Below are 453498 nucleotides of genomic sequence, written 5' to 3' on the forward strand. Positions count from 1 at the left end.
GTGCAGTTCCTCGCGCACGCCCCCGAGTTGCTGCACGGCGGAGGTGCGCAGGAACAGGCCCTGCTGGCAGATGTAATGGTTTACCAGCGCCTCTTCCACGGTCGGGCCGGTTTTCGTGCAACCCAGCGGCCGGGCTTCGGCGAGGGTCGGACCAGTCAATTCGCCGGCGGAGAAGATCAAGCGCGCGGGATCCGCCACCCCGATGGTCGCCAGGGCACCGGGCAGCAGGCAGTCGTCGCTGTTGATCCAGTTGAACCAATCGCCGTCACACCGGGCCAGGCCCTTGTTGATGGCGTGGGACTGGCCGCGATCGCGTTCGCTTTCCCAATGATTCAGCCAAGGGGCGTACCGGGCGATGATCTCGCGGCTGCCATCGGTGCTGCCGCCGTCGACGACGAGATACTGCAGGTTGGGGTAATTCTGCAGGAGAATGGAGCGGATGGTTTCCTCGAGGTAGTCCCCCTGCTGGTAGGAGGGGGTGACGATGCTGATGCGCGGCCAGTAGGTGCGGCCCGCATAGGAGGCAGGCGGTGTTTCCTCAGTCCATGGCCAACCGATGCGGCCCGGGGGTGGCAGGGGCAGTTGGTTGAGCAGGCTCATGCGCAGGCGCGGCGGTGAAAGTCGGCCAACTGGCGACCTACGGCGGCGGGATTGTGGCGGGCGATCACACTCTGGCGTCCGTTGGTGGCGCGCTGTTCGCGGCGCGCTGCGTCCGAGAGCAGGCGTTCGAGGGCGGCGGCGAGGTGCTCGGGAGAAGGCGAACCCTCTCCGTAGTCCTCCCGGGCGGTGGGCACGGCTTCGAGCAGGCCGCCGACTGGCGTCGCCACCACGGGCACGCCCGTCGCCTGGGCTTCGATCGCGGTGAGGCCGAAGGCCTCGGCACGGGACGGGGCGACGAACAAGTCCATCGCTGCGTAGGCGGCGACCTTGGCCTCTTCGGTCTCGAGGTAGCCAAGGTGGCGCCAGGGCAGGTTGACGAGAGCGCGCAGGTCTGTGGCCGGGTCGCGGCCGAAGCTCAGGAGTGTGATCTTGCCCCGTAGGTCCGCAGGCAGCAACGCCAGCGCCGCGACGAGGTCGGCAAACCCCTTGCGTCGGTTATTGAGGTTCTCGCAAGCGAAGCCGACAACCAGCTGGTTCGCGGCAAGGTCCAGGGCTGCTTTGGCGGCCGCCTTCGGGCGTGGGGCGTAGAGCGTTGTGTCCAGAGGATACAAGATGGTTTCGATAGGCGTGCCGGCGGGAAAGAAGCCGCTGGCCGCGGCCTCGGTCGCATTCCAAGCGCTGTTGGCGATCACGCACAGACGGTGATCTTGCAAGGCGCGCTGCTTGATGGTCCGCACCTCTGCCTCAAGTACGGCAAGCGCCGGGTTCGCAGCCGCGTCGAGGGCGTAGTGGAACCCGCCGAGGTAGGGCTGCTGGTCGTGCAGGGTCAGGACAACCGGTTGCGTGCAGGTACCTAGGAATCGTGGCCAATCGAGGATGCCAGCGACCCAGTGCAGGTTGATGACCGCCGCCGATTGGACCCAAGGATGATCCTCTGGGCGGTAATCACTGTGAGGCAGTGTGAAGAGTTCATAGGCCGCGGCATCCGCCGGGCCGGCTAGCGCGACGAGGCGGCGGTGCAGGCGCTGCTCGGGCGTGTGCGCCAGGCCTAGGCGCTGGGCCAGGCGAAAGGGCAGGGGGTGCTTCTGCCAGGTGATACTGTCGGCCTCGGACCCGAGACCGGCGGGTGGCTTGAGGACGAGCAAACGCGAGTCCACGCCCTGAGCGCGCAGGGCCCGATGGTAACGCAGCAGACCCAGGCCAGCGCCGCCGGCCAAGCTCGTGGCGATGTGGACCACGATCATGTGGCGGGTGCGGGCGGCTTGACTGCCTCGAGGTAGAGGCTGTCGGGCTTGCGGGGAGAACCTGCCTCGACGTCAAGCCAGAGGCCATCCGTCGCCCAGTCCGGTTGCCGGCTCGTGCCCGCGGTCGTAACTTCGCAGCCGGTGAAGCCGGTGCTGTTCAGAAGCGTGGCAAGGGAAACCCGGTCGTACATCCAGAGGTGGGCCTCACCGAGGCGGCGGTAGCGCAGCCAGTCCCACTCGGTTTCGCTTACCCCGGCCAGCTGGCGGAGCCGGCGGGCCAGGCGTTCCCGGACGCCCGGTCGGGGCGCCGGCCCGCGTGGCGCCGCCACCTGGCGAGCGCCGGCTTGCGCACGCTGGAATTCATCGCCGATCCGCCGCGCGGCGAAAGAGTCGGGCGCGGCCTCCTGTAGCCAGCGCAGCATCTCACCTCCGGAGCGGGTGCGCACGAGCTGATCGATCATCTCCACCACCGTCCACTCATGGTCGGCGAGGGTGCGGGCTTCGGACCTGGTGGCGGCGAGTTCGAGTTTCTCGAGGTAGAGTCGCGCCTTTTGCTCGAGGTCGGGTACCACGACGCGGAGGAGTCCGCCGGGTTGGAGGACGCGGTGGCATTCTTGGAGGAGCCGCCGGGCCCCATCTCGGTCAAGGTGCTCAAGAACGTGGGAATGGTAGACCAGCGCGAAGCTGCCCGCGGCAAAGGGCAGCGGTTCACGCAGGTCATGGGCCTGGACTAGGCCGGGCACGCTGACGAAATCCACGTTGGTCCAGCCGGGTAGGGCGCGATGACCGCAGCCAATGTTGAGTTTATTCATCGGGGCGATGGGAGAGAGGGACACGGAGGATCCGAGCGATGCGCCGGGGCAGGTTGCGGAGGGCGAGAACGGGGATTTGCACCGCCGGGCTCCGAGCCAGACGGTCGAGCCGGTGGGCGACGTCGCCACGGGTCAGGCGGAAGACCCGGCGCTGGATGCGCTCCGGCAAATCCGGGTCCACCCGCGGGCTCCAGGCGGGTGGCGGCTCGGTCCATGGCGCGGTGCTGGTAGGGGCGAAGAAGTACTGCACGCCGGGCACCGTATGGGTGGCTTGGGCGGTAAAGCCGATGTTCTCGACTAGGGAGGCGGCGGGAATGAGGGCCTGGCCACCTGCCTGCCACAATGTGTATACCCATTGATAGTCCCAAGTGTTGATTGCGCCGGCGCGCGTCGCTTGGAATTTCTCAAGCCAGTGCTCGCGCCGTTGTGCGGTGGTCAGGTGCGCGGTAACCAGGCGACGGAATTCCACGTCGGTGGCGGTCAGGTCGACCCGGTAGTGTTGCCAGCGGTCCCGCCAGGTCCCCCAGCCCCAGATGAAAGGCATGGGCGCCAGGGCGGCGGGCTCACCGCGGCTGTTCTCCATGCCCATGCCGGCCACGTGCCAGATGCGGGTGTCGCCAGCGAAGCGGCCGAGGGCCCAGGCCATGTAAGGGAAGAAGCCAGGCAGCGGCAGGCAGTCATCTTCGAGCACGATCCCATGCGGCTCACGATCGAAGAACCAGTCGAGAGCACCGGCCACCGCCGCCCGGCAACCGAGGTTCTCAGTCCGGAAAAGCCGGTGCACGACCAGCTCACCCGTGGTGGCGGGAATCAAAGCGCGGGCCGCCGCGCACTGAGCCGCGTCCCCGGGCACGGCGGGCCGGGGGCCGTCGGCGGCGACATAAAGTTGGCGCACCCCTGCGGCAAGGATGCCCTCGAGCACCCGCTGGGTTTCCGCGGGCCGGTTGAAGATCAGGAAGAGGACGGGGGGCATGCGAAGCTCAGGTCGCTTGGGTGGCCACGGTGGTCATGCCGGCCATGAATTTGGTCTCGATGGGGATCGAGCCGTCGACGGACCAGCGGTCGGGGGCCAGGACCTGTCGGCCGGGGTGCGCGTTAAGCCAGGCGCCCCACCAGGAGAAGCTGCTGTTGGCGATGATCTGGTGGTGGCAGGCGGAAAGAAGAGCCAGGTCGGTCAGCATGGCGTAGGGCTGGCCGCGGTTGTCCACCAGCAGGGGATCGAGGGCGGCAAAATGCTCGCTGCACCATTCGGGGTCATCGGAAAAAATCGCGAAGCGCGCGCCCGGCACCCGCTCCCGCATCAACCGGATGGCGCGGGTGTAGTAGTCCTGGCCGCACACGTTGAAGACGGGATGGACGAGGAAGTCCGTGCGTCGCACGTGCAGCCCGACCACGGCCGGCTGGTCTAGGATGTAGCGCAACTGGGGAAGGCTGGCCCGGTCCAGCCAGCGCGCCGGTCCGAACCACTCGCGCAGGCTCGCGGCCAGCGGCCGGAAGTAACGCTCGTCCTGGAAAAAGCCGTCGAGCCACACGTCCCCTGGCAGCGCCAGAACCGCCGGGTCGAAGGCCGGGGAGGATTCGCGGAAGGTTCGCCGGTGCAGGATCGCGCCCGTGGTCCGGCCTGCCACCCGCTGCCACAGGAGGTTGCCCGCGACGGACGCGAGGTGGCGCGGGAAGTCCAGCTGCAGGACTGGCAGGCGGGTGAAGACCAAATCGCTGGTCACCTCCGGCAGGTCGCAGGGATCGACCACGACCGAAGTGCGGTGCCGGTCGGCCAAGGCCAGGGCGGTGGCCACCTGGAAGAGGTGGTTGCCAAGGCGGCCCTTTAACCGGACGCGGATCATGCGGGCTGATTGCGGATGTAGATGTCGGCAAAGAGGTAGGTTTCCTCGCTGAACTGATTGATCAGCGTGGTGATTTCCGCGTGGTTGAGCCAGCGCTGGCGCGCGAAGCGCATGCTCTCGCCCCACGAGAGGTTGAAACTCACGGGTCCGAGCCGGGCCAGGTGGTCGAGGCACTGGAGGGTGGTGGTGCTGACCTCCGGCGCCCACTCGATGGCGACAAGGTTGACTGGCTGGCTGAGGCCGAGGAGGACCTCGTGCTCATAGCCCTCCACGTCGATCTTGATGAAATGAGGCCGGCCGTGGGCGGCGATCAACGCGTCGAGGGTCGTCAGCTCAACCGTCAGGCGCTGGTCCCAGCGGATGCCGGCGAAGCGGCCGGAGCGCGTCGTGGCGGCGATAAACTCGGGGGAGAGGCTCGAGAGCACGGAGAGGTCGGAGACCTGCATCTCCGCCGTGCCCGGCTGCCGGCCGATAGCCGAGGGAACGAGGTGCACGAGCGGATCCGAATCGAAGCGGGTCCGCAGGACCTGCTGGCAGGCTGGCTGGGGCTCCGCGGCCACGACGCGGCAGCCGAGCCGGCGGAAAGAGGCCAGGCGATTGCCGACGTTGGCGCCAATGTCGAAGCACAGGCTGCCGGCGGGCAGGAAGGTGCGGTAGAACTCATCGCTGAGCGCCTCCTGCGCATCGGGTGACTGCGACGCCACGGGCGGCGCAGGGCGCAGTGCCCGCAGCAGCACGGGGGGCAGCAGGTCGCGGAGGACGGACTTGGCGGTCGATCGCAGAGACATGGGCGTCGGGAGGTTCAGGCAGCCGGCTTGGTGAAGTGGAAGCATCCGCAGGCGAAGTGCTGCCCCTGCAACCGGGCGGGGTCGGCGTGGCGGATGATGCCCCCGCGGTGCTCGTCCGGGATCAGGGAGAATTCCTCCAGGCGCAACCCGCGGAAAAGGGCCATGGCCGCGGCGTAGGAATAAATACGGTGGGCGTTGAACTCGATGTTGGCCTGCTCCGCCATCGGGGTCACGAACAGCAGATGCCCGCCCGGGGCCAGGACGCGTGCGAGCTCGGCGGCGGCGCGGACGTCACCTTCGGGATCGATTGGGTCGCCGTAACGCCCGAGGCCAACGTGCTCGACGACATGCATGCAGGACAGCGATGGGATCGAGCCATCGGCGAAGGGCAGGGCACAGAGATCCACCCGATGCACCGTCAGCCCGTCCAGCGTCACTTGCGGCGGCTGGTACTCATAGTACTCCGTGGGCCAGAAGGCGGAGATGCATCCGGCGAAGGCAAAGATCGACGAGATGTCCACATGGCGCACCGGATTGATGCCGCGCAGTACCCGGCAAGCCCAGGCTGGGTGGTAGAAGTAATGCGGCTCGAACGGAATCTGGGCGTTGGCGTCGTTCAGGCACGGGAAGTCATGCCCGCGCGCGAAACGCCGCGACCCGCCGGTGGCCATGAAGGCATCCCGCTGCCGGCCGAGCGCGCGCAACTGCCGGCGCTCGGTCCGATGACCGGTGACTGTGGCGCGTAACTTGCGCAGCAGTCCGCGAGGAGCGAGGTAGCGCAGCGTCGCGAGCATGGGGATGTTGGTCAAACCGTCGGACCGAGGGACCAGTCACCCTCGGCGAGCACGAGTCCATGGACGCCTGGGGTGGAGCCGTCCAGGGCATAAAACGACGCATCCACCACCTGGACCTCGAGTGCGTTGTCTGCCTGGTCCACGAGCGCGCCATGCGCGACCAGGAATGCCGAGACGTAATAGCGCCCGCCCGGCAGCGGGAGCTTCGGCAGGCAGAAGCGAAAGACCCCCTCCGCCGGCAGGTCGTGGAACACCTGCTGGTTCAGCTGACTGAAATGGTTGAGCACACGAATTCCGGTTGCGGTGTAGAAGGTCACCGAGGGGATCAGCGGCCCGACAAAGCCGGGTTTGCAACTGAACTCGATCTGCAGGCAGAGGGGGCGGCCGTTGTCCACGGTGGCGGAAGGCTGGCCCTGCTCGTTCTGAATTTCCACGGCGCGGATGGCCACCGCCGCCCGGTCCGCCGGTCGCGGGTTTATCCAGCGGCCACTAGAAGAGCCCTTGTGCTGGAGGTAACGCGTGACGACCTCCTGGGTGGGTCCATCGAGAGCCAGGGTGCCGTGATCAAGCAGCAGGGCGCGGCCGCACAGGTTCAGAACAGCTGACATGTTGTGGCTGACAAAAAGCACCGTGCGACCACTGCCGTTGGCGATCGACTGCATCTTGCCGAGACACTTATTCTGGAACTGTTGGTCTCCCACCGCCAGCACCTCATCGACGATCAAAATCTCGGGATCGAGATGGGCGGCCACGGCAAAGGCCAGCCGGACGTACATGCCGCTGCTGTAGCGTTTCACGGGTGTATCGAGGAACTTTTCGATCTCGGCGAAGGCTACGATCTCGTCGAATTTCTGCCTCACCTCCTGGCGGCGCATCCCCAGGATGGCGCCGTTGAGAAAGATATTTTCCCGGCCAGTAAGGTCTGGATGGAAGCCTGTGCCGACTTCCAGCAGCGAAGCCACGCGCCCGCGCAGTCGGATTTGCCCCGTGCTGGGCTCGGTAATCCGGGAGAGTACCTTAAGCAGGGTGGACTTGCCCGCGCCATTACCGCCGATTACGCCCACCACTTCGCCGGGTTGGATCGAGAAATTTATATCCTGCAGAGCCCAAAATTCCTCCGTTTCAAAGCCAGTGCCCCAGCGAAACTTCCGCCACAGGCGACGGGCCGTATGGTGCAGGGTGTCCCGGAGGCTGTCGTGTCGGGATTCATGGGCGATGACGTAGCGCTTGCCCAGACCGGAAACGGCGATGACGGGTGTGCTCATGGCTCAGATGACGTCAGCGAATTCGCGTTCGGTGCGCCGGAAGTACCACACGCCGGTGACCAGGAGCAGGAGTCCGATGCAAACTGACACGCCCAGTCCCGGCAGATAGATTGCCGTGCGACCGCCGAGCAGGCACCAGCGGAAGCCGTCGACCACGCCGGAGATCGGGTTCAGCGCAAGCAGGTCGCGCCAGTTGGGTACGGAGTCGCTCAGGTAACCGATCGGCGTGGCAAACATGCCAATTTGCACGAGAAAGGGAGTGATGAATCGGAAATCGCGGAACTTGACCGTGAGTGCCGTGATCCAGAGGCCGGCCCCTACGGCGATGATCAGCGTGAGGATAATAAATAGCGGCAGCACCAGCAACTGCCACCCTGGGTAGAGGCCGAAGAAACAAAGCAGCGGGATCGTAAGCCCGAGCATAATGCTGAAATCGGCCAGGGCCACGGCCAGCGCCGAAAGCGGTACGAGGAGGCGCGGAAAATAGACCTTGCTGATCAGGTGGCTGTTGCCAACCAGGCTGTTGCCGGCCCCGGTAAAAGCGGTGCTGAAAAGCTGCCACGAGAGATTGCCTGTGAGGACCAGTGCAAAGTAGGGCAAGCCCGCGTCGGGCATTTTGGCCAGCTTACTGAAGATGAAGGTGAGCAGCGCCGTCTGTGTGACCGGCTGGATCACCGCCCAGGCAATGCCAAGTACTGCCTGCTTGTAACGGACCTTGAGATCGCGCCATGCCAGGAAGCCCAGAAGTTCGCGGAAGCGCCACAGGTCCTGCCAATAGGTGCGGCTGGTGCGGCCGGCTTCAAGCAGGAGGACGGGTATTTCGGCGGAAGCCATGTTCAGGCCAGGGCCGCGGCGAGGCGGCGGGTGAAGGCGGGGAAAGCAAAGGTGTCGGCGTGGCGGCGCACAACCTCCGAATCGCGGTGATGGCGGACGAGTTCGTCCACGGCGGTGGCCAGTTCCGGGATGTTGCCGTAGGTGACGAGCACACCGGTGTCGGGGGTGATCACCTCGGGCGCGCCCCCGGCGCGGGCGCCGATGCAGGGTTTGCCGTAGACCATGGCTTCAAGGTAGACGAGGCCGAAGCCTTCCTTCCGGCTGGGCAGCGCGAATAAGTCACAGGCGGCGTACTCGGCCCGCAGGGCCTCGTCGCTGATCGGGCCGAGAAAGTCCACGGAGCCGGCGACGCCGAGCTCGGCGGCGAGGGCTTGCAGCCGCGGCAGGTCGTCGCCCTTGCCGACGATGCGCAGGCGGGCGGCGGGGTACTCGCGACGGATGGCCGGCATGGCCTCGATCAGAGTGTCGAATCCCTTGTAGGTGTCGGACGAGCTGAGGCGACCCACCGTCAGGATCCGGGGGATCGCAAAGGGCGCGTTTGAGAGCTGGTCATTGAGCTCGGGCGCGAAATGAGGATCGAGCGTGTTGGGCACCACCACCAGCCGGTCGGGGCGCAGCGCCGGGCAGAAGCGCAGCATTTGGCGGCGGGTGTATTCGCTGACGCACAGGATGCCGTCCGCGCCGAGCAGGGCGCGTCGTTCCAGCCAGGTGTAGGGACGCCAGACCTCGATGCCGTGGGCCACGAGATGATATTTCAAGGCCGGACGCAGCCGCTGCGCGAGCCAGACGATGGGCAGTTGGTGCAGGTGGGCGCACACGACCACGTCGGCGCGCCGGGCCAGGCGCAGGGTGTGGCGGACAAAGGCGAGTTTCTGCCGGTTGCAGCCGAGATGCTCGCCCAGGCGATCGGTGCAGTAACGCATCAGGCGCGGGTCGGTTTCCGGCCGGTCGTTCAGGACCAGGGAATCGACGCGGCCCGCCGGGCCGGCGATCTCGCACAGGGCCTTAAGGTACAACCGCATGATGCGCGCGATCCCGCCTTCGTGCAGGAAAAGTTCCGGGGAAAGCAGCAGGGTGTTCACGAGGCAGCGCTCCGGTTGGCGAAGGCGATGAGCATGGCGAGGGTCCAAACCCGGGACCAAGCGCGGGTGTCCTGGCCGGTAATGTAGTTTCGCCAGATGGCCTGCGCCTCGGTGGCTTCCAGCCACGGGCAGGCGGCGAGGGAGCCCGGTGAGAACGTGTGGTCGAGGAAGGGCTTGAGCTCGGCGCGCATCCAATGGGCGAAGGGCAGGGTGAATCCCTGCTTGGGGCGGTTGCGGATGGCGGCGGGTACGAGGTCGGCGGTCGCGTCGGCCAGGGCGCGCTTGGCCCGGCGCGGGTCGTATTTGAACCAGGCGGGCTGCGGCCAGAGCCAGTCGACCAGGGCGCGGTCCACGAAGGGCACGCGCAGTTCCAGCGAGTGCGCCATGCTGAAGACGTCGCTGTCGCGCAGGAGCGTGTCGGCCATGTAGGTGCGCAGCTCCCACGCGCTGATGATCTGGAAGGGGTCCGCGCCGATGAGCTCGAAGGCGAAATCCTCGAGCATGGGGTGGTTGGGCCCGAGCCGGGTCGCGAGCCGCCGGGCCTCGGGGGTGAGCAGGGACAACCGTTGCGTCTCCGGGAGCACGCGGCGCTGGAGTGAGGCGAGTTCGTGGAGGTCGCGGGCGTGCGCGAGAAAATCGGCCAGTTTCCGGGCGCGGGTGCCGGGCAGGGCGCGCAGCCGCTCGACCAGCGTGACGCGCAGGCGGCGGGGCAGGCGGCGCCACAGGGGGAGCAGCGCCTGCAGGCGGGGCAGGTCGCGAAAGGACGGATAACCGCCAAAGAGTTCATCGCCGCCGAGGCCGGAGAGGGCGACCGTCACGCCGCCGGCGCGGGCCAGACGGCTGGCGTACCAGGTATTGATCCCATCGCCCGTGGGCTGGTCGAAGGTGGCCAGGATGCGGGGTAGGTCCGCGGCGATGCGGGCGCCGGTGAGGAGATCCTCGTGATGCTCGGTGCCGAAGGTCTGCGCGGCCAGGCGGGCGCCGGCCTGTTCGGAATAGCCGCTTTCCCCGAAGATCAGGGAGAATGTCTTCAGCCGGGGGCCGCCTTGGCGGGTCATCAGGCCGACGACGGCGGTGGAATCCATGCCGCCGGAGAGGAAGGCGCCGACGGGGACATCAGCCACGCGATGCGCGCGGATCGTGTCCTCAAGCTGGTGGCGCAGGCCGTGGATGAAATCCTGATAGTTGCCCGCCACGCGGGCAGGTTGGACCGGGGCGGGCAGATGCCACCAAGCGCGGGTGAGCACCGTGCCGGCGGCATCGACGACGATACTGTGGCCCGGGGGCAGGTTGGCGATGCCGCGGTAGATGGTGCGGGGGGCCGGCACACTGAACCAGGCAAGGTATTCGCCGACCGCGGCGGGGTCGATTTCGCGGGCGATCTGACCGCCGGCGAGCAAGGCGTTGAGCTCCGAGGCAAACACCAACCCGGTGTCGCGCAGGCGGGCATAATACAGCGGCTTGATCCCGAGGGGGTCGCGGGCGGCGAACAGCGTGTGCTCGCGGGTGTCCCAGACCGCGAAGGCGAACATCCCGCGCAAGCGGGGCAGGCAGTCGGCGCCGTACCGCGCATACGCCGCGAGAAGGACCTCCGTGTCGCAGTGGGTGCGGAAGGTCCAACCCTCCGCTTCCAGCCCGGTGCGCAGTTCGCGGTGGTTGTAGATCGCCCCGTTGAAAACGATCGTGAACCGCCCGTCGGGCGTGGTCGTGGGCTGGCGCCCGTTAGCCGGGTCGAAGATCGCCAGGCGGCACATGCCGAGAGTGACGTCCCCGTCGGACATGAGACCCTGGTCATCCGGGCCCCGCTGGACCATCCGTTGCACCATGCGACTTACGCTGTCCGCACGTTCCGCCGGGTTAATTCTCGAAGACAGGATTCCGGCTATGCCGCACATGGTGGGGATGGGTTGGGACGGCTTCGCCCCGTCACTTCCCCTTGCAGGGAAGAGACCCTAGATTGTTGCGGGTGCGGTGGGCCCAAGCGGCGGCCATTGCTGGCCACAAAAAGCCAACAGGACGGCCCGCCGGGTAGCAATGCCGATTTAGCGCAAAGCCTTAGAAACAAATGGCTTTGCTTATCTCAGTGGCTTTCTCGGGACTGCTCAGCAGCGCCACCAGATGCAGGCCGAAATCAACGGCCGTACCGGCCCCGCGGGAAGTCGTGATTCGACCATCGGTGACGACCTTTTCGTGGGCCAGGATGGCCGGCAACTCGCCGGCGACGGAAAAGTGCGCGGTGTATCGGCGGCCCGTGAGCAAACCCGCATCGTGGAGCACGGCGGGGGCGGCGCAGATGGCGGCAAGCCAGCGGCCGGCGCCATGGTAGCGGAGGACAAGTTCGCGGAGGCGCGGATCGGCGCGGAGGTGTTTCACACCAGCACCGCCGGGCAGGAAGAGCAGGTCGAAATCGCGGCCCAGCACCGTGGCGAGTGTGGTGTCGGCCTGGACGGTGAGCCCGCTGCGGCCCGTGACGGCCAGAGTGTCGCCCAAGGCGGCGGTGGTGACGGCGATGCCGGCCCGGCGCAGGAGATCAACAGGGGCGAAGGCCTCGATTTCCTCAAAACCTTCGGCCAGGGGGACGAGCACGGATGGCATGGTGGGGAGAAGTATCGGGGATCAAGTAACAAGTATCAAGCGGCGGAATCCAGGCAGGGCGGTCATCTCCTCCTTGATAGTTGTCCCTTGTTCCTTGTTACTTCCCGCCATGGCTTCCATGTCGGGCAAGCGTCTCGTGATTTTTGGGTGCGGCTATGTCGGCTCGGCGCTGGCCCGGGCGGCAGTAGCGGCGGGCGCGACCGTCGAGGCGCTCACGCGCAATCCGGAGAAGGCGGCGGCGCTGCGCGCGGCGGGTCTGGCCAAGGTCGTGGAAGCGGACCTGGCGGCGCCTGGTTGGCACCCGCAGATTGAGGGCGGGGCCGACTGGGTGGTGAACACGGTGAGCTCCGGCGGGCCGGACCAGTATTGGCAATCCTATGTGGTCGGCATGCAGTCGATCCTCAGCTGGGCCGGGCGGGCCGGACAGCAACCGGTGGGCACCCTGGTTTACACCAGCAGCACGTCGGTCTATCCGCAGGGCGAGGGCGCGGTGGTCGACGAAACCCAGTGGGCGCACGGGGCCACGCCAAATGGGCGGACCATCAGTGAATCCGAGGTGCTGCTGAAAAACGCGCCGGAGACGGCGGTGCGGCGCCGGTATATCCTGCGCCTGGCCGGCATCTATGGCCCCGGCCGGCATCACCTGTTGGATCAGTTGCGGGCCGGGGCGACGACGCTCACTGGCACGGGCGGGCACCACCTGAATCTGATCCACCGGGACGACATCGTGGCCGCGATCCTGGCCTGCCTGCACGCCCCCGCGACGGTGGGCAGCGAGATTTTCAACGTGGCCGACCTGGCCCCGTCCCGCCGCGAGGAGGTTGTGGCCTGGCTGTGCGCGCAACTGGGCCGGCCGGAACCGGTGTTCGACGGAACCACCACCGCCCGTCGCGGGGGCGCACCAATGCCGGACCGGATTATTTCCAGTGCCAAGATCCAGCAAGAACTGGGCTGGCGTCCGCAGTTTCCGGACTACCGGGCCGGATTCAGAGTCTTGCTGGATGCCGCGGGTCGCCCGTAAGCGGACGCACGCGATACGAGCCACAGGCACTGGTTTCAGCCCGCGGACGACCGACTTCCCTGGATCGGGCTTCCCCGGCAAGTGCCTGGGATCCTGTGGCGATGGCCCAAAGGGAGGGGCGAATTCACGATACTTTGGTCGTGATTCGGGACAGATTAAGTCCAAGGGTGGAGCAAACCTCAACCCCCACACCCCCATGGCCGGCGTAGGCACCTTGCTCAAACAGGCGAAGAAAATGCAGCAGCGCATCGAGGAGATGCAGCAATCCCTCGCCGCGCGCGAACTCGACATCTCGAGCGGGGGTGGCGCCGTGCAGATCAAGATCAACGGCGCCGGCAAGTTCCTCGCCGTGCGGCTTGATCCCGAATTTCTCAAGGAGGACCCGAAGCTGATCGAAGAGACCCTGCTCAACGCGGTCGGTGAAGCGGCGGCGAAGGCGAAGGACCTCAACGACTCCGAGATGCAGCGCATCTCCGCCGGCTTCCAGATGCCGGGGATGTTTTGATGGAATTAAGAAGGAAGAATTAGGAATTAAGCATAGCCGTGGGTGGGAATTGATGGCTGTTTTCTGTTTTCTTAATTCATCCTTCATAATTCTTACTTTCCATGACTCCCGCGCTTGAACAGTTGCAGAAGCAGTTGAAGCAGTTGCCCGGCATCGGCTACCGCTCGGCGGAGCGCATTGCCCTGCATCTGCTGGTGGAGAAGCCGGCGCGTCTGCCCGAGCTGGTGGCGGCCCTGGAGGCGGCGGCGCGCACGGTCCGTCGCTGCGCCCGCTGCGGGAATCTGGCCGAGGAAGCGCAATGTCCGATCTGCGCGGATGAGCGCCGGCGCACGGGTCAGGTCTGCGTGGTGGAGAATGTGCAGGATCTGGCGGCGATCGAGCGGTCGGGCGCGCACCGGGGGAGCTACCATGTGCTCCATGGCAAACTCTCGCCCATCCGGGGCATCGCGCCCGAGGATCTCAATCTGGCCGCGCTTTTTGACCGCATCGCTTCGGGCGAGGCGACGGAACTGATTCTTGCGCTGTCCAATGATGTCGAGGGCGAGGCCACCTGCCATTATCTCACGGAGCGACTGCCGGCCAGCGGGGTGACGGTGACCCGCATCGGCTTCGGCCTCCCGAGCGGCGGCGGGGTGCTTTACGCGGATGCGGTCACGCTGAAGAGCGCGCTGGAGGGCCGGCGGAGTTACAGCTGAGAAATTTCGCGAGACGCGGCCACCGGAAGCGTTTTCGGGATTCGTATCCCGAGCCAACCCGCAGGGGGACTAGGTTCCACCGGTGGGCCACTTACTGGAACATTCATGACTTGCAGCGCGGCGGTAGGGTGGCTTTAGTCCGGTCGTTCTTCGCGGGCGTAGTATATCGGTATTATGCGTGCTTCCCAAGCATGAGAGGAGGGTTCGATTCCCTCCGCCCGCACCAGCCTTCGCCAAGCCTACGGCTGGCCGGCCAGCCAATTCGTTCGAATTTTCCTCCAACCCCATTCCCCATGAAATCCAAGAAATTCCTGCTCCCGCTCATCATCGCTTCCTGTTTCGCCGCCGGCGTGCTCTTTGCCGAGGAGGCCAAGAAAGAGGCCGCCGAGTCCAAGCCCGCCACGTGCTGCGCCAAAGCCGAAGGCAAGGGTGAGAAATGTGGCCACGGCTGCTGCGCGGAGGCCGCGAAGGCCGAGAAGAACTGCGAAAAGTGCAACGGCAGCGGCAAGATCGAGAAGAAGCCGGAAGAGAAGAAGTAATGTTTTTGCAGAGCGGGATCGCCGAATCCCGCCTCGAACGCCTTATCGTTGACGCAACAAGGCGGGGTTCGGAGACCCCGCCCTACAGTCCAGGCCAAGCCGCGCTCCAATTTGGGCGCGGCTTTTTTATGGGTGGGCAAGCGGTGCCGGACTCCGCTGCAGGAGCGAGTCACCCGAACCCGCGGCGTGGTCGCCGTGGCTCCAGATAAAGCCGTCCGCTGTCGCGGACGTCAGGGCCGGTCCACCGTGGCGCGGCCGGACTGCAGGGTGCGCCAGCGGGCGGTGACCCGCGCGGCGATGTCGTCCGGGGCGAGGCCGTAGTTGGCGCGGAGGATTTCCACGCTGCTGCCATGCTCCACGAAACTGTCGGGCCAGCCGATGCGTTCGACCGGTGTGGCGCAATGCGCCTCCTGCAGGGCCTCGAGGACCGCGCTGCCGAAGCCGCCGGCGAGAACATTGTCCTCCATCGTCACCAGCAGCGGGACGACCGCGGCCTGGCTGAGCAGCAGGTGGCGGTCGAGGGGCTTGACGAAGCGGGCGTTGACTACGCCGACGGAGAGGTGTTCCTCGCGCTCCAAGCGCTGGGCGAGCTTGAGGGCGTCGGGCACCATGGAGCCCAGGGCCCAGATGATGATATTGGTGCCGACCTTGATCACCTCGGCCTGGCCGACAGGGATCAGCGCGGGCTCGGCCTTCACGGGGGCGCCGGTGCCGGCGCCGCGCGGGTAGCGGATGAAGCCGGGGCCGGGCAGGTGGAGGCTGGTGTGGAGCATGTCCACGAGTTCGTCCTCATCCTTGGGCTGCATGATCGTGGCGCGGGGCACGCAGCGGAGGTAGCTGAGATCGAAGAGGCCGTGGTGGGTCGGGCCGTCGTTGGGGGAGAGGCCGGCGCGGTCCATGCAGAACGTCACGGGCAGGTTCTGCAGGCATACGTCGTGGATGACCTGATCGTAGGCGCGCTGGAGGAAGGTGGAATAGATCGCGCAAACGGGGCGGAAGCCCTTGGTGGCGAGACCGGCGGCGAAGAGGACGGCGTGTTCCTCGGCGATGCCGACATCGAAGAACTGGGCCGGTTGCTCACGGGCGAGTTGGGAGAGACCGGTGCCGCTGGGCATGGCGCCGGTGATGCCGAGCACCTGCGGGTTGGCGCGGGCGAAGCGGGCGAGGGCGGCGCCGAAGACATCCTGGTAGTTGGGCGGGGTGCCGGGGATCGGCTTGGCGTTCTCGCCGGTGTCGGGATCGAAGGGGCTGGCGCCGTGGAATTTTTCCGGGTGGGCGACGGCGGCCTCGAGGCCCTTGCCCTTCTTGGTGAGCACGTGGATGAGCACGGGCACATCGCAGTGCTTGGCGAACTCGAGGTTCTTGATGAGCGCGTCGATGTCGTGGCCGTCGACGGGGCCGAGGTAGCGCAGGCCGAATTTCTCGAAGAGAGAGGATTCGACGAAGAAGTCCTTGGTCTCGCGCTTCCACTTGTTGTAGACGCGATTCATCTCCACGCCGGCGGGGAAGCTCTTGAAGAACGCCTCCACGTCGTGGTGCATGCGGTTGTAGGTCGGGTTGGTGCTCAGCCGGTTGAGGTAGCTGGCGATGGCGCCGACGTTCTTGGCGATGGACCACTCGTTGTCGTTGAGGATGACGATGAGGCGCTTGGTGGAGCTGACGACGTTGTTGAGCGCCTCGAGCGTGACGCCGCAGGTGAAGGCGGCGTCGCCGCAGACGGCGACGACGTGTTCCGGGGAATTGCGCAGGTCGCGGGCGGTGGCCATGCCGAGGGCCGCGGAGAGGGCGGTGCCGGCGTGGCCGGCGCCGAAGGCATCGTGCACGCTCTCGCTGCGGTACAGGAAGCCGGAGGCGCCGCCGGTCTTGCGGAGCTTGGCGAAGAAGTCGCCGCCGCGGCCGGTGAGGAGCTTGTGCACGTAACCCTGGTGGGCGACGTCGAACACGAACTGGTCGTCCGGTGAGTTGAACACCCGGTGGAGCGCGACGGTGAGCTCGACCACGCCGAGGTTGGGGCCGATGTGGCCGCCGTTGCGGGAGGTGACCTCGATCAGCTTGTCGCGGATGTCCTGGGCAAGCCGGGGCAGCTGCTCGGGCGGGAGGGCCTTGACGTCGGCGGGGCCGGCGATGCGGGCAAGGAGGGTGTCGGACGGGGGAATGGTCATCGGGCGTGGATTAAGCCGGCGGTCACTCCGCGCGGGTGGATTCGAACGGCTCGAAGGCGGCGCTGCCATCCTTGGCCTTCTTCAGTTTCTCGATCTTGAGCTCGGCGTCCTTGAGTCGGCTTTCGCAAACCTTGAGCAGCTTGCTGCCCTCCTCATATTTGGCCAGGAGCTCGGCCAGCGGCACCTCGCCCGATTCCATCGAGTCAACGATGGTCTCGAGCTTGGCCAGGGCGGCCTCGAAACTGAGTTTGGCGGTCTTGTCTGAATCCACGGGGTCACTGTGTGTCGGGGGACGGGCATTTCAATCAAACTTTGGCTGAAGGGGAACCCCAATGGCGGCAACGGGTTAGGTGGTGGGCGGGCGGTTGCGGATCCGTGCAGCCTGGGCTCGAGGGCGTGCCAACGGGACGGAATTAGATTTGGCGTGCAGGGGAAAACCTGTGCTTTTCACGTCATGCATTGGCTGTCTCTGACGGTGATCGGACTCTTGCTGGCCCGCCTTCTCGCCCAACTCGGGCTGGAGGCCCTCAACCGCGCCGAGGTGCGCCGACGCGCCGGGGCGCTGCCGCCGGCGCTGACCGGGGTGATGGATGCGGCCACCTTTGCCAAGGCCGGGGACTACACGCTGGCGAAGAGCCGGTTTGCCTCGGGCGAGATGATCTTTGAGGCCGCGGTGCTGGCTGCGGTGGTGTTCAGTGGGTTGTTGCCGTGGTTGTGGGCCCGCGTGGACGGACTCGCGCCGGGAGCGGCCTGGAGTGGCGCGCTCTTTCTGGTGGTCACGATGATCCTGCTCGGCCTGCCGAGCCTGCCGCTGGCGTGGTGGGCGCAGTTCCGGCTGGAGGCGCGTTTCGGCTTCAACCAAAGCACGCTCGGGTTGTGGGTGAGCGATCAGGTCAAGTCCACGGTGCTGGGTCTACTCATCGGTTTTCCCCTGGCCTGGGCGCTGCTCGCGCTGGTCGGCCGCGCGGGACCGCTGTGGTGGGTGTGGGGCTTCGGGCTGCTCTTCGGTTTCCAGCTCCTCATGCTCGTGCTTTATCCGAAGCTCATTCTCCCGCTCTTCAACAAGCTCACGCCGCTGCCCGAGGGGGACGCCCGCACGCGTTTGCTGGCGCTATCAGACCGCACGGGGTTCAAGGCGCAGACCATCGAGGTGATGGACGGCTCGAAACGCTCGGCGCACTCCAATGCCTTCTTCACCGGGTTCGGGCGTTTCCGGCGGATCGTGTTGTTTGATACGCTCATGACGCAGCTCACCCAGGAGGAACTGGAGGCAGTGCTGGCGCACGAGATCGGGCACTACCGGCGCGGGCATATTCCGCAGCGGCTGGTCACGCTGGGACTGCTGCAGCTGGGCGGTTTCGCGGTGATCGCGTGGCTTGCCCAGGCGCCGTGGTTCAATCCGGCCTTCGGCCTGCCGGCCGGGGCGACGGCGGCGACCTTCCTCCTGTTCGGCCTGCTGGGAGGATTGATTACATTCTGGTTTTCGCCGCTCGGCAACCGCGTATCGCAGAAGCATGAGTACGAGGCCGACGCCTTCGCGCGCGACGCGATGGGCGGGGCGGCGCCGTTGTCCGGGGCCTTGCGCAAGCTCTCGCAGAAGAACCTCTCCAACCTCACCCCGCATCCGCTGTACAGCGCGGTGTATTACTCACACCCGACCCTGGTGGAGCGGGAGCGGGCGTTGCAGGGCTAGACGATCCCTGGTGGCGGGGACGCTAGGGCATCCCGGATGGTGGTCAGCAGCGCCGTGGCAGTGTACGGCTTGCACAGGAAGAACTGGATCTGGTCTTGGGCGGCCTTGATCTGGTTGTTGTTGTCGTTCAGGCCGCTGGCAGCCACGAGGCGCACGCCGGGGTTGATCCGGCGCAGAGCGCCGATCAGGGCGTGACCGTCCATCACGGGCATCATCATGTCGGTGAGGACCAGCGCAATCTGGTGCCGGTGCTGGTGGTACAGGGCGAAGGCCTCGGCCCCGTCGGCGGCGACGAGCACCTGGTAGCCGGACGATTCGAGGGTGCCCTGGGTCACCGTGCGGATCATGTCCTCGTCATCGACGACCAAAATGAGTTCACCCTGGCCGCGGGCGGGCGCGGCGATGGTTTCCGCCGCGGGCGCCTCGGTGGCGTCGTGGGCGGCAGGCAGGTAGACCTTGAAGACGCTACCCTTGCCGGGCTCGGTGTAGACATTGATGGTGCCACCGTGGCTGCGGGTGATCCCGATGACGGTGGACAGGCCCAGACCCGTGCCCTTGCCCGGGGCCTTGGTGGTGAAGAAGGGTTCGAAGATCTTGTCGACGATGTCCTGGGGTATGCCAGTGCCGGTGTCGGCGACCTCGAGCAAAACATGGGGACCGGGGGTGATCTCGCGGTTTAGGAGGCTGAAGTGCGTGTCCAGCCGGACATTGCGGGCGGTAACCGTGAGCTGGCCACCCGCCGGCAGGGCATCGCGCGCATTGACGCAGAGATTGAGCAGCACCTGGCCGAGCTGCGTGGGGTCCGCCGTGACCAGCCAGAGGTCCTTGGGGACATCAAAGCGGAGGGTGATGTTCTTGGGGAAGGTGCTCCGGATCATCGTTTCGACCTCGCGGGCGACATAGCCGAGGTGCACCGAGACCTTCGCGCCATCAATGCCGCGGGCAAAAGAGAGCACCTGTTTGACGAGGTTGGCTGCGCGAGCGGCACTTTGCTCGATGACGGAGATGATACTGCGGTCATCGGCATTGCGGGCGGTCTGGTTGAGCATGCCGACGCCCATGACGATCGGGGCGAGCAGGTTGTTCAGGTCATGGGAGATGCCACCGGCGAGCGTGCCGATGCTCTCAAGGCGCTGGGCGCGCAGGAATTTCGCCTCCATCAAGGTGCGTTCCGTGATGTCGGTGCCGATGGTCAGAATCGAGCGGGGCCGGCCCTGCTCATCGCTCAGGAGTGTCCAGCGGCAGTCGACCGTGAGCGCGTCACCCAGCCGGTTGGAATGCTGGAGGCGGCCGACCCAGGCGCCCTGCTCGAAGACCGTACGCCCGGCCTCCGCGAAGGCCGGGCGGTCCAGGCGGAGCAGTTCGTCAACCCGGCGCCCCACGGCCTCGGTGGAACTCCAGCCATACAGGCGCTCGGCGCCCCGGCTCCAGAACAGCACGTGTTGGTCCAGGCTGCAGACCATGATGGCATCGCGGGACTCGTCGATGAGGGCAGCCTGTTCCTGCAGTTTCTTTTCCGCGGCCCGGCGCTCCGAAATATCGCTCATGCTGCCGATGATCCGCAGGATCCGGCCCTGTCCATCCCGCACGGCGACGGCCCGGTGCAACACATAGACCAGGGTGCCGTCGCGCCGGCGCAGATGATGCTCCCCCGACCAAGTGCCAGTTTGCCGGCAACGGTCGAGCCCGTCGCGAATCGATTCCTGCTCGGGCGGCAGGGCCAGGGCCTGCAGTGCGTCCAGCCCGGTCCGCAGTTCGGCGGGCGAGTAACCGAAGTGCGTCGACAGACCCTCGTTCCACCAGAGTTCGCCGCTGGTGAGGTCCCAGTCCCAGATGGCCTCGTTGGTGACGCTGGCGAACTGGCGGAAACGCGCCTCGCTGGCACGGGCGTCCGTGAGGGCCCGGTTCAATTGATCCAGCCCGAGGGAGAAGGCGAGGGCGAGGCCCGCGGCGATCACGAGGCACGCCGCGGTCATCGCGAAAAGGATCCGGCGGATGCGCTGGGCGGGGATGTCAAACTCGGCGGTTTCGATGGAGGCGGCCACGCTCCAGCCGGCGACCGGCACGGGGGCAAACGCCGCGAGCTTGGTTGCGCCCGTGCTCGATTCGTAGGCCTCGATCCCCGTCTCGCCACGGAGCATGCGCTCCGCGAGCCGGGTAGCGCCGGGCAAGGTGCGGAGGTTGAGGCGGAGGATGCGCGCCGCGTCGGGATGCGCGAGGAGCACGCCTTCTCGGTCGATGGCAAAAGGATAACCCGACTCGCCCAGCTTCTGGCTGCTGATCATCGCCGCCAGGGGTTTGATCTCAATCGACAGGCCGACGAAGCCCGCAAACGCCCCGCGGTCATCCAGCACGGGAACCGCGACCACGATAATGGGGACGTTGTCCACCTTGGAGATGATCGGGTTGCTGATGACCGGTTGCAGCGTGTCGCGGACCGCGGTGAAATAGCGCCGGTCCCGCACGTGGAGGCCGGCATAGGGATCGTCGTCACGCGCACGCAGCCCCCCGGCGAAGAGAAAGCCGTCGGGGCCGCCCAGAAAAAGCCCCTGATATTGGGTGGCAGACAACCCCTGCAACAGGGCGCTGAGCTGCCGCTTGACGGCGGCCAGGCCCGCCGCATCGAGCGTGCCGGCCCGGTGCTGCTGGATGCCGTCAGCCAACGACTCGACCCGGGCCAGGCTGCGCACGGTGTCCAAATGCCGTTGCATCTCGGCCTCGGTGAAGGTGGCCAGGTAGCGGGCGACCTGGGTCAGGCGCTCATGCCCGGCGGCCGTGAGCGTGGATTTCACCCTTACCGGCAGGATGAAGGACGCCACGATGAGGGGCACCGTGCCCAGCAGGAGCATGCCGGCCAGCAATTGCAGACGCTGGCGATGTTCCGGGGCGCGGACAAAGCGGGCCCAATTGGCCAACCAACCGATGTGTGTGGCGGGCGACGGCGGCGAAGAGCCTGTGGTTTCGCGGGATGGCATCAGGCGGCTGGACATCGCGCTGGCTTACAGTCTGACCGTGGCCCCCAGTTGGACGAACGCGCGGCGGAATTCGCGCTCGGCGAATGCCGGCAGCCTGTTCCATGCCCGTTGGCGCAGCACATCGATCGACACCTGAACCCGGGGGGAGAGCACGCGCGTTACCCCGGCGCCGAGAAACCATTCCCAGTCGTCGCGGGCCGACGGGAAATAGTCGCAGGCATGGACCTTGGCATTGAGGCGCACGTTCCAGCCCGCGCGGGGGACCCAGCCGGCGGCGGCCTCAAGCGAGGAATCGTAATAGGCCGCCTTGCCGGTGCTGGAGAGCCAGCTGAAGCGCGTGGCCTTGCCGGTGAAGGTCCACGCGGGATGCGGCTTGGCCGTCAGGCTGCCCTCGAACCAGAGCGAAGTCCGGTCGCGGCCGCGCAGCGCCGCGGAATCAACCGTACCGGTGAAGTGACGGAAGTCGGGACCGGCGGTCAGGCTGACCGCGGTGTTGCCTGGCAGCTTGCCTTCCCAGCCGAGGGCAAGGCGGGCATAGCGGTTGCTGTAGTCGTAGGGTGCGCCGGGCAACGGGATGGCGTCCTGCGTCTGTTGACCACCCCGCAGCCCGACGAGCCAGAGGGAGCGCGCCCGGGGTTTCCAGCCCAGATCCAGACCCGCCTGGGTGTCGGTACGGTCGGCGAAGGCAACGTGGCCCGCCAAGGCCCGAGTGCGGTAGTCGCAAGCGAGGAGGGAACCGCTGGAGCGTATCACGCGGCTATCCGATTCGGATTGGGCCGAGAAACGCACGCGGTGCTGCCACTGTTCGCGCCGCTCGCGCCAGAGGGTCACGGCGTTGGCGTTGATGGTGGAAAGCGAAGGCAGGGTGTCGTTCGTCCCATCTACGAAGAGGGAGGAGGCATCGAGCGAGAGTTTCCAGGCGCCGGGGGTGAATTGGCCGGCGAGACCCAAGCGATGGGTCGAGTAATTTTCCTGCGTCCAGCGGTCGAGGCGTACCCATTCCCCTTGGTAGCCGAGTTTCAGCGGGGTCGCCCCCGGCTCGCGGCCGGTCAGCAGGACATTGAAACCGGCGCCCAAGGCACTAACAAGGGTGCCTTCGTCCCCCCAGATGGCCCGGGATGCGCCGCCTGAACCGGCCGGGTTGCTATCGTAGCCGAGGCGGGCGTGGACGCCCAGGTCGGTGACCTGTGCGATAGGGAGGACAGACGCCGGGGCGGCGAGGGGCAGCAGGAGGATCCAGGCGAGGGCTTTCATGCGAGAACAGGCTGAGGTCTGTTGGCCGCGGAACGGGGACGGGTGGACGGGGGCGCCGGAGGAGGCGCGAAGGAATCCGTCGCCACCGCCGGAGCGCGCCCGCCATCGACCAGTCGGCGGAGGTTGGTGACGATCTCGTTCACGGAAAGGGCCTGGGCGTTGAGTTCCTCGGCGGCTGCGGCGCTTTCCTCGGCGCTGGCGGCGTTGGACTGCACGACACGGTCCATCTCGCTGACGGCGGCGTTGATCTGACCCACGCCCTGGTTCTGCTCGCGGCTGGCGGCAGCGACCTCGTGGATGAGGGCGTCAACCTCGCGGACCTGGCTGACGATCACCGAGAGTCGGGCGTTCACCTGGTCGCTGATGGCGACACCCTGGGTGGTCTTGCTGATGGCGGCCTCGATCTTGGCCGAGGTTTCTCGGGATGCGCTGGCGGCGCGCTGGGCGAGGGCGCGGACCTCCTCGGCGACGACGGCAAAACCGGCGCCGGCCTCCCCGGCGCGGGCGGCTTCGACGGCAGCGTTAAGCGCAAGAATGTTGGTCTGGAAGGCGATCTCGTCAATGGTCTTGATGATCTTGGCGATGTCGTCGCTGGAGCCCTTGATGTCGGCCATGGCCCGGCCCATCAGCTGCATGTCGGCGGCGCCCGCATCGGCGGCTTCGCGCGCGGTCCGCGCCAGGCTCGTGGCCTTGGTGGCGTTGTCGGAATTGCGCCGGGTCATCGAGGACATCTCCACCAGTGAGGCGCTGGTCTCCTCCAGTGAGGCGGCCTGCACGCCGGAACCGGAGGCGAGGGACTGGCTGGACGTGGAGACCTGGCCGGCGGCGGCGGTGATCTGGTCGGAGCCTGCGCTGAGGTCCGTGATGACGGCCCGAATCGACCGGCCGGTGGTCTCGGAGATCCAGATGGAGACGGCGACCGTCACGACCAGGATGGCGGCAAAGAGGCCGATGGTCAGCAGGAGGTAGTCGCGGCTGCGGCGCGTGACCTCGGCATTGAGCAGGGCGAGTTCGGCCTCGACGTTGTCGATGTATACGCCGGTCCCGATGATGAAATCGGTGCCCGGGATGAGGGTGGAGTAGGCCAGCTTGGGTTGGATGCCATGGCCTTCCTTCTCAAAAAAGTAGCGGGTGAAACCGCCGCCCTTGCGTCCCTGGTTGATCAGTTCCTCAACGAAGCGGGTGCCCTTGGAGTCCTGAATCGCCAGGAAGTTCTTGCCGTTGCCGGCCTTGTTGACCGGCACGTTGATGCGGGTGCCGCTGAAGTCATAGACGAAGAAGTAACCCGAGCGGTCGGCGAAGAAGCGAATGGGGTCGGTTTCCGCGATGATGGCCGCGATCTGTTCCTCGCGGGTGGGCAAGGTCCTGATCTGGCTCGCCAGGGTGGCGGCCTCGATCTCGACGGCGACCTGCAGGAGGTTGGCGTGCCCCGCCATGGTCTGCTTCGCAAAGCTCGGCTCAATCACCTTGGTGCTGACCTGGCGGTTGGTATAGAGGTTAGATACCTGCAGCACGATGAGGCCGAGGAGGCACAGCAGCGGGAGCAGCAGCAGCTTGAGGCGCAGGCTGGTGGTCCGGGCGGGCGAGCGTGCGGCGCGGCTCATGTTGCGCCTTGGCCAGAAAAGGGCGCGCCCCTATGGGCTACGCGGATAGAGTGGCGGCGTGGAGCGTGCATGAGCGAAGGATGTATTTCGGACAGTTTTAAATCTTTCCTGATCAAAGAACGACCTCTCACTGGTCACGGTTGGTCATCCCTTGTCCAAATGCTGCGCATCCTTTGTTCTCGGGGCTCGGAAGGGTGATTCAGGGGTCCGCGTTCCCGGGAACGGGATGGCCAAAACCCGGGACTGGTGTCTCATTCGGGCATGACTCACGCCCTGTATCTGGCCAGCCCCGGCGGCTCCACAGTGGGAATCCGGGTGCGTCGTGCGCTCGCTTGGGCGCTTGCGTTCGGCGCTGGGCTGCTGGCCCAGGCGCTGACCATTGCGACGTACAATGTGGAAAACTACACGATCGCCAACCGGATGGTGGACGGCGTCTACCGGCAGGCCTATCCCAAGCCAGAACGGGAGCGGGCGGCACTCGCTCGGGTCATCGGCGCCATCGCGCCCGACGTGCTGGCGGTCCAGGAGATGGGGCCGCAGCCGTTTTTGGATGAGTTCCAGCGGGAGCTGAAAGCGGCCGGGCAGGAGTACCCGTATGCGGTGTTGCTGGAGGCGACGGACAAGGACCGGCACGTTGCGGTGCTGGCCAAGGTGCCCTTCAAGGAGGTGCGGCGGCACGCCGAGCTGCCGTACACCTATTTCGGGCAGACGGAGCGCGTGCGGCGCGGAGTCCTGGAGGTGGTGTTCGCCACGGACCAGGGCGACGTCTCCCTCTTCGTGCTGCACCTGAAGAGCAAATACACGGAGCGGAAGGACGATCCCGAGTCCGCGCTGCAGCGGGCACTGGAGGCCGAGACGGTGCGCGACCTGGTGCTCACGCGGTTTCCGGATCCGGCGGGGGCGAAATTCATCGTGTGCGGCGACTGGAACGACACGCGGGGCACGCGCCCGGTGCGGGCCTTGCAGAAGCGCGGCGACACCGTGATCGGCACGCTGGTGCCGGCTGCGGACTCGCGCGGGGAGGCCTGGACCCATTATTTCCGCCGGGAGGATATCTACAGCCGGATCGACTACCTGATGGTCTCGCCGGGCCTGAAACCGTTTGTGCCGGACCCCGGGGCCACGATCTACGACGGCGAGCCAGCCGCCGAGGCCAGTGACCACCGGCCCGTCTGGGTGAAACTCAACCTGGCACCGGCGCAATAGCGGATAGCCGGCGCGCTCCGGTTCGCCGCCCTAGAGGCCTGATTTTTTCCGGGCCCGGTACAGGAGCAGGCCCACGGTCACACCGACGGCCGCGGCCCCGGTCACGCCGAAAAAAACGGGCACGAGTTTGAAGCCGACGGCTGCCCCGCAGAGACCGCCGAGCACCAAGCCGGGCAGGACAATCCGCAGGGCGGCGCGCTTGGAAAGCGTGGACATCAGAAAGGATGATCGTCGCGCCGGCTGGTAGGCCCGGGCGACGACCGGTTGGTCAGCGACCGATCAGGATCACCGCGTAGACTTCACCCTTGTTCCCGGTGGAGGGGCCGCCGAGCACGGCCGGGACCCCGGGTCGCAGCACCAGACCGGTGTTCATCAGGGTGCGTCCGCCGGCGGTCCAGCGGACCTTCAGGTGGACGGACTTGCCGTCGCTGCGCTCGGTGGTGACCTCGAGTTCATGACCGTCACCGAGCGCCAGGCTGCCGGTGGCAGGCACGTCGACACTCGCGTTATCCGCGCCGACATACTGATAGCTCTCGAAGCGCAGGATGCGGCGGAGGGTCGGCTCGTAGGGGGCGAGGCGCCGGTCGGTCTGTCCGGCCGCATTGGAGGCGGTGAGGAGGATGCCCTGCAGGGAGGTGCCTTCAGCGCGGGCAGAGAGGCTGATCGCGCCGAGCACGGCGAGGACAAAGATAAGGCGAAGGATGGTCTTCATGAGGGGGCTCCTGATTCAGAGATTAACCACGAAACACACTAAGTACACGAAAAGAGTTTTTAGCCCTGGGAAGGGCGCGACCTGGCGCGAAGAAATCCCGGGCATGGCTGGGCTTGATTGCATGGTTGGTCGCATCAATCGCGGTTGATTTGGCTGCCCAGCTTTTCGGCGAGGAGGCGGCGCGCGTGAAAGAGGCGGGACATGACGGTGCCGGTGGGGATGCCGGTCGCCGCGGCGATTTCCTCGTAGGAGAGTCCCTCCATCTCGCGGAGGGCGAGGATGGCGCGGTGCTTGGGCGGGAGCGCGGCCATCGCGGCGCGCACGCGGCTGACGGTGTCCTGACCTTCGGCGAGGTCGCGGGCGGTGGTCTCGGTGGCGGGTTCGGCGACCTGCACGTCCTCGTCGTTGCCGGTGTTGAACGGCAGGAAGCGATCGAACCAGCGGCGGCGTTTGCGGAGATGGTCGATGGCGCGGCGGGTGACGATGGGGTGCAGCCAGCTGGTGAAGCGGGAATCGCCCCGGAAGGAGGGCAGCTGTTTCCAGACGGTGAGCCAGACCTCCTGTGCGATGTCGCGGGCATCGGCCTCGTGGTGCACGATGGCGTAGGCGAGCCGGAACGTGCGGGCGTGGTGCGTGCGCATGATGACCCCGAACGCGGCCTGGTCGCCCGCCTGCGCGCGGCGTAGGAGGTCGGGATCGAGGTCGGGTTCTGGAATGTTGTCAGACACGCTATTTAACCACGGAGGCACAGAGACACGGAGAATACTGTTAAGTTTAGGGATGAATTCACTTTGTGTCTTCGTGTCTTTGTTGTGAGCACGATTAGAGGAGTTCGACTTGCGCGTCGAGAGGGAGGTCGAGGTGGAGCTGGCTGGAATTGAGGGCCAGCGGCCACCAGGCGCGCGAACAGAAGCGGTAGGCCGCGCCGAGGGCGACGTGGGGGGCGGCGTTTTCGTCGAGGAGGGTGTGATGGAAGCAGGGTGGCGAGGATGGCCAGGTGGGGCGGATGCCAGGGGACGGATCCTGCAACGCTGGAATCAGGGCGACTTCCCCGATCCGGGCGGCGCCGGGATCGGTGGCCAGGAGGCGATGGAGCAAATCCTCACCGGATCTGGCGCAGGCCCGGATGACGCGGCCGCCCTGGAATTCCAACTCGATGCCGTCGATCACCTCGCCCCCGTGCGCGACGGGGCGGGCGACCCGCAGCTTACCGGTGGCGGAATTCTGGTGCGGAGCCGTGAAGACCTCCTCGGTAGGGAGGTTGGCGACGAACCGCAGTCCGCCCGGGGTGGCGAGCTGCGCGGTGCACCAGCGGTGTGGGCGGGGGAGGGCGAGGGTGAGATCGATGCCGGGGCCGGTGTAGCGAATGCGACGGTGGTGGGCAGAGTTCAGGGTGTCGCGGTGGTGGGCGAGCGCGGCGAGGTGGGTGGACCAGTGCTCGAGTGGCGATGCGCGGCCTCCGGGTGCGTCCTCAACCTGTCCGGAGGGCAGGTTCCACCTTTCGATCCGCAAGGCCGAAAAGACCGTTTCCCACAAGCCGGACACCTCCACGCCGGCCGCGGCAGCCCAGTCGGTGGTGGGGGCGGGGACAAGGGTCCACTGGGTGGCGCCGCGCACGAGACGCTGGATAAGCGGACCGAGGTGGCGCCACTTGACGGTGTCGAAACGTTGCAGGCGGTCGGCGGGAACACCGGCGAAGAGACCGGGCGCGGTGCCGGTCAGAAACAGGAAAGCGCTGCCGCGGCCGAGGTGTTGCTCGAGTCGGCGGACATGAGCACGGACCAGCGCCTCGTAGCCGGATAAGTCATCGGCCTCGATCAAGACCCGGAGCCGGGTCGGATTGGCGGGGAGGATTTCGGTGCCGGGGTCCGGTCGATCCGGATTGAGACGGGCCACCGCGGCGCGCAGGACGTGGCCGAGGGCGGCGGTCTCGGGGTGGACGCCCTGCAGCTCGTACGGATCCGTGATCAGCAGCGGCTGACCGGGCTGGAGATTCAGGCCGACACGGACGATGACCTCAGCGAGGGAATCCAGCCGCGGGTCAAGTGGATCGGCCATGGAATTCGGTATCACCCGGCGGAGAGGGCGAAGACCTGGACCAGCGGGAGTTCGTCTCCCGTCTCGGTGTTGCGATTCCCGCCGATCACGTAGATGCGGTTGTTGCACACCGTCGCGGTGGTGTGGCGGGCGCCAGTGAAGCCGGGGTGAAGCAGCGCGGACTCGCGGGTGCGGAGATTGTAGGCGAGGACCGAGTCCAGGTCGTGAAAGTCGCCAAACAGGAACAGGTGTTCGCCGAGGAAGACGGTGGAGTGGGCGCTGATTGAGCGATCCAACGGGGGCAGGGTTTTCCAAGTGCGCTCCGGGGGCACAAACATCAGGACTTCCGGCTGGCCCTGCGGGGACCGGTAGCCGCCGGGCACGAGGATCAAGTCACCGACCACGACCGCCATCGATTCGCGGGGCAGGGGCATGGGCACGCCTTGGCTCCAGCGGGACGTGGCGAAGTCGAAGACGTCCACCTCGCCGGTCTGGGCGCGGGTGTTGCCCTTTTTCTTGGACCCGCCGATGAGGTAGGCTTGGCCACCGTGGACGCCGGCGGCCATTGAACTGCGGGGACGCGACATGGCCGGGCCCTGGGTGATGGCGCCGGTGGCGGGATCGTATATCTCCACGGCCCGCTCGTAGGGATCGCCCGGCAGGCCGTAGCCTTGGCCGCCGAAAAGGTAGATCTTGCCGGCATGGGTGAGGGCGTTGTGGTAACGCCGCGGCACAAACTTTCCCGGCAGGCGCTCCACTTGGTTGGTCCGGGTGTCGATGCGCTCGGCGTGGGTGATCGCGCCGCCGGCCGAGCCGCCGAAGACATAAATGAAGTCGCCCAGGGCGACGCAGGCGGCGCCCTGCCGGGCATCGATCAGCTGAAGTTCACCCACCTTCACGAGCGTTGGAGGGGTGGGCGAGGTGGCCCAGGCCGCGGCCGAGGCGAGGAGACCGGCCAGGCCGATCAGGTGGCGGCACCGGCGGAGGGTGGCGTTCATGCCGGCAGGCTAGGCAGAAGAGGCGTTCAGCCGAGCTTGAAATGGGTGCGGATCGTTGCCGCTGCCGTGGCCGGATCCAAGACCCCGGTGTCGAGCGTCAGATCGGTCCGGGGGATGGTGGGGGTGGCGAAGGTCCCGCGGTCGCGGAGTTCGCGATACAAGATCAAGTCGGTCAGTTTGCGGAATCCCTGGCGCTGCGGGGTGTCCAGTCGCATCTCGAGGATCGCTTCATCGAGCGTGAGCGCGACAGAGTGCAGGGTGGTGTCGGGCAGATCAGTGAACAGCCAGTCGATGAAGCCCTGAGGAACCGTATTCTCGGGATTGAAAGTGAAAATGAGCCGGCGGGCCGGCTCGCGGGCGGCCGCGGTGAAATACGCCCGCCAGGCTGCGTCGCGCTCCGCGATGAACCCGGAGGTGCCGAAGGCGTGGCGTTGGAGCACCGCGTCGACGACGAGGTGGTTGTGGTAGAGCTCGAAGCCGGTGAGCGTGGCGAGTTCGCGGCCCACGGTGTATTTACCGGTGGCGGGCGCGCCGTAAAGGAAGACCAGGATCACGGGGCCAAGCCAAAAGGAAATCACGGAACCGCGGAAGGGCGAAAACGCGGAGGCGCGGCGGGTGGGGGTAAATATGGGGTGCCGCAGGGCACAGGTATTTTCGGCGGCCTATTGACTCTATAGGGCCCATAAAAAACGCCGCCCGTTGCGGGGCGGCGTTCGAAGTGGGGGACGGTCGGCTTACTTGCCGAGGCTGGCGCGGAGGTCGGCCAGCTGGCCGGCGCTGCCGAGCAGCTTGTTGCGGCTGGCGATGAACTTCGCGTATTCGGCGATGAAGATCTTGCCCGGGGGACGGAAGTCGAACTCGGAAGGCTTGTCGCGGAAGAACTCGCGGTGCACGCGGGTCCAGACAAGGCGGCCGTCGGTGTCGATGTTGATCTTGGTGACGCCGAGCTTGGCGGCGGGGAGGTACTCGTTGACGTCGACGCCCATGGAGCCGGCGATCGTGCCGCCGGCGGCGTTGATGCGGGCGACCTCGTCCTGCGGAACGGAGGACGAGCCGTGCATGACCAGCGGGTAGCCGGGCATGAGGTGCTTGATCTTCTCGAGCACGTCGAAGTGGAGGGACTGCTTGCCCTTGAACTTGAAGGCGCCGTGGGAGGTGCCGATGGCGCAAGCGAGGGAGTCGCAACCGGTGCGCTTGACGAATTCCTGGGCCTCGGCCGGGTTGGTGAGGGTGGCGTGGCCGTCCTCGACCTTGATGTCCTCCTCGACGCCGCCGAGCATGCCGAGTTCGGCCTCGACGGAGATGCCCTTGGCGTGGGCGCGGTCGACGACGCGCTTGGAGATCTCGACGTTCTTGTCGAACGGATCGTGGGAGGCGTCGATCATCACGGAGCTGAAGAAGCCGGAATCGATGCACTCGTAGCAGGTCTGCTCGTCACCGTGGTCGAGGTGGACCGCGAAGATGGCCTCCGGGAAGATGTCGCCAGCGGAGCGGATGATGGCCTCGAGCATGCGCTTGTCGGTGTAGGCGCGCGCACCCTTGGAAATCTGGATGATGAACGGCGCCTGGGACTCGATGGCGCCGCGGAACAGGCCCATGGCCTGCTCGGCGTTGTTGATATTGTACGCACCGACGGCATATTTGCCGTAAGCGTGTTTGAAGAGTTGGGCGGTCGTGACGATCATGGCGTAAAAAGTAGACGTCGGACGGTCAGATGCCACAAGCCAATTCCCCGGCCTATTCGTGTCAAAAATGGTGCACGGGTTGTCCTGGCCCCGAGGGGTAGGGCTAATGGTGGGCGGGGCGGGGATAAGACGCGGGCGGGGTCGGACGGTCTAATGTAGGGCGGGGTTCGGCGACCCCGCCCTACAATTTCAGCCTCAGCGCGGCGGGAATTGTGCCTCTCACCGCCCGGAGGGCACCCGGTTCGAGGCATCCCTCCGGGATTCGCCGCTGCGCGGCTCACCTTATTTCCTCCTCACCGAGGAGGAAATTCGAAGTCGGCCTTGTCCTGTTTCTGGGACAGGACGAGGTAGGCGCTGAACTTGTTGCCGCGCTTGGAGACGAAGCCCTCGATCAGGTCGCTGCGACCGTCGGTGAGGAGCTTCTGCACTTGTTCGGCCGGCAGTTCGACCTCGCAGAGCTTCTTGGAGAGCTTGAAAACCTGGCGGTTGTCCTGGTCCGGCTTGCGGACGTAGAAGGAGTCGCCGAGTTCGACCAGCTGGCCGCCGGGGTGGGTCTTGCTCTCGCCGATGACCGTGGCCTTGGCCAGGTCGGCCTTGGCCTTCGCCTTGCGGACGATCGGGTTGCCGTCCTTGTCGAGCTTCGCGGCGCGGGGCGGGAATTCCCAGGAGAACTTGCCACCCTCCTTTTTGAGAAACGCGCTGAAGGGCCGGCCCTTCTTGGAGATGAAATTCTCGATCAGGTCCGTCTTGCCCTCACCGACGAGCTTGATGACCTGCTCGGCCAAAATGGGCTTCTGGCACATGATGCGGCCGATCCGGAAGGTCTGTTCCCAGGTGCCGTCGGTCTTCTTCTCGCGGAGGATGTAGCTGCTGCCGCTCTCGCAGAGTTCGGCGCCGGTCTTGGCGTCGGTCCACAGCGGGGTGAGCGTAGCGATGTCGACCTTGTCGCCGAAATCGAACTCGGTCTTCCACTTCTTGGTGGTGACGTCCTGCTTGGTGGCCTTGTCCTTCTTGGTCTCCTCGACGACGGCCAGCTTGAGCACGGCGGAGAAGCGGTTGCGGGTCTTGTTGGAAATGAAGCCGTCGAGCGGGCCGACCGTGCGGGTCTCGACCAGCTGCTTGACCTCGGGTTCCTCCATGCGGCGGCCGCCGACGATCTTGTAGACCATGAGCTCGCCGTCCTGCGACTTGTAGCCGCGGAGGGTTTCCTTCATTGGCTTGTTGTCCGTGGGGGAGATGATGTCGGTGGTGCGGGCGACGGAGTCGTCCTCCTCGAAGCCCTTCACGCGCTCGACGATGCCCTTCGTCTCCTTGACGATCTCGGCCATGAACGTCTCGCGGGAATACTTGCCGTGCTCCATCTCGCGCAGGTGGTACTCCCACTCGCCGGTCATGGTCGGGCTGGTGAGGTTGTCGACCTTGACGGCGGAAAGGAACTGGAAGAGCTGCTCGGCCTTGGTCGTGGGGATGAGCTCGCGTTGGGCGCGGTCGATGTACTTCTGGTTGATCAGGCCCTCGATGGTGTCAGCGCGCGTGGCGGGCGTGCCCAAGCCGCGTTCCTTCATGGCCTCGGCCATGGCCTCGTCGTCCACGAGCTTGCCGGCGCCTTCCATGGCGGAAAGGAGGGTGGATTCCGAGTAGCGCGGCGGCGGCTTGGTGGTCTCGGTGTGCAGCGTGGCGGCGAGGGTCGCGGCCTTCGCCTTGTCCTCGGCGGAGAGGGCGGGCAGGGCCTTGGAATCGGGGGAGTCGTCGTCGACGGCATTCTTGCCGTACACGGCGAGCCAGCCGGGGGCGGTGAGCACCTTGCCCTCGGTCTTGAACGCGTGACCGGCAACCGTGCTGGTGCGCGTGGTGATGTCGAACTCGGCGACCGGGTGGAAGGTGGCGACGAAGCGTCGCGCAATCATGTCGAACAGCTTCGCCTCGGCCTCGTCGAGATTCTTGGCCTCGTGCTGGGTCGGGATGATGGCGAAGTGGTCCGAGACCTGGGCGTTGTTGAAGATGCGCTTGTTGGGCTGCACCCAACCGGACTCGAGCACGCGGGCGGCGTGGACCTTGAGCTCGCCGTGCAGGTTGGCCAGAGTCTGGCGGACGAGCGGGATGTAATCCTCCGGCAGCGCGCGCGAGTCGGTGCGGGGGTAGGTGATCATCTTGTGGCGCTCGTAGAGTGCCTGGGCGATCTGGAGCGTGCGCTTGGCCGGGAAACCGAAGCGGCTGTTGGCCTCGCGCTGGAGCGTGGTCAGGTCGTAGAGGCGGGGCGGGGCGGAGGTGCTGCCCTTCTTCTCCTCGGTGACGCTCGCGACCGGCTGGCCCGTGCAAACGGCCAGGATCGCCTCGGCCTTGGCCTGCTGCCAGATGCGGTCGATGCGGTCATGCTCGTCGTCGGACTTCCGGAAATCCGGGCGCTGGTACACGCCCTCATACTCGCCCTTGGCGATGCCAAAACGGGCCGTGATGCGCCAGAAGCCGCGGGGGATGAAGTTCCGGATCTCCAACTCGCGGTTGTAGACGATGGCGAGGGTGGGGGTCTGCACGCGGCCGACGGAGGCGACGTTGCCGGCGCGGGAGCCGAACATGCGCTTGGTCAGGGCGCGGGTGCCGTTGATGCCGATCAGCCAGTCGCTCTCGCTGCGGCAGCGGGCGGCGTCGGCCAGGCCCTGCATCTGCTCGGCGGAACGCAGGCTCTTGAAGGCCTCGTTGATGCCCTCATTGGTCATCGACGACATCCACAGCCGTTGGAACGGCTTTTTGCACTTCGTGAGCTGGTAGATATAAGTGAAGATCAGCTCGCCCTCGCGCCCGGCGTCGCAGGCGTTGATGACGGAGGTGACATCCTTGCGGGCCAGCAGCTTCTTGAGCTGGGCGAAGCGCTCCTTGCCCTCGGGCAGGGGCTGGAGTTCGAACTCGTCGGGGATGATCGGGAGTGTCTCGAGGCGCCAGAAGCCGTATTTCTTCTTGTCGATGTCCTCCGGCATCTGGAGCCCCACCAGATGGCCGACCGCCGACGAGATCACATACTCGTCACTCTCGTAATGGTCGCCTTTCTTGGGGATTTTGCCGAGCGCGCGCGCCAGATCGGCGGCGACGGAGGGCTTCTCGGCAATGATGAGACACTTCATGAGGGGGACGAGCCGTTAGCCGCCGTGCCGGGAATTTCAAGCTATACTTTTTTTCGCAGACGGAGCGGGGTCGGATTTTCCGGCGCCTGGATGCAGGTGATTTCGGCGCTGGTCCGGCCACCGCGGCGAGGCCGCCGCGGTCCCATTTTGGCGGGGAACCTGGAGCGCGGGAGATCGTTCCTCGCAACAAAAAGGCGCACCGGGAGAGGTGCGCCGGAGGCGGGAAGGAGAGATCCAGCCCTGCCGTATTACTTCACGCCGAGGTCGGCAAGGACGGCGTCGAGTGCCTTCAGCAGGTCGGCCATGGTGGCGTCGGTTTCGTCACCCATGTTGGAGATGCGGAAGGTCTGACCCTTCAGTTTGCCGTAGCCGCCGTCGATCACGAAGCCGTGTTTGGACTTCAGCGCCTTGTTGAGGGCGGCGAGGTCAACGTTGAGCGTGTTCGCGAAGCAGTTGAGGGAGACGGAGCCGTGGCCCTCCTTCGGGAAGAGCTTGAAGCCCTTGGCGAGCGCCCAGGTGCGGACCGTCTGGTTGAGACGGGCGTGGCGGGCATAGCGGGCCTCGAGGCCCTCGGCTGCGATGTCCTCGAGCTTGGACTTCAGGGCATAGATCAGCGGGATGACCGGCGTGCTCGGGGTCATGCCTGCCTCGTGGTTCTTCTGGAACTCGAGCAGGTCGAAGTAGTAGCCGCGGGTCTTGCAGAGGGCGGCCCGCTCGAGGGCGCGCTTCGAGGGCGAGAGCAGGGACAGGCCGGGGGGCAGGGCGAGGGCCTTCTGCGAGCCGGTGATGATGACATCGATGCCGAGCTCGTCCTTCTTGATCGGCACGGCGCTGAAGGAGCTGACGGTGTCCACGATGCTAATGACGCCCGGGAACTCGCGCAGCACGGCGGCGAGGGCGGGGAGGTCGCTCATGCAACCGCAGGAGGTCTCGTTGTGGATGATGGTGACGACATCGTATTCGCCCGTGGAGAGAGCCTTGCGCAGGGCTTCCGGATCAACGGGCTGGCCCCAGTCGGACTTGAGGGCGCCGGCGGCGAGGCCGCAGCGTTGGGCGACATCGAGCCACTTGTCGGAGAAGGCGCCGTTCATGCAGCACAGGACCTTCTTCTGGGTGAGGTTGCGGATGGAGCCCTCCATCACGCCCCAGGCGCTACTGGTGGACAGGTAGACCGGGTCCGCGGTGTAGAGCAGGCCTTGGAGGCCCGGCTGGATGGATTGGTAGAGCGCGACAAAGTCGGTGCTGCGATGGCCGATCATGGGTTGCGCCATCGCGCGCAGCGTTTTCTCGGAGACGGCGATCGGGCCGGGGATGAAGAGTTTGTAGCTCATGGGATTGGGTGAAGCCGGTGTTGCATGTAACAAGACCAGCAGCTAGCACTGACTCACTACCGCCCCTTCCCAAGCGTCAAAGCCAATTTTGCTCATGCCCAACCGCTGGTTCCGTCATAAGGCCGATGAATTCGAACAATTCGCCATAGACGTGATCATGGGCCGGCGGGAGGACATGCCGGCGGTGCTGTTCGGGGCCTTCCTGCAGGTGTGCTCGTACCTGTTCAGCGGGATTGTGCAGTTGCGGCTGTGGCTGTACCGGAACCGCATCTTTCGCGACCAGCCGCTGGGCTGCCTGGTGGTCGTGGTCGGCAACCTGACGGTGGGCGGCACAGGCAAGACGCCCGTGGTGGAGAAGTTCGCCCGGGCGCTGCGCGACCGTGGCCGCAAGGTCGCCATTCTCAGCCGCGGTTACAAGAGCAAGGCCCCGCCTTTGTGGAAAAAATGGTGGTTCTGGCTGAATCACACGGCCGACGCCCCGCCCCGTGTGGTGAGCGACGGCCGCACGGTCCTGCTCGACTCCGAGGTGGCGGGCGACGAGCCCTACATGCTGGCGCGGAACCTGCCGGGCGTGGTGGTGCTGGTGGACAAGGACCGCGTGAAGGCGGGGGCCTACGCGATCAAGGAATTTGGCTGCGACACCCTGGTGCTCGACGACGGCTTCCAGTACCTCCCGCTCAAGGGCCGGCTCAACCTGCTGCTGGTCGACAAGACCAACCCCTTCGGCAATGGCTTCCTGCTGCCGCGCGGCATCCTGCGCGAGCCGATCAAGCACCTGAAGCGCGCCTCGTATGTGTTCCTGACGAAGTCCAAGGGTGAGCGCGACGAGGAGCTGGAGGCGATGATCCGCCGGTTTAACCCCGAGGCCGAGATCATCGAGTGCGCGCACAAGCCGCAGTACCTCCAGCGTATCGGCAGCGACGAACGCATCCCGCTCGCCTCACTGGCCGGCAAGCACATCGGCGCCTTCAGCGGCATCGCCGCGCCGGAGAGTTTCGAGGCCTTCCTGCGCGAGACGGGGGCCAAGCTGGATTACACCCGGCGGTTTCTCGACCACCACCGGTTCTCGGACGAGGAGCTGGAGACGGTCTTCGAGGAGGCCCTCGCCGCCCGGGTGGAGATGCTGATCACGACCGAGAAGGACGCGGTGCGGCTCGACGCCACGCAGAAGATCCCGCTGCCCTGTTACTACCTCAGGCTGGAGATCGATATCCTGCGCGGCGCTGCCGACTTCGACGAGGCCGTCGGCAAGATCTGTTTCCCGCTGGGGCAGCCGGTGGCGGGTTAAGCAGGCTTTGCATGGCGGGGTCCGGCCGCTTTGGGATTGAATGCCGGCAGGACGGCAGGGAATGTCGGGGCATGAGTGATTCCCGTTACAACCAACTCGCGGAGGTGCTGACCGGTTTCTCCTGCGACCTGAAGAAAGGCGAGCGGGTGCTGATCGACGCCTTTGACGTCCCCGAGGGCTTTGTCATCGCCCTGGTCCGCGCCACCCGCGCCCTCGGCGCGATCCCCTACGTGAACCTGCAGAATGCCCGCATCACCCGCGAGCTGCTGCAGGGCGCCAGCACCGACCAATACCGGCTGACGGCCGACATCGAATTGGCGCGCATGCAGAAGATGGACGCCTACATCGCCGCCCGCGGCTCGCATAACATCTTCGAGACCTCCGACGTGCCGGCGGCGCGGGTGCAGCTCGTGGCCAAGCTCATGAAACCGGTGCTCGATTACCGGGTGAACAAGACCAAATGGGTCGTGCTCCGCTGGCCCTCGAGCGCCATGGCGCAGCAGGCCGGCATGAGCACCGAGGCCTTCGAGGACTTCTATTTCAAGGTCTGCACCTTCGACTACCGCCGCTACGGCCCAGGCATGGCCGCGCTCGAGGACCTGATGAACCGAACCGACCGCGTGCACCTCAAGGGGCCCGGTACGGATCTGAAGTTCTCGATCAAGGGCATCGGCGCCGAGGCCTGCGGCGGCCTGCGCAACATTCCGGATGGCGAGGTGTTCTCCTGCCCGGTCAAGGACAGCGTCGAGGGCGTGATCCAATATAACGCCCCGACCGTCTACCTCGGCACGGCCTTCGACAACATCCGGCTCGTCTTCAAGCAGGGCAAAATCGTGGAGGCCACGGCCAACAATACAAAACGGCTCAACGAGATCCTCGATACGGACGCGGGGGCGCGCTACATCGGCGAGTTCGCGATCGGCTTCAACCCGCACATCACCGAACCGATGCGCGACATCCTGTTCGACGAGAAGATCGCCGGCTCCTTCCACTTCACGCCCGGCAAGGCCTACGAGCGCGCCGGCAACGGCAACGAGTCGGTCGTCCACTGGGACATGGTCAACATCCAGCGCCCGGAATACGGCGGCGGCGAAATCTGGTTCGACGGCAAACTTATCCGCAAGGACGGCCTGTTTGTCCTGCCGGCCCTTAAAAAGCTTAACCCCGACCAGTTGCTGAAGAAGGGGTAAACCACTCATCCGCCACCATCCGGCGCTCAGGCCTAGCTGACCCAATCCGTGGGGCCTGAGTGCAGATTGGTGTGTAATCATGCCGATGGACTCCCTTAGTTTCGCCCAGTCTCTACCGAAGACCGAGACGCACCTCCACCTGGAGGGGGCGCTGCCGCTGGAGCTGCTGCGCCGCGTGCGGCCGGAGTTTGCGCAGCCGCCGATTTCGTGGGCTCATAATTTCAAGTTCCGCGACTTCGCCCATTTCGACCGCGAGCTGCTGGACATGGCGTTTTCCTGGTTCACGTCGCCCGCCCGTTATCATGAGGCGGCGCAGGTGATCTTCGCGCGGCTCGCCGCGGCGAACGTGAAATACGTCGAGACGAGTTTCGCCTCGGGGGCGCTGGAGTTTCTCGGGCTCAACGGTCGTGAGGTGCTGGCGGCGATCCGCACGGCGGTGCCGGCCGGCCTGGAGGTGCGGGTGTTTCTCGGGATTCATCACAATGGGGCGGGGCCGCGGATGATGCCCATCCTCGAGGAAGCGCTGACCTGGCCGGACCTGGCCGGGGTAGACCTGCACGGATTTGAAGATGCGCCGGTGGAGCCCTGGACGGCGCCTTATTGGGCGGCGGCCCGGGCCGCGGGCAAATACACCAAGGCGCATGCGGGCGAGTTCATGGGGGCCGATTTTGTGCGGAAGATCCTGGATGAGTTGCAGCCTCATCGCATCGAGCACGGTACCCGGGCTATCGAGAGCCCGGCGGTGGTGCAGGAACTGATCCGGCGCGGGATCGCCTTGGATATGTGCCCGATCAGCAACCACAAGCTGATGCCCGGCATCAGCCTGGTGAACCATCCCATCCGGCGGCTGTTCGACGCGGGGGTGAAGGTGACGATCAGCACCGACGACCCCATCACTTTCGGCAACCGGATCAATGACGAGTACGTCGTCCTGGCCGATCGCAGCGGGTTCACCCGCCGGGAACTCGTGCAGATCGCCCGGAATGGATTTGAAGTCGCGTTGATGCCGGCGGAGCAGAAGCAACCGTGGCTTGACCAGCTGGATGGGATAGCGGACGCGTTGGGTCAGTGAACGGAGACCCCGCCCACATCAAGACCGACCCAGAAGCCACGGCACGACCGGGCTGTCCGCGGAGGGCAGAATGATCTGCAGTCCAGCGGTCAGCCCCGAGGGCAAGGCCACGGGGAGCGAGAGCACGGGCAGTCCCGCGAGGCTGGCGGGGGAACAGAGCGTGAGGATGTTGCGCCTCAGTTCCAAGGTGGCCTCGGCCTTGGTCGGCGCGGCGCAGGAGACGCTTGGCAGCACGAGATAATCGTAGGTGCGGAAGAAATCACGGAGGACGGAGATGATCTCGCGCCGGCGTTCGTGGGCGCGGGCGATGTCCGCCGCCGGGAAACTCCCCGCATCGGTGAAGCGCCGCCAGATGATCGGGTCGTAACGCTCGCGGTGGGGGACCAGCCAGTCGCGATGCACGGTGTGGGCCTCGCTCATGCCGATGGTGATGTAGGCCTCGACGGCGTGATGCCACGACAGGACCAACGAGGCTTCCGCCACCGGATCAGCCCGGGCGGTGAGACTCGCGGCCGCGTAGTCGCAGGCCGTGGCGACGGTGGGGTCCATGCCGGGCAGCAGCTTGCGGGCGTTGAGGTAGCATCCGCGGGGTTCGGACGCCAAGGGCCGGCCCGTACCCGGCACCAAGGCCCGCCATGCCGTCAGCATGTCCGGGGCGTTGGCCGTGAACCAACCCGCCGTATCCATGGTCGGGGCGAGCGGAAAGGCATCGCGAATAAAAGCATCCCCGGGACTCAGCCGGAAGCCATGCAGCCCGCACCAGGCCGCGGGTACGCGGACGGAGCCGCCGGTGTCGGTGCCGATGGAAAGTGGCGCGACCCCCGCGGCCACCAGCGCCGCGGAGCCGCTGCTGGAGCCGCCGGACAAACATTGGGGATGGAAGGGATGCGGGCAGTCGCCGTAGTGTGGATTTTCACCCGTGAGGCCGGAGGCGAATTCCACGAGGTGGGACTTGCCCGCGCAACCCGCGCCCAGTTCGCCGAGTCGCTGGGCGAGTTGGCAGTCGTGTGAGGGCAGGGGGCGAAGCTGGTCCAGGAAAGTCGAACCGGCGCGGGTCGGCACGCCCGTCAGGTCGAAGAGGTCCTTGAGGAAGTAGGGCATGCCGGCGAGGGGACGGTCAGCGGCCGGGGCTACCGTGGCCAATTGCTCAACCAGTTCCCCCTCCGGTCGCAGCCACGCCACCGCCGCGCGGCGCAATGGGTCCGGCAGCGCGGCCACGCGGGCCTGCAACTCGCGGGCGGCCCCGACGGCGCCGAGGGCCTGCCAGCCGGCGAATGGCAAAGCGGCTGGCGTTTTGGGCGCGATTGTGTCCATTCGGGTGGACTACATGGAGCCTGCCGCGGCCATCGTCAAATTTACCTCGCTGAAAAAGCGCTACGGCAGCGGCCCGCTCGTGCTGGACGGCGTGGACCTGACCGTGGCCGCCGGGGATTTTGTCAGCCTGATCGGGCCCAGCGGCTGCGGCAAATCCACCGTGCTCAAGCTGGTGTCGGGCCTGAATCCGGCGAGCGAAGGCGGGTTGGAGGTGCTGGGTACCAAGCCGCGGCTGGCCCGTGACCGCCAGGCCTTTATCTTTCAGGACGCCACGCTGCTGCCCTGGCTGACCGCCCAGGGCAACGCCGAGCTGCCCTTACGGTTGCGCGGGGTGTCATCGGCGGACCGCCGCACCAAAGCCGCCGCGATGCTCGCGCGGGTGGGACTCGAACCCAACGCCGGATACTACCCGCGTCAGCTTTCCGGCGGCATGAAGATGCGCGTTTCCATCGCCCGGGCGCTCACACTCTCGCCTGAACTGCTTTTGCTGGATGAACCGTTCGGCGCCCTCGACGAGATGACGCGCAACCGGCTCAACGAGCAGTTGCTCGCCTTGCGGGAGCAGGCGCGCTTCACGGCGATGTTCGTGACTCATTCCGTGAGCGAGGCGGTTTTCCTCTCGAATCGCATCATTGTGATGGCGGCGAACCCCGGGCGGCTGCACGCGGAGGTGAAGGTTGATTTTGCGTATCCGCGCCGACCTGAAATGCGGGAGCGGCCGGAATTCCAAGCCAAGGTGAACGAGGTGTCACGCTTGCTACACGAGGTGGAGGACCCACTCGGATGAAAAAGCTGCCGCCGCTCCTGCTTTGGCTCCTGCCCGTCGTCAGCGGCGCGACCTTCGTCGCGCTCTGGTATGCGGTGCGGCATTTCAGCGGCCTGCAGAGCTGGATCCTGCCGACGCCGGGCGAGATTCTCGCGGCGGCGTGGCACGAGCGGACGAGACTCTGGCAGGCGGCGGGCAGCACGGCGGTCGGCGCGCTCGCGGGGTTCCTGCTGGCGGGATTGTCGAGTTTCGCGCTGGCGTTGTTCCTGGGGGTGTCGCGATCTCTGCGGGCCAGCCTTTATCCCTGGCTGCTGATGTTGCAGATGACGCCGGTGATCGTGCTGACCCCGATCATCGTGCTGTGGGCCGGCCCGGGGCTGCCGGGGATCATCACCATCACGTGGCTCATCAGCTTTTTTCCGGTGGTGGCGAACACGACGCAGGGGCTGATTTCAGCCGATCAGAACCACGTGGCGCTCTTCCGCATGGCCAACGCTTCCCGCTGGCAGGAACTGCTCTTCCTGCGTCTGCCCGGGGCGATGCCTTACTACCTGACCGGCCTGCGCATCGCGGCCACGCTGGCGCCCATCGGGGCGATCTTTGGCGAATACATGGTCGGCAATTCCTCCGGTGGGGCGGGGGGGCTCGGGTTTCTCGTGTATAGTTACGGTGCCCAGATCAAGATACCGGCCTTGTTCGCCACGGCGTTGACGAGCTGTGCGCTCGGGTTCGTGTTCGTGGCCGCCATCTCGCTGTTGAACTGGACGATGCTGCACAAATGGCATGACTCCTTCGACCGCGACGACCACTGAGATCGGAATCAAACCACCAAGGCACGAAGGTGCAGAGTCGGGGAATTTTATTTTGTGTCTTGGGGTCTCTGTGGTTCTGTCCTGTTCCGCTATGCCACGCTTCATTCCCCTCTCGGTATCCCTGTTGGCCGTTCTCACGCTGACCGGCTGCGGCCAGAAGGCGGCGGAACCGGCGGCTACGACCGGGCCGGTCAAAATCAAATTTCAGACCGACTGGTTCCCGCAGCCGGAGCACGGCGGTTATTACCAAGCGCTGGCCAAGGGCTATTATGCCGCCGAGGGGCTGGACGTGGAAATTCTGCCGGGCGGCCCCAATGCCCAGGTGAAGGAGCAGGTGGCCATGGGGAAGGCGCAACTCGGCATGACCAACGGCGACGACGTCATCGTGGCCGCGGCCCGCGGCCTCCCGATCAAGATCGTGGCCGCCGAGATGCAGCGCGACCCCCAAGGTATCCTCTTTCACGAGGAAAACCCGCTGCGCAGCCTGCAGGATCTGCAGGGCCGCACGCTGATGGCGGGTTCTGTTTCGACTTGGCTGGAAGTGGTGCGCAAGAAACTCGGGGTGCAATTCAACCAGATGCCGCTGGTGGGCGACCTGGCCCGGTTCATGAACGACAAGACGCTGCTCCGGCAGTGTTTCGTGACCAATGAGCCTTTCTTCGCCCGGCAGCGCGGCGCGAATGTTGGCGCCCTGCTCATCGCTAGCGACACCTACGAGCCCTACCGGGTGATGTTCGCCAGCAACGATTACCTCGCGAAGCATCCCGAGGTCGTGGCCAAGTTCGTGCGCGCGAGCATCCGGGGCTGGGTGGACTACCTGACCGGCGACCCCGCACCCGCCAACGCGCTGATCGCCGCGAAGAACGACATCATGTCGCCCGAGTTCATGGCCTACAGCATCAAGGCCATGAATGACTACAAGCTGGTGGCCGGGGATCCCGCGAAGGGCGAATACGCCGGCCAGATCACCACCGTCCGGCTGCAGAAGCAGATCGCCCTGCTGCAAGAGGTTGGCGTGCTGGACAAGCCCGTGAAGCCCGAGGACGTGGCCGCTATGGAGTTCGTGCCCAAGCAGTGACAAGCTCTGGCGTCCGGCGAGCCGCGGGATTTCCGCAGTTCGTTGCTGACAGCTGAAGACCGAACGCCGAAAGCTTTTCCCATGAGCATCGAAGCCAAACTCACCGCCCTCGGCCTGACCCTGCCCAATCCGCCGGCCGTCGCCGGCAGCTATGTACCCTACGTGCGCACCGGCAACCTGCTGTACCTCGCCGGCACCATCAGCGCCTTGAACGGCCAGATGACGCACACCGGCCAGGTAGGGGCGGAACAGACGGTGCAAACCGCCTACGAATCGGCGAAAATCTGCGCGCTCAACACCCTGGCCAACATCAAGGCCGCCACCGGCAGCCTCGACAGCGTGAAACAGTTCGTGCTCGTGACTGGTTTTGTGAACGCCGTGAGCGGGTTCACCGACAGCCCTGCCGTAATCAACGGGGCCTCGGAACTTTTCGGCCAGCTGTACGGTGACGCCGGCAAGCACGCCCGCGCCGCCGTCGCCGCCGCCGGCCTCCCCAAGGGCTCGACGGTGGAGATCCAGGTGATTGTGGAACTGAAGTAAGGCGCGCGGGGCGCGCCTTATGGGTTGAGCGTTATCAGTTGTAGGAGCGGGCATTCGATTTGTGCCCGGTAGCGCCGCCGTGGGCCTCATAAAATAGCGCGCTGCCTAGGGGAATCCCTTAGATTTTCGGGAGGATTTCCCGGGAATTCGGGCGGATGAAAGCAAAATATCCCGGAGACGCGTTTCGCGAGAAGTTTACCATTGCTAGTCGATTGCGTTACACTGTCATGCAGCTCGCTCGCAAGGGCTTGCTCCACGCACCACTTGCATCGTCATTATGGATTATTTTTCCGAGATCCAGAAACAGCGTCGCGCCACGGCCGAGGCCGCCTTGGTCATCGCCACTGAATTGGAAGCCGGGCGCGCCGTCTCGCCGTTTCAGGAAAAGCTGACGCAGCTATCAGGGAATCCCGTGATCCCGGTTCGTGCCGCGGTCATCTCGCCGCAGCCAGAGGTGCTGCAGGCGCTGCTCTCCGAAATCATCGGTCACGACTACAACGTGTGCAAGGTGGTCGTGCCCTCCCGTCTGGGTTTCAGCGAGGTGCTCCTGCAGGAACGTGGCTTCCTCCTCGATACCGGCGCCGGGGCCCGCGAGTTCGACGATGCCGGCAGCTTCCTCACCGCCTTGCAGCAGACGCACGCGCTGCAGCAAACCGAGGGAGACTTGCTCGAACCGTTACGCTTGAAGCTGAAGGGGCCGACTCACTCCAGCGGCCTGTGTCTGCTCGTGCCTCATAGCCTGGAGGCGATGCAGCGCAAACCCGCGCTGCTCTCGACCCTGGCCGACCAGGCTGACTGGGTCTTCCTCGCCGGCAGCGCCGAGGCCACCTTCACCCCCGAGGAACGCACCACCGTGCAGGTCGTATTGGACAACGTTACTGGTCTGCAGAATGTCCTCCAGCCGGCCGCCGCCGATGCCCCCGCGCCGGCCGAGCGCGTGCCCGAGGAATGGTGGAAGCATTGGAAGGTCGGCCTCTCCCTCGGCCTCGTTCGCCTCGGCACGGAACTCCTGCGCAAGCGTCTCGCCCTGCTGACCGCCCCCGACAGCGAACTCCGGCTCTACCTGGTGGAGTCCCGCCTCCTGCGCCAGATGGACATGACGCTGGCCCTCATGCAGGAGGAGACCCAGCAGGAGCAGCGCAAGCTGGGCAACCGGCTCACCCTTGCCCGCGAGGGCCTGACGGATCGCGACGGCCAACCCGAGATGCGCAAGACCGCCGAGGGCATCCGGCAGAAGTTCGCCGACGAACTCGACAGTCTCGTCAAGGCAGGCGAGCGCGAGGCCAAGGCCTCGCTCCAGGCGGACGGCGACGCCAACCGCCAGCTGCGCGAGGCGTCGGCGACGCTGTCCGTCGATGACATCGAGCAGACGGAGGGCGACACCGCGATCAAGCTCACCTTGTCGATACCCGCCGCCGCTCGCCTCACGCAGGCCGTGCTCGGCCTTGCGCGCCATCGCCTCTCCACCGACCTGCGCCAGCTCACCGAGGGGCTGGAATGCTCCGTCCGGGACGCCAAGCGCGCCATCGAGGCGGCCACCGGGGCGCGCCCGTCCATTTCCGTCGAGCTGCCGGACGAGGCCGGCATGTGGGACACCATCTCCAGTCTAGCTCGGCCCGAGATCCGCTATCGCGGCGAGATGCCCCGCGCCACTCTCGGCGCGCGCTTCAATGCCGCCCGCCAGGTTATCATGGGTGTCATGATCCTCGGCACCATCCTCGGCGGCGCCACCGTGCTCACCGGCGATACCAGCGGCGGGCAGGGGATCCGCACCACCCTCGCCGCGCTGATGATCCCGTTGCTTGTCGTGGGCTTTCTCTGGACCTACGTCAGCTTCCGCAAAAAAGAGACGCAGACCCTGGAAAAGGAACTGGAAAAGCTCCAGGACGGCGTGTTGGCCGAACTGCGCCGCGTGTTGCAAGACCTGCACCGCGAGCAGATGACCCTCTTGGGCAGCTCGGTGCAGAAGCTCCAGCGTTCGGTGCAGCAGCAGATGGACGGCACCTTTGAAAAACTCGACAAGCAGCGCCAGCGGGACGCGGACGAAACGCGCCGCCGCCAGACGGAGCAGCAGCGTTCCATCGACCAGCGCATCGCCCGCATGAAGCAGTTCGGCGGACAACTGGCCACTTTGCAGTCCAACCTCAAGGAAGCCGAACGCATCCGGGCCAAATGGCTCGCGGCGTGGATCGAGCGCTTCAACCAAGGAAAAGTCTAACCCCCCACGCCCATGCCCGTCGATCCTGTCGCCCAGGCCCAGGCCGCTGCCGCGGCCGCCGAAGCCGCCAAGCTCCGCGCCGAAACCGCCGCCGATCAGGCGGAGAACTCTGCCCAGCAGGCCGCCACTTCCGCCAACCAGGCGGATTTCCAATCTGACCAGGCCACCGCCGCCGCCACCGAGGCCCAGCAGCAAGCGACCGCCGCCACCTCCGAGGCCGCGCGGGCGCTGGCGGAGGCGCAAGCAGCCCATGACGCCAATGTACGCGCCGTGCAGGACGCGCAGGAGGCGGCCGATGCGTCAGCTTCCGCTGGGACGAGTGCGACCACCGCCTCCGACGCAGCCCATCGCGCCATTACGGAGGCGCAGGAAGCCGCGGCTGCGAGCGCACGCATCCTCGCGGAGGCGCAGGCCGCGCACGATGCCGCGGTCCGGGCCCAGAATGAAGCGAGCGAGGCTGAACAGGCCAGCGCCCGCGCCCAGGGTGAGGCCGGTGAGGCGGCCCAAGCTTCCGCTCGCGCCCAGCAGGAGGCGGCGGAGGCCACCCAGTCTTCGGCCCGGGCCCGCAGTGAAGCCGCCGAAGCCGAGCAGGCCAGCACCCGCGCCAAGGCCGAGGCCGACGAGGCCGGCCGGGAGAATCTCCGGGCGAAGTCCGAGGCGGACGAAGCCACCAAGGAAAGCGACCGCGCCAAAGCAGAGGCCGATGACGCCAACAGAGAGAGCGCCCGCGCCAAGAGCGAGGCTGACGAGGCCACGAAGGAAAGTGACCGGGCCCGGCTCGAGGCCGACGAAGCCGCGAAGGAGCGACTCCGCGCCAAGACCGAGGCCGACGAGGCTGACCGCGAGAACGCCCGGGCGAAGGCGGAAGCCGACGAAGCTGACCGCGAGAACGCCCGTGCGAAAGCGGAAGCAGATGAAGCCGACCGCGAGAGCAAACGGGCCAAGACGGAGGCGGACGAGGCCGACACCGAGAGCAAGCGCGCCAAGAAAGAAGCCGACGAAGCCGACGCGGAGAGCCGCCGGGCGAAGAAAGAGGCGGATGACGCTGATGCCGAGAGCCGGCGGGCTCAGCAGGAGGCTAACGAGGCCGAGCGCGCCAGCAATCTCGCGCAGCGTGAGGCCCAGGAGGCCGACGCCGCCAGCACCCGGGCCCAGGCGGAGGCCAATCAGGCCGGGCAAGCCAGCCAGCGCGCCCAGCAGGAAGCGAGCGAGGCCGAGCAGGCCAGCAACATCGCCCAGCGCGAAGCCGGCGAAGCCACCACCTACTCCGACACCGCCCGCAACGAGGCGCAGCAGGCAGCCGAGGCCAGCACCCGGGCATCGACGGCGGAATCCACCGCTCAGACGGCCATGTCCGCCGCCGTCAGCGCCAAGGCCACCGCCGCTAGCATGGCCACGGAGGCCACCACCGAGCGGAACCGCGCCAAGGAGGCTGCCGATGATGCCGTGGTCTATGCCCAAAACACGGCCAAGCAGACGCAGCAGATCATATCCGACCTGATGGAGGAGCTGAAGACCGTGTTAGGTAATGCCAAGACGTTAGAGAAGGAAATCGCCACCCTGAAGGAGACGGTGGTGAAGCACGAGGCGGCGGCCGCAACGGCCAAGCAAAACACGCTGACTCATCAAAAGGACGCAGCCACCGCCTTGCAGAACACGCAGACCTCCGAGAAGGACGCCGCCACCGCCTTGCAGCATACGCAGACCTCCGAGAAGGACGCAGAGCGCGGCATGAACATGACGGTTGATCACGAGCAGGCGGCCATCAGGTCGATGGTGAACGCGGAGAAATATGAGCAGAATGCGCAGTCCGCCGCGCATCACGCCGGCCAGCATGAACAGGCCGCCGCCACCTCGGCCCAGAACGCCGCCGCCTCGGCCTCCGCTGCGGCCTCGTCCGCCTCCAGCGCCGGTGGGTTCCCCTTTTGTTGGGTCGCGCGCGAAGTATACGGGGCGGGCAACCCCGACTGGCTACGTTTCCGTCACTGGATGCTGCACCGCGCCCCGCATTGGTTCTTCCTCCTCTATGTCCGGCACGGTGCCGCCGCTGCCCTATGGTTGGCGGACAAACCCCGCGTCAAGAGCCTCCTTCGCCGCTGGATGGATGCCCGCATCCGCGGCCTACGCGCCCCATTTTGATTCCGCCTTCAGTTTCGCATGACACCAATTGAAGCAGCCCGCCTGCTTGACCTTTCCGCCGAAGCCACCTCCGACCAGACCGAGGCGCGGTTCCTCGAGTTGCGCCGCAAACTTGAGGACAAGATTGCCAAGGCCCCCACGCCCGGCCTGCAGGCCAAGTACCGCGAGTCGCTAGCTGACATTACGACGGCCTTTGAGACCCTGACGCTCGCGGCCGATTCTTCGACGCTGCCGGTGTTGCAGAGGGAGCAGAAGAGGATCGAGGGCAGAGGGCAGACGGCAGAGGGCGGAAGGACGAATCCTGACCCTTCAAGTCTCCCGCCGGCGAAGCAGCCAAAGTCTGGCGGCAAGGAGTTCGTCATTGTCGCCCTCATCGCCGTTGTCGTGCTGGCTGCCGGCGGGTGGTGGGTGATGAAGACCCGCGCTGAGAACAAGGAGAAGGCCCGGATCGCCGCCGAGGAAAAGATGGTTACAGAGAAGGCCGCGGTGGCCGCCGCCCAGCGGGCCGAGTCTGAGCGTGCCCACGACGAGGCGGCAAGGCTCCATGCCGAAGAGGAAAAGGCGCGGGCCATTGTTGCGGCTAAGGCCGAACAGGCCCGGCTCGATCAGCTTGGGCTGAAGCTCCGCACCCGGCTTTCCGAGCTGAACATCGCCCTCGACGCCGCGCTCAGGACTGAGGCGCTGGCCGAGCGCGAACTGAGCGACCTCAAGGCCGACGAGCGCGCGGTGCAACGCGAGGCGAGGGGAGGCGTGACTCCCGACCTGCGTGCGGCACAAGCGCTGGTACAGGCCCACGATCGCTACGTTACGTGGCTCCGCGAACACCTCGCCGCCAACCCCGCCCGGGTGGCGCGGGCCCGCCTCGAGGAGTTGGTTGCGGCCAAGGCCTGGGAGGAAGGTGCGGCTCAGATCGAAGCTTATTCCCAGGCGGTCGCGGCCCTGCAGGGGAGCATCCCGGCCAAGCGGACGGAACTGCTCACTCTCACCGGCTTGCTTCAGGTTACGGCTGAGCCGACCGAGGTGGATTTTACCCTGAAAGATGTCTACGGCCGCACGCGGACCGGCCGCACCCCCGAGGTGTTCGACGACGTGCCCATCGGCGCCGCCACCGTCACGTTCCAACGCGAAGGTTGGCCAGCCCAGTCACGTCCGACGATCGTCCGGCGTGACGGTACCGCCACGGTCACGGGCGACCTGATCGGTGGCGGGCTAGCCCTCGCCAGCAGGCCTTTCGCGGTCGATTACGTGGTGGAGGGGCAGGGGCGCACTGAACGCGGCCTCACGCCGGCTACATTGGCGGATCTGCCGGTGGGTGGCTATCGCATCACCTACGCCCGTACCGGCTGGCCAAGCGAAATGGTCACCGCCGAGGTCACCCGCGGTGGATTGACGACCTGCGAGGCCACCTTTGCCGCTCCGGGCAGCCTCAAGGTTGAATCCAAACCCGCCGGAGCCTCCGTGTCCTTCGACGGCAAAGTTGTGGGCACGACCCCACTCGTGTTGGGCGATCTGCCAGCCGGTCCGGTCAAGGTCGAACTCGCGTTGGCTGACTACCGTCCCGCCACGCTGCAGGGCTCCATCGAGTTCGGGCGGGAAACGACCCTCTCCACCCCGCTGCGATCGGCGACGCTGACCCCTGAGGAGGCGTTCGACGCGCTCTCCCGGACTGCGCACGGTACCTGGGTACTCCACGGCAAGAACGGCCTGGGTGGCAGCGCCACCTTTTACATGCGCTTTGTGGCAGGCAGCAAAACCCTTAGTTTTGAGATGACCGGTTTCGGCGGCAGCGTGCGGAACATGACGATGGTGGATTATGATGCGGAGAACCGGATCGTCATGGTTTCGTTTGGCGGCCTCGATGCGCTGAATGGCAAGAGTGGTATCAGGATCGACGGTGACACGCTGCTCTGGGGTAAAGACAAGCTCAGAAACCCGATGGTCTTTCGCCGTCAATAAGCTGATCCCATGACGCCTGCCGAAGCCTCCAGACTTCTCGACCTTCCCGCCAACGCCACGCCTGACCAGGTGGAGTCGCGTTTCCTCGATCTGCGCCACAAGCTCGAGGACAAGATTGCCAAGGCCCCGACGCCCGGACTGCAGGCCAAGTACCGCGAGTCGCTGGCCGACATCACCGTTGCATTCGAAACATTCACGCTGGCTGCAGATTCATCGGCACTGCCTGTGCTCAAGCGTGAAGCCGGAGGGGGAAGACCGGATTCTGGAGTCGCGGCGACGCCGTCGCCCGGGCAAGCACCCGACGACTCACACCTTGCACCTGCGCTCGTGCGCAAGTCTGGCGGCAAGGAATTTGCCGTGGTCGCCCTCATCGCCGTCGCCGTGCTTGGTGCGGGCGGCTGGTGGGTGATGAAGACCAAGGCGGAGAACGCGGAGAAGGCGCGCGTAGCGGCCGAAGCCAAGGCTGAGGCTGAGCGCGTAGTGGCCGAGGCCAAGGTCGAGGCCGAGCGCAAGGCCGCCGAGGAGAAACGCCTGGCGGAAGAGAAGCGCTTGGCTGAGGAGGCGGAAAAGCTCCGTCTCGCCGCGGCGGAGAAGGCCGAGCGCGAGCGACTGGACCGACATTTTACGTCGCTGCGCAGCCGGATGGCCGAGCTGAACGTCGCCTACGAGGCACAGATGCGCCTGGAGACCGTCGCCGAGCGGGATCTTGCTGAGTTAAAGTCGCAGGAACGTGATCTCGCCCGGGATCAGAAGGACGGGGCGAGCCCGGATCGGCGCCGGCTCGCGGCCCAAGTGCGGGCGCAGAGCCACTTGGTGGACTGGATGCGGGCCAGTCTTCCCGCTCATTCAGCCCGCATCGCGAAGGCGAAGGCGGAGGAATTGGTCTCCGCCCGGGCGGCTGACGATGCGACGGCGGCCGTTGACGCCTACATCGCCGCCTTGGACCAGCTGAAGTCCGATATTGCAGCCGCGCGCAGCGATCTCGCCGTCACCGGCGACCTTGCCCTCAGTTCCAATCTCGAGGGGACCACCTGGCAGCTCACCGACGCCTTCGGGGTCGAGCGCTCAGGTGCGACGCCCGCCACCGTGGAAGAGGTGGCATTAGGCAAGGCCACCTTGGTTTTTCGCCGGGCCGGCTGGGCCGACCTGCGCATGGCGATTGACCATCGCCGGGGCACCGACGGTGTCTTCGCAGCCAGATTCCCGGTGGGGTCACTCGCCATTACCAGCACTCCCACCGGTGTGTTGGTGCGCCACGGGGAGCGGGTGCTCGGCGAGACGCCCCTGCAACTGGCCCCCATGCCGCCCGGCGAGATTGAGGTTCGTCTCGCCCATCAGGGGTACAAGAGCCAGAAGCTCTCCGGCCGCATCGAGGATGGCCGAACACTGACCCTCGACGCACAACTGCTCGCCGGCCAGTCCTTCGACGCCGAGCTGATCTATGAGCGCGGTCTGGAGGATCTACCGCTTATCAGCAGCCCCAAGGCGCGCGCGATGGGCGCCGCCACCTACCTGGGCGCGGCCAAGGATATTCCCGGCGTGCCTCACGCTTTCCTGGCCCGATACTTTGACCTCTACTTGGAGGCCGTCCGGCAAATCCGCGATCCCTTGGAAAAAGTGACCACGGTTCTCTACCTGTTGGACAACCTCGCGCAGGTCGACTTCGAGCGCAGCCGGACTCTGGCCCGGGAGGCGCTGGCGGCCGTGCCCCTCGTCACCGAGGTGTCCCAGCGGCATACGGTCGTGCATTCCCTCGAGCACCTCGTGATCTACCCGGAGGAGTTCGCCGCCGCGATTGCCCAGTGCGAACACTGGTTCACCACCGATGAAGATTGGATCTACAGCGCAACGGTGGCCCAGCTGCAGAAGGAGGCCGGCCTCGATTCCGCGGCCCAGCGCACCGCCGCCCGCGCGATGGGTACCGGGGCGGCGGCGGAGTACCGGAACCAGACAGTGCAGGAGTACCTGGCCAAGGGTGCCATGGCCCGGCAGCTCGTGCCGGTCCGCGTCGCCCTGGTGCGGGGCGATCTACCCTCGGCGCAGGCGGCGCTGGCCCGGGCCGGACAGGCGCTCGACTTCGGCCAGCTGTTCGGGTTAGCCAGCGGCTTCATGAGATTGGGGGATTTCGACACACCGCGGCGCTTGGCGCGCATGGCTGAAGGGCAGTACGTCTCCCCGGCCCAGACCCTCCACACGATCGCGATGATGGCTTTCTTTCAGGGCAACACCTCCTTGGCGGAACAATGGGCCGCAAGCATCGCGGACACACCGGAGGCGCCGCAGCGCAGTCAGCTTTATCGGCTGTTTGCCGATCAATACCTGACCAAGGGCAAGAAAGCGGAGGCGGCCGCAGCCATGCGCAAGGTCACCGTTTTCTCCGACGGGGAGTCCGCAACCGACCGCCTCGAGGCGGTCACCGTCCTGGCGCTACTGGGCGAGACGGTACGCGCCCGCCAGTTGCTGGCGGCGCAGCCGGTCGCCTTCACCGAGGCGGGGGTTCACCGGCTCGGTGCGGCCGCCGTCAGCTTTGCCGCGCTCGGCGACATCGCCTCGCTGCAGCGTGCCCTCGAGGTCCTCCGGATCCACGCCACGAGTTCGCTCGACTGGACCTATGGCAACCTAGTCAAGACGCTCACCACGGCCGGCAAATTGGCCGAGGCTGAGAGCTATTTCCGACTGATTCGTGACACCGCAAGCCACGGGTATTTGCGCGGCCCCCTCCTGGCGGCGGACGCACCCGACGACAACACCCTGGGGGCAAAGATCGATGCACTGCGGCCCGGCGGAGACCGGCTGGCCTTGTCCGGCGTCGCCCTGGGCCGCGAGTTAGAACGCCTGAAGGCTGCCCGCTTCTCCTCCTCGCCATGACCACCGCCGAAGCCATCATCCTACTCGACCTGCCAGCGAACGCACCCTCCGAACAAATCGAGGCGCGGTTTCAGGAGCTGAGGCGCAAACTCGAGGACAAAATCGCCAAGGCCCCGACACCCGGTCTGCAGGCCAAATACCGGGAGTCGCTGGCGGAGATCACAACTGCCTTCGAGACTCTGACCCTGGCGGCGGACAGCTCGTCCCTGCCGGTGCTGCAGAGGGAACAGCAGAGGACCGAAGGCAGAGGGCAGACGACAGAGGGCGGACGGACGAATCCTGACCCTTCAAGTCTCCCGCCGTCGAAGAAGCTAAAGTCCGGCGGCAAGGAATTTGTCGTCGTAGCCGTTATCGCGCTCGTCTTGCTCGGCGCCGGCGGCTGGTGGGTGATGAAGACGCGCGCCGAGAACGAGGAAAAAGCCCGTATCGCCGCCGAGGCCAAGGCCGAGGCGGAACGCCAGGCCGCCGTCGCGAAAGTCGAGGCGGAGCGCCGGGCCGCCGAGGAAAAGCGCTTGGCGGAAGAAAAGCGACTGGCTGAGGAGGTGGAGAAGGCGCGACTGGCCGCCGCGGAGAAGGCGGAGCGAGAGCGGTTGGAGCGGTTATTCACCCGCCTGCGCGGTCGATTTGCTGAACTTAACGTAGCCTACGACGCCCAAGTGCGACTCGAGCAGATCGCCGAGCGCAACCTCGTCGAGGCCAAGGCGCAGGTGCGCGAGCTGGCCCGTGGACCGCAGGGGCAGACGTCGCCGGAACTGCGCCTGGCCGCCGCGCAGGCATCCGCTCAGGAGCGTTATGTGGTCTGGCTGCGCGACGTTCTGCCGACGCACCCCGCGCGCGTCGCCCGGGCCCGGGCCGAGGAGTTGTTGTCAGCCCGCGCCGGGGACGAGGCGGCGGCCGCGGTCGATGATTTTGCCGCTGCGCTGGCGCAATTGCAGACAGATATCGCGGCGGCCCGGGATCGTACGGTCATTACCGGCTCGGTGACGCTTGGTGCCAATCAGAACGGTGTGCAATGGCGGCTGGTCGACGCCTTCGGCCTGGAGCGGCGGGGAACGACTCCCGCGACCGTTACAGACGTGGCGATGGGGGAGGGGGAGGTAACCTTTGAACTGGCACCCTATCCGCCGGTGGTGAAGAAGGTCGCAGTCACGAAGACAGTCGCGGAGGTGAGCGCCGATTTCGTGCCCGCCCGGGTCACCCTCCGCGCTACGCCGGCACATGCCCGCATACTCTGGGACGGCAAGAGTCACGACAACGGTTCGATTTTGTCCCTGACGCCCGCCCGCCATGTTATACGCATCGAGGCCGAGGGTTTCGCCCCGCGCGAGATTTTGGTGGTGCCCAACGCAGGAACTGAATCCGCACAGGAGGTCAGCCTCGATCAATCCGCCCAGGCATACGCGCTGGAGGAAATCCGGGTGCTGGCGCGGAGCAGCAAGCGTCAGAACTCCACCGTGTGGGTGGGATACGCGGTCGAGGCATTTCTGGCGGCGGGGGATGTTCTCGGCGCGCTGGCCTTCGCCGAGGAGCATGGTGCCTATAACGTGTTCCTTGCCCAACCCTACGGATATGAGACGGGCATCCCGTATTCGGTAAACGCGAGCGAGAGTGTGGGCGCGGCCTTGATGATGATCATGGGTAAGGATCCCTTTGGGGCCGACTCGCAACTCGGTAACACACAGCAGGGCGGCATCTACCAGCCCTCCCATTTTTCAAGCTACTGGGAAACCAGCAAGGCGCTCTGCGCGCTGGGCCGGGCCGATCTCGTGCCGCAGTGGATCGAGCTGGCGAGCTCCCGCGGGGTGACGGGTGGGGAGCAGGGGGCCAAGTACCCCAACCTGGTTGCCTCGCTTCGCTGGACCGAGCTAGCCGTGGCCGCGGCCCGACAGGGCCGAATGGAGCTTGTCCGCGCGGCCTTCACGAAGGTCCTGGAACTGACTCGGTACGACTCGTATGATTTTGAGCAGTTTCGGGTAAGTGCGCGGGACCTCTGGCAAGCAGCGCGCGACCGGGCAGATACCGCGATGCTGGAAATGTTGGTCGACCTCGCCCTCGCTGCGGCCAAGGTGGAATATAATGACCCGCGCTACAACCGGAGTGACCGAGTTCTGGTGGACGGCGTGCATTTCTTTGAATGGGCGGAGGTGCTGATCGCTTCGGGGTGGGAGGCACGCCTGCAGCCCTACATGGAGTACATCCTGGCAAACAACGGTACGGTGGAAGAGCCGTTGGTTCCAGCCAGACCGGTGCCTTTTCGCGGGGCGGCGAACATTGCCCAATTGCAGCCATGGCTCGCGGCTGTCGCCGCCAAACCGTCAGATATTGGCGGAGCCTTTATGCAGACCTGTGCACGGATCCGGGCTCGCCGAGCTCTCGCCAAGGGCCAACCCGAGCTGATCCGCAAGCATGTTGCCTATACCGACAACCGCTACAAACAGCTCGATCTCGCTCGCGACTATGCGCGTCTGGGTGACTGGAAAACCGCCGACGCGATGATCCCCGAATTGCACCCTACTGCTGACGTGCAGGCCATGTATCGACGGGACTTTGCTCCGCTGGTCGGTCGGGCGGTGGCCGAGCAGTTGGAGCCGGCCCAGGGCTTGCAACGCTTGCGCGAGATTGGCGTACCCGAGTTCCGCCTGCAGGCGGTGTCAGCCTTTGTCATCCGCCTCAGGGAGACCAAGGATTTCACTCCGGAGCAGCGTGACCTGCTCCGCCGCATCCCCCTGATCTAGCTTCACGGACCGGTACTCAATCACGTTCCAGTCACTTTACCCTGCCAATGTCCCCCACCGAAGCCGCCAAGCTCCTTGACCTCCCGGAACACGCCACGCCCGACCAATTGGAGGCGCGGTTCCAGGAGCTGCGGACCAAGCTCGAGGAAAAGATCGGTAAGGCTCCGACCCCCGGCCTGAAGGCCAAGTACCGGGAATCGCTCGACGAAATCACACTCGCTTTCGAGACGCTCACACTGGCGGCGGATAGTTCATCGCTGCCGGTGTTGCAGAGGGAGCAGCAGAGGACTGAGGGCAGAGGACAGACGACGGAGGGTATACGGACGCATCCTGATCCGGCAGGTCTCCCGTCGCCGAAGAAGCCGAAGTCCGGCGGCAAGGAATTTGCCCTGGTGGCCGTCATCGCCGTCGCGGTCCTTGGCGCCGGTGGGTGGTTCGTGCTCAAGATCCGAGCCGAGAACGCGGAGAAGGCGCGCCAGGTTGCCGCAGCCCAGGCGGAGGCGGAGCGAAAGGCGGTCATCGAGCGAGCGGAGGCAGAACGGAAGGCAGAGGCTGAGCACCTCGCCACCGCGGCCCGGCAGCAGGCCGAGGAAGCGGAGAAGACCCGGCTCGCCGCCGCCGCCAAGGCCGAGCAGGAGCGCGTGGACCGGCTCGCCGCCCAGCTGCGCAGCCAGCTGGCCGAGGCCAAAGTCGCGTGGGAGATTGCCGAGCGCGAGGAGCGCAATGCCGAGCGTCGGCTCAGTGAATTAAAATCCGAGCTGCGCGGGCTGCGGGACGCCAGCCCGGGCCAACTGGCCGAGGCGCAGGCCCTCGTGCTGGCCCAGCAGGATTTTTATGACTGGCTGAGCAACACGCTGGCCCGGCACCCGGTGAGGTTTGCGCGCAGCAAGGTGGAGGAGCTGGTTTCAGCCCGGCAGTATGACGAGGCATTGCCCCTCGTGGCCGAGATCATGGAGGCCATGCCCCTGCTTGATGCCGAAATCAGGCAGCAACGGGTGGCCCTTTTGTCCACCAGCGGCAGCGTCGAGGTGCGGAGCATCCCCAGTGGCCTGGCCTGGTCCCTGGAGGATGCCTTCGGCCGCCGCCGGAGCGGCCTCACGCCCAGCGAGGTGCCGGAGGCGGCCATCGGCCAAGCCAAGCTCACGGTCAGCCGCCCCGGCTGGCCGGACTGGACCCAAGCGGTCCACGTGCGTCGCGGCCGGTTGGTGACGGAGGCCACCTTCCGCGCGGGCACCCTCAAACTGGTCGCCAACGTACCCGGGGCGCAGGTCGAGGTGCAGGGACGCAGTTTGGGCAACACCCCGCTCGAGGTGGCGGAGCTGCCGGTCGGTCCCACCGAGTTCACCGTGTCGGCGCCGAAATATACCGCGCAGGTGGTGAAAGGTGAGATCACGGAGAACCAGGTACTGGAGCTCAGCGTCAAGCTGGAGCCGGAGATCCTGACCGCCGAGCAACTGGTGGCCGCCTTCTGGGACAAGGCCGAGGGGACCTGGTTGCCCATTGATGCACCCGCGAAGGGGCGGTTCGCGGCGCTCTACCAAGCTCCGATCGTATTTCAAAAGGCGAACTACGGGCTGACGGTATTCGGCCAGCCGTGTGTCGTGGATACCGTGGATCCCACCCTGTTGGCCCTGCGACTGCGCTCCCAAGCCGCCTTGGGTGTCGCCTTGGTGGAACGGAACGGAAAGCTGGTCCGGGAATTGGCCTATGCGCGATACAACGTGCAGCTCCAAAACGACCGGCTGACCCTGACCTTTGAGGGCGGGCAGCCGATCAACTACCTGCGCAAATAATGATCCCGCTCCCACGGCGTATTTTCCGGCTGAGCCTGGCCCTGGCCGCGGCGGCGTGGACGGCCGGCTGGGCCGCACCCGCTGAGGCGCTGAGCCCGTGGACCGACTGGTTTGTTCTCCGGGAAAACATCCTGGCCCGCGTGCAAATTGCTGAGCGCATGGGCAGCGTCATCGGCTCACGCTGGGAATTCCGGATCGATCCCAAGCGAATCGAGCAGGTGCCGGACCTCGCCGGGATGGCCATCTATCTCACTTACCGTCAGGCGATCGCCCCGGAGGGCGTGAAGGGATTCGGCACGCTCCACGACGACAACACGGCCCGCCGGGTCTTTTTTCCCGCCGGCCAGCACGCCACGAGCATACACCGGGAAAAGGAACTGCTCTGGTTTCCGCAGGATAGCACCGATGTGCACCAAACCATTTCCTGGAAACCGGGTGACATCCTCCCAACGGTGGAGACCCCGTCCAACGGTCGCAAAGGACTCAGCTGGGGGCCGGTCATCGCTGGCCTCGAGGTTAACTCTGAGCGTATGCTGCGTTTTTCCCAAGAACGGGTTCGACGGGATGCCTATATTCCCGCAACCCCATGAGCCTCTAATCAACGATGACCCCCGCCGACGCCACCAAGATTCTTGACCTGCCTGACAACGCCACGCCCGACCAGTTGGAGGCGCGGTTTCACGAGCTGCGGACGAAGCTGGAGGACAAGATCGCCAAGGCCCCCACACCGGGCTTGAAGGCCAAGTACCGGGAGTCGCTCGACGAGATCACGACGGCCTTCGAGACGCTCGCGCTCGCCGCGGACAGTTCGTCGCTGCCGGTGTTGCAGAAGCAAGGCACGAAGAGCGAAGGACCCAACGCGGGACGCGTGCCGGGGGCGGCCCGTGAGTCTGATTCAGAACACCGGGCACAGGATTCAGGTCTTCCGCCCAAGAAAGCAAAGTCCGGCGGGAAGGAATTCATCATTGTCGCCCTCATCGCGATCGCCGTGCTCGGCGCCGGCGGCTGGTGGGTCATGAAGACCAAGGCGGAGAATGAGGAGAAGGCGCGCATCGCGGCGGAGGCCAAGGCCACGGCGGAGCGGCAGGCGGCGGAGGCCAAGGCTGAGGCTGAGCGCAAGGCCGAGGAGGCACGCCTCGCCGCGGAGGCGAAAAAGCAGGCCGAGGAGGCGGAGAAGGCCCGCCTCGCCGCCGCGGCCAAGGCCGAACAGGAGAAGAAGGACCGTGACCTCGCGCTGTTGCGCAGCCGGCTCGCGCAGCTGAACGTGCAGGCGGAATCCCTTTTCGTGGAGGAACCGACCAAGGCCGCCCGACGGCTGAGTGAACTCAAATCCGACGAACGTTCCCTGGCCCGCGAGCAGGGGGGCGGCGCGCTGGCTCGGTTGCGGGCCCAGCTCGATGCCCAGGAGGGATATGTCGACGAATTAGATAGCATGTTGACGCGCCATCCCGCGAAGAGCACGCAGGCCCGCGCCAGCGAATTGGTTTCCGCCAAGGAGCTTGAACCCGCCACCGAGGCAGTCGGGCAACTTGCGGAGCAACTCGACAAGCTTGAGGTCCTTATGGCCGAATCCCGTTCGCGGGTTGATAAAGCCATCTACGGAACATTACAGATAGAGAATTCTTATCCCGACGTGCAGTGGGTCTTCACCGATGCCTTCGGGGAGAAACGCAGTGGCAACGCCTCCACCACGCTCCCGACCGCGGGCATCGGTAACGGCCGGATCGAGTTCAAGCGCCCCGGCTGGCCACAGGTGCCGCAGGGCGTGCTGATCCGACGTGGGGCGATCAGCACCGTGAAGGCTGATTTCCCGCCCGCCCACCTTTCCCTAACGACCACGCCGGCCGGGGCGGCGTTCACCCTTTCCGATGGGCAGCAGGGCAAAACACCCGCGGAGATTGACGTGGTTCCGGGGCGGTTGAAGGTGTCGATCATGGCCTATGGCTATGCCGAGCAAGTCCAGGACATCGAGCTGTCGTATGGCGAGGCCCGCGCTATCACGCTCGAGCTCCAGGAAGAGCCGCTCTGGCTTCAAGAGGAAGTTCTGCAGCTGACCAACGCGTACACCAGCTGGGTTGCGAGCGGCTATGGTTATACCAGCCAGGTCTACGACCTGCCAGGCAACGGGAAGGAATTGAGTGTGGTTGTTTCCTCCGCGCTGCCAATGCAACTCTCGCTCGGAACCTATCCGGCCCCGGGGGCCAGTTTGTTGCAGCCCCGTGGCCAACCCCTCTCGCTCGCTTTCGGCCACTGGTCCAACAACGCGTGGGGGCCGTACTCCGCCGAGCAGGTTGCAACGATGGGCATGGCCCCCGTGCCACAGGGTCTGCGGCCCAGTTGTGGCGGCCTGGTCTGCATCATGGGCATGTACAACCTCGGCAAAGGCCGCTGGGAACTGCCGCCGGCCGCTTACGCCACTTCTAATCCCGCCCTGCTAGCCGCCGCCCAGCAGTGGGTGAACTCCGTACGCATCACGCCCACCGGTCAGCTCCCAGGTATCAACCTGTACCGCGTCGCCTTTCTGGTGAAATTCCGCGCACCCTGAGCTCCTCTACCGCATGACGCCGCATGACGCCACCAAGCTCCTCGACCTGCCTGCGGACGCCACGCCCGAGCAGGCGGAGGCGCGTTTCCATGAGCTCCGCGCCAAGTTGGAGGACAAGATTGCGAAGGCCCCCACACCCGGCCTCAAGGCCAAGTATCGTGAGACGCTCGACGAGGTCACGCGGGGCTTTGAAACCCTGACGCTCGCCGCGGACGGCTCGGCGCTGCCGGTTGTGCGGCGTGAGCCGCAGACGTCTCACGGCAGAGGGCCGCAGGCGGAGGACGGAGGGCAGAAATCGGACTCTTCAGGTTTCAGGTCTCAGGTTTCAGATCTTCCGGCGAAGTCCAAGGCTGCGTCGAAGGAATTTATCCTCGTCGCGGTCACCGCTGTCGCCGTGCTCGCGGTCGGGGGCTGGTGGGTGATCAAGACCAAGGCGGCCAATGACGAGAAGGCCCGGATCGCCGCCGAATCCCAGGCCGAGGCAGCTAGGCAGGCTGGAGTGGCGAAAGCCGAGGCGGCGCGTCTTGCGGAAGAGTCGCGACTCGCCGCCGAGAGCAAGCGCCGGGCCGAGGAGGAGGAGAAGGCCCGGCTCGCCGCCGTGGCTCAGGCGGAGCAGGTGCGTCGGGAAAAATTACTCGTGACCCTCCGCACGCAGCTGGCGGAGGCCCGGGTGGTCTGGAGCAATTTGGAAACCGAGGCCCGAAATGCCGAGCGGGTGGCCGCGGAATCACGGTCAGATATCCGCAGCCTGCGTGACAGCGCGCCCGGTACCCGAATGGAGATGGAAACCCGCCTCGCCGTCCAAACATCCTACTCCGAATGGCTCGCCGACCATCTTTCCCGACATCCTGTCCGCACACTTCGCGCCCGCGCCGAGGAGTTGGTCTCAGCCAAGTCGGTCGATGACGCGGCTCCGCTCGTCACCGAGTTACTCGACCTCCTGCGGCTCCTGCCGGACGAGGTTGAGCGCGAACGTACCCAGCGTCTCTCCATCACGGGCGCCCTGAATCTCGCGTCCGAGCCCGCCGGCCTGCGTTGGATGGTGAGAGATGCCTTCGGCCGGGAACAGGTCGGGACCACGCCCGCGGCACTACCTGCCGTGGGCCTGGGCCTGGCGGAGGTCGTGATCCAGCGGTCAGGCTGGCCTGACTTCCGGCAGCAGGTGCCGATCACCCGCGCAGGCTCCGCGGAGGTCCGCGCCGTGTTCCCCGCCGTCCCGCTGGAGATTGCCAGCGTTCCGACCGGCGCCAGCGTGCGCCGCGGGCCCGAAGTGCTGGGCCGGACGCCGCTTACCCTCGAGTTGCCGCCGGGAAATTACAGCTTTGAGCTGCTGGCTGACGGGTATCACCCCCAAGTGGCCACCGTGACGCTCCAACCCGGCCGGAACTCCCGGGAACAAGTAACGCTGGCCCCGCTGCCCACCGCCGAGGAACTGGCGGCGGCAGCTTTCTGGCCCTCGCTCACACCGCATGAGTGGTACGGCAAGTTCAGCATTGCTGATCCCATGGGCATCCAGTTCGTCAACCGCGAGACCCTCAATGTTAACATGTATTCCGCCATCGGGTCCGGAGTGGCCGTCTTTCCGGCCGAGATTACGCTGATCGACGCCCCGGGCCGCTTGATCCGGGCCCGCTTTCTCCGACGCATCATCGGTGGCTGGAAAATCGGCGACGAATTTGAACTCCGTCTGATGGGCGATCGCGCGTTGGAATTCACGCTCCTGAAGAACAAGAAAAAGGTGCAGCTTGCACCGCGCTTCTAGGCCTTGCCCCCATGACCACCGCCGACGCCGCCAAGATCCTCGAGCTACCCACTGAAGCTTCGCCCGAACAGGCGGAGGCCCGGTTTCATGAACTCCGGACGAAGCTGGAGGACCGGATCGCCAAGGCGCCCACGCCTGGGCTGAAGGCCAAATATCGCGAAGCGCTTGAAGAGATCACGCTGGCTTACGAGACCCTGACGCTGGCGGCGGATTCCTCCGCCCTGCCAGTGTTGCGCCGGCAAAGCGCCAAGAACGAAGCGCCCGGGGCTAACGCCACGGCGTCCCCGCCGCACGATCCGGTTTCAGGTCTCCCGCCGAAAAAGGCGAAGTCCGGCGGCAAGGAATTCATAGTTGTCGCGATCATCGCCGTCGCCGTCCTTGCACTCGGCGGCTGGTGGGTGATCAAAACCAAGGGCGAGCGCGCTGAGAAAGCGCGGATTGCCGCCGAGGCGCAGGCCGAGGCGGAGCGGCAGGCGATCGCGGCGAAGGCCGAGCGAGAACGCCAGGCCGAGGAGGCGCGGCTCGCCGCCGAGGCACAGAAGCGGGCCGAAGCCGAGGAGAAGGCGCGCATCGCGGCAGCCGCGCAAGCGGAGCAGGAGCGCAAGGAAAAGCTGATGGTCACGCTGCGGACGCAACTCGCCGAGGCGCGGGTGACCTGGAGTGGATTCGAAGCCGAGTCCCGTCTGGCCGAACGGAAGGCCGGCGAGGCCCGCGACGACCTGCGGGCCCTAGGCCAGGCGGAACCGGGGCGGCAGGCGGAGATGGACGCCCGGGCGAGCGCCGCGACCGCCTATGCGGAATGGACGGCGGAGCAGGTGACCCGGCATCCGCTCCGGTTTGCGCTGGTGCGGCTCGATTCCTTGCTGGCCGGCCGTGATCCCGACTTGGCGTCGGTGGAGGCCGAGCAGTTGCAAGCGGCCCTGGAGCAGCTGGCGCAGGCCCAGATTGCAGCACGCCGTGACTTGTTGAGCGTCACCGGCACGCTGCGATTGACCAGCGAGCCGGGTTCGTTCCAGTGGGAAATCCGTGACGCGTTCGGCCGAACGCATCGCGGGCAGACGCCCGGCACGGCGGAGGACGTCGCCGTGGGACCGGCTCTCCTGCGCTTCACCCACGTCGGATGGCCGACGATTGAGCGGACCACAATTGTTCGCCGGGGCCAGACCGAGGATTTTGCCTTAAGCCTGCCCGTGGGTCGGATGGCTCTAACCACGACGCCGGCGAACATCGCCTGGAGCTTGCGCGATGCGCTGGGGCGCGAATTCTCCGGGACGACTCCGGCCCGCGTGGATGAGGTCTCGGTCGGTCGCGCGATCCTGCGTTTGGCCCGCGGCGACTGGCCGCCGCTTGAGCGGGAGGTGGTCATCACGGCAAACGAGGAGCAGTCCCTCGCTGTGCCGCTGCCCACGGGCCAGCTCACGGTCACGAGCGAGCCGGCTGGCGCCGAGGTCCGGGTGGGGGAGACCATCCTGGGGAAGACGCCACTGTTGCTGCGCGACGCACCGGCTGGGCCGGTGACTCTTGGTTTGTATATGGCCGACTACCAACCGGGGGCAGTGAGCGGAGAAATTCCTGCGGCAGGGGAGACGTCCCTGCGTGGCACGCTGGCCGCCTCCCTCGTCGAGGCGAATTATCCTCTGGTCTATGTCGTTCGACAGAAACGCGTGCTCGGCATGGCCGTGAAAGTGAAGATATTGGTGAATGAGCAGGAGCTGTTCTCCCTAGGCAACGGCGACTATCAGATGATCAAGCTCCGGCCGGGTAATTATCGCTTCACGGTGGATCCGTGGGCGTGGGGCCAGAAGAGCGTGCACGTGGACCTTCGCCTGGAGCCTAGGCAGTCGTACTACATTCTAGCCGGGCCAGTGGCCTCGGCGATGAGTTCGTCGGCGTTGATCGAGGCAGTATCCGAGTCGGAAGGACAGGCAGCGCTCAGCGGGCTGGATGGCAATCCCCAGCCGCAATTGCTGGATATCCGCCCGAATTGAGTGATCTCGCGGGCGGGGTCGCCCGTGCTTCAGCTCAGCACCGGTCTTACGCTCGGACGGGCACCTTCTGCAGGAGGGCGTACATCGCGGTGAGGTCGGCCTCGGCCTGCTTGGAGAATTCGCGTGCGACCGACTCGCCGGTGCGGCCGTCGGCGGCGGTGACACTGACACGGCCGGTGCCGTCGTAGCCCATCTCGATGCTGACGGGATGGCCTGACTCAGGGCGGCGGATCGGCCCGAAGGTGAACTGGCCGAGGGTCTCGGGCGGCGTGAATGGGTCCTTTCGTTGCAGCAGTTCGATGGAGAGGGAGGTCTGGCCGGCCTTCTGCGTGTAGAAGGTCTGCTTGGCCGTCGTGGGCACGGGCACGTTCTTCTCGATCATGGCGTGAAAGACGGGCTTCCGCTCCTTTGGGTCGAAGACGCGCAGGCCGAGCTCGTTGCTGGTGACCTGCTGCTTGAGCGGCGGGGCGGCGGTTTTCTTGGCGCCGTAGAACTGCTCAGCGAGGAGGGCTGCACCGTACGCAATGGACGCATGCGGCTGCTCGCGGCGGATGCGGGCGGGCTGGAGGGCGCTCATCTCGCGGACCTTGCGTTCGACGCAGGGCACGAGGCTGGAGCCGCCGGTGAGGATCAATTCGTCGATGTTGTCCCAAGCCAGACTCTGGCTCTTAAGGGCGCGCTCGCAGACCTCCTGGCAGGCCTCGAGCCAAGGCTCGGCGGCGGCCTCGAACTGGGCGCGGTTGAAGGTCACGCGGAGGGACTTGCCGCCGAGGATCACGGGCTTGCTGATGACGTTGGCGCCGGGGGCGGAGAGGGCGATCTTGGACTGGGTGGCGAAGTGCCGCAGGCGTTGCGCGCCCTCGGGATCGTTGCGCGGGTCGGTGCCGTACTGTCCGCGGAACTGATCAGCCACGATGCCCATGATAAGCTCGTCGAAGTTCTTGCCGCCGATGTTGTCGGCGCCCTCGGTGGCAATGGCGTAGAGGCCCTCGGGCGTCGCGCTGAGGATGGTGGCGTCGAGCGTGCCGCCGCCGATGTCGAAGACGAAGATCAGGCGCTCGCCGCCCTTGGTGTTGAGGCCGAAGAAAGTGGCGGCGGCGAGGGGCTCCTCCACGAGGCCGAGAACGGGGATGTCAGCCAGGCGGCCGGCGTTGACCGTGGCCTGGCGCTGGGCGTCGTTAAAATTGGCGGGCACCGTGATGACGGCGCCGGTGATCGGCTCGCTAAGCGCGGCCTCGGCGTCTTCCTTCAGCTTGCGAAGGACCAGGGCGGAAATCGCCTCGGGCGTGTAGGCCTGACCGAGATGGTCGGTGAGCGCGACCTTGCCAGGCTGGCCCATGCTGAGCTTGGCGAAGCGAGAGACGGCCAGGGCGGGTTCCTCCTGGAGCAGTTCCTCTGCGAGGTCGCCGACAATGGCGCCGCGGTCACCGATATGAACGACGGAGGGGGTCTGAAAACGCTGCGGATCGCGCTTGGAGGGGATGAGGGTCGGCGTGCCAGAGGAATTGACGTAGCTGATCAGGGAAAACGTGGTGCCGAGGTCGATGCCGACGATCATGGTGCTAGGGTCGCGGCACCCCGGGAGGGGGCAAGGCGGAAGTTGGGGGAGAGGGGAGGATTGGAGGGTGTGAAGAGCTGAAGGGGTGAGGATGAATAATCCTCAAACCCTCATACCCTCAAACCGTCACCTCCTTGCCGTACGCCCCTCAGAGCCGCTTGATCATGATCTTCGAATTCCGGCCGCTCTCGTCGTAGGTTTTCACGCGGGAGGGCGGGAGGACATCCTTGTCGGCGTCGTCGAAGCCGCACACGGACGTGAAAAAGCTGTAGGCCTGGGTGGAGAGGGCGAGCACAGCCTTGGCTCCACGCTCGGCGGCCTTGAGGCAGGCGAATTCCACCATCTTCAAGCCGATGCCACGGTTGTGGTAGAACGGCATCACGTAGAGGGCGCCGATCTCGGCCAAGTCGGGTTTGTCAGGATAGAGGCGCAGCGAGATGCAAGCGGTGAGGTTCTCGTCGATCTCGAACACGTAGTAGCTGTCGATGTTCTTCTCGATGGCCTGCTGGCTGCGGGCGACGAGCTCCTCGCGCTTCATGCCGGAGCGGGTGAGGTTGTAGATGGCGCGCACGTCGCGCTTCGTGGCCTTGCGGATCTGCTGGTATTCGTTGCCGTAGATCAGTGTGCCAACGCCCTCGTTGGAGAACACCTCGGCGAGCAGGCCGTCGAGCTCGCGGCCGTCGAGCAAGTGGATGCGGGGCGTGCCGGTGTCGATGGCCTTGACGGCGTGGGCCGCCTTGCTCCGCATGGGTTCGTTGATGGACTCGGGCTTCGAGGCGAGGACCTTGCGGAGGGTGTCGACCGAGATGTCGTGTTGCAGCTTCCCGTTGATCTCCAGGCCCAGGCAGGGGGAGAAATAGACGATCTTGGTGGCCTGCAGGGCCTCGGCGATCTCGGCCGCGAGGAGGTCGGAGTTCACGCGGAGGGGCTTGCCGTCGCGGTCGAAGCCGATCGGGTTCACCACCGGCACGACGCCGGCGGTGATGAGCTGCTTGATGAAGTCGCGGTCGACCCGGTCGACGCGGCCGGTGAACTGGTGGTCCACGCCGCGCAGGATGCCAAGGGGCATGGCGCGGATGGCATTGGTGAGCGCGGCCTTGAGCCCGTTGACCGTGAGACCCTCGATCACGAGGTGGGTGACGCGGGAGGAGGCGCGAATGGCAAGGTCGAGCGTGGCGGCGTCGGCCACGCCGGTGCCGTCGGCATCGGTGATCGCGATATGGCGTACCTTGGCGAGCTCCGTGATCTGCTGGCCGATGCCGTGGACGATCACGACCTTGATGCCGAGCGAGTGGAGCACGGCGACATCGGTGATCAAGTTGTCGAAGTTGTCGTCGGCAACGATGCTGCCGTCGAGGGCGATGACGAAGATCTGCCCCTGGAAACGGGGCACGTACTTCAGGATGCCGCGCAGGTCGGTCGGTTTGATGTCGGAGCCGGTGCTCATCGGTGGTGCGTGTTAATCGGGGATCTTGCCCGGTACGTCAAGCCGCGCAGTGCCCGGCGTTGCGCGCCGGCAAGTGACAAGGGCCAAGGATCACGAAACAAGAGCGGCAATTTCACGAGCGCCCTCCGGCGCTCACTTCACCGTGAAGCTCCAGGTCGAACACGGCCCGTTGGCGACGATGCGGACGGTGTAGCGGCCGGGCGGAAGGGATTCGGTGGAGAAGGTCGCCGCGTAGTCGGAATCCTGCCAGCGGTTCATCAGGTCCTTGCCGGGCAGGGCTTCGAGCGCCGGCACGAGGACCAGGTCCTGGCCGCGGTGGAAGAGGGCGAGGGTGCCGATCTGCATCTTGGAAGTGCCGAGGGTCGTGGTGAAATAGAGCGTGTAGTCCCAACCCCGGTTCACGGCGGCGGGGGCGGTGACGCGGTCGATGGAGGCGGGGAGTTTGGGCTTTTCCGCAAAATTGGGATCCAGATCGAGGCCGAGGCCCACCGCACCGCGGGTGATGGCCGCGGGGGTGTCGGTGGGGGCGGGCTTTTCGATCGGCCGGCGGTCATGGACGGGCAGCTTGGACCAACCGGCGGCGAGCAGACGGGCGGTCGTGGCGCGATCCTGGGCGTCCTGATAGGGGCGGTAGGCCTGTCCGGGCTTGCGGAAGTAGAAGTTCACCGCCGTGTAGCCCACGGCGAACACCACGATGGCCAGGACGATCCACTTCATCGGCCAGGGTTTGGGGGCGGGTTTGCCGGGGGCAGCGGTCATTTTCGGCTTTTATCGCGGGGTGGGTGCCGGGAGCGCAAATACAATTGCGCCGCCCCGGCCGGGGTGTTCTCGTGCCGGCTTCATGAAGTATTGGTCGCAGACATATATCCCCACGCTCAAGGAAAGCCCCGCCGATGCGGAGATTGCATCGCACAAACTCCTGCTCCGCGCCGGCCTCGTCCGGAAGCTCGGCGGCGGGCTTTACACCTTCATGCCGGCCGGCCTGCGGGTCATGCAGAAGATCAGCCAGCTGTGCCGCGAGGAAATGGACCGCGAGGGCGCGATCGAACTCGCCATGCCCTTCATTCACCCGGTGGACAACTGGGTCGACGGCCCGCGCTGGAGCGCCGCCCGCGAGATCATGTACCGCGTGGACCACGCCGGCGCCGGCAAGGGCCGCAGCAAGGAGCCGGAATTTGTCCTCGGGCCGACCCACGAGGAGGTCATCACCCCGCTGGTGAAGTCCGAAATCACGAGCTACCGCGACCTGCCCAAGAATTTCTACCAGATCGGCACGAAGTTCCGGAACGAGATCCGCCCGCGCTACGGCCTCATGCGCGCCCGCGAGTTCGTGATGAAGGACGCCTACAGCTTCGATGCGACCGACGAGGCCGCGAGCGCGAGCTACCACAAGATGAAGCGCGCCTACCTGGCGTTCTTCACCCGCTGCGGGCTCAAGACCATCGCCGTCGAGGCCGACACCGGCGTGATGGGCGGCAGCTTCTCGCACGAGTTCATGGTCCCGGCCCCGGTCGGCGACGATGACATCGTGTATTGCGACGAGAGCGGCTACAGCGCCAACCGCGAAAAGGCCACCAGTGGCCTCGTGCCGGCGGACCTCGCTGATGCCGCCCCGGTGGGCGCGACCGAGGAATTCGCCACCCCGGGAATTGTCACCATCGCCGCCCTCGCGGCGGCGGGCGTTCCGGCTGACCAGCAGTTCAAGACCCTCGTCTACATGGGCGACGGCAAACCTTTCCTTGTTATCCTGCGCGGCTGCGATGACCTGGAGGAGGCGAAGCTCGGCGCCCTCGGGTTCCAGCTGTGGCGTCCGGCCACGCCCGAAGAAATCGAGCCCGTCATGGGTGCGAAGCCCGGCAGTCTCGGCGCCGTCAAGGGCACGATCAAGAATCCCGAGGCCCTTGCCGGCATCTTCGCTGACCAGGCCATCCGCCTCATCGGCAACGGCACGACCGGCGCCAACAAGGACGGTTTCCACCTGCGGCACGTCAATGTCACCCGTGATCTCGCGATCACGAAGTTCGGTGATTTTCGCACGGTGCGCGCCGGCGAGCCCGACCCCAAGTCCGGCCAGCCGCTCAAGATCGCCCGCGCCATCGAGGTCGGCCACATCTTCAAGCTCGGCACGAAATACTCCGAGAAGTTCGGCGCGGTTTACACCGACGACCAGAAGCAGAGCCACCCGATGGTGATGGGCTGCTACGGCATTGGCATCAGTCGCACGCTGCAGGCTGTGATCGAACAGAGCAACGATGCCGACGGCATCGTCTGGCCCTGGCAGGTCGCGCCCTGGCAGGTGTTGGTGGTCAACCTCGATCCCCAGGACGCCGCCGCGAGCGACCTCTGCAAGAAGCTGGCGCTGGCCGCCGAGGCCGCCGGAGCCGACGTCCTCGTCGACGACCGGGCCGAGCGTCCGGGCGTGAAATTCAAGGACGCCGATCTGATCGGCCTGCCGCTGCGCCTGACCGTCGGCGGCAAGGGGCTCAAGGAAGGCATCTTCGAAATGAAGTGGCGCACCAGCAAGGACGTGCGCAAGATCCCGATTGCCGATGCGGAAACCACGATCGCCCAGGCGGTCCGGGAAGCTGCCAGCAAAGCATGATCGTAGCCGAGTCCACGCCCCGTCAGAAACAATCGCCGCAAACGGCGGCCCAGACGCAACCCGCGGAAGCCTGGCGGGTCGTGGTGCTCAATGATCCGGTGAACCGCATGTCCTACGTGGTGATGGTGCTGCGGCGCGTGTTCGGTTTCGACGAACCCCGGGCCCGCCAGCACATGCTCCAGGTGCACGAGCAGGGCCGCTCCATCGTCTGGACCGGCACCCGGGAGCAGGCCGAGGCGCACCTTTTCAGCCTGCACCAGTGGCACCTGACGGCGATCATCCAGGCCGATGAAACAAGTTGAGATCAGGCTGAACATCAGCGCGGTCGCGCCGCTGCTGGACATCATCAAGCTGGCCGCCGACGACCTGCGCACGACCTTGGCCATCCCGACTGCCCTGCCGGAGCCCGACGCCGAGTTCAACGACACCTGGACGCAGGACCTGATGGCGGCGCAGAACAGCGACGTGCGGGAACTGCTCGGCCTGTTCGACTCAGACTTTTTCAGCGACGGGGCCATCGCCATCGACTCGAACAACTGCGATTCGCTGCTGCGCGGCTGCTCCGCCCTCCGGCTCCGCATCCTCGCCCGTTGGCTGGCGGAAGTTTCCCCCGAGGTCCTGGAGGATGAGGACGCGCCCGTTGCGCTGATCCCCTTGGAGAAGCGGTTGCCCTTTGCTGCTTACACCTTCCTCGACCAGATCCAGAAGATCATTCTGGAGCACCTGGACCCACTGGGCCTGGAGGGGGAGGGAACCGCCGAGAACGGAGAGCAGAAGGCGGAGGACTGACGGTGTGAGGAGGATATGTTGTGGGTTGATGGTTGTTGGGGCCAGCGACGATCCTGCCGTCCCCGGAAAGCATTCCCGTCCTTGACGGCGGGGGGGAGGTGCCTAGGGTCTGCGCCGACACCCTGCAGTGTTCGAGGTGCCTTAATATACGCTCTTTGCCTTTGTAATCATTTGGGAGCTGCCAACAGCCGTGTGGATGCCAGGCCGTAAACCGGAAGGCTGAAGTGCGGCGGGCGGCGCCCACCTTTAACTTAAAAAGGACATGAGCCCAAAGGCGCACGGCACAGGCGGGGTGTCACTCTTTACCAAACCTACCCATCATGGAACGTCTTCCCTACTACCAGCTGCTGCACATCCTCTCCCTGATCGTCCTCACGGCGCACACCTTCATGGCGTTCGCCAACCCGGCGCCGGAGAACCGCAAGCGCACCATGATGATCACCGGCATCGCCTCGCTGCTGATGTTCATCAGCGGTTTCGGCATGCTGACCATTAACAAGATCCCCTTCGCGAGCACGCCGTGGATCTGGGTCAAGGTCGCGTGCTGGCTCGGCGTCACCGCCATGGCCGGCTTCGCCTACCGCAAGGCGCACCTGCGGGGCGTGCTCAGCCTGGTCACCCTGGTGTTGATCGCGCTGGCCATCACGATGGTGTATTTCCGGCCCTTCGCCGGCTGATTTCGGGTGATGTCCGACCCGCTGTGCGGCCTGTGGATTGACGACGACGGCCGCGCCTGGGTGTGCACGGCGTCGCCTGACGGGAGCCGGCACGAGCGGACGGAGCCTTTCCGGCCCTTTGCGTGGGTCTCCGCGGCCACGCCGGCCGAGGGGATCACGGTGGAGGCCTTGGCGGGCGAGGGCCAGTTCCGGCACCTGATCTATGCCGACAGCCTGGAACGCTTTGAGGCGTACCTGAAGGCCGCCCCCGACGGTACGCAGCGCGATGTGCTGAAACCTTACGAGAGTCAGTGGCTCCTCCAGCAGCGGGGCCGGCTCTACGCGGACCTGCCGTTTGCGCAGCTGCGACGCTGCCAGCTGGACATCGAGACCGGGGCGGCGGAGGCGGGCTCGTTCAGCGACGCACGCAACGCCGGGGACCGGGTGCTCGCGATCGGGTTGTTGTGTGGCGGGCGCCGCGAGTTGCTTACGCTGGGTGAGGAGACCGACGCCGGGGAGAAGGCTCTCCTGCTGGCGTTCAACGCGATGCTGCGGGAGATGGATCCGGACGTGATCGAGGGTCACAACATCTTCAAATTTGACCTCGATTACCTGCGCCAGCGGGCCAAGCGCCACAAGGTGCCCTGCGCCTGGGGCCGGTTTGGGCAGAACGCCACCTTCCGCAACAGCCGCCTGAAGGTGGCCGAGCGGTGGATTGATTTTCCACGGTGCGACCTGCCGGGGCGCACGGTCATTGATACGTATCTACTCGTGCAGCTGCACGACATCACGGCCCGCGAGATGACCGCCTACGGGTTGAAGGACGCGGCGGTGTATTTCGGAGTGACCCCGGAGTCGGGCGAAGGGCGCACCTACATCGACGGCGCGCAGATCCAGCACGCCTTCCGCGAGCGGCGGGAGCAGTTCCTCGCGTACCTGGCGGACGACCTGCGGGAGACCAAGGGCGTGGCCGAGGTGCTGCTGCCGACCTACTACGAGCAGGCGCGGGTGTTTCCGATCCTGCTGCAGGAAGCGGCGCTGCGCGGTACGGCCGGCAAGGTGGATCTGCTCTTTCTCGAGGAGTATTACCACGCCCGGGCGGCGTGTCCGGCCCCGCTCGGGGAGATCGCAACCTTCGAGGGTGGCTTCACCCGCAGTTTCCAGGAAGGGGTGTTCACCCACGTGCTGCACTTCGACGTGGCCTCGCTGTATCCGAGCCTGCTCCTGGCCATCGGCCGTAATCCCGCCGGGGACAGTCTCGGGGTGTTCATCCCGATGCTGCGCCGGCTGCGCGACTATCGCCTGAAGTACAAGCAGCTCGCCAAGACGGCCCCGGAGGCGGCCGAACGTGACGAGGCCCAGGCCCGGCAGACGGCGTTTAAGATCCTGATCAATTCCTTCTATGGCTACCTGGGATTCTCCGCGGCGCGCTTCGGGGATGGCGCCCTGGCGGCGGAGGTGACACGGCGCGGCCGGGAACTGCTGCACGCCCTGATGGCGGAATTCCAGCGCCTGGGCTGCACGATTCTCGAGGCGGATACCGACGGCATCTACCTGGCCTCGACGGAGTATCACGCCCAGCCCGAAGTCCTGCTGGCCCGGGTGGCCACGATCATGCCGCCGGGCATCGAGCTCGAGTATGACGGCCGGTACGACGCGATGTTTTGCTACAAGGCGAAGAACTACGCGCTGGCGGCGGGCGGCGAGATCACCCTGCGCGGCTCGGCGTTGCGATCCCGGGGCATCGAACCCTTCCTGAAACGGCTGGGTGACCGCCTGATCGCCCACGTGCTGGGCGTGGCGGCCGAGTCGCCGGCGGGGGAAGTGGAGCGCCTGCGTCGAAGCATCGCCGAGGGGGCGCACCCGGTGGCCGACCTGGCGAAAGCGGAGACCCTGGGTCAGAATCCCGCGGCCTACGAACAGTTCATCGCCGGTGGCGGCAAGCCCCGGCGGGCCGCGGCCGAGGTGGCCCTGCAGATGAATCCGCGTCCGCGCATGGGCGAACGGGTCAGTTACTACATCGGGGCCAAGGCCAAGGGGCAGACCGCCGACTGGCAGAGGGCCCGTCCGGTGGCGGCGTATGACGCGGCGACGGCGCCCTACGACCCTGTTTACTATCTGGAAAAAATCGACGACTGGCTGGAACGTTATGGACGTTTCTGCGGGATTAAGGCACACACCGATCAGCAGGAAATGAATCTCTGACGATGCGTACCCGGATCTGTCTCTACATATTGTTGCTCACCCCTTTACTCGTCTACTGGCAGACGGTTTTCCACGACTATGGGATGCGCTCGGATTACAGCCACCTGCGGGCTGCCACGGCGGAGCCCGGGCGTCTGGTCAAGTTCTACGCCAGTGAGGGGCGGCCCCTGTATGGCGCGATGCTGGAGACCTCGTATGCCGTCACCAGTGAGGTGTCTCGGCTCAAGTGGCTGCGGTTGTGCAGCCTGCTGCTGCTGACCCTCCTGGGCTTGGTGTTGTGGCGCCAGCTTTACCAATCGGGCTGGAACGAGGTGCAGTCCGCCGGCATCGGGCTGGGGGTACTCCTGTTACCTTCGGCGCAGGTGTTGGCCAGCTGGGCCTCGGGTTGGGCGCAGGCGCTGACGCTGTTGTTGGCCATGGCGGGATTTTCGGCGGTGGAGACGGAAATCGAGCGCGGCGGGCTCAAGCGGTTCGTGGCGCTGGCGGGTGGCGCGATGATCTATGCCGCCGCCAGCCTGATCGCCCCGGCGAACGTCCTTTTTGCCCTGGTGCCGCTGGCCGGCGTGCTCGTGGTGCGCACGGGGCGCGAAATGATGACCGACCGGTCCTGGGTCCTGCTGCACCTCGGGGTCTTGGTGGCTGGTCTGCTGGGCGGATGGATCTTTAGCCAGGGCCTGCTCTCCAGTGGTGATTTCCTGGAAGCCGGACGGTTGCTGCGGCTGGAAACCAATCCCTTCACGAAGCTCGGCTGGTTCCTGGCCAACCCGCTGCCCAATGCGCTGGCGCTGTTCGCCCTCAACGACGATTTCCATGCCCGGGCCATCATCTACTGGGGTTCGGTGGCGCTGGTGCTGGCCATCTTGTACTTCGCCTACCGCAAGGTCACGGCGAAGGGTGATGAAGGCGTGAAGCGCCGCTGGCGTTACTGTCTGATCGCCCTGCCGCTCCTGGTCATTGGCATCACGGTGGTGGCCGCCGACCGGGCCAGCACCTACCGCGTGCTTTTTGCGGTCTGCGGGCTGGTGTTGGTCCTGGTGGCTTTTGCTTTCCGCATCCTGGTGCTCGGGGAAAAGCCGCGGCCCTGGCTGCATTATCCGTTGCTGGCTCTGATTTGGGGCGCCCTCGCTTACGCCGCGCACTTCAATTCCTTCCGCCTGCTGGCCGAGCCCCAAGGTCGCGAATGGGACATCGTGCGCAACGAAGTGCTGCGGGCCAATTTCAACCAGAAGCTCCGGGTGCACCTGATTACCCCGGGGGTGGAGGACCGCTCCACCAAGCGCATCTACGGTGACGAATTCGGCTCCCTGTCCAGTTCCGACCCGCAGGTGGCGACGGAGATGTTCAAGGCGGCGGTGCGCGAGCGCTTTGGCAGCCGCCCACCTCGGGAAAGCACCTATCCGATCACCGCCGGCCCGACCGCCCCCGCGAGTGGCGAAAGCGACCTGGTGATCGACCTGCGCCGGCTCAAGAGCTACCGGGAGTAGGGCAAGAATAGGAGGTGAGGGTGTAAGCTGAGGATTTCAAATCCTCGCACCCTCACACCCGCCAACCCTCGGCTTTTCAGGCCCCACTCAAATCCGTCTTGTTGAGCGGCCAGACGCGAATCCGTTTGCCGGTGGCGGCAAAGAGGGCGTTGGCGACGGCGGGCATCACCACCGGGTAGGGCGGCTCGCCGAGGCCGGTGGGGGGATTCGCGCTTTGGATGAAATGGACCCCGACCTTCGGCGCCGCGTTGATGCGCAGCAGGGGGAAATCGTGGAAGTTGCTCTGCACGGCGCGACCTTCGTCGAAGGTCATCTCCTGCAGCCAGAACGCACCAAGGCCGTCCATGACGGAGCCCTCGACCTGGTTTTCCGCGCCGCTGAGGTTGATGATCGGGCCGACGTCGCTGGCGCAGGTGACCTCCTTGACCGTGAGCGTGCCCTCGGGCGTGACCGCGACGTGAGCCACCATCGCGACATAGCCGGAGTGACTGAAGTGGAACGCGACCCCGCGGCCCTCGCCCTTGGGCAGGGGCGTACCCCAGCCGGATTTCTCCGCGGCGAGACGGATGACACCCTTCATGCGGCCCGTGTTGTACGGCGCGCCGCGCTGGCCCTCACTGGGCGGGACGACCCGGTCCTCGCCGAGCAGATCGAGACGGAACTGGACCGGATCGCGTCCCGCCGCGTGGGAGAGTTCGTCGATGAAACCCTGGATCGCAAAGCAGAAGCCGTTGCTGCGGGGGGCGCGCATCGGTCCCGTGGGGATCATGGTGAGCATGATCGTCTGCTCGAGGCGGTAGTTCGGGACAAAGCGCGCGGGCAGTTCGTCGAAGCCGAGGTCGGCGCCGGAGGCGGTCCGCTCGGTGTTTTTGAAACCAAAGGTCACGAAATGATTGTGCCAGGCGACGAGCTTGCCCGAGGCATCCACGGCGCCCTTGAAGAAATGCCAGCCGCCGGGGCGGTGGTAACAGTCCTGGCGCATATCATCCTCGCGGGTCCAGGTGAGCTTAACCGGGGCGCCGTTGGTGCGCAGCGCGATGGCCGCGACCTCGGCCATGTAGTCGTTGGCCAGCCGGCGGCCGAAGCCGCCGCCGCCACGTACGAAGTTGAGTTTCAGTTTCTCCTTCGGGATCTTGACGGTGTTGGCCACGAGTTCCTGGCCGCCACCGGGGGTCTGGGAGGTGGTCCAAAACTCGATGCCGTCGTCCTTGGCCCAGGCGGTGCAGCCCTGCGGCTCAAGCGTGGCGTGGTTCAGGAAGGGGTAGTAGTACGCGCCCGCGGCTTGGTAAGGGGCGGCGGCGATCGTGGCGGCGGCATCGCCGTCGTTGCGCACGGGCTTGCCCTCGGTTGCGCCGAACTCGGCCGCTTTCGCTGCATAGGCTTCGCTGCCATGGCCGACGCCGGCGCTTTCGTCCCACTCGACATTGAGCAGCTTCTTGGCCGAAAACGCGGCCCAGGTGGAGGTGGCAATGATGGCCACGCCGGGCTTCAGGCCATTGATGTTGTCGGTGCCCTCGAGGACAAAGCAGTCGAGGACGCCCGGCAGCTTCTTGATGCGCTCGGTGTTGGCGCTGATGACCTTGCCGCCGTAGACCGGGCACTTCTCGTAGGCCGCGTACACCATGCCGGGGAGTTGCTGGTCGATGCCGAAGAGGGGCTTGCCGGTGACGATGGCGGGATTGTCCACGCCACCGACGCGGGAACCCATGATGCGGAACTCGCCCTCTTTCTTGAGGCGGACGGTCTTCTCATCAGGAATGGGCAGGGTGGCGGCCTTGGTGGCGAGCTCGCCGTAGGTGGCGCTACGGCCGGAGGCGGAGTGGATGACCCGGCCCTTCTCGGTCGTGAGCTGGTCGGCCGGCACGCCCCAGGTCTGGGCCGCGGCCTCGATGAGCATCACGCGGGCGGTGGCTCCGGCCACGCGCAGGCGCTGGTAGTTGTCGGGCGTGGAGCGACTGCCGCCCGCAAACTGGGCGCCGACGTCGCCGCGCAGCCCGGCCTGCTCGACCACGATGGTGTTGAAGTCCACGTCGAGCTCATCCGCCACGATCATGGGCAGGTGGGTCTTCACGCCCTGGCCGGTCTCGGGATTCTTCGCCAGGATGGTGATGATGTTTTCCGGCGTGATCCGGATAAAGGGATTGGGCGTGAACTGCGTGGCGGTGCCGTCGAGCATGTTCGTGGCCTGGGCCAGGACGGTGCCCGGCAGCACGAAGCCGATGGCGAAGCCGCCGCCGGCGAGGGCGGTGACGCGAAGGAAGTCCCGGCGGCCATAGACCGCCACACCTGGATTGGTTTGCGGCTTCATGATTGAGCTCCCTTGGCCGCCATGAGGGCGGCATCCTTGATGGCAGCGCGAATGCGGACGTACGTGCCGCAGCGGCAGAGATTGCCCGCCATCGCGGCGTCAATGTCGGCGTCGGTGGGCGAGGGCGTTTGCTTGAGGAGGGCGGCGGCGCTCATGATCTGGCCGGACTGGCAGTAGCCGCACTGGGGGACGTCGTGGTCGCACCAAGCTTTTTGCAACGGGTGGGCGCCGGCGGGGTCGAGGCCCTCGATGGTGGTGATGGGCGTGTTGCCGATGGCGGAGACGGGCAGCTGGCAGGAGCGGACCGGTACGCCGTTGAGGTGAACGGTGCACGCGCCGCACAGGCCCATGCCGCAGCCGTACTTGGTCCCGAGGAGGTTGAGGCTGTCACGCAGTGCCCAAAGCAACGGCGTATCCGCCGCAACCGTGATGGTGTGGGCCTGCCCGTTTACTTTCAGAGTGTAGGTGGGCATGGGGGGAAAAGCTGAGTTCACGGTGCCCAGACAGGTAGCGGCGTCAAATGCGCAGATGTTCCGGCGCTCCAGGCCAACGGATATCGAACGCCCGGAAGGTTCGTCCCCACGCAGGACGGTGTGCCTGTTTCGAGAGGAAGGAGAGGGGAAGCGTACTCCACAGATCGGGCCGCCACTCGTAGCGCAGCGGCTGGCTGTGAAAAATATTCATTGGCCTGACGGACGGGCTTCGCGCCGTACCACTCGCCAACCCGCCCGTCTCCGGGGGCAAGGCTCCTGGAACTCCGGCCAATCCACCGCCAACCCATCACCCGGTTATTTTCGGGCGATCCGCTGCTCCACCCAGTCGATCGTGGCATTGTCGTCACCGAGGTTGCGCCAGACCAGGGAGAGGAACTCGGCCGGATGGATGTCGTGGGTGCGGAAGAAGGCGCGGTCGCCCCCGCAAGAGTACATCAGGTTTGAGGGCAGTTCGCCGCGGAGCTTGGCCTTGGTCTTGGGGATGAGGCGGGGCAGCCACTCAATGCCGCGGACGGCGGCGGATTTGGCCGGTAGGGCGCCAGCGTCGACGATAGTGGTCGAAGGCTTGGCGCCTTGGACGCTCAAAAAGTAGTCACGGCGGACGAGTTCGATGGCGAGGGCGCGGTCATAGCCAGGCTCACCATAACCGTGGTGGTCCTCGGCGTAGTCGAAGAGGTTCTGGACGGTGATCCCGTTGGCCGCGAGGAAGGCGCGTTCCGCGGCATTGAAATACTTCGTCTGGTCCGTGACCCCGGAGCCGTAGAGTTGCACGGCCTGATCGTAGAGTGCGCGGAATTTGTCGGCAAAGTCGTAGTGTTTCATGAGGAGATAGAGGAGAAGGACCTAGTAACAGGTATCAAGTAACAAGAGGAGAAAAGGCGAAAAGCCAAACGGCTAGACGGTGAGGGCGAGGAGGCCACGCTTTGAAACTTATTCCCTCACCCGGCCTATCCTTGCATGCCGCAGACACGGGCGACCATTTGAGGTTTGGCCTTTTTCCTTTCCCCGGCGTAAGTGGGATCTCGGCCGATGTCATTTTCCTTTCATGCCAAACCCTACCGCCTGCCCCTGAAGGCGCCCCTGCGGACCGCCCATGGGTTGTGGCAGGAGCGCGAGGGGCTTCTGGTGCGGCTCGAGGCGGCGGACGGACGGGTGGGATTCGGGGAGATTGCCCCGATTCCGTGGTTCGGGACTGAGACGCTGCCCGAGGCTCTAGAAATCTGCGGGAAGCTCGGGGACAAAGTGCCTGCCGACGTGCTGGCGGTGGTGCCGGAGCGGATGGGCTGCGTGCGGTTCGCTTTGGCGGAGGCCCTACGACAAAGCTCAGGGCAGGCGTTGGAAGAAGGGAGGCGCGTCCCGCTCACGGCCTTGCTGCCGGCCGGTCGGGGGGCAACTGAAGTATTGCTGGCGCGGCTCGAAGCCGGGTGGCTGTCCTTCAAGTGGAAGGTCGGAGTGGGGGACATCGACGAGGAACTCGGTCTGCTCGATGAGCTCATCGAGCGGCTGCCGGCCTACACGAAGCTGCGGCTTGATGCCAACGGGGCGTGGACCCGGCGGCAGGCGGCGCGCTGGCTGGAGCGCTGTGCGGAACGGCCCGTGGAATTTGTGGAGCAGCCTGTCGCGCCCGCGGATGAGGACAGCCTGATGGGGCTGGCGCAGGATTTTCCCGTTACCCTTGCCTTGGATGAATCCGTGGTGCGGCTGGCGCAGGCGAGGGTCTGGCAGGCTCGGGGTTGGCCGGGCGTGTTTGTCATCAAGCCGGCTTTGGCCGGACCGTTGGATGACACGATTTCCTGGGCGATCGAAACCAAGGCCGACGTCGTGTGGTCAAGCGCCATCGAGACTGCGCTGGGACGGGCGGCGATCCTGCGGGGAATTTTCGGCGCCGATCCGGCAGTCCTGCAGCGTTCCCCCGGGTTTGGTGTCGGGGAGCTTTTCGGCGACAGGCGCTGGGATGGCCCGTTCACCGGCCCGTTGCTGGATGGCGAGTGGATGACCGGGGTGAATCCGGCGGAGATGTGGGGGAACCTGCCATGACCCGCGCTGAATTGGCCCGGTTGCTGGGTGGCGTCGCCGCGCCGGGCGGGCAACGCCGGGTGATTGCGGAAGCGGATCCGCGCACATTCATGGCCGCCTTTGCGTCGGCCGTGCACGGAAACGGGGAAGTCTTTCTGGGCAACCCCGACTGGGGTGCCGTTGAACTGCGCCAGTTCGATGAGCTCTTGCGGCAGAAACCTGAGACCGGAACAGAGCCGACCGAGCCCACGTCCGCGGATGGCGGGCTTGCCGCGCCGAAGCCCCACCGGGGCGAAGGCGGGTGGCTGATGATACCGACCGGTGGTACCAGCGGGCAGGTGCGGTTTGCCCGGCACGATGCCGCGTCGATCAGCGCGGCAGTCCGGGGATTCATGGCCCATTTTGAATTGTCGCAGGTCAATGCGGTCGGGGTGCTGCCACTGTACCATGTGAGCGGCCTGATGGCTTGGATGCGCTGCGCGCTGACCGGCGGGCAGTACCTGCCGCTGGATTGGAAGGCGCTGCAGGCTGGTCTTTGGACCGCGTTGCCCCACCAGACCGAAGGCTGGACGATCTCGCTCGTGCCGACCCAGCTCGAGCGGTTGCTGCGGCAGGCGGGGGCGGTCGACTGGCTGCGGCAGTTTCGGATCATTTTTCTAGGTGGCGCCCCGGCGTGGCCGACTCTCCTCGACCAAGCGGCCTCGCTCCGGCTTCCGCTCTCACCGGGGTATGGCATGACGGAAACCGCCGCGATGATCGCGGCGTTGCGGCCGGCAGAATTCCTGGCCGGCACGCGGAGCAACGGCTCGCTGCTGCCGCATGCGCGCCTTGCTTTCGACGCAGAGGGCACGATTGCCATCGGCGGGGAGTCGGTATTTCGCGGCTACTGGCCCGCATGGCGGGAACCGGGTGATTTTGTCACGCAGGACGCCGGCTCGATGGACGGGCAGGGCCATCTGCACGTGAGCGGGCGGCGCGACGCCGTCATCATCACCGGCGGCGAGAAGGTGAACCCAGCCGAGGTGGAGGCGGTCCTGCGGGACACCGGGGCTTTTGCCGATGTCGTGGTGTTTGGGGTGCCCGACGCGGAATGGGGTGAAAGCGTCGTGGCGGCCTACCCGGGGCCGGCCATCGACGTGGCGCGGGTGGAGCGGGCGCTGGCCGGGCTGCTTTCGCCGGCGAAGCGGCCCAAGCGTTTCGTCGCCCTGGCCGACTGGCCGGTCAACGCGCAAGGGAAGCTTAATCGGGGTGAAGTGGCGAGGAGGGCGGGAATGCAGAAACCCGAGGCCTGAGGGTAAAAGCCAGGGAGGATGGAGCAGATGACTCAGCCTCAAAAATTCAGGTTTCAGGTTTCAAGTTTCGGGTTTCGGCCTTATGGGTGTCGGACTGATGACCAAGACCGACATTGCTGCCGTCCTGACCGAGATCGGCGTCCTGATGGAACTGAAGGGGGAAAACCCGTTCAAGATCCGCGCCTACCAGTCGGGTTCGCGCCTGCTCGAGGCGATGAGCGAGGGTGAGCTCGCCCAGCGGGTGGAGGCGGGCACGCTGGAAGAGGTCAAGGGGATCGGCGAGGCGCTGGCCCAAAAGATTTCCGAACTGCACCGCACGGGCCGGCTGGAGTTTCATGAAAAGCTGAAGGCTTCACTGCCCCCGGGCCTGCTGGAGATCATGGCGATTCCTGGGGTCGGACCGAAGAAGGTGAAGGCCCTTTACGACAAACTCGGCATCGACTCGATTGCGGCGCTGCAGGCGGCGTGCGTGGCCGGCAAGGTGGCGACGCTTGAGGGCTTCGGCGAAAAGACGCAGGAGAAGATCCTGCAAGGCATCGCCAACCGGGAAGCCTATGGCCGCCGGCATCTGTGGATTGAGGCCCAGGAGGCGGGCGCGCCGATCCTGGCGGGGTTGCGCGCCCTGCCGCAGGTCCAGCAGGTGGAGTCCTGTGGCAGCTTGCGCCGGCGGATGGAGACGGTGGGGGACCTGGATTTTTTGGTGGCGACGACTGAGCCGGGACCGGTGGTGGCTTGGTTTGTGGGCCAGGCCGAGGTGAAGGAGATCACGGCGCAGGGCGATCTGAAGGCCAGCGTGCGGCTGAAATCAGGCCTGCAGGCCGATCTGCGGCTGGTGCCGCCGGAACAGTTCGTCTTCACCTTGCATCACCTGACCGGTTCCAAGGACCACAATGTATTGATGCGCCAGCGCGCCCTGGAGCGCGGGCTGAGCCTGTCCGAGTGGGGGCTTTTCCCGGCCGAGGAAAAACACGGGGCCACGGTCGAGGCGCGGAAGGAGGGCGCAGCCGGGCCCAAGAGCCTGCCGGCGAAAACGGAGGCGGACCTCTTCGCTGCCCTCGGGCTGGCCTTCATCCCGCCTGAACTGCGCGAGGGGCTGGGGGAGATCGAGGCGGCGGAGCAGGGCGGCTTGCCGGAACTCGTCACCGTGGCCGACATCCGCGGTGTATTCCACAACCACACCACGGCAAGCGACGGCCACAACACCCTCGAGGAGATGACCGCCGCGGCTGAGGCGCTGGGTCTCGAGTATCTTGGCATCGCGGATCATTCGAAATCGAGTTTTCAGGCCCGCGGGCTCGACGAGGCGAGGCTGCTTGAGCAGGTCGCGGCGATCCGAAAGTTGAACGAGTCCAAGCAATTCAAAACCTGGGTGTTCGCCGGCACAGAGTGCGACATCCTGCCGGACGGACGCCTGGATTTTTCCCCGGAAGTGCTGGCGCAGCTCGACTACGTGGTGGTGTCGGTGCACTCATCGTTCAAGCAGGAGCGCGACGTCATGACGGCGCGCATCATCAAGGCGCTCGAATCGCCACACGTGACGATGCTGGGGCACCTGACCGGCCGGCTGTTGCTGGAACGTGAGCCGTATGCTGTGGACATCGACCGGGTGATCGACGCGGCCATCGCGAACGGCGTGGCGATTGAGCTTAACGCCTCGCCCATGCGGCTTGACCTGGACTGGCGGCATTGGCGCAAGGCCGCGGCGAAGGGACTGCTCACCTCGATCAACCCGGATGCCCACCGCACGGCCCAGCTGGAATATTTCCGGGTGGGAGTGGGTACGGCGCGGAAGGGATGGCTGACGAAGAAAAGTGTCCTGACCACGAAGCCACTCGAGGAAATGAAGGCGTGGCTGGCGGCGCGCCGGTAGGGGACCGGCAGCATGCCTGCCTCCAGGCACCACCCTAGACCCGAGCGGCGGGCAGGAAGAGAAACGAGGTCAAGGTGGCGATCGACCGAAGGTAGTTGCGGTCTGCGTCCGACCATTGGCGGATCCCGCGACGATTCTCGCAGCAGATGATCCCAAACGGGACCGCATCCTCGTGCATGATGAAATCCAGCAGGGAGACGATGCCGTTTGGCTTGAAATAGCTCTCCAAGAATTCCCGGGTCGCGAGGTGGTCGGCTACGTCCGGGGCGCACACATAGTTTTCCTCCACGATCGCCCGGAAATAGCGCGGGCAATCCTGCTGACGCAGCACCTGGTGGCGGGAAAATTTCTCCGTCAGGGCATCGTAACCGCACTGACACTCGACCTTCTGCAAGTTGGCGTCGAAGGTCCACACACTGGTCTGATCGACATCAAGATCGCCGGACGTATCCAGGCACAGCGCCTGGAAGTAGTCCTGCGTCGATACCTGACGAACCTTGGCCAGCAAGGCACGCGTCCGCTCCATCTGCTTTTTGGCAGCCATTTATCCTACATCGGAGTCCGACCCGGAATCTTTAGCCCGTATCCCGGGGTAGCGGTTCCGGCGGCAAAGCGAGGAACCACCTCCGGATACGCGATCACCCCCGGGAAAGTGAGCACGTCCGGCCGCGAGGTCGGGTCGCTTATTTCAGGGGCAGGCGGCTGGCGGTCGCGTTGCCAGTCTGATCGTAGAGCGTCACCTCGAGCGAGGTGGCATTGGCGGTCGCCGTCGCCGGGAATTCAACCCGGAAGGATTCCTCGCGGCTGTCGAGCAGGCCATCAAGCGGGTGCAGCACGATGGCGCGCTCACCGTTGTTCAGCACAAATTCGGCGCCCTCGAGCAGGGCCAGGGCGTCGCGGCCGGAGACGGTCACCTGCAGTGCGGCGCCGTTGCGCTCGACCTGCGTGCCGGTGATCACCGGCGGGGTCCGGTCGATGAGGAGGTTGTCGGTTTCGAATTCGTAGCTCAGGCGCTGCGCTGCGGGCCGCGGGGCTTGTTCGGCGACCGTCAGGCGGGTGAGGTAGAGTCCCTCGGGCAGGGCCCCGGTCTCAAATTGCAGGAAGGTGTTCTCGGTCTGCACGGCGAGGTCGGTCCAGTCGCCGGGGCCGTCGGGCCGGATGGAGAAGGTGTAGGCGAGGGTGTCGCCGTCCGGGTCGGTCACGTTCCAGTAGATCAGTTGCACACCGGTCTGCGGGATCACCTGGCTGTTGAGGAAGCTCCCGCGGCGCGGGCCGGGGGCATCGTCCTTCCCGTCCCTTTGATTCGGGAAAAGCAGCTGCGCCAGGGTGGACACGACGTTCACGGGCGGCTCGGCAGCGGGCACAATCGCCTGGTTGGGCGGGAAGACCCGAAAGTCGGTGAGAGAAGGGCGCCGGTTCTGCGGGCGGTGATATTGCACGGCCTTGTCGATCTGGAAGTCGGCGGGCAGGTTCCCCGGCAGGGTCAGCCGGTAGCGGACGTAGCGACCACGGAGGCCCTCGGCGGTGAAGCCCTCGTCGCGGCGGGATAAGGTTGTCCAGGGCGACCAGCCCTCCAACTCGTCGTTGCCGTAGTTGGTGCTGATCTCGAGCTTGATGGCTTCCGGAGCCACGCCGCGCAGGCGCGGGAAGCGGACGGCGCCGAGGTCACCGGGTTGGCCGAGATCGAGGCGCTTGGTCTCGAGGCTGCGGTCCGATGTGCCGTTGAAAGCCAGAAGGGCCAGGCCGGGGGCGTTGTTGCGCAGGAGCAGGAAACGGCCGTCGCCGAGGGGCGCCAGATCGTTCAACTGGGCGGAGGAACTGCCGGCGAACGTGAGGGAACGGCGGGCCGCGGGGTCGTAGCCGAAGGCATCGCCTTGCTCGCCCGCGATGAGCAGGAGGCGGTCACCCTGCCGGGCGAGGCGGTAGAAGGAAATGGCGGCCTTGCCCATGATGGTCTCGGGAAATCCGTTGGCGGGGAAGCGCACCACCGTGCTGCGGCCGGCAAACGCGGGCTTGGGGTCGCGGTCGGGGCGGAGTTCATCCTTGGACTCGGGCGGCTTGGCGGCGAGGCGCAGCGCATCCCCGGGGGTGAACACCAGGGCGGCGTGGAAGCTGCCGTCGTCGCCGGGCAGGAGGTCCACGACCTCGGCATCGCGATTTTCCTGCAGGAACAGCGGCGCCCCGCCGGTGGCGGGGAAGCGGTAGATATTTCCCTTGGGGGAGGAACCGGCGACGATGGCGCCATCGCTCAGACGGGCGAGGCGGCGCACGTTGCGGTCGCGGATTTCACCGAAGACGGTGACGCCGCGGTCGGCGAGCAGGGCGTCGTTCTCGATCTTGCCCTCGAGCAGGCCGGCGGCGGCGAGCTTGGCGAGGTCGATCTTGTAGATCTTGCCAGGATTGCCAGTGGCGGCCAGCACGCTGCCATCGGGCAGGGCGAGGAGGTCAAACACCGAGTCGGCGGGGAGGGGGACGCGGGCGATGGCCTTGCCCTCCTTTACGAGGTAAAGGGCCGCGACCGGGGAGGTGCCGACCAGCAGGACCTCGTCCGGCAGGACGAGGAGCGAGATTGCGTGGGTTTCCTCCACGTCGGCCACCTCACGGACCGTGTAGGTGTCATCCTTGGGATTAAAGGTGATTTCCTGGACCTTGCCCTCGGGGCTCGTGCCGACCACGAAACGGTTGGGGCCGGCCGGCTTGAGGTTCCAGAGGATGTCGCCGATCTTGGGACCGGTGAGATCGGTGAAGACCGGGCCGGACAACAGGCGGCCGTCGGAGCGGGCGGCCAGGCCGCGGAGATGGCGGCTCGCGACGTCGCGGCCGAAATCAAGGTCCTGTTCTTTGGTGAGGGGGTCGGCCGGGAGCGTCACGCCCAGCAGCGCGAAAAGGGCCAAAGCGGGGGCGGTGGGGGAGCGAAAGGGGAATTTCATTCAGGGTCTGACTGACGGGGCGTACTTGGCGTCCGGACGGGAGATCAATCCGTGACGTTGAGCGGTTTGCGAAGCAGAATATTGAACAGGGTGCCGGGCAGGATGTGTTGCTCCCACAGAGGGGCGAGGGCCTCGCGGCGCTGAAAGCGGGCCTCGTCGGCGCCGCGGGCGATGCGCTCGAGTGAACCGGGCATGTCGGGCGTGGTGCCGCGCTGGTCGGTGAGGAGGCGGGTTTTCTCCACCACGGCGATGTAGAGACCGTCGGATTGGCGGAACTCGCGCAGGGCGGAGATGTATTCCTCGAAGCCGCGGAGTTGGGCCACCGCCACGGTGCGGGAACGGCCGGTGAGTTCGTCCATGACGGGACCGGTGGTGACCAGGATTTCAAGATCCTTGCCGGCCCAGGCCCGCGGGATGTCCAGGGTCAGGTTCTCCATCACAGGCGGGCGCTGGAAGCCGCGCCAGCCGAGGCCGAGATCCACGCGCTCGCCCGGGGCGGCGTTGGTGCGGGAGACCTGAAGTTGCTCGACGATGCCCTGCGGCGTGTCGGGTGTGTCCTCGACGGCAAAACGGATCCGATCCGGGAAGATGCGCTCGTAGGGATTGAAGAGCCAGAGCGAGAGATTGCCGACGAGATCGGTGAGGCCCTGGTTGAATCCCTGCGGCCCGGGGTAGATCTGGCTCAGTTCGACGGGGGCGGAGCCGGGGAACTCGACCGTGGTGGTGACACGGAAACCGCGGGTGAAGCCGGATTCGTTCGAGCCGTTCACGGCTTGGGCGAGGCCGGTGGCCGCGATCATGGGGAGCACCTGCTCGTGGCGGACGGCGCGGAAGTTGAGCGTTTTGCGGTTTTGCCGGGTGGGGAAGCTGATCTCGACCGGCACCATGGCTGGCTCGCGGCCGATTTCGCCGTAGATGCCGGACAGGCGGTCCTGGCTGAAGGCGCCGATGATCGCGCCGGTGTTGGAGACCTTGATGGAATTGAACTGGCTGGGGAGGATCGTGACGACCTCGGCGGAGGCCATGGGCAGTTCGGTGGCGCCGAGCGACATCATGGGGTGACCGAAGGCGAGGACGTGGTTGCCGTCGACGTGCGACACGGTGCCGGTGCCGGCGATGGTGATGTCACCGACGGCCAGGGCCACGGCGACGACGCCGCCGGGTTGGAGGGTCGGGGAGGATTTGCGATTTGAAATATCAGACTTCAGGTCGCCCGACTCTAGGCTGCCGCCGAGGGCATTGAAGGAGAGGCCGAGGGCCTCGAACTGGGGCGTGAGCAGTCCGGCGACGAGCGGGGAGAGTCCGCCGGCGCTGAAGGCGGGAGTCAGGGGCTTGATGTCGCCCTCGAGGGAGGAGCGGGATTGGCTGGCGCCTTTGACGGGAATTGGGGCTGGCCCGAGCAAGTCGCGGCTGGCGGGCAGGGCGGTGACTTCCAGCATGTCCTTGATCGGGGTGAAACCCGCGTGGCGCACAGTCTCGAAACGCTGGATCTGGTAGGCGAGGACCCCGGCCAGTTTGCCGTCGATGTAGAGCGGGCTGCCGCTCATGCCGGCCACGGCGCCCATGGACTGGACGCGAGGGTCAGTGAGCTCGCACAGGATCATGCTTTTGCCCGGGCCGAGGGCGTTGCGGAGGATGCCGGTCACCTGCACGCTGAAGGCCTCGGGCTGGCTGCCCTTGAAGACAGTCCAGACCTCGCCTTTCATGCCGGGCTGAAGGTCATCGAGGTCGATCAACGGCGCGCCTTGGGGCTGGGCCCATCCCAGGCAGGTCGCGAGGAGCGCCAGGGCCAATTCCGCCAGTCGGGTGCGCAGGCGGGTGGGTGGCAGCGTGGAAGGCATAAGGTTAAGGACTACGGCGCGGGCGCGCTTTTCCTTAGAGCGACTTAATGGCGGATGTGATGACTTCGCAAGCGCGGTCAATGGCCGGGCCCTCGTGGGCGGTGCTCAGGAACCAGGCCTCATAGGCGCTGGGCGGCAGATAAACGCCACCGTCAAGACAGGCGCGGAAGAACCGGCCGAAGAGCTTGGCATCGGAGGTAAGGGCGCTGTCCATGTCGCGGACCGGCGTCGGCGTGAAGAAGAGACTGAGCATCGAACCAACCTGCGGGGCCTGCATGGGTAAACCCTTGGCCTGGGCGGCCGCGAGGGCGGCGGCGCAGATCTGCCGGCCCAGGGCATCGAGGCGCGGGTAGGGTTTGACCTCGTCGAGGAGGCGCAACTGGGCGATGCCGGCTGCCATGGCGAGGGGGTTGCCGCTGAGGGTGCCGGCCTGGTACACGGGCCCGAGGGGCGCGAGGTAGTCCATGATCTCGGCGCGACCGCCGAAGGCACCGACGGGCAGGCCGCCGCCGATGATCTTTCCGAGACAGGTCAGATCGGGGATGATCTGCTCGCGCTCCTGCACGCCGCCGCGGGCGATGCGGAAGCCGGTCATGACCTCGTCGAAGATGAGCACGGTGCCGTGGGCGGCGGTGACCTGGCGGACATGCTTCAGGTAACCGGGCAGGGCCGGGATGAAGCCGGTGTTGCCGATGTAAGGTTCGAGGATGACGGCAGCGATCTGGCCGGGGTTGGCGGCGAAGGCGGCGGTGAGAGCCGCGGGGTCGTTGAAGGGCACCACGATGGTCTCACGGGCGAACGAGGCGGGGATGCCCGCACTGTCGGGGTGACCGTGCGTGAGCGCGCCGGAGCCGGCTTTAATCAGGAGCGAGTCACTGTGGCCGTGATAGCAGCCGGCAAATTTGATGATCTTGTCGCGCTTGGTGAAGCCGCGGGCGAGACGGATGGCCGACATCGTGGCTTCAGTCCCGCTGCTGCACATGCGCACCTTCTGGATGGAGGGGAAGAACGAGACGATGAGTTCCGCCATCTCGACCTCGTAGGGGTTGGGCGTGCCGAACGACGTGCCCTTGTCCAAGGCGGCGGCAATGGCCGCCTTGATGCGCGGGTGATTGTGGCCGTGGATGGCCGGACCCCAGGTGCAGACGAAGTCGATCAGTTCGCGCCCGTCGGCCGTGGTGAGCGTGGCGCCTTGGGCGGATTTCGTGAAGAACGGCGTGCCGCCGACCGAGCGGAAGGCGCGGACGGGGGAATTGACGCCGCCGGGGATGAGTTGGAGGGCGCGGGCGAAGAGTTGGTCAGAGGAGGGAGACATGGGGCTTATAGGGCGTATAGGGCCTATGGGAAAACGGCAGCGAGAGTGGGACGTGTGGGTCGGAGTTCAGCTCACGTATTTCTGGACGATCGGGATGCGGCGGCCGACGCCGAAGGCGAGGGGGGTGATTTTCAGGCCGGGGGCGGCCTGCTTTCGTTTGTATTCGTTGAGGTCCACCTTGCGGACGACGTCGTTGACCACGGCTTCGGCGAAGCCTTGCGAGATTAGGTCAGCGCGAGACAGGCCTTCCTCAACGTAGCCCTTGAGCAGGGCGTCGAGTTGGTCGTACGGCGGGAGGCTGTCCTGATCCGTCTGGTTGGGCCGCAGTTCGGCGCTCGGCGGCTTGTCGATGGAATTGACCGGGATGATCTCACGGTGGCGGTTGATCCAGCGGGAAAGGGCATAGACCTGGGTCTTGAACACGTCGCTGATGACGGCCAGGCCGCCGCACATGTCGCCGTAAAGTGTGCAATAGCCCACGGCCAGCTCGCTCTTATTACCCGTGGTGAGGAGCAGGGCCCCGAACTTGTTCGAAATCGCCATGAGCAGGAGGCCGCGGGCGCGGGCCTGGATGTTTTCCTCGGCGATGTCGCGGGGCCGTCCGGCGAAGAGCGGGGCGAGGGTGTGCTCGGCGGAGGCCACGACGTCGGCGATGGAAAGCGTGTGGTACCGGATGCCGAGATTCTTCGCGATGAGCGTCGCGTCGTCGCGCGAGTGCTGGCTCGAGATAACCGAGGGCAGACTGACGCCGATCACGTTCTGCGGACCGAGCGCCTCGGCGGCGATTACGGCGGTGAGGGCGGAGTCGATGCCGCCGGAGAGGCCGAGCAAGGCCTGCTTAAAACCGGTCTTGTTCGCATAGTCGCGCACGCCGAGGACGAGGCCGTCGTAGATGTCGGCCAGGTCTTCCTGATCGAAGGTGGGGTGAAGCCCGTCGGCGGACGGGGCCACCAGATCCACGACCCGCTGTTCGACGCAGAAGGCGGCGAGGCCGGCCACCACCCGGCCGGTGGCGTCGGCCACGAGGCTGCGGCCGTCAAAGAGGAGTTCGTCGTTGCCACCGATGGCGTTGACGTAGGCCACCGGACAGCCGAGCTGGCGGGCGGTGTCGGCGACCAGGGTGTGGCGCACGCCGCCCTTGCCGTGGTTCCAGGGACTGGCGGACAGGTTGACCATCAGGTCGCAGCGACCGGCGAGCTGGGCGACGGGCAGGGCCCCCGCGTAGAGCCGGCGGGTGGAAATCATGGCGTGGGTCCAGATATCCTCGCAGATGGTGATGCCGATGCGCTGGCCGCCGAATTCCACCACGGTCGGAGCGGCGGCCGGCTCGAAGTAGCGGTCCTCGTCGAAGACGTCGTACGTGGGCAGCAGGCACTTGCGGGCCGTGGCGACGATGCGGCCCTCGTGACAGAAGGCGGCGGAATTGAAATACGGCCGGCCCTGCCCGGTGGTGTTGGTCTCGGCGAAGCCGATCACGGCGGGTACCCGGCCGATGGAGCGGGCGAGTTCGCGGGTGGCCTGCTCGACGTCGGGGACGAAGCGTTTCTTAAAGAGCAGATCCCGGGGTGGGTAGCCACAGACCACGAGTTCCGGGAACACAACCAGCTCGGCCCCCTCGGCGACCAGTTTTTGGTAGGCGGAAGCGATGAGGCGGCTATTGCCGGCGAGGTCGCCGACGATGGTGTTGATCTGGGCCAGGCCGATACGCATGGGAAAATTGGGTTAGACAACTTGCCGCCAAGGAGGCCGACTGCAACCCCATAGACCAGCACAGGAACATTCCTATTTCTCCGGCCGGAGCCTGTTTACAGGCGATCCAGTGCTGGTTTAGCTAGGATGCGTCCGGCCGCCGGTACACTGGCTCCTGCCCTTCAGACCATGCCCTCCACCAATCCTCCGATCATTCTGGCCTCGGCCTCGCCGCGGCGGCGCGAATTGCTGGCCTCGCTGGGCGTGGATTTCACCGTCATCCCGGCCGAGGTGACCGAGCATGAGGCACCCGATGCCGATCCCCGCGAGATGGTGCGCCACAATGCCGCCCTCAAGGCCGACTGGGTCTCCGCCCGCCATCCGGCGGCGACGGTGATCGGCGCGGATACGACCGTTTTTGTCGGCCGGACGGTCCTGAACAAGCCCCGCGACGGTACCGAGGCCCGGGCCATGCTGCGGATGCTGAGCGGCACCGTGCACACTGTGTTCACCGGCCTGGCCATCCGCCGGGCAGTTGATGGGCTCAAACTGGACCAAGGCGTGGCGAGCGAAGTGACCTTCAAGACGCTGGACGAGGCGACCATCGAGTTGTACCTGAGCCGGGTCCATACCCTCGACAAGGCCGGCGGCTACGCCATCCAGGAGGAGGCCGACCTCATTGTCGCCGGATTTACGGGATCATTGACCAATATTGTGGGTCTGCCCGTGGACGAAATGAAACAACTTTTGACTCAGGCTGGTCCGGGGCGTTGACTCTCAAAAACGTGAGCACCTCCCGCTTTGCCGCCGCCGGCCACCGTCCGCTGGCCCCCGAAACCGAATCCTACGGTCGCTCGATCCTCATCGGCGTCGTAGGGACGGTGCTGTTCCATGTGCTGCTGATCGTGCTCTCGCCCCGGTTCGCCCTGGATGACTTTTCCGGCGTCCACACCGGCATCGAGGTGGGCAGCGCCCCCCGCGGGCAGACCTTCGATTTCGAACTGGCCCAGCCGGAGGTCACCGAGGTGCAACAGCGCAAGCCATTCAACTTCGTCGAGACCAACTCCGCGGCCCCTGAAAACCTGCCGGACGAGACCGAGAATTTCAGCAACCGCAACCAGCAGGCGGCGCAGGAAGTGGCCGCCTTGGAGCTCGATCCCCAGAAGCGGCCCAGCACGAAGGGCGAGGACAAGTTCAAGGACACCACCGCGATTGTATCCGGCGACATGGCCCCGCCGCAACTCGCTCCGCCGCCCACGCCGGAGGAGGCGACCGAGGACCAACAGCAGCGCACCGAGCAGCTGGCGCGGATGGAGCAGGTGCCGCTGGCCGGCTTTGACAAGACCGAAGGCACGGACGCGGACGGCATCGCCACGAACGTCGCCGACAGCAAGAAGGCCTCCACCCACGCCGCCGAGGCGGTGGACGGATCCAAGGATTCCACCGCGGCCCAGGGCGGGTTGGTGGCCGTCACGGCACAGAACGCGAAGACCCAGCCCAAGGAGCGCAAGCGCCTGGCCTCAGCCTCGCTCAACCGGCAGTCGCCGCTGGCGAACCGGGTGACCGGCGTGTCCAACATGGGCGTTACGGCCTCCGACGCTTTCCAAAGCGAGTACGGGGAATACCTCAACGAGCTGATCGAGATCGTGCAGATCCAGTGGTACCGCATCCTCGCGGAGAGCCGCGTGTCCCCGCCGCGGGGCTCGCATGTGGCGATCACCTTCACGATCAACTCGAAGGGCGAGACCGACATCGTGAAGGTGGAGGACGAAGGCTCGGGCCGCCAAGGGGTGTTCTCCTGCCAGAACGCGATCCAGGCCCGGCAACCCTACCGGAAGTGGTCGGATGAGATGATTGCGCTCCTGGGTGAACAGCAGAGCCTCACGTTCCGCTTCTACCACCAGTGACGTCGATTCCCTTCCCCGAAGATTTCTGGGCGACGTTGCCGCTGGGCGGTAATGTGCGCCTGTTGGTGCGGGATGCGAACGGCCTCGCCGCCTTCGACAAATCCGCGGGGGTGCTCTCGCACCCGAATGATTCGCAGGACGAGGCCCGTTCGCTGCTAACCTGCCGCTACGACAAGGAAGCCCAGCGCTTTACCTGGCGCAACCCGGAGGGTGCCGAACGCCACCTCTGGCTGCTGAACCGACTCGATTCCGCCACCTCGGGCGTGATCCTGACCGCGGCCAGCGAAAAACTCGCGCTCGTGATCCGGGAGCACTTCGCCCAGAAGCAGGTGCGGAAGGTCTACAATGCGCTCGTCTTCGGGCACGCGCACACGAAGACGGAGGTCTGGCGTGATTTCCTCGCCGTAACCAAGAAAGGCGGCCGGGTTCGCACGGCCACGATCGGCAACATCCCCTCCGAGACCCATTTCCAGTCGATCAAGCACACGCAGCGGAATTTCTCCACGTCGCTCATCCGGCTCGAGCCCCGCACCGGCCGCAGCCACCAGCTGCGCGTGCAATGCGCCAAGCGCCACCTGCCGATCATCGGCGACCAGACCTATGGGGATTTCGGCCTCAACCGGGAGTTCGCCAAGGCGAACAAGACCAAGCGTCTGTTCCTGCATTCGCTCGAGACCGCGTTCACGTACGAGTTCGGCGGGAAGAAATTCGCCTTCAAGGCGAACGCGCCGCTGCCCGAGGAATTTCTGGCCGGGTATTGACCGGCATCGAAGTAAGGCTGCTGGCCGGCCTTACAGCAAATCCATCTGCGCGTCGTCCGTCGGGGTGACCGTGATCTTCTTCTTGGGCTTGGCCAGCGGGACGGCGGGGAGGGTGACGGTGACATCGTCCGACTCCAGTTGGGCGAGGATCGTCTTGGCCCGGTCAATGACGGCGAGCGGCAGGCCGGCGAGGCGGGCAACCTGGATACCATAGCTACGGTCGGCGGCGCCGGGGACAACCCGGCGCACGAAGACAATGTCATCATTCCATTCCTTCACGGCGACCGACCAGTTTTTCAGGCGCGGCAGGTGCTTCTCGAGCTGGGTGAGTTCCTGGTAGTGCGTCGCGAACAGCGTGCGAGGACCGCGGTCGGCGTCGCGGTGCAGGTGCTCGACCACCGCCCAGGCGATGCTCAGGCCGTCGTAGGTCGAGGTGCCGCGGCCGATCTCATCGAGGATGATGAGGGAGCGATCGGTCGTGTTATTGAGGATGTTGGCGGTTTCGTTCATCTCGACCATGAAGGTCGAGTTGCCGCGGGCGAGGTCATCGCTCGCGCCGACGCGGGAGAAGATGCGGTCGACCAAGCCGACGCGGCAGGCCTTGGCTGGCACCCAGCAGCCTACCTGGGCCATGAGGGTGATGAGCGCGACCTGCCGGATGTAGGTGGACTTGCCCGCCATGTTGGGGCCGGTGAGGAGTTGGATCTGCGACTCGGTGGACGCGAGCCCGGTGTCGTTGGGCACGAAGGTGTGGCTGCCGGCGAGACCAAGGCGCTCGGTCTTCATCATCTGCTCGACGACGGGGTGACGGCCGTCGGTGATCGTGAGGGTGTCGCCTTCATCAAGCGTCGGGCGGCAATAATCCCACTCGCGGGCCAACACGGCCCAGCCGGCGAGCACATCGAGCTCAGCCAGGGCGTCGGCCGTAGTCGACAGGGCTACGGACTCGTCCAGGACGGCCGCAACCAGGGCGGTGAAAAGCTCCAGCTCGCGGGCGAGGGACTTTTCCTCGGCGGAGAAGATTTCCTTTTCCTTGAGCTTCAGCTCCTCGGTGACGAAACGCTCGCCGCTGGCGGTGGTTTGCTTGCGCACGTAGTCGGCCGGCACGCTGGCGAGGTTGGCTTTGGTGATCTCGATATAATAACCGAAAACTGAAGTGTACCGAACCTTGAGGCTGCGGATGCCGGAGCGCTCCTGCTCCTTGCGCTCGAGCTCGGCGAGCCAGGACTTGTTGTCCGTGGTCAGGCCGCGCAGGCGGTCGAGTTCGGCATCATAGCCGGGACGGATGTAGTTTCCCTCCTGGAGGTCGTTGGGCAGGTTGTCGTCCAGGCCGCGGCCGAGCAGGTCGCGCAGGGCCGGCAGATCAGTCAGGCGCGAGCGGATATACGAAACAGCCCCGCCGTGATGGCCGACAAGGTGCGCGTCGAGCAAGTCGAGCGCAGCGGCGATCGGCGGGATCTGGGCGAGGGTGTCGCGAACGCCGCCCAGTTCGCGGGGGTTGCGCAGGCGGTTCTGGAGGCGGCTCAGGATACGCGGGATGTCGCGAACCTTGCCGAGCAGTTCCCGGACCTGGGCGAGGTCGCCGGGTTGGGCCACAAATTCGCCGACGGCGGTCTGGCGCCGCTGGATTTCCAGCAGGTCGAGCGCGGGGGCGGCGAGCCAGCGCTCCAGCAGCCGGGAACCGGCGGCAGTCGTGGTGCGGTCAATCGCCCCGAGGAGTGAGGCCTCGCGGGTGCCGCGGGTGGAGGCGAAGATCTCGAGGTTGCGCAGCGTGGCCGGGTCGAGGAGGAGCGTGCGCGTGCTGCGGTATTCCTGGAGGGAGCGCAGGTTCTCGGGCTTGGCGCAGAGGTTTTCGGTGGCGTAGTGGACCGCCGCCCCGGCCGCGCCCAAGGCCGGGTGGGTGTGGGCCAGTCCAAAGCCTTGCAGATTCAGGACACCCAAAGCCGCCATGACGGTGCGGGCGCCGTCAGCGACCTCGAAATGATAGCCAGGCAGAACGGAACACAGGCGCCCCTCGCAAAAATGATGGAGGGCATGCACGGCATGCTGCTCGTGCGGGGCAGCCTGCCATTTCTCCAGCTGGCCCTCGATTAGGACGAGTTCAGCGGGATCCAGGGCGGTAAGGACGGGCAGGAGGTTCTCGGGACGCGGATCCGTGGCGAGACGGAATTCCCCGGTGGAGAGATCCAGCCAGGCCGCATGCAGGCCGGCGGCGTCGAGCGTGAGGGCGCAGAGGTAGTGGTTTTTCGCGGCATCGAGCTGGCTGGCGGCGAGGGTGGTCCCGGGCGAGAGGATGCGGGTGACCTGACGCCGCACGAGTTTGCCGGCCTTGGCGGGCTCCGCCTGGTCGCAGAGGGCGACCTTCTTGCCGGCGGCGAGGAGCTTGCCCACGTAGTTCTCGGCGGCGTGGTGCGGGATGCCGCACATGGGGGTGTCCTGCCGGCGGGTCAGGGTGATGCCGAGCAGGCGCGACCCGATCTCGGCATCCTCGAAGAACATCTCGTAGAAATCCCCGAGGCGGAAGAGCAGCAGCGTGTTCGCCGGGAGGCCGCGTTTGACCTCGAAATACTGCTGCATCATCGGGGTGAGCTTCTCGGCGGCGGACATAATTTATCGCCACAGGGTCACAGAGGGCACGGAGGTTTGGGAAGCCAAAAGGTGCGGGCGTGGACGGTGTTCCGGCCATATTTGATTTGTCTCGGGCATTTTCTCCGTGTCTCCGTGTCTGGGTGGTTCCATTGCATCACATCGACCTGGGCGGGGCGGGGAAGCCGCCGATGCTGGTGTTGCACGGCCTGCTCGGCTCGTCCCGCAACTGGCTGAGCACGGGGCGGGATCTGGCGAAGCACTACCACGTCTTTGCCCTGGATGCGCGCAACCACGGGAAGTCGCCGCATGTCCCGGAGATGGACTATGACGTGATGGTGGCGGATATCATCGCCTGGATGGACGGCCAAGGCCTGGCCCGGGCGGCGATTTGCGGGCACAGCATGGGGGGCAAGACGGCCATGCTCCTGGCCTGCCGGCACCCGGAGCGGGTGGAGCGCCTGGTCGTGGTGGACATCGCCCCCAAGGACTACTTCTGGGTGGCGCACCGCGGGGAGTTTCTGGCCATGACCGAGCTGGATCTCGGGAGCCTGACCTCACGCAGCGAGGCGGAGCTGCGGTTCGAGGCGCGGGTCACGAACCTGGGCATGCGCAAATTTCTTTCCACCAACCTCACCCAGGATGACGCCGGGACCTGGCGCTGGCTGATCAATCTGCCGGCGTTGACCGCGGCGCTGCCCGTGATGGAGAAAAACTGCCTGACGGCGGCGGACCGCTACGCCGGACCGACGCTATTCGTCCTGGGCGGGAGGTCACGTTATGCCGAGCCGGGCGACCATGCGATCATCCGGCACCATTTCCCGGCGGCGCAGATCGAGGTGATCGCGGACTCCGGCCACAACCCGCACATGGATGCGCGTGAGGAGTTCGTACGGTTGGTGAGCGGGACAATCTAAACGCCGCGGAATACGCGGAGCTTGCATCCCTCAGGTCTCGCTTACGAGCGGCACGTGGTTGCGCATGACCTCGGCGCGGCTGCGCTCGGCGAAGGGCAGCCATTTCCGCCCCACCCAGCGCCGGTACATGATGATGCCGCGCAGCCATTCGTCGCAGGTCATGGCGATCCAGATGCCTACCAAGCCCCAGCCGAGATGCACACCGAGGAGCCAGGAATTGGGCACCCACAGGAGCCACATGCAGACTGCGCCGATCTGGACGGGGAAGCGGGCGTCACCGGTGGCGCGGAGCGAGTTGATCACGACGATGTTGAAGACCCGCCCGATCTCGAGGATGAAGGCGATGCGCAGCAGGAGAGCTCCGCCGGCGATGACCTCCGGGTCGTGGGTGAACAGCCCGATGAGGTGCGGAGCGATGAGGGCGATGATCACCATGCCCCCCGCGGTGAGCATGAGGCAGAGTTTCAGGCTGCTCAGCAATTGCCGGTAGGCGCCTTCGAAATCACCCGCCCCAATCAGCCGGCCGACAACAATCTCGGTGCCCAAGCCGAGGGAAAGGCTGAAGAGGATCACGAGCGCTTGCACGGTCTGCGCATAAGCCATGATGGACAGGCTCGTCGCGCCCATGGTCCCGATGAAGCTCGTGATCAAGAGGAAGGCCAGCCAGTAGGACATGTGCTCGCCCGCCGCCGGTAGCCCGATGTGCAGGATGCGCTTGATGCGGTCCACGGAGAGATCAAAGGGTGTGCGCCAGTGCAGCCGGATGCCCAGGCGGCGATAGAGCAGAATCAGCAGCGCGGTGGTGGCGAGGAGACGGCTGACCACGCTCGCACACGCCACGCCCTCGACGCCCAGCTTCGGCAGGCCGAACCAGCCGAAGAGGACGAGCGACACGCCCACCACGTTGATGATGTTCTGGCCCACCGTGACAAACATCACGTCCCGGGTGTTGCCATGGGCCCGCAGGATGGAGCCGACCGCGGTGTTGATGGCTTCTAGGAAGAGGGTGCCACCCATCAGGGCCATGAAGGGCACCGCGTAGACCATCAGGCTGTCGGGCAACTGCATGAGCCGCAGCAGGGTCTCGTTGAAAAAGAGCATGAGGGCACTCGCGATGAGGCCCATCCAGAGGTTCACGCCGAGGGCGGTGGAGCAGATGCTTTCCGCCCCCTTGCGGTCCCCGGCCCCGAGGTGGTGGGTGATGACCACGCTGGTGCCGATGCCGATGAAATTGAAGCAGATCAGCGCCAGCATGATCAGGCGGTGCGAGACGCCCAGCGCCGCCACGGCCCCGTCGGAGACGTGCGCCACCATGAAGGTGTCCACCGTGCCGATCAGGATGCGCAGACTCTGCTCGACGAAGATCGGCCAGGCGATCGCCAGCAGGGTGGGTGGCTTGGTGGTGGTGGGCTTGCTCATCTGGCGTCGGAGCACTCACAGCCAACGGGCCGGGGAGTAAAGCTGAATTACCGGCGCTAGGGCTGCGGCTCCACCGGGCAGGCCGTCTTACCCTCGCCTGCGGGGGGAGGGGCCGGTCGGAGACCGGCCCTACTTGGCCCGGGCCCAGATGCGCAGCGAAGACAGAAGGAAATTCTCCAGGGCGGCCGACTCGTTGAGATTGAGACGGAGCAGGCCGCTGTCGTGCTCGAGCTGCCCAATGGCCGCGACGAGAATACGGCGGGCGGACTCGTCGCCCTCCAGCAGGCGCTGCTGGGCGTGATTCCGAGTGGCATGCTCGATCTCGGCGAAAAGCTTGCTCCGAATGCCGTTGGCAATGCCGGTCTCGATGGCGGCCTGCTCGTCGTCGTCGAGCTCGTCGGGCAGCTTGGCCTTCTGCTGCTTCCAAATCTGATCGGTGGCGGCGGACAGCACGGCATTGAACCGGGTGATCAGGCCGTAGACCGCCAGAACCTGGTCGGCGACCATCCTCTTGTCGGTCTGCCCGGCGGCGAGCTGGCCCAGCCAGGTGGCGTAGTCGGCCAGGGTGCTTTTCCAGAGTTCGCGGATGGATTCCTCGGCATCAGCCAAGGCCTCATGGCCGGCGTCGGTAAAGCGGAAGTGCAGGCAGCGACTGCGGATCGTTGGCAGAAGCGAGTAGGGGCGGGTGGTCAGCAACAGGATGGTCGTGCTGGCCGTGGGCTCCTCGAGGGTCTTGAGGAAGATGTTGGCGGCGGACAGGTTCATCCGGTCCGCCTCATAGATCACGAGCACCTTGCGCCGGGAGATCTGCGGGGAGATCTGGATGCGTCCAATCGACTCGCGGGTGACCTCGGCGCCGATCTGGCGGGATTTGCCGGCGGGGCGCAGGGCGAGGAAGTCGGGGTGCTGTTTCGGGCTGAAATACTGGGTCCCGTCCCGGGGGTCGTTGAGCAGCCGGTCGGCGATCGCATGGGCGACGGTCGCGAGGGTACTGAGGTTCTCCCCATGCAGCAGCAGGCTGTGGGCGAGGCGCTGGCGCTGGATGGCCCGTTCGATGACGGCGACCGTGGGCGTCCCGAGGAGGGCAGGGGGCCAGGGCAGCGATTCGGCGGAGGGGGGCATCAGGAAAAACCGGAAGGGGCGTTAACCCAGACGCTTTTGGACGATGGCCCACACCTGACGGTCGATTTCGTCGGGCGTCTGGGTGCCGTCGAGGACGACGACGCGATCCGGCCACTGCTGGGCCAGGAGCAGGTAGCCTTCACGGACCTTCTTGTAGAACGTGATGTTCTCCCGCTCCATGCGATCGGGCAGGTCGGAGGCGCGCTGGCGCACCCGCTGCAGGCTGACCTCGGTGGGGACGTCGATGACGATAGTCAGGTCAGGCATGACCGGGCCCACGGCGAAGCGGTTGATCTCGCTCACCGGACCGGCGGCCAGGTTGCGGGCGATCCCCTGGTAGACGGTGGAGGAATCGAGGAAGCGGTCGCTCAGCACGACGGCGCCGCGGGTGAGAGCGGGGACGATGACCTCGCGGACCACCTGGGCCCGGGCGGCGGTGAAAAGGAGTAGCTCGGTCTCGGGGCACATCTCGTCGCCCTTGGAATTATGGACGATGATATTGCGGATCTGCTCGCCGATCTCGGTGCCACCGGGTTCGCGGGTGGCGACGACCTCGCGACCGGCCTGCTGCAGGTGGGCGGCGAGGCGGGCAATCTGGGTCGATTTGCCGCTGCCCTCGGAGCCCTCGAAGGAGATGAGCTTGCCGGCCGGTTGCTTGGATTTGGAAGGCATGGGGGAGAGACGGATAGGCAACCTCGCCGGGTGATTTCGCGCAACCAGATTTAACCGGCGCGGTCTTCCGAATTGACGTTGATTGCGCCCCGCAAACACGCCAACACTGCCCCACCATGCTGAGCCTGCTTCCGGACTCTCCCCTTTTTGCCACCGTCAACATCGTCCAGGTGTTCATGCAGTGTGACCTGGTCGGCCAGGTGATCACGACCCTGCTGATGATCTCCAGCATCTTCGCCTGGTCGGTGATGCTCGGCAAACGCAACGAACTGAAGCAGCTTCGCCGCCTCAACCACGCCTTCGACCAGCGCCTGCGCGAGGAGCGCAAGCTGCTCGATCTGCCCGAATCCTTCCGGAACAAGCGCTCCATCCCGTACGCCGACCTGCTGGCGGAGGCGATCGAGTCCTACTGGCGCGCCGCCGCCATCGGCAAGGAGAAGGGCGACGACAGCCTGCACGCCCGTCTCGAGCACGCCGAAAACGCCATCCAGCGCGCGCTGGCCCGCCAGGCCCTGCGTTACGAGGAGAGCATGGTCTGGCTCGCCACCATGGTTACCGTCGCGCCCTTCATGGGCCTGCTCGGTACCGTCTGGGGCGTGATGGAGGCCTTCAGCGCCGTCTCGGTGATGCAGACCGCCAGCATCCAGACCCTCGCGCCCGGTGTTTCCGCCGCGCTCCTCACCACCATCGCCGGCCTGGTCGTCGCGATCCCGTCGGTCATCGGCTACAACGTGCTCTTCAACACCACGAAGACGATGATGACGGAGATCGAGAACTACGCCAGCAGCCTGGCCGACCGCATCGAGCTGGAGATGCAGAAATAACCCGGCCATGGCCCGCACCTTCAAACGCCAGCGGCAGACGCATCCGATCTCGGAGCTCAACGTCACGAACCTGATCGACGTGGCGTTCACGCTGCTGATCATCTTCATGATCGCGACCCCGCTGATCCAGCAGGAGCAGACGATCCCGGTCAACCTGCCGGGCGAGTCGAAGCGCGAGCAGCAAAAGCCGCCGTCGGACACCACCTTCGTCGCCATCTCCATCGACCGCTCGGGTAACTATTATTACGGCAGCGAGCGCATGTCCCTGCCCGAGATTTCCCGCCAACTCATGGCGGAGGCGGCCAAGTCCAAGCAGCCGGTGATCCGCATCCGCGCCGACCTCACGCTCCAGTGGCAGCAGGTCGTCCGCGTCATGGACGAGGTCAAGCGGCACAACCTCACCAAAATCACGTTCGACACCGAGGCCAACTGAGCCCGATGCGCGCGAATTCCCCCAGTTCGCTCCTGCTGTCCTTCACGCTGCACGCGCTGTTCGTGGCGGCGATCCTCGGGACGACCTACGTCTTCACCCAGCGGCTCAAGGAACAGCCGGTGATCTTCGAGCTAGTGGCGGGGGATGCCACCGCGCCCGACGAACTGGTGGCGCCTGCGCTCGGCAACACCACCAAGAAGATCACGCTGGAGGTACCCAAGGTCGAGTTGGTGCCCACCATGCCCGATCCGGAGCCCGAGCCGGTGGTGCAAACCAAACCGGAGCCCGCCGAGGTGACCCCGCCGCCCCCGGAAAAAGTGAAACCGAAGGCCCCGGACAAGCCCAAGCCGGATACCTCGCTGACCAAGGAAGTGAAAAAGGCGCAGAAGCTCTCCTATCAGGACTACCTCAAGAAACATCCCACGCCCAAGCAGTCGGCTCCCGCCAAGACGACCCTCCGGTCAGCCAAGGTCCCGAAGGTGGATGCGACCGGGATCGCCGCCGGCGTGAAAGGCGGCTCTACGGCCAACACGAGGGGCGGGGGCGGGGGCAAGGCCATGACCCGCGAGCAGCAAAACCAGATGGATACCTACATTTCCCTCCTGATTCAGGAACTGAAGAAGGCACACGAGCCGCCGCCGGGGGTTAGCGACCGGCTGGAGACCAAGGTGACCTTCGACATTACGGCCAGCGGCGCCATCCTGAATCCCCGGATTACGAAATCCTCGGGGGACAAGGCTTTCGACCAGTCCGTGCTGGAAGCTTTCCTTCGCATGCGCTCAATTGGCCCGACCCCGAACCGCCGGCCGGACAGCTGGACGGTGACCTTCAAGATGCGCGATGAGGCCTGATTTGGCACCGGTGCATCTCGTTGCGAAAAATTCCTTGCGTTTGATCCGCAAAAACCCCTTTTAGGCCCTTCGCACGGGCTCTTAGCTCAGTTGGTAGAGCGCCTCAATGGCATTGAGGAGGTCAGCGGTTCGAACCCGCTAGGGTCCACCACTTTAAGAAAGCCACCCTCCGGGGTGGCTTTCTTGTTTTCAATCCGGGCGTTGCGGCAGCAGCGGGGGCAGGGGATCGGCCTCAAGCGGCGTCACCGGGGTCGCCCGTCGCGCCACCTCCGCCCAATAGGCATCTTCCTGCTCACGCCGCAGCAAATTGCGGTATTCCGTCCCCGCCGCCATGAAGATGAACACGAACAGCACCCCGGCGAGCGGGCTGTCGTAGACGAATACGGCCACTCCCGCGAAGACCAGGGCCAAGACCCGGCCCACCTGGACTGCCCACCAACTGGCTCGCATGTAGGGCAGGCGCATGGCGAGGAGCGCCCGGAAGATGCGTCCACCGTCCATGGGGAAAACCGGCAGCAGGTTGAAGGTGCCCATCACCAGGTTGCCCCACCACAGTTGGACGAGCATGTCCGTGGCGGAGAATTCCATGACCGGAACCTGGCCGAGTAGGGGTTGCCAAACCAAGGGTAACAGCAGCAGGACGAGGGCAAAATTAACTGCCGGACCGGCGACGGTGATCAGCAGTTCGGCCGCCGGCCGGCGCGGGATCTGTTCCATCTCCGCCATGCCTCCGATCGGCAGCAGCAGGATGCGCGGCACGCGCACGCCGTAGCGCCGCGCCGTCAGCGAGTGCCCCAGTTCGTGCAGCACGACGCACCCGAAAAAGAGCACGATCAAGGCGACACTCCACAGCATGCCGATCAGGCCGCCATACTGCCAGCCCTGCCAGCCGTAGTAGGCCAGCAACAGTCCAAAACTCGCATGAACCGCGAGTTGGATGCCGAAGACGCGAAACAAGTTAATTGACCAGCCTAGCATGGGCGGTAAGTAGAACCGTCTTTCCCGTAAGCGCACATACTATTCACGACCACTGATGCCCGAAGCCGTTCCAGTCCCCCGCATCCTCGTCATCGATGACGACAACGAGGTGCGCTACTCGTTGAATCGCGTGCTTTCCTCGCAACACTATGAAGTGGAGGAGGCCCCGAGTGGTGAGGCGGGGGTCGCGGCGGTGAAAAAGCAGGCGCCCGACGTGGTGCTGCTCGACAACCGCATGACCGGCATGTCCGGCCTGGAGACCCTGCAGCATATCCGCGCCGCCAATCCGAAGCAGCTCATCATCTTTATGACAGCCTTCGGCACGGCGCAGACCGCGATCGAGGCCATGAAGTTCGGCGCCTTCGATTACGTGGTGAAGCCCTTCGATCCGCCCAAGCTGCTGGCCCTGGTCGAGAGCGCCCTGCGCACCCAGGCCGACAGCAAGTCCGCCGCCGGCTACAAGCCCGTCATCAACACCGACGAGCACAAGGAGGGCATCGTCGGCGCCTCGGGCGCCATGCAGCAGGTCTTCAAGATCATCGGCCAGTTCGCCGCCAGCGACGCCTCGGTGATGATCACCGGCGAGAGCGGCACCGGCAAGGAACTGGTCGCTCGCAGCCTCCACCGCCACAGCCACCGCGCCGGCAAGCCCTACGTGGCGGTCAACTGCGCGGCCATCCCCGAGAACCTGATCGAGAGCGAACTCTTCGGCCACGAGCGCGGCTCGTTCACCGGCGCCACCGCCCAGCGCCTCGGCAAGTTCGAGCAGTGCGACGGCGGCACCATCTTCCTCGACGAAATCGGCGACATGACGCCGACCACGCAGACCAAGATCCTGCGCGTCCTGCAGGAGGGTGACATCCAGCGCGTCGGCGGCGTGGACACCATCAAGGTGAACGTCCGCGTGGTCGCCGCCACCAACAAGGACCTCGAGGCCCTCGTCCGCGAAAAGAAGTTCCGCGAGGATCTCTATTACCGGCTGAACGTCGTGCGCGTGAAATTGCCCCCGCTGCGCGAGCGCACGGAGGACGTGCCCCAGATCGTGGATTTCTTTGTGCAGAACCTGGCCAAGGCGAAAAAGGTCAAGGCTCGCAAGGTCGCCCCCGAGGCACTCGCCCTGCTCAACGCCTATCCCTGGCCCGGCAACGTCCGCGAACTTGAGAATGTCGTCTACCGCAGCGCCGTCGCCGCGACCGGCGACACCATCCTGCCGAAGGACCTGCCCGACGAGGTGCGTGAGCCGAATGCCAGCACGCCCGTCATCGGTGAATCCCTCACGCCCCTCTACGACCGGTTGGCCAAGGCGCTGCGCGCCCAGCATCCGGGCGAAGAATTGGCCACGCTGGTCGAGGCCATGGAATCACGCCTGCCCGAGGGCGCGGCCGCCAAGGCCGCCCCGAAAAAGCGGGCCAAGAAAACCGAGTAAGTCGGCCAGGTGGAACCCGACCTCCGGGCGGGTTGGTATGCGGGAACTCACTTCCACGCCAACGGTGGACGCAGGCTGCTTTACCGGTCCCCGTAACCCTTCGGCTTGGCCTGGTGCCAGCGCCACGCGGTCTCGACAATCGGCTGGATGGTCTGAAAGCGCGGCGTCCAGCCCAACTCGGTCCGAGCCTTCGTGGCATCGGCATACAGGGCGGGCGGATCACCGGCGCGGCGCGGGGCAAATTTGGCGGGGACCTTGAGGCCGGACACCTTCTCGACGGCCTGGATGACCTCCAGCACGGAGGTCGGCGTGCCCGTGCCCAGATTGTAGAAGTGCTGAGCCCCGGCGGTCTCGAGCAGCGGGAAGGCGGCGATATGGGCGCGGCTCAGGTCATCCACGTGGACATAATCGCGCAGGCAGGTGCCGTCCGGGGTGGGGTAGTCGTTGCCGAAGATCTGGAGCTCCGGCCGTAGCCCCTGCGCGGCGCCGATTGCCAACGGGATCAGATGGGACTCCGGGGTGTGGTCCTCGCCGATGGACCCGTCCTCGGCGGCGCCAGCCGCGTTGAAGTAGCGGAAGGCCGCGAAGCTCAGCCCAGTGGCGGGGGCGAGGGATTTCAGCATGTTCTCCACGTCCAGCTTGGTCTGGCCGTAGGGATTGATCGGGCGCTGCAGCAACGCCTCGGTGATCGGCATCCGGTCGGGAATGCCGTAGGTGGCGCAGGTCGAGGAAAACACGAATTTGCGCACGCCATGCCGGAGCATGCTATCCAGTAGGTTGAGCGTGGCCGCCACGTTGTTGTGGTAATACTTGAGAGGGTCCGTCACCGACTCACCGACGTACGCAAAGGCGGCAAAATGCATGACAACGTCAGGCCGCTCGGCGGCCAGCACGCGGTCGATCGCGGCCTTGTCGCCGAGGTTCACCTCATGGAAGCGGATGGCCGGGGCGACGGCGGCGCGGTGGCCGTAGACGAGGTTGTCGAGCACCACGGGCTCGTGGCCCGCAGCCAGGAGCTGTTTCACGCAGTGACTGCCGATATAACCTGCTCCGCCAGCGACGAGGACTTTCATGGAGGGAGAGAGTTATTGATTTTAACTTTCCAAAGGCTAGGCAATTCTGTTTTGACCGTTCCCACCGCGCCATGAAGCAAACCCGCATCGTCATCACCGGCCTCGGCCTCACCGCCCCGAACGGCAACAATCTGGCTGAGTTTCGGCACAATCTGCTGAACGGCGTATCGGGCATCACCACTACCGAGGTGCGGTACATGGGCAAGTGGCCGGCGGGCCTTTGCAAGTTCGACCCGTACAAGCACCAGAAAAAGAAGGATGTCCGTATCGGCACCCGGGCCGGCAGCATCAGCATCTATTGCGCCCGCGAGGCCATCGCGGACTCCGGCATCGCCCTCGACACCCGCGACAAGAGCATGGTCGGCGTTTACCTCGGCATCACGGAGCACGGCAACGTCGAGACCGAGAACGAGGTCTACAACATCTCCCAGTTCAACTACGACACGAAGTTCTGGACGCATCACCACAACCCCCGGACCGTGGCCAACAGCCCGGCGGGCGAGGTGTCCCTGAACCTCGGCACCACCGGCCCGGCCTACACGATCGGCGCGGCCTGCGCCGCCGGCAACATGGGCCTGATCCACGCCGCGCAGATGCTGCGCCTCGGGGAAGTCGACCTCGCCATCGCGGGCGGCGTCAGCGAAAGCCCGCAGACCTTCGGCATTTTTGCCGGTTTCAAGAGCCAGAACGCCCTCGCCAGCCACGCCGATCCCACGAAGGCCAGCCGCCCGTTCGACAAGGCGCGCAACGGCATCGTCATCTCCGAGGGCGGCTGCATCTACACCCTCGAGCGGCTCGAGGACGCCCTGGCCCGCGGCGCGAAGATCTACGGCGAGATCGCGGGCTACTGCGTGAATTCCGACGCCACCGACTACGTGCTGCCCAATCCCGAGCGCCAGGCCCAGTGCGTGGAGAAGGCCCTGCTCAACGCCCGGATGACCGTCGACGACATCGACATCGTCAACACCCACGCGACCTCGACCCCGCAGGGTGACATCCAGGAATGCCACGCCATCGCCGCCGCTTTCAGCAAACGCAAGGAACCTGCAGCCATCAACAACACCAAGAGTTTCATCGGTCACTGCATGGGAGCCGCCGGCGCCCTGGAACTGGCGGGCAACCTGCCGAGCTTTGACGACCTGGTCGTGCATCCCACGATCAATGTGGATGAGCTTGATCCCCAATGTGATATACCTGGCCTCGTGATCAACCAACCCCGGTCCGTCAAACGCGTTGACGCCATCCTGAATAATTCATTTGGCATGTTGGGAATTAACTCCACTTTGATCATCAAGCGTTTCCGCTCCTGACCCCCACCCAAGCACCATGACGAAAGACGAATGCCGCAAGCTGGTTATCGACATCATTTCCGACATCGCTCCTGACGAGGACGTCACGGCTGTGAAGCCCGATGTGCGTCTGCGTGACCAGCTGCAGCTCGATTCGATGGACTTTCTCGATATCGTCATGGAATTGCGCAAGCGCCATGGCATCGAGGTCCCCGAGGCCGACTACATGCAGCTCGCCTCGCTCGACAGCTGCGCCGAGTACCTGACCCCGAAGTTCCAGGCCAAGGCCTGAGGATTCGGTTTTTGCCTTTGTCCGGCGGGGTCATCGCACCCCGCCTTTTTCATGGACATTGGGCTGGCGGAGTGAGGAAACCCCGCCCAAGAACTGCCGCGCCGCATGAAAGACTCCCATTACGATGCCGTCATCATCGGCGCCGGTATGTCCGGACTCGCCGCGGGCATCCGCCTGGCGCACTTCGGCAAGAAGGTCTGCATCTTCGAGCGCCACAACGCGCCCGGCGGCCTTAACGGCTTCTACAGCATCGCGGGGCGCAAGTATGATGTCGGCCTGCACGCGCTGACCAACTACGTGCCTCCGGGCGTGAAGGGCACGCCCTTGGGCAAGCTGCTGCGCCAGCTGCGCATCGACCGCGAGGAGTTCGCCCTGTCCCCGCAGAAGCGCTCGCGGGTCGCCTTCCGCGACTGCGACCTGAAATTCACCAATGACTTCGCCGTACTCGACGCCGAGGTGGTGGCCAAGTTCCCCGGCCAGGCCGACGGCTGGCGCTCCCTCGTGCAGCTCGTGCGCACCTACGACGATGTGGCCCTCGACGCCCAGCCGGTGTCGGCCCGTGCCGTCGTGGCCCGCCACCTGACCGATCCGCTGCTGACCGACCTGATTTTCTGCCCGGTGATGTACTACGGCAGCGCCCAGGAGCGCGACATGGAGTTCGGCCAGTTCGTGATCATGTTCAAGGCGCTCTTTCTCGAGGGTTTCGCCCGCCCGCTCGACGGCGTGCGGGTGATCCTGCGGGTGCTGTTGGACAAATACCGCCAGGCCGGCGGCGAGCGCCGGATGAAGTGCGGCGTGACGCGGATCATCGAGCGCGAGGGCAGGGCGGCCGCGATCGTCCTCGATGACGGTTCCGAGATTACGGCCGACCACGTGATCTCCTCCATGGGTTACCCCGAGACCATGCAGGCCTGCGAGCCGGCCCATCCGGTCGAGGCGGCCGGCAACACCGGGGCCCTCTCGTTCGTAGAGACGATCGCTATTTTCAAGCAGGCCCCGGCCGCGTGGGGCTGGGGCGACGACACGATCGTCTTCTTCAACGACTCCGACCGCTTCGACTACGCCGCGGCCACCGACTTGGTCGATCCGCGCAGCGGGGTCATTTGTTTTCCCAATAACTTCGACTACGCGGACGGCCAATTGCCGGAAGGGATCTTCCGCGTCACCTGCCTGGCCAACTACGCCCAGTGGGCCGCCCTGGCTGAACCCGACTACCGGGCGGCCAAGGCGCACTGGCTCGAGGGTATGCAACACAGCGCCCGCCGCTTCCTGCCGCCCGTCGCCGATGCCGTGCTCGCGGAGAATCTCGTCACGACCGACATGTTCACGCCGCGCACGGTGCGGAAGTACACCGGCCACCTCAACGGCGCCATCTACGGAGCGCCGCGCAAGGTGAAGGACGGCCGGACACACCTGAGCAACCTCTACCTCTGCGGCACGGATCAGGGATTCCTCGGCATCATCGGGGCGATGCTCAGCGGCATCTCGATGGCGAATTATCACATCTTGCAAAAGGGCTGAGGCTGGGGATCACTTGGGGACCCCTATGAAAACCCCTCGTTGGATCGTTCTCCTTGCTTCGCTTGTGACTCTGGCCGCCGCGGCCGGTGCCAGCGAAGCCTACAAGCAACACCTCGGGCTCCAGCTCTGGAGCCTGCGCGACCAGATGAAGGCCGATATCCCCGCCGCCCTCGACTGGGTGAAGGCGCAGGGCCTCACCGAGGTCGAGACCGCCGGCCTCGGCAGCTACACCGCCGAGCAGTTCCTCCAGCTGCTCAACGACCGCGGTCTCAAGGCCGTTTCGGCCCACATCGGCTATGATGACCTGAACAAGGACCTGGCTGGCGCCATCAATACGGCCAAGATCCTCGGCGCCAAATACGTCATGACCGCCTGGATCCCGCACGGGAAGGAGGGCCTGACCGCCGAGCTCACGCACCAGGCCATCGCCAATTTCAACAAATGGGGCGCGGCCTTCCGTGCCGAGGGTATCACCTACGGCTACCACCCGCACGGCTACGAGTTCGTCCCCTTCTCCAGCGAGGGCGGCAAGACGGCCTTCGACCTCATGGTCGAAAAGACCAATCCCGACCACGTCAGCTTCGAGATGGACGTCTTCTGGGTCTTCCACGCCGGGGTCGATCCCGCCGCCCTGCTCAAGAAGCACCCGACCCGTTGGACGCTTCTCCATGTGAAGGATATCCGCAAGGGCGCCGTGACCGGCCTGTCCACCGGCGGGGCCCCGCCGATTGACAATGTCGCCGTCGGCACCGGCCAGATCGACTGGCCCGCCGTCCTCGGCGCCGCCCAGGACATCGGCGTAAAGCACTACCTGATCGAGGACGAGACTCCCACGCCGCTCGTTTGTATCCCGGACAGCCTTAAGTACCTGCGCGCCCTCAAACTCTGAGTTGCGCTTTGGCCGGGGGCTCATTCACATGTGTCCCCTTCATGGCTTACGACTGGCTAAAAGACATCGATGACCACTACGACGTGGTGGTCATCGGCAGCGGACTCGGCGGGCTGACCGCCGCCAATGTGCTCGCGAAATGCGGGCACAAGGTGCTGCTGCTGGAGCACCATTACCAGCTCGGCGGCCTCGCCACCTGGTTCACTCGGAAGGGCGGGCACATCTTCGACATCTCCCTGCACGGCTTCCCGATCGGCATGATCAAGTCCGTGCGCAAGTACTGGAGTCAGGACATCGCCGACTCGATCGTACAACTCAAGGGCGTGCGGTTCATCAACCCGCAGTTCTCGATCGACACGACCTTCGACCGCGACGACTTCACCCGGCAGCTGGTCGAGACCTTCAAGGTGCCGGCCGAGACGGTCGAGCGCTTCTTCACCGACCTGCGGGCGATGAACTTCTACGACAACAACCCCGAGACCACGGGGCAGATGTTCGAGCGCTACTTCCCGGGTCGGGACGACGTGAAGCGCCTGCTGATGGAGCCCATCGCCTATGCCAACGGGTCCACGATGGACGACCCGGCGATCACGTTCGGCATCGTGTTCTCCAACTTCATGAGCAAGGGCGTCTACACGTTCCAGGGCGGCACCGACGTCCTCGTGAAGAAGATGGCCGCCCAGATGAAGCAGAACGGCGTCGAGCTCCGCAAACACGTGCTGGTTGAGAAGATCCTCACCGAGGAACGCGACGGCCGGAAGGTCGTCACCGGCGTAGTCGCCAATGGCCGCACCATCCGCTGCGACGCCGTGCTTTCCAATTCCAACATCAAGAACACGGTCCTGCGTCTCGGCGGCGAGGAAAACTTCACGCCCGACTTCATCGCCCAGACCAAGGCCGTTCGCGTGAACAGCAGCTCCTGCCAGGTGTACCTCGGCATCAAGAAGGGCGAGACGCTGCCGCACATCGGCGACTTGGTCTTCACCTCCGACGAGCCGAAGTTCTCGAGTGAGAAGCTGGTGGCCCTCGACACGACGAGCCGCACCTTCTCGATGTATTACCCGGACACCCGGCCCGGCAGCGACCGCTACACGGTGGTCGTGTCCATCAACGCCCGCTACGAAGACTGGAAGGCGCTCAGCGACGAGCAGTACGCGATCGAGAAGCAGCGCCTGATCGACGAGTCCATCGCCTCGCTGGAGCGATTCATCCCCGATGTGCGCGGCAAGATCGACTGGATGGAAGCCGCCACGCCGCGCACGATCGAGTATTACACCAAGCACTGGAACGGCACGTCGTTCGGCACCAAGTTCGAGGGCCTGAAGATCTCGATGGACCTGCCCAACCAGCTCCCCGGGCTCTACCACGCTGGCTCCGTCGGCATCATCATGTCGGGCTGGCTTGGCACCATCAATTATGGCGTGATTGTCGCCAACCAGGTCGACAAGTTCGTCACGGCCCGCAAGCGTGGCGCCGTTCCCGCCACCTCCTGATCCTCCTTTTCCCGTGACCGAAGTCGAAAAACTCATCCCGCACCGTCCGCCCTTCCTGTTTGTGGACGAGATCGTCTCCCACGAGGGTGAGACCCTCGTCGCCCGCCGCACCTGGCGCGCCGAGGAGGACTTCTACAAGGGCCATTATCCCAACGCCCCGATCACGCCGGGCGTGCTCTTGAGCGAAGCCGTCTTCCAGACCGGCGCCTGCCTGATGGCAAAACTCATGGCGGGTGCGGCCGGGCAGGGCGGGGGAGTGCCGCTCCTCAGCAAGGTTTCCGACATCCGCTTCCGCCTGCCCGTGTACCCGGGCGACACCGTCATCATCGAGGTGAAGCGCAAGGAGACGATCGGCGAGTTTCACTTCCTCACCGGCCTGATGAAGAACCCCGAGGGCAAGAAGATCATGAACGTCGAGTTCGCGGTCGCCTGGAAGAAACCCGAGGGTCAGGTCACCACGGCATGAGCGATTTCCTGAATCTTTCCGGCAAGACCTTCCTCGTCCAGGGCGTGGCGAACAAGAAGAGCGTGGCCTGGTTCATCGCCCAAGCGCTGGAGGAGCAGGGCGCCCGCGTGGTTTACGCCGTCCGCTCCGAGGCCCGGAAGAAGTCCCTCGAGACGCAGCTCGCCGGCCGGCCGGTGTTCATTTGTGACTCCGAGCAGGAGGGCGCCTGCGCCCAGCTGGCCGCGGAAGTCGCGGGTGCCGGCTTTGCCCCGCTGCACGGCTTGGTGCACTCGATCGCCTTCGCCAACTACAGCGAGGGCTTCAAGACCTTCGCCGAGACCAAGCGGAAGGATTTCCTGCAGGCTACGGCCATCTCGGCTTTCTCCCTCGTGGAGCTCGCCGAGGCCTTCAAGCCTCACCTGGCCAAAGGAGCCTCCGTGGTGACCATCGGCATCTCGTCGCTGCTGGTGACGCCCGACAACTACGGCTACATGGGCCCGATCAAGGCCGCCTTGGAATCGTGTTCGCGCTTCCTCGCGAAGTCCTTCGGCGCCTCCGGCACCGAGGTCCGCTTCAACGTGGTCGGGGCGGGCCCGCTGAAGACGAGCGCCTCCGCCGGCATTCCGGGCTATCTGGAGAGCTATCTGTTTGCCGAAAAACTCACGTTCCGGAAACGCGCCCTTGAGACCCGCGAAGTGGCCAACGTCGCGGTCTTCCTCCTCAGCGAGCGCAGCAGCGGCTTGAACGGCACCACACTCGTCGTGGACGCCGGGCTCGGGAGCAACTACTTCGACAAGGAAGTCATCCGGCTGGCCATGCGGCCGGAAGCCAAATGAAGTTTTCTCACGCCTGCATTGAATCCCTCGCCGTGGCCCTGCCGGACGAGGCCTGGACCTCGGCCGCCATCGAGGAACGGCTGAAGCCGCTCTACGACCGCCTGAAGCTGCCGGCCGGGCGCCTGGAGCTCATGACCGGCATCAAGGAACGCCGCATGTGGCCGGCCGGCACGCGGCCCTCCGACGCCAGCGCCGCCGCCGGGAAGAACGTGCTCAAGCAATCTCGTTTCCAGCCGGAGCAAATGGAGGTACTGATCCACTCGGCTGTGTGCCGCGACATGTTGGAGCCGGCGACCGCGTCGTTCGCGCACCACAAGATCGGGCTGGGAGACCGCTGCCAGGTCTTTGATCTTTCGAACGCTTGCCTCGGGTTCCTGAACGGCCTCGTGACGCTCGCGGCGATGGTTGATTCCGGCCAGATCAAGTGCGGCATGGTGGTCTCGGGGGAAAACGGTCGTCCGCTGGTGGACCGCACGATCAAGCACCTCCTCGAAACGCCGATGGACCGGAACGCCATCAAGCCCTTCTTCGCCAACCTCACCATCGGCTCGGCCGCCGTGGCGGCCATCGTGTGCCATGAGGACCTGCTCCCGGCCGGTGCGCCGAAACACCGCCTGCTGGCGGGCAGCGTGATCGCCGCGACCAAGCACAGCGAGCTGTGCCAGGGCGACAGCGAGGGGGACACTCTCGTGATGGAAACCGATTCCGAGCAGCTGCTGCTGGCGGGCGTGGAGGTGGCACAGCGCACCTGGCAGGCCTTTGCGCAGGAGACTGGCTGGAATCCGTCGACGCCCGACCGGATCATCACGCACCAGGTCGGCACCATGCACCGCCGGAAACTCTACGAGACCGTCGGCCTCGACCTGGTGAAGGATTTCTCGAGTTTCGAAACCCTCGGCAACACCGGCTCCGCCGCCTTGCCGTCAACCCTGGCCTTGGCCGTGGAGCAGGGCGCCCTGCGGTCCGGCCAGAAAGCCGCGCTGCTGGGCATCGGCAGCGGGTTGAACAGCCTCATGCTGGCCGTCGAATGGTAACCGGCGCACAGATTCCTGCCTGGCTCAAGGAGCTGTATCCGTTCGAACCGAAGCGGTTTGATACCGGTTTTGGCCAACTGAGCTATCTGGACGAAGGGCAGGGCGACGAGGCCGTCCTGATGGTCCACGGCAATCCGACCTGGTCATTTTTCTACCGCAATGTGGTGCTGAGTCTGCGCGGCCGTATCCGCTGCATCGTGCCGGATCATCTTGGTTGCGGGTTGTCCGACAAGCCGCAGGATTACGACTACACACTACCTAACCATGTCGCCAATCTCGGCCGGTTGATCGACTCGCTGAACCTGCGGAAGGTTCACCTGATCGTCCACGACTGGGGCGGGCCGATCGGCTTGGGTACGATGCTCCCGCGTTCGGAGAAACTGGGAAAGGTGGTCATCCTGAACACGGCGGCTTTTGCCGACACCGTTGTCCCGGCCCGGATCCGGTTCTGCCGGATACCGCTGATCGGGGAGCTCGCCGTGCGTGGTTTCAACGGGTTTGCCTGGCCGGCCACCTGGATGGCCGTGACCAAGCCGCTGCCGGCGGCCGTGAAGGCGGGATTCCTGTTTCCCTACGACAATTGGGCCAACCGGATCGCCACGCACCGGTTTGTCCGCGACATCCCACAGGGGATCGGCGCCCCCAACGACATCGCCTTGTCGAAGATCGAGGCCGCGCTGCCGGTGCTCGCCGAAAAATCCGTCCGCATCATTTGGGGTGGGCAGGATTTCTGTTTCAACCGCCACTATTTCGACCGCTGGCAGGCAACGCTGCCCAACGCCAAAGCCGACTATCTCACTGAAGCAGGGCACTATCTGATGGAAGATGCCCGCGACAACGTCATCCCGCAGATCGAGCGCCACATCCTAAGCTAAAGGGCTGTATTTCAGGATAATGTATTATAGACATAATCTATATTGTGCACGTATTGACCCATTCTGAGGGATCAGGTGCCGAACCCACGGTTAGCTGGACTCTGCCTTACTTAGCCGGGCCCCAACGCGTGGTCAGCGGATAATAGATGAACAGCGGACGTCCCACGACGTCCTTTTCCGGGACGTAACCCCAGTAACGACTATCTTTGCTGCGGGGTGAATTGTCACCCAAGGCGAAATAGAAATTCTCCGGCACGGTCAGAACGCCCTGTTTCGGTGATCCATCCGTACCAGGCGCGGCGCTGGCCCCTTCCAAGGCTCCCAGCGACCACTGGGCACCGCCGGCGTTGGTGTAACCGGGATATTTGTCCTCGCGGCGGGCATTCTTGCCAAAAGCCACCGAACCCTCGATCGGCTGGCCGTTGCGGTAAAGCACCGGCGGGCGGATCTCCAGGGTGTCACCCGGGACGCCCACAAGCCGCTTCACGTAATACTGGCTGATCTGCCGGCCCGAGGCGTCCTGCATCTCAACGCTGTTGATGTGGTCGGTCTTGAATACGAAGCCTGAGCCCACCTTCGGCTCCACGAAATTGTAGCTGACGCGCTCCACGAACAGCAGATCGCCGGTGAGAATGTCGAAAGACAGGATATCCTCGCCTTTCTTGACCTGCTTGCCGGTCGGCACCCAGAACACGCGGGCTTCCACGCGCTGGCCGCCGCTGTTGACCACCATCATCGAGGATTCGAGTGCCGCGGTGCCGTTGGCGGCCTGGGCGGCGCGATAAAGCCCGCTGGGACGGCCGCCGAAGAGTTTCTTCTCCACCACGACATCGTAACCGAATTCGGACTGGGCCCAGTCGGCTGGCACGGTGAGCTTCACCGGTTGGCCCGAAACCATTACTGTGTATTCCCGCATCTGCGTCGGGAAAACAAACATGCTCCGGCCGGGTTTCTCGGTATACGCCGGTGATCCGTTGCGGAAAATGGGCACCAGCACCTCGCCATCAGCCGGCGCCTTGAGCGTGTAGTTGACCGCCCCCAGGCCCACCAGTCGCGCCGCCTTGCGCAGCATCCCCGGTTCCTCGCCTTGCTCGAAGATCTCCGAGGTCATCCCGTAGTAGCTCGGCCACATCGAATTCGTCGGGATCTTGAACGGCTGCACGAAATACGCCCGCAGGCCCAAAATCACGATCGCCGCGACGAGGAAAAACTCGACGTTCTCCACCATCGAGCCGGTCGGATAAACGCGACCGCCACAGGCGCGCATCGTGCCTTCCAGCTTCGCGATCGCGGGTTTGAGGTCCTTGGCGCCCGCCTTCTGCTTCACCAGCGCCTTCACGGCCGCCGCGTCGGCAAGAAGCCCCTGCCCCTGCCCTGCCGGCAGCTCGTCGCGCCGGTAATCGTGGATCCGCTGGGCCATCTCCAGCCATTGGGCGGCGCTGCGGCGGAGCTTGCTGTCCTCGGAGCGCAGGAAATCGAACACGGGGAGTCGGGGGTTAGCTGTTGGTCTTGAGGACCTGGATGAAGGCGTCAGGAGGAATCGAAACCTTGCCGATCAGTTTCATCTTCTTTTTGCCCTCCTTCTGCTTGTCGAGCAACTTCCGTTTGCGGGAGATATCGCCGCCATAGCACTTCGAGGTAACGTCCTTGCGCATCTCGCGCACGTTGTCGCGGGCGATGATCTTGCCGCCGATGGCGGCCTGCACGGCGATCTTGAACATCTGCGGCGGGATAATGTCGGCCAGCTTCTCGCACAGCGCCCGGCCCTGGCCCTCGGCCTTGCTCCGGTGCACGATGCTCGCGAAGGCGTCCACCGGGTCCTGGTTGACCAGGATGTCCATGCGCACGAGGTCCGAGACGCGGTATTCACCGAGTTCGTAATCCATCGAGCCATACCCCCGGGTGATGCTCTTCAGCCGGTCGTTGAAATCGACGAGGATCTCGTTGAGCGGGAGCGTGCAGCTCAGCATGACGCGGGCGCCGTCCAGGGTCGTCGTCTGGTCGCAGCTGCCGCGCTTCTCCATGATCAGGCCCATGATGTCGCCCAGGAACTCGTTGGGCAGATGGATGGACGCGTTGATGGTCGGCTCGCTGATGTCAAAAATGGAGCCCGGGTCCGGCAGGTTGATCGGGTTGTCGACCTCGATCACGTCCCCGCTGTGCTTCTTCACCTTGTAGACCACGCTCGGGTACGTGGAGATGATCTCGACGTCGTATTCGCGGCGGATGCGTTCCTGGACGACCTCCATGTGGAGGAGACCGAGGAAACCGCAGCGGAAGCCGAAGCCCAGCGCAATTGAGCTCTCGGAGGAATAGATCAGCGCCGAGTCGTTCAGGCGCAGCTTGCCGAGCGCCACCTTGAGCTTCTCGTAATCATCCGACTCCAGCGGATAGAGGCCGCAATAGACCATCGGGCGCACTTCCTTGTAGCCGGGCAGCATGTCAGTCGCCGCCTTGTTGGCGTGCGTGACCGTGTCGCCGATCTTGATCTCGTCCGTGCTCTTGATGTTGCTGACGATGTAACCGACGTCGCCGGGGCCCAGGTGGCCGATCTTCTCCATGCCGGGCCGGAAGACGCCGACCTCTTTGACCTCGGCCTTCTGGCCGGTGCTCATCAGCATCATCATTTCGCCGGCCTTCAAGGTGCCGGAGAAAACGCGGATGTAAGAGATGACGCCGCGGTAGGAATCGTACTTCGAGTCGAACACGAGCGCCCGGAGCGTCGCGTAATCGGTCCAGCGCGGCGGCGGGATGCGCTCCACCACGGCTTCGAGGATGTCCTGGATGCCGATGCCCGACTTGCCGCTGGCGAGGATCGCCTCCTCGGCCGGGATCGTGAGGATGTCCTCCAGCTGCTTCATGCACAGCTCGAGGTTCGCGCTGGGCAGGTCGATCTTGTTGATGACCGGGATGATTTTCAGGCCCTGGGCGTAGGCCAGGTGCGCGTTGGCTACGGTCTGCGCCTCGACGCCCTGTGCCGCGTCGATCAGGAGCAAGGCGCCCTCGACGGCCGCCAGCGAGCGCGACACCTCGTAGGCGAAGTCCACGTGGCCGGGCGTGTCGGTCAGGTGCAGCTTGTAGATCTTACCATCCTTGGCCGGGTAGTTCATCACTACCGGATGCATCTTGATCGTGATGCCGCGCTCCTTCTCGAGATCCATCGAGTCAAGGTGCTGGTCGGTCATCACCCGCTTGGTAATCGTGCTGGTGTACTCCAGCAACCGGTCGGACAGGGTCGTCTTGCCGTGGTCGACGTGGGCAATGATGCAGAAATTACGGGTAAGGGGCGCGGATGACATGCTTCAGGTGGCGGGTAGGTCCGCGAACTCCGCGAATGATTTGACGATCCAAGATTTGTCGGTGCGCTTCGCCAGGCCGGCCAGGACGGCGCCCGGGCCGCACTCCCAGAACTCGGTGGCGCCGGCCGCGACCGCGCTGCGCATGCAGTCTTCCCACAGCACGGAGGACACGACCTGCTTCACGAGCGCCTCGCGGATCTGCGCGGGTTCGCTCACGGCCAGGCCGGTGGTGTTGGTGAAAACGGTGAACTGCGGGGCCAGGAAGGTCACGCCCTGCAGGTAGCGGGCAAACTCCTCGCGGGCCGGCTCCATCAGTCGGCTGTGGTAGGCGCCGGCGACGTTGAGCGAGATGACGCGCTTCAGGCCCTTGTCCTTGGCCGCAGCGACCAGCGCCTCGACCTTGGCCTTCTCGCCGGAAACGATGATCTGGCCCGGGGCGTTGAAGTTCGCCGCCTGGATGTCGAACTCCGCGCACAGTTCCTGAATGCGGGCCCGCTCCTCGCCAATGATGGCGGCCATGCCGCCGGTGGACTTCTCACAGGCCACCTGCATCAGGCGGCCGCGCTCCGCGACCACCTTCAAACCCGTCGAAAAATCAAAGACCCCGGCCGCCGTCAGCGCCGTGACCTCGCCCAGGCTCAGGCCGCAGGCCATGCTCACCGCCGGTACGACACCCTTCTCCTTGAGCGCGGCCAACATGGCCAGGCCGTGCACGTAAAGCGCTGGCTGGCAGACCTTCGTCTGGGTCAGCTCGGCATCCGGGCCTTCAAAGCAGATCTTGGTCAGGCTCCAGCCCAGGACGCGGTCGGCCTCGTCGTAAAGCGCCCGCGCCGCGGCGGAGCCTTCGTAAAGCGACTTGCCCATCCCAACTTTTTGGGCGCCTTGACCTGCGAAAAGGAGTGCCAGTGACATAGATGAAAGGGTCGGTTAAACCGGCCCCGCTGGCAAAATCCAAGTACTAAAATTTGTTCAGCTGCGGGAAGTATTTCTTGTCGTCCGCCAGAGGGGGCGGCGGGGCCTTCCGGTCGGCCGGCGCGGCGGTCGGAACCGGTTGAAGCAAAGGGGCCGGGGCCGGGTTGGTGACCAGGTCCTGCAGCCCGACCGCAGGCCCAACCGGGGCGGTGAGCAGGGGTAAAGACCCCGCGGTGGGCCCCACGGGCGAGGCCGAGTCGGCCAGATAGGGATTGGGAGCGGCCGCCGGGCCGTTGGCGCGGCCGAGATCCGGCATCATCACCGCCCCCCTGACGCCGATCGGCGCCCCGGCGACAGCTGAGGGCGCCGGCAGGTTCGTGCCGGTGGCCTTACGGCTCATTTCGCCCAAGAGCTGATCCTTGACCGGCGAGGCGGCCATCCAGTCCTGCAGAAAGGGCGCAAAGGCATCGGGCCGGGGGGCGCGCTGCGCCTTGGTTTCGGCCGACTTCGCGTCGTCGGTCTTCTTCTGCTTGTCGTAAAGCTTCAGGAGGTAGGCCGGATCGGCGGGATCAATCTTCTCCTCACCGTCGCCCGGCTCCGTCTCCTTGATCTCCTCCCCGGGTAAAAGCGGCTTTTTGCCCTGATCGGCTTCGAGTTTCTGCACGCCATCGACCAGCCAGTTCTTCTGCGCGTTTTTCCGCTGCTCCTTCTCGCGCTCGAGCTTTTGCGGGGTGGGCCGGGTATAAGTCGGGACGGTTGTCGAGGGTGGCGCCTCCATCGTCGGCACGCCGGACTTGAGGCCGTCCTTGACGGACGGGGTTCCGGTGGTGCCGCGGCCCGGCTGCAGGTCGCGCAATTCCTTCTTCGCTCCGGAGAGCGGCGCGTCGGCCTCCGCCGCGACCGCGTGGGCGGCAGTCAGCAGCGCCAGCAGGGCAGCGACGGAGACGGCAGACTTCATCAGGTTTTGAAGAAGATGCCCTTGAGGTTCATCTCGAGGGCCGCCGGGTTCGGCGAGAAACGCAGGCCGTCGGCCTTGCTGATCTTGCCCTCCTTGATGAGGCGGTAGAGGTCCTTGTTGAAGGACTTCGAGCCCGAGTCGCTGCTGGATTCCAGCAGCTGCTGGATCTTGTCGTTGTGGCCGTCGAGGATGAGGTTTCGCACCGTGGCGTCCGCGATCAGGATCTCGTGGGCGGCGAAGCGGCCGCCACCCTCGATGGCTGGAATGAGCTTCTGGCAGATGAAGCCGCGCAGCGAGCCGGCGATCTGGCGGCGGGCCTGCGCGATCTGCTCGGGCGGGAAGAATTCAAAGAGTCGTGTGAGCGACTGCGCGACCGTGGCCGCGTGCATGGTCGAGAAGACCAAGTGACCCGTCTCGGCGGCCGAGATGGCCGTCTCGAAGGTCTCCTTGTCGCGCATTTCACCGATCAGGATGATGTCGGGATTCTGGCGCAGCACCGACTTGATCGCCAGTTCGAAGCTCGGCACGTCGAGGCCGATCTCGCGCTGCTGGAAGAGGGATTTCTCGTCGCTGAAGGTGTACTCGATCGGATCCTCGATGCTCACAATATGCTTGTCCATGTTGTGGTTGATCCAGTTCAGCATGGCGGCCATCGTGGAGCTCTTACCCGAGCCGGTGGCGCCGCAGACCAGCAGGATGCCGTCCTTGGCCTGGGCCATCTTGATCAGGGTCTCGGACTCGATCTTGAGTTCCTCAAAGGTCGGCGGACGGCTCTTGATATGACGGAAAACGATGCTCACGAGCCCGCGCTGGTGGAAGGCGTTCACGCGGAAGCGCCCGATATCGTCGGCCGCGTAGGCAAAGTCGACCTGGCCGTCATCTTCCCACTTCTGCCGGAAGACCCGGGGCACCTTCTCGTCCACGAAGGCCTGGGCGTGCTCGCAGCTGATCGGGTCCATCTCGACCGAGCGCAACCGGCCGCCCATGCGCAGGTAGCCCGGTTTCTCGGACTTGATGACGATGTCGCTGGCCCCGCTTTCGACGGCGAGTTTCAGCAGATCGTTAACAATTTCAGTGTGAAGTGTCGTGCTCATGGAATTTTATGCGTGAACCGCCCTTGAAGCTGTGCTTTGCCTACAGGCGATCCTTGCCTCGTTCAAGGTAACTTTCCCATGAATCGCACCCGCACCTTCACCGGTTCCTACACCGCCATTGTCACGCCCTTCCAGGGCGGCGCCGTCGCCTACGATGAGCTGAAGAAACTCGTGAATTTCCAGATCAAGGGCGGCATCAGCGGCCTGGTGCCCGTCGGCACCACCGGCGAGTCCCCGACCGTTTCGCACGAGGAACACCTGGATATCATCCGCTGCACGATCGAGACGGCCCGCGGGCGCGTCCCGGTTATCGCCGGCACGGGCTCCAACTCGACCCGCGAGGCGATCGACATGACCAAGGCGGCCGACGCGGCCGGGGCCGACGGCATGCTGCTCGTGGCCCCCTACTACAACCGGCCGACCCAGGAAGGTCTCTTCGCCCACTTTGCCGCCATCGCCGAGGTCACGGACAAGCCCATCATCCTCTACTCCATCCCGGGCCGCTGCGGCGTGGAGATCGGCCTCAAGGTGATCGAGCGCCTGCGCGCCAAGTACCCGCACGTCGCCCACATCAAGGAGGCCGGCGGCAGTGTCGACCGCGTCGACCAGATCATCTCCGCCCTCGGGTCCGACATGACCGTCCTGAGCGGCGACGACAGCCTCACCCTGCCCTTCATGGCCGTCGGCGCCAAGGGTGTCATCAGTGTCGCGAGCAACCTGTACCCCCGCGAGGTCAGCAAGCTGGTCGCCCTCGCCCTGGCCAATGACTACCCGAAGGCCCGCGCCCTGCACCGCCGGCTCTATCCGGTCTTCAAGGCCATCTTCGTCGAGTCCAACCCGGCGCCCATCAAGTTGGCCATGGCCCGCGCCGGCATCATCGGCTCCGAGGAAGTACGTCTGCCGCTTACGCCGCTGACCGCAGCCAGCCGCGAGGTTCTGCTCTCCGCCCTCCAGGGCTTCGCCCGCTGATCCCATGAGCCTCAAGATCCTCCTCAACGGGGCCAAGGGCCGCATGGGCCAGACCATCGCCTCGGTCGCGGGCTCCATGGACGCCACGATCACGGCCGCCATCGACGCCGGCGACAACGCCGCGGCGCACCTGGCCGGTTGCGACGTCATTATCGACTTCAGCGGCCACCAGGCGACGGGCCCCCTGCTGGAACTCGCCGTCGCCCACCACAAGCCGATCGTCATCGGCACCACCGGCCACGGCGCCGAGGAAAAGAAGCGGCTGCTGGCCCTCGCCGCCCAGGTGCCCTGCGTGTGGGCCGGTAATTTTTCCGTCGGGGTCAACCTCCTCTTCGCCCTGACCCGGCGCGCCACCGCCATCCTCGGCGCCGACTATGACACCGAGGTGATCGAGATGCACCACCGCTTCAAGAAGGACGCCCCCAGCGGCACCGCGGCCCGCCTGCTCGAGATCATCCTGGAGGAACGCAAGCTGACCGCGGCGGCCCTCAAGCACGGTCGTTCCGGCATCACGGGCGAGCGCTCGCCCAACGAGGTCGGCGTCCACGCCCTACGCGGCGGCGATGTCGTCGGCGATCACACCGTTTTGTTCGCCGCCCTCGGCGAGCGCGTCGAACTCACCCACAAGGCCTCCGACCGGGGCATCTTCGCCCGCGGGGCCGTCCGCGCCGCCCACTGGGTCGTCGGCCGTCCGGCTGGCGTGTACGACATGCAGGACGTGCTGGGTCTCTCATGATCACCAGCGTCTCCGGCATCCTCGTTTCCGCCACGCCGCTGAGTGCGGTCATTGAGACCGGAGGCTTGGGCTACGAGGTCCATATCCCGGTCACCACCGCCGAACGACTCCCCCAGCCCGGTCAGGCCGTGAAGGTTCACACCCTCGCCGTCTACCGCGAGGATTCGGCCACCCTCTACGGCTTCGCCACGATGGAGGAACGTGATTTTTTCCGGCTGCTGGTCGAGAAGGTCACCGGCGTGGGGCCCAAGATGGCGCTCAGCGTCATGAGCAAGCTCTCGCTCTCCACCCTGAAGTCCGCGATCGCCGCCGGCGACGTGGGGCTGCTCGCGAAGTGTCCGGGCATCGGCAAGAAGACGGCCGAGCGGCTGGTGATCGAGTTGCGGGACAAGCTCAACCCGGCAGACCTGGCCCAGATCGCGGGCCGTCCCGGCACCGGGGAATCTTCAGCGCCGGCCGGTGACAACCGCGTGAACGACGCCGTCCTCGCGCTGACCGCCCTCGGCTACAAGGCCGCCGACGCCGACAAGGCCGTTCGGCAGGCTTGGATCGCGCTGGGGGCTTCGGCCACGACCGAAGCCTTGATCAAGAAAGCCCTGGGCTGACCCCGCGCTTGATCGCCCGCAGGTCAGAATCTGAATCCCACGGGCGCCAAAGTTAGCGCTGGAACTGGAAGGCCGAGAATTCGGCCTGCTGCTGTTGCTGGGCCGACGAGGTCGGCGCCGGCTCGCTGCGGTAGACCCGCTGATCCTGGGCCGTGAACACGCGCTTGGTCTCGAAAAGGTCGTCGTTGAACAGCGGGCGGACCTGACCGGACTTGATGCTCTCGTTGGTGAAGGCGCGTTCCTCGTCCTGCTCGCGCAGGGCGGCCAGCATGGCGGTGTAGTCCGGGGTCACGGCCACGCTGTTGCGCAGGCTGACCAGGCCGGGCTCCGGGAGCGCGGCGACGGGCACAACCACGGGCTTAGCGGCGAGGACCACCGGAGCCGCCGGCTGCGTGACGGCCGCCAAGGCGGGTGCATCCGAGGCCGAGGGCGTCTGGCGGATAAAGACCAGGGTGAGGCAGGCCGCGGCGGCCAGGCCGCCGGCATAGTAGGCCCAGTTGGTCCGGCGGCGGCGGTTTTCGAAGAGTTCGACGACGCCCTTGGGGCCGGTCGTGGGCGCGGGCTGCTCGGCGGCCACGGTGCGGAAGCTTTCATAGACCGACTTGGTCGCCGAATGGATCTGGCAGTACTGGCGGTAAACGGCCTGGCGCTTGGGGTGCTGTTGGATCTCAGCCTCCAGCTGGGCGGTTTCTTCCGCCGTGATCTGGCGGTCGATGTAAAGATTCAGGAGTTCAATGAAGCGGCTGTCTTTCATGGCTGAAATTCCTCCCCGAGTTTTTCACGCAGGCTCTCGCGGGCCCGGGCGATGCGGCTTTTGACCGTGCCTACGCTGATACCGAGAATCTCGGCGATCTCCTCGTAGGCGAGATTCTGGACATTCCGCAGAATGAGAATCTCCCGGTGTTTTTCATTCAATTCTTCCATGCACTCGGCCACGCGGCCGACGAATTCCTGGGTGACGGTGGCGTCCTCCGGGGTTTCCTGTTCGGCGGGGATCAGGTCGGCGAGCGTCGAGTTGTTCTCATCCCCGAGCGGAGCGTCGAAGGAAACGGACTTGTCGCGCTTGCGGCGCCACCAGTACCAATACCGGTTGCGGGCCAGATTCGTGGCGATTTGATAGAGCCAAGTCGAGAACGCGGAGTCGCCACGAAAATTGACGAGCCCGCGGTGGGCGCGGATGAAGGCATCCTGGGTGACTTCCTCGGCATCCTGCTGGTTGCGCAGGAGCTGGTTGGTCATCGCGTAGATGCGGTCCCAGTAACGGGTTACCAATTGATCGAACGCGGAGTTGTCGCCGCTCTTAAAACGGTCCACCAACAGGCGGTCGAGGGCTACTTCTTGGGCCTTTGCAGTCATATGCTCAGGCTCGTTCTGATCCGGAAATTTAAGAATGGTTCCCACGAAAGTCGTTTGAGGAGGAGAAGGTTGCACCCGGAATGACGTGCCGGTCAAGCGGGGGTTGCAGTTACGCGCAGCATGCAATTAATTCTTGCCATGCGGCGGCAGGGAAAAACTATCTGCCAGCTTGGGTGGAGCCTGGGGTGATAGCTCAATGGTAGAGCAGTTGCCTTTTAAGCAATTGGTTCTGGGTTCGAATCCCAGTCGCCCCACCACCCCATCTGCCGCCGGTTGCTTCCCCACTCTTGGGTTGTAATCAGCCTCAGATCATGGAGAGTACCCTTTCTACTTTGCCTTAGGGCAAAACACCCACTTTGCCGCCTGTGACCCCCACTTCCACACCCAAGCGTATCATCATCGTCGAGGATCATACCGCCATCCGTGAGATGCTGGCGGAGATCCTCAAGGTGGATCCGGCCTACAAGATCGTGGGCGAAAGCGGCGAAGGTCTGCAGGCCTGCCAACTCTGTCTCGATCTGAAGCCCGACCTGATCGTCCTCGATGCCCGCCTGCCCGGCTTGAGCGGCGTGGACATCCTGCGCCGCATCAGCAAGCAGCTCAAGGCCACGCGGGTCATGGTTTTCTCCGCCTACGAGAGCCCGGCTCTGGTGCGCGAGATGCTCGAGGCCGGCGCCCACGGTTTCGTCGAGAAGACGGCCGGCCTCGGGGAATTCAAGAAAGGCCTGGAGACGATCGCCCATGGCGGCACCTATTTCGGCCCCGGCGTCGCGGCCCTGCTCCGGACGGTCGTAGCCAACAAGAATCCCGGTTCCGGCATCGAGACCTTGACCGACCGCGAGCGCGAGATCCTCAAGCTGGTCGCCGAGAGCTACAGCACCAAGGAAATCGCCCAAAAGCTCGGGATCAGCGTCAAGACCGTCGACAACCACCGCACCAACCTGATGCGCAAACTGGACTTGCACGACGTGGCCAGCTTGACCCGATATTCCCTCGAAATTGGCCTGATTGACCACCGGGCCCAAAGCTGAGGTCCGGGCCCGTTGCGCCGCAATTGTTTAGTTCTTGCGCGCCCCCAGTGATTCTCCAATAACCGCGTCTCACCTTTTAGCGTATCCAATGAAGCACTTTTCCAAAGCCCTCAGCCTCTCGCTGGCCGCCGTTGCGCTCCTTCTCAGCGCCTGCGCCAAGAAACCCGCCCGTCCGAACCCGTCGACCACCGCCATGGGTCCGGGCCTGAATGACGGCATCAATCCCGAGGCCATCGCGCTGCCCGGCGAGAACATCAACCTCGAGGGTCGCGACGGTAACTCCACCCTCGATGGCGCCAACCTCAGCGTGGTTGAGCCGATCTACTTCGCCCTCGACCGTTTCGCCGTCGCTCCCGCCGAGCGTCCGAAGCTGCAGAACGCCCTCAAGTGGCTCACCGAAAATCCCGGCAAGAATCTTGTCCTCATGGGCTATTGCGACTGGCGCGGCACTTCCGAGTACAATCTCGGTCTCGGCGAAAATCGCGCCAACTCCGTGAAGCGCTACCTGATCTCCCTCGGCGCCGATGCCACCCGCCTCGAGACCCTCTCCAAGGGTTCCACCGAAGCCAAGCAGGGCGGCAGCGAATCCGAATGGGCCAAGGACCGCCGCGTCGACTTCGTCGAGCTCAAGAAGAACTAAGCGTTCTCTCCCTTTAAATCGAAAGGCCGCGGAGCAATCCGCGGCCTTTTTGTTGGGCGAAATTGAAACAGGTGCGATGAGGTCTACTCCGCCTGCTCCTTGGTCACCGTGCCACCGGGTAGCTTGATCGTGTACGCGTGCTGACAGGGTGCCGCGTCCGGCCCCAAGTCGGGCAGCGTGACTTCCACGTCCCCACCCTGCACCGCGTACGCGAGTGCGCCGGGCAACCCGAGCATCGTCAGCTGGGCCCCCGCCGGCACGCTGACGCCGCGCAGCACCAGCTTCTTGCCCGGCCAGCCGACGCTGATCGCGTAGAGGGCGTCGGGCTTCTTCGTGAAAAAGACCTGCTTCACCGCCACGCCGTTGCGCGCCGCCTGCCCGACCTGATCGAGCAGGTGGTATTTGACCATGTACTCGCCGTACTCCTGCTTGGGCCGCGTGCCGGCGGTCCACTGCGCGGAGCGACCGGCAAAACGGGTGCCGTAGATCGCCTCGCCGTTCACCTTCAGCCAATCGCCCATCTCCAGCAGGCGCTGCTCCATGAGAGGCGGGATCGTGCCATCCGCCGCGGGCCCGATATCGAGCAGCAGGTTGCCACCCCGGCTGACGAGGTCGATGAGGACCAGGATCAATTCACGGGCGGACTTGTAGTCGTCGAAACGCTCGGCGCGGTTGAGTCCGTAGGAGTACGCCATGCCGCGACTCTCCTCCCAGGGATGCGAACCGTCCTGGAGGCCGGCGGCATACTCCGTGGTCCAATAGCCCCCGTGCTTGTGCCGCGTTTCCTTGCCCCACCGGTCGTTGACCACGACGTCGGCGCGGGAGGGGGACTCGTTGTAGAGCCACGCAAGCAACTGCTCGCTCTTCCAGGCCGACGAGGGCAGGTCCCACTCGCCGTCGCTGAAGATGATCGCGGGTTGGTAGCGCGTGACGACGTCCTTGAACTGCGGGATCATGTGTTCGTCGACGTAGCGGGCCCGGTCCTGCAGCCAGAGCGGGTTGAACCACTCGTAGAGCGAATAATAGAATCCGAACTTCATCCCGCGGGCGCGGGTCGCTGCCGCCAGTTCACCCATCAGGTCTCGCTTCGGGCCGATCTCGACAGCGTTCCACGGCCGGCCCCAGGTACGGCTGGCCTCGGCACTCGGCCACAAGGCGAACCCCTCATGGTGCTTCGAGGTGGGCACGACGTAGCGGATGCCGGCCCGGGCGAACACATCGGTCCACTGGCTGGCATTGAACAGCTCGGCCGTGAAGCGGGGGGCAAAATCCTTGTAGTCGAAATCCGCCCCGTAGTTTTTGGCGTGGAATTCGGCCCAGGGCGCATCCTTCGGATCCTTGCTCTTGATGCGCTGCCAGTACCACTCGGCGTATTCGCCCGGCTTGCCCCACGCGGGCACCGAGTAGACGCCCCAGTGGATGAACACGCCGAACTTGGCGTCGAGATACCACTCGGGCGTGGGCCGCTGGTCCAGCGAGGACCAGGTCGGCTCATAGCGGACCGGCTCGGCCGGGTACAAGGGGGGCACCACCAGCAGGACGAGGCCCAGCATCAGGCCGGCGCGGGGAGTTGAAGACATGGGGTATGGAGGTTGGGGTAACGTAACGCGATCCGGACAAAAAAACGAAACGCGGGCGCACCGGGGTGGATGCGCCCGCGGGAAAAATCACTTCGCCAGTTCGGTGAGCATGCGCTCCGACATCTCGATGCCCTTCTTCATGACCCCGAGGTGAAAACTCTCGTTGGGCGCGTGCAGGTTGTCCTCCGGCAGGAACAGGCCCGGCATGACGGCGTCGATGCCGAGCACTTCCTTCAGGTCGGCAATCAGGCCCACGCTGCCGCCTTCGCGCAGATACAAGGGCGGACGGCCCCAGACGGCCGTCACGGCCTTGTCGAGGGCCCGGAAGCCGCGGGCGAGCACCGGGGACTGGTCCTTCGGGGTGTTGGAGCGGTCGGGCGGAATCGCGACATACGGGGTCGCATGATGCTGCTCGGTGATGACCATCTTGAGCCCCTTCGGGCAACGGGCGCGCACCGCGTCGAAGATTTTGTTCTTCATCCCGTCGGGCGTCTGGTTGGGCACGAGCCGGCAGGTGATCTTCACCCGGGCCTTGCTCGGGATCACGGTCTTGGTCCCCTCCCCCTGGTAACCGCCGCTGAAGCCGTTGAACTCCAGGGTCGGCAGGAAGCGGATGGCCTCGAAGGGCGTGTAACCCGGCGGGGTGTGGAATTCCTTGATGCCGAGAAAGGCCGCATACTCGGACTCCTTCAGCCCCAGCGTGGCCAGCTGCTCGCGCTCCCAGGGCTGCGGCTCGATCACGTCATCGTAGAATCCGGGGATGTTCACGCGGCCGTCGGGGGTGTGCAGCGAGGCGCAGAATTCTGCGAGGCCCTGCAGGGGGTTCATCAGCACGCCGCCGTGCATGCCCGAGTGCAGGTCGGACTGCGGACCGGTGAGCTCCACCTCGAAGGCGAGCAGGCCGCGCAAGCCGACCGTCACGACCATCTGATCGGCGTTCGGGATGCCGGTGTCGGAGAGAAACACGAAATCGCCGCGCAGCTTCTCCTTGTTCGCCAGCAGGAAGGTCTTGAAGTTCTTGCTGCCGATCTCCTCCTCCCCCTCGACGACGAAGGTGATGCGCAGCGGGAGCGACGGGTTTTTCTCCAGGAGGCGCCCCACGGCGGCAATATGGACCATCAGGGGACCCTTGTTGTCGGCCGTGCCCCGCCCGTACATGCGCTCGCCCTTGATCGTGGGTTCGAACGGCGGGGTGTGCCACTTCTCCAAAGGATCGGGCGGCTGCACATCGTAATGACCGTAGATGATGACGTGCGGCCAGGCGGGATTGTCGCCGTGCTTGGCGACGATCACCGGATGCAGCGCCGTGGGCACCACCTCGACGGCGAAGCCGATTTCCTTGAGCAGGCCGGAGACCAGCTTCTGGGCACCGACCATGCCCTCCTTGAATTGCGGGTCGGCCGACACGCTCGCGTGCCGCACGTATTCCTTCAGTTTTTCAACGGGGTCAAACATGCCGCAATCTGACGCAACTTCCGCCGCGGCGCTAGCCGGAAGTGCACGGCGTCAGTACCGCGCCCGGGCTTTCTCGTAGAGGGGCAGCACCTCGGGCATCCATTTCTGCAGGGCGGCGATACGCTCGCCGTCCGGGGGATGCGTGGAAATCCACTTCCACGGCTGCTTGCCGTCCTTCGCCTTGGCCATCTTCTGCCAGAAGGTGATCGCGGCCCGCGGATCATAGCCCGCCTTGGCTGCATAACGCAGGCCGATGTAGTCGGCCTCGCTCTCGTTACCCCGGGAGAAGGCGAGCGTCGCGCCGGTGGCGGTCGCGCCGTACAGCACGCGGGCCAGATCCCGGTATTCGCTGTCCTTCGTGCCCAGTTCCACGCCGGCGCCTACCACCCCGGCCACCAGGCCTTGGGACATGCGCTCGGCCCCATGCCGGGCCGTCACATGGGCAATCTCGTGCCCGATCACCGTGGCCACCTCGTCGTCCGAGGAGGCCAGGGCGAGCAGACCGGTGTAGACGCCCACTTTGCCGCCGGGCAGGGCGAAGGCATTGACCGTCTTCGCCTCGTCAAAAACCACGAATTCCCACTGCGCCCCGGGCAGGGAGTTACCCACCGCCTCCGCGATCCGCGTGCCGATCCGGCGGACGCGGGCGTTCGCCTCGACGTCGGTGGACACCTTTTCCTTGGTGCGGATGTCGGCGAAGGCGGCGACGCCCATCTTCATTTCCTCGCCGGGCGACACGATCATGAGGGATTTCCGGCCGGTCTCCGGCACGGTGTAGCACCCGACCAGAACCAGCAAAACGGCCGCCAGCAGGGCGGGATAAAGGGACTTCATGGGTGAAACCATAGCCGCTTCGACCTCCCGGCCAAGGCAAAGTTCGCTTGGGCGGGTGAACGCCCTACGGCAGCGCGAGCACCCAGGCCGCGTTGGCGTGGAAGATGTCCGTCGCCGCCCCCGCCGCCTGCGCCTCTCCCAGGATTCCGGCCATTTCCGCCGCGGCCCCGGCCACCTTGGGGTAAAGCACCAACGGGTAATCCGAGCCGAAGAGTACCCGGCTGCTCGGTTCCCGGCGCCAGACATCCGTTCCGTAGAGCAAGGGCGAGGCCGCCGTGTCGAACCACAGGTTGGTGAGCGCCGCCGCTTCCTCCGACCACGCCAGGCCCCCACCCCAGTGCGCGAGAATGAAGGTCGTCTCGGGGAACTCTCGCGCCAGCGCCAGGAAATCAGTCAGCGGCGTCTCCACCCGCCCGGGATACGCCCGCGAGGCCGGATCGGTGACATGCAGGTTCACGGGGAGTTGCAACTCGCCCGCGAGCGTCAGGATCTTCCGCCAAATCGGATCGTGCAGCGGGACATGCTGCGAGTGCGGGGACAACTCCCCCAGCCCCACAAAGCCCGCCGCCTTGGCCCACCTGACCTCATCCAGCGCCGCCTCACCCGCGCCGGGATGCACGGAGGCAAAGGCGGAGAATCGCTTCGGGTACGCATCCAGGCACGCGGCATAGAACCGGTTGTGTTCGCGACAAGTCGCGTGGTTTTCCCAATACCACCCTTGCAGCACCGCCCGGGTGACGCCGGCCTCGTCCATGCGATCGAGCAACCGCTCCACCGAGGGAAACTCCTGCACGGGCCGGCCATCCTTGCGACGCCGAAGGCAGAGTTCCGCCCAGTGCGGCTCCTGCCGCGCTGCCGCCCAAGCAGCCGGATCACGGTTCAACTCCGGCGGGTACAGGTGCACATGGGCGTCAATGATGGCCACAAGCGATGCTTTCCCGTCGCGCCGCGCCGGGCAAGCCGGGAACGAAAACGCCGGACGCCATAGAGGTGGCGGACTAGCGCTTCAGCTCGCGGTCATCCGGCGGCGCAGTTGCAGGATGCCGTGCTTCGGGGCAAACACCAAGACGAGGACGAAGATCAGGGCCTGGATCAGCACGATGCAGGCGCCCGTCGAGGCGTTGAGGAAAAAGCTCACATACACGCCGCTGAGGCTGGAACCGACTGCCGCCGCCGTCGCGATCACCAGCATCCGATCGAAGCGATCGGTCAGCAGGTAGGCGATGCAGCCCGGGGTCACCAGCATGGCGATCACGAGGATGATACCGACCGCCTTCAACGACCCCACGATGGTCATCGCGAGCAGGGACAGCAGCAGATAGTACAGGAGCTTCGTCGGCAGGCCGATCGCCCGGGCCTGGGCCGGATCAAAGCAGAACAGCAACAAGTCGCGGCGCAGAGCTAGGACGATCGCAAGCGTGACTCCGGCTGCGATCAGCGTGTTGCGCAGGTCACCCGACTCGAGGCCGAGGATGTTGCCGAAGAGAATGTGATCCAGGTGCAGGTCGCTCTTGATCTTGGTGAAGAGCACCAGCCCAAGGGCGAAGAGCCCCGTGAAAACCACGCCCATCACCGTGTCCTCCTTCACCCGCGTGTTGGCCTTGATGTACCCGGTCGCCACCGCGCAAAAAAGCCCGGAAAGAAACGCTCCCACCGCCAACGGCAGTCCGATTGCGTAGGCGATGACAATCCCCGGCAGAACTGCATGGGAAATCGCGTCACCCATCAGCGACCAGCCCTTGAGCACGAGGTAACAGGACAACACCGCGCAGACTGCCCCGATGGCCGTCCCCACGATCATGGCATCCACCATGAAGCGATACTGGAAGGGCTCGAGCAACGTGTTCATGCTTTCGCTCCCCCACCCGTCACCCGCCGCCGCGATGCCCGCAGGCCGTGCTTGGGCGCAAAGATCAGCGCGATGACAAAGAGCAGGCTCTGCAGCGTGACGATGCAGCCACCCGTCGAGCCGTCGAAATAGTAACTCACATACGCCCCGAGCAGCGAGGTCCCCACCCCCATCCCGGTCGCCAGGCCGATCATCCGGCCGAACCGGTCGGTCAGCAGGTAGGCGGTCGCCCCCGGGGTCACCAACATCGCCACCACCAGACAGGCCCCCACCGTCTGCAGGGCCGCCACCGCCGTGGCCGAGAGCAGCGTAAGCAGCGTGTAGTGCAGCACCGTGACGTTCAGCCCCAGCGCCCGGGCCTGGTTGGGATCAAAGCAGAACAGCAACAGGTCACGCCACTTGAGGCCGAGCACGGCGAGCGTGACCGCGGAGATGATCACCACCTGCAGGATGTCCGGATCGGATATGCCCAGGATGTTGCCGAAGATGATCGTGCGCAGGTCCACGCTGCTCGGATTGAGCGAGATCAGAAAAAGGCCGAAGGCGAAGAATGCCGTGAACACTACGCCGATCACCGCATCCTCCCGCAGCCGCGTCTTGGTCTTCACGAACCCCATGCCCACTGCCGCCAACAGGCCGGTGCCGAAGGCGCCCGCCGCGAACGGCAGGCCGAGGGCATACGCGATTGCGACACCCGGTACGACCGAGTGCGAGAGGGCGTCCCCCATCAGCGACCAGCCCTTCAGGGTGATGAAACAAGACAGAAACGCGCACACCCCGCCGATCAGGCCGCTCACGAGGATGGCTTTCACCATGTACTCGTACTGCAGGGGCGTGAGGAGGTAATCGATCACTTGTCGTCCTCCTCCTCGGCCCGCTGCTCGATCACCTTCTCGTGGTCGGCCCGGCGGCTGTACTCCAAGTGACCGCCCTTGCCGAAGACCAGCGGACGCTCGTCGTCTGTGAGCAGCGTGACCGCTCGGCCGTCGTGCTTTTGAACTGTGGACTCGTCGAAGCGGAAGTGGCGCAGCACACCGCCGAAGGCAGCGGACAGGTTCGCCTCCGTAAAGACCTCCTCGGTGCGCCCCGCCGCCAGCACGGTGCGGTTGATGAGCACCACCTGGTCGCAAAATTCCGGCACGGTGCCGAGGTTGTGGGTCGAGACCAGCATGAGGTGTCCCTCACCCCGCAGCGTGCGGAGCAGCTCGATGATCGTGCTCTCGGTCTTCACATCCACGCCGGTGAAGGGTTCGTCCAGCAGGATCACGCGGCTGCGCTGGGCCAGGGCCCGCGCCAGGAACACGCGCTTCTTCTGTCCGCCGGAGAGTTCGCCAATCTGACGCTCCCGGAAATCCGCCATGCCCACCCGGACCAGCGCCTCCTCGGCCACGCGGCGGTCCTCGGCGCCGGGGCGCCGTAGGAAATTCATGTAGCCGTATCGCCCCATCATGACCACGTCCCACACGCTGACCGGAAAGGTCCAGTCGACCTCCTCGGATTGCGGCACATAGGCCACGAGGTTGGCCTTGAGGGCCGCCCGTACGCTCTGCCCGCCGATCAGAACCTCGCCTTGGACGGGGCGCACGAAGTCCATGATGGCCTTGAACAGGGTGGACTTGCCGCTGCCATTCACGCCGACCAGTCCGCAGATCGACCCGCCGACCAATCGGAAACTTGCGTCGCGCAGGGCCACCTGGCCGTTGGGATAACGGACGGTGACGGCGTTGACACTCAGTTCGATCGGACGGTCGGTGGCGGTCATGGTGCGGTGAAGCCCCGGACGATCGTCTGGGCGTTGTATTCCATCAGCTTCAAATAGGTCGGAGCCGGGCCCTCGGCGGTCGTGAGCGAGTCCACGTAGAGCACCCCGCCGTAGCGGATGCCCGTTTCCTTGGCGACCTGCCGGGCAGGCTTGTCACTGACCGTACTCTCGCTGAACAGGACGGGGATGCGGTGGGTCCGCACGCCATCGATGACTTTTTGCACCTGCTGCGGGGTCCCCTGCTGGTCGGCGTTCACCGCCCAAAGGAAGAGTTCCTTCATCCCGAAATTTCGGGCCAGGTAAGGAAAGGCGCCTTCGCTGGTCACGAGCCACCGCTGGGCTTCCGGGATCGGGGCGAGACTAGCACGCACGGTTTCCTCGATGGCGGAGAACTTCGCCGTGTAGGCGGCGGCATTGGCGTTGTAGGTGGCGGCATTCGCCGGATCCAGTTCCACGAGGGCGCGCCGGATGTTCTCGACGTAGATCGTGGCGTTGCGCGGCGACATCCAGGCGTGCGGGTTGGGTTTGCCGGTATACGGTCCCTCTTCGATGCCCAGCGGGGTGATACCCTCGGTCAGCACGACGCGGGGCACCCCCTTCAGATTACCGAAAAACTTCTCGAACCACCGTTCCAGGTTCAGTCCGTTCCACAGCACCAGGTCGGCCTTCTGGGCCTTCACGATGTCCCGCGGCGTCGGTTCGTAACCGTGGATCTCGGCGCCGGGCTTGGTGATGGATTCGACGATCGCGGCGTCCCCGGCGACGTTCTGCGCCATGTCCTGGATAATCGTGAACGTGGTCACGATGCGCTTCTTGTCGGCCGCCCAGGCGGAAGACACGAGGGCCGCGATAGCGAGGACGGCAGTCAACCGCCGGAGGAGCGTGCGTGGAGGCATGGTTTTAGAATCCGAAATTGAAGCGCAGCACGTGATTCCAGTCCGGGGCGCCGTCGGAGATGCCCTTGTAGACCGCCAGATCCCACCAGGTGTTCTCGGAAATCGCCAGGGTCACGCCGCCGCCCATGATCCCGGAGACCTTCGAGCCATCCGAGGCCTTGGCGAGGGCCGCCTCGCCGTAGATACCGATGGCGCTGGTCAACTCGCGGCTCAGTGAGCCTGAAAAGTAGAAGTTGAGGTCGTACCCGTCATCCGTGTTGTTCCGTAGAAAATCGACTTCGGCCATCACGTCGCAATGGAAGCCGGCTGCGAGGTTCGTGGTCCACGGCAGGATGATCCCGCCTTCCACCGCATCGTTGCCCACATTGCCGCTGTTCGTGGGCATCTTCACAAAGGGGATGATCGCCACCTGGGTGCCGGTGGCGGTGTCCTCATAGAACCGCCACTTCGTCCGCACGTAGACGTCACCGATGCCGCTGTCGCGGTCCGTGAGACCGCCGGAGTCGACCTTCTGGCTGATGAAGAGATCCGCCCCCACCTGCACGTCCCAGTTGTCGGTGAGCCCGGTGGTCAGAAAGGTCGAGGCCGCCCCAAGGGCCGTGTATTTGAACCCCGGCTCGCGGTCGAAGGTGAGGGACAAGGCGTCCATCTCGACCAGGAAACGGCCCGGCGCGACGGTGGAGGGATGCTCGGTGATCTGGCCGGACAAGGCCCCGGCCGCGAGCAGCAGCGCCAGGGAAACGAGGGCCGGTCGTAGAGGCTTATACATAATGTAGCCATGGCTACATTTCAGGCTCGACTTGTCAAGTGCCCTTCCACATCGGTGGTGCTCCGACCGTGAAAAAAGCTCCCCGCCCCGTCCGGAAACCCGTCCGCCCGTCCGCCCTGCAGGCCGAAAGCCTGCAGCAGACCCGCCGCGAGCACGCCTCGGAGACCGCCGAGGACTACGTCGAGGCGATCGCCGATCTCACCGCCACCTCGGGCGAGGCCCGGGTGGTTGACCTGGCGCGCCGGCTGGGTGTCACCCACGTCACGGTCAACCGCACCCTCGCCCGCCTCCACCGCGAGGGTTACGTGCGGGTCCAGCCCTACCGGGCCATTTTCCTCACCGATACCGGCCGCAAGCTGGCCGAGGAGTGCCACCACCGCCACGGCATCGTGGTGGCCTTCCTGTGTTCGCTGGGCATCCCCGAAAAGTCCGCCGAAATCGATGCCGAGGGGATCGAACATCACGTGAGCCCGGCCACCTTGGCGGCCTTCGCCCGGCACCTCAACCGGTAGCCGGTTCCCCGGGCTAGCCCGGATTGCGGGAGGGGCTGTCTGCCCCAACTCAGCCCGCAGGTCACCATCCTTCGAGGCCTAAAGCCCCGCCCCCACCTTCGCTCTTGTCACCCGTGCCACCGCCGGGCATCCCTCCGGCATGTCGCAGAATTTCGCGCGTTCCGTGTTCGCCATCACGCTCGTCTTCTTCGCGGCTTTTTTCTTCTGGCCGATCCTGCAGATCCTCAAGGGCGGGTTCATTGATGCCGACGGTCACCTCACCTTCGCTTACCTCGCCTCCCTGCTCACGGATCCGATCTACCTGGGCGGCCTGGCCAACTCCTTCCTGCTGGCCCTGACGACCACGTTCCTGGCCCTCTGCATCGCCCTGCCGCTGGCCTTCGTTTCCGACCGGTTTCTTTTCCCCCTCAAGGGCTTCCTCGGCTCCTTCATCCTCGTGCCGATGATCCTGCCGCCCTTCGTCGGGGCGATCGGCATCAAACAGATCCTCGGCCAGTACGGCGCCTTGAACGCCGTGATCATCAAGCTCGGCCTGCGCCCCGAGGGCTGGACCTTCGACTGGCTCGGGGCCAACCAGTTTCTGGGCATCGCCATCGTCACGGCCTTCAGCCTCTACCCCATCATCTACCTCAACGCGGTCGCCGCCCTGGCCAACATCGACCCCGCGATGGAGGAGGCGGCCGAAAACCTCGGATGCACCGGCTTCCGGAAATTCTTCAAGATCACCCTGCCCCTGATCAAGTCCGGCCTCTTCGCCGGCGGCACCATCGTCTTCATCTGGTCGTTCACCGACCTCGGCGTGCCGCTCATCTTTGACTACGCCCGCGTCACCTCGGTGCAGATTTTCTACGGCTTGAAGGATATCGGCGGCAACCCCTTCCCCTACGCCCTGGTCGCCGTCATGCTTTTCAGTTCCGTGGCCTTCTACGCCATCGGCAAGGGCCTGTTCGGCCGCGACAGCTACGCCATGATGGCCAAGGCCACCTCCTCCGGTGGGCCGCAATCGCTCCCCCCGGCCCGCGCCTGGTTCTGCACCGCCCTGTTCGCCGGCGTGACCTTCATCGCGATCCTGCCCCACCTCGGGGTCGTCCTCGTGGCCTTCTCCAACGACTGGTACGCCTCCGTCCTGCCGCGCAACCTCAACGTCGAGAACTTCCGCCTCGCCCTCGGTCACGACCTCACGGTCTCGGCCATCGCCAACAGCCTCAAGTACGCGAGCATCTCCACGGTCATCGACCTGATCATCGGCGTCCTGCTGGCCTACGTCATCGTGCGCTCCAAGGTCCGCGGCCGCCAGATCCTCGATTTTCTCGCCATGCTGCCCCTCGCCGTGCCGGGCCTGGTCCTCGCCTTCGGTTACCTCGCCATGAGCCAGGAGGGGAAATTCTTCTCCTTCATCAACCCGGTCGCCGACCCGACCATCCTGCTCATCATCGCCTACTCCATCCGCCGCCTGCCCTATGTCGTGCGCTCCGCCGCCGCCGGCTTCCAGCAAACGAGCGAGACCCTCGAGGAGGCCGCACAGAACCTTGGCTGCCCGCCCCTGAAGTCGGTCTTCAAGGTCACCCTGCCCCTCATCATGGCCAACCTCATCGCGGGCGGCCTGCTCGCGTTCTCCTTCGCCATGCTCGAGGTCTCCGACTCGCTCATCCTGGCGCAGAAGCAGGCGTTCTACCCGATCACCAAGGCCATCTACGAACTCTTCCAGCTCCTCGGCGACGGCAAGTTCATCGCCTCCGCCCTCGGGGTCTGGGCCATGGCATTCCTCGGCATCACCATCGCCGGCATGACCATTCTCCTCGGCAAGAAACTCGGCGCGATTTTCCGGGTTTAGCCTTGGCTAAACCCGCCGCGCCGTAGCCCACCGGGCGAAGGCGGGCCGCTTACCGCTTCCCACGCCCCATGCCCTACCTCATCGCCGTCTCCCTCCTCTGGGCCTTCTCCTTCGGCCTGATCAAGGGCCGGCTGGCCGGACTCGACAGCGCCTTCATTTCCGCCGTCCGCCTGGGGCTCGCCCTGCTGGTCTTCCTGCCCTTTCTGCGCTTCCGCGGTCTCACCAGTCGGCTGACCACCTCGCTGGTCGCCCTCGGGGCCGTGCAATTCGGCCTGATGTACCTGGCCTACAACGAGAGCTTCCGTCACCTGCAGGCCCATGAGGTGGCCCTGCTCACGCTCACCACGCCGGTCTTCGTCACCTTGATCGCCGACGCCTTGGATCGCACGCTGCGGGTCCGCGCCCTGGCCGCAGCCCTTCTGGCGGTCCTCGGCACCGGAGTCGTGGTCTTTCAGGGCCAGGACCTGCGCCCCACCCTGCTGGGCCTCGCCCTCGTCCAACTTTCCAACCTCGCCTTCGCCGCCGGCCAGGTCGGCTACAAGCGCCTGCGCGCCCGCCAGCCCGACCTGCGCGACCGGGATATCTTCGGGCTGCTCTACGCGGGCGGCTTCGCCCTCGCCCTCGCCGCCTGCTTTGCCCGCGGTGATATCTCGGTGGAACTGACCGGTTCCCACCTGCTGGTGCTCCTTTACCTCGGCGTCCTGGCCTCCGGCGTCGGTTTCTTCCTCTGGAATCTCGGGGCCACCCAGGTCGGCACCGGCGCCCTCGCCGTCATGAACAACGCCAAGATCCCGCTCGCGGTCGCCTGCTCCCTCCTCTTCTTCGGCGAGTACGCCGATCCCTCCCGCCTCGCCATCAGCCTCGTCCTGCTCTCCACCGCCGTGTGGTTCGCCGAGAAGCGCTGACGCCCCCGCCATGGACCTGACCTTGGAACCGGCGGCGCTCACGATCTGCCAACTGCCGGCTGACGCCGACCTGCCGGAGTGGCTCACGCCCGGACGCGGGTTCCTTTCGATCACCCGCACCGGTGAGGAACTCTCAATCGTCTGCGCGGCTGAACTCGTCCCCGCCGCCGTCCGGCAGCAACCGGGCTGGCAGGCCTTCAAGATCGCCGGTCCACTCGATTTTGCCCTTACCGGCATCCTCGCTTCCGTGCTGGGACCGTTGGCTCGCGCCGGTGTCAGCATTTTCACCGTCTCCACCTTTGACACGGACTATGTGCTCGTCCCCGCGTCCCGGTTGCCGGAGGCCATCCGCGCCCTCACCGCCGCGGGACACACGATCGCCCGGTCCTGAACATTCTATGGCCGCCACCCTCACCTTGGTCCGTCGCCTTGCCCTCGCCCTCCCCGAGGTCACCGAACGCCTCTGCCACGGGACGCCCACCTTCTACGTGCGCAAGAAACTCATGCTGCGGATGTGGGAGGACGGAGAGACGCTCGTCTGCAAGCTGCCGATGGAACTCCGGGACACCCTGATCGACGAGGCCCCCGATGTCTTCTCGACCACCGACCACTACCGGGACTATCCCACGGTATTGATCAACCTGAATGCCGTTAGCCCATCCGTCCTGGCCACCCGCATAACCGCCGCTTGGCGCGAAGTCGCCCCGGCGAAGCTTGTCGCCCAGCACCCGACGCTCTCAACCTGAAGCCATGCCCCGCGTAATCTCTCGCCTCCCGTCCGCCCGGCGCTGCCTCGCCCTCGCATGAAATCCATAGATCCCCTGCACGGCGTGACCCTTGAGGCCATCCTCACCCAACTCGTGGCCCACTACGGATGGCCCGAACTCGGGCAGCGCATCCGGATCCGCTGTTTCAATTTCGACGCGAGCATCCCCTCGAGCCTCAAATTCCTCCGCCGTACGCCCTGGGCGCGCCAGCAGGTCGAGGATCTCTACCGGGATTACGTCCGGCAGACCGCACCTCAGGTTCGCCCGCCGGATTCCGGCACCCCGGCGCCGGAGGCTTGATCCCGCCCTGATGCGCCCGCGAGCTAACCTCCAGCGTGCCGCGATCAAACGTCCGCACCGCTATGCCTGGCTCTGGGAGCCGCTCGAGACCGACGCGACCTTTGTGCTGCGCTCCATGTTCGGCACCAAGACCGCCTACCTCGACGGGAAGATCATGCTCTGTTTCAGCGCGGGCGAGGAACCCTGGCGCGGCCTGCTCGTCTGCACGGACCGCGAGCGCCAACCCGGCCTCATCGCCGAGTTCCCCGAACTCGTCCCGCATGCCATTCTCCCCAAGTGGCTCTACCTGCCCGAGGCCTCGGACCGTTTCGAGGCCGTGGCCGCCCGGCTGGTCCGGCTCGCCCGCTCGCGGGATCCCCGGCTCGGGGTCATACCCAAGCCCAAACGAAAACGTCCGTCCCGGGTCAGGCCCTGACCTCGATCGGGCCGCCAAGTTCGAGGGCCTTGCCCCCAAGGCGCTGGCTCAACGCCGTCCGCGATCCGGACGCCCGCCTTCAGGCGGCGGTGACCGCCGGCCGGCCGTGGCATCCGAGTCAGTCCGTGAATCCGAAGGCGTGTAGGTCGGGGCCGGCTCCGGGCGCGGCGTCGGCGGCGGGGCCGATGGCTTGAACGAGGAAGCCGGCGAAGGACGCGAGACCGGAGCCGCCGTGCGCGCCTCCTGGGACGGCCGGTTGGGCGAAGAATTGACCGGTGCGTAGGTCCGCTCCCGCACGTTGGCGGGGCGCGGGTTGCTCATTCCGGCTTCACGCTCCACGCGCTGCGGACGCGGCGGCGCATCTTCCGGCCGGACGCCCATCTCGCGGATCCGGCTCGGCTTGAAGGCACCCGGGCTGGCCGCCGTGGCGCCGCTGGTCGTGACCGGCTGACGCGGAGCAAAACCCGGGGCGTTGCTAGGATCGGGTTGCGCGACCGGAACGGCGGGAGGATTGTAACGGGTGCGCGTGCGCGGACGGGATTCCAAACGGGGCGTGACGATACTGTCGGTCACCCGCCCATCAAAGGCCGGCGACCGGTTCGTATCGCGCTGCCGGACCACATTCGCGGGGACGAAGGACGGCTTCAGCGCCCCGGACGGACGGGCCTCGTTACGCGGCGGCGGGTCGCGGTCATCATCCTTGTCGGGCCGGCCGCCATTGTTGCCATGATGCCCGCCGTGGCCCGGATAGGGCCGCCGCGAATAGGGGTAAGGGCGGCCATAGCCATAATAGGGATAGTCGTAATACTGGAACGACAGCCGGCTGTAGCCGTAACCCGGAAACGGATAGGTGTCGTACGCGAAGGTGGAATAATACGGATCGTAGTAGCTGTAACCCGAGTAGGAGGACACCTGGCTGTAGCGCACCGTCGCCGGTTCCTTCGTGTAACGCACCACGACCCACTCGCCCTCTTTCACGCCGTCTTCCTCCCCGAGATAGATCTTCACGTAGTAATCCCCGTTCTCGGTGATCCCCTCGGAGTCGAGGTAATCGCTCACCTTCTTCTGCAGGTGGAGCATCTCCCGGGTGGTCAGCGTCCGCTTGGTGGACGTTTCCACGACCTCGAAATCCCGGGCGGAACGCACCCGCTGGCCGGTCCGCGACGACTCGCTGACGCAGCCGCTCACGAAGGCGGCGAGGCCGAGGGCGATGATCAACGTTCCGAAGCGGGCGGTGCTTTTCATGGGGTGATGGGGGTAAAACTCCCACCGTGGGACAAGCTACGCGGTTGCCTGTTCCGCGCAAGGGGACGACGACCGATCAGGCGGCGTATTTTCACTTCGCATTGCGACCACCGGGGACCATCCCGGCATACTCCGGATCCCTTCTGCCTGGGCCGGTAGATCGGCTAGCGCGTGGCCAGCGTCTGCGGGGTGGCTGCCTGCACGATCACAGACTCCTGGTTCGGCCGGGCGCGCTGCCCACTCCGGGATGGCACCGTGGCACAACCGGCCAGCAAGGTGACGACGCCGAGGACCAGGACCAACATTTTGAGCGGTGACAGGTTCTTCATAGGGATAGGCAGACCATAGGTAACCTTCCCGCTGACGCGCAAGCCGGTCGCGGCAGATTTGGCATGTATTTTCACGCCGCTTTGTGGCTACCTGAAGCCTTTCCCGTCCATGCCTCCCGATCTCAACGCCGTTCGCACCTACCTCCTCAGCTTGCAGGACTCGATCTGCTCGGCCTTGGAGCAGGTGGATGGCACCGGCCGCTTCCATGAGGACAGCTGGACCCGCGCCGAGGGCGGCGGCGGCCGCTCCCGCGTCCTGACTGAGGGCGCCGTGTTCGAGAAAGCCGGGGTCGGCTTCTCCCATGTTTCCGGCGCCACCCTGCCCCCCTCCGCCACGGCCACCCGTCCCGAACTGGCCGGCAAGCCCTTCCACGCCCTCGGCGTGTCCCTGGTCATCCACCCGCGCAACCCCTACGTGCCGACCAGCCACATGAACGTGCGCTTCTTCTGCGCCGGCGCCGGCCTTGATACTTGGCCTTTGAAACTTGATACTTCCGGCGCCGCGCCGGCGCCCGTCTGGTGGTTCGGCGGCGGCTTCGACCTGACCCCGTACTACGGTTTTGAGGAGGACGCCGTCCACTGGCACCGCACCGCCCGGGCCGCCACCGGGGCGCATTACCCGCGCTTCAAGAAGTGGTGCGACGACTACTTCTACCTGAAACACCGGGCCGAGCCGCGGGGCATCGGCGGGATCTTCTTCGACGATTTCAACGCGCCGGGCTTCGCCGCCAGTTTCGACCTCATGCGCGCCGTGGGTGACGCCTTCATCCCAGCCTACCGGCCCATCGTCGAGCGCCGCCAAGGCCTGGTCCACGGTCCGCGGGAACGCGATTTCCAGCTCTACCGCCGCGGGCGCTACGTGGAATTCAACCTCGTGTGGGACCGCGGCACCCACTTCGGCCTGCAAAGCGGCGGCCGCACCGAATCCATCCTGATGTCCCTGCCCCCGCTGGTCGCCTGGCGCTACGACTGGAAACCCGAACCCGGCTCCCCCGAGGCGAAACTGCACGATGTCTTCCTCCAACCGCGTGATTGGGCCGGCGAACAGTAAGAATTCAACCGTCCCAAGTAGCCACGACACTACCCTGCACGCAGTCTCGCCGCCCGAACCATTTTCATCCTTACTGCCGACCTCCACCTTTCCATGACTTCCCGCGAACGCTTCCTTGCCGCCTGCGCCTGCCAGCCCCTCGACCGCCCCCCGGTCTGGATCATGCGCCAGGCCGGTCGCTACCTGCCTGAATACCGCGCCCTCAAGGCCAAGTCCTCGTTCCTCGAGATGGTCCGGACCCCGGAACTCGCCGCCGAGGTCACCCTTCAGCCGCTCCGCCGCTTCGCCCTCGATGCCGCGATCATCTTCTCCGACATCCTCGTCATCCCCGAGGCCATGGGCCAGGGCTACAAGTTCCGGGACGCGGGTGGGATCGAGATGGATTTCCGCCTCGATACCCGGGCCCAGCTCGACCGGCTCGATCCGGTGGGCGTCCCCTTCCACCTCGAGTACGTCGGCAAGGCCCTCGCCCGCGTGAAGGCCGAACTGAAAGGCGAGAAGGCCCTGCTCGGCTTCGGCGGTTCCCCCTGGACCCTCGCCACCTACATGGTCGAGGGCGGCAGCTCCGACGACTACCTCCGCATCAAGCAGCTGTTCTACACCGACCGTCCCTTCTTCGACGCGCTGATGAACAAGCTCACCGCGGCCCTGATCGAGTATTTCAAGCTGCAGATCGCAAGCGGCGCCGACGCCATCCAGCTCTTCGACTCCTGGGGCGGCATTATCGCCGGCCCGGATTACGAGGCCGCCTCCCTGCGCTGGATGCGCGACATTATCGCCGCCCTGCCCAAGGATTTCCCGGTCATCCTCTACGCCAAGGGTGCCTCCTCCCAGCTCACCGACATGGCCTTCAGCGGCGCCCGCGTGCTGGGCGTGGACTGGACCGTCGACCTCGGCGTCACCCGCCGCCTCGTGCCGGCCAACATCGCCCTGCAGGGCAACCTGGACCCCGTGCTCATGAACACGACGCCCGAGATCGTCCGCACGGAGGTCACCCGCTTGCTTGAAACCATGCGTGGCTCCCCGGGCCACATCTTCAATCTCGGCCACGGCATCATGCCTCAGGCCAAGATCGAGTGCATGGAGACCCTGGTTGAGACGGTCACCTCGTGGAAATGAGGGTGGTCGCCCTTCCGACAGAAGCGGGGCCGGTCCCTTCTCAGGCCACTCCCGGGCGAATTCTCGCCAAGATTTGCGCAGCCGGCCCGCGTGGCCTAGGCTATCCTCTCACCGATGACTGCACGTAAATCCACGCACGTCGCCATCGTCGGCGCCGGTATCACAGGCCTGACCGCGGCCCTCCGTTTGCATGAGCAGGGCCACCGCGTCACGGTCTTCGAACGCGGGCCGCAGCCCGGCGGCTCCATCCGCTCGACCTCCGAGGAGGGCTGGCTCTACGAGGCCGGCCCCAACTCCCTGCAATACGGTCCCGAGGTGAAGCAGTTGGTCACTACTCTCGGCCTCGAGGCCGAGCTCACCCCCGCCGCTCCCCAGGCCAAGCGCCGGTTCCTCGTCCGCGACGGCCGTTTCGTGGCCGTGCCCTCCTCGCCGCCGGCCCTGATCAAGTCGAAGCTCTTCGGGGCGCGCACCAAGTTCTCCCTGCTGGGCGAACTCTTCACCCGGCCGCGGATCCGGACCGCTGACCTCAGCCTCGCGGAACTCGTCCGCTCCCACTTCACCCAGGAACTGGTCGACTACGCCGTCAATCCGCTGATCGCCGGCATCTACGCCGGTGACCCCGAGAAACTCTCTGTCAGACACGCCTTCCCCGCCTTGTGGGCGGCCGAACGCTCCCACGGTTCGCTAATCCGCGGCATGATGGCCGGGGCCAAGGCCCGCAAGGCCACCGGCCAGTCCGGCGTGCCGCCCATCGTCTCCTTCCGCCGGGGCCTGCAGACCCTGACCGACGCCCTCGCCGCCCGTCTGCCCGCGGGTTCGGTCCTCACCGGCGCCACCGTCGAGACCCTTCTCCCCGGCCAGCCCCACCGCCTCGTCTGGCAGCAAAACGGCCAGTCGCAGTCCGGCGAATTCGACACCGTCGTCCTGGCGGCTCCCGCCACCGCCCTGTCGCAACTCACCGTCGGCTCCCTCGGCGAGCGCCCGCTGGCCACCTTGGAAAACATCCCGCACCCGCCGGTCAGTTCGCTCTTCCTGGGCTACCGCCGCGACCAGATTGCGCATCCGCTCGACGGCTTCGGCGGGCTCGTGCCGGCGGTGGAACGCCGCAACGTCCTCGGCATCCTCTTTTCCTCAACCCTGTTCCCGGGCCGCGCCCCGGAGGGCCATGTCGCCCTCACGATCTTCGTCGGCGGCATGCGCCAGCCCGATCACGCCCGGTTGGCTCCGGAGGCCCTGCTCCGTCTCATCGACCGCGACCTGCAGGATCTCGTCGGCGCCAAGGGTGCGCCCGTCTTCATGCGGCACACCCACTGGCCACGCGCCATCCCGCAGTACATCCCCGGCTTCGAGCGCTGGCTCGACCAGATGACCGCCCTCGAGGCCCGCCACCCCGGTCTGTTTATCGGGGGAAACGCCCGCGACGGCATTTCCGTCCCGGATTGCATCAAGAGCGGCACCCGGCTGGCCGAACGGGTCAGCCAAGGATAAAGACCGTCAAACGAGGTCAGGAAGGGGCCCACTTTCCTGTCTCTGGGCGCTTGCCCGTTGTTCCTTGGCTCAGTCCGGGGAGCCCTCCCCACTTGGCTCTTGATCCTTGGCCCCCCGGGAGTAGCTTCCGGCGCTTTTCTAGCCATGGCCCAAGACCTTAAAACCACTCTGCTGCTGCCCAAGACCGATTTCCCCATGCGGGCGGATCTCGTCAAGCGCGAGCCCGGCCGGGTCGCCCACTGGGAAAAGCTCGGGCTCTACGCCAAGATCCAGGCCAAGCACGCCGCCCAGCCCTCCTTCGTCCTCCACGACGGCCCGCCGTTCACCAACGGCGATGTCCACATCGGCACCGCCCTCAACAAGTCCCTCAAGGACTTCGTGAACCGCTACAAGTCCATGCGCGGGTTCCGCACCCCTTACGTGCCCGGCTGGGACTGCCACGGCCTGCCCATCGAGCAGAAGGTCAGCCGCGAGATCAAGGACCAGAACCTCACCCTCACGACGGCCGAGATGCGTGCCCGCTGCGACGCTTTCTCCGAGTCCTGGATCGCGAAGCAGACCACCCAGTTCAAGCGCATCGGCGTCCTCGCCGACTGGGCGAACGAGTACAAGACCAAGGCGCCGGCCTTCGAGGCCGACATCCTGCGCACCTTCTCCGCCTTCGTCGAACAGGGCCTCGTCTACCGCAGCAAGAAACCGGTCTACTGGTCCATCCCCTTTGAGACCGCCCTCGCCGAGGCCGAAATCGAGTACAAGGATCACACCTCGATCGCCATCTGGGTGAAGTTCGCCGTCCCTGCCGCCGAGGCCGCGAAGTTCGGCCTGCCGGCCGACAAGCCCCTGTTCATCGTCATCTGGACAACCACCCCCTGGACGATCCCGGCCAACCTCGCGATCGCCCTCCACCCCGAGGTGGACTACGCCGTCGCCGACCTCGGCACCGAGCGGATCATCGTCGCCTCGGCCCTCCTCAGCTCGGTCGCCTCGTCCGCCAAGATCGAGCCCCAGCCCTCAGTCGTGCTGACCATCCCCGGCGCCAAGCTGGAAAAACTGCAGGCCCGCCACCCCTTCATCGACCGCGCCTCGCCCGTCGTTCTCGCCGATTACGTCACGACCGACAGCGGCACCGGTGCCGTCCACACGGCACCCGGCCACGGCGCCGAGGATTATCAGACCGGCCTGAAGAACGGCCTAGAGGTCTATTGCCCGGTCGGTGACGACGGCAAATACCTCGATGACGGTCGCGTGCCCGCCGACCTGGTCGGCCTGACCACCCTTGAGACGGTCGAGGACCTCGCCGCCAAGAAGCCTTCACCGGCCAACCTCGCCGTCCTGAAGAAGCTCGCCGAGGCCGGGGCTCTGCTCGCCAAGGCCAAGTACCAGCACAGCTACCCGCACTGCTGGCGCTCCAAGACCCCCATCATCTTCCGCGCCGTCGACCAGTGGTTCGTCTCCTTGGACAAGGCCGGCCACCGTCAGGTTGCCTTGGCCGAGATCACCAAGATCGCCGCCAACCAAGGCTGGATCCCCGCCTGGGGCGAGGCCCGCATTCGCGGCGCCGTCGAGTCGCGCCCGGATTGGTGCATCAGCCGCCAGCGCTCCTGGGGCGTGCCGATCATCGCTTTCTACGGTCCCGACAAGAAGGCCTGGCTCGACGCCGGGGTCATCCGGGCCGTCGCCGACAAGATCGCCACCCGTGGCACCAATTTCTGGTACGACTCCACCGCCGCCCAGATCCTCGAGGGCGTGCCCCTGCCGGCCGGCTGGCCCGCCTCCACCGATCTGACCTGTGGCCGCGACACCCTCGATGTGTGGATCGATTCCGGCTCCACCCAGGCCGCCGTCCTGAAACGCGGTCAGGGCGGCACGTCCTGGCCCGCCGACCTCTACCTGGAGGGCAGCGACCAGCACCGCGGCTGGTTCCAGTCCTCATTGTGGAACAGCGTCATCGCCTTCGGGGCGGCGCCGTACCGCGCCGTCCTCACCCACGGCTTCATCGTCGACAAGAACCGCCAGAAGATCTCCAAGAGCTCGACCTACCAGAAGCCCCAGACGGCCGACGCCTACATCGCGCAGCACGGCGCCGATGTGATCCGCCTGTGGATCGCCTCGCAGGACTTCCGTGACGACATCCCGGTCGACGACGAGATCCTCAAGAACGTGGGCGAGGCCTACCGGCTGTTCCGCAACACGATCCGCTTCCAGCTTTCGAACCTCTTCGACTTCGACGCCGCCACGCACGCCGTGCCCGTCGCCGCGATGGACGCCCTCGACCGCTGGGCCCTGCACCAGACGGCCCAGTTGATCAACGAGTGCACCAAGGCCTACGACGCCTACGAGTTCCACCGCGTCTACCAGCTCTGCAACCAGTTCTGCTCGGTCACCTTGTCGGCCGTCTACCACGACATCCTGAAGGACCGCCTCTACACCTTCGGGGCGGCCCACCCGCTGCGCCGCTCCTCCCAGACCGCGATTCACGCCATCTTTGACGCCCTGGTGAAGATCCTCGCCCCCTTCCTGACCTTCACGGCCGACGAGGCCTGGAGCTTCGCGAAGACGGGCAAGGAATACTCCGAGGACTCCATCCATCTGCAGGACTGGCCCGTCGCCCCGGCCGAGTGGACCAACTCCGCCCTCGCCGCCGACTTCGAGGAACTCTTCAAGTTGCGCGCCCGGTCCACCGAGACCCTCGAGCCCCTCCGCCAGGCTGGCACCATCGGCAAGTCGCTCGATGCCGTGATTACCTTCCAGGGTGGCGCCGCCGATGGCGTGCTGCACCGGCACCAGGCCTCGCTGCCTGAATTTTTCATTGTATCGCAGGTCGCGCTGGAACCCGGCGCGGTCGGCGAAGTCGGTATCGCGGCTCGTCACGCCTCCGCGGCGGGACTGGTCCGCTGCCCGCGCTGTTGGCGCTGGGTTTCGGAAATCGCCCCCACCGCTCACGGAGAAGTTTGCCCTCGTTGCGCGGAAGCCCTTAACTCCTAACTTAATTTACCGATTATGGCCACGAGCAAGAAACCCATCGCCAAGAAGAAGTCCGCAGCCTCCAAGCCCGCGCCGGCCAAGAAGCCCGCGGCCAAGCCTCCCGCGAAGTCCGTCGCCAAGCCTGTCCCGGCCAAACCGGCCCCGGCCAAATCCTCTCCCGTCAAGGCGCCCGCCGCCAAATCCACTCCCAAGCCCGTTCTCGTTTCCAAGCCCGTCGTCGCCGCCAAACCTGGCGTTGCCGCGAAGCCTGGTGCCAAGCCCCTTTCCAAAGTTCCCATGACCGCTGCTGACATCAAGCGCAAGCTGCTCGAGCGCAAGCCCGCCGGCACGCCCCGCGCCATTGCCTTCTCCCTGGACGAGGTCCGGGAGATCGCCCAGAAAAACGAAAAGCAGATCGAGACCACCGTTAAGTCGGACAAGTCAGGCAAGACCGCCGCCCAGACCAAGGCCCAGACTCTTGCCCAAGTCGAGAAGCCGCATAAGCCGAACCACGTGAAGACGGCCTCCCTGGCCGATATCCTCGGTTTCAACCCTACGAAGGGCAAGAAGGCCCCCGCCGCCATGATCGACGAGTCCGAGGTGCCGGAGAAATTCCGCCGCTACTACCGGCTGCTCCTCGAACTCCGCAGCCACGTCCTCACCCAGCTCGGCGAACACACCGAGGAGACCCTGCTCAAGTCCTCCAAGGATGACTCGGGCGACCTCTCCGGCTACGGCCAGCACATGGCGGACGCCGGCACCGACACCTTCGACCGCGACTTCGCCCTGAGCCTCGTATCCAGCGAGCAAGAGGCCCTCTCCGAAATCGAGGCCGCCATCAAGCGCGTCCACAACGGAACCTACGGCATCTGCGAGGCCACCCAGAAGCCCATCTCCAAGGAGCGCCTGATCGCCGTCCCCTTCACCCGCTACTCCACCGAGGCCAAGAAACAGGTCGAGCGCCACTCGCACCGCGCCATCCAGCGCGGCGGCCTATTCGGTGACGGCACGGAAGAGGAAGGCGGCAAGATCGCTGACGACAGCGGCGGCGACGACGAGTGATCGAATTCTCGATTTTCGTTCCTCCCCTCGCGATTGAAGCCTGAGTCCCAGTCACCGGGCGCAGCGACCGGCCCTGAGTCCGGCGCCCCCGTCCCGTCTGTCGTGGTGGCTCCCCGTTCCCGCCTGACGCGTTTCCTCGCTTATCGCCGGCTTTGGATCATGGGGGCCATCATCTTCGGCCTCGACCAGGTGACCAAGATCATGATCGCCGAGCGACTGCCCTTCGGCAGCTACGGCCGTCCGGCCCACATCGAGGTCGTCCCCGGCTTCTTTAACCTGGTTCATGTCGGCAACACCGGCGCCGCCTGGAGCATGTTCGCCGGCCAGAGTTTCGCCCTCGGTCTCCTCGCCCTCGCCACTTTGGGGGCCATGTTCTACTGGCGCCGCCACCTGGGCCTCGACCAACGCTCCGCCCAGCCGGCTTTTGGGCTCCTCTGCGGCGGCATCCTCGGCAACCTGGTGGACCGCTTCCTCCACGGTCACGTGATCGACTTCCTCGATTTTCACTTCGGCGGCTACACCTACCCCACCTTCAACGTCGCCGACAGCGCCATCTGCGTCGGCGTCTTCTGGTATATCCTCTGGTCGCTGCGGCAGCCGGCCCCGACGAAATAATTGTAGGGCGGGGTCGCCGAACCCCGCCGGCTCGGCAGGCGGCATTCGGCGATGCCGCCCTACAACATCGGTTGAGCGAAACTCACTCCACGTTCGCAATCTGCTCGCGCACGCGCTCCAGCTCGTTCTTGAACTCGATCACGCGCTGGGAAATCGCCAGGTCGTTGGCCTTGCTGCCGATCGTGTGGATCTCGCGGCCGATCTCCTGCAAAATGAACTCCGCCTTGCGGCCGATCTCGCCCTTGCCCCGGAGCAATTCCTTCAGCTGGGTCAGGTGGTGGCGCAGCCGGGTGATCTCCTCGGTGATGTCACTGCGGTCGGCAAAGAGCGCCACTTCCTTCAGGACGCGCTCGTCGTTAATGTCCAGCTCCAGCCCGGCCTGCCGCAACCGCTGCATCAGCTGCTCGCGATAGCCGCCGCTGATCTGCGGGGCCCGCTGGGCAATGGCCTCGGTCCAGCCGTGGAGTTTTTCCCAGCGGCCCAGAAAATCCACCAGCAGGGATTCGCCTTCGCTGGCCCGCATGGCGGACAGGCCGCGCAGGGCCTCGCCCAAGGTCTTCAGCAGGATGCCCGAAGCCTCATCATCAATCGGCAGGCCACCGGAACTCCGCTGGCTGTTGGCGATCTGCCAGAGCAGGTCCGCCGAAGGTTCAAACTTGATCCCCTTGCGCTTCGCCAAGCCCGCCAGCTGATCGAGGCAATCGGCCACCGCCGCCTCGTCCCAATCGCTGCCCCCGGCCGGCCGGCCCGTGACTTCCACGGCCACATGGACCTTGCCGCGCAGGGCGACCTTGCGCACCGCCTCGGCGACGGAGGCCTCGAAGCCCTCCCACTCGTCCGGCAGCTTCTGCGTCAGGTCCAGACCCTTCCGGTTCACCGAGTTCACCTGCACGGTGAGCGTATACTCACCCAGGGCGGCCGTGGCGCGGCCGTAGCCAGTCATACTGTTCATAGTTTAACGCCAAGGATCTTGGCCACCTGGTTGACGTCCTTGTCCCCGCGGCCGGAGAGATTGACGACGATCATCTTGTCCTTGCCGAGGGCCTTGGCCCGCTTGAGGCCGTGCACCAAGGCATGGGTCGACTCGAGGGCCGGGATGATGCCCTCCATGCGGGAGCAAAGCTGGAAGGCGTCCATCACCTCGTCGTCGGTCGCGTAGGCATAGTCGATCCGACCTTGGTCACGGTAATAGGCGTGTTCCGGGCCGATGGCCGCGTAATCGAGACCCGCCGACACCGAGTGGGTGAGTTCGATCTGGCCGTCGGGATTCTGGAGAATGTAGGTCTTGCTGCCCTGCAACACACCCAGCTTGCCGCCCTCAAAGCGCGCCGCGTGTTCGCCGCGCTTGATGCCATGGCCACCGGCTTCCACGCCGATCAACTTCACAGCCGGGTCATTCAGGAAGTCGAAGAAAACACCGATCGCGTTGCTGCCACCGCCCACGCAGGCGATGATCTCGTCCGGCAGGCGCTTCTCGCGGGCCAGGATCTGTTCCTTCAACTCCTGCCCGATCACCCGGTGAAAATCCCGGACCATCATCGGATACGGGTGCGCACCCAGGGCCGAGCCCAGGATGTAGTGGGTGCTGCGGACATTGGTCACCCAGTCACGCATGGCCTCGTTCACCGCATCCTTCAGTGTCTTCTGACCGGCCTCGACCGGGACCACCTTGGCGCCCATCAGGCGCATGCGGAAAACGTTCAGGGCCTGGCGCTCCATGTCCACGGCGCCCATGTAGACCGTGCAATCCAGACCGAACTTGGCGCACACGGCCGCGGTCGCGACGCCATGCTGACCGGCCCCGGTCTCGGCGATGATGCGCTTCTTGCCCATGCGCTGGGCGAGGATGGCCTGGCCCAAGGCGTTGTTGATCTTGTGCGCTCCGGTGTGGAGCAGGTCCTCGCGCTTGAAATAGATCTTCGCCCCGCCGCAGTGCTCGGTCAGGCGGCCGGCAAAATAAAGCTCGGTCGGGCGGCCCGCGAATTCCTTCAGGTGGTGCCGCAGTTCGCTGATGAAGGCCGGATCCTTGCTCGCCGCGGTGTAGGCCGCCGTCAGGTCTGACAGGGCCGTCATGAGCGTCTCCGGCACATAGACCCCGCCATAGGGGCCGAAATGGCCGGCGGCATCAGGGAGCTGCGTGGGGGCGGTCTTGGAAGCAACAGACATAGGGGACTGACAGCTCTAGGTGTGGCGGCTGGGAAGGCAAACGGGATTTAAGTCCGGACTACAGCCGCTTCACCGTCAGGAGCGTATAGTCATCCCTCAGCCCCGTTGAGCCGGTGAAGGTCTGTACCGCGTGGAAAACCGCGTCGTTGATCTGGCGGGCCGTGCCCTGATGGGCCGTCCGCATGGTGTCGGCCAGGCGGGCGCCCCCGAACTCCTTGTCGTCCGCGTTAGGCGCCTCGGTCAGTCCGTCAGTGTAGAGGAGCAGGGTCGAGCCGGGCAGGAAATCAACGGTCTGATCCTCGATCACCGTGTCGAAGAGGTCCGCGTCCACCAGACCCAGCGGCATGCCCTCGGACGCGAGGTATTCACTCACGAAACTATTCGCTCCGGACTGGTGCCGGGACAGGAGCGCCCGCTCATGCCCGGCCCGCGCCACCATGAGCCGGTTACCCGGCACATCCACCACGGCGTAGAGCATCGTGATGTAGGCCCCTTCCTTCATATCCCCGGACAAGGTGCGGTTCAATTCCGCCAGAACCTTGGCCGGCGAATGGTGCCCCGGGGCGATCTGACGCAGGGCGGTCCGGCAGATTGCCATCAAAAGCGAGGCCGATACTCCCTTCCCCGCCACATCGGCCACCGCGAGGCCCAGCCGGCCCTCCCCGAGTTCAAACACGTCATAGAGGTCACCACTGACCTTCTGGGCGGCGATATAGCGCGCATCCAGGTCCAGACCTGCCACGACCGGCATCCGGCGCGGCAGCAGCATCTGCTGGATCTCACTCGCCAGGCTCAGGTCCAGGTCGAGCCGCTGCTTGTCCACCTGCAGGGCGAGGAAGTCGGCGTTGTGCACCGCCAGACCCGCCTGCTCGGCCAGGGCCTCCACCAAGGAATAATCCGACTCGGTAAACGGCAATCCGTCAGCCGGGTTGCACACGCACAACACCCCGATCAGGCGCTTGCGGACCAGAATCGGCGCCGCGATGACCGAGCGCACGGCCAGCGCCTCGTCGTCGTGACGCACCATGCGGGGATCGGCCTCCGCCCGGGCGATCAGTTCGCCGCGCCCCGTGGCGGCCACCCGCCCCACCAGACCCTCGCCCACCGGGAATACCTCGGACTTGAGCACCTGCTCGATAAACTTGGCCCGCGTCCCAAGCTTCATCCGCTGGGTGTCGGGGATCGGCCGGTGCGGAGGAAACAAGCCTTCGACCGCCACGCCGCGCATCTGGTTGTCCGCGCCCTTTTCGAAAATACAGGCGCTCAGGGCCCCCGTGCTCAAAATCGATGCATGGACGATGCGCTGGAACAGCTCATCACGCGGCAGCCGCTCACCCACGGCATCCACCATGGTGTGCATGTAATCGATCACGATCTCGCGCTCCTCGCGCAGGATCTCGTTTTCCTCCTGCAACGTCGCCGCCTCGCGCTGCGCCCGCCAGTAGAAGGCGTAGACGATAGCGGCGCTCAGAAGCGCACCGAGGAGGAAAAGGGACATGGCGGGTGGAAGTCCTAAAAACGTGAGAATTGAATCCTGATTGGCAAATTACCGGGGCTTGCGATGCTGGCGCCCGGTCCGCGGGCTTCAGGATTCACCCACTATCGCCTCAACGCCCCCCGATCTGAGCGCGCAGAAACGTCAGCACATCCTGAAACTTTGCGGCGTTGTCGGCATCGGTTGCCACGAGGTTCTCGTGGGCTTCCAGCACCATCCGGGCGCTCTCCACCTCGCCGAGGGCCTTGGCGTCGAGGGCCTGGCCACCCTGCTCCGGGATCGAGACCTGGCCCGGGTCCACCACCGCGAGGCGGTGGAGGCCAAGGTTGCGGATCAACTCCAGGTTGCGCTCCCCGACCCGCACGAGGGTCAGCGAACCCGGGGGACTCAGGCGGCGCAGCTGGATCGCCGCTCCGGCCAAGACCCCGAGGAAGGTGCTGTCCATGCTGGCGCAGGCCTTGAAATCCACGGCAAAGCGCGTCTTCCCCTGCCCGATCATCGCGGTGAAGAAATCCTTCAGGGCCGCGCTGTTCAGGAACGAGGCCCGCCCGTCAATCCGCACCACCACCGGGTCGGCGTAGGCGTCGACCAGGAAGATGGGTTTGGTGGAATCGGCCATGGTGAGTGGAAGCTAGTCGAGGCCTGCAGTCGCGGGATATTAGTTCGCTGCGACGATCTGCCGGAGCACGTACGGCAGGATGCCGCCGTGCTGGTAGTAATCGATTTCGATCGGCGTATCGATGCGGCAACGCACCGCCACGTTCTCGACTGAGCCGTCCTTACGGGTGATCTTGAGCGTGAGGTCCTGCTGGGGCTTGATCGCGGCCGTGAGGCCCACGACGTCGTAGGTCTCGGAACCGTCCAGCTTCAGGGTCTGGGCGGTCGTGCCTTCCTTGAACTGGAGCGGCAGGACACCCATGCCCACCAGATTGGAACGGTGGATGCGCTCGAAACTCTGCGCCACGACGACCTTCACGCCGAGCAGGTTGGTGCCCTTGGCGGCCCAGTCACGGGACGAGCCCGTGCCGTATTCCTGGCCGGCGAGGATGATCAACGGAACCCCCTTGGACTGCCACGCCATGGAGGCGTCGTAGATCGAGGTCTCGGCGCCGTCGGGCCCGATCGTGTTGCCACCTTCCTTGCCGCCCAACATCAGGTTCTTGATGCGGACGTTGGCGAAGGTGCCACGGGTCATGATGCGGTCATTGCCACGGCGGGAACCGTAGGAATTGAAATCCTCAAAGGTGACACCGTTATCGAGGAGGAACTTGCCCGCGGGCGAACTCTTCTTGATGGCACCGGCCGGGGAGATGTGGTCGGTCGTGACGGAGTCACCGAAGATACCGAGCGCCTTGGCACCCTTGATCTCGGCGATGCTGCCCGGCTTCATGCCGAAACCGGTGAAGAACGGGGGCTCCTGGATGTAGGTGGACTTGGCGTCAAAGGCGTAGACGTTGCCCGTCGTGGACGGGATCTCGTTCCACTTCGGATTCTGCGCGGCGAAGTCCGTGTAGAGGCGACGGAACACCTCGGGCTTGAGGGCGGCGGCCATCTGGTCGCGGACCTCCTGCAGCGTGGGCCACAGGTCCTTCAGGTAGACATCAGCCCCGGCCTGGTCCCTGCCAATCGGCTCCTTCGACAGGTCGATGTCGACCCGGCCGGCGAGCGCAAAGGCCACGACCAGCGGAGGGGACATCAGGAAGTTGGCCTTGATGTTCTGGTGAACGCGGGCTTCGAAGTTACGGTTGCCGGAGAGGACGGACGCGGCGACGAGATCGTTCTTCACGACCGCTTCTTCGATCGGGGCCGAGAGCGGGCCGGAGTTACCGATACAGGTCGTGCAGCCGTAGCCGACGGTCTGGAAGCCCAGTTTGTCGAGGTACGGGGTGAGGCCGGTCTTATCGAGGTAGTCGGTCACGACACGGGAACCGGGGGCGAGCGACGACTTCACGAGCGGGTTCACCTTCAGGCCCTTCTCGACGGCCTTCTTGGCCACGAGACCGGCGGCGAGCATGACGCTCGGGTTCGAGGTGTTCGTGCAACTGGTGATCGCGGCGATCAGGACGGAGCCGTGGCCGACCTTCTGGCCGTCCACCTGGGCGCTCACGGTCGTGAACTCCTCGGCCTTCTTGCCAAAGCCCGCCTCGGTGACCGGCTTGGAGAAGGAGGAAACGAAATCACGCTTGAGGTTCTGGAGCTCGATGCGGTCCTGCGGACGCTTCGGGCCGGCGACACTCGGAACGACGGTGCCCAGGTCGAGCTCGACGACCTGCGAGTAGTCGATCTCACCTTTCTGCGGGATGCCCCACAGTTTCTGGGCCTTGTAGTAGGCCTCGTAGGTGGCGACGTGCTTCTCGTCGCGCCCGGTGGCGCGGAGGTAGGAGGAGCACTCGGCGTCGATCGGGAAGAAGCCCATGGTCGCGCCATACTCGGGCGCCATGTTGGCGATCGTGGCGCGGTCGACGACCGGCAGGGCCGCGGCGCCGGGGCCGAAGAATTCGACAAACTTGCCGACGACCTTCGTCTTGCGCATCAGCTGCGTGACGGTGAGGGCTAGATCGGTGGCGGTGACGCCTTCCTTGAGGGCACCGGTCAGGTACACACCCACGACATCCGGCGTGAGGAAATAGACCGGCTGACCCAGCATACCGGCCTCAGCCTCGATGCCGCCCACGCCCCAGCCCACGATGCCGATACCGTTGATCATCGTCGTGTGGGAATCGGTGCCGACTAGCGTGTCGGGATAATAGACCTCGCCCTGGTTCAGGACGCCCTTCGCCAGGTACTCCAGGTTGACCTGGTGCACGATGCCGATACCCGGGGGCACGACCTTGAAGGTGTCGAAGGCCTGCATACCCCACTTCAGGAACTGATAGCGCTCGCAGTTGCGGGTGAACTCGAGGTCGAGGTTCTTCTGCATGGCCTCGGAGGAGCCGGCGAAGTCAACCTGCACAGAGTGATCGACCACGAGATCCACGGGCACGAGCGGCTCGATGATCTTCGGGTTCTTCCCCATCTTGGCCACGGCGGAGCGCATGGCAGCCAGATCCACGAGAAGCGGCACCCCGGTGAAATCCTGCAACACGATACGGGCGACCACGAACGGGATCTCGGCCGTGCGGGCCTCCGTCGGCTTCCAAGCCGCGAGTTCGCGGATATTGGACTCCATGACGCGCTTGCCATCGCAATTGCGCAGCACCGCCTCAAGGACGAGACGGATGCTCACCGGCAGGCGCGAGACCGGGAAACCGGCCTGCTCAAGTGCCGGCAACGAGTAGAATTTCTTGCCGCCCTCGAAGGTCTGGAGGGTGTTGAAGGGATTGGGGAGTGACATGGAAGGAAAAGAAAAGGAACTGGGCGAAGCGTGGAGACCTGGTGGGGCTTCGCCCTGACTTAGGGGGGATGGTGGATTATACGGTTCTTATAGGCTCAGGCTTTAGGTCTCTGAGTCCCAGTTTTACTTCGCCAGCACGGCCTTGATCGCGGCGAAGTTCGGGAGGTCCTTCGGCGTCGGGGTCTGCTCGGCGTAGGTGATGACGCCATCGGCGCCGACCACGAAGGCGGCACGGGCGGAGGTGTCACCCACCCCAGCCAGCATCGGGAAGAGGACGTCGTAGGCCTTGGTGACCGTCTTGTTGAGGTCGGAAAGGAGGGTAATCTTGATGGCGTTCGCCTTGGCCCAGGCCTCCTGCGCGAAGGGGCTGTCGACACTGATCGCGAGGACGGTGGCGCCCAGCTTCTCGTAGTCGCCCAGACCAGCGGTCTGGTCACACATTTCCTGGGTGCACACGCCGGTGTAAGCCAGGGGGAAGAACAGGACCACGACCTTCTTGCCAGCGTAGTCGCTCAGCTTGACGTCCTTGAGACCGTCCGCGGTCTTCGACTTGAGGGTGAAATCAGGGGCTTTGGAGCCGACAGCGATAGGCATGGGAGTGAGGATGTGAGGGTTAGGGAACGTTTGTGGAAGTGACCCAAGTGAACTGAATCCAAAAGCCTCGGAGGCGATCCGGATCAAGCCCTAGGGAGCCAAGAAGATGAACCCTCTCACCAGCGTCCCGCAATCCCTTTTAGGCAGCTATGACGACCCGTACTGAATGAAGCCAGTCTCCCATTAGCCCGGCTGAAGGCCCGTCGCACAGCGCGGGCCCCAGACGGCGGAAGTCTGATGGCAGACAGCTGCCTCGGAGAGCGAACTTTGGCCAACTAGACGAAACCCTCAGGATTCTGGATCATCCGCCCCAGTTTACCCCCGATTTGGTCGCATTGCTTTTCCAAAGCCGTCATTTGCCCGGGTGTCAGGTAGCCATAAGCCTGCGCCCGGCCCAGCCAATGCCTGGTTTCCTGCAGTTCGCCGTCTGAGTCAGTGAGTTTGCTTACGAAATGGGCTGGATACCGTCGTTTGGCCCAGGCCTCGGCGAGGTTGGCCCCGATTGAGCGCGACGATCGACGTACCTGATCAGTCAGGGAGTAAAGTTCCTCCTTCGGAAAGGCCTTGGACAGCCTGAAGACCTCCAAATCGAGGCAACAAGCCTCGGCATAAACCTTCAGATCGCGAAACGAATTGATGCGTTCACTCATAAGATGACAGGGGTTGATCTCACGGCCCGCTGTCCCAACGCCCCACTTCCTAGCCAATAACCGCCGCCCGTCCACCCCCTTCTCACCCCCACCCTCCACCCTCTGTCGTCAGTCATCGGCAATCTGCCATCTGTCCTCAGTCATCCACCCTCCGTCTGCCCGGCGCCATCCGTCCTCTGCCATCCGTCTTCAGCCATCTGTCATCTGTCCTCCGGTCTCCGACCTCCGTCCTCCGCCCTCTGCCGTCCGCCGTCAGCCGTCCGCCGTCAGCCCTCGCCGCCCCCGGCGGCTACCGCCACTTGCCCCTTGTCACCTGCTTCCCTGCGGCCAATAACGGCGGCCTGATGTCCGACATCCTTTCCGAACTCGACTGGCGTGGCCTCTACGCTGACAGCACCGACCGCGACGCGCTGGCCAAGCGCCTGGCTGAGGGCCCGACCACGCTTTACGCGGGTTTCGACCCCACGGCTGACTCGCTCCACGTCGGCAACTTGGTACCCCTGCTGGCCCTCCGCCGGTTCCAGCGGGCCGGCCACCACCCCATTGCCCTGGCCGGTGGCGCCACCGGCATGGTCGGCGACCCCTCGGGCAAGTCCGACGAGCGCAACCTCCAGACCCCCGACCAGGTCGCCCACAACATCGCCGCCATCCGCGGCCAGCTGACCAAGTTCCTCGACTTCGACGCAGCCGCGAACCCCGCCCGCCTGGTCAACAACGGAGACTGGATCGGCCCGATCAGCTTCCTCGAATTCCTGCGCGACACCGGCAAGTACATCACCGTGAACTCCATGGTGGCGAAGGATTCCGTCCGCTCCCGCATGGAGGACCGCGGCACCGGTATCAGCTTCACGGAGTTCAGCTACATGCTGCTCCAAGGCTACGACTTCTTCCACCTGCGGAAGACCTACAATTGCGAACTCCAGGTCGGCGCCACCGACCAGTGGGGCAACATCACCGTCGGCACGGAGCTGACCCGCAAGAAACTCGGCGCCACGGTCTGGGGCCTCGTCTTCCCGCTCCTCACCAAGTCCGACGGCTCGAAGTACGGCAAGACCGCCACGGGGACCGTCTGGCTCGACCCGAAGAAGACCAGTCCCTACCGCTTCTACCAGTTCTTCGTGAACGCCGACGACGCCGACGTCGTGAAGCTCCTGAAGACCCTCACCTTCCTGAGCCGCGAGGAGATCACGGCCCTCGAAACCGAGCTGACGGCCAACCCCGGCGCCCGCGCCGCGCAGAAGGCCCTCGCCCGCGAGATGACGACCCTGGTCCATGGCCCCGAGGCCCTCGCTGCGGCCCTCAAGGCGAGCGAGATCCTCTTCGGCGGCTCCCTCGAAGGCGTGACCGAAGCCATCTTCAACGACGTCGTGGGCGAAGTCCCGACCAAGGACCTGGAAAAGGTCCGGCTAGAGGGCCCCGGCGCGGCCATCGCCGACCTGATCGTCCAATCCGGCCTGGAAGCCTCCAAGGGCGCCGCCCGCAAAGCCCTCGAAGCCGGCGGCATCTACCTGAACAACGTCCGCGTCCCCGACCATACGCGCACTGTCACCGTCGCCGATCTCTTGTTCGGAAAACACTTGCTCCTGCGGAAGGGAAAGCGGTCCTACGCCGTTCTCACGGTGAAGTGACGACCTCCTCTCTTGTCGCGCCATAGCCCTTGGCGAAGGCGGATCGGGAAATATCTCCTGCTCAGGAAAGGCAAACGCAGCTACGCCGTTCTCTCCGCCAGCTGACGGCGGAATAAGCAACAAGGATCAAGGGACAAGGTGCAGGTCGATGGCGTGGAGGGCTCAGCTCCAGCTGGGCCGTGCCTTAATGTGCAACCCACGCTCCGCGCAGGTTGAACGGGTAACCCTGCCTCCTTTTGCGCCTTTTGCGCTGCTTCGCGGCTAAACGGATCGATCCTGGCCGACTAAGGCAATTAGCCGCGAAAAACGCAAAAGGCGCAAAAAGCGCATCACCCTGTAGGAGCCTGTTCACAGGCGATGCCTTGGTCTGGTGCCCCCTGATTTGCCCGCAAATCACCCTGAGCAAGCAAAGCGCGTCGAACGGGCAACAACAAACAACCTACAACCGCGGCGAAGCCGCCCACAGCAGTTACCGTTTGCCATCATTCAACGCCGTCGGTCATCTTCCAAACAACCAACAACCAATGACTGACCACTCGCAGTCTTTGCTCCGCCGCTTTCGCTCCGACCCCAAGCAGCGTCTGCCCCTGCACCCGCTCGAGCGGGCTGTCCTGACCGTCGTCGCTCTGCACCTCTGCTTCCTCCCCTGGGCCCTCGGCGCGACAAATACCTGGTCCCAAATCACCAGCCTGTGCCTGAGCACCCTAGGCATCCTCCTCGCCCTGATCCCCCGGACCTACGCGCCCGGCGAATGGCCCGGACAACCCCTGATTTCCGGAGGAAATCACCCTGAGCAAGCGCAGCGCGTCGAACGGGCTAACAACCAACAACAAACAACCAACAACCGCCGCAACAGCGGCGCCATCCGCGTTTCGGCGCTGCCCCGTCTGCTCAAGTTTCCATTGTTCTGGATCGGCCTCGCCCTCCTCGCCTATATCGCCCTCCAAGGCTACAACCCCTCCTGGGTTTGGGAACGCAACGAGTCCACTTGGTGGCTTCGCCGGGTTAACGACATCCCCTGGCTCCCCACCTCGATCGACACCCCCTTCGAGCGCTTCAACCTCTGGCGCCAGGCCATCATTTACGCCTCCACGTGGCTCACCCTCTGCACCGTATGGGTGGGGTTCACCCGCCGGCGAACCATCGAGCTTCTGCTGCTGGTTTTAGTGGTCAATGCCACCATGCTAGCAATCACGGGATTCGGGTTCAGGATGCTTCACGCCCCAGAATTTCTGCTCTGGTTCGACGAGCGGATGCCAAACGTCATAACCTTTGCCAGTTTCATATACAAGAATCACGCTGGGGCCTGGCTGGCACTAATGACCGTGTTATTCGTGGTATTGGCGACAGACCGGCACTTGCGCAGCATGCAGAAGATGGATCGTTCGAGTCCCGCCGTTATATTCGTACTAGGCGCACTACTCCTGTTCTTTGCTGAAATCTTCACCTTGTCCCGAGGTGGCACAGTGCTCCTCGCTGCATATCTCATCATATCACTTTCGATATTCTTCGGCTACCGCCTGTTATCACGTTCAGAGTCGACCACCCACCCTGCTGTCCCATTCATGGTAACGCTCATGGTAGTGTTGGTAGTCGGCTACGGCGCGAGCCAACTCGATTTTCGTAGCGTGGAGCGACGTTTTAGCATGCTACTTCAGGATAAAATCACCGATGAATCTGTACTATCCCGCGAAAAATCCCACCTCGCGAACACTGATATGCTCGGAGACTACTGGCAGCGTGGCGTCGGCGCCGGCGGCTTCCGTTTCCTTTACCCGGAATACATCAAGAAGCACCCTGAAGTCTACCGGGGTGGTCGCAATTTCTGGGAACACGCCCACAACGACTGGCTGCAGATTCCGATCGAACTGGGCGCGCCAGGATCTGCACTATTGTTGTTGGGTGCAAGCTGGTGTTTGCTAGGGATGCTAAAGCGCCATGTGTGGCGAGATTTAGCCGCACTGCTGCTCGTGCTCGGCCTTGGTCAGACTCTACTGCACGCAACGTTCGATTTCCCGCTGCAGAATCCAGCCGTCTTGGTCACCTGGTGCGTCCTCGCGGTGCTCGTCCTGCGTCGACTGGAACTGGAAGGCGCGTAACTGTAGCTGGGGTCGCTGACCCCGGTGCATCTGGTTTTTCATCTGGGCTCCCGAGCTGTGGGCAGCCTGCTCGCAGGCGCGGTTGGGCGCGAGCAAGCTCGCTGACCCACGAGAATCCGGATTGGCCAACAACCCTTATTCCACCAAGCGATATTCCAGCGACAGGAAACGCCCCGACCCAAACTCCAGCCCCTCCGGCCAGGGGATCTCGATCTCACGTTTTTTGACACTCCCCTCGGGCATCGCAGCGAACGTGATTCGCAGTCCGTCTGGTGTGTTTTCAACCTTTGCCCCCTCCGGAGCCAGTATTCGGTTCGAAAAGGCTAGCATGCCACGCTCCTCTTCTGGGACCCGCGGGCGGCTGGCGATGAAGGCCAGGTTTGCGTCAACTTGCGCGGATAGGGCTGGGGGCAGCAGGGAGGCAATCTGCGAGGATTTCATGCCACCAATATCAGGAATGAAATCGGTCACAATGCGGGCAGGCGGAATCGCGGCATCATCCGGCGTGAAAACAACCTCCGCCGAATACCGTTCATATCCCATTGCCTGGACTATAAGGGTCATTTCAACCACCCGTCGTTCCAAAGGGGCTAGTGTGATCTTCTCATTTGCTAAATCCAGTTTGAGGCCGGGAGCCTGGGCTGCGTTAGCGGGTGACGGCTCCAGTCGCCCAGTCACCTGTTTATCGGAGTAATTGTACAACACTAACTGGCCTTGCCCGTAGCGACGCGCTCCGCCCGTCACTGCGCCATCCTGGGCTTCAAGTGCCGTGCCGAGTTTCAGCACCTGCGGACGACGAATTTCAAGGGTGAGCGGGAGCTGTCTGGGATAGAGAACGAAGACCAAGGAGGCTGGCTTGTTTTCCGCCAAGCGCCACGGCAGTTCCCCCCGGCAGTAAAACGCCGCGGTGAAGTTGTCGTGGGGCTCGAGGTAGTGCTGCCAGGCAGGCGTCACCAAACGCGTGGGATACACTTCGAAGAGATTTCCGCTTTGCATGCGGATCTGCACCATGGACTCTTCACTGCGCTCAGGACGTGAGGGCATGGCCGCTGGCTTGACAGTTGGTGGTGGTGAAGAAATCGCCGCTCCTGGCTCGGCTTCGGCAGTTATTCCCACCACGAAATGCCCATTGTACCGTTTAACTGGCTGTAAGCCCTTCCCCGGCAGGAAATCGATCACGACCGGCGAAGGCGTCGGCGCATTAACAGCCCATTCCTGGGATGTCCGTCGATTACCCGTATAAAGCCCACTCATCGCATCGCTCCTAACTCCTAACGCCGCGCTTCGGGGCGCGGCCATCCACCAAGCCAGCGCCGGCGTATATTCATTCCCCCCCTGAGCCGACCCAATTTTCTCCATCCATGCTTCGGCGCTGTTTACACCAAAATCTTCAACAGCGTATTCAATCCCACCCGCTGATTTGCGCGGCAAATCACCCTGAGCCGGCGCATCGCTTTGCCCGAGCTTGTCACTTGTTACTTGGACCTTGTTACTTGCGACGGCGCTCCCAGGCGCGACTGTCAGCCCGTACTCGTTCTGGTCGTATTCTAGAAAAGGAAGCAGGTAAAAAGCCATTGGCCCCTCAATGTTGAGCTTACTAATCTGAGTGCCGACGGACCTAAACCACCGCCACTGCCTCAACCGACCTTCCTTCGTATTACGCGCCTTTTTGTTGAGCATGCCGTAGCCGATTTCCGTCAAAAAAACGGAAAGGTGTTTTTTGCGGAGGGTGTTGGTTGCTGGTTGTTGAGTGCTGGGGGCTGAAACTAAAAGCCGGATTCTCTCCTCCGATAGCTGCCTCACGGCGGTCTCATGCTGACGGTACACGCCGGTAAAATCATCCGCGTACCCATAATAATGATAGTTGTAGCCGTCAGTGTAGGCGAAGCCGTCATTGGCGGCAAAGCGCTCGAGCCAGGGCCCCGGGGGCAGGCCGAGCGACCCCATGAGGACGAGGGGGACATTTGAGAAACCTGAAACTTGAGACCTGAAACCTGAAGTAGCTGGTGCGTGCAGGTCGGAATCCTGGCTGGAAAACTCAGGTTTCAGGTTTCCGGTTTCAGGTTTTGCCTTTGCCTCTTTGATTCCCTCCTTCAGCCCCAGCCAGTAGGTTTTCAGAAAAGCGGCATAACGCTCAGGCAATTCCGGCACGAATCCGAGATCCGGTTCATTGTCGACCTCCCAGGCATCCATGAGATCGCCGAACGCGACCCCGAGCTTTCTGCTATGCGTATAGCTCTCCCGGAGATCCTCCGGCAGGTATTTCGTTTTCCAATCCTTGACCGAAAGACGGAGCATCATGCAGGTGCGCCAGCCAGCCGCTCGGAGCTGATGAAGCGCGTGCCGCGTTTCATGTTCCTTGGACAAATCCACGCTCCGCAAACGCACCCACTCGCCTCGCGCCTCCGCGGCAAGCTCGGTTCGCGCAAAGCGAATGGCGTCCAGTCCGCTATCGATCCCTGGTCTTTTGCCTCGCAATTCGCCCGTCGACGGCAGTGTCTGGGGCAGGCAGAGCGCGCTCAAGAACACCCCAGCGAGTAAGCATCCTGCCCAAACTCCCTTCGTTGCATGTCTTTGTTCCAAAGTCTGGCGAGCGAACGGGTGAACCCGTAGCCTGCCAAGCGTAAATCGGACGGAGGCAGAAGGTCGATAGACGACATTAGTCCGGCCTCGTCGTTAGTCCTCAGCCATATGCTGTCCGTCCTCAGCCGTCCGTCGTCCGCGGACAAAACCTCATTCCCCTTAATCAGTATGCCGATTTAGGCGGAAACAAGATCTGCTGGATGGTCTTAACCGTGATCACCAGATCGATCCAGATAGACCAGTTGGCGATGTAGTCCAGGTCATGCTCGATGCGCTTCTCGAGCAGAGCCGGCTCGGTGATCTCACCCCGAAAACCTTTCGATTGGGCCAGACCGGTGATGCCAGGCTTCACGAAAAAGCGCGTGCGATAGGCACTGAGTTGTTTCGCGAAGAGTTCATCGTGCGCCGGCAAGTGCGGACGGGGGCCGACGGCACTCATGTTACCGATCAGCACATCCCAGAACTGGGGAAACTCATCCAGGCTGGTGCGCCGCAGGAAGCGCCCGAAAGGATAAATGCGCGCATCCCCTTTGCTGGCCTGCTGCGCCTCGGCCGACTCATCGCGCTTGGCCGCATACATGGAGCGTAATTTGTGCATCCGGAAAAGTTGATGACCATAGCCGGTGCGCTCCTGGACGTGGAACAGCGGCCCGGGTGCCTGCAAGCGCTGCATGAGCCAGACTAGCACGATCAGGGGCGGGAGGAAAAACATCACCACCGGAAGGGCAATCGCGATATCGAAGCTGCGCTTGAGGATCCGATTGAAGGGATCCTCCAACGGTTCTTCCTGTAATGTATAGAACTGGTGGCCTTCCTCATTCACGGTCACCAATGGGTGACGTAGTTGCTCCGCGAGGTTACTGTAGATGAGCAGCCGAGCCCCCTTGTTCTGACACGCCTCGATCACATACCGTCCCTCGGGTTGGTTGCGCGGGATCTCCAGCATGACCACCTGCCCAGCCCCGGTGTCCTCGATCCGTTGGCCGAGATCGGGAAGTTCGCCCAAAAACGGGGGCATGGTCGCAACGGCAGGCGCGCCATCGAGGCTCAGGAACCCAACCGGGTGTAGCCCGAGCACCTCTTTGGTCGCCAACCAACCCTTCAGGTGTTCAAGGCTGCCGAGGCGGCCGACGAAGAGTGTTGGCACCCGCCGGGCGTGCTCGAAGAACAGCCACGAGAGCATCCTGGGCAGGGTATGATTCAGAAAAATCAATGCGAGCCAGGCCACCACGAGATAGGTGCCCATGAAAAGGCGGCTCAGGCTCCGATCTTTGAAAGCGAACATGAAGGCGAAGACCACGAGCACGACCACGCCGATTTGGCGTGTCGCCAGCCAGGCTGCGTCCGCCCAGGTCAACCGGTGAAAACGTCCGACCAACTGCTGAACGAACCTGCCACTGAACATCATCCCGAGGGCCACGCACAGGTAGTACGGCATCAGGTTGATAGTGAGGGTTAGATCGATATACGGTAGGAACGGCAGAAGCGCGGCATAGCCCGCCATCAAGCCCAAAGCCATGCCCATAGTGGCCAGGATGTGGAGATTGATCAGACCCCGTAAACGTTGTACAAACATGAAGGATGTTTATCCAGAAAAAGCTCTACAAAACGCGCTTCGCCAATTTGTTCAATCGATTTCACCGGCGATATTGGCGTATTCCTTCTCGATCTGAGGAGCGGTGTGTTTGATTGAAAATTTCTTTTTCACAAAAGACCTCCCGGCCAACCCCATGGATCTACGTAATTCGGGATTTCGAATGAGCACCAGAATCTTCTCAGCCATCGCGTTGTCGTCGTCCGACGCCACCAGAAAACCACTGTGAGTGTCATCAACGACGTCCTCGATGCCCAAGACTCTGGTCGCAACGATCGGCCTCCCCAAAGCCTGCGCTTCGGCCACAAAGAAACCGAATGACTCAAACACCGCCGTGGAAACCGCAATAGAGCTCTCAGCAACAAAGCGCAAAGCGTCCGCCTTGCACATCCAGTCATGGATAAAGAATGTCTGATTTAAGTCCCACTTTTCAATTTCCCGTCGAATATCGTCCCCGAGAAAATCATCCAGACCTGCTCCTAGAATATGAAAGGTGGCCTCCGGTTGCTCCTCCCGCACCCGCCTTGCCACGCGTACAAGCATGTGCGGATTCTTTTGGTAAATCAACCGGGCGGCGCAGACAATACGTGTGCCTTGCGAACTGTCTGCTTCAGGTAAATTCAGCTTTTCAATTTCGCCTACATCTAAGCTGTTATAGAAATACTTCAGCGAGCGTGGTTGAAGAAAGAGATCTGTGCGCAGAGACCGCATTTCTGAATCCGAACTTGCCAACAGCAGCCCGGTCATCGGAGCCAGCAAGGACTCTATGCCAAGATAGATGAAACGCCTTATCCCCGTGGCCCCTAAATATGCCGAAGCATTCGGTGTATAGATGATCTGTTTTCGCCGAAACGGGCAGATTAGACGAACAAGAGCTCCCGCCTTAGAACTGTGCAAATGGATCACATCAGGCTTCAGCGCTTTGAGCAGCTTGCGCAAATGCAACGCGGTTCTCAAATCGTGCAGCGGATGTATTTCACGAACGATTTCCGCATGGATTACTCGAATTCCAGAGGCCTGACACCATTTGTACATGTCGCCGTGCCGCTCATTGCAGATAACAATTTGTTCGAAACGGGCAGAGGATATATGGCCTAGGATATTCTTAACATACACATCCAGCCCCCCGCCTCCTTTTGTGACGTGAACTATCCTGATTCGTCTACTTATCATTTTTAGGGTAATGCGATTGATATCACTTGATGCCCTTCGGCTGTCATTTGGCTATTAAATTACCAAAGATTCTACCTGCGCTTCGTTCAAGATCCGGAGAAACCTTTCTTGATGTGCCTGTACGCTGTAATACTGGCAGCAAATTGCGGCCTGACCAAGTTCCTCTTTGGTGAGTGGCCCCAACTGAAGTGCATGCTCGATTGCTGCCGCCAGTGCAGTTGGAGTCGGCTCTGAAAAATATGTCGCCAATGGGCCCACGAGTTCCTCCGCCACGGTTCCTGCGGCTGCAACCGCACGCTTCCCGGCACCAAGAGCCTCGATCAGTGGCAGCCCAAATCCCTCCATAGCCGACGGAACGACCACGACATCGCATGCTGCTAGTTCGTCTCTCCAGGACGCTGCATCAACGTAGCCCAATTCGCGTATTAAGCCCGCTTTTATCGCCTCAGCAGCCAGGGACTTGATGTTGTCGTCGTTGTTTGTCTTTGCACCACCGATTAGCGTTAAAATCACAGGCTTGGGATACGCTCGAGTTAGCAGATTGTGGGCCCCAAGCAACAATGGCACCCGTTTCCATTTCTTCCAAGTGCCCATATACAGCACCTTGGCCGGTCCTGGATCTGGAGTGCAGCCGCTGCGAAGTTTGCCCGCCACGATACGGACCGGGTTATGTAGCACATTGCCCGTCGAAGTCCCAAATAGCTGCTTAGCCACCATCTTGGTGAACCTTGAGATATACACTTTCCGGTCCACGAACAGGTGAGCTAGCAGTTGCATGATGGAGAAATACAACCAAGCCATTTTTGAGGACGCATACCGGGGATACTTTACCCAGATAAAATCGTGAACCCACAGTATGGTGCGCTCGGGCGCCATCAACGGAAAGGTCAGGTATGGCGATATAAACCGATACCCGAGTGATGCGTACCAACCAAAGAAAAGCTGTTCTCCCACTGAGAACAGCGATGGCGCCGCGATGATCTGCAGGGCTGGCCATCGCTCGCGGGCCCGAGCACAATCGTCCGGCAAGACCAGAATCATAACATGAGCCAGGTTGCTTGCGCTAGCTATCGCATCGAGATGAACACAGATCACCTCCCCTATCCCACCTTTTCTCCAGTGCCGGCCGTCGTATATCAGCTCACTCATTAAATAAACTAAGATAGGCCGCCTCGGCCGGCCCCGCGATGGTGTCTTGGAAACGCTTGCGGCGAGCCCGTACTCCCTGAATACCATCTCTTTTTGCCCGCGCTACGATCTCGTTTAGATCTGTCGATCCCAGATCAAACAACTGTCCTATGGCACGTGCCTGCTTGCAACCACGTTGGCCCGCCTTGGTTGCAACCACAAGCGCTCCATTCGCGAGCGCCTCGTACGTTTTAATGTTTACTCCAGATGAACGGAGAACCGGATTCACAACGACCGGGGCTAATTCTATAATATCGTTGAAGTTGTTGAAGTTGGGAATGAACAGACAATCTGGAAGTCGACTCCTCCAGTAGGCAATTGAGCGTTCGCTGGCCGCACCAAACACGCCTAGGCGCAGGTGGGGATAATTCCGCATTAGCTCCGCGCTCAGAAATCTGAGTCCCTCTACATTTATGGCGTTATCCAGCGACCCGACAAATGCGATGTCGCATTGATAACTCAACTTATCGATGTCCCCTGCCTTAGGTATAATCGGTGGCACCACAACCCGTTTGCCTGCCATCCACTGCTTCTCCCAGGCAATATCTTCCTCGCATATTTCAGCAGTTATATCGGCAACCTCTCGCGCCCACTTGTCCCAGCGGGAAAACTTTAATGCGTTTAACAGATTCACGGGGCTGAATCGCGACCCTAGCCATATCTGGATCTGGCGATGATGGGCCTCAATATTATGGGAGCGGTACACCAGGCGGGCGTTCAGAGCGCCCGCCAACGCATGCGCCAAATCAATCCCATGCAATCCGTCGCAAACCACAATCCGACGTGCCGCTGGAGATGATCCATCCTGGATTCGTGCCGCCAATTTACGCACATCGTCGATTGCCACTACCCTTACCGCGATAGGGCTGGGTTTTAGCACGTGGGCCAACGGCGCCTCCCATGCAGTCCGCTTCCGCATGAGGATCGTCGAATCACCGGAATAGGGCTTTTCGTGAGACCATTGCCACACTACCGGCACAGAACGCATGCCCGCACTGGATAAAAGGGCTAGCTTTGCTTTAGTCTCTACACCGCCTCCGGAAAGTCGCCAAGGCGACTCATGACAGATGGTGACAACTAGTGGGGCCAGCGATTTGTCACTCATTGTGGATGTAGTCCCTGGGGAAAATTGTGCTATGCGTTACAGTGCAGCTATCCATCGCAGCTCGTGGCATATTAGCCGTTAGACCCGGTCTTCTGAATCCAAAGGCTAGATGCCTGTGCGGCGCTGGGCAGCCCGACCTCCCGGATTTTATCGGGATGTGCCTGCATGAACCAGGCGTTCATAAAGCGAATCCGGTAGCTGTCGTTATTGGTCAGAAACGCCCGCACCAGATAAGCTTCGTTCCAGGCTCGTCCGTCCGCTAGCCACTCCGCGGAATATTCGAACGGCCACGGAATATCATGCACATGAATCCAAACGCCTTTCTGTACCAGCGGTAGAATCTCAAAAAGCAAGTAGTTCACATCGCTTCCGCATTTCGAGACATGCGAAGAATCAATAAATAGGATGTCGTTCTCTTCCAGTTTTTCGAACAGTGATCGATCCACCTCTTGAACAATTTGCGTATGGATGCGGGATCTTTTCCAATCCGACTCCCGCAAAAGCATTTTTAAACGTACCGGGTCCGGATCAACGAAGGTGAAATCAACTGCGAGTCCTGCTTCGGCTACCGCATCAAGCATCAAAGCCGAGGAATAGCCCGATCCGATCTCGATAATCCTTCGTGGCTTCAGCTTCGTGATGATCGCTTCACATACATAGGCATCTAATCCGCTATAAAATGAATTGTTTGGTTCAAATCGTTTTGCTGTTTCGGAACCATGCGAGCTGCCGTGAGTAAGTGCCTTCAATTCTTGCCATAGCGACTCATGACTGTCACTTGGGAGACGTAAATCCGTGAAGGTGCGATCGGCATTTTCACTCCGGGTGCACGCCGCGCGCTGGACATCCAACTCCGAGGGTATGGGCGAGTAATAATGTCCAGGCTTGGCAAATCGCAGGAATTTATCAGCCCGCACCTTTCGGGCATAATAGGCAACATATAGCATTTGGAGAATATGCCACAACGGCCGGCAGTATTTCTTGATGGTTCTCATTTCATAAAATCCGGAGTTCGGTAAATAGCTCTATCCTAGTTACTATCTTTTTGGCGAGAGACCGTCGTTTCACCAATACGGCTAGGTACTCAGCAGCCTCCGCGAGGGAGATATTCACTGACAGTATACCGGCAGTATATAGGCAGTAAGCGAAAGCCCGTTGAGTAACTTCGTCTAAATAGTTGCATCCCTCGGAGAAGATTCGCTGCGCTATTTGTGCGCGTGCCAACAGGAGGTCCTCCCGTCTGCTTGTAGTGGATTGCTTATCATGTCTCCGCCAACTCCCAAGCTTGCGGGCCACATAGTACACCTGGCATCGCTGAAGCATTCTCATCTGCCAAAGATAGTCACCGAATCCCCCCAGATCTTCAGGAAAAAAACCTGCTTTGTCGAATACGTCGCGCCGAATCAGCATCTGCGTTAGAGACATACTCGGCGTGCTTTGCCAAAGTCCGGCCCGAAACTCCCTTCTCGTATCAATCAATCCTGATGCGATGCGCCTGCGCGCAGAAAGGCGGCGGATAAACTCTATATCTAGTATTGAGCTTTCCCCAAACTCGTCGATTTGCCAAGGCTTGGAAGTTACTACTTCAATATTTTTAGATGCAGACTGATTCAGCATCTCCAAACAACGCGGATGCATAGTATCATCACTCGTGGCAATATAGATCCATTTCCCAGTGGATTCTAGAATGCACCGGTTCCAACCATCGTAAATTCCAAGCGGCGGTGATTGCAGTATTCGAACCCGCTTGTCGCGCTTGGCGTATTTAGTGAGCTCCTCAAAGCTGCCATCGTTTGAATACCCATCGTTGATGATGACTTCATAATTCCCAAAGGTCTGCGCCGATATACTATTGATTCTCTCTTCAATATATTCGCCCGCGTTTAGGTTTGGTAGACAAACCGTAATATGCGGACTCATTTCCTGATTAGCCTGAACATACCGGTCTTGCTTGCCTCGCGATTCGATACATCGCGCGCCCTTCTACGCTGCCCGCTTCTTCCCTTTAGCGTACCGGCAATCATACATAGTATTGGCACCATCACATAACCAGTCGCCACTACTGATTCGATTAAACAATATAGCAGAATCCCCCATATGGCGGCCGCGCAGGCTATCTCGATTGGTTCAATTGTTTCAAAAGTCGATCTAACGGCGCTTAGCCCGAAACTGGTCGCAACAACTAACGTGAGTAGCCCGAAAGGGACCCCTACTTCCGATGCCAAGGATAAATAGGCATTGTGAGACGAATAGCCTTTGACGTCAAAATCGGTCAGATACCCACTCCCCCAGAAGGTGTTCATTAGATCGACAGCATGCTCTGCCCAAATCTCGCTTCTTCCTGAAATGGTGCGATCCCCCATCTCGCGGTAGCTAAATCGTTCAATATAGTTACTGAGACCAAGCTGGTTCGATATTTTGTCGGACGTAAAAACGATGGTCGCGAGAATAGCTACGGCGAAAGCGCAGCCTACGAAAATCAATGATATGGATTTTCTCAAAGCGATCCCCCATGTTAGTGCTATAGCAACGGCGTACGCAACTAAACCACCGCGCGTACCCATGAAAACGCAAAGTGCGAAGTACCCTACTACGCAGGCAATGCCGATTGTGACGCCTATCCACTTTAGACAGCGCGCCCAGGCGGTATTAGCATAACCAGATAACCATGCACCAGCAATTACCCAAAGACCAAATATCAAAAATGGGGATGCTTGTAGAACCAATCCAGTGACAAATATCACTGATGTGGAGTCTAAATAATGAAACGTCATTCGCTCACCACCACCGACCCATCCGGCTACTTCAGGGACGTACGTTCGGGCAAAGCCAGTAAATGATTTATAAGCAGTATAAAGGTTAAGCAACCCGACTGGCATAAAAATGAATGCCAAGTTATAGCCACGACTTTTCGACATGCTTAACCCAGCTAGGTACGCCACCAGGGGCACCAATAAAAGCTCTCTTATCGCCATCAAAGATGTCCGCCAATCTGATTGAGCGGATATGATATGAAAAGCCAACGAAGCTAAACCAAAGAAAGATACAATATACACTGCCTTGAGTTCATATTTCTGTATGTTTCCGATCACCAATAATCCTGCGCCTATGAAGAGCGAACCATGCGCAAGTGCTCTGAGCATCGGAATCCCTGAGTTGACAGGTATCGTCACCAGGCACAGCGCCAATGCTATCAATGCATAGGAGACAAGATATCGCAGTTTCCACGAAACGGTAGACCTTGAATCGAAAGCCGAATTCATGTTTGTGTGTATTCTGACTATCTAGCGAGCCAACTGGTTAGATTCTCACGTGGAAATATTTCCAACTTACCCCCGTCCGTGCAGTTGGTAATGCTACCCCCATGAGCGCAGAACATGTCCTGCGCCATGGAGTAGAAGAACTCGCTTCCTGCTAGATCAGGTAATTGCCATTTTTGACCTCCGGAAAAATAGCGTGGATCAAAATGACTCGCATCTTCACTGCCTGATACCACCACTTTGTTAGCTGGTCCCTTCGTTGCGAAATTATGGTCGCACCCTACAAGCGCAACTTTACGAAATCCCATATGAAACGCTAATTGCAGCGCGACGGTTGTGACTGTATAACCTTGGTTGATGCTAATAGTGCAATCTCGCGCTAACTTTGGCTGACTGGATGAGTGAAGGAAGGCCACATTTGATCGTGACCGAATGTGAGTTCGTCCGACGCCATCAATAAACAGGGGTAATTCCGTTTCGTTGTAGAAATCGGCGTTTTGTTCAATTACGAGAGGATTAACAGCGACAATGCAACTTGGTCGAAATTTGTTTTTCTCAAACAGAAGGTTGATTTTATTTAAACCGAAAGTGAATACACCATCGAGCAATGATAGATCAGTTCTCAGTAAACTGGGACCGTTGCATGCAATTACAGCCCCCTTGCCTGGAAACCGGTCTTTCCAGTTATGTAATTTCTTTCGGGAACGGAATGATTCAGTCCCTAGATCCCATATCATTCTGTCGATCACCTGTCTCAGTGCATATCTATAGGGGTTGATTGTGGGACGCTGAGCTCGAACACCCTGTAGCGTATGGTCGGGGTTATGATTGGAAGACATATAGAAGGTAGATACCAAGGCAGAGAGCTGGCCAACCCACGGCATGAGTATCAAACGACGGCCATTGCAGAGCGAATTTGCAATGGGAAAGGCGCGCGCTGTACCAGCAATAAAAGGTCAAATTCCCGATGAGCATACCCATGGGCAAAGCGGCCACGCCCATTTCAGGGAAGAGCCACAAGGATACGGCCACAAAGATAAATCCGGTCACTCCGTTGGCAATATGCCAAACGATGTGGTTTGTGGTGCTATAGAGTTGCAGATGCATGGCCCCATATCTTTCGCACAAGAAAGCAGCGCCTAACAATCCCCACAGTGTCGGATCCGGAAACGGTGTCTGGCTTCCGATGAAATCGAGGAGTGCGGGTGCGATCAGTCCGAGCAGAATGAATGGGATGACAAACGACCAATATGCCCAACTCATTCCACGCTGCGCCAGCGCTACTTGTTCGCCCACCTTCTGCTGTGCCCACAACCGCGACAGCATGGGTAACTTGCTGTAGAACGGCGCCTGTGAGATCTGACTGATGGTCTGAACCAAGCGTAAGCCTAGAAGATAAGACGCAACAGCCACCGTATCTTCAGACTGGGCATAAAGGAGGCCGCTGATCTGGACCAGGCCGAACGACATGAATGCGCCAAGGCCAGCCCTCCAAGCGGGGCTCCAAGCAAAGGCGAATATCTCGCGATCAAAGGCAGCGGGCGGAAACGCACGAAAGCGCCCGCCAAAGACCATTCGGGCCAAACGATGCCCCTGCCACGCGGATAGCAGCACCCAGAGTTGGGTGACCAAAACAAGGCCGAGCAAACCACCGCCAAGTATCAAGGTGGCGAAACTGGTCAGTATTGAAAGGAAGCCGTATGCAGACTCCCAGCGTCGCGACAGGGCCACATGGTTCGTTCCCTGTAAAAAGGCCCCGTAGCAGTTGTTCCGAAAATAGATGACGGTCGAAAAGACTATGCAGCCCCAGGCTAGCCAAGCCTCGACTGGAGTTGTCAGGTGGCGCCCGGACTCCACTAGCAGGCTGCTTCCATCGTCTAAGGCCTCTACTCGGCGAAAAAGCGCCAACGTGCCACCCACGACGAGTAGAGCCGCCAAAAATATGCTGAGGCGGTCATAGATGAATCGCATCGTCCCACAGATGCGCCCTAGCAGCAGCCAGTTGGGATTCTTTGTTCCATGCTCCTGGCCAAGGCCACCGCTACCATTCAGATCTGCCGCTCCACCCATGGCGTAGGCAACCAGACGTGCAAACGTGCTCCCAAATCCGAGCTCAGCAAGCATCTGTAGTCCGATCAGCACCGAGAATACCTGCCAGAGCGCAATCTCCGCCGGGTAGAAGCGGTGCAACACCAAGGGTAGCACCAAAACCAGGTTCAGGGTGCGGACAGCAAAGCTTGCCCACGTGGTGAACGTGGGAGAATCCCAAAGACGATAGATAACTAGTCTCAACGAATTCGTCCTTCGACGATGGTGCTCAGGTACTCCTCGACCGCTTGCATTGAGCTGCCCGGCTTAAAGGCAACAAAGTTACCCCATGCCATGGAATCGGAAAGAGTGCAGGGATAGCGGCGCCAGCTTTTCCATGTATGCGTGACTCCGTAACGCGCAATCGGCGCCCACTCGGAAAGAAAAACCACATAGCCTTTGTCGACCAGGTAGTCACCCATTTGCCGATAATCGTAGCCTAAGGGAACCGTCTTGATGTCCTCGAATTCGCACAGCACGACCTGCGGGCGAATATTCTCCCATGGAAAACCCTTCAGGACAAATAAGTCGTGACCTTCCGTGTCTATTTTCAGGAATTCAACCTGCTCGACCCCTTCTTCGGCCAGCACCCGCCGCAGGGTGCAGATGCGAACTCGCTCGGTTTCGTGGTGGGTGGGTCGGAAGGCCGACAGGCTTGATATCCCGTCGGATTCATCACTGGCGAAGAACGCGACCTCTTCGGCTTCGTGATCGGAGACGGCCACCGGGAAAAGCCGAATATCCTCGGCTCGGGCGTTGCCGAGCAGCCTGGTCCGGTTCTTGGAATCCGGCTCGAACGCCAAAATCCGCCACCGCTTGGCGAGATACGGCAAAAAGGATTCCCCGAAGTGCGCGCCCACATCCACCATCACGCCCGGAGTGCGCCTCTCCAGAAAATAATCGTAGATGAGATCGGCCTCGGCGAATGTACGCGGCTGTCCCTTCAACCTGCGGATCAAGCCAGCAGCCCCTCTTTCCCCCAGCAGTGTTTGCAGTCCTTTCTTGATTAGGTTTCTCATGGCAAATTTGATTTTCCCGCGGGGACCGCGGTTTTATCCAGATCTGACCTGCTCAACACCAGGATGCCCCACGGATGCAGCGGCGGCAGGACAAGACCACCATCCGGAGCCAGCGGCAGTTCCAACCGTTCGACCAAGGGCTCGTACCCACCACTGGTGAATGCCCTCTCGTGGGCGGCGGCATCGTAGGTTTTCGGTACGATCAGCTCAGCGCGGAAGGGGCGCCCGGAAAAAATCCGATGCGCAGGCAGGTTGAGGCGGAAGGAATGAGGTTCATCCGCCCAGTCGACCAGATGCACTACCACCGGGGCGGCCCGGTCGCCGGGCTTGACCCTCGTTACTGCATAGACCTGCGCATCCGGTACAGTGACCTCAGTCGGCGCGCCAGCGGTGGGGCTCGCTGATGAAATCGTGCCCTCAGGCGGCGTCTCCTCGTAGCCGTCCAAATACACGGATGACGCCCGGACCATCGCATAAAGATCCGCAAAGTCGGCGGGATCGCCGTAGTGGCGATCCGCCCAGGGCGGCGGCAGATACGTATCCCAAGGGGCTTCCATCAGCATACCGTGGGCATAAGCGGTCGCCAGCGTACGCCTCGTCAGGGCAATCCAACTCAGCGGCTCGACGGGCGCAGATGTATGCAGCGGCATCGTAAGAATCTGCCGGCCGCGCGCCTGACGGGAGATCGATTTCAAGCCTTCGGGTGTGGCCAGACGCATGGGCAACTCACCCAGCCAGAAATCAAACTCTTGGGCCACCTTGTCGTTCGGTAGCGCGACGACATTTGCTGAGATCGTGATGGTTCGGCCCGCATAGCGATTCAGCTCCTCCCGCCACCAGCGGTGAAACTCAATCGTGGATTGTTCCTGGTACTGCCCAAATAGCTTCTTCAGCTGGCCACCATCGTAGTTCGCAAAGGCGTCCCCAACCGGGGCCCCTTGCGCAACCAGATACTCCCGATAGTTAAAAGCAGCGCCCGGAAGCTGCCCTGTGACCGGCTTCATCTCCGCGGGTTTGTCGGAAAGATATCGCCCGAATTCGTCAACACAGTGCTTACAAAAGCAGGCACCCCAGTTCAACGCGGCAACATTCCCCGCCGGGTCGTCTCGTTGGATATCCTGCACCCCCAGGTCCACCATCTGTTTCAGGGCGTCAAGATAGGCGGCCCGCACCTTCGGATTGTTAACGCATAACCAGAGACCGGGCGTTTCCCAGGCTCGCATCCACGGCGCATGCACCGGCTCACCGGCCAGATCCAAGATGGACACGTCCTTCAATTCGGCTTTTTGCCTCAGGTCAAATCCCACTTGGGTCCCGGTATTCACGGCTCCAGACACCGTAACCCCCAACGATTTCACCTCTTTCACAAACTCCGCGTTCAGCCCGTAGATCCATTCCAAGCGGGTGGCATGAAATCCCCGGATGGCTCGAATCGTATCATGCGGATCGTTGCCGAACGCAGGGCGCGGCAAAAGACCACGTATTGGGACCTCGCTAGCGCGAAGCTCGCCTGGATGGTCAGCCGGCGCCACGACGCTGTCGGCCAGAAAGGATTTCTGCTGCCCGGCCGTGATACAGCCCGGCTGAGTCACGTTCAACGCCAATAGGCAGGCAACTGCAGCCACGCGCCAAGCCCGCGCTTGATTGGCAAATTGCGCATGAACCAACTTTCTCCCGTGCTGACTAATCAGGGATAGGGTCACAGTCCGACCTTCGCCATCTGGTGGTAGAGGGCGATGATCTCGGCGAGGTTCCAGCCTGTCTGGTCATCGATGTCGGCGGACTCGAGCTGCGGGGTCTCGAAGAGGGCGGGCTTAAGGCCGATGCGGGCGCCGGTCGCAGCGAAGCTCTCGCGGGTAAAGAGATAGAGGTTCGAGTTCTCCTCGTACCACGGCTCGAGGTCCTGCGTGCGGATCAGATTCTTGGGGTCGTGATTCACCGGCGACGCATCGGCGCGGTAGAAACGCGTTTGGAATCGGTTGACCGAAAATAGGCTGTCACACGAGCCGTCAAGAATGGCGGCGTCGAACTTGGTCAGGGCACCCCGGATCGTTGCCGAGCTCAGCAGCGGGTTGGTCGTGTGCGTCATCAGGTAGGCATCGGATTCCACGGCCGCGAGGTCATCGGCCAGGACCTTGTTCATGCTGACCATGTCGCCGCACAGCTCGGGCGCACGGTCCCGGATCAGCACCCGGCTGGTTTCGGTCAGGCCGTTCTCGGCCAGGATGGCACGGGCATCCGTGTTGATGACGACCCGGTCGATCTCGGGCATCGCCACAAGCGTGTCGAGAATCCACCGGAAGAGCGGCTTGTTGGCGAAAGGACGAAAGTTCTTGCCCTTTACCCGGGCGCTGTGGGCTTTCATCGGGAGCAGGGCGACGAGTTTATGCTTCATGGTAGGGAGGATACAGTGGGTTTCGGCGGGGTTGAGAGGAATTACTTCGCAAGAAAGCTGCGCAGCTGGGCCACGCCGGCGGTGCAGGTGTGCATCAGCATGGTGATGTCGAGGCTGTAGGCGAGGAAGCGGTAGCCTTCCGCCGACCGCTTGAGCAGCTCCTCGGTGTTGGGCTGCACGACATGAATGCCAGCCACAATCTTGTGTTTCTGACAGGCCTGCAGGATGCGATCCCGCGCCTCGAGGTAGTCCGGATGTTCGAACTGGGCGGTGATACCCATGGAGGCCGTGAGGTCATAGGGCCCAATGAAGACGGCATCCACCCCCGGCACACTGAGAATCTCGTCGATGTTGTTCACCGCGTCGATGTGCTCGATCTGCACGGCGATCAGGACCTCCTCGTTGGCCGCCACGAATTCCTCGGCCAGACGCAGTCCAAACCGGTTGGCCCGACAGAAACCGACGCCACGCTTGCCGTGCGGCGGGTATTTGACGGCCGAGACCAGCAACTCCGCCTCGGCCTTGGTCGTGATCAGGGGGCAGACCACTCCCCTCGCCCCGGCATCGACGTAACGCTTCACGAGCGAGTAATCCACGCCGTGGAGCCGCACCATCGGTGCGCAGTTGGGACTGCCGGCGGTGATGGCCTGGAAGAGCTGCTGCGTCTGCGGGAGATCGACGGCCGAATGCTCGACGTCGACGCACACATAATCGAAGCCGCAGGAGGCCAGCAGCTCGGCGATGATCGGACTGCCCGAATTACACCAGGTGCCGACGATTGTGTCGTTGTTGGCCAGGGCCTGTTTGAGGTTACGCATGTTAGGAAACGAGTTTGAGGTTCATCTTTACCACTAGCTTGAAGACTTCGCCATGGCGGGTGTCGGATACTTTCGGACGATGGGCATCCGTCGGATAAAATATGGCGAAGCAACCCGGCAGCATGTGCACCCGAGACAAGGTGGGCACCGGCTGGTAGAATTGCAGGTCTTTGGCCTCATCGAATCCGCCGTCCGGCAGCAACTCGCTCCGGTCCAGCCAGTCGATCATCTCGGCCCCGGTGATCGTGTATTGAAGATCCACATACTTGCGGTGAGTCTCGTACCGACATTGCTCCGCCGGCAGGGTCTGGTAGGTCATCACGTTGACATAGATATCCTCACCCTGCAGCTGAGTGATGCCCAACGGCGTGGCCGGGGTGACGGTATGTAACCAGTCGAAAGCCAGCTTCCAGGCCGGGTTATCGAGCAAGAAAGCGTGGCTTTCCGGGGTGTTTAATTTTCCGTGGATCATGATCGTATTGGTTATCGTGGTGTAACTGGTTTCCCCTGTATTAGAGCTATCAATTGCAAGTAGTCGCTTCGCCGAACCTGAATTTTACCTAGAGTTGCCGTGCAGCTGGAATCTAAAGCAACTTGTCAGCAGAGATTCGGATAAAAAACTGCTCAGGCTGCTGATCTAGGCTTCGAGAAAATAAGTCCGTGAACATTGCATGCCATGGTGGCGATCCGCGAGTTCCATAACTCTTGGCTGCGCCATCAAGTATGTGCCAGAATGCAACATTCTCAGTTCTGTCACCCTTATGCATGACCCGATACTCGGCGGGCGGAAGGTTTTCAGCTTTGATAGTTGTCGGTCGCCGGTAGGCGGTTGCCTGCATGAGAGGCGTGATTCGATCCAGGACTTGCGCGAGCGGTCCACTTGCTGCCTTCCGGTCGCCCAATGCCGGTTCCCAAGTTTTCGCCTCCACAATATCCCAGCCAGCCCTGACCCAGCAAACGTCAGGAGTATGTCCGGCCACCAAGCGGTGGGACATCTTTCCAGGCGCCCAATAAGCGATATATACAGATAATCTCTCCGGACCCTTTGTGTATACCGCAAACAATGCGTCGTCGTAATTGAGCAACTCGCTTACTTTAGCTTTCATCTCCGGGGTGTCAGCGATTGGGAGATACTCGACGGTCCAACCCGGAATTTCCTCGGGTTTCGGTAGCAGATCCTTGACGTTGCCTTTGAATGTACGCTCCGGCGGCGGCCGGGAGCCAACCACGACTAGGGCCAGGCCGGCCAACAGGACGAGTCCCGCAAGCCCTAGGCTAACCTTAGTTCCATTTGTCATGAAAGTGTTTCGCTAGGCACGTCAGTTCTGCGCTGAGATATCCGTTTCCCCCTCATGAGCCGATCCCCTTCAGCCAATCCCGATTCGCCACATACCAATCAATCGTCTTTCGGAAACCATTCTCGGGGGAAACGAGCGGCCTCCAACCGAGGAGCCGACCGGCTTTGCCGATGTCGGCTTGCGTGTCGGTCATGTCGAGTGGATTGGCCGGCTGCTGATCGATGACCGCCTTGCGGCCGAGAAATCCCTCCAGCAGGGTGATCATCGAACGGATCGTAAGCGGCCGGTTGCCGCCACCCAGGTTGATCACCTCATACCCTAGAGGCTTCGCGGCGAGAATCGTCCCGCGGGCGATGTCGTCCACGTAGGTGAAGTCACGCGACTGGCTGCCATCACCGAAAAGCGTGATCGGCTGACCGGTCGCCACCCAGTGCACAAAACGATACGGCGCCATGTCCGGCCGGCCGGCCGGGCCGAACACCGTGAAGTAACGAAGGACGGTGACATCGAGGCCGTGGTTCCGATGGTACTCCTGCGCCAGAAGTTCCGCCGCCCGCTTCGTCTCCGCATAGGGCGATTGCATCCGGCCGAGGGCGGCGTCCTCCCGGAACGGCATCGCGCACCCCGCATACACCGAGGAACTAGAGGCCACCACGTGCTTCCGGACACCATACTTCACCTGGCACTTCAGGATATTCTCCTCTCCAAAGACATTCGTCCGCCGGTACAGGTCCGGGTACTCCAAACTCGCCCGCACGCCTGCCCTAGCAGCCAGGTTGAAGACGGCGGTGAAATTGTGCGCGTTGAAAACCTCTTCCAAAGCCGTGAGGTTCTCGATGTCGAGGTGGTGGAAGGTGAACGTTCCAGAATTGTTGGTTGCTGGTTGTTGGTTGTTTGGTTTCGACCCCGCCAACAAATCTCCTCCAGCAGGCAAACCAGCCGCAAACCGGGACACTTTCGAATCCGAGCCCAACAACGGACAACAAACATCCAACAACCTTGAAAGACGGTAGTCTTTCAACCTGACGTCATAGTAATCATTCAGATTATCCACGCCGACCACGGTGTGCCCGTCCGCCAGCAACAGTTCGCACACCTTCGACCCTATAAAGCCGGCCGCGCCGGTTACCAAGTAACAGGCGCGAAGGTTGTTGGTTGTTGGTTGTGAGTTGATGGGGAGATGCCGGAGCAGGTTGTTAGTTGTTAGGTATTGGTTGTTGGGGCCTGTCTTTCAGACACTCAATCCGTGGTTCGTTATTGGATGTTACTAGTCAGATCCCGAGGGAAGGTGCGTGGTTCAAGGCCGCCTCGGTGTATTTCCCCAACAACAATCAACCATCAACCAACAACCCCGCCGCGTCCGCTCGCGCCATCGCGCGGGCGACGTCGGCACCGGCCGTCTTCGCCTTCCAACCTAGGACCTTCTTCGCCACGCGGGCGTCACCCACAAGCCGCACGCTGTCCAGGGGGCGGTAGAATTTGGGATCCACGCGGAGAACGCTGGCGCCCGTGTCGGTGCGCCGGGCCACTTCCTTCGCGCCCTTCCCTTCGAACTTCAGCTTCAGTCCCAATTCAGCGAATGCAGCCGAGGCAAATTCGCGCACGGAACAATCCCGTCCAGTGGCCAGGACGTAGTCGCGGGCAGCCTTGGCCTGCAACGCGTCCGCCATCGCGACCACATACTCCGGCGCCCAGCCCCAGTCGCGCCGGGCATCGAGGTTGCCGAGAAAGATCTCCTTCTGCTTCCCCGCGACAATCCGGGCCGCACCCGTCGTGATCTTGCGCGTGACAAAGTTCTCCCCGCGCCGCGGCGACTCGTGGTTGTAGGCGATGCCGTTCACGGCAAACAGCCCGTAGGCCTGCCGGTACACCCGGACCATCTGCGCCGCAAAGGCCTTGGCGCAGCCATACGGATTCATCGGGTTGAAAGGCGTGGCCTCATTCTGCGGCGCGATCGTGGGGGCGCCAAAGAGTTCCGAACTGGCGGCATGATAAACCCGCACCGGGTAGCCGACATCCCGCAGGATCTCGAGGAGGGCCAAGGTCGCGACGGCGTTCTCCTGGCAGGTCACCTCGGGGATCTCGAAACTGAGTCCCACATGGCTCTGCCCGGCCAGGTGGTACACCTCCGCCGGCATTACCTTCTGGATGATCCGCCGCAAAGAGGTCGCATCCGTGAGATCGCTATAATGAAGCGTGAGGTCGCCCTTCCCCTTCCCTCCTGCGTTACGCAGGTGCTCAATACGACCGCGGTTGAACATACTGGACCGCCGCACCAAGCCGTGCACGGCATAGCCGCGGCCCATCAGCAGTTCCGTCAGGTAGGAACCATCCTGGCCCGTGATGCCAAGGATAAGCGCGCTGCGGCGCGCCGGCTGAGACCTGAGTTTGTGCGTGGTACGGCCCATATTAGGTCAAAAGATCAGATTTCAGGCCTCGGGATTCAAGCCTCACGTTTCGGGCCGAAGCACAGCTTCGCCCCGTCACTTCCTCCCGGAAGAGTCCCTCACTGAAAAATGTATGTGCATTCATCCGTCTCTAACTCCTGCCCCAACTCCACCGACCCTTAGCCCAGTTTCAAAAACGTCTTCGCCAGCGGCAACAGGGCCCCGGCCTTGCCGTGCCAGGTCTGGAGCTTCTTGACCCGGTTGCGCAGGACCTCGGCCTGGCCGTTGCGGCCCGGCACGGACTTCGCGAGCGAGTTCAAGCGACCCTTGCCGGAATCAAACTGGGTCTGCAAACGCTGCTCAATGAAGTGGGCTATCAGCTGACGCATCTCCATGTCCGGCTCAAACAGGCCCGTCCGGTCCGTCTCTTTCGACACTTCCTTCAAGGCCCCCACTTCCCGCAGGACCTTCAGCCCGGCGCTCACCGATCCCTTGCTTATGTCCAGCCGGTCCTCGATCTCCGCGAAGCTGAGCGGCACCGGCGAGGCAAAGACGATTCCATAGATCGCCGCCACCGACTTCGGCACCCCGAGGAGCGATGCCGCCTCCACAAAGAAGTCCACCAGCTCCACCTCGAAGGCGACAACGGCAGGATCCCGCTCACCCGCCAGCACCAAGCCAGAACCCGGGGCACGGGAGTCGACAGGCAAAGGACGGGGCGGCGTGGTGGAAGACATCGGTAAATCCCTGATTCCGATACAGGCATTTACCCGTATCCGAGGCAACCACTAAGTTCAGTTCATTTTGAACAGAACCATCTGGCCCTGGTACCGGAACCCCAAGGTGTGTCCACGCTCACGCGTCACTCCCTTTTTGCGCTATCTGCGATGCTTTGCGGCCAAACTGATCGAATTGCTTCATCCAAGGCAGTGAGCCGCGAAAAATGCAAATGGCGCAAAATCAGTCACCGATATCCTCCCTTTGCCTCTCCCCTCCCCAACAACCCATTCCCCTAATCCCCAAACGGCGTCAGGCTGCCATGGTCCATCCGTCCGTCCTTGGCTCCGCCCGACGGGCCGGAGGGCACGATCTCGTGCACCACGCGCCACATCCGCCGGGCGGAAATCCTCAGGCGCAGGCGCGACCGCAGGAAACGCCGGTTCGAGAAATGCTGCGCGTAGCAATCCAGTGCGTCCCGAAACCCCGCCGTGTCCGCCAGCTGGACCACGTCGTCGATAAATTCGTAGTCGGCCTGGAAATACTCGCTGTCGAACCACGCGAGCAACCTCACCAGGGGGCGCGCCGGCAAATACAAGGTCCGCGTCAGCAGGTCCGCCCGGAAGTCCGCGGGACTCACGCCCCACCGCGCACAATAACGCGCCTGAAAGGCCGTCGTCATCCCCCGCCCTCACTGCGCCGCCGCACCGGGTGCGCGATCGGCAGGGTCACGGTGCACTTCGTGCCCGCGCCCGGATTGCTCTCCAACTGCAACCGGCCGCGGTTGCGCCGCAGGATCTGCCGGACGATGAAAAGCCCGACGCCCAGGCCCTGCTGCTGGAACTTTGCGTGCTCAAACTGCCGGAAGAGCCCCAGGTTCTTCAGCTGCTGTCGGGTCATGCCGCGGCCGGCATCCTCGACCGTGAGCTGCCACTCCGAGCCGATGCGGTGGCCCCGCACCTTCACAGGCGTACCCGGCCGCGAGAAACCCAGCGCGTTCTCCACCAGCTCCTCGACCAGAATCGGGATCTCCGTCGCCCCGCCTTGGATCGAGGCGCCGGCGACGTCGAGCATCAGGTCGGCCTTCCGTCCGTGCCGCTCGGCCGCGAGCAGGGCGCCCTGCTGCACCAGCTGGACGATGGTGCCCGGGGACAAGACGGGAAACGGGGCGAACGAATCCGGATCGAGCCGGTCCAGTGCGTACAGGTAATTGCGCAGCGTGCGGTGCAGCCGCCGGGCCGACTGCATGATGTTCCGCAGGCCGTCCTTCACCTCGGCCGGGCTCATCGTGTCGCCCTCCTGCTCCAGCATCTCCGCGAAACCCAGGATGCCGGTCAGGGGCGTGAAGAATTCATGCGAGAGCCCCCGGTGCAGGGTGTTGCGCAGCTCGCGCACGAGGGCCGCCTCATTCTGCCCGGAGATCCCGTTGCGCCGGAGCCGGGCATCCACGCACGCCAGCAGCGTCTCCAGGCTGAACGGTTTCAGCAGGAAGTCGTCGGCGCCGCGGTCCATCGCCGAGCGCGGCTGCGAATACATCGGGTTGCCTGTCATCAGGACGAACGGACAGCTGCCCAGCTCCGGGTCGCCCCGGATTTCCTCGAGGAAGCGGTAACCGTTTTTCCCCGGCATGTTGATGTCGCAGATGATCAGGTCCGGCAGCTTCTCGTGCACCTGCGACCAGGCGATGTCCACGGTGCTGGAAAACGTGGTGTGGTAGCCATGCGCCCGCAGGCCGGCCGCGAGCGCGTTGCCCAGCGCCGGGTCGTCGTCGACGATGTGCACCCAGCGCACGGTGTCATCCACGTGCGTCGTCGTTTCCGGGGTGGCGGCCCAGGGTTCGGTGGGACGTTGGTTCATGGGTTCGGGGGGTAAAGGCCGGCGCCCCCGGCGGGATCGGCCGCCGGCGCGGGCGGGTAGACCAGGCGGATCCGCGTGCCGCGGCCCGCCCGGCTGCGCACCTCGATGCGTCCGCCCATGCCCTCCAGCAGGCGGTGGACGGTGACGAGCCCGAGCCCGGTGCCGTGCCCGGGGGCTTTCGTGGTGAAAAACTTCTGGAACAGCCGCGCCTTCACCGCCGGGGTCATGCCGGTGCCGTTGTCCTCGACCTCCAGAAAAGGCCGCCGTCCGCGGGTCGCGCCGACCCGCACGATGATGCGGCCGCCCTCGGCGGGGGTCGCATCCCGGGCGTTCAGGACGAGGTTGATCAGCATCTGCTCCACCTGGCCGGGATCGGCGATCACGCTCCCGGTGACACCCGGGTCGGGCTCGAACAACAGGTCCCGCGGAATGATGCGCTGCAACAGGGTGTGCGTGCGCCGCGCCACCGCGTTGAGCTCCAGCCACTGCGGGTGCGCCTCCGGCGGCCGGGCGAGGTTGCGCAGCTGGTTGCACAGGGCCGCCACCAGGCCCGCCGCATGCAACAGCGGTTCCACATGGCGCGCCACCGCCGCGTCACCCTTATGCTCCTCTTTCAGGAGCCCGGCGTTGAAGAGCACGATCGTCTGCAGGTTGCTGATCTCGTGGACGGCTGTCGCCGCCAGCTCCCCCTGCATGACGAGGCGCTGGATGCCCCGGAGCTGGGCGTCGAGACGCGTGCCGGCGGCCGGGCGGCGGGACGGACGCGGACGGATGACCTTGGTCGCACGCATGCTTCAACGGCCCGAGGCCAGGGTGCGCGGCCCGCTGGCGGGCAAGTCGAGGAGCCCGCGGCTGGCGGCATAGAGGGAGAGTTGCGCCACGCGGTGCAGGCCGAGCTTGCGCATCAGGCGGCTGCGGTGGTTCGCCACGGTGTGCGGGCTCAGGCCGAGTTGGCCCGCGATTTCCCGCGAGTTCAGGCCCTTGGCCAGGCCGGCGAGGACCGATTCCTCCCGCGGACTGAGCGGCAACCCGCCGCCCGGCGGCGCGACGCCCGGCGCCGCCACCATCGAACGAATGTCCGCGGCAATCTCCGGGCTGAAATACGTGCGCCCGGCCGCGACCGCCTGCAGCGCCCGCCGGAATTCATCCAGCGTCGCCCCCTTCCCGATCAGGCTGTGCGGGCCGGCGGCCAGTACTTGCCGGATCAGGCCCGGCGTGAGATTGCCCGAGAAAACCAGCACGCGGGCGCTCCGGCAGATCGTGGTCAGCCGGTCCAGCGTGGCGACCCCATGGTTTTCCGGCAGGATCAGATCCAACACGATCAGGTCGGGCCGCTCCCGCCAGCACAGCGTGATCGCCTCGCTCTCATTGCAGGCCCAACCCACCACCCGCAGGCCTTCGATCCCGTTCACGACGGTCGTCACCATCTCGCGGAACAGCACATGGTCCTCCACGATCACCACCCGGACTACGGGCTTCATTTTTGCATCGGCAGCCATGCGACACTTGTTGTGCGCACTTTCCGAAATATCTATCAAATAGCATGAACGGCGCCCAAAATGAGGGGAACGCCCAAGCCCGCGTTAGCTTGTGCGGGCCACATCCACCCTAGGGGTTTTCCCGAGGGCCCTTAGTGTGACCCGACTCAGCCGGTTGGGTTGGTTGTCGCCACCCGCAGGCCCGGCACGCGGACCAGGCCCAGCCGGGCGGCATGCAGCACGAGGTCCGCCGTCGTGTGGCGTCCGGTCTTCTTCATGAGCCGGCCGCGAAACGCGTTGATGGTGTTCTGGCTCAACTCCATCTTGCTGGCAATCTGCTTGGTGCTCAGGCCCGCGGCAATGTGCTGCAACACCGTCAGCTCCTGCCGGCTCAGTTCGGGCCGGCGCGTCCGGTCCGGCGGGGCCGCCGCCACGAGCTTGCGAACCGAGTCGCAGGCCTGGGCGCACAGGTACATGCCGCCGTCGGCGACACGGTCCGTGGCTTCGATGATCTCCTGCATGCGGACGGTCTTGCCCAAAATGCCATTGGCCCCGGCCAGGAGCAGGTCACCCACCAGGGTCGTGCCGAGCCGGCCGGTGAAGACGAGGACGCGGATGCGCGGAAACTCCAGCCGCAGCTGCCGCAGGCAGGTGAGGTCGTTCGAGTCGAGCAGCACGATATCGAGAAAGACCAGCGCCGGCTTCTTCTCCCGGCAGACCTCCAGGGCGCCCTTCGCCGTGTCCGCCCGGCCCACCACCTTGTAGCGCTCGTTGCGCTGCAACAGCTCCGTCAGGTACGAAACCAGCACCGGGTGGTCGTCCACGATGACGACGGAGACCGCCTTGGTGGCCGGACCGGTTTCAACGGTGAGGGAGGGAGATTTGCCCATGGTCGTGGAGAGGGGGTGGAAGCGGATCGCGAGACCGGCAGTCAAAAGCTCGTGCTACAGGGAGTGAAGCTTGAGGCCAATCTTCGCCAAGTGTCTTTTTTCAGAGAAAACTCACAATCGGCCTCCCGGGCAACCGTTCCGCTGCTTGACGGTTCAGCGGCTCAGGCCCGCGGGTGCGCCTTGGCGTGGATTTCCTTGAGCCGGGCGACGGAGGTGTGGGTGTAAATCTGGGTCGTGGTCAGGCTGGCGTGACCCAGCAGTTCCTGCACGGAGCGCAGGTCCGCCCCGGCGTTGAGCAGGTGCGTGGCGTACGAATGCCGCAGCTTGTGCGGGGTGATGTCCATCGGCAGGTCCGCCAGGGCGAGGTAACGCTTCACGAGTTTCTGCACGGCACCCGGGGTCATCCGCCCCCGCCGGTCACTGAGCAGCACCGGGTCGGCCCGGCCGGCGGCGGGCGCATGCATGTCGCGGAATTTCCGCAGGACCGCCATGGCGGCGTCACCCAAGGGACAGATCCGCTCCTTGCGTCCCTTGCCCAGCACGCGGGCGCTGCCCTGGCCGAAGTCCACGTCGCCGTGGTTGAGTCCGACCGCCTCGCTCACGCGCAGGCCGCCGCCGTAGATCACCTCCAGCACCAGCCGGTCGCGCAGGGCGGCGAAGTCGTCGATCGACTCGTTCGCCCGCAGTTTCTCCGGGCCGGCCAGCAGGTGCAGCATCTGCGACTCCGTCAGGAATTTCGGCAGCGGCTTGTCCAGTTTCGGCAGCGGCACGCCGGTGAAGGGATTGCGATCCAGCCGGCCCTCCCGCATGGCGTGACGGTAGAAAGTCCGCAGGCCCGACACGTGGCTGTGCAGCGTGCGCCGGCCAAACCGCCGCTGCGCCTCGATCACGAAGTCGCGCACGTCCCGGGCGCTCAGCGTCCCGAAGCCCGCCGGATCCCGGCCGCTCCGCCCCAGCCAGCGCACAAAATCCTCCACCGCCTGCCGGTAGTTGCGCACCGTGTAGGCGGAGTACCGGCGCTCCTTCGCGAGGTAGGCCAGGAACGGCTGCAGCCATTCCCGGACCACGGCCTCGGGCAGGGCCGGCTCAGGCGCGGGAGAGGACGCGGATTTCGACATCATGCATGACGCGGTTGCATTCCTGGCGCAGGGCCATCTCCGGATCGACGCCGGCGCGCCGGCACGCGGCCGCAAGGGCGAAGAGCTGGCGGCCGGCCTCCGCCTCGGTGAGCCCGTCGGGACCGGACGCAGCGGGCACCACGCCATCGGCCGGCAGCGACTTCTTCTCGATCTGCTTCATCACCGCCTCGGCGAAGAGCAGCGCCGGCAGCCGCGGCGGCATTTCCTTGAACACCCCGGTCTGCACCGGGCCGTTCTTCTTTTCCGTGGCCTTGATCTGTTCCCACTTGGTGATGACCTCGCCGGCGGTGTCGAGCTTGGTGTGGTCGCCGAAGACATGCGGGTGCCGGCGCACGAGCTTGTCGTTGATCTCCCGGGCCACGTCATCGAAATTGAAATCCCCGCGCTCGGCCGCCAGCTGCGCATGGAACACCACCTGGATCAGCACGTCGCCCAGCTCCTCGCGCATGTGCGGGATGTCGTTGCGGTCGATCGTGTCGAGCAGCTCGCTGCACTCGTCGATCAGGCAGCGCGCCAGGGTCTGGTGCGTTTGCTCCCGGTCCCAGGGACACCCGTCGGGCGCCCGGAGCCGGGCCATCGTCTGGCGGAGTTCGTCAATCGGCGTCATGGCTCTTGGGGTAACGGCGAAACCCGCGAAATACACCAAAAAAGCCCGGCATTTTCCTGTTCCTTTCGCCGGGTTCGTGTGTTTCGTGGTGAGCTTCCGCATGGACAAGCTCTCCGAGATCATGGCCCACAAGCGCCGCGAGGTCGCCCCGCTGCTGCGTCCGGTCTACGCCGCCGAGTTGGAGGAACTCAACCGCCGGCTCCCCCGCCCCCCCTCCTTCGCCGCCGCCCTGCGCCGGGCCGACGGCCGGCTCGCCATCATCTCCGAGATCAAGCGCCGCTCCCCGTCCGCCGGCGCCATCAAGGCCGGCGCCTCCGCCGTGGCGCAGGCCCGCCTCTACCGCGCCGCCGGCGCCGCCGCCCTGTCCATCCTCACCGACACCGAGTATTTCGGCGGCAGCCTGGCCGACCTGATCGAGGTCACGGCCGACTTCGCCCAGGGCCCCGCCGCCCCCATCCCCTGCCTGCGCAAGGATTTCATGGTGCACCCGATCCAGGTGATGCAGGCCCGTGAGGCCGGCGCCAGCGCCATCCTGATCATCGTGCGCGCCCTCGATGACGACGAGATCACCGCCCTGCACCAAGCTGCGACCGCCGCCGGGCTCGACGCGCTGTTTGAGATCCACCACGAGGAGGAACTCACCCGCGCCCTGCGCCACGGGGCGAAGATCATCGGCGTCAACAACCGCGACCTCGCCCATTTCCGCACCGACATCGGCCTCTCCGAGCGTCTCATGCCGCTCTTCCCCCGCGATGTCATCGCCGTCAGCGAAAGCGGTTTCGCCACCGGTGCCGACGCCACTCGGGCCCGCGCCTGCGGGGCCCATGCCCTGCTGGTCGGCGAGTCGCTCATGCGGGCCCCCGATCCGGCCGCCCTGATCCGGGAGTTCCAAGGGGCCTGATTGATTTCACCTGCCGGAGCCTGTCCGCAGGCGCCGCCGCCCATGCCTCTCTCTCCTTCCGCCACCCGTGACCTGCTCACCCGCCTCGGCCACCAGCCGAAGCGCTTCCTGGGTCAGAATTTCCTGGTCGACGGCAACATCGTGCGTAAATCGCTCGAACTGGCCGGCATCACCGCGGCCGACACCGTGGTCGAGGTCGGGCCGGGCCTCGGCACGCTGACGTCCGCCCTCCTCGAGGCGGGCGCCGAGGTGTGGGCCGTGGAGAAGGATCGCCAGCTCCACGCGCACCTCACCGAGACCCTCGTGCCGGCCCACCCGCGCCTCCACCTCATGGAGGGCGACGCCATGGAGGAGCCCCTGGCCGGCCTGCCGCCGGAAAAATCCGCCGCCTTCAAGATCGTGGCCAACCTGCCCTACGCAATCTCCACGCCGTGGATGGACGCCGTCCTCTCCGGTCCGCTGCCCGTCCGCATGGTCCTCATGCTCCAGCAGGAGGCGGCCCAGCGCTACGTTGCCCAACCCGGCACGAAGCTCTTCGGCTCCATCTCGATCTTCATGCAGTCCGCCTACGTGATCGAGCCCGGCCACCGCGTTGGCTCGGGGTGCTTCTTCCCGAAACCCGACATCGAGTCCGTCCTTCTGAACCTCGGCCGCCAGCCCGCGCCCTTTGTGTTTCCGGCGGCCACCAAGGCGCTCATCCGCGCCTGCTTCCAGCAACGGCGCAAGCAGCTCGGTTCGATCCTGCGCGACAAGGTCCCCGCCGAGACCCTGGCCCGCTGGTTTGCCCGGCTCGAGGCCGCGGGTCACGGCCCCTCCTCGCGGGCCGAGCAGGTACCGGTGGCACTCTGGCGCGAATTCATGGTCTGAACCCCGGCCACTTGCCATTTGGTTTCTTTCCACCCACGCTCCACTCCCATGTCCCGGTTATTCCCGCCCCTGCTGTGCAGCATCCTGCTGGCGGTGGTGTCGGCGCCCGCCGCCCCGCTGCGCGGCCTGATCGACGGCGACACCTACGTCTCGCCCACGGGGCAGTTCCGCGTCCGCACCCCCGTGCGGACAGAACTCGGGGGTAAGATCACCGACACGACCAACGTCGTCACGTTTCAGGATGACTTCGGCACGCATGTCAGCATCGCCTGCTTCGAACTCGATGCCACCCAGCGCTGGGAATACGACACCCGCGGCCTGCGCGACTACCTCCTGTATTTTCTGACCGACCTGCTGATGGCGAACTTCTCGGCCCGCTTCCCCGGGGCCACGATCGAGAGCGCCCGCTTCCTGCCGCAACTCATGGAGGGCGCCCTGATTGGCTACGTGCTGTTGCCCGGCGGCTCGGAGTTCGAGCATTTCAACCGCGTGACCGACGCCCCGCCCGCCGACCCGGTTGTGGCCAAGCGCGGCACCCTGCTCTTCGTGCGGCACCGCTACCTCTACGCGATCAGCACCGAATTGTCCGAGCGCGCCACCCAGCGCAGCACCTACACCCTCACCCGGGAGCAGGAGGATGAGCAGCTGTCCGCCCGCCTGATCGCCCTGTCCGGCCGCCTCACCTTCACCAACGACCGGCCGCGCACCCCCTGACCCATGCCCAAAACGGAACTGCTCGCCGGTATCATCGCCCGCCTCGAAGCCGAACTGGCCCTGCTCACCTCCGCCGCGCTGGCCACCCACGCCGAGGCCACCGATGAGGAAAACAAGGCCGAGGACAAATACGACACCCGCGGCCTGGAAGCCTCTTATCTCGCCCACGGCCAGTCCAAGGCAGCCGAGGAAACCGCCCTCGCCGTGGCCCAGTTCCGCGCCCTCTCACCCCGCGATGCCACCGCCGGCGACCCGATCAGCCTCGGGGCCCTGGTCATCGTCGCGGATGCCGGCGGCCGCCAGTCGCGTTATTTCATCGGCCCGCGGGCCGGCGGCACCGAGGTCACTTTTGGGGCGCACACCATCATGGTGATCACCCCGCAGTCCCCCCTCGGCCGCGAACTCGTCGGCCGCCGCCTCGGCGACCGCGTCGCCATCCCCCTCGGCGGCAAACGCAGCGAGCTGACGATCAGCCAGATTATCTGAGCCGGCGAAAACGCCGGTATGGTTGTTCGTTGTTGGTTGTTCGTTGTTGGTTGAACGGACAGAAACCAAGCAGGCCAGCATGTCGGTTGTCCGTGGCTCATCCGGCTGCCCCAACAACCAACATCTAACAACTAACAACCAATCCCCCATTCACCCGTTGACGCCTGCGCCCGGTCGGCTTGTGCTCCCCGCATGGCCAACGCACAGCTCCTCATCGAAAAACTCATCACCGGCACCGGTGCCTCGCCCAAGCAGGGCGACCTCGTGACCGTTCACTACACCGGCTGGCTGACTGACGGCAGCAAGTTCGACAGCTCCGTCGACCGCGACGAGCCCTTCCAGTTCGGCCTCGGCCTGCGCCAGGTGATCGGTGGCTGGGACCAGGGCGTCGCCACCATGCGCATCGGCGACAAGGTGAAGCTCACCATCCCGCCCCACCTCGGCTACGGAGCCGGCGGTTATCCCGGCGCCATCCCGCCCAATGCGACCCTCATCTTCGAAGTCGAGCTCCTCGCCATCGGCTAACCGCACCGGCTCTGCCGGCTTGAGGGTTTGAAGATTTGAGGGTGTGAGGGTTGGAGGATCGGAAAATCCTCATACCCTCGCACCTTCACACCCTCACCCCGTCGCACCCTCACCCCTTCGGTCTTCCCTCTCTTCCCCATGTCCTCCCCCACCTACGATACCCTCCGCGCCGCCATCATCACCGCCATGAAGGCCCGCGACACGGCGACCGCCACCGCGTTGCGCACCATGGATGCCGCCATCCAGCGCGCCGCGATGGACGCCAGCAAGGAGATCGACGAGGCGCTGGTCATGGCCACGTTCCGCAAGGCCGTGAAGAACCTCAGCGACGCCCGCACGGAATTTGAAAAGGGCGGCCGCAGCGACCTCGTCGCCGCCAACAACGCCGAGATCGCCATCCTCGAGAAATACCTGCCCAAGGGCCTCGACGCCGCGAAACTCGAGGCGCTCGTCCTCGAGGTCATCGCCGCCACCGGCGCCACCTCCAAGAAGGACATGGGCAAGGTCCTCGGCGCCCTCAAGGCCCGCCCCGAGGCCGGCCTCATCGACTTCGGCGCCGCCAGCAAGCTCGTGCAGGCCCGCCTGCCCTGAAGCGGCGTCCGCCGGTGGAACCCGGCCTCTGGACGGGTTGGTTGGGGTGACATCAGGAACCGTTGCGCAGGACTGTCCGACGGCCGTCCGCGTGACGCCCGGCGCAAATCCGCTCTCCCTTTCCTGATCGCCATGAGCTTACCCCGACTCATCCGGCTGGGCCTGTCCGTTGCCGCCTGCGCGGCGGCGTCCGGCGCGCTCCGGGCCGACAAGCACGTCGTGGTCATCGCCCGGGCCAATGCCGACTATGAGCAGGCGCGCCAGGGCCCGGACGGCAAGCCCCGCGCCGAGACCTACGTCTTCATGGCGGGCAACCATTACCCCGGCCACACGGTGGATCGCTCGGTCTCGCGCCTGACTTTTCGTGATATCGCCGGCTACCTCGCGCCAGAGCTCGCGAAGCAGGAATACTACCCCGGCCCCTCCGCCACCGAGGCCGACCTCCTGCTCCTCGTGCACTGGGGCACCACCCTGCCCAAGGTCGGCCTGCAGGAAATGACCGGCCGGCTCACGCAGGAGATTGACCACAACCGGCTGCAGGCGGAAACGATGGCGGCCTTCGAGGTCCCCGGCACGATCGAGGGCAATTTCGATGGCCTGCCCGCGGAGCTGACCCTGCCCCAGGGCATGGAGCATGAGCGCGAACAGGAGTTCGAGCGCCTGAACGAACTGACCGACGAGTTCTCCCAGCAATCCCGCGAGCGCAGCAACGTCACGCTCCTGGGTTACGCCGAGGAACTCCACCGCCTCGGCCGCGGCTCGTGGACCAGCGAACTCGAACGCTCGCTGCGCTTCGACCTCAACAGCGAGCGCTATTTCATCATCATCAAGGCCTATGAACTGAAGCGCCAGACCGCCTCCGTGCTGCGCAACCGCCCGGTCTGGACCATGCATCTGAACATCCGTTCGCCGGGGAACAACTTCCAGACGGCCCTCGACCGCATGGGCCGGGCCGTCGCCCTCTTCGCCGGCCAGAATCAGCCCGAGGCGAAGACCGTGCGGCCGCGCCTCACCCCGGGCACGGTCACGCTGGCCCCGCTGGTGATCCTGCCGTCGGATCCGCGGGAGGCGGCGCCCCCGGCGTCCCCGCGGGCGGCACCTTGAGGTAGTTGTCGCGCCGGTTGCCGCGTTCGCCGCGGGACTTCGTGCGCGCCGCGGGATCGCTGTAGGCCTGGCGACGATAACCGCCGCGATTCGGATCCGCGGCACACTCCAGCTGGATTCGCTGCAGGCGGTCAAAGATCCCGTGCAGCTGCGCCGGCTCCGGGTAGCGATCGAGCCCGCTTTGCTCCAGCACCACCAGCAGCTCGTGCACGGCCTCGAGCGTGGACAGGCACCCCGGCTGCGGCTGCTGCTTGATGATGTAGCGGCTGGGTGCAGTCGGCGTGAACATGATCCGCGGCAAGGCCTGCAGGTTGGGGCTCAAGCGGAGCATTTTCCGCGCAAGCGGCCAGGTCGCGTCGAGCAGGAACACCACCAGGCGGCGACAGGCCAGGTCGGCGGCGGTGAATTCGCCCGCCGACAGGTTGCGCGCCTCGCGTCCCGGATAAAGCAGCACGCACCGGTTGCCCGGATCATCCAGCAGCGCCGCCACCGCCTCGTCCCGGGTGAAATCGGTGCCCATGTGCAGCTCGCTGTTGGGCAGGCAGAGGTGGGTCAGCCGGCCCGTGCCCGCCTTCTCCTCCTTGAATTCCTTCGGGTGCATCAGGAAGACGAACCGCGTGGCCGTCGGCATCGGATGAAGCGAACTGCACCAGCACAGCGGCTGCGGCCAAAAACACCGGTAGCACATGATCCTCATAGCCGTAGGCCACGGAGCGCGGCAGCGCGGAGATGGTCACGCCGCCGGCGTGGCCCGAAGGCCGGCTTCGCGGCCGAAGGGTGACTGCTGCGGGTGCCCGGCGGGCAGAAGCAGTCACAGAAGCAGCGGTAGCACATCACCCTCATGGACAAAAACAACATCCAGCCTGCCGGAGCGGCAGGGCGAGGTAACGGATACCGGCGCCTGTTTCCCATGAGGCGAATGCGCTCAGCCGCGCCGGCCCGGCCAGGTCTCGGGCCGCAGCCAGAATTCATCCTGCCGTCCGCCATAATAGGCCCCAAGGAGTGTATCCATCACCGCGGACGTGCGGCGCGCCGTCTCCCCGGTGCTGGGGGCCGTGTCGCGGCCGAGGAGGTCATCGACGCAGGCCTGGATCAGCGGCTGGGCGATATGCGGCGGCGGCGGCATGTCCCAGCGTTGCAGGCCGGCCGCCGTTTCAACGACCACGGGCTCGTGTCCCAGGACCGTCACCCGCACCTCGCCCTTGGTGCCCGTGATCGTCAGCTGTTCATCCGGGAGGGCGGCGGCGAAATTGCACGCAATCGTGCCGGGCACTTCGCCGGCGAGGAAACTGCCCGTGACGCAATCCTCGGCGGCGTACGATGACGCGAGGTTGGCCGCGTGGCCGTGCACCGCCTGCAACGGACCCACGAGAAAGTCGATCAGGTCCAGCGCGTGGGACGCGAGGTCGAGGAAGTGCCCGCCCCCGGCCTGTTCCACGCAGGTGCGCCACGCGTGCGGGCCGTGATGCTTGGGCATTGCCAGCCGGTAGTGCACGCCGGTCAGGCGGCCGAGTTCCTGCGCCGCGATCAGTTCCTGCACCCGCTGCCAGCGCGGCAGGCTGCGCCGGTAGTAGGCGACAAAGAGTTTCTGCCCGGCCGCCGCGAAGGCGGCGATCATGCGGTCGCATTCCGGGGTGTGCCGCGCCATCGGTTTTTCCACGTAGGCCGGCTTGCCCGCGGCGGCCGCCAGCAGCGCGTAATGGGCGTGCGTGTCCGGCGGCGTGGCGATGCACACGGCGTCGACCTCCGGATCGGCCAGGAGCCGGGCGGCGTCGTCATACCAGCGGGGCACCTGATGCCGCCGGGCGTAATCGGCCGCGAGCGCCCCGTTGCGCCGCATGACCGCCACGAGCGCCGAGTCCCGCGCATGCCGGAAACCGGGACCGCTTTTCTGCTCGGTGACATCCCCGCACCCGATGATCCCCCAGCGGACGAGGGCGCGGCCTTGAAACTGGGGCGATAACATCGGCCCAGCCAATCGGACCGGATGGCCGACGGCAAACCCGGAGAACGCGGCCCCGTTTTTCTTCCCCCGCACCGTGACCGCCAAGATCGGCTTTCCTTTTTCGCGTCCGCCGCCACACTCGCCTCATCCCCACAACCCCCGGACATGAACCTCCCCCGTTTCCGTCTGTCTCTCCCCGGCCTCGCCCTGCTGCTCCTCCTGCCCGCGACCTACGCGGCCGCCAAGGAAGAGGTCATCCTCGAATTCAAGAACGTCCGCCGCGATCCCGACGGCACCGTCTACAAGTGTTATGAGTACACCTTCGGCGACTGGGAAAACAAGGTGAACCACCTGCGCGGCCGCGGCACCCTGATCCAAGCCCCGGGCGGCAAGGGCGGGATGGGCGAGAACAAGACCATGATCCGCTTCGACCAGACGCCCTTGGTCGACCTGATCGTCGTCATCGGCAACGCCAACAATACCCAGACCCTCAACTTCGGTCTCACCGACAAGGACGGCACCGAGCAAACCTGGCAGATCTCGCTGGCCGGCCTGCCGAAGGGCGTCGAACAGCGCATCCGCCTGGACATGACCAAACCCTCCAGCGAGCAAAAGCCCGGCACCAAGCCCGGCATGGATCTGAAGAAACTTTCCGTCTGGCAGCTGCGCGGCGACTACACCGACCCCAACGTCGAGGTCCTCCTCGTCAAGCTGGTCGGCCAGAAGTAAGCCGCGGCGCAAGCCGAGGAGCGCCGGTTGTCTGTTATTGGTTGCTGGTTGTTGGTTGGAATACCCGGAGCACCCAGACTAGGTTGTGGGTTATTGGTCGTTGGTTCGAGTTCCGCCCAACAACCAACAACTATCAACCAACAACTCCCCGCCTTTCCCCCCATCCAAAAAGAAACCACGGCGGGGTCGCCGTGGTTCCAGGATCGATCGTGACGGGGTCGACGGTACGTCGCCCGCGGCCTCAGCCGCAGAACGAATAGTCGTACGGTGCCCGCATCTCGCGCTTGAGGTACGGATTGGCCTCCGCGGCGTGCTCGCCGGTGAACTTCTCCGCGGTGTAGTCCCAGGTCAGGGCCCGCTGGGTCCGCAGGGAGATGGCGCCGAGGTGGCACATGTTGGCCGAGCGGTGCCCGGTTTCCACGTCGCAGATCGGGAGCTCGCGGGAACGCACACAGTCGAAGAAATTCGTCATGTGCTCCTTGCTCACGTAGAGGCGCTGGGCGTCGTCCGGCAGCGGCTTGCGCAGCAGTTCCGGGTCGCTCGCCTTGATCTCGTCGCGGTTGACCCAGATCCAGCCGTCGGTGCCCTCGAAGCGGATGCCATTGGGCTGGCCCTGCGGGTTGACGTGCTCGCCGTAGATGCTGTCGTCCTTCGTCGTGTTGATGATCAGGCCCGTGCCGTCAGCATAGGTGTACTTCACCTCGTAGTCGGCGATGGCGTTGTAGCCGCCGGCCACAGGCTCGGACAGCCGGCGCGACTCCACCTGCGTGGGCGCGATCTGCCCGATCGCCCAATAGGCGATGTCGTTATGGTGCGCGCCCCAGTCGGTCATGGTGCCGCCGGAATATTCATACCAAAAGCGGAAGGTGCCGTGACAGCGCTCCTTCACGTAGCTCACCGCCGGGGCCTGGCCCTGCCAGTAATCCCAGTTGAGCCCGTCGGGCGCCGGCGTGGGAGCAAAAGGACCGCCGATCAGGCCGGCCGGGAGCCAGACCTTGGCCTGCTTGAGCTTACCGAGGCGGCCGTTGCGCACGAGCTCGCAGGCCAAGCGGAAGCGCTGGGAGCTGCGCTGCTGCGTGCCGGTCTGCAGGATGACCTTGTTCTCGCGCACCGCGGCAATGACATGCCGGCCCTCGTCCACCGTGAGGGTCAGGGGCTTCTCGGAATAAATGTCCTTCTTCGCCTTGGCCGCCGCGATATTGATCAGCGTGTGCCAGTGGTCGGGCGTGGCGTTCACGATCACGTGGATGTCGTCGCGCTCCAGCAGGCGGCGGAAATCGGATACCTTCTCGGGATTGTGGCCGAGCTCGCGATACTTGACGGCCGCCGCCTCCGTGCGGGCCGGATCCACGTCGCACACGGCGACGAGGTTGCCATGGTTGCCCGCGTTCTGGCCGTCCCAGGTGCCCATCCCGCCGCAGCCCACCAGGGCGATGCCCGGCTTGCCGTTGGCGCTCGGCTTGGCCGCGATCGCGGCCTCGGTCTCGGCCGCCTGCAGCTGCTGGCGCTCGACAAACCACGCCGGCAGGCCCGTGGCCGCAGCGATCAGCCCGCAGCGCTGCAAAAAGGCGCGACGCGAGACATTGAAGGGAACGATGCCGGCGGACGCGCCGGTATCAGGACGGGGAGCAGGAGTCTTCATGGGGTGGGAAATAAAAACTGACCGCCGTCACCCTCCTCCTTCGCCGGCGTCGGCGCAAGACCGAAGCCGGGCTCCGGCCGGAATCCGGCGTCCGGCGCTGTCCCCTATTCATAGGACTTGTCTCATCCTCCCCGACCCGTCGTTCTGACCCCGTGTCTCCGCCGCCCACCGCTCCGCTGGCCCCGCTGACGGGATTCCCCGATCCCGACACGGTGCTCGACGCCTTCCTGAAGGCGATGGCGGCCCGTGGCCTCACGCTCTATCCCGAGCAGGAGGAGGCGATCCTCGAGCTGTTCGCCGGGCGGAACGTCATCCTCAACACCCCCACCGGCTCCGGCAAATCCCTCGTCGCTGCCGCCCTCCACTTCAAGGCCCTCTGCGCCGGCCAGCGCTCCGTCTACACCTGCCCGATCAAGGCCCTGGTGAACGAGAAGTTTCTCAGCCTCTGCCGCGACTTCGGGCCGGAGAATGTCGGCATGATGACCGGCGACGCGTCCGTGAATCCCCAGGCCCCCGTCCTCTGCTGCACCGCCGAGATCCTCGCCAACATCGCCCTCACCCGCGGCGACCAGGCCGAGGTCCGGGCCGTGATCATGGACGAGTTCCATTACTACTCCGACGCCGAGCGTGGCTACGCCTGGCAGGCGCCGCTGCTCACCCTGCCCCAGTCCCGCTTCCTGCTGATGTCGGCCACGCTCGGCTCGACGGAGTTCTTCGAGAAGGAACTCACCCGCCTCACCGGCGCCCCCAGCCTCACTGTGCGCAGCGACCGCCGTCCCGTGCCGCTGGCCTTCGAGTATTCCGAGACGCCCCTCGCCGAGCGCATCACCCAGCTCCTCGCCGACCAGCGCGCCCCCGTCTACCTCGTCCACTTCACCCAACGCGCCGCGGCCGAGGCCGCCCAGAGCCTGATGAGTCTGGCGGTCTGCACGAAGGACGAGAAGGCCGCCCTCGCCACCGCGCTGGAGCGCGTGAAATTCAACAGTCCCTACGGCAAGGATATGAAACGCTGGCTGCGCCACGGCATCGGCGTCCACCACGCGGGCCTCCTGCCGAAATACCGCATCCTGGTCGAGCAGCTCGCACAAAAGGGCCTGCTCAAGCTGATCTGCGGCACCGACACCCTCGGCGTCGGCATCAACGTCCCCATCCGCACGGTCCTGTTCACCCAGCTCTGGAAATACGACGGCACCAAGGCCGCCATCCTCAGCGTGCGCGACTTCCGCCAGGTCTCGGGCCGCGCCGGCCGCGCCGGCTACGACGCCCAGGGTTACGTCATCGTCCAGGCCCCGGAACACGTCATCGAGAACAAGCGCGCCGAGGAAAAGGCCGCCGCCGATCCCGCGAAGAAGAAGAAACTCGTCAAGGCCCGCGCCCCCGAGGGCAGCGTCGGCTGGGACGCCAAGACCTTCGAGCGCCTCCGCACGGCCTCGCCCGAGGAACTCTCCTCCCGTTTCGACGTGTCCCACGGCATGCTGCTGCTGGTCCTCAGCCGCGACACCGACGGCTGCCGGGCGCTGCGCCAGCTGATCAACGACTGCCACGAGACCCCGACGAAGAAACGCGCCCTGCGCAAACGCGCCTGGCAGCTCTTCCGCGCCCTGCTCGACCGCAAGATCGTGGAGATCCTACCCAAGGCCGCCTCGTCGGCCTTGGGCCCTGAGCCTGTCGAACGGGCACCCGATTCCCGCCCGGCGAGCGGCCGCAAGCTCCGCGTCAACGTCGCACTCCAGGACGACTTTTCCCTGCACCAGGCGCTGTCAATCTACCTGATCGACACCCTGCCGCTGCTGAACCGCGAATCGCCTGACTATCCCTTCGATGTCCTCACCCTCTGCGAGGCCATCGTCGAGGATCCCGACCAGATCCTGCGCCGCCAGGTGGACAAGGAGAAGGGCCGCAAGATCGAGGAATGGAAGGCCGCCGGCATCCCCTACGAGGAGCGCATGGCCAAGCTCGAGGAGGTCGAGCACCCGAAGCCGCTGCGCGAATTCCTCTACGAGACCTTCAACACCTTCGCCGCCGCCCACCCCTGGGTCGGTCAGGAGAACGTCCGGCCCAAGTCCATCGCCCGCGAGATGTTTGAGCGCTACCAGTCGTTCTCGGACTACATCCGCGACTACGGCCTGGAACGCAGCGAGGGCCTGTTGCTGCGCCACCTCATGCAGGTGTTCAAGGTCCTCGCCCAGACCGTGCCTGAATCCGCCAAGACGCCCGAGGTGGTCGAGATGGAGGACTATTTCCGCGAACTGATCCGCGGCATCGACTCCAGCCTGCTCGACGAGTGGGAGAAACTCAAAAACCCGGACTTCGTTGCGGCCGAGCTCGAGGGCAAACCCGCCCGCCCCGCCAGTTTCGATGTCACCCGCGACCGGGTCGCATTCAAGCGCCTCGTGCGTACCGCGATCCTGGGTTTCCTGCAGGACGCCGCCGCCCGCGATTGGGAGGGTGCCCGGTTGCGGTTCGCCCCCGAGGCCGAGCCGGGTAGCGAGGCTCTCCTCCTCGCCGAATCCCGCCGCATCGAAAAGGAGTTCGCTGCCTACTTCGAGGCCCGCGGCCGTTTCCGACTCGACCCTGAGGGCCGGAATTCCAAGCACACGCATATTGCCGAGGACGAAGGACAGACGGCGGAGGATGGCGGCAGGATCTGGCCCATCGCGCAGGTCCTGGCCGACACCGAGGAACAGAACGACTGGGAAGTGCGCTTCACCGTCTCGCTCGACCGGTCACGCCAGGAAAACCGCCCCGTCCTTAATTTCATCTCCGTCCGCCCCGTCGGCGCCGAGTGATATGGGGTGGAGGGCCCGCGTCCCTGCGGCCGTGTCACCCCTCACCCCTTCGCCTTCTTCGGGCTCACTTCCTCCACCGGCTTGTCCGCCACGTAGATCATGTAAGCAAAGCGCTTGGCGGTCTCGTAGAGCTTGGCCGGCACGGCCTCGACCTTGAACCCGGCCTTGGTGAGCCGGCGCTCGATCGTCACGTCGGGACACGCCGACCACACCGCGGCGCGCCCGCCCGGCTTCAGCGCCCGGAAGATCAGCTGCATGCCGCGCTCGCTGTAGAGCTCGATGTTCTCGGTCTTCACCATCGCCGTCGTGCCGTTGTCGATGTCGAGGACGATCACATCAAAGGGCTGCCGCACCGCCTTGGCCAGAATCGTGCGCACGTCCTCCTCCAACACCTTGACGCGCTTGTCCGCCAGCAGGTGCCCGTTGAGTTTGGCGAGGTGGGTGCGGTTCCACGCCACGATCTCAGGAAAGAGTTCCGCCACGTGCACGGTCCCATTGCCCCCCGTGGCCTCCAGCACGCTCTTCAGGGTGAAGCCAAGGCCCAGCCCGCCAATCAATACGCGGGTACCGTTGTTCAGCTTCCGGTGCCGCGCGAGGCCCAACTCGCCCAGCTTGATCTCGGACGATGACACCGACGAGTGCATCAGCTGCTGACCGTTCACCCGGATGCAATAACTGCCGTCATGCTCCACCAAGGTCATGCGCGCCCCGTTGGGCGCCTTCGTCTCGGCGAGCGTGATGTTGGGTTTCATGGCCCACAGGTTGGAGGGATTTCCCCCGGTTTGAAAACCACAGAATGCACTCCTCCCTCCGCCGACCCCCCGACTTGTCCGGCCGCTTTTGCGCTTTCTGCGCTGCTTTGCGGCAAACGGGTTTGGGCCCGACCGACCAAGGCCATTGGCCGCGAAAAACGCAAAAAGCGCAAAAACGAACCCAGCTCCCCAGATGCCCATCTGGCTGCTCAGGATGATTAGCCCGCCTGCAGGCCATGCCCCGGAGCAGGAATTACTTTTGACCGCCCCCACCCCGCTCTCTTCTACTCACTACCCGCTACCCACTACCCGCTACTCTCATGAGCCAGATCCCGACCATCATCTATTTGCCTCAGTTTCGCCGCAGCGAGAACTGAGGACAAACACCGGGCGGTCAGCAGACCGCAACGGTGCACGCCTCCAGACGACCCACCGCATTCATCCCCCCTTTCCCAACATGAGCCAGATCCCGACCATCATCTACACGAAAACCGACGAGGCCCCCGCGCTCGCCACCTATTCCCTGCTGCCGATCATCCAGGCCTTCACCAAGCACTCCGGCATCGCCGTCGAGACGCGCGACATCTCCGTCGCCGGCCGCATCCTGGCCAACTTCTCCGATCTGCTCCCCGCCCACCAGCGCGTGCCTGACGCCCTCGCCGAGCTCGGCGCCCTCACCCTCAAGCCCGAGGCCAACATCATCAAGCTGCCCAACATCAGCGCCTCCGTCCCGCAGCTGAAGGCCGCCATCGCCGAGCTCCAGAAGAAGGGCTACGCCCTCCCTGATTTCCCCGAGGTCCCGAAGACCGACGCCGAGAAGGACGCCAAGGCCCGCTACGCCAAGGTCATGGGCTCCGCCGTCAACCCCGTGCTCCGCGAGGGTAACTCCGACCGCCGTGCCCCCAAGGCCGTTAAGGACTACGCCAAGAAGCACCCGCACTCCATGGGCGCTTGGTCGCCGACTTCGAAAACCGCCGTGGCCACCATGGGCGCCGATGACTTCTTCTCCAACGAGAAATCCGTCACGGTCCCGGCCGCCACCACCGTCCGCATCGAGCACGTCGCCGCCGATGGCAAGGTCACCGTCCTCAAGGACAAGACCCCCCTCAAGGCCGGCGAGATCCTCGACGGCACCGTCATGCGCAAGGCCGCCTACGTGGCCTTCCTCGAGCAGCAGATCGCCCGCGCCAAGGCCGAGGGCATCCTGTTCTCCGTCCACCTCAAGGCCACGATGATGAAGGTCTCCGACCCGATCCTCTTCGGCCACGTCGTCCGCGTGTTCTTCAAGGACCTGCTCGCCAAGCACGCCGCCACCTTCGCCACGCTCGGGGTCGACCTGAACAACGGCTTCGGCGACCTCCTCGCCAAGATCGCCACCCTGCCCGCCGACCAGAAGGCGGCCATCGAGGCCGACATCGCCGCCGCCTACGCGTCCGGCCCCGCCCTCGCCATGGTCAACTCCGACAAGGGCATCACGAACCTCAACGTCCCGAGCGACGTCATCGTCGACGCCTCCATGCCCGCCATGATCCGCACCTCGGGCCAGATGTGGAACGCCCAGGGCAAGGGTCAGGACACGCTCTGCGTGATCCCCGACAGCTCCTACGCCGGCGTCTACCAGGCCACGATCGACTTCTGCAAGAAGCACGGCGCCTTCGACCCGAAGACCATGGGCTCCGTCCCCAACGTCGGCCTCATGGCTCAGGCCGCCGAGGAATACGGCTCGCACAACAAGACCTTCCTGGTTGCCGCCGCCGGCAGCGTCCGCGTCGTGGACGACACCGGCAAGACCCTCCTCGAGCACAGCGTGGCCGAGGGCGACATCTGGCGCGCCTGCCAGACCAAGGACGCCCCCGTGCAGGACTGGGTGAAACTCGCCGTCAACCGCGCCCGCCTCTCCCAGACCCCGGCCATCTTCTGGCTCGACGCCAAGCGCGCCCACGACGCGCAGGTCATCGCCAAGGTGAAGACCTACCTCGCCCAGCACGACACGACCGGCCTGGACATCACGATCCTTCCGCCCGCCGCCGCCTGCGAGGCGACGCTGGTCCGCCTCAAGGCCGGCCAGGACACGATTTCCGTCACGGGCAACGTCCTCCGCGACTACCTCACCGACCTCTTCCCGATCCTCGAGGTCGGCACGAGCGCCAAAATGCTGTCGATCGTCCCGTTGATGAACGGTGGCGGCCTGTTCGAGACCGGCGCCGGTGGCTCCGCCCCGAAGCACGTCGAGCAGTTCACGCAGGAAAACTTCCTGCGTTGGGACAGCCTCGGCGAGTTCTTCGCCCTCGCCGCCTCCTTCGAGCACCTGGCCATCACCCAGAAGCACGCCAAGGCCAAAGTCCTCGCCGACACCCTCGACGTGGCCAACGGCAAGTTCCTCGAGCACGACAAGTCCCCGGCCCGCAAGGTCGGCGCCGGCATCGACAACCGCGGCAGCCACTTCTACCTCGCCCTCTACTGGGCCCAGGCGCTGGCCAACCAGCACGAGAACGAGGAACTCCACCGCCTGTTCGTCCCCATCGCCGCGCAGCTCGAGGCCCAGGAAAAGCAGATCGTCGCCGAACTCATCGCCGTGCAGGGCAAGCCCGCCGACATCGGCGGCTACTACCAGCCCGACGAGGCCAAGGCCTCCGCCGCCCTGCGCCCGAGCCCGACGCTGAATTCAATTCTGGCGCAGCTATAAATCCTATAGGCCCTATACGCCCCCATAGGGCCTATGGTTCTCTCCGCTCGCGGTAAGCCCGCCGGGCCCGAGTCATCCGTTCGCGCAGGCCGCCTTCTTTCACGAAGTCCTGCTCGAGTCGGCTGATCAGCCGGTCGAGCAGGAAGTTGGCCTGATGGATGAGGCAGATCGCGATGTTGGCCACCACCATCGGCGGGCGTGTTTCCACAAACTCACGGTAATCCGCGTACGTGCTGGCGGGATTGGCTCCCAGTTTTCGTACGAAGCGGGCCTCCTTGGAATCCTTGCTCCAGAGCGACAGCTGCCGCGTGCGCAGAAAATCCTGATAGTCGATCAACAGCTCCTCGAGGCTGGCCCGCGCCACATTGGTGAGCTTGAGCTCCGTCTCCGTGGATGTCTTCGAGGCTTTGCCCCCCTCGGCGATGTTTTGTTTGCCGGAGCGCGCTGCCTGCACCATCTGGTCGACCGTGCGGTCGCCTTTGGACAGGAAGCGCGAGCAGAACCGATAGGTGAGATCGTAGATGATCTCCGCTTTCTGATACGACTTGAGTCCCTGGTAGTTGCCATGCGCCGGCAAAAATCCACCCGCCGATTCCTCGCGAGCCATGTTGATGTCCTCCGTAGTTGTGGCCCGCAACCGCATCCCACTCCGCTCACCCTACCCCTTCAAGCCGCAAAAACGTCCCCCACCTTATTGGCCCTATTGGCCCTATGGGGCCTATTGGCCCTATGGGGCCTATTCAGCCCATTGCCCCCTCAGCACCGCACCGTCTTGCGCTTCGGCGCCACCGGCAGGCCCCGGCGGCATTTGATGATGTAGCTCTCGGCGTCGGGCACCTGGCAGTCGGTGTCATCCTCCTCCATCTCCACCTTGCCGAGCTTCCGAGCCGTGGCGATGGCCCGGGCGCCCAGCGGCTCCACGTAGGTGCCGACCGCGATCACGAAAAAGTTCATCTGGTAACGCACGCCGTCCGGCGCCCGCGGCATCTCGCGGACCACCCGGTCCAGCAGCTGGCCGAATTTGGCCACCGGCAGGTCGGCGTCCGGCCGCATCGTCCCTAATGCCCCCAACGTCCGCCACCCGGCGCGGGCGACGGGCTCGCTCTTCGACTCGATCCACTTCATCGCCAGGGCAAATCCCTCCGGATGCTCGCTCGCCGCCCACGGGGCCGCCGTGGCGGAAACCCAGTCCCAGGACGCCGTCTTCGCCCAGCGATCGAGCTGCGCCTTGGTCATGTGCCGGCCGTCGGCGATCATTCCGGCCAGGTATTGGGCGTCGGCGTTGCCCGTATCAAATAGCTCGAGCGCGAGGTCCTGCCGGCCTTTCAACGACTTCGCGATGACCTTGAGGTCAGCGACCTGTACGCCGAACAGCGGCTCCTTGGCCCCGTGCTTGAGCATCATGAGCTTGGTCTTCTCCCGGCCCTTCGCCGCCAGCGCCGTCATCACGTCCTTGAGTTTCATCGCAGGCAAAGAAAACAGACGGGGAAACCGGACGCAGCACTATTCCGGCATCGTGCCGGGCACCCATCGCGGGCTGCTGCTTTTGCGCCTTTTGCGTTTTTCGCGGCTAACTGAATCGATCCCTATCAACCAAGGCCGGTTGGCCGCCAAAAACGCAAAAGGCGCAAAAGGGAAATCCGCCACGGTCCGCGCGCTCTGCACCGTCGCGTTTAAACTACCGTGGCGGGCGGCGGACCTTTCGGGAAAATCCGCCGCCGCTTCGGCGCAGCCGACCGCGGCGGCGGCGCGCCGTCCTTCGGCTCCTTGCGCGCGTGCCGGCGGATGCCGAGCCGCCGGTTCTCCGCCGTGCGCTGGATCTGGAATTCCTGCATGCGCTGGAACAACGTCAGCATCTGCTCCGGCAGCGCGTAATGGTCGAGCCCCGCCCGGTCGAGCGTCAGCAGCAACTCGTGCGTGGCCTCGAGGGTCGACAGGCAACCCGGTTCCGGCTGCCGCTTGATGATATACCGGCTGGGCGCCGCCCCCGAGAACATGATCCGGGGCAGCCGCTGCAGGCTGAGGCTCGTGCGCAGCATCGGTCGCACCAGCCGCCAGGTCGCATCGAGCAGAAAAACCACGAGCCGCCGCTCCGCCAATTGCGCCGTGAACTCCGCCAGCGGGCCATTCCCCGGCCGCGGTTCCGACAAATTGAGGGCCTCGCGCCCCGGATAAAGCAGCACCGGCAGGTTCCGCGGGTCGTTGATCAACGCCTGCACCGCCTCGTGCCCGTCGAAACTCTCCCCGATGTAGAGCTCGCTGTCGGCCAGGCACAGGTGCGTGAGCCGGCCGGTGTTCGCCTTGATCCGCTTGAATTCGTACGGGTGCATCAGGATCACGAACTTCGTCCGCGTGGGCATGGGCGTGATCGAGCCGCACCAGCAATGCTGGCGCGGCAGGTAACACTTGTAACACATCACCCTCATGCGCCGGTCCGCTCGAGCGTGGCGATGAGGGCGTTGTCGAGCTCGGTCAGGCTGTTGAACTGCCGCTTGGCCCGGGTCATCTTCTCCCGCTGGCGCTCGACCGCCGCCTGCAGGGCGCGATACGCGGCCACCGCCGCGGGCTGCGTCAGCGGGCCGGTCTCCCGGGCATCCGGCCACGCGGCCTTGTTTGCCTTGTAGCCGGCGGGATCGGCCCGGAACTCCGCCAGCGCGGCGCGCACCAGGCCCGTGGTTTCCCCGCGAGCCAGCTGGTCGCGACTGAGAAGCAGGACGGCCCGCATCGCCTCGGTCACCCGGTCATCGTTCCATTTGATCTTGGCTGCCATGCCCGACTGTCCCCCGCCCCGGCCGACAGGTCAACTCCCCGCCCCGGGCTTAATTATCCGACCACGCCGCCGGGGCCGGCGGCGGCCCGGGCCGCACCCGCCGCTCCCGCCGGGGATCGATCTCCTCCAGTTCGGGCTCGGGAATGCACGTGAAGGAGATCCGCATCGGGGCGCTCTCGGTGACGCCGTGCGCGCTGCCGAGATAGACGCTGCCGTTACCGTAGGTGCGGTTGAGCGTGTCCATCGCCCCCAGCAGCCGCCCGCGCGCCTCGTCACGGGCCTGGTGGAACAGGTCGGGCGTGTGCCCGGCCGCAGGCAGCAGGCGCGTCAGGACCACGCCCACCCGCATCGGCGCCCGTGCCCGCAGCGCCGCCGGGCGCCGCGCCCAGAGCCGGTTCAGCGCGACCGTGAGCGCCAGGGTGTCCTGCGTCTCGGTCAGACGCAGCTCGTCGGCCCAGGCCACGTCGTCATAATAGTCGAGATGCAGCGTGAGGGCGCCCGCGTAGCAGCCGATGTTGCGCAGGCGCATCGCGGCCTTCTGCAGCAGACGGTGCAACACGGCGTGCGCCTTCGGCCCGGTGCGCAGGTAGGGCGGCAGCACATGCGAGTGGCCGATCGTCTGGTGGCGCTCCACCGGCAGGGCGATCGTCTCGCCCCGCAGCAGGGCGTGCATGCGCTCCCCCTCCACCCCGCCCCAGATGCCGCGCAACTCCGCCTTGGTCGCGGCGTACAGCTGCGCGGCCGTGTCGATCCCGTGCGCCCGCAGCCGGGCCTCCATGCGCGCGCCCACCCCGAGGAAATCCCGCAGCTGCAGGCCGAGCAGCCGCCCGGGCAGGTCCGCGTCGTCGAGCACCACCAGGCCGTCGGGCTTCTGCAGGTCCGTGGCCATCTTCGCCAGCAGCCAGTTCGGCGCGATGCCGATGGAACTGGTCAGGCACGGGCCGATCTCCCGGGCGATCCGCGCCTTGATCTGCCGCGCCACGGCCACGGCCCGCTCCCGCGGGGCGAAGGTCGCCGTGAGGTCGCACTCCATCTCGTCGATCGACTTGATCGCCGTGACGTGGATGCACGACTCGATGACCGCGAGCAGGCGGCGGTGGTAGCCGATGTAGACCGCCGGCCGCTGCTGGACCAGGATGATGTCCGGGCACAGTTGGCGGGCCTCGGCGATGCCCGTGCCCACCTTCACCCCCCGGGCCTTGGCCGCGTAGCTGGCCGCGATGCAGCAGGTGGTGTCGGCCAGCACGGGCACGATCCCCAGCGGCTTCCCGCGCAGCTCCGGCCGCTCCTGCTGCTCGCAGGAGGCGAAGAAGGAGTTGAAGTCGACGGCGAGGGTCCGGAGGGGCACGCGCCGATCGTTCCGGCCGCGCGCCCGCGCCGTCAAAACGGGAAATGACCTCGCGGCGTTTCCCGCACCCGGTGAACGGGTTGCCGGAAAACATTTTTCCGGGGAATTATTTTGACTCCCCGGATCGCGAAAATGAGTCGGAAAACGGAAAAGTCAGCGCGGGGTGCCGCGTTTCCGAGTGACGGGAACGGTCCGCCGCCGACAGGTGCCCGCCGCGGCACGCGCCCGCCCCTCCGGCCACGCCCTCAGCGGGCGCTTTTCTTGAGCCGCTTGTCGGCTTTTTTCTGCGCCGGGGTCTTGAGGGGCTGCTTGCGGGTCTGTTTCTGGGAGTTCTGGGATTTGGCCATGGGAAGGAGGATTGGTACGGACGGGTTGAAAAAGAAGGCGACGCCGCCCGGCTGAACCGGAGCGGCGCCGCAGGAAGGGAGGAAGCTTACTTGCGCTTGGCGGCGGCAGCCTTGGCCTTGGTGGCCTGCTGCGCCGTGATCAGCGCGTTCTTCTGCCGGTTCACGCCGTCGGTTTTCGACTGCTTTTGCGAGGCGTGCTTCTGCGTGGATTTGGGGGATCGGTCGCCCATGTGGGGGTTTTCCTTGGTTGAGTTGACTCACCTTCGGAATGGATGTTTCCCCGACGGCGTGCGCCACCCTACCTGTGATCGAGACGGATAGCGAGCCCCGCCGCCTTCTTTCGGCGGGGTGTTCCCGGCCCGGCGGCCGGAACGCGTTTTCTCACTTGGCAGCCACGGCCCCGGCCGGAAGAGTCGCGGCATGAACTACCGGACCAAGGCGGAGTATTTTATCCAAGGCATCACCCAGGGCTTCGTCGAGGCGACCGAGGTCATCGCGTGGTCCGACGAGGTGGTGGTGACCGCCCCCACGCCCGAGGACTGGATGCTCGAGATTTCCAGCTGCGGCCCCGATGACCGCATGGTCATCCTGAGCCACCTGAACACGGTGAAGGGCGTGGCCGACCCGGTCGAGCTCGCCGCCCTGCTCAAGGCCAAGGGCATCGGGTAACCCCCGGCGACCCGATCGTGGGTCGCGCCATTTCCCGCTGGCGAAAGCGGACGTCTTGGTTCCCTCAGTAACCCCATGTCCGATTCTCCCGCTTCCCTGGTCTGGTTGATCACCGGCTGCTCCTCCGGCTTGGGCCGGGCCCTGGCCTCGGCCGCGCTGGCCCGCGGCGACCGGGTCGCCGCCACGGCCCGCCAGCCCGCCGCGCTCGCCGATCTCGCCGCCGCCTACCCCGACACCTGCCGCACCTTCGCGCTTGATGTCACCGATCCCGCCCAGGTCACCGCGGCCCTGGCCGGGACGGTGGCCGCCTTCGGCCGGCTCGATGTCCTGGTGAACAACGCCGGCTACGGCCTCGTGGGCGCGCTCGAGGAATGCTCCGAGGCCCAGATCGCCCGCAATTTCGAGGTCAACTGCTTCGGCGCCCTCCGCGTGATCCGCACCGCGCTGCCCCAGTTCCGGGCGCAAAAGGGCGGCCACGTCATCTGTATCAGCGCCGCCGCCGCCATCGCCAACTACGCGGGCTTCTCCGTCTACGGCGCCGCCAAGCGCGCCCTCGAGGGCGCGGCCGAGGCCCTCGCGCTGGAGGGCCGGCCCTTCGGCCTGAAGGTCACCCTCGTCCAACCCGGCCCCTTCCGCACCGACTTCATCGCCCGCTCCCTCGACCGCGCCACCACGCCCCTGCCCGACTACGAGGCCACCAGCGGCAAGTTCGCCCGCTTCCTCGGGACCATGGACGGCAAGCAGCCCGGCGACCCCGCCCGGGCGGCCGCGGCGATCATCGCGGCCGCCACCGCGGACCGCCCGCCCCTGCGCCTCGTGCTCGGACCCTACGCGACCGACAAGGTCCGCCGCACGCTCACCGCCAGCCAGCGCGAACTGGATGCCTGGGCGCCGGTGGGCGGCCCGACCGACTTCACGGCGGGCACCTGACCCATGGCGACCGTCATCATCGGGGCCGGCATCTCCGGCCTGCTCCTCGCCCAGGCCCTGCACGAAAGCGGCCAAGGCCCCATCCTCATCGACAAAAGTCGCGGTGTCGGCGGCCGCATGGCGACCAAGCGTGTGGGCGAGGCCGTCTTCGATTCCGGCGCGCAGTTCTTCACCGTGCGCGATGCCACCTTCCAGGCCCACACCGAGCGCTGGCGGCAAGCGGGCCTCGTCGCCGACTGGCCGGATTCCCCGCACCGCCGCCTGATCGGCCGACCGGCCATGACCGCCGTGCCCAAGGCCCTCGCCGTGGACCTCGACCTGCGCCGCGAACACCGCGCCACCGCCGTCCGCCGGCTCGCCGACGGCACCTGGACGATCACCCTCGCCGACCGGGAGCCCCTCGCCGCCTCGCGCCTGATCCTGACCTGCCCCGTGCCCCAGGCCCTGGCCTTGCTGGATGCCGGCCAGACTTCATTGCCGGCCGACCTGCGCGCCGCCCTCGACCGGCTGACCTATCACCCCTGCCTCGCACTGCTGGTCACGCTGGCTGGCCCGAGCGCCGTGCCCCCCGCGGGGGTCGCCTTTGGGGACGGACCGGTGCGTTGGATCGCCGACAACACGCTCAAGGGTGTCGCCCCGGGCGTGCCCGCCGCGGTGACCATCCATGCCGCCGCCGGATTCTCCGCGGAACATTACGCTGCGCCCGAAGCGGATGTCACGGCCCGGCTGCTCGCCGCCGTGAGCGACCTGCTCGGCGCCGCGGCGGTGACCTCGACGACGCTGCATCGCTGGAAATTCAGCGAGCCCAAGGCCACCTACCCGACGCCCAGCCTGTGGCGGCCGGACCTGCAGCTGGGTTTCGCCGGGGATTGTTTTGGCGGTCCTAAGGTCGAGGGCGCCGCGCTCTCCGGCCTGCACCTGGCCGCGAGCCTGGCGTCCGCCTGATCAGCGCAGCACGCCGCGCCGGATCATCGCCCGGGCATAGACGAACAGCAGCACCCCGACCACGATGATGGTCGCGGTGAAGATCAGCGGCACGACCCCACCCATGATCTTCATGCCCTCGGAGAGCACGAAATTATGGATGAAGGTGACGGTCATGCCCACGAGCACCAGAAAGTTGACGCGCAAGGCCCACCGGTTGCGCAACAGCAGGAGCACCGAGCCCAGCAGGCTGCCCCACGTCGCCACGCCCCAGGCCAGCACCACCACCAACGGGAAACTGAAAAAGTACGCCAGTTGTTCCGGCGTGAAGGCCTTCAGGTAGGCCTCGTTTTTCAGCTGCGTCATAGTGAAGTCCATCGCCCCGATCGCATTCCACAGCAGGGACAGAATCCCTACGACCCAAAGGTGCCACGGCGTCTTGGTTGCCGGCTCGTTTGCGTCAGCCATGGCGGCAGCAAAGGCCCTCGCGGGTCGCGCGTCAATCTCCGGCCGGCCCGCGGTCAGACCGCGTAACCCCGGCGCATGGGCCGCTGGAGCATCGCGTCGGCCGCCGGGTCGTTGACGAACCGCTCGACCGCCGGATCCCAGTCAAGGGCGCTGCGCCCGAGCCGGATCGCGATGTTGGCCAGGTGCGGGATCGTGATCGACCGGTGGCCGGTCTCGATCGGGGTGATCGTCTCGGTGCGGTTCAGGATGCCGTCGATGAAATTGTGCTCGTGCACCTTGCTCTCGGGCAGGCGGATCTCGCCGTCCTTGATGCGTTCGCGGCGCAACTCGGCCGGGGTCGTGGTGATGGTGTCGCGGCTCACGAAGAGCGAGCGGCCGTCCTCGCCCTCGAAGAGAATGCCGTTGGGATGGGCGTTGGACACATTCACCCGCACGCCGCTGCCATAAATCACATCAAAATCAAAGGCCGTGGAGGTGTTGTAGAGCGCCGTCGCCTCCGGCTGCGTGACCGAGCGGATCTCGATCCGGGACGGACCGCTGCCGTCCATGCCGAGGGCCCACTGCACGATGTCGAGGTGGTGCGCGCCCCAGTCGGTGATCATGCCGCCGGAGAAGGCGTAGTTGTGCCGCCAGTTTAGCTGGAAGAGCGCGGGCACGTAGGGCCGCTCGGGGGCCGGCCCGAGCCAGAGATCGAAGTTCACGCCGGCGGGCGGCGTCTCGGGCTGCGTCCGGTCGGCCAGCTTCGACCAATTGGTGTGCCCGCCCGGCAGGCCGACCTTGATGCCGGTGACCCGGCCGATGCGGCCGTTGCGGATGAACTCGCAGGCAGTGCGGAAATAGACACTGCTGCGCTGCTGGCTGCCGGTCTGCCAGACGATGCCGTGGGCCTTCACCGCATCGGCCATGCGCCGGCCTTCGCCGACGGTCAGGGTGAGCGGTTTCTGTCCGTAGACATGCAGGCCCCGCTGGGCCGCCAGCAGCGCCACGGCGCAGTGCCAGTGGTCGGGGGTGCTGACCACGACGGCGTCGAGATCCTCGCGGGCAAACATGTCGCGGAAATCCTCGTAAACCTTGCAGCCGGCATTGGCGCCCTTGGTCTGTTCGGCGTAGTGCGCGTCGACCGCCCGCTTGCCGACCTGGCGGCCGCCCTGCAGCTCGCCACGGTAACCGTAATTGGGCAGCTCATTCACCGGATCCGCCACTGCGACGATCTGCACGCGGGGATCGGACAGGAAATTAGGTGTCGTCGAGTGCGCAATCGTGCCGTAACCGACCAACCCCACGTTCACGCGGCTACCGGGCGCCGGACGCCGGGCCGGACGGGACCCGGGCGAGCGGCAGGCCGTGAGGGCCGGAAGCACCAGACCGGCGGCAGCCAGGGCGGAGGTTTTGATGAAATCACGACGGGCGAGCGAACGATTCATGGGGAGGGGTAATCCGGATGGGGTTACTAGACAGGACACCAACAACCCTTCACCATGGGAACCACCGCCGTTATCGCCAGTGCAAAGACTTGTCGGGAAAACCCGTGCGCGGTCTCGGCCACGCGCCGCCCATTATCGGCGCATCAGCCGCGAAATTCTCCCCCGCGCTCTTAAGAAAAACGTCAAAGCCGTACCTGCCTCGCCGCACCGCGCGGGATTTTACAACGCCGTGACCAGAATCGCCGCCCGCGCGCTCCAGTCGGCCGAGCGGGCGCCGATGAAAAAGACCATGTCCTCACCCATTCGCCTTCTCGCCCTCTGCCTGGTGGTTGCCGGCCCCCTTTCCGCGGCACCTGAGTCTTGGACCGGTTTGAAGATCGGCATGTCGGCCGAGCAGACCGTCACCCTGCTGGGCAGTCCCTTGCTGCGCAGCCGTGGCCATGGTTTTGAAACCTGGACCTACGACGCGGGGGCGGAGGTGGTCATCCACGGCAACGTCGTCGGCTGGACCGGACCCGCCACCACCGGAAGCGCTGCGCGCAGCACGGACATCTGGAGCCAACGCGAACCCGGTCGCTACTACGCGACCCTCCACACCGGTCTGCCCGCCGCCAGCCCCGCTCCGGCCGGCGTCGCACCCGCGCTGATCCCCTCCCGCCGGTCTGCGCCGCCCGCTGGCCCGCGCGATCGTGATTACATTCGCGGCTGAGGCCCCGGTTACCGGGCTTACGCCGCGCACCCGCTCCGTTAGGCGTCGCGGATGGTCCCGTCCCAAGTGCGCTGAGCCCGGGCCGTGCCGCAATCCGGACAGGTCGTCAGGTCGAGCATGGCCTGGCAATGCGGACACTGGGCGGACGAGGCAAAGGGATCGAAGGCCTGACGACAGGACGGGCAGCGCCAGTACGCGCCCCGGGGCGGCGAAGCGTGGCAATCCGGACACTTGAACTCCGGCCGCCGGGGCAATTGCTCGACCGTGCGCAGGGCCCGGGCTTGCTGGAAACTCTGCCAGCAGTTCGAGAGCATGAAAAACGCCATGATGCCGGTCCAGAGCGACTGCCACCAGACCGCCAGCCCGATCAGCGCCACGCCCCCGCCCAGGCCGATGCCCGTCGCCACCAGCAGGCTGCGCGCCTTGCCCAGCGGATACCAGAGCAGCGAGCGCAGCATCTGCCCGCCATCCAGCGGATAGACCGGCAGCAGGTTGAAAACCAACAGGACCACATTCATCCAGAGGACGGCCTGCACGAACACGTACAGATCCGGATTGGTCTCGAACGCGCCCGTGGCGCGAACCGCGAAGAAGACGCCCAGGAAAACCGGGAAGAGCACGACATTGACCAGCGGACCCGCCGCGATGCTCCACAGGGTCGCCCCGGCCGGGCCGGCGGCGCCACATACGCCACGCCGCCGAGCGGCCAGAGCACAATCTGGTCGGCCTGACCGCCCACCTGCCGGCAGGCCAGCGCGTGGCCGAATTCGTGCAGCAGCACCACGACAAAAAGCGCGAGGTACTCGAGCAGCGCCCAGACGGGCGAGACGTAATTGGGCACGCGCGTGGAAACCGAATACACGGCCACCACGAACCACGACCAATGTACGTGGACATCAATGCCCCAGAGGCGGAAAAGACGGAGGGAACCTTGCCGGGTCGGCGTCATGGGCCGATGGCGACAGGACGCGGGGCCGAGCGCAATCCGGCATTACGCAGCCCATGAGCCAGTTAAAATCGCTACACACCCCCTAGGTGAACACCCCGGGCAGTTGGGGGTTGTGCGAGCCTGCTCCGCAACTACCTTGACGCTATCCGATCCCTTCCACGCCGTCCGATTGCATGAGCCGTATCCTTTTAGTCGATGATCATGAGCCCGTCTGCATTTCCCTGCAGGCGATGATCAAGGGCATGGGTCACGAAACGGTGTACGCCACGACCGGCAAGCAGGCCCTGGTCATGCACCAGCAGGATCCGGTGGACGTCTTGGTGACGGATATCTTCATGCCCGACATGGATGGCTATGAGCTCATCCAGAAATTCCACCGCGACTACCCGGAGGTGAAGGTCGTCGCCATGAGCGGCGGCATTCCGCGCGCTCCCGGCGGACCTTATCTGGAAGTGGCCGGCAAATTCGGGGCCCAATGGCTCCTGCGCAAACCCTTCAGCGCGACCCGGCTCATCGAGATCATCACCGAGGCCACCGGCGAAGCCGTCGGTCACTGAGGTGGAGCTATGGTGGTGGCGTGCCTTGCCCCCAAGGCGCTGCCTCGCAGCACTCTCCCCGCCCCGCCACCCGGGCTAAGACGCACTCCGCGGCCCCATCGGCGAATATGCGGTAGCCTTGCCCCGGTGCCGCGGTAAGGTCGACCACCCCTCCACCCCATGAACCGCCGCACCTTCGTCACCTCCCTCGCCGCCGCCGGCGCCGTCGCCACCGCCCCCCGCCGCCTCCTCGCCCAGGTCACCGCGCCGCGACCACGCGTCGGCGTGATCGGCGCCGGGTGGTACGGCGGCGTGAACCTCGGCGTCTTCGCCCGCTGCACCGCCGTGGACTTCGTCTCGCTCTGCGACGTCAACACGCGCTCGCTCACGACCACCTTGAAGCTCGTGGCGGAACACCAGGCCGCCGTGCCGCGCACCTTTGCTGATTACCGTGAGATGCTGGCCGCCGGCGGCCACGACATTGTCATCATCGCCACACCCGACCACTGGCATGCCCTGCCCGCCCTCGCCGCCATGCAGGCCGGAGCCGATGTCTACCTGGAGAAGCCGGTCAGCGTGGACGTGATCGAGGGCGAGGCCCTGGTGGCCGCCGCCCGCAAGTACGGTCGCGTCGTCCAGGTCAACACCCAGCGCCGCAGCAACCCGCTCTACGCCGAGGCGCGCGACAAATATATCACCAGCGGCAGACTCGGGCGGATCAGCCTCGTCGAGACCTACAGCTACCTCCACGGCCGGCCGACCGGTATCATCCCCGACGCCCCCGTGCCCGCCCACCTCGACTACGAGACTTGGGCCGGCCCGGCGCCCAAGCTGCCCTACAAGGCGATGCTGGCGGACCGCGGCTGGCGGAATTTCCAAGAATATGGCAACGGCCAGATTGGCGACCTTGGTGTGCACATGATCGACAAGGTGCGCTGGCTCCTCGGCCTGCACTGGCCCGACTCCATCGTCTCCACCGGCGGGATTCTCGCCGACGTGCCTCCCTACTCCGCCACCATCACCGACACCCAGCGCAGCGTGTTTCGTTATCCTGGTCTCGATGTCAGCTGGGAACATCGCACCTGGGGCGCCTCCCCGATTCCCGCGCGCCACTGGAGCGACCAGTGGGGCGCCCGCCTCATCGGGACCAAGGGCACGCTGAACCTCACCATGCTCGAGGCCGTCTTCACCCCGGCCGACGGCGGTCCCCGCGAAGGCCGGCACCTGCACTCCCCCACCGGCAACCTCGAGAACATCGACTTCAACTGGGGCGGCCATACCTACGAGGAAACCGAAAACCGCCACGTGCTGGATTTCATGGCCGCCCGCGCCGCCCGCTCGCGCCCCGTCGCCGACATCGAGGAGGGCCACATCTCCAGCGCGATGTGCGAGCTGGCGAATCTCTCGCTGCAGCTCCGCCGCCCCATCGCCTACGACCCGGCGACCCGCACGGTCCCCGGCGATGCCGAAGCCACCCGGTTGCTCGCGCGACCCTACCGCGGCCCCTGGGTCCACCCCGATCCGACGACGGTCTAGTTTCTGCGGAACTGCCGCCGCGCGACCTTCACGGCGACGTCAGTCGCGCGAAGGTCTCCGCGGCGTATTGCGCGGCCGCCTGCGTGGACTCGCGCCCCTCATTCACCACGTTGCCCTCGGCACCGACGATCGCCCAGCGCCAGATCGCATCATCCTCGTGCTCGGTCAGCGCGAACGTCGCGCCGGGGTGAAACCGGGCATACGCCAGGGTATCGAGGGAAAAGAGGCAGCGCTCGGCGACCATCGCGGCCACCGGCGCGGACTCAATCTGGCGGAAGGAACACCAGGGGGTCGGAATCGGCGCGGTTGAAATCATGGCGCCCACCATACCGCCGCCCGCGGCGCGCCGCCATGGGGCATAACGTGACTCCGCCGCTCACGATTTCCCCGGCCCGGCCAGGACCAGCCCGCTGCGCACCCTCAAAACGGCCAGCACCTTGGGGACATAGAGACGCGTCTCCAGCGGCAGCACGTGCGCGATCTCGGCAAAGGACTTGGCGCGATGCTGGGTCAGTGTGCGCTGCACGCGGCCCGGCCCGGCGTTGTACGCGGCGAGCGCCAGGGGCCAGTCTCCAAACCGAGCGTGCAACCCGCGCAGCATCTTCGCCGCCGCTTGCGCCGATTTCTGGGGATCCGTCCGCTCATCCGGCAAGGTCGTGCTCAGGCCCAGCTCCCGCGCCGTCGCCGGCATGAGCTGAAACAACCCGCGGGCCCCGGCCGGGCTGCGGGCCCTTGGGTTGAAGGTCGATTCTACCTCGGCCAGCCACACCAATTGTCCCGGCACCCCGCCGGCCGCAAAGACGGGCTGGAGCTGGGTCACGAAGTGATCCGCCCGGGCCGGCCGGGGCCGGGCCTGCAGGCGCCGCACCCAATGCTCGTACTCCGGGATGAACTGCACCCGCGGGCCGGCCGGGGTTTGACCGGGGGCTTGGGCGGCGGCTGCCGGACCATCTCCTGCGCCGCCTCGATGTAATCCAACCGCTCCTCCAGCCAGTCCACGTCGTCCTCGGTGCCGGCCAGCTGGCGCAGGATGACCAGCGCCGCCCGCGCTTCGGGCTCCAACGCCACCAACGCGGCCGGATCATTCCCGGCGAGCGCCGCCTGCAAACTCTGCACGAAGGCGTCCCACCGGGCCCGGTCGGGGAATTCATACTCCGCCTTGATCTCCTCCGGCGCCAACGCCTCGAACAGTCCCTGCCCGAGTTCGTACAGCGCATCCGCCGGATCGGCTTCCGCCTCCGCAGCCGCCGGCGGCGGTTCGGCGGCAGGATCAGCCGCGGCGACGCGACCTGCCCCCAGCAGCACTCCCATTCCGATCAGGGTCCATTTCATGACGAGACCTAGTTGCTGGCCTCTCCCTCATCCGGCTGCAACTGGCAATCACTCGCGCCGCGGGTGTGGCGGTGAACACCCCATTCCCAGCGGTACCGGTTAGGACTAAACTCCGCGCATGATGCCTACCCCCGAATCCTCCGGCTCCGCCTCCTCTCCTTCCGCCTCGGCCCGGCCTGCCGGCGCAGCCCCGGACCACGACGCTTCCGGCGTCTCCTATCAAGCCGGTCCCCGGCCCGCGGGCCTCTCCTGGACCCTCGTGCTGGGCGTGGCCACGGCCGCGCTCCTCATCCTCGTCGCGGTCCTCTGGAGCAAAACCTCCGCCCGCGACCGCACCATCATCGCCAACCAGAACCGCGCCGAGCAGGTCGAGGCCGGCTCCGTCGTGCTCAAGACCTCGCTGGATGAGGCCACGGCCGTCTCCGCCCGCCTGCAGACTCAGCTCGATGAGGCCACCGCGGCCACCGCCGCCGCCACGACCGAACTCGAAGCGGCCAAGGCCGGCACCGTGCAACTTCAGACCGAATCCGACAAACTCCGCACCACCTCCGCGGGTTTCCAGACTGAGATGAACGAGGCCAAGGTCGCCGCGATCCAGCTCAAGGGCGACATCGAGGTCGCCAAAAGACAGACCGCGTCGGCCCAAGCGGAGCTGGCCAAGGCCAAGACCGAGCTGACGGAACTCAAGGCCAAGCTGACCGAGGCCAACACCCAGACTGCCGCCCTCCAGAAGAACTTCGATCAGGCCCAGCTGGAGATGACCCGGATGCAGCCCATCCCTCCCGCGAAGAAACGGTAACACGCCGTGCCTCACGCGCCCAAGCGAGAGTTGTAGGGCGGGGTCGCCGACGGAGGCTTAGCGGAGATGGCGAAGCAACCCCGCCGTGCTCGATCAGAATGACGCGCCCGAGGCGGGTCTACTGCCCCACCTCCGCCGGCCTAACCAACCGCCGGCCCCATCCGCTGCGCGGGCACCGCCTCGATTTCCAGATAGACCGTGGTGGCGCCGGCCGCCGCCACGGCATCGATGGCCCCCGCCACTTCCTTCAGCGACCGGGTCTCGGCGCTCTCGGCCGCGGCCCCGACCTTGCAAGCGAAGTCCCACTGGGCAAAGCCCTCGGGCACTTCCTTCCGGCGCGCGCGACGCACGTATTTGTTCACCTCGTGGCGGATCTTGTCACGCACGCGGGCATCGTCCTTACCGGGAGCCTGGAGGGGAAAGGTCTTCTTCATTTGGCCTGTATCGTCACCCCCGCGCGCCGCAATACAACGAGATTTCTCGCGTCGGCTGTTTAGCCGCCAACCGATTCGGGCCCTTCCGACCAAGACAATTGGCCGCGAAAAACGCAAAACGCGCAAAAGTGGAATTCACCTGTAGGAGCCGGTTCACAGGCGATTCCCTTCCCCTCATGTAGGGTCGTCGCTTGCGCCGACCTCGCCCCCGCGCACCTGCACACAACCCACCACCCCCAATTTGTTTTTCACAGGAGGACGCAGAGCCAAGTCAGGAGGTCCGATCTCCACTCTCCACGCCCTCTGCGCCCTGCTGTAAACCCTGCCTCTTTTGCGCTATTTGCGCTGTTTTGCGGCTAACCGGTTCGGGCCCTTCCGACCAAGGCATTGGCCGCGAAAAACGCAAAGCGCGTAAAAGCCCACCGCACCTGTCGGTGCCTTTTCACAGGCGATCCCCTCCCCAAACAACCAGCAACAAACAACTAACAACCCCGGCCTCGCCGCCGCCCCTGATTTGCCCCGCAAATCACCCTGAGCAAGTGCAGCGCGTCGAATGGGCTACCCCACCGCATCCTCGTGACACGTGTCCGGAAACGCCGGTTTGCGCTGCAGCCAACGTACCGCGCCCAGGCTGTCGGTGAGCGCCTCGTGCAGCGCGGAACCAAAATCATAGGCCTGCGCGTCGAAGCCCGCTTCCTCCGCCGCTTGGTCGATGGCGAGCATGACGGCAAACATCCGTCCGCGGATCTCCGGGATCAGGACATCCACCCGGTCCACCCCGGCCGCCAGGTTGGTGCGGCAACCCTCCAGGTTGTGACTGTGATGCGAGCGGCATGAACCCGGGCGCCCCTCGTAGATCGAGCAACTGTCGTCCCGCAACAGCGCACAGGGCAGCTTCAGCGCGAGCCGCTCCGCGGAGGTCCGTCCGGCGAAAGCCGCCCGATGCGCCGCGAGCCGAACAATCAGGGCCTCCAGTGCCTCGGCGGAGAAATGGGTCTGGATGTATTCGGCCGCGATAAGGACCTCATGGGCCTGCGCCCCGACCGGCACGTGGCAGCAGGTGCCGCACCCGGCCCGGCAGGACACCCGCGCCCGCGCCGCCGCGGGGGCCGCGTCGTAGGCCCGGTCAAAGCGCTTCTGCGCCACGCGCAGCACCGCCAGGATTTCAGCCGGGTTGCTGGTCCGGCGCAAATGCTGCAGCACCGCCGCGGCGGTCTTGTGATACAGCGCCTCCTCGTCGGCGGAAAATCCGGTGGCCATCGCGCCACCCAACAGTTTCCCACCCAAACGTCACGCCCCGACTTTGCCCCGCGGATGGCGCGGATGAACGCGGATCACTCCCTCCTTGATCCGCACTGATCCGCGTCATTCGCGGAAAATTCCGGTTCTGGTTCGAAGCTGTCGGCCGACCGGATCCGCTCCCGCCCGGCCGCCGCCGCGATCCGCTCCAGCAGTGCCACCCGCTCCTCCGGGGTCGTCTCGTTCCGACAGGGCAGCGTGACCGTCACCAACGCGTCGCCGCGCCGGATCAACAGCCCCCAGCCGTCCGGCACCTCGTGCGGCGCCAGGATCCCCTCCTCCGCCACCACGTAGAGCAGGCTCGCGGCGCGCCACCGGCCAAGTTTCGCCAACTTGGTCCCCTCCTGCCAACGGCGTTGCGCCGCCTGCAACTCGGCGGCCAGCCGATCGTGGGTGTCGTGCCGCAATCCGCGCAGATCATACGCATCGCACTCGGCAAATAGGGTCTCACCCCGGCGCAGGTCCGGCCGGTGCCCGGCGATCAGCTCGCGCAGCGCGCGGAGTCGTTCGGCCAGTGCTGCGAGGTGCGCCTCGGCTCCGGTTTCCCGCGCGCTGTCCCGCCGGAAATCCGCCCGCGAGACCTTGCATTCAAACACCGCGGTGAGCGCCGCCGGCGCGAGGCAGTGCGGCGTGGCCGCGGCGACATCAGCCCGGTAACCGGACCGCGGGAGCCGCACCTCCTCCGCCGCGAGCGCCAGCCGCTGCCCCCGCGCCCAGCCGCGCGCGAGCCGCTTCAACGCGCGATGCGCCGCCGACTCGCCCTGGGTCAGGGCGGGAACTAGGCCGGGCGAAATGACTGCAACGGATTTCATGCGTACGAAAGACAAGTTACGCCCCGGATCATACCCGCTCCCCCTGACAACCCCCTGTCAGCATCCTGATTTTCCCCGCCAATCACCCTGAGCAAGCGAAGCGCGTCGAGCGGAATCCGCCCTCCTCGTCTGCCGCATAGCGGCCGGAGGAGTCGCACCGAAGCTTCATCGAAGGTGGAAATACCCTCCAATCCTCCGCTACGGTCCTGCCTCTTTTGCGCTTTTTGCGCTGCTTTGCGGCTAACCGGTTCGGGCATTTCCGACCAAGGCCTTTTGCCGCGAAAAACGCAAAACGCGCAAAAAGGAATCCAGCTCCTCCGCCCCATGTTACTTCTCAGCCTCGCCGCCCGCGCCTTGTCTTCGTCCCCGCTGCCGTCAACCTGCCCTCACCCCATGCATCCCCACCCCGTCCGATTCTATGCCCTGCTTCTTGCTTTCGCCGTCTTGGCTTGCCGGCCGCTGTCAGCCGAGGAGGGCTGGATCCCGCTCTTCAACGGCAAGGACCTCACCGGTTGGACGCCCAAGTTCGCCAAGCACCCGCTCGGCGAGAATTTCGCCGACACCTTCCGCGTCGAGGACGGCATTCTCAAGGTCGCCTACGACCGCTACGACAAGTTCGACCGCCAGTTCGGTCACCTCTACACCAACCTGCCGTACTCCCACTACCTCCTGCGCCTGGAGTATCGCTTCACCGGCACGCCGATGCCCGACGCCCCCGAATGGGCCGGGCGCAACAGCGGCGTCATGCTTCACGCGGCCTCGCCCCTCACCATGACGGTCGAGCAGGAATGGCCCGTGAGCATGGAGGTCCAGTTTCTCTGCACCGACACCCAGGCCGGGCGCCAGACCGGCAACGTCTGCACGCCGGGCACCCACCTCGAGTTCGACGGCCGCCTGAACACCGCCCACATCATCGACGCGCACGACAGCACGCTTTCGCCCATGGAGACCTGGGTCGCCGTCGAGGTCGAGGTCCGCGGCCATGACGAAATCATCCACCGCATCAACGGCGTCGAGGTGCTGCGCTACCAGCATCCCCAACTCGACCCCGGCGACCCGGATGCCCAGCGCCTGCTCGCCGCCGGCGCGCCGCTCCACCTGTCCTCCGGCCACATCGCCCTGCAGGCCGAGTCCCAGCCCGTCTGGTTCCGCAACATCCGGATCAAGCTGCTTTCGCCTTGATGGGCAAATCGGTCGCGGTCCAGCGCAGGTCGGCACTCCGCTCGCCGATCACGGCAAGATCGTTTTCCCGACACGGCATCTCTACCTGATAAGCGTCCTCCATACGGTTAACCGGCCGACACGGATGCCATGGAAAAGGCGAACTTTCCGCTGCCCAAGCCGCTGCCACGCAACAGTCATCTTGCCTCCGTTATGAATTCATGAATCCTCCTGCCCATGCGCCGCGACCCCATGGCACGACGGACTCAATGGAGTGCCGCAAAAAGCTCCGCCTGGGTCTTGGTGTTTCTCTGTGGAGCTGCGCTCCCGGCCCAGGATGCTCCGACGCCGGCCGCCATGGCGGAGTTGTCGTTCGAGCAGCTGATGGATATCACCATCATCACCGCCTCCAAGAGCGAGCAGACCCTCGCGAACACCGCCGCCGCCGTGACGGTCCTGTCCAACGGGGAGATCATCCGCTCCGGCGCCGTGCGGATTCCCGAGGCCCTGCGCTGGGTGCCTGGCGTCAACGTCGCCCAGATCAATTCTGACAACTGGGCGGTCACCACCCGCGGGTTCAACGACCGGCTCTCGAACAAGCAACTCGTCATGATCGACGGGCGTTCCATTTACACCCCCCTGACCGCCGGCGTGTTCTGGGACAAAGTCGGCCTCCTGCTCGAGGACTTGGACCGCATTGAGGTGGTGCGCGGGCCCGGGGGCTCCCTGTGGGGCGCCAATGCCGTCAACGGCGTGATCAACATCCTGAGCAAATCCGCCCGCGACACCCTCGGCGGGCTGGTTTACGCCGGCACCGGTCCGGAGTATTCGGCGGGCGGCCTGCGCCAGGGATTCGCCACCGGACCCCGGAGCTGGGCGCGGATCTACGCGAAACACGAAATCGCCGAGGACAGCCGGATCCGAAACGGCGGTGACGCGGACGACCACTGGGACCACTTCCAGACCGGCTTTCGCTACGACGCGGAGGGCCCCACCGGCCACACCTTCACCGTGCAGGGGGACTATTACGCTCACGACAGCATCGCCGGCGAACCGCTGGTGACACCGGCGGGGTTGTTGCCCAGCCGATTTTCCGCCCAGGCCGAAGGCTACAACACCCTGGCCCGCTGGATCCGGGAATTCGACGGCGATCGCATCCAAATCCAGGCTTATTTCGACCATACCTCCGCGGAAACGAGCCAGGTCCTCGAGCGTCGGCGAACGCTCGACGTCGATTTTCAACACGACCTGGCTGCGACCGGTCGGCATAAACTGAGTTGGGGCTTGAACGCGCGCTGGAGTCAGGACCACACCACGGCCAGCGCGGCCGGCGGCTATGTGCCGGCCTCCTACCTCCACCGCCTGGCGGGGCTCTTCGCCCAGGACGAGATCACCTTGGACCCCGGCCGCTGGCGGATGACGATCGGCACCAAGGTCGAGCGGAGCAGCTACACCGACTACGAGGTCCAACCCAGCGTCCGCCTCCTCTGGACGCCCACCAAAGTCACCACGGTGTGGGCGGCCGTCTCCCGGGCCGTGCGCACGCCCAGCCGATCCGACCGGGCCATCAGCCTGGATGTCTTTTATGTCCCGCCCGGGCCCAACCCCGCCAATCCTGCCGCCCTGCCGCTGCTCTTGCGCGCCGAAGGCGATCCGGACGTTAAATCGGAATACCTGATCGGGTATGAAACCGGCGCCCGCGTGCAGGTGAATCCCCACCTTTCGCTGGATGCCTCCCTTTTCTACAATGATTACCGCGACGTGATCCTGGGGGCATTCGAACCGGCGGCCACGCGCATCGTGGCGGACCGCCTACCGCTGCATCTGGTGACCCCGATCCGGTTGCTCAACTCCACGGAGGCCCGGAGCTACGGCGGCGAACTGCAGGCCCTCTGGCATCCCACGAATTCCGTGCAGCTGTCGGCCGTCTACAGTCATCTCCACATCACGGCCCGCGCTTTGATGGCCGGGGTTTTTTCCATCAACACGCTGAGCCGGGTTTCTCCTGTCCACCAGGGCGGCCTGCGCCTGAGCGTGGATCTGCCGCACAACCTGAAGCTGGATGCCAACAGCCGCTACGTCTCCGATCTGCCGGCCAGCGGCATCCCGTCCTATACCGAACTTGACCTGCGCCTGGCATGGGCCGTCCGCCCCGGCCTCGAGTTGTCCGTCACGGGCAAAAACCTCCTCGACGGCCAGCACGGCGAATTCGGCCCCCGCGTGAATGAACCTTACTTCGAGATCGAGCGGTCGGTGTACTTCAAAGCGGCTTGGAGCTACTAACCGGGGCTTGCCGCCAGGTGATGCGGGCGCCCGTCGGCCGCTTGAGAGCGAAAGCTAGGTCGGCAGCGACTTGGCCCGCACCCCTTCGAGCACAGCGCTGGCGGCTAGCACGGGCCGCACCTCGACCGTGAGCCCCAGCGGCAGGCCCGGACACTGCTTCGCGATCTCCGTCGCCTCCGCGAGCGTGTCGACCGTGAGGAAAAAGTAGCCGCCCACCACCTCCTTACCCTCGGCATAAGGACCGTCCGAGACCCGCTCCCCCTTCCCGCCCGACACTACCCGGCCCTCCAGGCCCAGCGGGCTCGCGTGCGCCACTTGGCCCCGATCGGAAAGCGCCTGCACCCAGTCGTTCCATTTCTTCGTCATCTCCTCGCGCTGCGCCGGCGTGAGGTGGGCATGGACGTCCGGCCCGGCGTTACGAAACAAGAGGAGGTACGAGGTCGTGTCAGGGTTCATGGTCTCAGGGGGGGATGATCTATTTCCGCACGCCGCTCGGGCGGCGCAAGCATTTGCCATCGCGTCTGGCCACCGGCCCCCGGCGGACTTCGCGGCGCGCTTCGCCCGCACAACGAACCAGGGCGGGGCATGGATTTGGGCATGGCATGAGGAGGGGGCATCATACCCGACGATCCAGAGTCAACCGGGCCGACACGCGGATGTTAAAATCTTCCCCCGTGGCACCGGCGCGAACAGTCCGAAGCCGGGACACTCTTGCGGCGGCCCCCTCACACCCTCATACCCTCACACCCTCCAACCCTCCGCCCCTGATTTGCCCCGCAAATCACCCTGAGCAAGCCCAGCGCGTCGAACGGGCTCACCCCTGATCCAACGGCGACCTCACCCCCAAGCCCGGCTTGTTCATGACATGCAGGTAAATCTGCGTCGTCCGAATATCATCGTGCCCCAGCAACTCTTGCACCGTCCGCAAGTCGGTGCCGGATTCCAAGAGGTGCGTGGCAAACGAATGGCGCAGCACATGCGGCGACACCCGTTTATTTAGCGCCGCTTTCGTGGCTGCCTCTTTGAGGGCGCGCTGAAACAGATTGTCACTCACATGGTGCCGGCGCCGGATTCCCGTGGCCGGATCCACGCCCAATTCCCGCGAAGGGAACACCCACTGCCATTCCCAGCTCACTCCGGCCTTGGGGTACTTCTTGTTCAATCCCTCGGGCAACCAGACCCCGGGCACGTTCGCCGTGCGATCTGCCTCCCATAACTCGTGCAGCCGCGCACAGTGCACCTTCAACTCGGGCATCAATCGCTCGGGCAACACGGTCATGCGGTCCTTGTCCCCCTTCCCGGCGATGACCTGCAATCTTCCGCGTTCAAAATCCAGATGGTGGACCCTCAGGCGCAACAACTCCATCAGCCGCAATCCCGCGCCATAGGCCAGTTCGGCCATTAGCCGCGGCCGGCCTTGCATCTGGGCAAACAAGGACTTTGCCTCCGTCACCGAGAGGACCGTCGGCAAGCGCTGCTTGGGGTAGGCCCGCTTGAAATCCATCTCGCCCAGTTCCCGCCGGAGCGCCCCCTGCATGAGAAAGACCAGGGCGTTCAACGCCTGCTTCTGAGTCGAGGGACTGGCCCGTCCCTCGACAGCCAGCGCACTGAGAAACGCCGCCACCTCCTCCCCCGCGGCCGCGTAGGGCGAGCGCGGCGCGATGAATCGGGCAAAACGCACCGCCCACTCCCGGTAGGTCTGCTCGGTGCGCCACAGAAAACCTTTCTCACGGCAGGCCTTGATGAGATCCCGTTCCCACGGCGTGCCGCCCAAATCCTGCGCCGCCGGCGGAGGCTCGCTCGGCCGCCTGGCCCCGGTTTGGATGTAGGGCGGGATCGCCTGCTCTGAGCCCGCCGAATCGGCCGTATCCCGACTTGCCTCGCCCGGCTCCGCCTCGGCCTCGGGAGGACGAGCAAACCCGCCCGCGTCTTCCCTCCTCTGGGGGCCAGCGCGCTCGCGCGCACCTTCCTGATTTCGCTGCACCGCCGGCCCACGATCCCCCACGCCCGCCCGCTCCACTCCTCCCATTGCCTTCAGCCCTTCGCGATAGAACCAGCGCAGGGCGTCACGCGAGGAACCTCCCCCCTGCCTTTCGCGGCCAGCAAGATACTGCTTCACCACCTCCACGGTGGCCGCATCGTGCCTGGCCTTGCAGTGTCGTAGGAAGGACAGGATTTCCCGCGTGTACACCACCTTGAATTGCGGACTGAGCGCCGATGACGCCAACGCCTGCTTCCACTGGGGAAATGAAATGGGCCGATGATGCATACGAGTCGGCCCGGGTCGGAACTTACGCTTTTGTCCGGTTTTCAAGCAATCCCGAAAAGCGTAAGTTCAGAATTCGAGTCTTGAGGGTAAGCGACTTAAGTCGCATTCGTTGCGCCATGAACCATCGGCAACTTAAGCTTTTCGCCGTGGCCGAATAACACTGATCGGCGGAAGACATGCTCACGCTTCTCTACGCGCTGGCCGCTCCCATCACAACGATTCCGCTCGCTGTAGGCGCGGCTGGGCTAGTGCCGTGGTTCAGAGCATCAGTAGTGCTGGTAGCGTTCTGTTTGGTGGTCTGCGCTCTAAAGAAGAAAGAAAGAATCGGGCGGCAGTTTACCGCGAATCTGCTTCCGTTGCTGGTTGCCTGGCCGGTCATTGGCATTGCTTACACCGTATGTCGGGAGAAGCCGCAATACACCGACTATCTTCCCCTCGTGATTTGGCCGTATTTCCTGCTTGTCGCTGGCGCACTGTGGTTCACGCGGAAGACGATTTTTCTATCGCTGGCTGCACAGTCGCTACTGTCGATCTATGCACTCGGGTCCTTCTATTGTTGCGCGATGGCAATCAGCGGGAAGTGGATTTAGAAGGAAGATGCCGATCCAGCCGCCCCAGCCAACTCTCACCATCCGTCCTTTTTCGATCATCACAATCCCGCTCCAACCTCCGTCCGCCGCTCCCGGTGAGCGCGGCTGAACTCAATCGTTAGCCAGAAAATGAAGAGACCCTTCGCAGTCTACCTAGCCACAGCGGTGCTCCTTATGCAGGTCGGTCAGTTGGCTTGGCTCGCGAGTCACATTAAGAGCGATCCAAAGTATCTTATCGGGAATTGGCAGGTTGTCGGAATCGCCGTCGTCTTCTCGGTGTTTTTCTATCTGAAGCCACGAATCGGCCGTTGGTATGTTGTGCCGTATTTTGCGCTGGTCGGCCTATCGACGCTTTCGAAGCTATCACAAGCCTCCTACAGCCTTACTGGCATCCTTGGGATGGTAGTTGCCGTTCTCATGTTTACTTCTGCTGTTTTGCTCGTTCGTCTGCCGGCGAACTCTGTCCATCATGAAAAGAAGGGCTAACCAATTGCCACAGACAACTCGGGCCTTCGGCCCTCGTGTCTGAGCTCAAACGATCGGCAGAAGAAAGATGACGCGCACGTTGATCACTGGACTTACGACGCCGATAACTGGCTACGCATTGGGGTATTTGGCTGGGAGCATTGCTGCGCCGACCTCACAGCCTGCCTGGCTTACGTTGGGTGGAGTGGTTGGCCTGGCTTCGGCTATAGCGCATCCACTAATCTATCAAATTGTATGGGTAGTCGTCGCAGCCCGAACCAAAGAAGAAGAGAAAGAATCCCGCCGCGATAGGCATCGAGCCACCGTTTGCGGCGTGATCTCATTGGTGTTGGTCGCAGTGCTAGCTGTAGCCCTTGCTCTGCTATGGAAGTCCAAAGCCTGAAAGTGCCGATCCAGCCGCCCGAGCCAATGTCCGGGCTGGCGCCCGGCCATGGCTCACCTTAAACGATCGGCGGAAGAAATATGAATCCCCTTGGCATCCCTCCCATCGCTGAAGCCAGCGAAGATTCAATTGAGCTTCTCCGCCTCTGGGCCGTGCGCGGAGCTGGCCAGCAGATGATCCTGCGACATAGCGCTTGGAAAGATCCCGCTGCTTGGGGATTGGCGCTCGTAGATATTGCCCGTCACGTTGCTCGCGCACACGCCCAGGAAGGAAAGAACGAAGAAGAGGTTTTTCAGCGTATCATCGCCGGTTTCAAGATGGAGCTCGAGTCCTCGACCGATACTCTGACCGGGAAGATCCAAGACTAAAGAGCCGATCCAGACCGCCAGAGAACAACGCGCGGGATTTGACCTAAATCGCATGTGCCTTCTCCGCTCAGCATCTCCCGTTGTTCAAAAGGGCTCACTCCACGCTCGCCCGCGCGTGTCTCATCGGTGACGTTAGGCAAAGAAAGATGAACTGGCAGGCGATAGACTCTCAGGCCGATCTCGACTCACTCGCGAAAAGCGCCTGCTGGGAGGACTCGTCTTGCGTGGCCTACACGGCGAGCGAAGAGACTCAGCCTTTCTATCCAGCGGACGTTTCCCGCGATGGTCACCACCGGAAGAATCTTCACCTTATTTGCGCAGCAGATTCCTCAAGCGGTGCGTTTCTGGAGCTAGTGTTCGTGCAGGCCGAGAGATTCACCTCCGATTTCCTCGATAGCCCTTTTATCCAAGGGCGTGTCGATTCGCTTCGACGCGTGATCATCACTGATGCGGAAGGCGAGAGTGTGATGCGATGTGCTCGCTTGATCTATCGGTTTTCGGATATGAGGCCCGAGTTGCCGATGACATCGAATGAAGAAAGAGCCTAACCAGTCGCCAGAGCCAACGCTCGCCATCCGTCCTTTTTCGGGCGCGTTTTCTGCGCTCGCAACTCCGTCCGCGCTCTCGGCGAGCGCGGCTCATCTTTGACGTTGGGCGAAGAAGAACATGACGTCTGATCAGCTCATCGCAGAAGGAAGGCAGTTGATGCGGCCATCTCTATTTTTGCGCCCGCAAGGCTCCGGACCAGTCGCCGCAATTTGGTACGATTACGACGAAGCTCAGGTCGACTCGACCGGCCAACGGCTTTGGCTGACGGTAGATGCGCGCATCGTGCCAGGTGTACCTGAAGTGGCCAAAGGTTGTCTGAGTATTTTCACAGATGAAGAAAAGTGCGAAGGTGGCCGGATAGAAGTGGCGCCTTCCTATCCGAAACGTGCGGGCACAGCACTCTATGCGCATGAAGTGTCCGTGCTTCCCCCGATCGACGCAGTATTTACGCGTGGCTCCGCAGCCGTCGAGTCGTGGATCCGTTCGTACGGCTGGGACAGAAGCGAGCGCTACAACGACAACTTCAAAGGGCGAGATATCGTCGAGGCATATGAGCGAGTTTGGATGGAAGAATTTCCTCTCTATGCGGGGCAGGACGTATATGCCTCATTGGGCGGTTGGCATTGGCCGGGTCCTGATGACGACTGGCACGCTTTGATCGACGAGCGTTTGATCGTGACGACATTTCGAGATTCAGAACCTTCGGTCGAAGCATGGTCCACCCGGCAAGAAGGATTCAGGGTGATTCAGCGCATCACATGAAGAAAGAGCCCAACCAACCGCCAGAGCCAATGCCGCTAAAGCGGCATGGCTCATCTTGAACGTTCGGCGCAAACATGAGCACCACTCCGCGCACACATCCGTTCAAGAAAGGCGCGACGTATCGCGTGAAGAAGGCATTTTCCTCCCTTGATGATTTCAGCGAAGGCGAGGTCATGAAGTTTGAGGAGAGTTCCTACTCGCGCTACGACGAGATGTCGGGGTTCACCTTCATCGACAAAGAAGGGAAGAGGCGTCGGTGGGATATCCACGATCAGGATTCGATAGAAATCTGGCGCAAACTTTTCGAGGAAGTCGGATGAACACCCGGCCGAACCAGACACTAGAGGGAACTCCGGGAAAGCGTCCCTTCCTTCGGCAAAGTCTGGTGCCCGTCGTCCCTCACCTGTAGCGTTAGGCCGAAATGAAGCCCCACGAGCGCATCCTAGTTCGCATCCTGCTCGTCCTTGCAGCATGGTTATTCGGCTGTGGTGCCGTCGTTGTCCTGCGCGGTGAGACAATTCGCATCGGTCGCTTTCACCCCGAAGAAATCAGAAAGAGCGATAGTCCCATTCGCTACTGGACCTTCGCCAGCATCCCTGTGCTTGCGACCGGCATTCTAGCCGCTGGCTTCGTGTGGTCATTTTCACCGAGATGGCAGTCGAGGCCGGTCAAAAGAAGAAGCCTAACCAGACCGCCAGAGAACAACGCGCGGGATGTGACCTAACTCGCATGTGCCTTCTCCGCTCAGTATCTCCAGTAGTTCAAAAGGGTTCACTCCACGCTCGCGCGCGCGTGTCTCATCGGTAACGTTAGGCGGCAAGAATCATGACAATCACGCTCCTTGTCCTTTTCGGCGTCTTGGCCTTTCTGATCTACGATCGTGTGTTGAGGTGGCGACTGCTCCCCAGCGAAAAGCTGCAGGCCAACATCGACTCGGGTCATTGGCGCTATCTCAAGCATTCGATTGTCGAGTTTAGAAGAAGAGGTGGAGATCGCCGCATCGGCTCCCTACGAGCACTCGATCTTTTGCAATCCGAATCAAAGGTGGAAAGAATGGTGGGTTGGATGATCATGAAAGAGCTGTTTCCCGAGGTTGCTCAGAGGGTGCCAGGATATGACCCGACGGCAGCTCCCGAGAAGTGCCGGGAAGAAGCCCAGAAGATGCTGATCAGAATAGCCTAACCAGTCAGCCACAGCACAACGCCCTTGCTCTCACCTAAATCGCCCATGATATCTCCGCTCAACATGGCCCCGTATTTCAAGAGAGTCGGCTTGCCCGCCCGGCGGGCGTGGCTGATCTGAGGCGTTCGGCGAGGAAACCATGTTCTCGTTTTTCAAAAAGAAGCCGCCTGTGACCGAGGTCGAATTCTCAACGAACCTCGATACGAAGCATGTCGGGCCGTTCTTAGAGCGCGTATCGCAGCGCATCGAGTCCGGCTTCGGCGCCCCTGAAAGAAAGAAGGTCCTCGCCGCGATGCCAGCACCCACAGCGGAGGAAGGCGCAGACTTCAGTTTTACCGTCCGTTTTGAAGGACAGGATTCAGTCCTGAAGATCGCCATTATGCCTGACAGCCCCGAGACGGTGCTTCTCTATTTGGTATCAGCTCCTGCGCTCCATTCGATGATCGATCAGGAAATGGATCGCTTTGCTGAGGAGGTCGGCATTTGAAGAAGCAGCCCAACAAGCGGCCAGAGCCAATGTCGGTGCTGCGCACCGCCATGGCTAATCACTGAAAGTTGGGTGAAAAGAGAAGTCCATGAGCAACGCACTTCTGCCGGAATTCCAATTGAAACACGGTAGCCACGGCTGGAGAGCGGAGCTGCCGAACGCTCCGCGCTTTTTCGGAAGAGTTATCTCGCTTGTTATCGATACACGGATGACTCCGACCGAGCCGAGAGTTCTTCCCGAGATCAGCAAGAGTCATGCTTCCCTCGTTCATACAGTGCTACCAGCGCTTGCTCGGCTGCTGCCGCGCGTCGAAGAAGAAATGAAGAGCTACCATCAGGATCATGAGCCTGCGTTCCAGGATTTCCTGGATCGTCCCCACATTTGGCTCGATTACGAATGCGATGGAAAGACGTGGAGTTTTGTTGTCGGCCGCACCGACAATCCGGACTTCGGTTACCACGCGGATTTTCGCGGCTTGGAGTTTATCGAGTTATGGGCAGCAGACTAAGAACCCAACCAGTCGGCACAGACAACGACCGGGCTGCGCCCGATCGTGTCTGACCTCAATCGTTGGCCAGAAGACCATGATTAAACTCTACCGCAAGAATTCCGACGGCATCGAGTATTGGGAGACGTGGGAGAATAAGGGCGAGCACACCATTCACTGGGGACGGGCGGGTGACCGCGGGAAGAGCGAAACCGTGCGCGGCTCGTTTTTCCGGTCGGCTGAGAAGGCCGTCGCGGCGCAGATCGCCGAGAAGAAGAAAGAAGGGTTTCAGGAGATCAATGATCTGGAGACATTGATGATCGAATACGCCGTCGAAGGCATGGGATCTACTGCCGATCTCGACAAGCGCCACCGACTTGAGGAGCGCATGAACGAGACACTGGGATGGACTGGTCTCGGGAATTGCGACGGAGGCAGCATTGGCAGCGGCACCATGGAGGTTTGTTGCTTCGTCGTGGATTTCGATATCGCCGCGAAAGCTGTCTCAGCCGATTTGGCCGGTACCGAGTTCGCGAATTTCACCCGGATCTACAGAGAAGAATGAAGACCGGCCAACCAGTCGGCACAGACAACTCCGGGGCTTCGCCCCTCCGTGTCTGACCTCAAACGATCGGCGGAACAAAGATGAACCACCTCGCCCAGACATTCTTGATTGGCGGCGGCATTTTAGGTCTGATTCCGTCCACGCCTATCGCGGCTTATGGTTGGTTCATGCACCGCGGATTCGGTGGCGACCTCACGAACCAAGATAGAATGTTGTTGTATGCCCCTTTTGTGTGTGCAGCCGAAGTCATTATTGGGATTTGCTGGCGGAAGCTCGACGCGAGGAAAGAGCAGATCCAGTTGCCAGAGACAACGCGCGGGAAGTGACCGTGATTCGCATGGCCCAGCTCCGCTCCACATTTCCCCTAATTTCAGGTTCAGAGCGCGCTCGCGCGCGCGTGTCTCATCGGTAACGATGGGCGAACAAAGATGATCGATGCCAACAACGGACGGATTGCGGTAAGCGGTGATTGCATTGTCTCCGGATCGCTCAAGAAAAGCGTTTTCATGTCGTCATCGCTGTTCCACTGTACGAAGCCGCTAACGATCAATCCGCCGTTTGCGTCATATGTCCTACCAGAGCAAAGCATCGATGGCCGTGCCTACTCCGTGAGTCTTTGGTTTAGAGAAGAATCACTCTCGCACGTCCAGCTTTGCGATACCGGAGATGAGTTCGGAAGTTCTTGGGAGGATTGGTCCGAAGAGAAGGAGAAAAAGAGAAAGCAGCACCATGACCGATTGCTTGTGTCCTTGCTGGGCCGTTCCCGCGAATACGGATTCGGGTGGGGTAGGATTGAATCCTTGTTCGACCTGAAAGCAGCCAGCAGCTACATCGTCATTTCATACAATCAGCCCATCCAGTCGGCACAGACAACGAGCGGGAGCTCCGCTCCCGATCGTGTCTGACCTCAAACGATGGCCGTACGGTGATGTCGCTTCCAGCTCCGATACTTTCGAGCCAATTGAGTGCCGCTGATATTCCCGTGCGGTTCAAAGACTGGTCCGCGATTATTCAGTTTGCTGCGACTTTCTATCCGCAAGTGGAGATACCCGCCGGATCGAAGATACGCGGGATCGCTGATATCACGCCGGGCTCGTCCATCTTGGACATTCGAGCGGCGCTATTCTTCGAATACCGCCGCTACAATCACTTTGGTTTTCTCCCTCCGGAAGATGTGCAGAAGCAGTGCCTAGAAGGCATCGAATTACTTCGCTCGAAAACCGGCTAAAGCAGAGGCCAACCAGCAGACACAGCACAACGCCCTTTATCTCACCTAACTCGCTGATCATGTTCTCTCTCCACATGGCCCAGTTATTCAAAAGAAACGGCTCGCCCGCCCGGCGGGCGTGGCTGATCTGAAGCGTTCGACGAAGAAAGATGAGTTTCCCAACCATGGAAGTTGTCCAGTGCGGCTCCTACAACTGGTGCCTTTTACGCGACGGGGATGATCTTATCCTAGACGTCTTATGCAGCCACAGTGCCGTCGACTATCAATTCGTGATGAGGCTCTATGATTCTGAAACAGATGAGTTCCGAAGAGAAGGAGCCAAGTATCTTGATAGGCTTGCCGAAGAAATCCACTACTCGGCACCAGGCGTTATCGGCTCCGCCTCCAAATACAGGGTGCGCGATATAAGAGCCTCGCATGGAGAGCGTGTTAGTAGTGCGGTCAGTAAATTTTTCGCAGAAAAGAAGACGTAACCAATTCAAAGAAGGTCGAGCCAATCAGCCACAGCGAACGCCCTTGATCTCACCTGAATCGTCGATGATGTTTCCGTTCCACATGGCCCAGTATTTCAAAAGTTCGGTCTGCCCGCTCGCCGGGCGTTGCTGATCTGAGGCGTTAGGCAAAAGCAGGATGATTTCGATTCCACAATTAGCAGAGCTGCGACTGCGGCAGTTCTGCCCAGAAGATGCGCTCTATTCGGAAGAGCCCGAGGAGCACGGCGAGTTTTTAGTTGAGAGCATCCGTGGCATTTGGTTCTTGCGACCGGTGTCTGACCCACAGGCGACATGCACCGCATCAATCGACTTCGACGACGTTTCGACCGACTGTGGTCACGCAATTTTGAGTGCCTTGAGTCTCACGATTACAAAGCGCGATGGACCAGACGACGTAACTCGGAAGCTTGGTGTCGCTCCGGAATATATTCAGGAGGTCCGTTCTATCGATTCCGTTATTTACGCATACCGATTGGGCGGCCTGATCATCGCCTGTTCTTTTCACCGACCACTGACTGCGCAATCGTTTTGGAGCGTCGAAATCACAAACCCCAAGTTTCGTGACATCCTTGCATTTCTCAAACCGGCCTAACAAGGCGCCAGACCCCACGACCATGGCTGTCACGATCCGTGCTCCGAGCAGCACGGGGCGCGCCAGCCACGGTCGTGGCTCATCTTGAACGTTCGGCAACTAATCCGCATGCTATCTCTGTTTTCGCGATTCCGGAAAGAGGTGCAGCTGTCGCCCCAAGATGCCTGCGAAATCGCCCGACTGTCTTATGTCGTAGGTGAGCGTCACTTCCCAAACCACGGTCGATTCATTCCGCCAGTCCGTGCAGATCTCGTGTGTTTTTTAGAGAAGAGGACTGAGTTCATCAATTATTGGATCGGATGGTCGGAAGATAAGCGCTGGTCCCCTGCGTGGTTTTTCCGAAAGGTAGAAGCCGGATTCGAGGTGGGGCGCACTTCCGTCGACGGAAAGATCGCGCAGAGCAGGCTTTTTCATTCGCCGGTCGAAGCCTGTGCCGATTTCATTCTGAAGGAACTCGATGAAGAAAGAGCCTAACAAGCGGCCAGATCCAATGTCGGTGCTGCGCACCGCCATGGCTCATCACTGAACGTTAGCCAATAAACCATGATCGATCTTCACGCATTACTCATACTGTTTCTTGCTATCGTTTGCGCGCCAAAGGACACGGTAGAGATTGGTATTTTCGAAGACGAAGGACGATCAACTTACCTCGTTCTGGAAGACGGACATTGGAAGCATCGCGACTTTGGAAGTGTCCAGAACTTCACTTTGGAGCGCCTGGAAAAAAAGATAGAGGGAAGCAAAGATGCGCCAGTGGTCAGCTACGTTGGAAGAGCCAAGGTAGACAGTTCAGAGTTTATCCTGACTGACGAATACGCCTTCACGAATGATCTATTCGAACTTAGGAACGGCGTTTTCCTTGTTCGTGGTATTCGATCGAAGGAAGTGACCGTTGTTAGGAAATTCGAAGAAGGTATGAACCTAGAATTCCAGCTCAGGCGTCCGTCGGTTACCATAAGATGGAAGAAAGCAAAAAAGGGCTAACCAGATCATCACAGACAACGATTGGGAGCTCCGCTCCCAGTCGTGTCTGAGTTCAATCGTTAGCCAAAAGACATGTTCTCCGCACTAAAGCGCTTGTTTGGTGGCCAGCCGAAGCCCGAAGAAGTGGATCCCATTGCCGACGCGATACGTGCCGGCGCAAAAGAAGAAGCTATACGACTTGTTGCCGAAGCTGGCGTATGGATTCCCTACCGCGACCCCAAACAGCAAGCCGACGGATCACTTGCGGTGAGCTATTTCGATTCCGAATCCTGCTTCCCAGTGTTTTCATCCCTCCAGCACGTGCTCCCATTCCTTCAACGCGAAGGCTTCATCGACGGCACCCAGGTCGTGTCGACGCCGGCGCATCAAGTCAGCATCGAGTTTTTCAGCGCGAACCCGCATTTGGGAGAGACCCTAACACTGAATCCCGGAAGCGACTCGGAGTGGAAGTTCACACCGGGGGAGTTTCAGGCGATCTTAGCGTATGCAAAGAAGGGCTAACAAGAATCGATGAGTGCCGAAGATGACGTTCCCGAATCCGTGCAAAGCACATTGCAGGCTATGGCTGGAAAGAAGGAAGCTAGTTATAGTCTGGCTGGCAGAGTCATCCTCTTCCTGGTCGTTGCCGTTGTAGGTAGCGCATTAGCGTTTGGCTTGTTTGTTCGCTATGCGATCGGAGCGAGCATGACTGCTGGCGCGCATGGCGGCGGATCAGCCCTTCCGATGATCATCTTCTTGTGGCTCGGCGGCCTAGTCGCCGCGGGTGTCATGATTTTTAAGAAATGAAGAAAGCGCCCAACCAAATCCCAGAGCCAACGCCTTGCGGCGTGGCTCATCGTTAACGACCGGCGGAAGAAAGATGAACCGCACTGAATTACGCGATTTGACTTGGCCGCTGCTGCTGCAGCCCATGTCACGGGAAGATGTAGCAAGAGGCATTGCGATCACATATGCCGTTTCGAGAGAAGAAGCGCTGAGCGTGGTGGAGGAGCTTCACGGCGACATCGATACCTGTAAGCACCACATATACTCGATGCTGACCCCAGGTTCGCCGGTCACAAGGGATGCCGCACGCTTGAATGCAAGAAAGGCAATTGCACCTATTTCTGACATTCACTTCGATGCCATATGGATGTGGGCGGATTATCTGATCGCCAAGTGCGGCTGAATGCGCCGATCCAGCCGCCCCAGCCATCGCTCACCATCCGTCCTTTTTCGAACATGATAACCCCGCTCCAACCTCCGTCCGCCGCTCCCCGTGAGCGCGGCTGAGCTCAATCGTTAGGCAAAATGACGCTCTCACACGAAAGCCGGATTAAGCTTCTTTGGGTGCTTCCGATACTTTGCCTGGGGATAGCGCTGTTGGCCGGGCGATCCGCCATCCTCGGCATCAAGAGCGGCCAAGTCGAAGTTGCGACACGCGGAAAGCACGCGCCAATTGAAATGAATGAAGATCGGCGAGGCTATTGGGTGTCTATCGCCGCATGGAGTCTCTTTTCCGCAATTTGGATTTCCGCCGGAAGCTATGCTGCCGTTAATATCCATCGATTAAACAAGAAACAGCCTAACCAACCGCCACAGACAACTCGGGGCAAAGCCCCTCGTGTCTGAGCTCAAACGTCGGCGGTAGAAGATATGCCTCAGCCAACCGCAAAGTTTTTCCCGCAAGACAAGATGAGCGTGGTTTTCGGCACTCTCTCGATTCACTGCTCTTACTGGGTCGAATGGGGCGATGACCGCTGGCATGCAAAGATAGAGCGCGCTGAAGATGCGGCTGGTGGCTTACTGCCAGGATTCGACCGCCAAAAAGAGTTAGTCAGGGATGCGCTCCGTGGCGGAAAGAATCGGCAGATCACGGTCGAAGTAGGCGACGTAGGGCCGGATTCGCCAGCGTCCGTTGCAAAAGATCCGATCCAGCCGCCACCGCCAACTCGGGGCAAAGCCCCTCGTGCCTGAGCTCAATCGGTCGCATGAGAGGCTTTACTACCCCGCATCGTAGCCCACCCCAGGACCTGCCGTGGTTCGAAGAGGTTGCAGCGGTTTATCTGGGTGTAGGTGTATGCGTTTTGGCGCTGCTTTGGTTGCGTCCGGATACAGCGAAGAAAGCTGGGCTGCCATTTTCAGTTAGACTCATCCAAGATTTCCGTACGCTCGCCATACTCGTAGTTCTATTATGGCCAGGGCTTTGGATCTTTGAGCGCATGCTTAAGAACATCGGAAAGGAGTAGCCGATCCAGCCACTATAGCCAATGCTCACCGTCTCGACTGATTCGTCCATGTCATCCCCGCTCTCGACTCAGTCCTCTTTCCGGGTGAGCGTGGCTTACCTTTAACGTTCGGCAAACAAATGAAGGCCATTCCCTACCGAGAGCTCACCAAATCACTAGCGAAGATCAGCTTCCTTCGTCGGTTCTTCTCGGACCCAAATCAGCCCGAATTTTTCCGACCATCGCAATCCGTGTTCGATTATCAAATGGCGGATCTTCGAAAGTATGCACGGGAGTACGGCACAGATGTCAGGCGCTATCCCGAGTTCTTGGAAAGCGCCACGCCAGAAAGGATGTTTTCGGTGCTTTCGTTGTTGTGCTCGTGGAAGTATATAAATCGAAAGCCGATGAGTCTGATCGAGCGTCACGCCCTTGCACTCCCAGGGCTTTTCGCAGAGGTGAACAATGGTGGTTTTCATCAGTACTTCTTCAATTCAGCAGGAGATGATTGGGACGCGTTGGACTGGGGATTCGAAACTTCGGGCGATTTGAAGTCTCTTGAGAGATTCCGGAAGGTTTTAGCGATATTCCCGAAAGGGTCTCCTTACCGTAACCGCGCATTCCGGTGGAAACAGTTAGAGGCACTTGGAGAAAAGGAGCACGAGGTATTTGAACCCCACACAAAGGCATTTTTTGAAGCTCCTTTTCCCGAATTGGAATTCTCCTATCGGTTCATCTTCTCTCGGATAGAAGAGTTTCATTTTACCTGGCCAGAACTATGAAGCCAGAAACGAAGCCGAACCAGTCGCTACAGCCAACGGCCCTGCTGGGCCGTGGCTGATCTCAAACGTTGGGCAAACAAAGATGAGTAACACTGACCGTTTTCCCGAAGGCGTGATCAAGCGTGGCTGCGAGGCCCTGGGCGCAAGTCTGAAGAAAGTGCCGTTAGTTGAGGATTACAGCTGGAGCGGTGTGGACTTTCGCTACTGGCACGCGACTTTCGCTATCCGCTGCGAGAGTCCGCTGGGCTGGGTGATTATTCGCCGGTTAGCGTATGCGCTGAACACCTCGGTGCTGGAGCTTTGGGGACGCCAGCCCTTCGTGTTCAAGCCCGAAGGCGAGGAGACGATGTTCCACGCTAAGAAGAAAGACACGATTTACTGGACCATCATCGCCACGGAACCGATGCTTGATCCCGCTGAAGTAGCCCAGCACCTCGAGATGGTGCTTTTATCTGAGATCAAGGAAGAGAAGGATTGGGTGGATTTCTGAAATGAAGCAGCGGCCCATCCAGAGCATCAAAGAAATCGACGGGCTGTGCCCCGACGCATCTGATTGCTGACGTTGGACGAAGATATGAAGTCACCGAACGGTAAGTTCGAAACGGTCTGCACCAACTACGGAGAAGTGCGCATGGGGAGTCCGTTGTTCGGTAGCATTGAAATTCGCGGTCTGAAGCGGCAATTCGAAGAACGTCTATTCGGCGAGGCTATGGCGTTCAGTCCAGACTCCCGCTACTTCGCAATTTCGGAGCTGGTCGATGGTGGCCGGAACGGACCGGTATCGCGGGTGGTCGTGGTAGAGCTGCGCCAAGGCTATGAATATATCGCCACTCCCAGCTCGCCGGGTCTGATTCGAAGCGTCGCCTGGAAGCCGGAAGACAAGCTGTCTATTGTTCACTGGCAGCATCCCTACGGCGAAACCAACCTCAGCTGGTCCCCACCTTCAGGCGCCTGACCAGCCACCACAGACAACTCGGGTCTTCGGCCCTCGTGTCTATAACTGAAACGCCAGGCAAGGAATATGATGAAACCCATCCTACCAATCGCCTCAGGTGATCCGGTTCTTTACTTGCTGATCGCTGGTGTGCTGGTGCTCGCAGGCGCCGCGATTGGCCTGGGTATCGCGGGGACCGTGATGCTTTTCGGGAAATCGGAGGAGAAGAAGAAGCTCGGCCGACGATTCGTCCTCACCGCCGCGATCCCCGTCGTTTTGGCGGCCGGATGGTGGATAACGGTTGTAGGATTCGACTGACCGCGCTGAGCCCAACGCCTGATGCGAAGTCAAACTCCGCCCCCCCTGAAAACAGCGCCCTATAAGTCGTCACAGCCAAAGACTCTGCCAGGCCGGGGCAGATCTCAAACGTTCGCGAAAAAGCACGGCTCGTAGTCCGAAACCGCGCGTTGTCATCGTCGGGATAGTAGCATTTCAGAAAAAGAGAACCACCCCTCCCTCCTTTATGACCATCACCATCGAAACGACCGTCGCCGCCTCGGTCGCCACCGCGTGGCAAGCCTGGACCTCACCCGCTGCCATCACCCAGTGGAATTTCGCCTCTCCTGATTGGTCCTGTCCCCGCGCCGAGCTGGACCTGCGCCCCGGCGGCAAGTTCAAGTATCGCATGGAGGCCAAGGACGGTTCGTTTGGCTTCGATTTTGAAGGCGAGTTTACCGCGGTGATCCCGAATCAAAAGCTGGAGTATTCCCTCGGGGACGACCGCAAGGTGTCGGTCGACTTCATCGCCGAGGGCGGCGCGACCCGAATCGTTGAGAGCTTTCAGGCGGAAGATGCGCATGCCGGTGAAGCCCAAAGGCAGGGCTGGCTCGCGATCCTCCACAACTTCAAGAAGTTCGTGGACGGCCGCTGACCGACCATCACTCAGGCACGCACGACGCCCGAGCGCCCATCCAGCCACTCGAGCCAACGCTCACCGACAAGCTTCAGCCAAACGCCCCATGAAACCCACGGAGGTCGCGAAAAGCTATGACGCGCTGGCGGCCCGCTGGGCGAGCCCCGCCTTTGATCTGGCCAACGGCATAGAGCCGCATCGACGCGCCCTGCGCCTGGCGCCGACCCGGGGCGCGGCCCTCGATGTGGGCTGCGGGGCGAACGGACGCATTCTCCAGCTGCTCCAGGCCCACGGGCTGGACGTCGAAGGGCTGGATATCTCTGCCGAGATGCTGCGCCTGGCCCGGGAAGCGCATCCCGGGGTCACGTTCCATCAGGGCGACATCTGCTCGTGGTGCCCGCCGCAGCGGTATGTGTTCATCTCGGCCTGGGACAGTATCTGGCACGTCCCGCTGGCCGAGCAGCGCGGGGTCCTGCTGAAGCTGCTCAGCGCCTTGGCGCCGGCCGGGGTGCTGATCTTCACGGCGGGTGGGTTGGCGCATCCCGACGAACGCACGGATCAAGCGATGGGCGTGCCCATGTATCATGCGACTCTCGGGGTGCCTCACCTCCTGGACGTGGTGCATGAGGGGGCCTGCATTCTCCGCCATTTCGAGTACGACCAGTGGCCCGAATTGCACGTGTACGCGATCGTCCAGAAGGCCGAATCCAACCCTTTCAGATCTCCTGTCTTGGCTCTGCTGCCTCCTGTTGAGCAGATTCCGGGGACTAGAATTTGAGGACTGACGGTAAGAGGATCTGAAGATGCCTAAATCTTCACACCCCCATACCCTCACATCCTCATACCCAGCAGTCTTGCTGATGTCTGAATGCCGGTGCTGGTGATCGGACCAACAACCATCAACAAACAACCAACAACCGGCGCGGAGCGCCGTCCCCCCTTCACTCCGGCAGCCACTTCTCCCAGTTCTTGGCGAAGGCGTCCACGTTCTCCGTGGTGATGGCGGTGAGCTCCGTGTCCTCGATGGGGCCGGCGGGCGATTTCTTGAAGTGGAGTTTTTCGATGAGGCGCGCGACAGCATTGTACCCGTAGCCGTAGACATCCTGCGAGAGCAGCAACTGCACGTGCCCGCTGCGCACGTAGGGCAGCTGCGGCGGGAGGGCGTCCACCGACACGCACTTGATCGTGCCCGGCGGCCACTTCAGCGCCCGGTCGGTGAACAACGGCCAGCCCCCCAGAAAACCCCAGCCCGTGATGTCGGGGTTCGCCTGCATCACCTGCTCGATCTTCGCGACGGCATCCAGCGGGGTCTCCTTGTGATAATAGATGTCGAGCAGCTTGATCCCCGGATGACGCTTCGCGGCGGCGCGGAAACCCGCGGCGCGCTGCTGCAGGTTCACGGCGTTGGGGTTGCCGTCGATCGCGGCGACCACGCCCTGCCCGCCCAGCAGCCGCGCCAGCTCCTCGAAGGTGCGCTCGCCGCATTTGAAATCATCGATGCCGATGGAGACCATCCGCTGGCTCGCCGGGGCGTCGCCCGAAAAGGTCACCACCGGGATCCCCTGCCCCACGGCCCGGTCGATCGCGTCGGTCAGCTTGTTGGCGTCGGAACAGCTCAGGATGATGCCGTCCACGCCATTCAGCACCAGCTGCTCCACGAAGTCCGCCTGCTTTTGCGCGTCCTCCTCGTTGGGCGTGCGCCAGTCGATCTTGATCGTTATGCCATGCTTTGCGCCGAACTCGCGGGCGGCGTCGTTCGCGCCGGCGCGCGCCGCCTCGAAGAACTGGTTCCCCTGCGACTTGGCGATCATGCCTAGGGTGTAGGTTTCCGCGGCACGGGCGGAGAGGGCGAAACATAGGAAAACCAGGGCGAGCAGGCGGGGGTACATGCAGCCACCGTAGTGATCCGCCGGTAAAATGAAACCGCGGAAATGTAATGCGGGTTTCACTTGCCGCCGCCCGCGACGTTGCCAAACGTCACGCCCTCTTCGCCACCCGGCCCCCGCCGGACGGCCCCACCCACCCTATGAATCCCAAAAGCATCGCCGGCCTCATCGCCGGAGCCCTGGTGATCTTCGTCCTGATCCTCGCCGGCTCCTCGGCCACCTACGTGGTCGAGCCCGGCCACCGCGGCGTCGAGGTCACGCTCGGCCGCGTTTCTCCCGCCTTCAAGCCCGAGGGTTTCGGCTTCAAGCTGCCCTTCGTCACCCACATCTACCCGCAGGCGATCCGCCAGCAGACTGCCACCATGGTCGCCGACTGCTACTCCTCCGACCTCCAGCAGGTGAAGATCGACGTGCGCGTCCTCTACCGCGTGCCGGAAAGCTCGGTGGTCGCCGTCTTCCGGGATTACTGGGGTTCGCCCTTCGAGACCCTCGTCAAACCCCGCGTCGCCGAGGCCCTCAACGAAATGACCGCCAGCCGCTCCGCCGAGCTGATCGTCCAGAAGCGCGAGGAGGTTAAAAGCCTCGCCCTCGAAAGCGCCCGCAAAAAGCTCGGCGATGTGCTCGTGATCGAGGACATCGTGCTTGAGGACATCAACCTCACCCGGGCGCTCGAGAATGCCATCGAGGCCAAGATGGTGCAGGAGCAGGAGGCCGCCCGCGCCCGCTTCGCCCAGCAGCAGGCCCAGACCGAGGCCAGCACCGTGGTCATCAAGGCCACCGGCGAGGCCGAGTCGATCGTGCTCCGCGGCAAGGCGCTCCGCGAGAACCCCAGCGTCCTCGAGCTCCAGATCATCGAGCACTGGGACGGCGTGACCCCGCTCGTGGTCGGCCCCGGCGCCACCGGCGCCAACATGATGCTGCCCCTCGGCGACTTCACCACCGACAACGCCCCCGCGGCGACCCAGGAGGACAAACTATGAGCCAGCAACAATTTGGCGGAGCCCGCGACGGCGAGGCCGATGCCCGCAACCTCAAGCGCCTCATTGGGGTGCTCATCCTGATCTTCGCCGCGGTCATCCTCGGCTCCACCTCCACCTACGTCGTGCAACCCGGCACGCGCGGTGTCGCCGTGACCCTCGGCACCGTCGACCCGGTCTTCAAGCCGGAGGGTTTTGGTTTCAAGCAGCCCTTCCTCACCACCATCCTGCCGATCTCGGTCCGCCAGCAGACCCGCCCGATGCCCGCGGAATGTTATTCCTCCGATCTCCAGCAGGTGAAGATGGAGGTGCATGTCCTCTACCGCGTGCCGGAGCGCTCGGTCGTGAAGATCTTCCAGGAATTCGCCGGCGCTCCCTTCGACAACCTGATCGCCCCCCGCGTGCAGGAGGCCCTGAAGGAGGTCGCCGCCACCCAGAGCGCCGAGCAGATCGTGACGCGTCGCGAGGAGATCAAGCGTCGCGCCCTCGAGCTCGCCCGCAAGAAGATCGGCACCGACTTCCTCGAGGTCACCGACCTCGTGATCTTCAACCTCGCGCTCTCCCCCGAGCTCGAGTCCGCCATCGAAATGAAGATGGTGCAGGAGCAGGAGGCCGAGAAGGCCAAGTTCACGCAGCTCAAGGCGAAGATCGAGGCCGACACCGCCATCATCCGCGCCAAGGGCGAGGCCGAGGCCATCTCGGTCCGCGGCACCGCGCTCCGGGCCAACCCCGACTTCATCAAGCTGCAGATCCTGCAGAACTGGAACGGCCGCTCCCCCCTCGTGGTCGGTGGCAGCTCCGGCAACATCCTGATGTCCCTCGAGGACCTCGCCCGCCGCGCCGCCCCCGCCGCCAACCCGGCGCGGCCCGCCGCCCCCCGCGCCCCGTGATGAAACCCCGCACGCGTGCCGGTCTCCAGTTACTCGTGCTCCTCATCGTGGGCGTCGTGCTCATGCTGATCTTCCCGTCCGCCCTCCGGTTCGCCGAGGGCGCGGCGCGGGAGATCCGTTATTTGTGGTGGCTCATCCTCCTGGTCGCCCTCGCCGTCTGGCTCATCTGGGGCGCCAATCGGAAGCCAAAGCCCTGAGGCAGGTTCTTTCGTAGGGACGTGCTTGTCCGGGTCATGGTGGGCCAGCCCGCTTGCGGGCGCGGATCGGGCGCGCGCAAGCGCGCTGACCCACAAGTTGGATTTTCAAGATACGTCCAGCTCGTTCCTGCAGCCGGTCCGTCCTCCCGAGGAGCCCGCCGTACTGAAGACAGGACGCATCGCACCGCGACGCTTGATCCCGGCGTGTTCCTCTCTACCGTCCGCCCAACCCCGGCGGCCCGTGCCGCTGCAACCCCACGCCCCATGCCCCTGACCCTGCGCTCCTCCGTTCCCGCCTTCCTGCTGCTCGGCCTGCTCGCCCCGGCCCTCGCCGCCGAGGCCGTCCTGCCGCCCCTGCCCGCCCCGCAGCGCGTCCCGGCCGCCGGTCCGAAGACCGACGCCCCCTACGCGCCGGTGGCCGTCCTGCCCGGCGGCGTGGTGCTCCCGCTCTATCCATCCGGTTCGCCCTATCTCCGCGCCGACAAGGTCACCGAGCCCGAGGTCTACCAACTCTGGGGCGCGGGCCTGGTCGGGGCGGTCACGAGCATCCACAATCCCTCCATCGAATTCCACGCCGGCAACGGCCAGCTCAACACCGGCGCGGCCGTCATCCTCGCGGGCGGCGGCGGTCACCGCAGCCTCAACGTCGGCGAGGCCACGCCGCTCGTCCAGTTCCTCGCCCACCAGGGCGTCAGCACCATCATCCTCCGCAACCGCCTCCGCAGCGACGGCTACGAGCCGAAGACCGACGGCGTGAATGACGCCCTCCAGGCCATCAAGCTCGTGCGCGCCTACGCCCAGGAATGGAAACTCGACCCGGCCAAGATCGGCATCATGGGCTTCTCCGCCGGCGCCGAGCTCGCCATGAACGCCGGCCTGCTCTGGGAGGATTTCGACCGCGCCAATGACGTGCCCGCGAACCCGCTGGCCAAGATTTCCTCCCGGCCCGACTTCATCGCCAGCATCTACCCCGGCCCGTCGCTGTTCTTCCGCAACGACACCCCGCCGGCCATCCCGCGCGCCATGCCGCCGACTTTCCTCGCCTGCGCCGGCCAGGGCGACTGGATCCACGCGCTGTGGGCCGTGAACTTCTACGAGGCCATGCTGATGGACGGCGTGCCCAACATCGAGATGATGCTCTACGCCCGCGGCCGCCACCCCGGCGACAAGACCGGCCCCGGCGAGCCTCCCGCCACCGGCAGCATCAGCAACATGGGCGGCATTCCCTTCGGCACCTGGTCCGCCCGTTACCTCGATTGGTTCCGCGACCTCGGTTTCCTGAACAAGCCCGGCGTGGTCACACAGGCTGCCCAGGATGTCGCTGCCAGCCTCACGCGGCAGCCCCGCACCCTCCGCCCGCCCGCGCCGCCCCCGGCCCCGCGCCGGTCCCGGCGAAGGCCCCCTGACGGTATCCTCCCCCTGTAGGAGCGTGGCTCGTCCACGCCCGGGTTCATCGCGCCAAAGAGGGCGCGGACAAGCCGCGCCCGTACCCAAGAACCACGACCCCGCCGTGGTTCTCATATCCGGTAAAACAAATACGTCCCCATCGCCTCATAAACCGGCCCGAAGAAGGTCGGCTTCAGGCGTTGCACCTCGAGCTGCAGCAGACGGTGTTCGGACACGGTCGTGAAGCTCAGGACATATTCATCATTCCCAAACCGTCCCGGCTTCAGGCGCAGAAAGATCCGGTTATCGCGCAGGCCGAAATCCTCGCCTCCCTTCCAGTCGGCGTGCCAGATCACCGCGTCGTCGCGGTCCAGCACCTCCACCTTCAGCAAGAATCCCTCGTGGGTGATTCTGACCTGCCCCGTCTGGTCGTGCAGGAGTTTCGCCAGGCCCGGCACAAACTCCAGGCTAAGCATCGCGTGCAGGGAAATGACGCCCGGCACCTGGTCCGGAGCCGCCACGACCACCACACCCGCATCGTCATAGGTGCCGCTCAAATCCAATTCCCGCGGGCCGGCCGCCCCCAGTGCGAGCGGGCCGAGGTAGGCCAGCACCAGCAGACGGACTATCCGGGGCAACGTCGTCATAACTCAGGGGCTCACCTCCGAGTATTGCCTGATTCGCCGCCGGTGCCACCCTTTTTTGCCGCGACGCCCCGACCAAGGCCATTGTTTGACCAGATCCGCATTTGCGCGGGCTCGCGCCTCGCCCACGTTCCCTCCTACCCCATGAAACTTCGTCTTCCCGCCGGTCTTGCCCTGTGCCTCTTGCTCCCCTTCGTCCCGGCCCAGGCCCAGACTCCAGCGTCTCCAGAGCGCGCCGCCGCCGCCCAGCTGCTCGTCTTCGGGCGCCCGGCCGCCACCGCGACCGCGGCCGATGCGTCGGCGACCCTGGCGGATCTGGTCGCCGGGCATCGGTCATCCCTTCAAGCCAGCGCCGCCGCTAGGCGCGACGTGCTCGCGATCGCCGCGCGCGACACGCTCGGGCGCCCCGCGACCGAGGCCGAACTGACGGCTTGGGCCGCCGGTGACGCCGTCACCTACGCCGAGGGCGTCAAAGCCATCACCGCCTGGCTCGCCGGCCAGCCGGAGGAGAACCGCCAGGTCATCAACCGCGCCTACCAGCTCGTGATCAAGCGCGAGGCCTACGTCGAGGAATACGCCTACTGGCAGCCCCGCGGCACCCTGCCCTATGTGCTGCTCGTGGGCGCCATCGAGAATTGGGGTGAGCGCAACCAGCCCGGCCTGATGGTCACCAACGGCACACCCTCCCTTTCCGTCAACAGCCGCTTCCTGCGGACGCTTCGCCTCTCCCCCGCCGTGGCCAACGAGGCCCGGACGCTGCTCGGCCTGCCGGTCTGGAGCGACGTAGCCCGCCTCCGCAACCCGGGCCACCACGTGGTGGCCGTGGGCGCCGCCGACCTGGCCAGCGTCGGCGGGATTCACTTCATGCCCACCGGCGGCGGCCCGCTGGCCGGCGAGTGAGCCAGCCCCTTTAGGGGCGCGCCTCGCGCGCGCCCGACGGCGTAGGCGGGAACTCGCCCACGCCGCTTTCTCGCCGCTCCCTTACGGAAACAAGCCCGGCCCCTGCTCCGGCGCAAAGGGGGCGAACACGAAGCGCAGCCCGCGCGTGTAGGACTCCATCTGCATGCCGGCATGGCGCTCGCCGTCGATGATGCGAAACGCATAGGCCAACCCCGGATGCTTCCGCGACTGAACGCGGGCGTTGTAGCGCAGGATGCCCGAAATGAAACCCACACCCTCGTTCTCGCCCATCGTCACGTACAGGCGGCCCTTCAGCTGGCCGCCGCCTTGCACAAACTTCTCCTCGAATCCCATCAGCCAGTCGTTCCCCACCACCACGGCGGGGGTCACCGCGATGTAGCTCTGAAACAGGCCCGGCTTGGCATACAGGGAATACAGCGTGAACAGCCCGCCGAGCGACGCCCCGCTCAGCACGCGATGGCCCGGGTCGGCCCGGTACTCGCGCTCCACAAAGGGAATGATCTCCGACTCGATCGACTGCAGGAAATCCGCGGCGCGTCCGGATTCCGCGTTGTTGCCGAACGGCACCGGGGACAGTTCCCAGGTCCGCAGGCTGCCGTAGTTGAGGTTCTCTCCCGCGTAACCGATCCCGACGATGATGAATTCGGGCACCACCTGATCAAACACCAGCGAACCCCGGATCGCATCGAGCTTCTGGAAATCCCAGTAGCCATCCGTCACGTACACCACCGGATACCGGCGGTCCGGCTGGCTGCCGTAGCTGGCCGGCAGGCCGATGGAGAGCTGGTAGTGACGGCCGGCGGCGTTGACGGGCAGCACGCGGAGTTCGGAATTCCCGATCACATGCGGCGGGTACGTGGGAGCGGCGGCCGAAGCCGCCACCCCGCAAACAAGCAGGGCGAGCGTAACGAGGTTGGCTTTCATGGGGTGTCCCAGCAGAACCCCGCCCGACCCAAAAGTCCCACCCAATAATCGCCTCCCTATAGACCGGCCCGGGATGCCGTCACCGCGCTAGGGGGAAGCGGGTACCGGCGTCCCCGTGATTTCCGCCACGAACTCGAAAAACGCCCATTTGCGCGGGGTGTTGATGCCCCAGTTCACCGGCGGACACTGGTAACCGTCCACGTAGTTGCTCTGGCCCGGGTCGAAGTAACCCCAGGAGGTGTACAGGCCGAGGCTGGCGGTGAAGTTATTCTCGGCCTGGTCGAAATCGAAGTGGTCGTCCTCGTTCACGACCAACGGCATCGTCCGCCAGCCCGGCCGCGCGCGTGTCGCCGCGATCAGGTCGCGCAGCCGCTGCGGTTGCGCGAGGCCATTACCGTGGATCAGGGCAAAGTCCGAGACGGCCAGCACGCTGTCCTCCGGCACGCTGCCCCCGCCGTAAGAGGTGCCCGCGAGGAGGCGCCCGCCGGCCAGGGCCTTCACCCGCGCGATCAACTCGGCGACGCGGCCGGGCCGCAAGACCGGGTGGTCGTAGCTCTTGATGTCACATTCATTGTTCAGCTCGATGAGCACGTTGGTGTAGCCCTGTGCGAGCACCCAGCGGGTGGCGTTGTCGACGGCCCGCAGGACCGCCGCCTCGTCCGTGAGTTGCTGGTCCTGGCCAAAGTAGAAATAGCCGAGAATCACGACCATGCCCAGCCGGTCCGCCTCGTCCAGGATGCGCTGCAAGCGGGCGAGGTAGTCGGCGCGCAGGCTGCCGTCGGGGGCAAAGGCCGAGTTGATCCACGGTTGCGCCTTGGAGTAACCCTGCGGCGAGCCACCCTGCAGGTTGAGCGTGAACGCCAGCAACCCGTGCGCCCGCCACTGCGGCATGGCCGCGACGAATTCCCGGGTGTTGCGCTCGGGGTCCCATCGCCCGGTGTCGGGGTAGGCCCAGCGCGCGGCGGTCTCCGGATTCAGGTCGTCATAGATGCCCTGCACCATCCGGCTGTTCAGCAGCAGCCCCTCGATGCGCAGGTCGCGCCAGACCCGCCCGGCATAGGTGGGCTGACCATTGACCTCGAACCGCTCGCCGGCGATGCCCACGTGGGTCAGCCGGACCGGGGCCGGATCTCCCGCCAGCGGCAGGACCAGAGCGAGCAGGAGCGGCAGCAAACGGACGGGCGAAGCCTTCATGGGGCAGGATTAGGCCCGCGGGCCGCCGCGGTCAACCCGTCCCAGCCGGCCGAAAAACAGGGTGGTCATCGCCCCCCGGGCGCGCTTGGCTCGACGTTTACCATGAGCAATCCCGCCTGCCCGGCCTGCACCCTCGACGACGTCCTCGCCCACTCCGACCACTGGGAATGTGCGACCTGCGGCCATGAATGGCCCAAGGCCGAGGCCCCCGAGGTCGCCCGCGTCGTCAAGGACGCCCACGGCAACGTGCTCGCGGATGGCGACGCCATCACCGTCATCAAGGATCTCAAGCTCGGCGGCTCCCAGGTCCTGAAGGCCGGCTCCAAGGCCAAGAGCATCCGCCTCGTCGACGGCGACCACGAGATCGACTGCAAGATCGACGGCATCGCCCTCGCCCTCAAGGCCTGCTTCGTGAAGAAGGCCTGAGTCCCGGCCGAATGAATAATCACTTCGTTGATTATGCCCTGATATTTCTAGTCGCCATTCTACTTACAGGATTTGGAATTCGCGGGATTATTCTAAAGGGACGGGACTTGGATAAAAAGCAGCTGAGGCAAATTGATGTAGTATTCTCTATAGGCCAATTGGTCTGTGGCCTTATTTGCTTAGTATACTTGGTGTGCGCTCTCCTATTTAAATAGCGCACCCTGTAGTAGTCGCCACTTCACGTGAGCGGCGGCAGCTTCGTCAGCCGCACCGTCGCTTCCACCAACTGCCCGATCCGGCGCACCTGCTCAGGATTGACCACGCGCCCCTCGGCGAAATCCCCGCCGGTCGCGTAGACGAAGCGCGGCACGATGAGGCAGCGAAAATCCAGCATCAGGCTGTTCGCGAGCGCCATGATGGCCATGTAACTGGATTTGCCGCCCGCCGCGCAAAGAAAAGCAACCGGCTTGTTCTCCCAGGCTTTGCCCGTGAGCTCGATGGCGTTCTTAAGGGCGCTGTTGACGTCGTAGTTGTAGATCGGCGTGGCCACGATGAGGGCCTCGGCCGCCATGATCCGGGCGCGCAGGGGCGCCACCCCGGGATGGCCGTACGCCGACTCGCCGTCGCACGGCGGCAGCGGGTGATCCCGCAGGTCAATCAGTTCGGCCTCAATCCCCTCGGAGAGAAGCTGGCGGACCGCTTCCTGCGCGAGCAGCCGGCTGTTGCTTTCGGAACCCAAACTGGCGGAAAGGACGAGAATCATGGTGGGCACTAAAGCCATGATTCGCTTTTGGTCCAGTGCCGGGAACGGCCCACGCCTCACGTGATGCGATTAAGATACCGGATGCTGGCCATGAGCCCGACCATCACGCCGAGGATCAGCCACGGCACGGCGGGCAACGCGAGTTGCGCCACCCAGCCCGCCAGCGCCGGCAACACGGCCGCCCCGAAACTCGCCCCGCCCGACTGGCGCCCGATCACCGTCTGCACCGCCTCGGGCGCAAACCGGCGCGGCACCTCGTGCATCAGCCCCGGATAGATTGGCGCGAGCCCGAACCCGGCAATGGCCAGCGCCAGCGTGGCCAACGGTACGTTGGTCGCGAAGCCAAACAGGATAAAACCCGCCAACGCCGTCCAGCACCCCAAGCCGACCAGCCGGCGGTTGCCCCAGCGCTCGACCACGAACCCGACCAAAATGCGCCCGACCGTGAGCGAACCGAAGAACCCCGCGATGCAGAGCGCCGCCGTTTCCGGCGAAATCCCGCGCCGCACCACCAGCACCGTCCCGGCCCACAGGCCGGTCGTGCATTCGACGGCGACATACAGGGCGAAGATCACCGGGGAGAGCCAGCCGGCGAGCGAGTTCGCCGGCATCATCGGCAGACGCCCCTCCGCGCCGTGGCCGGACGCCGCGCGGATCTCCGGTACCTTGGCCCAGAGGCCCAGCGTCAGCAGGAAAAGCAGCGCCAGTCCGTACTGGACCCCGGCGATCAGCAGGTAGCCGCCGCGCCAGCCCTGGCCGGAACCGAGGGCCCAACCGATCACGAAGGGCCCGCTGGTGGCACCGATGCCCCAGCACGCGTGCAGCCAGTTCATGTGCCGGCCGCTGTAGTGCCGGGCCACGTAGCCGTTGAGCCCCGCGTCCACCGCCCCCGCGCCGAGTCCGAGCGGAATCGCCGCCGCGTACAGCCAGAGCGCGCCCTGGGCCTGCGAAAGAATAAACATGCCCGATGCCGTGAGCAGCCCGCTGGCGAACACCACCGGCCCCGTCCGCCACCGGGAGATGATCCACCCGCTCGAGAAACCGGCCAGGCCCGTCAGCACCGTGCCGATCGTCATGATCGTCCCCGCCAGGCCGAGCGGCAGCTTTAATTCCGGATAAATCGCCGGCCATGCCACCCCGAGCGTGCCGTCCGGCAGCCCCAGGCTGATGTAGCCGAGGTAGATGATCAGAAGCAGCAGAAGCGAACGGCGTTGCGGGTCCACGAGGAGAACCCCCAGCCAGACATTTCCCGCCACCCCAGACAAGCCGCGATGCCAGCCGCCAACCGGGCCTGCAGAATTCTGGCCACAAAGCGTCACCAAAAGGCATGAAAGGATCAGACCCTTCTGCGCCTTTTGCGCTTTTCGCGGCCAATCTCCGGTGCCTTGGCCCTTGGCGGTACTGGTTAAAGTCCGCCGGAATCCGCGCTATCCGTGGCCGTGAGCAAGGCCAGCAGGGCGAGAACAATGAGCAGCACGATCATGACGGCGGGCGGCGGCTCAGGCCTGGGCGGCCAAGGCCGCGAGGCGGTCGAGGCTCTCGCCCCAGCCCTGCTGGAAGCCCATTTGCTCGTGTTTCTCCCGGCTCTCCGCGGTCCAGTGCAGGGCGCGGGCGGTGAGCAGGGTTTGACCACCCGATCGCGGCTCGAAGGTGGTGATCGCCGTGAAGAAGATCCCGGGATGCGGCCGCCAGCCCGGGTCAAAGGCATCCGTGAAAACGATGCGCCGATCCGGCACCACCTCGAGAAAGACCCCGCGGGTCGGATACTCGGTGCCGTCGGGGGCGCGCATCACCGTGCGGAACACCCCGCCGGGACGCAGCTCCATCTCGCACCGCGGCGTCGTCATGCCGTGCGGCCCCCACCACGCGGTGAAACGGCCGATCCACGTGGCATAGACCCGGGACGGCGCCGCATCGATGAGGCGGGTGAGGACGAGTTCGCGCTCGGTCCGGCTGAAGGTTTGGGCGGACATGGTCAGGATGGCGTTCACCGGTCAAGCAACCGGCCGCGACCCGTCGGACAACGCCCGCCGGTGCCGCCGCCACCACCACCCCGCCACCGCGAGGGCCAGCGCGGCGCCGACAGCGGTGTCCGGTGCGAGGGCCCCCGTCTCGATCGCACCGCACATTTCCGGCGCGGCCGTAGCGAGACTCATACCGACGGCGAGGTAACCGGCCAGACAGAGCAGGCATTTGGGCAGCAGCAACGCAGCCGTCACCGCGGCGAGCACCCGCACCCAACCGGCGGACCGCGAGGTCGCCGGGCCGTCCGCCGCCGTTGTCACCCGCTTATTCATCCGGAAAACCCGGCGGTGGCCCGAGCGGCTTGACGAGGCCCGGGGCGCGGTTCTTCGGCTCCTCCCACTCTTCCTGACGGCCGAGGGCGGTTTGGTCGAGCAACCGCAGCGGTCCGATCACATCCTCCACGCCGCGGGCGTACGTAGAGTAGGTGTGGTAAACCTCGTCGCCCCGGCGCAGGAAACAGCTCAGCCCGTGCAGGTCGAACGGGTAGTCGGGTTCCTCGAAAAACCCGCCGGAGCCGGCCGCCAGGTGCTCGGCCGCCGTGCGATAATTGTAGAGGGGCGGAGCCACGGCCGGGTCCAGTGTGACCCCGAAATCGTGGTTGAAGCGCGTACCTTCCGACGAAAACCACGGCAGGTTCCACCCCATCCTCAGCCGGAAGGCCATGAGTTTCGCGAGCGGGCCCCGCGAGACCAGGGCGAAGGTCGTGTGGCTGCGATGCAGGGTGGTCAGGTGCCCGCGCGCGATCTGGTCGGCGAAGCCCGCGCAGCCCCGGCAGGGTTCGTCGAGGGGCCGGCCGTTTTCCCAGAGCCACATGAAATGATAGACGATGAGCTGCTGGCGGCCGGCGAAAAGCTCGAGCAGGGTCTTGGGACCGTCCGCACTGGCGAAGGCGTAGGGTTCCGTGATGCGCACCATGGGTAGTTCGCGGCGGGCGGTGTTGACCCGGTCGCGGGCGCGGGTGAGTTCCTTTTCCTGGGCGAGCAACGCGAGGCGCGCCGTGAGCCAGTCGGCACGCGAGGCGACCCGGGGATACGTGATGGCGGGGGTGGTCATGAGGATTGGGGCTGGAAGGTGGGGCGTGGTCCGGCGAGATCCGCCGGTGCGTCCGCCGCCGGCCCCGGCGCGAGTTCCCGCAGCCGGGCATGCAACATCATCACGACGTCGGCGGCATCGAGCCGGCCCTGCCGTTCGAGCTCATACGCCAGGTCCGGCAATTCGGTGCGCAGGATCTCGAGACCAGTCCGGCCGGGACGAAGTGGAAAGGTGTCACGCATGCGAGTTCAGCGTGCGACGAGGACGTTGAAGCCGCCAAAGGTCATGCGCGCCATGTCGAAGGGCATCTTCGCGGGATCACACAGCGCGGCGAGCCGCGGGTCGGCCATCACCTTGGCGTTCACCCGGTCGCGGTGCGCCCGTGAGCGGAACAGGATGTACGCGAAGATCACGGTCTCGTCCCGCTTGGTCTTGGCCAGTTTCGCGAAGAGCCCACCCGGCACGCCCTCGGGCTGCGGCGCCATGTCCATGACACATTCCTTGTAATCCAACGCGCCGTGCTCGCGCCAGACCTTGGCGGCCTGGGTGGCGATGCGTCGGTAGAGCGCCAGCTTTTTGCGCGGCAGGGGAATGACAAATCCATCAACGTATTGGGCCATGGTCGTTTTGGGTCAGGGTGGAGGTTGCGGGTGGGTCGTTACTCAAGTTCAACGTTTGACACCCGCCGCGGCGGACAGTCCCGGCGACGTTGCCTATTCTTGCAGCACTATGTCCTTTTCGCCCCTCCCCGACCGTCGTAGCGTATGTCCACACCCACCACCCGCCGCCATGAGCACACCGTCCGTCCCTGCTTCCGCCTCGTACATGCTGATTTTCCGGAATACCGGGGCCGAAAACTACCGGCACCTCTCCGCCGCGCAGCAACAGGAACTGGTCGGCCGTTGGAACGCCTGGTTCGAGGGCCTGCTCAGCCAAGGTAAGGCCAAGATCGGCCAGCCGCTCGAGGATGAGACCCGCCTCGTCTCCGGCCCGGGCGGCGCCCGGATCGTGGACGGCCCTTTTCCCGAGACCAAGGAGGCTGTCGGCGGCTTCGTCACCCTGCAGGTGGCCGATCTCGCCGAAGCCACGGCCATCGCGCAACGGCACCCAGGCCTGGAGTATGGCATGCAAATCGAGGTCCGGCAGATGACCCCGCACTGCCACCTGGGCGTAACCACCAACGCAGTGCCCGTTTAGCCTGTGGCCGTCGTGCCTGACGCACCCCACGATGGGTCGGCCCCGGAGCCGGCCGCCGAGCTCGGCGCGAACCCCGCGCCCGTCGCTCCGGAGGCGCCTACCCCGCAGCCCGCCCAGCTGGTCGAGCATTTCTTCCGTCACGAGAAGGGCCGCCTGCACGGTGCGTTGGTGCGCCTGCTGGGCGTGCATCACCTCTCGCTGGCCGAGGACCTCGCCCAGGAGGCCATGCTCCGGGCCCTGCGCACCTGGTCCATGGGCGGCGTGCCGGCCAACCCGTCGGCGTGGATCACGCAGGTCGCGATGAACCTGGCCCGCGACGCCCTTCGCCACCGCAAGATGGCCACCGGCAAGGAGGCCGCCATCATCACCCATCACGAGCAGACCACCGCCACGCCGGCCGTCGCCTGGGAGGCCGCGCACGGGATCCGCGACGATGCCCTCCGGCTCATGTTCGTCTGCGCCCATCCGGCCATCGCCCCCGATGCCCAGGTGATCCTCGCCCTGAAGATCCTCTGCGGTTTCAGTACCGGGGAAATTGCGCGCGCCTTCCTCGCGACCGAGGCCGCCATTGAAAAGCAGCTCACGCGCACCAAGCAGCGCATCGCCGAGGCCGGCATCGGCTTCGAGCTGCCCGAGGGCGCGGACCTGGCCCCGCGACTCGACGGCGTGCTCGCCGCGATCTACCAGCTCTTCAACGAGGGCTACAAGGCCTCCTCCGGCGACCGGCTCCTGCGCGAGGAGCTTTGCCAGGAGGCGGTCCGCCTCGGCCTGCAGCTGGTCGCCCACCCGGCGGGACGCGCGCCGCGCTGCCACGCCCTGCTCGCGCTCATGCTGCTCACCATCGCCCGCTTCCCGTCGCGCCTCGATGAACAGGGCGCGGTCCTGCGCCTCGACGCGCAGGACCGCAGCAAATGGAACCAGGCGCTCATCGCGCGCGGCCTCGTCCACCTCGCCGCGGCGGCCGAGGGGGACGCGCTCAGCGAATACCACCTGCAGGCCGGCATCGCCGCCACGCACTGCCTGGCGCCCGATTACCTGTCCACCGACTGGGACCTCATCCTCCGCCACTACGACGAGCTCCTACGCCTGAAACCCTCGCCCGTCGTCGCGCTGAACCGCGCCGTTGCTGTCGCCAACCGCAACGGCCCGCAGGCCGGCCTCGACGCCCTCGCGGCCATCGCGCAGCGCGAGAAACTCGAGACCCACTACCTGCTCCACGCCGTGGAGGGAGAATTGCGCTGGCGGCTCGGCGAACCCGCCGCGGCAGCAGCGGGTTTCCGTCGCGCCCTGGCCCTCGCCCAGGTCGGCCCCGAAAAAGCCCACCTCACCCGCATGCTGGAGAGGTGCGAGGCTGCGGGAGTAATGTAGGGCGGGATTTCCAAATCCCGCCTTTGTTCGCTTTTTGCACAGCCATCGAACTGGCAAGCGTGTTCACAACCCGCGCATGGGCTTGGTTATCCCGCCGAGACAGGCAGCTCAGGCCCGGAGTATTGCCGCAAAAAGGCGCAAGACTTGGCCGCGGGTGAAGCTCTCAATGCGCCTATAGGCGCGCGGGTGACCCCAGCAGCAGGACAAAACACCTTTTGTGACTCTTTGCGGCCAGCTGGCCTTGATGCCTTGCTGGTGGGCGGGTTCGCGGCGTCACGCGAAAATCATCCAATCGTCACCGAATCCGTTACCGTTGGATGACAGTCGTGTTACGTCGGTGAAGAATGCGTGGCGGGAGCGCATCGGCCTTGAAACGGTGGAACCCGGAGCCAGTGGTCGGCGCGTCACCCGACCACACCATGCGCCACCACCAACCTCTCCCGCCCGCCGGATTTTTCTCCGGTCTTCCACGCCCGACGCTCGCCGTCGCTCTGCTTGCGCTGCTCGTCGCACCGCTGTCCGCCCAGCTCGCCCGCTCCGGGGCCGGCGCCACCACGGCCGATGACCAGACCGTCGAGCTGCCCAAGGTGATCGTCACCGGCTCCAACATCCAACGCCTCGACATGGAGAAGATCGCCCCGGTCACCGTGATCGACCAAGACGCCATGGAGGTGCGCAATGCCGTCCTGCCCGTGGATCTGCTGACTTCCCTGCCCTCCGTGGTCAGCCTCCCCGAAAACGAGACGCGCCTCGGTTCCTCCGGCGCCCGGGGTGACAACGCCAACATCAACCTTCGCAACATGGGCGCGACCGCCACGCTGATCCTCGTCAACGGCCGCCGCATGTCCATCAACCCCATGACGGCGGGCCTCTCGCAGGCCGTGAACGTCAACCAGCTGCCCACCCGCGGCATCGAGCGCATCGAGGTGCTCCGCGACGGCGCCTCCGCCATCTACGGCTCCGACGCTGTCGGCGGCGTCATCAACTATGTCCTGAAGCGCGAGTTCACCGGCGCCGAGACGTCGCTGCGCTACGGCTGGCCCGAGCACGGCGGCGGCGAGAGCGTGCAGGCCACCCTCACCTTCGGCCAGAGCTTCGCGGCCGGCCGCGGCCGCTTCTTCGGCACGGTCGAGGCGCTCTACCGCGACTCCATCAATCTCACCCAGCGTGAATTCAGCGCGACCGCCAACACCTCCGACCGCGCCGAGGCCCCCTGGAACGTGCTCGGCGGGCCCTTCGACGCCCGCTCCGCCCGCGGCATCTGGCCGACCTTCCGCCTCGGTTCCGCCACGGCCAACAACTACTTCCGCCCCGTCAACGGCACCCCCACCCTCACCAACGTCGCGCCCACGCGCGCCGCGCACCCGGAGTTTTTCCTCGACCTGAACCAGTACGGCATGGCTTCGCCCCGCGTCCGCCGCGGCAACACCTTCCTCTCCGGGGAATATGACCTCAGCGACCGCCTCACGGCCTTCGCGGACTTCGGCTACTATAAATCCGAGTCCACCATGCGCCGCCAGCCGCTCGCCCTCAACGCGCCCACCTCCGACCAGCTCAAGGTCATGGCGGTCAACAATCCCTACAATCCCTACGGCTCCCGTTTCTACGATCCGGCTGGCGCGCCCAACGCCGACGGCACCGCCCGCCTCACCGGCACGCCGCGCACGGTCAGCTTCACCGCCATGACCCTTGCCGACCTCGCCGCCGAGACCGTCACCACCAAGGCCGATGTCGTGCGTCTGTCCGCCGGCCTGCGCGGCAAGCTCGGGGAATCCTGGACCTGGGAGTCCTCCGCCTTCTACAACCAGGTCAAGGGCCAGGACGACGCCTACCCGGATGTCCGCGAGAGCAAGCTGCAGGAAGTGCTCTCCCGCACCGACGCCACCGCCTACAACCCCTTTGGCTACACCTTCAAGGTGCAGGGCGGCGCGGTCGTCGCCGACGCCCCCTACACCAACCCCGCGGCCACCGTGGATGAATTTGCCGAGGTCTACTCGCGCAACGCCAAGAGCAGCATCACCAGCGGTGACCTCCGTTTCACCGGCCGCCTCTTCCGCCTGTGGGCGGGCGATGTCCAGGCCGCGATCGGGGCCGAGCATCGCAACGAGGACCTGGCCGACCTGCGCCCGCCGTTCAGCGGCGAGAACCCCGCCGGCTCCGGCCTCGATCCGACTAACAACGACTTCCTGTTGCACCCGCCCCGCCCCGACGTGATCGGCGACCGGGACGTGACCAGCTTCTACGCCGAGGTGGTCGTGCCCCTCGTCGCCTCCACGCAGCAGATTCCGCTGATCAACACGTTCGAGGTTTCCGCCTCCGCCCGGCACGAGCGCTACAGCGACTTCGGCGACACGACCAAGCCCAAGCTCGGCCTCAACTGGCGCCCCGTCTCCTGGCTCATGCTCCGGGGCTCCTACAACGAGGGCTTCATGGCCCCGAGTCTCGCCGCGCTGTTCACGAGCCCGCGCTGGTCCATCAGCGCCGGCGCCGGTGACATCGACACCTACCGCAACCCCGTCACCAACGAGGGTCCCTACGTCCAGCGCACCTACTTCGGCGGCAACCCGGACCTCAAGCCCCAGGAATCCGAGGGCACCACCTACGGGTTCGTGGTCGACGTGCCCGCGGTGAAAGGCCTCAGCCTGAGCGCCGACTGGTGGCGCATCAGCCGCACCAACCTGCTCGGTCAGCGCAGCGTGGCCCAGATCCGCGCCAGCGACGTCGCCCTGCTCAAGGCCTACACCCAGTCCCAACTCGCCGCCGGCGTGGCCATCGGCGCCATCGACACCGGCAGCGGCACCGCCGGCTACAAGGGCGACCCCGATGTGGTGCGCTTCACCCTCACGCCCGAGGACGCGACGGCCTTCGCCACCTACAATGCCGCCAACCCCGGCAACCTGCAGGGCGCCGCCGGCCGTATCTTCTCGGTCAACCGCCCCTTCGTGAACGTCTCGACCAGCGAGCATGAGGGCACCGATTTCGGTCTCCGCTACGCGCTGCCCCGCCTGGCCATCGGCAGCGTGGTGCTGAATTCCGAGTGGGCCTACCTCTCCCGCTCCGAGTCCACCTTCGCTCCGGCCAACCTCGCGCCCACCGTGACCGACGGCCTCTATTCCGGCGGGGCCGCCAAGTGGCGCTCCAACACCAGCGTCTCCTGGCGCCGGGGCGCGTGGTCCGCTTCGCTGGCGGCGTACCACGTGGGCAAGACCCATGACTCGGGCGCGACCACCACCCAGGCCATCTACGATTCGCTGGGCCAGCCCACTTACATTGAGCCGTTCGAAACCGGTGGCCAGACGGTCTACCGCCGCGTGATGGACCCGGTCTGGAGCTACAACGCCACCTTCGGCTTCAACTTCGGCGCCGATGCCTCGCCCCTGCTCCGCGGCACCAAGGTCCGCCTCGGCATCATCAACCTGACCGACAAGGAGCCGCCCCTGGCCTCGTCCGAGGGCTTCAGCTACGACGCCTCCGTGCACCAAACCCTGCTGCCCGGCCGCACCTGGACGATCGAGTTCACGCGGATGTTCTGAGGGTTCAGTCCCACCCGCCATGCCCTCCTTTAACCGACTGTTCCTTGGCCTGATCTGTTTCCTCCCCGGCCTGCGCGGGGAGGAAACAACCGAGGCCCTTGCTGCCCGCGTCGCCGCCAACCGCGCCTGGTACCAGGCTTTGCCCCCGGCGCCGGCGCCCGAGCTCACGCGCCACGGCCTCGTCGCCACCGAGTTGGCCCGCTGGCCGGTGCGCGGCGCCAACCAGGGCGTGGCCGTGGATGCGGAGCATTTCTACGGCATCGGGAACTTCGCGATCATCAAACACCGGAAGGACACCGGCGCGCCCGTGGCCGAGTGGCTCGGGCTCAAGGGCGGGCCCATCGTCCACTACAACGGCGGTTACGTGGCCGACGGCCGCCTGATCATCGCGCACTCCAACTTCGCCCAACTGCCGATGGCCAGCTCGCTGGAAACCCACGACACCGCCACGCTCGCCCCGGTGGCCACGCACAGCTTCGGCATCCGGCTCGGCTCCCTCACCTGGGCCGAACGCCGGGACGGCTTCTGGTGGGCCTGCTTCGCCAACTACAACGACACGGGCACCACACCCGGCTTCGACAACCGCTGGACCTATGTCGGCAAGTTCGACGACCAATGGCAGATGGTCGAGTCCTGGTTGTTTCCACCCCAGGTCGTCGCGACCTGGGGCCGCAGCTCCTGCTCCGGCGGCAGCTGGGGCGACGACGGCCTGCTCTACGTGACCGGTCATGATGAGGCTCAACTCTACGTGCTCCGTTTGCCCAAGCAGGGCGTCGTGCTCGAGTATGTGACCACCCTCGACGTGCCCTTCGAGGGCCAGTCCTGGGCCTGGGACCGTTCGGCCGCCGGCGACCGGATCATCTATGGGATTAGCCGCGCCCGGCACGAGGTGATCGTCGCAAGGATTCCGGCTCTGCCGGCGGAGCTGCTCAAGCGGTGACGGCTGCCTTGCTGTAGGGCGGGGTCGCCGAACCCCGCCTTCGGGCGATTATTATGCCGCGTTCGTGGCGGGATTGCTTCGCCATCTCCGCCAAGCCTCCGTCGGCGATCCCGCCCTACAAAAGTCCAAACGGCGTCTTCGCCCTCACTTCTTCAGCGTCGCGCAGAAGCGCGCCAGGCGCTCGACCCCCTTGAGGATGATCGCGTCGCTCGTGGCGTAGCTGAGGCGCAGGTAACCCTCGAGACCGAAGGCGGAGCCGGGGACGGCCGCGACCTTCTCGGCCTCCAGCAGCTTGGCGCAGAAATCCGCATCCTTCAGGCCGAAGCTCGAAATGTTGGGGAAAAGGTAGAACGCACCCTCGGCGAGCAGACAGCTGACACCCGGGATCTTGTTGAGCTCGGCATGGAGCAGCTTCCGTCGGCGGTCGAAGGCGACGAGCATCTCCTTGAGGGCGGCGGCCGTCTTCTCCTTCTCCTTGAGTGCCGCCAGCGCGCCGTACTGGGCGAAGGTGGTCACGTTCGAGGACATCTGGCTCTGGATCTCGGCGATTGCCTTGGCGATGGGCAGCGGGGCCACCAGCGTGCCGATGCGCCAGCCGGTCATCGCGTAGGTCTTGGAGAACCCGGCGACCACAATCGTGCGCGCCTCGATCTCCGGGCTGAAGGTGGCGATGCAGGTCGGGGTCACGCCGTCATACACGAGGTGCTCGTACATCTCGTCGGAGAGGATGTAGAGGTTGTGCTTCAACGCTACGGCCGCGAGGGCCTGGAGCTCGGCGCGCGTGTAGACGGCGCCGGTCGGGTTGGAGGGGGAATTCAGGATGACCAGGCGCGTCTTCGGCGTGATCGCCGCCTCGAGCTGGGCGGGCGTCAGCTTGAACCCCGCGCGGTCGTCGCAAGCCACGAACTTGGGCGTGGCCCCGGCGAGCTTCACCATCTCCGGATAGCTGACCCAGTACGGCGCCGGGATAATGACCTCGTCGCCCGGCGAGCAGGTGGCCATGACGGCGAGGTGACAGGAAAACTTGCCACCCGGCGAAACCACGACCTGCGCGGGCACGACCTTGAGGCCGTACTCGACGCCGTAGCGCTCGGCGATGGCCTGACGCAGCGGCTCGATGCCGGGCGTGGGCGCATACTTCGTCTTGCCGCCCTTGAGCGCGACGATGCACGCCTCCTTGATGTGCTCCGGCGTGTCGAAGTCCGGCTCGCCCGCGGCGAAACCGCACACATCCTCGCCCGCGGCGGCGAGGGCCTTGGCCTTGGCGTCGATGGCCAGGGTCGGCGAAGGCGAAACATTACGGGCCCAGACGGACAGGGGATACGGGGTGCTCATGGAGGTTGGTGAAGGGCAGGACTAAAGGGCTGCCGAAAACGAACGCAAGCCGACCGTTGCCGGTGCGGCTGTCATAGGCGGAAACCATCCCGGCTGTGCGGGCGGGGTCATGCGCGCCAACGGGATGTACGCCGCGACCGTTGTCGCGGCCCAAAGCCGCTCCCACGTCCCGAAGTCGTCCCCTCACCGCTTCGACTTCCGCTTGGCCACGGGCTTCTTCTTGGGCGCCGGTTTGCCGCTCTTCTTCTTCGGCTTCCGCTTCCGTTTCGGTGGCGGCGCCAACACGGACTCCGCCGCGGTCGGCGTGGGCACGTCCGGGATTTCGAGCTGCGCGGTGGCCCCGGTCTCCAACTGCGGCAAATAAGCCTCCACCGCCGCCCGCACCAACTGGCCGACGCTGGCGTGCTTCGTCCGCGAGATGCGTTTCAGGTTCTGCCGGATCGGCGCGGCCAGCCGCACCGAGATCTGCAGCATGGACGGACGCATCACGATCATGTTGGCGAAATCGTAGCGCTCGAGGGCGGTGCGGATGATCTCGCTCACGGACTTGGCCCGGCCTTCGCGCACGGGCTCGCTCAGGCGGTCGAGAAACTCGACCTCCAGCTGGATCGGGAACGGCCGGGATCCTTTGTCGGGCATGGTCAGAAACGGACGACTTGGTCCGCGGGCACTCCCGGCGGCTGGGTGGTCAGCCCCTGCGGCGTGAACAAGGCGTCAGGCCAGGTCAGGTCGAGGGCCGCGGCCCGGACGGTGAAGCGGGTCTTGTCGCGGGTCCGGTGGTCGCGCACGTCGATGGATTTCACGAGCCACTGCTCGCCGACTTTCTTCAGGTCGAGCAACGCGATGGATTTGAGCACCTCGGCCTTCGCGCCGAGCAACTCGGCCTGCACCATGGCCTGAAACTGGGTGTCGATCAGCACCCGCACCCCGGTGAGTTCGGGCACCGGCACCGGCAGACCCGCCGGCGGGCGCAGGATGAAGCTGTCGGTGGGCCGGCCGCGCACCCGGGCCTGCCCCTCATAGGTGAAATCCTTCCAGTAGAGAAACGGCATCTGCAGGTCGAAGACCGTCAGTCCGGTGCCGGCCAGACCCTGCGCGGGCGAAGTCGCGACGGCAGTCCCGTTCTCCAGGGTCCAGGCATCGGGCATGGGCCCGGAAGCGATCAGCCAGAGTCCATCGCCGGCCGTCAGGCGGGACAAAGGGCCCCCCGGTCCGCGGGTGCCCAGCAAGGCGCCCAGGACCGTCCGCTCGGCGCCGTGGCGCGGCATCACGCGCAACTCGAACGCGAGCCAGTAGTCGCCGGCGATGCCGGCCTGGCGAAATTCGCCGAGGATCCGGGCGCCTTCCGCCTGGTCGGCCGGGCCGGAGGCGGCGATTTCAGAGGGCACACCAAACTTGGCGGGCTGCGCCCAGACCGGGCTGACGGCCAGCACGACCAGCGCAAATAACAAAGCCCGGTGGCGAACCGGGCTTGGGAAATCAGGGCTTGGCTTCACCCGATTGCGGGGCGGCGGGCTGCGTCGTCAGCGGCACGTCGAGCGCCGGGGCCGGGGCGGCACTGGTGGTGGCCGGAGCCGTGACCGTGGGCAGCGAGGCTTCCTCGGCCGCGCGGCTCTTGGCCTGGTGGATGTTGGCCAGGAACAGGCCGAAGCTGAGGACGAAGAAGACAATGGCGGCCTTGATGGTCGCGCCGCTGAGCACGTTGTTGGTCTCGGCGCCGAAGGCCGATTCCGTGGCGCCACCGGCCATGGCGGCACCAATGCCGCCGTCGGTCTTGGCCCGCTGCATGAGGACGATCATCACCAAAAAGATCGAGGTGAGGACCAGGATGAAAGTAAGGACGCCGATGACGAGACTCATAAGGTGGCAGAAGAAGCTGAGTTCGATGGGCTTTGTCAACCAAAGTTCCGATGGAAAGGCGGCGGCGGGTCGATCGCGGGAATTCGGGTGGAGCCCGACCTGCAGCCGTCGCCAAGCCTATGGCTGCCATGCCGGGCGGGATGAACGGCGCACAAAATGAAACATCGCCGGCCGCGTCCGCCATAGGCACGGCGACGGCGTAAGGTCAGGTGCCACCAAACTGGTCTGCAAGCAGTTACAAGTTCAGCCCCATCTTCCCCAGCACCCGGGCCAGATCATCGTTGCCGGCGTACTCGATGATGATGCGGCCGTGCTTGTCGGAATGGCGGAGCGTGGTCCGGGCCCCGAGGTGGGACGTGACCTTCTTCTCGATGTCGGCCAGCGCGGTCGCCGTGGCCCCGGGCATGCGGCGCTTCTTGCCGGCCTTGCCCGCGCCGGGATGGTGCCGGAGCAGTTCCTCCAGGGCGCGGACACTCAGGCCCTGTTCCAAGGAGCGGCGGGCCAGCACGAGGCGTTCGGCGGAGCCTTCGACACCCAGGAGAACCTTGGCGTGACCGACGCTGAGCAGGCCCTTGCCCACGTAGGCCTGCAACTCGGCCTCGAGGTTGAGCAGACGGAGGGAGTTCGCCACCGAGGCGCGGCCCTTGCCCACCCGCTGCGAGGCGGCGTCCTGGGTGAGATCAAAATCGCGGATGAGGCTGGCGTAACCATGAGCCTCCTCGATCGGGTTCAGGTCGGCGCGCTGGAGGTTCTCGATCAGCGCAAGCGAGGCCGACGAGGCGTCGCTGGAAGTCATGATGCGGGCCGGGATCGTCTTGATGCCCAGTTTCTGGAAGGCGCGCCAGCGGCGCTCGCCCGCGATCAGCTGGAAGCGGTCGCCCACGGGCCGCACCACGATCGGCTGCAGAAGCCCCTCGGCGCGAATGCTCTCGACCAACTCGGCCAGCGCTTCGTCGGAAAACTCCTTGCGCGGCTGGTAGGGATTGGGCTCGACCAGGGCAACGGTCACCTCGCGGTAGCCCGGCAGGCCGTCCATCACCGGGGCCGGGGCGGGCGGGGCGGGTGCAGCCGGCGCCGCGGGCTTGGGCGCGGCGGCGGCACTCGTGATCAGGGCGCCAAGGCCGCGGCCGAGACGGGAGGGGGTGGGTTTGGCCATGATTATTTGCCCTGCGGGATGAACAGCGTCTGCCCGACCTGAATGCGGGTCGGGTCGGAGATCTTGTTGGCGTTCACGATGTCGGACAGCTTCGCGTTGTTCTTGCGCGCGATCACGGCCAGCGTGTCGCCGGCCTGCACCGTGTAGTTGATGCCTTCCTTGGGGAAATTGTCGCTGAAGGTCGTCTGCACGACCGGCCGCGCGGCCTGGTTCTTGGCCACGGCCTCGAGGGCCGCGTTGGTCTGGCGGCCGAGTTTTTCCAGCTGGCCGGCGACCTGCGCGAGCACCTCGCGCTTCTGGTCGCCGAGTTCGGCCTGCAGCGTGCGGTTCATGTCGGCGACTGCCTTGTTGAGCTGGTCGACCGTCGCGTAGCTGCGGTTCGCCTTGTCCTGCAGGGCCTCGTTTTCCCGGTTGAGCTGCTCGACGGTCATCGTGAGTTCGCCGACGCGCTGGGTCAGCAGCATCACGTCCTGCCGGAGGGCGGCGAGCTCGGCGCGGGCATCCATCTGGGCGGAGGCGGAGACCGCCAGGAAAGCAAGGAGGGCGCCGCAGCGCAGGGAAAAGGCTCGCATGCGGTCAGGTTGGGAAATTCACGGCCAAAAACAAGCCTTAGCCCTTGCGATAAGGGAACGCCTGAGCCGCCACCAGCGGGGGCATCGGCTGTGACGGCAGCAACGTCCCCGCCGCCACCGGCCAACCGCGCAGAAACTCCGGCGCCGGGAGCAGCTTGCCCCCCGGACGTTGCAGCTTCCGCAGGCGCAGGGTCCCCTGCCCGGCCGCGACCAACAGGCCCTCGGCGTCCGCGCCCACCACGGTCCCGGGCGCGCCACCCGACTGTTCCAGGGCATCCGCCAACCCCAGCTTCACGGCCTGGCCGTTGATCATGACCGTGCAGCCGGGCCAAGGGTTGAGGCCGTTGATCCGGGCCGCGAGCACGCCGGCCGGCGCGGAGAAATCGAGGACGCCATCCGCCTTCTCCAGACGCCGGCAAAAGGTCGCAGCGGTGGGGTCCTGCGCAATGAAGGTCTGGCTGCCGGTCGCGATGGCGGGGAGCCCGCGGGCGAGCAGCGGCACACAGGCCTGCGCCAGTTTCGCCTCCACCTCGGCCGCGGTATCCAGTGGGGCGATGGCGACGCGCTCGACGTCGGCCACCGGGCCGGCGTCGAGCTGCCGGACGATTTTCATCAGCGTCACCCCGGTCACGCGGTCGCCGCAGGCGGTGGCGGTCTGGATCGGCGAGGCGCCACGGTAACGCGGCAGGATCGAGGTGTGCAGGTTGAGGGTGCCGAGCCGGGGGGTGTCGATCAGCTCCTGCCGCAAAATGTGCCCGTAGGCCATGATGAGGATCAGGTCGGGCGCGATCGCCGCGACCTGCGCCTGTTCCTCCGGCCCAACCTTGGCCGGTTGGTGCACGGGGATTCCCCTCGCCTGGGCCCAGACCTTGATGGCGTTGGCCTGGACCTGCTGGCCGCGGCCCGCGGCCCGGTCCGGCTGGGTAAACACGGCCACCACCTCGCCCAGCCCGCTGCCCACCTGCCCTGAGCCGGTCGAACGGGTGAGCCAGTCCAGCGCCGGCAGCGCGATGGCATCGGAACCCATGAAAACAATCTTAAGCATGGCGGATCTGGAAGGGCTCCGGCTCCCGCCGGGCCGCGGCCCGTCAGGCGACGGGCCCTCCTCCTTTGGTCATTTCGGTCTCAATCATCCAGCAGACTCGGGTCGAAGTCGTCGGTGTCGTCCGCCAGCGCCGGCTTGCCGCTGTCGGCGGCGTCGCGGGCCTTGCGGTAGGCCAGGCGCTGCTCGACCGGCATCTTTTTCTTGCCGACGAGGTCGAAGTGCATCGGGCAGCCGTCGAGCTCGAACTCCTTGACGAGACCGGCCTCGAGATAGCGGCGGTAGGACTCCGTCAGGCTGCGCTCCTGGTTGCAAAACACCTTGAACCGGAAGGGCCGCGTGGAGGTCTGCGTGGCGTAGTAGATCTTGAACCGCTGGCCGCCGATGGCCGGCGGGGGCGTGCGGTCGGCGAGCTTGATGATCGCGGCGTTGAGCTTCGCCGTGGGGATCTTCGTGTCGAGGCGCCGGTTCAGCGCGCGGGCATTGCGCAGCATGCGCTCGATCTCGTGGCCGGTCAGGGCCGACACGAACATCACGGGCGCGCCCGGCGTGAAGAAGAGTTCGTCAAACATCGCCTTCTCGAACTTCTGCCGGAAGTCGCGGGCGCTCTTGTATTTTTTCATGCCCGGCAGGTTCGAGCGGAACGCCTCGTGCACCAGGTCCCACTTGTTGACCACGATCACGATCGGCTTCTGCGCCTTCACGATCTCGCCGGCGATCGCCTTGTCCTGGCCGGTCACGCCGTCCATCGCGTCGAGCACCATGAACGCGACGTCGGACTGGTAGATGGCCTCGAGCGAGCGCAGCCGCGAGAAATACTCGACCGACGACGACAGCTTCGGCGCCGCCCGGATGCCGGCGGTGTCGATCAGGCGGAACGGCCACTCCTTGCCGTCCTTGGTCTTGAACACGAAGCTCAGCTCGACCGCGTCGCGGGTCGTGCCGGCGACGTCACTGACGATCAGCCGCTCGCTCTTCAGCACGCGGTTGCTCAGGGAGGATTTTCCGACATTCGGCCGGCCGACAAAGCAGATGTTCAGGCGTTCCTTGTCCCGCTCATCGGGCGCGGGCACCGGGCCCAGTTTCTCGAGCAGGGCGTTGCGCACCTCGGCCTCGCCGTTGCCGTGCTCCGCCGAAATGTAGAAGGGCTCGCCGAAACCCAGCCGGTAGAATTCCTCGATCTCCGCAATCTTCTCCTTCCCGCTGTCCGCCTTGTTGGCGATCAGCATCACCGTCTTCTTGCTGCGGCGGAGCATACCGGCGATGCGATCGTCGAGCGCCGTGACGCCTTCGCGCGCATCGACCACAAAGAGAATGACACTGGCCGTGGTGATGGCGAAGTGCACCTGCTGCTCGGACGCTTTCGTGATCAACGCCGGGGTATCGCTCCCGGTCAGACCCAAGCCACCGGTGTCCAGGAGCGTGAAGGCGCCGTCCTTCACTTCCGCATGCACCACGTCCCGCGTCACGCCCGGCTGGTCATGAACCACGGATATACGCTTCTGCGCCAATCGGTTAAAAAGGCGGCTCTTGCCCACGTTCGGGCGGCCCACGATGGCGACGATGCGCGATACATTCTGCATCCCCCGAGGTATCCTGTCCCTCAGGCAGCTTGCAAGCGATTGTTCCGGGGGGATTTGCCGGGATCGGCCGCTCAAGTTACGGCCGCCGGGGCCGATGAACCGGGCTCGGGCCATCGAGTTATGAACATCCTTATCGCCGACGACGAGGCGCGCTACCGCGACTTGCTCACCCACCTGTTCGCCAAATGGCCCGAACACCAGCTGACGTTGGCCGGGGACGGACAGGAGGCCTGGGACCTGCTCGACGACCCCAAGCTCAAGTTCGATGTCGTGATTCTCGACCTAAACATGCCCAAGTGCAGCGGGCTCGACGTCCTCCGGCGCCTGCACGCCTCCCCTTTCCACCATTCGGTCGAAGCCATCATCTGCACCGCCCGCAACGACCGCGAGACCATCACCCAGGTCATCGCCCTCGGCGCCCGGCACTACCTGGTGAAGCCCTGGTCCGAGAAGACCCTCGCCGACAAACTCCGCGGCATCGCGGAATCCCGCGCCGCCTGAGAGCGAGACTGCCCCTTGGCAGGGTTCATTACCTGTTTGGTGTAGGGCGGGGTCGCCGAACCCCGCCACGACTGTGATATCACTTTCGGACACCGGCGGGGTTCGGCGACCCCGCCCTACCATCAAGCGTCCCTCCGCCCTCCCGAAGTTTAGTGTTTAAACGCGCCCGTTAGTGGTTTCAGTCCGGGTTCCCATGTTCGAATCCCTGACCGAAAAACTGACCGGCGCCCTGCGCTCCCTGCGCGGCACCGGCGCCCTGACCGAGGCCAACATGGCCGACGCCCTGAAGGAAGTCCGCGCCGCCCTGCTCTCGGCCGACGTTCATTTCACGGTCGCCCGCGATTTCATCGCCCGCGTCCAGGCCGCATGCGTCGGCCAGGCCGTCCTCAAGTCCGTCTCCCCCGGCCAGCAGGTGGTCAAGATCATCAACGACGAGCTCGTGAAGCTCCTCGGCGAGGGCACGACCGAACTCGCCGCCAAGCGCCCGCTCAAGGTCCTGATGGTCGGTCTCCACGGCTCAGGCAAGACCACCTCCACCGCCAAGCTCGGCAAGCTGCTCAAGAAGAAGGGCGCCCGCCCCTTCGTCGTCGGCTGCGACATTTACCGCCCCGCCGCCATCGACCAGCTCGAGATCCTCGCGAAGCAGGAGGAACTCGGCTTCTACTCCGATCGCGTGACCAAGGACGTCCCCGCCCTCGGCACCACGGGCCTTGCAACCGCGCTGGCGCAGAACGCCGATGTCATCCTTTTCGACACCGCCGGCCGCCTCCAGATCGACACCGACCTCATCGAGGAGGTGAAGAAGCTGAAGGCCGCCGTCACGCCCGATGAGATCATCCTCGTCGCCGACGGCGCGCTCGGCCAGGAGGCCGTCAACGTGGCTAAGGCGTTCCACGACGCGCTTGGCCTCACCGGCCTCATCCTCACCAAGCTCGACGGCGACACCCGCGGCGGTGCGGCGCTCTCGATCAAGTCCGTCACCGGCGTGCCCATCAAGTTCATCGGCGTCGGCGAGAAGACCGCCGACTTTGAGCCGTTCTATCCCGAGCGCCTCGCGTCGCGCATCCTCGGCATGGGCGACGTCGTCTCCCTCGTCGAGCGCGCCCAGGAAAACATCGACCAGGCCGAGGCCGAGAAGATGGCTGAGAAGCTCCGCAAGGCGGACTTCAACCTGGAGGACTTCCTCGCGCAAATGCAGCAGGTGAAGAAGATGGGCTCGATGCAGTCCATCATGGGCATGATGCCCGGCATGAGCGGCGTCCAGTTGCCCGGCGACGCCGAGAAGCAGATGAAACGCACCGAGGCCATCATCCAGTCGATGACGATCCAGGAGCGCCGCAAGCCCAGCCTGCTCAACGGCAACCGCCGCATGCGCATCGCCAATGGCGCCGGCGTGAAGGTCCTCGAGGTCAACCAGCTCATCAAGCAGTTCGAGCAGATGCAGAAGCTCATGAAGATGATGAAGGGCGGCAACCAGCAGAAGATGATGCGCCAGATGGAACAGATGAAACGCCGCGGCGGCATGCCCGGCTTCTGAACCGCCGCCGGGGCTTGATGCCCTGCTTGGGACATGCCCCGCTTCCTCCAACTCCTCCTCGCCCTCGCCGCTTTCCTCGCGGGCCTCTGGTGCCTCTATGCCGGCTACGGCCGCGGCGTCTCCCTGGCCGGCAAGACGGAAACCGGCCTCACGTACCTCAAGACCGGGATCGATGGCAAAACCCGCGTGCTCACCCACCACAGCTATTATGCCGCGGGTTTTGTCCTGCTCCTGGGCAGTTCCTGGTGGCTCATGAAGGGCGGTTCTCGACAGAAGCGTCGCGCGCGGTAGCAGGCCGGTCACACCCGCCCGCAGGGGCCACAAAGTGGATTGCACGACCCCGGACTTTGTGCGTTCTCAGCACCGGGCCGCCACCTTTCATCCCCCGTGCTTTTGCTGCGACGCCTCACCGCCTGGCTGGCCATCCTTTGGGCCGGTTTGTTCGATGTCACCCAGTCTCCGGCCCGCTACCTGCGCCGGGCGCTGCTCGTGGATCTGTCGATCTCGATGCCCATCGCCATCGCGGTCGGGTTGACCTTCCCGTCCGATACACCCGATTTCCGCGGCATGTCACCCCTCTTTATAGCCATCATGATTTGCGTCGTATCACCTCTGGTGGAGACGCTCATGATGGTCGTGCTTTTTGCCGGACTGCGCCTCTTCCTGAAAGGACAGGTTCCACTCGCCATCGTGTCCTGCCTGTTGTGGGCCGGCTTGCATTCACTGTCGGCGCCGGCCTGGGGACTTGGGGTTTTCTGGCCGTTCCTGATCTTCTCCATCTGCTACCTGAACTGGGAGACCCGCTCGCGGCGCCACGCCATTTACATGACGGCGGCGCTGCACGCCCTGCACAACCTCGTTCCCTCCGTCCTGCTGCTCGTCGGCACCGCCATCGAAAACCAGTAAACAGGGAATCCGCGTCGGCTCCACCAGCCGGAACGCCGTTTCCTTTACCTCACGCTCAACCGTAAGCCGGATTGCCCTGCTTCGTGGCCTGATGCAACGCGAGTACGAGGGCCTTGAGCTTCGCGGGATCCTTCACCCCCGGGGACTGCTCCACGCCGCTGTTCACGTCGAGGTACTTCGCCCCCGTGGCCGTGACGGCCGCGGCGACGTTGTCGGGTTTCAGTCCGCCGGAAAGGATCCACGTCTTCTTGGGGTGCGCGTCGCGGTGACGCTTGAACTTGGCCCAGTCGCCCGTCTCGCCCGTGCCGCCGAACTTGTCGGCATGGAAGGTGTCGAGCAGCAGGGTGTCGGCCAGCGGCAGCCAGTCGGCTTTCACGTCCTGCCCGGGGGCAGCTTCGGTGCGAGCCACAGACGCGACAGGCCCACCGTCTCCGCCCATGAGGCGACCAGGTAGGTCGGGGTGTCCGCGCTGAAATGGATTTGGAAGAAATCAAAGCCCGCGGCGGACTGCGCCGCGAGGTCAGCCGCTGCGGGCTCGACGCTCACCGCCACCTTCTTCCGCGGCGGCAGACGGTCTTTCATCGCGGCAAACTGCGTCAGCGTGATCCCGCGGGGCGACTTCGGATAAAAGATGAACCCCAGCGCATCCGCCCCGACGGCATCGGCCGCGTCGGCATCCACCAGCGAGGTGAGCCCGCACACCTTGAGTCTGACGCCATTGATCATCGAAATTTAACCACCGAGGCACAGAGAGCACAGAGTAACCCAGTTTGCTGCTTCATCTCTGTGTCCTCCGTGTCTCTGTGGTTAAAACGCATTGATGGTTTTGATTACGTGCTCGATCTGCTCGTCGGTCAGCTCCGCGAAGATCGGCAGGCTCAGGCAGGTCGCACTCGTCTTCTCCGCGACCGGCAGGCTGCCGGCGGCGTAACCGAGCGAGGCATAACATTCCTGCCGGTGCATCGGGCCCGGGTAGATGATCTCCGTGCCGATGCCGTGCTTCTCCAGGTGGGCCCGCAGGGCGTCCCGTTGCGGATGCAGCAAAGTGAACTGGTGCCAGACACTCTCGCCGTAAGCCGGAACGACCGGCAGCTGGACGTCCGCTCGCGTGATCCCGGCCCGATACTTCGCCGCAATCGCCCGGCGCCGGGCGGTCCACGCCGCGATGTGCTTCAGCTTGATGCCGAGGATCGCACCCTGGAACCCATCCATGCGGAAATTGAACCCGACCTCGCTGTGCGCGTAACGCCGGGGCGAACCGTGCACGCGCAGAAGCTGCGCCTTGGCCATCACCGCCTCGTGCTTCGAGACGAAGGCCCCGCCCTCGCCGCAGGCGCCGAGGTTCTTGGTCGGATAAAAACTGAAGGTGCCGCAATCACCGATCGCGCCGACGGGACGGTCCTTGTACCGGGCGCCGACCGCCTGCGCGCAGTCCTCGACGACGAACAGTTTGTGCTGCTGTGCAAGGGCCATGATTTCGTCCATCCGCGCCGGCTGGCCGAAGATATGCACGACCACGATGCCCTTGGTCTTCGGGGTGATCGCCCGGGCGATGGCCTCGGGGCTGATGCACCAGGTGTCGGGGTCGATGTCGACAAACACCGGCGTGGCGCCGACGTAGCTGATGCCCCAGCAGCTGGAGGCAAAGGTGAAGGGCGTGGTGATGATCTCGTCACCCGGGCCGAACCCGCCGCAGATCGACGCGACATGGAGGGGCGAGGTGCCGCTGTTCATCCCCAGCGTCCGCGGATGGCCGAACGCGGCGCTGAAGCCCTGCTCGAAGTTCTCCACGTCCTTGCCGAGGCAAAAGCGCGTGTTGTCGTAGGTGTCGGCCAGCGCCGCCAGCACCTCCGCCCGGAGCGGCGCGTGCTGGAGTTTCAAATCGAGAAAGGGAACTTTCATGCAGAAGGATTCTCCGCGAATTACGCGGATGGACGCGGATAGGGCAAAACTTATCCGCGGTATCCGCGTTATCCGCGGGGAAGCTTGGGCATCAGGGCCTCGACCAGCGAATCGAGGCTGGGCTCGGCGGCCTCAAAATCCACCGGCAGGCCGAGCTGCTTCATCGCGGCGGTCGTGGTCGACCCGATGCTGCCGGCGCGCGGCTTGCGGGCCTTGGCCCCGAGCTTGAGCGCCGCCGCCTGGTCGAAGAAGGACTGCACGGCGGATGGGCTGGCAAACAGGATGGCATCGGCCCCCTTGGCGCGGAAATCACCCGCCACCGGGTCGGCGGCCAGGTCGGTCTCCTCGGTCTTGTAGACTGGCAGGGTGTCCACGATCGTGCCCGACTCGTGGAGCTTCTCCACCAGGGCCTCGCGGTTGCGATTGCCCGTGATGACCAGGACCTTGGCGCTGTCCATCGCCTCGCGGTCGATCAATTCAAAGGCCAGTTCCTCCCCGGAGGCCTTTTTCGGCTGCAAATCCACGCGCAGGTGCTGCTCGCGCACCGCGGCGGCGGTCGCCTCGCCGACCGCGGCGATGCGCACCAGGCCGATCGAGCGGATGTCGTCATAGACCCGGTGGAACTCCTCGAAGAAGAACTTCACGCCGTTGACGCTCGTGAAGATGATCCACTCGTAGCTGCTCAGGCCCTCGAACACCTCGGTGAGGGTCTCGGGGTTCACGTCCTTGCTCACCTTGATCAGGGGCAGTTCAATGACCTCGGCGCCCAGCGTCTCGAGACGGGCCCGCCAGTCGGCGGACGAGCCCGCGGGACGGGTGATGACGATGCGGCGGCCGGAAAGTGATTTTTTGTCAGACATGGATGTGATGTGACTACCCTCAGAACCCCAACTCGCGCAGGATGCGCCCGGCCGCCGCCATCGGATCGGCGTAGTCCGTCTCGCTGAGCGGCAGCGTGCGGATGCCGGTCTTTTCGTGGAAAAAGTGCAGTGTGGCGCCGACGGCATGCGCCGCGAACGCGATCTGGCAGCCGGCGCCGATGCGCGCCTGGAAGGCGCGCTCGAGGTTCACGGCCCGGGCGGTGGCGGCGTCGAGCGCGGGTACAAACTTCCCCTCATCGCCGGCGCGACATTGCAGGGCGATGGCCCCCTGCCCCACGGCCGGGACGCTCTCGGCGAAGGTCAACGGACGGAACACGACGCCCGGCCAGCTCGTGATGCCCAGCCGCTTCATGCCGGCCCCGGCGAGGATGGTCGCATCGGCGTTGCCGGCGGCGATCTTCTTGAGGCGGGTGTCCACGTTGCCGCGGATCTCGGTGAAAGTCGCCTGCGGGAAGAGCTTGGCGATCTGCTGCTGCCGGCGCGGGCTGCTGGTGCCAATCGTGGCGGGCACCGTTACCCCCTCGCGCAGGATCAACACGTCGTGCGTGACCTCGCGGGGCAGGAACCCCGCGACCACCAGACCCGGGGGATTTTCGCCCGGCAGGTCCTTGCAGCTGTGCACGGCCAGGTCGGCCTCGCCCCGCAGGAGCGCCTGCTCCAGCTCGGCCGTGAACAGGCCCTTGCCCCCCTGCTTGGCCAGCGACCACTCGGCCTGCTTGTCGCCGGTGGTGACAATCTTCAGCAGCTCACAGTCCGCCCCGGGGATGACCGCCCGGAAACGGGCCATGACCATTTCGGTCTGCGTCAGGGCCAGCGGGCTTTTGCGGGTGGCGAGGATGATTTTCATAAAAAGGTGATATGGACGCTGAGGGACTCGAACCCCCGACAGCCTCGGTGTAAGCGAGGTGCTCTAACCAACTGAGCTAAGCGTCCGGAAAAGCGCACGAAACGGAAACCCCGGGAGAGCCGCAAGGGTTTTGTAGGGTGTCCCGCGGCCGCGGGACCACCGGGCTGCCCTTGGAGGGCCCGCGTCTCTGCCAGCCGCCTTGTTGTAGGGCGGGATCGCCGAATCCCGCCTTCCTGCGAATGGGATGCTACGTACGCGGCGGGGTTCGGCGACCCCGCCCTACACCTTCACCTTCTTCAACGCCGCCAGCATCTGCTTGAAGTCCTTGGGCAGCGGGGCGTTCAGGTCGAGCACCTTGGCGCTGACGGGGTGGCTGAACACGAGGTGCTCGGCATGCAGCATCACCCGCGGCGGCACCGGCAGGGCCGGGTTCTGTTTCCAACCATAAGTCTCGTCCCCCAGCACCGGGTGCCCGAGCGATTTCATGTGCACCCGGATCTGGTGCGTGCGGCCCGTGTGAATGCGGCAACGCACCAGGGCGGCGTGCACCCCAAATTTCTTCTCCACTTCCCAGTCCGTCCGCGAGGGTCGTCCGCCCTCGCCCGTCGTCATCCGGTGCCGGTGCACGGGGTGGCGGCTGATGCTCCGGTCGATCGTGCCGCTGTCGGTCTTGGGCACGCCGGACACGATGGCGACGTATTCCTTGCGCAGGGTGCGCGAGGCAAACTGGTCCGCCAGCGCCCGGTGCGCGGCGTCGTTTTTCGCCACCACCAGCAGGCCGGTCGTCTCCTTGTCGAGCCGGTGGACGATGCCCGGACGCTCCACGCCGCCGATGCCGCTCAGCTCGCCCTTACAATGGGCCAGGAGCGCATGAACCATGGTGTCCTCGCCCGTGCCGATGCCCGGATGGACCACCATGCCGGCGGCCTTGTTGAGCACGATGAGGTGCTTGTCCTCAAAGATCACCTCGAGCGGGATGTCCACCGCCGTGATCACCGCGGCCGTCACTTCGGGAAAGCTGAACTCCAGGGTCTGACCGCCGCGCACCTCGTTGGCCTGGGAAATGACCACGCCGTCGGCCTTGACCAACCCCGCCTCCAGGGCGCGCTGGAACGCCGCGCGGCTGTGCTCCGGAAAGGCGGCGGCCAGCACCTTGTCGGCGCGTTCGCGGCGTTTCTCGGGCGGGATGAGGTAGGTGGTGGCTTGCAAGTGCCCGCATGCTGCATGCCCGGGCATCGCGTGCAAGCCCCACGGCGGGTCCGGCCCGGCGCGGGTCGAGCGGACCCGGTCCCTGTGGGCCAGCGAGCTTGCTCGCGCTCCAGCATGCCCACGCGCTCCCGGACATTCGACATCGTATCGCTTTGAGACGTCTCAGCGATCGAGCCCGCTCTCCCCGGAGCGCGACCAAGGTCGCTGGCCCACGTTGAGTTAAGGCTGCCCCGCCCCTCAGTGCTTAAAGTGCCGCACGCCGGTGAAGACCATCGCCATGCCGCGCTCGTCGGCGGCCTTGATGACCTCCTCGTCGCGCACCGAGCCACCGGGCTGGATGGCGCAGGTGGCGCCCGCGTCGGCGGCGGCGATCAGGCCGTCGGCAAAGGGAAACAGCGCCTCGCTGGCCACGACCGAACCCTTCAAATCGAGCTTGGCCTCGCCCGCCTTCCAGACGGCGATGCGCGAGCTGTCCACGCGGGCCATCTGGCCGGCCCCGATGCCGAGGGTCTGCTCGCCGCGGCAGTAGACGATGGCATTGGACTTTACGTGCTTGCCGACCTTCCAGCCGAAGAGCATCGCGGCCCATTCCTCGGGCGTGGGCTCGCGCTTGGTCACCACCTTGCAGCCCGCCGGCTTTTCCATCGAGCGGTCCCGGTCCTGCACCAGCACGCCGCCGATGACTGACCGCACCTCCTGGAGCGCGTCGGCGCCGATGCCTTCCTTGGCGATCATGAGGCGAAGGTTCTTTTTCTTGGCGAAGATCGCCAGCGCCTCGTCCGAGAAGCGCGGGGCGATGATCACCTCGGTGAAGATGTCCTTGATCTGCTCGGCCAGGTCGAGGCCGAGGGTCTGGTTCACCACGATGATGCCGCCGAAGGGCGCCTGGCGGTCCGTGGCGTAGGCCTTGTGCCACGCCTCGATCAGGGTGTCGGCGCTGGCGACGCCGCAGGGGTTCGTGTGCTTCAGGATCGCCACCGTCGGACGCTCGAACTCGCCGATCAGGTAGGTGGCCGAGGTGATGTCCAGGATGTTGTTATAGCTGAGTTCCTTGCCCTGCAGCTGGGAGAAATGCTCGTGGAACGTGCCGTAGAGCGCCGCCTTCTGGTGCGGGTTCTCGCCGTAACGCAGGCTCTGGGCCTTCTTGAGCGAGACCGCATAGGTCGCCGGGAAACCGCTCATCGCCTCCAAGTCGGGCTCGGCCTGCTGGCCCTCGAGGTATTTCGCGATCGCCGTGTCGTAGGCGCCCGTGCGCTGGAAGACCTTGAGCGCGAGCTTGCGCCGCAGCGCCCCCATGCCGGCCGGGTTCGCCAGCCCCACCACGACGGCGGCGTAATCGGCCGGGTCGCACACGACGGTCACGCTCTCATGGTTCTTGGCCGCGCTGCGCAGCATCGACGGGCCGCCGATGTCGATGTTCTCGATCGCCTCCTCGAACTCCACGTGCGGCTTGGCGACCGTCTGCTCGAAGGGATAAAGGTTCACCACCACCAGGTCGATCAGGGCGATCCCGTGCGCCGCCGCGGCGGCCAGGTGGTCGGCTTTGTCCCGGCGGCACAGCAGCCCGCCGTGGATCTTGGGATGCAGGGTCTTCACGCGCCCTTCCATCATCTCCGGGAAACCCGTGTGCTGGCTTACCTCCGTCACGGGCAGCCCGGCGTCGGCGAGGAGCTTGGCCGTGCCGCCGGTCGAGAGCAGGCGGTAACCATGCTGTTTCACGAGCGCCGTGGCAAAATCCACGAGGCCGCGTTTGTCACTGACCGAGAGCAGCGCGAGCTTTTCCATAGGAACAGCCTTTGTGCGTTCGGCCCAAAGCCTCCGCAAGCCGAAAGCCGGCCGGCAGCCGGCTCCGCGTGTCATTCCGGGCGCAGCGGAGAATCCAGCCTGAGAACCGCGGCGGTGATAGTGGCGGATCCTTCGCTGCGCCCAAGATGCCCGCCCGATGGTTTTATGGGCTGGCCTCAGGTTTCAGGTTTCAAGTTTCCGGTTTCCCTGCATCCTCCCCTCATGTCCGCCTCGCTCGAACTGCCCGGTCTCCGGGTCGAACTCGACAACCTCGTCTACCGCCACGGGGCAGCGACCTGCCGCCCGACCAGCCGCACGCGTTCATCTATTTCCTGAGCATCCACAATGACTCCGACCGCACCGTGACCCTCCTGGGCCGGAAATGGATCATCGAGCACGCCGACGGCACCCGGCTGGTGGTCGAGGGCGACAAGATCGTCGGCGAGACCCCCACCCTCGCCCCCGGCGAGCACTTTTCCTACAACAGCTACCACGTCGGTTCCGGCGACGCCCGCGCCCACGGCAGCTTTCACGGCCTCGACGAACACGGCGCCCGGATCTTCGTCCGCATCCCGCCCTTCGACCTGAACGTCCCGCGGAACTGAGGGAGATCCCGGAAGTAAGAATTAAGAAGGAAGAATTAAGAAACCGGATCGATCCGCTTCCGATTTCTTCCTTCTTAATTCTTACTTCTTCCTTTCGCGCCGCCGGCCGGCCCTCTCGGGCGCGAAATCCCGTCCGACAAAAACTTGCACCCGCCCGGCCTGCCCGCCTGTCTGTAGCCGCCCCATGAAGCTCATTGACCTCAACAGCGACGGCGGCATCGGCGCCAACTCGCTCTACGTCCAGCTCGGCGATTTCCACCTCGTCATCGACAGCGGCCTGCACCCCAAGAAATCCGGCCGCGAGGCCGCCCCGGATCTCAGCCCGCTGGAGGGCGTGAAGCTCGACCTGATCATCATCACGCACTGCCACCTCGACCACATCGGCTCCCTGCCCCTGTTGATGCGCCGGTACCCCGACGTGCCCGTCATCATGACCCCGGCCAGCCGGATCCTGATCGAGCGCATGCTCCATAACTCCGTCAGCGTGATGACCCGCGAGCGCGAGGAGAAGGGCACACCCGACTACCCGCTCTTCACCCGCGACGAGGTCAACCGCGGCCTCGCCCGGATGTACGCCCAGCCGACCGGCCACGCCAAGAAATTCTCCGGGGCCAAGGACGAGATCGAGTTCATCCTCCACCCGGCCGGCCACATCCCCGGGGCCGCCGCCGTCGAGGTCATCCACAAGCACCGCCGCCTCTTCTTCACCGGCGACGTCCTCTTCAACACCCAGCGCATCATCCCCGGCGCCAAGTTCCCGTCCGCCCGCTTCGACACCCTCGTCACCGAAACCACCCGCGGCGCCACCGAGAGCACCCCCGGCGTCACCCGGTCCACGGAAATGATCCGCCTGGTGGACACGATCAACGCCACGATCCAGCGGGGTGGCTCCGTCCTCATCCCGGTTTTCGCTCTCGGCCGCATGCAGGAGATCATGGCGATCCTCCATGATGCCCGGAAATTCCACAAGCTGGTGGACGCCCCGATCTTCGCCTCCGGCCTGGGCATGGACATCGCCGACCTCTTCGACGACATCGCCAAGAAGACCGGCACCGTGCACTTCACCCGCACCATCCTGAAGGAACTCGGCGTCCGCAAGACGCCCCGCGACACCGTCGCCGGCAAGGAGCCCGGCCAGCAGGGCATCTACGTCGTGAGCGCGGGCATGCTCGTGGAGCGCACGCCCTCCTACACCCTCGCCGCCTCCCTCGCCGCCTCGCCCAAGCACAGCATCTGCTTCGTCGGCTACTGCGACCCCGACACCCCCGGTGGCCACCTCCTCGCCGCGCGGAGCGGCGAACCCTTCCTCTTTGAGGCCGCCAACGTGAAGGTGAAGCTCCGCTGCCAGGTCGAGCGCTTCGAACTCAGCGGCCACGCCGACCGCGAGGAACTCCTCGCTTACGCCGTGCAGTGCAACCCCCGCTCCATCGTCCTCACCCACGGCGACCCGCCCGCCCGCGCCTGGTTCATGGAGCAGCTCAGGGAAAAGCTTCCCAACGCCAAGGTCCTCGATCCGGTGCCCTTGCAGTCGTATCTGGTGTGATTGCCCAAGCGGGCGAGGTCGCGCCCGCGCTCCATTGAACCCGCAGGCCGCTCCGCTAACGCCTCGGTCGACTCGCCGTGGTCTTACCGGCCCAAGATTTCCCGCAGCTTCGCCACCATCGCCTTGCTGCCCGTCACGTACTGGACCCGGGCGGACTTGAGGGAGAATTCCTTCATCGGGAACGGCGGGGCGGCAAAATAGTGGATCTCGGCGCCGGACTCCTCGACGAGGGCGCAGGAGGCGGCGATGTCCCAGATCTTGTTGTTGTGCTCCACCACCCCGTCCAGCAGGCCGACGGCCACGTAGGCCAGGTGCAAGGTGCTGCTGCCAAGGCCGCGGATCTTGAAATTCTCGATCACCCGCCGGCCCTCGTCGGCGTAAATCTTCTCCACCGGCGAATGGAAGCCGATCAGGCTGTGCCGGTCCGGACCCTCCGGCCGCGAGCGGACCTGGTTCTCACCATCCCACACCCCAAAGCCCGGGCCGCCGTGGATCAGCGTCCGCCGGGCCAGATCATAAATCACTCCGTAAACCGGTTTGCCGTGCTCGAGCAGGGCGAGCGAGATGGCGCAGTGGGCGATCCCGTTCGCATAATTGTTCGTCCCGTCGATCGGGTCGCACACCCAACAGAACCGGGAGGTCACGGGCACGGGCTCGGCCGTCGGGGCGAGTTCCTCGCTGAAAAACTGGTCGGACGGGAACGCCTGCGCGATGGCCGCCATCAGGTGCTCCGAGATGGCGATGTCCACCGGCGTCACCTTGGTGCCGTCATGCTTGATCACCGACCGCGCCCGCCCGAACTCCCGGTGCATGAGCGCCGTCTCGGCCTGGACGGCCTGCTTGGCGACGACGATGCGTTGTTCGATTTCGGATTTGTTAACCACGGATTACACGGATGAACACGGATAAAAAAAGAGAAAGCCTTAATCTGTGCTATCCGTGTAATCCGTGGTCCTCAGTCTTGCCTAGCTGGTGCCCGTGCCGGACCACCCCTTTCTTCCCCTGGTCGTTGAGCTTGTCCAGGACCGCGGCCAGCCGCCGCTTCTTCTCGTCGGTCTGGGCGAACATCTCCAACTGCGCCCCCTTCTCCTCCACGCCCGAAAACCGCACGCTCACCAACCGCAGCGGCCGGCGCTTCGTCCACGCGGCCGGCAGGAGCGTCCTCACCAGCGGATAAAACGGCGCCTCCAGGTCCGTCGCCTCGGTCAGGCTGCGTCCGGCCGTGCTGTTCTCCATGCCGGGATAACGCACCTTCACCGTCATGGTCTTCACCCGTTTCCCGTCGGCTCGGATGGCCGGCATCAGTTCGTCGATCATCCGCTTGGCGATGCACTCGATCTCGGCGAAATCACTGATGTCCTGCCCGAAGGTCTCCTGCACGGAATAGCTCTTGGCGTCCTCATGGTCGGTCTCCACCGGCCGGTCGTCCTCGCCGCGGGCCATCTCCAGCATCTCCGACCACGCGCTCCCGAACAGCGCCTTCAAATCCCCCTCGCTGCGGGTAAACAGGTCGCTGACCAGGCGGATACCCGCGGCGGCCAGTCGTTCCTCGCTCTTCTTCCCGACGCCCGGGATGACGCTGATCTTGAGCGGCGCCAGAAACGCCGCTTCCTGCCCCGGGGGCACGACCGTGAATCCCTTGGGCTTGCGCGCCTTGCTGGCGATGGCGGATACAAGCTTGTTGCTCGCGATGCCGAACGAGGTCGGGATCTGCAGCTCATCCCAGAGCTGCTGCTGCAGGGCCCGCATCCGCCGCTCGATTTCCGCCGCCGTCTTGAATCCGCAGGGCCCGAGGTCGAGGTACCCCTCGTCGATGGAATTGCGCTGCACCAGCGGCGTGACCGACTCGCACCGGTCGAACATCTCGCGCGACTTCTTGCTGTAGATGCCCGAGGTATGCGGGAGCAAAATCAGGTCCGGGCACACCTTCAGCGCCAGCTTCGTCGGCATTGGCGTGTAGACGCCGCAGGCCCGGGCCTCGTAGCTGGCGGAAGAAATGATCCCGCGCTCGCGGCCACCCACCGCGCACTTCGTCCCCCGCAGCTCCGGCCGCACCGACAGCTCGCAGGATACGAAGAAAGCATCGGCATCAAGGTGGACGATAAGGGGAAGGACGGACACGCGGAAAAGTAAGAAGGATGAATTAAGAATTATGAAGTCCAGAGATGTCTGATCCCTGTCCCTTTCTTAATTCCTCCTTCTTCCTTCTTCCTTTCAGAGCGCCAGCTTTGCCAGCTTCACCTTCTTCCCGAACCCGCCCTCCGGCATGTGCCGTTCCGCGAGCTTCAATAGGGTTCCCGCGTCCACGTTGGTTGAGACGATGACCATCTCGTCGCCATCCACGACCGCGAGGCAGAGATCCATGCGGTCACCGGTGTCGATGGCGTCCGTGGCGTAAACCAGGACGGCCTGGTTTTCCTCGGTCACCCCGACGAGCCTCGTCCAGCCGCGTTTCCGCATGCGTTCATCGGTCTTGGTCAGCAGCTGGTCGCGGGACCAGGACTGGCCTCGACTGACCTTGTCGTAGACGCCTACGCTGACGTTGCGCACGGAGGAAAGCGCCAGCCGGGCATCATCCATGTTTTCATGTTGCACGAAACGCAGCCCCGTCCGGACGAGACCCAACGAGACCCAACCCGCGCTGACCTGGACCTTGGTGCTCCACTCGGCGTCGGTCGCCGCCATGACCTCGCGGCGGAGGGCGGCGGCATCGCGATCGAGCCGGAACATCGAGACCACCCCGACCCCGACGACCACGATGGGAGCAACCAGCATCACGATAACCAGCATCATCCAGCGGGCCAGGCGACGCTCGGACTTGATCACAGGAGGTGTGGCGGAGGTCATGGGAAAGTAAGAAGGAAGAAGGATGAATTAAGAAGGGAGGAAGCGACGCGGCTCGGTTCTAACAAGGGTCCGGTGATTCATCCTTCTTCCTTCATCCTTCTTAATTGGTTTTTGTTCAGGCTTCGTCCCCGGACTTGTCCTCGCCCTTGTTCATCTTCAGGCGGACGTTTTTGAGGGGCTGGATGTCCAGGTTCTCGGCCAGGGTGGCGATCTGGTCGGCATTGATGTGGCCGACGATGTTCACAAAGACGGCCTCACCTTTGCGGTCCAGGACGGTGACGACGACGCCGTCGATGACATCCTCGCTGCGCTGCATCACGTGGACGTCGACATTGTCGCCTTCCTCGCCTTCGCGCACGGTCACCATCTTGGTCCAGCCTTGGGACTCGAGCTTGCGACGGATGCCCTCGATCTGGGCGACCGTGCCTTCCCGGTTGGAATCATCCATGGCCACGACGTTGACCCGGACCCGCTTCAGGCTGCTGAGCAGCGCGGCGGCCTCGGGCTCCTGTTTGGCCGCGATCTTGGCGGCAAACTTGAGCATGCCCGAGGAGATGTTGACCTCGACAAACTCGCCCTTCGCGGAGGGCATCAGCTGGCCGATGTCGATGTAACCGGCTTCGGATTCAGCGGCAAAGGACGAAACGGACAACGCGGCAGCAAGGCCGGCGGCAACGATCAGGGTATGGAGGGATTTCATGGGTGGTTTGATTGAGGTTGGGCGGTCGGCCGATTGGCCGGATGCCGTAATCACACCGCGACCCGGCCCAAAGTTGCAGGTTGTGCACTTTCCCTCTCAGGAAAGGCCCGGCCCGGCCGATTAGCACCCATGACCCGCCTTTTTCGGGCCGTTTGCCTGCTGGTCGTCTGTGCCCTGCTCAGCAGCTGCGCCGACGACAGCTACCGCTTGCCCAATCTCCAGCTGCGCTTTGGCACGGCGATCGAACGCCGGGCCAGCCTGTCCGTGCTGCGCCGGACCTGGGCCGAACGCCCCGAAACCGTCAGCCCCGGCGCCAGCCTCTACGAACGGGCCCTCATGAACCGCGCCGCGTACTTCGGCCGCAAGGTCAAGGGCACCGAAAGCTACCGCGCCGCCTGCGACTTCTGGATGGCCTGCGTCCAGGACCACATCACCCGCTACGAGGAAGACGCCAGCCGGTTCGGAAAGTAGGCATTAAGCAGGATGATGGAAGAACCCTGCCCTCCCTGGGCAGGCAGCTTCATTCTTCGTGCCGCCGGCTTGATTGCCGGTTCCTGCCGTCTTGCCATCCGCCGCGCCGCGCCCCAAGCCATTGCGCTCCAACCCTGCGCATGTCCCGCCTCGCCTTCACCCTCGAAAAGGAATCCCCCGGCTCCAAGGCCCGCGCGGCCCACTTCACCACCGCCCACGGCGAGGTCCGCACCCCCGTCTTCATGCCGGTGGGCACCCAGGCGACCGTGAAAAACATGACGGTGGACGGCCTGAAGGCCGTGGACGCCCAGGTCCTGCTCGCCAACACCTACCACCTCCTGCTCCGCCCCGGCCCGGAGGTCTTCCGGAAATTTGGCGGCATCCACCGCTTCATGGACTGGGACCGCCCCGTCCTCACCGACTCCGGCGGCTTCCAGATCTTCTCCCTGCCCGAGTCCCGCGTCATGACCGAGGCGGGCGCCCAGTTCCGCAGCTACGTCGACGGGGCCGTGCACTTCCTCTCGCCCGAATCCAGCATCGCCATGCAACGGGCCATCGGCAGCGACATCATGATGGTGCTCGACCAGTGCATCCCGTCGACCGCCTCCCACGCCGAGACCGAGACCGCCATGCACCTCACCCACCGTTGGGCCGTGCGTTCCCTGGAGGCCCGCGGCGACTCCCCGCAGGCCCTCTTCGGTATCGTGCAGGGCGCCTGCCACCGCGACCTGCGCCAGCAAAGTGCCGAGTTCCTCCGCGCCCTGCCCTTTGACGGCCTGGCCATCGGCGGCCTCGCCGTCGGGGAAACCCACGAACAGCGCTACGAGTTCTGCGGCCTTGCCACCGACCACCTGCCGAAAAACCTCCCGCGCTACCTCATGGGCGTCGGCACCCCGATCGACATCCTCGAGTCCGTCCACCGCGGCGTGGACATGTTCGACTGCATCATTCCCACCCAACTGGCCCAGCGCGGCACGGCCTTCACCTCCCACGGCCGCATCCACTGCCGCCGCGGGATCTACAAGTTCGCGGAAACACCCCTCGACGCCGCCTGCCCCTGCCCGACCTGCACGCGCTATTCCCGCGCCTACCTGCACCACCTGACGAAGTCCGACGAGGTGCTCGGCTGGCACCTGCTCTCGATCCACAATCTCTCGTTCTACACCCGCCTGATGGCCGAGATCCGCGCCTCCATCCTCGCGGGCGACTTCCTGGCCTACTACGAGCGCCAGCGCGTGGCGCTGGTCCGCGAGGACGAGGCCAACCCCTCCGTCCCCACCTCCAAGCCACGCGCCAAGGCCAACCCGCATCGCGGCGACTACGAGATCCAGACCTCGCCGCAGGGTTTCTCCAGCATCCGCCAACGCAGCTCCGGCGAGGTCATGCACTCCGTCTCCGCGCCCGAGGACGAGGCCAACCGGCTCTACATCGAGCAATCGCGCCTGGCCCACCGCCTGCGCCGGCGCTCGCCGGAGGACACCGCGCCGCTGGTCGTCTGGGATGTCGGGCTCGGCGCCGCCTCCAACGCCATGGCCGCCATCCACCGCCTGGAGGCCGAGCTCGCGGCCGCCGGGCCGGACGCGTTGCGCCCGCTGCACCTCATCAGTTTCGAGCGCGACCTCGACCCCTTGCTGCTCGCCGCCCGCCACGCCTCACACTTCCCGCACCTCCGCCATGGCGCGCCGCACGGCCTCCTGCACAAGAGCCGCTGGGGCCACGCCTCCGGCCTGATCGACTGGCGCCTCCTGCGCGGTGATTTCCTGGAACACCTCGAGGGCGCCCCGCCGCCGGACCTGATTTACTACGACCCGTTCTCCGCCAAGACCGACACCGGCCTGTGGGTACCCGAGGTCTTCGCCCGCATCCACCGCCATGTCGCGGCCCGTCCGGCGGAGCTCTACACCTACGCCGCCGGCACCGGGGTGCGGGCCGCCCTGCTCTCCGCCGGCTTCTTCGTGGCCGAGGGCGTCGGCACCGGACCCAAGGCCACCACGACCGTGGCATTCACGCACCGGGACACCCGCGCGGATGACCCCGCCGCCCCTAAGCTCCTCGGCGCCGATTGGATCGCCCGCTGGCGCCGCAGCGACGCCAAATTCCCCGCCGGCCTGACCGAAGCCCAGCAAGCCGCCTTCGCCGCGAAAATCGAGAGCCACCCGCAATTCGCGGGAATGATGAAGTAAGAATTAAGAAGGTAGAAGGACCGAGCTAGGCTGCTCGGATTTCTTAATTCATCCTTCTTCCTTCTTACTTCTTCCCCTCCTCCGCCAGCGCCACACCCGTCAGCGAGCCCTTCTCCCGCACCAATCCCTCCACGGCGCCCGCATACACGATCTGCCCGCCCTCCGGCCCGCCGCCGGGGCCGAGGTCAACCACCCAGTCCGCCAGCCGGATCACATCGAGGTTGTGCTCGATCACCACGAGGGTGTTGCCGGCGTCACGCAGTTTGAAAAGGAGATCCACCAGCCGCTGGATGTCCGTCCAGTTCAGGCCCGTCGTCGGCTCGTCGAGGATGTAGAGCGTCGTGCCCTGCTCGCGCTTGCTCAGCTCGAGTGAGAGTTTGATGCGCTGCGCCTCGCCGCCCGACAGGGTTGTGGCCGACTGACCGAGATGGAGGTAGCCCAAGCCTACCGCGTCGAGCGTCACCAGCTTCTCGTTGATCCGCGGGTGCGCCCGGAACAGCTCCATCGCCTCCCGTACAGTTAGGTCGAGCACATCGGCGATGCTTTTGCCGTGGTATCGCACCTCCAAGGTCTCCCGGTTGAAGCGCTGGCCGTCGCAGCTCGGACACGGCGCGTAGGCGTCGGCCATGAACTGCATGTCGAGGCGGATCTGGCCGTCGCCCTGGCAGCGTTCGCAGCGTCCGCCGCGCACGTTGAAACTGAAACGGTTCGCCTTGTACCCGCGCACCTTGGCCAGCGGCAGCTTGGCAAAGAGGTCGCGCAACAGGTCGAGCAACCCGACATAGCTCGCCGGGTTGGACCGCGGGCTGCGGCCGATGGGCTCCTGGTCCACCTGCACGGCCTTCTCAAAGTGATCAAGCCCGGTCAGGCCGCGGTGCTTGCCGGGAAACTCCTTCGTGGCGCCGTTCAGCTTGCGCGCGGCGGCCACGGCCAGGATGTCGTTCACGAGCGTGCTCTTGCCCGAACCCGAGACGCCCGTGACGCAGGTCAGGAGCCCCACCGGGAAACGCGCCTCAACGTTCTTGAGGTTGTTCGCGGCAGCCCCCTTGACCACCAGCCAGCGATCATCCGGTTTCTTGAGCTTGGCGTCCTTCTCCACCCCGAGCTTGCCGCCGAGATAAGCACCGGTGCGCGAGGTGGTCGCCGGGAGCTTCGCGCAGTCGACCGGCGATCCTTGGAAGAGAATTTGCCCGCCCTCCGTGCCGGCGCCCGGCCCGAGTTCGATCAACTCGTCGGCGATGCGCATCGTGTCGGCGTCGTGCTCGACGACGAGCACCGTGTTGCCGCGGTCACGCAATTCCCGGAGCGTCGCCAGCAGCCGCTGGTTGTCATGCGGGTGCAGGCCGATGCTGGGCTCATCCAGCACATAGATCACCCCGACCAACCCCATGCCCAGCTGCGTGGCCAGCCGCACGCGCTGCGCCTCGCCGCCGGAGAGCGTGGCGTACTCGCGTTCCAGCGTGAGGTAGCCGAGCCCGGTCTCCGCCAGGAAATGCAACCGCTGGGTGACCCCGTCCAGCACCTCGCGCACGGCGTCGGTCGCGGGGAGAACGGCCCGCAGCCCCTGCATGAATTCCAGCGCCCGCCGGATGTCCAAGCCCATGAACTCGGCGAAGCCCAAGTAGGCCCGTTCTCCGACCGGCCCCGCCTTGATTTTAGCGTCGCCCTCGGGCTGGTCCGAAACCACCCCCACCCGCACCGCCGCGCTCCGCGCATTCAGCCTCAAACCATGGCACGACGGACAGTCCCCGCTCGCCATGAAGGTCGACAACCGCGCCCGGAAACCGTCGCTGCGCGACTCGCGCCGGCTCTGGTCCAGCATCGCAATAATACCGGGAAAGGGTTTGGCCTCCGCCTGCGACGTGCGACGGATGCGGAAACTGAACAGCCGCTCGCCCGCCCCGTGCAACAGGGCCTGCCGCGTCTCCGCCGGCAGGTCCTGCCACGGAATCTCGGGATCGAAGGGCAGCTGCTCGGCGAGCTGCTTCAGGATCGAGTTGTGCCGGATGATCAGGTTGCGTCCGCCGATCCGCCAGGGCTTGATTGCGCCCTCGCGGATGGACTTGTCCGGCCGGGCCACGATCAGTTCCTCGCTGAAGGTCAGCTTGCGGCCCAGCCCGCCGCATTCCGTGCAGGCACCTTCGCTGTGGTTGAAGGAAAAATTCCGCGGCGTCAGGGGCGCGAACACATCCCCGCAGATCACACAACTCAGGCTCTGGCTCAGCGGGATCTCGCGCCAGGGTGACTCGGCCGTCTTCTGCACCAGCACGAGGGCGCGGTTCTGCCCCTCGCGAAACGCCAGTTCCAGGGAATCCGCCAGGCGGCTGCGCTGGTCGGCGCTGACCACCAACCGGTCCACCACGAGTTCAACCACGAGCGCCTCGGCCCCGTTGGGTACGAGGCGGGGTTCGTCGAGCGATTTGATCTCGCCGGCGACGCGCACGCGCTGAAACCCGCGCTGGCGCAGCCGCGGCAACTCGTCCCGCAGGACCGAGGGCTTGGCCGTCATCCAGGGCGCCAGCACGATGGCCCGCTCGCCGGGCGCGTCGCGGAAAAGCTGTTTCACACAATCATCGAGCGAGCGTTTCGTCACCCGCCCGCCGTCCTTCGGACAGCGCTGCTCGCCGCAGAGCGCCCAGAGCAGGCGGGCATAGTCCGCCACCTCCGTGACCGTTGCCACGGTGCTGCGCGGCGATCCGCCGCCGGTGCGCTGCTCGATGGCGAGGACGGGGGAAAGACCATGGATAAAATCCACGTCCGGTCGCTTCAGCTGCTCCAGCACCTGCCGGGCCGAGGCGGAGAGGCTCTCCATGTATTTCCGGTAGCCCTCCGCGTAGATCGTGTCGAAGGCCAGCGAGGACTTGCCCGAGCCGCTGGGCCCGGTGAGGACGACCAGCTTGCCCCGCGGGATGCGCAGCTCGAGGTTCCGGAGATTGTGCTCCCGGGCTCCCTTGATGTGAATGTGCGAGGCGGCGTCCACGGGGGGAAGGTTGCCGATTCGACGCGTGGGTCAAAACGCTATTCCGGAAAAGAATACACACCCGGCCAGGGCCCTTTGGCACTTGTCTTTATGACAAAATCGCAACTTCATCCCCCACCCACCGCAGGCATCGGCCTGCCCCTACCCCCAACCCCTGCCACCGTCCTGCGGGCCTGACTGTGCCCACGCCTCATTCTACTATGAACCCAAGCTATGCCATCTCACTCCGCCTGCGCCGGTCCTTGTTTGCCGTCGCGGCCCTCGCCGGTGTCGCACCCTTTGCCTCGGCGGCCGTCTTTGAAATCGGCGAACTCAAGGGCAGCTTCGACACCACCCTGTCCGTCGGCGGCCTCTACCGCCTGAACGACCCCTCGCGGCAGTACTACAGCATCTCCGCCGGCGGCCTCCAGCGCTCCTCCAATGCCGATGATGGCAATCTGAACTATGGCCAGGGCATGGCCTCGTTCCTCGTCAAGGCCAGCCACGACCTCCAGCTCGACTACCGCAACGCCGGCCTCTTCGTCCGCGGCTATTACTTCAACGACTTCGTCAACACCAACGGCACCCGCGAGCGCACCCCGCTCAGCGACGACGCGCTCGACCTCGTCGGCGAGGGCGGCGAGCTGCTCGACGCCTACGTCTACTACAAGACCGACCTCGGCACCATGCCCGCGACCTTCCGCCTCGGCCAGCAGGTCCTCAGCTGGGGCGAGAGCACCTTCATCCCCAACGGCATCAACTCCGTCAACCCGATCGATGTTGCCAAGCTGCGCACGCCCGGTTCCGAACTCAAGGAAGCCCTGCTCCCGGTGAACATGGTCTCCGGCTCCCTCAGCCTGACCGAGAACCTCAGCCTCGAGGCCTTCTACCTCCTCGACTGGAAGCGCACCCGCGTCGACCCCCCGGGCACCTTTTTCAGCACCAATGACTTTGTCGCCAAGGGCGGCCGCAAGGTCTACCTCGGCTTCGGCGCCATCGCCGACACTGCCCCGCTCGGCCCCGTCACGCGCGGGCCCGACGGCGTGCCCGATGACTCCGGCCAGTACGGGGTGAATTTCCGTTATTTCGCCGAGCACCTCAACAGCACGGAATTCGGCCTGTTCTACATGAACTACCACAGCCGGCTGCCCACGATCTCGGCCCGGACCCCGCGCTCCGCCATCAGCACCGCTCTGGTCGTCTCCACGGCGACGTCCCTCGCCACCGCCAACCTGGCCCCGGCGCTGGTCCCCGTCTTCGGCGCTGCCACCCCCACTGTCCTGCAGACCCTCGTCGGCGCCGCCCTCACGAGTGTGCCGATCGGCGCCTTGCCGGCCAATATGCAGCCGTTCTACCCCGCGGCCCAGACCATCGCCGCGGGCGCCCGCACCATCGGCTTCCTCACCTCGGCCCAGACGGCCAACTACCTGATCGAGTTCCCGGAGGACATCCACCTCGTCGGCGCCAGCTTCAACACCAGCCTCAAGGGCATCGCGTTCCAGGGCGAGCTCAGCTACCGCTCCAACCAGCCCCTCCAGGTGGACGACGTCGAGCTGCTCTTCGCCGCCCTCTCCTCGATCAACCCCGCCTTCGGGACCAACAACCAGCTTGGCAACTACGGTGGCCAGCTGAACACCCGCATCGAGGGTTTCCGCCGCCACAAGGTCATCACCGGCCAACTCACCGCCACCAAGGTCGGTCGGGGCATCCTCGGGGCCGCCCAGTCCACCTTCATCGCCGAGACCGGCTTCGTCAGCGCCGACCTGCCGGCCAAGAACGTCCTCCGCTACGAGGGCGCCGGCACCTTCGTCGGCGGCGAGCTCGCCTACATGAACGGCTCCGGCAGCAACACCGCCGGCACCATGCCGCTCAGCGAACCGTCCGAGGCCTTCGCCGACGACTTCTCCTGGGGCTACGCCCTCGTCGGCCGCCTCGACTACAACAACCTTTTCGCCGGCGTGAACGTCTCCCCCCTCGTCGTCTTCGCCCACGACGTCGGCGGCAACACCCCCGCCCCGCTCGGCAACTTCCTCCACGGCCGCAAGACCGTCACCCTCGGTGCCGACTTCACCTACCAGAACGCCTGGGCCGTCGAGCTGCGCTACGTGAACTTCACCGGCGCCGGCCGCTACAACCTCCTCGGCGACCGCGACTACGTCTCCGCCACCCTGAAGTATTCGTTCTAAACCGCCGCCCCTCCCCTTACGCATCCATGAAAACGACTCTTCCTCTGGTCTCCGTCCTTTGTCTTTTGACCTCGGTGCAAGCGGCCGACCCCGCCCGCCTCGGCGCCGACCTCACCCCGCTCGGCGGGGAGATCGCCGGCAACGCCGACGGTTCCATCCCGGCCTGGACCGGCGGTCTCACCGCCGCCCCCGCCGGCTTCCAGCCCGGCTCCCACCACCCCGATCCCTTCGCCGGCGAAACCCCGCTGTTTACCATCACCGCGGACAACGCCGCGCAGTATGCCGACAAGCTCACCGCCGGCCAGCAGGCGCTCCTCAAGGCCTACCCCGGCACCTACAAGCTCCCGGTCTACCGCTCCCACCGCACCGCCTCAAACCCCCAGTCGGTCTACGACGCCACCAAGAAGTACGCCACGACGGCCGCGCTCACCGAGGGCGGCAACGGCATCAGCGGCTGCGTCCTCGGCATCCCCTTCACCCAGCCGACCACCGGCCTCGAGGTGATCTGGAACCACCTGGTGCGCTACCGCGGCATCGCCGCCGAGCGCTTCATCGGCCAGGCCGCCCCCCAGCGCGACGGCAGCTACAACCTCGTGCAGTTCGAGGACGAGTTCCTCTTCAACTACTGCCGCGATGACATCCCGCAGGAGCAGTTGCTCAAGGAACTCGCCGAGCAAAACGTGCTCATCTACTTCAAGCAGGCCGTCACCGCCCCCGCCCGCCTCGCCGGCTCCATCCTCGTCGTCCACGAGACCATGGACCAGGTGAAGGAAAAGCGCCGCGCCTGGATCTACAACGCCGGCCAGCGCCGCGTCCGCCTCGCGCCCTCCGTCGAGTACGACAACCCCGGCACCGCCTCCGACGGCATGCGTACCTCCGACCAGTTCGACATGTTCAACGGCGCCACCGATCGCTACGACTGGAAGCTCGTCGGCAAAAAGGAAATGTACGTCCCCTACAATTCCTACCGCCTGCACAGCGGTGACGTGAAGACGGCCGACATCATCAAGCCGCTCCACATCAACCAAGACCTCACCCGCTACGAGTTGCACCGCGTGTGGGTCGTGGAAGCCACGCTCAAGCCCGGCACCAACCACGTCTACTCCCGCCGCACCTTCTACATCGACGAGGACAGCTGGCAGGCCGTCGCCGTTGATCAGTATGACGGCCGCGGCCAGCTCTGGCGCGCCTCCGAGGCCCATTGCATCAACTACTACGACGCGCAGATCTTCTGGAGCACCCTCGAGGTGCACACCGATCTGCTCGCCGGCCGCTACCTGGCCATCGGCCTCGATAACGAGCAGAAGATGTACAACTACGGCCTGAAGCGCACCCCGCAGGACTACACCCCCGCCAAGCTCCGCCAGGAAGGCGTGCGCTGAACGGGTAGCCAGCCCCATCCCGACCCGGCCGGACAATATTCCGGCCGGGTTTTTCATTTAATGCGCCGTGCTTTGGCTTGCGGGCCCCGTGAACCGAAACAACATTCCGGAATGCTCCGCCTGCCCCAGGCTGTTGTGACGACCCCTGACCGCCGATTTCCCATCCCCGCGGCCTTCCCTACCCGCTCCCGGATAAGTGCATTCCTCGGCAGAACGTGGGAGGGGCTTCACGCCCCGACTCCGACTGCACGCTCCTCCCCCCTGTGGGCAGCCCGCTCGCGGGCGCTCTGTGCAGGCGAGCGCAAGCGCGCTGACCCACAGAACAACCTGTCCCGGCGGGTCCTGGCCTGTCTTACTCTCACTTTCCTCCTCCCTTTCGCTCCGGCCCACGCCGCCGAATCCTCCGAGCCCGCCCCGCTCGCCGCCCAATCCCTCCTGCTCGATGTCACCCGCGCCGGCCCGCGCCTCGTCGCCGTCGGCGACCGCGGCCACGTGCTGCTTTCGGATGATGAGGGCGTCACCTGGCGCCAGATCATCGTCCCCACCCGCGCCATGCTCACCGGCGTGGCCTTCGGCGACGCCACCCACGGCTGGGCCGTCGGCCATGACGGCGTGATCCTCCACACCGCCGACGCCGGCCTCACCTGGACCCAACAGCCCTCCGGCCAGGACCTCGAGACCGTCCTGCTTGACGTCGCCTTTGCCGATGCCCAACACGGCTTCGTCGTCGGCGCCTACGGCAAATGTCTCGTCACGACCGACGGCGGCCGGATCTGGACCTCATACTCGCCTAGCGCGGAGGAGATGCATCTCAACCAGATCGCCCGCTCGCCCGACGGCACCCTCTACCTCGCCGGCGAAATGGGCACCCTGCTCACCGCCCGCAACCCCGCCGGTCCGTGGACTATCCTCGATGCCCCCTACGACGGCTCCCTCCACGGCCTGCTGCCCCTCGATGCCTCCCGCCTCCTCGTCTACGGCCTGCGCGGACGCGTCTTCGCCTCGGACGACGCCGGCGCCACCTGGTCTCCGCGTGAGACCAAGGTCCCCGTTCTTCTGATGGCCGGCGTCTCTCTGAAGGCCGGCCCGATCGTGCTCGCCGGCCTCGGCGGCAATTTCAACATCAGCCGCGACGCCGGCGCGACCTTCACCCCCTGGCAACCCCTCACTTACACCGGCGGCGTCAGCGCCCTCCTCGAGGCCACCGACGGCGCCCTCGTCGTCGTCGGCGAAAAAGGCGTCGCCCGCCTCACCCTGCCATGATCGCCCGCCTCGAGGAAATCATCTTCCGCCACCGCCTGCTCACGCTGGCCGTCTTCGCCCTGATCACCGCCTGGCTCGGCTGGTTCGCCGCCAAGACCCGCGTGGACGCCAGCTTCGACAAGCAGCTCCCCACCGACCACGAGTACATCGACAACTTCAAGAAGCATCGCACGCAGTTCGGCGGCGCCAATCGCGTCGTCATCGCCCTGGTCGCGAAGAATGGCGACATCTTCACCCCGGAATTCTTCAAAACCCTCAAGGCCGTCACCGACGAGACCTACTACCTGCCCGGCGTCGACCGCGCCCAGGTGATGTCCATCTTCACCCCCAACGTCCGCTACATCGAGGTCGTCGAGGAGGGCCTGCAGGGCGGCAACGTCATCCCCGCCGACTTCGCCCCCACGCCCGCCGGGTTTGAGCAGGTCCGGCAGAACATCGTGAAGTCCGGACGCCTCGGCATGCTTGTAGCCAACGACTACACCGGCGCCGCCGTCATTGCCTCGCTCCAGGAGGTCGACCCGCAGACCGGCCGCACCCTCGACTACGCCCAGGTCGCCGCCGCCCTAGAGACCACCATCCGCGCCAAGTTCCAGTCCGACACGATCAGCGTGCATGTCATCGGCTTCGCCAAGGTCATCGGCGACATCACCGACGGCGCCAAGGGCGTCCTCGTGTTCTTCGCGATCGCCCTCGTGATCTCCGCCGTCCTGCTCTTCTACTTCTCGCAGTCCCTGATGCTGACGGTGCTGCCGCTGCTCACGTCCTTCTGCGCCGTGGTGTGGCAATTCGGCATCCTCAACCTCCTCGGCTTCGGCATCGACCCGCTCTCCATCCTCGTCCCGTTCCTGATCTTCGCCATCGCCCTGAGCCACGCGACGCAGATGCTCCGGTCGTTCCGCTTCGAGATCAACATGGGCAAGGATGAACATGCCGCCGCCCGCGCCTCGTTCAGCAACCTCTTCATCCCCGGCTGCGTGGCCATCCTCACCGGCACCGTCGGCTTCAGCACGATCTACCTCGTGCACGTGCCCACCATCCAGGAACTCGCCATCACCGCCAGCCTCGGCGTCTTCCTCATCATCTTCACCGACCGCTTCCTGCTGCCCGTGCTCATCTCCTACACGAAGATGTCACCCGGCTTCCGCAAGCGCGTGAACTTCCGCCGCTTCGCCCTCCAGCCCTGGTGGCGCCGCCTCGTCAACTTCACCACCGGCCCGCGCAGCTCGGTCGTGATCATCGTGGTCTCCCTCGCGCTCCTCGTCTTCGGCTGGGTCAAGTCCTCCCAGGTCAAGATTGGCGACCTCCACGCCGGCGTGCCCGAACTCCGCCAAGACTCGCGCTACAACCGCGACACCGCCGTCATCACCAAGGAATTCAGCATCGGCGTGGACGTCATCACCGTCCTGGCCGAGACCGTGCCCAACGGCGTCGTCGAGCACGACGTCATGACCCTGATCGACACCTTCGCCTGGCGCATGCGCAACGTCGAGGGCGTCCAGTCCACCGCCGCCCTCACCGACTACGCCCGCACCATTAACGCCGGCTGGAACGAGGGCAGCCTCAAGTGGCGCGTCATCCCCCGCAACCAGCACGCCCTCGCCCAGGCCGTCTCGCCCGTCGAGACCTCCAGCGGCTTCCTCAACAACGACGGTAGCGTCATCCCCGTGATGATCTATCTCAAGGACCACAAGGCCGAGACCATCAAGCGCGTCATCGCCGCCGTGAAGGACTTCCGCGCCACCCACGACAACCCGCGCGTTAAGCTCCAGCTCGCCACCGGCAACATCGGCGTGATGGCCGCGACCAACGAGGTCGTCGCCGCCGCTCAGACGCCCATGATCCTCTGGGTCTACGCCGCCGTGATCGTGCTCTGCCTCATCTCGTTCCGTTCCTGGCGCGGCGCGCTCTGCGTGATCGTCCCGCTCGTCGTGGTTTCCTACCTCGGCTACGCCCTGAAATTCTACCTCAACATCGGCCTCAAGACCTCCACCCTCCCCGTCATCGCCCTCGGCGTCGGCATCGGCGTGGACTACGGCATCTACCTGTTCTCCGCCATCCAGGAACGCTTGGCGCAAGGCGACACCTTCGAGGACGCCCTCTGCTTCGCCTTCGGCACCATGGGCACCTCGGTGATGTTCACCGGCAGCGCCCTCGCCGCCGGCGTCGGCACCTGGGCCTGGTCCACACTGAAGTTTCAGGCCGACATGGGCATCCTTCTCAGCTTTCTCTTTTTCTTCAACATGCTCGGCGCGATGCTCCTGATGCCCGCCCTCGGCCGCTGGCTCTTCCACTCCCAGCTCGCCCACCGCCTGAAGCCCGCCTCCTCCTCGCCCTAAGTGGAGGTCCCGCGTCCCTGCGGACTTGTCGGATGTAGGGCGGGGTCGCCGACGCAGGCTTGGCGGAGATGGCGAAGCAACCCCGCCTGTTTGATGTAGGGCCCCACAAGTGAGGTCATTCCGCCCTCCGCCCTCTGCCCTCTGCCTTCCGTCCTCCGCCGTCGATTCACTTCCCCGCTTCCACCTTCCCCGCCGTCGTGAAGGTAAACGCCAGGTCGAACTCCGCCTCCACCGTCTCCGTGTGCAGCACGCGCGAGTAAGCGACCCCTCCGCCGGTGACGATCTCGATGTCCTCCACCCGCGCCGGCCGGAACTTCCACTGCCGCACCGCCCCCTCCACCGCCTCCCGGAAGTCATCCGCAAACGCCGGCGGCGTGATACTGATCGCCAGCATGCTCGGCCGGACCGCCGTGACATTTCCCTGCGCGTCCACCGTGACCCGCACCCCGACCTGCGCCGCCCCCGCCTTCGCCGCCAAGGCCCGCGCCGGATAAACGGGCAAAACCGGGTCACCGATTATCTGCGCCTCCCGAAACTGGCTCTGCCGGCTCGGCTCGACGACCTCGGCCGATGAACCCTTTGGCGCCGGCCCCGGCGGCGGCTCCACCAAAACGAACGCACTCCGTCCGGAGTCTGGGGGTGGTGCATGCCGGCAGCCGACGGCCAGCACCAGCAAGACCAGCCATCGCCCAAGGTTCGATCCTGAAAGCCCTTTCACGCCGTCCAGCCAAGCCTCACTCCGCCCGCAGCGCAACCATCGGATCCGCCTTCGCCGCCCGCCGCGCCGGCAGCAGCGTCGCCAGCAGGGTCGCCAGCAGCACCAACCCGCTGAGCGCGCCATAGGTCAGCGGATCCACCGCGCTGACGTCGTAGAGCTGGCTCCGCAGCAACCGCGCCAGTCCCGCGGCCAGCACCAGACCCAGGCCTATGCCCATCACCGCCAGACGGATTCCTTGGCCCAGCATGAGGCGATAAAGCTCCGCCGGCCGCGCCCCCAACGCGGCCCGGATGCCCATCTCCTGCCGCCGGCTGGCCGCGTGATGACTCATGACCCCGTAGAGCCCTACCAACGTGAGCACGAGGGCCGTGCCGGAAAACAACCCGAGCAACACGGCGGCCAGCCGCTGGCCGGACAGGGCCCGCTCGCGATAATCCGCCAGGGCCCGGATCTCCGTGACCGGCATGCCGGGGTCCAGCCGCCACACCTCACGCCGGATGGACTCCGCCAGCGCCTCCGGACGCACCGCGGTGCGCACCACCAGCGTGATTCCCGCATTGGCGAATTGGGCCTGCGGCACGTACACTTCGGGGCGCGGCGTGTCGCCGGGTGACCGATGCCGCACATCCGCCACCACGCCGACGATTTCCTTGGGCGTGAAACCGCCCCAGCCCATCCGCAGGTGGAGCCCAAGGGGATTCCGGCCGGCGAGGGCCTCGCGAACAAAGGCCTCGTTGACCAGCGCTACCGCCGGTGCCGCGGGGCCGTCGTGTGCGGTGAAGCCGCGGCCCGCAACCACGGGTATGCCCAGCGTGTCCAGGTAGTCATGCGCGACGAAGCGCAGCTGCGCCGAGGGCTTGCTCCCGGGCTCCGTCGGTACCTCCACCACCGCATAGCTCGTGTTGTTCTCGACGCCGGTCAGGGGCACGCTCTGGGCATGGCTCACGGCGGAAACCCCGGGGATCCGGGCCAACGCCTCGGTCAGCCGGGTCATGAAATGATTCACCGCCGTCGGCTCGAAATCCTCCCGCATGTAGCGCTGGCCCGTCAGGGCGATCTGCGCGGTGAGGATGTTCTCCACCTGATAGCCCGGCTGCACCTGCTGCAGCCGCCCCAGGCTGCGCAGCATCAGGCCCGCCGCCACGAGCAGTGCCAGCGACAGCGCGATCTGGCCGACCACCAGCGCATGTCTCAGCCGGTTGTGCCGACCACCGCTGCTGCCGCGGCCGCCCGCCTTGAGCGCGTCGATCGGCCGGGTCGTGCCCCCCACCAGGGCGGGCAGCCAACCGCAGAACAGTCCGGTCAGGACCACCACGCCGCCGCAAAACAGCAGGACCCGTCCCTCCGGGACCAGACCGGCCAGCCGGGGCAGTCCCTCGGGCAGGTACGTTTCCGCCAGACCGATCATCCAAGCCGCCAGCAACAAGCCGAATCCGCCGCCGAGCGTCGCCAGCACGAAAGTCTCCGCCATGGCCTGCCGGATCAGGTCCCGGCGGCTGGCGCCGAGTGCGCTGCGCACGGCCAGCTCCCGCTGCCGGGTGATCGCCCGGCTGAGCAGCAGGTTGGCCACGTTCAAGCAGGCGATGAGCAGCACCAGCCCGACCACCGCCGCCAGCAGCCCGAGCTTCGGGCCGTGATCCCCGACCAGTAAGGCCCGCAACGGGCTGATCCGCACGGTCAGGTCGCGACCGATCTCCGGGTGCGCGGTCCGGATGGCCACATGCAGCGCCTCCAACTCGGCCTGCGCCTGCCCGAGACTCACGCCGGGCCGCAGCCGGGCCAGCGCCCCGATATAGGGCCGGTAGGCCCGGCTGGCATTGGCGCTGCCCTCCCGCGCGGGGTCGCCCAAAATGACCGGCGGCAGCCAGATATCCACCGGCTCCGGCTCGACCGGAAACAGTCCGGCGGGCGTGACGCCCACGATCTCGCAGGGCATTTCGCTGATCTCCAGCTGGCGGCCGATCACCGCGGGGTCGGCGTTGAACAGCCCGACCCAGGTCGCGTGCGTCAGCATGGCCGGCGTCACGCCCTGCAGCCCGCCGGGAAGTTCCTCCGCCGGCAGAAACGAACGGCCCAGCAGAGGCTGGATGCCGGCGACCGGGAAAAACTCGGGCGACACCAGGGCCGCCCGGACCCGCACCGCGCGATCTTGCAGCATCAGTACCAGTTCCGATTCGGCCACCGCCGCCATGCCCGAAAAAGACGTCGTGCCGGCGCGCCAGTCGGCGAAATTCAGATACGAGAGTCCGGCCGAGTTGCCGCCCGTCGCCCGGTCCTCGGTCTGCAGCACCACCAGCCGGTCCTCATCGTGCACCGCCAGCGGGCGGAAAAGCACCGCGTTCACGAGCGTGAAGATCGCGGCGTTGGCGCCGATGCCCAGCGCGAGCGTTAGCACGACCACGGCCGCAAAGCCCGGCTGGTGCCGCAACCCGCGCAGCGCCTGCCGCAAGTCGCGGAGCGCGGCCTCCACCGCCAGCCAGCCGCGTTGCTCGCGGACCCGCCCTTGCACGCTGCCCACGTTGCCAAATTCCCGCAGCGCCGCGCTCCGGGCTTCCGCCTCACTCAGGCCGGCCCGGCGGTTCTGCTCGGTCAGGAGCTCAACATGATGCGCCATCTCCTCGGCCATCTCGGCGTTGAGGCGATCACGGCGGAAGAGGTACCCAAGATTGCGAAACCAGGACATGGCGAAATCAGGCGTGACCCAACACCAGGTTGATGGCGGTGGAGAGCTTGGCCCAGCTCTGCTCCTCGGCGGCCAGCTGCTTGCGCCCCGTGGCGCTCAGCGTGTAGAACTTCGCCTTCCGGTTGTTGTCGGAGACGCCCCACTCCGATTTGATCCAGCCCTGGTCCTCCAATCGGTAGAGCGCCGGATAAAGCGAGCCCTGCTCGACGGTCAGCATTTCCCGGGACATCTGCCGGATCCGCAGCGAAATCCCGAAGCCGTGCATCGGTTCGTGCTGGAGCGATTTGAGGATGAGCAGGTCGAGGGTCCCCTGCAGCAGATCAGCTTTGTTGGTGGCCATGGTTTCTCCTAGATTGGCTAGGAGAGAACCGCCCTCCCCTAGATTGTCAAGGGGAGAACCTGCAATCCCTATGAGTGTGGGCGGCGAGCTCGCTCGCGCCACGAGGGCGGCATCCCATTCGTGGCGCCAGCCAGCTGGCCGCCCACCCCGGGGCCCTAACACAGCCGCTACTTCGCTTTCGGCGCCTCCGGCTGATTCTCCACCGTCCCCAGCACCTTGAAGTCCTCCATCTTCACCTCGACCTCGCGGTCGTTGACGCGGACGCGCTGCAGGCCGTCCAGCGACTTGCCGTAGACGTCCGCCCCCGCGAAGGCCAGGGCCGGGAGCGCTTCGGTGAAATTGTTGCCCGGCGAGCGCATGCTGAGCCGCGTGACCCACAGTAGCTTCGGTTTCTTTTCCCGGCGCATGAACTGGTAATCATAGGCCATGAGCACGACGAAATAACGCTCCTCGTTCAGCTCCACGCTCATCGTGAGCTCCTGCGTGCTGGGCCGCGCCTTGGTCCGTTCCTTGTCCAGCGAACGCCGGTAACCAAGCAGGGCGGCGTTGCGCTCCATCATCGCATGCTGGCTGGTCTGCGCCGTGCCCAGCCGGTCCAGCGAGGCGTTCAGGTCCCCCACATCCGCGTTCTGCGTGTCAGCGTACGTGCTGCTGAAGGTGCCCAGTGCGGCATTCAGGGACTCAATCTCCGCCTGCCGGCGCGAGTCATCATAGATCAGGGTCGAGCCCCAGAAAACACGGATCAGGATGTTCGCCGCGGGCACGTCCTTGGTCGGATAATACTCCTGCTTGGCCAGATTCACCGCCAGCATCTTGGTGATATCACCAAAGGTCATCGCCTCCTGGCCACGATCCGCCGTGCCTCCGCCCAGGCGCACCCCCTCGGCAAAAACATACGTCTCGGGCTGCAGTCGGCCCTGCGGATCGGTGGGCCGGACGTAGCTCGGGGCCGAGGTGGCACTGATGGCAATCGAGTCTCCCCAGCCGGCCTGCAGCAGGGTCGCCGGGAGCAGGGCGAGGATCAAGTACCGGCCGGACACCCTCCAGCCAGGGAAAAAGACAGAGCCGGGGCGAAGCGTCGTAGTCATGGGGGTACAGGGAGAGTACCGGGGGTGGCCCTTCCCGCCAGCACCGCGCAGCCTGACCGTCCGGCTGCCGATGTCAAAGGGCGGCTGGGCCTGGTTCGATGGTGGAACCTGCCTTCCGTCCTTTACCAAGCCTTCGGACGACAGGCCGGGCAGGTGGCCCCGAGGCCAATCGCCTGAGCTTGCGTGACAGCCGGGCCCCCGCTTCTCTCCGCCCATGGCCGAAGCCGACGCCCCCCTGCTCTCCCCCGCCCAGCGCCGGCTGGTCGGCTTCGCCCTCGGCTTCGGCGCCATCGTCACGATCTTCGCCCTGCTGGCGCTCATCCTCATCGGCCTCGGCCGCTTCATCGGCGAGTTCTCCAGCGTGATCTGGCCCATCGCCACCGCCGGCATCCTGGCCCTCATCCTCCGGCCGGTCGTCACCATTTTTCAGAATCGCCTCAAGCTGGGCCGGCTCAGCGCCGTGATCTTGCTTTACGGCCTGTTTGTCCTGCTCGTCGCCGGGGTGCTCTTCGCCTTCGCCCCGGCCATCATCTCGCAGGTCATCGATTTCATCGCCTACCTGCCGAAGCTCTGGGAAAGCAGCCTCAAATGGGGCGAAACCCACTTCCCTGAATGGCTGGCTGTCGCGCGCCAGCATCTGGAGAACCCGGCCATCAAGGGCGCGCTCGAGACCGTCACGCAACAGGCGCAGGACTTCGTTGCCCAACTCGCACCCTCCCTCAAGCAGGCCGGCGCCAGCATTTTTGGTTTCTTCGGCTTGATCGCCTCCCTGGCCATCATTCCTGTCTACCTTTTCTTCTTCCTCCTGTCCGGCACCGACGACCCGGTCAAGAAGCTGCCGGAGCACCTGAGCTTCCTGAATACCGATCACCGCGAAGACGTGATGTTCCTCCTGCGGGAGTTCCTCGGCATCATCGTGGCTTTCTTCCGCGGCCAGATCCTGATCGGCTTCATCATGGGCGTGCTGCTGGCCCTCGGCTTTACTCTGGGCGGCCTGCGCTTCGGTCTGGCCTTGGGTCTGATCGTCGGCCTGCTCAATATCGTACCCTACCTCGGGTCCATTCTCGGCCTGAGTGTCGTGATTCCCCTCGCCCTGCTCCAGGAGGGTGGCGGGCTCAGTCTGGTGGGCCTCTGCCTCGGGGTGTTTGTGGCGGTGCAGCTGATCGAGGGCTGGTTGCTCACCCCGCGCATCATGGGCCAGCAGACCGGCCTGCACCCGGTGGCGATCATCTTCGCCGTCTTCTTCTGGGGCCACGCCTTCGGCGGCGTGCTCGGCATGCTGCTCGCCGTGCCACTCACCGCCTTCTTCGTGACCGCCTGGCGCCTGGCCCGGCACAAGTACCTGCGCAAACCCGCAACCTAGCCTCGAGGCTGGTGTCACAGGCCCCACCCCTCCCCATGAAAAGCCTGATCATCGTTCCCTGTCTCGCGGCCTCCGCCGCCGTCGCCGCCGAACTCAAGGACCCCACGGCCGTCGCCCAGGAATGGCAGCAAGCGGCCGAACAAGCCCGCCAACCGTTGGGACCCTCCCGCACCCTGGCCGCGCTCAGCGATGACCTGACCACCACGCCGCTGGAGCGCATCTTCAGCCCGGACAACCTGCCGCCCCTCCCGCCCCCGGCCGTCCGGCCGCCGCTCCTGGACGCCCCCAGCACCAAGATTCCCGACCACCTGCCCAACCTCCGCCCCCGCGGCGCCGTTCCCTACGAATACAACGGCGAGGTCTACTGGCTCGTACCCTTGAGCACTCCGGCCCGAAAGTGAAGTACCCGTGGCCCGCCATCAGGAACAAAGCATAGGGATGTGGCCAATGCTTCTGTGGAATGATGGTGTCTCCTGACGCCCCGCTGTCAGGAGCACCGGTGCCCACCTTTGACTTCCGCCGGCCGACGCTCCCTTGTCAGGGTCCATGCCTTGGGAAGTGCATCAACACAAGGGACTCAACCTGCCGCAGATCGGCTGGTGGCTCGATGCCCAGCGCGCGCAATCCCGCTGTTTCATCTCCCACGCGCATTCCGATCACATCGGCCCGCACCGTGAGATCGTCGCCACCCGCGCCACCGCCAGCCTCATGCGCCTGCGGATGGCCGGCAAACGCGTCGAGACCATCCTGGAATACAACCAGCCTTGGACCGCGGACTTCGGCTGCGAATTCCGCCTGCACCCCGCCGGCCACATCTTCGGCTCGGCCATGCTCGAGGCCCGGAGCGAACACGGCACCCTGCTCTACACCGGCGACTTCAAGCTCCGCCCCAGCCTCGCCGCCGAGACCTGCGCCACCCCGCGCGCCGATGTGCTCATCATGGAGACGACCTTCGGCCTGCCGAAATACGCCTTCCCGCCCGATGCCGAGATCGAGCACCAGATCGTGGATTTCTGCCGGTCCGCCCTCGCCGACCAGGTTACTCCCGTGCTCTACGCCTACAGCCTGGGCAAGACCCAGGAGCTGCTGCAGATCGTCGGTCGCGCCGGCCTGCCGGTTATGATCCATGCCCACGGCTACCGGCTGACCCAGCGCTACGCCGAGCTGGGCATGAAGCTGCCGCCCTTCAAGGAACTCGATTTGCACCACCACGCCGGCCACGTCGTCATCGCCCCGCCGATGACCGGCGCCACCGAGCCACTGACCTGGATCAACCCGAAGCGTACCGCCGTCGCCACCGGCTGGGCCATCGATGGCGGCGCCAAGTACCAATACGGCTGCGATGCGGCGTTCCCCCTCTCCGACCACGCCGACTATCCCGACCTCCTGGCCTTCGTGGACCGCGTGCAGCCGAAACTCGTCTACACGGTCCACGGCTTCGCCAAGGAATTCGCCTCCACCCTCCGCGCCCGCGGCATCGAGGCCTGGGCCCTCGGCCAGCAAAACCAGATGGACCTCGGCCTGGGCTGATTTTCCCGCGGATCACGCGGATTCGCGCGGATGAGACAAACCACCGGACAAGTTACCGCGACCAGCTAGCAACCCGTAACCAGGACATGGTCAATTCGTGCCCCGTGAGGGTGGATCCGTGGTTAAACCTGGATCGAATCCGCGTCCATCCGCGCCATCTGCGGAGAATTTGCCGGTTCTGCTCTCCACCAAATCCTCGACGCCCGGTGCACATTTGCCCATGGCTGGTGTCAGCACCCGCGTGAAATCCCTCCTCCTCTTCCTCCTCCTACCTGGCCTCGCCCTCGCGGCGCCGTTCACCGCCATCCGTGACGGGGAGAGTTTCACCTACAAGGTCGGCTTCGCCATTTTCAGCCACGCGGGTAACATCACCCTCTCCGGCCAGGCTGAAACCACGCCCGGTCAAGACCGCATCCGCGTCACGGCCGACACCCGCTCGCGCGGCATGGTCCGCGGGCTCTACGAATTCGACAGCACCGCCGTCGCGCTGATCGACCGGCCGACCGGCCGCCTGTTGGGCGTGAAGGAGACCGGCGCCGACCCGAAGCGCCCGATCGACAACGAATTTCAGATCGACTACGAAAAACGCGTTGCGACGTTCACCGACCGCGTTCGCACCCACCGCAGCGCGACCCTGCCGCTGCCCGGCGATTCCGACCCGATCGACCTGATCAGCGCCCTCGTCCAGACGCGCGACTGGGACCTCAAGCCCGGGGAGAAACGCGATCTCGTTGTCCAGTTCGGCCGGGACTTCTACCCGCTGTCGATCCACGCCGAGGGTTATGAGGAAGTGCGCACGCCCATGGGAAAATACCGCACCCTCGTCCTCGTGCCCCGCATGGACCCGGCGAAGGCCAAGGGCCTCTTCAAGCGCGGCGGCGAGATCAAGGTCTGGATCGCCCAGGACGGCAGCAAACTCCCCGTGAAGATGCAGCTGAAACTGAATTTCGGCGCCGCCACCCTGCTGCTCAGCGAGTATCAGCCGCCGAAGTGAGTCTTTTCATTTTCATGGAGGCGGGGTGCCCCCACCCCGCGTGTCTTGATGTGATCCAGCAGAAGCGGGGTGAAGGCACCCCGCCTCCAAATCAAGCCTCCACCCAAAACCGCCACGGTTTCTCCGCCCACCCCGGCCCGGCGTAATCCACCCCGATCCGCGGACCCGACTTGATCCGGCCGCGCGGCACCTTAATCCCATGATCCTCCACATGCAGCCCGCTCGCGGGCACCGCCTGCTGGCCGTTTAGTTTCCGATCAATCCGCAACCGCTTCGTCAACCGGCCCGGCCCGGCGACCGCGTCCACTCCCCGGATCAGCACCGCCGCCGGGTGCTCCGCCGGCCCCGTCACCAGATTCAGCATCTCGTGCACGCCGTAACAGAGATAGACATACCAGCATCCGCCCGGCTTATACATCACCGCCGTGCGCGACGTGCGTCCCTTGCTCGCATGACAGGCCCGGTCCGTCTCGCCGTGGTAGGCTTCGACCTCGGTGATCATATGCTCACATCGTGCCCCGCCGGCGGCCGTCCTCACTAACACCTTGCCCAAGAGCCACCTTGCCAAGGCCGGGGTGTTGCGGACCTGCAGTTCGGCGGGCTGGACGATGCGCTTCATGGCCGGTAAAAGATGCCCCTTATTTCAGCCCTTCAGCCGATCCGCGTCGCGCAAATTCCCTCGCGACGCAGCGATTTCGCGGGAATGGTAAATAAAGCCTTGATTACCCATGGCCTACTCACCTTATTTCGCCCCTTTGAACTTATGAAAGCCACTATCAAAACACAGGGGAAGCAGTTCTCGGTCAGCGAGGGCGACATCCTCATCGTGGATCGCTATCCCAAGACGGAAGCCGGTTCCACGGTCGAAATCAACGAGGTCCTCGCTGCGGGCGAGGGCGAAAATTTCAAGGTCGGCACCCCCTTCCTCACCGGCGCCTCGGTCAAGGCCAAGGTCCTCGAGAACAAGCGCGGCAAGAAGGTGATCGTCTTCAAGAAGAAGAAGCGCAAGGGCATGGAGCGCAAACGCGGCCACCGCCAGGAGCTCTCGGTCATCAAGATCGAGTCCATCACGGCTTAATCCCTTTAAAAAGGAACCACTACCATGGCACATAAGAAAGGTCAGGGCACATCCTCCAACGGTCGCGACAGCCATTCCCAGCGTCTCGGCGTCAAGGTTTTCGGCGGCGAGAAGATCATCGCCGGCGGCATCATCGTCCGTCAGCGCGGCTCCAAGCACCACGCCGGCAAGGGCGTCGGCACCGGCCGCGATTGGACGCTCTTCGCGCTTAAGGACGGCACCGTCCAGTTCGACAAGGCCCACCGCAAGGTGAACGTCGTCTAAGCGAATCGTTGCTTTCATTCTCAGGCGCACCCGCAAGGTGCGCCTTTTGTTTTGGCGGAGCCAAAACAATCGCGCCGAAGCCCGCAGGGCGAAGGCGGATCGCCGCGCATGCTGTAGGGCGGGATCGCCGTATCCCGCCTTCGTTCGAAGCGTATGCCGCGTTCTTGGCGGGGGTTCGGAGACACCACCCTCCACCCCCAACCCCATCCTTGCCCCGCTCCCCACCTTCCGCCTGACTTTCTGCATGTCGTCCGACCGGCTCACCGAACTCCAGCGCCAGCGCGCCCTCGCGCAGGAACAACTCGCCTGGTTCGACCGCGAGATCGCTCGGGAGTCCGCCGGTCAACCGCCCGCGGCCACCCCGCCGCCGACGCCAGCCACGCCCGCCGCCCCGTCCGCCGCTGCCGCGCCGGAATCAGCGGCCGTCGATCGCGAGGCCGAGAAGATCCTCGCCTCCTACCGCCAAACCAGCCGCCCGATCAAGGACGAGGTGAAGAAGGGCTGCCTGCTCTACTTTTTCAGCGCCTTCGGCCTGCTGATCCTGGCCCTCGCCGCCTTCTGGTTCCTGCGCCGCTGAGGACTTTGCCCGCACGGTTCCCCAAGGTGGAACCAGGCCTCCGGACGGATTGTTCGGACAATCGAACGAAGCCAGCCCGAAGCCCCGATTCCCACCAGCCCCTTACGCCTCGGTCGTCGTAGGCGGGGCATCCGCGGCCGGCGTCTCCACCGGCGCAGCCGCTTCCGCGGGCGATTCGACCGCAACCGGCGTCGACTCCGTCTGCTTCAGCGTCAGCTGGTCTTCCTCCGTCTCGTCGAGGCCCATGTCGGAATCACCCGCGGCCCGCGGATTGGCGGAGGTCTGCAGCCATGCATCGATCTGGCGCGGCGACAGCACGTCGGACGCCGGCAGCTCGTCGAGCGACTTGATGCCCACAAATTCCAGGAACGCCTCGGTCGTCCCATATTGGATCGGACGTCCCGGCAGGTCGGCCCGCCCAACAATATAAACGAGATCGCGCTCCTGCAGCTTCTGCAGGCCGGCATCCGCCGACACCCCGCGGATCTGCTCGATGTCCGCCCGGGTCACCGGCTGGCGATACGCCACGACGGCCAGCGTCTCGAGGGCCGACGGGCTCAGGCGCACCGGCGGGGGCTCGTTACGCAGCAGGCGCACCCAGCGCGCATAACGCGGATGCGTGGCCAGGCGCCAACCGTTGGTGCCCTCAATCAAAACCACCTCGCTGTCCGCCGCCCGCATCTCGAGCGCCAGGGTGTCCATCGTCTCCCGGATTTGCGCCGCGGGAATCAAGGTCGGCACGTCGCGATAAGATTCATCATCCTCAGACGGATCGACGAGGGGCACCTCGGCGGCTTCCACCGGGACTTCGCCCGTGGCCGGCACCGCCGGCACGACCGCCTCGCCCCCGCCCTCGGCGCCGGCCTCGGGCGCGGCCTCCTCCAGCGGCAGGCTCGTGGCCTGCTCATGGAAACGGCTCACGGCCGTCTGGATGTCTTTCACCGAAAGGGGACCGTTCGAGGCGAACAGCATCACTTTCAAAACGCGCTTGAGATCAAAGGCCATGCTTTAAGCCACCCAGTGAATGAGGCCGTCTCGCACCCTAGCAACCCATAAAATCCGCGCACCCCTCCGGGACAAATTTGTCCCTTTTCGGGCTAGCCGCCCCGCCCCGCCCCGGATATTCCTGACCCACTATGACGTGGGATCGCTTCAAGTCGCTGTACTACACCAACGCCCGCCTCGGCCTGTCACTCGACATCAGCCGCATGCCCTTCCCTGAGGACTTCCTCACCGGGATGCAGCCCAAGCTCCAGCAGGCCTTCGCCGACATGGCCGCCCTCGAGGGGGGCGCCATCGCCAATCCCGACGAGAAGCGCATGGTCGGCCACTACTGGCTCCGTAACGCCGAGCTGGCCCCCACCCCCGAGCTCCGCACCGCCATCACCGACACCCTGGAGGCCATCAAGGTCTTCACCGCCAAGGTCCACAAGGGCGAGATCGCCGCCCCCGCCGGCAAGTTCAAGGAGGTCCTCGTGATCGGCATCGGCGGCTCCGCCCTCGGACCCCAGCTCGTCAGCCACGCCCTCGGCCGGATCAAGGGCAACCGCGACAAGCTGCGCGTCTCCTTCTTCGACAACACCGACCCCGACGGCATGGACTACGTGCTCAAGGAACTCGGCAGCCGCCTCAAGCAGACCCTCGTCATCGTCATCTCCAAGTCCGGCGGCACCGCCGAGACCCGCAACGGTATGCTCGAGACCCAGGCCGTCTTCAAGGCCGCCGGCCTCGACCACGCCAAGCAGTTCGTCGCCGTCACCGGCGAGGGCTCCAAGCTCGACCAGGTCGCCGTCGCCGAGGGCTGGCTCGCCCGCTTCCCCATGTGGGACTGGGTCGGCGGCCGCACCTCCGAACTCTGCGCGGTCGGCCTCCTGCCCGCCGCCCTCCAGGGCATCAAGATCGACCAGATGCTCGCCGGCGCCGCCGCCATGGACGAGGTCACCCGCAAGAAATCCCTCCGCGACAACCCCGCCGCCCTCCTCGCCCTCATGTGGTACTGGGCCACGGACGGCAAGGGCACCAAGGACATGGTCGTCCTGCCCTACAAGGACCGCTTCCTCCTCTTCTCGCGCTACCTCCAGCAACTCGTCATGGAATCGCTGGGCAAGGAGCTCGATCTCGCCGGCAACGTCGTCAACCAGGGCATCGCCGTCTACGGCAACAAGGGCTCCACCGACCAGCACGCCTACGTCCAGCAGCTGCGCGAGGGCGTGAACAACTTCTTCGTCACTTTCATCGAGGTGCTCAAGGACCGCGTCGCCGACGATTCCATGGAGGTCGAGCCGGGCGTCACCAGCGGTGACTTCCTCCAGGGCTTCTTCCTCGGCACCCGCGACGCCCTCAGCGAGAAGAACCGCCACTCGATCACGATCACGGTCAACGAGGTGTCCCCCCGCTCGCTCGGCCAGCTGATCGCCCTCTACGAGCGCGCCGTCGGTCTCTACGCCTCCCTGGTCGGCATCAACGCCTACCACCAGCCCGGGGTCGAGGCCGGCAAAAAGGCCGCCGGCAGCGTCATCGCCCTCAAGCTCAAGATTGCCGCCGCCCTCCAAGCCGCCCAGGGCCGGGAATTCACCGCCGAGACCCTCGCCGCCCAGCTCAATCAGCCCGAGCGCACCGAACTCATCTTCAAGGTCCTCGAGCACCTCGCCGCCAACCCCGGCAGCAAGGTCGTGAAGACCGTCCGCAAGCCCTGGTCCGACTCCACCTACGCCGCCAAGATCTGATTCCACCGGCCAAGGAACCAACCCCCGTTTCCCCGTTCCCACCTGAAACGACTGTTGCAGTACCCGGTTATAGTCGTATCTCACCTCTAGTCATGCCCTCCTCCCGCAAAACGCTCTTTGCCCTGTTGCTCCTGACCCTCTCGCTCTTTGGCTTCTCCGGCTGCGTGGATCCCAAGCAGGATTCCTCCATTCCGTGGAACCGCCCCGCGACGTGGGAAGGCCGCATCCCCGGCATGGGCCAGTAACCCGGCGCCCGCCCACGGCCGACCCCGTGCCGTCATGAACGCGCCAGCCGTCAATCCTTCGCTGACGCCCCAGCCCGGCCATCTCTACGTGGTGGCCACGCCCATCGGCAATCTCGCCGATCTCACCGACCGGGCCAAGGCCATCCTCGGCGCCGTCGATCTCGTCGCCTGCGAGGACACCCGCACCACCGGCGCCATGCTCACGCGCCTCGGCCTCCATCGCGAACTGGCCGCCTACCACGAGCACAACGAGACCGAGGCTGCCGACCGCCTCGCCGAATTCATCGCCAACGGCAAATCCGTCGCCGTCGTCAGCGACGCCGGCACCCCCGGCCTCAGCGATCCGGGTTTCCGCATCGTCCGCGCCTGCCGCCGCCGCAGCCTGCCCGTCATCCCCGTCCCCGGCGCCTGCGCCCTCACTGCCGTGCTCTCCGCCGCCGGTCTGCCGACCAATGGTTTCCTCTTCGCGGGTTTCCTCCCGCCCAAATCCGCCGCGCGCATCGGTTTCCTGACGAAATACCGCGACTTCGACTACACGCTCGCCCTCTACGAGAGCTGCCACCGCATCGACAAGTTCGCCGCCGAGATCGTCGCGACGCTCGGCCCCGACCGTGTCATCTGCATCGCCAAGGAGGTCACCAAGCTCCACGAGACCTTCCACGTCGGCCTGGCCTCCGAGGTCCTGGCCAAGCTCACCGCTGGCAGCCTCAAGGGCGAATTCGTCGTCCTGATCGCCCCGAAGGACTTCACCTTGTAAAGAAATCGCGGAAGCACGGAAGGACGGAAACACGCAATCCGCCGCCCCCTTCGCTCCCCCACTCCGCGCTTTCGCGTTTCCGCGATTAATTCCAAGTTTTCTCTTTGCCCCTTGCCCGCCTTTTTGTGGCCATAGACCCATGGCTATCCCTCCCCGCGTCGCCGTCATCGATATCGGCAGCAACTCCATCAAGGTGCTGATCGTCGCCCGCGCCCCCACCGGGCAGTACCGGGTCCTCAAGAACCGCACCCTCGACGCCCGCATCAGCGCCGGCATCAGCGAGGAAAAGCCCGTCCTGAGCGAGGTCGGCATGACCCGCGCCCTCGGCGCCATCCGCGAACTCGTTTCCGAGGCCTCCGAATACGCCGTGGGCAAGACCCTGCTCGTCGCCACCAGCGCCATCCGCGACGCCAGCAACGGCCCCGCTTTCTGCCAGCGCGTCAAGGCCGCCACCAAGCAGGACATCCGCATCCTGACCGGCGACGAGGAAGCCAATTACATCGGCCGCGGGCTCACCTGCGATCCCGAGCTCGCTGATCTCCAGGATTTCTACGTGTTCGACCTCGGCGGCGGCAGCCTCGAGTGCCTGTCCTTCAAGAAGCGCAAGATGACCCAGGCCGTCAGCCTCCAGCTGGGCTGCGTGCGCCTGACCGAAAAATTCATGAAGGATCCCGGCGCCCCGCTGCAGCAGCCGGAACTCGCCGCCCTCGCCGGCCACGTCATCACCGAACTCAAGGCCAGCGGCTTCAAGTTCGCGCCCACGGCCCCCGCCGCCGTCTTCATGGGCGGCAGCATGAGCACTGTCCGCGCCGTGATGGGCGCCCGCGAGCAGCAGAAGATGGAGGACACCCCGCCGGTCATCGACGTCGAGACCATCGGCGGCGTCCTCGAGGAACTCGCCCCGCTCAACCTCGACCAGCGCAAGGCCATCCCCGGCCTCCCCTCCGCCCGCGCCGACGTCTTCCCCGCCGCCATCGTGACCATGCTGGCCGTGGCCAACTACGCCAAGATCGCGAGCTTCCACCACTCCCTCTACAACCTCCGCTGGGGCGTCGCCGACAAGCTCCTCGACCAGTTGCAGTAACGTCCACGGAGCGGGCTGTGGGTGGGAGTCGCTTTATGCCCCGACGAGCCCGGTTGTAGGGCGGGATTTTCAAATCCCGCCTGCCTTGAAAGTCAGCCTGTGGGAGCGAAGCAAAGGCGGGGTTTTGAAACCCCGCCCTCCACTCTCAATCAACGCCGTCGGCCCCCTTACTTCGCCTTGAGCGGAATCCCCGCCTTGATCATCGCCTCGGCGATCTGGATCGAGTTGAGAGCGGCCCCCTTCCACAGGTTGTCGCCGCTCACCCAGAAGGCCAGGCCGTTGTCCAGCGCGGTGTCGTGACGCAACCGGCCCACGCCGCACTTCACCTGTCGGCTGAAATCCAGCGGGGTCGGATAAACCTTGTTGGCCGGATCATCGAGCAGGCTCGCGCCCGGGAAGGCGGCCAGCGCCTGCCGCGCGGCGGCCAGGTCGACCGGACGCTCAAACTCGGCGTTGACCGCCACGGAGTGCGCCCGCACCACCGGCACGCGCACGCAGGTCGCCGAGACCTTCAGCGCGGGCAGGCCCATGATCTTGCGGCTCTCCTCCCGCATCTTTGTCTCCTCGCCCGTGTACCCGTCGCCCCCGAAGGAATCGATGTGCGGGATCACGTTCTGGAAAATCTGGTACGGATAGACCTTCTTCGTCAGCGCCTCGCCCTTGGCGTAGGCCTGCGTCTGCGCCTCGAGCTCGTCGATGGCATCGGCGCCGGTGCCGGAAACCGACTGGTACGTGGCGAAGAACGCCCGCTTCACGCCGAAGAGCTGGTGCAACGGATAGAGGCCCATCAGGGCGATGGCCGTCGAGCAGTTCGGGCTGGCGATGATGCCGCGATGGCTGCGCGTGGCCTCGAGGTTGATCTCGGGCACCACCAGCGGGATCGTCGGGTCCATGCGGAAGGCCGAGCTCTTGTCGAGCACGAGGCAGCCGCGCTTGACCGCCTCGGGCGCCAGCGCCTTCGCGATCGCGCCCTCGGCGGCGAACAGGGCGATGTCCAGCCCGTCAAAGGCCTCGGGCTTCGCTTCCTGCACCGTGAGCTTTTTGCCCCCCACTTCCATGGTGCGACCCGCGGAACGAGCGGAGGCCAGCAGCCTCAGCTCCGCGAGCGGGAACGAGCGCGCCAGCAGCAGACCGATCAGCTCTTGACCGACTGCGCCCGTCGCACCGACGATACCGACTCTATAGGAGGATGTATTACTCACGTGAATGAAGGATTGGAACGGATCAAAGAAAAGTGTCACGCGCTCGGACTCAAGCCGACAACGCGGCTTATTACCGTATCCATTGCCCGACAGTTGCTTGGATTTTACCGGGACGGCTGTTTGGTCCGGTCCCACGTCATCTCCACCTCCCTGCGGCCGCCCTCCAACGTGAAGGATTCGCTCGGCACGCCCCGCGGCCTGCACGAGATCGCCGAGAAGGTCGGCGCCGGCCAGCCCCCGGGCATCGTGTTCAAGGCCCGGGTCGCCACCGGCCAGCATTATTCCGAGCTCAGCGCCGCGGAACAGGCCCGCAACCTGATCACCACCCGCATCCTCTGGCTGCGCGGCCTGGAACCCGGTCACAACGCCGGCACCGCTGCCACCGGCGAGGTCGTCGATACCTACGCCCGCTACGTCTATATCCACGGGACCAACCACGAGGAACGCCTCGGCCGGCCCTTCAGCGGCGGCTGCATCGAGATGAACAACCTCGAGATCCTCGCCCTCTTCGACGAGATCCGCCCCCGCGACCAGGTCTGGATCGAGGACTGAACGTTGTCGGGCGGGATTGCCCAATCCCGCCTTTCGCCGCCAACGAACCTGAGCGGTGTCACTTCTCCACCGTCAGCCCCGCAAACTTCTCCTCCGGCCACGCGATCCACTCGGCCGGCGGCAACCCCTCGGGACTGAGCGCGCCGGGAAATTGAAACACCGCGGCCTCCGGCACCCACCAGCCCGGCCACTTTTCCTCCGCCGGGATCAGGCCCGCCCGGTACGGACACAGATACAGATACAAACCGTAGTCCTCTGCCTTCTCCGTCTCCCGGAGGCGGTGTCCGACAAAATCCCGCTCAAAGGTCTCCGGGTAACCGGCGCCCCGGCGCAGCGCCGCCTTCCAGTTCGCCACGACCTGCGCGGCCGTGATGTTGCCCGCCAGTTCCAGCAGCACGTGCACGCGGTCCGGCAGGGCCATCGCGGCGAGGATGCGTCCATTGCGCTCCATGTGCCAGGTCCGCAGCACCGCCAGCAACACATCCCGGGTGCGCGGGACCGCGAGCCACGGTTGGCGGTCCTGGATGTTTAGGGTCAGGAGAAAGAGTCCACCGGCCGGGGTGTTGCGCTCAGGGTACATGCGTGGGAGTCGGACTAGCTAGGCGGCGTTTCCCCCGGTTGCAAGTGCGCCGAAGCCCCGCGCCACGGGCCAACATCCCGACCGCGTTCAACCGGGCGACGTCCTCCTGCCTTTCTCACGTGTTGCGCCCGAAGAGCAGCCGCAACGAATTCAGGCAGACCACCAGCGTGCTGCCCTCGTGCGCGGCCACACCCACCGCCAAGGGCACTGCGCCAATCGCCGTCGCGAGCACCATGATGATCACCACCCCGAGCGAAATCGTCAGGTTCTGCCGGATGATGGCCTTGGCCCGCCGGCTCAGCCGCTCCGCCGAGAGAAAATTCTCGATGCGATCATGCATCAAAATGACCTCGGCCTGTTCCAGCGCCGCATCACTGCCCCGCGCGCCCATGGCCACGCTGACGTCGGCGGCTGCAAGACTCGGGGCGTCATTCACGCCGTCGCCCATCATCGCCACGCGGTTGCCGCCCTGGCGCAGTTCCTGAATCGCCGCCACCTTCTGCTCCGGCGTGAGCGCCGCCCGAACCTCGTCGAGCCCGAGCTCCTTGGCCACGGCCTCCGCCGCCTGCCGCCGGTCGCCGGTGAGCATCACGGTGCGGATGCCCATCTTCTTCAATTCCGCCAGCACGCCCTTGGACTCGGCCCGGATCTGGTCCCGCAGCAGCACCCGGCCCAGCATGTCCTTGCCCACCACCCAGACCTCCGACAAATCCGCCGCCGCCGGCGGCAGCTTCTCCGCCCAGCCCGCCAGCGGCCCGGTCTCCAGCAGTTCGCGCCGGCCCAGCAGTGCCTGCGCCCCGCCGTAGCTGCCGCGCACGCCCTGGCCCACGATGTTCTTGAATTCCGACAGCTCGATCTGCCGCACGCCCCGCGCCTTGGCGTCGCGCACAATGGCGCGCGCCAACGGGTGCTCCGATTTGCTCTCCAGCGCGTAGGCCAGCTCCATGACCTCGGTCTCGCGCCCGGCGGGAAAACTCTCGTAACCCACGACCGCCAGCTCGCCGGTCGTGAGCGTGCCGGTCTTGTCCAGCGCCACGACCGTGATGTCCGCCAGCTTCTCGATGGCCGCCCCACCGCGGAACAGCACGCCGTGCTTCGCGCCCCAGGCGATCGCCGCGAGGATCGCCGAAGGAATCGACAGCACCAGCGCGCACGGGCTGGCCACGACCATCAGGGTCATCGCCCGGTAGAACGCCGAGCGCAGTTCCGGCGTATTCGTGAAGGCCGGCAGGCCGAAGCCCAGCCACCAGACCAAAAACATCGCAAACGACCCGCCGATGACGGCATAGGTGTAACCCGTGCCAAACCGGTCGGTGAAACGCTCGCTCGGTGCCTTCAGCTTCTGTGCCGTCTGGATCAGGCGGATGATCTTCTGCAGCGTGCTCTCGCCCGGCGGGCGCACGACCGTATAGTCGACCGAGCCCCAGAGGTTGAGCGTACCGCTGAACACCTGGTCGCCGACTTTCTTCTCCACCGGGGTCGCCTCCCCGGTCAGGTTGGCCTCGTCGCTCGCACTCTGGCCGTCCACGATCAGGCCGTCGGCCGCGAAGGCCCCGCCCGGCCGCACGCGCACGCGCTGCCCGACCTGCAGGGTCTCGACCGCCACCTCGCGCTCCTGCCCGCTGGCGTCGACGACCAGCGCCGTCTTCGGTGCGGACTTCAGCAGCGAACTCACCTCGCGCTGCGTCCGGTCCAGCGCGTACTCCTCCATCGCCCCCGAGGCCGAGAACAGGAACAGCAGCAGCACCGCCTCCCCCCAGGCCCCGATGAATATCGCGCCCACGGCCACCGCCAGCATCAGGAAATGGATGTCGATCTCGCGCTTCTTCAGGTTGGCCCACGTGTCGACCGCGGCATCCCAGCCGCCGGTGACCACCCCCAGCAGGTAGAAACCTTTCGCCAGCCACGGCAGTTCCGGGGCGAAGGTGGAGCTCAGCATCCCAGCTATGCCTGCCCCGCCGCAACAGGCCGCAAAACGCGCCAGCGTGCGCCACTCCTGGTCCTCCGCCGTCGGCTCGGCCTTGATCTCCGGCCACTCCATCTCCCGCCACAGCCACAACGATTCCGCCGTCGCGCCCATGTTGCGGCCGATGACCACGGCCTTGCCCTCCCGTTTCAGGGAAAATCCCGCCGCCGCCAGCTTGGCGGGTTGGTCGGCAAAGCGCGCCTCCACCGCCGCGATCGTCGCCGCCAGCTGCGACTCCAGCACCGTCAGGTCCACCGCGCCGAGCGTCGCCACCGACACCTTGTGGGCCCCCGGATCCAATCGCACCGCCCCCACGCCCGGTTGCTCGCAGAGAAAGCGCACTAGTTCGTCGGTCCAGTTGGCCGCGTTGGTTGGATTGGTCTTCAAGAATGGATGAGCCGCGGTTTCTTGTGGGCTGCCTGCTTGCAGGCGCAGATCCGCGCGAGCAAGCTCGCTGCCCACCCGCTAGCGGCGGCTCCAGCCACTATGATCGCCGCGCGCCCATGTGCAATTTGATTTGCGCCCGCCCGCCGCGACCCGCTGATTCGCCGGATGATTGGGCTCACCGAAGACGACGGCGCCAAGCCGTCACGCCTCCGGGAACTCGCGCGGGATATCTTCGCCGAGTCCGGGACGCTCTGCGACGCCCTGCACATGGAGCACCGGCCGGAACAGGAGCAGATGGCCCGGGCCGTGGCCGCCGCCCTCGCCGGCGACACCTCCCTGCTCTTCGAGGCCGGCACCGGCGTCGGCAAGAGCCTCGCCTACCTCGTGCCCGGCATCATCCACGCCGTGGACCAGAGTCGGCAGCTCATCGTCTCCAGCCACACCATTTCCCTCCAGGAACAGCTCGAGCAGAAAGACCTGCCGCTCTGCCGCCGGCTCTTCAAATCCGACCCCGCGGGCGCACCCTACGCCGAGTTCAAATCCACCGTCCTCGTCGGCAAGTCCAACTACCTCTGCCCCACCCGCCTCAGCCACGCCCTGGCCGATCGCGCCAGTCTCTTTGCCGACGCCGATTACGCCGAACTCCAGCGCATCGCCGACTGGGCCGACACCACCAAGTCCGGCCTCCGCCACGAGCTGAAGCCGCCCCCGCGCCCCGAGATCTGGGACGCCGTCAACGCCGACTCCTCCGCCTGCTCGCGCAAGCACTGCGACTGCGAGAAATGCCATTACCAGCGCGCCCGCGCCCGGCTGCGCACCTCGCAGGTCGTCATCGTCAACCACGCCCTGCTCTTCGCCCTCATCAACGCCGGCGGCGCCCAGGCCCAAGGCGGTGACCGCGAGACCCGCGGCGTGCTCTTCCCCGACGATTTCCTCGTCCTCGACGAGGCCCACACCGTCCCCGAGGTCGCCACCGCCAACTTCGGCCTCTCCCTCAGCAGCTATGGCGTCGATCGCGCCTTGAAGTACCTCTACAACCCGAAGACCAAGCGCGGGGTCATGAAGAAACACGGCGGCCCCGCCGGCCAGCAGCTCGTGGTCGACGCCCTCGACGCCGCCAAGCAGTTCTTCGATTTCATCGCCACGCGCATCCTGGACCAGCGCGCCATCGTCCGCATCCGCGAGATCGGGGTGGCCGAGCCCATGCTCGACGGCCCGCTGGGGGCCCTCTCCCGTCTGCTCGCCAACGTGGCCGACAAGCTGCCGGAGGGCCGCGACCACGATGAGGTGCAGGAACAGAAGCAACGCATCAAGGGCCTCCAGGCCGGCCTCACCGAGTGGCTCACGCTCGGCGACAAAGGCCACGTCTACTGGACCGAGCGCAGCGGCCGCAAGCAGACCATTGTTTCCCTCCGCAGCGCGCCCATCGACGTGGCGCCCGAGCTCCGCAAGCATCTCTTCGGCTGCGGCACCAGCGTCGTCTGCACCAGCGCCACCCTCGCGATGGGCGGCACCATCGAGCCCTTCGCTGCCCGCATCGGGGCCGACCACGCCGAAGCCGTGGCGGTGAAGTCGCCCTTCGATTTCGAGCGCAACATGCGCGTCTATGTCGCAACCGACGTGCCCCTGCCCTCGCCCCAGGAGGCGAAACTCGCCCTCGACACCCTCGTCGACTACATCCGCTTCTGCACGGAACGCGTCCGCGGCGGCTCCCTCGTTCTCTTCACCAGCTACACCGACATGCGCGCCGTGGCCGCCACCCTCGAGCCCGAGTGGCGCAAGGCCGGTCGCCCCTTCCTCCTGCAGGGCGCCGACCTCTCCCGCACCGAGCTGACCCAGCAGATGCGCTCGCTCGGCAACGCCGTGCTCTTCGGCACCGACAGCTTCTGGACCGGCGTGGACGTCCCCGGCGCGGCCCTCTCCCAGGTCATCATCACCCGACTGCCCTTCGACCCGCCCACGCACCCCATCACCGAGGCCAAGTGCGAGCACATCCGCGACGCCGGCGGCAACCCCTTCAACGAGCTCACCCTGCCCGACGCCCTGATCAAGTTCCGCCAAGGCGTCGGCCGCCTCATCCGCAGCAAGACGGATTGCGGCCTGGTCACCATTCTGGACTCGCGGGTGCTGGCCAAAACCTACGGCCGGGAGTTTCTGGGCAGCCTGCCGACCACCGAATACGAGCGGCTGGATCGTAAAAACCGGGAGCAGGTGTTTAGGCCTTTCCCTTGAAGGGAAAGCTGCCACTAATCCCTTGGATAACCTGATGAAGCTTCGCTCTTTCGCCCACACCGACATCGGTCGCGTCCGTTCCGAGAATGAGGACAGTTACCTCTGCAATGACACCATCGGCCTTTACGCAGTCGCCGACGGTATCGGCGGCCTGCCCTCCGGCGCCCAGGCCAGCCAGCTCACGGTTCAGACACTGCAGAAAATCGTCGGCGAGCACGCGGTCGGCAACAAGCTCAACTACGAGCGCATCCTCACCGAGATCAACGACCAGGTATTCCAACTCGGCCGCGTGATCAGCCCGCAGTTCGGCATCGGCTCCACCCTCACCTTCGCCCACGTCGTCGGCGTGAAGCTCCATTTCGGCCACGTCGGTGATTCCACCGGACTGCGCCTGCGCTCGAAGGTCCTTCAGCAACTGACCACCGACCACACGATCGAGACCGAGCTGAAGGCCCGGGCCGCCCGCGGCGAGCCGCTCGGCATGCTGATGGAGAATCGCAACGCCCTGACCCGCTGCATCGGCCAGCCGCCCCCGCTGGAGCCGGACTGCTTCGCCCACACCATCCTGCCTCACGACCGCTACCTGCTGTGCAGCGACGGCATCTCCCGCTTCATCCCGCCCGAGGAGATCGCCAAGGTCATGACCGAGGCCAAGGATCCCGAGGCCGTGATCACGACCCTTGTCGACCGCGCCAACGAACGCGGCGGCCTCGACAACAGCACTGGCGTGGTGATGTTCTTCGATTGAGCTGAATGCATCCGCCACGGATTGCACCGATGGAAACGGATGTGACCATTTCCCTTCCGGCATCCGTTTTCATCCGTGGCTAATCCTGTCCCCCGTTCCCAAACCTTCGCGACGCTTGTCGCCTCGCAGCCGCACAACGAGCTCTTCCGCTTCAGCCTCGCCCAGGCCCTGCTCGCCGAGCAACGCCCCGCCGACGCCGTCGAGCACCTGATCCTGTGCGCGCAAAAGAAAGCCGACTGGATGATGCCCCGCATCCTCCTCAGCAAGGCCCTCCTCGGCCTGTCCCGTCCCGCCGACGCCCGCCCCTGGCTGGAAGAGGCTCTGCAACTCGCCATCGACCAAAGCCACGAAGACCCCGAGCGCGAACTGCGCGCCATCCTCGCCGAGCTCGCCTGAAGGAAGAAGCCAGGACGATGAATTAAGAAAATCGGCTCACCCGATTCTTAATTCTTCCTTCATCCTTCTTACTTCCAAAGCGGCGCCGGATACTTCCCCTCCGCCACCAGCGCCTTGATTGCCCCCTGCGCCGACGCCAGGTCCTCCTTGTACGTCAGCCCGAACCACGCGTCCTCCGAGCGGTGCAACGCGATCTTCGCCTCCCCGCTCTGATTCAGTTCACTGAGCGTCGTCGGCAGATAGATCTCCGCCTTCGGGTCGCTGCCCCGACTCTTGAGAAAGGTTTCAAACTTCGCCTCCAGCTGCGGGAACACCGCCGGGGTGAAGCCCCAGAAATTCATGGACACGATCTCTTCCCCCGTGAGCTGCTGCGCCTGGCCCGCGGCATCCGTGTAACGCGCGCCGCTCTCGGTCTTCTCGATCTTGGTGATTTCCGTGATACCCCGCAGCCGGCCGGCCGCATCCGTCGCGCACAACCCGCGGCTGACCGTGCCATGCTCCGACAGGGTCTGGCTCAGCGGATAGCCCACCATCGCGTAATCCGCGGACGCCGCGAAGTGCGCCGACAGCGTCCGGTACGCGGAGGCCCCGTAGAAGTCATCCGCATTGATCACGGCAAACGGCCCCCGCACCGCCGCCTGCGCCACCAGCGTCGCATGCGCCGTCCCCCACGGCTTGGTCCGAGGTGGAACCTGGCCTCCGGACAGGTTGGTTTGAGCGAACCCGCCCGGCAGCGCATCCATCTCCTGAAACACATACGCCACGTCCATCCGTTGTTCCAACCGCCGTCCGATGGTGTCGCGAAAATCCGCCTCAATATCCTTCCGGATCACCAGCACCAGCCGCCCGAACCCCGCCCGCAGTGCGTCGTAGGCCGAATACTCGATGATCAGCTCCCCGTGCGGCCCGACCGGCTGCACCTGCTTGATGCCGCCGAAGCGACTGCCCATGCCCGCCGCGAGCACCACCAGATCGTAGGAACGTTTTGGATTTACCACGAAACCCACCAAAGACACGAAAGCCCAGGCAGGGAAGTCCGATATTCCGCCGTCCCTCCCTGCAGGGGCGTCGCTTGACGGCGTCTTCCTACCCCAATCCGTACAACAACGGATAAACCAGACTTCCCCAGGACTGTGCCCGGAAAACCCGGAGGCAGATTCCTCGCACCAAGACCGAGTTCCGTGGCCCGAAAACCGTGAACAAAAAAGCCGCTGTCAGGGACAACGGCTAAATTGGTGCCAGGGGCGAGGATTGAACTCGCGACCAAAGGCTTATGAGTCCTCTGCTCTACCACTGAGCTACCCTGGCGAAAGGGAGGCGCAAGAAGTCACAGATTTGGCCGGAAATCCACAAGATTTTTCTCGCCGCGCCGTAGCCACGCCGGCGCCGGCGGCCTAGATGTCATCCGGCCCCAACCAGCGGAAGTGCGTGATAATGAACCGTCCTTCCGCGCTGGCGGGGGTGACTTTGACCCGCTGCACGATCGCCTCCACCCACGCCGTGGCCTCCACCCGGCTGGGATCCGCCGGGTTGGCCGCATCCCCATAGGCCCGCACCCGAAAGGTGTCCGAGCGAACCGCCAGCATCGGGCGCATCACATCCCCAAAGGCCTGCAGCGTGCCACCCCCCGCCGCCAACGCGTCGCCCAGGGCCGCCGAATTCAGAAACAGGTCGACCGAGGGATAGGGTCCGCCCGCCCGCTTTCCGGCGCCGGGGTCGGCGACGGGAAAACGCGCCACCAACGCATCCGCAAACATCCCCGGCGATAGCGTGGGCGCACCGCCCTGCTTGTGCCGGTTGTAAGTCGCCGCCACCCCCCGCCAGAAACGGTGATTGGTCGTGTTGATGTTCAGATATCCCGGAAAAGAACCGAGTGGAGTGATTCCGAAATGCGTTAGCCCCAGCGCATGGAAATTCGCCCGCAACTGGCCCGCCAGTGCCGTGGAGGTCACGCTCGTGGGCACCAGCGCCAGCTGCGCATGGCTCAGGATATTTCCCGCCGCCAGCTCGGCTACCAGCGGCGACAGGTCGATCAGCTCGTCGATGGCGTGGGCGGGGTCCGCCCCCTGCGCGCTGAGTTTCACCCCTTCATCCCCCACCCACCACGCATAACGCCCCAGCGGCACCGCGCTGCGCTCGCGCGTGGAGACCACAACCGGCACCAGGCGCACACGGACATGCTCCCGGTCCGCGCCGTCGGCCCCGAGGGAACCCGCCGCCACCAGGGTTAGGGCGTCACTGCCATCGACCAAGGGCAACACCGCCGTGTCCGCGCCGGGGACCAACCACCGGAAAAACTGCCCGTTGCCATCCCACACCACGCCCCAATTCCGCTGCGCCTGGCCAGCGCCGGCCGGGATGCCCGTGACCCCCGCCATGCCCGTCAGCATGTCGTCCTCCCCCGCAAACCGCTGCAGGTCCCCGATCGCCTGGCTCAGCCCGAGCTGCGCGTTCTGCCGGGCCTGCATCTGGTAAACCCCCGTCGCCGACACCTCCGCCCCCACCCGGCTCAGGGCACTCAGCGCATAAACCACCAGCACCAGCAGCCCCAGCAATAGGATCGTGATGACAAGCGCGAACCCGGCAGTAGCTGATGCTTTCCGAGCTTTTGGACACAGCGCGCACCGAGTCGAACCTGAGCCCGTCGAGGATGCAGGGATATCTCCGTGCCCCCGGATTGGACCTCCGTGCCCTCGGTGACCCACGGCCTTCGGCTTCGAAAGTGTCATTGCGCCACTCCCTTGATCTCAATCCGCCGCGAAAAAACCGCCGAGTGCGCCTCAACCACGCTCCACCACCAGGCCGCGTCCGTGGCCTGGTCCGCCGGGCGCACCACCCGGCCGCTCTCCATCGCCTCAATGAGACCGGCTCCCTCCTCGCTCAGGATGCGCACCAGGACGTCGGCCACCACGGGAAAGGCCGAGTCATTCGCCCCGCTCTGCCCGACCGCCTGGTGCGACAAGTCCCCCGCTGCCCCCGGATAAATTCTCACCAGCGCGCCACCGCCATCGCGGACATACAGCCAGCACCCGAAATCCACGACATTGCTCGCGATGAGGTTCGCGTGGCCGGGGTTCATCACATTGCGCGCGAGCCGGAATTGCGCCGCGCCGACCGCATAGGGATTGTTGTTGCTGCTCGCATAGTTGCCGCTCGCGACATCGTAACCCCGCACCAAGGTTTCCTCGCTGCTGATGGCCGAGCGATACAAGGCGTAACGCACGGGCGCCGGGTTGCCCGCCACCGGATCGCCCGTCACCGGCCGCCGGGCCATTTGCCAGGCGACGACAATCGGCAGGCTGCCGCCGGACTCCACGTTCGTCGTCACGCAACGCAGCCAGACGCCGGACAGCCCGAACCGCGCCTGCTCGATCAGGCGCTCGCCTCCCCGCCCCGGCTCGGGCAGCGGCCGCAGGCTACCACCCCCGCCCGGCTTCATCATGCCCGGCCCGGCCAGCCAGCCGTGGTTCGCCAGGGTCGCGGAGCTGTCGAGGATGTCCGCCGCCAGCCACCGCGTGGTGTCCCGCCGATGCACCGCCGCTTGCAGGTCCTGCTCCAGCTGATCAAGCACCTGCTTGGCCGTCATCGCCTGGGTGTACTTTGCCTGCTGCCGCCGCCAAAGGGTCAGCACATTCATCGTGACCGCCAGCATGAGCCCCGCAATCAGCAGCGTGATGGTGACGGCCACCAGCAACTCCAGCAGCGTGAAGCCGGCGTGCCCCCCCTTGTGGGAGCGAACTTGCTCGCGACTTCGAGCGCCCCTGCTCGCGAGCAAGCTGGCTCCCGCATAAGAGTTCACCTCCGCTTTCACCGGTTCACCCCCACCGTGAACATCAGTTCGTGCCGCAACTCCGGCGGCGTCGGCGCCGCCACCCCGGGCAACCGGTGCGGCCAGCTCACGCGCACGGCCAGCGCGAGGGCCGACTGCGCCTCCTGAAAACGCAGCGGGCCATCGGGAAACCGCCAGCATTCGACGAGGAAATACTGATCTGACTCGGCGATGCGTCCATTCGCCGGCGGCCGGTACTCGCTCGCGTGCAGGCGCACGCCCTCGCGCGTCGCCACAAAGGCGAGGCCGTTGGCCAGCGGCGTGCCCATCACGGGCGCCTGCGCGGCCAGCGCATCGAAGCCCGGGCCCGCCAACCGCGTGAGTTCAACCTGCAACGCCGCCGGCAGCCGGCTGGCGACGAGCCGGTCCGCCGATTCCGCCCCCCGCCCGGTCAACCCCGGCAACAGGGCCAAAATCACCGTGACCGCCGTCGCAAACACCGCGACCGCCACGATCACCTCGATGAGCGAAAAAGCGTGGTTTGGCCGTACAGGTGGTTCGACAGTGGGCGCAGCTTTACGGCCCGACTGAGCGCGGCATGCCCCACCTACGTCTCCGCGCGTTACCATTTTCAGTTTCTCAGGCATCGACGATTGGCCCTCAGAACGCACTGCGCTCACTCAACAGTGCCGGCACGCCATAGGCACTCAGCACCAGGCCGCGCACGGCGTCGGGCTGGGCCAGCCGGACCGGTGACTCGCCCGACGCATACGATCCGGGCGCCCGGATGCCGCCCGCAGCCAGCACAAGCAAGCCCCGCGGCGGCAGCCCGCCGGCGAGTGGCGCCAGGGTGCCGTTGGGGGTGAAACAGAGGCCCGTCCAATTCCTCGCCGCCACCTCGCCCGGCAAGGCAACCACCACCTGCTGGTTGCGGAATACACCCGAGGCGAGTTCTTCCCCTGGCTCGGAAACGCGCCGCCACTGCGCCGGATCTGTCACGAGCCCGGCGGGGCTGCCCAACGTCGCCGGCAGCACAAAGATCCCGGCCGGCAGGGTCACGGTCTGCAGCGTCTCCCACTCCGGCGGATTTGCCCCAGGGGTCCGCGCGAGTTGCAGTACAAGTTCATGCAGAAACCGCTCGGGCACCGCCGGGTCATTCGCCACCAACACCCGGCTATGACGCCCGGTCGCGGCCGCCTTGAGCCGGGCCGAGGTCACCAGGTTCGCCACCGTGGCTTGGCCGGCCTGCAGGGCCGCCGCCGGCCCGCCGCCGGGCAACCCGGTGATCAAAACCGCCGCCAGTCCGGCAATCAGCCCGACCACGACCAGTAATTCCAGCAGCGTAAAAGCCCTTTGCCCCTGCCGCGGCGGTCGGTGACCGCCGGATCGGACCGTATTTGATTTCCTCATTTCCAACTGAAGATGAACTCCGGGTTCGCCGGCGTCGCCCCCGGCGCGGGGGCGTAGAAGATCACGCCCGCCCGCACCCCCGCCGGCGGCATATCGGCCGCCGCCGGCGTGCTGCCGCCAACCGCGGGCAGCACCGTGAAATCCGCGCCCGGCCGGATCACGCCGTCCAGGTCGCGGTCCACCAACACCGCAATCGCCGTATTGTCGAAGACGTCGCGCACCAGTCCGCCCGGGGTGAAGTCGCCATCGCTGAAGGAATGAAACCGCATGAGCTTCCGGTTCTGCAATGCCGCCGGACCGCCCGCCGCCAGCGCGGTGCCATCACGTCGCCGGCCGGCCAGCAGATCGTGGAACGGATGTTCCGCCGCCGTCACGCCCCCGTTCACCAGGTTGCTCGCATCAAAGGCCGGATAGTAGCCGTATTCCCCGCGAAACGACTCGATGGCCCCGGCCCATTGGGTGAACTGCACCTTGGTTTTGGCCTTGTTCGCCGACCGTCGCGCCGCGCTTACACTCGGAAAAATCAAGGCCGCGAGAATCCCCACCACGGCGACGACGCAAAGCAGCTCGATCAAGGTGAAGGCGGCAAGACGCGGTCGCGGTGGTCTCTGACCGTCGGTTCGACCCCGGTGGTCGTAGACCGGCGCTGCCCTCGGATTTTCTTCACACGATTTCATCTCAGCGGTTCGCGTAGACATTGTCCGCGTTGCCCGGGGCCGCAACATCGGGAAATCCACCTGATAACAGGGTGGCCGTGCCGGTCTCATCCGGACCGGCTGAGGCCAGGACATACGAGGGGTTGGTCCAACCCGGCAGCACCCGGTAGGCGTACCGGTACGGCTGCCCCCACGGATCCAACAACACCGCGGATTCCTGCACAAAAGGATCGGCGCTCACGGCAAACCGCGCCGTCTCGATCTGGGCGCGGCCGGTGATCGCTTCCTGGTTCGGTCCGCGCCGGCCGATCAAGGCCTGGAGCAGATGCGCGGAATCGATCGTGCGCGGATAATCACCTTGGACCGTCTTGTAGGATTCCAAGGCGGAGGCCAGCACCGCCAACTCCGCCCGCGCCCGGGCGATCCGGCCCTTCTCCGTCGCACTCTGACCCACGGCGATCACGATGCTCGTCAGGATGGCGATGACCCCGATGACGGCCAGCAACTCGAGCAGGGTGAAGCCGCGCTTCCAGCTCGGCCCGGCCCGCAACCGCAGGTCCCGTGATGAAAGCTGTTGGAGTGATTGTCGCATGCGGGCCGGGGGCGGTCAGACACCGGCCGGCCCGCCCCGGTTTCGGTTATTCGTCGGATTGCAGGGCGGCAATGACCGAGAAGTCCTCCAGCGTGGTGGTGTCACCCTTCACGCTGCCGTTCGTCGCCAGCTCCTTGAGCAGCCGGCGCATGATTTTACCCGAACGCGTCTTCGGCAGGCCGGCGGCAAAGCGCACCTGGTCAGGCTTCGCCAGCGATCCGATCTCCTTGCCGACATGCGCCCGCAGGGCCTCCTTGAGCTCCTCGCTCGCGGTGGCCGTGGACTTCAGGGTCACGAACACCACCAGCGACTGGCCCTTCAGGTCGTCGGGCTTGCCCACGGCCGCGGCCTCGGCCACGGCCGGGTGCGACACGAGCGCGCTCTCCACCTCGGCGGTGCCGATGCGGTGACCGGAGACGTTCAGCACATCGTCGATGCGGCCGATGACCCAGAAATAACCGTCCTTGTCCTGCCGGGCGCCGTCGCCCGTGAAATAATAGTGCGGGTGCTTCGGGAACTCGGAGAAATAGGCCTTCTTGTAACGCTCGTCGTCGCCCCAGAGCGTACGGAGCATCGAGGGCCAGGGCTGGGTGATGACGAACTTGCCGCCGGAATTGCGCGGCACCTCCTTGCCATCCGAGTCCACGACCATCGGCTTGATGCCGAAGAACGGCAGCGTGGCCGAGCCCGGCTTGGTCGGGGTGACGCCGGGAATCGGCGTCACCATGATCGAGCCCGTCTCGGTCTGCCACCACGTGTCGACGATCGGGCACTTCTTTTTGCCGATCATCTTGTGATACCACATCCAGGCCTCGGGATTGATGGGTTCGCCGACCGTGCCGAGCAGGCGTAACGAGTCGAGGCGGTGCCGCAGCACGTAGTTGTCACCCCAGCGCATGAAGGCGCGGATCGCCGTCGGGGCCGTGTAGAGGATGGTCAGACCATGGCGGTCGATCATCTGCCAGAAGCGGTCGGGCTCCGGCTGATTGGGCGCACCCTCATAAAGGAAAACAGTCGAGCCGTTCGAGAGCAGGCCGTACACGACGTAACTGTGGCCGGTGATCCAGCCGATGTCCGCCGAGCAGAAATAGCGGTCATTCTCCTTCAGGTCGAAAACGTAGTGCGAGCTGAGCTTCGCGCCGAGCAGGTAGCCGGCCGAGGTGTGCAACACGCCCTTCGGTTTGCCGGTGGAGCCGGAGGTGTAGAGAATGAACAGCGGGTGTTCGGAATCGAAGGCCTTCGCGTCGTGGTAATTCGGGGCGCCTTCCCAGGCCTCCTTCCACCACACGTCGCGACCCTCGACCATCGTGACCGGGTTGCCGCAACGCTTCACGACCATCACGCTGTGCACGCAGGGCGCGCCCGCGACGGCCTTGTCGACGTTGGCCTTGAGTTCGATCACCTTGCCCCGGCGCCAGCCACCGTCGGCGGTGATCACGAGCTTCGCCTGGCAGTCATTGATGCGGTCCTTGATGGCCTCCGCACTGAAACCGCCGAAAATCACCGTGTGCACCGCGCCCACCCGCGCACAGGCGAGCATGGCGATGACCGCCTCCGGAATCATGGGCATGTAGATCGCGACGCGATCCCCCGCCTTGATGCCGAGATTCTCCATGAAGTGGGACATCCGGCACACATGGAAGTGAAGCTGGCGGTAGGTGATCGTGCGCACATCGCCCGGCTCACCTTCGAAAATCAGCGCCGCCTTGTTCTCGCGGGCCGTGCCGATGTGGCGATCCAGGCAGTTCTCGGAAACGTTTAACTTACCGCCCAAGAACCACTTGGCATGCGGCGGCTTCCACTGCAGGACCTTCTTGAAGGGCTTGCGCCAGACGAGCTGCTCGTTGGCCTGTTTCGCCCAAAACTTTTCTGGAGCGTTGACAGACTCAGCGTACATCCTACGGTAAGTCTCGAAACTACCCAGGTTTGCTTGGTTCTTGAATTCAGCCGATGGTTTGAAAATCCGGCTTTCGCGAGACACCGAGGTAATCGTTTGGTCCGTCACAAGTTTCTCCTCTGAGGTTATTGGGGGTTGAAGCTAAGCGTTTTGAGAAATGCCCCCGACGGATTGCGCGGTCAAGCCCAGGCAGCATCCCACCCACCCGTATTTGTATGGATAAAGAAAATCCGCCGGCCGCTCCCCTTGAGTCGCAGGCTCCCACTCCCGCCCCGGCCCCGCCGGAAAACACTATCCGTGTCGAAGGTATCCTCGACATCGATAACAGCCGCAACGGCCAGTTGCTGGACCTGAATAAGTTTGGCAAGCGCCGCCCCACGGATCCCTTCGTTCCGCGCGAGCTCATCCGCCGCTTCCACCTGCAGCAGGGCAGCATCATCACCGCCACGGCCACGCCCGACCCGCGCTTCCCGAATCCCAAGATCCGCTTCATCGAGAAGGTCGACGGTCTCGAGATCGACGAACGCCGCCGCAAGACCGAGTTCGCCAACCTCACCACGGTCACCCCCGACAAGATGCTCCGCCTCGAGCACAAGGACGGCCGCATGACCACCCGCGTCGTCGACCTCTTCTGCCCCATCGGCAAGGGCACCCGCGGCCTCATCGTCGCCCCGCCCCGCACCGGCAAGACCACCTACCTGCGCGACATCGCCCTTGGCGTCCTCCAGAACCACCCGGAGTGCCACGTCATCATCCTCCTCGTCGACGAGCGCCCCGAAGAAGTCACCGACTTCAAGCGTTCCGTCCCCGCCGAGGTCTGGGCCTCGTCCAACGACGACCCGGTCGAGAACCATATCCGCATCGCCGACCTCTGCATCGAGCGCGCCCGCCGCCTCGTCGAGGCCGGCAAGGACGTCGTCATGCTGATCGACTCCCTCACCCGCCTCGCCCGCGCCCACAATACCGCCAAGAACTCCGGCCGCACCGGCTCCGGTGGTCTCGACGTCCGCGCCCTCGAGAAACCCCGCCAACTCTTCGCCTCGGCCCGCAACACCGAGGACGGTGGCTCCCTCACCATCATCGCCTCCATCCTCGTCGAGACCGGCTCCCGCATGGACGACATCATCTTCCAGGAATTCAAGGGCACCGGCAACATGGAGCTCGTCCTGGACCGCAAGGCCGCCGAAATGCGCATCTGGCCGGCCGTCAACATCCAGTCCTCCGGCACCCGCCGCGAGGAGCTCCTCATCGAGCCCAAGAAGCTGGAGGGCATCCACTTCTTCCGCCGCGCCCTCGTGCAGCAGAAGATCGAGGAAGCCACCGACACCATGGTCACCCGCCTGGGCAAGACCAAGACCAACGACGAGTTCCTGAAACTCATCACGAAGTAAATTTCGCCCTTGCCCGCCTCTACCTTCACCAACCACCCTGACCGTTTCCTGAATGAATAGCTTCTCCGAGCAATGCCTCGATATGGCCCGGTCGATGTTGAGCCACAATCTCGACTCGATCAACGCCGACGGCACCGTCACCCCCATCGCCACCGAAACCTCCCGCTCCGACGAGCCGGGACACGTCGCCTTCGCCTTGGGCGAATACTACCGCGCCACCGGCGAGACCACGCTGAAGGGGCACGACCTCATCGACCTCACGGCCCGCTGCGTCACCGCCCAGGCCTTCACCGAGCCGGCCCACGAGAACGGCCTGGCCTACGCCGCCCTCGGCCTCCTCTCCTTCGGCCCCTCCAAGGAGCGCAACGCCGTCTGGGAACGCCTCGTCGAGGAGACCCGCGAGCATCTCGACAAGCTCCTGCTCACCCGCAGCGACTACGACAATTACTGGCAGGCCTTCAACATCGCCAAGGCCGTCTGCCGCTACAGCCTCGGCCTCTCCAAGAAGGACGAGACCTCGCGCCTCATCGAGCGCATGGTCGAACGCATCGAGCAGACCAGCTCCTCCGGCTTCTTTGACGACGCCGAGAAGGGCTTCGGCGGCCACTTCAACCTGTACGGCGTGATGACTCTGTCGTTCACCCGCTCGGCCCTCCAGCTCCACGCCAACTCCGCCCTCCGCGAGCGCAAGCTCCCCACCCTTCGCACCTACGCCGAGAAGTACATCAAGATGATGCCTGACCTCGTCCGCGCGGACGGTCTCGGCTGGGCCTACGGCCGCTCGGCCGGCGCCTACGGCCAGATGCACTGCATCACCCTCATCCTGCAGGGCCTGCGCGACGGCTGGATCCCCGACGACCAGAAGAACAAGTATTTCGATATCCTGCGCCGCCTGTTCTACTACTTCTTCCAGACCTACCTGGACCAGGAGCACGGCTTCCTCGACATCCGCGACGACGAACGCACTGCCTACGCCTCCCACACGACGCGCATGGCTAACTTCGACGCCGCCCGCTACCTCTGCCAGTGGGCCCGCCTCGCCAAGACCGTGGCGATGCCCGACAACGTCCGCCCCGAGCCCGCCCGCACCAGCGGCCGCTTTGTCATCTACGACAAGAGCAACCGCAAGGAGCAGGGTCTCTTCCTCTACCGCGACGCCGAGTCCGGCCTGCACGTCCAGATCCCGCTCGTCAGCTCCGGCACCGACTGCACCGCCGACAACCTCTCGTTCCCCCACTGCCCGGGCGTCTTCGACTGGCCCAACAACGTCTACCTGCCGGTCATGGTTCCCGAACTCACCTTCGGCGACCACGTCACCGTCCCGTGTTTCTACGGCCAGAAGTGCGTCACCGGCCTCGGTCTCAAGAACTCGTTCTACTTCCGCTACGAGCAGCCCGAGCTGATCAACCTCAAGGAAGAACTCGCCCGCGGCATCGGCAGCGTGAAGGTCCAGTGGGCCTTCACCGGCAGCAAGATCACCGCCGAGTTCGCCTACACGGTCAAAAACCAGATCCAGCTCGACAAGTTCCGCATGGCCCTCGTCATCGGCGCCCCGCACTCGAAGTACCGCATGGGTTCCTCGCCCGCCCTCGGCGCGCAAGGCCACCGCTGCTCGGTGCTCAAGGACGATTTCCACGCCAACTGGGCCGAGACCGAGGTCGTCACCGCCGACCCGGCCTACAAGACCAACTTCGGCAAGCTGCATTACGTGCAGACCTTCGTCCGCGATCACCCGCTCATCATGCGCCCCGGCCAGGTCTACCGCCTGTCCGTCGCCTTCGATCCGGACCTGACCGTCGTCGAGGCCTAAGTCCGGCACTCCTCATTGTAGGGCGGGGTTTCCAAACCCCGCCTTTTTCATGCCCGGTTACCAGCACCCCTGGAGCGCAGGCGACCCCGCCCGCGAAAGATCGCGTCAACACTCCGAAGATGAACCCCGCGCGCCCGCTATTCCAAACCCACACCCGGCCCGCGCTCCCCTTTCTTAATTCATCCTTCTTCCTTCTTACTTCCTACTTCTTCCTTCCGCCTTCACTTCTCTAGCGCCGCCTCAATCTGCCGGCTCGCCGAGCGCAACACCTCCAGCCGCGCATAACGCTTGTTGTCCGCCGGCACCAATTGCCACGGCGCATTAACCGGGTCAGTCAGCGCGAGCATGTCACCCACCGCCACTTCGTACGCCGCCCGCTGCCGGCGGTTGCGCCAGTCCTCGGCATTGAGCTTGTGCCGCTTGTGCGGGGTCGCCTCCCGCTCGCGGAACCGACGCAGTTGCTCCGCATGCGACACATGCAGCCAGTATTTCAACAGGATGACCCCGTGGTCGGTCAGCTGCCGCTCAAAGTCATTGATCTCCGCGTAGGCCCGCCGCCACTCGTCCTCGCGGCAAAATCCCTCGATGCGCTCCACCAGCACCCGCCCGTACCAGGAGCGGTCAAACACCGTCATCCGGCCGTTCCGCGGCAAGTCCCGCCAGAAACGCCAGAGGTAGTGCGCGTGTTTTTCCTCCTCGGTGGGTTTTGCCACCGGGATCACGCTGTAGTCCCGGGGATCGATGGCACTGGTGAGGCGCCGGATGGCCCCGCCCTTGCCCGCCGCATCCCAGCCCTCAAAGGCCATGACAATGGACCGCCCGGAGGTCAGCGCCGCCCGCACCGCCCGGTTCAACCGGCCGAGCCACTTCTCGCGTAACGTATCGTAATCCTTGGCCGTGAGGTCCTGGTCCAGCGGAAGGGCGTTCAGCCGCCGCAGGCCCGCCGGGCGCAGCGGCTTGACGCGAGCCGGCGCCTTCGTCCGCGGCAGTTTGGCCATCCGCTTCAGTTGCTGATTAAATCGGGTCAGGAGCAGGCGTCCGACCGCCAGGTCACGGGCCCGCTCGTCCTCGGCGTCAATGATCGTCCAGCGTGCGCCCGGCCGGTCGGTCTTCTCCCGGATCAGGCGCGCCGTCCGGTCCATGCGGCCATAGATGCGATGATGATGCCAGTCCTCGTCGCTCACGCGCCACGCCGTGGCCGGGTCGGACCGCAGCGTGCGCAGCCGGCGACCCTGGGCCTCTTGGGAGAGATGCAGCCAGACTTTCACGATCAGGGTCCCGCCGTCGACCAGCACCTGCTCGAAATCCCGGATGCGCTCCGCCTCGGCGGCCACCGCACTCAGGGCCCGCCGGTTGCGGGCCTCGCTGCGCAAGGTCTCGGTGTACCAGGACCCGGCATATAACCCGATCCGTCCGATGCCCGGCAAACTGCGCCAGAAGCGCCACGCGTGCGGGTGCGCCCGCTCGTTGTCCGTCGGCGGATGCCACGAAAAGGTCTCCACCCCGCGGGGATCGAGCCACTCCGCCAGGGTGTTCAGCAGGCTGCCCCGTCCGGCCCCCTCCGGCCCGGCGATGATCAGCAGGACCTTGAAGGGCGCCTGCTTCAGGCCGAGTTGCAACTGCACCAGTTGCGGCCGGAGCACATCGGCCCGGGCCTGGTACACTCGCTTCGCCATGCGCTGCTTTGCCTGGGCCATGGCGCGAAACTGCCCGCCAGCCTCCTGATGTCGAGCCGCGGATTGTCCGGGCCCAATGTTACAGCCGGGTTAAATCCCGCCCCACCCGCCGGCCTGCCATTGCGGCACCCCGCGCGGCGGGCTTCGCTCCGCGCCATGGCGAAGTCCACTCCCACCCTGCAACACGACAACGAGCTCATGCGCCGCGTCCACCGCGAGCTGATCGACGAGTATGACGAGGAACTCGAGATGGAGCGGGAGGACTGGGAACATGTCGAAGCTGGTCAGCCCGCCCGACCGGTCGAGGACGACACCAGCCGCGCCTCGCGTAACCGCTACTTCAAGGAACTCTTCCGCCTCCAGGGCGAACTCGTGAAGATGCACGATTGGATCGTCGAATCCGGTCATCGCATGGTGATCCTATTCGAAGGCCGGGACGCCGCCGGCAAGGGCGGAGCGATCAAGCGCATCACCCAGCGCCTCAATCCCCGCGTCGCCCGCGTGACCGCCCTGCCCGCCCCCTCCAGCCGCGAGAAGACCCAGTGGTATTTCCAACGCTACATCGCCCACCTGCCCGCCGCGGGCGAGATGGTCCTGTTCGACCGCAGCTGGTACAACCGCGCGGGCGTCGAACGCGTCATGGGCTTCTGCAGCGATGCCGAGTACGAGGAATTCTTCCGCACGGTGCCCGAGTTCGAGAAGATGCTCGTGCGCTCGGGCATCCAGGTGATCAAGTATTGGTTCTCCATTCCCGACGAGGAGCAGGAATTTCGCTTCCGTTGCCGGATCAACGACCCGCTCAAACAGTGGAAACTCAGCCCGATGGACCTCGAGTCCCGTAAACGCTGGGAACTCTACACCAAGGCCAAGGAGGTCATGTTCGAGCGCACCCACATCCCCGAGGCCCCGTGGTGGGTCGTCCAGGGCGCCGACAAGAAAAAGGGCCGCCTGAACTGCATCGCCCACCTGCTCTCCCAGGTGAAATACTCCGAGGTCGAGCGCCCCACCATCAAGCTGCCGCCGCGGGTGCACCACCCCGACTACCAGCGCGAGCCGATCCCCGCCGAAATGATCGTCCCGGAAATTTACTGAGCCGGAGCCGGATTCTCGCTCGGGGTCACGGCGGTCTCGGCCGCCACCGGCTCGATCGCCACTGGCGCGGCCACCGCGGCGGGCCGGACCCGCTTCGCGGCCGGCTTTGCCGCCGGCTTGCGCGCGGCTTTCTTCGGCGCCACCAGCGCAGCAAGTTCCGCCTTGAGGGCCTTCAATTCCTTGCGCGGCTTCTTGGCCGCCCGCTTGGCCTCCTTGAATTTCTGCTTCGCCTGCTTGACGCCCGCCTTGGCCAGCTTGGCCGTCTTCTTGGCCGCATCCGCCAGCTTCTGCACAGCGGCGATGCGGGTCAGGAGTTTCTTTTTGAGGGCGATCGAGGGCACAGGGGAGGTCATGGGTTCTGGGGGTTGGAAGAAACGACCACCACAGATGTCAATCTGGCCGCGACCAGCAATGATCGGAATGTTACATTTTGCCGACATTCCGCCGATTCGCGTTCTAACCCATTCCCAACCATTGGCCTCGGTAACCGGTGACACCCGCCCCAAATGTTAAATCTGATCAGGAATCCGGAATAGCGTTGGTAATCATTTTTCGGATGACTATCCCCTTCCCTTCACCACCCGGGGCCCGGCCCCGCCACTTTCCGTCCCAGCTCCCATGCCTCCCTCTCCCCGCGCCAAGCCCCGCTCCACCAAGATCACGGCCAAGACGGGTAAGTCCATCACCCCCAAGGCCGGCGGCAGCAAAATCGTCTACGCCAACCGCGAGATGAGCTGGCTGGCCTTCAACCGCCGCGTCCTCGACCAGGCCAAGAATGAGGCCAATCCGCTCCTCGAGCGCACTAAGTTCCTCGCCATCGTCAGCTCCAACCTCGACGAGTTCTTCGAGATCCGCATCGCCGGCTTGCTCCAGCAGAAGGATTCCACCGGCGGCGAGCCCAGCATCGACGGCCTCTCCCCCCGGGAGCAGCTGAAACGCGCCTTCTCGGAGATCCGTAAACTCGTCGACGAGCAGTACGCCTGCTGGAACGACCTCCTCGTGCCCGCGCTCGCCCGCGAGAAGATCACCTTCAAGACCGCCTCGCAACTGACCGCCGCCGAGCGCGCCTGGGTGCAGGACTACTTCGTCAAGCAGGTCCACCCGGTCCTCACGCCGCTGGCCATCGACCAGTCGCACCCCTTCCCGCAGATCGCGAACAAGACGCTCAACGTCATCGTCACGGTCGACAACCCCGACACCCCCGAGGTCGAGGGCCTCACCGCCGTCCTGCCCGTGCCGCGCATCCTCCCGCGCCTCGTCCAGATCACCCCCGACAAGCGCGGTCCGCAGACTTTCGTCTTCCTGAGCGAGATCATCAAGCTCTGCGCCGGTGAACTCTTCCCCGGCTACCGCGTGATCAGCGCCCAGGCCTTCCGCGTCACCCGCAACAGCGACCTCTACATCGACGACGAGGAGGCCGAGAACCTCCTCAAGAAGATCGAGGAGGAGCTGCGCAACCTCCGTCGCGGCGCCGCCGTGCGCCTGGAGATCGAGGCCGACGCCCCCGCGGCCGTCTTCCAGCTCCTCTGCGAGCACCTGCAACTCGACGAGGACCGCGTCTTCAAACTCGGCGGCCCCCTCAACCTGGTGCGCATGATGAGCCTCTCCGACCTCGTGGACCGGCCCGACCTGAAATTTGCTCCCTTCGCCCCCTGCGAACTGCCCGCGCTGAAGTCCGCCCCCAGCATCTACGCCGCCATCCACGAGGGCGACATCCTGCTGCACCACCCCTACGACTCCTTCAACCCCGTCGTCGAATTCGTCAAGCAGGGCGCCACGGATCCCGCCGTGCTGGCCATCAAGCAGACGCTTTACCGCACCAGCGGCGACTCGCCCATCATCGGCGCGCTCATCGAGGCCTCGCGCAACGGCAAGCAGGTCACCGCCCTGATCGAGCTCAAGGCCCGCTTCGACGAGGCCAACAACATCAAGTGGGCTAAGGAACTCGAGGAGGCCGGCGTCCACGTCGTCTTCGGTCTCGTCGGCCACAAGACCCACTGCAAATGCAGCATGATCGTGCGCCAGGAGGCCGACGGCATCCGCCGCTACGTGCACCTCGGCACCGGCAACTACAACCCGAAGACCGCCCGCCTCTACACCGACCTCAGCCTGCTAACCTGCAATCCCGAGATCACCGCCGAGGTCGCCCAGCTGTTCAACACGCTCACCGGCTTCGGCCGCACCCCGGAGTTCAAGCACCTGATCGTCGCCCCCTTCAACCTCCACTCCCGGATCCAGGAGCTGATCGCCAACGAGGCCACCAACGCCGCCGCCGGCAAGCCCGCCCGCATCATCGCCAAGATGAACAAGCTCGTGGACAAGGTGACCATCGACAACCTCTACGCCGCCTCCCAGGCCGGTGTGCAGATCGACCTCATCGTCCGCGCCACCTGCTGCCTCGTCCCGGGCGTGAAGGGCCTCAGCGAGAACATCCGCATCCGCAATCTCGTCGGCCGCTACCTCGAGCACCCGCGCATCTACTACTTCGAGAACGACACCGCGCCGCTCCTCTTTGCCGGCAGCTCCGACTGGATGACCCGCAATTTCTTCCGCCGCGTTGAGGCACTCTTCCCCATCTACCGGCCCGACCTGCGCGACCGCGTCCTCCAGGAGATCCTGCCCAGTGAGTTCAAGGACAACGTCGACGCCTGCGAACTCCAGCCGGACGGCACCTACCTGCCGCCCGTGCGCAAGGAAGGGGAGGCCCCCTTCTCCGCCCAAAAGCACTTCATGGCCCTCGCCGCCCAGCGCGCCACCGCCCCGCTCGAAGTCGCTCCCTGATCAAGGTGGAGCACGTTGCCCCCAACGTGCTTCCCCGACTCATTTTTCGCATTGGCCCCGCCCGCCCTTCCGCCAACGCTTTTGCGCATGGAGCCGGCCCCCTTCTTCGACGTCCCGCTGAACCTGCCCCACGCCGGCCGCATCGCCCGGCGCTTGGTCACTTATCTCCACCGCGACGGCCACCACGCCACCGCCGCCGCCGCCACGGCCGTGGCCCTGGTGGAACGGCTGGACCCGTATTTCGAAAGCGAGGAGAACCCGCCCTTGATCCACGTCGAGGCCGTTCGCGCCGAGGTCGCCGCCCTCGCCCGCCACTTTGTCGAGCAGGTTGAATTGGACGCCCTCGGTCACGACCGGCTGGGCCAGGCCGTGCGCAATTTGTTCGAGTGCCTCGAACTGGGCCGCGAGGGCGCCGCCCTCTCCCTCCGCGCCGGCGAGGACCCCGGTTCCATGCAGCGCCCCCGCTAAGCCTCGCCCACCACGGTGGAGCGCCTTGCCCCCAAGGCGCTGGTTCGAAGGCTTTAGCCGCGCGCGAGCGCCGCGACAACGTGGCCTCCGTCGTACCCTCATGCCCGTTCGCCCGATTTTGACTTTTCAACGCCCTTTGTTGTCCTCCCCCGGGAGCCGGCCGGCCTCCCCGCCGAAACTTCTATGTATTCACCGTTTTCTGTGGTTAACTCCCTCACCCCATGATCGACCCCCATGCTGAATTTGACCATGCCGTGCTCGACAAGATCGAGCTGAGCCCGATCGGTGCCCTGCCCACCACCCCCGCCTACCAGGACGCCCTCAAGCGGCTCTACGCCGCCCAGCAGGTCTACCCCAACGCCGACCACAAGGGCGGTCATGTCACGGCCCGCTCTCTTGCCAGCCTGCCCTGCTTCTACGCCCACAATCTCGACGACTTGATCGCCGGCGCGATCAGTGATGACGCGATCGAGCCCAACGCCAGCATCTACGAGCGCTATGTCCAGTCACTGGGCATCGACCACCGCGCCCGGGCCGAGGGCTTCCGCCAGACCGTGATCGGCAAGGCCGTCCACCACCGCGCCAAGGCCGGCCACGCCATCGTCCACGACCCGCTGCACACGCTTTTCCTCGTCCCCGGTTCCGGCCCGCACCCGGGCCTCCCCGGCAACTACCTGCACGGCTCGGTGTTTCATGTCGGCGACGAGGTCACCGGCCACTGGGTGGTCCACGTCCACGATCGCGAGGACGGTGCCTGCATCTTCCACACCCCCAAGCTCCCCGATGCCCTGGCCAAGCTCCAGGAAGTCATCGCCAGCGCTCCCTTCCACCTGAACGAATTGGAAGCCCTCGGCTTCAAGCTGACCTAGTAGCCGCGGACGAGGTCCCGGCCGACGCTCAAGTCCCCAGTTCGCCTACCACGAGACAAAGGTCGTCATCAAACGACTGGTGGCCCGAGAACTGCGCCGCTGACCGGCGGACCTCCCCCAGCAGTTGCTCCAAGTCCCCTTGGCGCGATTTCGCCAAAGCCGCGGCCACGCCGGCCGGGCCGAATTCCTGGCCGGCCTCGTTCGCCGCCTCGGTGATACCATCGGTGAAAAGTAAAAGGCGGTCGCCCAGTTCCAGCGGCAACGTGACCTCGCCATAAACGTGGTCATCAATCAGACCCAAGGCCGGGCCACAGACCCGGTCGGGCAGGACGAGCGGCGCCGCCAGGCCGGCGCGGACACTCCAGTGCAGGGGCGCAGGATGTCCCGCCTGCGCATAAGTCAGCCGCCGGGTGGCGGCATCGAGCTTCAAATACGCCGCCGTCACGAAGATCGTGTCCCCCGTGCGCTGGAGCATCTTGCTCAGGTGGGCGTTGAGCTGGGTCAGCAATGCCGCCGGATTCCCGGCCTGATGCCGCTGTTCTTCGATCAGCGTGCGCACCATGGCCGTGATCAGCGCCGAGCGCACGCCATGGCCCATGACGTCGCAGATGATGACTCCGGCGGCGGTATCCGAAATGGGGAGCACATCGAAGAAGTCCCCGCTGACGCCCCCTGCCGGCTCATAGAGCTGGGCAAAACGCAGCCGGGTGCCGTCATTCGCCCGACAGGCGGGAAACTCCCGCGGCAGCATGGCCAGTTGGACCTCCCGGGCCATCCGCACATCGTCCTCCATCTGGCGGTTTTTCGCTGCCGTCTCGGCCAGATTATCCATGAGCAACGTCGTCTGGAGCCGCACAAGATCCCGCACATAAATCAGGCCGATGAAATCCCCGGCCCCATCCACGAGCAGGATGTCATCGTAGAAATGCTCATCCCGCCGGGCGGCGATCTGTTGCAGCACATCCGTGAGCGGGGTCTCGACTGAGACGATGATCGCCTCAGGCAGAACGTGATCTCTCACCGCGGCCCGACCATAGAGGGCAAAACCGTACCGGGCGCCCAGCAGCATCCCAAGTTCGCGCCGCGCGCAAATCCCCACCAGCTGCCGCCCGTAGAGTACCGCCATGAAGTCATGGCGCCCGGCGGCAAAGCGCTGCTGGACCTCTTCCAGGGAATCGGTCGCACGTACAAAATCCCGGTGTCCCACTAGGGCGCGCAGGTTGCCGGGGCCGGCCGTGGGCGACTGATCAGACATCCCCGCAAGATTGACCCTCCCCCGCCAAACACAATCCGCCACGCCAAAGTCATCGTCTCGTAACATTCGTGAATCGCCGCCAGTGCGCGCCACCAAGCGACCGCCTCATAGAGCCGTCCAATCCTTGGCCGTCGGCGGGCTCTGATTCTGCAACCTTACGCCGGTGACCCTGCCGCCCTTCATCTCGACGACCTGGTCTGCACACCCTAGCACCGCCGGGTGATGGGCGGCGATGACAAGGGTGCGGCCTTCGTTCCGCAGCCGGCGGAGCAGGTCGAGGACCCGGCTCTCCGAAGCAGCGTCGAGTGACGCCGTAGGTTCATCCAACAGGAGCACCGGGGCATCCCGATAGAGTGCGCGGACAATCGCCAGACGCTGCCGCTGGCCCCCGGAGAGATTGGCCCCGTTCTCTGTGAGGTGCGTGAGAAAACCGCGCGGCAGGTTTTCAATCAGCTCTAGCACCCCAACCTCCCGGCACAGGGCATGCAACCGAGGGATATTCGGATGCGCCTCACCGGGCGCAAGATTCTCCAGCACGGTGCCCGAAAGCAAAACCGTGGCCTGAGGGACCACCGCCAAGTTCCGGCGCAGGGACTCCAAGGTAAATGCCTGGAAGTCGATCCCGCCAAACCTGATCTGTCCCCGGTCCGGCAGATAGAGGCGCTGAATCAACGCCAGGAGCGTGCTCTTGCCACATCCCGATTCACCGGCGAGCACAGTGATCCGCCCAGGTGGGAAAGTCAGCCTCACGTCATCCAGTGTCGCGCGACGTCCTACATGGCGGAATGAAACCCGGTCGATATGTACCGCGAGCGGTGCATCCCCCGCGAAGATCACGGTTCCCCCATCCTTCTCCTTGGCCAGGTCCATGATCTCATACAAGCGATCTGCCGCAATCAGCGCATCCTGGACTGACGTGCTAAGCCCGATGAGCCCCACAAGCGGAACCGTCAGGAAAGATGTTAGGGTATAACATGACATGAGCTCACCCAGAGTGAGTTGGCCCCGCAACACGAGGACCCCACCGCCCCAGAGAACCCCCAACAGGCTGGCTTGCGTCAGCAGGGCAGTCGCCAGCCCCCCGGACAGCGAAAGCAGCGATGACTGTCTGATCGATTCCTGCAGCAACTGGAGTTTCACGCCGGTCTTCCGCACCGCGTGTGCCTCGGTCCGAAAACGACGGATCACCGACTGCGCGGCCAGTGATTCGGTGAACTGCGCGGCAAAGTCCGCCGCCTTCTCCATCAGGTCGCGTTCCGTCCGCCGGTTGCCCCGATCCATGCACCAGTAGATCGCCGCACCCGCGGGCAGCAGTGCCACGGACACCAGGGCCAATTGGGGTGCATAGAGAAACATGCCCGCGAGCGAAAACAAGATGAGCAACGGGTTAAGCAGCAGTTGCGGTAGCGTGCTGTTCAGAAAAGCCCGGACATTCACCGCATCCCCCACCCGCGACGTGATCTCCCCCACCCGCATCGTATCGAAGAACACCTGGGGCAGACCCAGCAGGTGGGTGTAATATGACTGGATCAAATCGGTATCCATTCGCTGGGCCGTGCGCAACGCGAGCAAGGACTGCCCCGCCGCCAAACCCAACCGGGCCAGCAGCAGCGCCAGCATCACCACCCCCATGAGATAGAGATAGCCGGTGTCACGAGCAGGAATGATTTCATCGACCAGCTTCTGGACATAGACTGCCGTGCCCAAGGTGAACAGGGTGCCCAGGACCGACATGATGAACGCCAGCCCAAGGTCGACCCGGTGTGGCCACACCAGATGCCAGAGACGACGGCGTGCTGTCACCGTGCGATCACCGGTAACAAAACCCACCCCGGGCTCGAGCTTGAGCAGCACACCGGTCCAGACAGATTTGAACTTCTCCGGGGACCATTCCACCGTCCGTCCCTCGGCGGGGTCCATCACCTCGACCCGTTGGTCAGATAGCTGGGTGACCACCACGTAATGCAGCCCGCGCTCCTCCAGCAAGCAGTGGGCGATGACGGGCAGGGATGCCGCCGTTGCCTGCTCAAATGTACCCTTCAACCCCGTGGCCGTGAGTCCCAATTTTCGGGCGGCCTCGACCAAACCGAGGGCCGTCGTCCCTTGCTGGGTGGTCCCAGCCAGTGAACGCAAATATGTTACCGAATGGCGCAGACCGTGGTGCGCCGCAATCGCCGCCAGGCAAGCCGCCCCACAGTCCGTGACATCCCGCTGTTTGATCGCGATCACGATGAAGAGCGCCCTACGATCCTTCGCGATCTAACGCGCGACCACCTTGCTGCCTTGCTTGTGATATTTCTTCGCCAGCTTCTTGACGTGATCATCCACATTTTTCCACGCGCGCCTGGCTTCCTCCATGCGCTGCTTCGACTCATCCACCCGCCCGATTGATTTCAAAATGATGGCCGTATGCGCCAACACCTTGGCACGCTCCTCCGGCGTTATACCCTTGGCCGTTTCAAGATACTCCCTGCTGGCGACGAGCGCCTCTTCCACGTGCAGGAGCGACTGGGCCGACAGTTCAACGAATTTCTCCTGTCCTTGCCCATCTCCCGTGAATTCTGGCTCAATTTTTTTGCAGAGGGTGAATGCTCCGTCGTAATCCCCCATCTCTACTTTGGATTTAATCATTAGCATCACAGGATGGCGGTTTGAAGGATCCAAACGTTTCGCCTCCTCAAAGTTCATAATCGCTGCAGCGTGGTTATCCAACCTCACCTGGAGCATGCCCTGCACTAAAGCATAATCATGCGCACTTCTCTGACTAAGTTCCGATAAGTGCAGCTTTAGCTTAGCCGTATCTCCTCCGAATAGCTTCGGCATGCTGTAGACCATAATCAGTACGATGCGGGCGGTGTGACAGTCCGGGTCGCAGGCCACCGCGTACTCAGCAGAGCGAACTGCTTTTTTCAGCTTGGTGAACGATTGAATCACATTGCCTGAATCCACACTGGCTATGATTGCCCGCAAGTGAAGCATGTGGGCGGCGGCCGATTTTGGCAGTCGTCGAGCAACATCCTCGCAGATCTCGAGCACGCCAGGCTCATCGAGTCTTATTTCGCAGTATGCATAAACCAGCCAGAGGTCTGGGCACGATTGCTCCGCGTCCGAGCGACACAGCGCCCGGGCCTGAGCCCGGGCGCTGGTGATGTCGCCTTCCTTGGCCATGACCGCCAGCTCACGGACGCAGGGCCCCGTGAAAGTTGTGATCTGACGATAGTCGGGCGCCGCAATACCTGTGATCGCCAGACTTAGGCAGGATAATAGCCAGTACCGCGCCATAACTAGATCCAATTGCGAATACCGTAATACCAATCAGGGGTGTCGAGTTACCAACCGAAGAAAGCCCTGACTTCACCAAACAGTGCCTTCAAGCCTTGGCCGATTTTTTTAAGCCCCGCAATGAACAGATCAACACCTTGACCAATAAAGGAGCCTGGCGAGCCTTCATTGGCTACTCCTCCACACGTCCCTTCGAGTTCCGCCGCGGTCATTTCGATCATCGCACTTTTCATGGTAGTATTGAGTTTTCCCTGACGATCCCGCGAGACGCGCGGGGCGTTTCCGGCCTCGAGGCCAAAAGGATTTGGTTTCTGGGGCAATAAAACCACTCCTCGCCCGGACCCACACGCCCGCATTTTACGTCAAATTACGTAGACAAAGCGCTTGCCAACCCTTCGCGCCCTCCGCGGTCCCACCGTCCGACAGACCAACCGATCCCTCGGCCGCTTTCGCCACCGCCGACCCCGCTCCCTGCCTCCCCGGTTGTCCGCCCGGATCTACATCCCGTCCCACCCGGGATTGAAACCCGGACTAGGGACGAACGGCCCCAACTCTCGGCACAGCAAATGACTTACATTGACCAACCCATGCGCAGGTAATGCCGTTGCCCGTCGCGCTGCTCTTGCGCGACACTGACCACGATGAAATCGCGCTGCCAGCCGGCGATCGGCTCCCTCCTTGGCGCCGCCCCTGGCTGTCTCCTGCCCCTGGTGGAAAAAACCCTCACCGACTACGACGCCATCCGCGAGCACTTCGGCCCCGGCCGCACTTCCGCCCAGCCCGCGACCCCCTGAACCTGGCCCCGAGCCTGCCTCAAGGAGGAACCCGGCCGTCGGACGGGTTGTTTTAACCCCTAGCGCCCTCCGCACGAGTCCGCCTCAACCGACAATATCGGTTTAGAGTAGAGCCAGTCTCCGTCAGGCCCAAGATGCTCAATAGGTCGGTCAAAGACCGGCCCGTTACTCCTTCCCACCCTTCGCGAGAAACGTCAGCTCGTCACCACGGGCTCTGCCGGTGCCACCGGCTGCGCCGGGGTAGTCTCCGCGGCCGGCGCGGTGACCGGAACCGCCTTCGGCTTCGGCGTCCCCACCAGCACCCCGAGGTGCTCCTGGATCTTCTGGAAAAACTCGGCGTTCAGGTCGCCCACCGGTACCTCGTACATCACGTGCGACGGCATGTGCTCGAGCAACTGCCGGCTGCGGTCCGCGCTCAGTCCGCGCGGCTTAAGGATCTTCTTCCGCTCCAGCATGAGCGCGAGGAATTGCAGCAGCGGTGTATTGATCGCCTCGGAGGTGCCGTCCTCGATCCCGTTCTCCGACCCCGCCCCGGCGGCCGTCGCCAGCGTCAGGAACAGGTTCTCCGCCGTGAACTTCAGGTTGCGATCCGTGTTGTCATCCCGGCGCGGCCGGAAATCGGCCGTCACCCACCGGCAATAGACGAAGGCGGGCGGCATGAACTTGCCATCCTCGCTTTCCAACAGGTCCCGCCGCGCCACCTCGCCGGAGGCCTGCCCTGAGCCTGTCGAAGCGGCCTCCCGCACGAGGTAGCTGACGACACGGTCATGCTCCGCGAAGTCGCGGCCGCTGACGAAACACTTTGTGGCAATCGGGTGAAGATTCAGCTCCATGGGACGTTTCTTGTTTACCCCCGGACAGGGTGAAAGCTAGCAAATTGATTCAGGAAGGGGTGAGTAGCGAGTAGCGTGTAGCGAGCATCCTCAAAAAATGCGAGTGACACGCTGGCGGTCGACACCATTCCCTTCCCCAGATGCCGGTTATACTCACTACCCGCTACTCACTACCCGCTACTGTCCATGTCCGGTAGACTCATCGCCGTCGGCGACATCCACGGCTGCCACAAGGAATTCGAGGACCTCCTCGAGAAGCTCGACCTCAAGAAGGACGACCGCCTCATCCTCCTCGGCGACCTCATCAGCCGGGGGCCCGACAGCGGCAAGGTCGTCGCCCTCGCCCGCGAACACGCCACCGCTTCCCTCCTCGGCAACCACGAGCTCCGCCACCTCAACTACCGGCGCACCGACGACCCCACCCACCTCAAGAAATACGACTACGCCACGATGGAACAGCTCCGCGGCAAGGACTGGGACTACCTCGAGTCCATGAAGCTGACCTACTCCGACGAAGAACTCGGCGTGGTCTTCGTCCACGGCGGCTTCCTCCCCGATCGCCCCTGGCAACGCCAGCCGGCTCGCATTGTCACCCGCATCCAGGTCGTGGGCAAGGACGGCGAACCCCACAAGCGCTCCGAGATGCCCGACGCTCCCCACTGGTCCACCCTCTGGGAAGGCCCGCCCTTCGTCGTCTACGGCCACACCCCCCGCGAGGAGGTCTCCCGCACCAAGTGGACCCTCGGCATCGACACCGCCTGCGCCATGGGCGGCTGCCTGACCGCCTATATCCTCCCCGAAAAGAAGCTCGTCCAGGTCAAGGCCCGAGAGACGTACTACAGGCGCTGAGTGCCTGGTCGCCTGATTCCAGGCTGTCTTTTAATCTGTCCTCCCCCCGCCGTCCTCTGTTTTCTGGGGGTATGGCCGACCACCCCACCCCGCTCGCCGTCCGCGACATCAAGACCCTCCCGAGCGGCGACACCTTCACCGGGGTCCTGCTCGTCCGCCGGGTCACCACCAAGACCGCCAAAAACGGCAACGCCTTCCTGAGCCTCGAACTTGGCGACAAGACCGGCACCTTCCCCCTGAATGTTTTCGGCGACAGCCCCGCCTACGAGCTCTTCACCGGCCTCAAGGACGGCGGCATCGTGCGCATCGAGGCCAAAGTCGAATTCTACCAGGAGCGCCTCTCGCCCCGCCTCCTGCGCGCCGAGCCCCTGTCGATGGACCAGCTCAGCGGCTCCGCCGTGCTTGCCAACCTCGTCGAGACCGCCCCCGAGGACGCCGACGCCCTCTGGGCCGAATTCCAGCAGCACATCGCCTCCATCGGCCACGCCGAGCTGCGCGCCACCGTCCAGGCGGTGTTCGATGACATCGGGGACCAGTTCCGCATCGCGCCGGCCGCCGTCGCCATGCACCACGCCTACCGCCACGGCCTGCTGGAGCACACCACCCACATGGCCCGCGCCGCCAAGGCCCTGCTTCCCCTCTACCCGGAGATCGATGCCGATCTCGCGATGGCCGGCGTGCTGGTCCACGACACCGGCAAGGTCATCGAATACCAGGGCGACCTCGTCACCACCAAGAGCCGCAAGGGCATCCTCCAAGGCCACGTCGTCCTCGGCTACCAGCTCGTGCGCAAGGCCGGCATGAAGACCAAGCTCAACCCCGACCTCCTCGAGCGGCTGGAGCACATCGTCCTCAGCCATCAGGGCGAACTCGAGTGGGGCGCCGCCGTCATCGCCGCCACCCCCGAGGCCGTCTTCGTCGCCAAGGTTGACGACCTCGACGCCAAGATGGGCATGGTCCAGCGCCTCCTCCGCCAGGCCGGCGAAGACACCCCGTTTTCCGACAAACACCTGGGCCTGAATTCGCAGCTCCTCCTCACGAAGCCGGTTAAGTAAAACCAGCGCCCCGGGCGCTTGGCCTTACTCAATCGGTGTCACGCCAAGCCGCCAAGGCGAGCAGGCCACCCGCCACCTCTCGTTACCGTCTGCCTACTTTGCGGCTCTGCGCCTCTGCGTGAAAATTCAGGAGAGAAGCTGCACGATCCGGATGATCGGCAAAAACAGCGCGATCACGATCGTGCCCACGATCAGGGCCAGAAACAAAATCAGGACCGGCTCGATCAACGAGCTGAGACCGGCGACGGCGTTGTCCACCTCCTCCTCGTAGATGTCGGCCACCTTGTTGAGCATCTCCGGCAACTGGCCGGACTGCTCCCCCACCTCGATCATGCTCGTCACCATCGGCGGAAAAACGTGGGTGGCCTCCAGCGGCCGCGCCACCGGGGCGCCCTCTTTGACCCGTTCATGCACGCGCATGATCGCCGCCGCCACCCGCGCGTTGCCGCACGTGTCCCGGGTGATGAGCAAGGCCGGCAGGATGGGCACGCCGCTCGACAGCAGGGTCCCCAGCGTCCGGCCAAACCGCGCGACGATGGCCTTCAGGAAGAGGTCGCCAAAGAGCGGGAGCTTCACGACCAGCGTGTCCACGAGGCGCGCCCCCGCCTCGGTCCGGCGGAACAGCCGGAAGCCGATCCACCCCGCCAGCACCACGCCGAAGGTGAGCCACACCTGGTGCCGCACCGCGTCGCTGACCGCGAGCACGGCCTGCGTGAGCGGGGGCAACGGCGCCCCTTTCAGCAGGTCGGCGAAGATCTGCTGAAACTTCGGCACCACGTAGACCAGCAGCCCGGCGAGGATCACCAGCGCGACCGACAGCACGACCGCCGGGTAGACCATCGCCGCGACGACCTTCCCGCGCACATGCAGGCTCTTCTCCTGGAACCGGGCCAGCCGGTCGAGCACGCCGTCGAGCACCCCGCCCGCCTCGCCCGCCTTGATCATGTTCAGGTAAAGCCGGTCAAAGACCCGCGGGTGCCGCGCCATCGCCGCCGACAGTGTGTCGCCCGTCTTGATGCTCCCGGCCAGCCCCTCGACCACCCGGCGGAACGACTCGTTGCGCTGCTGCCGCGCCAGGGCCTCCAGGGCTTTCAACAACGGCATGCCCGCCCGCAGCAGCGTGCCCAGCTGCCGGGTGAACACCGCCAGCTCGCGGGCCCCGACCGGACGCAGGAACGGCACGCTGAGCGCCCACGCCATCCGTCCTGTCGCACCCGTGTCGCCCCCTGCCCGTTCCACCGGCGCCACCGCCGTGGGAAACAGGCCCTGCGCGCGCAACGCCGCCGCGGCCTGCTGGGCATCGTCCGCGTCCAGCCGCCCCAACTTCTTCGCGCCGGTCGCATCCAAGGCGGTGTATTTGAAGACAGGCACGATCAGGCTCCTGATTTGAACCACCGCGGCCCCATGGCACGGATCGCCATGAAGGGCTGTTTGTAATCACTCCGCCGTGGCACCTGATGAACATCAGGGCAAAATCCGGTCACGCCGTCGTGCCGCTGGTAGCTTTGCGTCCCCCTGTCTTCGTGTTTCATCAGCCTCAGATGTATTTGACCACTTCCTCGACCGTCGTGTCCCCCGCCGCCAGCGCCACCAACGCGGCCTCTCGCAGGGTGACCATGCCGTCCGCCACGGCTTGCTGGCGCAACGCCACGAGCGAGGCCCCCTGCACCATGAGTTCCCGCAACGCATCACTGACCAGCAGGAATTCAAAGATCCCGATCCGGCCCCGGTAACCGGTCTGATGACAGGCCGGGCAGCCCGCGCCCCGGTAAAACGCCGTCCCGGCCGGCACGCCCAGCTGGCGCACCAACGCCTCCGGCGGCGTGTGGGCCGTGCGACACTCCGGACAAATCCGTCGCAGCAACCGCTGCGCCAGCACCGCCTCCACCGTCGAGGCCAGCAGGAACGGGGCGATGCCCATGTCCACCAGGCGCGTGACCGCCGACGGTGCGTCGTTGGTGTGCAACGTCGTCAGCACCAGGTGGCCGGTCAGCGAGGCCTGGATCGCGATCTGCGCGGTCTCCAGGTCGCGCACCTCCCCGACCATCACGATGTCGGGGTCCTGCCGCAGGAAGGTCCGCAACGCGCGCGAAAAGGTCAGGCCGGCGGCCAGGTTCACCGGCACCTGCATGATGCCGTCGATCTCGTACTCCACCGGATCCTCGACGGTCAGGAGCTTCGCCTCGGGCTGGTTCAGCAGCTTGAGGCAGCTGTAGAGCGTCGTCGTCTTGCCCGAACCGGTCGGGCCGGTGACGATGAAGATGCCGTTCGGACGGCGGATGATCGCCTCCACCCCGCGGCGCACCGGCGGCGGCAGGCCGAGTTGCGCGAGCTCCAGGCGCACCGCCGACTGGTCCAGCACGCGCAGCACTACGCTCTCGCCGAACTGGGTGGGCAGCGTGGACACGCGCAGGTCCACGGCGCGTCCGGCCAGCGTCAGCCGGATACGGCCGTCCTGCGGCAGGCGGCGCTCGGCGATGTTGAGGCTCGCCAACACCTTGAGGCGGGAGATGACCGGCAGGGCCAGCGCCGGCGGCGGCGGCGCGAGTTCGAGCAGCGCGCCGTCAATGCGGTATCGGATGCGAAACTCATGCTCGAAGGGCTCGAAATGCAGGTCCGACGCCCGGTCGCGGATCGCCTGCGCCAGCACGAGGTTGACGTAGCGGATGATGGGCGTCTGTCCCGCCATTTGCTCGATGTCGGTTTCGCTCAGCGTCCCGGTGGCGTCGCGGGCCTGCGCCCGCAGGTCGCCCAGCACGTCCTCCAGCGAGGCGTCATCCTCGCCGTAATGCCGCCGCATGAGCCCCTGCACCTGTTCGGGGTCGGCCACCGTCACGCGCACGTCCCGTTCCAGCGCAAAGGCCAGGTCGTTCACCAGCCCGGGATTGAAGGGATCCACCGCCGCCACCGTGACGGTGAATTCATCCGTCGCGAGCGGGGCGACGCCATAGGTCCGGGCCAGCGCGGCGCCAACGAAGGTGGCCGCGTCGTCGGGCAGGCTGGCCGGCAGGACTGCCGCGTACTCGCCGCCGATGTGCTCCGCCACGGCCCGCAGCAGGCCGGCCGGTTCGATCAGGCCCAGGTCCAGGACGGTCCGGGCCAGCGCCTTGCCGCTGCGCCGGTGCTCGTCGTACGCCGCCTGGAGCGCGGCCGGCTCCACCAGCCGCCGCGCGGCAAGCAGGTCGTGCACCGCCTGGTCGTGTCCCTCGAACATGGCGGTGGCAACGCGGGCCGGCTCAGAGGTCGCGCAGCTTGAATCCCATGCTCAGCAGCTTCTCGCGCATGGCGACGGGCTCCTGCGACTTCTCCAGCGCCTCGTCGGGCTCGATGAGCTCCTTGTTCACCAGGCTCATGAGATGCGTGTCGAGCGTGATCATGCCCAGGTTCGCGCCCGTCTGGATGTCGGAGGGGATACGGAAGGTCTTGTTGTCGCGGATCAGCGAGGCGATGGACGAGGTGTTGACCATGATCTCGTAGGCCGCGATGCGCCCGCCGGTCTTCTTCTTGCACAGGCCCTGGGAAATGACCGCGATGATCGAGGTCGAGAGCTGGGTGCGGATCATCTCCTTCATGTTGGCCGGGAAGGCGTCGACGATGCGGTCGACGGTCTTGGCCGCGCTGTTTGTGTGCAGCGTGCCGAACACCAAGTGACCCGTCTCGGCCGCCGAGATGGCCGCCTCGATCGTCTCCAGGTCGCGCAACTCACCGACCAGGATCACGTCCGGGTCCTGGCGCAGGGCGCGCTTAATCGCCTCGGAGAAGCTTGGCACGTCGGAGCCGACCTCGCGCTGGGTCACGACGCACTTCTTGTGCGGGTGGTAATATTCGATCGGGTCCTCGATCGTGATGATGTGGCCGTCGCGGTTCTCGTTGATGTAATTCACCATCGAGGCGAGGGTCGTCGACTTGCCCGAGCCCGTCGGGCCCGTGACCAGGAACAGGCCGCGCGGGCGGTAGAGCAGCTCCTTGATCTTGTCCGGCATGCCGATGGCCCGCAGGTCGAAGAGCTGGTTGGGGATCTGGCGCAGGACGAGGCCGTAGTTGCCCTTGGCCTTGAGCACGCTGACGCGGAAACGGGCCTTGTCGCCAAAGGCGAAGCCGAAGTCGGTGCCGCCGTTGAGCTTCACGTTCTGGATGTGGTTGTCCGGCGTGATCGAGAGCATCAGCTGCTCCGTGTCCTCGGGCCGCAGCTCGGGGCCGTCGATCGGCGTCATGCTGCCGCGCAAACGCAGGCAGGGCGGCACCCCGACCTGAAGGTGCAGGTCGGAGCACTTCTGGTCGACGACCAGCTCGAGAAGATCGTTCATTTCATAGCTCATGCGGTGGGTGGGTTATAAATAGGTGGGCCTCAGACGGTGTCGCCGACGGTGACCGCCACCACTTCTTCGATGGTGGTGAGGCCGGCAAGGACTTTGCGGATTCCGTCTTCTCTCATGGTGCGCATTCCGTCCCGCCGGGCCTGCTCGCGCAAGCGGACAGCGGTAACGTTGTCGTAAATCATGCCGCGAATCCCGTCGTGGACGAGAAAGATTTCAAAAATTCCCATCCGCCCCCGGTAGCCGGTGCCATGGCAGGCGGCGCACCCGGCGCCATGGGCGAAGTCAGCCCCGGCCACCTGGGCCGGCCCGAGCCCCAGGGCCTGCAGCTCGCGGGGCGCCGGCGTGTAGGCCCGGCGGCAGTCCGGGCAGATCCGCCGCACCAGCCGTTGCGCCATCACGGACCGCAACGCGGCGGCCACGAGGAAGGGTTTGGCCCCGATGTCGATCAGCCGCGTGACGGCGGAGGGCGCATCATTGGTGTGCAGGGTGCTGAACACCATGTGGCCGGTCAGCGAGGCGTTGATGGCGATCTCCGCCGTCTCCGCGTCGCGGATTTCACCCACCATGACCACGTTCGGCGCCTGGCGCAGCATGGCCCGGAGCGCGGCGGCAAAAGTCATGCCGATCGCCGCGTTCACCGGCACCTGGTTGATGCCCGTAAGCTGGTACTCGACCGGCTCCTCCACCGTGATGATCTTCCGGTCCGCCCGGTTCAGGTGCTGCAGGCTGGCGTACAGCGTGGTGGTCTTGCCCGAACCCGTCGGGCCCGTGACCAGCATGATGCCGTCGGGCGCGGCGATCTGCCGCTCAAAACCCGCCTGGTCGTCGGGCAGGAAACCCAGCTCGGGCATGCCGAGTTTCAGGCTCTCGGCGTCCAGGATGCGCATCACGATGCTCTCGCCGTGGGCCGTCGGCAGCGAGGAAACCCGCAGGTCCAGCGCCCGGCCGTCCACCGTCACCTGGATGCGGCCGTCCTGCGGCACGCGCTTCTCCGCGATGCTGATGTTCGCCATGATCTTCAACCGGGAGATGATCGCGAGCTGCAGGCGCTTGGGCGGCGGCCCGGCCTCGTGCAGCACGCCGTCGATGCGGTACCGCACCCGGAAGCGCCGCTCCAGCGGCTCCAGGTGGATGTCGGAGGCCCGGCGCCGGATCGCATCGGTGATCAGGTCGCGCACCAGCCGGATGACCGGCGCATCGCGCTCGGTCGCGGATTCATCCCGCAACGCCTCGGCGGCGGGCGGGGCCTCGGGCGCCTGCCCGTCGTAGCTGCGCACGATCGCCCGGCGGATGTCGGCAGCCGTCGCCAGCACCGCCTCGACCGGCTCGCCGGTGGCGTACTCCAGGCTGTCCATCACGTCGGCGGCGATGGGGTCGGCGATCGCGACCTGCAGCCGGCCGCGCGCGCGCCCGCAGGGCACGACCTGGTGGGCGCGCACGAAGTCCGCCGGCAGGGCCGCGCGCACGTCGGCCGCGATCAGCCGGTCCCCGATTTCCACGAAGGCCATGCCAAAGTGCTCGGCCACGGCCCGCGCCACCGCGGTGCGGTCGGCCGGCGCCGCGTCCCCCGGCCGGAGCAGGCCGCGCTGGTGCGCGATCTGCAGGAGGGGATCGGCGGCGGTCGTCACGATGGGGGCCGGTCCCGCGTACGCGGGGTCAGCGGTTCAGGCTCAGGAGGAACTCCGTGTTCGTCTTGGTCTTCTTGAGCCGCTGGATGAGCATGTCCATCGAGTCGGCGGCGGGCACGCCCTGCATGGCGCGGCGCAGGGAGTAGATCTTGATGAGCTCGTCGGGGTGGTAGATGAGCTCCTCCTTGCGCGTGCCGGACTTGTCGATGTTGATCGCGGGGAAGATGCGCTTGTTGACGAGGTCGCGGTCGAGGTGGAGCTCCATGTTGCCGGTGCCCTTGAATTCCTCGAAGATGATCTCGTCCATGCGGCTGCCCGTGTCCACCAGCGCGGTGCCGATGATCGTGAGGCTGCCGGCGCCCTCGATGTTGCGCGCCGAGCCGAAGAAGCGCTTGGGCTTCTGCAGCGCGGTGGCCTCGAGGCCGCCCGACATGATCTTGCCGCTGTTGGAGGCGAGCGCGTTGTAGGCGCGGGCCAGGCGGGTGATCGAGTCGAGCAGGATCACGACATGCTCGCCGTGCTCGACGAGCCGGCGGGCCTTCTCGATCACCATCTCGGCGCAATGCACGTGGCTCTCGGGCGCCTCGTCGAAGGTCGAGCTGACGACCTCGCCCTTGCAGTGGCGCTTGAAGTCCGTGACCTCCTCGGGGCGCTCGTCCACCAGCAGGATGATGAGCTTGGCCTCGGGCGAATTCTCCACGATGGAGTTCGCCATATTCTGCATCAGGACGGTCTTGCCGGTGCGCGGCGGGGCCACGATCAGGCCGCGTTGGCCGAAGCCGACGGGCGTGACGATGTCGACCATGCGCATGGAAACGTCCTTCGCCCCCTGGACCTCAAGCCAGCAGCGCTTGAGCGGATAATAGGGCGTGAGCTCCTCGAAGGCCTGGATCTTGGAGATCTGGTCGGGCTCGCCGCCCATGACCTTGCGGATGGCGACGACCGCCGGGCAGCGCTCGTTGGCGCCCTGCGGGGCCTGCACCTGCACCTCGACCTGGTGGCCGCGGCGGAGGCCGAAATGCTTCACGAAGATCTCGGGCAGCAGCGCGTCCTCGGGATAGAGGCGGTAGTTCACGTCCTCATGGACGACGAAACTCAGGCCGCGCTCGGTCATGTCGATGTAGCCGCGGTCGAGGAGCGGGAGCTTCTGCTCGATGGCGGCGGCGAACACGAGGGTCAGCAGCTGCCGGCGGTTTGGCACGCCCTCAATCTTGGCGCCCAGCTTGCGGGCGAAGGCCGTGAGGTCGGCATGGTTCAACGCATACAGCTCGTTGAGCCAGATCGCGTCGGCCTTGCTGTCAGCAATGTCGGCGGCGACCGTCGCCAGCGTCTCAATGTTGGTGAAACGCGCCGGATCCGGCAGGTCACCGTAGATGATCTGCTCCTTGGGCGGGAGGGGTTGCGGGGGTTTGTTGCTGCCGCCGCCGCCCTGGAAGTTGGGTTTCCCCCATTTGCCGCCGCCACCACCGCCGCCACCACCACCGCCGCCTTGGGGAAAATTCTTACCGCGGTGACGCCGGCCCCATTTACCGCCGCCGCCTTGGAATTGGCCGCCGCCGTTGCCGCCGCCATTGCCGCCGCCGTCGTCATAGTTGCCCTGTCCGCCTTGTCCGCCCTGCCCACCCTGCCCGCCCGAAGGCTGGAACGCGGGGGGATGGTCAGCGCCACCCGAGGCCGGCTGGTCCGGCGGCGGGGCCGCCGGTGCCGGGGTCGGGACAAAAATCTGCTCGCGCACGGGTTCGGGCGCAGGGGCGGGCGCCGGCGCGGGGGCGGGCTCGCGGGCCTCCACCAGCGGCAGCTCCGGGGCGGCCTCGGGGGCCGATTTCTCGCCGGCGGGGGCGGCCTTGGCGCTCTTAGCGCGGTAAAGCCGGGAGCGGGGGCGCGCGGGACGTTTCGTTTTGGCCGACTCACTGGAGGCGGCTTTGCTGTTATCCTCTTCGGATTTAGGAGGGACGGACATGAAGGCGGTCGTGGGACCGGGATGGGGGTGATGACAAGAGGCGGTCGGCCAAGGTATTGACCTGTTCTCGCAGAAATTCAGGGGATCCGTCGTTCAGGAGAACATGATCTGCCAGTTCGCACTTTCGAGCCAGTGGCAGTTGCTTGACCAGGCGCTGGCGGGCTTGGTCCGGGGGGACGCCACGCTGCTCCAGCCGCCTCAGTTGAGTCGCGGAGTCTGTGGTTACGCAGACAATGAAATCAAACCAATTCTCGAGCTGTTTTTCGAAGAGCAGCGGCACCTCCACGATGAAGGCCGTCCCTTCCGCCGCCGCGAACACCTCCCGCCAGCGGGCGAAGAGCAGCGGATGCAGCAGATCCTCCAGCCACGCCAGCGCCGCCGGGTCGGAAAACACCTTCTCCGCCACCTTGTCCCGGCGCACGGACCCGTTGGCCGCCAGCATGGCGCTGCCCAGCCGGGCGCGGATGGCTTCGGCGATTTGCGGGCTGGGCAGCAGCTCATCGCGGATGAGCTGGTCGGCGTCGAGTCGCCGGAATCCCCGCTCAGCGAACAGGGCCGCCACCGTGGATTTTCCCGTGCCCATCCCGCCGGTCAGGCCGACGATCAAGTTGGTACGACTCACCATGGGGAATTGCCCCGACAATGGGCTTGCTGCAAGTACCTAGCAACCCCTATTTCGGAGGCGCCGAATGGTCCCCCCCCACGCAGTCAACACGAAGAGCACGGCCGCCGTGCTCCAGGCGGTCCGCACGGCCTTCGCCGGCATCGGGGGCGAGGCCAGTTTTCCGCTGTTGGGCCGGTTGTTCGCCGATGTGCAGGACATGTTCGAGGGCCGTTACGCCGGCTACCAGGGCATCGACATGACATACCATGATTTCGAGCACACCCTGCAGGCCACCCTCTGTCTCGTCCACCTCCTCGAGGGCCGCAGCCGGACGCCCGACAAGCCGGTCCTGACCATCCGCGACTGGGAACTCGGCGTGATGGCCGCACTCCTGCATGACGCCGGTTACCTGAAAGCCAACCACGACCTCGAGGGCACGGGCGCGAAATACACCTTCGTCCACGAGCGCCGCAGTTGTGACTTCGCCCGGGAATACCTCCCCCGCATGGGCGTAACCGCCACCGAGATCGACGACATCTGCTCCGCCATCATCTGCACCGGACCGCGGAACAAGATCAGCCAGATCTCCTTTCGCAGCGAACAGGGCCGGCACTTCGCCTTCCTCCTGGTGACCGCCGACTACCTCGCCCAGATGAGCGCGCCCGACTACCTGGACAAGCTGCCCGCCCTCTACCGCGAGTTTCTGGAGGGGTTCGCCTTCGAGCAGACGCCGCCGGAGAAACGCCCTTATCACAGCTACCGCGAACTGCTCGAGCGCACGCCCGGTTTCTGGCATGATTACGTTCGTCCCATGCTCGACTTTGAGGCCGGCGGGGTTCATCGCTATCTGACGACAGCGGGCCAACCCAATCCGTATCTGCAGGCCGTCGAGGCCAATCTCAGCGAGCTCCGACGCCGTTTGCAGGCCGGGTTGGTTTAACCAACCACCCTTCGCTCCCGCCAGTCCATGTTAGCCACCATCGGCTCAGCCGCGTTGCTGGGCATTGACGCCGTCCCGGTCCAGATCGAGGTCAACACCGGCGAATCCGGCATCCCCGACCTCATCCTCGTCGGCCTGCCCGACACCGCCGTGAAGGAATCCCAGGACCGCGTCTTCTCGGCCCTGAGCAACTCCGCGCTCAAGATGCCGCCCACGCGCACCACGATCAACCTCGCGCCCGGCGATCTCCGCAAGGAAGGCGCCATCTACGACCTCCCCATCGCCCTGGGCATCCTCGTCGCCACCGGCCAGCTGGCCTGCGACCGCCTCCACCACTACCTTATCGCCGGCGAACTCAGCCTCTCCGGCGCCACCCGGCCGATCAAGGGCGGCCTCGCCATGGCCGTGCTCGCCCGCGCCGCGGGCCGCCGGGCCATCCTCCTGCCCCCGGTCGCCGCGCAGGAGGCCGCCCTCGTCGAGGGCCTCGAGGTCTACGAAATCACTTCGCTCGCCCAGGCCGCCCGCTACCTCGGCGGACAAATTCCCCTGTCCCCCGTGACCCCACCCCGCCGGGCCGCCGTCGCGCCCCGCTCCGAGCACGAACCCGATTTCGCCGAGATCAAGGGCCAGCACGCCGTCCGCCGCGCCGTTGAGATCGCCGTCTCCGGCGGCCACAATCTCCTCATGATCGGACCACCCGGCTCGGGCAAATCCATGATCGCCCGCCGCATTCCCGGCATCATGCCCACCCCGTCGCTCGAGGAATACCTTGAGATCCTGCGCATCCACTCGGCCGCCGGCCACACCATGCAGGGCGAGGTCCCCTACCTCCAACGCCCCGCCCGCGCCCCCCACCACACCATCTCCGACGTCGGGCTCATCGGAGGCGGCACCCTCCCCGGCCCCGGCGAGATCTCCCTCGCCCACCACGGCGTGCTCTTCCTGGACGAGTTGCCCGAGTTCCGCCGCTCCGCCCTCGAGGTCCTTCGCCAGCCGCTGGAGGACGGCCAGGTTACCATCTCCCGCAGCGCCGGCAAGGTCACCCTGCCCTGCCGCTTCATGCTCGTGGCCGCCATGAACCCCTGCCCCTGCGGGTATCTCGGCGACCCGCGGCACGAGTGCCGCTGCGCCCCCGCCCAGATCCAACGCTACCGCGCCCGCATCAGCGGCCCGCTGCTCGATCGTATCGACCTCCACGTCGAGGCCCCCGCTCTCTCCATCACCGAGCTCCGCGCCGACGCGGGCGGCGAAGCCTCCGCCCTCATGCGCGAACGCGTGGAGACCGCCCGCCAGCTCCAGTACATCCGCTACCGCGGCACCGGCCTCGCCTGCAACGCCCGCATGCCCCCTTCCCAGCTCAAGAAATTCTGCGCCCTCGACTCCACCCTGGGCGACCTCCTCCAGCAGGCCATGGAGCAGCTCTCGCTCTCCGCCCGCGCCTACGACCGCATCCTCAAGGTCGCCCGCACCATCGCCGACCTCGCCGAATCCGAGTCCATCCGCTCCCCCCACCTCCTCGAGGCCATCCAATACCGCTCGCTTGATCGCAATGTGTTTTACTAAGCCACCTTGGTAGGAGCCAGGCTCCCGCCCATTTTTCCCTCGCGTTCGGGCCGTTTCGCCGCGCCATTCTTCGGCCCGTTTCATGATTCCCTTCACCACGATCCTCACGCACCCGGGCGGCGCCCATAAGGACGAGTTCCTCGCCTGCTGCGTCCTCCTCTCCCTGCACCCCGTGCCCGTCGTCCGCCGCGAACCCGCGCCCACCGACCTCGCCGATCCCGCCACCTGCGTGGTCGACGTCGGCCACGAACACGAGCCGGCCCGCAACAATTTCGACCACCACCAGCTCCCCAAGGATCACCCGCCCACCTGCTCGCTCTCCCTCGTGCTCCAGCACCTCGGGCTGTACGCCGATGCCCGCCAGTTCTGCGCCTGGCTCGAGTCCGCCGAGTGGTTCGACTGCCGCGGCGCCGTCACCACCGCCCAATGGCTCGGCGTCCCCGCCGACGTCCTGCCCAAGCTGAACTCCCCGATCGACATCACCCTCCTCCGCCGCTTCGCCCTGGCCAAGCGCCTCGCCCCCGGCGACCCGCTCTGGGAAATGATGCGCATGATCGGCGAGGACCTCGTCAACTACGTGCGCACCCTGCGCGCCCGCCTCGATTTCATCGGCCGCCATGCCCAGTTCTGGACCCTCGACCTCGCCGGCTCCCCCGGGCAGATCCTCTTCCTCCCGCGCACCGAGCCCCTGCCCGAGGAGCCGTCGCTCGGCCTCGACGAATTCATCGAGGAACGCCAGCTCACCGGGGAAATCGTCGGCCTGGTCTATCCGGACCGTCGCAGCACGGGCTACGGCCTGGGCCGCTTCCGCGACAACCCGCGCCTCGACTTCACCCGGATCAACCGCGAAACCGACGTCCATTTCGCCCACGCCCGCGGCTTCGTGGCCAAGACCTCCGCCCACGACATCCCCCGCCTCCAAGCCTTGGTCACCCAGTCCGGCGTCGCATCCTGACTCGGCAAGGTGGAACCTGCCTCCGCGCAGGTTTTCCGGGTGCATCGGTGCCCATCTGTGGTTGAACTGAATTCTCCTTCCCTCGCTTTCGCCCCCTGATGCCCGAGATCATCAACTTTTCCGCCTACCGCTTCGCCCCGCTCGAGGGTCTACCTGCGCTGAAGGATCATCTTAAATCCGTCACCGCTGCGGGCGGCCTTAAGGGCACGATCCTCCTCAGTCCCGAAGGCATCAACCTCTTCGTCGCCGGCGCACGCCCCGGGCTCGACGCCCTCCTCGCCACGATCCATGCCGTCCCCGGCCTCGCCGGACTCACGCCCAAGGAAAGCCTGAGCTCGCACCAGCCCTTCCACCGGATGTTGGTGAAGATCAAAAAGGAAATTATCGCCTTCGGGATTCCCGGCATCGACCCCGCCCGGAACCCGTCGCCGCGACTCCCCGCCCGCACGCTCAAGCAGTGGCTCGACGAGGGCCGCCCGGTCACCCTCCTCGACACGCGCAACGACTATGAGGTCAACGCCGGCACCTTCCACGGCGCCGTGCCCGCCGGCATCCGGCATTTCCGCGACTTCCCGGCGGCCGCCGCCCGGCTGCCCGCGGCGCTCAAGGACCAGCCGGTCGTGACGTTCTGCACGGGCGGTATCCGCTGCGAGAAGGCCGCCCCCTACCTCGAGTCGGTCGGTTTCAAGCAGGTCTTTCAACTCGACGGTGGCATCCTGAAATACTTCGAGGAATGCGGCGGCGCGCACTATCAGGGCGAGTGCTTCGTCTTCGACGGCCGCGTCGGCGTCGATCCGGCCCTGCGCGAGACCGCCACCGTCATGTGTTTCGTCTGCCGCATGCCCCTGTCACTCGCCGATCAGGCGCATCCGCACTACGTTCGCGAAATTTCCTGCCCGCATTGTTTCGGTGGTAAGGCCTTGGCGGGAGGCCTTAAGCCATCCGCCGCCCCCGAATCCGGGGAATAGCTTTCCGTCTGCGGTGTTCTGCGTAGGCTGTTGGGATGGAAATCCGACTGCAGCAGATGCCCTTCAAGTTTCAAACGCCCGATGGTCTGATGGAGGTCACCGTCCGCAGCGATAACCGCGAGACCGCGCCCGGCACGCAGCATCATTTCACCGCTGCGGCCACCTTCATCGGCGCCGGCCCGCGCGCCCTGGAGCGGATCCAGCTCACGCCCAACGCCAAATCCCACAGCGAGGTCATGAAAACCCTCCTGACCGGCTTCAAGGTCACCCCCGGCTCCCACGCCGAGGACACCGTGAATCACCGCGTCCTGACCGCCCTCATCACTGCCCCCGGCGTGATCGACCTGGACAGCTGATTAAGGAATCACGCCTTTGGCCGTGGGCAGCTAGCTTGCTCGCGCGTTAGGTCGGCGCATGCCCCGATCCTACGTCAGGCAATTCGACCTCACCGCAACCGCGGCCACGAGAACTGCTTCTCCTTCGCCACCGCCGGCTTGAATTCCGGCGGCGGTAGCCCAGCGGCTTTTGCCGCGGCGGCCCGCGCCTTGTCCTTCTTGTTCGGCCGCTTTCCCTTGATCCCGCCCGTGGGCGGCGGCGGAACCTCCAGTTCCTCCGGCTCGAAGCCGGGAATCTGCTCCCGCACCAGTTCAAATCCGTTGCGCTCCTCGATCAGCCCGAAATGCCGGTGCGTCTCCGCACTGATGAAATTCACGGCCAGCCCGCTCTCCCCCGCCCGACCCGTGCGCCCGATGCGGTGTGTGTAATCCGTCGCCGAGCGCGGCAGATCGAAATTCACCACCACCGGCAGTTGCGCGATGTCGAGCCCGCGCGCGCCCAGGTCGGTCGTGAGCAACACCCGCACCGCCGAGGCCTTGAAATCCGCCAGCGCCTGCGTCCGCGCCCCTTGGCTCAGCTCGCCGTGGAACGCCGTGGCCGCGATGCCGGCCTTGCGCAGTTTTTCCGCCACATGCTCCGTCGCATACTTCGTCGCGACGAACACCAGCACGCGCGTCCACTTGTTTTCCTCGATCAGGTGCCGCAGCAGCTGCGTGCGCCGCGGCGGATCCACCTCGATCGCCCGCTGCGTGATGTCCGGCTTGGTCGCCGGCTCCGTCGCCACCTCGATCCGCACCGGGTCGCGCAACATACCTGCCGCCAGCGCGAGCACCGCGGGAGGAAACGTGGCCGAGAACAGCAGATTCTGCCGCTTGGCCGGCAGCAACTCGAGGACGCGGTTCAGTTCGTCCGCAAAACCCAGGTCGAACAGCCGGTCGGCCTCGTCCAACACCAAGGTCTGGACCGCCGACAGCGAGACGGCATTGTGATCCACGAGATCGAGCAGACGGCCCGGCGTGGCGATGATGATGTCCGCCCCTCCGCCCAACGCCATCATCTGCGGGTTGATCGACACGCCGCCATACACGATGAGAATCTTGATCGGCTCCGGCAGCCACCGGCCGTAGATGCGGAACGAATCCCCGATCTGCGCCGCCAGTTCCCGCGTCGGCGCGAGGACCAGGGCGCGGACAAACCGCCCACGTTCGCGGCGCCCCGCCGCCAGCGTCTGCAGGATCGGCAGCGCGAAGGCCGCAGTCTTGCCCGAGCCGGTCTGGGCCGTGGCCCACACATCGCGGCCGCCCAGCACGGCCGGGATCGCCGCCACCTGCACCGGCGTCGGCGCGGGATAATTGCGCACGATCACGGCGCGCATCAGCGGCTCCGCCAGGCCGAGCGAGTCAAAGGTTGCGGTCATGGCCGGTGGGAGGACGGCGCGCCTCAGCGCACCTTCACGATGATCGTGTGCCCGTTCACGGTCACGCGGTCACCGGCCACCAGCTTCTTGCGCTTCTGCATCTCGACCACGCCGTTCAGCGTCACCTCGCCGGCGCCGATCAGCACCTTGGCCTCACCACCGCTCTCGGTCAGCCCGCCGAACTTGATGAACTGGCAGAGTTCGATCGGAATCTCCCGCACGGTGACAGGCCGCGGGGTCGAGGAATTGGTTTGGGTCATACCCACACGTTGAACCACAAAGACCCCAAGGCACAAAGCCCAATTCATCCGATCTTACGCCGCCCTGGCCCGGATCCATGTCGGTAGCGGCCAACCACCGGCTTGGTGAAGGTTGGCGCCACTGTGGGCGAATCCCTGCCCCCCTTCGCCCCGTTGCAGGTAAACCTGCCTCGTCTTCGTCGCTTCGTGTCTCTGTAGTTTATTTTTCCGCCGCTCCCTGCTCCCCATCAACCGGTCCCACCAGCGTGATCCCGTCCGGATCAATGATGATCTGGCGTTCCCGGAAAAGCGTGCCGATCGCCTGCTTGAAGGCCTTCTTGCTCATGCCGAACACATCGCGGATTTCCTCCGGCAGGCTGTTGTCATGGTAAGGCAGCCGTCCACCCTTGGCCGTGAGCACCGCCATGACCTTGTCCGCCATTTCCCCGATCCGGCGATGACCAGCCTGGCCCAGCGCCAGGTCCAATTTTCCATCGGGCCGGATGGCGCGGATATAACCCTGGACGACGTCACCCACCCGCAAAGGTCCGTGGATCTCGGTGTGATAAATCAGGCCGCGGTGGGCGTTGTTCACGACAAGGTTGAACCCGAGCGGGCTCTTGCTCGCCACCATCAGCTGCACTGCCTCGCCCTCGTGATAATGCGGCGGCTTCAGGTCCAGCCGCCGGTTGAACCGCGCACTGGCAATCAGGCGGTCGGTGCGGTCGTCCAGCACCACCATCACGACCACGCGGTCGCCCGGGTTGACCGGACCGTCCATCTCCCGCATCGGCAGGAGCAGGTCCTTCTCCAGGCCCCATTCCAGGAAAACGCCGACCCGCGGATTGATCCCCGCGACCCGCAGGTAGGCCAGCTCGCCCACCTGCACGAGCGGCTGCTGCGTGGTGGCCACGAGGCGGTCCTCGGAATCGCGGTAGACAAACACCTCCACCTTCCCGCCCACGACCGCCCCCGTCGGGATGAATTTCCCCGGCAGCAGGATTTCGCCATGCGTCCCGCCGTCGAGATAGAGTCCGGGCGTCGACGAGCGGACAATAGTCAGAAGATTACGTTTGCCGATTTGGGCCATGCGCCAAGTTGACCGCTCGACCCCACTTAGGGGAGGCAATTCGTAAGGCCGGCTAGGCCTGAGCGCTGGGTTGTGAATTGCCTCGGCCCAGAATGAAGACCTGGAACGGAGGGACCGGGGAAGATTGCGGTTGAAGCGAGATCCCTCCGATTCAAAGTGAACCTAGGTCGCCGCCTCGGCCAGGCGCACCCCCGAAACCGTGCACACGCTTTTCAATAGATGCCCCCTGGCCGATCCAGCGATGGCCCGTCGGTGCAAAGGCGCATGGCTCCTGCTGATTTTCGGCTTTGTGCTTTCCGCCCGATTGTTCGCCGGGCTGACGGCAGATCCGGCGGGTCCAGGCTGGCCGACAACTGATTTCAAAGCCGTTCTCAAGGAGATCGATGACGCAGGTTTGGTCGTGATCACCTATCATGACGGTTCGGAAGCCTTCGTCACGGACAGCGAATGGATCGTTCGACTCAAGCAGCTGCTGAACTCGGCCGGGGGGAAACCGGCCAAGTATTGCTTCTGCATCAACTACCCGCAGGTCGCTCTCGTAAACAAGGACCGGGTGCTTGCGAAGATGGAAGTTCCGCACGGGAACAGATTGCGCTTCTATAGCAGCCAATCCTCGGGGGATTTCACCGTGGACGAAAAGATTGCGAAGCAAGTGGGCGAGCTGCTCCTCAGCCAGCGCCAACGAGCGGTATCGCCCCGCAAGGCCAGTCCGCTCAAGCCTCCGCCCGCGAAAATTGAAATCAACCTGAATGGTCATCCACCCCTCCTGCCCATCCCACCCCCGGGGGGCTAAAAATCAGCATCCGCTGAGCGAGCGACGCCTCCCCGGCGGCCGGAGCGGTCGCCAGCGCGGCCCGGCCCAAGCAAAAGGCGCATCTCGTTGCCGAAATGCGCCTTGAAAGTGGCCCGCCAGCCGTAGGCCTGGCGAAGGCTGGTGCCCGCCTCCGGGGGATGATCACAAAAAAGAGCGCCTACCATTTCTGATAAGCGCTCTAAAAGTGGTGCCCCCACGGGGAATCATGCCTAGGCTTGTCCGGGCCGATAATGCGCTAAAATGAGCTGATATTCGAACTTGTCTGTATGGGTTTGTGTGGCTTTTTTCGGACGTGGCTCGCAAATCAGAATACCCGCGGACGATCATTGTAGGCAGTGCGATTGTAAAGATCTACAGGGTGAAGCATCGGCGTGGGCACGATGGCTACCTCTACACTGTGGCCTACAAGACGCCGAGCGGAGATAGAAAGACTCCGCAGTTCGCCGATCCTGCCGAGGCCGAGAAAGAGGCCAGGCTGCGCGCCTCGCAGATCGCCAAGGGCCACGCTGAGTCAGTAGAGATGACAAAGTCCGACCGGGAGGAATGGCTCGCGATCAAGCGCACCGCAGGGGACACTCCCCCACTTGCGGCCATACGGGAATGGGCCAAGGCCCGCGAACTATGCGGGGATCAACTCTTGGCCGCTGCGAAGGCCTGGCACGGCGTTGGAGGGAGCTTTACGCCCATCCTAGCCGAGAAAGCGGTAGATGAGTTCATCGCCGCTGTGGAAGCGACAGGCAAGCAGGGCGAGGCAACTTACAGGGCCAAGTTGAAGCCCATTGCTACGGCTTTCGCGGGCCGCGAATTGCACTCAATTACCGCGCCCGAGTGGACCGCCTACCTGGCACGTTGGACTGATGGTGTATCTCAAAACGACCACCGCAAACGTACCATCGCCTTGTGTAGGTGGGCGCAAAGGAATGGCTATATCCCTAAACTGAGTGAACTGGAGGTTGGCTACACCCTCAAAGCTAAGGAGAATATGCCCGAAATTGGCATTATCACTCCAGAGGCTCTCGGGCAACTGCTAGTCTACATTGACACAAACCACCCGCGACACTTGCCCGCGTTGGTGTTGGCCGCCATGGCCGGGTTACGGGCCGCGGAAATCCACGGCTCGCGGAAGGACCGGAATCTTCGGCAGCTCTGGGCGGATATTCACCTGAATCCTGAACGGGTTGGCGGTAGGGCGGAAAAGCCATTCGTTCGTGTGACGCATGCAAAACCCAACACCCCTGCCTGGCGTCATGTGCCCCTCTGCCCGGCCGCCCGGTCATGGCTGGAGCCGTATTGGAACTCCCGGAAACCTTCGGCTTCCAGCCTACCTGCAGCAATGGAGCGGGTCCGTGACATAGCCATCACCCTAGGCCTGGATTTGCCCGACAACTGCTTTCGTCATTCCTATATCACCTATCAGGTCTCACTCACCGGCAGTAAGGCCCAGGTGGCCCTGTGGGCTGGCACCTCAGAAGTCCGAATTGATCGGCACTACCGGCGCCCTGTGACCGAGGCGGCGGCCAAAGGGTGGTTCGGAATGACCAGAGAGGCTGCAATGAAACTCCCCAAACTCAGTGCTCCCGAGGCGGACTATTCGGCCATGGGTAAGGTTGGTGGTAGTGTGATCAGTGAGGCGAAGAAGGCAGCGGCCCGTAAACGTTTGGCAGGTGAGGCAGCGCTTGTTGATGGCGAATAGCCTCTGAGGGCCTCAAGCCATCGGGACTAAGTCGGGCTGACCATTCGGAATCGTTTTTAGGAACTCATGGGCCAAAAACCGAAAGGCTTTGAGTTTGTCCCTTGCCTGTAACACCGAAAGCACGAGTCATATTGAAAATGAAAATTGGCCTTTGGAATATTGATCATCCGACGACTAATTCCGGCAGCCAGACCAAGGAAGATCGATTTCTGGCAATAGCCCAGTACCTAACGGTCGCCGACTGCGACATCTACATTATCCTCGAGGCAAATTCCGCGATGAGTTTGCCGGGGTATTTCTCCGAATTCAGTGACGAAAGTCCGTTCAAACCCCTGCACCGATACTACGGGGAGCCGAACAAATACCATCAGGTCGCGATATACAGTAAGACTCCCATTCAACTCTTGGAAGTGACTGAGCCGATCAACGGACTTCTTTGCCAGGTAACGTCGCCATTCGGTCCCCTCACCCTCTATGGGAACGTAATCACCATCAAAGACAGATGGGTTAAGGGGAGCAAAATGACCTATACCGCCCGCCTCAGCGAGCAATTAGAGGCAATTGAGAAGGTCCCCAAGAATATGACGCTTATCGGCGGCGACTTCAATTTTAGACTCGGAGTGCCACGATGGCTTTCGCCACATCAGCAAATGCTCAGTCAGTCTTTGAAGCAGGGTCTCATGTGGCCAACCCAAGAGCGGGAGGACACCGTCCAGCATGTCATGCATACGAACGATCTGACTGCCCGGGTTTCATTGGATTTCTCGATACGCCACTCGGCCACGGGCGAAAAGCGTCTGAGTGACCATCCATACATGGGTATCGATTTGAATTCCGTTTAGGATCCCGGTTTGTGCGCCGTGCGCATTCGTTGCGTCATGAGATGGCGAGAAGGCAGGCCCCTCTACCCCCTTCGGTTTTTCAGGCGTCGGCGCGAGATCCAAGAGTAAATCGCCGCCGGGGTAACCACTACCTGATGATATGTGCGTAGCCATTCCACTGCCTTTTCCGCATACGGCTCCCCATCCTGGCGATATATCCGGATTCTTACACGTAGACTTTCGTTCAAGCTCGTAGGAATCTTGCAGCGCGATACGCGCAAACCTCCGTGGGAACGTGTCTGCTTAGCCTCTCTTGTGATTCGCCAAATGGTCTGCCGTGAGAGACCCGTGCGTTGGCTAATCTCATGTAGCGAGACCCCCTTGAGATAGAGTCCAAGGACCTGATGATGCCGCCGTGGCTTGGCAGGTGACATGTTACATGATAAAAGATCAGGATGCGCTAAAGCACAAGCTGAAACAACTTAAGCTATTGCTATAAAGCGGGCTACAACTTGGGAGGTGGCCCAAATAACTTTTCGCGAAAGAGGCAGATTCCTCAGTATGGAACACACCACCAGCGGCCTGGCTCCCACGCCTCAATCCTGGTTAGGGGCCTCACCACAACGGGCGAACAAGCGCGCCCATCGTTGGGCTGAAATTCCAAATGGGCTTTCGCTTCAATTCAGGCAGGAACCATCGCTGGTCCGCTTTTCCCCGGATGGCCTGATACTAAAGTTTGCCAGCACAACGTATGTGGTGACGCCCTGGCCCGGATTAGAAGTTTACTACCTTACCGTGCATGGCCAGCGGAAGCCAATCCCCGCTTTGCTGAGACCGCCGATCCTAACGTCTGTTAATGAGCTTCGCCAAAGCAGCAATCAAACGCAGCGGCTGGCTATCCATGATTTGATTAGGAACCTACCCCTTTGGATTCACGCCCGCTTGGTGCCAATGAGGCAGCGCTATTGGTTGGGCATCGAAACCTTGGCAGATATGCCTGAATCGCTGCGTTTGCTTGAAAGCTCACCAGCACTTTTTGCCGCAATGAGCCAATACGCTGCGGCTGGATGCTTAAATGGTGATCAACGCACTGCCTTGCGTGCGCTCTTGCAGGGAAGGCAGCGTGAACTGACTGACTGGCTCGGATTTGGGGGTGCTGAAGCTTGCTGCAAGATACTGCGTAAACTTTCCCACTACGACTATTCCTATTCCCAGTGGCGAGCGCTGGCGCGCTGCATGCGGCAAACAGAGATTAGAAAGGTTCTTCAAAAGGCTCCAACGATCCCATGTGCGATCGTAGACTTCTTGGTAATTGCATCAGATACTCGGTTATTTACGAGCAGGGCACTGGGTCAAGTCGCCGCCGAGCTTCTAAAGTTGGGGCCGTCGTGGATCAAGCAACGGGAATTGATTGATGAGGTTCTGACCTGTGGATCGTTGATGAGAAAGTACGGTATCGCCCCGGTCCCTATGTCCTCATACACGGACTACAGGCGACTCCATAGCCAATTTAGCGACGCGGTTGACGATGTGCGCATGACGCAAGGACCACTGCTAGTGCTAGACGATGTAGAACCTATCATCACACCGCGTGACCTGAAACAGGAGGCCGCCGAAATGGAGCATTGCGTCGGGTCACTCCATTTCATCATGGCAGGACTCCGGGGAACGTATTGCTTTTATCGCATGGTTCGACCCGACCGTGCGACCATTTGCTTGGAGCGCAGCTCCGGGTTGGACAGCTGGAAGGTAGCGCAGATCCAGGGCCAGAAGAATTCCGGTATATCGGATACGACGATGGACATGATCCATCGTGCGGTGGCGGCCTCTACATGAAGCCATGCCCACCATAAGTAGTCTTAAAAACACGAACATGAATGAAATAACGTGGGTCGTCTTAACCGTTGCTTTGGCCGGATTGCCAGGGCCCTCACGTGAGGTTGATCCCGATGGCTTTACCACCCGGGGGCAACCATCACGCCGTCTAGTCCTCCCGTTTTCGCTGACCTCGTATACTGTGCCATATGGCGAGACCTGGAGATTAAGTTGGGTATCCCCATATAGGGCGAACGAGGTCGTCCCAGCCTATGATGTCCGAGTTATTCGAGGGAGTGTATTGATAGGGGCAAAGGGATCGATTCAAGCAAACGCAGGAGCCGTAGACATGAACGAGACGGGGCTCCTCGACCTTTCAGCAACCAACGGCGAGGCCGTGGTTTGGTTTCAAGAGAATGCGGAATTCTCCGTTGCCAATGACCGCATCAAGGTAAGCGCAGCCGTCTTCTCAGTGAGAAGTAGTAATCCCGAACTAGAGGTAATACACCAATGAAATACCCCAATAACGGCTCATCGCCCGTAGGGCCTACGGACATGGCTCGCTTCCCAGCATGGGTCTTTGGAGGTGGACCAACAATCTCCACCGCGTCTGATCATGCACAGAGCGGATGGCCTTCGATCTTCAAGCGGGATAGGTATCAATGCATTTATTGCTCCCGCGGTTTTTCGCATGATCTGCACGAGCTGCTCGGCTCAACAACAGATCATATTGTGCCACAAAGCCTGTTCGGGAACCCGCGAGAGGCAAACCACCCAAACAACTTGGCCGCATCCTGTGCGGTCTGCAATAACCTCAAGGGTAACTACCGGCCACCAGAGGGTGATCCGGCGTGGTCGACCCGGGGCTCGCTCGTCCAGAAAGCAAGGGAGCACATAGCGGCCGCGAGGGCCCGAAAACTCATCGTCTATCGCCGTCATTTGGCCGACGCGGATATGAAGCCGACTCCCGATTGTCATGCCATGGAATCGGTCTCCTCTGATGACAACTGATCAATCTTCATCATGCCAATAACAACCGCAGTAAAGAAAGGCAGCAGCGTCCACGTTTACGACGATAAGGGCCGACAAATCCTGACGCAATCCGTCGGCAGTAGCCCGAGTGACGGATTGATCGGCTACACGACCAATACTTTAAGCGTTCGCCGGGGTTCAGCAGTCATCACATACGACGCTAAAGGTCGTCAGCTAAGCTCCATCTCGACGTGTTAATCCTGGAGCGATTTTGGCCATTTACTTAAGAGGGCCCCCTTCCCTTCCAGTTCATCCCCCCTCGCCCGTATATCGGCGCCCGCGCCCGAACATTTCGCATCCGCCGGCGGCTTTACTCGGCTTGCATTATTGCCGCCCATAAACCGGGAGTACCCTACTGGGGATACTCCCGGCTGTTTCTATTCCAAGCCTGCTAGACCGGGGATACCCGGCTTAGGCGGCGTCGCTGGATCGCCGGCGGATCCACTCGATGAGAGCGGCCTCCGGGAAGCGAATGACTCGGGCATTCACGCGGACGTGAGGAACGCCCTCGCGATAGACCATATCCCAGAAGGAACCCCGGGCTTTATAGCCGAGGATTCCCATTACCTCATTCGATGACAGGAGGCGTAGTTGACCTGGCCTGCTGTTGATTGGCCCGCACCTAGTGGCGGGCACAGAACTAACTCTGATCATAAATAAAAAGCGGCCGGAGAGTTACCTCCGGCCGCATGTAGGACTATCGATATAGATCAGCGGCGAGGCTGCTGATCATTTCTGTCTCTTTTCTGTTCTTTTGCCCGGGACGTCGCCTGCGCCGTTGAGACAGCCTCGGAAAGAGCATGTCTAAGCTCTTCTACCATATTGGCATTGTCGGGATCTGAAATGATCCGCGATACCATCAGCATCAGCGCAGGAGCGATCCTCCATCCGCCGGTGCGATCAGGCACGACATATTCGGTCGCGAAACCGAGTTTTTCTGGAACCTCCTTTCGGTGGAAAAGGAGAGGTAGCATTTGGACGATACCTTGCAGAAGCTGGATGGCTTCCGTTGGCGTCAAATCACGCAACTCTCCTTCCAGCACGTCGATCCGGGCCTCAGCTTCTTCCAGTTTCTCGCAAATCGAGGAAATCTGGTCCAACTGAAGGTTACGCTCACGGAACGCCTGCGACGTTACCTCTGCGGTTGTATTCGCTTCGGACAGCGCCTCGGCAAGGTCAGTTGCGTGCTGCGCGTATTGAGGATTAGCGCAGAAAGCATCTGCGATTCGAACCAACTGGGGTGAGACTCGCCAGCCGCCGGTGACAACAGGCACAACATGATCTGCCGCATACAGCAGGTGAGCCGGCGGTACTTTGCGGGCAGACAGTTGCATGATTAGATCCGTGATGTCGTCCAGCAGCTTGATGGCTTGAGCCGGCGATTCGACAACCTGGAGCCCTTGGGGAGCCTTTAGGCGAGCATTCGCACGGTCTAGCTGGTCTCTCAGGTTGGCATTCGCCTCAATGAGGACATCCGGGCGGGTGGCCCGGACGACTTGCACGTGCTTGCGGTAGGCCTCTAGGGCCACTTCGTATGCAAGGGTAACCTTGGGGTCACGAGAGGCCCTGAAATAAGCCTCCAAGTGCCCGTCTAGCGTTTCATGAAGCCGCCAGTCGATCGGAACCGAGCCGAATTGGCGGAGCTTCCGTCGGATCGTATCGCGAATGTCGACCGCGTCGGATTCAGGCCAGAGCCCGAACTCAACGAGTCTCAGGGTCCCGATACGGCCCATGCCGAGGAAGTTCTTGGCCGGCTGGCCAAGTTGATTCCCCTCGTGCAGGAGATTATGCCTCTCATCAACCACACTGTAACAGAGGTGGATGTGTAGCATTGATTCCTCGGGGTGGACCGAGAATGCAAGAGGCTCGTAAGGCGTTTCCTGCACGAACACGGCCCGTAGATCTGAGATCAGGCCGTTGATCACTCTTGCGCTCGTTTTCCCTGCCGATTCCAGCGCAATTAGGGCGTGGGCATGGGCCGGGAACACAGTCAACGCCAACTGGCGCACGGGATCAACGTCACGGGGGCGGTAATAGTAACCGCCGCCACGGGCCGACTCCGGAGCGAGATAGTAACCACGCTCGTGCCGGCAGCGATTGAGGATATCCTCAAATTCCGGTCCGCGGATAGCCGCCCCGGTGCCGTTGAAGACAAGGCCACCGCCTAGGGAACTGAATTTCAGCTTCCCGGGCGGGGTAATGTCCGTGCCAATAAGGCCGTTGGAATGCTGCTTGAGCTGAAGCGCGTATTCTTTGTGAACTTCGTGAAGCACAGAGGTCGGGGAGAGATGCTCCACCGACTCTGGTTTACGCACGACGGCATAGATGTGGCCGCGGCGTTTGATGTATTTGTTTTTCATATGTTTTTTGGGGTTAAAACGCCGAAGCCCGCCGGGATATTTTCCGGCGGGCTTCGGCGTCTATTCTAAAACCGCTCGCTTAGAGGCGGCGGCTTTACTCGGCTTGCATTATTGCCGCCGAGAACTTGTTGAGGAGATTACCCCTTGGTATTCTCCTGGGCTTTGGGTGGTTGCGCTTTGGCACGGAGATATTTCCCGTGCACCCGGCGCATGAGCTGCGGAGTGAGCGCCTGACGGTGCTCCTCGACGACAGCGATGAGAAGGCCCTGATCTGCCGCCATGCATTGCTCGGCAAGGGCCTTCGTGTAGTCCGCCTCGGTGAGGAGGCGGACGACGGGAGGTGGCTGTGGATTAGGCATTGGCCACCTCCGGGAGCAGCGACTGCTTCAAGGATTCCCGCAGCGACTCAATGAAGCTGTTCGCATCAAAGGCGCGCTTGCCCTTGGTCCTGAGGATCCATTCCCCATCGACGCCAGTGGGCTGCAGGCCATGGCTCACCATCGACTCCCGATATTTGGGATGAGCGACGACGACAAGGATATCGCCTTGCCGCCGGACCTCGCAATCAGGGCCGTTGTAGAGGTAGGCGTTATCGATGCCATCCGGCTCAACAACATAGGTGAGGACCGGGATGGCCGGCGCCTCGGCTGGAGCGGGTGCGTCGGCCGGCTGCTTAACATCGGCGGGCAGTTCCTGACTGAGCCGGGAACGGGCCGCCGAGATCTGCTGCCGGTTGATGAGATCGAGAACCTCCGCAGCGAGTTGCTGGAGCTTGCTCTGCTTCGGCACCGGCGGTTGTTCGCCAAGGACGATGCGGACCGCCCGCTGGACCTGCTTCGCATCCGGCGCTCCAGGGCCGGAGGCGCTGACGGCGATACGCCAGGCCTCCAGCTTCTGCTCAGCGGTGGATAGCCGCTTGAGCGGCCGGAGCGAATCGAGACTGGCCGGTTGAACCGGTTCGTCTGCGATCGGCATCCAGCTAACAGCGGCCGCTGCCAAGCAATTGGCATAGACCTCGGAGATGTCGTAGTTGTCCTTCACGTAGACCTGGAAGGTCTGCTTCTTTTTAAGGAGCCGATGAAGCTTCGCCTGCTTCGTGAAGAGCAGGATGAGCCCGAGGATCAGGCCCATGGCGACAGCGTGAGCCGAGGTGGACACGTGCTGCGTGGCTATTTTGCTCGCGACCCGGAGGGCGGAGCGTCGAGTCGAGTCGTCCGCGGAAGCGAGGTCATCGACGTTGAGGCCGACTAGCGCCTTATGGGCGGCGGCCTTCTTCTTTAGTATATCCGCAATTGAAGCGGACGGGATGGGATTTGTCATTGGGATTCCCCCCAGAACAAATGCCAAGGCGCATAGTTGAATGCGCGAAGAGTGCTTAGTCCTTCAAGGACGCGGCACTCCCCAATGTCTTGGAATGATTGAGCGAGGGTTCGAAAAAACCATCGGTAGGCGACAGCGTGAGCGGCTCCCAAAGGGGGCGCGATCGATGGCATTTTTCCGAGTATTGGAAGCAAGTGGCGCCCGGAGGCGCCGGAAGCCACGCGCAGCAAAAGAGGCATCGAGGCGTTGCCGCCGCGGGCCTGGACGTGCCGGCGCCGTGGGGCGCATACGGCACGAGATCACGATGCCCCAAGGGGGTCATCTGGTGATCGTTTTAGGGAATCAGTCTACTGGTTCCCAAAGGAAGCTAGTCGAATGACAGCTAAGAGGTGGGCTGAAGGGAGGAGCCCGGAGGGCCTCCCTCATGCCCATCAGCTTTAGGGTTTCCGGCGGGGTTTACTAAACCTTCGGAAGTTACTGTATCTTTTGGTACTTTACTTGCAGGGGTTTTCCGCCGGCGCTTACTTGCCGAACGGTATTGCTGGCGACCGACAGCATCCCTGACGGTGGCTTCCGTGATCGGCATGTTCAGTTCGAGCTTATAGCACTTCTGCTTGCCCCTACCCCCTTTGGTGTGGATCGGCAGTGCGGCGATTAACCCATTCGTGGCGAGGCGCTCGAATAATAAGGTGATACGGTTCTCGGGCACCTCGGTGTCCTTCGTCCATCGCACGCCCTCCGCAACTGTTTCGGCGTTGTTTTTGATCCAAACCATAGCGTCTCCCTTGGATACACCTTCCGGTTTGGACCAAACTGCCTGGTCGGAAAGGAATGCAAACATCAGTGAGGCCAAGTAGCCCTCGAAGCGCTCCCCCAGGTCCGCTTTGCTTTCGGCCCAGAAAAGCAGCGAACCTTTGTCCCTCCACAATACGAGGTCATCCACGGCAACATCGCGGGCGCTCCCCGTGAGATTGTATTGGGAGTTATTCTTCCATAGCATCAACGCCAGATCGGCTTCAGAATGAATCGATCCAGCACCGCGCATCGATTCAGCTCCAGAAGGGCCATACGATTGTGGGCCCTCCTTTCGCATATGGTGAAGTATCACATGGGCCACTCGCTCTTCTTTCTCCCGGTCCTTAGGGGACGGACGCACACAGGCTGCGCGCACCGCCTGCATCACAGCCTTCATCTCAATGTTAGAATTTTCGTTGAGCTGATGCATCTGGATGAGGGTATCTATAATCACCAACTCCGGTTCAGCTGCTTTGATCAGGGCCTTTAGATCCTCAAAGTCGTCTTTCCGCTCAAACGTTTCCTCTGCGGCGGTCTTGGCCCGATTATTCGGCGATTGTACTACCACTTGGAGGGAGCGTCGAGGTTCCTTACCCCCGGTTGGTGGCGGCAATTCAAATACGTGAAAGAGTGGCAAGTCGTTCAATGCCGGATCAGCAGGCGTGCTCTTGCTAGGCATTGTGAAGCCGAGGCCCTCCAATTGTTTGCTCAGGCGGGCGCTCACGCTGCGTGTCCCCATTTCCCAAGACAAGTAAAGCACCTTACGGGGCGTTTTGACTTCAATTATATTTTCCGGCGGCTGACCTGTTACCGGGTCGATCTCTAATGCTGCTCCCTGCTGGAACATGAATCTCCTCTTCGTATGCTTCGGTTTACCGCCGAGAGCGACGAACAGCGCAAGCTGAAGGCCTAGCAGAGACTTTCCTGACTTAGGCGCACCGGCCAATAGGACTTGATCCCCAGGGCGGATGAGATTTTCGATGATCCACTCCTGGTCGTTCTCTTGTGAGACAAACAATAAGTCTGTAACTGGATAGGAATGACCGGGGGGATGTGAAACAGTAGGACTGGAACTCACCATTGTAGCCATTCGCCTACGTAACACCCTAATGTTCAGTCAAAAGAATTGGCTGAAATGACAAGGAATGCGCAGAAAACCTGAACAATTGTTCAGGTTTTGTGGCACTCCGGACTAGCTAATGGGCTCTCACGAACCTGCGCGCTGAAGGGCGATCAGGCCCCAGAAGTATCACGAATGCTACCATCCGGAAGGATCACCAGCGAGAGATTACACGCCTTGGCGATAGCTTGAACGGTGATTCGCTCTTCAATTAGTTCGGTTGTGTCAGTTGCCGAACAAGCCCCGGTAGAGCCGCTGCCAGCCGTACACTTCGACGATGTACTTGCGCGCCGCGATTTGCGTCTCAGGTGGGAGCTTTCTGAACGCGAGGAGTTGCTCGTTGTCCTGCCCGAGAACAATGTCGAGGCGGTCCTCAACGTAGAGCTGCATATAGCTGATGTAAGCGGGAGCTTTCTCTTCCGCGATTGCGAGTAGGCCGTCGACGACTTCCCGGTCCTGATCGCTCAAGTTTGGGAGTTTGCAGGTTGGCACCTTGGCGATTTTATCGGCGAAGATCTGGACTTGGTGGTGCAACTCTTCGGTTAGGGCCTGGCGAATTGTTCGGTCCCCGAGGTGTTTCAGTTCTATGAACTTTTTAGGGTCCTCGAATTTAAAGCGCTGGAGGACCGGCAAGTACTTAATAATTTCGTAGGCTTGCCAGTCGATGGATTGCGGGAGAACTACGGCCGAAAGACCATCTTCACCCGGCTCCTCTTTCAGCAGGATGTAACCGCTATTGCTCGAGTTTTGATTCCCGAGTTTCTCGATGGCGTCGGCAGTTTCTTGAACCCACTTGGAGTGAGGCTCCCATTTGTTTTCCCAAGCATCGGCGAGCGGTTTCTCGACCATGCCTAGGGTTAGTATTACCCAATGACTCATAGTTGTATTTGGTTTGGTGTTGAGATGCGCTGAGTTTTAGCAGCAGCATCCATGGATGGATCCGTGGCTTTTGAATTGGTTTGGCCACAGGTAAGACGGCCTCAGGCCGCCAAAAAGGCAGGCTGGATACCCAAAAGGGCGAAGCTACAACGTCTCTTGAAAAGAGAGCTAGGTGCCAGATCGGAACGCGCCAAAGGCGCGCCCGATCCGGCTTTCTCAGTCACAGGACAGAAGAAGAAGGATGGCGGCGTCATCACGAAGGGACCGATAATAGACACCGGTTGCACTTCTGAACGCGCAACGCACGGCCAGTGGATTGGGTGGTCTTACAGTGGCTATTTAGTGAACCTTCCATGAAAGCTGCTATTGAAAGTTTCCGTGCCCTACCCCGACCAGGTATGACTTCACCTCAGCGCGACCGACCTTGGTCTTAGCCAGCCGAGCAGGTATCCGTCCCCGAAGCGCAGAGCACGGGGTTTTCATCCACCATGCGGCGGATCTATCGTGGGGGAAAATGCTGCGCACCAGGTCCGGTAAGGTTTTTAAAAGGTCGGTATTGCGCACTACCACCTGGCGGACCGTGTCCAGGTCCATCATCTCTCCTTCGATGGCGGCCGACGCGACGACCGATTGAGCCATCAACCCAATGTGCATCTGCTCCGCTATCGATCGCCCGTAGAATCCGCGCACGATCCTGTCAGCAAGGCGCCTAGCTTTGGCCGGCGATGCAACAGGAAGTTGCTTGGCGAGCTTGCCTAATTGGACTGCGGTTTTTCTTTTCAAGGGCCCGAAATCTTGAAGGACCGAACATCGTCTTTCTTCAGGCTCAGTTGCCGTTGCGTGCCGATAAAAGCGGCTGATCCGGTGACATCACCGGTATCGCGTATGAAGACAAAAATCAGGAAGGCACCTGTGAGAATTAAGCCCATGAATCCGGCATAGCTTCGCGGCCGCCTCGGTCAAGGCCTTGTTGAACAGCAATACATCCGGAAAACCCTACTGATTAGGGTTTTCCAACGGCCGAAACCCTCCCGAGACGCTCAGAAAACCCACGTCTGGTTAGTTTCCCAAACTATTGAGGGTTTTGGCCCCAGGAAAACCCATTTTACTCCGGATCATCCGGGTTTTTAGCACATATTGTCCTATCCGAACTTCCGGAAAAAAGCTCATACAAGCAGGAAATTCCTTCCGGTAATTTCCGGGACGCCTCCTGCAAAACCAATTGATGCTAATTGGCAGGAACGGGCATCTGTGGAGTGCGACAAGACGGTCACTTTTCCCGCTCGCGGACCTGGCGAGGTGGGCAGAATCAGGGCAATGCCAAGCCTGATCAGAGGCGCGTGAGAACGTGCAGTGGCAGCGAAACGTATGCCTCGACGGGCACGCCTTACTCCCAGAAACTCGGACTGCTCCGAGAGTCCGCACATGAGACGCGGCTATTGTCCTTGGATATACCGGACCCAAACAATACGCCGGGGGTTGGCGCCAGCGGCGAGGTGTGCCTAGATGAGCGGCACCCGTCCCTCCTGGCCGCCGTCGCCCAGGGTAGTCCGTTAAACTCAACCTCGTGCCTTCCGGTAGGCGGCCAGCAGGTAGTTGGTCAAAAGCGCGATATCCCTCGGTGTGTTCTGAATATCATTCCACTTGCGACGAATGTCCGGCGCCAGTTCCCATTCGCCTTCCGTCCAGGCGCAGGCGCGCGCGATCTTATTCAGTTCACGACGGAACGCAGCTTGGCGGTCATTCTTGGAGTTGCCGACGGTGTGCGCAATTTCTTCCATCAGGTAGCCGATGGCCAGCATGCCGCAACCGTGCGTGAGACGGGATTTTTTCGGCGCCAATTTCCAGGCAGCATCGAACGTATCGGCCACGGCCGACCAATAGTCGAAAAGAAAGGCTAGCATCTCCTTCTCTGCTTTGGCCTCTGAGTTCAGCGTCGCGATCTCATACAAGGCCCCGTCGCGGAAACTGTGTTCAAGCATGCGCAGCACTGCTGAATATGAAATCACCCCACGTGGGCAGGTCGGCATCCGGATGCGACCCTTGAACGGGGAATCCGGATGGGCGTTCAACACGCCGGCGACTCGTGCCGGTTCCCGCTTGCTCATTAATTGTCGAGAAAGCACGCCCTCGGTGGCGGGTAGCAATTCGAAGATCAGGTCTTTCGGCAGTGGCTTCGCGGAGTTTACGCGCACAAAATGTTCTCGTTGCTCGCTCTCGCTAGCGGCAACGAAGCCGACGACGCAGATAGGGAAAGACTTAATATCCGCTTCGCGGATGGCGGCCGTGCGTTGCTGGCCGTCAACAATCCAACCCGGCCTCGGCAATTCCGGGTCTTCGGGCGTGGGGATTCGCAGAATACCAATGCGGCCCGGTCCGTCCTCACCTTTCAGGTCGAGCGCGCTGAACTTTACCGAACCGTTGAAGGCCACCACAATGGCGTTCGGAATCATTGGATTTTCGGCCGTTTCAAGATAGCCTCGGATTTCCTTGATGTGATTCAGGACTTCCGGTCGTTGATAACCAAACAGCGTCGTCTTGTCGTCCCGCCCCACCCTGGCGACCGTCGCGAAGTCGGCAATATGTTTGCCGTCTATGGCGAAGCAAAACAGCCGATGTTTCGGCTTTGTGCCCTGGGTGTATTCGATGGCAGGAACTTCTAGGTGACGCATGGTATAAAATTATTTCCGCAGTCCACGATCGGTGGCCAGCAGTTTGCGATAAAATGTGTCTAGATTGTGGAAACCGCGGCGACGATTTCGCTCCGCGCCCCGAAATACAATTACGTCATACCCGATTTTCTTGCAGATATCGCACGGGCAGGCTTCCCACGGACGGTTGGCGAGCGTATGTCGGTATTCTTGTTCGCGGGCTTTGATTTTCAGCGGGTTGCCCTGGATGTCCTCATCATACATCACCGTATAGTCCATGAGCAGTTTGAGCGTTTCGTCCAATGCCACTTCAGTCGATGCGTAGGCGCGTAGAGCGGCCAGCGAACTACGCTCGAGTTTGATGGCCGCCGTTTGATTCACCTCGCCGGCCAGGATCCGCGCCTTCAACTTCGCATTGGCGTCGACCTGAGGAATCCGCAGGGCGATAAAGTTCTCCTTGGAGGTCTGATAGTTATCCTTCGCGCTCTTGAATGCCTGAAGCAACGGCGCCGTACTGTCGAAACTCGCAGCACCATAGCGGGAGAAATCGAAAATCTTCTCGAGGCGGGTGACACCCAAAAGATGAAACTTCGTCGTATTTTTTCGAACTTCCGACACTCGCTCCATCACCTGCAGGATCTCGGTAGTCTTGAGCGGGACCAGGCCGCCCATGGCGATGTAGTCATAACCCATCTTCTGAAGTTTGGTGACCGAGTCGGCGTAAGAGTCAGGACTCCATCCTTGAGCCACTCCCATGGGTGAGAAGGAACATCCTTTGCTTCGTTTCCAAAACTGCGCGGCTAGGTCGAGGGTGAGTTCGCGACGACGGTGGGCTTCGGCCGCCGCTGGATCCTGCTTCCTCGCCTTGGGCTTGTCCCACTCCGAGCGAAAAGCCAAAATGACATGATCCACGGAGATGCCGTAGGTGAATCCACACTGGTCGTAAAAGTGGACGACCTCCTCCACGGTGTAGGGTGGTTCGGGGTCGTCGCGGTAGGAAAACGCACCGCAGTCACCGATCACCTTCATGTCTTTCGAACCCGCTGTTTCATCGAGGCGCAGAAACTTTCGCACGCCGAGGCGCAATAGCCGCTGCTGCTGTGCCAGCGTATAGCGGGTCTTAACAATCGCCTTCGAAACCAGCATGCCATCGTAAGGCGGACGCTTAAATAGTTCGTGGGCGTAGGCGTCTGTGCGCTGGCGCATCCGGTCGGTAGCCCGTTCCTCGCGAACAAAGTCGAAGTTCGGGTCCACCAAGTCTTGAGCGTCGGGAAGATAAAATTGCATACGCATGAGCTAATGTCTCTCAGTGACCGGACGTCCTCCGTTCCACATAGGTTCTCAAAAGAAAATTCGTCAGGCCCCGAACGTGTCGGGAGACGTTCTCGAGTTCATTCCATTGCAGGCCGAGTCCCTCCCAGTTGCCCTCTGTCCAACGGCAAAACGGCTGGATGACTTCGAGTTCCGCGACCACTTCGTCCACCGCATTACTCGCACGGAGATCAATTTGTGGCATGATGCGGTCCATCAATCGCGACATCGCCGTTAGACCGGCGCTGTGCATCAGTCGACTCTCGCACGGCGGGCGTCCCCATGCTTCCGGAAACACGCGTTTCACCGCCAACCAATAGGTCATGACCGTCAGCCAAATCCGGTCCACATCGGCATCGTTCGACGCGAGATTGCGGAAGACAAAAAGACAGCCGGAGGGCTGCACGAGGCTCTCGCGCAGGGCCTTGAGCAGCGGGCCGTCCGGAATCACACGGTGCTCTTTATCCGCCTCGCTCGTCGAGGCCCGCTTGATCAGACCAAAGAAAGGCGAATCCTTCTCGCTATTGAGGGAATTAAGCAGCGCGGACGGCAGACGACTGGCCGAGGTGTTGCCCGTGATCGGCGCCGATACTTCCGGCAGAAGTTCCGTGACCAATCCACGCGGCAGCGGCCTAGAATTGTTGATGCGAAGGAATTGATCGCGCTGGCGCTCGATATTGTCCGTTATGAAGGCACACACGGGGATTGGTAGTCCGGTTCGCTTGCTCTTAGAAACCGCGAGTGCCCGTTGTTGACCATCCACGATCCAACCCGGCTTCGTTTCTGCTGAATCTCCGGGAACCGGAATGAATAAGTCCCCCGCCTTCGATAGGCCGTCGGTCACGTTCGGCCCGCGACTGCCTACGAACCTCACCTTCGAACTAAACGCAACAATTACGGCGTGGGGAAACAAGACATCCGGACCATCAAGGTACTCCACGATGTCACGCACGTGGCGCTTTACCTCGGGTCGCTGGTAGCCGATTAGCTTACCCGCCTCGTCACGGGAAATGCGAGACACGTCGGCCACGGCAAGCAGTTCCTCGCCCGTAAGCGCAAACAGGTAGATATCGGAGTTTTCACTTTGCGCCAATTGCAGCACCCGCCGCTTGAGCGTAGTTTTTGGCTTCGATGGAGATTCCGGTTGCTCTGATTTGTTGCGCGCCATGGTTAGAGGTTATTTTTGACCGCCGTGTGCAGCTTGCGAAACCGAGTTTGTTCGCACGCAAAGCCCGCCCTCCGAAACCGCGCGAGCAAAGGCGAGGCCGTGAGGTCGGAGTTCTTTCGGAGTGCGGATTGAATAAAGCGACTCACCTGGTCGTCAGTTTTACCCGTCCGCACAGGAAACGGTCTGATGTGCGCGCGCAGAGGCTTAAGGGTTGCGGCTGCCAGCTCGACGTCTGCTGCCCGGCGATGTAGTTTTTTGGCGAGAAACAGGCCAGCTCGGGCTAATACGGTACCCCGGGTGCCGCCCAATGCCCGATAGAGGTCGCCGGAAACGTCCACGACCCTCGGCATCCGGCGAACAGCGGCGGAAGTTGGAGTAGCCAGCACAATTGTCCTAGCCAGGCCCTCCTCGTCGCGGAGCAAAGCATCGAGGTCGCCTAAAACAGCCGCCATGTAAGCGGCAGGCAGCGCTATAATATGAGTCGACTGGCGATACTTCTTTACCGTCGCGTGCAGGGATCGCGGCCCGGTCCACGGACCGGGCCATTGGTTGAGCAGGCTCCACCAGTCTCGGTTGCGCTGAACCGCTCCCCGAGGACCGCTGATCGCATTTGCAGCGCCAGGGGCAAAGGTGGCATCGTAGGCCGGCACCAAATTGTCGGGCGCGAGCAATCCGAGACCGGCGGAAACGATCCGGATTTCCACCCCTCCGCGCCGTAAAGCGGCGTGCTCGGTGCGTAGCTCTTTCCAGATGCCGCCGCCGTAAAGGTCGATTGCTCTCACCCAGGATTTAGAAGGGGTACCCTCGACCGCTTTCTGCCACCGGCCCATTACCTCCACCAGTGGATCCCCGTTCTTGGGCGCAGCGGCCGTCCCCAACGCCAAATGGCTGCCAGCAATTCCGCGTTTGGTCAGGGAACAGGAGAGATACACGAAAACTGCTGGTGAATCTTTGGGGGGCACACTGCAATTTCTTAGGCCATACTATTTGATGCAACTGTAATTTAGCCGGCGTTTCCCCTAAAATCTCAAGCCGTGCTTTCCAAGGCCTGCAAGAGCGCTGACACGATGCTGGAGGCGCCCCGCCCGGAAGGATAGATGAGGTCGGGCTTCGTCTCAGGCCGCCTCAGTTTAATATAATCGGTCGCCGCGTGTTTGGCGCTCTTTGCGACCACCAGGAAGTAGTCGGCCTCGCGGGCCAACGCCGCGAGACGGGGTCCGCCGACATGTTCGTGGTTAAGGCGCACGTCCACGCCGGGGAATTGTTGTTCGATGATCAATTTGGCGCGGGCCGCCGCTGAAACAGTCAAAGTGTAGATCCCGACGATCTTGTCCCGCATGCTCGGCAAGGCGCCGCCGGACACTGGGTCTCCCGCCGAGGACGGGGGTGCCGGGAGCGCCGCGAAATCGTCCAAGTGTCCGAGGTCCGCACAAAGCAGGCGGAAGAGTTCGCGCTGGGCCGGGGAAACGCGCCGGGCGGAAGTAGCGAACGTCCGTTGGACACTGTGGAAAAATGCTTCCCGGGCAGTGGCATCGAGCACAGCCGCACTGGCCAAGGCATCCAGGTGGTCGAGTGCCCAATCCAATCGGGCCGGTTCCCCGCGCGTATCCCAAATGGTGCGGAGCATCTCGACGGTTTCGGCATAGGTCGCGGCCGTGGGGCCCGCTTCGAAGATAGCCGCCGTCAGCGCTTGGGTCAGGGCCCAATCGGCACCGCCAAACTGCTTGTCCACCGCGAGCATGAAGAGCACGCATTCCCAGAGGGGAGCGTGCGTGGGGGTCGGCTCGTCGGCGCGGAGGAAGAACGCAGCGATGCTGGGCAAGGCCAGGCGGACATTCGCGGGACTGGCCGCCGATATGGCCTGCAAGCGGGACGCCAGGGTGACGATCCGGGCGGGGTCGTCGCGATAATCCTCGAATCGCCAGTCCGCGGCGCCAGTTCGCGCGGTTTCCACCGCCTGGCTCCATGCCGGATCAGCCTCCAGCTTTTCCAACCACTCTTCCCAGTTGCGGACCAACTGGCCTCCCGTCACGGCCTTGGTCAGGTGCTCGTGCTGCCGGAAATATCTCCGCTGGCGCAGAATTCGTTCCTGGTCGGCCGCCGAGAGCGAGTTAAAGACCACGAGGGCGGTCTGCGCGGACTCCGGCGTATCGAGTTCGGACGCACAATCAAAGTAGGTTTGCACCACCTCAACCGACGGGGACAGCCGAACGAGATGGAGCCAGGCGGTGTCGTAATCCTCCGCCAACAGAATGCGTTTCGCATCGGCCAGGGAGGCTTCCCCGGTGGCCGGCACTGCGGTGACCGTGGCCACGATGCGATCGGCAAAGGCTCGTTCCCTGGTTCCCGCCGGCAAGGCGGCCAGCAACGAGGGCAGTTGCTCGTGACGCGGCGGGATCGCAGCCGCGGCGGCTACCACGAAGGCCAGCACCACGTTGGGCGCTGTCAGGCCGGCCCGAGTGCGGAAGAGCGGTTCGTGCCGCTTGATGAAATCATTCCGCATGTGGGCGAGCGCCGCGTCCGGTTGGTCGGCGTCAAGGTAGCGGAGAAATTCGGAGCGCCAGAGCGCCTCGACCAGCCAAGCGGTGATCCGCCGGGGGCGGCGGATCGTAATGAGCAGCGACAACTGCGGATGCAGGGCCAGTTGATCCCAATACCCCAGCGAACCGAGGCGCTCGATTTCCAGGAAGCGCAGGTTTTCCGCGCTGAGGCGTCCCGATTGGCGAATGGCCTGCAACCATTGCTCGGAACCGGGGGCGTCGTGGGCGGCCAAGGCACCTGTAAATTCACGAAGCAAGGCGTCGGAGGTTCGAAAGGCACCCGTGCCCAGATCGGGTCGCATCCGCCAGATCTGCCGGAGTCGATCAAGGGCGGCGCGAACTGCGGTCCTGGAACCCGGCAAGACACTGAACCGAAAGACGAATTCCCCGCCGGCCCACCGGGTGGCCGCTCGCATCAGTCGGTCGGTGGGGTCGGAAACCGCGCGGTGCCCGGTGAAATCCGTGCCGGCCATGCCGACGAAGGCGTTCATTTCCCGACGCAGTTGCTCCGTTTGGCTCGAACTGAAAGCAATCGCGATCCAGCAGGGCTCCCCGATCGAAACCGGGCAGGCGGGCAGCACCAAGGGGTATCGCTTCGGTGGCGGACTGGTCTCCAACCAGTCCCGGACATCTTGCAGCAGGAGGCTGGTGCCAGTATCGACGTCTGCCCAGGTGATCGCCTGGCCGGCATCATAGAATGCCCGTAAGGCCTGCAGGTCTTCCTCACTCCATTGGGCCAGGTTCATTTGTAATGACCGTGCATGTTGAGCCGAAACAGGCCGATGCGGGTCGGTTCAGTTTCCAGCTGGACTGTTTCCTCGAGCACTTCGACGCCACTGCGGGTGAAGTTCATCGAACCATTCAGCGCGAAGGTGGTGGCGATCAGTCCCTTCGTGTGCAGTTCGGCGCGCGAACTATCGATCGCGAGGCGGTCGGCGCATCCTTCCAACTCGGCGAGGTTCTGCAGCCGACTGCAGAACCGCTGGTTGTGCTCCACCGGTCGCGTGACGACGAAAATGCGCAAGGCGGGGTTCTTGAGCAGGGCAAAGACGAGGAGTTCGGCCAGGGAAAGGAAACGCTTGGGCCAGGCCGGCTCCAGCCCGGCGTAGCCACCGGACCGGTTGTCGAGCAGGGCGAGATCCGAAATCCACGGGGAAACGAGCCAGAGTTCATCGCCCGGCGCGAGTAATTCCACGGCGACCAGGCTCTCCAGCAGATCGCGAATCTCTTCCCGCTCGCCCCGGGCGGTTTTTACGATCAGCCGGGCGGTCGAGACCGGCAAAGGCTCGTCGTCCGGACTCACCTGCCCTGCCGTCACAAGTTCGAGCATCACCGCGAGGCCGGTGCCCGTTCGCTCGATTCCGCGCAGGCGCGGATATACCAGCAGCGAACCGATATCGAGAGGGTTGGCCAATAGGCCGACGAGCGCCGAGCGCAAAGCCGCGAGGTCGGCCCGGTCGGCAGTCAATGCGATCCGACCATTTTCAATGAGCTGGTTCTCGCAGAGACGGCGCCAATCAGCGCTGCCGAAATGGACGCGCGGTTCTCGCGCCCCCAATAGGTCAAGCAGCAGCCAGCGCTCCGGGAGGGGCAAAGACGCGTAGGGACTCCATAGGCCCAGACCCTGGTTGCGGGCATGCGACCCGCGGGCCCACGCGATGCTGCCGAGGGCGTTGAAACGCCAGATCCGCCGGTCCTGGTCCGGGCCGATCGGCAAGGCCCCGTTGTTCAGGGCGGTGTCCAATTCCTCCGCGTGGCTCAAAGCATAGACCAACGAGCGCTGGTCGATCTCCAGGCCCAGGCGGGCCTCTTCCCTGCTCCATCGGTCGGCCAAGCCGAGTGCCACCTGGTCGGTGAGTTCATTGCTGCCCGGCCTGAGCACGCGGGCGGACAAACCGGCCAACACGCCGTGCGTGGTTCGGATACCGCGCTCGTTCAAGAGCGCGCGGAAAGCCTGAAACCGGAGGGTCAGTTCCGCCAAGGTCGGTGCGTCCCGAATAGCGTGCATGGCCTGGGCAAACGGCGGTTCACTGGCCGCCAGTCGAAGGATGCGCTGCAATTCGGAGTCCGTGATTTCAAAGTCGGATTCACCGAGCGCGGCATGCAGCAGGTCCAGAAACCGCCGGGGGGATTCAGCGAGCGCAGGGAGCAGTCGCTCGACGACACCCCCGCCGCCCGGGGCATCCTCCGTCACCCAAATCGTGGCGAGGTCCTCGCGGTCGGTCTCCAAATCGATGAGGAGGTCGCTGGCGTCGACTTCCGGGCAACTCTGCTGCACGGCGTCGCGAAACGCGGCGGCAAACGTGGCCACATACCTTTCCCGCAACCAAGGATGCCAACTGGGGTCGGGCGCACTCCAGAGCGCCGGCACCAACCGATCGAGGATCGCCAGGATCGCCGCATCCGCGATCATTTGGCGCAACTCTTGCAGGCGGGCCTGCTCCACCCGCGCCGTGGGATCATCTTCCTCGGTCGGCAGGGTCTGGAACATCACATCCAAGACCGTGGAGAGATCGAGGTTGCCGGCGCCGCCGCGAATCGCTGCCCAGGCGGCCGCCAGGTCGCATTGGTCACGAACCGCGATGGCGCTGATGGCCGAAATCGCGATCTCGGCCAGCCAGTTGCGTTCGAATTGGTTGAGTTGCCCGTCAAAGCGAGGTTCGTTGAGTAACAGCCAGCGGAAACGTGCGACCCGGAGTGCGGGCAGTTTCCCCGGATAACCACTATCTCCCTCCAGCTTCCAGTTGGCGGGAATACGGAGCCGGATGCGAATGGCATCCACATCGAAGCAGAATCCCAGGGCCGCCAGTTCGGTCTGGTCGCCGTTGCGCAGTACGAACCTGCTCGCGAGTTCCGCCGTTACCCCGCCCGCGGCATTGATCGTGGCGTGCGCACCGGTCGCGAAACGCCAAGCCGAAATCGGCTGATAGTGGCGGTGGGTGAAAAACCGGATTTCGTCGACCACGTCGTCCCAGGGCGAAGGCGCAGGCAGATCCAGGCGCATGCCGACTGCGGCATCGTCGGGCGGGAAAAAACGGGTGTGCCATTCGAGGAACGCATTGGAGGAGTCCTTGACGCGGTCCCGGGGCGCGTCGGATCGGACGTGGAGCACGAACGGCCGGAGGATGCGAACCGGGGCGTCCTGGCTGCCGGAATGGACGATCTGCACGCCGAGATCGTCGCGCTCCTGCTGGGCGCAGAAGGAATTCACGTCGATCTCTTGTGGACCGACGGCGGTGAGATCGACGGGGAGCCAGTGACGCGACATGCCGTGCGTGATCCCGAATCGACGGGAAATGCGGCCCGGCGCGAACTCGCGCAGCGCGCCGGCGATGGCCATCGGGTGTTCGCGCTCCGGGCGACCGGGACCGGGCGAAGCCATGACGATCACTTCCGGCAGGTTGAGTTCGCTGAACAGCGTGCCAGGGATGAATTCGGGCAACGGGTGATTGGATCGATAATACTCGGTCCCCTCTTCGGCTCCCCGCTGCCACTGCGTGCGCAAGCGCCGGTGCCAAGTGGGCAAGACCTCGGTCATCAAAGCCCGCGGGGCCTCCCATAACAGGGCCTGGACCTCGCTGGCATTCTGCAGACCAAGGGCGCGGCGCAGCCAATCCGTCAGGTGGTCGAGATCATCGCCACCCTGCAGGACCCGCTCGAGGATCGCGGCCGCGGCATTGTGGCGCGCGCGGGCGGATTCGACCCAGGTTCCCGAATGCGACGTGGCCGGGGCACTGGCGTCCCGCCAGACATGGCCGCCTTGTGAACGCAACTGGTGCGACATCCAGTCGAGCACCGTGCAGGCGGCCTGCATCTTGAGCACGTGCCGGTTGCCCAGGGGCAAGTCGCCCGGTCGCAATTCGGGGTCGAACAATAGGTCGTAAGCCTGGTAAGCCAGCCGGTCTCGGCCAAAATCGGAAAGCACGATGGCCGTCCACGGACGCATCTCGCGGGGTCGGCCGGCCCGGCCCTTGCGCTGCAGGAAGGCGGCGGGGTCGCGGGGAGCCTTATGCTGTAGGACGGCCCCCACCCCGGGATCATTGAAGCCGACCTCGAGTGAGGCGGTCGCGACAATGATTTCCGCGTCACTATCAACTCCTTCGTCCTGCGAACTTACCCGCCCTAAATGGACATAGCTCTGGGGACGCAAGGCATGGCCAAGGTCTTCCGAGAGCCGCCAGGATTGGCCGAAGGAAAAGCGACGGTCGTCTTCCATCCCGGTGGTCGCACGGAGGTTAGCGAGCGATCCGCCCGGTTTCGTGGGATCCGGCCGGCCATAGGCATCCTGGCCTTCCGCATCCAGCAGCGTGAAATACATGCGGTTCTTGACGTCGAGGTCGTCCGTAAAGAGGAAAACCTTGCGGCCAAACGTGCCGGTCGACGGCAGACCGGAATTCAGATCGAGTATGCGGCGCAAGAGCATCGCGGTCTGAATCGTCGTGGAAAGCAGGCTGGCGCCCGACACGGGGTCGCCCCGAAGGGCCACCATGTATTCCATGCCTTCCTTGGTCATTTCGGCGGTTTCCGGCGAAACTTCCTCCACGTTGTCCGCCGACAAACCGGTCAATTGCGCAAAGAAACTCGCCGCCTCCATCAGGGTGGCGGACAACCCGGCGTAATGGCACTTGGCATGGCTCAGGTAGCGCCAGCGGCGCAACAAATACGCGGCCTGTGCCCCATGGACTCCGCGATAGGTATGGGCCTCGTCTAATAAAACCAGAGAAGGTTTGCGCCCGATGGGTGTGCCGACGCCGAAGAGATGACAGGAGCGCGCATCGGTGAGTCGCTGGTTCATCATCTCGGTCGTGGTGAACAGCACGTCGGGAGGCGTGCGGAGCATGCGCGTCCGGGTCAGCATGATCTCGTCCGCCTCGATCGGCACCGCACATGAGTCGCAGACCAGGCGTTCAACGTCGCGGGCCCGATCCTCGTTCCGCCAGATCATGGCACCGCCGCAATCAGGCTGCGGACACACGAGGAATGGGCAAACCCGACCTTCGGTTCGTTCAGCCCAGAAATTCTTGTTTTCGGGATCCTCGGTGTCCCGGCCCTTGTTGGGGGTCGGGCCGAAATAGGCGGCTACGCAGATCGGGCGTCGGCCGGCGGCCGTTAATACCGCCTTCAAACGCTTCGTTTGGCGGAAGACCTCCGTGAACTGGTCCTTGAGCAATTCATTGCGGGGATAAAGAGCAATTGCCCGCACAAAGTTGGCGCTGTCCCGCTCCACCGACCCGACCAAATGGCCCAAAGCGGGAACATAGAACGCCAGGGTTTTGCCACTGCCGGTGCCCGCACAAATCATCGTGCCGGTGGGCCGGCCCGTGCCAGCTTCGCCGAGGATGCGAGTGGCGGCCCGGTCCTGGAATCCGGCCAAGGGATTGGGCCGTGGAGTCGAGAGGCCCAGCATGGCGCCTAAAGCCGATTGCTGCAGGGGCGACAAACGGATGCCCGCGATCCAACGATTCAGGCAATCGGCGGAAGGAAGATCCCGGCGCGGATATTCGCGGGGGCGAAGGACAAACCGGAAGTCGGAAACCAACGTGGGGCTCAAGGCCCAGTCCCCGGCGCGACGCAGGTGGCGGGGGAACATCTGCCGCAGGCGGGCGAGTAGCCGAAGTGACTCGGCCATCCGGCTCCGATACCGGTAGCTGCCGCCCTCATCCCAGCGGAAGAGCAAACCCCGGCTGACCAGCGCCTCGAGGAAGAGATAGGGATTGCTGAATTCGGCGGCTGAGTCGTTGGCCGCGAGGAAGTCCTCCGCGAGTTGGTGCAGTTCCGCCTCGGCCAGGGCGCCATCCACGAGGCCCCAGGACAGCAGTGCCGCTTCCTGCCGTTCAATTCGTCCGAGAAAGTCGACCAGCAGCGTGCTCATCTTAAACGCGGGGACGGGTGCCCGTGGTGATGCGCAGGTTGCCGGTCAACTTCTTGTCCTTCAACCATTCGAGCACCTCGTCGGAGAGTTCGGCCAGGGAGACGCCCGACTGGCTGGCCCGCTTGAGGAATTGCTCGACCGATTTAGGCACGTCGCCCAGGTCGAGCTTGGCAATCAAGCTGATAATCCTGGCTTCGGCTTTCTTGATCTTGGCGAAGTCGGCTTCTGAGCGGGGCAATTCCGCCAGGGCTTGATTGAGTTCCACGGCCACCCGCTCGATTTCCGCGAGCACCTCGGCACAGCTTTCCATCTGCTTGAAAGGCGCGAAGGGCTCGGTCTTTTGGGTGCGCTCACGAATGTATTGGGCCCAGATCGCCCGGAACTTCGTATCCAGGATGTCGCCCAGTTCACCGGCCTCCTTGTCACAACTGGCCCAGGTGTTCTGGGCCATCAACTGGCTGCGACTCTCGCTGAGTCGCTTGCGCAGGATCCCAACCTTCTTGCGTAACCCGGATACCTTGCCGCGCGGGAGAAAGTCCTTGGGCACTAATTCATGGTTTTCCAGGAGTTCGCCGGTGTCCAACAGGTCCTTCGTCCGTTCGAAATGCTGCTGCAGGGACGCATGCACCCCTTTGAAATGTTGCAGGAGTTCCTTATTTTTCTCCGCCGCGCCGATCTGCACGAGTTTAACCTGCAGGTCGGTCGCCTGGGCCAACAGGGTGGGTTTGGCGGTGCTCATGGGGTCCCCTCCTCGGCCTTCGCCCAGAGTTCGTCGTAATCCTTGAACAACCCATCGAGTTTCTCGGCGACATCATCGAGGCTCGCTGGAGTATCCTCCAAGCGCCCGTTCACCTCGCTCGTTGTATCCTTCAGGAACCGCCGGCAGTCCTCGACCAGGAGGCGCACTTTCTCGATCGTTTTCTCGTCGCTTTGGGCGATCGCCGACAGCACAACGCCGAGGCTGGCGTCCGCTTCGGTCGCCTTGGCAGCCTGGAGCAGGTTGTCCTTGATCGGCCCCATCTCGCGCAACCTGACGCGCAAGGACTCATGGCTGGGCTCCTTCGGCCGGAATACGCCCTCGTCATTGGCGGCCTTGATGATCTCCCGGAGTTGTTCGCCCACTTGCAGGGGTTCGAAATTCTCGCCGAAGGCACCGATGACCAGTTCGCGCCACTCGAGCAGCCAGCGTTTGCGCTGCTCCGCCAGGGTCTTGATTTTTTTGAGCTCCCGGAGGTGCTCGACGATGGACGAACTCTGGTCGCGGAATAATTTGAGGTCGGCTTCCTCGCCGAGTTGCCAGTCGGATTTCCGGAGTTGGACGATTGCCTGCGTGAGTCGGACCGCGTTGACTGCGTGCGCATCCTGTCCGCCGCCCTGCCGTGCGCCCACCAACTTGAGCAGGAGGGTTTGCATATCCGTACGGGTTTGGTTGGCGACCGACCGCAGGTTGGTCCAGCCGTCCGGCAGGGTGCTGGGCTGGAAGGCTTCCACCGGGGCAAAAATGGCCGCGAGGTTTTCCGCGTCGGTATTGGCGGAAGCACCGCGCAGGTTGAGCACCCGCGCGCCGAGCAGCAATGCTTGCGCCAGGGGCACAGCGGCCTCGGGCTTAATTTCGGAACCGTTCCGGCGGTAAAAGGCGGCGGCCTGTGTTGCTAGGTGTTCGACAAAATTGGCGTAGATGGCCTCGTCCTGCTCGCCGCCGGCATAGCCCCACGACTTCTGGGTGTGATAACGCGCCACGGCGCGCATCGCGCCGAAAAATTGCAGTGAGCGGTCCCCGTCTTTCAGGTCCGCTTCGGTCGCCGCGACGGCCAGCGCTTCTTCGAGCACGGGATTGGACTGCTGGGCACCGGGAAGATAGATCCGCTTGTTCCGAACCGTGACGCGGCGAAGCAACAAGGCCTCCCAATCGAGCCATTCGTGGATCGCGTCATCAAGGAACGAACGCAATCGGTTCGCGTCGCCTTGGCCGATCCGACCGGTGGTGCGCCACTCATCCAGCACAGTTCGCCAGGGTCCCTCCGGATCACCCTCCGGTTCCGCGGTGGGGCGTTGGGTGGGCGGAGTCGGCCCTGAGTCGATCGGCCGTCGTTCCGCTTTGGCGTCCCAGTTAACGGACGGCAACCCGAAGCTCGGGAGAATAAAGGGGGACATCGCGGCCGCCTGGCCCACGTTGCGGGGATCCCCGCCCCAGAAATGAGCCACCACCGCGACGCGCCCGGCCGAAGCACCGGCCTTCGCCTTAATGGCCCTGCCGACATCGACGGCCAGGTGATTCTCGGAAAACTGGTGGAGGCCCGGCGGCGGGAATTCCCCGCGGGCGAAGGACTCGCGGTAAGGAATCAGCGTCTCCCGGAGCAATTGGTTGATGAGCAGGCGGGGCTCATACTTGAACGTATCGCCCGCGCGCAGGAATTTGCGGGCCAGTTGGTGCACCGCATCCCGGTTGAACGGGAACAACAGCCAGTCGCCCCGCGTGGATTTGCCAAAGGCCTCGATGACTTTCCGTTTGTCCTCAGTGAGCATCGCGTTGTGCTCGTCGTAGAAATTGGGGATCCACTCGGCTTTCCGTTTTTCGTCGGCGCCGGCCGAGGTGTAGGCCTTGCGGAGTTTATCCGCGCCCCAACGGGCGGCGTTGAGATAGCCCCCGACGAAATCGGTAAAGCAATTGACCGCTTCGGTTTCGTTCTGGAAGGGTTTGTGTTCGATCTCCCAGGTGGCCTTCGCCCGGGTCATGACACTCTCGGGCAAACGACCTTCCGTCACGGCCAAGGCGGTGCGCATTGTGCACAACTCCTGCTTACCGTCGTGCTTACCCTCCTTGATCATCGCATCGAGCAAATGCCCTTGGATGCCGGCCAGGACCGCGAAATCTTCCACCAAGAGGACAAGTTCGCGATCCGCCTTGAAGAGTTTGCGCCGGATTTCCTCGAAGAGTTCCGACAAGGACACGCCCCGGAAATCAACCAATTGGGCCACCGCGCGATCGACGACTTCGTTCAGGAAGCCGACGGCGGCCGCCAGTTGCTTGGGCTGCTTGAGCACGCCCAGGTAAACGCGGGTCACCTTGGCGGTTTGGGTTTCGAGCAGAACCGGCGCGAGATCCGACTCGAAGAACTGGTTTTGGGGGCCCTGGTCATGGTCCCGACTGCCGTGCAGGCAGCGGTCGGCGATGCGGGTGAGCACGCCCTTGGTCTTGCCGTCCTGCGCGGCGAAATGCGCCCCCAGTTGCGGGTCCTGCAACAAGGCGATCAACCCCTGGTCCGAGCAATGCGCGATCCGCCAATCATCGTCTCGCAGGGGGCGCTTGTCCCGGCGGCGTTGCTCGGCCTCCTGGCCGGCCAGTTTCAGCGAAACCAGCAAATTTGCCTGGAGGAGCCGGGTCGCTTCCAGCAGCGAAGGCGGGAGTTGCGCTTCCGCGAGTTTGAGGCGTAATGCGCCGTATTCCTTGTCGGGCAGTTCCTCGAGAATCAGGTCGAGGACCCGGCGCAAGCTGGCGCTCTTGGGGATCCGGACCACATGGCGCGTAGCATGGTCGCTGCGCAGGCGGAGATTCGCGTGCAGCCACCGGATCAGGTGGGATTTGCCGACGCCCGAGCCGCCGATGACCGGCAGGATCAAGGTCTCGCTCTGGGGATTGGGGGTGAGGAACGCCTTGAGGACGTCGCTTTCGTTGCGCACTTCGCCGGCCGTATTCACGCCATGCAGTTTCCAGAGGATCCGCATGGGCTGATGCACTGCGAGGAAGACGGCGTCCTCCGCTACCTCCGCCTCGGTAAAGAGGCAGTCCCGACAGTTTTCCACCGTGGGCCAGAAATCCTTGAGGTCCAATTTAGCCATGGCTAGGCATACCTCCTATCCTTGGGGTGATAGCTAAAATGGGAGAAGTGCTGCAGCGCTGCCCCATTCCGACCCGTGAGCAATACTCGGGTATCCTCAGGAGCATCGGCTTTCGGCACGGCCTTCAGCGTGCCTTCCTCGATCAACCGCAAGAGCGCCCGGGTCAGGCTCGTGGACAACTGGTTGTTCGGCGGGGCGACCCAGGCGTCGGGCCCGGTCTGCTCCCGGAGGCGCGATTCGATTTCCACGCGGTAGGCACCTCCGTCGAGGACCGGGATGGCTTCCGCCAAGGCGGCGACCAGTTCCCGGCCCGTCAGGGTTGAACCCGACCGGGGGAATACTTCCGGCAAAGATTCCCGGATCGCCACGGTGGGATCCACCACCAGCACCTTGCCGGGATACGAGCCGTTCCAGGCGAACCCAAACCAGACGGTCCAGGCTTTGAGGGGCGCCCACCGCTCCCTGTTGGTGATAAAGCGAAGGTTTTGCTGGTCATCGCCCAGCAGGTCCGCCGGCAACTGTTGCATCAGCATTTTTTCCACCTCTTCCCAACCAACAAAGGACATTGAGTAGATATCCTGGGCTAGCAGCCAGCAGACGGCCCGGGTGAAATCAGCCGCTTTCGCTTTCTCGGTGGCGAAGAGATGCTTGTTGTTCTCCGCCCGAAGCACCAGACGGCGGGTCAAGGTGGCCAACTGCTCGATATTCTTTTCATCCCGACGGACATCGGGATGGATCGAAATATCCTTGGCGGCGTCCTCTTGGAACAAGCCGAACTCAATCCATGTATTGAGCGTCTGGGTCACCTGCTTGGGGTCAACGGCGCCGGCGGGCGCACAGAGGCCGAGCACCCTTTCTCGCGCGACGGTTTTCTCGGCCAACAGGAGTTCGTACAGCACGATCAATACGCTGTGCATCCCATCCGAAGGCCGGTTAAGTAAACTCATTGCCGCAAAACGTTAAGCAGGGTCTCCAAGCGAATGGCCCCGGGGGTGCCGGCACCTATGTAACGGCCCGGATGAAACCGGTCCGCGCAATCTTCCGGTGCAATAATCAGGTGAACCGGGCGACTGAGGGCATAGAGATGCTCCGGGATGGGCGCCGGGGCGTGCTCCGGCGGCAAAACGGATACCCGTGGCACGGCCAAATACCCTTCAAAAACGGGATCCGGTTCATCAAGGTCGCGCACAATCAGGAAGTTTTCCGGCGTGGTCTTGGTCATGACATTGAGCGGATTTGGCAATGCGCCCGGCCACATCGTTTCAGTGCGCCACCGGGCCGGCAAGGCAATCTCGCGGATGCCGTTTTTCGCCAATCGTTTGAGCGATTCCACGAGTCGCGTGAAAAGCTCCCGTTGGGGGGTGTTGGCCGCGTAGGTCACAAACAGATGGTTGGCGGCCCCGGCGGCCATCATTTGCTGCAAATTGGCAGAGACTTCGCAGTTCAGCTTCCGGGTTGGGCTCAAGGTAACGTCCTCCGGTCCCTCTCCCACGTGATGGATACCCGCACCCGGGACCTGGTAGACCTCGCGCAGGATGTCGTCGCGACCCCGGCGTCCGCGCAGCAGGTCTTCCATCCGGGACCAATTCCGGGACGCGCTGCTTCGACTATCGCCTCGGTTGGTCTCTACTTGCTGGTCCCAGGCCAGGGCTGTCGTCGGGTTCGATTGCAGGAGGTTCACGGGCACGTAGGCCTCGAGTCTTATCTGCTCCTCTTGGCGACGCGCCTCGTAGGCCTCGGTTGCCTCGCCGGGCTTTTGGACCGATCCCGGCGGAGACCCGCTTTGGATTTCCAATACGCCCGAGCGCGCCAGCAAAAGGAGTGTTTTCAGATTCCATTCTCGGTTGCGTTCGCCGTCCCATTTTACCCCGGGGCGCTTGGCGTTGAGGTTAACGTAAGGCCATTGCGGTGTATCGATCCGCGACGCCCACATGCTCTGCCAGCGTTGGAACCCGATTTCCGCGCCGACGATCTGCGGGGAACTCAGGTTCTTGGCATCAAATACATCCGCCTCGGTCCAGATCAGCAGCGAAGCACAGGCGTTGCCGTCGCGTCCGCCCCGCCCGACTTCCTGGTAGAATCGATCGACCGTTTCGGGAACGCAGGCGTGAATGACCGCCCGCACATCCGCCTTATCCATGCCCAGGCCAAACGCTGAGGTGCCGATCATCAGATCGAGTTCATTGGCATTCCAAGCCTGCAAGGTCCGCGCCCGTTCCAGTGGCCCGCATTCGCCATGCAACATCCCCACCCGTTTCCACGACGCCTGCCGGCACCGCTGGAGCCAGGTTTCCGCTTCCTCCACCCGGGTCACATAAAGGACCGCCGGACGCGGGGCGTGAAACAAGGCCTCGAGGATGGCCTGGGTGCGCACCACGGCCGAATCGCAGCGCACTTGGCCATAGCGGGGTTCCTGCCGCAGGTAGACCGCGGACAAGACTTCGAAGTCTTCCGGATCGCCAAAGAATCGCTGGATATCCGCAAAGCTGTCTTCCGTCAAAGTCGCCGTCATCAGGAGGGTCCGAAACCGGCGCTCGGGTGGACACACGCGGCGCAGTTTCCGCCAGAGCGCACTCATCGATTGGAACTCGGGGCGGAATGACGTGCCCCATTGTCCGATAAGATGCGCTTCATCGACAATGAACGCGCGCAACTGCCCCGAACTCGCCAAACCCTCGAGGGTTTCGGCCAGGCCGGATACAATGCTCTCCGGGGCGCAGAAAATGACCCGCTGCTGCCCATCCCGCATCCGCTGCCAAATCGTCTTCCGCTCCAACCGACTGAGCCCCGAATGCCAGGCGTCGATCGGGATTCCGGCACCCAGTTCGCGGGCCTGCCGGACCTGATCGAAGGCCAGGGCGATGGTCGGCACCACCACGACCGAGGTGCCGCCGGATTCGGCGATACCCAAGAGCGAGGCGGCCATGCCGACGAGGCTCTTGCCCGCGCCGGTAGGCAGGACGACCAGGCGAATCGCTCCCGGCGGCGACAACATCACGGCCCGGACGGCTTCCGCCTGGTTCGACGAGAGGTATGCGTTACGACCGAATCGCGTCACCAGGCTGGGATCTGCCGGCACGGTCTGTTTCGTGCGGCGGGGGATTTGCTGTTCCGCCGCGCTCAATGGGTCGCTGGGCAGCCACTGTGGCTGCCAAGGGGCGGCTTCCAGTTCAAACGTGCCGGAGTCTCCATAGGCCACACAGCCGCATTTCCGCCACTCGGCCTTGCTCGGCCAGGGAGCAGAGGCTGGCACCGTGAGTTGCGGAATGCCCGCATGATTGGTCGCCTCCCAGCGCAGGACCTGCCGGATCAACACCGCCAGGTCGGCCCAACCCAGGTTCGCCGAGGAACCGTTGAGCAACGCCAGGCGCACGCGCTCATAGACAGTATTTTGATACGGCGTGCCGGGCATCGTCTCCTTGGGCCATACCTTGAGCCGACGCTTGAGATCCGCGAATTCGCTCATGGTTCGAAAGCGCTGCCGGCTAGAAAAACTGCCCCGGCCGCATCCAGTCGTAGGCGGGGACGACGGAGTCCCGCGGCGATCTCCGTGACGCGCTTGTTTTCGGTGGCGAGTTCGCGCTGCAACTGGGCCTTTTCCGCGGGGAACGTGGCCAGCGCCGCCAACCGACTGGCAATCTGCTCCGTGGCCATGGCCGTCGTTCGCTCGAATTCGGCGTAGGCCGCTTGGGCAAGTTCGTCTAGGTTCCGGCGACCGCGCAGCGCCTTTTCCGCCGAATCCCGGGCTTCGGCGCAAAGGTCGCTCCAGACGCAGTCACCCAACCGGGCGAGCGCCTTTGGCCATCGGGATGGATTGAGATTCTTGTCGGTCCCCCGCACGCATGGCTTGCTCAATTCGGCGATGATTTCCGGGGACGGCTCGGAAAAGTCCTGGCCGATCCAGACAGTCTCGGAAAAAGGCGGGAGCGCCGCATCGGCCCGCCGACGCAAACTTCTGACGACGACGCCCTGCCGGTCGTCCTGCTCGCTCGCGAGGTCGGCTTCCACCACGAAATCAAAACAGAAATACAGCTTAACCTCCGTGGGGGCGAGCGCCGGGCTTTTTCGCCAAAAGGCGAAACAAGTGCCGCGATCGTCACAGCCCAGATACCCGTGCAGGCCGTCCACCAAGGGGTGACCGAGGCGGGCCAGTCCCGCGCCGCGATGCAGGGCCGTTTGTCGAACAAAGGCCGCCGGCCGGGTCAATGGCGGGCTGAAATCGATATGCCGCGCGAGCGGATCGAACGCTCGCCCCATCCACCGCGCGATATCCGCGGCGCTCATCAGGCAGCGATCCCCCTTCGCCGGATAGCGAAAATGATAGCGCACGACGGTGTCGTTCCGATCGCGCTCCCCTACCCGTATGAATTGCAGGGCTTCGACCATCCATTCATCAAAGGCGCGGCGGAAGTCATCGCCCTTCGCATCCACCTGTTCCAACCGGGCCAGCCAGTCCGAACTCAGTTCCGTAGCCGGCAGGTCCAGCGCGTCCAACTCATCCTGGTTTTGAATCGCCTTCAACTCCCGGTCGCGGACTCCGCCCGGCGCCTTGAGTTCGTCGGTCCAATGCTGGAGGGTTTCCACCCCTTCCAGGAAGAGCTTGGTCGCCACGTTTCGCGTCAGGTCTTCCACCAGATACTGAAGCGAGGCGATTGATTGCCGGAATACATTCCAGCCTTGGTCCAGGCAGGTGACCCAGCCGTCCAAGTAGGCCGCATCGGCGGTAACCAGCACGAACGATTTAACCGGGTTGCCCACGCCGTAACGGTCCAGCCGCCCCATGCGCTGCTCGACCCGGTTGGGCGCAAACGGCAGGTCGAGGTGCAGGATGGCGGAGTTCTTGCCCTGCAGGTTCACGCCTTCCTCGGCCAGGGCATCACACACCAGGATGGCCTCGGGAACCGAATCCCAGACCTTCCGCCAATCGGACTTCGTCGGATCATGCCTGGCGACCACCCCGGGCATGGCGGCGTGCGCCAATTTGAAGAATTCGTCGCCAAATTCACGGCTGATCGACATGCAGACCACCCGCAGTTTCTGCGCCCGCATTTGCTGGAGGGCCGTAATCAGTTCCTTCTGGCGGGTTGCCTGTTGATCACGCAAGACCGGCAGGCGGCCTTCAAACTCCTCGATAATTTCCAGTTCACCGGGAAAATTGGGGGCGGCGCCGAGTTGGCGACTGCGCTCCGCGTCCAGGGGCAACGTGGGGCGTTTGGCGGCCAAACCCTTCTGGAGGGCGCGGCGGGCAGCAAAGCAGGTGGCGAGGGACTCGATGTCGCTCCACGCGGCCTCGAGGAGAACTTGGTAGACTGCCGCAAACACGGCGACCTCGGCAGCGGATTCTCCCGCCATGCCATTGGCAGCTCGCTGCCGCCAAGCTTCGACGAACTTCTCCGCATTCGCGATAACTCCGCTGTCGCAGGCCAGTCGCACCAGTCCTTGCCTCCCGGGCAACAATCCCTGGAGGCTCTCATTGCGACGATTGCGCAATAAGCGTCGGTGCACGCGATACGTTTCACTCATGTGGGCCCGGATAGCCCGGATCTGCGGTGCCCGGACCTCAAGGGCGCAATCCTGCTCAATACTCGAGCGCAATTCGCCCAGAAGATGGCTGAGACGAGCGTCGTCCGGAAACATCGCGGAAATCTGCTCGGCCGTTGAGGTCAGGAAGAACGGTTGCTGGTCCTCCGTGAATGCGGCGAAAATATCGGCCAGTTCCTGCCGCTTGGCGACCCGGCCTTCAAAGGCCGCCCGGTTCTTCAGGTCGTAGACGGCCGGATCGAGCAAATGCAGGAGTGCAAAGAATCCCGCCTCGTTGCGGCGAATCGGGGTGGCCGAGAGCAGCAGCAGGTTCGGGCAGACCGTCGGCGCCGAGATTTGGCGCACCTTCTCAAAGAGGCCATGTCGTGGACTTGACGCCGACTCGGTCCAACCAGTGCCGATCTGGTGGGCCTCGTCGATTATGAGGAAGCTGGGTTGATTGCCCTGCCAGGCGGTAAAGGCCTCAGCGGATATGATCTCGAGCCGATGGCCGAACTCCGGAGCGAGCAGACACCGAACCCGCATTTCCGACTTCCACTGCTCGATCAGACTCGCGGGAGCGATTATGAGCACTCGATGATCAGAGGGAAAATCGAGCACGTGTTGGCGCGCGATGATTCCGGCTTCAATCGTTTTCCCCAAGCCGACTTCATCGGCCAATAGATACCGCTGGACCGGATCGCGGAGCACCCGTCGAACCACTTCGAGTTGGTGAAGCTCCAATTCCACCGGGGCCGAAATCAAAGCATCCATTCCTCCCGTGGCGGCCCGCTGTTCTACGAAATGGTCGAGCAGTCGATGACGCCTTTCGTGAAAATACGGGGTTTCCGTCACGCGGGCCGCCAGGTGCAGCCAAGGTTCCGGCAGGGGCCGGTCCCACCGCACATACACATCGCGCTCTAGCAACCTCGCCTGCTCGCTATTTGGCAACTGCACGAAGATTTCACCGTCGGCCACATGTAACTGGACGCGTCCAATCCGCCAGTAACCCGCAGACCGATCATGGTAGTAAACCCTGGTTTGCTCTCCGAGTTGCTTCACCCGGGTTACCTGGGACCAAGGCGCTCGCACGGTGGTCCGATCTGCCGCCACCGGGGAATCGAAGTATTCGATGACGACGCTCTCGCGGTTTGAATCGATCAGCTTGCCAATGCCCCACGCGTTATCCTTGCAGCGAACAAATTTTCCAAGATGTGGGTTAACCATGGGAAGTCCCGCCAAACGCCGCGACGCTACCGCCGGACAGGTGTCTTGCGATCGAAGGTTACCACCGCGAAAGCGGAGTGATTGTGTATGCTCTCATGATTGACCGCTCGCACCTCGAACCAGGCGATGCGCTTGTCGGCCTTCAACAAAGCCCCCGCATTACGCACCATGTCCTCGACAAACACCGGATTGTCGAAGGCCTGCATCGTCACATGCCGTTCGTCTGAACGCTTGAGCAAGGCGTAGATCGGAGCCGAAGCGGATTTTTCCGCCAAGGCGACGAGTTCCTCGATCCAGATGAGTTGCCAGGCTCCTTGCCGGTCGCGCTTCGACCGGACCGTGAAGGTGATCTTCCCGCGTTGGTTGTGGGCTCCGTAGTCGGAAATCTCCTTCGAGCAAGGACACAGGCTGGTAACCGGGACCTCGACGCGAAGCAGGAAATCGTCCCCATTCCCGTTGGATTCTGCGATGAAGGCGCAATTGACATCGATGCTGGCGCGGGCGCCAGACACGGGCGCGGTCTTCATGATAAAATAGGGGAATTCCACGACGACGTGGGTCTTCGCGGCCTCGAGTCGCTCGTGCATGCGCCGGAGCATGGCCGGTATGGTGCGCACAGTGATTTCTCCGTGATGCTCGTTTAGCACCTCGACGAACCGACTCATGTGCGTGCCCTTAAAATGGTGGGGCAAATCGACCGATAGGGCGAACGTTCCGACCGTGTGCTGCTCCCGATTATCCCGGTCCAGGACCGTGATCGGATACTTCAAGTCGCTGACTCCGACTTGGTCGATATGGATGCCGCGTTTGTCCCGGGTGCGTTGGACGTCTTTCATAAGCATTCAGTAGCCTATCTCCAGGTTGCCGCCCAGAGGAATAATCGGGCGGGCACCTGAATCTAGGCTGTCTACATTGTAGACTCGATGCAACTGATAGCCGGCGCGGAAGGGGTGACCCTGCGTCTTCACGGTAACCGAAATTGAATTCATCACCGCAGGGTCTTCACGCTTCGACCATTCGGGATGCAACCAGACCACTTGGCCTGCCGTCAGTGGTGAAACCTGGGCCCGCCATTTCTCCACACTCTCTCCATCTTCGATGATCAGCTTAATCTCATTGGCCCGGCGAAGATTTTCCGGAAGGGGCAACTTCGCCCACTTGGGGCTTACTGTGATCCAGTCGAAATCGCCCTTGATTGGGAAACTCCCACTGGTCTCCAAATGCGTCGGCAAGTCGCGTCGATGCAGGGCGGCGGTGAGTTCAGTGAGGTCATGGATAGTCGGCTCGCCACCGGTAATCACCGCGAATTCTGCCCGGTGCGCCACGGCGCGATCTGCCAGTTCGTCAGCAGAAAATCGCTCGATCTTTTCCGGGACCCAATCGGGGTGCCAGGTCCCGGCCGAATCACACCACGGGCACTTCACTGGGCAACCGAAGGTACGGATGAAAAACGCCGCTCGACCCATGTGGCAGCCTTCGCCCTGCCAGGCATAAAACGTTTCGTAGATGGGAAGAGTGCTCACTATCAGTCAGGCATGATGACATCTAGGTGCGCCATAAAACCGCTCAGCGATATGAATGTGTAGTCGGGCTTGAAGCTACTGACGTCCTCATTCAATTTTTTGAATCCCGCTGGAATATACACAGTTTTATACCCCATTTTGTCAGCAGGCATTAGATCCGAAGACAGTTGATCGCCCACAGAGATAAACAGGCAGTTTTGGCGCAATATCGGGTCGACAGATTCACGAATCGAACCAAACACCAACTGCTTGTTTCTTTCAGAATAGACCTCATGAAAGAAGTTAGTCAATTCATGCGCCAGCAGTAGATTATGCACGCGTTGCAGACTACTTTCTGTGAGCAAAATCAACTTTGCATGCTTTTGGGCGCACTTCTCCAGCAATGCCTTAGCCTGTGGCAAAAGCCTTGGCTTCTCATTCAACCGCCGAAGGTACGTTGCTACGATCTCTTGTAAGCACGCGCTAACTTCTTCAGACAATTTATCTACTTCTTGCTTCTTCTCCGTCATTAAACCTCGGTACAGGCACTCCGCCAATAACCATGGCGGATAGCGATTGCCCGCTGGATTTGATTCGGCGATTTTCTGATCGATTGCCCTGACATAATTAAGGCGTTCTCCGGTCACTTTATGATCCGCCAACGCTTCGACACCGGACAACATCTCAAGCTGTGCTTCGCGGTAGATGGAATTGGTATCCCACAGTGTATTGTCGGCATCAAACACGATTACGATAGGATTGGGTACAGTTTTCACGATGGGTTCGGGCGAGGGGGTTACGATAGGTTCAGACACGGGAGGCGGGAGCACGGGAGGCGGAGTCATTTTTTCGAATCCGAATACCGTGGTCATCACGAGGAAAAGCATAAGGGCGAAGCCAAAATAGTATCCAGCTAGCGTGTGTAACTTCATTTTCCAGACCGTGATTTGCGAGATCAGCTTAATCTCTCCTAGATGCTGTCGCGCTACGACTTCCCGAAACTGATCGCGCTGATTTTGCATGAATGGGCGCACCCAATTCGCACCCGTTACGCGATCAATCTCAGGGGCGAAAACCGTGCTCCTTGGCTTTAGCGATGTAGTATTACCCATGTTGTACTTGGGCAACAGCGTATAGAGAGAGATTAGCCCACCCACGACGCAGAAGAGATAATACAAGATCAACATTCCTGGGCCATACTTGGAAAACCAACTTCCTCGCGATGCCGACTCAAGGGCGAACGTGGAAAATGCACCCACCAGCGCACCCATAAACGCCATAGCAGTGAGGCGCCGCGAAGCTTTGTCATCCTCATGTTCGGACAAATGAGATACTGTATCTAGTCCACGAACGATAGTATCGAAATGTGGCTCGATGAATCCGTCATGGTTATCCAGTTGGTTGTAAAGTTCGTGGATGTAAATTTTTCTTCGGTATTTATCGACGCCACTGAGCAAAACGAAATGCAGAGTGAAGTACTCACGAAACCTATCAAATGCCCGCTCTGCTAAGCTACTTAGAAAGCGCCAGACTAAATGTCGAATCTGGTTCGAAGTTTGCATAACATACACTAGAGATCACCAGTGTATCGTGCAGAATTTTTCGAGTCTTCGACAACCTCGACGGAGACAACATATGCCCGGTCTTGCGTATACTGCCGGATTAATTCGTCAAACACCTCAAAGATGTGCTTTGCCATACCCTCGCACGAACAACATTCCACAACATAGATTTTCCAAGCCTTGGCACCCCCTACTGCTACTAGCGCTTCCTTTAGCGGATCTTCTCGATTGAACACGCAAGCATGATCAAGTCGGTCATTGATCCAATCTTTGAGAAATTTGAGTTTTCCGAAATCAACGACAAACCCGTTCTCATCCAACTGTGTGCAACCGAAAGTCACCCCGATACTCCAATTATGCCCGTGAATAAATGCACAGTGCCCGTCGTGACGATGCTGACGGTGCGCCCAAGGAATATCCGTATAGACTTTTTTGCAGGTCGTATTGCTCATGCCGTGATTCTCCAGTTGTCGCGGACCATCATCGCGACGGTTGGCGCCTTGGTGTCGTAGGTCGTAGGGTCAGCGAGTCCGGCGAGATGGAATGCTTCGCGACGTTCCACGCAGGTGCCGCATACTCCGCAATGGAACTCGCCACCCTTGTAGCACGACCACGTGCGTTCGAATGGAACCTTCAGTTCGGCGCCGCGTTTCGCCAGTTCGGCTTTTGTCTGGCCAACAAAGGGACGGATCAATCTTACCTCGTTCCAGTCCGCGAGTCGGATCGCTGAATCCATCAGCGAGGCAAACTCCGGGCGGCAGTCAGGGTAAATGGTATGATCGCCGCTATGCGCCCCGAATGCCACCGCGTCAAAGCGCATGGAAATGGCCCAACCAGTCGCCACCGCGAGCATGATCATATTGCGGTTCGGAACTACCGTCGCCTTCATGTTATCCTCAGCGTAGTGTCCTTCTGGAACTGCAATATCGGCCGAGGTAAGGCTGCTGCCCGCCAGGAGGGGGGTGATACTGCGAAGGTCGGCCACGCGGTGCTCGATGCCCAGTTGCGCCGCGATGCCCTTGGCACAAACGATCTCTTTGGCATGGCGCTGGCCGTAATCGACCGAAAGCACCTTAACGGTGTCGCCTCTGGCGATAAGGTCGTAGACCAATATGGTGGAGTCCATTCCGCCGGAAAAAATGACGACGGTTTTCATGGTAGGTGGAGTTTGAGTTGCCGGCGGCCCCCGAATTCCACTGGTTCCAACTTTGCTGCGTAAGCGGAAATCGCCTCCAGATCGGTTGCACTGAAAACCACCCGTTTGCGCAGCCGACTGCCGGCAGGAATCAGTTCGCGTTTACGCCAGTTCCAGAGTGTTTGCCTGGAAACCCTCAAGACTTTCAGCACGTCGATGACCGAGTAGTAGGTCTCCCCTGCAATCAAGATTCCCTTCGTACGACTTGGAAATCTAGTGATGTTAGTGGGCACGTAACGATTTGTCGCGTTACGTAAATACATGTCAATTCATTCTATTCCCACTCTGAAACAAGACGCAATTAGGCGCCTGGCGCTGAATTTAACTTCTCCTTGAGCGTCATCCAGCGGAACGGGTCGTGACTTTGAAAATGCCGATCGGCTCAATCCAATGGCGACAAAAGGGCGCAAGTCTGCTTTTTCACTAGGGTCGTTTTCGTGAATCTCCTCCACCTCAACCCAATCCGACTTTGAATCAGCCGACAGGTGTCGGCATATACAACGTTGGGCGAAAGAATCCATGAAGCGTCCTCTTAAAGTCTACCTGAAGCACGGCCGTCTCGCGGACGTATTGGCCCTCATCCAAGTCCTCTCATTCGACAAGAGCGCACATCGAAGTGAAGCAGGCCTACAAGAAGAACTTCAGGGTGTTCCGGCGTCGGCAACACATTGGCGGGAGATTGCTCGCGAGCATCCCGAGTTTTTCCGTGTGCGCCAGAAAGGCGATAATGTCGTATCGCTCACTGCGAGGCACGTCCTTCCGAAGGACGCTGAAGATCGTCGTCCACAACTCGATGTCAATTTTACCCATCGCCTGATTCAGACGGCGATAGATTTGCACGACCGTGAATTGAAGCGTGCCGAGCGATGGAATTTCTTGTTTCCCGCTGCGATTGCGGCTCTGACATCGATCGTAGTGATTTTGCTGAGTTCGTATTTCCAGCAGAAGAAGGAACCCAACAAGGCGCCAGAGCCTACGCCCACGGCCGTCAGGTCTCCTGCTCCGCAAGAGTCGCGCCAACCGTAGTTGTGGCTCATCTGTGACGTCGGCGGAAGAATCGTCATGCGTTATCAAAGCCCCCATCGCGGACCCGATATGCCCGAGTGGCTCCAGTTTGCGATTTATGCTTACCTCGCTGTCGGACTCCTGATTGCGCTCTATCTTTATTTCACCGAAGAAGGCGGGCAGAAGATGAAGGTTCCGTTCATTGCCGCGCTGGCCAAGCAGTATGCCACCTTTGCCATGACTCTGCCTATTTGGTGGGCGGTCATGTGGTGGGTCCAGCGCACCCTGACAAAAGACGAAACGTAGCCCGAGGAGTCCGATCTAATCGCCAGAGCCAATGCCGCTAAAGCGGCATGGCTCATCTTGAACGTTGGCATCATCCGCGCCGCATACCGGTGCGGCGAACAGGATGCCTAATCGTCGAGACGTGGAAATTGGGTTACTTGAGACAAGTGGATACCTAGTTTATTATGTTTTTGTCTCTCCCCTGGAACCTGCGGACGGCACCTGCGGGAATATCTCGACGCGATCCATGTCGGTGACGCCGCCCGAATCGCCCGGATATATGGTGACCACGTGTTCATCTTTGGCCGGGATATTACTGTCGATTCGGCTGATGAGATGGCGCTGATCACAATCCTCCACGTTCCCAAGGAACTGCGCCCTATGGCTCATCGGGCCCGGGCGAGGTCGCTGCAAAGCACCACCTGAAAGTTACTTAGAAAAAATAGCTGCCTTGCTCAAATGCCATCTCCCGCATAGTCGTATATCAGATTATCCCACTCACATGCCATCCACCCCAGCCCCCCTTATCAAGAGCTACAAAGACGTGGCGGAATTTGCCCGTACTGCTGGGCCCTATTGCGGCTACCTTGTCGCCGCCGCTCTCAAAGACCTCCACGCAGTTAACGGCGTGTTCACAAAGGATGGTCCGATTTGCTATCGTGAATCTGCCACCTATGCGGCGGCTTGCAGTCGTGAAGACCTTGCGGGACGTTTTAACGAGGCACGTACCGTAGCGGCATGGCTGCACTACATTGAGAAGTTTACGGGGAACGTGGCAAAGCATGGAAAGCCCGAAAGGGTGCTAGTTGACTGGGTTTCCTTGGTTTTTAGGTATGACGACGGAAGCAAGGCAGTCTTCGGCTGTGTCAGCGACATTCAGCACGGGCTGCGTGATTCCGCGTCACGCTCAGACTCGTCACCCGTGTCACCACCGTAGCAACACCGGCCCCGCCGCCGCACCGGTCGTTCTCCAAGGGTGCATGGGGACCCGCGTCGGACGAACTATAGCCCGCGTGACCGTTTGGTTGGACCCCGTGGTTTCGAACCAGAGCCGAGCGTACTAGTCAGCCGCGTCCTAGCTATTCCTGCTCAATCCATGTAACCGCAGATTGTCCTCGGCCTAGCGCCTGCTACTTCTTCCGGCGCTTTTCTTGTGCCAGGAGATGCACCCAAGGATGGCCATAGCCAAGAACAAGGCATATAAGATAAGCGTCAGGCGTAGATCCTTCACAGCGTATACGTAGAGCGCGATTAAATCGACCGTGATCCAAAGATACCAGTTTTCGCGGAAATGAAACGTGAGGAGCGCCTGAGCGAACAGGCTTAGCACCAAGATCGCGCTGTCCCACCACGGCATCGAAGAACTCGTCAGGTAAGCGAAGGATGCCCCAGTAAGGCTGTAGGCAATTCCAATGCCGGCTAGCAGGAGCAGTCCCTGACGGGGGGTCAGAATGCGGATAGCTGCATCAGCGTCAGGCTCGCGCCTCCAGCGAATCCACCCTTGGACCGACAATAGAAAGAAAAGCACCTGCAGCACCATGTCCGGGTACAGCTTAATCGCCCGGAACAGCCAGGCATAGGCAAGCACACTTATGATACCTGTCGGCCAAAGCCAGACGCGGTTCTTTATCGTCAGGTAGACGCTTGCGAAACCAAATACCGCACCGACAAGTTCACAGGGGGAAACTTGAATCCAGGCGGGAAGAAATTCCCACACGATCGGCTCGGTAATACTCATTTAAAGGTTCGGGTCAGGCACAGGACAATCCGAAGCGGCAGTTCTTCACCTACGATGAGATTGTCCGCATAGGGGTCCCCATTGTGAACCCAGTTCTTTTGATCCGTAAGATTCATGACGCCCAGCTGCATCGAGAAGTTGGGACGCGAGTAGGTAACCGTCGCGTCGATGCAATACTGCGCAGGAATATGCATGGTCCCAGCAAGATTAGCATTTTGTCGGTCCTGCGATCGCACCATGACCTGCGTCTTCCAATTCGTGTTCCAGGCATAACCCAGGGTGACATTGGCATACAGGCGGGATAACCCCGGGATCCGGTAGTTGCCGGGACCAGCCACGGTTGGGGAGCCGACACCTTCATACTCAAATGGCCAAGAGTCTCGGTAGTTGCCCTCCATATAGGTAAGATTTGCAGATGCATACCAAGGCTTGGCCGACACAACATACTCTGCCTCCATGCCCCGGACAGCGATGTCACTGGGGGTGTTCGTGTAGAAATTGTTTTGCTGGCGATTTTGCCAGAAGCCGACGAGGGAAAGCTGACGATTCTTGACGGAATTGCGCAGGCCCACCTCCCAAAGATCGCTCTTGCTGTGAAAATTGGCAGATGCGATGCGAAAGTCGTTGTAAGGATCCTGCGTTATCGCTCCCCCGCTTACACTGGCGTTGACCGCGGACGTTCGGTTATAGGTCGCATATGCGGTCCAGTATGGCCGCGGGGTCCAGAGGAAGCTTGCATTGTAGCTGGCAGCGCCAAATTGCCCATGCGCACGCACGAGACCTGCGAGCGGATCGTGCGCTTCGACTGCATAGTAATCGCCACGGGCGCCATACAGCAACTGGAAGCTCCCCCAGCGACGCTTCTGCTGAGCGAAGGCGGCGCCATTGCCGAGTGTCGATTCGCTAGTCTCCGGCACGAAATCCGTCGGCCCGAAAAACAAACGCCCGTCCGGCCCAGGTGTACCTAGAACGATGGCGTCGGGAAATGCTTCGGCGGCATTGTAGTGATGGGTTCCATCGAGGATATCGAAGGCATTGAAGAAAATATTGGAATAGTTGGTGAAGGCGCGGCGCCATTCATAGCGTTCCGTGACACCCATCAGCGTGGTTACCCCGTCGCTCTCCTTGCTCCACTCTGTGCGATTTTCTAAAGTCGTTTGCTGTGCGTATTCTGAATATTCCCACTGATTGTAGCGCTTGCGATTAACCACCTCAAGGAAAGTGTTGTTTTTCAATTCAGCATCAGCCAGGTGCACAGCAAGAAGGCTCTGGGCGAAATAGATGTTAGCGTTGCTGAGATCCCCGCGAGACATAATCGTGTTGCTGCGCTCCCAATCCACCAATGGACCTGATGGAACCTCGGTGAAATCGCGGGGATCGGTTACTGTGCCACGCAGGTAGCGATGGTTGCTCAGGAGATCCTTCGTGACGCGGTTTACGCCGACAGTTTCCGGTGCCGCTTGCCATTGATGCTGCAATACAAGGCTCCAGTGGCCGGTCGGAAGCAGTTTCGTGAAGACCGCATAGAGGTCGGTGGAATCGTCCCTGCCTCCATTTCGGTGGTACCAAGTCTCATCTTTCTGCGCCTCAAAGGAGACGCGAATTGCTGAAGTCGGAGAGAGCGGCCGGTTTTCATCCCATTGCACGCGTCCCATGGACCAGGAATGAGTGGTTGGAGACCAGGCACCCAATTCCAGCGAAATTCTTGAGAATTGACCGGAGAACGAGGGCATTTTCGTCAGAAAATTCAAATACCCACCGCTATAGAATCCGGGCCCCACCACCACCGGGGCCGGCCCACGTACGACGACTAAGTCCTCCATCGCGTTAAAGGATGGCTTAAAGCCGAAAGCATTCGCGGTTCGTCGCTGATCGTTCGTGAGGATCTCGGTGAGATCGCCACGTATATTGGGGGTCGCTGCGTGGCCAAAACTGGATGGCATTTGCACGTTCGGAGCCAAAGTGAGCAGCCGATCGAAGGTACGGATACCTCCATCCGCCAACAATTCATTTGGCAGAAAGGTGACCGACCGTGGAGTGTCCAAGAGTCCTAAGCCCGACCCAAACACATGTGAGTCCGATACCTCTCCGGCGACTGCCCCGAGCGATTGCCCGTAGACATCGTAGCGGGGAAGTTCAATCCGCTCCTGTGCGAAAACGGGAATGAAGGACGCCGCGATCAGGGCGAATAGGTGGTATTTCATGAAAATTGGTACGAATGATCTCCTGCCGGTGCGCCAAATCGCCGGCCAGTGTGATATAGTGAATATCTCGCTCCTGCAGTGTGCTTCGGTACCACGCTTCCTGCTTTCGCCGAAAGCTCTCATCTTGGCGGGTCCCGTCCTGGACCATCGGAAAGTCTGCGAGGCAAAGAAACGTCAGGTCATAGCGACGATGGCTAAGCTCCACTAGCCGCGGATCCGCATGGCCAAACATAGCTTCGCTGTAAAATAGAGTAGTCAAGGGAGAGGTATCGCAAAAACGCCAAGGATGGGGCGCTTGTTCCTCGTCGGCGACCTGCTTCGTGGCGATCGCCAGCATATCCGCTAAGTCGAGCGTGCCTCTCTTTTGTTCCCAGAGTGCGCGCCCATATTCCGGGATCGCCACGCCGCCCAGCTCCCGCGCCGCCCATTCCGATAGGATAGTCTTGCCGGTGGATTCTGCTCCCAGGAACACCACCCTGCGCTCCGTCGTCACTGCCACGAATGGATGCAGCAACTCGGGTGACCAGCGGCTTCTTAATTGCCGGCCCGAGACCGGCATCCGATCCCTTGGCAAGTTAACGAGACGATGGAAAACCGTTTCCTCCTGCCGGAGCATCCTGTTGAGCGTTGAGACAAGGGGCTCACCGTACAGCTCGCTTGTATGCACCGAATGCAGCGGCAGCCTGATTAGTCGATCCCAGAGACGAGCAACGAACTGCTGGTGCACGTCGTCCGCGGCGTTGTTCAGTGGCAGTTCGAGTTCGGGGCAAAGTTTCAGTAGATTCTGCGGAGTGAAGATAATAGTCTTCGCCGTTGGATATAGACTGCGCAGCCAATGCTCGCGCAGCGCAGGGTGAAATTCTGGAAATTCCGGCTGTGACCAACTCCAGATATGAAGTTCTTCTGTCTCAGCGAGCGCCGTCTCGATCAGCAGTTGATGACCCTTGTGCAGGGGACAGAATTTGCCGATGACGAGACCGCGTTTCATTGGGGGACGAGCTGCCTTAGCTGATTCGTGGGATGGCGGATAAGCGAATGCCAGTAGTGTTGAGGACGAGTGCGGGTGGAAGAAAGCTAGAGCTCGAAATTGAAACCGCGTTTTCTGAGCTGCTCGTAACGCTGGTGATTGAAGCGATAGTATTGGGCGGCCCGGTGGGCTACATCTTGCTGATACTCGTCAAGCGCTTCGAGGAGTTCCATGCCGAGGATCTTTTTGCGGAAATTCCGTTTATCCAGGTCTTGCTCTAGCACGGTTTCGTAGAGTCGCTGCAATTCGCCCAAAGTGAATTTCTCTGGCAGCAACTCGAAGCCGATCGGCTCATACCGCACCTTCGCTTTGAGGCGCTTGAGCCCGATTTCCACAATCCGTTCGTGGTCAAACGCAAGTTCCGGCAACTCGGCAACGGGAAACCATGCAACCTCCGCAGCATCAGAATCAGCCCGCACACTGTGCTCGGCAAGTTTGACCAAAGCATAGTATGCAACGCTTATAACCCGTTCGCGCGGATCGCGTTTCGGATCCCCGAACGTGTAGAGCTGTTCGAGATAAAGTTCTCCAATGCCGGTCTCTTCCCGCAACTCGCGTCGCGCCGCCTCTTCGAGGCCCTCGTGGAGCGCCACGAATCCTCCCGGCAGGGCCCACGCCCCTTTGCAGGGCTCACTTTTTCTGCGAACGAGCAAAAGCTTCAGGTCCGCCTCATCAAATCCGAACACGACGCCGTCGACCGTAACCGCGGGATGGGGGTGTTTATAGGTGAAGCTCATGGCGGTAAACACGCACGATAGTGTTATGAGGACACCAAGCGTCAAGCTGATAGTGTTCGTAGCACACGAAGCGCCCGCCTATCCAAATCTGCTGCCCATGGGATAACTAACCGTACGCCAAATCGCTTCTATCAACGCTCAGTCGCCGCGGTGCAGAGAGGACCCTCCTGATACGATACTCGAGGCATTCCATCAAGTAGTGAGCTATAACCCCGTTCTGACAGAATCCGAACAGGCTGCACTCGAAGGTGAGATGGGGGCGATCAAGGTCCCCGACTTAGCCAATCGGCTGCAATCAAAGCGCTTAGCGTAAAAGAGCGTGGATGAATTTTTGACTGCCTATCCTCCTGCCTTCCCAGTGCTTGAGGCAAAGCCGAGCGGTTTCCACTCCGTAATGAAGTGCTTCGACACTACTTCGACGGCGGTAGCGAAAACGTCTGCCAGTTCCTTCTTATCTTTCGCGGCAATGGTCATGGCGGTGCGATGGATCTCCCGGATGTGCGCACCGGTGAGACCACGGTCATAGCAAAGCTTGTGGAGACGATGATCGATCGTCTTGGCGCCAAACCAACGGTCAACCATCACAGAGATTTCAGGGTTCGTCGGTTTATTGAATTCGTACTTTCGGTTAAACCGAACCGGGCGGTTTTTAATAGCAGCATCTAACAACTCCAAGTGATTGGTCGTGGCGATTACAACAATCGGATCTTCGCGCTCCGTGATCCCGTTCATAAATTGAAGAAAATCGGCAAAGTAGGATGGACGTCCATTAATGCGATCCTCCCCAAATGCGTCGATGTCCTCCAAACCGATAATTGCAGGGGCCAAATACATTCGGATAACCCTGTCGACCTCATCAAAAGGAACGCAGCCGACGAGGTAGGCTGCGGAATAGCCCGCCGCTATAGCCTCATTAGCGGCCGCCGCGCAGACAAGGGATTTCCCGGTCCCAGGATCGCCATGACAGATGATCCCATTGTTTTGGCCTAGCTGGAGCTGAAGAACCGTATTTTCCCAGAGTTCGTCACGGCGTGTGGTATTGGTCACGAAGTCCTTGAAAGTAGATTTAGGACGGGCGCAGATATTAATATCCAAAGAATTACCACGCATGAGTATCTGGACTAGCTTACCACGGAGCGGATTGTTGTGGCGCAAGGCTTTGGTCAGAAGCTCGACAAGATCAGAGATGTCGTGGTTGCCACTCGAAACAGTGATGGAAGTTGATCCCATACCATCAAGTACCTCGAATCGAATGATCCGATCATCGATGATCGCGACCACTACCCCCGTCTTGATGATTGGAGTCTTGATGCCGTGCTCATATTCGTAGTCGCTTCTCTCCTTAATTTGCAATTCGTCCCAATCAGCCGCTTTAGCCTGAAGGATTTTTTCGAACAGATATGAGGCCATTCGCAGCTCATAATCACTGCGAAATGACCATGTGTGAGACTTGATCTGCTTCGGGGCTGCCTTAACCGCGGGCAAACCATGGGTTAGTAGGAAGCACACATCCTCACGAAGCTGCTTAATTTCCGGCGTACCATAGGTGGTATTGAGTCTTTCTAGTTCGATTTCACTCATGATACCCCAAGTTGAGAACAATTGTCTGACGCAGTTAGACATGAGCAAAAACGCCAAGAATAAAGCCGAGCAGGAAACGAAAACCGATTGTGAAGCTCACCTTCAGGAAGCAAATCGGTGTATTCGTAAGGCGATCACCGATATTTCCAGCGTGGTCATCAGTGAATGCGACGGCGTACAAAACCTAACGCCCTCTCGTATTACTGATCTCAGGGCCGTGATGAATACGTTGGTTGATATCCGCGACAAGCACTTTACCGACTGGCACAAACGCTAAGCCTCGTGTCCGTCCGCTAAAACAGCGAAGGCTCCAGCCTACTGGTATAAACTAGGTTTATCCTCGCCGAGCAGGTCCTTCATTTCGAGGTAACCCCGTCTGATCTGCCTTTCCTTGGCGCCCTGTTGGTAAAGTCGAATCAGACTCATGTTTCCCATGAGCTCTACCTCATTGCCATGGGTCAACAGCGCTCTCAGCACGGGAGCATCGAGCTTCATGTAGCCCTTACGAGAGGTTATGGTCGCCCGGTAACAGCCAGGTAACCACTCGCAGTAGCCCCTACTCTGATCGCATTTGTCAGCATACTTTGCCGTCTCCAGCGCTACGATGGCATCGTCATCCTTTGGAAACACCGAAATCCTCCACTTCATAACTTGGTTAACAGCAGGCAATCGAATCGCCATCTTCTTGAACACAGCTTTAACGTCGTTGTCCCATTGTAGCAACCAATACCGGGGTATCCTCAAGTAGCCATTCTTTGTGATTTTCCTCCGGTAAGTTCCCGATAGAAACGGTTCCTTAGGAGTGACTCTTCCTTCATGTAAACTACGGATCATTGCGTCCCTGATGCGCGTATTGCTAGGGACTAATTCCTCGGATAATGGGAATAGGATCCGATTCGGCCAACTAAGCTCAACTTCTTCCCTAGCACCGCGGATCTCGTCCCTGACGATCATCCACAGTCTGCCGAGGTGATTTTGACCCATACCATCGGGTCCATTTCCCCAAAAGGCATCGTGTTTGGACTCTTCGATCAAAACTGCATCTCCAGAGGCCAAAAGTAATTCAGCCACTTGAGCGTGTTGCCTAGCTTTCGCTCGAAGCGCCAGATGCATAACCGTAATTTTGATACTCTCCCAGTCGGATCGATACTTATCAGGATGTTGGCGGCCAAGCTTTGCCGCATCCCAAGCAGTAGGCGCCTTCTTGATTAGGTCCTGGTAGAACAGTTGGCTAAACTTCTGGGCCTGGTAGTAGTGTTCAACACTTGTCCAAAGCACCTCGTCTATTGATACAGCAGTAGGTGCAAAATTGGGTAGCAGCCGATACGGGCCACGCAGCTTGGAAAAAAGTATGCGGCTAGGCTCCATGATGGCTGCAGCACTACTTCGAGGTTTTAGGAAGACGCATGAAATCGGCGTAGATGTCCAGATGGGCGGCACTCAAGAACGCCTCTACCTTCGATTCAGTCAGGCCAAACGCAGAAGCAATTTTATCAATTTTAAGACCCTGCTCGTGGAGCATCTGCATCATTTTCCTAGTGTTTTCTGGCATCCGGGGCAAATGATCGGCCAACAACTTGGGCCAATCATTGGATTCCAGCATTCGTTTTAGCTCTGCGTCTGCGTCGAAGGATTCACCTGGGGCAAACCAACCCGTTGGAAGCTTTTCATTTTCAGCTTCAAGACCGTTTCCCTTTCCCTTCTTTGGGCGTGCTGTTTGCTGACTAGCATGCCGGCGCACCTCATCGAAAATCGCACCCCGAATGCGAGTCTGGGCATAGGTCTTGAAAGCACTGTCCTCTAGTGCGCCTCGCTTGCGTACACAGGCTATTAAGGCACATACAGAATGATCGAACAACTCCTGCCGCTTAATATCCGGAGGCAGTTTGGGAATTACCTGATCGAGAATCTCGTTAATGAGATACACGTGGCTCTGTATGATTGTTTGGTCATCGATCATAGCCTTACTGCTTTGAGCCTCTTGCTGGTTTCGAATTCAGACAGTATAGGGATTAGACGTAAACAATTGTTTAGGATTTAGGCATCGGGGAAGCGGAACTGCCTCTTTCACAAAATCACCCACCCAAGCGGCTTTCACACACCACGACCATGGATCTTTGGGTAAGACATCGACAGGCTGTAAACCTAAACCTCGCTTGGGACCAACGCGTAAACGTCTCCAGTGAAACCGAATGGAGAGCTACTGTGACGCATCCGGATATCATTTCATCGATACTGTGGCCCAGCCCTCCCCTATTCCCTATCCAATACCGCCACGCAGGCCGGAGACATCCCCATGAGATCGATTATGTGAACGATCCGGTGCGCAACCAAGAGTTTCGTAATGCCTGTCAGCGCCTTGCCGTCTCAATCGATCAGGAGCTTGGTGGAATGCGTTGCCTGGTGTACGCGCCCTTGCGAGGGGCACTACCTATCTGGCGGGTCGTCTCACAGTTTCTTAAGCATGCCAAGTGTGACGTCTACTATCCCGTAACCTCGAGCTTCATATCCTATCCGATCAGCTTCGAGGTACAGGGAACCAAAAAGCGTCCCATTTCAGGCCGTTACGCAAACGTTCTAGAGCTACAGAGGCTCAAACCATTTCTCGGCGGCTATGATGCAATGCTCTATATCGACGAGATTGTTTCTGGAAGTATGATGCAAGGACACATCAAGGAGATGCTCCTGCTCGAGATAAACCGCCTAGTTCCTATAGTTGCTGCCGGCATCGCAGACCGGAACGGTCGTAAATCCATTGATCGACGTTCCCAGATCACTGCCAAAGTTACTGACGGGCTTCTGAGAGCATTCTTTTGGGAGGGTTGCCCGAGCCTGATAACCGAGGATCAGAAGTATCTGCTTGGTATTCATTATGCCGACTACACCACAGGACCGAATATCGTACCGTTTCTTAACGAGAAACTAGGCCCGTATCCGGAAAGAGAAGCTTTCGAGAAAGAGGTATTCATTCAGCCAGCCCCATGAGCTAACTTCGATGCAGCATCCGCTGCGATGCGATCGGCTAAACGATAAACTAATTCTCTACGGGCAATCGCACTCTTCCATACTGGAGGTATGGCCGACTCGCCATAGTATGCCCCGGCAAGCTGACCGTAAACAGCAGCAACAGTGTCTGTATCTTCTCCAAAACGGATTGCTGCGATACAGCCGCTTTGGAAATCATTTGTGTGAACAAATGCCCATAGGGCTGCTTTGAGTGTATCCACACAATATCCAGTCCCACGGATTTTGCCTTCAGATAGGCCGAGCACCTCTCCTGATGCCAACTCTCGAATCCTCGGCTCCAGTAAGTACTCCCGCCATAGGCCTGGCGTAGGCTCGAAAATAGCGGTGCCGACAAGTTGTTCCTTTGTATACCCATGCAGAGCACCCCAGATCAATGCGCCTAGATAGGCGCAAGCGCTTACGGCTTCCGGTGCACCATGAGTAGTTTTTGACGACTCCGCGGAATACATAATTGCCTGCTTCAAATCATGCGCGAAGTAAGCTGGCACGGGCGCCAAACGCATTATCGATCCATTCCCAGCCTTATTGGAATCCAAGGAACCGCAGTACGGTTCCCTACAGTCGCCTTCCACGAATAGCAGTATTGCCTCTCGTGTCGCGATGCCCACGTCAAATACGCGCTTCCCACTTCCAGAGGCGCGGCAGCTGTTGTGACCAAACTTTAGCCAGCGCGCATATCGCTTCATCTGATCCAGGGGATTGAAGCCTCCTGATAAAATCAGGCTTTCGGCGAGGCACAGGGCTAATGAAGTATCGTCTGTCCATTGACCCGGTTCCAGCGCAAATGGACCTCCCCCCATCATAACTAGATCGTCAGGCACTTCTGGTCGTGAAGTAAACTCGAAGGTTGAACCCAAAGCATCCCCTACCGCGAGTCCGACGAGGGACCCACGTGCTCTATCGAGGAACTCTTCGGCCATGCTCATTTCATAAATACTTTAGGCTCTGCGCCTGATGGTCTGCATCACATATAGAAAGGATAGTCTTTCAATAGGACGCGGCCGATGACTAAGCCACACTCGGGACCTTCGTTAGTGACCCTTGGGTATTCTTGCGAAGCGTTCGTTGGCGGTTGTTGTAGCCAAGGCAACCGTTGCGGCGCTCATACTGCCTTCGATTTCTGAAATAAACGGGTTGGAGCCTGTATCCCCCAAAGAGCTGGCCACTTTGAGCCACACAAGAGCTTCAAAAGGGTCTCTCGTCTGAACATAAATGCCGGAGTATATCTTAATGAGCTCGGTTACCGCCGATCCATCTCCCCCCTCGGCTTGTGCAGCGAGCCCTGTAGCAGCCGTCCGTATCCAAGCGACGCCCTCTGCCTCTCTATCTGAGGTTTTAGGTGATCGAAGGAGTATGTCGCCTATAGCTAATTGGGCACGAACATGGCCTTGTTCGGCCGCTTTGCGTAGCCAGCCCAACGCAGTATCGAAATTCTGGGCGACACCATGACCGGAAAGATATGAAGCCCCGAGCCTAAATTGAGCATTAGCATCACCCTGCTCAGCTTCCTTTATCCAAATTGTGATCATGTACTTTGGTAATGTTGTTGGGATTATTGCCCAAGACAATTGTTCAATCATGTGATCGGCGGAACACCAATTGTAGCCCCGTCGTCTACCATCCTCTCTGCGTATTTTTTGAAGAACCGTCAGTTGCTGGTCGACTAGAGATCTGGAGGATTTCCTACCTAAGGGCTTTGGTTCGGAAGCTATACCGGAAGGCTCACGTATGTTCGTGTCGCCTTCTGCCTCCTAATCGGTCTCGAAAGTAAACAACCAGGTGCCAGTAGCCACAACCTTATCCTCCCGATTCGATTCGAAAAAGGGGAGCCTCGCACCGTTTCCCCAATAGAGTCCTCTGGTATCGGTCGATAGCACCGTATGTTCAACTGCTTTAAGTCGGCCCAGTTGAAGCCCACTCCTTACTGCGATTTCCGTGGCCCTTGCCCTACTCTCTTTCAACGCCTGCTCGTATGCACTCATGATAGCAGTTGCACTGTCGCGCAACCCATAGACGACCGTTTCCTGATAAGGAGTAGGAACGACAGCACCACCACTTTGGAAAAGAATCCCCAACAGTCGCTTCACATGACTGAGATCGCCAGTGCAGTAGAGCACCATACTTCTCGTAAGAGCATAGTCCTGCTCACAGCCAATCCGCACCGAGTACCGATCAGCTACTTCGATCTCCTCTTTCACCAGTTGCGTAGCGCAGGTTGCGAGCACTGCCTTTAGCTGTGACTCCATTTCCTTGATTCTGCTGTCCAGGATCGCGCTCGCCTCGGATATGCTCCGGTTCTTTTCTTGGAGCATAAAATAGATCAATGCCGTATCGGCATTTGTGGTAACGTAGCCGGTACTGGAAACCTTGATTTCCGCTAGTGCTGTTGAAATGCAAAGAATCAAAGGAAGGATAAATTTCATGATGGTATGCATGTCTAACCCCAAACAATTGTCCGCGCTTCATGTATATTAACCCAGAAGAAGACCCCTTTGACCTAACACGTTTCTTGCTGGCTCAAGCGGACACCTATGCACAGGTCCTCGCGGAGCTTAAGGCAGGGCGAAAACGTACGCACTGGATCTGGTATATCTTTCCTCAGTATGCGGGCCTGGGATCGAGCGAGAATTCCGTTCTCTATGCCATCAAGTCATTGGAAGAGGCCCGAGCATACCTCCTTCACCCCGTCTTGGGACATCGCTTGAATATATGCTCAACCGCTCTGCTCCAGCACAGCGGCTTGTCTGCCAAGGATATCATGGGGAGCCCAGACGATCAAAAGCTCCAATCCTGCATGACTCTATATTCGAGAACGGAAGGAACCAACGGGATCTTCAATCAGGTGTTGGCGAAATACTACGCCGGCAGGCCCGACACCAAGACCCTGACATTATTGGGACTACCTGACTCAGATGCCTGACTGAGGGCCTGAAAATAAAGCGAGACCACTTGCTAGATGCCTTTTACCGCGAGCAACGGCAAGAGTACTTTAAAATCTGTTTCGCCGAACACTACTCGGTACCATCGTGAGAGAGAGCCATCCTAGATTATGGTAATTTCTCAAACTCCAACGAGGAAACAGAGAAGGTTAGCCTGTTAAGATTCTAATCCCCTGAAACCGCTAGTCGCCGAAAGTCCACTTACTGCAATTGAAATAATGGCCTTCAGGCTCGTGGCCACATTCGTTGCATGAGAACAGGGACCTCACAGCAAAACGATGGTGACTTTCCCGTGCCCTCGGCCTGATAGAATTTGAGAATGCGTTGTTCGCTCCACCTCTGGTCTCATCCCACTTGCAATAGGTCATCCAGCAACGATTGTGAGGCGGTGGGGTTACACTGCCGCAGTTGGGGCACATCATTTTCATATTATACCTTGGATCTGACTAGCCGCTGAAGGATCGGATTATTTGCCTCTTGAAGCTTATGCAGCAACAGCGGAGTTAAATTTGAAAGGGATGCTAAGCCCTATTCTGAAAGCCAATCGCCCTTCGCGAGGTACGGACATTTCCAGCAGCAGGCGCGTTATAGATCTCCGCAAGGGTATAAGCCCGCTTCTCAGGCAGTACTTTGCGAAGTGAAGCCGCAAGCAGCGCCGATCGATCTGGATCAAGCCTCGTAAACTCCCACTGCCCACGGAGACGACCAGGCCGTAGGAGTGCCGGATCGATCCTATCCAAGTCTGTATTGAGCGTTATGATGATCTTGGGGGTCAAGTAGTCGGCGAGGAAGCCACTAACCAGATTCAGCAGATTCGAAACCTGGCAATAGTTGTCAGCCGCCCTCGGCAAGACAAGAGCTTCGCCATCCTCGATGACCAGGACCAGAATTTTGCCAGAATGCATCCGGCCAGCATTGCGCTGAAACTCGATCAAGTGGTGCGCCGTCACATGGGTGAATTGGTCTGGAGGAACAACGTAGAATACATGCGTCCGATGCAGCTCTACCATCCAATGCCTGATCAGGGACGTTTTACCCCCTCCTGGTTCACCCCTCAAGACTAGCACCCCACTCAAGCTCTCTTGCTTCAGAAATTGCATACCTTCGCGATGGAATGATGCCATAAATTCTGCCCCATAATGTAGAGCGAGTTTCCGTGATGTCATTCTGGCCTTGAGAGTAACCTCCACCTGCTCCTCGGCGACCCCATGCGGACCACCAATCGCAATTAAAGAGAATCGCGGCTTTACCGGTGCCGTCTTCTTCCAAAAGCGCCTCAACTTCCGCCGCCAGATCTTCGATTGCTCAATAGACTTGGTGTAAAATCGGAGCCATTTGTCGCCCACCCACAATATGGATGACTCATCCAGCCTTAGAATTAGTGATTCGATCGACTCCCCCTTGGCATAGTTACACTCAGCCGTGACGGATCGGATGATCTGAGAGCCAAACTCTTTGACCAGAGCTTTGTGTCGGATTTCTGCGTTTACCAGATGCATGTGGTAATTCTTTCCATTAAGAAAGTTCCGCACTGGCATTTCGAAAAAGCCTATGTTTGTCGGAGCGATGGCATTGGTGGTGGCCAGGCTAAAATCATCTCGCTGGCCGAGTGCGTAACTCGATTCCGGCTGGTCTTCATAGCTCTCGTATTCCGAATCCTGCCGCATCTGATCAGGCGGATCATCACGGTGCTCTATCTTCGGTATCCCATTCTCGCGCAGAACACCGATTCGGTCAGTATTGGGCGTGCGGTTGGGCAGATCTTTATCGGTGTCGTAGCTCATGTGTGTAAAGACAGCCTCAAACAATTGTTCCGGCATTCGTAACGATGAACTTAATTGCCTTCTTCTTCCGCCGCTTATGGTCCAGCGGTATCCTTGATCTTGTCGTTCCGGTTGTGGTGGGGTTTATTTTCGGCGCCGCCTCGATGTACCCTGTGTGGCAGCGAGCAGAGCTCTTGCGTGTGGCCGCCCAGCCAAAGCCTTACGAAATGCCCTTAAGTGCTGCAGTGCGCACTTGGTGGCTACACGTTTCGGACTCCAAGCCACCCGGGGCGATAGAATCCGTATTCGTCTTTGCCAGAGGAGTAGATGTTATGCGGAGTCCAGCTCCTGATTCTGAGGCATTCACCATGCACGTCATCGACGAAGTATTAATCCGTTCTGGTACTGCCGATTCTCGCGAAGAACCCCAATCGGTCACCATTAAATGCCATGAACTAAAGGATACGTCCAAGGTGAAACTATTCCGCTTTCGTCGTATCGAAAAAGGGGTTGCCAGTTTCTCCGAGCTGGCTGCCGACGGTAGCGAGTCACAGCCGATAACTCTGTCCGATGCCTCTATGGCTTTTGACTAAACTTACCTAAGCTGCAGCGCGTTTCATTTCTAAGTTTCCTGAACACAATGACTCTTGAACAGGCCCAGTCTATTATTGAGGCAGTCGAAGCTCGGCTCCATTCGGGCTCATTTGTTGTCGCCCACGTTTTCGAACGAGATGACCGCAGCATCCATGTGGCCCTGACTTTGAGGCTGAAAGAGAAATGCGAGCGCATCAGGGTATGGAAGTCTCGTGCCTTCCTTCAAGCGTTCAAGAATGCAGCCCATGGCTTCGATCCTATTCAAAGCCGGCGGCGATCGGGCAAAGACGGTATCTTTCTGCTGGACCGCGACTATCGCCCAAAGAATGAGATGATGCGGAAGATGTTCACGGCCTTTCTTGATCGCGAAGGCTCTGGTGCAGATGAAATCGCAAAGCATCTTGGCGTACCCCTGCAGACATTAAAGCCTGTCCGCCTTGTTGCGCATCATGGAAGGCTTCTGGGTGTTTTGAGTCATCAACCCGATGCTGATTGGCTCGTGCTCGTCGACTGGGACGACACAGAGTGATGCAGTAGACATAAATCATCGACTACCCTACCCATGCTCTTCCAATTGGCCATAGGCGACGCATACGGCGCCGGGTTTGAATACGCATCGAAGGACTTTGTTGCCCAGCACAATAATCTTGAGAGGTACATTTCACATCCCAAGCACCGCCAGCTACCTGGCACCTACACCGACGATACTCAGATGGCGCTAGCCATAGCTGAGCTACTGATCGAGAAAAGCCCTTGGACCAAGGAAGTGATCGCCCAAAAGTTTGTCGACGTCTTCAAGCGGGATCCTCGCAAGGGCTATTCCCAGCGTTTCTACTGGTTCCTTCGGGAGGTAAAAGATGGCTCTGAGTTCCTCGCTCGCATCGACCCGCGCAGCACAAAATCAGGTGCAGCCATGCGGGCACCACCGCTGGGCTTGCTCAAAAGCGAAGCAGAGGTTCTTGCAAAGGCCGAGTTCCAGGCCCGGTTGACGCATGACACCCCGGAAGGCGTTGCCTCAGCCCAAGCCGCGGCTCTGACGGCACACTACTTCGCATATGGCCTGGGACCTGCGGAAAAGCTCGGTCGCTACCTGAGCAATCAGGTACCCTATCGCTATGCTTGGCATAAGCCTTGGCGAGGCAAGGTCGGGCCGAGCGGACTTGAGGCTGTTCATGCTGCCGTTTACGTCCTCTCTCGCGAGTCTACCCTGGCAGGAGTCTTACGCGAGACAGTGAACCTAACTGGCGATGTGGATACGGTGGCGTCTATCGCCCTAGCAGCTGCGTCTACAACCCGTGATTTCCTAAGGGACATCCCTGAGGCGCTAGCTACTGCTCTGGAGCACTCTACCTTTGGCGCGAACCACCTCCAGAAGGTAGATCGGGCCCTCTCTCAACTGCTTCCGCTTAGGGCGCAGTCCTCAGGAGAGATTACACGTCCATTTTATCGTGAGGTGATTGCCGACAAACTGCGGGTAGTTGAGAACATTGAACACGGGCAGAGGATCATTTCCGAATGCCCCTTTTGTGACGCTGAGGACTTTAGTATCGGAGCGGGCTTCTACAAATGCTTCTCCTGTGGAAAAGTCGGTAATGCTATCACGTTTCTGGTCGAGGTGATGAAAATGCCCCAAGACCAGGCGATGGATTTCTATAAGAAATACATGTAATGCAGAGCAGTTCGTTACGTACCCTTCCAGATGAAATCAGTCGAAGCAGAGATTCCGACTTACCCCTAAGAGCCTAAGATAGTATGCCGAGCTATCGCATATATTGCTTTGTTGGGCCTGTTCATATCAAGGCGCAGCTAACTGCTTCCGTTCGACGTTGGCGCATAACCGCACCAACCGATATTGATGCTATACCCCTTCCCCGAGACAAACGGGCGGGGCAACTGACTGCTACGTACATCATTGACTGTTAGCAAAATCTATATGTGGCGGACCTGCGATCTGAACACTATTGCTGTGCCAACGGTGAAGAGGTCATAGCGGCAGGTGAAATATCTTTTGAGAAACGGAAAGGTGCTTGGTCTGTGTGCGAAATCAACAATCGGTCGACCGGATTCTGCCCCGAACCTGATTCATGGGCTGCGGCGAATGAGGCACTTAGCGCCATCGGCATCCCCTACCCTGACGGATTCACCGAGGCCTATATGTTCAGACGTTGCCCCAAATGTTCGGCCATCAACCTAGTCAAAGAGTCGTGGTTTGTTTGTGCTTGTGGCGCGGACCTACCCTCTACTTGGAATCTCGCACCCGAGATTTAGCTTCTGCGTGGAGCGGCAAACAATTGTTTGCTGCTTTGTGGTATGAACGAAGGCAAGCCTGTTAGCCGCAAGGCTCGCAACGAAGTGGAGCAGTTCCTCGGACTTGCTGGTTCCCAGCTTTTCTTTGCTGAAGCCGCCCTATTTGACCTGCAAGTAAGCGCGCAATCCATCCGTGAGCATACCCACGCGGAACGCATGCGCCGCAAGAAAACTATCTATTTGCTCTCCGAACTTAGAGAGGCTGCGTTCTTCGCGTGGGATCTCAATGCTGAGATCTACAAAAAGTCTTTTGAATCCAAGGAAGAGGTTCTGGCCGACATGTGCGCAAGACTGGGCTGGAATTATACAGGGCCCAGCGGATCATCCAACTCGGACCAAGATCTGGAAACCGGCGATGGTGTAGATGCGGGTGAGGTCACCATTCCACGCAGAGAATCAATTCCCATGGCAAACGGCCCGCTGATGTCTCTGCACGAGCCTTCGGCTGGTGAAAAGCTGATTATGAAGGCCCGATACCATCTCGACCTGGCCTTGAAGGATATGCAGACGGCGCTGGATCTGGATTGTGGCGTCATGCATATCACGAACCAGGATCGAACTGAGATTGCAGCCATCATGCGACAGGTTGCAGAGACCCTACAAGCACTCAGCTGAATCAAATCTTGCTCGCCATTCTGACACGCACTGACAACCCTATCCCACAGTTACTCATGGATGCTCAATTCGCCCTCTTTGAGAATGACCGGTTGAGACGGGTGATGACTCGATTTGGACTCGCGAGCGATGGTCACGTCAGACTGTGGCGATGTGCGCTGGTGTTGCCGATTGTCTTGTGGGCTCCACTGGTCTTGCTGTCTGCGGTGCAGGGCCTGTGGTGGACACAGGACCTCAAGCAGTCGTTTCTCGCCGACTTCTCGGTTCATATGCAGATGCTGGTAGCGATACCCTTCTTCCTTTTCGCCGAGGAGTTCGTGGAGCAGCGAATTGGCGAGGCCTGGCTGCAATTGCGTGACGGTGGACTGGTCAGCCCGGAATCCAGGCAGGTGTTGCTCGATGCCGCTGCCAAAGCGATGCGGGTCCGGGACTCAATCTGGCTGGACATGCTGGCCTACGCTTTAGGTCTTGCTGGAGCCTGGATCTGGCTATGGCAGATGAAATCCGACGGAGTATCCACGTGGCATTCGGTAGTTGATGGCCCATCCGAGGGATTGAGCTTGGCAGGCTGGTGGTTGGGTCTGGTTAGCGTGCCCATCCTCAACTACTGGTATGGGAGATGGCTCGGGAAGTGGGCCATATGGAGCTATCTGCTGTGGAGCGCATCTCATACAAATCTGCGCCTTTCCGCAGCCCATCCCGACCTCTCTGGCGGGCTGAGTTTTCTAAATCGGACCCAAGGCAGTTTTGGCATGATTGTCTTCGGAATTGGCATGGTTGTCGCTACGACAGTGGGATACCTGGTCGGCGTAGCCGGGTTGGCCGCACATAGCTTTGCGGTCTGGTTCTCCATCACGGGATTCCTTACGCTGGGTCCAACCGCGTTTCTGCTTCCCCTCTTTTTCTTCTCCCGGCAGTTGGTCGAAGCAAAGACCCGCGGGTTTGTTGAATACGGAGCACTCGGCCTGGAATACACTGAGGCGTTTCGCAGCAAATGGATTACCGGCCGTGAAAAGCCAAACCCTCTTGAAGCCAGTGCCGATATCGCCGGCTTATGCGATCTAGGGCAGCATTACGAGAACGTGCGCAACATGCGTGTCGTGCCCTTTGACTTCAACACGGCTCTCCAACTCTTTGGAGCGGCGCTTGGCCCCTTGCTTCCTGTTCTACTTAGAATCTTCGAGCTTCCTGAACCGATTAAGAAGCTGTTTGGGATCTAGACCTACATACGCTTCAGGACAAAACTGCATTCGATTCCACTAAGGCTACACAATAATTCCCGCCGTGCTTAGACCTGCCCCGTCAAACCCACATACACACATTCACCAATGAGTTCAGAGAACCTTGGCCCGGGATCAACAACTTGCACTATTCATGGAGTAGACCTACCCGCGGTTACACCCGGAGTCTCAACTCACTACAAATGGACATGTGACATCTGCGGCAAAACGCTAAAGTATAGCGGATGCTGGCACTGCGGAGGAATGTCCTCCCGGCCTTGTAGTAGGTGTGGCGCTGACTGCTGCTCTGATTGTGCAGATAATGCATCTATGGGGCCTGGCATTTCGACCCGTATTTGCAGGCGTTGCGCTTAGAACCGACAGGAATTGGTTGTATTGCGCAATAGATTTACCGCCATTCAGCTTTGCGAAGCCCCTGCCCGACGTTTTCAGCCCGCACTGCATCAGCAGCGGCATCTTTCAGCGCAGGAAATGCGACTTCGGCGGAATGGAACCGACACCGCTCCACCGTCTGAAGCAAGTGGAACACGAGATCAATGAGCTAAGAAAGTTCGCCTGCCAGCGACGATAAACAATTGTTTGCAACCTCGTGAAATGAGCGACGACAGGCCGATTAAGAGGCACATCAGTGATTGGCAACGTTGCGAATTTCTAGTCGCGATGCGTCTGATTGAAGCACCAGATGCTCCCTCGCTTACTTCTAATCTTGCTCGCGAACCCGCCTCCCGACTATAATCTTGTCGATAATTACATGAGCAGCATTATTGTTATTCTTGAGCAGGTAAGTGCTACTGCAGTCATCGTAAAGTGCGCCAGATGTTCTGGGTATGGCACCCTTGGGAAAAGCTACAATGACCCAGAATGTCCGACCTGCACTGGCAAAGGCAAAGTATTGATAGAAGTCGATCGGTTGCCCTTGGTATCATGTGCACGATGCCAAGGTCATGGAACACTTGGAACAAGTTTTAATGACCCAGTCTGTCCATCTTGTCGGGGTGCTGGATGCCAACCGATCGCCGGCAGGTGGGAATTGGTTAAGTAAGATGGAGACAAGCCTCGACTGCCAGTGACACCCAGGCCTCTACTCACGCTTACCCCTTCTGCGACTGATCCCAAATGGGATTCCGTATCACCGGAGTTAGTTTTCGACACCGCACCCCTGAGCGACATTCTTTTTCGTGTCGCGCAACAGGCTCAGCAGCCGGTGCTAGTCTGCGATGAGCACGTCGCATCCCAAGTTAAAACACAACGGACGACTATTTACCGTGTCCAAGACAATCGACTAAGCGCCGCCGACGCATTACTTGAGCGCGTGCAGGCGAAGCACGATCTCGTGATTGGTTGCGGTGGATGCACGGCGCTTGATGTTGCAAGGTACGTAGGCTGGCGCATGCCACTGATTCTGGTCCCGACAATAATCTCAACTAAATGCATCTCGGTTCACCGGGCGATCCTTCAGAAGGAGGACGGAACTGAGCTCCGTTTATTGCGTCAGCAGCCAATACAGACGATCGTGCCGACAAGAGAGATAGCAAACATGCCACAGGAATTGAATCGCTATTGGAGCATTTCGGGCGTGGGAGATACGCTGGCGGAAATTAGTGCGGCTCTTGATGAGGCGGAATGCGAGCTTCCACGCCCTAATTTCGAAGCGCTTTTGCGTCGTGTGCCGGTTGCTAGCGAAGCGCTAGATTGGGCCCTCGCCGGCAGAATCGAATATTGCGAAGAAGCCGTCGTTAGAAAATTCGCGGAGCTGTCGCACCACGCTTCATTGGAGATTCTCGCGAACCCACAGCATCGCTACTACCGCGGCAGCGAGCACTATTTCTATTATGCACTCCGTAGGTTGCCTGGATTCAGGTGGATGCCGGCGCATGGGTGGCTAGTGCTGCTGGGCTCATTGCTCAACGCTGCCGTCTACCGGGATTCGACTGGAGATGCCACACCTTGGGAAACGTTACGCAGGGCCTGTTGCAGCCTCGGAGTGCCGGTTAGCCTGACAGAATGGTCCCAAATACGTGTGACAAGCGGAGACATTCTTATCGCGTTGAACGCAGTAGACGAACCCCGATCCCTCTTTTCACGCCGCCGTCCCTTCACCGCCGAGTGGTTGCATCGCACTTTGGCCTGATTTTCATGAAGGCTAATCGAGAAATTGGGTTGGTAGTGGTTGGTTCCGAGATTCTTGACGGACATATCCATGAGCTGAACGGCGCATATCTTGGACGTATTTGCCAGAACCTGGGGTTCCGACTGTCCCGAGTCGTAATTGTGGGCGATAATGAAGTTACTATTGCCCGTGAAGTACGGCGGCTGGCCGCGGAATTGCGGATCATAGTGATATGTGGTGGCACCGGACACACGGCAGATGACGTAACGCATCGGGCACTTGCCCATATGACACACTGTCCGTTGGTCAGCACGCGCCGCACTGAGAAACTGGCACGCGATAACTACATGCGGCTCGGGCGAACTCACGCCTATGTGACCGAAGCAGCCGTTATTCCGAAGGGCGCCACACCGTTTGGAAATTCAGTTGGTACATCCCTTATCTATAAACTGCGCTGGCGGGCCACATCACTGCTGGTTTTACCCGGCGTGCCTGTCGAGTTTCGTGTGGCGATACAGGAGCACCTAAAGGAGCTGATCTCAGTTCAGGAGACTGGGATGTTCCGATCAGTCGTGATTCGGACGCGATTTGTGTCGGAGGAGCTTATATGGAACACGCTGGTACCCGAGCTTTGGCCCGCGCTGTCCGACTACGGACAAGTGAGTTCGCTGCCAGATATAGCGGCTGTCGATATCCGCATTCGTCTCGCCGTGACATCCCTCCAAAGCTACCGTGAAGTACGACGCAATATCTTGGCTCGGGTGCGGGCAACCAAGTTGTGGCCCCATGTCTGGGCAACAACCGATGAAACCCTCGAATCGATCCTATGCCGCCTTCTCGCTGCGCAGAAAAAGTCAGTTTATTTGAGATGGGATGCCCATCTGGCTACATCTTTAGGCTCATTGCTCGGTTCCTGCTCACGAAATCATGAGAGATTGACCGCTCGACTAGAAGGATCATCCACCTCTGTTGATAAACTTCCCAAGTCTGGACTTCGTATATCGATTAAGATGACATCTCCTGACAGTCGACCACGGATTCAGGCCCAGATGCGCGACCGTGCAGGCCGGCTATTACGCCAGGCCAACAGTCCAATATTTCGTCGCCGCGACATGCGTCGTGCCAACAAGCTCGCCCTATTTTGCCTTTTCGATCTGTTAACCTCATCCCCTAAACCATGAAAACGCGAAAAGACTTTTGCAGCTTCTGCGGCGGCCGTGTGGCGGAGACGTATATCGAAAAAGAACATCAAATTCGTCGCCTTTGCCTTCAATGCGAAAAAATAAATCGTGACAACCCAGTGCTGGTTGCTGGTGTAATTGTAATTCGTGATGGTAAGATACTACTCGCACGTCGCGCAGAAGAGCCGGCATGCGGCAAGTGGAATTATCCGAAAGGTCATGTCGAACTCGGAGAGACTGTCGAGAGAGCTGCGGTGCGCGAGGTGACCGAGGAAATCGGTGTTTCCCCCGAACTATTCGGCTTACTGGGAGTATTCTCTTATCCCGCGTCTCCCGTGATCAACATAGCATACGCTGGCACTGTGAGGTCCGAATTGACCCGGGATGCTGCGGAGGTCAGTGAACTCGCCTGGTTTTCTAAGGCGGATATACCATGGGATTCGCTCGCGTTTGAAGACGACGTCGAAGCATTGAAACAAATATGCGCGCGCCCCGATTTTGGACTGACTGTGACCGCCTGACGCTATGCTCCAATGTTAAGCAGATTCGAGGGTGAAACATGCATTTTTAATTCTAGCCCACCGAGAGCCACTGCTACTGCGACGGTTGATCATCCGTTTGCAGTCATCTGAAACCACATTCCTTGTCCATGTCGATCGGCTGGTCTCATTCGAACCCTTCAGACAGGCTTGTGCCGACCTTCGTAACGTTCACTTCATCCGCCGTTATGAGTCAAGGTGGGGCTCATTAGGCCTTGTAGACGCAACCGTAGAAGGGTTACGGGTGGCGGAAGAAATTGGCGGCATACGAAGAATTACTCTGCTCAGCGGCCAACACTATCCAACACTTTCCGGACAGGCGCTCTCAGATTTCTTCGCCCGATCACCGCTCAATTTCATGCGTCATTTTCGGTGCGATGGAACGATGCCATCTGTCGTTTGGCAGCGGAAGATACAAAGCGAACGTCTTGATCGCTACACCTTCCGCATTGGATCCTACTCTTTTTCGCATCCGTCCGGCCGTCATGGTCTCGGGCTGCGGATGCGTGAGGCTATGCTGAAACCGTTTTGGCCATGTCCTCGGACACACCCATCATACGCGCTTCCGTATGCCGGGAGCCAATGGTGGAGCCTCACCTGGATCGCTGCCGCAAAGATTCTTGGCTTCATTCGTGAACACCCTGATTTTCGAGACTTTCATCGTTGGACACACATTCCTGATGAGCTCTTCTTCCACACAGCTCTACTTAATGCAATCGACCCCGTACCTGTCTTTAACGACCACTTGTTGTTCTCACGCTGGAGACATGACGACAGTGCCCATCCTGACGTTCTCTCTTTGGCTGATCTCGATGCAGTGCTTACAAGCGGGAAACCATTCATACGAAAAGTCAGCTTAGGTGAAAGTGCTGATCTGCTGAATGCTCTGGACGCCGGTGGTGTTAGTTAGTCCTACAATAGAGTGAAGTGATGCGATCCGCGCACGAATTTCTCCTCAGAATTCATTTCACAATGGATGTCGCGGGTATGACGGTGAGATGGCTTCATATAGTGCCCGCTACGAAGGAAATCAAAGCCCACTACCGTCGCGGCGACTCGCTCCTGATGAAATAGGGCAAGAAGAGCTGTACCAGTGGTTGGGCGGGCAATGCCCAATAATTGATGCACGTCAGACACGGCATAAACCGCGCCAGGAAAACATGCATCGCCTGATTCCGATGCGTCGCACCGGAACGGACTGTAAGTTGTCAAACCGGCACGAGGCTGCAAATACCCATCTAGATTTGCGTAACTCGCCCAAGCTGTGGTCTTGCGGCCCACCTCTTTTTCGAAACCAGTGATCGCATAATTGTTGAATCGCACGACGATGTCGAAGCTATCGATATGTTCGCCCCAGTTACGGTGAAACACCGCGTTACCGACAACACATATTGAGCGTCCACGACAAGAGCGAATCCATGCTTCGGTTGAAACGGGCAATGACATGCCTGAATTACACAGCTTGCAGCCAACACTGCAGGCGAGTGAATACTTGCTCAGGCGTCGTTTTCGGGCGCGGTAACTTGGTTGGCGAACCCGGTCGGATACGAAAATGAAGCAACGTTGGACCTTCGTTTCTAGGTGTCTTCAAATCCACTATAAATTGAGCCAGATCATCAGTTGCATTAACTCGGCGGTAGCCGCATGCTTGAGCGACAGCCGCAAATGAAACGCCGGAACTTACAGTTGATTGCCCCCCAGTGGACTCGTGTACTTCGTTATCTATGACGACATGGAGAAAATCGGGCGGAGCATAGGCGCCCAGCGTAGCAAGATTGCCCATTCGCATCAGCGCAGCTCCATCGCCATCGATGACCGTGACGTGGTGTTTGCGATGGTGGAGAGCCAACCCCAGCCCGAATGCGCTGGCGGAGCCCATCGAACCTACTAGATACAAATTCCAAGGGTCATCACCTAGGGCGTAAAGCTCACGGCCGGTATATCCTGTGGTGGCGATAAGAACTTCATCATCGTGACGCGCTTCCCGAATGGCCATCAACGCCTGAGTTCGCGTCGCTCGCAGATGCCGAGGTCGGGTGAATAATTCACGGAAGAAATGGTCAGTTGTCGTTGGAACTGTAGAAGACATATGCCGTTCTGACGGGTACGGCTCAATCCCATCGCTGCTAAGGACCAACGCATAAGGTCGCCGCGTCGTCATCATCGAGGCAATCGCCCGATCAAGTACCGCGTCGAGAGCCGCAGGGTCCCGCGGTAAGCGGCTCCAGGGGATTTCTAGTAGATCAAGGAGCTTATTTGTTATCCGGCCCATCTGCTCGTGCTGCGGTTCATCAGGCTGGGCGCCAGGTTCGCCGCGGTGCGTTATGACGAGTAGTATCGGCACCCGAAAAGGGTAGCATAGCGAAGTCAGTGCGTTGACCGCATTGCCCAAGCCAGAATTCTGGAACATGGCCATAGCCGGCGCCCCACCTAAGACTGCCCCGGCAGCCATAGCAACGGCATCACCTTCGTTGACGGCATCGCGAAACTGAAATCGTTTATCTTCAAGTGAAGCATCAATTAATGGTTTCAGATAGGAACAAGGAACGCCCGTAACCAGTCGTACTCCTCGTACAAAACAACCATCGAGAAAAACACGCGCTGAAACCATGGTTAAGATTGGTGGGTGGCTTTAAGGCCGACCGCAGAGTCGGCTGTAGTCCAATCAGAAGAAACGAGAATTACCTTGATCCGCTCACCGCTATTTTGAAGCGCGAGTAGCGCATCGAGCAATGAGTGTGGCCTTTCTGTTGTCTTTATATTTAAACGGCCGACTAGATTTCTCAAGGTCTCGGCACCCCGAGCCGAACACTTGAGCAGTCCGAGCCATTCGGCATCAAACCGCGAAAAGGCATCTGAGAAAGCCGCCGATCTAAGAACCACATCGGCGTCGATGAATACGTGGGGGGCGGGATTTGCGAGCTTCAGCAGGCAGCGCGGCCGTCCGGCATGACGCCGTATTGAGCGGTCCGCCGCGATCACGAAATCAGCCGGATCTTCGAGCATCTGTTGAAGAATGTAGCGTCGGCATAGCACATCGGCCAAGGCGATAACACAGGTTCCTTGCAGAAGGTCCGCCGCTTGTTTAAGCGCACCAACATCGCCGCTTGTATTCCAAACCCGTTGCCCGACGATTCGAACAGCAGCGCGGGAAATCGCTTCGACGCGAGATCCCGCAACTATGGTGATATCTCGCACATTCAGTGTGGAAAGGGTATTACACATTCTCTCGACGATCGAGATTCCATCTACGCAGACCATTGCCTGCGATAACTTCTGCGAGGGCAAATGCCGGATAGACTTATCTCTCGTTCCAACTAACAAAATTGCTTTTCGCTGGGCCGCGCCATCACCGAAGCGTCCTTCCGCCACGCGCAACTCCTCATCGCCTTGGAGACGAAAAACCTCATTTAGTGACGCGATCTTTGGCTCAATTCGCGAAACACTGCGCTCTCGGACAATGCGAACCGCCGTCGACTGCATTGCAGCTATGCTCGAGCGCAGGAGGTGATTTGCCCAAATGAGAGCTGCGACGCGACGTCGCGCGAAATGCTGGGTGGGTGTGGTGTGATACTTAGTGGGAATCAGGATAATGGGGTGCCGGTTTTCCCACCGGTCGAGAAAAGCAAATATTTCATCAGGGGACGCATGTGCGCTATGCACGATTATGGCGTCCGCGCCAGCTTGCCGATAGGCCTCGGCGCGGCGAATTGCCTCCGCCAAGCCACAGCCTGCAATCAGTGCCTCCGTGCGCGCAATGAGCACAAAGCTCTCATCGTACTGCGCATCCTTACCTGCCTTAATCTTGCCGCAAAAGTCGTCGACCGGAGCCAACAACTGGGAGGGGCCACGTTGAAAACTGTTAGCTTTGGGGAAGATCTTATCTTCGAGGCACACCCCTGCGATGCCGCGCTGTTCGAGCTTTCGGACCAAGCGACGGAAATTATTAAAATTTCCAAAGCCCGTGTCGCCGTCGAAGAGGATGGGAACTTGGGTCGCATCCGCCATAAACTCGGCGACTTCGACAACCTGAGTCCAGCTCGCTTCATTATTATCGCGCACACCAAGTGAGGCGGAAATCGCCAGTCCACTGGCCCAAATCGCCGGGAAGCCAGCCTCTTCCGCAATTCGTGCGGACAGGCCATTGTGTGCTTCCATGATGAAATCGAGCCGAGTAGTGGTAAGCAACGCTCGCAGCATCTGGGCCTTAGTTGGCGGGCTGTCAGTTTTCATGCAGATACTCCCGGACAGCGGCAATGAAGCCACGCATGTCATGAGGTGTTAGAGCACCAATGTTTGCGACTCGGAATGATTTTTCATGGCGCAACTTGCCGGGGTAGAGAGTGATATCCCGCGCATACAGGTAATCGTGCAATTGCTCAAAAGAAAAGCCGGGCGCATCATGGCTGTGGAACGCCGTGAGTAATTGAGAATGAAGCGCTTTGGGAAGAACGGTCCTAAACCCGAGCTGTTCCATTCCGTCGAGCATCACTGAATAGCATGCACGATAGCGGGCTGCGCGGGCTGCAACGGTTTCGGTTAGCGTCTCTTGCAGTGCGCACGCCATCGCGTATAAGACCTGAACAGGCGGAGTAAAAGGAAACTGCCCATTGATCAGACTGGCTTCATGGCGAGCGAGATTCAAAGTGTATGTTCTACCTATTGCGGAACTTCTTTCGATTAATTCCTGCGGGCCTAGGACAAAGCTCACGCCGGGCATACCCTGCAGGCACTTGTTTGCGCTGCTTATGATGAAATCAACCGCATCTTCCCGTAATGAAATTGGAAGGCCAGCAAATGACGACATTGCGTCGACGATCGAGACGACACCGCAGGATCGGCAGATCCGACCGTATTCTGCCAAAGGAGTAAGCATGCCAGTCGTAGTTTCATGATGCACCCAGAAGGCATGAGTGAATCGACCTGCAGTGATGCGTGCTGCAAATTCTACGGGGGATGGGCATACCGTCCAAGGTAAGGACCACACATCAACTGGAATTTGCAGCGTAGTTGCGATCTCCGCAGCACGCTCACCATAAGCGCCGTTTTCAATAATAAGGACGCGTCCATCTCGTGGCACCAGAGATCCTAGTGCGGCCTCAACCGCCGCAGTACCCGGACCGGCGATAAGTACCGCGCAGTGAGTTTCGGGATCGGCCCCGGACACGGTCAATAGGTCACGACGGATTTGGTATACCACTGAACCGAACTCTCTTTCACGTGGGCAGATGTCGGGAACGACCAAGGCCCGCTTGACGATGTTGGTGGTCGTTCCAGGGCCGGGATTGAGAAGGATTTTGCGGCGCGGATTCAAATTCGATTGTCTTACAGTCTTAAGTGCCGCGGGCCAGGGGTGAAGAGAAAGTCTCGGAGTTCGGCTAAGGAGTTGATAACTGTGAGCGCGCCGGAAAAATCATGCCGTAGAGTCAACTTATTCGGCATGGCGATACAGGCGATATTTGCTGCTAGTGCGGCGGCTAGGCCGCGTTGAGAATCCTCAATAGCAAGGCAGCTTGGCAAAAATGCTCCCATATCGCCCGCAGCCCGCAGGTAGATGTCCGGAGATGGCTTACAGCGTTTGACCTCTGACCCGGTCACAATGTAGTCGAATAGTTCCAAGAAACCTGTCGCGCCATGTAAAAGTGTTAGAGCCTGTCGCGAATTGCTGGTCACGAGCCCAATTCGATAGCAACGACGGAGCTCGGCAAGCAACTGGTGTGCGTTGTCATTGATGATTATAGCCTCTAGGCGGTTGTAATACAGCTCCCTCCGCACTGCGAGGAAAGCGTCCAAGTATTGTTCTTTTAGCCCCAATGCCTGAGCGACCAAAGTAGAGGACATGCCATTTTGCAGGTAGAGTTCGGACCAGATATCGCAGCCTAGCTCGATTCCGTGTCGGCCCAATGCTTCTCTGGTCGCGTCAAAATAGGCCCATTCTGTATCGACCAGTGTCCCATCGTGATCAAAGAGCAAGGTATCAATCTGCCAAGGGACCCCACTTACACCAATCACTCGCGCCGTCTTTTGAGAATATTCGCGATTTGCCACTATGGCGGTGTTCTCCCTAAAGCTGTTGGCAGTCATGCAGCGGTACTAGTTTGCAATCAGATCTGTTCAGAGCAAGCGCAGTAAATGGCTCTTCTGTTTGCGCGCGCATTCTGCGAATATGGGGAGCAATTATTCACTTAGCATATGTCGATCGGCTTTTCGTACGGAAAACCGCCTTTCCCTCAGGGAAGTCTTTGTGCACGACACTAACGTATTCAGCAAGATCATGATCTAGTAGCTTGTGCTCGGCATCCAGCGTTTCCCAGGTGTCTGAAGGGATTGCGAGGGAGGATGAAACTGTCCTTGGGTCCGATGGGAGGCGAAGTGGTCGTGCCAGATCCTGCCGTTGCGGTGTTGAGACTTCAGATAGAGTCGACGCGTGAGGGTGAGCGAGGCCAAATGGCCATAAGAACAGGCCGCAGAGTGCCATGAACCCAACAATGGGCACCAACGCAGTATAACGGGATGCCATCCCGACTACGACATTGGCGCTGTTTAGGACCGCTGGTTCAAGGTAATGGGTTTCTGTCTCATTCTCCTCGAAGTAGGCATACGGGATTGAACCGACGCCGTCACGGTGAGGACTGGCCGAAGCCCAGCCTTCCCCCCAGGAGTTCTGAAAAAGAAAATGCCCGCCACCCGGGGCTTCGTGGTCGTCCCTATACCCGACGAGCAATATCGCGTGCCACCCCAGAAGGGTGTCATCTTCGCCTAGTCTCAGAGAAACGGTTCCGGTCCGGAATGCAGCATCCCAGGAGGCATAGACAGGCACTGCGGCCAAAACAGGCCTTCCCTGCCCTGCGGTGCCATATGCGAGCGCCGTCTTGATTCCGTGAATTGTGTCGATCGGACCGGACCTAGCGGCCGATATTCCGAAGCCGGAGGCTTCCTCATCTGCCGCCTCGTCCGGGAGACCGAGACCATCCAGTGACCGCATCTCCGCATCGGCTCCTGGCCAAGTCGCCAATTTGCACGCTCCGAACTGGCTCAAAGCTTCAATACCGGCCTCCAAGGTGGTGCCGTCCTCGTGAGGATGACCATCGAGTGCCTTGCTGTGGAGGTAAACATAACTTCCGGATAGGACATCGCCCGTGTGCATTTCCACGGCCGCAGTGGCCGCGTGTCCTACACAGGCTGGATTCACCCCTTGGTCGTGGATGTATGGAATTGAGGCCGTCATATCGACCTCGGCGGGAAGCCCTCCGTGTTGCTCGAGCTGCAAGCCTAGGAGCTGTGAGATGGCATTTGGGCGCAGTGCCACCTGGTCAGGGTTCTTTCTTGGCCGACGCACCGCCCCGAAACTGCGAGAATGTGCCTTGATCTGTCGGGTAAGCTCTACCGGCTCGACGTGGATACGGCGCACAGAGCTGTCACCCCAGACAGACGTTAGCTTTGCATCCGTTGAAGTATATTGGGCCACAAGCTCCGGTTGGCTGTGCAGCAGGCAGGCGAGCTGGTCAGCCTCGCGTATACCCCGGAGTGCCAAGCGCTCTCGCTCGGCCTTTCTGAGGCCTTTCAGACCGCGTAGGAACTTGGGCGAGATGGCGCGCTTAGGCTTCATGGGTTTTGCCTGGATGCCGGAGTCCGAATCGGCCGACCTTGGCCTGATCTCCTGAATTCGGGACAATCAAGTCCACGCGAGCATGCAAGGCCACCATCTCATCAGGAGGGAGATCCAGTAGTGTCGCTACGGCTCCCCGGCTCTCCGGGCTACCGTGGAGAAGGTCTGACAGAGACTCCACCGACACTATCCCACGGGAGTGCAGCCGCTGGATCGTTTCCAGCGACAGTGGGAGTAAATTAAGAGCGGTGACTTTCATACGCCCACCATAATGGTTCGTGCTGGACGACTGCCTACAGCGGGCATCCTGAGCGTCACCTCGTTTCGCCCGCGGGGTTCGACAACGATAACAAGAGCCTGATCGCGCAACTCAGGCCGGACTTCCTCAACCCAGGCACGGAGCCGGGTAATCACGTTCAAATGCATCCTCAGTACGGCATCGGTACCGGTCATTTTGATAGCGAGCGTGGCGGAGTATTGCGACAGGAGTTCATCGCCCTCCTCCCCCGCTGGCACCTTGCGATCACCAAGGTGGTAGCCAAGGCTGGGTGACTGCCAGATGAAGGCAGGCGCCAGATCTTCAGGTCGGCCTCGCCAGCGGAAACTAAGAGGCGGGAAGGCAAACTTTTGTGCAGCCTGCTTGTCATGTTCATCGATCTCTGTGTGCGCCGAAACGGTCTCTATCTCCTCGAATGAGGCCGGTAGGGACTTGTTTTCCGGGGTCGGGACGGAGGGCTGGGTTTGCGACGTCTCGTTGGCCGCGGCAGGAGCCGCAGGCGCCGGTTTGGCGGGCGGCGGCATGCCGGCTGGCATGATGAGGGGGGACAGCACAAGGCAAAGAGCGACTCCGAAAAGGCTCCCCATGCACAGCCCTAGAATGCGGGGCCAGTTAGGCATGGGTCTGGGCGGGTTGAGTGTGTTCAAACCAAACAAAACGGGCCACCATGAGAACGGCGTTAAGGACCCAGAGCCCAAACTTGAAATAAAGGCTACCGATCAGGGCACGTGCATCCTGGCCCTGCTCCCCTGATACGGTCAGGACGCCGTAAAGCGAAATGGCCATAGTGAAGAGCCCCAGCAAAAGTGAAGCCGCCTTAAAAAGGCTCAGGGTGCCGGCGGGAGAGACACCGGCGGCGACTTGCCTGCGAAACGCCATCTCGTAGGACACAAACAGTCCTGCCGCTAGGAGAACGAAGGGCAGGTTGTGGGTCAGGTTGAACCCAGCAAACTGACCAAGATCGTGCAATACCGGCAGGAAGGCTCCGATAAGGCCTTCCAAGGCCGGGGCCGGCGCCCACTCCAAAAGGTAAGCAAGCCACCATAGGAGTGCGAACAGGAGAACCGCGAGAAGGCCTTGGAGGGCCGACTTGAGGAACGCGCCCAGGGATGAGGCAAGGATGCGAACGTTCAGGGCTGAGGAGGGAAACAATGCAGGTTTCATTTGAATGCGGTTCTATTGTTTGTGGCTGATGACCTTGACAGATGACGCCTGCTGTAAGGTCTGAAAGATGTCGTAAGGGACCTCTACGATCAGCGACCCATCAGCAGAAGGACTGGCCGCTGCGCTCAGGTTGCCCTTCAGGATGTGGGTGACGGGACGAGCCTCGGGGCCATCTGATTTGGTGGGTTTGCCGTCAGGCTGCTCGGCCCCGGACTTGATAGTGACGGAGTTCTGACCCTCACTGGCACGCGAAGGCTGCGTGGTCGTCAGCGAGGCCAGGCAAAGCCACAGCGCCAGCATGAGAAAGATTCCGTCGGCGATGCCGATGTAAACAGCACCGTCGTCGTGGGCAGCACTGCTTACTCGACGCATAACCGGCGGGTTGGACGTTTGCATGACGCAGTGGCTTGCTGGTTACTGATTCTGGAGCTTGAGCCGGTAGATCCGGTCATAGCCCAGAGTGAGCGCCTCAAAGCGGGCGATCAGCAACGCCGGACCGAGGTTGCGTTCGTCGGTCGTGCGCAGGGGTGCCCGCTCCAAGCGCACACCGCTGCGGTTGGCGATGCCGACCATGAGCTGGTAGGCTTCGACCGAATCGCGCGAGAGCTTGCCGGTTTCAAGGTACTCCGCGATGAGTCGCCCCGACAGGGTCTTGTACTGCTGCTGCACGTCAGGGGCGTTTACAGGGGATTCGCCAAGGCGAAGTGCGTAGGACTGGGTCTCGGCACCGTAGGAGAGGGCAAAGGTGCCCCCGAGGATAAGCATGAGGATGAAGTTTTTCATGATGGATGTGGTTCGGATTTCAGAATGGGATCTACTTGAAGAACTTGTTGATTTCCATGGCCTTGATCACGTCCGAGCCGTTCTGCGCAGACATGATCTGCGGATTGCCGCCGTTGCCAGCGCGGATAGTGATAGTTCTTTTCATGTTATTCCAGGCGATGGCGTTGATTGCGTAAATGCCGGCCTGATACTCGAGCTGGTTGGCCTCACGAAGCCGGCTGATCACAAGTTCGCGGACATTGGCCGAGGTAAAGCCGGACTGCTGCAAGACGTGCCGAAACTCGGGAAACGAATTACTCAGGCTGTCGACCTCCTTGCGCAGATCATCGTTCAGTTCGCGTTTTTCCTGCTCGAGGGCGCGCATGTCCGCGCTGATCAAGCTGGCCGCTTCACCGGAGAGGTTTGCAGACTCACCGTTCGACGGCATCGTATTGCGGCTCGCGCGGCGGACGGTCGCCTTGATCAGGTTGACTGCGTCCTCGGCCGCCTCTCTCGCTTCGGCCAGCTTTGAGTCACGCAAGGTCTCCAGCGTCTTGGGCACACCGGCCTCCATGCCGGCCCACCAGGCTTCTGAGGCTTTTTCGAGGTCCTTTGCCTTGAGGCTCTCAACGAGAACGCCGGAGATTTGGCGCGCTTGCTGGATGGTGCCGTCTGCACTCTCCGCCTGGTTCTGGAGAAGGCGTTTGGCGGCACGCTCCTGCACATGGGTGATGACCTTTTGCGCCTCCTCGGTAAGGATCAAAGTGCCCTCGCTCTGGGCGAGGGACTTGCCGGCGACGATCATAGCAAGGAGCGCCGCCAACAGGATACGATGGATGATAAGGGTTTTCATGTATGGTAAGGAGTTTGTGGTTTCAGATTAGAGTTCCGTTCTCAGGAGGTTCTGGATTTCCGGATGTGCGATGTTGACGAGTTCATCCGGGAGGTCGCGGCCCAGGCGACGGAGCGCCACCAGGTAGGTTTCGACCTCGCCGCCAAGCGGCGTTTTGCGAATTCCGCGGTAACCCGCTTCCCAGTGCTGGGTCGCGGTACCGAGTGTTTCGGTATCATTGGCCAGCAGCGCGTGTTGCAGGGCCATGGTCGCGAGGCGGACCTGCTCCTCCGGAGTTGAGAACTCGTTGTCTTGCAAGGTAGAGTTGAGCAAGCGGCCAGAACGCAGGTAGGATGCCGAGTCAGTCTTGCGGGCCGCCCAGACCCGATTCGCCTCATCAACGACGGCCTGATTCTTCACGTTGATCGGGCTGCGGTCGTCGAGAGGGTCCTTGGCGATGCCGTTGAACTGGATCTTGGCCGGCGGCGGCACCTCAACCACGGCGACGGGGGCCGGACTAGATGCGCATCCGGACAGGAGAGCGGAAATGGCTACAACGATGACCCCAAGGTGTGTCCGACTGAATCCGGACGCGCCAGAGCGCGAATACGATGCAATAGTGGTAGTGTTCATAGATCGGGTGATGTTAGCGGTTAGAGTTTGAGGTTTCGGCCGCCAGCAGGCGGGAAAGATTGGGCATACTGGGAATGGCGATGGGCTCGCCGGTCGCCGTCATATTTCGTGCGACGGGGACTTCACCCTGCAAGAGGCGCTGCAGGTGCGTTACAGGCTTACCCGACTTAGGCTGTGTACCTTCCGGGCGTGCCGAAACAGACTTGTCAGGGATTACGGCGCTGATGCGTTCAGCGGCAGTCTTCACCTGGGCTTTGGCTGCTTCGACCGCTTGCGCGGCCTGCTCGGTAACTGGTGTCGAAGCTGCTTTGGATTGTGCTTTCTTGTGCTTGATTAAAAGGCCGACGGCAAAAAGGCCTACAATCACGATTAAAAAGGTCACTATGGTCTTCATATTTGGAGGATGAGTGTTTTGGAGTGTTACTTGGAGCTGTGCTTGTAGGCTTGAAACAATTGATCGAAGGGGCCCATCACGGTCACTTGAGCCCAAGCGGTTTCGTGCTAAGTGAGATCGATGAACGGCATAGAAGGAACCGGAGCAGTGCTCTCATAGGGGTGACAAAAGAAGAGTCATACCACCCCGGGCTCTCTATCTAGAGGCATGCACACTTACGCGCTCCGCGCTAAGCCATCCAAAAGCAAAGATGTACACTTCTGGTTCATCGTTTGCCTAATGCCCCGACCCAATTGTCTGCCGAACTATTCAGCAGTCACTCGATAGTGCAGCTATAGCCCGAAGGGATCCCTTACCGGCACGCAGGATAAGACTACTTTCCTCCACTCACATCTAGGCATGCACCTGTAACGTATGATGACTCAGGCGAAAGCAGCCACAAGACAGCTTGAGCGACCTCTTCAGGACTCCCGCCGCGCCCCATGGGTATTGTAGTCTCTAGTCGAGATATCCTGTTAGGCTCGCCGCCTAAAGAGTGGATCGGCGTATGGATATGACCAGGGCGCACGGTGTTCACACGGATACCTTCCGATGCCACTTCTCGAGAAAGACCGCGGGTCAAAACATCTAACGCTCCCTTTGACGCAGCGTAGTCTACATATTCGTTAGGTGCGCCGGAAGCTACCGCTCCCGATGAGACATTTACTATGGCCCCTCCCCTGCCGCCAAGCTTGGTGGACATACGACAGACTGCTTCCTTGCTGCAGTAAAAGGCGCCAAAAGTATTTATTGCGAATATACGCTGTAAACGGGCGGGTTCTAAGGAATCCACTCTGCATTGGCGCTCTAATGTGCCCGCATTGTTAACCAAAGCGCTCACCCTTCCCAGCTTCCTATCAACTGTCTTAAACATTCGGACCACGTCCGCCATTACAGATATATCAGCCCTGACAGCGATAGCCACAGCTCCAGTTTTCGCTAAGCGCTTAACCAGCGCTACGGCCGCTTTTTGATTCCGATGGTAATGGACGCAAATCTTATAGCCGCGCATCGCTGCCATGGTTGCTATTGCTGAACCAATCCCCCCACTTCCTCCTGTAACGATCAATACGGGATGAACGGTTTGTGCGACTTTCATACATCGCTATGACCGGGCCTGATTTCAGGTACAATGTCGAATGCGCCGATGAAGCGTTCCAGATCGAGTTCGACGCCACGATCAACCAGGGCGGCATGCAACGCACGGGCCTTCCATTCTGCTATTTTGGGCTTTCCGCGTTTGTATGAAAACCCTGACGGAAAGAAAACATCTTCAAAGCATGTATCCTTTGCCTCCAGCTTTTGCCCGATATCAGCCAATGCCTCCTGCAGAGCTTCAATATCTGGCTCGTGTGCCATTTGACTCCCGAGGTACTTGGCAAGCGCGCCAGCGATTTCCAAATCGTCTAATTGTACACGAACATGGTCTTCCGCGGTATATGTGGCAGGAATTACATCAAGGAGCGTTCGGTCGCTCTCGTTGATGGCAACATCCAGCGAAACCTCATGAGGCCTCGCTTTTGTAGCCTTAGGTTTCCGCTCAATGGGCAGTTGGCTCGCGATAATATCGCGGAAATACGGAATGCTTTCAGCAACAATGAAATCTTCTGCTTCATCACAGTCACGCTCGTCGAGCTCCTGACTTCGCTTCTTAAATATCTCACTGATGGCCATTCTAACGCTCTTAGCTCGCGATGCTTCAGTTTCCATCAAGCGTTGAAATATCTCGGTCACAATAGCACGGGCATCGCCCACGCCTTGGCAGCGTACGGTTTTAATCACTATCCGTTGAGCGATCTGCGCGGATCTGAAGACGCGGAGCTCTAGAGGTTCCATGGTAGTTTTAGCCTTAAATTTGGTTAACTTATGTCGACAGTAGCCCCTTGTTCTTCTCGGAGAAGCGAACCCTGACTGGGCTTAGCTTCCCGGCAGCTGACTCATAAAGCTCACTGAGCTCCCGCCAGCCGTCCATACGGGGCAACACATGTTGGCGCAGCTGGGAGCGGAGAGAAGCAACGCATTCGTTTCCGTCAGGGATCTGCTTAAGCAGCAGATGCGCTTCGTTGATATTGTGGATCGCTAGCTTTACATTTGATCCCCAACGACGAAGTGCTGTGACTAGACTCTTTTTAGCATCATCATCTACATTCTCCGATTGCATCAAGGAATCGACGTTTTCAGCCAGAATTTCCAGCAACTCTAAATGGTCTTGGTCGTTTTTCCACGCATCCCAAACTGCTCGCAAGTCTTGCCCAGGATTCTGCCTGTACCTGTCGGCAACGACCATGGCTTCAATGTATGGACAGGACACTACAGTCATCGGGTCAACTTGAAGCGCCCAATAAATTGTGGGTTTAGACTTTCTTACTATGCGAATCCTAGCCTCCGGATTCCAATCCTTTCGCTCGATTGAAAAAACACCTGGCTGTCTTAATGCAGCTGGTAGCGCGGTGCTATTCTCCTTCTTTAATTCCCCCCACAGTTTGGTGGAGAGATTTGAGTTCAAGGAATTGAATAATGACCATTCACTAGGTGTTCGTTCCAACACCTCCAATCCGAGTGCCTTCAAGTCAGTGATGGTTTTGTGAGGATTGCTGAGCTGGGTGCTCGAGCTGATATTCGCTTCAAGCAGGTAGAAGTCGGCGAACGAAAGCCCAGACAGTGCCTTACCCTTCACTACCCCCAGGCGCTTGCTGCATGTGGCGAGGCTGCCCCGTTGACCATACCTCAGGAAAGCTCTCAACACAGTGGCTGATTCTCCACATTTGGAACTAACAGCAGGAATTTGAATTAATCGGGTATCAAAATGCGCCTTCCACATTTCAAGGACGCGATGAGGGTTTACGAGCGCGTGATTGGCAAACCGCAGGTACGGCCAGGCGATATCCGCTAGCCGAAATCCATCAATCTCCTCGTTCTCGCATGCACCAAGAAAGTCACTAAGAATAAGGTTTTCGTCCGATTTGCGCCGTGCATGAGCTCTAGTTGATGCGATCAAGGCTTCACCCATCAATTTTGGGCCTGCCTTCTTTAATATCGATCCCGCAATCGAATCATACGCGCTGAATAGCGTGCTCACGACTTCGAGCGAAGCCTCGTGATTAAATCCAAAGATCAACTCATCGATATTTTCTTCGCCCTGCTTTTTCCACAACCGCACATTACTATATACCAAGTCCTGACGTGTATTTGAATAAAACAGGATATGAATACTCTTTGAATTCAGTTCATCCCTGAGGCAGATCAAATCATGGGCGAGCTCGACCCCGTAGGACATTTTTTCCTGCATTGATACACCCTCGAACCCCGGCGTTCCTGCAGGTATCTGATCCCAGTTCACATCGACTAAAAAGATCGTGTTCTCCCAATCAGACTGAGGAGTAGCCTCAAGGTCAGCCGGCAAAATGGTCCGAAACTGAACCCCTAAAGAGTCATCTTGGGCCGTCGCCTCAACGCCACTGGGCGAAGGAAGCCACCGATTGTTCATAAATCCGAAGTGGTCTAGCTTCGGAATACCGGATGCTTCCGGCCGGTCGTCGAGCATTACTATTTGGATGCGTTTCATGTGTTTATTTCTTCTCGCATGCTGGATGCCGATACTCAAACCCGCGGGTGCCTACATTTCCCGGGATTTGAAGAGTGGTTCTGATTCGGGGTGATGCGCTCGTCGTTTGGAACAGTTCGTACTCTGGGCCTTGCCACTGTGCGGTCGCCGCAATCCGCTGGGCATAACCCAAGCCAGTGTTTGCGCTACCAGTTTCATCTGCGAGCTGCTTTTGGAGCTCCAAAGCGCCATCCATATCTGTTTCGTTGTGCCAGGTAATTTTCAAACTGTTGGCTGTTGTTATTTCAGCATAGACCCAGACAATTGACTGATGCTTTTTGTGAAAGGCCGCGTTTCGCATCGCCGCGCTTAGAGCAAACTCTATGTCCCCCGGGTAACCTAGAAAGCTAGCGTTCCAATTCGCGCCCTGTGGCTCATGTAGCTTAAGCTCATCGGGATCGTAAACTAGCCAAAGGCCCCAGACATCACTCAGGATTTTGCTAAGACTCGACCAAACAGGCTTTGCCCCCCCTTCTCGTCTTCCACCGACGCTGACGTAGAATGCCCTCGCCTTGAAAGCAGCAGCCTGGGCTAGTGACGAAACTCTAGCAGGATCAACCAACGCACCCGAGATAGAATAGTCGAGATCCGCCAGTGTTTGCCCAGTTGATACGCCGCGCTGCCTAATGGATTTCAGAAGGGAGTGGGCTTCATGCAGTTTATTTATACCAAGCGAAGTTTTGATTCGGCCTAAATCATTGACGATTTCGTGCATCATCTGCCTTGCGGTTTCTCGCATACCCGCGTTTTCGCCTGCCAATCTGCTCTGCTTAGCGACAAATACAGCTGTATTAAGCAATGAGCTTAGGCGGTCTGCGACATTGTAGCAGCGACGAATCACAAAATCATCGATCGGTGCTTCCGGGTCGATCACCACCGTCAATCCTGAATTGCCCAGTTGCTCGCCAAGAATCTCTCGCTTAACGGCCCATAGCGGCCTCGGCATCACCAATAGGATGTTCCCCAAGGGCAGCAGGGCGGCAACGTCGTTGAGGTATTCTTTATCATTTCCTACGGACGCTGCTACAATATCGATCTGGAGCGCTTCCTCCGCGTCCTGTACCTTCCCTTTTGGAAGTCCCGAGCAAGTGATACTGACATCACGCTTGGCCCGCTTTGCACTGGCGGTTTTTTTCAGGACAGCCGTCCAATTGGATTCTTGCTCGAGAATATCGACTGATTTCCATTCGCCGTCGCCATCAAGTGTTGGTTCGGCAATTTCATCTAGCATTCGCCCTTCATCAGAGGCCGTTGCAGTGGAGATGCCCACCTCTACGAGGAAAAGATTTTGATCCTCACTTAGCTTTCTTTGGGCGGGTTTTTTTGAACTGAAGGTTAACGCGGCCGAGCTCTTGCCACTATAGTGGTTGGCTACTTTTTGATAAAATGACTCCCCGCGATTTCGAGCGGATAAAGTCACGTAACCGAACCTTTTGATCATCCGCAAATGGTCAGTACCCTGACCACAGTTCACTAATGCCGGACTGCGGATGTCTAGGCCGTGGGCTTTGGGTGAAATGGCGGCATATAGAACTAAACGGATTGTCGGAGGCAGGTACCCCTCACGAAGACAGCGGATCAGGAACGCGTTCGCGATACCTGGCGCTCTGGCGGCGATATCCTCAATGCCCCTGATGTCGGCCGGTAACTCCAGCGGTTGGTGATAAACCCAAAGGTCGTCCTTTATGGTCGCCGACATTACTAAATGCCTACCGCCGACCCGGATTCATGGCGAGCTTACTGTTCATGAGACGCCATTGGGAGCCAACGCAGGAGCCGGCGCTCAGCCACCGTGACAAGTTGGTTCAATGTGATACCAACGGAACCGGTAACTAAGATGGCCGCATAGGTTTCCGGTATCCGGTACGCTGATTGAAAGTCGTAGATCTTACGCCCGAGGCCATTTTCACTGATGCCGATAAACATCTCGCCAGCTATGCTGAGTGCCAACCCGTAGCCTGCTGCTATCCTGATGCCGGCAAGGATATGAGGGAGTGCCTCCCAAAACAGAACTTGGGTGCCGGTTGCCCATGCTCCCAGGCCAAGAATCTTAGCCTGCTGCAAGCGTCGGCGGTTGGCTAATCGGGCGCCACTGATCGTATTGATCAGGATAACCAACAACGCAGGGTATGCCGCCATCGCCACGAGAGATCCTTGCCCGACGCCTACCAATATCAAAAAGAGCGGGAATAATGCTGTGGGGGGAACCGAACGCATCGCGTGAAGCGGCCCTTCGATCGCCGCATATATGCGCTCATGATAGCCAAGCCATAGTCCGAACGGGATCCCGAAAGCGGTCGCAATGACCAACGCCATCAAAAGGCGCAGGAGGGTTGCCACGAGATCAATCAACAACCCAGACGGCGTTAACAGTTCGACTAAGGCCCCGGCAACACTCAACGGGGTTGGCAGGATTATCGGATCGACGAACTTACCTGCCGTGAGCCCGAACCAGATGATCAGGATACACGCAAATGTGGCCAAAGCACGAAGGGGACTTCTAGAGATGGCCATGGCGTAGGATCTCGATAAGTGGTTCTTGGGCTTCCTGATATTCACGCGATTCCTCATTCCGAGGGAACGCGAGAGGAACTGAAAAGTCTCCCAAGACTCGGACGGGGCGTTGCCCGATAATTATGCAACGATCCGCAAGTGCCATCGCATCAGAAAGATTATGCGTGATAAGCAGAATAGTCATCTGACCACGGGTGGAGAGCTGACGCAGGCCATGGGTGATTACATCCTTGGTCCGTCGATCCAGCATCGAGAAATTCTCGTCTAGAATTAGGCACTTGGGCTTCCAGGAGAGGCTGCGCGCGACTGCCAAGCGCTGAAGTTCTCCTCCAGATACGTGGGCCGGAAAGCTGTTGGCCAGATGTTGAAGCCCAAATAATTCGAGCAATTCATCAGTACGGCTATCAATCTCGGTCTTGTTCCAGCCCAGCGACTCCAAGGGCCACATGATATTCTTGCGAATCGAATGCCAGGGGAAGACCGCATTCATGGGTGCTTGGTCAATGTAAACGATATCGGACAACCGATCCGTAAAGTCTGTCCGCCACGTGATCGCAGCAGGCTCGTGCGTGAGCGTCCCGGCCAGCAGTTTGGCGAAGGTGCTTTTCCCACTTCCACTGCCGCCCATGAGGGCGACGAACTGACCTGCCATCAATTTTAAAGAGAAATCCCTAAAGAGCAGATCGTGATCATCAACCAGCTTTGACTTGTAGCCAAAACTGAGTCTTTCGACCACGACTGCGGGCGCAGCGGGATTCATTTTGTCGGCGCCAAAAGGGCAGCGGCATCCACCGACTTCGGCAGTTCGCCAATTTCTCTCATCAGATCACTGAATTGCTGCACGTTCTTAAGGTCAGTTTCCGTGGGCAAAACATCAGCGACAAGGTTGACATGTGGTATGACCTCGGGGGCTAGCTTGGTAAATCCGGAAAGCGAGTTCCGTGCCCCAGCCGGATCGTTGCGTGCGAGTAAAACCGCCTGTCCCAATGTTTCACTGAAACGCTTGGCGGCTTCCGGGTGTTCAGTCTCGAATTTGCGAGAAATCACAGAGCATGAGATCGGGCTGGGCTCGAGCATGGCGACGTAGACAGAGCCGAAAAGCTTGCGGTATTCTTTTTGCTTAAGGAGCGCCGTGAGTGTGGGCTCATAGGCAAACAACGCGTCAATGGCACCCGATTGTAGAGCTGAAATATGGCTGGATGGCGGGAGCTGAATCAATTCGACGGATGCTGGATCAATTCCGCGGCTTTTCAGGAAGGCTTTGAGCAAATTTAGCGCCGTAGTCCCGGGATAAAGGCCGACCTTATGACCCTTAAGGTCATCCAGTTTCTTCAAGGCACTGTCCGCTCGGGTAACGATACTATCGTACGGGGAAGCCTCGCTCATTTTGCTGTGCAGGATGATTCGCACTCGCCCTGGAAATTGTGCCTCCAGGTTGAGAATGGGCACCATGGAAACCCCAGTTACCGCATCAACCTGATTAGCCACCAATGCGTTGATCATCTCGTTCGCGCTGGTGAAGAGTTTGGCTTCGACCTCGATACCGTTGCTTTTGAACAGACCCTGTGTCTGGCCCAAGAATAACGGCACATTCAACACCACAGGTGCGTACGCCACTTTGATTGATACTGGCGGTTGGCTATCAGCAGGCAAAGCTTGTTGCCCAAAGGCCTGCCAAGCGGATCCAAGCCAAAGGGTGATGGCCAATAATGAATGCGATAGTTTTTTCATACTGTGTGAGGCTATGACTGCGTTACCGCGGCGGAATCTGAATCATTCGCGGCTTGCGACCGGCTGATGTTCATCCGTGCAGCATCAAATACCTTGGCGATTGCTCGCTTCATGTACCATTCCACCAGATTCGAGATCAGTGGCAGGCCGAGGATCCCCAGACAATCGAACCGGCAGCTCACCCGAAGCTGGCTTCCACGACCATCGGGCTCAAATTCGTACATTACATCGTGAGGTAATGGGAGTGGCCCACGCTCAGCAGGACTGCTGCTCATGCCCCAAGTCTGACCTTCGGCATAGTGTGTGATATGCCCGAGGTATTTTTGCGGCCAACCAAGGATCGTGTGGGTCTCCGCAACCGGCGTGCCGATTCTTAAGGTAGTCGGGGCAAAAAAAGAACGCAGCATCGGTACATTGCCCGAGACCAGCCTAGGGTGCCCTGCGGCGTGCCAGAGACCTGCCACGCCCGTGTCAAATCGCTGAGATAGTGTTACGCTTTTCTGCATTTTAACGCGAAATAGCCGCCAACAGTTTGCCGAGGTCGGCCCCGAGCATTGAGAGGCAGTGATACAACATATGGGTAAGGCGCAGACAATTGTCTGCGCCCCGTATGGCAACCCATTTTGATCAAATGATACTTACGTATTCGTTGATTTCGTGTTACTTATGAGTGAATCGATCACCAGGTAATCGGCGGCGGCATGCGCGGCAGTTCAATGGGTTTAAGCATACCATTGAAGTTGGAAGCGAGGAGGCGCCCAGAAACGGGATCCTCCAGGTACCCACCCTTCATCACACCGCACGAGTTGCCAAAGGAGTCTTTGACGGCACCGCCAGCGTGCTCGAACAATTTCACGGTGGGACTCACATAGTGAACTTTGGGAAACACGGGCGCGAGCATGGAGAGAGGGCTCAGGTCGATGGTCTCGTTGGTAGACTTCTTGCGAATGCGACTGGCAGGAGGGTTCAGGCTTTCGAGGAGTTCTTGATAGTTGTAGCTCATAGAGGTGAGGGTTGAATTGTTACCAGCCTGAGGCCCGGATAATTGTCCGTTCTGTTTTTCATGCAGATTGGCCCAAAGGATGTGTGGTACGCACCTTACCCCCAGGCCGCGTCAACCAGCCGACACCGGCGTAGTGAGCACACCTGTACGAGGCCAAGCGCCCGGAACATCAACCATCCGAATTGCCTACCCATCTCGGGCGTCGAGGTGGGGAGACAATTGTCCGCGCCATAGTAAGGACACCATGAAGCAACGGATCTCTAATCGCCCTGCGACCCTCTTGGACGAGGAGGAGAACGAGACTAATCTCGTGGTGCAAATAGAGGAAAGCGGAGACCGCGACACCAACTTTGAAACTCAGCCTTGTGAAGCCTCAGCCCCACAAGACGAAGCCCTATAGCGAATTTGTAGTCTTCCGTTCGACCTGAATGAGCGGACACAGCAAAGCCCCGAAACCTAAATCATAAATACAGGAGATCCGATGAACCTCGATCACACGACCCCACTGTCGCCTACTCGCAACTGCGATGGCAACTGCGGCTCCGGCGGCAGCGCCTGTGACGGCGACTGCGACGGCTGAAGGCCCTGAAGTGAAATAGTCCGCCACACCTCCGCTGTGCGAAGGTGTGGCTTTTTAATTGTGCTAGTTGGCTTGAGCTCGATGACCTGTGGGCTGCAGCACTGCCTTGAAAATGCTTGGCTGCCTGGTGGATGGGCCACCCGATATTCGCTACGCTTCGAGCTCCCAGGAGGCACATGAACCCGTGCCCCACCCCTCCTGCGGAAAGTTCACACCAGGTGCAAAGATAGCTTACCAGATCCTGAATCGGCATGCCGGATGCCGCCAATTGGCTAATGTCCAAAAAAAATCCCCGGATGATTAATCCGGGGAAATCTGTGTGGGATTTGTGTGGAGAACCTAGCTCTCCTCTGAAATTGGTGCCCCCACGGGGAATCGAACCCCGGTTTGAAGAATGAGAATCTCCTGTCCTAGCCGCTAGACGATAGGGGCAAAAAACTGAAAGAACCAAAAAGCGCACCAGACGGCCGGCCGTCAAGCGCGCAGTCAAAATCAGACGTTGAACAATTCCTCGGCCTTGAAGAAGCGCGCCAGCTCGATCTTGGCGTTTTCGTCGCTGTCCGAGGCATGGACCACGTTCTTCATCATCTCGGTGCCAAAATCACCGCGGATGGTGCCCTTGGCCGCCTTGCGGGAGTCCGTGGGCCCGAGCAGGTCACGCACTTTCGCCACGATGTTGTCGCCCTCGAGCGCCATCATGATGACGGGACGCGAGCTCATGAAGCCCTCGATCTCCGGGTAAAACGGCTTGCTCGCCACATGCGCGTAGTGCTCGCGCAGCAGGGCGGGCGTCAGGACGCCCATTTTGCAACCGACGACGGTGAAACCGGCGCTCTCGAAGCGGCTAAGGACTTCGCCGACGTGGCGCTGGGCCATACAGTCAGGCTTAAAGATAACGAATGTTCTCTGCATAATAAGCTCTCCACCATACAAACGCAGGGTGCCTTGGAAAGTCCCGATTTATATTTCTTTAACCCTTGGCCCCCCGTCGCTTGCGACACCCATCGGAGCAATAACGGACCTCGTCCCACACCTTCTCCCACTTTTTCCGCCAGGTGAAGGGGCGGCCGCAGACGACACAGTCCTTCACCGGCAGATCAGACTTCTTCCGCATCCGGGGCATGATGGTCAGGTAAGCGCCAACAATCCCGGTTCACCCGGCCCCACGGGTGGCACCCCGCCATTCGCCCGGATCGCCCCCGCCTGTTGCCTGATCGCCGCGAGCTCGGCCGGCTTCAGTCGCGCGAGATTTTTGACCTGCAGCGCCATGCGCGGATTCGCCGCCAGCCGTTTTTCGTGACGCTGCAGAAAATCCCAGTAGAGCGTCGTAAACGGACACGCCTCCGGCCCCGTCGCCTTGGCCGGATCAAACCGGCAGCCCGCACAATAATTGCTCATCCGCTGGATGTACTTCCCCGTCGCGACATACGGCTTCGAGGCCATGATGCCGCCATCGGCGTATTGCGACATGCCGAGCGTGTTGGGCAGCTCAACCCACTCCACGGCGTCCACATAAACGGCCAGGTACCACTCGTGCACCTTGCGCGGTTCCACCCCCAGCATCAACCCATAGAGCCCCGTGACCATCAGCCGCTGGATGTGATGGGCGTACCCGAGTTCCAGTGACTGGCGGATCGCCTGGCTGAGGCACACCATGGGTACATCCCCCGTCCAGTAGAATTGCGGCAAGGCGCCGTGCGCCTCGAGCGCATTCAACTCCACGTAACCCGGCATGGATCGCCAGTACACCCCGCGCACGTACTCCCGCCACCCGAGGATCTGCCGGATGAATCCCTCGGCCGCCGCCAACGGCACCCGTCCCTTCCTCCACGCCTGTTCTGCAGCGCCGACCACTTCCCGCGGATCGAGCAGCTTCAGGTTCATCGCCGCCGCCAACCGCGAATGATAAAGCCACGCCTCCTCGGTCCACATGGCATCCTGATACTGGCCGAATTTCTCCAACCGGTGCGCAATGAAATCCTGCAGCGCCACCCGCGCCTCCACCGTCGTCACCGGCCAGTCAAACTGGTCCAGCTTGCCCGGATGATCCGCGAACACCCGGTTCACCAGGTCGATCACCCCGCGGGTGATCGCGTCCGGCTCGAATTTCACCGGTGCCTTCAGCCCCGCCGGTCCGCCCGCCAGCAGGCTGCCCCGGTTCTCCGGATCAAAATTCCACTGCCCACCCTCCGGCTCGCCCGCCGCATCGAGCAGCACCCCGTGCTTCCGCCGCATCTCCCGATAAAAATATTCCATCCGCAGCTGCTTGCGCCCGCGCGCATGCGTGGCGAAATCCGCGCGCGTGGCGTAGAAGTGCCGGTCATCCCGCACCTCCAGCGGACACCCCGCGGCCTTCGCCGCCTGCACCAGCGCCTCCCCCACCCGCCAGTCGCCCGGCTCCGTCAGGATCAGCCGCTGCGGCTTCAGCCGCGCGATCGCGCGCGTCAGCTCCTCCGCCAGCCCGCCGCCCTTCCCGCTTTCCTCGAGCTCACGATAATGCACCGTGCGGCCGGCCGCGCGCAGCGCCTCCCGGTGATGCCGCATCGCGGACAAAAACAACGCAATGCGCGGCCGGCCGGACCACACGTGCGTGGATTCCTCCGCGACTTCCGCCATCCACACGGCGTCCTGCGCGCAATCAAAGCCGTCGAATGCCGAAGCGGCGAGGTCGAGCTGGTCGCCGAGCACCAGAATCAGATGACGAAGCGGTCGGGGCATGCGACGCTAGGGCTTGGCCCGCCGGATGGTCGCCAGCGCCGCCAAGGCCGCATCCCGCGCCTCGCCATGGTCGACCAGCGGATGCGGATAGGTCCGCCCCAAGGTCACCCCCGCGGAGGCCAGCACATCCATCGGCGCTTCCCAGGGTTGGTGGATAAACTCCGCCGGCAGCCGCGCCAGCTCCGGCACCCACCGGCGCACATAGTCGCCCTCGGGATCAAATTTCAGACCCTGGAGGATCGGGTTGAAGATCCGGAAATACGGCGCGGCATCCGCCCCGCACCCGGCCGTCCACTGCCAGCCGAGCGTGTTGCTCGCCAGATCGGCGTCCACGAGCGTGTCCCAAAACCAGTCCGCGCCGGCCTGCCAGGAGATCCGCAGGTGCTTCACGAGAAACGACGCCACGATCATCCGCACGCGGTTGTGCATCCACCCGGTCGCCCAGAGCTGGCGCATGCCGGCATCCACGATCGGGTAACCCGTCCGGCCCTGCTGCCAGGCGCGCAGTTTTACCGAGTCCTGCACCCACGGGAACGCCGCAAAATCCATCCGCAACGGCGCCTCGGGCGTGTGC

General features: G+C 63.3%; 422 protein-coding genes, 6 tRNA genes and 1 other RNA gene (2 of these 429 only partly in view). 186 read left to right on the forward strand and 243 right to left on the reverse strand.

The window, feature by feature from the left end:
• The 12 genes from Verru16B_RS14000 to Verru16B_RS14060 all read right to left on the reverse strand — a co-directional run.
• On the reverse strand, positions 1 to 600 hold the 5' portion of the coding sequence (locus Verru16B_RS14000; protein WP_069962861.1) for a glycosyltransferase family 2 protein. Its footprint begins 483 nt before the window's first position; the window shows 600 of its 1083 coding nt (coding positions 1-600); the start codon lies at positions 598 to 600; the stop codon falls past the left edge of the window.
• A complete protein-coding gene (locus Verru16B_RS14005) occupies positions 597 to 1844 on the reverse strand; it encodes a glycosyltransferase (protein WP_069962862.1) in 1248 nt (415 codons plus the stop codon). Before Verru16B_RS14005 ends, Verru16B_RS14000 begins: the two co-directional genes overlap by 4 nt.
• The gene (locus tag Verru16B_RS14010) at positions 1841 to 2680 is read right to left on the reverse strand and encodes a class I SAM-dependent methyltransferase (RefSeq protein ID WP_157772422.1); all 840 of its coding nucleotides are present in this window, start codon (positions 2678 to 2680) and stop codon (positions 1841 to 1843) included. The genes Verru16B_RS14005 and Verru16B_RS14010 overlap by 4 nt, the downstream gene beginning before the upstream one ends.
• The gene (locus tag Verru16B_RS14020) at positions 2649 to 3629 is read right to left on the reverse strand and encodes a hypothetical protein (protein WP_069962865.1); all 981 of its coding nucleotides are present in this window, start codon (positions 3627 to 3629) and stop codon (positions 2649 to 2651) included. Before Verru16B_RS14020 ends, Verru16B_RS14010 begins: the two co-directional genes overlap by 32 nt.
• Positions 3630 to 3636: 7 nt before the next feature.
• Positions 3637 to 4500: an alpha-1,2-fucosyltransferase gene (locus Verru16B_RS14025; RefSeq protein WP_069962866.1), complete on the reverse strand. Its 864-nt coding sequence runs from the start codon at positions 4498 to 4500 to the stop codon at positions 3637 to 3639.
• A complete protein-coding gene (locus tag Verru16B_RS14030) occupies positions 4497 to 5288 on the reverse strand; it encodes an FkbM family methyltransferase (RefSeq protein ID WP_157772423.1) in 792 nt (263 codons plus the stop codon). Before Verru16B_RS14030 ends, Verru16B_RS14025 begins: the two co-directional genes overlap by 4 nt.
• A 14-nt stretch (positions 5289 to 5302) precedes the next feature.
• Positions 5303 to 6097 (reverse strand): DUF268 domain-containing protein, encoded by a 795-nt coding sequence (locus tag Verru16B_RS14035; protein ID WP_157772424.1) that lies wholly within the window; start codon positions 6095 to 6097, stop codon positions 5303 to 5305.
• A complete protein-coding gene (locus Verru16B_RS14040; RefSeq protein WP_069962867.1) occupies positions 6094 to 7347 on the reverse strand; it encodes an ABC transporter ATP-binding protein in 1254 nt (417 codons plus the stop codon). The genes Verru16B_RS14035 and Verru16B_RS14040 overlap by 4 nt, the downstream gene beginning before the upstream one ends.
• A gap of 3 nt (positions 7348 to 7350) precedes the next feature.
• Positions 7351 to 8181, reverse strand: a complete 831-nt coding sequence (locus Verru16B_RS14045) for an ABC transporter permease (RefSeq protein WP_069962868.1) — start codon at positions 8179 to 8181, stop codon at positions 7351 to 7353.
• A 2-nt stretch (positions 8182 to 8183) separates the two neighbouring features.
• The gene (locus tag Verru16B_RS14050; RefSeq protein ID WP_069962869.1) at positions 8184 to 9263 is read right to left on the reverse strand and encodes a glycosyltransferase family 4 protein; all 1080 of its coding nucleotides are present in this window, start codon (positions 9261 to 9263) and stop codon (positions 8184 to 8186) included.
• The gene (gene asnB, locus Verru16B_RS14055) at positions 9260 to 11158 is read right to left on the reverse strand and encodes an asparagine synthase (glutamine-hydrolyzing) (RefSeq protein WP_083270365.1); all 1899 of its coding nucleotides are present in this window, start codon (positions 11156 to 11158) and stop codon (positions 9260 to 9262) included. The genes Verru16B_RS14050 and asnB overlap by 4 nt, the downstream gene beginning before the upstream one ends.
• Positions 11159 to 11318: 160 nt before the next feature.
• Complete coding sequence (locus Verru16B_RS14060) at positions 11319 to 11858, reverse strand: DJ-1 family glyoxalase III (protein ID WP_069962871.1); 540 nt, start codon at positions 11856 to 11858, stop codon at positions 11319 to 11321.
• Positions 11859 to 11967: 109 nt separating this feature from the next.
• Between Verru16B_RS14060 and Verru16B_RS14065 the strand changes: the two genes are divergently transcribed.
• From Verru16B_RS14065 to Verru16B_RS14085, 5 genes are all read left to right on the forward strand, one after another.
• Positions 11968 to 12879, forward strand: coding sequence for an NAD-dependent epimerase/dehydratase family protein (locus tag Verru16B_RS14065; RefSeq protein WP_157772425.1), 912 nt, complete (start codon positions 11968 to 11970; stop codon positions 12877 to 12879).
• Positions 12880 to 13075: 196 nt separating this feature from the next.
• Positions 13076 to 13384, forward strand: coding sequence for a YbaB/EbfC family nucleoid-associated protein (locus tag Verru16B_RS14070; protein ID WP_069962872.1), 309 nt, complete (start codon positions 13076 to 13078; stop codon positions 13382 to 13384).
• 101 nt (positions 13385 to 13485) lie between these two features.
• Positions 13486 to 14079 carry a recombination mediator RecR gene (gene recR / locus Verru16B_RS14075; protein ID WP_069962873.1) on the forward strand — a complete coding sequence of 198 codons (594 nt, stop codon included), beginning with the start codon at positions 13486 to 13488 and terminating at the stop codon, positions 14077 to 14079.
• A gap of 152 nt (positions 14080 to 14231) precedes the next feature.
• A tRNA-Gly gene (locus Verru16B_RS14080) sits at positions 14232 to 14305 on the forward strand.
• 67 nt (positions 14306 to 14372) lie between these two features.
• Entirely contained in the window at positions 14373 to 14618 is a 246-nt protein-coding gene (locus Verru16B_RS14085) for a hypothetical protein (RefSeq protein ID WP_069962874.1), read from the forward strand.
• Positions 14619 to 14848: 230 nt separating this feature from the next.
• Here Verru16B_RS14085 and dxs read toward each other — a convergent pair whose 3' ends face one another.
• Together dxs and xseB are read right to left on the reverse strand one after the other, a co-directional pair.
• Positions 14849 to 16780, reverse strand: a complete 1932-nt coding sequence (gene dxs, locus Verru16B_RS14090; protein WP_069962875.1) for a 1-deoxy-D-xylulose-5-phosphate synthase — start codon at positions 16778 to 16780, stop codon at positions 14849 to 14851.
• A 22-nt stretch (positions 16781 to 16802) separates the two neighbouring features.
• A complete protein-coding gene (gene xseB / locus Verru16B_RS14095) occupies positions 16803 to 17051 on the reverse strand; it encodes an exodeoxyribonuclease VII small subunit (protein ID WP_069962876.1) in 249 nt (82 codons plus the stop codon).
• A 183-nt stretch (positions 17052 to 17234) separates the two neighbouring features.
• Here xseB and Verru16B_RS14100 point away from each other — a divergent pair, with 183 nt between their 5' ends.
• Positions 17235 to 18473 carry a M48 family metallopeptidase gene (locus Verru16B_RS14100; protein WP_069962877.1) on the forward strand — a complete coding sequence of 413 codons (1239 nt, stop codon included), beginning with the start codon at positions 17235 to 17237 and terminating at the stop codon, positions 18471 to 18473.
• Here Verru16B_RS14100 and Verru16B_RS14105 read toward each other — a convergent pair.
• From Verru16B_RS14105 to Verru16B_RS14115, 3 genes are read right to left on the reverse strand one after another with little or no spacing between them, the layout of a single operon-like run.
• Positions 18470 to 21448 carry a PAS domain S-box protein gene (locus Verru16B_RS14105; protein ID WP_169829296.1) on the reverse strand — a complete coding sequence of 993 codons (2979 nt, stop codon included), beginning with the start codon at positions 21446 to 21448 and terminating at the stop codon, positions 18470 to 18472. The genes Verru16B_RS14100 and Verru16B_RS14105 overlap by 4 nt on opposite strands.
• Before the next feature lie 24 nt (positions 21449 to 21472).
• The gene (locus Verru16B_RS14110) at positions 21473 to 22702 is read right to left on the reverse strand and encodes a hypothetical protein (RefSeq protein ID WP_069962879.1); all 1230 of its coding nucleotides are present in this window, start codon (positions 22700 to 22702) and stop codon (positions 21473 to 21475) included.
• Entirely contained in the window at positions 22699 to 24306 is a 1608-nt protein-coding gene (locus tag Verru16B_RS14115; protein ID WP_069962880.1) for a methyl-accepting chemotaxis protein, read from the reverse strand. The genes Verru16B_RS14110 and Verru16B_RS14115 overlap by 4 nt, the downstream gene beginning before the upstream one ends.
• A gap of 261 nt (positions 24307 to 24567) precedes the next feature.
• Here Verru16B_RS14115 and Verru16B_RS14120 point away from each other — a divergent pair, with 261 nt between their 5' ends.
• Entirely contained in the window at positions 24568 to 25512 is a 945-nt protein-coding gene (locus Verru16B_RS14120) for an endonuclease/exonuclease/phosphatase family protein (RefSeq protein ID WP_069962881.1), read from the forward strand.
• A gap of 30 nt (positions 25513 to 25542) precedes the next feature.
• Here Verru16B_RS14120 and Verru16B_RS14125 read toward each other — a convergent pair whose 3' ends face one another.
• From Verru16B_RS14125 to Verru16B_RS14165, 9 genes are all read right to left on the reverse strand, one after another.
• Positions 25543 to 25728: a hypothetical protein gene (locus Verru16B_RS14125; protein ID WP_069962882.1), complete on the reverse strand. Its 186-nt coding sequence runs from the start codon at positions 25726 to 25728 to the stop codon at positions 25543 to 25545.
• Positions 25729 to 25780: 52 nt separating this feature from the next.
• Complete coding sequence (locus Verru16B_RS14130) at positions 25781 to 26224, reverse strand: hypothetical protein (RefSeq protein ID WP_069962883.1); 444 nt, start codon at positions 26222 to 26224, stop codon at positions 25781 to 25783.
• A gap of 134 nt (positions 26225 to 26358) precedes the next feature.
• The gene (locus Verru16B_RS14135; RefSeq protein WP_069962884.1) at positions 26359 to 26952 is read right to left on the reverse strand and encodes an RNA polymerase sigma factor; all 594 of its coding nucleotides are present in this window, start codon (positions 26950 to 26952) and stop codon (positions 26359 to 26361) included.
• Between the two features lie 94 nt (positions 26953 to 27046).
• Positions 27047 to 28282, reverse strand: a complete 1236-nt coding sequence (locus Verru16B_RS14140) for an aminopeptidase (RefSeq protein ID WP_069962885.1) — start codon at positions 28280 to 28282, stop codon at positions 27047 to 27049.
• Positions 28283 to 28293: 11 nt separating this feature from the next.
• Positions 28294 to 29259, reverse strand: coding sequence for a Kelch repeat-containing protein (locus Verru16B_RS14145; RefSeq protein ID WP_069962886.1), 966 nt, complete (start codon positions 29257 to 29259; stop codon positions 28294 to 28296).
• Between the two features lie 26 nt (positions 29260 to 29285).
• Complete coding sequence (locus tag Verru16B_RS14150; RefSeq protein WP_069962887.1) at positions 29286 to 29813, reverse strand: DEAD/DEAH box helicase family protein; 528 nt, start codon at positions 29811 to 29813, stop codon at positions 29286 to 29288.
• Between the two features lie 180 nt (positions 29814 to 29993).
• Positions 29994 to 30944 (reverse strand): class II fructose-bisphosphate aldolase, encoded by a 951-nt coding sequence (locus Verru16B_RS14155; protein ID WP_069962888.1) that lies wholly within the window; start codon positions 30942 to 30944, stop codon positions 29994 to 29996.
• Positions 30945 to 31237: 293 nt separating this feature from the next.
• On the reverse strand, positions 31238 to 34063 hold the full coding sequence (locus Verru16B_RS14160) for a type IA DNA topoisomerase (protein WP_069962889.1): 2826 nt from the start codon (positions 34061 to 34063) through the stop codon (positions 31238 to 31240).
• Positions 34064 to 34311: 248 nt separating this feature from the next.
• The gene (locus Verru16B_RS14165; RefSeq protein WP_069962890.1) at positions 34312 to 35394 is read right to left on the reverse strand and encodes a pyridoxal-phosphate-dependent aminotransferase family protein; all 1083 of its coding nucleotides are present in this window, start codon (positions 35392 to 35394) and stop codon (positions 34312 to 34314) included.
• A gap of 94 nt (positions 35395 to 35488) precedes the next feature.
• Between Verru16B_RS14165 and lpxK the strand changes: the two genes are divergently transcribed.
• From lpxK to Verru16B_RS14180, 3 genes are all read left to right on the forward strand, one after another.
• Entirely contained in the window at positions 35489 to 36682 is a 1194-nt protein-coding gene (gene lpxK / locus Verru16B_RS14170) for a tetraacyldisaccharide 4'-kinase (RefSeq protein ID WP_069962891.1), read from the forward strand.
• 71 nt (positions 36683 to 36753) lie between these two features.
• Positions 36754 to 37872, forward strand: coding sequence for an aminopeptidase (locus tag Verru16B_RS14175; RefSeq protein WP_069962892.1), 1119 nt, complete (start codon positions 36754 to 36756; stop codon positions 37870 to 37872).
• A 79-nt stretch (positions 37873 to 37951) separates the two neighbouring features.
• Entirely contained in the window at positions 37952 to 38944 is a 993-nt protein-coding gene (locus Verru16B_RS14180) for an adenosine deaminase family protein (RefSeq protein WP_099093284.1), read from the forward strand.
• Between the two features lie 18 nt (positions 38945 to 38962).
• Here Verru16B_RS14180 and Verru16B_RS14185 read toward each other — a convergent pair whose 3' ends face one another.
• On the reverse strand, positions 38963 to 40225 hold the full coding sequence (locus Verru16B_RS14185; RefSeq protein ID WP_237023424.1) for an amidase: 1263 nt from the start codon (positions 40223 to 40225) through the stop codon (positions 38963 to 38965).
• A gap of 46 nt (positions 40226 to 40271) precedes the next feature.
• Here Verru16B_RS14185 and Verru16B_RS14190 point away from each other — a divergent pair, with 46 nt between their 5' ends.
• From Verru16B_RS14190 to Verru16B_RS14255, 14 genes are all read left to right on the forward strand, one after another.
• Positions 40272 to 41045, forward strand: a complete 774-nt coding sequence (locus tag Verru16B_RS14190) for an ABC transporter ATP-binding protein (protein ID WP_069962894.1) — start codon at positions 40272 to 40274, stop codon at positions 41043 to 41045.
• Positions 41042 to 41836 (forward strand): ABC transporter permease, encoded by a 795-nt coding sequence (locus Verru16B_RS14195; RefSeq protein ID WP_069962895.1) that lies wholly within the window; start codon positions 41042 to 41044, stop codon positions 41834 to 41836. The genes Verru16B_RS14190 and Verru16B_RS14195 overlap by 4 nt, the downstream gene beginning before the upstream one ends.
• Before the next feature lie 91 nt (positions 41837 to 41927).
• On the forward strand, positions 41928 to 42914 hold the full coding sequence (locus Verru16B_RS14200) for an ABC transporter substrate-binding protein (RefSeq protein ID WP_069962896.1): 987 nt from the start codon (positions 41928 to 41930) through the stop codon (positions 42912 to 42914).
• Between the two features lie 81 nt (positions 42915 to 42995).
• On the forward strand, positions 42996 to 43454 hold the full coding sequence (locus tag Verru16B_RS14205; RefSeq protein ID WP_069962897.1) for a RidA family protein: 459 nt from the start codon (positions 42996 to 42998) through the stop codon (positions 43452 to 43454).
• Between the two features lie 277 nt (positions 43455 to 43731).
• A complete protein-coding gene (locus tag Verru16B_RS14210; protein WP_069962898.1) occupies positions 43732 to 45672 on the forward strand; it encodes a coiled-coil domain-containing protein in 1941 nt (646 codons plus the stop codon).
• Between the two features lie 12 nt (positions 45673 to 45684).
• On the forward strand, positions 45685 to 47811 hold the full coding sequence (locus Verru16B_RS14215) for a hypothetical protein (RefSeq protein ID WP_069962899.1): 2127 nt from the start codon (positions 45685 to 45687) through the stop codon (positions 47809 to 47811).
• An 18-nt stretch (positions 47812 to 47829) separates the two neighbouring features.
• Positions 47830 to 49767 carry a PEGA domain-containing protein gene (locus tag Verru16B_RS14220; protein WP_069962900.1) on the forward strand — a complete coding sequence of 646 codons (1938 nt, stop codon included), beginning with the start codon at positions 47830 to 47832 and terminating at the stop codon, positions 49765 to 49767.
• A 9-nt stretch (positions 49768 to 49776) separates the two neighbouring features.
• Complete coding sequence (locus tag Verru16B_RS14225) at positions 49777 to 52635, forward strand: PEGA domain-containing protein (protein WP_069962901.1); 2859 nt, start codon at positions 49777 to 49779, stop codon at positions 52633 to 52635.
• Positions 52632 to 55370 carry a hypothetical protein gene (locus Verru16B_RS14230; protein WP_069962902.1) on the forward strand — a complete coding sequence of 913 codons (2739 nt, stop codon included), beginning with the start codon at positions 52632 to 52634 and terminating at the stop codon, positions 55368 to 55370. Before Verru16B_RS14225 ends, Verru16B_RS14230 begins: the two co-directional genes overlap by 4 nt.
• A 47-nt stretch (positions 55371 to 55417) precedes the next feature.
• On the forward strand, positions 55418 to 57163 hold the full coding sequence (locus tag Verru16B_RS14235; protein ID WP_069962903.1) for a PEGA domain-containing protein: 1746 nt from the start codon (positions 55418 to 55420) through the stop codon (positions 57161 to 57163).
• Entirely contained in the window at positions 57163 to 57753 is a 591-nt protein-coding gene (locus Verru16B_RS14240; protein WP_069962904.1) for a hypothetical protein, read from the forward strand. The genes Verru16B_RS14235 and Verru16B_RS14240 overlap by 1 nt, the downstream gene beginning before the upstream one ends.
• A 14-nt stretch (positions 57754 to 57767) precedes the next feature.
• Complete coding sequence (locus Verru16B_RS14245; RefSeq protein WP_069962905.1) at positions 57768 to 59708, forward strand: PEGA domain-containing protein; 1941 nt, start codon at positions 57768 to 57770, stop codon at positions 59706 to 59708.
• 13 nt (positions 59709 to 59721) lie between these two features.
• Positions 59722 to 61470 carry a PEGA domain-containing protein gene (locus tag Verru16B_RS14250; RefSeq protein WP_069962906.1) on the forward strand — a complete coding sequence of 583 codons (1749 nt, stop codon included), beginning with the start codon at positions 59722 to 59724 and terminating at the stop codon, positions 61468 to 61470.
• Between the two features lie 11 nt (positions 61471 to 61481).
• Entirely contained in the window at positions 61482 to 63458 is a 1977-nt protein-coding gene (locus tag Verru16B_RS14255) for a PEGA domain-containing protein (RefSeq protein WP_069962907.1), read from the forward strand.
• Positions 63459 to 63504: 46 nt separating this feature from the next.
• Here Verru16B_RS14255 and Verru16B_RS14260 read toward each other — a convergent pair whose 3' ends face one another.
• The 3 genes from Verru16B_RS14260 to Verru16B_RS14270 form a co-directional block, all read right to left on the reverse strand.
• The gene (locus Verru16B_RS14260; RefSeq protein WP_069962908.1) at positions 63505 to 65016 is read right to left on the reverse strand and encodes an Hsp70 family protein; all 1512 of its coding nucleotides are present in this window, start codon (positions 65014 to 65016) and stop codon (positions 63505 to 63507) included.
• A 148-nt stretch (positions 65017 to 65164) separates the two neighbouring features.
• Positions 65165 to 66463: an amino-acid N-acetyltransferase gene (gene argA, locus Verru16B_RS14265; protein WP_083270370.1), complete on the reverse strand. Its 1299-nt coding sequence runs from the start codon at positions 66461 to 66463 to the stop codon at positions 65165 to 65167.
• Between the two features lie 132 nt (positions 66464 to 66595).
• Positions 66596 to 67222, reverse strand: a complete 627-nt coding sequence (locus tag Verru16B_RS14270) for a hypothetical protein (RefSeq protein ID WP_069962909.1) — start codon at positions 67220 to 67222, stop codon at positions 66596 to 66598.
• An 82-nt stretch (positions 67223 to 67304) separates the two neighbouring features.
• On the opposite strand from Verru16B_RS14270, the gene Verru16B_RS14275 reads away from it, so the two are divergent.
• From Verru16B_RS14275 to Verru16B_RS14305, 7 genes are all read left to right on the forward strand, one after another.
• Positions 67305 to 69065 carry a proline--tRNA ligase gene (locus Verru16B_RS14275; RefSeq protein ID WP_069962910.1) on the forward strand — a complete coding sequence of 587 codons (1761 nt, stop codon included), beginning with the start codon at positions 67305 to 67307 and terminating at the stop codon, positions 69063 to 69065.
• Entirely contained in the window at positions 69062 to 69367 is a 306-nt protein-coding gene (locus tag Verru16B_RS14280) for an ATP-dependent Clp protease adaptor ClpS (RefSeq protein WP_069962911.1), read from the forward strand. The genes Verru16B_RS14275 and Verru16B_RS14280 overlap by 4 nt, the downstream gene beginning before the upstream one ends.
• Positions 69354 to 69854, forward strand: coding sequence for a hypothetical protein (locus Verru16B_RS14285; protein ID WP_069962912.1), 501 nt, complete (start codon positions 69354 to 69356; stop codon positions 69852 to 69854). Before Verru16B_RS14280 ends, Verru16B_RS14285 begins: the two co-directional genes overlap by 14 nt.
• Before the next feature lie 116 nt (positions 69855 to 69970).
• Positions 69971 to 70152: non-coding RNA, 6S RNA (gene ssrS / locus Verru16B_RS14290), on the forward strand.
• A gap of 22 nt (positions 70153 to 70174) precedes the next feature.
• Positions 70175 to 70531, forward strand: coding sequence for an OpgC domain-containing protein (locus Verru16B_RS14295; RefSeq protein WP_069962913.1), 357 nt, complete (start codon positions 70175 to 70177; stop codon positions 70529 to 70531).
• Positions 70532 to 70540: 9 nt separating this feature from the next.
• Positions 70541 to 72715 (forward strand): DNA polymerase domain-containing protein, encoded by a 2175-nt coding sequence (locus Verru16B_RS14300; protein ID WP_069962914.1) that lies wholly within the window; start codon positions 70541 to 70543, stop codon positions 72713 to 72715.
• Positions 72716 to 72717: 2 nt separating this feature from the next.
• Positions 72718 to 74199 (forward strand): hypothetical protein, encoded by a 1482-nt coding sequence (locus tag Verru16B_RS14305; RefSeq protein ID WP_069962915.1) that lies wholly within the window; start codon positions 72718 to 72720, stop codon positions 74197 to 74199.
• Positions 74200 to 74275: 76 nt separating this feature from the next.
• Here Verru16B_RS14305 and Verru16B_RS14310 read toward each other — a convergent pair whose 3' ends face one another.
• From Verru16B_RS14310 to Verru16B_RS14320, 3 genes are all read right to left on the reverse strand, one after another.
• On the reverse strand, positions 74276 to 76507 hold the full coding sequence (locus tag Verru16B_RS14310) for a xanthine dehydrogenase family protein molybdopterin-binding subunit (protein ID WP_069962916.1): 2232 nt from the start codon (positions 76505 to 76507) through the stop codon (positions 74276 to 74278).
• Positions 76504 to 76980, reverse strand: coding sequence for a (2Fe-2S)-binding protein (locus Verru16B_RS14315; protein ID WP_069962917.1), 477 nt, complete (start codon positions 76978 to 76980; stop codon positions 76504 to 76506). Before Verru16B_RS14315 ends, Verru16B_RS14310 begins: the two co-directional genes overlap by 4 nt.
• Positions 76981 to 77295: 315 nt before the next feature.
• Positions 77296 to 77823 (reverse strand): DUF5069 domain-containing protein, encoded by a 528-nt coding sequence (locus Verru16B_RS14320; protein ID WP_069962918.1) that lies wholly within the window; start codon positions 77821 to 77823, stop codon positions 77296 to 77298.
• A 207-nt stretch (positions 77824 to 78030) separates the two neighbouring features.
• On the opposite strand from Verru16B_RS14320, the gene Verru16B_RS14325 reads away from it, so the two are divergent.
• The 3 genes from Verru16B_RS14325 to polX all read left to right on the forward strand — a co-directional run bounded on the left by Verru16B_RS14325 (position 78031) and on the right by polX (position 82179).
• Positions 78031 to 79038 carry an o-succinylbenzoate synthase gene (locus Verru16B_RS14325; RefSeq protein ID WP_069962919.1) on the forward strand — a complete coding sequence of 336 codons (1008 nt, stop codon included), beginning with the start codon at positions 78031 to 78033 and terminating at the stop codon, positions 79036 to 79038.
• Positions 79035 to 80309: an AMP-binding protein gene (locus Verru16B_RS14330; RefSeq protein ID WP_069962920.1), complete on the forward strand. Its 1275-nt coding sequence runs from the start codon at positions 79035 to 79037 to the stop codon at positions 80307 to 80309. Before Verru16B_RS14325 ends, Verru16B_RS14330 begins: the two co-directional genes overlap by 4 nt.
• Before the next feature lie 97 nt (positions 80310 to 80406).
• Positions 80407 to 82179 (forward strand): DNA polymerase/3'-5' exonuclease PolX, encoded by a 1773-nt coding sequence (gene polX, locus Verru16B_RS14335; RefSeq protein WP_069963765.1) that lies wholly within the window; start codon positions 80407 to 80409, stop codon positions 82177 to 82179.
• Between the two features lie 34 nt (positions 82180 to 82213).
• Here polX and Verru16B_RS14340 read toward each other — a convergent pair whose 3' ends face one another.
• The 5 genes from Verru16B_RS14340 to Verru16B_RS14360 all read right to left on the reverse strand — a co-directional run bounded on the left by Verru16B_RS14340 (position 82214) and on the right by Verru16B_RS14360 (position 89975).
• Positions 82214 to 82723 carry a GAF domain-containing protein gene (locus Verru16B_RS14340; protein ID WP_069962921.1) on the reverse strand — a complete coding sequence of 170 codons (510 nt, stop codon included), beginning with the start codon at positions 82721 to 82723 and terminating at the stop codon, positions 82214 to 82216.
• A gap of 139 nt (positions 82724 to 82862) precedes the next feature.
• Positions 82863 to 85109 carry a hypothetical protein gene (locus Verru16B_RS14345; RefSeq protein ID WP_157772426.1) on the reverse strand — a complete coding sequence of 749 codons (2247 nt, stop codon included), beginning with the start codon at positions 85107 to 85109 and terminating at the stop codon, positions 82863 to 82865.
• Between the two features lie 44 nt (positions 85110 to 85153).
• Complete coding sequence (locus Verru16B_RS14350) at positions 85154 to 86950, reverse strand: SpoIVB peptidase S55 domain-containing protein (protein WP_069962923.1); 1797 nt, start codon at positions 86948 to 86950, stop codon at positions 85154 to 85156.
• 34 nt (positions 86951 to 86984) lie between these two features.
• On the reverse strand, positions 86985 to 88265 hold the full coding sequence (gene hemL / locus Verru16B_RS14355; protein ID WP_069962924.1) for a glutamate-1-semialdehyde 2,1-aminomutase: 1281 nt from the start codon (positions 88263 to 88265) through the stop codon (positions 86985 to 86987).
• Between the two features lie 66 nt (positions 88266 to 88331).
• Positions 88332 to 89975, reverse strand: coding sequence for an NAD+ synthase (locus Verru16B_RS14360; RefSeq protein WP_069962925.1), 1644 nt, complete (start codon positions 89973 to 89975; stop codon positions 88332 to 88334).
• 168 nt (positions 89976 to 90143) lie between these two features.
• Here Verru16B_RS14360 and Verru16B_RS14365 point away from each other — a divergent pair, with 168 nt between their 5' ends.
• From Verru16B_RS14365 to Verru16B_RS14375, 3 genes are read left to right on the forward strand one after another with little or no spacing between them, the layout of a single operon-like run.
• Positions 90144 to 90728: a Maf family protein gene (locus Verru16B_RS14365; protein WP_069962926.1), complete on the forward strand. Its 585-nt coding sequence runs from the start codon at positions 90144 to 90146 to the stop codon at positions 90726 to 90728.
• 11 nt (positions 90729 to 90739) lie between these two features.
• Entirely contained in the window at positions 90740 to 91861 is a 1122-nt protein-coding gene (locus Verru16B_RS14370; protein ID WP_157772427.1) for a hypothetical protein, read from the forward strand.
• Entirely contained in the window at positions 91858 to 92622 is a 765-nt protein-coding gene (locus tag Verru16B_RS14375) for an RluA family pseudouridine synthase (RefSeq protein WP_237023425.1), read from the forward strand. The genes Verru16B_RS14370 and Verru16B_RS14375 overlap by 4 nt, the downstream gene beginning before the upstream one ends.
• A 30-nt stretch (positions 92623 to 92652) precedes the next feature.
• Here Verru16B_RS14375 and mutS read toward each other — a convergent pair whose 3' ends face one another.
• Entirely contained in the window at positions 92653 to 95229 is a 2577-nt protein-coding gene (gene mutS / locus Verru16B_RS14380; RefSeq protein ID WP_069962928.1) for a DNA mismatch repair protein MutS, read from the reverse strand.
• 122 nt (positions 95230 to 95351) lie between these two features.
• Here mutS and Verru16B_RS14385 point away from each other — a divergent pair, with 122 nt between their 5' ends.
• Positions 95352 to 96125 (forward strand): alpha/beta fold hydrolase, encoded by a 774-nt coding sequence (locus Verru16B_RS14385; RefSeq protein WP_069962929.1) that lies wholly within the window; start codon positions 95352 to 95354, stop codon positions 96123 to 96125.
• A gap of 30 nt (positions 96126 to 96155) precedes the next feature.
• Here Verru16B_RS14385 and Verru16B_RS14390 read toward each other — a convergent pair whose 3' ends face one another.
• From Verru16B_RS14390 to tmk, 3 genes are all read right to left on the reverse strand, one after another.
• Positions 96156 to 97544 (reverse strand): MATE family efflux transporter, encoded by a 1389-nt coding sequence (locus tag Verru16B_RS14390; protein WP_069962930.1) that lies wholly within the window; start codon positions 97542 to 97544, stop codon positions 96156 to 96158.
• Between the two features lie 129 nt (positions 97545 to 97673).
• Complete coding sequence (locus Verru16B_RS14395) at positions 97674 to 98666, reverse strand: DNA polymerase III subunit gamma/tau (protein ID WP_069962931.1); 993 nt, start codon at positions 98664 to 98666, stop codon at positions 97674 to 97676.
• A 21-nt stretch (positions 98667 to 98687) separates the two neighbouring features.
• On the reverse strand, positions 98688 to 99338 hold the full coding sequence (gene tmk, locus Verru16B_RS14400; protein WP_069962932.1) for a dTMP kinase: 651 nt from the start codon (positions 99336 to 99338) through the stop codon (positions 98688 to 98690).
• 116 nt (positions 99339 to 99454) lie between these two features.
• Between tmk and Verru16B_RS14405 the strand changes: the two genes are divergently transcribed.
• The 4 genes from Verru16B_RS14405 to Verru16B_RS14420 all read left to right on the forward strand — a co-directional run bounded on the left by Verru16B_RS14405 (position 99455) and on the right by Verru16B_RS14420 (position 101597).
• Positions 99455 to 100162: a MotA/TolQ/ExbB proton channel family protein gene (locus Verru16B_RS14405; protein ID WP_069962933.1), complete on the forward strand. Its 708-nt coding sequence runs from the start codon at positions 99455 to 99457 to the stop codon at positions 100160 to 100162.
• A gap of 7 nt (positions 100163 to 100169) precedes the next feature.
• Entirely contained in the window at positions 100170 to 100595 is a 426-nt protein-coding gene (locus tag Verru16B_RS14410; protein ID WP_069962934.1) for an ExbD/TolR family protein, read from the forward strand.
• A 5-nt stretch (positions 100596 to 100600) separates the two neighbouring features.
• Positions 100601 to 101446 carry a TonB family protein gene (locus tag Verru16B_RS14415; protein ID WP_069962935.1) on the forward strand — a complete coding sequence of 282 codons (846 nt, stop codon included), beginning with the start codon at positions 100601 to 100603 and terminating at the stop codon, positions 101444 to 101446.
• A 75-nt stretch (positions 101447 to 101521) separates the two neighbouring features.
• A tRNA-Ala gene (locus Verru16B_RS14420) sits at positions 101522 to 101597 on the forward strand.
• Between the two features lie 38 nt (positions 101598 to 101635).
• On the opposite strand, the gene Verru16B_RS14425 is transcribed toward Verru16B_RS14420, so the two are convergent.
• Positions 101636 to 102424, reverse strand: a complete 789-nt coding sequence (locus Verru16B_RS14425) for a site-2 protease family protein (protein ID WP_083270372.1) — start codon at positions 102422 to 102424, stop codon at positions 101636 to 101638.
• A gap of 55 nt (positions 102425 to 102479) precedes the next feature.
• Here Verru16B_RS14425 and Verru16B_RS14430 point away from each other — a divergent pair, with 55 nt between their 5' ends.
• Entirely contained in the window at positions 102480 to 103850 is a 1371-nt protein-coding gene (locus Verru16B_RS14430) for a sigma-54-dependent transcriptional regulator (RefSeq protein ID WP_083270373.1), read from the forward strand.
• 80 nt (positions 103851 to 103930) lie between these two features.
• On the opposite strand, the gene galE is transcribed toward Verru16B_RS14430, so the two are convergent.
• Positions 103931 to 104923 (reverse strand): UDP-glucose 4-epimerase GalE, encoded by a 993-nt coding sequence (galE, locus tag Verru16B_RS14435; RefSeq protein WP_069962937.1) that lies wholly within the window; start codon positions 104921 to 104923, stop codon positions 103931 to 103933.
• 71 nt (positions 104924 to 104994) lie between these two features.
• On the opposite strand from galE, the gene Verru16B_RS14440 reads away from it, so the two are divergent.
• The 9 genes from Verru16B_RS14440 to Verru16B_RS14480 all read left to right on the forward strand — a co-directional run bounded on the left by Verru16B_RS14440 (position 104995) and on the right by Verru16B_RS14480 (position 113597).
• Positions 104995 to 106233 carry a beta-ketoacyl-[acyl-carrier-protein] synthase family protein gene (locus Verru16B_RS14440; protein WP_069962938.1) on the forward strand — a complete coding sequence of 413 codons (1239 nt, stop codon included), beginning with the start codon at positions 104995 to 104997 and terminating at the stop codon, positions 106231 to 106233.
• Between the two features lie 16 nt (positions 106234 to 106249).
• Entirely contained in the window at positions 106250 to 106504 is a 255-nt protein-coding gene (locus Verru16B_RS14445; protein WP_069962939.1) for an acyl carrier protein, read from the forward strand.
• Positions 106505 to 106609: 105 nt separating this feature from the next.
• Positions 106610 to 108025, forward strand: coding sequence for a phytoene desaturase family protein (locus Verru16B_RS14450; protein WP_069962940.1), 1416 nt, complete (start codon positions 106610 to 106612; stop codon positions 108023 to 108025).
• 25 nt (positions 108026 to 108050) lie between these two features.
• On the forward strand, positions 108051 to 108914 hold the full coding sequence (locus Verru16B_RS14455) for a sugar phosphate isomerase/epimerase family protein (RefSeq protein WP_069962941.1): 864 nt from the start codon (positions 108051 to 108053) through the stop codon (positions 108912 to 108914).
• A 41-nt stretch (positions 108915 to 108955) separates the two neighbouring features.
• A complete protein-coding gene (locus Verru16B_RS14460) occupies positions 108956 to 110407 on the forward strand; it encodes a phytoene desaturase family protein (RefSeq protein WP_069962942.1) in 1452 nt (483 codons plus the stop codon).
• A gap of 13 nt (positions 110408 to 110420) precedes the next feature.
• Complete coding sequence (locus Verru16B_RS14465) at positions 110421 to 110873, forward strand: 3-hydroxyacyl-ACP dehydratase FabZ family protein (RefSeq protein WP_069962943.1); 453 nt, start codon at positions 110421 to 110423, stop codon at positions 110871 to 110873.
• Positions 110870 to 111688: an enoyl-ACP reductase FabI gene (locus Verru16B_RS14470; protein WP_069962944.1), complete on the forward strand. Its 819-nt coding sequence runs from the start codon at positions 110870 to 110872 to the stop codon at positions 111686 to 111688. The genes Verru16B_RS14465 and Verru16B_RS14470 overlap by 4 nt, the downstream gene beginning before the upstream one ends.
• A complete protein-coding gene (locus Verru16B_RS14475; RefSeq protein WP_069962945.1) occupies positions 111685 to 112722 on the forward strand; it encodes a 3-oxoacyl-ACP synthase III in 1038 nt (345 codons plus the stop codon). The genes Verru16B_RS14470 and Verru16B_RS14475 overlap by 4 nt, the downstream gene beginning before the upstream one ends.
• Entirely contained in the window at positions 112716 to 113597 is an 882-nt protein-coding gene (locus tag Verru16B_RS14480) for an alpha/beta fold hydrolase (RefSeq protein WP_069962946.1), read from the forward strand. The genes Verru16B_RS14475 and Verru16B_RS14480 overlap by 7 nt, the downstream gene beginning before the upstream one ends.
• A gap of 106 nt (positions 113598 to 113703) precedes the next feature.
• Here Verru16B_RS14480 and lepB read toward each other — a convergent pair whose 3' ends face one another.
• Genes lepB through Verru16B_RS14505 form a run of 5 tightly spaced genes read right to left on the reverse strand, consistent with a single transcriptional unit; the run spans position 113704 to position 119860 of the window.
• Positions 113704 to 115080 carry a signal peptidase I gene (lepB, locus tag Verru16B_RS14485; RefSeq protein ID WP_069962947.1) on the reverse strand — a complete coding sequence of 459 codons (1377 nt, stop codon included), beginning with the start codon at positions 115078 to 115080 and terminating at the stop codon, positions 113704 to 113706.
• A gap of 13 nt (positions 115081 to 115093) precedes the next feature.
• Positions 115094 to 116896, reverse strand: coding sequence for a translation elongation factor 4 (gene lepA / locus Verru16B_RS14490; protein ID WP_069962948.1), 1803 nt, complete (start codon positions 116894 to 116896; stop codon positions 115094 to 115096).
• A gap of 3 nt (positions 116897 to 116899) precedes the next feature.
• The gene (fabD, locus tag Verru16B_RS14495; protein WP_069962949.1) at positions 116900 to 117808 is read right to left on the reverse strand and encodes an ACP S-malonyltransferase; all 909 of its coding nucleotides are present in this window, start codon (positions 117806 to 117808) and stop codon (positions 116900 to 116902) included.
• Between the two features lie 46 nt (positions 117809 to 117854).
• Positions 117855 to 118766 carry a hypothetical protein gene (locus Verru16B_RS14500; RefSeq protein ID WP_069962950.1) on the reverse strand — a complete coding sequence of 304 codons (912 nt, stop codon included), beginning with the start codon at positions 118764 to 118766 and terminating at the stop codon, positions 117855 to 117857.
• Entirely contained in the window at positions 118766 to 119860 is a 1095-nt protein-coding gene (locus Verru16B_RS14505) for a type IV pilus twitching motility protein PilT (RefSeq protein WP_069962951.1), read from the reverse strand. The genes Verru16B_RS14500 and Verru16B_RS14505 overlap by 1 nt, the downstream gene beginning before the upstream one ends.
• A 78-nt stretch (positions 119861 to 119938) precedes the next feature.
• On the opposite strand from Verru16B_RS14505, the gene dapA reads away from it, so the two are divergent.
• Genes dapA through ruvA form a run of 3 tightly spaced genes read left to right on the forward strand, consistent with a single transcriptional unit; the run spans position 119939 to position 122170 of the window.
• Positions 119939 to 120829, forward strand: a complete 891-nt coding sequence (gene dapA / locus Verru16B_RS14510) for a 4-hydroxy-tetrahydrodipicolinate synthase (RefSeq protein ID WP_069962952.1) — start codon at positions 119939 to 119941, stop codon at positions 120827 to 120829.
• A gap of 4 nt (positions 120830 to 120833) precedes the next feature.
• A complete protein-coding gene (gene dapB, locus Verru16B_RS14515) occupies positions 120834 to 121565 on the forward strand; it encodes a 4-hydroxy-tetrahydrodipicolinate reductase (RefSeq protein WP_069962953.1) in 732 nt (243 codons plus the stop codon).
• The gene (ruvA, locus tag Verru16B_RS14520) at positions 121562 to 122170 is read left to right on the forward strand and encodes a Holliday junction branch migration protein RuvA (protein ID WP_069962954.1); all 609 of its coding nucleotides are present in this window, start codon (positions 121562 to 121564) and stop codon (positions 122168 to 122170) included. The genes dapB and ruvA overlap by 4 nt, the downstream gene beginning before the upstream one ends.
• A 52-nt stretch (positions 122171 to 122222) precedes the next feature.
• Here ruvA and Verru16B_RS14525 read toward each other — a convergent pair whose 3' ends face one another.
• On the reverse strand, positions 122223 to 122924 hold the full coding sequence (locus tag Verru16B_RS14525) for an anti-sigma factor family protein (RefSeq protein ID WP_069962955.1): 702 nt from the start codon (positions 122922 to 122924) through the stop codon (positions 122223 to 122225).
• A complete protein-coding gene (locus Verru16B_RS14530) occupies positions 122921 to 123526 on the reverse strand; it encodes a sigma-70 family RNA polymerase sigma factor (protein WP_083270374.1) in 606 nt (201 codons plus the stop codon). Before Verru16B_RS14530 ends, Verru16B_RS14525 begins: the two co-directional genes overlap by 4 nt.
• A gap of 182 nt (positions 123527 to 123708) precedes the next feature.
• On the opposite strand from Verru16B_RS14530, the gene Verru16B_RS14535 reads away from it, so the two are divergent.
• The 3 genes from Verru16B_RS14535 to Verru16B_RS14545 all read left to right on the forward strand — a co-directional run bounded on the left by Verru16B_RS14535 (position 123709) and on the right by Verru16B_RS14545 (position 125197).
• A tRNA-Lys gene (locus Verru16B_RS14535) sits at positions 123709 to 123783 on the forward strand.
• 108 nt (positions 123784 to 123891) lie between these two features.
• Entirely contained in the window at positions 123892 to 124557 is a 666-nt protein-coding gene (locus Verru16B_RS14540; protein WP_237023427.1) for a response regulator, read from the forward strand.
• Positions 124558 to 124645: 88 nt separating this feature from the next.
• Positions 124646 to 125197 (forward strand): OmpA family protein, encoded by a 552-nt coding sequence (locus Verru16B_RS14545; protein WP_069962957.1) that lies wholly within the window; start codon positions 124646 to 124648, stop codon positions 125195 to 125197.
• An 83-nt stretch (positions 125198 to 125280) separates the two neighbouring features.
• Here Verru16B_RS14545 and Verru16B_RS14550 read toward each other — a convergent pair whose 3' ends face one another.
• The 9 genes from Verru16B_RS14550 to Verru16B_RS14590 all read right to left on the reverse strand — a co-directional run bounded on the left by Verru16B_RS14550 (position 125281) and on the right by Verru16B_RS14590 (position 134342).
• Positions 125281 to 126777: an alpha-L-fucosidase gene (locus tag Verru16B_RS14550; protein WP_237023428.1), complete on the reverse strand. Its 1497-nt coding sequence runs from the start codon at positions 126775 to 126777 to the stop codon at positions 125281 to 125283.
• A gap of 87 nt (positions 126778 to 126864) precedes the next feature.
• Complete coding sequence (locus tag Verru16B_RS14555; RefSeq protein WP_069962959.1) at positions 126865 to 128232, reverse strand: M20/M25/M40 family metallo-hydrolase; 1368 nt, start codon at positions 128230 to 128232, stop codon at positions 126865 to 126867.
• 51 nt (positions 128233 to 128283) lie between these two features.
• On the reverse strand, positions 128284 to 129066 hold the full coding sequence (locus tag Verru16B_RS14560; RefSeq protein WP_069962960.1) for a M48 family metallopeptidase: 783 nt from the start codon (positions 129064 to 129066) through the stop codon (positions 128284 to 128286).
• A 64-nt stretch (positions 129067 to 129130) separates the two neighbouring features.
• On the reverse strand, positions 129131 to 129991 hold the full coding sequence (locus Verru16B_RS14565) for an amidohydrolase family protein (RefSeq protein WP_069962961.1): 861 nt from the start codon (positions 129989 to 129991) through the stop codon (positions 129131 to 129133).
• 81 nt (positions 129992 to 130072) lie between these two features.
• Positions 130073 to 130915 carry a metal ABC transporter permease gene (locus Verru16B_RS14570; RefSeq protein WP_069962962.1) on the reverse strand — a complete coding sequence of 281 codons (843 nt, stop codon included), beginning with the start codon at positions 130913 to 130915 and terminating at the stop codon, positions 130073 to 130075.
• On the reverse strand, positions 130912 to 131730 hold the full coding sequence (locus Verru16B_RS14575; protein ID WP_083270536.1) for a metal ABC transporter permease: 819 nt from the start codon (positions 131728 to 131730) through the stop codon (positions 130912 to 130914). Before Verru16B_RS14575 ends, Verru16B_RS14570 begins: the two co-directional genes overlap by 4 nt.
• Before the next feature lie 35 nt (positions 131731 to 131765).
• Complete coding sequence (locus Verru16B_RS14580) at positions 131766 to 132677, reverse strand: ATP-binding cassette domain-containing protein (RefSeq protein ID WP_069962964.1); 912 nt, start codon at positions 132675 to 132677, stop codon at positions 131766 to 131768.
• Positions 132674 to 133573 (reverse strand): metal ABC transporter substrate-binding protein, encoded by a 900-nt coding sequence (locus Verru16B_RS14585; protein WP_069962965.1) that lies wholly within the window; start codon positions 133571 to 133573, stop codon positions 132674 to 132676. Before Verru16B_RS14585 ends, Verru16B_RS14580 begins: the two co-directional genes overlap by 4 nt.
• A gap of 4 nt (positions 133574 to 133577) precedes the next feature.
• A complete protein-coding gene (locus tag Verru16B_RS14590; protein ID WP_069962966.1) occupies positions 133578 to 134342 on the reverse strand; it encodes a transporter in 765 nt (254 codons plus the stop codon).
• Between the two features lie 68 nt (positions 134343 to 134410).
• Between Verru16B_RS14590 and mntR the strand changes: the two genes are divergently transcribed.
• The 7 genes from mntR (at position 134411) to Verru16B_RS14625 (ending at position 139075) form a co-directional block, all read left to right on the forward strand.
• The gene (mntR, locus tag Verru16B_RS14595) at positions 134411 to 134854 is read left to right on the forward strand and encodes a manganese-binding transcriptional regulator MntR (protein WP_083270537.1); all 444 of its coding nucleotides are present in this window, start codon (positions 134411 to 134413) and stop codon (positions 134852 to 134854) included.
• A gap of 139 nt (positions 134855 to 134993) precedes the next feature.
• Positions 134994 to 136688 (forward strand): ABC transporter permease, encoded by a 1695-nt coding sequence (locus Verru16B_RS14600; protein WP_069962967.1) that lies wholly within the window; start codon positions 134994 to 134996, stop codon positions 136686 to 136688.
• Positions 136689 to 136756: 68 nt separating this feature from the next.
• Positions 136757 to 137593 (forward strand): EamA family transporter, encoded by an 837-nt coding sequence (locus Verru16B_RS14605; protein ID WP_069962968.1) that lies wholly within the window; start codon positions 136757 to 136759, stop codon positions 137591 to 137593.
• A 10-nt stretch (positions 137594 to 137603) separates the two neighbouring features.
• On the forward strand, positions 137604 to 137984 hold the full coding sequence (locus Verru16B_RS14610) for an ACT domain-containing protein (protein ID WP_069962969.1): 381 nt from the start codon (positions 137604 to 137606) through the stop codon (positions 137982 to 137984).
• A 7-nt stretch (positions 137985 to 137991) separates the two neighbouring features.
• Positions 137992 to 138339, forward strand: a complete 348-nt coding sequence (locus Verru16B_RS14615) for an MmcQ/YjbR family DNA-binding protein (protein ID WP_069962970.1) — start codon at positions 137992 to 137994, stop codon at positions 138337 to 138339.
• Positions 138340 to 138396: 57 nt separating this feature from the next.
• Entirely contained in the window at positions 138397 to 138660 is a 264-nt protein-coding gene (locus Verru16B_RS14620) for a VF530 family protein (protein ID WP_069962971.1), read from the forward strand.
• 10 nt (positions 138661 to 138670) lie between these two features.
• Complete coding sequence (locus Verru16B_RS14625; RefSeq protein ID WP_069962972.1) at positions 138671 to 139075, forward strand: hypothetical protein; 405 nt, start codon at positions 138671 to 138673, stop codon at positions 139073 to 139075.
• A gap of 48 nt (positions 139076 to 139123) precedes the next feature.
• Here the strand turns inward: Verru16B_RS14625 and Verru16B_RS14630 are convergent, their stop codons facing one another.
• A complete protein-coding gene (locus Verru16B_RS14630) occupies positions 139124 to 140320 on the reverse strand; it encodes a hypothetical protein (RefSeq protein ID WP_069962973.1) in 1197 nt (398 codons plus the stop codon).
• Between the two features lie 438 nt (positions 140321 to 140758).
• Here Verru16B_RS14630 and hemF point away from each other — a divergent pair, with 438 nt between their 5' ends.
• The 6 genes from hemF (at position 140759) to lspA (ending at position 148948) form a co-directional block, all read left to right on the forward strand.
• Positions 140759 to 141700 carry an oxygen-dependent coproporphyrinogen oxidase gene (hemF, locus tag Verru16B_RS14635; RefSeq protein WP_069962974.1) on the forward strand — a complete coding sequence of 314 codons (942 nt, stop codon included), beginning with the start codon at positions 140759 to 140761 and terminating at the stop codon, positions 141698 to 141700.
• 93 nt (positions 141701 to 141793) lie between these two features.
• Positions 141794 to 142819, forward strand: coding sequence for a uroporphyrinogen decarboxylase (gene hemE, locus Verru16B_RS14640; RefSeq protein WP_069962975.1), 1026 nt, complete (start codon positions 141794 to 141796; stop codon positions 142817 to 142819).
• A gap of 114 nt (positions 142820 to 142933) precedes the next feature.
• On the forward strand, positions 142934 to 144307 hold the full coding sequence (gene hemG / locus Verru16B_RS14645; RefSeq protein WP_069962976.1) for a protoporphyrinogen oxidase: 1374 nt from the start codon (positions 142934 to 142936) through the stop codon (positions 144305 to 144307).
• Between the two features lie 144 nt (positions 144308 to 144451).
• The gene (ileS, locus tag Verru16B_RS14650) at positions 144452 to 147292 is read left to right on the forward strand and encodes an isoleucine--tRNA ligase (protein WP_069962977.1); all 2841 of its coding nucleotides are present in this window, start codon (positions 144452 to 144454) and stop codon (positions 147290 to 147292) included.
• 15 nt (positions 147293 to 147307) lie between these two features.
• Positions 147308 to 148333: a TraR/DksA family transcriptional regulator gene (locus tag Verru16B_RS14655; RefSeq protein WP_069962978.1), complete on the forward strand. Its 1026-nt coding sequence runs from the start codon at positions 147308 to 147310 to the stop codon at positions 148331 to 148333.
• Positions 148334 to 148438: 105 nt separating this feature from the next.
• On the forward strand, positions 148439 to 148948 hold the full coding sequence (lspA, locus tag Verru16B_RS14660; RefSeq protein ID WP_237023429.1) for a signal peptidase II: 510 nt from the start codon (positions 148439 to 148441) through the stop codon (positions 148946 to 148948).
• Positions 148949 to 149030: 82 nt separating this feature from the next.
• Here lspA and Verru16B_RS14665 read toward each other — a convergent pair whose 3' ends face one another.
• From Verru16B_RS14665 to Verru16B_RS14695, 7 genes are all read right to left on the reverse strand, one after another.
• Positions 149031 to 149900 carry a YicC/YloC family endoribonuclease gene (locus Verru16B_RS14665; RefSeq protein WP_069962979.1) on the reverse strand — a complete coding sequence of 290 codons (870 nt, stop codon included), beginning with the start codon at positions 149898 to 149900 and terminating at the stop codon, positions 149031 to 149033.
• Positions 149897 to 151114, reverse strand: a complete 1218-nt coding sequence (gene trpB / locus Verru16B_RS14670) for a tryptophan synthase subunit beta (protein ID WP_069962980.1) — start codon at positions 151112 to 151114, stop codon at positions 149897 to 149899. Before trpB ends, Verru16B_RS14665 begins: the two co-directional genes overlap by 4 nt.
• A gap of 58 nt (positions 151115 to 151172) precedes the next feature.
• Positions 151173 to 152612, reverse strand: coding sequence for a PP2C family protein-serine/threonine phosphatase (locus tag Verru16B_RS14675; RefSeq protein WP_069962981.1), 1440 nt, complete (start codon positions 152610 to 152612; stop codon positions 151173 to 151175).
• A gap of 109 nt (positions 152613 to 152721) precedes the next feature.
• Positions 152722 to 153228: an STAS domain-containing protein gene (locus Verru16B_RS14680; protein ID WP_069962982.1), complete on the reverse strand. Its 507-nt coding sequence runs from the start codon at positions 153226 to 153228 to the stop codon at positions 152722 to 152724.
• A 39-nt stretch (positions 153229 to 153267) separates the two neighbouring features.
• Complete coding sequence (gene acnA, locus Verru16B_RS14685) at positions 153268 to 155943, reverse strand: aconitate hydratase AcnA (RefSeq protein ID WP_069962983.1); 2676 nt, start codon at positions 155941 to 155943, stop codon at positions 153268 to 153270.
• 123 nt (positions 155944 to 156066) lie between these two features.
• Entirely contained in the window at positions 156067 to 156537 is a 471-nt protein-coding gene (locus Verru16B_RS14690) for a redoxin domain-containing protein (RefSeq protein WP_069962984.1), read from the reverse strand.
• Positions 156538 to 156812: 275 nt separating this feature from the next.
• Positions 156813 to 157187: a four helix bundle protein gene (locus tag Verru16B_RS14695; RefSeq protein ID WP_069962985.1), complete on the reverse strand. Its 375-nt coding sequence runs from the start codon at positions 157185 to 157187 to the stop codon at positions 156813 to 156815.
• A 344-nt stretch (positions 157188 to 157531) separates the two neighbouring features.
• On the opposite strand from Verru16B_RS14695, the gene tyrS reads away from it, so the two are divergent.
• The gene (tyrS, locus tag Verru16B_RS14700; protein WP_069962986.1) at positions 157532 to 158815 is read left to right on the forward strand and encodes a tyrosine--tRNA ligase; all 1284 of its coding nucleotides are present in this window, start codon (positions 157532 to 157534) and stop codon (positions 158813 to 158815) included.
• A gap of 236 nt (positions 158816 to 159051) precedes the next feature.
• The gene (locus Verru16B_RS14705) at positions 159052 to 160914 is read left to right on the forward strand and encodes an O-antigen ligase family protein (protein WP_157772428.1); all 1863 of its coding nucleotides are present in this window, start codon (positions 159052 to 159054) and stop codon (positions 160912 to 160914) included.
• A 135-nt stretch (positions 160915 to 161049) separates the two neighbouring features.
• On the opposite strand, the gene Verru16B_RS14710 is transcribed toward Verru16B_RS14705, so the two are convergent.
• The 26 genes from Verru16B_RS14710 to mazG all read right to left on the reverse strand — a co-directional run bounded on the left by Verru16B_RS14710 (position 161050) and on the right by mazG (position 188510).
• On the reverse strand, positions 161050 to 163437 hold the full coding sequence (locus tag Verru16B_RS14710) for a hypothetical protein (RefSeq protein WP_157772429.1): 2388 nt from the start codon (positions 163435 to 163437) through the stop codon (positions 161050 to 161052).
• Positions 163438 to 163660: 223 nt separating this feature from the next.
• Positions 163661 to 165073: an exopolysaccharide biosynthesis polyprenyl glycosylphosphotransferase gene (locus tag Verru16B_RS14715; protein ID WP_069962989.1), complete on the reverse strand. Its 1413-nt coding sequence runs from the start codon at positions 165071 to 165073 to the stop codon at positions 163661 to 163663.
• Positions 165074 to 165124: 51 nt separating this feature from the next.
• Complete coding sequence (locus Verru16B_RS17945) at positions 165125 to 166264, reverse strand: glycosyltransferase (RefSeq protein ID WP_083270377.1); 1140 nt, start codon at positions 166262 to 166264, stop codon at positions 165125 to 165127.
• Between the two features lie 54 nt (positions 166265 to 166318).
• Positions 166319 to 167305, reverse strand: a complete 987-nt coding sequence (locus Verru16B_RS14730; protein ID WP_157772430.1) for a glycosyltransferase family 4 protein — start codon at positions 167303 to 167305, stop codon at positions 166319 to 166321.
• A 100-nt stretch (positions 167306 to 167405) separates the two neighbouring features.
• Positions 167406 to 168440: a glycosyltransferase gene (locus Verru16B_RS17950; RefSeq protein WP_157772431.1), complete on the reverse strand. Its 1035-nt coding sequence runs from the start codon at positions 168438 to 168440 to the stop codon at positions 167406 to 167408.
• A 188-nt stretch (positions 168441 to 168628) separates the two neighbouring features.
• Complete coding sequence (locus Verru16B_RS17955) at positions 168629 to 169552, reverse strand: class I SAM-dependent methyltransferase (protein WP_083270380.1); 924 nt, start codon at positions 169550 to 169552, stop codon at positions 168629 to 168631.
• 1 nt (position 169553) lies between these two features.
• Positions 169554 to 170477, reverse strand: a complete 924-nt coding sequence (locus Verru16B_RS17960; RefSeq protein ID WP_083270381.1) for a glycosyltransferase — start codon at positions 170475 to 170477, stop codon at positions 169554 to 169556.
• Positions 170474 to 171820, reverse strand: coding sequence for an O-antigen ligase family protein (locus Verru16B_RS18365; protein ID WP_157772432.1), 1347 nt, complete (start codon positions 171818 to 171820; stop codon positions 170474 to 170476). The genes Verru16B_RS17960 and Verru16B_RS18365 overlap by 4 nt, the downstream gene beginning before the upstream one ends.
• A gap of 17 nt (positions 171821 to 171837) precedes the next feature.
• On the reverse strand, positions 171838 to 172656 hold the full coding sequence (locus tag Verru16B_RS17965) for a 6-hydroxymethylpterin diphosphokinase MptE-like protein (protein ID WP_083270382.1): 819 nt from the start codon (positions 172654 to 172656) through the stop codon (positions 171838 to 171840).
• Positions 172640 to 174007: a lipopolysaccharide biosynthesis protein gene (locus tag Verru16B_RS14740; RefSeq protein WP_157772433.1), complete on the reverse strand. Its 1368-nt coding sequence runs from the start codon at positions 174005 to 174007 to the stop codon at positions 172640 to 172642. The genes Verru16B_RS17965 and Verru16B_RS14740 overlap by 17 nt, the downstream gene beginning before the upstream one ends.
• A gap of 98 nt (positions 174008 to 174105) precedes the next feature.
• On the reverse strand, positions 174106 to 174924 hold the full coding sequence (locus tag Verru16B_RS14745) for an FkbM family methyltransferase (RefSeq protein ID WP_069962995.1): 819 nt from the start codon (positions 174922 to 174924) through the stop codon (positions 174106 to 174108).
• A complete protein-coding gene (locus tag Verru16B_RS14750; RefSeq protein WP_157772434.1) occupies positions 174921 to 176627 on the reverse strand; it encodes a hypothetical protein in 1707 nt (568 codons plus the stop codon). Before Verru16B_RS14750 ends, Verru16B_RS14745 begins: the two co-directional genes overlap by 4 nt.
• Positions 176624 to 177319: an acylneuraminate cytidylyltransferase family protein gene (locus tag Verru16B_RS14755; protein ID WP_218918787.1), complete on the reverse strand. Its 696-nt coding sequence runs from the start codon at positions 177317 to 177319 to the stop codon at positions 176624 to 176626. Before Verru16B_RS14755 ends, Verru16B_RS14750 begins: the two co-directional genes overlap by 4 nt.
• A 41-nt stretch (positions 177320 to 177360) precedes the next feature.
• Entirely contained in the window at positions 177361 to 178137 is a 777-nt protein-coding gene (locus tag Verru16B_RS14760; RefSeq protein ID WP_069962997.1) for an HpcH/HpaI aldolase family protein, read from the reverse strand.
• A 1-nt stretch (position 178138) separates the two neighbouring features.
• The gene (locus Verru16B_RS14765; protein ID WP_069962998.1) at positions 178139 to 178609 is read right to left on the reverse strand and encodes a NanQ anomerase/TabA/YiaL family protein; all 471 of its coding nucleotides are present in this window, start codon (positions 178607 to 178609) and stop codon (positions 178139 to 178141) included.
• A gap of 112 nt (positions 178610 to 178721) precedes the next feature.
• Complete coding sequence (locus tag Verru16B_RS17970) at positions 178722 to 179435, reverse strand: exosortase-associated EpsI family protein (RefSeq protein ID WP_083270383.1); 714 nt, start codon at positions 179433 to 179435, stop codon at positions 178722 to 178724.
• Between the two features lie 52 nt (positions 179436 to 179487).
• Positions 179488 to 180567 (reverse strand): NAD-dependent epimerase/dehydratase family protein, encoded by a 1080-nt coding sequence (locus Verru16B_RS14770; RefSeq protein WP_069962999.1) that lies wholly within the window; start codon positions 180565 to 180567, stop codon positions 179488 to 179490.
• Between the two features lie 199 nt (positions 180568 to 180766).
• A complete protein-coding gene (locus tag Verru16B_RS14775; protein ID WP_069963000.1) occupies positions 180767 to 181843 on the reverse strand; it encodes a GDP-mannose 4,6-dehydratase in 1077 nt (358 codons plus the stop codon).
• A 158-nt stretch (positions 181844 to 182001) separates the two neighbouring features.
• The gene (locus Verru16B_RS14780) at positions 182002 to 182559 is read right to left on the reverse strand and encodes a GbsR/MarR family transcriptional regulator (RefSeq protein ID WP_157772435.1); all 558 of its coding nucleotides are present in this window, start codon (positions 182557 to 182559) and stop codon (positions 182002 to 182004) included.
• Positions 182560 to 182834: 275 nt separating this feature from the next.
• On the reverse strand, positions 182835 to 183179 hold the full coding sequence (locus tag Verru16B_RS14785; RefSeq protein ID WP_157772436.1) for a hypothetical protein: 345 nt from the start codon (positions 183177 to 183179) through the stop codon (positions 182835 to 182837).
• A 38-nt stretch (positions 183180 to 183217) separates the two neighbouring features.
• Complete coding sequence (locus Verru16B_RS14790; RefSeq protein WP_069963003.1) at positions 183218 to 184396, reverse strand: ATP-binding response regulator; 1179 nt, start codon at positions 184394 to 184396, stop codon at positions 183218 to 183220.
• Positions 184393 to 185187 carry a sensor histidine kinase gene (locus Verru16B_RS14795; RefSeq protein ID WP_069963004.1) on the reverse strand — a complete coding sequence of 265 codons (795 nt, stop codon included), beginning with the start codon at positions 185185 to 185187 and terminating at the stop codon, positions 184393 to 184395. The genes Verru16B_RS14790 and Verru16B_RS14795 overlap by 4 nt, the downstream gene beginning before the upstream one ends.
• Positions 185188 to 185190: 3 nt before the next feature.
• Complete coding sequence (locus Verru16B_RS14800; protein WP_069963005.1) at positions 185191 to 185877, reverse strand: response regulator transcription factor; 687 nt, start codon at positions 185875 to 185877, stop codon at positions 185191 to 185193.
• 164 nt (positions 185878 to 186041) lie between these two features.
• Positions 186042 to 186809, reverse strand: a complete 768-nt coding sequence (locus Verru16B_RS14805) for a response regulator (protein WP_069963006.1) — start codon at positions 186807 to 186809, stop codon at positions 186042 to 186044.
• Positions 186810 to 186925: 116 nt separating this feature from the next.
• Positions 186926 to 187885, reverse strand: a complete 960-nt coding sequence (locus Verru16B_RS14810) for a tyrosine recombinase XerC (RefSeq protein WP_237023430.1) — start codon at positions 187883 to 187885, stop codon at positions 186926 to 186928.
• On the reverse strand, positions 187851 to 188510 hold the full coding sequence (gene mazG / locus Verru16B_RS14815) for a nucleoside triphosphate pyrophosphohydrolase (protein WP_069963008.1): 660 nt from the start codon (positions 188508 to 188510) through the stop codon (positions 187851 to 187853). Before mazG ends, Verru16B_RS14810 begins: the two co-directional genes overlap by 35 nt.
• A gap of 100 nt (positions 188511 to 188610) precedes the next feature.
• On the opposite strand from mazG, the gene trpC reads away from it, so the two are divergent.
• From trpC to Verru16B_RS14850, 7 genes are all read left to right on the forward strand, one after another.
• Entirely contained in the window at positions 188611 to 189411 is an 801-nt protein-coding gene (gene trpC / locus Verru16B_RS14820; protein WP_069963771.1) for an indole-3-glycerol phosphate synthase TrpC, read from the forward strand.
• A 42-nt stretch (positions 189412 to 189453) separates the two neighbouring features.
• Positions 189454 to 190278, forward strand: a complete 825-nt coding sequence (gene rsmA / locus Verru16B_RS14825) for a 16S rRNA (adenine(1518)-N(6)/adenine(1519)-N(6))-dimethyltransferase RsmA (protein ID WP_069963009.1) — start codon at positions 189454 to 189456, stop codon at positions 190276 to 190278.
• 48 nt (positions 190279 to 190326) lie between these two features.
• A complete protein-coding gene (locus Verru16B_RS14830; protein WP_069963010.1) occupies positions 190327 to 190992 on the forward strand; it encodes a hypothetical protein in 666 nt (221 codons plus the stop codon).
• Positions 190993 to 190995: 3 nt separating this feature from the next.
• On the forward strand, positions 190996 to 191478 hold the full coding sequence (locus Verru16B_RS14835; RefSeq protein ID WP_069963011.1) for a GreA/GreB family elongation factor: 483 nt from the start codon (positions 190996 to 190998) through the stop codon (positions 191476 to 191478).
• A 192-nt stretch (positions 191479 to 191670) separates the two neighbouring features.
• Positions 191671 to 192003 (forward strand): FKBP-type peptidyl-prolyl cis-trans isomerase, encoded by a 333-nt coding sequence (locus tag Verru16B_RS14840; RefSeq protein WP_069963012.1) that lies wholly within the window; start codon positions 191671 to 191673, stop codon positions 192001 to 192003.
• 138 nt (positions 192004 to 192141) lie between these two features.
• Positions 192142 to 192594 carry a GatB/YqeY domain-containing protein gene (locus Verru16B_RS14845; protein ID WP_069963013.1) on the forward strand — a complete coding sequence of 151 codons (453 nt, stop codon included), beginning with the start codon at positions 192142 to 192144 and terminating at the stop codon, positions 192592 to 192594.
• A gap of 132 nt (positions 192595 to 192726) precedes the next feature.
• Positions 192727 to 193698 (forward strand): hypothetical protein, encoded by a 972-nt coding sequence (locus Verru16B_RS14850; RefSeq protein WP_069963014.1) that lies wholly within the window; start codon positions 192727 to 192729, stop codon positions 193696 to 193698.
• On the opposite strand, the gene Verru16B_RS14855 is transcribed toward Verru16B_RS14850, so the two are convergent.
• On the reverse strand, positions 193619 to 194395 hold the full coding sequence (locus Verru16B_RS14855) for a tRNA-uridine aminocarboxypropyltransferase (protein WP_083270385.1): 777 nt from the start codon (positions 194393 to 194395) through the stop codon (positions 193619 to 193621). The genes Verru16B_RS14850 and Verru16B_RS14855 overlap by 80 nt on opposite strands.
• A 228-nt stretch (positions 194396 to 194623) precedes the next feature.
• Positions 194624 to 195664, reverse strand: coding sequence for a Gfo/Idh/MocA family protein (locus tag Verru16B_RS14860; protein WP_069963016.1), 1041 nt, complete (start codon positions 195662 to 195664; stop codon positions 194624 to 194626).
• A gap of 144 nt (positions 195665 to 195808) precedes the next feature.
• Here Verru16B_RS14860 and Verru16B_RS14865 point away from each other — a divergent pair, with 144 nt between their 5' ends.
• Complete coding sequence (locus Verru16B_RS14865; RefSeq protein ID WP_069963017.1) at positions 195809 to 196372, forward strand: hypothetical protein; 564 nt, start codon at positions 195809 to 195811, stop codon at positions 196370 to 196372.
• A 241-nt stretch (positions 196373 to 196613) separates the two neighbouring features.
• Here the strand turns inward: Verru16B_RS14865 and Verru16B_RS14870 are convergent, their stop codons facing one another.
• Positions 196614 to 198014: a Gfo/Idh/MocA family protein gene (locus Verru16B_RS14870; RefSeq protein WP_069963018.1), complete on the reverse strand. Its 1401-nt coding sequence runs from the start codon at positions 198012 to 198014 to the stop codon at positions 196614 to 196616.
• A 152-nt stretch (positions 198015 to 198166) separates the two neighbouring features.
• Here Verru16B_RS14870 and Verru16B_RS14875 point away from each other — a divergent pair, with 152 nt between their 5' ends.
• A complete protein-coding gene (locus Verru16B_RS14875; protein ID WP_069963019.1) occupies positions 198167 to 200803 on the forward strand; it encodes a DEAD/DEAH box helicase in 2637 nt (878 codons plus the stop codon).
• Between the two features lie 41 nt (positions 200804 to 200844).
• Here the strand turns inward: Verru16B_RS14875 and Verru16B_RS14880 are convergent, their stop codons facing one another.
• Complete coding sequence (locus Verru16B_RS14880) at positions 200845 to 201555, reverse strand: spermine/spermidine synthase domain-containing protein (RefSeq protein WP_069963020.1); 711 nt, start codon at positions 201553 to 201555, stop codon at positions 200845 to 200847.
• 457 nt (positions 201556 to 202012) lie between these two features.
• Between Verru16B_RS14880 and Verru16B_RS14885 the strand changes: the two genes are divergently transcribed.
• A complete protein-coding gene (locus tag Verru16B_RS14885) occupies positions 202013 to 204241 on the forward strand; it encodes an NADP-dependent isocitrate dehydrogenase (RefSeq protein ID WP_069963021.1) in 2229 nt (742 codons plus the stop codon).
• 31 nt (positions 204242 to 204272) lie between these two features.
• Here the strand turns inward: Verru16B_RS14885 and Verru16B_RS14890 are convergent, their stop codons facing one another.
• The 6 genes from Verru16B_RS14890 to Verru16B_RS18550 form a co-directional block, all read right to left on the reverse strand.
• A complete protein-coding gene (locus Verru16B_RS14890; protein WP_069963022.1) occupies positions 204273 to 204848 on the reverse strand; it encodes a four helix bundle suffix domain-containing protein in 576 nt (191 codons plus the stop codon).
• A gap of 149 nt (positions 204849 to 204997) precedes the next feature.
• Positions 204998 to 205705 (reverse strand): DNA alkylation repair protein, encoded by a 708-nt coding sequence (locus tag Verru16B_RS14895; protein WP_069963023.1) that lies wholly within the window; start codon positions 205703 to 205705, stop codon positions 204998 to 205000.
• 209 nt (positions 205706 to 205914) lie between these two features.
• Entirely contained in the window at positions 205915 to 206667 is a 753-nt protein-coding gene (locus Verru16B_RS14900; RefSeq protein ID WP_069963024.1) for a tRNA-uridine aminocarboxypropyltransferase, read from the reverse strand.
• Entirely contained in the window at positions 206664 to 207011 is a 348-nt protein-coding gene (locus Verru16B_RS14905) for a hypothetical protein (protein ID WP_069963025.1), read from the reverse strand. Before Verru16B_RS14905 ends, Verru16B_RS14900 begins: the two co-directional genes overlap by 4 nt.
• 49 nt (positions 207012 to 207060) lie before the next feature.
• Positions 207061 to 208359, reverse strand: a complete 1299-nt coding sequence (locus tag Verru16B_RS14910) for a DNA polymerase Y family protein (protein WP_169829297.1) — start codon at positions 208357 to 208359, stop codon at positions 207061 to 207063.
• Between the two features lie 433 nt (positions 208360 to 208792).
• On the reverse strand, positions 208793 to 208936 hold the full coding sequence (locus tag Verru16B_RS18550; RefSeq protein WP_169829298.1) for a hypothetical protein: 144 nt from the start codon (positions 208934 to 208936) through the stop codon (positions 208793 to 208795).
• 190 nt (positions 208937 to 209126) lie between these two features.
• On the opposite strand from Verru16B_RS18550, the gene Verru16B_RS14915 reads away from it, so the two are divergent.
• The 3 genes from Verru16B_RS14915 (at position 209127) to Verru16B_RS14925 (ending at position 211250) form a co-directional block, all read left to right on the forward strand.
• Positions 209127 to 209375 carry a hypothetical protein gene (locus tag Verru16B_RS14915; RefSeq protein ID WP_069963027.1) on the forward strand — a complete coding sequence of 83 codons (249 nt, stop codon included), beginning with the start codon at positions 209127 to 209129 and terminating at the stop codon, positions 209373 to 209375.
• A 75-nt stretch (positions 209376 to 209450) separates the two neighbouring features.
• Positions 209451 to 210305 carry an oxidoreductase gene (locus tag Verru16B_RS14920; protein ID WP_069963028.1) on the forward strand — a complete coding sequence of 285 codons (855 nt, stop codon included), beginning with the start codon at positions 209451 to 209453 and terminating at the stop codon, positions 210303 to 210305.
• Between the two features lie 3 nt (positions 210306 to 210308).
• Positions 210309 to 211250: an NAD(P)/FAD-dependent oxidoreductase gene (locus Verru16B_RS14925; RefSeq protein WP_069963029.1), complete on the forward strand. Its 942-nt coding sequence runs from the start codon at positions 210309 to 210311 to the stop codon at positions 211248 to 211250.
• Here Verru16B_RS14925 and Verru16B_RS14930 read toward each other — a convergent pair whose 3' ends face one another.
• Entirely contained in the window at positions 211251 to 211697 is a 447-nt protein-coding gene (locus Verru16B_RS14930) for a hypothetical protein (RefSeq protein ID WP_069963030.1), read from the reverse strand.
• 53 nt (positions 211698 to 211750) lie between these two features.
• Complete coding sequence (locus Verru16B_RS14935; protein ID WP_083270386.1) at positions 211751 to 213121, reverse strand: Gfo/Idh/MocA family oxidoreductase; 1371 nt, start codon at positions 213119 to 213121, stop codon at positions 211751 to 211753.
• A 229-nt stretch (positions 213122 to 213350) separates the two neighbouring features.
• On the opposite strand from Verru16B_RS14935, the gene Verru16B_RS14940 reads away from it, so the two are divergent.
• Complete coding sequence (locus Verru16B_RS14940; protein WP_157772437.1) at positions 213351 to 213830, forward strand: hypothetical protein; 480 nt, start codon at positions 213351 to 213353, stop codon at positions 213828 to 213830.
• 38 nt (positions 213831 to 213868) lie between these two features.
• On the opposite strand, the gene Verru16B_RS14945 is transcribed toward Verru16B_RS14940, so the two are convergent.
• Positions 213869 to 214450: a site-2 protease family protein gene (locus Verru16B_RS14945; protein WP_069963032.1), complete on the reverse strand. Its 582-nt coding sequence runs from the start codon at positions 214448 to 214450 to the stop codon at positions 213869 to 213871.
• Positions 214345 to 214779, reverse strand: coding sequence for a M50 family metallopeptidase (locus Verru16B_RS19290; protein WP_157772439.1), 435 nt, complete (start codon positions 214777 to 214779; stop codon positions 214345 to 214347). Before Verru16B_RS19290 ends, Verru16B_RS14945 begins: the two co-directional genes overlap by 106 nt.
• Positions 214780 to 214952: 173 nt before the next feature.
• Here Verru16B_RS19290 and Verru16B_RS14950 point away from each other — a divergent pair, with 173 nt between their 5' ends.
• Together Verru16B_RS14950 and Verru16B_RS14955 are read left to right on the forward strand one after the other, a co-directional pair.
• Positions 214953 to 215336 (forward strand): response regulator, encoded by a 384-nt coding sequence (locus Verru16B_RS14950; protein WP_083270387.1) that lies wholly within the window; start codon positions 214953 to 214955, stop codon positions 215334 to 215336.
• 159 nt (positions 215337 to 215495) lie between these two features.
• Positions 215496 to 216851, forward strand: a complete 1356-nt coding sequence (locus Verru16B_RS14955; protein WP_069963034.1) for a Gfo/Idh/MocA family protein — start codon at positions 215496 to 215498, stop codon at positions 216849 to 216851.
• Positions 216852 to 216879: 28 nt separating this feature from the next.
• Here Verru16B_RS14955 and Verru16B_RS14960 read toward each other — a convergent pair whose 3' ends face one another.
• The 3 genes from Verru16B_RS14960 to Verru16B_RS18375 are packed head-to-tail and all read right to left on the reverse strand — an operon-like array spanning position 216880 to position 218183.
• Positions 216880 to 217167, reverse strand: coding sequence for a hypothetical protein (locus tag Verru16B_RS14960; RefSeq protein ID WP_157772440.1), 288 nt, complete (start codon positions 217165 to 217167; stop codon positions 216880 to 216882).
• Positions 217168 to 217227: 60 nt separating this feature from the next.
• Positions 217228 to 217749: a lytic transglycosylase domain-containing protein gene (locus Verru16B_RS14965; RefSeq protein WP_169829299.1), complete on the reverse strand. Its 522-nt coding sequence runs from the start codon at positions 217747 to 217749 to the stop codon at positions 217228 to 217230.
• The gene (locus tag Verru16B_RS18375; RefSeq protein ID WP_069963037.1) at positions 217668 to 218183 is read right to left on the reverse strand and encodes a hypothetical protein; all 516 of its coding nucleotides are present in this window, start codon (positions 218181 to 218183) and stop codon (positions 217668 to 217670) included. Before Verru16B_RS18375 ends, Verru16B_RS14965 begins: the two co-directional genes overlap by 82 nt.
• Before the next feature lie 118 nt (positions 218184 to 218301).
• On the opposite strand from Verru16B_RS18375, the gene Verru16B_RS14975 reads away from it, so the two are divergent.
• Positions 218302 to 218982, forward strand: a complete 681-nt coding sequence (locus Verru16B_RS14975) for a hypothetical protein (RefSeq protein ID WP_069963038.1) — start codon at positions 218302 to 218304, stop codon at positions 218980 to 218982.
• Between the two features lie 140 nt (positions 218983 to 219122).
• Here Verru16B_RS14975 and Verru16B_RS14980 read toward each other — a convergent pair whose 3' ends face one another.
• The 3 genes from Verru16B_RS14980 to Verru16B_RS14990 form a co-directional block, all read right to left on the reverse strand.
• Entirely contained in the window at positions 219123 to 219416 is a 294-nt protein-coding gene (locus Verru16B_RS14980; RefSeq protein ID WP_069963039.1) for a DUF6172 family protein, read from the reverse strand.
• 558 nt (positions 219417 to 219974) lie between these two features.
• Positions 219975 to 220676: a YkgJ family cysteine cluster protein gene (locus tag Verru16B_RS14985; RefSeq protein WP_069963040.1), complete on the reverse strand. Its 702-nt coding sequence runs from the start codon at positions 220674 to 220676 to the stop codon at positions 219975 to 219977.
• 74 nt (positions 220677 to 220750) lie between these two features.
• Positions 220751 to 221527, reverse strand: coding sequence for a hypothetical protein (locus tag Verru16B_RS14990; RefSeq protein ID WP_069963041.1), 777 nt, complete (start codon positions 221525 to 221527; stop codon positions 220751 to 220753).
• A gap of 393 nt (positions 221528 to 221920) precedes the next feature.
• Here Verru16B_RS14990 and Verru16B_RS14995 point away from each other — a divergent pair, with 393 nt between their 5' ends.
• Both Verru16B_RS14995 and Verru16B_RS15000 read left to right on the forward strand, forming a co-directional pair.
• Positions 221921 to 222709, forward strand: coding sequence for a 3-keto-disaccharide hydrolase (locus Verru16B_RS14995; RefSeq protein WP_069963042.1), 789 nt, complete (start codon positions 221921 to 221923; stop codon positions 222707 to 222709).
• Positions 222710 to 223045: 336 nt separating this feature from the next.
• Complete coding sequence (locus tag Verru16B_RS15000) at positions 223046 to 224971, forward strand: TonB-dependent receptor plug domain-containing protein (protein WP_069963043.1); 1926 nt, start codon at positions 223046 to 223048, stop codon at positions 224969 to 224971.
• A 54-nt stretch (positions 224972 to 225025) separates the two neighbouring features.
• Here the strand turns inward: Verru16B_RS15000 and Verru16B_RS15005 are convergent, their stop codons facing one another.
• Together Verru16B_RS15005 and Verru16B_RS15010 are read right to left on the reverse strand one after the other, a co-directional pair.
• On the reverse strand, positions 225026 to 225427 hold the full coding sequence (locus tag Verru16B_RS15005) for a YciI family protein (protein ID WP_069963044.1): 402 nt from the start codon (positions 225425 to 225427) through the stop codon (positions 225026 to 225028).
• A 358-nt stretch (positions 225428 to 225785) separates the two neighbouring features.
• Positions 225786 to 227285 (reverse strand): integron integrase, encoded by a 1500-nt coding sequence (locus Verru16B_RS15010; RefSeq protein ID WP_335617943.1) that lies wholly within the window; start codon positions 227283 to 227285, stop codon positions 225786 to 225788.
• 131 nt (positions 227286 to 227416) lie between these two features.
• Here Verru16B_RS15010 and Verru16B_RS15015 point away from each other — a divergent pair, with 131 nt between their 5' ends.
• The 24 genes from Verru16B_RS15015 (at position 227417) to Verru16B_RS15125 (ending at position 242010) form a co-directional block, all read left to right on the forward strand.
• Positions 227417 to 227830 carry a hypothetical protein gene (locus Verru16B_RS15015; RefSeq protein ID WP_069963046.1) on the forward strand — a complete coding sequence of 138 codons (414 nt, stop codon included), beginning with the start codon at positions 227417 to 227419 and terminating at the stop codon, positions 227828 to 227830.
• A gap of 129 nt (positions 227831 to 227959) precedes the next feature.
• Positions 227960 to 228316 carry a hypothetical protein gene (locus Verru16B_RS15020; RefSeq protein WP_069963047.1) on the forward strand — a complete coding sequence of 119 codons (357 nt, stop codon included), beginning with the start codon at positions 227960 to 227962 and terminating at the stop codon, positions 228314 to 228316.
• A 462-nt stretch (positions 228317 to 228778) separates the two neighbouring features.
• Positions 228779 to 229066, forward strand: coding sequence for a DUF5076 domain-containing protein (locus Verru16B_RS15025; RefSeq protein WP_069963048.1), 288 nt, complete (start codon positions 228779 to 228781; stop codon positions 229064 to 229066).
• Positions 229067 to 229732: 666 nt separating this feature from the next.
• Positions 229733 to 230377: a hypothetical protein gene (locus Verru16B_RS18380; protein ID WP_157772442.1), complete on the forward strand. Its 645-nt coding sequence runs from the start codon at positions 229733 to 229735 to the stop codon at positions 230375 to 230377.
• A gap of 74 nt (positions 230378 to 230451) precedes the next feature.
• Positions 230452 to 230697 carry a hypothetical protein gene (locus Verru16B_RS15035; RefSeq protein WP_069963050.1) on the forward strand — a complete coding sequence of 82 codons (246 nt, stop codon included), beginning with the start codon at positions 230452 to 230454 and terminating at the stop codon, positions 230695 to 230697.
• Positions 230698 to 231202: 505 nt separating this feature from the next.
• Complete coding sequence (locus Verru16B_RS15040; protein ID WP_069963051.1) at positions 231203 to 231559, forward strand: hypothetical protein; 357 nt, start codon at positions 231203 to 231205, stop codon at positions 231557 to 231559.
• Between the two features lie 139 nt (positions 231560 to 231698).
• Positions 231699 to 232046, forward strand: coding sequence for a hypothetical protein (locus tag Verru16B_RS15045; RefSeq protein ID WP_069963052.1), 348 nt, complete (start codon positions 231699 to 231701; stop codon positions 232044 to 232046).
• A gap of 88 nt (positions 232047 to 232134) precedes the next feature.
• The gene (locus Verru16B_RS15050; RefSeq protein WP_069963053.1) at positions 232135 to 232554 is read left to right on the forward strand and encodes a hypothetical protein; all 420 of its coding nucleotides are present in this window, start codon (positions 232135 to 232137) and stop codon (positions 232552 to 232554) included.
• 76 nt (positions 232555 to 232630) lie between these two features.
• Complete coding sequence (locus Verru16B_RS15055) at positions 232631 to 233098, forward strand: WGR domain-containing protein (RefSeq protein ID WP_069963054.1); 468 nt, start codon at positions 232631 to 232633, stop codon at positions 233096 to 233098.
• Between the two features lie 80 nt (positions 233099 to 233178).
• Positions 233179 to 233424, forward strand: a complete 246-nt coding sequence (locus Verru16B_RS15060; protein WP_069963055.1) for a hypothetical protein — start codon at positions 233179 to 233181, stop codon at positions 233422 to 233424.
• Between the two features lie 102 nt (positions 233425 to 233526).
• Entirely contained in the window at positions 233527 to 234003 is a 477-nt protein-coding gene (locus tag Verru16B_RS18385; RefSeq protein WP_157772443.1) for a hypothetical protein, read from the forward strand.
• Between the two features lie 56 nt (positions 234004 to 234059).
• Positions 234060 to 234326, forward strand: coding sequence for a hypothetical protein (locus Verru16B_RS15065; protein WP_157772444.1), 267 nt, complete (start codon positions 234060 to 234062; stop codon positions 234324 to 234326).
• Positions 234327 to 234956: 630 nt separating this feature from the next.
• Positions 234957 to 235412: a hypothetical protein gene (locus tag Verru16B_RS15070; protein ID WP_069963057.1), complete on the forward strand. Its 456-nt coding sequence runs from the start codon at positions 234957 to 234959 to the stop codon at positions 235410 to 235412.
• A gap of 108 nt (positions 235413 to 235520) precedes the next feature.
• On the forward strand, positions 235521 to 235886 hold the full coding sequence (locus Verru16B_RS18390) for a hypothetical protein (protein WP_157772445.1): 366 nt from the start codon (positions 235521 to 235523) through the stop codon (positions 235884 to 235886).
• A gap of 69 nt (positions 235887 to 235955) precedes the next feature.
• Complete coding sequence (locus Verru16B_RS15080) at positions 235956 to 236396, forward strand: hypothetical protein (protein ID WP_069963059.1); 441 nt, start codon at positions 235956 to 235958, stop codon at positions 236394 to 236396.
• A 72-nt stretch (positions 236397 to 236468) separates the two neighbouring features.
• The gene (locus Verru16B_RS15085; protein ID WP_069963060.1) at positions 236469 to 236897 is read left to right on the forward strand and encodes an SseB family protein; all 429 of its coding nucleotides are present in this window, start codon (positions 236469 to 236471) and stop codon (positions 236895 to 236897) included.
• Positions 236898 to 236906: 9 nt separating this feature from the next.
• Positions 236907 to 237182, forward strand: a complete 276-nt coding sequence (locus Verru16B_RS15090) for a hypothetical protein (RefSeq protein WP_069963061.1) — start codon at positions 236907 to 236909, stop codon at positions 237180 to 237182.
• A gap of 73 nt (positions 237183 to 237255) precedes the next feature.
• On the forward strand, positions 237256 to 237564 hold the full coding sequence (locus tag Verru16B_RS15095) for a hypothetical protein (protein WP_157772446.1): 309 nt from the start codon (positions 237256 to 237258) through the stop codon (positions 237562 to 237564).
• Between the two features lie 1179 nt (positions 237565 to 238743).
• The gene (locus Verru16B_RS15100) at positions 238744 to 239385 is read left to right on the forward strand and encodes a DMP19 family protein (protein ID WP_069963063.1); all 642 of its coding nucleotides are present in this window, start codon (positions 238744 to 238746) and stop codon (positions 239383 to 239385) included.
• Positions 239386 to 239467: 82 nt separating this feature from the next.
• Positions 239468 to 239875, forward strand: a complete 408-nt coding sequence (locus tag Verru16B_RS15105) for a hypothetical protein (protein WP_069963064.1) — start codon at positions 239468 to 239470, stop codon at positions 239873 to 239875.
• An 84-nt stretch (positions 239876 to 239959) separates the two neighbouring features.
• Complete coding sequence (locus Verru16B_RS15110) at positions 239960 to 240340, forward strand: hypothetical protein (protein WP_157772447.1); 381 nt, start codon at positions 239960 to 239962, stop codon at positions 240338 to 240340.
• A 66-nt stretch (positions 240341 to 240406) separates the two neighbouring features.
• Positions 240407 to 240637 carry a hypothetical protein gene (locus Verru16B_RS15115; protein ID WP_069963066.1) on the forward strand — a complete coding sequence of 77 codons (231 nt, stop codon included), beginning with the start codon at positions 240407 to 240409 and terminating at the stop codon, positions 240635 to 240637.
• Positions 240638 to 240842: 205 nt separating this feature from the next.
• A complete protein-coding gene (locus tag Verru16B_RS15120) occupies positions 240843 to 241250 on the forward strand; it encodes an SRPBCC domain-containing protein (RefSeq protein ID WP_069963067.1) in 408 nt (135 codons plus the stop codon).
• Positions 241251 to 241338: 88 nt separating this feature from the next.
• Positions 241339 to 242010 (forward strand): class I SAM-dependent methyltransferase, encoded by a 672-nt coding sequence (locus tag Verru16B_RS15125; RefSeq protein WP_069963068.1) that lies wholly within the window; start codon positions 241339 to 241341, stop codon positions 242008 to 242010.
• 163 nt (positions 242011 to 242173) lie between these two features.
• Here Verru16B_RS15125 and Verru16B_RS15130 read toward each other — a convergent pair whose 3' ends face one another.
• The gene (locus Verru16B_RS15130) at positions 242174 to 243121 is read right to left on the reverse strand and encodes a substrate-binding domain-containing protein (protein ID WP_069963069.1); all 948 of its coding nucleotides are present in this window, start codon (positions 243119 to 243121) and stop codon (positions 242174 to 242176) included.
• Positions 243122 to 243258: 137 nt separating this feature from the next.
• Here Verru16B_RS15130 and Verru16B_RS15135 point away from each other — a divergent pair, with 137 nt between their 5' ends.
• From Verru16B_RS15135 to Verru16B_RS15150, 4 genes are all read left to right on the forward strand, one after another.
• The gene (locus Verru16B_RS15135; RefSeq protein ID WP_157772448.1) at positions 243259 to 244098 is read left to right on the forward strand and encodes a prohibitin family protein; all 840 of its coding nucleotides are present in this window, start codon (positions 243259 to 243261) and stop codon (positions 244096 to 244098) included.
• Positions 244095 to 244985: a prohibitin family protein gene (locus Verru16B_RS15140; protein ID WP_069963071.1), complete on the forward strand. Its 891-nt coding sequence runs from the start codon at positions 244095 to 244097 to the stop codon at positions 244983 to 244985. Before Verru16B_RS15135 ends, Verru16B_RS15140 begins: the two co-directional genes overlap by 4 nt.
• Entirely contained in the window at positions 244985 to 245182 is a 198-nt protein-coding gene (locus tag Verru16B_RS15145) for a hypothetical protein (RefSeq protein ID WP_069963072.1), read from the forward strand. Before Verru16B_RS15140 ends, Verru16B_RS15145 begins: the two co-directional genes overlap by 1 nt.
• Before the next feature lie 264 nt (positions 245183 to 245446).
• Entirely contained in the window at positions 245447 to 246607 is a 1161-nt protein-coding gene (locus Verru16B_RS15150) for an alpha/beta hydrolase (RefSeq protein WP_069963073.1), read from the forward strand.
• Between the two features lie 92 nt (positions 246608 to 246699).
• Here Verru16B_RS15150 and Verru16B_RS15155 read toward each other — a convergent pair whose 3' ends face one another.
• A complete protein-coding gene (locus tag Verru16B_RS15155; RefSeq protein WP_069963074.1) occupies positions 246700 to 247215 on the reverse strand; it encodes a hypothetical protein in 516 nt (171 codons plus the stop codon).
• A 141-nt stretch (positions 247216 to 247356) separates the two neighbouring features.
• Here Verru16B_RS15155 and Verru16B_RS15160 point away from each other — a divergent pair, with 141 nt between their 5' ends.
• Positions 247357 to 248112: a hypothetical protein gene (locus Verru16B_RS15160; protein ID WP_157772449.1), complete on the forward strand. Its 756-nt coding sequence runs from the start codon at positions 247357 to 247359 to the stop codon at positions 248110 to 248112.
• A gap of 81 nt (positions 248113 to 248193) precedes the next feature.
• Here the strand turns inward: Verru16B_RS15160 and Verru16B_RS15165 are convergent, their stop codons facing one another.
• Both Verru16B_RS15165 and Verru16B_RS15170 read right to left on the reverse strand, forming a co-directional pair.
• The gene (locus Verru16B_RS15165) at positions 248194 to 249057 is read right to left on the reverse strand and encodes an alpha/beta hydrolase (RefSeq protein ID WP_069963076.1); all 864 of its coding nucleotides are present in this window, start codon (positions 249055 to 249057) and stop codon (positions 248194 to 248196) included.
• 87 nt (positions 249058 to 249144) lie between these two features.
• Complete coding sequence (locus tag Verru16B_RS15170; protein WP_069963077.1) at positions 249145 to 250251, reverse strand: hypothetical protein; 1107 nt, start codon at positions 250249 to 250251, stop codon at positions 249145 to 249147.
• 102 nt (positions 250252 to 250353) lie between these two features.
• On the opposite strand from Verru16B_RS15170, the gene Verru16B_RS15175 reads away from it, so the two are divergent.
• Entirely contained in the window at positions 250354 to 250677 is a 324-nt protein-coding gene (locus Verru16B_RS15175; RefSeq protein ID WP_069963078.1) for a zinc ribbon domain-containing protein YjdM, read from the forward strand.
• Positions 250678 to 250915: 238 nt separating this feature from the next.
• Here the strand turns inward: Verru16B_RS15175 and Verru16B_RS15180 are convergent, their stop codons facing one another.
• From Verru16B_RS15180 to Verru16B_RS15210, 7 genes are all read right to left on the reverse strand, one after another.
• Positions 250916 to 251440: an NADPH-dependent FMN reductase gene (locus Verru16B_RS15180; protein ID WP_069963079.1), complete on the reverse strand. Its 525-nt coding sequence runs from the start codon at positions 251438 to 251440 to the stop codon at positions 250916 to 250918.
• Positions 251441 to 251496: 56 nt separating this feature from the next.
• Positions 251497 to 252663, reverse strand: a complete 1167-nt coding sequence (locus Verru16B_RS15185) for an MFS transporter (protein ID WP_069963080.1) — start codon at positions 252661 to 252663, stop codon at positions 251497 to 251499.
• 276 nt (positions 252664 to 252939) lie between these two features.
• Positions 252940 to 253413, reverse strand: coding sequence for an SRPBCC family protein (locus tag Verru16B_RS15190; RefSeq protein WP_069963773.1), 474 nt, complete (start codon positions 253411 to 253413; stop codon positions 252940 to 252942).
• A 21-nt stretch (positions 253414 to 253434) separates the two neighbouring features.
• The gene (locus Verru16B_RS15195) at positions 253435 to 253737 is read right to left on the reverse strand and encodes a hypothetical protein (protein WP_157772450.1); all 303 of its coding nucleotides are present in this window, start codon (positions 253735 to 253737) and stop codon (positions 253435 to 253437) included.
• Positions 253730 to 254518: a DUF899 domain-containing protein gene (locus Verru16B_RS15200; RefSeq protein WP_069963082.1), complete on the reverse strand. Its 789-nt coding sequence runs from the start codon at positions 254516 to 254518 to the stop codon at positions 253730 to 253732. Before Verru16B_RS15200 ends, Verru16B_RS15195 begins: the two co-directional genes overlap by 8 nt.
• Positions 254515 to 254739 carry a hypothetical protein gene (locus tag Verru16B_RS15205; protein WP_069963083.1) on the reverse strand — a complete coding sequence of 75 codons (225 nt, stop codon included), beginning with the start codon at positions 254737 to 254739 and terminating at the stop codon, positions 254515 to 254517. The genes Verru16B_RS15200 and Verru16B_RS15205 overlap by 4 nt, the downstream gene beginning before the upstream one ends.
• A 6-nt stretch (positions 254740 to 254745) precedes the next feature.
• Positions 254746 to 255117, reverse strand: coding sequence for a DUF1428 domain-containing protein (locus Verru16B_RS15210; RefSeq protein ID WP_069963084.1), 372 nt, complete (start codon positions 255115 to 255117; stop codon positions 254746 to 254748).
• A gap of 169 nt (positions 255118 to 255286) precedes the next feature.
• On the opposite strand from Verru16B_RS15210, the gene Verru16B_RS15215 reads away from it, so the two are divergent.
• The 4 genes from Verru16B_RS15215 (at position 255287) to Verru16B_RS15230 (ending at position 261535) form a co-directional block, all read left to right on the forward strand.
• Positions 255287 to 255694, forward strand: a complete 408-nt coding sequence (locus Verru16B_RS15215; RefSeq protein WP_069963085.1) for a YciI family protein — start codon at positions 255287 to 255289, stop codon at positions 255692 to 255694.
• Positions 255695 to 255706: 12 nt separating this feature from the next.
• Positions 255707 to 257062: an RNA polymerase sigma factor gene (locus Verru16B_RS15220; RefSeq protein ID WP_069963774.1), complete on the forward strand. Its 1356-nt coding sequence runs from the start codon at positions 255707 to 255709 to the stop codon at positions 257060 to 257062.
• Between the two features lie 419 nt (positions 257063 to 257481).
• Positions 257482 to 260595, forward strand: a complete 3114-nt coding sequence (locus Verru16B_RS15225; protein WP_169829300.1) for a TonB-dependent receptor plug domain-containing protein — start codon at positions 257482 to 257484, stop codon at positions 260593 to 260595.
• Between the two features lie 19 nt (positions 260596 to 260614).
• On the forward strand, positions 260615 to 261535 hold the full coding sequence (locus Verru16B_RS15230) for a hypothetical protein (RefSeq protein ID WP_083270393.1): 921 nt from the start codon (positions 260615 to 260617) through the stop codon (positions 261533 to 261535).
• A gap of 144 nt (positions 261536 to 261679) precedes the next feature.
• On the opposite strand, the gene Verru16B_RS15235 is transcribed toward Verru16B_RS15230, so the two are convergent.
• The 8 genes from Verru16B_RS15235 to der all read right to left on the reverse strand — a co-directional run bounded on the left by Verru16B_RS15235 (position 261680) and on the right by der (position 269083).
• Complete coding sequence (locus Verru16B_RS15235; protein ID WP_069963087.1) at positions 261680 to 262870, reverse strand: pyridoxal phosphate-dependent aminotransferase; 1191 nt, start codon at positions 262868 to 262870, stop codon at positions 261680 to 261682.
• Between the two features lie 183 nt (positions 262871 to 263053).
• Positions 263054 to 263509: a ribbon-helix-helix protein, CopG family gene (locus Verru16B_RS15240; protein ID WP_069963088.1), complete on the reverse strand. Its 456-nt coding sequence runs from the start codon at positions 263507 to 263509 to the stop codon at positions 263054 to 263056.
• 2 nt (positions 263510 to 263511) lie between these two features.
• Positions 263512 to 264321 carry an outer membrane lipoprotein-sorting protein gene (locus Verru16B_RS15245; RefSeq protein WP_069963089.1) on the reverse strand — a complete coding sequence of 270 codons (810 nt, stop codon included), beginning with the start codon at positions 264319 to 264321 and terminating at the stop codon, positions 263512 to 263514.
• 28 nt (positions 264322 to 264349) lie between these two features.
• Complete coding sequence (gene secG, locus Verru16B_RS15250; RefSeq protein WP_099093324.1) at positions 264350 to 264730, reverse strand: preprotein translocase subunit SecG; 381 nt, start codon at positions 264728 to 264730, stop codon at positions 264350 to 264352.
• A 235-nt stretch (positions 264731 to 264965) separates the two neighbouring features.
• Complete coding sequence (locus tag Verru16B_RS15255; protein WP_069963091.1) at positions 264966 to 265886, reverse strand: ParB/RepB/Spo0J family partition protein; 921 nt, start codon at positions 265884 to 265886, stop codon at positions 264966 to 264968.
• 2 nt (positions 265887 to 265888) lie between these two features.
• Positions 265889 to 266458: a LysM peptidoglycan-binding domain-containing protein gene (locus tag Verru16B_RS15260; RefSeq protein WP_069963092.1), complete on the reverse strand. Its 570-nt coding sequence runs from the start codon at positions 266456 to 266458 to the stop codon at positions 265889 to 265891.
• Positions 266459 to 266495: 37 nt separating this feature from the next.
• Complete coding sequence (fmt, locus tag Verru16B_RS15265; RefSeq protein ID WP_237023431.1) at positions 266496 to 267503, reverse strand: methionyl-tRNA formyltransferase; 1008 nt, start codon at positions 267501 to 267503, stop codon at positions 266496 to 266498.
• Between the two features lie 80 nt (positions 267504 to 267583).
• Positions 267584 to 269083, reverse strand: coding sequence for a ribosome biogenesis GTPase Der (gene der, locus Verru16B_RS15270; RefSeq protein WP_069963093.1), 1500 nt, complete (start codon positions 269081 to 269083; stop codon positions 267584 to 267586).
• A 120-nt stretch (positions 269084 to 269203) separates the two neighbouring features.
• On the opposite strand from der, the gene Verru16B_RS18395 reads away from it, so the two are divergent.
• From Verru16B_RS18395 to Verru16B_RS15290, 4 genes are all read left to right on the forward strand, one after another.
• On the forward strand, positions 269204 to 269584 hold the full coding sequence (locus Verru16B_RS18395; RefSeq protein WP_069963094.1) for a response regulator: 381 nt from the start codon (positions 269204 to 269206) through the stop codon (positions 269582 to 269584).
• A 193-nt stretch (positions 269585 to 269777) separates the two neighbouring features.
• Positions 269778 to 271121 carry a signal recognition particle protein gene (gene ffh / locus Verru16B_RS15280; protein WP_069963095.1) on the forward strand — a complete coding sequence of 448 codons (1344 nt, stop codon included), beginning with the start codon at positions 269778 to 269780 and terminating at the stop codon, positions 271119 to 271121.
• Between the two features lie 33 nt (positions 271122 to 271154).
• A complete protein-coding gene (locus tag Verru16B_RS15285; RefSeq protein ID WP_069963096.1) occupies positions 271155 to 271412 on the forward strand; it encodes a hypothetical protein in 258 nt (85 codons plus the stop codon).
• Positions 271413 to 271508: 96 nt separating this feature from the next.
• On the forward strand, positions 271509 to 272027 hold the full coding sequence (locus Verru16B_RS15290; protein ID WP_157772451.1) for a CPBP family glutamic-type intramembrane protease: 519 nt from the start codon (positions 271509 to 271511) through the stop codon (positions 272025 to 272027).
• A 55-nt stretch (positions 272028 to 272082) separates the two neighbouring features.
• Here Verru16B_RS15290 and Verru16B_RS19015 read toward each other — a convergent pair whose 3' ends face one another.
• The 8 genes from Verru16B_RS19015 to purH all read right to left on the reverse strand — a co-directional run bounded on the left by Verru16B_RS19015 (position 272083) and on the right by purH (position 278651).
• Complete coding sequence (locus tag Verru16B_RS19015) at positions 272083 to 272403, reverse strand: phosphoribosylanthranilate isomerase (protein ID WP_250637534.1); 321 nt, start codon at positions 272401 to 272403, stop codon at positions 272083 to 272085.
• Entirely contained in the window at positions 272400 to 272753 is a 354-nt protein-coding gene (trpF, locus tag Verru16B_RS19020) for a phosphoribosylanthranilate isomerase (RefSeq protein WP_250637535.1), read from the reverse strand. Before trpF ends, Verru16B_RS19015 begins: the two co-directional genes overlap by 4 nt.
• A gap of 81 nt (positions 272754 to 272834) precedes the next feature.
• Entirely contained in the window at positions 272835 to 273929 is a 1095-nt protein-coding gene (locus Verru16B_RS15300) for a DegT/DnrJ/EryC1/StrS family aminotransferase (RefSeq protein WP_069963097.1), read from the reverse strand.
• A gap of 68 nt (positions 273930 to 273997) precedes the next feature.
• A complete protein-coding gene (locus Verru16B_RS15305; RefSeq protein ID WP_069963098.1) occupies positions 273998 to 274789 on the reverse strand; it encodes a uroporphyrinogen-III synthase in 792 nt (263 codons plus the stop codon).
• Positions 274790 to 274808: 19 nt separating this feature from the next.
• Complete coding sequence (hemC, locus tag Verru16B_RS15310; RefSeq protein ID WP_069963099.1) at positions 274809 to 275657, reverse strand: hydroxymethylbilane synthase; 849 nt, start codon at positions 275655 to 275657, stop codon at positions 274809 to 274811.
• A gap of 12 nt (positions 275658 to 275669) precedes the next feature.
• A tRNA-Val gene (locus Verru16B_RS15315) sits at positions 275670 to 275743 on the reverse strand.
• Between the two features lie 193 nt (positions 275744 to 275936).
• Complete coding sequence (locus Verru16B_RS15320) at positions 275937 to 276866, reverse strand: RluA family pseudouridine synthase (protein ID WP_237023432.1); 930 nt, start codon at positions 276864 to 276866, stop codon at positions 275937 to 275939.
• Between the two features lie 237 nt (positions 276867 to 277103).
• Positions 277104 to 278651, reverse strand: coding sequence for a bifunctional phosphoribosylaminoimidazolecarboxamide formyltransferase/IMP cyclohydrolase (gene purH, locus Verru16B_RS15325; RefSeq protein ID WP_069963101.1), 1548 nt, complete (start codon positions 278649 to 278651; stop codon positions 277104 to 277106).
• 362 nt (positions 278652 to 279013) lie between these two features.
• Between purH and Verru16B_RS18960 the strand changes: the two genes are divergently transcribed.
• Together Verru16B_RS18960 and Verru16B_RS15335 are read left to right on the forward strand one after the other, a co-directional pair.
• A complete protein-coding gene (locus Verru16B_RS18960; protein WP_237023433.1) occupies positions 279014 to 279256 on the forward strand; it encodes an ApaG domain-containing protein in 243 nt (80 codons plus the stop codon).
• A 184-nt stretch (positions 279257 to 279440) separates the two neighbouring features.
• Entirely contained in the window at positions 279441 to 280799 is a 1359-nt protein-coding gene (locus tag Verru16B_RS15335) for an MBL fold metallo-hydrolase (RefSeq protein WP_069963102.1), read from the forward strand.
• 83 nt (positions 280800 to 280882) lie between these two features.
• On the opposite strand, the gene Verru16B_RS15340 is transcribed toward Verru16B_RS15335, so the two are convergent.
• The 4 genes from Verru16B_RS15340 to Verru16B_RS15355 all read right to left on the reverse strand — a co-directional run bounded on the left by Verru16B_RS15340 (position 280883) and on the right by Verru16B_RS15355 (position 284346).
• Complete coding sequence (locus tag Verru16B_RS15340) at positions 280883 to 281683, reverse strand: inositol monophosphatase family protein (RefSeq protein ID WP_069963103.1); 801 nt, start codon at positions 281681 to 281683, stop codon at positions 280883 to 280885.
• Between the two features lie 49 nt (positions 281684 to 281732).
• Positions 281733 to 282920, reverse strand: a complete 1188-nt coding sequence (locus Verru16B_RS15345; protein WP_069963104.1) for a Y-family DNA polymerase — start codon at positions 282918 to 282920, stop codon at positions 281733 to 281735.
• Between the two features lie 93 nt (positions 282921 to 283013).
• Positions 283014 to 283646: a hypothetical protein gene (locus Verru16B_RS15350; RefSeq protein ID WP_069963105.1), complete on the reverse strand. Its 633-nt coding sequence runs from the start codon at positions 283644 to 283646 to the stop codon at positions 283014 to 283016.
• Positions 283647 to 283761: 115 nt separating this feature from the next.
• Complete coding sequence (locus Verru16B_RS15355) at positions 283762 to 284346, reverse strand: DUF4252 domain-containing protein (RefSeq protein WP_069963106.1); 585 nt, start codon at positions 284344 to 284346, stop codon at positions 283762 to 283764.
• A gap of 129 nt (positions 284347 to 284475) precedes the next feature.
• On the opposite strand from Verru16B_RS15355, the gene Verru16B_RS15360 reads away from it, so the two are divergent.
• Together Verru16B_RS15360 and tgt are read left to right on the forward strand one after the other, a co-directional pair.
• The gene (locus Verru16B_RS15360) at positions 284476 to 284817 is read left to right on the forward strand and encodes a hypothetical protein (RefSeq protein WP_069963107.1); all 342 of its coding nucleotides are present in this window, start codon (positions 284476 to 284478) and stop codon (positions 284815 to 284817) included.
• Positions 284818 to 284957: 140 nt separating this feature from the next.
• The gene (gene tgt / locus Verru16B_RS15365; protein ID WP_069963108.1) at positions 284958 to 287000 is read left to right on the forward strand and encodes a tRNA guanosine(34) transglycosylase Tgt; all 2043 of its coding nucleotides are present in this window, start codon (positions 284958 to 284960) and stop codon (positions 286998 to 287000) included.
• Positions 287001 to 287064: 64 nt separating this feature from the next.
• Here tgt and uvrA read toward each other — a convergent pair whose 3' ends face one another.
• Entirely contained in the window at positions 287065 to 289980 is a 2916-nt protein-coding gene (gene uvrA / locus Verru16B_RS15370; protein WP_237023434.1) for an excinuclease ABC subunit UvrA, read from the reverse strand.
• 200 nt (positions 289981 to 290180) lie between these two features.
• Here uvrA and Verru16B_RS15375 point away from each other — a divergent pair, with 200 nt between their 5' ends.
• The 4 genes from Verru16B_RS15375 to Verru16B_RS15390 all read left to right on the forward strand — a co-directional run bounded on the left by Verru16B_RS15375 (position 290181) and on the right by Verru16B_RS15390 (position 297126).
• Complete coding sequence (locus tag Verru16B_RS15375) at positions 290181 to 292145, forward strand: DUF1302 domain-containing protein (RefSeq protein WP_069963110.1); 1965 nt, start codon at positions 290181 to 290183, stop codon at positions 292143 to 292145.
• Between the two features lie 26 nt (positions 292146 to 292171).
• Positions 292172 to 293527, forward strand: coding sequence for a DUF1329 domain-containing protein (locus Verru16B_RS15380; protein ID WP_069963111.1), 1356 nt, complete (start codon positions 292172 to 292174; stop codon positions 293525 to 293527).
• A gap of 111 nt (positions 293528 to 293638) precedes the next feature.
• The gene (locus Verru16B_RS15385) at positions 293639 to 294790 is read left to right on the forward strand and encodes a WD40/YVTN/BNR-like repeat-containing protein (protein WP_157772452.1); all 1152 of its coding nucleotides are present in this window, start codon (positions 293639 to 293641) and stop codon (positions 294788 to 294790) included.
• Positions 294787 to 297126, forward strand: coding sequence for an efflux RND transporter permease subunit (locus Verru16B_RS15390; protein ID WP_069963112.1), 2340 nt, complete (start codon positions 294787 to 294789; stop codon positions 297124 to 297126). Before Verru16B_RS15385 ends, Verru16B_RS15390 begins: the two co-directional genes overlap by 4 nt.
• Positions 297127 to 297292: 166 nt before the next feature.
• On the opposite strand, the gene Verru16B_RS15395 is transcribed toward Verru16B_RS15390, so the two are convergent.
• The 4 genes from Verru16B_RS15395 to Verru16B_RS15410 form a co-directional block, all read right to left on the reverse strand.
• Positions 297293 to 297628 (reverse strand): energy transducer TonB, encoded by a 336-nt coding sequence (locus Verru16B_RS15395; protein WP_157772453.1) that lies wholly within the window; start codon positions 297626 to 297628, stop codon positions 297293 to 297295.
• Positions 297629 to 297860: 232 nt separating this feature from the next.
• Positions 297861 to 300527 carry an ABC transporter permease gene (locus tag Verru16B_RS15400; protein WP_069963114.1) on the reverse strand — a complete coding sequence of 889 codons (2667 nt, stop codon included), beginning with the start codon at positions 300525 to 300527 and terminating at the stop codon, positions 297861 to 297863.
• 7 nt (positions 300528 to 300534) lie between these two features.
• A complete protein-coding gene (locus tag Verru16B_RS15405) occupies positions 300535 to 300867 on the reverse strand; it encodes a PadR family transcriptional regulator (protein ID WP_069963115.1) in 333 nt (110 codons plus the stop codon).
• 167 nt (positions 300868 to 301034) lie between these two features.
• Positions 301035 to 301955, reverse strand: coding sequence for a hypothetical protein (locus Verru16B_RS15410; protein WP_157772454.1), 921 nt, complete (start codon positions 301953 to 301955; stop codon positions 301035 to 301037).
• Positions 301956 to 302169: 214 nt separating this feature from the next.
• Between Verru16B_RS15410 and Verru16B_RS15415 the strand changes: the two genes are divergently transcribed.
• From Verru16B_RS15415 to Verru16B_RS15430, 4 genes are all read left to right on the forward strand, one after another.
• The gene (locus Verru16B_RS15415) at positions 302170 to 303318 is read left to right on the forward strand and encodes an AI-2E family transporter (RefSeq protein ID WP_069963117.1); all 1149 of its coding nucleotides are present in this window, start codon (positions 302170 to 302172) and stop codon (positions 303316 to 303318) included.
• Positions 303319 to 303353: 35 nt separating this feature from the next.
• On the forward strand, positions 303354 to 303719 hold the full coding sequence (locus Verru16B_RS15420) for a hypothetical protein (RefSeq protein WP_069963118.1): 366 nt from the start codon (positions 303354 to 303356) through the stop codon (positions 303717 to 303719).
• A 157-nt stretch (positions 303720 to 303876) separates the two neighbouring features.
• The gene (locus Verru16B_RS15425; RefSeq protein WP_157772455.1) at positions 303877 to 304848 is read left to right on the forward strand and encodes an MBL fold metallo-hydrolase RNA specificity domain-containing protein; all 972 of its coding nucleotides are present in this window, start codon (positions 303877 to 303879) and stop codon (positions 304846 to 304848) included.
• 241 nt (positions 304849 to 305089) lie between these two features.
• Positions 305090 to 305842, forward strand: a complete 753-nt coding sequence (locus Verru16B_RS15430) for a DUF3108 domain-containing protein (RefSeq protein WP_157772456.1) — start codon at positions 305090 to 305092, stop codon at positions 305840 to 305842.
• A 91-nt stretch (positions 305843 to 305933) separates the two neighbouring features.
• Here Verru16B_RS15430 and Verru16B_RS15435 read toward each other — a convergent pair whose 3' ends face one another.
• Complete coding sequence (locus Verru16B_RS15435) at positions 305934 to 306461, reverse strand: DNA-3-methyladenine glycosylase (RefSeq protein ID WP_069963121.1); 528 nt, start codon at positions 306459 to 306461, stop codon at positions 305934 to 305936.
• Positions 306462 to 306605: 144 nt separating this feature from the next.
• Between Verru16B_RS15435 and rplU the strand changes: the two genes are divergently transcribed.
• From rplU to Verru16B_RS15450, 3 genes are all read left to right on the forward strand, one after another.
• Positions 306606 to 306920: a 50S ribosomal protein L21 gene (gene rplU, locus Verru16B_RS15440; RefSeq protein ID WP_069963122.1), complete on the forward strand. Its 315-nt coding sequence runs from the start codon at positions 306606 to 306608 to the stop codon at positions 306918 to 306920.
• Positions 306921 to 306944: 24 nt separating this feature from the next.
• On the forward strand, positions 306945 to 307184 hold the full coding sequence (gene rpmA, locus Verru16B_RS15445; protein WP_069963123.1) for a 50S ribosomal protein L27: 240 nt from the start codon (positions 306945 to 306947) through the stop codon (positions 307182 to 307184).
• A 244-nt stretch (positions 307185 to 307428) separates the two neighbouring features.
• Positions 307429 to 307761 carry a hypothetical protein gene (locus Verru16B_RS15450; protein WP_069963124.1) on the forward strand — a complete coding sequence of 111 codons (333 nt, stop codon included), beginning with the start codon at positions 307429 to 307431 and terminating at the stop codon, positions 307759 to 307761.
• Between the two features lie 102 nt (positions 307762 to 307863).
• Here the strand turns inward: Verru16B_RS15450 and scpB are convergent, their stop codons facing one another.
• Complete coding sequence (gene scpB, locus Verru16B_RS15455; RefSeq protein ID WP_069963125.1) at positions 307864 to 308766, reverse strand: SMC-Scp complex subunit ScpB; 903 nt, start codon at positions 308764 to 308766, stop codon at positions 307864 to 307866.
• 131 nt (positions 308767 to 308897) lie between these two features.
• Here scpB and Verru16B_RS15460 point away from each other — a divergent pair, with 131 nt between their 5' ends.
• From Verru16B_RS15460 to Verru16B_RS15470, 4 genes are all read left to right on the forward strand, one after another.
• On the forward strand, positions 308898 to 310487 hold the full coding sequence (locus Verru16B_RS15460) for a glucose-6-phosphate isomerase (RefSeq protein ID WP_069963126.1): 1590 nt from the start codon (positions 308898 to 308900) through the stop codon (positions 310485 to 310487).
• A 92-nt stretch (positions 310488 to 310579) separates the two neighbouring features.
• Positions 310580 to 310732 (forward strand): hypothetical protein, encoded by a 153-nt coding sequence (locus Verru16B_RS18555; protein ID WP_169829301.1) that lies wholly within the window; start codon positions 310580 to 310582, stop codon positions 310730 to 310732.
• A 34-nt stretch (positions 310733 to 310766) separates the two neighbouring features.
• Entirely contained in the window at positions 310767 to 311489 is a 723-nt protein-coding gene (gene rsmI / locus Verru16B_RS15465) for a 16S rRNA (cytidine(1402)-2'-O)-methyltransferase (RefSeq protein WP_069963127.1), read from the forward strand.
• 139 nt (positions 311490 to 311628) lie between these two features.
• Positions 311629 to 312573, forward strand: coding sequence for a Ppx/GppA phosphatase family protein (locus Verru16B_RS15470; protein ID WP_069963128.1), 945 nt, complete (start codon positions 311629 to 311631; stop codon positions 312571 to 312573).
• Between the two features lie 167 nt (positions 312574 to 312740).
• On the opposite strand, the gene Verru16B_RS15475 is transcribed toward Verru16B_RS15470, so the two are convergent.
• Entirely contained in the window at positions 312741 to 313775 is a 1035-nt protein-coding gene (locus Verru16B_RS15475) for an aspartate-semialdehyde dehydrogenase (RefSeq protein ID WP_069963129.1), read from the reverse strand.
• Here Verru16B_RS15475 and Verru16B_RS15480 point away from each other — a divergent pair, their 5' ends adjacent.
• The gene (locus Verru16B_RS15480) at positions 313776 to 314327 is read left to right on the forward strand and encodes a L,D-transpeptidase (protein ID WP_257785145.1); all 552 of its coding nucleotides are present in this window, start codon (positions 313776 to 313778) and stop codon (positions 314325 to 314327) included.
• A 58-nt stretch (positions 314328 to 314385) separates the two neighbouring features.
• On the opposite strand, the gene Verru16B_RS15485 is transcribed toward Verru16B_RS15480, so the two are convergent.
• On the reverse strand, positions 314386 to 314907 hold the full coding sequence (locus Verru16B_RS15485) for a hypothetical protein (RefSeq protein ID WP_069963130.1): 522 nt from the start codon (positions 314905 to 314907) through the stop codon (positions 314386 to 314388).
• Positions 314908 to 315022: 115 nt separating this feature from the next.
• Positions 315023 to 317260 (reverse strand): heavy metal translocating P-type ATPase, encoded by a 2238-nt coding sequence (locus Verru16B_RS15490; RefSeq protein WP_069963131.1) that lies wholly within the window; start codon positions 317258 to 317260, stop codon positions 315023 to 315025.
• A 165-nt stretch (positions 317261 to 317425) separates the two neighbouring features.
• Here Verru16B_RS15490 and Verru16B_RS15495 point away from each other — a divergent pair, with 165 nt between their 5' ends.
• The 3 genes from Verru16B_RS15495 (at position 317426) to Verru16B_RS15505 (ending at position 320636) form a co-directional block, all read left to right on the forward strand.
• On the forward strand, positions 317426 to 319492 hold the full coding sequence (locus Verru16B_RS15495; RefSeq protein ID WP_069963132.1) for an ATP-dependent DNA helicase: 2067 nt from the start codon (positions 317426 to 317428) through the stop codon (positions 319490 to 319492).
• Positions 319493 to 319526: 34 nt separating this feature from the next.
• Positions 319527 to 320240: a PP2C family protein-serine/threonine phosphatase gene (locus tag Verru16B_RS15500; RefSeq protein ID WP_069963133.1), complete on the forward strand. Its 714-nt coding sequence runs from the start codon at positions 319527 to 319529 to the stop codon at positions 320238 to 320240.
• A gap of 75 nt (positions 320241 to 320315) precedes the next feature.
• On the forward strand, positions 320316 to 320636 hold the full coding sequence (locus tag Verru16B_RS15505) for a molecular chaperone DnaJ (protein WP_069963134.1): 321 nt from the start codon (positions 320316 to 320318) through the stop codon (positions 320634 to 320636).
• A gap of 68 nt (positions 320637 to 320704) precedes the next feature.
• Here Verru16B_RS15505 and Verru16B_RS15510 read toward each other — a convergent pair whose 3' ends face one another.
• From Verru16B_RS15510 to acs, 9 genes are all read right to left on the reverse strand, one after another.
• The gene (locus Verru16B_RS15510) at positions 320705 to 321652 is read right to left on the reverse strand and encodes a nucleotidyltransferase family protein (RefSeq protein WP_237023436.1); all 948 of its coding nucleotides are present in this window, start codon (positions 321650 to 321652) and stop codon (positions 320705 to 320707) included.
• Between the two features lie 217 nt (positions 321653 to 321869).
• Positions 321870 to 321944: transfer RNA gene (locus Verru16B_RS15515), tRNA-Met, on the reverse strand.
• An 86-nt stretch (positions 321945 to 322030) separates the two neighbouring features.
• Entirely contained in the window at positions 322031 to 323191 is a 1161-nt protein-coding gene (locus Verru16B_RS15520) for a hypothetical protein (RefSeq protein WP_069963135.1), read from the reverse strand.
• A 170-nt stretch (positions 323192 to 323361) separates the two neighbouring features.
• Positions 323362 to 324411, reverse strand: coding sequence for a PulJ/GspJ family protein (locus Verru16B_RS15525; RefSeq protein WP_157772457.1), 1050 nt, complete (start codon positions 324409 to 324411; stop codon positions 323362 to 323364).
• 32 nt (positions 324412 to 324443) lie between these two features.
• Positions 324444 to 325052 (reverse strand): prepilin-type N-terminal cleavage/methylation domain-containing protein, encoded by a 609-nt coding sequence (locus tag Verru16B_RS15530; protein WP_083270396.1) that lies wholly within the window; start codon positions 325050 to 325052, stop codon positions 324444 to 324446.
• A gap of 13 nt (positions 325053 to 325065) precedes the next feature.
• A complete protein-coding gene (locus tag Verru16B_RS15535) occupies positions 325066 to 325815 on the reverse strand; it encodes a prepilin-type N-terminal cleavage/methylation domain-containing protein (RefSeq protein ID WP_425483016.1) in 750 nt (249 codons plus the stop codon).
• Positions 325812 to 326390: a type II secretion system protein gene (locus tag Verru16B_RS15540; RefSeq protein WP_069963139.1), complete on the reverse strand. Its 579-nt coding sequence runs from the start codon at positions 326388 to 326390 to the stop codon at positions 325812 to 325814. The genes Verru16B_RS15535 and Verru16B_RS15540 overlap by 4 nt, the downstream gene beginning before the upstream one ends.
• Before the next feature lie 103 nt (positions 326391 to 326493).
• Entirely contained in the window at positions 326494 to 327063 is a 570-nt protein-coding gene (locus tag Verru16B_RS15545; RefSeq protein WP_083270398.1) for a type II secretion system protein, read from the reverse strand.
• 46 nt (positions 327064 to 327109) lie between these two features.
• Complete coding sequence (gene acs, locus Verru16B_RS15550; protein ID WP_069963141.1) at positions 327110 to 329068, reverse strand: acetate--CoA ligase; 1959 nt, start codon at positions 329066 to 329068, stop codon at positions 327110 to 327112.
• Positions 329069 to 329175: 107 nt separating this feature from the next.
• On the opposite strand from acs, the gene rho (Verru16B_RS15555) reads away from it, so the two are divergent.
• Positions 329176 to 330351, forward strand: a complete 1176-nt coding sequence (gene rho, locus Verru16B_RS15555; RefSeq protein ID WP_083270400.1) for a transcription termination factor Rho — start codon at positions 329176 to 329178, stop codon at positions 330349 to 330351.
• Positions 330352 to 330403: 52 nt separating this feature from the next.
• A complete protein-coding gene (locus Verru16B_RS15560; RefSeq protein ID WP_237023437.1) occupies positions 330404 to 332161 on the forward strand; it encodes a hypothetical protein in 1758 nt (585 codons plus the stop codon).
• Between the two features lie 221 nt (positions 332162 to 332382).
• Here the strand turns inward: Verru16B_RS15560 and pap are convergent, their stop codons facing one another.
• Positions 332383 to 333858, reverse strand: coding sequence for a polyphosphate:AMP phosphotransferase (gene pap, locus Verru16B_RS15565; protein WP_069963143.1), 1476 nt, complete (start codon positions 333856 to 333858; stop codon positions 332383 to 332385).
• A gap of 135 nt (positions 333859 to 333993) precedes the next feature.
• On the opposite strand from pap, the gene ppk2 reads away from it, so the two are divergent.
• Positions 333994 to 334929, forward strand: coding sequence for a polyphosphate kinase 2 (ppk2, locus tag Verru16B_RS15570; protein WP_069963144.1), 936 nt, complete (start codon positions 333994 to 333996; stop codon positions 334927 to 334929).
• Here the strand turns inward: ppk2 and Verru16B_RS15575 are convergent.
• Positions 334923 to 335282, reverse strand: coding sequence for a hypothetical protein (locus Verru16B_RS15575; RefSeq protein WP_069963145.1), 360 nt, complete (start codon positions 335280 to 335282; stop codon positions 334923 to 334925). The two genes, ppk2 and Verru16B_RS15575, sit on opposite strands and share 7 nt — an antisense overlap.
• Positions 335283 to 335547: 265 nt before the next feature.
• On the opposite strand from Verru16B_RS15575, the gene ppk1 reads away from it, so the two are divergent.
• From ppk1 to Verru16B_RS15590, 3 genes are all read left to right on the forward strand, one after another.
• The gene (gene ppk1, locus Verru16B_RS15580) at positions 335548 to 337710 is read left to right on the forward strand and encodes a polyphosphate kinase 1 (RefSeq protein WP_083270401.1); all 2163 of its coding nucleotides are present in this window, start codon (positions 335548 to 335550) and stop codon (positions 337708 to 337710) included.
• 87 nt (positions 337711 to 337797) lie between these two features.
• Positions 337798 to 338178 carry a hypothetical protein gene (locus tag Verru16B_RS15585; protein WP_069963146.1) on the forward strand — a complete coding sequence of 127 codons (381 nt, stop codon included), beginning with the start codon at positions 337798 to 337800 and terminating at the stop codon, positions 338176 to 338178.
• A 221-nt stretch (positions 338179 to 338399) separates the two neighbouring features.
• A complete protein-coding gene (locus tag Verru16B_RS15590) occupies positions 338400 to 339047 on the forward strand; it encodes a hypothetical protein (RefSeq protein ID WP_069963147.1) in 648 nt (215 codons plus the stop codon).
• Between the two features lie 28 nt (positions 339048 to 339075).
• On the opposite strand, the gene Verru16B_RS15595 is transcribed toward Verru16B_RS15590, so the two are convergent.
• The 4 genes from Verru16B_RS15595 to Verru16B_RS18400 all read right to left on the reverse strand — a co-directional run bounded on the left by Verru16B_RS15595 (position 339076) and on the right by Verru16B_RS18400 (position 343817).
• Positions 339076 to 340302: a PP2C family protein-serine/threonine phosphatase gene (locus Verru16B_RS15595; RefSeq protein WP_069963148.1), complete on the reverse strand. Its 1227-nt coding sequence runs from the start codon at positions 340300 to 340302 to the stop codon at positions 339076 to 339078.
• A 105-nt stretch (positions 340303 to 340407) separates the two neighbouring features.
• Positions 340408 to 342531 (reverse strand): peptidase domain-containing ABC transporter, encoded by a 2124-nt coding sequence (locus Verru16B_RS15600; protein ID WP_069963149.1) that lies wholly within the window; start codon positions 342529 to 342531, stop codon positions 340408 to 340410.
• Positions 342532 to 342561: 30 nt separating this feature from the next.
• Positions 342562 to 343584 carry a tetratricopeptide repeat protein gene (locus Verru16B_RS15605; RefSeq protein WP_069963150.1) on the reverse strand — a complete coding sequence of 341 codons (1023 nt, stop codon included), beginning with the start codon at positions 343582 to 343584 and terminating at the stop codon, positions 342562 to 342564.
• Positions 343585 to 343631: 47 nt separating this feature from the next.
• Positions 343632 to 343817, reverse strand: a complete 186-nt coding sequence (locus Verru16B_RS18400; RefSeq protein WP_157772459.1) for a hypothetical protein — start codon at positions 343815 to 343817, stop codon at positions 343632 to 343634.
• Between the two features lie 408 nt (positions 343818 to 344225).
• On the opposite strand from Verru16B_RS18400, the gene Verru16B_RS18405 reads away from it, so the two are divergent.
• On the forward strand, positions 344226 to 344378 hold the full coding sequence (locus Verru16B_RS18405) for a hypothetical protein (protein ID WP_157772460.1): 153 nt from the start codon (positions 344226 to 344228) through the stop codon (positions 344376 to 344378).
• A gap of 194 nt (positions 344379 to 344572) precedes the next feature.
• Here the strand turns inward: Verru16B_RS18405 and Verru16B_RS15610 are convergent, their stop codons facing one another.
• Positions 344573 to 345211, reverse strand: coding sequence for a hypothetical protein (locus Verru16B_RS15610; protein ID WP_069963151.1), 639 nt, complete (start codon positions 345209 to 345211; stop codon positions 344573 to 344575).
• 186 nt (positions 345212 to 345397) lie between these two features.
• On the opposite strand from Verru16B_RS15610, the gene Verru16B_RS15615 reads away from it, so the two are divergent.
• Together Verru16B_RS15615 and Verru16B_RS15620 are read left to right on the forward strand one after the other, a co-directional pair.
• On the forward strand, positions 345398 to 346060 hold the full coding sequence (locus Verru16B_RS15615) for a metallophosphoesterase (protein WP_069963152.1): 663 nt from the start codon (positions 345398 to 345400) through the stop codon (positions 346058 to 346060).
• Between the two features lie 71 nt (positions 346061 to 346131).
• The gene (locus Verru16B_RS15620; protein WP_069963153.1) at positions 346132 to 347115 is read left to right on the forward strand and encodes a 3'-5' exoribonuclease YhaM family protein; all 984 of its coding nucleotides are present in this window, start codon (positions 346132 to 346134) and stop codon (positions 347113 to 347115) included.
• A 126-nt stretch (positions 347116 to 347241) separates the two neighbouring features.
• Here Verru16B_RS15620 and Verru16B_RS15625 read toward each other — a convergent pair whose 3' ends face one another.
• From Verru16B_RS15625 to coaE, 6 genes are all read right to left on the reverse strand, one after another.
• Positions 347242 to 348486, reverse strand: coding sequence for a type II secretion system F family protein (locus Verru16B_RS15625; RefSeq protein WP_069963154.1), 1245 nt, complete (start codon positions 348484 to 348486; stop codon positions 347242 to 347244).
• Between the two features lie 166 nt (positions 348487 to 348652).
• Entirely contained in the window at positions 348653 to 350329 is a 1677-nt protein-coding gene (locus tag Verru16B_RS15630) for a GspE/PulE family protein (RefSeq protein ID WP_069963155.1), read from the reverse strand.
• 22 nt (positions 350330 to 350351) lie between these two features.
• Positions 350352 to 351434, reverse strand: coding sequence for a type IV pilus twitching motility protein PilT (locus Verru16B_RS15635; protein ID WP_069963156.1), 1083 nt, complete (start codon positions 351432 to 351434; stop codon positions 350352 to 350354).
• Positions 351435 to 351463: 29 nt separating this feature from the next.
• Positions 351464 to 353062 carry a GspE/PulE family protein gene (locus Verru16B_RS15640; RefSeq protein ID WP_069963157.1) on the reverse strand — a complete coding sequence of 533 codons (1599 nt, stop codon included), beginning with the start codon at positions 353060 to 353062 and terminating at the stop codon, positions 351464 to 351466.
• 28 nt (positions 353063 to 353090) lie between these two features.
• Positions 353091 to 355022, reverse strand: coding sequence for a transcription termination factor Rho (gene rho / locus Verru16B_RS15645; protein WP_099093288.1), 1932 nt, complete (start codon positions 355020 to 355022; stop codon positions 353091 to 353093).
• Entirely contained in the window at positions 355006 to 355629 is a 624-nt protein-coding gene (gene coaE / locus Verru16B_RS15650) for a dephospho-CoA kinase (protein ID WP_069963784.1), read from the reverse strand. Before coaE ends, rho (Verru16B_RS15645) begins: the two co-directional genes overlap by 17 nt.
• 82 nt (positions 355630 to 355711) lie before the next feature.
• On the opposite strand from coaE, the gene Verru16B_RS15655 reads away from it, so the two are divergent.
• The 5 genes from Verru16B_RS15655 to Verru16B_RS15675 all read left to right on the forward strand — a co-directional run bounded on the left by Verru16B_RS15655 (position 355712) and on the right by Verru16B_RS15675 (position 360408).
• Positions 355712 to 356566 (forward strand): HD domain-containing protein, encoded by an 855-nt coding sequence (locus Verru16B_RS15655; protein ID WP_069963158.1) that lies wholly within the window; start codon positions 355712 to 355714, stop codon positions 356564 to 356566.
• A gap of 27 nt (positions 356567 to 356593) precedes the next feature.
• Positions 356594 to 358129, forward strand: a complete 1536-nt coding sequence (locus Verru16B_RS15660; protein WP_069963159.1) for a YifB family Mg chelatase-like AAA ATPase — start codon at positions 356594 to 356596, stop codon at positions 358127 to 358129.
• Positions 358130 to 358211: 82 nt separating this feature from the next.
• A complete protein-coding gene (locus tag Verru16B_RS15665) occupies positions 358212 to 359084 on the forward strand; it encodes an MYG1 family protein (protein WP_069963160.1) in 873 nt (290 codons plus the stop codon).
• A 98-nt stretch (positions 359085 to 359182) separates the two neighbouring features.
• Positions 359183 to 360052 carry an oxygen-dependent tRNA uridine(34) hydroxylase TrhO gene (gene trhO / locus Verru16B_RS15670; protein ID WP_069963161.1) on the forward strand — a complete coding sequence of 290 codons (870 nt, stop codon included), beginning with the start codon at positions 359183 to 359185 and terminating at the stop codon, positions 360050 to 360052.
• A gap of 35 nt (positions 360053 to 360087) precedes the next feature.
• On the forward strand, positions 360088 to 360408 hold the full coding sequence (locus Verru16B_RS15675) for a hypothetical protein (RefSeq protein WP_069963162.1): 321 nt from the start codon (positions 360088 to 360090) through the stop codon (positions 360406 to 360408).
• Between the two features lie 89 nt (positions 360409 to 360497).
• Here the strand turns inward: Verru16B_RS15675 and Verru16B_RS15680 are convergent, their stop codons facing one another.
• From Verru16B_RS15680 to Verru16B_RS15690, 3 genes are all read right to left on the reverse strand, one after another.
• The gene (locus Verru16B_RS15680) at positions 360498 to 361805 is read right to left on the reverse strand and encodes a DEAD/DEAH box helicase (protein ID WP_069963163.1); all 1308 of its coding nucleotides are present in this window, start codon (positions 361803 to 361805) and stop codon (positions 360498 to 360500) included.
• Positions 361806 to 361828: 23 nt separating this feature from the next.
• Positions 361829 to 362065 carry an RNA-binding S4 domain-containing protein gene (locus tag Verru16B_RS15685; RefSeq protein WP_069963164.1) on the reverse strand — a complete coding sequence of 79 codons (237 nt, stop codon included), beginning with the start codon at positions 362063 to 362065 and terminating at the stop codon, positions 361829 to 361831.
• 199 nt (positions 362066 to 362264) lie between these two features.
• Positions 362265 to 363134: a CvfB family protein gene (locus Verru16B_RS15690; RefSeq protein ID WP_069963165.1), complete on the reverse strand. Its 870-nt coding sequence runs from the start codon at positions 363132 to 363134 to the stop codon at positions 362265 to 362267.
• Positions 363135 to 363333: 199 nt separating this feature from the next.
• On the opposite strand from Verru16B_RS15690, the gene Verru16B_RS15695 reads away from it, so the two are divergent.
• From Verru16B_RS15695 to Verru16B_RS15705, 3 genes are all read left to right on the forward strand, one after another.
• Positions 363334 to 363927, forward strand: a complete 594-nt coding sequence (locus tag Verru16B_RS15695) for a hypothetical protein (protein WP_157772461.1) — start codon at positions 363334 to 363336, stop codon at positions 363925 to 363927.
• A gap of 313 nt (positions 363928 to 364240) precedes the next feature.
• Entirely contained in the window at positions 364241 to 365641 is a 1401-nt protein-coding gene (locus Verru16B_RS15700) for a site-specific integrase (RefSeq protein WP_157772462.1), read from the forward strand.
• 137 nt (positions 365642 to 365778) lie between these two features.
• Entirely contained in the window at positions 365779 to 366483 is a 705-nt protein-coding gene (locus Verru16B_RS15705; RefSeq protein ID WP_069963168.1) for an endonuclease/exonuclease/phosphatase family protein, read from the forward strand.
• Positions 366484 to 366545: 62 nt separating this feature from the next.
• Here the strand turns inward: Verru16B_RS15705 and Verru16B_RS19295 are convergent, their stop codons facing one another.
• Entirely contained in the window at positions 366546 to 366896 is a 351-nt protein-coding gene (locus Verru16B_RS19295) for a helix-turn-helix domain-containing protein (protein ID WP_083270403.1), read from the reverse strand.
• 127 nt (positions 366897 to 367023) lie between these two features.
• Here Verru16B_RS19295 and Verru16B_RS18410 point away from each other — a divergent pair, with 127 nt between their 5' ends.
• Both Verru16B_RS18410 and Verru16B_RS19300 read left to right on the forward strand, forming a co-directional pair.
• On the forward strand, positions 367024 to 368298 hold the full coding sequence (locus Verru16B_RS18410) for a PcfJ domain-containing protein (protein WP_157772463.1): 1275 nt from the start codon (positions 367024 to 367026) through the stop codon (positions 368296 to 368298).
• 534 nt (positions 368299 to 368832) lie between these two features.
• Positions 368833 to 369288, forward strand: a complete 456-nt coding sequence (locus tag Verru16B_RS19300) for an HNH endonuclease (protein WP_169829302.1) — start codon at positions 368833 to 368835, stop codon at positions 369286 to 369288.
• A gap of 731 nt (positions 369289 to 370019) precedes the next feature.
• Here Verru16B_RS19300 and Verru16B_RS15715 read toward each other — a convergent pair.
• From Verru16B_RS15715 to Verru16B_RS19305, 22 genes are all read right to left on the reverse strand, one after another.
• Positions 370020 to 371669: a hypothetical protein gene (locus Verru16B_RS15715; protein WP_069963170.1), complete on the reverse strand. Its 1650-nt coding sequence runs from the start codon at positions 371667 to 371669 to the stop codon at positions 370020 to 370022.
• Positions 371670 to 372020: 351 nt separating this feature from the next.
• Positions 372021 to 372800 carry a hypothetical protein gene (locus Verru16B_RS15725; RefSeq protein WP_157772464.1) on the reverse strand — a complete coding sequence of 260 codons (780 nt, stop codon included), beginning with the start codon at positions 372798 to 372800 and terminating at the stop codon, positions 372021 to 372023.
• Between the two features lie 571 nt (positions 372801 to 373371).
• Positions 373372 to 374865, reverse strand: coding sequence for an AAA family ATPase (locus tag Verru16B_RS15730; protein ID WP_157772465.1), 1494 nt, complete (start codon positions 374863 to 374865; stop codon positions 373372 to 373374).
• A 264-nt stretch (positions 374866 to 375129) separates the two neighbouring features.
• Positions 375130 to 375753: a hypothetical protein gene (locus tag Verru16B_RS15735; RefSeq protein WP_069963174.1), complete on the reverse strand. Its 624-nt coding sequence runs from the start codon at positions 375751 to 375753 to the stop codon at positions 375130 to 375132.
• Positions 375754 to 376146: 393 nt separating this feature from the next.
• A complete protein-coding gene (locus Verru16B_RS15740; RefSeq protein ID WP_157772466.1) occupies positions 376147 to 376566 on the reverse strand; it encodes an MbcA/ParS/Xre antitoxin family protein in 420 nt (139 codons plus the stop codon).
• Between the two features lie 776 nt (positions 376567 to 377342).
• Positions 377343 to 378455: a DGQHR domain-containing protein DpdB gene (gene dbpB / locus Verru16B_RS15745; RefSeq protein WP_069963176.1), complete on the reverse strand. Its 1113-nt coding sequence runs from the start codon at positions 378453 to 378455 to the stop codon at positions 377343 to 377345.
• A gap of 9 nt (positions 378456 to 378464) precedes the next feature.
• Positions 378465 to 379721, reverse strand: coding sequence for a tRNA-guanine transglycosylase DpdA (gene dpdA / locus Verru16B_RS15750; RefSeq protein WP_069963785.1), 1257 nt, complete (start codon positions 379719 to 379721; stop codon positions 378465 to 378467).
• A 19-nt stretch (positions 379722 to 379740) separates the two neighbouring features.
• Complete coding sequence (gene dbpB / locus Verru16B_RS15755) at positions 379741 to 380913, reverse strand: DGQHR domain-containing protein DpdB (RefSeq protein WP_069963177.1); 1173 nt, start codon at positions 380911 to 380913, stop codon at positions 379741 to 379743.
• A gap of 2 nt (positions 380914 to 380915) precedes the next feature.
• Positions 380916 to 381845: a hypothetical protein gene (locus Verru16B_RS15760; protein WP_157772467.1), complete on the reverse strand. Its 930-nt coding sequence runs from the start codon at positions 381843 to 381845 to the stop codon at positions 380916 to 380918.
• A 95-nt stretch (positions 381846 to 381940) separates the two neighbouring features.
• Complete coding sequence (gene dpdD, locus Verru16B_RS15765) at positions 381941 to 384199, reverse strand: protein DpdD (RefSeq protein ID WP_069963179.1); 2259 nt, start codon at positions 384197 to 384199, stop codon at positions 381941 to 381943.
• Entirely contained in the window at positions 384196 to 389325 is a 5130-nt protein-coding gene (gene dpdJ, locus Verru16B_RS15770; RefSeq protein ID WP_069963180.1) for a protein DpdJ, read from the reverse strand. Before dpdJ ends, dpdD begins: the two co-directional genes overlap by 4 nt.
• 1 nt (position 389326) lies before the next feature.
• On the reverse strand, positions 389327 to 390064 hold the full coding sequence (locus Verru16B_RS15775; RefSeq protein ID WP_069963181.1) for a hypothetical protein: 738 nt from the start codon (positions 390062 to 390064) through the stop codon (positions 389327 to 389329).
• The gene (gene dpdH, locus Verru16B_RS15780; protein ID WP_069963182.1) at positions 390061 to 393165 is read right to left on the reverse strand and encodes a protein DpdH; all 3105 of its coding nucleotides are present in this window, start codon (positions 393163 to 393165) and stop codon (positions 390061 to 390063) included. The genes Verru16B_RS15775 and dpdH overlap by 4 nt, the downstream gene beginning before the upstream one ends.
• A 2-nt stretch (positions 393166 to 393167) precedes the next feature.
• Positions 393168 to 394082, reverse strand: coding sequence for a protein DpdG (gene dpdG / locus Verru16B_RS15785; RefSeq protein ID WP_069963183.1), 915 nt, complete (start codon positions 394080 to 394082; stop codon positions 393168 to 393170).
• 26 nt (positions 394083 to 394108) lie between these two features.
• Complete coding sequence (gene dpdF / locus Verru16B_RS15790; protein ID WP_069963184.1) at positions 394109 to 396631, reverse strand: protein DpdF; 2523 nt, start codon at positions 396629 to 396631, stop codon at positions 394109 to 394111.
• Positions 396628 to 399912, reverse strand: a complete 3285-nt coding sequence (gene dpdE, locus Verru16B_RS15795) for a protein DpdE (protein ID WP_069963185.1) — start codon at positions 399910 to 399912, stop codon at positions 396628 to 396630. Before dpdE ends, dpdF begins: the two co-directional genes overlap by 4 nt.
• 26 nt (positions 399913 to 399938) lie before the next feature.
• Complete coding sequence (gene folE2 / locus Verru16B_RS15800; RefSeq protein WP_083270540.1) at positions 399939 to 400748, reverse strand: GTP cyclohydrolase FolE2; 810 nt, start codon at positions 400746 to 400748, stop codon at positions 399939 to 399941.
• Between the two features lie 6 nt (positions 400749 to 400754).
• On the reverse strand, positions 400755 to 401435 hold the full coding sequence (locus Verru16B_RS15805; protein WP_237023439.1) for a 7-carboxy-7-deazaguanine synthase QueE: 681 nt from the start codon (positions 401433 to 401435) through the stop codon (positions 400755 to 400757).
• 2 nt (positions 401436 to 401437) lie between these two features.
• Positions 401438 to 402976, reverse strand: a complete 1539-nt coding sequence (locus Verru16B_RS15810) for an HAD family hydrolase (RefSeq protein WP_157772469.1) — start codon at positions 402974 to 402976, stop codon at positions 401438 to 401440.
• A gap of 8 nt (positions 402977 to 402984) precedes the next feature.
• Positions 402985 to 403428, reverse strand: coding sequence for a 6-pyruvoyl trahydropterin synthase family protein (locus Verru16B_RS18005; protein WP_083270409.1), 444 nt, complete (start codon positions 403426 to 403428; stop codon positions 402985 to 402987).
• The gene (gene queC / locus Verru16B_RS15815) at positions 403425 to 404132 is read right to left on the reverse strand and encodes a 7-cyano-7-deazaguanine synthase QueC (RefSeq protein ID WP_069963189.1); all 708 of its coding nucleotides are present in this window, start codon (positions 404130 to 404132) and stop codon (positions 403425 to 403427) included. The genes Verru16B_RS18005 and queC overlap by 4 nt, the downstream gene beginning before the upstream one ends.
• Complete coding sequence (locus tag Verru16B_RS19305; protein WP_425483017.1) at positions 404129 to 404434, reverse strand: helix-turn-helix transcriptional regulator; 306 nt, start codon at positions 404432 to 404434, stop codon at positions 404129 to 404131. The genes queC and Verru16B_RS19305 overlap by 4 nt, the downstream gene beginning before the upstream one ends.
• Positions 404435 to 404690: 256 nt before the next feature.
• On the opposite strand from Verru16B_RS19305, the gene Verru16B_RS18420 reads away from it, so the two are divergent.
• Positions 404691 to 405197: a hypothetical protein gene (locus tag Verru16B_RS18420; protein ID WP_157772471.1), complete on the forward strand. Its 507-nt coding sequence runs from the start codon at positions 404691 to 404693 to the stop codon at positions 405195 to 405197.
• 36 nt (positions 405198 to 405233) lie between these two features.
• Complete coding sequence (locus Verru16B_RS15825; protein WP_169829303.1) at positions 405234 to 405482, forward strand: hypothetical protein; 249 nt, start codon at positions 405234 to 405236, stop codon at positions 405480 to 405482.
• 1099 nt (positions 405483 to 406581) lie between these two features.
• Here Verru16B_RS15825 and pnuC read toward each other — a convergent pair.
• From pnuC to Verru16B_RS15860, 5 genes are all read right to left on the reverse strand, one after another.
• Positions 406582 to 407199, reverse strand: coding sequence for a nicotinamide riboside transporter PnuC (gene pnuC, locus Verru16B_RS15835; RefSeq protein WP_069963193.1), 618 nt, complete (start codon positions 407197 to 407199; stop codon positions 406582 to 406584).
• Positions 407196 to 409403: a TonB-dependent receptor domain-containing protein gene (locus Verru16B_RS18425; RefSeq protein ID WP_157772472.1), complete on the reverse strand. Its 2208-nt coding sequence runs from the start codon at positions 409401 to 409403 to the stop codon at positions 407196 to 407198. Before Verru16B_RS18425 ends, pnuC begins: the two co-directional genes overlap by 4 nt.
• Positions 409336 to 410391, reverse strand: coding sequence for an AAA family ATPase (locus Verru16B_RS15850; protein WP_069963196.1), 1056 nt, complete (start codon positions 410389 to 410391; stop codon positions 409336 to 409338). Before Verru16B_RS15850 ends, Verru16B_RS18425 begins: the two co-directional genes overlap by 68 nt.
• An 86-nt stretch (positions 410392 to 410477) precedes the next feature.
• The gene (locus Verru16B_RS15855; protein ID WP_069963197.1) at positions 410478 to 411167 is read right to left on the reverse strand and encodes an NUDIX hydrolase; all 690 of its coding nucleotides are present in this window, start codon (positions 411165 to 411167) and stop codon (positions 410478 to 410480) included.
• A 339-nt stretch (positions 411168 to 411506) separates the two neighbouring features.
• On the reverse strand, positions 411507 to 412748 hold the full coding sequence (locus tag Verru16B_RS15860; protein ID WP_157772473.1) for an AAA family ATPase: 1242 nt from the start codon (positions 412746 to 412748) through the stop codon (positions 411507 to 411509).
• 40 nt (positions 412749 to 412788) lie between these two features.
• Between Verru16B_RS15860 and Verru16B_RS18430 the strand changes: the two genes are divergently transcribed.
• Positions 412789 to 413025, forward strand: coding sequence for a hypothetical protein (locus Verru16B_RS18430; protein WP_157772474.1), 237 nt, complete (start codon positions 412789 to 412791; stop codon positions 413023 to 413025).
• 38 nt (positions 413026 to 413063) lie between these two features.
• Here Verru16B_RS18430 and ybiA read toward each other — a convergent pair whose 3' ends face one another.
• Both ybiA and Verru16B_RS18435 read right to left on the reverse strand, forming a co-directional pair.
• Positions 413064 to 414116 (reverse strand): riboflavin biosynthesis intermediates N-glycosidase, encoded by a 1053-nt coding sequence (gene ybiA / locus Verru16B_RS18010; RefSeq protein WP_083270411.1) that lies wholly within the window; start codon positions 414114 to 414116, stop codon positions 413064 to 413066.
• Positions 414117 to 414129: 13 nt separating this feature from the next.
• Positions 414130 to 414708, reverse strand: coding sequence for a sigma-70 family RNA polymerase sigma factor (locus Verru16B_RS18435; protein WP_157772475.1), 579 nt, complete (start codon positions 414706 to 414708; stop codon positions 414130 to 414132).
• A 350-nt stretch (positions 414709 to 415058) separates the two neighbouring features.
• On the opposite strand from Verru16B_RS18435, the gene Verru16B_RS15880 reads away from it, so the two are divergent.
• Positions 415059 to 415733 carry a hypothetical protein gene (locus Verru16B_RS15880; RefSeq protein WP_157772476.1) on the forward strand — a complete coding sequence of 225 codons (675 nt, stop codon included), beginning with the start codon at positions 415059 to 415061 and terminating at the stop codon, positions 415731 to 415733.
• Here Verru16B_RS15880 and Verru16B_RS18015 read toward each other — a convergent pair.
• The 3 genes from Verru16B_RS18015 to Verru16B_RS15885 form a co-directional block, all read right to left on the reverse strand.
• On the reverse strand, positions 415718 to 416695 hold the full coding sequence (locus tag Verru16B_RS18015) for an ADP-ribosylglycohydrolase family protein (protein WP_083270412.1): 978 nt from the start codon (positions 416693 to 416695) through the stop codon (positions 415718 to 415720). The two genes, Verru16B_RS15880 and Verru16B_RS18015, sit on opposite strands and share 16 nt — an antisense overlap.
• 111 nt (positions 416696 to 416806) lie before the next feature.
• Entirely contained in the window at positions 416807 to 417355 is a 549-nt protein-coding gene (locus Verru16B_RS18020; protein ID WP_083270413.1) for a tetratricopeptide repeat protein, read from the reverse strand.
• Between the two features lie 171 nt (positions 417356 to 417526).
• Entirely contained in the window at positions 417527 to 418198 is a 672-nt protein-coding gene (locus tag Verru16B_RS15885; RefSeq protein ID WP_157772477.1) for an SIMPL domain-containing protein, read from the reverse strand.
• A gap of 41 nt (positions 418199 to 418239) precedes the next feature.
• Between Verru16B_RS15885 and Verru16B_RS15890 the strand changes: the two genes are divergently transcribed.
• Complete coding sequence (locus Verru16B_RS15890) at positions 418240 to 418695, forward strand: DUF1810 domain-containing protein (protein WP_069963204.1); 456 nt, start codon at positions 418240 to 418242, stop codon at positions 418693 to 418695.
• A gap of 540 nt (positions 418696 to 419235) precedes the next feature.
• On the opposite strand, the gene Verru16B_RS15895 is transcribed toward Verru16B_RS15890, so the two are convergent.
• On the reverse strand, positions 419236 to 420498 hold the full coding sequence (locus tag Verru16B_RS15895) for an AAA family ATPase (RefSeq protein WP_157772478.1): 1263 nt from the start codon (positions 420496 to 420498) through the stop codon (positions 419236 to 419238).
• 44 nt (positions 420499 to 420542) lie between these two features.
• Here Verru16B_RS15895 and Verru16B_RS15900 point away from each other — a divergent pair, with 44 nt between their 5' ends.
• From Verru16B_RS15900 to Verru16B_RS18040, 9 genes are all read left to right on the forward strand, one after another.
• Positions 420543 to 421070 carry a hypothetical protein gene (locus tag Verru16B_RS15900; RefSeq protein WP_069963206.1) on the forward strand — a complete coding sequence of 176 codons (528 nt, stop codon included), beginning with the start codon at positions 420543 to 420545 and terminating at the stop codon, positions 421068 to 421070.
• Positions 421071 to 421117: 47 nt separating this feature from the next.
• Positions 421118 to 421600: a hypothetical protein gene (locus Verru16B_RS15905; protein ID WP_069963207.1), complete on the forward strand. Its 483-nt coding sequence runs from the start codon at positions 421118 to 421120 to the stop codon at positions 421598 to 421600.
• Between the two features lie 33 nt (positions 421601 to 421633).
• The gene (locus tag Verru16B_RS15910) at positions 421634 to 422740 is read left to right on the forward strand and encodes an ADP-ribosylglycohydrolase family protein (protein WP_069963208.1); all 1107 of its coding nucleotides are present in this window, start codon (positions 421634 to 421636) and stop codon (positions 422738 to 422740) included.
• 641 nt (positions 422741 to 423381) lie between these two features.
• The gene (locus Verru16B_RS15915) at positions 423382 to 423993 is read left to right on the forward strand and encodes a hypothetical protein (protein ID WP_069963209.1); all 612 of its coding nucleotides are present in this window, start codon (positions 423382 to 423384) and stop codon (positions 423991 to 423993) included.
• Between the two features lie 56 nt (positions 423994 to 424049).
• The gene (locus tag Verru16B_RS15920; protein WP_157772479.1) at positions 424050 to 425213 is read left to right on the forward strand and encodes a hypothetical protein; all 1164 of its coding nucleotides are present in this window, start codon (positions 424050 to 424052) and stop codon (positions 425211 to 425213) included.
• 1225 nt (positions 425214 to 426438) lie between these two features.
• Entirely contained in the window at positions 426439 to 427365 is a 927-nt protein-coding gene (locus tag Verru16B_RS18025; RefSeq protein WP_157772481.1) for an iron-containing alcohol dehydrogenase, read from the forward strand.
• Positions 427341 to 428525 carry a molybdopterin-binding protein gene (locus tag Verru16B_RS18030; protein WP_157772482.1) on the forward strand — a complete coding sequence of 395 codons (1185 nt, stop codon included), beginning with the start codon at positions 427341 to 427343 and terminating at the stop codon, positions 428523 to 428525. The genes Verru16B_RS18025 and Verru16B_RS18030 overlap by 25 nt, the downstream gene beginning before the upstream one ends.
• A complete protein-coding gene (locus tag Verru16B_RS18035; protein ID WP_083270416.1) occupies positions 428522 to 429046 on the forward strand; it encodes an NUDIX domain-containing protein in 525 nt (174 codons plus the stop codon). Before Verru16B_RS18030 ends, Verru16B_RS18035 begins: the two co-directional genes overlap by 4 nt.
• A gap of 31 nt (positions 429047 to 429077) precedes the next feature.
• Positions 429078 to 429974: a beta-1,6-N-acetylglucosaminyltransferase gene (locus Verru16B_RS18040; protein ID WP_083270417.1), complete on the forward strand. Its 897-nt coding sequence runs from the start codon at positions 429078 to 429080 to the stop codon at positions 429972 to 429974.
• A 2-nt stretch (positions 429975 to 429976) separates the two neighbouring features.
• Here Verru16B_RS18040 and Verru16B_RS18045 read toward each other — a convergent pair whose 3' ends face one another.
• The 27 genes from Verru16B_RS18045 to Verru16B_RS16015 form a co-directional block, all read right to left on the reverse strand.
• Entirely contained in the window at positions 429977 to 430510 is a 534-nt protein-coding gene (locus Verru16B_RS18045) for a glycosyltransferase family 29 protein (RefSeq protein WP_083270418.1), read from the reverse strand.
• Between the two features lie 7 nt (positions 430511 to 430517).
• A complete protein-coding gene (aepY, locus tag Verru16B_RS15925; RefSeq protein WP_069963211.1) occupies positions 430518 to 431675 on the reverse strand; it encodes a phosphonopyruvate decarboxylase in 1158 nt (385 codons plus the stop codon).
• Positions 431676 to 431677: 2 nt separating this feature from the next.
• Complete coding sequence (gene aepX, locus Verru16B_RS18050) at positions 431678 to 433297, reverse strand: phosphoenolpyruvate mutase (RefSeq protein WP_157772483.1); 1620 nt, start codon at positions 433295 to 433297, stop codon at positions 431678 to 431680.
• Positions 433287 to 434378, reverse strand: coding sequence for a 2-aminoethylphosphonate aminotransferase (locus Verru16B_RS18055; RefSeq protein ID WP_083270420.1), 1092 nt, complete (start codon positions 434376 to 434378; stop codon positions 433287 to 433289). Before Verru16B_RS18055 ends, aepX begins: the two co-directional genes overlap by 11 nt.
• 11 nt (positions 434379 to 434389) lie before the next feature.
• Positions 434390 to 435148, reverse strand: coding sequence for an HAD family hydrolase (locus tag Verru16B_RS15935; RefSeq protein ID WP_069963213.1), 759 nt, complete (start codon positions 435146 to 435148; stop codon positions 434390 to 434392).
• A 97-nt stretch (positions 435149 to 435245) separates the two neighbouring features.
• The gene (locus Verru16B_RS18445) at positions 435246 to 436673 is read right to left on the reverse strand and encodes a C1 family peptidase (protein ID WP_157772484.1); all 1428 of its coding nucleotides are present in this window, start codon (positions 436671 to 436673) and stop codon (positions 435246 to 435248) included.
• A 255-nt stretch (positions 436674 to 436928) separates the two neighbouring features.
• Positions 436929 to 437504, reverse strand: coding sequence for a hypothetical protein (locus Verru16B_RS15940; protein WP_157772485.1), 576 nt, complete (start codon positions 437502 to 437504; stop codon positions 436929 to 436931).
• Positions 437505 to 437562: 58 nt separating this feature from the next.
• A complete protein-coding gene (locus tag Verru16B_RS15945) occupies positions 437563 to 438114 on the reverse strand; it encodes a hypothetical protein (protein ID WP_157772486.1) in 552 nt (183 codons plus the stop codon).
• A gap of 12 nt (positions 438115 to 438126) precedes the next feature.
• Positions 438127 to 438510, reverse strand: coding sequence for a hypothetical protein (locus Verru16B_RS15950; protein ID WP_157772487.1), 384 nt, complete (start codon positions 438508 to 438510; stop codon positions 438127 to 438129).
• A gap of 18 nt (positions 438511 to 438528) precedes the next feature.
• Positions 438529 to 438897 (reverse strand): hypothetical protein, encoded by a 369-nt coding sequence (locus Verru16B_RS15955; RefSeq protein WP_069963217.1) that lies wholly within the window; start codon positions 438895 to 438897, stop codon positions 438529 to 438531.
• Positions 438898 to 438928: 31 nt separating this feature from the next.
• Positions 438929 to 439729: a hypothetical protein gene (locus Verru16B_RS15960; protein WP_069963218.1), complete on the reverse strand. Its 801-nt coding sequence runs from the start codon at positions 439727 to 439729 to the stop codon at positions 438929 to 438931.
• A 27-nt stretch (positions 439730 to 439756) separates the two neighbouring features.
• Positions 439757 to 440341 carry a hypothetical protein gene (locus Verru16B_RS15965; protein WP_157772488.1) on the reverse strand — a complete coding sequence of 195 codons (585 nt, stop codon included), beginning with the start codon at positions 440339 to 440341 and terminating at the stop codon, positions 439757 to 439759.
• Positions 440342 to 440354: 13 nt separating this feature from the next.
• On the reverse strand, positions 440355 to 440735 hold the full coding sequence (locus tag Verru16B_RS15970; protein ID WP_069963220.1) for a hypothetical protein: 381 nt from the start codon (positions 440733 to 440735) through the stop codon (positions 440355 to 440357).
• A 373-nt stretch (positions 440736 to 441108) separates the two neighbouring features.
• Complete coding sequence (locus tag Verru16B_RS19225; RefSeq protein WP_083270421.1) at positions 441109 to 441873, reverse strand: SDR family oxidoreductase; 765 nt, start codon at positions 441871 to 441873, stop codon at positions 441109 to 441111.
• On the reverse strand, positions 441870 to 442556 hold the full coding sequence (locus Verru16B_RS15975) for a hypothetical protein (RefSeq protein WP_157772489.1): 687 nt from the start codon (positions 442554 to 442556) through the stop codon (positions 441870 to 441872). Before Verru16B_RS15975 ends, Verru16B_RS19225 begins: the two co-directional genes overlap by 4 nt.
• A gap of 82 nt (positions 442557 to 442638) precedes the next feature.
• Entirely contained in the window at positions 442639 to 444339 is a 1701-nt protein-coding gene (locus Verru16B_RS18450; RefSeq protein ID WP_157772490.1) for a hypothetical protein, read from the reverse strand.
• Positions 444340 to 444343: 4 nt separating this feature from the next.
• The gene (locus Verru16B_RS18455) at positions 444344 to 446077 is read right to left on the reverse strand and encodes a hypothetical protein (RefSeq protein WP_157772491.1); all 1734 of its coding nucleotides are present in this window, start codon (positions 446075 to 446077) and stop codon (positions 444344 to 444346) included.
• A 38-nt stretch (positions 446078 to 446115) separates the two neighbouring features.
• Positions 446116 to 446862 (reverse strand): ABC transporter permease, encoded by a 747-nt coding sequence (locus Verru16B_RS15980; protein ID WP_069963222.1) that lies wholly within the window; start codon positions 446860 to 446862, stop codon positions 446116 to 446118.
• Positions 446863 to 446878: 16 nt separating this feature from the next.
• Positions 446879 to 447652 (reverse strand): ABC transporter ATP-binding protein, encoded by a 774-nt coding sequence (locus tag Verru16B_RS15985; protein WP_083270423.1) that lies wholly within the window; start codon positions 447650 to 447652, stop codon positions 446879 to 446881.
• Positions 447649 to 448623, reverse strand: a complete 975-nt coding sequence (locus tag Verru16B_RS15990) for an ABC transporter substrate-binding protein (protein WP_083270424.1) — start codon at positions 448621 to 448623, stop codon at positions 447649 to 447651. Before Verru16B_RS15990 ends, Verru16B_RS15985 begins: the two co-directional genes overlap by 4 nt.
• An 11-nt stretch (positions 448624 to 448634) precedes the next feature.
• Positions 448635 to 449129 (reverse strand): hypothetical protein, encoded by a 495-nt coding sequence (locus tag Verru16B_RS18460; protein ID WP_157772493.1) that lies wholly within the window; start codon positions 449127 to 449129, stop codon positions 448635 to 448637.
• 173 nt (positions 449130 to 449302) lie between these two features.
• The gene (locus Verru16B_RS15995) at positions 449303 to 449626 is read right to left on the reverse strand and encodes a hypothetical protein (RefSeq protein WP_069963225.1); all 324 of its coding nucleotides are present in this window, start codon (positions 449624 to 449626) and stop codon (positions 449303 to 449305) included.
• Between the two features lie 937 nt (positions 449627 to 450563).
• A tRNA-Glu gene (locus Verru16B_RS16000) sits at positions 450564 to 450638 on the reverse strand.
• Between the two features lie 60 nt (positions 450639 to 450698).
• The gene (gene ndk / locus Verru16B_RS16005) at positions 450699 to 451118 is read right to left on the reverse strand and encodes a nucleoside-diphosphate kinase (RefSeq protein WP_069963226.1); all 420 of its coding nucleotides are present in this window, start codon (positions 451116 to 451118) and stop codon (positions 450699 to 450701) included.
• A gap of 58 nt (positions 451119 to 451176) precedes the next feature.
• Positions 451177 to 451329: a DUF2256 domain-containing protein gene (locus Verru16B_RS19230; protein ID WP_083270425.1), complete on the reverse strand. Its 153-nt coding sequence runs from the start codon at positions 451327 to 451329 to the stop codon at positions 451177 to 451179.
• 5 nt (positions 451330 to 451334) lie between these two features.
• Positions 451335 to 452924, reverse strand: coding sequence for a cryptochrome/photolyase family protein (locus Verru16B_RS16010; protein ID WP_069963227.1), 1590 nt, complete (start codon positions 452922 to 452924; stop codon positions 451335 to 451337).
• Positions 452925 to 452930: 6 nt separating this feature from the next.
• Positions 452931 to 453498: the end of a cryptochrome/photolyase family protein gene (locus Verru16B_RS16015; protein ID WP_069963228.1), read on the reverse strand. The gene runs 899 nt beyond the window's last position; the window shows 568 of its 1467 coding nt (coding positions 900-1467); its start codon lies beyond the right edge, outside the window; it ends in the stop codon at positions 452931 to 452933.

Source organism: Lacunisphaera limnophila, assembly GCF_001746835.1.
Classification (GTDB): domain Bacteria; phylum Verrucomicrobiota; class Verrucomicrobiia; order Opitutales; family Opitutaceae; genus Lacunisphaera; species Lacunisphaera limnophila.

What these genes read in the sequence shown, in the direction of transcription:
- Verru16B_RS14005 (WP_069962862.1), bottom strand. Translation starts at nt 1,844, where the DNA reads ATGATCGTGGTCCACATCGCCACGAGCTTGGCCGGCGGCGCTGGCCTG.
- Verru16B_RS14020 (WP_069962865.1), bottom strand. Translation starts at nt 3,629, where the DNA reads ATGCCCCCCGTCCTCTTCCTGATCTTCAACCGGCCCGCGGAAACCCAG.
- Verru16B_RS14025 (WP_069962866.1), bottom strand. Translation starts at nt 4,500, where the DNA reads ATGATCCGCGTCCGGTTAAAGGGCCGCCTTGGCAACCACCTCTTCCAG.
- Verru16B_RS14030 (WP_157772423.1), bottom strand. Translation starts at nt 5,288, where the DNA reads ATGTCTCTGCGATCGACCGCCAAGTCCGTCCTCCGCGACCTGCTGCCC.
- Verru16B_RS14040 (WP_069962867.1), bottom strand. Translation starts at nt 7,347, where the DNA reads ATGAGCACACCCGTCATCGCCGTTTCCGGTCTGGGCAAGCGCTACGTC.
- Verru16B_RS14045 (WP_069962868.1), bottom strand. Translation starts at nt 8,181, where the DNA reads ATGGCTTCCGCCGAAATACCCGTCCTCCTGCTTGAAGCCGGCCGCACC.
- asnB (WP_083270365.1), bottom strand. Translation starts at nt 11,158, where the DNA reads ATGTGCGGCATAGCCGGAATCCTGTCTTCGAGAATTAACCCGGCGGAA.
- Verru16B_RS14060 (WP_069962871.1), bottom strand. Translation starts at nt 11,858, where the DNA reads ATGCCATCCGTGCTCGTCCCCCTGGCCGAAGGTTTTGAGGAAATCGAG.
- Verru16B_RS14065 (WP_157772425.1), top strand. Translation starts at nt 11,968, where the DNA reads ATGGCTTCCATGTCGGGCAAGCGTCTCGTGATTTTTGGGTGCGGCTAT.
- Verru16B_RS14070 (WP_069962872.1), top strand. Translation starts at nt 13,076, where the DNA reads ATGGCCGGCGTAGGCACCTTGCTCAAACAGGCGAAGAAAATGCAGCAG.
- recR (WP_069962873.1), top strand. Translation starts at nt 13,486, where the DNA reads ATGACTCCCGCGCTTGAACAGTTGCAGAAGCAGTTGAAGCAGTTGCCC.
- Verru16B_RS14085 (WP_069962874.1), top strand. Translation starts at nt 14,373, where the DNA reads ATGAAATCCAAGAAATTCCTGCTCCCGCTCATCATCGCTTCCTGTTTC.
- dxs (WP_069962875.1), bottom strand. Translation starts at nt 16,780, where the DNA reads ATGACCATTCCCCCGTCCGACACCCTCCTTGCCCGCATCGCCGGCCCC.
- Verru16B_RS14100 (WP_069962877.1), top strand. Translation starts at nt 17,235, where the DNA reads ATGCATTGGCTGTCTCTGACGGTGATCGGACTCTTGCTGGCCCGCCTT.
- Verru16B_RS14105 (WP_169829296.1), bottom strand. Translation starts at nt 21,448, where the DNA reads ATGCCATCCCGCGAAACCACAGGCTCTTCGCCGCCGTCGCCCGCCACA.
- Verru16B_RS14110 (WP_069962879.1), bottom strand. Translation starts at nt 22,702, where the DNA reads ATGAAAGCCCTCGCCTGGATCCTCCTGCTGCCCCTCGCCGCCCCGGCG.
- Verru16B_RS14115 (WP_069962880.1), bottom strand. Translation starts at nt 24,306, where the DNA reads ATGAGCCGCGCCGCACGCTCGCCCGCCCGGACCACCAGCCTGCGCCTC.
- Verru16B_RS14120 (WP_069962881.1), top strand. Translation starts at nt 24,568, where the DNA reads ATGACTCACGCCCTGTATCTGGCCAGCCCCGGCGGCTCCACAGTGGGA.
- Verru16B_RS14125 (WP_069962882.1), bottom strand. Translation starts at nt 25,728, where the DNA reads ATGTCCACGCTTTCCAAGCGCGCCGCCCTGCGGATTGTCCTGCCCGGC.
- Verru16B_RS14130 (WP_069962883.1), bottom strand. Translation starts at nt 26,224, where the DNA reads ATGAAGACCATCCTTCGCCTTATCTTTGTCCTCGCCGTGCTCGGCGCG.
- Verru16B_RS14140 (WP_069962885.1), bottom strand. Translation starts at nt 28,282, where the DNA reads ATGGCCGATCCACTTGACCCGCGGCTGGATTCCCTCGCTGAGGTCATC.
- Verru16B_RS14145 (WP_069962886.1), bottom strand. Translation starts at nt 29,259, where the DNA reads ATGAACGCCACCCTCCGCCGGTGCCGCCACCTGATCGGCCTGGCCGGT.
- Verru16B_RS14155 (WP_069962888.1), bottom strand. Translation starts at nt 30,944, where the DNA reads ATGATCGTCACGACCGCCCAACTCTTCAAACACGCTTACGGCAAATAT.
- Verru16B_RS14160 (WP_069962889.1), bottom strand. Translation starts at nt 34,063, where the DNA reads ATGAAGTGTCTCATCATTGCCGAGAAGCCCTCCGTCGCCGCCGATCTG.
- Verru16B_RS14165 (WP_069962890.1), bottom strand. Translation starts at nt 35,394, where the DNA reads ATGAGCTACAAACTCTTCATCCCCGGCCCGATCGCCGTCTCCGAGAAA.
- lpxK (WP_069962891.1), top strand. Translation starts at nt 35,489, where the DNA reads ATGCCCAACCGCTGGTTCCGTCATAAGGCCGATGAATTCGAACAATTC.
- Verru16B_RS14175 (WP_069962892.1), top strand. Translation starts at nt 36,754, where the DNA reads ATGAGTGATTCCCGTTACAACCAACTCGCGGAGGTGCTGACCGGTTTC.
- Verru16B_RS14180 (WP_099093284.1), top strand. Translation starts at nt 37,952, where the DNA reads ATGCCGATGGACTCCCTTAGTTTCGCCCAGTCTCTACCGAAGACCGAG.
- Verru16B_RS14190 (WP_069962894.1), top strand. Translation starts at nt 40,272, where the DNA reads ATGGAGCCTGCCGCGGCCATCGTCAAATTTACCTCGCTGAAAAAGCGC.
- Verru16B_RS14195 (WP_069962895.1), top strand. Translation starts at nt 41,042, where the DNA reads ATGAAAAAGCTGCCGCCGCTCCTGCTTTGGCTCCTGCCCGTCGTCAGC.
- Verru16B_RS14200 (WP_069962896.1), top strand. Translation starts at nt 41,928, where the DNA reads ATGCCACGCTTCATTCCCCTCTCGGTATCCCTGTTGGCCGTTCTCACG.
- Verru16B_RS14205 (WP_069962897.1), top strand. Translation starts at nt 42,996, where the DNA reads ATGAGCATCGAAGCCAAACTCACCGCCCTCGGCCTGACCCTGCCCAAT.
- Verru16B_RS14210 (WP_069962898.1), top strand. Translation starts at nt 43,732, where the DNA reads ATGGATTATTTTTCCGAGATCCAGAAACAGCGTCGCGCCACGGCCGAG.
- Verru16B_RS14215 (WP_069962899.1), top strand. Translation starts at nt 45,685, where the DNA reads ATGCCCGTCGATCCTGTCGCCCAGGCCCAGGCCGCTGCCGCGGCCGCC.
- Verru16B_RS14220 (WP_069962900.1), top strand. Translation starts at nt 47,830, where the DNA reads ATGACACCAATTGAAGCAGCCCGCCTGCTTGACCTTTCCGCCGAAGCC.
- Verru16B_RS14225 (WP_069962901.1), top strand. Translation starts at nt 49,777, where the DNA reads ATGACGCCTGCCGAAGCCTCCAGACTTCTCGACCTTCCCGCCAACGCC.
- Verru16B_RS14230 (WP_069962902.1), top strand. Translation starts at nt 52,632, where the DNA reads ATGACCACCGCCGAAGCCATCATCCTACTCGACCTGCCAGCGAACGCA.
- Verru16B_RS14235 (WP_069962903.1), top strand. Translation starts at nt 55,418, where the DNA reads ATGTCCCCCACCGAAGCCGCCAAGCTCCTTGACCTCCCGGAACACGCC.
- Verru16B_RS14240 (WP_069962904.1), top strand. Translation starts at nt 57,163, where the DNA reads ATGATCCCGCTCCCACGGCGTATTTTCCGGCTGAGCCTGGCCCTGGCC.
- Verru16B_RS14245 (WP_069962905.1), top strand. Translation starts at nt 57,768, where the DNA reads ATGACCCCCGCCGACGCCACCAAGATTCTTGACCTGCCTGACAACGCC.
- Verru16B_RS14250 (WP_069962906.1), top strand. Translation starts at nt 59,722, where the DNA reads ATGACGCCGCATGACGCCACCAAGCTCCTCGACCTGCCTGCGGACGCC.
- Verru16B_RS14255 (WP_069962907.1), top strand. Translation starts at nt 61,482, where the DNA reads ATGACCACCGCCGACGCCGCCAAGATCCTCGAGCTACCCACTGAAGCT.
- Verru16B_RS14260 (WP_069962908.1), bottom strand. Translation starts at nt 65,016, where the DNA reads ATGATCGTCGGCATCGACCTCGGCACCACGTTTTCCCTGATCAGCTAC.
- argA (WP_083270370.1), bottom strand. Translation starts at nt 66,463, where the DNA reads ATGAGCACCGGCTCCGACATCAAACCGACCGACCTGCGCGGCATCCTG.
- Verru16B_RS14270 (WP_069962909.1), bottom strand. Translation starts at nt 67,222, where the DNA reads ATGACCGCTGCCCCCGGCAAACCCGCCCCCAAACCCTGGCCGATGAAG.
- Verru16B_RS14275 (WP_069962910.1), top strand. Translation starts at nt 67,305, where the DNA reads ATGAAGTATTGGTCGCAGACATATATCCCCACGCTCAAGGAAAGCCCC.
- Verru16B_RS14280 (WP_069962911.1), top strand. Translation starts at nt 69,062, where the DNA reads ATGATCGTAGCCGAGTCCACGCCCCGTCAGAAACAATCGCCGCAAACG.
- Verru16B_RS14285 (WP_069962912.1), top strand. Translation starts at nt 69,354, where the DNA reads ATGAAACAAGTTGAGATCAGGCTGAACATCAGCGCGGTCGCGCCGCTG.
- Verru16B_RS14295 (WP_069962913.1), top strand. Translation starts at nt 70,175, where the DNA reads ATGGAACGTCTTCCCTACTACCAGCTGCTGCACATCCTCTCCCTGATC.
- Verru16B_RS14300 (WP_069962914.1), top strand. Translation starts at nt 70,541, where the DNA reads ATGTCCGACCCGCTGTGCGGCCTGTGGATTGACGACGACGGCCGCGCC.
- Verru16B_RS14305 (WP_069962915.1), top strand. Translation starts at nt 72,718, where the DNA reads ATGCGTACCCGGATCTGTCTCTACATATTGTTGCTCACCCCTTTACTC.
- Verru16B_RS14310 (WP_069962916.1), bottom strand. Translation starts at nt 76,507, where the DNA reads ATGAAGCCGCAAACCAATCCAGGTGTGGCGGTCTATGGCCGCCGGGAC.
- Verru16B_RS14315 (WP_069962917.1), bottom strand. Translation starts at nt 76,980, where the DNA reads ATGCCCACCTACACTCTGAAAGTAAACGGGCAGGCCCACACCATCACG.
- Verru16B_RS14320 (WP_069962918.1), bottom strand. Translation starts at nt 77,823, where the DNA reads ATGAAACACTACGACTTTGCCGACAAATTCCGCGCACTCTACGATCAG.
- Verru16B_RS14325 (WP_069962919.1), top strand. Translation starts at nt 78,031, where the DNA reads ATGTCATTTTCCTTTCATGCCAAACCCTACCGCCTGCCCCTGAAGGCG.
- Verru16B_RS14330 (WP_069962920.1), top strand. Translation starts at nt 79,035, where the DNA reads ATGACCCGCGCTGAATTGGCCCGGTTGCTGGGTGGCGTCGCCGCGCCG.
- polX (WP_069963765.1), top strand. Translation starts at nt 80,407, where the DNA reads ATGACCAAGACCGACATTGCTGCCGTCCTGACCGAGATCGGCGTCCTG.
- Verru16B_RS14340 (WP_069962921.1), bottom strand. Translation starts at nt 82,723, where the DNA reads ATGGCTGCCAAAAAGCAGATGGAGCGGACGCGTGCCTTGCTGGCCAAG.
- Verru16B_RS14345 (WP_157772426.1), bottom strand. Translation starts at nt 85,109, where the DNA reads ATGAAATTCCCCTTTCGCTCCCCCACCGCCCCCGCTTTGGCCCTTTTC.
- Verru16B_RS14350 (WP_069962923.1), bottom strand. Translation starts at nt 86,950, where the DNA reads ATGCCTTCCACGCTGCCACCCACCCGCCTGCGCACCCGACTGGCGGAA.
- hemL (WP_069962924.1), bottom strand. Translation starts at nt 88,265, where the DNA reads ATGTCTCCCTCCTCTGACCAACTCTTCGCCCGCGCCCTCCAACTCATC.
- Verru16B_RS14360 (WP_069962925.1), bottom strand. Translation starts at nt 89,975, where the DNA reads ATGCGTATCGGCCTGGCCCAGATCAACACCATCGTCGGCGACCTCGCC.
- Verru16B_RS14365 (WP_069962926.1), top strand. Translation starts at nt 90,144, where the DNA reads ATGCCCTCCACCAATCCTCCGATCATTCTGGCCTCGGCCTCGCCGCGG.
- mutS (WP_069962928.1), bottom strand. Translation starts at nt 95,229, where the DNA reads ATGTCCGCCGCCGAGAAGCTCACCCCGATGATGCAGCAGTATTTCGAG.
- Verru16B_RS14390 (WP_069962930.1), bottom strand. Translation starts at nt 97,544, where the DNA reads ATGAGCAAGCCCACCACCACCAAGCCACCCACCCTGCTGGCGATCGCC.
- Verru16B_RS14395 (WP_069962931.1), bottom strand. Translation starts at nt 98,666, where the DNA reads ATGCCCCCCTCCGCCGAATCGCTGCCCTGGCCCCCTGCCCTCCTCGGG.
- tmk (WP_069962932.1), bottom strand. Translation starts at nt 99,338, where the DNA reads ATGCCTTCCAAATCCAAGCAACCGGCCGGCAAGCTCATCTCCTTCGAG.
- Verru16B_RS14405 (WP_069962933.1), top strand. Translation starts at nt 99,455, where the DNA reads ATGCTGAGCCTGCTTCCGGACTCTCCCCTTTTTGCCACCGTCAACATC.
- Verru16B_RS14410 (WP_069962934.1), top strand. Translation starts at nt 100,170, where the DNA reads ATGGCCCGCACCTTCAAACGCCAGCGGCAGACGCATCCGATCTCGGAG.
- Verru16B_RS14415 (WP_069962935.1), top strand. Translation starts at nt 100,601, where the DNA reads ATGCGCGCGAATTCCCCCAGTTCGCTCCTGCTGTCCTTCACGCTGCAC.
- Verru16B_RS14425 (WP_083270372.1), bottom strand. Translation starts at nt 102,424, where the DNA reads ATGCTAGGCTGGTCAATTAACTTGTTTCGCGTCTTCGGCATCCAACTC.
- Verru16B_RS14430 (WP_083270373.1), top strand. Translation starts at nt 102,480, where the DNA reads ATGCCCGAAGCCGTTCCAGTCCCCCGCATCCTCGTCATCGATGACGAC.
- galE (WP_069962937.1), bottom strand. Translation starts at nt 104,923, where the DNA reads ATGAAAGTCCTCGTCGCTGGCGGAGCAGGTTATATCGGCAGTCACTGC.
- Verru16B_RS14440 (WP_069962938.1), top strand. Translation starts at nt 104,995, where the DNA reads ATGAAGCAAACCCGCATCGTCATCACCGGCCTCGGCCTCACCGCCCCG.
- Verru16B_RS14445 (WP_069962939.1), top strand. Translation starts at nt 106,250, where the DNA reads ATGACGAAAGACGAATGCCGCAAGCTGGTTATCGACATCATTTCCGAC.
- Verru16B_RS14450 (WP_069962940.1), top strand. Translation starts at nt 106,610, where the DNA reads ATGAAAGACTCCCATTACGATGCCGTCATCATCGGCGCCGGTATGTCC.
- Verru16B_RS14455 (WP_069962941.1), top strand. Translation starts at nt 108,051, where the DNA reads ATGAAAACCCCTCGTTGGATCGTTCTCCTTGCTTCGCTTGTGACTCTG.
- Verru16B_RS14460 (WP_069962942.1), top strand. Translation starts at nt 108,956, where the DNA reads ATGGCTTACGACTGGCTAAAAGACATCGATGACCACTACGACGTGGTG.
- Verru16B_RS14470 (WP_069962944.1), top strand. Translation starts at nt 110,870, where the DNA reads ATGAGCGATTTCCTGAATCTTTCCGGCAAGACCTTCCTCGTCCAGGGC.
- Verru16B_RS14475 (WP_069962945.1), top strand. Translation starts at nt 111,685, where the DNA reads ATGAAGTTTTCTCACGCCTGCATTGAATCCCTCGCCGTGGCCCTGCCG.
- Verru16B_RS14480 (WP_069962946.1), top strand. Translation starts at nt 112,716, where the DNA reads ATGGTAACCGGCGCACAGATTCCTGCCTGGCTCAAGGAGCTGTATCCG.
- lepA (WP_069962948.1), bottom strand. Translation starts at nt 116,896, where the DNA reads ATGTCATCCGCGCCCCTTACCCGTAATTTCTGCATCATTGCCCACGTC.
- fabD (WP_069962949.1), bottom strand. Translation starts at nt 117,808, where the DNA reads ATGTCACTGGCACTCCTTTTCGCAGGTCAAGGCGCCCAAAAAGTTGGG.
- Verru16B_RS14500 (WP_069962950.1), bottom strand. Translation starts at nt 118,766, where the DNA reads ATGAAGTCTGCCGTCTCCGTCGCTGCCCTGCTGGCGCTGCTGACTGCC.
- Verru16B_RS14505 (WP_069962951.1), bottom strand. Translation starts at nt 119,860, where the DNA reads ATGAGCACGACACTTCACACTGAAATTGTTAACGATCTGCTGAAACTC.
- dapA (WP_069962952.1), top strand. Translation starts at nt 119,939, where the DNA reads ATGAATCGCACCCGCACCTTCACCGGTTCCTACACCGCCATTGTCACG.
- dapB (WP_069962953.1), top strand. Translation starts at nt 120,834, where the DNA reads ATGAGCCTCAAGATCCTCCTCAACGGGGCCAAGGGCCGCATGGGCCAG.
- ruvA (WP_069962954.1), top strand. Translation starts at nt 121,562, where the DNA reads ATGATCACCAGCGTCTCCGGCATCCTCGTTTCCGCCACGCCGCTGAGT.
- Verru16B_RS14525 (WP_069962955.1), bottom strand. Translation starts at nt 122,924, where the DNA reads ATGAAAGACAGCCGCTTCATTGAACTCCTGAATCTTTACATCGACCGC.
- Verru16B_RS14530 (WP_083270374.1), bottom strand. Translation starts at nt 123,526, where the DNA reads ATGACTGCAAAGGCCCAAGAAGTAGCCCTCGACCGCCTGTTGGTGGAC.
- Verru16B_RS14545 (WP_069962957.1), top strand. Translation starts at nt 124,646, where the DNA reads ATGAAGCACTTTTCCAAAGCCCTCAGCCTCTCGCTGGCCGCCGTTGCG.
- Verru16B_RS14550 (WP_237023428.1), bottom strand. Translation starts at nt 126,777, where the DNA reads ATGTCTTCAACTCCCCGCGCCGGCCTGATGCTGGGCCTCGTCCTGCTG.
- Verru16B_RS14555 (WP_069962959.1), bottom strand. Translation starts at nt 128,232, where the DNA reads ATGTTTGACCCCGTTGAAAAACTGAAGGAATACGTGCGGCACGCGAGC.
- Verru16B_RS14560 (WP_069962960.1), bottom strand. Translation starts at nt 129,066, where the DNA reads ATGAAGTCCCTTTATCCCGCCCTGCTGGCGGCCGTTTTGCTGGTTCTG.
- Verru16B_RS14570 (WP_069962962.1), bottom strand. Translation starts at nt 130,915, where the DNA reads ATGAACACGTTGCTCGAGCCCTTCCAGTATCGCTTCATGGTGGATGCC.
- Verru16B_RS14575 (WP_083270536.1), bottom strand. Translation starts at nt 131,730, where the DNA reads ATGGTGAAAGCCATCCTCGTGAGCGGCCTGATCGGCGGGGTGTGCGCG.
- Verru16B_RS14580 (WP_069962964.1), bottom strand. Translation starts at nt 132,677, where the DNA reads ATGACCGCCACCGACCGTCCGATCGAACTGAGTGTCAACGCCGTCACC.
- Verru16B_RS14585 (WP_069962965.1), bottom strand. Translation starts at nt 133,573, where the DNA reads ATGCCTCCACGCACGCTCCTCCGGCGGTTGACTGCCGTCCTCGCTATC.
- Verru16B_RS14590 (WP_069962966.1), bottom strand. Translation starts at nt 134,342, where the DNA reads ATGTATAAGCCTCTACGACCGGCCCTCGTTTCCCTGGCGCTGCTGCTC.
- Verru16B_RS14600 (WP_069962967.1), top strand. Translation starts at nt 134,994, where the DNA reads ATGTCGCAGAATTTCGCGCGTTCCGTGTTCGCCATCACGCTCGTCTTC.
- Verru16B_RS14605 (WP_069962968.1), top strand. Translation starts at nt 136,757, where the DNA reads ATGCCCTACCTCATCGCCGTCTCCCTCCTCTGGGCCTTCTCCTTCGGC.
- Verru16B_RS14610 (WP_069962969.1), top strand. Translation starts at nt 137,604, where the DNA reads ATGGACCTGACCTTGGAACCGGCGGCGCTCACGATCTGCCAACTGCCG.
- Verru16B_RS14615 (WP_069962970.1), top strand. Translation starts at nt 137,992, where the DNA reads ATGGCCGCCACCCTCACCTTGGTCCGTCGCCTTGCCCTCGCCCTCCCC.
- Verru16B_RS14620 (WP_069962971.1), top strand. Translation starts at nt 138,397, where the DNA reads ATGAAATCCATAGATCCCCTGCACGGCGTGACCCTTGAGGCCATCCTC.
- Verru16B_RS14625 (WP_069962972.1), top strand. Translation starts at nt 138,671, where the DNA reads ATGCGCCCGCGAGCTAACCTCCAGCGTGCCGCGATCAAACGTCCGCAC.
- Verru16B_RS14630 (WP_069962973.1), bottom strand. Translation starts at nt 140,320, where the DNA reads ATGAAAAGCACCGCCCGCTTCGGAACGTTGATCATCGCCCTCGGCCTC.
- hemF (WP_069962974.1), top strand. Translation starts at nt 140,759, where the DNA reads ATGCCTCCCGATCTCAACGCCGTTCGCACCTACCTCCTCAGCTTGCAG.
- hemE (WP_069962975.1), top strand. Translation starts at nt 141,794, where the DNA reads ATGACTTCCCGCGAACGCTTCCTTGCCGCCTGCGCCTGCCAGCCCCTC.
- hemG (WP_069962976.1), top strand. Translation starts at nt 142,934, where the DNA reads ATGACTGCACGTAAATCCACGCACGTCGCCATCGTCGGCGCCGGTATC.
- ileS (WP_069962977.1), top strand. Translation starts at nt 144,452, where the DNA reads ATGGCCCAAGACCTTAAAACCACTCTGCTGCTGCCCAAGACCGATTTC.
- Verru16B_RS14655 (WP_069962978.1), top strand. Translation starts at nt 147,308, where the DNA reads ATGGCCACGAGCAAGAAACCCATCGCCAAGAAGAAGTCCGCAGCCTCC.
- Verru16B_RS14665 (WP_069962979.1), bottom strand. Translation starts at nt 149,900, where the DNA reads ATGAACAGTATGACTGGCTACGGCCGCGCCACGGCCGCCCTGGGTGAG.
- trpB (WP_069962980.1), bottom strand. Translation starts at nt 151,114, where the DNA reads ATGTCTGTTGCTTCCAAGACCGCCCCCACGCAGCTCCCTGATGCCGCC.
- Verru16B_RS14675 (WP_069962981.1), bottom strand. Translation starts at nt 152,612, where the DNA reads ATGTCCCTTTTCCTCCTCGGTGCGCTTCTGAGCGCCGCTATCGTCTAC.
- Verru16B_RS14680 (WP_069962982.1), bottom strand. Translation starts at nt 153,228, where the DNA reads ATGGCCGATTCCACCAAACCCATCTTCCTGGTCGACGCCTACGCCGAC.
- acnA (WP_069962983.1), bottom strand. Translation starts at nt 155,943, where the DNA reads ATGTCACTCCCCAATCCCTTCAACACCCTCCAGACCTTCGAGGGCGGC.
- Verru16B_RS14690 (WP_069962984.1), bottom strand. Translation starts at nt 156,537, where the DNA reads ATGCCTATCGCTGTCGGCTCCAAAGCCCCTGATTTCACCCTCAAGTCG.
- Verru16B_RS14695 (WP_069962985.1), bottom strand. Translation starts at nt 157,187, where the DNA reads ATGAGTGAACGCATCAATTCGTTTCGCGATCTGAAGGTTTATGCCGAG.
- tyrS (WP_069962986.1), top strand. Translation starts at nt 157,532, where the DNA reads ATGTCCGACATCCTTTCCGAACTCGACTGGCGTGGCCTCTACGCTGAC.
- Verru16B_RS14715 (WP_069962989.1), bottom strand. Translation starts at nt 165,073, where the DNA reads ATGTTTGTACAACGTTTACGGGGTCTGATCAATCTCCACATCCTGGCC.
- Verru16B_RS17945 (WP_083270377.1), bottom strand. Translation starts at nt 166,264, where the DNA reads ATGATAAGTAGACGAATCAGGATAGTTCACGTCACAAAAGGAGGCGGG.
- Verru16B_RS14730 (WP_157772430.1), bottom strand. Translation starts at nt 167,305, where the DNA reads ATGATTCTGGTCTTGCCGGACGATTGTGCTCGGGCCCGCGAGCGATGG.
- Verru16B_RS17950 (WP_157772431.1), bottom strand. Translation starts at nt 168,440, where the DNA reads ATGCGTTCTGTGCCGGTAGTGTGGCAATGGTCTCACGAAAAGCCCTAT.
- Verru16B_RS17955 (WP_083270380.1), bottom strand. Translation starts at nt 169,552, where the DNA reads ATGAGAACCATCAAGAAATACTGCCGGCCGTTGTGGCATATTCTCCAA.
- Verru16B_RS17960 (WP_083270381.1), bottom strand. Translation starts at nt 170,477, where the DNA reads ATGAGTCCGCATATTACGGTTTGTCTACCAAACCTAAACGCGGGCGAA.
- Verru16B_RS18365 (WP_157772432.1), bottom strand. Translation starts at nt 171,820, where the DNA reads ATGAATTCGGCTTTCGATTCAAGGTCTACCGTTTCGTGGAAACTGCGA.
- Verru16B_RS17965 (WP_083270382.1), bottom strand. Translation starts at nt 172,656, where the DNA reads ATGTCTTCCAATCATAACCCCGACCATACGCTACAGGGTGTTCGAGCT.
- Verru16B_RS14745 (WP_069962995.1), bottom strand. Translation starts at nt 174,924, where the DNA reads ATGAGAAACCTAATCAAGAAAGGACTGCAAACACTGCTGGGGGAAAGA.
- Verru16B_RS14755 (WP_218918787.1), bottom strand. Translation starts at nt 177,319, where the DNA reads ATGAAGCATAAACTCGTCGCCCTGCTCCCGATGAAAGCCCACAGCGCC.
- Verru16B_RS14760 (WP_069962997.1), bottom strand. Translation starts at nt 178,137, where the DNA reads ATGCGTAACCTCAAACAGGCCCTGGCCAACAACGACACAATCGTCGGC.
- Verru16B_RS14765 (WP_069962998.1), bottom strand. Translation starts at nt 178,609, where the DNA reads ATGATCCACGGAAAATTAAACACCCCGGAAAGCCACGCTTTCTTGCTC.
- Verru16B_RS17970 (WP_083270383.1), bottom strand. Translation starts at nt 179,435, where the DNA reads ATGACAAATGGAACTAAGGTTAGCCTAGGGCTTGCGGGACTCGTCCTG.
- Verru16B_RS14775 (WP_069963000.1), bottom strand. Translation starts at nt 181,843, where the DNA reads ATGGGCCGTACCACGCACAAACTCAGGTCTCAGCCGGCGCGCCGCAGC.
- Verru16B_RS14780 (WP_157772435.1), bottom strand. Translation starts at nt 182,559, where the DNA reads ATGTCTTCCACCACGCCGCCCCGTCCTTTGCCTGTCGACTCCCGTGCC.
- Verru16B_RS14790 (WP_069963003.1), bottom strand. Translation starts at nt 184,396, where the DNA reads ATGAACCAACGTCCCACCGAACCCTGGGCCGCCACCCCGGAAACGACG.
- Verru16B_RS14795 (WP_069963004.1), bottom strand. Translation starts at nt 185,187, where the DNA reads ATGCGTGCGACCAAGGTCATCCGTCCGCGTCCGTCCCGCCGCCCGGCC.
- Verru16B_RS14800 (WP_069963005.1), bottom strand. Translation starts at nt 185,877, where the DNA reads ATGAAGCCCGTAGTCCGGGTGGTGATCGTGGAGGACCATGTGCTGTTC.
- Verru16B_RS14810 (WP_237023430.1), bottom strand. Translation starts at nt 187,885, where the DNA reads ATGATGTCGAAATCCGCGTCCTCTCCCGCGCCTGAGCCGGCCCTGCCC.
- mazG (WP_069963008.1), bottom strand. Translation starts at nt 188,510, where the DNA reads ATGACGCCGATTGACGAACTCCGCCAGACGATGGCCCGGCTCCGGGCG.
- trpC (WP_069963771.1), top strand. Translation starts at nt 188,611, where the DNA reads ATGGACAAGCTCTCCGAGATCATGGCCCACAAGCGCCGCGAGGTCGCC.
- rsmA (WP_069963009.1), top strand. Translation starts at nt 189,454, where the DNA reads ATGCCTCTCTCTCCTTCCGCCACCCGTGACCTGCTCACCCGCCTCGGC.
- Verru16B_RS14830 (WP_069963010.1), top strand. Translation starts at nt 190,327, where the DNA reads ATGTCCCGGTTATTCCCGCCCCTGCTGTGCAGCATCCTGCTGGCGGTG.
- Verru16B_RS14835 (WP_069963011.1), top strand. Translation starts at nt 190,996, where the DNA reads ATGCCCAAAACGGAACTGCTCGCCGGTATCATCGCCCGCCTCGAAGCC.
- Verru16B_RS14840 (WP_069963012.1), top strand. Translation starts at nt 191,671, where the DNA reads ATGGCCAACGCACAGCTCCTCATCGAAAAACTCATCACCGGCACCGGT.
- Verru16B_RS14845 (WP_069963013.1), top strand. Translation starts at nt 192,142, where the DNA reads ATGTCCTCCCCCACCTACGATACCCTCCGCGCCGCCATCATCACCGCC.
- Verru16B_RS14850 (WP_069963014.1), top strand. Translation starts at nt 192,727, where the DNA reads ATGAGCTTACCCCGACTCATCCGGCTGGGCCTGTCCGTTGCCGCCTGC.
- Verru16B_RS14855 (WP_083270385.1), bottom strand. Translation starts at nt 194,395, where the DNA reads ATGAGGATCATGTGCTACCGGTGTTTTTGGCCGCAGCCGCTGTGCTGG.
- Verru16B_RS14860 (WP_069963016.1), bottom strand. Translation starts at nt 195,664, where the DNA reads ATGTTATCGCCCCAGTTTCAAGGCCGCGCCCTCGTCCGCTGGGGGATC.
- Verru16B_RS14865 (WP_069963017.1), top strand. Translation starts at nt 195,809, where the DNA reads ATGAACCTCCCCCGTTTCCGTCTGTCTCTCCCCGGCCTCGCCCTGCTG.
- Verru16B_RS14870 (WP_069963018.1), bottom strand. Translation starts at nt 198,014, where the DNA reads ATGAAGACTCCTGCTCCCCGTCCTGATACCGGCGCGTCCGCCGGCATC.
- Verru16B_RS14880 (WP_069963020.1), bottom strand. Translation starts at nt 201,555, where the DNA reads ATGAAACCCAACATCACGCTCGCCGAGACGAAGGCGCCCAACGGGGCG.
- Verru16B_RS14885 (WP_069963021.1), top strand. Translation starts at nt 202,013, where the DNA reads ATGAGCCAGATCCCGACCATCATCTACACGAAAACCGACGAGGCCCCC.
- Verru16B_RS14890 (WP_069963022.1), bottom strand. Translation starts at nt 204,848, where the DNA reads ATGGCTCGCGAGGAATCGGCGGGTGGATTTTTGCCGGCGCATGGCAAC.
- Verru16B_RS14895 (WP_069963023.1), bottom strand. Translation starts at nt 205,705, where the DNA reads ATGAAACTCAAGGACGTGATGACGGCGCTGGCGGCGAAGGGCCGGGAG.
- Verru16B_RS14900 (WP_069963024.1), bottom strand. Translation starts at nt 206,667, where the DNA reads ATGAGGGTGATGTGTTACAAGTGTTACCTGCCGCGCCAGCATTGCTGG.
- Verru16B_RS14905 (WP_069963025.1), bottom strand. Translation starts at nt 207,011, where the DNA reads ATGGCAGCCAAGATCAAATGGAACGATGACCGGGTGACCGAGGCGATG.
- Verru16B_RS18550 (WP_169829298.1), bottom strand. Translation starts at nt 208,936, where the DNA reads ATGGGCGACCGATCCCCCAAATCCACGCAGAAGCACGCCTCGCAAAAG.
- Verru16B_RS14915 (WP_069963027.1), top strand. Translation starts at nt 209,127, where the DNA reads ATGAACTACCGGACCAAGGCGGAGTATTTTATCCAAGGCATCACCCAG.
- Verru16B_RS14920 (WP_069963028.1), top strand. Translation starts at nt 209,451, where the DNA reads ATGTCCGATTCTCCCGCTTCCCTGGTCTGGTTGATCACCGGCTGCTCC.
- Verru16B_RS14925 (WP_069963029.1), top strand. Translation starts at nt 210,309, where the DNA reads ATGGCGACCGTCATCATCGGGGCCGGCATCTCCGGCCTGCTCCTCGCC.
- Verru16B_RS14930 (WP_069963030.1), bottom strand. Translation starts at nt 211,697, where the DNA reads ATGGCTGACGCAAACGAGCCGGCAACCAAGACGCCGTGGCACCTTTGG.
- Verru16B_RS14935 (WP_083270386.1), bottom strand. Translation starts at nt 213,121, where the DNA reads ATGAATCGTTCGCTCGCCCGTCGTGATTTCATCAAAACCTCCGCCCTG.
- Verru16B_RS19290 (WP_157772439.1), bottom strand. Translation starts at nt 214,779, where the DNA reads ATGACGCCGACCCGGCAAGGTTCCCTCCGTCTTTTCCGCCTCTGGGGC.
- Verru16B_RS14950 (WP_083270387.1), top strand. Translation starts at nt 214,953, where the DNA reads ATGAGCCGTATCCTTTTAGTCGATGATCATGAGCCCGTCTGCATTTCC.
- Verru16B_RS14955 (WP_069963034.1), top strand. Translation starts at nt 215,496, where the DNA reads ATGAACCGCCGCACCTTCGTCACCTCCCTCGCCGCCGCCGGCGCCGTC.
- Verru16B_RS14960 (WP_157772440.1), bottom strand. Translation starts at nt 217,167, where the DNA reads ATGATTTCAACCGCGCCGATTCCGACCCCCTGGTGTTCCTTCCGCCAG.
- Verru16B_RS18375 (WP_069963037.1), bottom strand. Translation starts at nt 218,183, where the DNA reads ATGAAATGGACCCTGATCGGAATGGGAGTGCTGCTGGGGGCAGGTCGC.
- Verru16B_RS14975 (WP_069963038.1), top strand. Translation starts at nt 218,302, where the DNA reads ATGATGCCTACCCCCGAATCCTCCGGCTCCGCCTCCTCTCCTTCCGCC.
- Verru16B_RS14980 (WP_069963039.1), bottom strand. Translation starts at nt 219,416, where the DNA reads ATGAAGAAGACCTTTCCCCTCCAGGCTCCCGGTAAGGACGATGCCCGC.
- Verru16B_RS14985 (WP_069963040.1), bottom strand. Translation starts at nt 220,676, where the DNA reads ATGGCCACCGGATTTTCCGCCGACGAGGAGGCGCTGTATCACAAGACC.
- Verru16B_RS14990 (WP_069963041.1), bottom strand. Translation starts at nt 221,527, where the DNA reads ATGAAATCCGTTGCAGTCATTTCGCCCGGCCTAGTTCCCGCCCTGACC.
- Verru16B_RS14995 (WP_069963042.1), top strand. Translation starts at nt 221,921, where the DNA reads ATGCATCCCCACCCCGTCCGATTCTATGCCCTGCTTCTTGCTTTCGCC.
- Verru16B_RS15000 (WP_069963043.1), top strand. Translation starts at nt 223,046, where the DNA reads ATGGCGGAGTTGTCGTTCGAGCAGCTGATGGATATCACCATCATCACC.
- Verru16B_RS15005 (WP_069963044.1), bottom strand. Translation starts at nt 225,427, where the DNA reads ATGAACCCTGACACGACCTCGTACCTCCTCTTGTTTCGTAACGCCGGG.
- Verru16B_RS15015 (WP_069963046.1), top strand. Translation starts at nt 227,417, where the DNA reads ATGCTCACGCTTCTCTACGCGCTGGCCGCTCCCATCACAACGATTCCG.
- Verru16B_RS15020 (WP_069963047.1), top strand. Translation starts at nt 227,960, where the DNA reads ATGAAGAGACCCTTCGCAGTCTACCTAGCCACAGCGGTGCTCCTTATG.
- Verru16B_RS15025 (WP_069963048.1), top strand. Translation starts at nt 228,779, where the DNA reads ATGAATCCCCTTGGCATCCCTCCCATCGCTGAAGCCAGCGAAGATTCA.
- Verru16B_RS18380 (WP_157772442.1), top strand. Translation starts at nt 229,733, where the DNA reads ATGACGTCTGATCAGCTCATCGCAGAAGGAAGGCAGTTGATGCGGCCA.
- Verru16B_RS15035 (WP_069963050.1), top strand. Translation starts at nt 230,452, where the DNA reads ATGAGCACCACTCCGCGCACACATCCGTTCAAGAAAGGCGCGACGTAT.
- Verru16B_RS15040 (WP_069963051.1), top strand. Translation starts at nt 231,203, where the DNA reads ATGACAATCACGCTCCTTGTCCTTTTCGGCGTCTTGGCCTTTCTGATC.
- Verru16B_RS15045 (WP_069963052.1), top strand. Translation starts at nt 231,699, where the DNA reads ATGTTCTCGTTTTTCAAAAAGAAGCCGCCTGTGACCGAGGTCGAATTC.
- Verru16B_RS15050 (WP_069963053.1), top strand. Translation starts at nt 232,135, where the DNA reads ATGAGCAACGCACTTCTGCCGGAATTCCAATTGAAACACGGTAGCCAC.
- Verru16B_RS15055 (WP_069963054.1), top strand. Translation starts at nt 232,631, where the DNA reads ATGATTAAACTCTACCGCAAGAATTCCGACGGCATCGAGTATTGGGAG.
- Verru16B_RS15060 (WP_069963055.1), top strand. Translation starts at nt 233,179, where the DNA reads ATGAACCACCTCGCCCAGACATTCTTGATTGGCGGCGGCATTTTAGGT.
- Verru16B_RS18385 (WP_157772443.1), top strand. Translation starts at nt 233,527, where the DNA reads ATGATCGATGCCAACAACGGACGGATTGCGGTAAGCGGTGATTGCATT.
- Verru16B_RS15070 (WP_069963057.1), top strand. Translation starts at nt 234,957, where the DNA reads ATGATTTCGATTCCACAATTAGCAGAGCTGCGACTGCGGCAGTTCTGC.
- Verru16B_RS18390 (WP_157772445.1), top strand. Translation starts at nt 235,521, where the DNA reads ATGCTATCTCTGTTTTCGCGATTCCGGAAAGAGGTGCAGCTGTCGCCC.
- Verru16B_RS15080 (WP_069963059.1), top strand. Translation starts at nt 235,956, where the DNA reads ATGATCGATCTTCACGCATTACTCATACTGTTTCTTGCTATCGTTTGC.
- Verru16B_RS15085 (WP_069963060.1), top strand. Translation starts at nt 236,469, where the DNA reads ATGTTCTCCGCACTAAAGCGCTTGTTTGGTGGCCAGCCGAAGCCCGAA.
- Verru16B_RS15090 (WP_069963061.1), top strand. Translation starts at nt 236,907, where the DNA reads ATGAGTGCCGAAGATGACGTTCCCGAATCCGTGCAAAGCACATTGCAG.
- Verru16B_RS15095 (WP_157772446.1), top strand. Translation starts at nt 237,256, where the DNA reads ATGAACCGCACTGAATTACGCGATTTGACTTGGCCGCTGCTGCTGCAG.
- Verru16B_RS15100 (WP_069963063.1), top strand. Translation starts at nt 238,744, where the DNA reads ATGAAGGCCATTCCCTACCGAGAGCTCACCAAATCACTAGCGAAGATC.
- Verru16B_RS15105 (WP_069963064.1), top strand. Translation starts at nt 239,468, where the DNA reads ATGAGTAACACTGACCGTTTTCCCGAAGGCGTGATCAAGCGTGGCTGC.
- Verru16B_RS15110 (WP_157772447.1), top strand. Translation starts at nt 239,960, where the DNA reads ATGAAGTCACCGAACGGTAAGTTCGAAACGGTCTGCACCAACTACGGA.
- Verru16B_RS15115 (WP_069963066.1), top strand. Translation starts at nt 240,407, where the DNA reads ATGATGAAACCCATCCTACCAATCGCCTCAGGTGATCCGGTTCTTTAC.
- Verru16B_RS15120 (WP_069963067.1), top strand. Translation starts at nt 240,843, where the DNA reads ATGACCATCACCATCGAAACGACCGTCGCCGCCTCGGTCGCCACCGCG.
- Verru16B_RS15125 (WP_069963068.1), top strand. Translation starts at nt 241,339, where the DNA reads ATGAAACCCACGGAGGTCGCGAAAAGCTATGACGCGCTGGCGGCCCGC.
- Verru16B_RS15130 (WP_069963069.1), bottom strand. Translation starts at nt 243,121, where the DNA reads ATGTACCCCCGCCTGCTCGCCCTGGTTTTCCTATGTTTCGCCCTCTCC.
- Verru16B_RS15135 (WP_157772448.1), top strand. Translation starts at nt 243,259, where the DNA reads ATGAATCCCAAAAGCATCGCCGGCCTCATCGCCGGAGCCCTGGTGATC.
- Verru16B_RS15140 (WP_069963071.1), top strand. Translation starts at nt 244,095, where the DNA reads ATGAGCCAGCAACAATTTGGCGGAGCCCGCGACGGCGAGGCCGATGCC.
- Verru16B_RS15145 (WP_069963072.1), top strand. Translation starts at nt 244,985, where the DNA reads ATGAAACCCCGCACGCGTGCCGGTCTCCAGTTACTCGTGCTCCTCATC.
- Verru16B_RS15150 (WP_069963073.1), top strand. Translation starts at nt 245,447, where the DNA reads ATGCCCCTGACCCTGCGCTCCTCCGTTCCCGCCTTCCTGCTGCTCGGC.
- Verru16B_RS15155 (WP_069963074.1), bottom strand. Translation starts at nt 247,215, where the DNA reads ATGACGACGTTGCCCCGGATAGTCCGTCTGCTGGTGCTGGCCTACCTC.
- Verru16B_RS15160 (WP_157772449.1), top strand. Translation starts at nt 247,357, where the DNA reads ATGAAACTTCGTCTTCCCGCCGGTCTTGCCCTGTGCCTCTTGCTCCCC.
- Verru16B_RS15165 (WP_069963076.1), bottom strand. Translation starts at nt 249,057, where the DNA reads ATGAAAGCCAACCTCGTTACGCTCGCCCTGCTTGTTTGCGGGGTGGCG.
- Verru16B_RS15170 (WP_069963077.1), bottom strand. Translation starts at nt 250,251, where the DNA reads ATGAAGGCTTCGCCCGTCCGTTTGCTGCCGCTCCTGCTCGCTCTGGTC.
- Verru16B_RS15175 (WP_069963078.1), top strand. Translation starts at nt 250,354, where the DNA reads ATGAGCAATCCCGCCTGCCCGGCCTGCACCCTCGACGACGTCCTCGCC.
- Verru16B_RS15180 (WP_069963079.1), bottom strand. Translation starts at nt 251,440, where the DNA reads ATGATTCTCGTCCTTTCCGCCAGTTTGGGTTCCGAAAGCAACAGCCGG.
- Verru16B_RS15190 (WP_069963773.1), bottom strand. Translation starts at nt 253,413, where the DNA reads ATGTCCGCCCAAACCTTCAGCCGGACCGAGCGCGAACTCGTCCTCACC.
- Verru16B_RS15195 (WP_157772450.1), bottom strand. Translation starts at nt 253,737, where the DNA reads ATGAATAAGCGGGTGACAACGGCGGCGGACGGCCCGGCGACCTCGCGG.
- Verru16B_RS15200 (WP_069963082.1), bottom strand. Translation starts at nt 254,518, where the DNA reads ATGACCACCCCCGCCATCACGTATCCCCGGGTCGCCTCGCGTGCCGAC.
- Verru16B_RS15205 (WP_069963083.1), bottom strand. Translation starts at nt 254,739, where the DNA reads ATGCGTGACACCTTTCCACTTCGTCCCGGCCGGACTGGTCTCGAGATC.
- Verru16B_RS15210 (WP_069963084.1), bottom strand. Translation starts at nt 255,117, where the DNA reads ATGGCCCAATACGTTGATGGATTTGTCATTCCCCTGCCGCGCAAAAAG.
- Verru16B_RS15215 (WP_069963085.1), top strand. Translation starts at nt 255,287, where the DNA reads ATGAGCACACCGTCCGTCCCTGCTTCCGCCTCGTACATGCTGATTTTC.
- Verru16B_RS15225 (WP_169829300.1), top strand. Translation starts at nt 257,482, where the DNA reads ATGCGCCACCACCAACCTCTCCCGCCCGCCGGATTTTTCTCCGGTCTT.
- Verru16B_RS15230 (WP_083270393.1), top strand. Translation starts at nt 260,615, where the DNA reads ATGCCCTCCTTTAACCGACTGTTCCTTGGCCTGATCTGTTTCCTCCCC.
- Verru16B_RS15235 (WP_069963087.1), bottom strand. Translation starts at nt 262,870, where the DNA reads ATGAGCACCCCGTATCCCCTGTCCGTCTGGGCCCGTAATGTTTCGCCT.
- Verru16B_RS15240 (WP_069963088.1), bottom strand. Translation starts at nt 263,509, where the DNA reads ATGCCCGACAAAGGATCCCGGCCGTTCCCGATCCAGCTGGAGGTCGAG.
- secG (WP_099093324.1), bottom strand. Translation starts at nt 264,730, where the DNA reads ATGAGTCTCGTCATCGGCGTCCTTACTTTCATCCTGGTCCTCACCTCG.
- Verru16B_RS15255 (WP_069963091.1), bottom strand. Translation starts at nt 265,886, where the DNA reads ATGGCCAAACCCACCCCCTCCCGTCTCGGCCGCGGCCTTGGCGCCCTG.
- Verru16B_RS15260 (WP_069963092.1), bottom strand. Translation starts at nt 266,458, where the DNA reads ATGCGAGCCTTTTCCCTGCGCTGCGGCGCCCTCCTTGCTTTCCTGGCG.
- fmt (WP_237023431.1), bottom strand. Translation starts at nt 267,503, where the DNA reads ATGCTTAAGATTGTTTTCATGGGTTCCGATGCCATCGCGCTGCCGGCG.
- der (WP_069963093.1), bottom strand. Translation starts at nt 269,083, where the DNA reads ATGCAGAATGTATCGCGCATCGTCGCCATCGTGGGCCGCCCGAACGTG.
- Verru16B_RS18395 (WP_069963094.1), top strand. Translation starts at nt 269,204, where the DNA reads ATGAACATCCTTATCGCCGACGACGAGGCGCGCTACCGCGACTTGCTC.
- ffh (WP_069963095.1), top strand. Translation starts at nt 269,778, where the DNA reads ATGTTCGAATCCCTGACCGAAAAACTGACCGGCGCCCTGCGCTCCCTG.
- Verru16B_RS15285 (WP_069963096.1), top strand. Translation starts at nt 271,155, where the DNA reads ATGCCCCGCTTCCTCCAACTCCTCCTCGCCCTCGCCGCTTTCCTCGCG.
- trpF (WP_250637535.1), bottom strand. Translation starts at nt 272,753, where the DNA reads ATGATCAATGGCGTCAGACTCAAGGTGTGCGGGCTCACCTCGCTGGTG.
- Verru16B_RS15300 (WP_069963097.1), bottom strand. Translation starts at nt 273,929, where the DNA reads ATGAAAGTTCCCTTTCTCGATTTGAAACTCCAGCACGCGCCGCTCCGG.
- Verru16B_RS15305 (WP_069963098.1), bottom strand. Translation starts at nt 274,789, where the DNA reads ATGTCTGACAAAAAATCACTTTCCGGCCGCCGCATCGTCATCACCCGT.
- hemC (WP_069963099.1), bottom strand. Translation starts at nt 275,657, where the DNA reads ATGAAAATCATCCTCGCCACCCGCAAAAGCCCGCTGGCCCTGACGCAG.
- purH (WP_069963101.1), bottom strand. Translation starts at nt 278,651, where the DNA reads ATGGAAAAGCTCGCGCTGCTCTCGGTCAGTGACAAACGCGGCCTCGTG.
- Verru16B_RS15335 (WP_069963102.1), top strand. Translation starts at nt 279,441, where the DNA reads ATGAAGCTCATTGACCTCAACAGCGACGGCGGCATCGGCGCCAACTCG.
- Verru16B_RS15350 (WP_069963105.1), bottom strand. Translation starts at nt 283,646, where the DNA reads ATGACCTCCGCCACACCTCCTGTGATCAAGTCCGAGCGTCGCCTGGCC.
- Verru16B_RS15355 (WP_069963106.1), bottom strand. Translation starts at nt 284,346, where the DNA reads ATGAAATCCCTCCATACCCTGATCGTTGCCGCCGGCCTTGCTGCCGCG.
- Verru16B_RS15360 (WP_069963107.1), top strand. Translation starts at nt 284,476, where the DNA reads ATGACCCGCCTTTTTCGGGCCGTTTGCCTGCTGGTCGTCTGTGCCCTG.
- tgt (WP_069963108.1), top strand. Translation starts at nt 284,958, where the DNA reads ATGTCCCGCCTCGCCTTCACCCTCGAAAAGGAATCCCCCGGCTCCAAG.
- Verru16B_RS15375 (WP_069963110.1), top strand. Translation starts at nt 290,181, where the DNA reads ATGAACCCAAGCTATGCCATCTCACTCCGCCTGCGCCGGTCCTTGTTT.
- Verru16B_RS15380 (WP_069963111.1), top strand. Translation starts at nt 292,172, where the DNA reads ATGAAAACGACTCTTCCTCTGGTCTCCGTCCTTTGTCTTTTGACCTCG.
- Verru16B_RS15385 (WP_157772452.1), top strand. Translation starts at nt 293,639, where the DNA reads ATGCTCCGCCTGCCCCAGGCTGTTGTGACGACCCCTGACCGCCGATTT.
- Verru16B_RS15390 (WP_069963112.1), top strand. Translation starts at nt 294,787, where the DNA reads ATGATCGCCCGCCTCGAGGAAATCATCTTCCGCCACCGCCTGCTCACG.
- Verru16B_RS15400 (WP_069963114.1), bottom strand. Translation starts at nt 300,527, where the DNA reads ATGTCCTGGTTTCGCAATCTTGGGTACCTCTTCCGCCGTGATCGCCTC.
- Verru16B_RS15405 (WP_069963115.1), bottom strand. Translation starts at nt 300,867, where the DNA reads ATGGCCACCAACAAAGCTGATCTGCTGCAGGGGACCCTCGACCTGCTC.
- Verru16B_RS15410 (WP_157772454.1), bottom strand. Translation starts at nt 301,955, where the DNA reads ATGACTACGACGCTTCGCCCCGGCTCTGTCTTTTTCCCTGGCTGGAGG.
- Verru16B_RS15415 (WP_069963117.1), top strand. Translation starts at nt 302,170, where the DNA reads ATGGCCGAAGCCGACGCCCCCCTGCTCTCCCCCGCCCAGCGCCGGCTG.
- Verru16B_RS15420 (WP_069963118.1), top strand. Translation starts at nt 303,354, where the DNA reads ATGAAAAGCCTGATCATCGTTCCCTGTCTCGCGGCCTCCGCCGCCGTC.
- Verru16B_RS15435 (WP_069963121.1), bottom strand. Translation starts at nt 306,461, where the DNA reads ATGAAGCGCATCGTCCAGCCCGCCGAACTGCAGGTCCGCAACACCCCG.
- rplU (WP_069963122.1), top strand. Translation starts at nt 306,606, where the DNA reads ATGAAAGCCACTATCAAAACACAGGGGAAGCAGTTCTCGGTCAGCGAG.
- rpmA (WP_069963123.1), top strand. Translation starts at nt 306,945, where the DNA reads ATGGCACATAAGAAAGGTCAGGGCACATCCTCCAACGGTCGCGACAGC.
- Verru16B_RS15450 (WP_069963124.1), top strand. Translation starts at nt 307,429, where the DNA reads ATGTCGTCCGACCGGCTCACCGAACTCCAGCGCCAGCGCGCCCTCGCG.
- scpB (WP_069963125.1), bottom strand. Translation starts at nt 308,766, where the DNA reads ATGGCCTTTGATCTCAAGCGCGTTTTGAAAGTGATGCTGTTCGCCTCG.
- Verru16B_RS15460 (WP_069963126.1), top strand. Translation starts at nt 308,898, where the DNA reads ATGACGTGGGATCGCTTCAAGTCGCTGTACTACACCAACGCCCGCCTC.
- Verru16B_RS18555 (WP_169829301.1), top strand. Translation starts at nt 310,580, where the DNA reads ATGCCCTCCTCCCGCAAAACGCTCTTTGCCCTGTTGCTCCTGACCCTC.
- rsmI (WP_069963127.1), top strand. Translation starts at nt 310,767, where the DNA reads ATGAACGCGCCAGCCGTCAATCCTTCGCTGACGCCCCAGCCCGGCCAT.
- Verru16B_RS15470 (WP_069963128.1), top strand. Translation starts at nt 311,629, where the DNA reads ATGGCTATCCCTCCCCGCGTCGCCGTCATCGATATCGGCAGCAACTCC.
- Verru16B_RS15485 (WP_069963130.1), bottom strand. Translation starts at nt 314,907, where the DNA reads ATGTACCCTGAGCGCAACACCCCGGCCGGTGGACTCTTTCTCCTGACC.
- Verru16B_RS15495 (WP_069963132.1), top strand. Translation starts at nt 317,426, where the DNA reads ATGATTGGGCTCACCGAAGACGACGGCGCCAAGCCGTCACGCCTCCGG.
- Verru16B_RS15500 (WP_069963133.1), top strand. Translation starts at nt 319,527, where the DNA reads ATGAAGCTTCGCTCTTTCGCCCACACCGACATCGGTCGCGTCCGTTCC.
- Verru16B_RS15530 (WP_083270396.1), bottom strand. Translation starts at nt 325,052, where the DNA reads ATGCCTGAGAAACTGAAAATGGTAACGCGCGGAGACGTAGGTGGGGCA.
- Verru16B_RS15535 (WP_425483016.1), bottom strand. Translation starts at nt 325,815, where the DNA reads ATGAGGAAATCAAATACGGTCCGATCCGGCGGTCACCGACCGCCGCGG.
- Verru16B_RS15545 (WP_083270398.1), bottom strand. Translation starts at nt 327,063, where the DNA reads ATGCGACAATCACTCCAACAGCTTTCATCACGGGACCTGCGGTTGCGG.
- rho (WP_083270400.1), top strand. Translation starts at nt 329,176, where the DNA reads ATGGATAAAGAAAATCCGCCGGCCGCTCCCCTTGAGTCGCAGGCTCCC.
- Verru16B_RS15560 (WP_237023437.1), top strand. Translation starts at nt 330,404, where the DNA reads ATGAATAGCTTCTCCGAGCAATGCCTCGATATGGCCCGGTCGATGTTG.
- pap (WP_069963143.1), bottom strand. Translation starts at nt 333,858, where the DNA reads ATGGCCCAGGCAAAGCAGCGCATGGCGAAGCGAGTGTACCAGGCCCGG.
- ppk2 (WP_069963144.1), top strand. Translation starts at nt 333,994, where the DNA reads ATGGCGAAGTCCACTCCCACCCTGCAACACGACAACGAGCTCATGCGC.
- Verru16B_RS15575 (WP_069963145.1), bottom strand. Translation starts at nt 335,282, where the DNA reads ATGACCTCCCCTGTGCCCTCGATCGCCCTCAAAAAGAAACTCCTGACC.
- ppk1 (WP_083270401.1), top strand. Translation starts at nt 335,548, where the DNA reads ATGCCTCCCTCTCCCCGCGCCAAGCCCCGCTCCACCAAGATCACGGCC.
- Verru16B_RS15585 (WP_069963146.1), top strand. Translation starts at nt 337,798, where the DNA reads ATGGAGCCGGCCCCCTTCTTCGACGTCCCGCTGAACCTGCCCCACGCC.
- Verru16B_RS15590 (WP_069963147.1), top strand. Translation starts at nt 338,400, where the DNA reads ATGATCGACCCCCATGCTGAATTTGACCATGCCGTGCTCGACAAGATC.
- Verru16B_RS15595 (WP_069963148.1), bottom strand. Translation starts at nt 340,302, where the DNA reads ATGTCTGATCAGTCGCCCACGGCCGGCCCCGGCAACCTGCGCGCCCTA.
- Verru16B_RS15605 (WP_069963150.1), bottom strand. Translation starts at nt 343,584, where the DNA reads ATGGCGCGGTACTGGCTATTATCCTGCCTAAGTCTGGCGATCACAGGT.
- Verru16B_RS18400 (WP_157772459.1), bottom strand. Translation starts at nt 343,817, where the DNA reads ATGAAAAGTGCGATGATCGAAATGACCGCGGCGGAACTCGAAGGGACG.
- Verru16B_RS18405 (WP_157772460.1), top strand. Translation starts at nt 344,226, where the DNA reads ATGAAATCGCGCTGCCAGCCGGCGATCGGCTCCCTCCTTGGCGCCGCC.
- Verru16B_RS15610 (WP_069963151.1), bottom strand. Translation starts at nt 345,211, where the DNA reads ATGGAGCTGAATCTTCACCCGATTGCCACAAAGTGTTTCGTCAGCGGC.
- Verru16B_RS15615 (WP_069963152.1), top strand. Translation starts at nt 345,398, where the DNA reads ATGTCCGGTAGACTCATCGCCGTCGGCGACATCCACGGCTGCCACAAG.
- Verru16B_RS15620 (WP_069963153.1), top strand. Translation starts at nt 346,132, where the DNA reads ATGGCCGACCACCCCACCCCGCTCGCCGTCCGCGACATCAAGACCCTC.
- Verru16B_RS15630 (WP_069963155.1), bottom strand. Translation starts at nt 350,329, where the DNA reads ATGTTCGAGGGACACGACCAGGCGGTGCACGACCTGCTTGCCGCGCGG.
- Verru16B_RS15635 (WP_069963156.1), bottom strand. Translation starts at nt 351,434, where the DNA reads ATGAGCTATGAAATGAACGATCTTCTCGAGCTGGTCGTCGACCAGAAG.
- rho (WP_099093288.1), bottom strand. Translation starts at nt 355,022, where the DNA reads ATGTCCGTCCCTCCTAAATCCGAAGAGGATAACAGCAAAGCCGCCTCC.
- Verru16B_RS15655 (WP_069963158.1), top strand. Translation starts at nt 355,712, where the DNA reads ATGGTCCCCCCCCACGCAGTCAACACGAAGAGCACGGCCGCCGTGCTC.
- Verru16B_RS15660 (WP_069963159.1), top strand. Translation starts at nt 356,594, where the DNA reads ATGTTAGCCACCATCGGCTCAGCCGCGTTGCTGGGCATTGACGCCGTC.
- Verru16B_RS15665 (WP_069963160.1), top strand. Translation starts at nt 358,212, where the DNA reads ATGATTCCCTTCACCACGATCCTCACGCACCCGGGCGGCGCCCATAAG.
- trhO (WP_069963161.1), top strand. Translation starts at nt 359,183, where the DNA reads ATGCCCGAGATCATCAACTTTTCCGCCTACCGCTTCGCCCCGCTCGAG.
- Verru16B_RS15675 (WP_069963162.1), top strand. Translation starts at nt 360,088, where the DNA reads ATGGAAATCCGACTGCAGCAGATGCCCTTCAAGTTTCAAACGCCCGAT.
- Verru16B_RS15680 (WP_069963163.1), bottom strand. Translation starts at nt 361,805, where the DNA reads ATGACCGCAACCTTTGACTCGCTCGGCCTGGCGGAGCCGCTGATGCGC.
- Verru16B_RS15685 (WP_069963164.1), bottom strand. Translation starts at nt 362,065, where the DNA reads ATGACCCAAACCAATTCCTCGACCCCGCGGCCTGTCACCGTGCGGGAG.
- Verru16B_RS15690 (WP_069963165.1), bottom strand. Translation starts at nt 363,134, where the DNA reads ATGGCCCAAATCGGCAAACGTAATCTTCTGACTATTGTCCGCTCGTCG.
- Verru16B_RS15705 (WP_069963168.1), top strand. Translation starts at nt 365,779, where the DNA reads ATGAAAATTGGCCTTTGGAATATTGATCATCCGACGACTAATTCCGGC.
- Verru16B_RS19295 (WP_083270403.1), bottom strand. Translation starts at nt 366,896, where the DNA reads ATGTCACCTGCCAAGCCACGGCGGCATCATCAGGTCCTTGGACTCTAT.
- Verru16B_RS18410 (WP_157772463.1), top strand. Translation starts at nt 367,024, where the DNA reads ATGGAACACACCACCAGCGGCCTGGCTCCCACGCCTCAATCCTGGTTA.
- Verru16B_RS19300 (WP_169829302.1), top strand. Translation starts at nt 368,833, where the DNA reads ATGGCTCGCTTCCCAGCATGGGTCTTTGGAGGTGGACCAACAATCTCC.
- Verru16B_RS15715 (WP_069963170.1), bottom strand. Translation starts at nt 371,669, where the DNA reads ATGAAAAACAAATACATCAAACGCCGCGGCCACATCTATGCCGTCGTG.
- Verru16B_RS15725 (WP_157772464.1), bottom strand. Translation starts at nt 372,800, where the DNA reads ATGGGCCTGATCCTCGGGCTCATCCTGCTCTTCACGAAGCAGGCGAAG.
- Verru16B_RS15730 (WP_157772465.1), bottom strand. Translation starts at nt 374,865, where the DNA reads ATGGTGAGTTCCAGTCCTACTGTTTCACATCCCCCCGGTCATTCCTAT.
- Verru16B_RS15735 (WP_069963174.1), bottom strand. Translation starts at nt 375,753, where the DNA reads ATGGTCGAGAAACCGCTCGCCGATGCTTGGGAAAACAAATGGGAGCCT.
- dbpB (WP_069963176.1), bottom strand. Translation starts at nt 378,455, where the DNA reads ATGCGTCACCTAGAAGTTCCTGCCATCGAATACACCCAGGGCACAAAG.
- dpdA (WP_069963785.1), bottom strand. Translation starts at nt 379,721, where the DNA reads ATGCAATTTTATCTTCCCGACGCTCAAGACTTGGTGGACCCGAACTTC.
- dbpB (WP_069963177.1), bottom strand. Translation starts at nt 380,913, where the DNA reads ATGGCGCGCAACAAATCAGAGCAACCGGAATCTCCATCGAAGCCAAAA.
- dpdD (WP_069963179.1), bottom strand. Translation starts at nt 384,199, where the DNA reads ATGAACCTGGCCCAATGGAGTGAGGAAGACCTGCAGGCCTTACGGGCA.
- dpdJ (WP_069963180.1), bottom strand. Translation starts at nt 389,325, where the DNA reads ATGAGCACGCTGCTGGTCGACTTTCTCGGACGAATTGAACGGCAGGAA.
- Verru16B_RS15775 (WP_069963181.1), bottom strand. Translation starts at nt 390,064, where the DNA reads ATGAGCACCGCCAAACCCACCCTGTTGGCCCAGGCGACCGACCTGCAG.
- dpdH (WP_069963182.1), bottom strand. Translation starts at nt 393,165, where the DNA reads ATGGCTAAATTGGACCTCAAGGATTTCTGGCCCACGGTGGAAAACTGT.
- dpdG (WP_069963183.1), bottom strand. Translation starts at nt 394,082, where the DNA reads ATGCACAGCGTATTGATCGTGCTGTACGAACTCCTGTTGGCCGAGAAA.
- dpdF (WP_069963184.1), bottom strand. Translation starts at nt 396,631, where the DNA reads ATGAGCGAATTCGCGGATCTCAAGCGTCGGCTCAAGGTATGGCCCAAG.
- dpdE (WP_069963185.1), bottom strand. Translation starts at nt 399,912, where the DNA reads ATGGTTAACCCACATCTTGGAAAATTTGTTCGCTGCAAGGATAACGCG.
- folE2 (WP_083270540.1), bottom strand. Translation starts at nt 400,748, where the DNA reads ATGAAAGACGTCCAACGCACCCGGGACAAACGCGGCATCCATATCGAC.
- Verru16B_RS15810 (WP_157772469.1), bottom strand. Translation starts at nt 402,976, where the DNA reads ATGCAAACTTCGAACCAGATTCGACATTTAGTCTGGCGCTTTCTAAGT.
- Verru16B_RS18005 (WP_083270409.1), bottom strand. Translation starts at nt 403,428, where the DNA reads ATGAGCAATACGACCTGCAAAAAAGTCTATACGGATATTCCTTGGGCG.
- queC (WP_069963189.1), bottom strand. Translation starts at nt 404,132, where the DNA reads ATGAAAACCGTCGTCATTTTTTCCGGCGGAATGGACTCCACCATATTG.
- Verru16B_RS19305 (WP_425483017.1), bottom strand. Translation starts at nt 404,434, where the DNA reads ATGTATTTACGTAACGCGACAAATCGTTACGTGCCCACTAACATCACT.
- Verru16B_RS18420 (WP_157772471.1), top strand. Translation starts at nt 404,691, where the DNA reads ATGAAGCGTCCTCTTAAAGTCTACCTGAAGCACGGCCGTCTCGCGGAC.
- Verru16B_RS15825 (WP_169829303.1), top strand. Translation starts at nt 405,234, where the DNA reads ATGCGTTATCAAAGCCCCCATCGCGGACCCGATATGCCCGAGTGGCTC.
- pnuC (WP_069963193.1), bottom strand. Translation starts at nt 407,199, where the DNA reads ATGAGTATTACCGAGCCGATCGTGTGGGAATTTCTTCCCGCCTGGATT.
- Verru16B_RS18425 (WP_157772472.1), bottom strand. Translation starts at nt 409,403, where the DNA reads ATGAAATACCACCTATTCGCCCTGATCGCGGCGTCCTTCATTCCCGTT.
- Verru16B_RS15850 (WP_069963196.1), bottom strand. Translation starts at nt 410,391, where the DNA reads ATGAAACGCGGTCTCGTCATCGGCAAATTCTGTCCCCTGCACAAGGGT.
- Verru16B_RS15855 (WP_069963197.1), bottom strand. Translation starts at nt 411,167, where the DNA reads ATGAGCTTCACCTATAAACACCCCCATCCCGCGGTTACGGTCGACGGC.
- Verru16B_RS15860 (WP_157772473.1), bottom strand. Translation starts at nt 412,748, where the DNA reads ATGAGTGAAATCGAACTAGAAAGACTCAATACCACCTATGGTACGCCG.
- Verru16B_RS18430 (WP_157772474.1), top strand. Translation starts at nt 412,789, where the DNA reads ATGAGCAAAAACGCCAAGAATAAAGCCGAGCAGGAAACGAAAACCGAT.
- ybiA (WP_083270411.1), bottom strand. Translation starts at nt 414,116, where the DNA reads ATGGAGCCTAGCCGCATACTTTTTTCCAAGCTGCGTGGCCCGTATCGG.
- Verru16B_RS18435 (WP_157772475.1), bottom strand. Translation starts at nt 414,708, where the DNA reads ATGATCGATGACCAAACAATCATACAGAGCCACGTGTATCTCATTAAC.
- Verru16B_RS18015 (WP_083270412.1), bottom strand. Translation starts at nt 416,695, where the DNA reads ATGGCCGAAGAGTTCCTCGATAGAGCACGTGGGTCCCTCGTCGGACTC.
- Verru16B_RS18020 (WP_083270413.1), bottom strand. Translation starts at nt 417,355, where the DNA reads ATGATTGAACAATTGTCTTGGGCAATAATCCCAACAACATTACCAAAG.
- Verru16B_RS15885 (WP_157772477.1), bottom strand. Translation starts at nt 418,198, where the DNA reads ATGAAATTTATCCTTCCTTTGATTCTTTGCATTTCAACAGCACTAGCG.
- Verru16B_RS15890 (WP_069963204.1), top strand. Translation starts at nt 418,240, where the DNA reads ATGTATATTAACCCAGAAGAAGACCCCTTTGACCTAACACGTTTCTTG.
- Verru16B_RS15895 (WP_157772478.1), bottom strand. Translation starts at nt 420,498, where the DNA reads ATGAGCTACGACACCGATAAAGATCTGCCCAACCGCACGCCCAATACT.
- Verru16B_RS15900 (WP_069963206.1), top strand. Translation starts at nt 420,543, where the DNA reads ATGAACTTAATTGCCTTCTTCTTCCGCCGCTTATGGTCCAGCGGTATC.
- Verru16B_RS15905 (WP_069963207.1), top strand. Translation starts at nt 421,118, where the DNA reads ATGACTCTTGAACAGGCCCAGTCTATTATTGAGGCAGTCGAAGCTCGG.
- Verru16B_RS15910 (WP_069963208.1), top strand. Translation starts at nt 421,634, where the DNA reads ATGCTCTTCCAATTGGCCATAGGCGACGCATACGGCGCCGGGTTTGAA.
- Verru16B_RS15915 (WP_069963209.1), top strand. Translation starts at nt 423,382, where the DNA reads ATGAACGAAGGCAAGCCTGTTAGCCGCAAGGCTCGCAACGAAGTGGAG.
- Verru16B_RS15920 (WP_157772479.1), top strand. Translation starts at nt 424,050, where the DNA reads ATGGATGCTCAATTCGCCCTCTTTGAGAATGACCGGTTGAGACGGGTG.
- Verru16B_RS18035 (WP_083270416.1), top strand. Translation starts at nt 428,522, where the DNA reads ATGAAAACGCGAAAAGACTTTTGCAGCTTCTGCGGCGGCCGTGTGGCG.
- Verru16B_RS18045 (WP_083270418.1), bottom strand. Translation starts at nt 430,510, where the DNA reads ATGTCATTGCCCGTTTCAACCGAAGCATGGATTCGCTCTTGTCGTGGA.
- aepY (WP_069963211.1), bottom strand. Translation starts at nt 431,675, where the DNA reads ATGGTTTCAGCGCGTGTTTTTCTCGATGGTTGTTTTGTACGAGGAGTA.
- aepX (WP_157772483.1), bottom strand. Translation starts at nt 433,297, where the DNA reads ATGAAAACTGACAGCCCGCCAACTAAGGCCCAGATGCTGCGAGCGTTG.
- Verru16B_RS15935 (WP_069963213.1), bottom strand. Translation starts at nt 435,148, where the DNA reads ATGACTGCCAACAGCTTTAGGGAGAACACCGCCATAGTGGCAAATCGC.
- Verru16B_RS18445 (WP_157772484.1), bottom strand. Translation starts at nt 436,673, where the DNA reads ATGAAGCCTAAGCGCGCCATCTCGCCCAAGTTCCTACGCGGTCTGAAA.
- Verru16B_RS15945 (WP_157772486.1), bottom strand. Translation starts at nt 438,114, where the DNA reads ATGAAACCTGCATTGTTTCCCTCCTCAGCCCTGAACGTTCGCATCCTT.
- Verru16B_RS15950 (WP_157772487.1), bottom strand. Translation starts at nt 438,510, where the DNA reads ATGCAAACGTCCAACCCGCCGGTTATGCGTCGAGTAAGCAGTGCTGCC.
- Verru16B_RS15955 (WP_069963217.1), bottom strand. Translation starts at nt 438,897, where the DNA reads ATGAAAAACTTCATCCTCATGCTTATCCTCGGGGGCACCTTTGCCCTC.
- Verru16B_RS15960 (WP_069963218.1), bottom strand. Translation starts at nt 439,729, where the DNA reads ATGAAAACCCTTATCATCCATCGTATCCTGTTGGCGGCGCTCCTTGCT.
- Verru16B_RS15965 (WP_157772488.1), bottom strand. Translation starts at nt 440,341, where the DNA reads ATGAACACTACCACTATTGCATCGTATTCGCGCTCTGGCGCGTCCGGA.
- Verru16B_RS15970 (WP_069963220.1), bottom strand. Translation starts at nt 440,735, where the DNA reads ATGAAGACCATAGTGACCTTTTTAATCGTGATTGTAGGCCTTTTTGCC.
- Verru16B_RS19225 (WP_083270421.1), bottom strand. Translation starts at nt 441,873, where the DNA reads ATGAAAGTCGCACAAACCGTTCATCCCGTATTGATCGTTACAGGAGGA.
- Verru16B_RS18450 (WP_157772490.1), bottom strand. Translation starts at nt 444,339, where the DNA reads ATGAAACGCATCCAAATAGTAATGCTCGACGACCGGCCGGAAGCATCC.
- Verru16B_RS18455 (WP_157772491.1), bottom strand. Translation starts at nt 446,077, where the DNA reads ATGTCGGCGACCATAAAGGACGACCTTTGGGTTTATCACCAACCGCTG.
- Verru16B_RS15985 (WP_083270423.1), bottom strand. Translation starts at nt 447,652, where the DNA reads ATGAATCCCGCTGCGCCCGCAGTCGTGGTCGAAAGACTCAGTTTTGGC.
- Verru16B_RS15990 (WP_083270424.1), bottom strand. Translation starts at nt 448,623, where the DNA reads ATGAAAAAACTATCGCATTCATTATTGGCCATCACCCTTTGGCTTGGA.
- Verru16B_RS18460 (WP_157772493.1), bottom strand. Translation starts at nt 449,129, where the DNA reads ATGCAGAAAAGCGTAACACTATCTCAGCGATTTGACACGGGCGTGGCA.
- Verru16B_RS15995 (WP_069963225.1), bottom strand. Translation starts at nt 449,626, where the DNA reads ATGAGCTACAACTATCAAGAACTCCTCGAAAGCCTGAACCCTCCTGCC.
- ndk (WP_069963226.1), bottom strand. Translation starts at nt 451,118, where the DNA reads ATGCAGAGAACATTCGTTATCTTTAAGCCTGACTGTATGGCCCAGCGC.
- Verru16B_RS19230 (WP_083270425.1), bottom strand. Translation starts at nt 451,329, where the DNA reads ATGCCCCGGATGCGGAAGAAGTCTGATCTGCCGGTGAAGGACTGTGTC.
- Verru16B_RS16010 (WP_069963227.1), bottom strand. Translation starts at nt 452,924, where the DNA reads ATGCCCCGACCGCTTCGTCATCTGATTCTGGTGCTCGGCGACCAGCTC.